The sequence below is a fragment of the Streptomyces sp. DSM 116793 genome (assembly GCF_057320905.1).
The window spans coordinates 2,474,862-2,936,234 of record NZ_CM170494.1 but is presented as its reverse complement, the minus strand read 5'-3'; the positions used below and the strand labels follow the sequence as shown (position 1 = coordinate 2,936,234).

Sequence of the window (461,373 nt, the reverse complement as noted above, 5' to 3'; positions counted from 1 at the left end):
CCGCGAAGAGCACCGCGGGCCGCGCCACGAGGGCACGTGCGATGGCCACCCGCTGCTGCTGCCCGCCGGAGAGCTGGCTGGGCCTGCTGCCGGCCTTCTTGTCCAGACCGACCTGGGCGAGCGCCTGCCGTACCGCGCCGCGCTGCGGCCGGCGGCCTGCGAGCCGCATCGGCAGCGCCACGTTCTGCTCGGCGGTCAGCGACGGCAGCAGGTTGAACGACTGGAAGATGAACCCGGTGGAGGCGCGGCGCAGTTCGGTCAGCCGGGTCTCGTCGAGCCCCGTGGTGTCCTGCCCGTCGATGAAGACCCGGCCCGACGTGGGCCGGTCCAGACCGGCCGCGCACTGCAACAGGGTCGACTTGCCGGAGCCCGACGGCCCCATGATCGCGGTGAAGCTGCCCCGCGGGAAGGACAGGTTTATGTCGCGCAAGGCGCTGACCGCGCTGTCACCGGACCCGTAGGTCTTGGCCAGCGACTCCAGCCGGACTGCGTCATCCATCGGTTCTCCGCGCTTTCAGTGTGGTGAGGGGATCGGCCGGCGTCCCGTCCACGACGGAGGCCGCAGCGGGGACGTCCGGGGCCGGCAGCGCGGCCGGCTCCGGTGGTGCGTGCACCGTGTCGGGAGGTTCGATGCTGTCCGCGCGGTCCTCCCGGGCCGCTCCGGCTCTGTTGAACACGACGGCCGCCACCAGGGCCAGCACCGCCATCACGGCCGACAGCCCCATCAGGGTGCGACGGCTGCCGACCGCCTCCAGCAGGTATCCGGTACCGAGCGCGCCGAGCGAACTCGCCCCGGACACCAGGAGCATGACGACACTGCCGACCCGCCCCTGCATGTCGTCGGGGGTGATGCGCACCTGGTAAGACATGCCGGAGACAGTAACAGTGGCTCCTATAAAAGATGTTATGTAGAAAAGAACCCCAAGTGCCGTAGCTTGCCGGAAAAACACCGCTGCGGGCATCACCACGGCCCACGCCGTGTGGGCCAGGACCATGATCTGCCGCATCGCCAGCCGCCGGTTCAGCCAGCCGCCGGACAGCGCCCCGCACAGGCCGCCCATGCCGCCCGCCGCCATGATCAGGCCGACGGTGCCCGCGGCGCCCCGGTCCTCCCTGATCACCACGGACACCGTCAGGATGAGCCCCTGGAAGACCAGGTTGCTGACCGCGATGATCAGCAGCGCCGTCCTGAAGTAGGCCCGGGCCCACACCCAGCGCAGCCCGGCCGCGACATCGGTCCGCATCCGTCGTCCGCCGGACCGCCGGCGCGGCGGCTGGCTCTCGTTCCGCAGCCGCACCAGGGTGATCAGCGAGGCCAGATAGAGCCCCACGCTCGACAGGAACGGCACCCACGCCGACACGCCGAACATCGCCCCGCTGGTGGGATTGCTGACGAAGTTGACACCGCGGGAGCGGGCCTCGTTGGTGGCCATCGCCGCACCCAGCTGCCGCGGCGGCACCACACCGCGCACCATGGCCCGCTCGGACAGCTGGTAGAAGACGGTCATACTGCTCTGCACGAACGCCACCACGGCGATGTGCCACACCCGCACCTGGTCCCCCATCAGGGAGACGGCGACCGTGGCCACGGCGACCATCCGCACCACGACGCACGTGATCATGACCCACCGCCGGTTCATGCGGTCCACCAGGACGCCCGCCGGCAACTGCACGAGCAGCGACGGCAGCAGCCCCGCGAACCCCACGATGCCCGCCGCGCTCTTCGACCCGGTATGCCAGAGCACCAGCAGCGTGAACGCCATGCCCGAGCAGCGCTCGGCCATCACGGACATCGCCGAGCCGGTCCACAGCAGCCGGAAGTCGCGGTAGCTGCGCAGCGACGGGAGCTTGTGCCTGCCCGGTCCGCGCGGGCGGGCTCTGCGCCTCTTCGTCATGGACGGCCGGCCGCCCGGCACCACTCCAGGACCGCCATGGCGCTGTGCAGCTTGTGCGTGGCCTGCGCGAACGCCAGGCTGGCCGGGCCGTCCAGCACGTCGGCGGTGACCTCCTCGCCCCGGTGGGCGGGCAGGTCGTGCAGGAACACCGCGTGCGGACTCGACTCCCACAGGGCACCGGTCACCTGGAACGGGGCGAACCCGGTGCGCCAGTCCGTGGCCGGTTTGCTGGTGCCGGTGGTCTGCCAGCGGGTGGTGTACACGACGTCGAAACCCCCCGGCAGCGCGGCCATGTCATGCTGCTCGGACAGCTTCGCCCCGTTGCGCGCCGCCTGTTCGGCGGCGGTGGCGAGGACGTCCGGAGCCAGCCCGTAACCGTGCGGCGTACGCAGCTCCAGCTCGGTGCCCGGGTAGCGAGTGAGCGCCAGCGCGAGCGCCGCCGCGCTGTTGTTGCCCTCACCGACATACAGCACCCGCAGGCCCTCGACGCGGCCGAAATGACAGTGGAGGGTGGTCAGATCGGTGAGCCCCTGTGTCGGGTGCTCCTCCGCTGTCATCGCGTTCACCACCGACATCGGCCCGGCCGCGGCCCAGGACCGCAGCTCCTCCGCGGCGCCAGAGGTGCGGGCGACCAGCAGGTCCAGCATGCCGGACAGCACCCGACCGGTGTCCTCGGTGGTCTCCCCCGTGTTCAGCTGGAGGTCGTCGGGCCCGAAGGTCACCGTCTGCGCGCCGAGGCGCAGCGCCCCGCTGGTGAAGGCGGTGCGGGTGCGGGTCGAGGTGCAGCGGAAGTAGACGCCGACGATCTCGTCCCGCAACGGCTTGGCGACCGCCCCGGCGGCGAACTCAGCCCCGCGGGCGACCAGTGCGTGCAGATCGTCGTCGGTCAGGTCGGTCAGTGAGATGAGGTGGCGCATGCGGACGTCCTTCGCTCGGTTGCCTCAGGGCTCGGGGATGGGGGGGTGGGCGGTGCGGGGTTTGCGGTGTGTGATGCCGGGTGCGGGTGCGGGTGCGGGTGCGGGTGTAGTGCGTGGTACGTGTGCGGTGCGTGGTGCGTGCGTCGGTGCCGAGTGCTCGGTGCTCAGGACGAGCCGGCGAGCTCGGCGTCGATCTCGGCCCGGACCCGGTCCTCGATCTCCACGGCCAGCTGCGCGATGGTGGGCCGCTCGAAGACGACCCGCATCGGCAGATCGAGGTCGAAGTCCTGTTGCAGCCGCGAGACGAGGCGCACCGCGAGGATGGAGTGCCCGCCGATGTCGAAGAAGCTGTCGTGCGCGCTGGCGTCCTTGCCGAGCAGATCACGCCACACCGCGGCGATGCGTTCCTCGGTGGGGGTGCGGGGGGCGATGTGGGAGTCGGCGGCCGTGGTGTCGGGGTCGGGCAGGGCGCGGTGGTCGAGTTTGCCGTTCGCCGTCAGGGGGAGCGCGTCGAGCTGCACGTAGACGGAGGGGATCATGTAGTCCGGCAGTGTGTCCGTCAGGTCCGGAACCTCGCCGACGATGTAGGCGATGAGCCGCTGGTCGTCCGTCACGGTGATGGCGGCGTCGGTGACGTGGGGGTGGGCGGTGATGGCGGCTCGGATGTCGCCGAGTTCGATGCGGTAGCCGCGGATTTTGACCTGGTCGTCGATGCGGCCGAGGAATTCCACCGCGCCGTCGGAACGCCAGCGTGCGAGGTCTCCGGTCCGGTACATGCGGCTGCCCGCGGGCCCGTACGGGTCGGGCAGGAAGCGTTCGGCCGTGCGCGTGGGGTCACCGGCGTATCCGCGGGCTACCCCTGTCCCTGCGACGAAGAGTTCGCCGACGGCGCCTACGGGGACGGGGCGCAGGTGGGTGTCCAGGATGCGCATGGTCGTGTTCGGCAGGGGGCGTCCGATGGGGACGACGCCTTCGACGCTTTCGGTGAGGGGGTGGACGCTGGTGCCGACGGTGGCTTCGGTGGGTCCGTACTCGTTGAGGACGTTGCCGTCGCCCAGAGTCCGGCGCCATCGTTCGACGAGTGCGCCCGGCAGGGCTTCTCCCGCGACCACGACTCGGCCTGTCAGCGCGGCGATCTGCGTATCGGACAGCTGGCCGGACAGTACTTCGAGATGTCCGGGTGTCAGCTTCACGAAGGAGAATGGGCCGGCTGCTGTCAGTGAGGTGCCGAGTTCGGTGAGTTCACCGTTGAACAGCCATGTCCGCTGGCCTGCGGCCAAGGGTGCCCACACGTTCGGCACCACCAGGTCGAACGCCACGGAGGAGAAGACGGGCGCGCCGCCCGAACCGGCCGGTGTCAGTTCCCGTACGGCCCAGTCCACGTGGTTGGTCAGGCTCCGGTGGGAGACCTGCACGCCCTTCGGGCGCCCGGTCGAGCCGGATGTGAACACGGTGTATGCCACGGTGTCCGGGTCGATGTTCACTGTGGGTGCCGTGTCGGGCAGGTGGGACAGGTTCTCGTCCACCCGCACCACGGGTACGGTGAACCGGTCCGCGTATGCCCGGGAGGTGATGGCCACCTGCACCTCGGCGTCGGCGATCATCCCGGCGATGCGATCGGTGGGCAGGACCGGGTCCATCGGCACGTAGCCCGCGCCGGCACGCCACACCGCCAGCAGGGCCACCACAAGATCCACCGACCGGTCCAGCAGCACCGCCACCGACGACTCGGCGCCGACACCCGCCCGGCGCAATGCATGCGCCAGGCGACTCGCCCGCACGTCCAACTCCGCGAACGTCAGCGACTCGCCGGCCGAGGCCACCGCGGTCGCCTCGGGTCGTTCGGTCGCGTGCCGTGCGATCAGCTCGGGCACGGAGACCTCGGGCAGCGGCGCCGCCGTGTCGTTCCACAGGCGCAGGAGGCGGTGTTCGTGGACGGTGGTGAGGTCGATGGCGGACAGCGGGGTGCCGGGGGAGTCGACGACGCTCTGCAGGAGCCGGACGAAGTGGTCGGCCATGCGTTCCACGGTGGTGTGCTCGAAGAGCGAGGTGGCGTACTCGAAGGCGCCCGTGAGGGAGCCGTCGCCGTGGCGCCAGACGAACATCGTGAGGTCTGTCTTCGCGACCTGCCAGGCGCCCTGGAAGGCGTCCATGAGGACCCCGTCGGCGGCCACCGTGGTGGCGCCCTCGTCCTGGAGGTCGAAGGCCACCTGGTAGAGGGGGGTGCGGGACAGGTCGCGGACCGGCTGGAGTTCGTCCACCAGCCGCTCGAAGGGGAGTTCCTGGTGCGCGAAGCCGGAGAGCACGGCCTCCCTGGTCCGGTCGAGCAGCTCGGCGAACGTGGGGTCACCGGTCAGGTCGCAGCGCATGACGAGCGAGTTGAGGAAGAACCCGACGGTGTCCTGGATCTCCGGGCGCAGCCGGCCGGTGACGGGGCTGCCGATACCGAAGTCCTCCTGGCCGCTGTAGCGGGAGAGCAGCGCGGCGAACGCGGCCAGCAGCGTGGCGTAGGGGGTGGCCCCGTGCTGCCGGCCGATGCCGCTGAGAGCGTCGGCGAGGCCGACGGGAACGGAGAAGCGTACGCCCCGTCCGTGTCCGTCGCGGCGGGCCGGGCGCGGCCGGTCGGTGTGCAGCTGGAGTTCGGGCATGCCGCGCAGGGCGGCCCTCCAGTAGTCGAGCTCACGGTCCAGGACGGCGTCGTCGGAGCGGGCGGCCTGCCAGGCGGCGTAGTCGGCGTACTGCACCGCGGGAGCGGCGAGTTCGGGTGCGCGGCCCTCCCGGGCGGCGGCGCACAGTTCGCGGATCTCCCGTTCCAGGACGACCGTGGACCAGCCGTCGCTGGCGATGTGGTGGGCGGTGACCAGCAGGGCGGGGCCGCCGAGCGGGACGCGGACCAGCAGGGCGCGCCACAGGGGGCCCGCGGCCAGGTCGAAGCCGCGGTGGAACTGCTCGCCGAAGAGACCCTCCAGGTCGGCCTCGCCGGCGTCCACCACGCGGAGTTCGACGGGCTGCGCGTCCACCACGACCTGGCGTGGCTCCTCGCCGTGCAGGACGTAGCGGGTGCGCAGGGCCTCGTGCCGTCGCTCCAGGGTGTTCAGGGCGGCGCGGACGGTGTCCTCGGTGGTGCCGGCGGGCAACCGCAGGAAGAGCGGGGCCACCCATTCGGGGCTGCCGGGGTGCATGCGGTCCAGGAACCAGAGGCGGTGCTGGCCGAAGGAGAGCGGCAGCGGTGCGCCGCGGTCCACCGGGACGACCTCGGGCACGGCGGGCCGTGACTCCTCGATGAGGCGGGCCTGGGCCGCCACGGTGGACGTGCCGAACAGGCCGCGCAGCTGGATGTCGTCGCCGGAGGCCTTGGTGAGGGCGACGGCGAGGCGGGTCAGGACCAGGGAGGAGCCGCCGAGGGCGAAGAAGTCGTCGTGCACGCCGACGTTCTCCACCTTGAGGAGCTGTTCCCACACGCCGGCGACGAGCCGCTCCGCGGGGGTGCGGGGCGCCACGTGGGCGGGAGTGTCGCCCGGGGCGACGGCGTCAAAGGACGCCGGGTCGGGCAGGGCGGACCGGTCGACCTTGCCGTTGGTGGTCAGCGGGAAGGCGTCCATGGTGACGAACCGGGCGGGGATCATCGGCTCGGGCAGGCGGCGGCGCAGGAAGCTGCGCAGTTCGTCGCGGGGGATGCGGCGCCCCGCCACCAGGTGGGCCACCAGCCGGATGCCGGCGTCGGCGGGGTACGCCCCGACCACGGCGCCCCGCACGTCGGGGTGGGCGTTCAGGGCGGCCTCCACCTCGGCCGGCTCGATGCGCACCCCGTTCACCTTGACCTGGTGGTCCGCGCGGCCCAGGTAGGCGAGGCTGCCGTCGGAGCGCCAGCGGCCCAGGTCGCCGGTGCGGTACATGCGGCTGCCGTCGCCGCTGTGCGGGTCGGGCAGGAAGCGTTCCGCGGTCTGGGCCGGGCGGCCCGCGTAGCCGCGGGCGAGTCCGGTGCCGGCGGCGTACACCTCGCCCACGACGCCGATCGGCACCGGGTCGAGCTCCTCGTCCAGCACGTAGACCCGGATTCCGTCGAGGGGCCGGCCGATCGGCACGGCCTCGGTGTGGAGTTCCGGGTCGAACCGCTGGGCCGTGACGTCGATGGAGCACTCGGTGGGCCCGTAGGTGTTCCACACCGTGGCGCCGGTCGGCTCGGCCAGCCGCCGGCACAGCTCGGCGTCGAGGGCCTCACCGGCGGAGAAGACCATCCGCAGCCCGGTGCAGTCCGCCCAGCCGGGCTCCTCGGCGAGGAGCCGCAGCACCGAGGGCACGCCCTGGAGGACGGTGACACGGCGCTCGGCGAGGGTGCGCACCAGGAGCGCGGGATCGGACTCGGCGCCCTGCGGGGCCATCACCACGGTGCCGCCGGCGACGAGCGGCGCGAACAGCTCCAGGGCGGCGGCGTCGAAGGTGAGGACGGTCTTCTGCACCATGCGGTCGGCAGGGCCGAGGCCCTGGTGCCGCACCGTCCAGCAGACCCGGCCCGCGATGCCGGCGTGCTCCACCAGCACACCCTTGGGGCGGCCGGTGGAGCCGGAGGTGTAGGTGAGGTAGGCGGCGCCGGCCGGGTCGGCGGCGGGCAGGTCCAAGGCCGTGCCGAGCGGGGCGCCGAGGCCGGTGGCCGGGTCGTCCAGCAGGAGCACCGTGCCGTCGGACGGGTCCTCGGGTGCCGAGCCCCGCACCGCCAGCACGAGGCGGGCGCCACTGTCCCGGATCATCCACGCGGTCCGCTCCACGGGGTGGGCGGCGTCCAGCGGCACATAGGCGGCGCCCGCCTTCCACACGCCGAGGAGCGCGGCGAGCAGGTCGCGCCCGCGGGGCAGGCTGACCGCGACCCGTGCCTCCGGGGCGACGCCCCGGTCCAGGAGCAGCCGGGCGACACGGTTGGCGTGCCGGTCCAGCTGCTCGTACGTCATCGACCCCCGGGTGTCGTCGACCGCGACGGCGTCAGGGGTACGGGCGGCTTGACGGGCGATCAGTTCGTGCAGCGGGACAGACATCTCTTCTCCAGCGGTGTCGATCAGGTGCGGGTCTGCGGTGCGGGGACGCGTCCCCTACGACGTGCGGCCGGGCAGGAAGCCCTCGATGGTGGTGCCGATGCCGCGGGCGCGTGCCTCGTCGCGGACGTAGCGGGCCAGCGCCAGGTCCAGCACGCCGAGGCCGAACGGGGAGAACACCAGGGGCCGGCCGTCGTGCGGCACGGGCTCGGCGGTGCCCCGCAGCAGCGCGCCGAGGGGGGCGTGGATGAAGTCGCGTCCGCCTGTGTGCTGTTCGGCCAGGTGCGGTGAGGTCTGCTCGCGGCACACGTGGTCCGGGTCGTCGACGATGTTGTGGGCGCCGAGGATCGCCGGCACCGTGAGGTCCCGCAGCGACACGTGCAGGACCACGGTGCCGGGCGGGCAGGCGCCGAGCCCGGTGTACGGGGTGGCGGCGGTGGTCGCGAAGGACACCAGGTCGTGTGCGGCGAGGGCCTCGTCGAGGCTGCCGCAGTGCCGCACCAGGGCGCCGGGCAGCAGCCTGGCGTGGTCGGCGGTGAAGCGGGCGGCGCGCGCGGGGTCCGTGTCGTACACGGCGAGCGAGTCGAGGTGGGGGTGGGCGGCCGCGAGGAAGCGGAGCACCTCGCGGTTGATGACACCGGTGCCGACGAGGGTGACACCGGTGGGCCGGCGGCCGCCGAGGAGCATCCTGGAGGCGAGCGCGGCGGAGGCGGCGGTGCGCCGGGCGGAGATGAGGGAGCCCTCGATGAGGGCCTCGGGGTGGCCGGTCTCCAGCGAGTTCAGCAGGATCGCGGCGCTGGCGCGCTCGTGGCCGGTGGAGATGTTGCCGGGGAAGGACGAGACCCACTTCATGCCGGCGACCTCCCCGCCCGGCGTGCCGTCCCCGGCGGGTGCGCCGAGGTGGCCGGGGAGGCCGATGATGCGGTCGCGGGGGCGGTCGGGGAAGCGCAGGAAGACGGAGTGCGGAAGCACCGTGCGTCCCTCGTCGTGCCGCTCGTAGGCCTCGGCGACGAGGTCCACGACCTCCTTCTCGCGGCCGGACAGCAGCCCGGCCACTTCTCCGTGCCTGACGATCAGCATGCGCCCACCACCGACGTGAGTTCGGGTTCCTGCCACAGATGGGAGACCTCTCCGAAGTGGGCGCGCACCCAGTCGTCGGAGTAGATCGTGTCGAGGTACCTGTCTCCCCGGTCGGGGAAGATCAGGACGATGGTGCGGCCGGCCGGGATACGGGCCGCGAGCTTGCCGAGGGCGGCGGTGACCGCGCCCGAGGAGCCGCCCGCGAGGATGGCCTCGCGGTCGGTGAGGGTGCGGCACGCCACGACGGACTCCAGGTCGGAGACGTGCACCACCTCGTCGGCCAGCGACGGGTCGAAGAGGGCGGGCCGCACGGCGGCTCCGTGCCCGGGCAGCAGCCGCGGCCCGGACAACCCGCCGAACAGCACGCTGCCCAGCGCGTCGACCCCCACCAGGGTGGTGGGCAGTGCGTGGTCGCGGATGTAGCGGGCGCAGCCGGTGAGGGTGCCGCCGGTGCCGGTGGAGCAGAACAGGTAGTCGACGCGGCCGTCCAGGGCCCCGGCGATCTCCCGCATGGTCTGCTCGTGGGCGAGCGGGTTGAGGGGGTTGGCGTACTGGTTGGGCCAGTACGCGCCGGGGACGGTCGCGAGGAGTTCGCGCACCCTCTTGATCCGGGTCGGCAGGTAGGCCCTGGTCTCCGGATCGACCTCGGTGACCATGTCGACGGTGACGCGGTAGGCCCGCAGGATGGCCAGATTCTGCTCGGTGGTCTTCGGGTCGACGACGCAGATGAAGTCGATGCCGAAGTAGCGGCAGATCTGTGCCATGCCGACGGCGAGGTTGCCGGAGCTGGACTCCACCACGGTGGACCGGCCGGGCACCAGGTCGCCGCTGCGGATGCGGCCCAGCAGCATGGAGAGCGCGGACCGGTCCTTGACGCTGCCGCCGGGGTTGTGGGCCTCCAGCTTGGCGAAGACGCGCGAGCCGAGGCGGGGCAGCAGGCCGGTGAGTTCCACCAGGGGTGTGTTGCCGACGCCGTCGAGGATGCCGTGCAGCACGGGCGCGGTCATGAGACGGCGCCGGGGTGGTGGCGCACCACGCGGGGTGTGCCCGCGGGGGCGGGGGAGGCGCCGAGGGCCAGCAGGTCCCGCTTGTCGTCGCCGTCGGTGAGCGGGATGCGTCCGACGGGGCGCTCGGCGTCGTCGACGGCCGCGGAGAGGAAGCGCACGTACTGGTCGAACAGCCGCTCCATGGTGTCCCGTTCGAAGAGCGCGGTGTCATAACGGAGGGCGACGGTCAGGCCGTTGGCGTCCCGGGTGACCTCCAGTGCGACGTCGCACTGGCCTTCCAGGTGCGGGATCTCCAGGTAGGTGGCGGTGAGGCCGGCGACCTTCAGCGGCACCCCGGCCGCGGCGACCTCCAGGCCGCCGTCGAAACGGTCGCTGGCGACCATCGTCATGGAGATCCGGTACAGCGGCCCGTCGGTCCGGGCGGCCTGCGCGACCAGCGGGAACGGGTAGGTGGCGCGCGCGGTGGCCTGGCGGAGGCGGTCGGCGGCGCGGTCGATGACCTCGCCCAGGGTGGCCGCCCTCGTGACCTCCGCGCGGATGAGCACCGGGTTGACGTAGTAGCCGACGGTCTCCCGGGCCGCGGCGCGGCGCACGGAGGCGGGGCAGGCGATGAGGAAGTCCCGCATGCCGGTCCACCGGTTCACCAGGGCCTGGAGCGCGCCGAGCGCCACGGCGAACTGGGAGACGCCCCGGTCGGCCGCGGTGCGCCGGATCCGTTCCGAGAGGGAGTCGGGCAGCCGGCGCAGGAGGCTCGCGCCCGTGTACGCCGGGGTGTGCGGGCGGGGCCGGTCGGTGGGGAACTCCGCGGCCTGCGAGCCGGTGCACTGCTCCCGCCAGAAGTCGGCCTGCCGGGCGCCGCGCGAGGATTCGAGCAGGGTGCGCTCGGCGTCCACGAAGTGGCCGTAGTCGGTGGCCGGGGGCGTCAGCCGGGGGTCCCCGCCCTCGGTGGCGGTCGCGTAGGCGGCGAGCAGGTCGCGCCAGAGCAGCCACTGGGAGAGGGCGTCGGTGGCGATGTGGTGGGTGACGACGAGGACGACGGCGTCCGGGCCGCGGTCCAGCAGCACGGCCCGGAACGGGCCCTCGTCGGTGAGGTCGAACGGCGCGGCGACCTCCGCGTCGACCAGTCGGCGCAACTCCTGGTCGTCGACTCCGGGCACCTCGCGCACCGTGAGCCGGGCCGCCTCACCGGGCGGCAGGACACGGCGCCGCGGACCGGCCTCGGTGTCGGCGTACACCGAGCGGAGCATGGGGTGCCGCTCGGTGACCGCGTCGACCGCACGCGCCAGGATCTCCGGATCCGGCGCCGGCTCCATACGGGTACCCCCGGCGAGGTGGTAGGTGGAGCTGTCGGGAGCCAGGCCGTGCAGCAGCCACAGCCCTTCCTGGCCCACCGAGAGGGGCAGCCCGCCGCCCCCGGGATCCGTGTGATCCATGGGTCAGACTCCCGCCTTGTACGCCAGGAGGAAGTCGGCGACGTCGCTGACCCTCAGCAGGTCACCGACCTTCTCGTCGGGGACGGAGAGGCCGAATCCCTTCTCCACGGCGGCCAGCAGGTCGATCCGGGTCAGGGAGTCCATGCCGAGCTCGTCGAAGCTGGAGTCGGCGGTGATCTCGCCCTCCAGGTCGGGGGCGGTGCGCTGGGTGAGGTCGATGATCTCGACGATCATTTCGTCTCTGGTCATGGTCGTTCCGTCTCTGTGCGAAGGTGGGCCGCCCACGGGGGCGCGGACGCTGGTGCGGGGTGGTGCGGGGTGGTGCGGGGTGGTGCGGGGTGGTGCGGGGTGGCCGTCAGGGCATGTCGACGACCTGGCCGGCGTAGGTCAGGCCGGCGCCGAAGCCGAGCAGCAGGACCTTCTCGCCAGGGGTGGCGCGGCCGCTGTCCTTGAGGCGGCTCAGCGCCAGCGGCACGGAGGCCGCGGAGGTGTTGCCGGTGTCGACGACGTCGTTGACGACGCGGTCCTGCGGCAGGCCGAGGTTGGCCGTCAGCGTGCGGATGATCCGGTTGTTGGCCTGGTGCGGCACGAACCAGGCGATGTCGTCGAGGGTGGTGCCGGCGGCGGCGCACGCCCGGTGTGCGACGTCCGGCATGGTGGCCGTGGACCACTTGTAGACCAGCGGGCCGTTCATGGTGACGTACTCGCGGCCGTCGGACTTCTCGGTGATGCCGAGCACCTTGTGCCGGGCCCCGTCGCTGCCCCACACCGCCGGGCCGATGCCGGCCGTGTCGGAGCGGGAGACCACGGCGGCTCCCGCGCCGTCGCCGAAGATGACGAAGGTGTCGGGGTCGCCCGGGTCGATCCACTCGCTGGTCCGCTCGACGCCGATGACCAGGGCGTGCCGGGCCTCGCCGAGCCGTACCGCGCCCGAGGCCATGGCCAGCGAGTAGGTGAAGCCGGCGCAGACCGCGTTCAGGTCGTAGGCGCCGGAGTTCGGCAGTCCGATGCGGCTGGCGACCTCGGGGGCCACGCCGGGCATGCGGACGCGGCGGGTGGCGCTGGCGACGATGGTGAGGTCGACCTCGGCCGGGTCGATGTCGGCCGTCACCACGGCCTTCTCGCCGGCGGCCGTCGCCATCGCCGCGATGGTCTCCTCCTCGCCGGCATGGTGGCGGGTCCTGATGCCCGTGCGGCTCTCGATCCACTCCGGGGAGACGGTGGTCCGCGCGGACAACTCCTCGTTGCCTACCAGCCGGCCCGGCCGGTAGACCGCGAGGCCCGATATGCGTGATCCGTGTGTGGTGAGCATCTCTCTTCCCAACTCCGCGTCGAAGGGTCAGCCTTCGGACGGCTCTGCCATGGCCACGGCGATCCGCCGGGGCCCGGTGAAGGGCTCGCGCGCGTGCGCGGCCAGCATGTTGTCGACGATCAGGACGTCGTCGCGCTGCCAGTCGAAGCGGACGGACGCCGCCCGGTAGCAGCCGCGCAGGTGGTCCATCACCTCGTCGGGGATGGCCCCGCCGTCGCCGTAGAAGGTGTGCGTGGGCAGGTCCTCGTCGGCGAAGATCGCGTGGAGTCCGGCGGAGACCTCCTTGGGCAGGGTGCTGGCGTGGAAGAACGTGGCGTGGTTGAACCACACCTGCTCTCCGCTGACCGGGTGCCGGTGGACCGCGCGGCGGACGGCGGTGGTGCGCAGCCCTCCGTCGGGCCGCCACTCGGCGGCCATGTGCCGCTCCGCGCAGTAGGCGACCACGGCGCCCTTGTCCGAGGTGTTGAACGCCTCCTGCCACGGCACGCCGAAGCCGCGGTGGAAGTTGCGCACCACCTGCCAGCCGCGGGCCTCGAACTCGGCGCGCACCTCCGGATCGATCAGGGCGAGGATCCGGCGGATGTCGGCGAGCGGTGTCGCGCCCTGGGCGGTGGGCGGCTCGACGCAGTAGAAGTACAGCGACTGGGGCCACACCGCCTGGTAGGAGTTCTCGTTGTGCAGGAAGATCTCCTCGGCGGGCGGGTAGTCCGTCGACGTGTACACCTGGCCCTTGATGGTGGAGCGCGGGGAGGAGCGCTCGGCGTAGGCCAGTGGTGGCGTGCCGGAGAACACGCGCACGGTCTGGTCGAAGCCGTCCACGCCGCCCACGTCGAAGCCGCGCAGCAGGAGGGCCCCGCGCTGCGCGAGCAGGGCGCGCAGTTCGGCGCGGTGCTCGGCGAGGAAGGCCTGGATGGTGGTGCCGGTGCCGGTGCCGGTGCCGGTGCCGGTGCCGGGGGCGTCGGGCCGGCACAGGCCCGGCACGGTTCCGCTCCCCGCCCAGCCGGCGGGTGTCTCTTCCGAGGTGATGGTCATGGTCAACTCGCTTGGTCGTCGCGGCGTTCGGGAACGGGACGTCAGTCGGACATCGCCACGAGAACCCGCCGGTCCCCGGTGTAGGGGCGCCGGCCGTGCGCCAGCAGCACGTTGTCGATGAGCAGCAGGTCGCCCGCGTGCCAGTCGACGTCGACCGCGGCGTCCAGGCCGCGGTCGCGGATCTGGAGCACGTACTCGGCGGGGATGGGGCTGCCGTCCGCGAAGGTCACCGACTGGGGCAGTTCGTCCTCGGAGAGGATCCGGGCGAGTTCCTGCGCGGTCTCGTCGCCGAGGCCGGCCGGATGCCACTGGTCGGCCTGGTTGAACCACACCTCGGCGCCGGTGACCGGGTGCACGGTGGTGGCGGGACGCACCGACTCCACGCGCAGGCTGCCGTCGCGCCGCCAGTCCCACTCGGCGCCGGCGTTCGTCAGGAACGTCTCCACCACACCCCGGTCGGACGTCTCGAAGGTGTCCTGCCAGCTCTTGCCGAGGCCGAAGCCGTCGTGCAGGTTCTGCACGTAGCGGACCCCGTCCGCGAAGGCGGCCCGGACGTCCGGGTCCAGCGAGGCGAGCCAGAGCTCCGCGTCGAGCACGGGGGTGGCGCCGCCGCTGCCGGGGGTGATCTGGCAGAAGAACGTCAGCCGGGTCGGCCAGGCGTGGGCGTAGCTCATCTCGTTGTGCATCGAGATGGTGTACTCCTGCGGGTACTCCGTCGAGGTGTAGACGTTGCCGCCGACCTTGGTGCGCGGTGAGTTGCCGTGCACGTAGGCCAGCCGGTTCGGCAGGAACCGGTCCAGGACCGGGTCCAGGGTCTTGGGGGTGATGCCGAAGCCGCGGAACACCAGCGCCTTCTCGCGCACCAGCGCCGCGGACAGGCCCCCGTCCAGGTCGTCCACGCGGCGCAGCAACTCCTCGGTGCCGCCGCCGTCCGCCGCCTCGATCTCCGTCGGTGCCCAAGCCGTGGTGCTCGTCATGTCACCGCTCCTCTCACTGTCGTCTTGGTGCGTGTGTACGCGCGGCCGGTTCACACCGGCCGGGCCATCGGGAGGCGCGCCAGCCGCTCCGCGATGTCCGCGGTCAGCTCCGCCTCCCGGGGCGCGAGGTAGAAGTGGTCGCCGGGGAAGGAGCGCACGGTGAGGCCGCCCTCGGTCAGCTCCGCCCAGGCGTCGATCCCCGGCCGTGTGATCCCCTGGTCCCCCTCGCCCAGGTACGCCACGACCGGCGCCCGCAGCACGGCCGGCCGCTCCCGCCGGTATGTCTCGATCAGCCGGTAGTCCGCCCGCAGCACCGGCAGCAGCAGCTCGCGCAGCTCCGGTACGGCGTAGACGTCGCCGCCGAGGGTGCCCAGCCTCCTCACGCCGGCGACCAGCACGTCGTCCGCCGCCCGGTGCAGCGCGGTGGGCGTGGTGCGGTGCGGGGCGGAGCGTCCGGAGACCATCAGCAGGGCCGGGCCCGTGCCGCCGGCTCCCCGGTCCGCCAGCCGCACCGCGACCTCGTACGCCACCGCGGCGCCCATGCTGTGGCCGAAGAGGGCCAGCGGACGGTCGCGTTCGGCTTCGAGTGCCCGCGTGATCCGGTCCGCCATCTCGTCCATGGACCGCACGCACGGCTCGTCCATCCGCTCCACGCGGCCCGGGTAGAGCACCGCGAGGACCTCGACGTCGGCGGGCAGCCGGGCCGCCCAGCCGTGGAACAGCCGGGCGTTGCCGCCGGCATGCGGGAAGCACACCAGCCGCAGCCGCGGGTCCGCCGCGCGCGCGTAGCGGCGGAACCAGACTCCCGTCCCGGTCACAGCGCCATGCCGCCGTCGATCCGCACCACCTGGCCGGTGATGTAGGCGGCCTGCGGCGAGACCAGGTACGAGACGAGGGAGGCGACCTCCGCGGGGGTGCCGAAGCGGGCCAGCGGGATCCGGCTCATCGCGTCCTTCGCGACCGACTCGGGCACCCCGGCGACCATCTCGGTGTCGATGAAGCCGGGGGCGACCGCGTTGGCCCGCACGCCGTACCGGCCGAACTCCTTCGCCAGCGCCTGCGTCAGGCCGATGATGCCGGCCTTCGAGGCCGAGTAGTTGGTCTGTCCCGCGTTGCCGACCACCCCGGCCACCGAGGACAGCGTCACCACGGTGCCCGTGCGGCGACGGATCATCGACCGCACCACGGACCGCAGCAGGTTGTAGGTCCCGTCGAGGTTGGTGCGCAGGACGGAGTCCCACTCGTCGTCCTGCATCAGGGCCAGTGGGCGGTCCCGGGTGATGCCGGCGGACGTCACGACCGCCGACACCGGCCCGAGGCCCGACTCGACATCGGTGACGAAGGCCCGCACCCCGACCCGGTCCGCCACGTCGACCCGGCGGGTCAGTACACGGCGGCCCGCGGCCCGGATCTCCTTGGCGACCTGCTCCGCGGCGCTCTCGTCCGAGCGGTAGCAGATCGCGACGTCGAAGCCGTCGTTCGCGAGCCGGGTGGCGACCGCGCGGCCGATTCCGCGCGACCCTCCGGTCACCAGTGCCACTTGAGTTGCTTCCTCCGGCATGCCTCCCCCATCCGTTCGGATGTGTCGAGCGTGTGTTTGCGGGCTATATCCGGCCTATACGGCACCCTGCACCCGGCCCTCGCACCCGCTGAGCGCGCGCCGGGGCACACCGGACCCCGTGCCGTCGCGTCCGCGCGGCGCCGGCGCCGCGCCTGCCGGGAACCCCACGACCAGCTCGGACGGTGTGCCGGTGCGGGGTGCGCGCAGCGTGGCGCGGTGTGAACGGATCGTGGTGGCGGCGCACTGGTGGGTGCGGTGACGATTCCCGCGCGGACGCAGTTCCGGCGTGTCCGCTGACTGTCCCGCCGCAGCCGGAGCCGGAGCCGCAGCCGCCGGGGCCGCCGGGGCCGCCGCGTACCGCCGCGCCCGCGATTGGCATGCCCTCTGACCTGCCCGGACGTAAGAACCGGCACCCCGCGTGCGCCCGCCTTCCCCGCCTTGTGAGCGAGGTGTCACGTGCGGAGAGCGTGTGGATGCGCCGGGCAGGAGATAGATTACTTGTAGCAACCAACGTTTCTCGATCTCTGCCCGCCGCCCGCGGTGGGAGGCGGACGGAAGGAGTAGGGGCACAGTGGGCAGGAGCAGGAGTCGGATAACCGCCGCGGCACCCCCGGGTGACGGGCCGGGCGAGCACTACAAGTGGATCGCGCTGTCGAACACCACGCTCGGTGTGCTGATGGTCATGATCAACCAGTCGATCGTGCTGATCGCGCTGCCCGACATCTTCCGGGGGATCAGCCTCGACCCGCTGGACCCGGCGAACACGAGCTACCTGCTGTGGATGCTGATGGGCTTCATGGTGGTCACCGCCGTGCTCGTCGTCACGTTCGGCAGACTCGGCGACATGTTCGGCCGGGTGCGCATGTACAACATGGGCTTCGCGGTCTTCACCGTGTGCTCCATCGCCCTGTCGCTGACCTACTTCGACGGCAGCGCGGGCGCCCTCTGGCTGATCGGCTGGCGCATCGCCCAGGGCATCGGCGGCGCGCTGCTGTTCGCCAACTCCACGGCGATCCTCACCGACGCCTTCCCCGCGCACCAGCGCGGCACGGCGCTCGGCATCAACTCCATCGCCGCCATCGCGGGCTCGTTCATCGGTCTCATCCTCGGCGGGGTGCTGGCCCCGGTCAGCTGGAAGCTGATCTTCCTGGTGTCGGTGCCGTTCGGCGTCTTCGGCACCATCTGGGCGTACCTCAAGCTCCACGACACCGGTGTGCGCCGCAAGGCGAAGATGGACTGGTGGGGCAACGTCACCTTCGCGGTGGGCCTGATCTCCGTGCTGGTCGGCATCACCTACGGCATCCAGCCCTACGGCGACAGCACGATGGGCTGGGCCAACCCGCTGGTGCTGCTCGCCCTCGTCGGCGGTGCCGCGGTCCTCGGGATCTTCGTCTGGATCGAGCTGAAGGTGGCGGAACCGCTCTTCAGGCTCTCGCTGTTCCGGCTGCGGGCCTTCACCGCGGGCAACATCGCGAGCCTGATGATGGCGCTCGGCCGCGGTGGCCTCCAGTTCATGCTGATCATGTGGCTCCAGGGCATCTGGCTGCCGCTGCACGGCTACAGCTTCGAGAAGACCCCGCTGTGGGCGGGCATCTACATGATCCCGTTGACCATCGGCTTCCTGCTCTCCGCGCCGCTGTCCGGCTGGCTCTCCGACCGGCTCGGGGCGCGCGCGTTCACGGTCGGCGGCGCGGTGCTCACCGGGGTCGGGTTCGTGGCGCTGATGGCGTTGCCGACCGACTTCGACTACTGGGTCTTCGCGCTGCTGATCTTCGTCAACGGCCTCGGCTCCGGCCTCTTCGCCTCGCCGAACCGTGCCGAGATCATGAACGCGCTGCCCGCCGAGTCCCGGGGCGCGGGCGCCGGCATGGGCGCCACGTTCCAGAACTCCGCGTCGGTGCTGTCCATCGGTGTCTTCTTCAGCCTCATGATCGCGGGCCTCTCGCACACCCTGCCGAGCGCCATGCACGACGGACTCGTCCAGCAGGGTGTGCCGCAGGGCGTGGCCCAGAGTGTCTCCCAGCTGCCGCCCATCGCCGTGCTGTTCGCGGCGTTCCTCGGCTACAACCCCTTCAAGCAGCTGCTGGGCGACCAGCTGGCCAAGATGCCGGGCGGCGGGACGAACATCACCAACAAGGAGTTCTTCCCCCACCTGATCTCCGGTCCGTTCCACTCCGGCCTGATCGTCGCCTTCTGGTTCGCGGTCGCGGCCTGTGCCGTCGCGGCGGTCGCCTCCCTGCTGACCGGCAAGGCCGGCGGCGAGCACGAGGTGGTGACGTCCGAGCCGCTCGGCGAGGAACTGGCCGCGGTCTCGGGCCAGCTCGGCCTCGCCGAGAGCGAGCTGGTCGTCCCCGACGCGGGGGCGGGTGCCCGGGGCACCGACGCCGCGCCGGCCGCGGAGGGCGCCCGGGGCGAGCCGACGACATGAGGGCGAGGCCATCGGCACGGGAGATCGGCCTGGGCGTCGGCGCCCTGCCGCCCGGCACGCACAACGCCATCACCGACGTGCCGGGCGTTCGGGTCGGACACACCACGGTCCGGCGTGCCCCGGAGGTGAACACCGGTGTGACCGCGATCGTGCCCGCCCCCGTGGCCGGCGGGGCCGGCGCCGTCGTCACCCCTCATGCCCCGCTACCGGCGGGCGTCTTCTGCGGCAACGGGTACGGCGAACTGCAGTGTGCCGGAACGCCCTCCCGACCCTCCACCTGGTCGAGGGCGTCGCGGCGGTCGGTCCCCGCTCAGCGGTGTGAGGAGGCCCGCGGCGAGCGGACGAGGCCCGGGACGTGCCGGTCACACCCCTTCCCGGCGGAGTGACGGGGTGGTGCGGGCGGAGGACACGATGCCCCGCACCGCCCTCAGCTCCTGCCACAACGGCGCCAGCACGTCGTCCGCGTCAGGGATCGGCACGGGTTCCGCCGCCGACGCCGTGGTGTTCGAGCGAAGGTCCGCGGCGAGCGCTCGCAGGTGCGCCTCGACGCCCGCCGCCTGCGCCGGATCCGGCACGACGGCGCCGTGCTCCACACGGACCCGGGCCGCGGTGATCGCGTCCACCACCCGCTCGACCGCGACGAGCAGGGGCCACCACGCGGCGGCACGGGCGCCCATCGGCGGCGGCTCCGTCAGGGCGCGCTGGAACTCGGTCCGCACGTTCGACAGTTCACGGTAGATCCGGCGGCGCGCACGGGCCCGCACCGTCGGATCCACGTCGGAGGCGCGCGCGAAGGCGCACCCGGCGTACTCCGCCGCCTGGTCCACGGCTTCCGCGAGCCGGAAGCCGATCCTGCTGTGCCAGCTCTCCGGCCACAGCAGGTATCCGGCGACCAGCACGATCACGCATCCGAGCAGGCTGTCCACGAACCGGGGCAGCACCAGGCCGAAGCCAGAGTGGCTGATGTTGTTCGAGATGAGCAGGATCACGGGTGTGACCGCCGCGGTCTGGAACGCGTATCCCTTCGCCGACGCGGCCGGCACGAGCGCCGCGAGCACGACCATGACCGGCACGTCCCACCAGCCCACGGGGATGCCCGCGACGACCGCCGCGGCCACCACCAGCCCCGCCGTCGTGCCCAGCGCCCGCAGGAGCGCGCGGGAGAAGACCGAGCCGAAATCCGGTTTGAGGACGAAGGTGACGGTCAGGGCCACCCAGTAGGAGCGGTCGACGGAGATCAGGGACACCAGCGCCTGCGCCAGCCCGATGCACAACGCGAGACGCAGGCCGTAGCGCCAGGACTGCCGCGACAGGAGCAGCGCACGGGCCGCGCGGTGCATGCGCACGCGGAAGGCCGCGGGCTTGCCGAGACGGTCGTCCAGACTGTCGGGCACGCTGTCGGTGTGGTGGACGACGGCGACCGCGTAGCGCACCGCCTCGTCCACCGCACGCTCCGACGGCGTCGCGGGCTGCGGCAGGACGGGGGGTGTCGCGGACCGGGGATCGCTGCCGGGCTTCTCGATCTCCGCGGCCAGCCGCCGCACCGTCAGCGGGATCTCGGCAGGTATGCGCCCACCCTGCAGGTGGGCGGCGGGAGCGGCCTCGACGAGCGGTGTCACCACGTTGAGCTGCGCCATGAGCCTCACCAGGGACGAGTTGCGCCCGTGGTCGCCGGCGCGGTGCGACAGAAGCAGGTCGTAGGAGTGGTTGAGCGAACGGGTGGCGGCTTCCCGTTTCGTCTCGTACTCCGCCGTGCCGGCCGACGCCAGCATGTCCGCCGCCGCACGGTAGGAGTCGGCGACCGCGACCCGCTCGGGCAGACCGCCGCGCCACGGCCACGCCAGCAGGGCCAGGACGAGGAGGAACAGACCGCCGGCGGCGATCGCCAGCGGCGGCCTCCACCAGGGGTGCGGCAGGGGGAGCCCCGAGCCGATCACCGCGTTCAGCAGGAGCAGCAGCCCTGACGCGGACGCCACCGGGCCGATCGAGGAGATCATGCCGGAGACCAGCGCGATTCCGGCCAGCATCACCACCGCGTACCAACCCTCGCCGCGCACCAGCGTGCCGAGCACCACTCCGCATGTGCCGAACAGCAGCGGCACCGCGATCCTGAACAGGCGCAACCGGTACGCGTCCGCCGTGTCGCTGAGCACGCTGTTCAGCGCGCCCACGGCCGCCAGAGCTCCGTAGACCGGCTGATGGACGGCGTACCCCACGGCGAGGGGCACGCTGAGCGCGACCGAGGCGCGCACCATCGTGCGCCAGGGGACGGGGCCGGGCCGCGGGCGCAGGCTCGCCCTGAGCCACTCGGGCGGCGCGAGACGAGCTCGCCACGAGCTTCGTGCTTCTGCCATGCGCCCCAGTCTGTCAGCCATGCCCGGTTGGTCCCGATGTGCAGGTCCGGCTCGTCCACGGAGCCGACGTCGGTCTCTCCGACGTCCGTGCGGATGCCCTGTCCCCTCTCGTGGCCGGTCACCGCGACGCCGACCGTCCCGTCGGCGTCCGTGGACGTCCTTCTCAGGCTGCGTCGGCGACCCGGACCAGTTTGTGGTTGAGGAATTCCCCGATGCCCAGTTCCGACAGTTCGCGCCCGAATCCGGAGTTCTTGACCCCGCCGAAAGGCAGTCGCGGCGAGTCGATGAAGCACGAATTGATGTACACCATGCCCGACTCGATACGGGACGCGACCTGCCTGGCGTGCTCGACGTCCGCATCGAAGACATAGGCGCCCAGCCCGTAGGGGGTGGCATTGGCCAGCGCGATGGCCTCTTCCTCGCTGTCCACGACGTAGAAGGACAGCACGGGCCCGAAGGCCTCCTGCTGGTGGAGCGGATTGTCCTCGGTGATGTCCGTGACGATCGTCGGTTCGAGGTAGAACCCGGGGCGCTCGACGCGCCTGCCGCCGTGGACGATCCGCGCTCCGGCGGCCTCGGCGTCCTCGATCTGCTTGAGCAGCCCTTCCAGGGCGCGTTCGCTGACGACGGGGCCGAGCAGGGTGCTCTCGTCGGTGGGATCCCCCACGGTGATCGCCGCGAACCGCTCCTTCAGGGCGGCCAGCATCTGCTCACCGCGTTCCCTGCCCACCACGATGACGCGCTTGATGTTGACGCAGCCCTGTCCCGAGTTGTAGGTACGGCCCATCACGCACTGCTCGACCGCGTGGTCGAGAGGGGCGCCGTCCAGGATGAGGGCGGGATCGCTGCCGCCCAGTTCGAGGACGACCTTCTTGAGGTTGCGGCCGGCGCGTTCGCCGACGGAGGACCCCGCCCGCTCGCTGCCGGTCAGTGTGACGCCGCGGACACGGAAGTCGTCGATCAGCCCGGCGACCTGCTCGACGCTGCAGAAGAGATGGGTGTAGACGCCCTCCGGTGCCCCCGCCTCCTCGAACAGCCGCGCGAAGGCGAGGGCGCACTGCGGCACGTTCTCGGCGTGCTTCATCATGACCACGTTGCCCGCGACGAGCTGGGACGCGGCGACCCGGGCCAGTTGGTAGTAGGGGAAGTTCCAGGGCTCGATCGCCAGGATGACGCCGATGGGTTCGGCGACCAGCGTCGCGCCGGGCTCGCCGGGCAGCGACCGCTCGGCGAGGAGCCGTTCCCCGTTCTCGGCGTAGTAGTCCAGGATGTCGGCGACCAGATCGACCTCGAAGTAGCCGAAGCGGACGACCTTGCCCATCTCCAGGGTGAGATATGCCGCGTGTTCATCCCGCTTCTCGCGCAGGATCCGGGCGGCGCGGCCGACGATCCGGGCCCGTTCCGCGACCGGCCTGAACTTCCAGTCCTCCCGGTAGTGCCGGTCCGCGGCCGCCAGAGCCGCGAAGATCTCCTCGTCCGACTGCATCGGGAATTCCTTAACGACTTCTCCCGTAGCCGGATTGATCGTACGAAAACTCATGGTCCACTCCTTGCTCTGACTTGTTTGGCACACGGGGAACCGGCTCCATCGAGCCTGGGAGACGCGGGCCATCGAGGCGCGGCAGACCCACGGGCGCCGTCCGGCCCGGGTTTTTGTCGTCAGCCGATCGGCCGGCACCCATGACGTGGCGGGCTGCACACTCAGGTGATGTCCGGGCAGGGGCCTTGGCCGCCCGCACTGAGGTGCGGGACGTTGTCCGGTCGTCGAATCGCGTGAACCGAGCAGGCGCCGCGCTCAGGCTGACCTGCTCGTCGGGCCGGTCACCTGCGGTGCCGGATCCTCCGGCCGCGGGTCCGGCGCCCGGCGCCATCGGCCGTGGACGGGGAGTGCCACGTCGGTCGCTTCGGCCGGGCGCGGGTGCGCGGGAACCCGCTCAGCTCCGCCCACGGGGCGAGGTGAGGCCCATGGCCGGGCTCCGAGCCGGGGTCCGGCACGGCCGCCGGGTCGGTGCGGGGTTCGGGATGGGGTGCCATGCCCTCAGTATTGCGCCGGGCGCCGCCCTCAGGGGGCCGCCAGCCTGTCCCTGCCGGTGGTAGTCACACGGGGCGTAGGCGGCGCGGAGGCCTGGGCGACGCCGCTGTGCCGCACGGTCTGCTCCTGAGGGACGGCAGGGCCGTGCCATCGCCCTGGCCGGCACCTGTAGGGCCGGCCTGGGCCGCCGCTGGGAGCCTGGCTCAGCGGTACCGGCGGGTGGCCACTCGTCTTCAAGGCCCCGCTGCCCGGTGCGCCGGCCCGGTGACGGCCGGCCCACCGGCCGGCCCACCGGCCGGGCCACCGGCCGGCCCACCGGGCGGGCGCTCGGGCGGGCGCTCGGGGAGGCCGACGCCGACGGGCCGGCCGGGCCGCACCGTGCGCTGTCCGCCGTGTGTCGTGTGTTGTGTGTCCTGTGTCGTCTGTCGTGCGCGGATATCAGGCGGTGGCCGAAGGGTAGTCGGTGTACCCCTCCGCGCCGCCCCCGTAGAAGGACGTGGGGTCGGCCGTGTTGTACGGGCCCTCGGTCTTGAGGCGGGCGATGAGGTCCGGGTTGGCCAGGTACGGCCGTGCGAAGGCCACGGCGTCCGCGATGCCTTCCTCCAGGACCGCGGTCAGGGCCTTGTGCGGCGCGTGCTCCTCGTACAGGGGGTTGAGGACGAACGGCCCCGACCAGGCGGCCCGCACCTTGAGCGTCAGGTCGCGCTCTCCGGTCTCCCGCATGTGGACGTAGGCGAGCGGCAGGTCCGACAGGGCGTGCAGCAGCGCGGTGTACAGCGCCGCGGGGTCGGTCTCGACGATGTCCAGGTCGGTGTTTCCGGGCGAGATGCGCAGTGCCACGCGCTCGGGGCCGACGGCGGCGGCGACCGCCTTGACGACCTCGACGGGGAATCTGACGCGGTTCTCGACGCTGCCGCCCCACCGGTCGGTGCGCAGGTTGACGTTGTCGGAGAGGAACTGCTGGAGGAGGTAGCCGTTGGCCGCGTGGAGCTCCACTCCGTCGAAGCCGGCGTCCAAGGCGTTGCGTGCGGCGGAGACGTGGTCGGCGATGGTCTCCAGGATCTCGTCCTCGGTGAGTTCGTGAGGAACGACGTTGTCCTTGCGGCCCTCGGTGGTGTAGGTGGCTCCGGGTGCCTGCACGGCGGAGGGCGCGACGGGGGTGAGGCCCGTCAGCAGCGGGTGGCCGATCCGGCCGGCGTGCATGATCTGGGCGAAGATCGTACCGCCCGCCGCGTGCACCGCGTCGGTCACGGACCGCCAGGCGGCGACCTGCTCCGCGTCGTGCAAGCCCGGTGTGGCGATGTAGCCCTGGCCCACCCGGCTCGGCTGGATGCCCTCGGTGACGATCAGCCCGGCGCCCGCCCGCTGCCGGTAGTACTCGACCATGAGCTCGGTGGGCACCCCGTCCAGCGTGGCGCGGTTGCGCGTCATCGGGGCCATGAACACGCGGTTGGCTGCCGTGGTGGCTCCGACGGTGATGGGTGCGAATGCGTTCGTCACAGCTCCGTGTCCTCTCCAGGTGCGGCGGCCTCCAGGGCACCCGGCCCCGGGCGGCGTCGCCCACGTCGTCCCGCCGCTTCGGCGGGCCTCGTTCCGACGCAGGAAGTTTAGCATTCAACTACATTGCGGCGAACCCCTCTTCCCGGTCGCACCGCTCCCGATGGCGTGAACTCGACCGGCCACAAGGGCCATCGGCCGCCCGCGGCACACCTCGCGCGCACCGGTCAGTACTCTTCCGCCATGCGGCTGCACCTGCGTCGGCACGTCGGTCGGGTCTTCGTGCGCGTGGAGGGACCGTCGGCGCTGCCGGCGGTGGTCGGCGGCGCGACCGGTCTCGGGCTGTTTCCGGCCCTGTTCCTGCGCTTGCCCGTGGTGGGCGGCGGTCTGGCCGGCAGGGTGGCCCTGGAGGTGCTCTTCTCCGCCGTGGCGGCCGGCCTCGCGGCCCTGGGGGTGCTGACGGCCCGTCGGGTGCCGAGCGTGCTGCGTCGGCGCGCGGCGGAGGACCCGCCGTTCGTCAGGCGTCTGCTGCGACTGGCCGGTGCGGACGCGCTGCTGCTCGGCTGCGCCGAGGTGGTGGTGCTCGGCCGGCCGGGGCGGGCCGTGGCGGCGGCCGCGCTGATCGTGCTGAAACTGCTGCTCGCCGCCACGGTGGGCACCGTCGCGGCGCTGCTGCCGCTGTGGCCCGTCCTCCGGCGCCGCCGGCCGGCACGGCTGCGGCCCGCGCCGCCGGCCCCTGAGCCGCACCCGCGCCGCCGGCTCCTGGTCCGGTCGCTGGTGTTCGTGGTGCCGAGCCTGTACCTCTCCGCGGCGTGCTTCCTGGAGTTGCAGCACCGGTCTCCCGGCGGGAAGCTGCTCGTGCCGCCGCTGGCGCTGCTCTTCCTCGCCGTCATGGGCACCTCCCCGAAGGCCCGCCCGAACGGGCATGTCATCGGCGCGGCGGTGTCGTTCCTGCTCCTCATGGCCGTGGTCATGAGCGACGAGTTCGCGCCGGGCGCCGTGGGCCGGGCGGTGGCGCAGCTGGCGCTCGCGGGGGCGCTGGGCACGGCCGTGGTGCGGCTGGTGCACGGGGCGCCGGCGGGACCGCGGCTGCGCGGCCTCGCCTGGCCGGCGACCGTGCCACCGCTGGCGTACCTGCTGTTCCTGCTCTTCGACGGCCAACTGCTCGGCGGGCCGCTGGAGGCCCCGGTGTTCGTGCTGATGGCCTGGCTGGCCGTGCGCGTCTGGCGATGGATGCTGCGGCATCCGAGGACGTCCGTCTCGGTCGCCGCCGACATCGCGTTCGCGCTGATGCTCGGCACCGTCCTCGTGCTGTTCCTGATATGGCTGGCCAACCTGCTCGACCTGCCGGGCGCCGAGGTGACGGCGCTGCGGCTGGCGGCGGGCCGGCTCGGTGCGGCGATCGACCTGCCGTGGTGGCTCTGGGCGAGTGTGTTCGCACTGCTCACCGCGGTGTCCCTGTACCTGACCGGGGCGCGCGGAAGGGCACCGCGCCCGGTGCGCCGGTGCGCCGAACTGCTCGCCCGGCTCCGCCTGCCCGGCGTGGTCGGCGCCGTCCAGCGCACCCTGACGATCGTCAAGATCGGACTGGTCCTGGTGGCGTTCCTCGGCGTCACCGCGCCGCCCGCCCTCGGGCCGCTGCTGGCCCGGCGCATCCACGACCACTATGCCGTCGCGCGCCGGCACGAGCTCGAAGCCGCGGGGGAGCGCGCCTTCTACCGGGCCGTCCAGGCGGAGTTCGCCTCGCGTCCGCCGCGGTTGCCCGCGCTCACGGCGCTGCTGGTGCGCGTCGAGGAACGCGCCGGCGGCGACGGCCACGACGGACCGACCACCGCCGAACTCGACCTCGCCCGGCGCATGGGCGGGTTGCAGGCCGAGACCCTGTACGCCGCCGACGACCGGCGGCCGTCGCCGGAGCGGGCGCAGGCGGACGCCGCCGCGCGGGAAGCCGGACTCGACGACCCCCTGAACGGCGCCGCGGACCTCGGCGCCCGGCTCGACCGTGAGCGCCGGCAGGACGCGCGCAGCGAGGAGCGCCGGCAGGAGGTGGACACCCTCGCCGAACTCGCGGCCAGCACGGTGACCAGCGCCCTGGGCTCGGTCACCTTCGGGCACGGCGAGGTGATCGGCATCGTCCGCGAGTACCTGGACGGTCTGGCCCAGTCACCGCTCCGCGACGCGTTCCTGGCCTGGGCCGAGCGCCACCTGCCCGACGGCCGCGGGCCCGGCCGGCCGCCCTCCGCCGACCAGCTCGTCGAACCCGATCCGGACGCCCTGCGGGCGGCCGCCGACGCCCGGCTGACGGCGGATCTGCTCTCCGCCGGGATCATGATGGGGACCGATCCCGCGCAGCGCCGGACGCACCGCGAGGCTCCCATCGACGCCGCCGTCGACCTCGCCGAACAGGACCGTGGCATCCAGGAGCGCGGCGCCGCGGGCTGCCCCGGCTGCGAGCACTTTCCCGAGCCCGGGAGGGAAGGGGGCGTCCGCGGCGGGTTCCACGGCGAGTGACGCACCGGCCTCGCGCCGCGTCGCCCCTCTTGCCAGCGCCGAACGAGGTCTCCAGAATCCTTCCGGAGCAGCCTTGACCAAAATCCCGGACTATGTCCGGTATATCGAACGGACGGTGTGATGCTCCGCTCCCTCCTTCCCCTCTCGCGCATGCCGCGCCCCGGGGGCCGCCGGCGTGCCGCCGTCTCCCTGCTGGCCGTCGGCCTGCTCATCGGCCTGCCGACGGCCACGGCACGGGCGGCCCCGGCAGCCCGTCCGACACCGGCCGCCGCCGCACCGGCCGCCGCCGCACCGGCCGCGGACCCCGCACAGATCGACGTCTCCCCGCCGCCCATGGGCTGGGCCTCCTGGAACAGCTTCGCCAGCCGGATCGACCACCACACGATCAAGGCCCAGGCCGACGCGATGGTGTCCTCCGGCATGGCCAGGGCCGGCTACAGGTACGTCAACATCGACGAGGGCTGGTGGCTCGGCACCCGCGACAGCAAGGGCTACATCACCGTCGACCACACACAGTGGCCCGGCGGCATGGCGGCGATCGCCGCGTACATCCACAGCAAGGGCCTCAAGGCCGGCATCTACACCGACGCCGGCAAGAACGGCTGCGGCTACTACTACCCGACCCCGCCGGGCACCCCCGCCGCCCCCGGCACCGGCAGCGAAGGCCACTACCAACAGGACCTGGAGACGTTCCAGCGGTGGGGCTTCGACTATGTGAAGATCGACTGGTGCGGCGGCCAGGACGAGGGGCTCGACCAGGAGACCACCTACCGGGCCATCAGCCAGGCCAACAAGGCGGCGACCGCCGTCACCGGCCGCCGTCTTGTGCTGTCGCTGTGCGAATGGGGCTCGGGTCAGCCGTGGAACTGGGCCCCGGGCGTCGGTGACCTGTGGCGCACCAGCGGCGACATCATCTACTGGGGCCAGACCCCGTCGGCCACCGCGATGCTGTCCAACTTCGACAAGGGCCTGCACCCCACCGCCCAGCACACCGGCTACTACAACGACCCCGACATGCTGATGGTCGGCATGACGGGCTCCCACACGACGCTCGACCGCACCCATATGAGCCTGTGGGCGATCTCCGGCGCCCCGCTGCTCGCCGGCAACGACCTCGCCACGATGTCCCGGACCACCACGGAGATCCTGACCGATCCCGAGGTCATCGCCATCGACCAGGACCGGCGCGGCCTCCAGGGCGTCAAGGTGGCCGAGGACACCGCCGGGCTGCAGGTGTACACGAAGGTGCTGTCCGGCACCGGGCGGCGCGCCGTCCTGCTGCTGAACCGCACCTCGGCCGCCGCGCCCGTCACCGCCCGCTGGACCGACCTGGGGCTGACCGGTGCCGCCGCGTCCGTCCGCGACGTCTGGCGGCACACCGACGTGGGCAGGCACACCGACGGCTACACCGCCACGGTGCCGGCCGGTGAGGCTGTCCTGCTGACCGTCTCCGGCCGGGAGGCCGGCGGCACGGCCTACCAGGACGTCGACTCCGTGACGGCGGACACCGCGGGGCTGAAGCTGGCCGACTTCACGTACGCCAACGGCGACTCCGCGCCCCGTACCGCCACCCTCAGCGTCAACGGCCAGGCCCCCACGACGCTCGCGCTGCCCCCGACCGGCTCGGCCACGTCCTATCGCACCGTCTCGGTGCTGCTGTCGCTGGCCAAGGGCGACAACACCCTGACGGCGACCGGAGGCCTCACATCCGTCCGCCTCCAGGACATCCCCGGCACCGCCGGCACCCTCGCCAAGGCCCCCGAGGGCTGACCCGGTCCCGGGTGCCCCCCGGCTTCCGGGGCACCCGGGGCTCCTCAGGGGCGCCGGGCACAGCCAGGGCACTCGTCCTCGGCACCGGTACACGCTGCTCTTCGGCCCGACCGGGCCACCGACGCGCGGCCCGGGCCGCGGTCATGCCCGTCAGGGGGACATGCCCGTCAGGGGGTGACGGAACCGCCCAGCACGCCGAGGACCGGTCCTCCGGCCAGGCCCAGGCCGAGGGAGGCCGCCGCGGCGATGTGGGCCACGACGCGTGCCGTGCGGCCCGCCCCGGCGGTCCGCGGTGTGCCGGTGCGCGAGACCGCGGGCACGATCCAGCGCAGGTAGTAGAAGAGCGACGCCACGGTGTTGGCGGCGGCCACGGCCGCCAGCCAGGCGTGGTCGCCGTCGATGGCGGCGCTGAACGCTTCGAGTTTGCCGAGGAAGACGGCGGTGGGCGGGGTGCCGACGAGGCCCAGCAGGCAGATGACGAGGCTCGCGGCCAGCAGGGGGTGCTCCCGGGCGAGCCCGCGGTAGTCGTCCAGTGTGTGCGCACGGGGCAGGGCGCAGACGACGGCGAAGGCGCCGAGGTTGGTGACCGTGTAGGCCGCGAGGTAGTACAGCAGTGCCTGCTGGGCGAGGTCCGAGCGGCCCGCGACGGCCACCGGCAGGAGGAGGTAGCCGACCTGGCTGATGGTGGAGTAGGCGAGCAGTCGCCGGACGTCGTGCTGGAAGAAGGCGGCGAGGTTGCCCAGGGTCATGGAGGCGGTGGCGAGCACGGCGATCAGGGCGGTCCACGGCAGCGTGCCGTCGGTGAAGACGGTGGCGCCGAGGCGGAAGAGCGCGGCGAGCGCGCCGATCTTGGGCAGCGTGGTGAGCAGGGCGGCGACCGGCGGGCTGCTGCCCTGCACGGCGTCGGGGACCCAGAAGTGCGCCGGGGCGCTGCCTGCCTTGAAGAGCACGCCCGCCAGAAGTGCCGCCGTCCCGGCGGCGACCAGCCCCTCCGGCGCGTCCCGCAAGGTGTCCCGGAGCATCGGGTACCCGGTGCCGCGCCCCGTCGCGTAGAGGAGGGTGATGCCGGTCAGCATGAGGACGCCGAGCAGGGCGCCGATCACGTAGTACTTGAGGGCGGCCTCCGTGCCGGGCCCGTCCTTGCTGAACCCGGCGAGCGCGTAGGCGGGAACGCTCGTCAGGAGATACGCGGCGGCGAGCAGCAGCAGGTCCTGCGTGCCGGACATCGCGAGCGCGCCGAGGGCGGAGAGCTGTACGAGGACGTGGAACTCGGCCTCTCGCGGGTCGCCCTTCAAGGGGCGGAAGGAGACGGCGAGCACCAGGAGCGTGCCGGCGAGCACGACGATTCGAACGACGCCGGTCACGGCATCGATCGCGAAGGCGTTGCCGAACGCGGTCGTGGCGGGCTCGGCGGCGGCCACCGCCGCGGCGGCGATTCCGGCCACGCAGGCCGCGGCCGCCACCGCACCCACGACCCACTGCCGGGTGCGTGGCAGCCAGGAGCCGAGCAGCAGGCCGAGCACGGCGGAGGCGGCCGGCAGCACTTCGGGCAGCAGGTCGAGGGGGTTCTCGTTCATCCCGTTCACCGGGCGAGCAGGTCCAGGACGGTGCGGGAGGCCGGCTCGATGACGTCGAGCAGGAAGCGCGGCACCACGCCGAGGACGACGGCGAGGCCCAGGAGCGGGACCACGGCGGCGGCCTCATATGCCCGGATGTCGGCGAACGGGCGGGGCGCACCGGGCGCGTCCGGCAGCCGCAGCGGCCCCGTGAACACCCGCCGCAGCGCGCGGAGGAACAACCCCGCCGTGAGCAGGATGCCGAGCACGGCGAGCGCGGTGGCCAGCGGGCGTGGTCCGAGGCTGCCGGTGAAGATCTGGAACTCGGCGATGAAGCCGGAGAAGCCGGGCAGACCGAGCGAGGCGAAGGCGGCGACACCCGTCATGGCGGCGAACGCGGGTGCCACGGCGGCCACGCCGGAGTAGGCGCTCATGTCGTAGGTGCGGCCGCGTTCGTGGAGCACCCCCGCGAGGAGGAACAGCGCGCCGGTCAGCAGGCCGTGGCTGACCATCTGCGTCACGGCCCCGGTGACGGCGAGGGAACGCGCCTGCCCGGAGCCCTCGGCCATCGTCCCGGCCGCGCCGACCGCGAGCACGACGTAGCCCATGTGATTGACGGAGGTGTAGGCCACCATCCGCTTGAAGTCGCTCTGCGCGAGGGCGACCAGGGCTCCGTGGAGGACCGAGAGGACGCCGACGACGACCAGGGCGAGGGCGTGACGCCGCCACTGCTCCGGGAGCATGGGCATGGCGATGCGGACGAAGCCGTACGTGCCCATCTTCAGCAGCACCCCGGCGAGGATCGCCGAGCCGGCGGCCGGCGCCTGAACGTGGGCGAGCGGCAGCCAGGTGTGGAAGGGCACCGTCGGCGTCTTCACCGCCAGGCCGATGACGACGGCCAGCAGCACCAGGCCGCCGTGGACGGAGCGCCCGGCGAGCGGGTTCTGCCGCGTCAGCTCCACCATGTCGAACGTGTGAGGTGACGCGGCGAGGTAGAGGCCGATGAATCCGAGCAGCAGGGCGAGGGACCCGGTGAACGTGTAGAGGAAGAACTTCAGCGCGGCGCGGGCCGCCTGCCGGTGGCCCCATCCGGCGATGACAAAGTACATCGCCACGATGGACAGGTCGAAGAAGACGAAGAACAGGATCAGGTCCAGGGCCGCGAACAACCCCAGGCACGTGGTGTGGAGGAAGAGGAACAGCGCGGCGAACTCACGGATCCTGCGCTGCTCCCGCAGCGAGTACACGGCGCAGGCGAGGAACAGCAGACAGGTGAGGGCGACCAGCGGCAGCGACAGCCCGTCGACGCCGACGTGGTAGCCGATGCCGGCGCTGGGAATCCAGCGGGCCCGCTGCTCGAACCGGGTGCCGTCGCCGGCTTCGTACCGGGCCCACATCGCGACGACGAGAGCGAACTCGACGGCCGACGCCGCCACCCACACGCCGCGGAACACCGCCGGTGCCGTGCGGCGCGGCAGGGCGAGGAGGAGCAGTGCCACGGCCGTGGGCAGGAAGACGAGGGCGGTCAGCACGCGGGTCACCTCACGAGGACGAGCACGACGGCGATGACGGTGAAGGCGGCGGCGGCCTGGGCGAGGTACTGGTGCAGCCGGCCGGTCTGCGGACGGCGGGCGAAGCGTCCGAGAGCGCGGGTCCCGGCGGCGACCGCGGTCACCGTGCCGTCGACGGCCTGCTCCACGACGCCGTCCGTCCAGCGGGCGAGGAGCACGGTGGCCGCGGCGGAACCGTCGACGGCGCGGTCCAGGACCCGGTCGTCGAAGGCCGCCGCGGCGCGGGCGAGCCGCATCACGGGTGCCACCAGGAGGATGTGTGCGGCGCACTCAAGCCCCAGCCAGTCGCCCAGCAGAACCTTCATACGGGCCTGAAGGGGCAGCGGGCGCGTCCCCCGGCCCCAGACGACCGCTCCCGCCGCCAGGGCCAGGCCGCCGGAGAGGATCAATTCCCACGCGCGAGGGGCGGGCCGGCCGCCTGCCGTGAGGATCCGCCCGATGCTGTCCCGTAGTGGAGGGAAGTCCAGTGCCGTCAGGGCGAGGCACGCGAGCGCCGACAGAGCCAGGGGCACCACGGCACCACCGGGGATGCGCCGGGCCTCCGGGCGCGGGACCGACGCGGGGCGCCACACGTACCACAGGACCTTGGCGCTGTAGACCGCCGACAGCAGGGACGCGACGAGCCCGGCCGCGTACAGCCAGGGGGTGGTGTCCAGGGCCCCGGTCAGCAGGATGTCCTTGGCGGCCCAGAGGGAGAGCGGCGGCAGTCCCGCCAGGGAGAGCGCCCCCACCGTGAATGACCAGCCGACCACCCGCGGGCGGCGCGCCGCGCCGGTCAGCGCGGGGAGTTGCTGCGTGCCCAGCGCGGTGAGCCAGGCTCCGGCTCCCAGGAAGAGCAGGCTCTTGGCGGCAGCGTGGGCGATGAGCTGGAGCGTGCCGCCCACACTCGCCCCGACTCCGGCGGCGAGCACCATGAAGCCGATCTGGGCGCAGGTGGACGCGGCGAGCAGCTGTTTGAGGTCCCGCTGTGCCACGGCGACGAGGCCGGTGCAGATCGCGGTGGCCGCACCCGCCCACGCGACCGCGTCGTCGCCCCAGCCGGAGGAGTCCAGCAGCGCCCCGGTCCGCAGCAGCAGGTACGCGCCGGCGACGACCATCGTGGCCGAGTGCAGCAGTGCGGAGACGGGGCTCGGACCCCGCATGGCCCTGGAGAGCCAGAAACTGAAGGGAAGCTGGGCCGACTTGCCGAAGGCGGCGACGACGATGCCCGCGGTGATGAGGGACAACCACGGTTCGCCGGCCCGGGCGAGGGCGTCGAGCGAGAGCCCCGGGTCCCGGCCGCTCGCCAGCGCGGCACCCGCGGCCAGGTACAGGCCGAGATCCGCGGTACGGGTGGTCAGGAACGCGGTGCCGGCCGCGTCCGTACGCTCCGGGTCCCGCCACCAGTAGCCGATCAGGGCCCACGACGCGGCGCCCATGACCTCCCAGGCCATCAGCAGCACGGGGACCGTCGCCGCGGTCACCGTCACGAGCATGCTCCCGGCGAACACCAGCATCAGCCCGAAGAAGCGCGCCCGGGGCTCGTCCGGAGTGAACGAGGCGGCGCTGAACACGAGGACAGCGAGGGTGACCGCGGCGACGGTGACCACCAGCAGCCCGGACAGACCGTCTACCGCGAGCCTCACCGGAAGCCCGTCCAGCAGGGGCGCCCGCACGGCCGGGTGCCGCAGGGCGGCGGCGACGGCGAGCCCCAGGGCCGCGGCCGCCGCGGCGAGTGCCACGCCTGGCGCCGCACCGTCGGCTCGGCGCCCCAGCACGAGGAGCACCGCACCGGAGGCGAGCGGCAGGGCGACCAGTGCCCACAACAGGGCGCTCACTCCTTCAGCTCCGCCGCCATGTCGGTCATGTCGATCTCGCGGGACCGGAACAGGGCGGTGACGACGGCGAACCCGAGCGCCATGTCCACGGCCATGACGGTGATGGCCAGGACGATCAGCACCTGGCCGCCGGCCGTCGCCGGGGCGATGTGGTGCCAGACCGTCGCGGCGGCCAGGATGACCGCGCCCAGCATCAGTTCCAGGCCCATCATCAGCATCACGATCGACCGCTGGGTGAGCGCGCCGAACAGCCCGACGCTCAGCAGCGCCGCGGCCGGCAGCAGAAGCAGTTCCAGCGTCACCGGCCGGCACCGCCTCGCACCGGGTCGTCCGCCTGCCGCGCCCGCAGGTCGTCGCCGAGCCGGTCGTACCGTCCCCGCCGGGTGGCCAGGACCACCGTGGCCACGATGGTCGCGAACAGCGCCATCCCCAGCGTCATCATGGTCAGCATCTGGGGTCCCATGAGCGACATGCCGAGGGCCGTGGTCGGGTCGGCGGGTGCCCTGCCCCGGCGGGCCGGCCAGGGCGCGAGCAGGATCCCGGTGGCCAGCAGCGCGAACACGAGGCCGCAGACGATCGCCGCACCCTTCTTGTTGTGCGTCATCGTCATCGTCATCGGCGCGAGGCCGGCCGGATTCATCATGTACATCACCATGAAGACGGCCATGATGGCCATCTCGATGGTCATCATCAGCACGATGACGACGCCCAGGTAGCCGAGCCCCAGCAGCAGGACGAGACCACCCACGCACAGCAGCGAGGTCAGCAGGGAGAACGTGGCCCTGGCCATGGAAGCGAAGCGGAACACCATCACACCACTGAGGACGGCAAGGGCCGCCAGCACCCAGAAGACCGCGTCATCCATCGTCCCCGTCACCTCCTGCCCGTAGTGGAGGCCGCGCGCCGTCCGTGGGGGAGCGGCCTGCTGCCCGTGATGGAAGCCGGGCGCTGTCCATGGGGGAGCGGCCTGCTGCCCGTGATGGAAGCCGCGCGCCGTCCGTGGGGGAGCGGCCTGCTGCCCGTCAAGGGAGCCACCCGTTCAGCACCACCACGGCGACCACCAGCGCCTGCACGATGGCCAGCGGGGTCAGCACGACCCAGGCCAGCTCCACGTAGCGGTCCATCCGCAGGGCCGGAACCCTGCGCCGGGCCTGGACCAGCAAGGCCAGGACAGCCCCCGTCTTGACTACGGTCCACGCCCAGCCCGGCAGCAGCGGCCCGTGTCCGCCGCCCAGGAAGAGCGGCACACCGAACGCCGCGGCGACGACCAGCAGCAGCCACCGGCCACCGAGGAGGAGCACCCGGTCGGGCCCGGACAGTTCGCTGCCCGCGCCCCCGGCGAGATCCTGCCCGGCGGGCTGGTCGAACGGCCCCCAGAACGCCATCGCCATCGCGCTCAGCAGATAGATCCCGAAGGCCACCGGCATCCAGGCGCCGAACCACAATCCCGCCTGAGCGTCGACCACCTCCCCGACCCGCAGCGACTGCGCGCCGAGCGCGGCCGTGGTGATCGCCAGCATGTGCGGCAGCTCGTAGGCCAGTCCCTGCGCCAGGAACCGGTAACCGCCGATCAGGGACAACGCCGAGTTCGGCCCCCAGCCCGCCAGCCACACGGCCGCCCACGCCAGTGCCTCCATCGCGTTGAACCAGACGATCCCCTCCGGAAGGTCGCTCACCGACCGGAAGCCCAGCGGCAGCACGACTCCGGCCAGGACCGCCGCGACCGGCAGGAGCGCGGCCCCGATCCGGGCCAGCGGCACGTCCGATGCCCTGGTACGCCGCGGCTGCTGCACCAGGTGCCGCAGTACCTCGCGCCCGGGAGCCATCGCATGGGGGAGCACCCTGCGCAGGGACCCCGGGCTCCGGGCGCCGGCCGCCAGCACGGCGTCGACCCCCGCCGCCACCAGCGCCACCGCCACAAGCAGAGCCGGCAGGACGACGACCGCCCACAGGGGAGCCCGCTCAGGCATGGGCCGCCCCTGCCGCAGCGTGGGCGAGCTCGTCGAGATCCGGATCCAGGCTCGCGACGACGATCCGCGCACCGGCGAACTCGGCACCCACCAGCAGACCGGGCAAGACGTCCAGCAGCGCCCGCGAGGCGGGCACGGGCCCGTCGAGCCGCCCGCGAGGCCCGGCCAGGTGGGCACCGGCGCGGTCAAGGGGAACGGTGTCGTCGCAGGACGCCGCCGCACGCCCCACCACGTCGAGCCAGGCCAGCATCCGACGGTGGGCGTCCCCGTCCGCGGCCAGGGCCGGGCCGGTGACACCGAGCCGGCGCGCGTGCTCCGCGGGCAGCCGCCCCAGCCCGGCGGTCAGCCACCGCAGCGCCCGCGACCGCTCGGCGCGCCGGACCACGGGGCGGACGAGGGAGGAGAGTTCCGCGGCGCCGGCCCCGGCCAGGGCACGATCGCGTACGTGTCGGGCACGCGCCGCCAGGGCGCCCCACCCCGCCACGGCGAAGAACCTTCCCAGGCTGTCCAGGTGCGCCGCGCACCTCCGCCGCGCGGCCTCGCCCCGCGTGACGTGCTCGCCCGAAGCGGCACGCAGCCACGGCTCGCCCCAGAACGGCAGCCGGGACCGCGCCGGAGCCCCCGTCTCGACATGGGCTTCCTGGACGACGTCGCCCTGCAACGCGAGACGCAGGACCAGCCCCGCGGGCCAGTCGGCGAGGGCCGGTCCGAGCGGCACGTGCAGCCGGTCGAGCCGCAGCCCGTCCCGGTCGTCGGCACGGTCGGCCAGGGGCAGCCCTTCCACCGCACCCATGGGGCGCCCGCCGTGGGCCTCATGCCCCGCCGAGTCGTCATGGTCGGTGACGCCGCGCTCCGCCGCGCGGTGGAGGTCGGCGAGCCCGCGGTCGAAGGCCGCGACGACGTCCTCGGCGTCCCGCAGCCATATCCGGGCCCTGGGCGCCGGAACGGCGCGCCAGATGTTCGTCACCCACTCGCTCTCCCCCGCGTCGCGAGGACCGAGGACCATCAGCAGGTCGGCCTGCGCGGGAGCACTCACGCACGGCCATCCGCGACGAGCGAGCTCCGCTTCCACGGCGAGCCGTTCCCGGGTGGCTCCCGGCGACACAGCCGGCAGGACTCCGGGCCGGGCAAGAGCCGTCCGCCGGAGCGCACGTCTCAGCTCCACCGGAAGGCCCCCTCCCGCCAGGCGTACGCGACCCCCGCGAGCAGCACACCCAGGAACAGGAACATCTCGACGACGGCACTCGTACCGACGGCCGAGACGACCTTCGTCCACGGATACATGAACAGCATCTCCATGTCGAAGGCGAGGAAGATCATCGTCACCGGGTACCAGCGGACGTGGAACCGGGAAAGGGGATGCTCAAGGGGTTCCAGACCGCCGCTGAAGGGACCCGTGTGCAACGGCACACGGACCGCCCGCAGCACGACGGAGACGGCATGGAGCAGCGCGACGGCCCCGACGGCCGGCACCAGCAGGACCAGCACCGGTTGCCAGTCGGATGTCTCCATACAGTGCCCCTTCTCGACGATCGCTCCACGGCCGCCCCATCCGGCAGCATGTCAGCCACGCGCGGCCTGCGGAACGTACGACACCGTCGAAGGAGGCGCGCCCGGTCGGCGGGGCGTCGGCCGGGCGCGTGCGGGGGCCGGGCGCGTGCGGGGGCAGCACGGCGGAACCCCTGATCTTCAGCGCCTCCGGCGGGCGGCGGGGTCGCGTTCGGCAGCGTGCCGGGCGACCGCGTCGACGCCGGGGCGGGCGTGGCGCGCGTCGACGGGCGGTCCCGGGCGGCTCCCCGGACCGTGCCCGTCGGGCTCGCCGTCCGATCTCAGGGCGTGCCCAGACAGCCGTCGAAGGCGTACAGCGGATTGATGAAGAGCCGCCCGGAATCGTCGGTCACACGGAGCGCGCCGACCGCGCCCGGGGGCGACTGGACGTCATAGCAGCCGTTCGCCTTCAAGGTCACGTCGAGCGTCGCGGCTCCCAGGCCGTCGGAGACACGCCGGTCGACGATGATGCAGGCCCAGTCGTCGCCGGCGCCGGACCCTCCACTGCCCTGCGTCACGGCGCCGCGGTTGCAGGTGGCATGCCAGGGCACGCTCGGGTCGGCCTTGTTCCCGGTCTGCCACTGATAGCGAACCTCGGTGAGGTTGCCGAAGGTCGTCGCCATCGAGTCCTCCAGCCTGGCGGCGGTGAGGGGGCTCGATCCGATGCCGCTCAGCACGGCCACGACCGCGGCAGCGGCGGCGAGTACCGTGCCGATACGGATCGTGGTGTGCCGCAGGGTCGCCGGTGCCGCATCCGCGCCGGCGAACTCGCGGCGACGCAGCAGCCACCAGGCCAGGCCCCCGCACAGCGCGGTGTAGACGACACTGGTCAGAACCGCCTGGAGGATCGTGGCGCTGCGGACGTCGGCGGTGAACAGCGCGTGCCAGGCGTCATACGGCGTCGAGAGAAGGACCGCTCGCACGACGTTCCCGGAGGCGGAGACCTCGAGCAGCTGGAACAGCAGCGCCACCAGGAGCGGGCCAAGCACGCCGACCATCGTGTTGCGGCCGATGATCGAGAAGAGCAGGCCCATCGTCACGAAGGCGGCCGTCGGGAGGAGGCAGAGCAGCCAGCTGGCGGCTACCAGCCCGATCGCGTGGCCCGCGGGCACGAGCTGGCCCGAGAGGCCGACCAACGGGGCGTGACCGACCACGACCAGGCCGGCGACCACGCTGACCACGCCGAGGACGGCGAAGCAGCCGGTGACGCAGAGCAGGGCCGCCAGGGCCTTGCCCAGGAAGAGCCGGGTGCGCGTGCACGAGCGGGTCAGGAGCGCTCTCCAGGTCCCGTGCCGGTCCTCGCCGGCGAAGATGTCCCCGGCGACAAGGCCGCTCAGCAGGGGCACTCCCCAGGCAGCGACCCAGTTGAGCACGAGCAGCGAGGTGGCGAAGCCCGTGGTACCGGACCAGCGGCCGAAGAGAGTGTCGGCGGGCCGGGTGTCGACAACGCGCATCAGCACCGCGACGGCGATCGGCACCACGACGCATCCGGCCATCGCGATGCGCAGCGGAAGCTGCGCGCGCAGCTTGGCGAGTTCGACTCCGACGGCCACGGCCAGGCCAGGTCGCGACGTGGCCTCGTCGCCTGCCGGTCCTTCCGGAAGCGGCGGCGTGGCCGGCACCGGCGGTGCGTCCGCGGAGGCGCTCATGGGGCGTCCCCTCCGTTCTCGTTCTGGGCGGGGTTCTCGTGCCGGGCGGGCTGTCCTGTGGTCAGGGCAGCGAAGAGGGCGTCCAGCGGAGGCACATCAGGTTCGAGACGGCGCACGGCGATGCCCTGGGCCGCCAGCTCCAGCACGAACACGTCACGCTCTCCATCGGTGCCGCGGATGAAGACGCCTGATCCGCCGGGGCCACGCAGGCGGCTCGGGCCGGCTGCGACGGCCAGCTTCTCGGCGACGCTCGCCGCTCGCGCGTCATCGGTCGTCCACACCCGGTGGGTGGGGGCCGGGGCGGCGGCACGAAGGTCCGCCTGCGTCCCCACCCAGACCGTTCGGCCTTCGTGAATGATCGAGACCCGATTGCAGATCTCGGCGACCTCGGCCATGTTGTGGCTGCTCAGGAGGACGGCCACGCCCCGCTCAGCCAGATTCCGCAGGAGAGACCGCGTCGCCTGGGCGTTCGCGGGGTCCAGTCCCATCGTCGGCTCGTCGAGAACCACGACCTTCGGCGAGCGGAGGAGGGCGGCAGCGATGCCGAGTCGCTGCCGCATCCCGGTGGAGAGGTTGCCGAACTTCTCGTTGCGCCGGTCGGCAAGGTCGACGAGATCCAGCGCGACGTCGGGTGAGAGCCGGTCGGTACCGGCGTCGAGCCTGGCGAGCAGTTCGAGATTCCGGCGGGCGGAGAGGTACGGGTAGAAGCGCGGCTCCTCGACGAATCCGGCAACCGCGGCCCGGGCCGCCACGTCGCCGGCGGGCGCCTCGCGACCGAGGATGGTCACCGTGCCGGCGTCCGGGGTGAGCAGCCCGAGGATCATACGGAGCAGCGTGGTCTTGCCGGCACCGTTGCGGCCGAGCAAGCCGTAGATCGTGCCGGGCTCGACCCGGAGATGGACGCCGTCGACAGCCGTGCGCTCGCCGAAGCGGCGAGTAAGGGCACGTACCTCGATCGAGGGGGGGACGACGTCACGGGCGGAATTCACGGGTGGCCTTTCGCTCGACGGCCAGGTGCCGGCCGGGCACGCACGCCCCGGCCGGGCACGTACGCCCCGGCCGGGCACGTACGCCCCGGCCGGGCACGCACGCCCGGCCGGCACCTGCCACTCGGGTGTGGGATCAGTCCTCGCCGAGGAAGTCGCTCGGCATGTTGCGCCCCGGCACCTGGCCGGGGGCCAGGATCTCCTTGTCGCCCGGGTAGGGCCTGTTCCAGCCGGTCGCGGTGTACCAGTCGTAGCGGTTGAGCTGCGCCGGGTTCACCGAGTCGACCCGGGCGTTGTCGCCGCCCAGGTGCGGCTGGGCCTCGTGCGTGTACCAGGAGTCCCAGTCGGAGGCGACAGCCTGCCGCGCGGCGGGGACCGGCGGGGCGGCCGGGCCGTCCGCGGCCCTGACGGACGCCGCGGTCGCGGAGTCGTCCGAGGCGGCCGGGGTCCCCGGGATCAGGCCGGTGACACCCTGTGTGAGCGGCACGTTGTTCGGCACGACGTCGTACGGCGTGAAGTCGGGCTTGTCGGTGAACGCGTCGAACATCGGCACCGCTGCGCGGTCCATCTGGTTCATCGGCTGGGCGCCGAGGATCTGCTCGATCGTCTTCACCACGTTGATCTGCGAGTAGTACTGGCTGTTGACGGCGCCCCGGGTGGCGTACGGGCTTGCGATCCAGAGCGGGCCCCGATGGCCGTCGACGTGGTCGGAGCCGGCCTGGGTGTCGTCCTCCAGGACGAAGATCGCGGAGTCCTTCCAGAACTTGCTGTGCGAGACGTCCGAGACGATCCGGCCGACGGCGAGATCGTTGTCGGCCACCTGCGCAGGGCCGGTCGGCTTGCCGCCGGTGTGGTCGTCACCCAGCGTCATCGTCGTGAGGCTCGGCAGGTCACCGGTCTTCTCGGCCTGCTTGAAGTCACGCTCCCAGATGTCGGTGCGGTACTGGTCCGGGATGTTCGTGTCGAAGCGGGGGTACTCGTGGTTGGTGATCGCCTCCAGCGAGGGGACGTCCGCGTGCCACTGGCGCTGGTCGGTCGGCTGCGGGAGCGGCCCCGTCGCCTTGCCCTCCATGATCTGCGAGTCGGCGTAGTACTGCTGCCAGCTGCCCTGGGTGCCGACGCCGCGGTTCGCGAACTCGCCGTAGTTGCGGACGGTCCCACCGGCGGCCTGAACGGTGTTCCAGATGAAACCGCTGCGCTGGTAGGCGAGGGCGTCGCCGCCCGGGTACGGGTAGCTGCGCCCCCACGAGGTGGCGGCGTCCTGGGCGAGGTAGTCGTTGTTGTCACCCTGCAGCAGCCAGTTGTGACCGTCGGCCGAGACCATGCCGTTGTCGTAGAAGTTGTCGAACAGCGTGTAGTCGTTCGCGAGCTTGTGCTGGTTCGGCGTCACGTCCTTGCCGTACGTGGTGAACGCCGGGTCGCCGTTGCCGCGCGGGTCGTCGCCCAGCACCTGGTCGTAGGTGCGGTTCTCCTTGATGACCAGGAAGACGTGCTTGATCGCGGAGGGCTGACCGAGCTGGTGGGGGATGGCCGGCAGGACACTCGACGCGTTGCCGCCCACCGCGGACCTCGCGTCGCCCTGTTGCCGGGAGTCGCCGATGTGGTCCCAGGCGTTGTTGGCGAAGACCTGGTGGGTCAGTGTGCCGAGCTGGTTCTGGTCGGGCATGGCGAAGTTCGTGACCGTGCCGGTGATCGAGCCCGACTTGGGGGCGCCGTTGGTGCTGACGCCGTCCTGGTTGCTGACGAAGATCTTGTGCGCGGCGGCGTCGTAGCTCACCTGGTTGGGGTAGGCGTCCGTCGGGATGAGGCCCAGGTAATGGGCCGGGACTCGGGGGCCGGCGTAGCCGAAGACGGCGATCGCGTTGTCGCGGCCGACGCTGACCAGGATGTGCTTGTCGTCGGCGAAGGCCACCGAGTTGGGGGCGGCGCCGACGTGCGAGCCCGGCAGCGGCTCGACGTTGAACGTCTGGGTCACGTCGTGCGACGCGGCGTCGATGATCGAGACCGTGTCGCTGTTGGTGTTGGTGACGAAGACCGATCCGTCGTGAACCGTCACGGACGACGGCTGCAGGCCGACGTTGACGGTGTCACTGACCGTGTTGGTCGCCAGGTCGATCACCGAGACGGTGCCGGTGGCTGAGGCGCCGGTCACGGGGTCGGAGACGATGTCGGTGCCGTCCGACTTGTTGGTCGTGTCACCGGCGACGGCCGGGCGGCCACCGCGGTTGGTGACGAAGGCCTGGTCGCCGACGATGGCGATGCCCTGCGGTGTGTTGCCGACGGCGATCCGGGTGGTGACCGTGTTGGTCGCGGTGTCGACGACGGCCACGTTGTTGCTGCCGTTGAGTACGGCGTAGAGCTTCGAGCCGTCCGCCGAGAGCGCCATGCCGTACGGGAACTCCAGCGCCCCCAGCGCGAGCGTCTGCGGGGCGGTCGGGTTGGAGACCAGCCCGTCGGCGCCGATCGAGTACTTCGCGATGCTGCCCGTGCCGGCAGAGCCGGAGGAGGCGGTCGACAGGCCGACGTACAACGAGGAGCCATCGGGCGAGAAGACCGGCGCCGTGACGCCCTTTCCACCGAACGACTGCAGGATCGCCCCGGTGCCGGCGTCGAGGATCCTGACCTGGGCACGGGTCTGCACGACGACCTTGCTGCCGTCGGGGCTGATGGCGGTGCCGACGGTGAGGCTGGAGGTCACGGTGCGCTGACCGTACGACTTGATGTACTGGTTGTCGGGGAGGAGCACACGGCCGTCGGCCTGCGTGCCGACGTGGTCGGTGCCGAAGGCGTTGAGCGGCGCGCCGGTGGCCGCCGCCGCGACCGTTCCGGTCGCGAGCGCGACGACAGCCGCCCCGGCGACGACCCAGCGTCTGCGCACGTGAGGGAGCTTGGACATGGGACTTCTCTGCCTTTCGGGTTGGGTGGTGATGCGCGTGGGGGGGGTGCCTCTATGTCTTTCGTCAAGCGAGGCGTGGGGTTCTGGGTTCGTAGAAGGTGCCGTCGCGGAGCATGGCGAACAGGACGCTGATGCGGTGGCGAGCGAGGCGGAGAAGGGCTTGTGTGTGGGTTTTTCCGCGGGCTCGGCAGCGGTCGTAGTAGGTGCGGGAGGCGGGATCGTGCAGGGCGGCGAATGCGGAGAGGAACATCGCGCGTTTGAGTTGCCGGTTGCCGCCTCTGGGTGCGTGTTCGCCGTGGATCGAGGTTCCCGACGACTTCGTTGTCGGGGCGAGGCCGGCGTAGGAGGCCAGGTGGGCGGCGGTGGGGAAGCTGGTGCCGTCGCCGACGGTGACCAGCAAGGTGGCTGCGGTCCTGACCGCGACCCCCGGAATCGAGGTCAGGACCTTCGAAAGAGGGTGGTCCTCCAGCAGTGTCCCGATCTGGGTTTCCAAGGCCCGGCGCTGGTCGTGAACGGCGGCGAGGGAGCGGGCCAGGGACGGGATCACGACGTCGAGGGTGCCGGTGCCTGGGACCACGACGCTCTGTTCGTCGAGCGCGGTGAAGACGTCGTCGATCAGTCGCTGGGCCATGCGTGGGGCTTTGGGCCGGATCACCTCCACGAGCCTGCGACGACCTGCCCTTCGCAGGGCGGCTGGGGAGCCGTAGCGTTCCAGCAGCCAGGTGATGGCCTGGTGGTCCAGACGTGGCCCGAGCACGCGTTCCAAGCTTGGGTGGAACTGGGTGAGCAGGCCGCGTATCCGGTTGGAGGTGCGGGTGGCCTCGGCCGCGAGGTCCTGGTCGAAGCCGACCAGGACGGTCAGCTCGGCGGTGATCTCGTCGGTCATGTGAAGCGAGCGCAGGGTGTGCGGCATGGTGCGGGCGGCATCCGCGATCACCGCGGCGTCCTTCGCGTCGGTCTTGGCCTCGCCCGGGTAGAGGTCGGCGATCCGGCGCATGGCCAGGCCTGGCAGGTAGGCGACCTTGCAGCCGGCGTTGCGGGCGACGGTGAGTGGGAGGGCTCCGATCGAGGCAGGCTGGTCCACGATCACCAGGACGGTGCCGAACTTCGCGGCGAGCTTGTCGAACACCGCTCGCAGCTTCGTCTCGCTGTTGGGCAGCGGCTTGTCGAAGATCTTCTTGCCGGCAGGAGTCAGGCCGTGTCCGTGATGGGCGCTCTTGCCGACGTCCAGGCCGAGGAAGACGCCTACGTCGTCGATGTCGTACAACCTGTCCTCCCGAACAGGGCTCGTGCGGTGCTGGCCAGGGCGATGGAGCCGTACGCGCGCATCCACGTTATGCAGACCTGCCGCCCGCAGGATGCCGGGCGTTGCGCCCGGCCAGGCGGTAGTCGGACCTCTCATCAGCGTCTCCCACGGCACCCCACGGGCCCGGTGACACCACCCCCCAGGTCATCCCATCGACAGGGGGACACAGTCATACCGGACCCGGAGGCCAGCGGCCCTCTTGCAGGACCGCGAAGAAGATAACGGGGGCGGGGCTGAGCGCCACGCGGCATCGATGCGCCGGCGGGGGAGTGGCGGCCGGGGCGGATCCGGGGACCGACGAGGACGTCCGAGCCTGTGCGGCTGATCGCGGGGCACACGTCCTCCGGCTGGGGGAGGGCGGCAGTGGTGTGCCGGACGTGGGTGTCGCCGGTGGAGGGTGCGCCGACGCCGGCGGAGGCGGACCGATACGCCATGTCTCACGCCGACGGGTACGACCTGCCTACGGCGACGACGGCGACGACGACGGCGACGACGGCGACGCGGCGAGCCCGACGATCAGCCGGCCGCGGGGACCAGGGCTCCGGCAGAAGCGCACCACCGTGGCCGCGGACGCACCCGCGGCCTCTCATAACCCGGTGACCGGCATGTTCACCACGCCGGCGGGGTCGCGGAGCACGTCGAGCACGATCTGCCGCCCGGCCGAGGACATCGACGGCACGAGTACCCGCGCCTGCTCCAGCAGGCCCGGTTGGGCGAAGGCCGCCACGGCTCTGTTCTCCACGGCCAGCGACGTTAGGGAGCCGACGTTGCTCTCCACCAACGCTCGGCTGAACCGATCATGAACAGAATCCCCGTCAGATCCACCGTAGAAACGCTGTTTCCGGCTTTGTCGGGAAGGTGTCGCTGTTCATCTTGCGGGTGTCTTTGGTTCGCCCGTTAGTGCACCGAAGACTCCAGCACCGGGACCTGCCGACCTGGACGTTGTCCGTGGTCCGCGGTCCATAGGCCGTGGTCCGGCATGATCTGTAGCCGCGCGCACAGATGACCTGCTCGCTCGCCGCACGGGCGTTGGCGTGGCTGGCTCTGCTGTGCCGGTCTACTGCGGCGAAGACGCAGAGACACCCGCCCCGGGGCATGAGGCCATGCTGCTCCGCCCTGCTGACTTCCAGCAGGGCCCCGATCCGTCTGACGGCAACGGAAGCGGATGACGGCTCCGGCGGGTGGAGCCGTCAGGACCGTCGTCGTTCTGGTCGAGGACGCCGCTCAGGTATCGATGGCGTGCTCTGGGCGGCGGAGTCGGACGTGGGCAAAGGCCCACGTCAGCCCGGTGAAGACTGGTGCGCCGCCAGGGACTCACCCCCCGGACCCGCTGATTGAGAGCGGCTGGTGATCAGTTCGGGAAGTGTCGTGCGCCGATGCATACCGCACTCGGCGCGTGCCGTACCCGCTCCGAGGCCACATCATGCCGAGGCATGTGACGGTTGCGTAGTGTCCGGTCGCAGCCCGGACGTGCTTCGCCATGTGGCCGTGAGGAGTCCGGGCTGCGGAGGCCATGCACGCCTTGTCCGACTTCGTTCCCTATGGAGCCGGGTCGGGCCCGAGGCGCGTCAGGTCGAACAGCGCGGCGATGGCCGCGTAGCCGTCGGCCGTGAGGTTGACGTGGTCGCCGGTGTCGTAGTCGGCGGCTGTGGCGTTGCTGAGTTGCAGTTGGGGTGGGTCGGTGGTGCCGGCGGGGTCGGGTATGGCGACGGCGGTTTCGGCGTCGATGTAGTTGACGGTGGGGGTGCTGAAGCTGACCTGGTCGCTGATCCAGGTGTTTGCCATTGTCCGGTTGTTATCGATGTCCGTGGTGCAGGGGGTGTAGCCGTCGCAGGGGGTGAGGGTGGTGAAGATGACCTTGATGCCCCAGGCCCTGAGCTGGTCGCGCAGCAGCTCGTAGGACTCTTCGAGGCTGGTGTTGTCGGTGTCGGCAACGATGTCCTGTAGTCCTTCGTCGACGATGACTGTGGTGATGCCGGGAAGGTCGAGGACGTCGCGGTCCAGGCGGGTGAGCACGGCTGGACCGCCTTGGCTCTGGTTGGTGGCAAGGCGATTGTTCTCGATGCCGGAGGCGACGATGCCGTAGTCCGGGATTCCCTGGTCGTTGTTCTGGAGTGCTGTGGCGAGGTCGTCGGCGAGACGGTTGACGTTTGCGGCTGTGCTGTCACCGGCGAAGGGGGCGATCAGGTTGTCGCCGAGTACGGCGATGGTGGACTGGTTGGTGTCGGTGGTGACGTCGATGCCTGTGAGGATGTCGGTGAACCAGCCCCAGTACACGCCGGTACCGCTGAAGGCAGAGGTGCCGGTGTCGGTGGTGTGGTCGCCCGAGCCGACGGCGCTGACGTACTGGGTGGTGGTGACGCTGGCCCAGCTGTGCTGGACGAGGTAGGGAACGTCGTTGACCAGGTGCAGGCTGATCATGATGTGTTTGCCGGGCGTCGCCGTGTAGCTGATCGGGTCGCTGAAGACCTCGCCTCCGGCGGGGATGGTGACCGTTCTGCTGCCTGCGTTGAACGTCAGGTCGGTGGGTGTGGCGGTGGGGGCGGCTCCGGAGGACTGGGTGGCGATGGTGGTGTGGTCGATGGTCAGTGGGGTACGGCCGAGCGCGTTGGACAGGCGGATGCGGACGCTGGACCCGGGGACGCTCGGGTCGGCGGCGATGCGGAAGGTCTGGTCCTTGAAGTCGGTGTCCTCGAAGTTGAACGCTCCCTCGTTCGGAGAACTCCATGCGCCGGTCCACTTGGCGCCGTCCGGTGCCGCGGCGGTGTCGCGGACGGCCATGCCGAAGATGTGCAATCCGGGGACGTACTGGCGGGCGGCGTCGGTCAGGTCCGGCAGGGTGACGGAGCTGACAGGGGTCCCTGGCTTGAGGGGCACGGCGAAGGCGTAGATGTTGGTGCTACGCGTCTCCTGGGTGCCCTTGGCGAGGTTACGGTGCGGCAGGGTGACGGCGGCCAGGGCGTTCGAGCCGTAGACCCAGTCCGGGATGGTCAGGTGGTAGGGCACTGGGGCGCTGCCGTCGCTGTACGAGACGGTACCTTGGGGACCGCCGGCCAGGCAGTCCTCGTACTGGCCGTTTCCGAGGGTGCATGTGGTGCCGCTGACGGAGGTGCCGTCGGGGATGACTGGGCTGGAGGAGTCGTCATCGGCACGCTGGGAGCTGACGAGTCCGTAGGTGGAGAAGCCGAGGAAGACCAGTGCTTGGCCGCGTGCGTCGTTCATCTGGATGGTCTGGTCGGCGGCCATCACGTTGTCACCAGAGGCGGAGCCGAAGGCGGGCAGCGTGAAGGCGGCGCCGTCGATGGTGATCTTGCTGCCGGGTTGCCACCCGGCGGCCTTGAGGTCCTGCAGGGACATGGTGGCGCCGACTCCGTCCGCGTCGGCAGCAGCCTTGTTGCTGTCGTCGGTGACGGCGGTGTTGTTGAAGGCGTCCTTCAGGCTCGCGTAGGTCTTGCCGGTGTGGCCCACCGCTGTGAACTGGTACTGCTGCTGTACTGAGACGTTGCCGGCGGTGTCCACGGCGTACACGTACAGGGTGTGCGTTCCGGGGGCGGTGGGGGTGACGGTGATCGTGGCGGTGTTGGCGGAGGCCGTGGCGGTTTCGGAGCCGGGTGTGTTGGACGTGGGTGGGCTGGCGTCCAGGTTGTAGAGGAACTTGGTGGCGCTGTCGGTTTTGAGGGTGAACTTCCCCGGGGTGCCTGCGACGGTGGTACCGGGGGCGTCTTCGGGGTAGAGGCCGTCGGTGCTGGCGACGGTGGGTGCATCCGGCGCGGTGAGGTCGACGGTGAAGTGGCAGGTGGACGATGTGGGGCTGGTGTCCTTGCCGTCTTTGGAGACGACGTTCCAGCCGACCACGTCGCCGGTCCTGAGGCCGTTCATGAACGTCGAGGACAGCGACTTGGGGGCGTTGCCGCCGCTGGCGACCGTGGCGCTGGTGGTCGTGGTGGAGGTGCCGCCGTTGACCCAGTACTTGTAGGTGGCTGCCAGAGCGTCCTTGTCGCCGTCGCTGACGGTGACGTTGAGCGTGGGCGGCGTGGTGGACAGGGTCTTGCCGATGACCGGGTAGGGCGTCGAGGTGCCGCAACCGGCGGAGTGCGTACCGAACTTGGCCGCCAGGCTGCCGGGCTTACTGGGCACGTGGTTGTACTCAATGGACATCGACGGGTTGTTGGCGAAGCGTTTGAAGTAGTTGCCGTCGCCGCTTCCGTCGTGGCTGTTGACCAGGGCGAAGGTCCAGCTTGAGGACGGGACTGCTGCAGGGTTGGGTGACACCTGACCTGGCTTGCTGAGAGGCGGCCTGGAAGGATGTTGCAGTGCCCAAGCCGTATCCGAAGGAGTTCCGCGAGGACGTCGTGCGGGTCGCGCGCAACCGCGAGCCCGGCGTCACGCTGGAACAGATCGCCGCCGACTTCGGCGTCCACCCGATCACGCTCTCGAAGTGGCTGCGCCGCGCCGACACCGACGAGGGCGCCAGGCTCGCAACGACGTCGGGCGAGGCGGCCGAGCTACGCGAGGCCCGTAAGCGGATCCGGTTGCTGGAGCAGGAGAACGAGGTGCTCCGGCGGGCAGCGGCGTATCTGTCACAGGCGAACCTGCCGGCAAAATGATGTACCCGCTCGTCCGCGAGCTGGCCGCCGCCGATGCCCCTCACCGGGTGCCGGTGGCGGTGACGTGCCGGGTGCTGGGGCTGGCACGCCAGCCCTACTACCGGTGGCTGGCCTGCCCGGTCACCGACGCCGAGCTGGCCGAGGCGTATCGGGCCAATACCCTCTTCGACGCACACCGCGACGATCCCGAGTTCGGTCACCGGTTCCTGCTCGACGAGGCCCGTACTGCCGGTGAGCCGATGGCCGAGCGGACCGCCTGGCGGATCTGCCGGGACAACGGCTGGTGGAGCGCCTTCGGCAAGCGCAAAGGCCGCGGCAAGAACGCCAAGGCTGGGCCGCCGGTCCACGATGACCTGGTGCGGCGCGACTTCACCGCCGACGGGCCGAACCGGTTGTGGCTCACGGACATCACCGAGCACACCACCGGCGAGGGCAAGCTCTATCTGTGCGCCGTCAAGGACGCCTTCTCGGGGCGCATCGTGGGCTATTCCATCGACGCCCGCATGCAGTCCCGCCTCGCCGTGGCCGCGTTGGAGTCCGCCGTCGCCCGCCGCGGCCAGGTGGCCGGGTGCGTGGTGCATTCGGACCGCGGCTCGCAGTTTCGGTCACGGAAATTCGTCGCCGCTCTCGTCCGCCACGGACTGGCCGGCTCGATGGGTCGGGTCGGCGCAGCGGGCGACAACGCTGCGATGGAAAGCTTCTTCGCGCTGCTGCAGAAGAACGTCCTCGACCGCCGTACCTGGGCCACCCGTCAGGAGTTGCGGACCGCGATCGTGACGTGGATAGAGCGCACCTACCACCGGCGCCGACGCCAGAGACGCCTGGCCCGTTTGACCCCCGTCGAGTACGAGATCATCATGACCCCACCTGCAGCACTGGCTGCATAGACCCCCGCTGTCACCCGATCATGCAGCAGTCCCAACCGAAGTCTCGGGTCCCAAATATCGGCACAACTGAAGAAGCAAGGTCTGCAACCAGGCGACTTGGTGTGCAGCATCTCGATCACAGTCAGAACATGTTAGGTGGGGCAGAGCCGTGCGGTTGCGTGACTTGGACGTATCTCACGCTATGGCGACCAGTGCTGGCCTGTTTGGCGTCTGGCGTGCAAGCGCATTCGACCACGTCAACGGGCTGGATCAGTGGGAGGATGAGGTAGCAGAAGACTCTTCCCTCGAACGCCAGATCTCGGATGGTGCCTTCGTGCCGATCAACATCGGAGGCAACGGGGCATTCCAGGTCGCCGTGCGCGGAGTGGAGGCGCCGGGCAATCTGAGCGAACGAGAGCGGTCCTATCTCCTTGTCTCTTCCGATCCTTATCTCCTCGTCTCGGACGGGGTGCTGGGACTCGGCGGACTCGAAGCCGTAGGAAATTACGCCAGCGCGGAGAAAAAGGAGATTCAGCTCGATAATGGTAGGTATGCCGTAGTCGTCCACCTGGTGGATTGGCAAGCGGAGCCTGGTGGCCGTGGAGCTGATGGAAAGCCCTCTGCGGGGGCTCTTCCGGACTTCATTGTTGAGATCTTCACCGAAGTCCAGGGAGGGATGAAGTACCGCACCAAGGTCGAGACCTTCGACCGGCCATAGTTTGAAGAATCCATGGTGCCGCCGGGACCGGTTTGACGGTAGTGGTGACGGCAACGTCTGCTTCACTGCCCGCATCACCGGCGGCCAACTGGCAATCTCCGACGAATCCACCTAACTCCGGTTCGTACCGCCGTAAGAGATCGAGCAGTTGCCAATGCACCACACCCAACGGCAAAAGGCTCCAGCACTTCCTGGAGCACCGGGGGAAGCCATGCCTGGGCTGAAACCGGCTGACGGCAGTAGCTGACGGCAGTAAGCCCGCACAACCACGGACACCCACGCACTTCACCGGACCAGCAAACTGCGCTTGACCTGCGAAGAAGCAGGTAGTTGGGGGCGCGTAGCACACGTACTATGAGCCGGCGGGGACCACGCCGGTACTCGTGCACAACATTGATGAAGGGCTTCTCTGCGACCTCACGCTTGGTCCGGGGCCGAATGCGAGGGAAGGCGTGACGCTGCCTGGCGGAAACAGGGATGCGCCAGGAGTTCAGGAAACCTGACCAATGAGGCTGGCGATGAATATGGGTGTCACACATGTGATGCAGCGAGGACTGGAAGAGGCCCAGCCGGGACGGCCTCAGGGTAACTGGATCACTGATCATCAGGGTGCGACGAAGTTGGTTGGAAAAGCTCCATTTGACACCTATCAGACCGGGTACCCCGCATTGTAGGGCATGTGCCGGGCGGCAGGCCGGAGTTGTGACACAGATCGGGCGAGGAAACTATGAATTTGAACCTGAGCCATGATGACTCGCTGATCGGGCGGGCCACGTTCTTCGTTGACCATGGCGTCGTCATGATTTGAGGACCCGGAAAGCTCCTTCTTGAACGATAACTGGGACCCGTCTACCGAATATGTGAGTGCTGGTCCAGACTCTGTCTATCTGTCGGTTCAGGCGTCCGTAGACGGGTCAGTCGAGATTGGTATCCTTAGGTCGGATTCAGGCTTCCGAGACGGCGTCGTCTATTTTGATGGCACGATTTTCGTGCATTCGGGCTGGATCGTGATTCATGACCCAACGATGTCATGCGCTTCACTATCCGACCCTCAAAGGGGGAGGTTGTGATGACGGTGCTCGTAGATGAAGCGGGACTTGCAAGTCAGATGAAAGTCGTGTTTCTAGGGTGGGCGGGCCGAGCGCCGAGCGCGTGGAACACCTGGAAGGAGCACTCGGCGAGTTCGTCGAGCCGCTGGGGGCCGAAGCGCATGGAGACTTTGGGCCTGGGCCACGGCACGGTCAGACGGATGAGGTCGTCGACAAGGGCAGTGCTCGTCCGGTGGCGCCGCAGTGCGTCCCGCTTCCCCGCGACGGCCGGCGCCTCGGCCCGGCCTCAATCGCTCCCCACGGCGGTGACGTCCAGACCGGACGTGCTCGTCATCGCCTCCAGGCGTCCGCCTCGGGCGGCGAGAAAGCCGCGGAAGAGGGCGGCCGCCGCCGGCTGGACGGCCTGGGCGGACCAGGCGACGGCCAGGGTGCGGTCCGCCGCCACCTCCCCGGGAGCGACTTTCAGGGGAACCTCGACCGTGCCGGGGTGGGGCGCTCCCTCGCCCGGCAGCAGGGCGACACCGAGGCCGGCCGCCACCAGCCCGCGCGCCGTGCCGATGGCGTCCGCCTCGGCGCGTACGCTCGGGGTGAATCCGGCCGCCCGGCACAGTGCGTCGGCGATCTCACGGCTGCCGTAGCCCTCACGCAGGGCGACGAAGTCCTCCAAGGCGGCATCCGCCAGGCGGACGGACTTGCGGGTGGCCCACCGGTGGTCCGACGGCACCACGAGCCGCATCTCCTGGCGCTGCAGGCGGAGAACGGAGATGTCCGGCCCCTCCGGCAGCGGGGCGATGAGGCAGAGGTCGACCTCACCCGCCCTCAGCAGTTCCGTCATCCGGTCCGACGACGCCTCGGTGAGGCGGAAGCGGACATGCGGGTGGGCGGTGTGGAAGAGGCGCAGCAGGGCGGGGACCACACTCGGGCCGAGGGACTTCAGGTGGGCGAGCCTGACCATCCCGTACTCGGCGTCCGCCGCCGCGGCCACCTCGTGACCGGCGCGATCCAGGATGTCCAGGGCCTGCTCCGCGTGCGCCAGCAGGCGTCGGCCGTGACCGGTCAGCCGGATGCCGCGTCCCACGTGGCTGAAGAGCGGGATACCGAGCTGTGCCTCCAAGCGGCTCATGGCGCGGGAGAGCGTCGGCTGGCTGATGCCGAGCGCCTCGGCGGCGTGGGTGAGGTGCTCCGTCCGGGCGACGGTCGCGAACTGGGCGAGGATCGGCGCCACAGCGCTCACCAACGGAGGCCGATCGTCAGTCGGCGGTGTGCGTTCGATCACGTTCGCGAGCCTTTCGGTGTGTTCTTGTACAGGTCATGACAGATCTATGCACCGTTGAGAGTAGTCACCCGAAGGCAGGACATTGGTCTGACAGCTGGGGAAAAGGAATGTTGGCCCCATGGTCAACGAGATCACGCGGGCTCTTCTCCCCGTCTTCCTGGCACTGGGGCTCGGCTATGGCGCCGGCAAGCGGGGGTTCATCGACAATCAGAACGTCTCCTCCCTCAACAAGCTGGTGATGGTGTTCGCCATCCCGGCGTCCCTGTTCGCGTCCATCTCCTCCCAGAGGCGTTCCGCCATCACCTCGCACGGTGGGTTCATCGCCGTGGTCGTCATCGCCTTACTCGTCGTGTACGCGGTGACGCTCGTGCTGCAACTCACGGTGTTCAGGCTGGACAGAGGCCAGGCAGCGGTGCAGGCCCTGACCGTCGGCTTCCCCAACTACGCTTCCATCGGGCTTCCACTGGCCGCCGCCATCGTCGGTGGGCCGGGAGCCATCGCCGTGGCGATCAGCCTCTCGCTCGGTTCCATGACCATCTCGCCGCTGACCCTGGCGCTGCTGGAGGAGGCCGCACTCGGTCCGGGCGCGCCCGGCCGTCCCGCGCTGTCCCGCTTCGGCACGGCGCTCGGGAAGTCGGTGCGCAAGCCGATATTCTGGGCACCGATGCTGGCCTTCGCACTGGTCCTGTGCGGCGTGCACCTGCCGACTCTGGTCGCAACGGCCCTGGCTCCGATCGGTGCGGCCGGACCGGGTGCTGCCCTCTTCCTCACCGGACTCGTGCTCTCCGCACAGAAGTTGTCCTTCGGTCCCAACGTTGCCTACGGCATCGTCATGAAGAACGCGCTCATGCCGCTCCTGGCGTGGGGGCTGTGCGTCCTCCTCGGTCTGGACAGGCTCGACACCACCGATGCCGTACTCCTGACCTCGATCCCCTCGGGGTTCTTCGGGCTGGTCTTCGGCGAGACCTTCGGCATCCGGCCCAAGGCATCCCAGTCCACCCTGATGCTGTCGACCGTTGCGGGCATCGTCTCGCTGTCAGTGGTCATATCCCTCCTGCCGCAGCACCGGTAGGCCTCCGCAGGCCTCGAACGCCGACCGGCATCGCCCCCTCTCCCCGCGGCAGGGGTCCTGGGCCTCCCGACCGGCATCGCCCCCTCTCCCCGCCGCCGGGGTCCTGGGCCTGCCTACCGGCAGCGGCCACCTCCACCGCCAAGGGAACAACCGCTTCCCACGACTTCGATCCGAAGGACTCCCCATGGTGCTCGATTCCCCACCCCGCCGCTGGGACACCCGCCGGGCCGACAAGGCCCGCCGCCTGGCCCGTGCCGCTCCGCTGGCCGCGGGCAAGGTCATCCCCACCGAGAAGGCGACGGACGCCCTGCAAGCACTCCTCGAACCCGGCGACAGGGTCATCCTGGAGGGCGACAACCAGAAGCAGGCCGACTTCCTGTCCCGCTCCCTGGCCGCCGTCGACCCCCGGCTCGTGCACGACCTGCACCTGCTGATCTCCACCTTCTCCCGGCCCGAGCAGTTGGACCTGTTCGAGGACGGCATCGCCAGCAGGTGCGACTTCGCCTATGCCGGTGCCCAGTCCACCCGTGTGGCCCAGTTGCTGGCCGACGGAAAGATGGAGGTGGGCGCGATCCACACGTACGTCGAGTTGTACGGGCGGCTGTTCGTCGACCTGATCCCGAAGGTCGCCCTGGTCGCCGCCAACGCGGCCGACCGGGAGGGCAACCTCTACACCGGCCCCAACACCGAGGACACGCCGACCCTCGTCGAGGCCACGGCCTTCCGCGACGGCGTCGTCATCGCACAGGTCAACGAACTGGTCGACGGGCCCGGCGGCCTGCCGCGGGTCGACGTCCCCGGCGACTGGGTCGACTTCGTCATCCCCGCCGATCGCCCCTATGAGATCGAACCGCTGTTCACCCGCGATCCGCGCCACATCACCGAGGTACAGATCATGATGGCGATGATGGCGATCCGCGGCGTCTACGAACGGCACCAGGTCACCACGCTCAACCACGGCATCGGCTTCGACACAGCCGCCGTCGAGCTGCTGCTCCCCACCTATGGCGAGTCCCTCGGACTGCGCGGCCGCATCGCGAGGAACTGGGTGCTCAACCCGCACCCCACGCTCATCCCGGCCATCGAGTCCGGCTGGGTGGAGTCGGTGGTCGCCTTCGGCGGTGAGGTGGGCATGGAGAAGTACTGTGCGGCCCGCCCGGACGTCTTCGCCACCGGCCGTGACGGCACACTGCGCTCCAACCGCCTGCTCGGCCAGGTCGCCGGGCACTACGCCGCCGACATGTTCATCGGTGCCTCCCTCCAGATCGACAAGGACGGCAACTCCTCGACGGTGACCCACGGCCGGCTCTCCGGCTTCGGCGGTGCCCCGAACATGGGAGCGGACGCGCGGGGCCGGCGCCATGCGTCGCCCGCGTGGCTCGACCTGGCCTACGGCGAGGGCGATGTCCTGCGTGGTCGGAAGCTGGTGGTGCAGACTGTGGAGACATATGCCAAGGGCGGCGTCGCCAAGCTGGTCGAGTCGCTGGACGCGGTCGAGGTCGGACGGGCCGCGGACCTGCCCGTCGCCCCGGTGATGATCTACGGGGACGACATCACCCACGTCATCACCGAGGAGGGCATCGCCTACCTCTACAAGGCACGCGACCTCGAGGAGCGCCGCGAGGCACTGGCCGCCATCGCCGGTGTCAGCCCCATCGCCGGGAGGCACGACCCCAAGCGGGAGGAACGGCTCAGGCACGACGGCCTCGTCGCCACCCCGGCCGATCTCAAGGTCCACCCCGCCGACGCCAAACGCTCCCTCCTCGCCGCCAGGTCCATCGAGGACCTGGTGACCTGGTCGGGGGGCCTGTACGAACCGCCGGCCAAGTTCCGCAGCTGGTGAACGCCACCATGACGACCGCACTCGACATCACCGCGCCCGAGACGCTGGCCGGCAAGGCTGTCCAGGCGCTCGTCGACGAAGCGACCCTCACCCCGAAACCCGGCCTGGTGGACGGGCGGGGCCCCGGCGCACACGACGACATGGACCTGGAACTGCTGCTGGCCTCCGCCGCGAGCCTGCACGACTCCTTCGCCGAGATGGCCGAGGCCGCCTACCACATCGGGACCCCGAGCCGCGAGCTGCGCGGCGAGCTGGCCCGTATCGGGCGGGCGGCCGAGGCCCGGATGCTGGAGGTGACCGGCGGAGTCAACACCCACCGGGGCGCGATCTGGGCACTGGGCCTGATCGTCGGCGCGGCGGCCACCGGCGGCCGGGACCCCTTCCGCACCGCGGCGTCGATCGCCGCCCACCCCGACCCGGCCGCGCCCGCCCCGGCCCTCACCCACGGCGCGCTGGCGAGCTTGCGCTACGGCGGCGGCGGTGCCCGCACGGAGGCGGTCGCCGGCTTCCCGCACGCCCGCCTGGCATACGCCGCCCTGCGCGACGCCCGAGCGCGCGGCGCGACCGAGACCCAGGCCCGGCTGGACGCGCTCATGGCGGTCATGGCCTCGCTCGACGACACCTGCCTGCTGCACCGCGGCGGCCCCGACGGCCTCGCCGCCGCCCAAAGCGGCGCCCGCCGGGTGCTGCTGGCCGGCGGTACCGCCACACCGGCGGGCCGAGCCGCCCTCGCCGAACTCGACAGTGCGCTCACCGCCGGCCGGCTGTCGCCGGGCGGCAGCGCCGACCTGCTCGCCGCCGCCCTCTGTCTGGACTCCCTCGACGTCACCGCCCCCCTGTCCATCCCCGCGTGAGCACGACACCCACCCGGCCTGAGCCGGCTTGCCCCTTGGCAGGAGACCTGATGGAACACCACACGCACACCTTCACCGGAACCACGCCGCTCACCCGCCGCGCCCACGTCGGCGCCGTCAGTTCGGGCGACCTGGAGGTGCTCATCGAACCCGCCGACAGCGGCGTCCGCGTCGACCTGCGCACCAGTGTCGACGGATTCGACGGCATCTGGCTGGCCGTCCTGGAGCGCTTCTTCTCCCGCACCGACATCGCCGCCACGGTTCAGATCAACGACTTCGGCGCCACCCCCGGCACCGTCGCGCTCCGACTCTCGCAAGCAGTGGAGGCAGCCAAGTGAGCACCCCGGAGGAGACCCGAGCCGTCGCACTCGCCGACCCGTTCACCGAGTTGCCCGCCCGCGAACGCGCCCGCGCACTCCTCGACCAAGGCACGTTCCGTGAACTGCTCGGCCCCTTCGACCGCCTCGAATCCCCCCACCTCGCGCCGCAGGGCATCGTCCCCCAGAGCGACGACGGCGCCGTCGTCGCCCGCGGCACGATCGACGGACAGCGCGCCGTCGTCGTCGCCCTGGACGGCAAGTTCCAAGGCGGCGGCATCGGCGAGGTCAACGGTGCCAAGCTCGCCGGCAGCCTCGAACTCGCCGCCCGGGACTGGGAGCAGGGCACCCCCATCCGTCCTGTCATCCTCCTGGAGACCGGTGGCATCCGCCTCCAGGAGGCCAACCTCGGCCTGCTCGCCATCGCCGACATCCACGCGGCGATCGTGCGCCTGCGCCGGTACACCCCCGTCGTCGGCGTGGTGACGGGCATGGTCGGCTGCTTCGGCGGCATGGGCATCGCCGCCGGACTCTGCACCGACCTGGTGATGACCCGGCAGGGCCGGCTCGGCCTCAACGGCCCCGAAGTCATCGAGCAGGAGGCAGGCGTCCAGGAACTGGACTCCCTCGACCGGGCCCTGGTCTGGTCGATCATCGGCGGCGAGCAGCGCACCGCCGTCGGACTGGCTGACCGCCTGGTCGACGACGACACGAGTGCCGTGCACGCCGCGGTCCGCGCCGTCTTCACGGCCGGTGGCACCGGTCACCCGCGCTCCGACCGGGTCGACGAGGCTCTCGCCCTGCTCGGCTCCATCGACCCGGCCACGCCGCTCACCCCCCACGCTCTGCGCGACATGACGAAGGGACAGACCAAGTGAGCGCCGACACCATGCCTTCCCGCGGCCGCGACTGGTTCCAGCGACTGACCGGCACCGCCGCCGGCCCGACCGGCTCCGTGCTGTCCGCCGAGGCCGGCCTCGGCGGCGAACCGGCCCGTTTCCTGGCCGTCATCCCCGATCCGGCGGGGAAGTTCCCCCGCGCCCGAGGCGGTGAGGTCGGTCTTGAGGAGGGATGGCGCCTGGCCGCCGCGGTCCGCGCCACGGTAGCCGCCGACGCGGGCCGCGAACGCAGGCAGCCGATCATCGCCGTGGTCGACGTCCCCAGTCAGGCGTACGGCTACCGCGAGGAGCTGGCCGGACTGCACCAGGCGCTCGCGGGAGCCGTCGGCGCCTACGCCACAGCGCGTCAGGCAGGGCACCCGGTGATCGCCCTGATCGTGGGCAAGGCCATCTCCGGGGCGTTCCTCGCCCACGGCCTCCAGGCCAACCGCCTCCTGGCCCTCGACGACGACGCCGTCCAGGTACAGGTCATGAGCAAGCAGGCCACCGCCCGCATCACGCGCCGTACCCTCGCCGACGTGGAGGAAGTCGCCAGGAAGGTCCCGGCGACCGCCTATGACGGAGCCTCCTTCGCCAGGCTCGGAGCCCTGTACCGACTGCTTCCCGGCGACGCGGACGTCAGCGCGGTCCGCGGCGCCCTGGCCGAGGCGGTGGCTGATGCCCGCCAGAGCCCACGAGACCTCTCCGGCCGGCTCGCCTCGGCCGAAGCGCTCCAGGCCCGCGCCGCTTCGATCGAGGTGCGCCGCCGCCTCGCCGCCGCATGGCAGGAATGACCGTGACCACGACACGCGACGACCCCTGCGACGGGGCTCTCGGCGGCTGCCGACACCCCGGCCGGGCGGACGACGCCCGGCCCGGGCCGTGGCCCCACGACCTGCTGCGGCTGGACGGCCCCGACTGCCTCATCCCCGCGCCGTGCGCGGAGCCGACCCCGCCCGCCTGGGTCCACGAGGCCCTGGAGCGGACCCCATGGGTCGTGGTACGCCGCGCCGCACGCACGTGCGCCGGCGTCCCCGTCGGTGTGCGCGGCCCCTCACGCGGGCATCGGTGGGCGGCGTACGTCTCCCTCGACGCGGTCCGTACGACCGTCCGCCCCGAAGCACTGCTGAGCAGGCCCTCCCCGCGTGAGCTGCCGGTCTTCCACGCCGTGGCGGCTCTGGCCGGCCTGACCCGCCCGCGCTGGGCCACCGCTTGGGGGCCCGGTGGCAGCACCGGCTTCGAACTCGCCACCGGTCACCCCACCGCCCACCGCGACAGCGACCTCGACCTCCTGGTACGCGTCCCGCATCCCGTGCCGCGTGCCCAGGTCACCGGGCTGCTGGACGCGCTCACCGGCCTCCCGGTCCGCGTGGACGTGCAACTGCAGTCGGCCCACGGTGGGTTCGCCGCCGCCGAGTACGCCCACGACAGCGGCACGGTACTCCTGCGCACCGACACCGGGCCGTACCTGGTCACCGATCCATGGCGCCGCCCCGACCGCGGGGAACCGCGATGAGCAGCGTGTTCCTCTTCCCGGGCCAGGGCGAGCAGTACCCGGGCATGCTGCACGACCTGCCCGGCCACCGTGCGACCACCGCCGCCCTCGACGACATCTCCGACACGCTCGGGCACGACGTCAGGACCCACGACGACGAGCGGTCCCTGCGCTCCAACGCGTCCGTGCAACTCGCCCTGTTCGCCGCCGCCGTCGCCTCCTGGCGCGCACTCGAGGCCCTGGGCGCGCACGCCGACTACGTGGCCGGGCACTCCATCGGCGCGTTCGCGGCGGCCGTGGCCTGCGGGGCCCTGGCCCTGCCCGACGCGGTCCGGGCGGTGTGGGAACGGGGGCACGCCATGGAGCAGGCCCACCCGCACGGATACGGCATGGGGGTCGTCCTCGGCCTCGATGAACCGGCCGTGACCCGGCTGGCCGACCAGGCCACCCGGCCAGGCGAACCCGTCTACGCCACCAACGTCAACGCACCCCGCCAGATCACCGTCTCCGGCGCTCACGCGGCCGTCGACCGCGTCCTGGCCCTGGCCCGCGCCCACGGTGCCACCAAGGCCCGGCACCTCGCGGTCGACGTTCCCGCGCACTGCGCCTTGATGGCGGGACCCGAACGCGAGCTGACCGCCGTCCTGTCAGGCGTGACGATGGCCCGCCCAGGGATCCCCTTCGCCGGGAACTGCACGGGCCGCACCCTGCGCACCGCCGACGCCGTGCGGCAGGACCTCATCCGCTCGGTCGCGCGCCCGGTCCGCTGGCACGAGGCCACGAGCGTCCTCTACGAACGCGGTGCACGGCTCTTCGTGCAGGTGTGGCCCGGCGATTCACTCGCCCGCCTCGCCCAGGCCGCCTTCCCCGACGCACGCGCCACCAGCATGCGCGCCGGCCCTTTGGAACACATCCCGCAACTCGTACGCCGCGAGGGCGAGGAACACCTCTGAGCGGCGGGCGTTCGCCCGGGTACGGGCCGACGCCTCGCACCTGCGTCTGTACGTGGGCGGCGTGCGGCGATCGCAGAAGTCGTGCACCACGCCGTGGCCGGCCCGCGGCCCGGTCACGCCGTCACGACCGCGCGGCAGGCGGCCTTCAGGGGCCGGCCGCAGCTTCCCGTGCCGGGCGGGCGCCCAGCAGCGCCGCGCAGCTCGGCCACATGGTGCCGAGCCGTTCGGTGTTGTTGTAGAGCTTGGCGAACAGCACCTGCCCCTCCAACTGGGCGACCAGAGACCGCGCGGCCTCGCCGGCGTCCACCACGGTGACCTCGTCGCGCTCGATGGACTCGGTGATGACGGACGCGACCATCTCGACCTGCGCATCGAAGATGTCCTGAAGCCGCGTGCGGATGGCCTCGGTCTGGTTGCTCATCTCCAGGGTGAGGTTCCCGAACAGGCAGCCCGAGACGGTGCCGCAGCTCTGCTGTCCGGCGTGCTGTGCCGCCTGTGTCTCCTCGAACAGGTGACGCAGCCTCTGCAGTGGCTCCGCGTCGCTGTTCAGGATGCGTTTCCACGTCTGCCGCTGGGCGGCCCAGTGCTCGTCGATCACGGCCAGCGCCAGGGCCTCCTTCGACTCGAAGAAGTAGTAGAAGCTTCCCTTGGGTACGCCTGCCGCCTTACAGATCTCGGCCACGCCCAGACCGGAGTAGCCGCGCAGTTCCACGAGCGACTGCGCGGCGCTGAGGATCCGCTCCCTGGCGTCGCTGGTCCGTCCCATGGAACACAGAGTACGCCTGACCGAAGGCAAATACTAGACCGGTCGGCTAGTAGTCCCGGCGCCTCGACGTGCGGCGGCGTTCGCGAAAGGCCGGCGGGGGAGGAGGTCAGGCGTCGTCGCCGGTCTTTCCGGGGTCGTTGGGGTGAGGTTGCAGCGGGGTGACCACCGCGGTCATCCATGGACTCAGCGGAAGCGTGCCGAGCACTTTCTCGCGCAGCTCGGCCTCGTCCTCGGCGCACCACACGCCGATGCTGCGCGCTTCGCCCACCGGGCGCCACAGCCGGAACAGCTGGCCCGTGGCGGCCAGTTCCTTGGCGCGGACCGCCTCCGCGGCGCGGCGACGATCGACCTCGCCGGGGTCGGTGCCGTCGGGGATGGTGGTGGTCAGTTCGACCAGGAATTCCTTCATCACCTTCTCCTCGGGAGTAGGTGGCCAGTGGCCCCTCGATGCGATTCCCGCTTCAAGCGTAATCGCGCATCAGAAAAATATGGGATCAATGGGGCGGCCGGAGGGCGGGCCCGGCGATCGCGGCGCAGGCCCGCCCCGTACTCGATGACCCCGTCGGCGTGGCCGTCGAGGAACGCGACCTCCCGTACGCCGACCCCTGCCGCGGCCCGGCGCTGTGCTGCCTCGCGCGGCGGCGGCCCGCACCGTGCGGGCGGGAGGCGGTCACGGCACGGCCGGGTGGCTGGTGCTGCGGCTGCTGGCAGGAGTGACCAGCGCCCTGATCTTCGTCATCGCGGTCAGTTCCCTCCTCGGTCGTCTGCGGGGGCACCCGGCCCACCTGCCGGGCTGGGGCTTCGGTGGTGTCGGCGCCGGCATCGCGCTGTCCGGTCTGCTCGTGGTCGTCCTGCGTTCGGTCGGCGACTGGCGGGCCGCCTGGTGGGCGTCGGCCGCACTCGCTGCCGCGCTCGCCGTCGCCTCGTGGAACCTCCGCCCCGAAGCGCCGCCCCCGGCACGGTCGGAATCCGGCGGCACGGCCGTCAGCGGGCCGAGGGTGCGCACGCATCGCTGGTTCCCCGCCCTGCTCGTCGCCTACAGCCTGGAGGGCATCGGCTACGTCGTCGCCGGCACCTTCCTCGTCGCCGCGATCGAACAGAGCTCACTCCGGCTGGATCGGCAGCGGTGCCTGGGTGCTCGTCGGGCTGGCCGCCGTCCCTTCCTCCGCGCTGTGGGCCTGGCTCGGTCGCCGCTGGTCCCGTCCCGGCCTGCTGCTCGCCGCGCTCCTCATCCAGGCGGTCGGCATCGCCCTGCCCGCGCTGATCGGTGGAGTAGCGGCCGCCCTGGTCTCCGCGGTCCTGTTCGGCGCGACCTTCATCGGCGTCAGCAGGCTCGCCCTGGCCGCGGGTGCCCATCTGCGCTTCCCCCGCTCCGTCGCCCTGCTGACCGCCGGATACTCGGTCGGCCAGATCCTCGGCCCGCTCGCCGTCACTCCGCTGCTCCACCACGGCTACCACCAGGCGCTGCTCCTGGCCTCCGTCGTGGTCCTCGCGGCCGGTGCCGCCGCGGCGGTGCTGCGTGTGGGCTTCCCGCACCACACGGGGGTTGCGCGGCACGCCGCCACGGAGCGCACTGGCGCGAGACAGGCGCGTGGTGGCGAGGCCGAGCGGACATATGCATGCATTTGTTCGAACGAGCGCCTAGCCTTGAACAGGAGATTTAACTCACCAAAACGACCGAATGAGGTTGGAAAGGTGAATGCGCGATGGCGAAGATACTTTTCGTCGTGAGCTCAGCCGCGTACTGGATCCTCAAGGACGGCACCAGGTACGCGACCGGCTACTGGGCCGAGGAGTTCGCGATGCCGTACAAGAAGCTCACGGACGCCGGCCATGAAGTCGTGGTCGGGACGCCGGGCGGCATGATCCCGAACGTCGACATGATGAGTCTGCGCCCCACGATGGCGGGCGGAGAGGACGGCGCGCTCGAACTGGAGGCCATCATCCGTGACGCGGAAGTGATGCGCCGCCCCCTCAAGCTGTCGGACGTCCGCCTGGAGGACTACGACGCGGTGTACCTGCCCGGCGGTCATGGCCCGATGGCGGACCTGGCGTTCGACGCCGATGCGGGCCGGCTGCTGACGGCACAGCTCGCCTCGAGCAAGCCGCTCGCGATCGTGTGCCACGCCCCCGCCGCGATGCTGGCCACCAGGATCCATGGCGAGTCGCCCTTCAAGGGCCGCAGGGTCACGTGCTTCACCGATGAGGAAGAAGAGGCCGTCGGACTGGCCCCCAGGGCGACGTGGCTGCTGGAGACGGAACTGAAGGAGAAGGTCGGCGTCGACTTCAGCCGCGGCCCGATGTGGGAGCCGTACATGGTGGAGGACGACAATCTCATCACCGGTCAGAACCCGCATTCCGCCACGGTTCTGGCGGACCGGCTGCTGGAAACCCTCAAGTGAGGACGGCTTGCGGCGGTTCGGCCTGAGCGGAAGGTGGCGCTTCCTGATCAGGGCGCGGTGCCGTCACGTCACGGTGCCGGGTTGGACCGGCACCCCGGGCCGGCGCAGAACATGGCGCGGCGGCGACACCAAGGGAGCGGCGAGGAAGTCACGGTCTTCCGGGGCGAGCCTCACCCGGTCCGCACCGAGGTGCCGCTCAAGGACCCCGTGATCCGGTGGCGCAGGGCGGGATCTGCGCAGAATCCGCAGGCGGCCAGCGACCTCCTGAAGGCGCTGGCCTGCCGAACCTGGCGCCGGCGCCGGCCTCCTCGCCTACGGCCCCTTGTCCGTCCCGGTGCGCATCGGCGCGCCGTCGGGGGCTTCACCCTGTGAGACGTGGCCGAGCCGCAGGTGCTCGACGTGGTGGACGGCCTGGTCGAGGAGCTGCGCGACGTGGTTGTCGTAGAGGCGGTAGACGATGCGGCGTCCGTCGCGCGGCCCGGTGACCAGGCCCAGGATGCGCAGCAGGCGCAACTGGTGGGAGACGGCGGACTGTTCCATGCCGACGGCGGTGGCGAGCTCGGTGACAGAGGAGCCTCCGTCGGCCACCTGCCGCAACCTGTCGAGGATCAGCAGCCGGGAGGGGGTGGCCAATGCCCGGAGCGTGGTGGCCACGATCTCCGCGGCGGCATCGTCGAGACCGGCGTCCGCGACGCCGCCGCGGCCGCCGAATGGCTCGTCCGGGCGTGCGGCTTCACCGGCGTGCACGGGTCCGCGCCCGGTGTCGTGGCTGGACGAACTGCAGCATCAGCGTGGCCGGGGGGTGCGCTACTCCGGGCCCGCCATCCCTGGCCCAGCGCAGGACATCGTCCGTGCTGTCGTCGTCCATCGCAAAGCCGACCCAGGTCGCCCGGCCGCCGGCCAGGCGGCCGGCGGTGGAGGGCTGGACGACGATGATGTCGCCCTGGTCGCAGGGGCCCAGGCAGTCGGATGTACGCACCTCGAAGCTGCCGCCGTGGTCGCGGGCGCCGGCGCGCAACTGTTCCAACTGCCGGTCGTGGTCGGTACCGGGGTGCTTGCGCGGGTTGCCGCAGCAGCAGCCTCGGCAGACGAGCAGAGTGCAGGGCCGGACGAGAGCGGCACGGGTCGTCTCCGCACGGGGCGGTGTGCCGGGACCGGCTGTCTTCCGAGGGCTCACAGGGCGGTCCTGGAGGGCACACCGTGTATCCGCACCTGGCCGTCACGCCACGCGGCGGCCAGGAGGTGCGGACCGGCCCAGGCCAACGCCGCGACCGGCGCTCCGTCTCCCTCCAGCTCACGTGCCGGGCGCAGGCGTTGCCGGGGCCGCCCGGCCGTTGCGTGCCACAGGGCCACGGTGCAGTCCGTGCCGCCGCTGGCCAGGTGTCCCTCGGCGCCGGGCCGCCAGGCGAGGGCGGTGAGCGTCCCATGGCAGCGCAGGGACCGTGGTGCGGTGCCTTCCGGACCCTTGCCCGAGAAGTCCCACACCGTCACATCGGGCGCGCCGCCGGAGGCCAGCCAGAAACCGGTCTCGTCGAAGGCGAGGCGGGAGACCTTTTCGGGGTAGCCGGACATGGTCAGCTCGCCACCGTCCCGGGTCCGCCAGATGTGAATGGACGCGTCCTGGTTGCCGCTGCAGATCCACCGACCGGTGGGTGCCACGGCGAGGGCGAGGTGTGAACCGATGTAGGGGTAGGTCGTCACCGGCTTCTCGGTGTGCCGTTCGTGGCAGCGAACGGCGCCGTACGCCGCCACGGCCAGCCGCCGTCCCCGGCGCATCCAGGCGAGGTCGGTGACCGTCGACGCGGCGGGCTCCGTGCGCCACAACTCCTCGCCGTCCGCGTCAAGGACCAGCGCGCGCCGACCGGAGGCGACGGCGACCCGGTCGTGGTCCGCCCAGGCCGCGGCGGCCGACCAGGTGCCGGATTCCCGGACGGTCACACGCCCGTCGGCGCGCCGCCACAGGGCGAATCCCGTCGGGCCCGTTGCCACGAGGTGGTCTGCTCGTGGGGAGAGGTGGACACTGAGCGCGCCACCGGGCAGCTCGAAGGAGCCGAGGTCCGTGCCCCTCTCCACGTGCAGGATCCGTACCCGGCCCTCGGCACCGGCGACGGCTACCAGCTCATCCCCCGCACTGAGCGCGACCGGCGCGTCGTCGACGGAGGTCTTCCAGGCCAGAGGCGACTCCACAGCGACGGTCACGTGGCCGCCCCCACCGTGACCAGGCAGTCCCTGAACCCGCGCTCCAGCTCCGCGCGATCGAGGTCACGGCCGATGAACACCAGCCGGTTGCACCGCACTTCACCGTCGTTCCAGTCCCGCCCGAACATACCGTCCAGCAACATGTGCACCCCTTGGAAGACGTACTGCTTCGGGGCGCCCGCTATGGCGAGGATGCCCTTGGAGCGGAACAGGTCGACACCCTTGGTGCGCGGCAGTGCGCCGAGCCAGGCGTTCAGGCGCTGCTCGTCCAGCTCACCCTCCAGTTCGAGGCCGACCGACGTGACGGTCGTGTCGTGCCGGTGCTCCGTCTCGGTGAGGAAGGACGGGTCGTCGGTGAGCACCCGTTCAAGGTCGAACGCGCCGACGTCCAGCACCTGCTCCAGGTCGACCGCCGCGTCCGGGGTCGGATGATGCGCACACCGCTGTTGATGGCGCGAATGCGCCGGATGACCTTCCCGAGGGTCTCCTCGTCGGCAAGGTCGGTCTTGTTGAGCACGATGCGGTCGGCGAAGGCGATCTGCTCGACGGCCTCGTTCTCCACGCCGTCGGGTTTGACCTCGTCCAGGTGCTGCATGACGTGGGCGGCGTCGACGAGTGTGACGATCGCGTCCAGTCGCAGCCGGGAGGCGACTTCGTCGTCCATGAAGAAGGTCTGCGCGACCGGCGCCGGGTCGGCGAGCCCGGTGGTCTCGATGAGGATGTGGTCGAACTTCTCGCGGCGTCGCATCAGCGCGGTGAGTATGCGGATGAGATCTCCGCGTACGGTGCAACAGATGCAGCCGTTGTTCATCCCGAAGATCTCTTCCTCGGCGTCGGGTACGAGTGCGTCGTCGATGCCGACCTCGCCGAACTCGTTCTCGATGACAGCGATCCGCATCCCGTGGTGCTCGGTGAGGATGCGGTTGAGCAAGGTGGTCTTGCCCGAACCGAGGAAGCCGGTCAGGACGGTGACGGGTACGCGCTCGTCCTGGGGTTCGCGGGGTTTCGTGGTGGTCAAGTCGGACTCCCGTCGTCGTCGAGGTCGAGCAGGCTGCGGACGGTCTCTTTCAGCTCACGCAGACGCGGACTCGGCCTCGGCAGTCCTGGCGAGCGGTCTCCCGGTGGCATGACGGGGTTCTCCTTCGTGCCGGGCGATGTGGGGCATGACGGCGGGGCCTGTGGGCTGGCCGCGGGTGGTCCGGGCTGTGTCCCCTCCGCGCCGCCGCGTGCGACGGCCATGGACGGTGGCCGGCCGATCGCGTCGTCGCCGGCGACCAGGGGTGCGTGCGGTACCGGGGCGGTGACAGCGCAACAGCGTCGACTTGCCGCTGCCGTTCGGCCCTACCAGGCCCACCAGTTGCCCGCTTCCCATCGTGAGGGTGAGGTCCTCCACCAGTCGGTCGCCGGCGATCCGGATTGACACGTCCGCGACATCGAGACGCATCACCGGCCGCCGAAGGTGTAGCCGCGTCGCCGCATCAACACCAGGAAACACGGCACGCCCAGCACGGCGGTGACGACTCCCACCGGTAGTTCGGCCGGCGCGAGCACCAGCCGGGAGAGGACGTCCACCCAGACCAGCAGCACCGCGCCGGCGAGCGGCGCGACTGCCAGCACCCGGCGGTGGTCGGCGCCGACCACCATCCGTGCGATGTGCGGCACCATCAGGCCGACGAATCCGATGGCTCCGGAGACCGCCACCACCGTTCCGATGACGGCGGCCGTCACGACGAACAGCTCCCGGCGCAGTCGGCCGGGGTCCACCCCCAGCACGGCCGCCGTCTCATCGCCCATGGCCAGCGCGTTGAGCCGGCCCGATATGCGCAGGAGGTACACCCATCCCGCCAGGACGGCCGCGGCGGCCACGGGCACCGACCCCCAAGACGCCCCGCTGAGGCTGCCGAGTAGCCACATCATCGCGGACTGGGCCGCCTCGCCCCGGGCGGAACTGAAGACCATGAGCGTCGTGACGGCGGAGAACCCGTAGGACAGCGCAGTGCCGTTCAGGACGAGACGGAGGGGTGTGAGTCCCGATGCGGTGCGCGCTGTCGCGTATACCAGCGCCATGGCGGCGAGGGCCGATGTGAACGCTGACACCGACAGTGCCCAGAGACCGAGCGCGGAGAACGCGCCCAACAGGATGACGGCATCGGCGCCTACCGCTGCACCGGAGGAGATGCCGAGAACGAAGGGGTCCGCCAGCGAGTTGCGGACCATGGCCTGCACGGCGACACCGGTCGATGCCAGGCCGGCGCCGACCACCGCGGCCAGCAGGGTGCGTGGCAGACGGATCTGCCATACGACGGTATGAGGCGACGTCGTGGGGGGCGATGGCTCCGCCCGACAGTCCTGCCGCCAGGAAGCGCAGTGTCCGTCCCCACGGCACCGACGAGGCGCCGTGCTCGATTCCGCAGATCAGCGATAGCAGCAAGAGCGCGGTGAGCCCCGCTGCCAGAGGGAGGGCCGGTACGCGCCTCGGCCCTGTGTCCCGCATGCCGATGCCTTTCATCGCGATGAGTCCGAGGTCTGGACAAGGCCCCGAAGTGAGCATGATGAAAATCATTTTCATCAAGCGGCATACAGGAGGGTGTGCCGATCGCCTCCGGCGAGGGGGTGAAGGTCGGCTGAAGCTCCCTACCAGCTCCACCGGCGGCGTAATGCAGTTGCAGGAATCCGGTCAATCAGCCTGACACGCCTGTCCTTCGCGTACTCCCGTGCCCGCCCTCACCACCGCCGAACACAATGCTGACAACTCCCTGACACGGAGATGCGATTCTCGGGCGCGACCGTGACTCCGCACGAGAATGGCTCCCGTATGAAGTCTGTCCGTCGTCCCAAGCGGACTGGTCCGGCTGGTACGTTCGCGTCGTCAGGCCCGGCCTCCCGGGCGAAGGCGGTCGCTCCTGCCGGCGTGGCCGGTGCGCCTGACCTCGCTCGCCGTCACCGCGGGGCTGTGCACGGCGGGTCTGGGTGCGGCGGGCAGACTCGGTCACAACCTGATCGCTGACTGGCCCGGCGGCGAGCCCCGGCACGTCATCATGGCCGGCGCCCACCTGGACAGTGTCCCGGAGGGCCCGGGGATCAACGACAACGGCTCCGGCTCCGCGGCCGTCCTCGCCGCCGTGGTCGCGCTCGCACACGCCCACCTCAACCCGCAGCGCCACCTCCGCTTTGCCTGGTGGGACGGCGAGGAGGAAGGTCTCACAGGGTCCGCGCACTACGTCGCCGTCCTCAGCCCGCAGGCGCGACAGACGATCGATTCCTACTCCAACGTCGACCAGGCCGGTTCCAAGAACGTGGCCTTCCGCCTGGTCACCGAGGGCGAGCCGGAGACGTACGCCGCCTATGAGGAGTACTTCGCCGCGCACGGCCAGCCCACTGTCGATGTCGGTGCCGGCGGTTCGGACCACGAGTCCTTCGACAAGGCCCACATCCCGGTGGGTGGTTTCAGCACCGGGATCTCCGACTGCCTGCACGAGCCCTGCGACGCGCTCGCGAACGTCGATCCGGCGACGGAGACATCGAGTGCGAACACGATCCTCGACGTGACCAGGAAGTTGGCCACGAGCGACCCCGCCACTGCGGTTCCGGCCGCGGGGACGCCGGACAGGGCCCCGAAGGGCGACGGTTCCCACTCCGCCGTCACAGCGACCGCCAGGAACACCGCCGTCAGAAAGTCCGACCATGCCTGAAATCCGTTCCCGCCACAGCCGTGCTCTCGGCATCGCCACCACCATCGTCCCGCTGGCCGCCGTCGGCGCGCTCCTGCTGGGTGCCTCCCCCGCCGCGGCCGTCATCGGAGGAGGGGGCATCGGAGATCCGTACTTCCCCGACGACGGCAACTCCGGTTACGACGTCACGCACTACGACGTGCGTCTCGGCTACGACCCCGCGCACCCCAACCACCTCGACGGCGACACAACCGTCTCGGCACTGGCCACCACCGACCTGGACCGTTTCGACCTCGACCTCAAGGGCTTCCAGGTCGCCGAGGTCCTCGTCGACGGGCAGCCGGCGCGGGCAGTGGGGCGCGCGGGCGACCACGAACTGGTCATTACGCCGGCCCAACAGCTCCGCCATGGGAAGAAGTTCACCGTCCGCGTCCGCTACTCCGGCGAGCCCGACGCCGAGGGCTGGCACACCCTGACGGACGGCGGCGCCGACGCGCTGGGCGAGCCGCACGGCGCAAGCTCGTGGTTTCCATCCGACGACCACCCCTCCGACAAGGCGACCTTCGCGCTGACCGTCACCGTCCCCACCGGCTGGACGGCGATCAGCAACGGCCTACCGGAACTGACCACGGTCAACGGCCCCCTCACGACGTACCGTTGGGCCGAGGACCGGCCCACGGCCTCGTATCTCGCGACCGTCGCGATCGACAAGTTCACCGTCCAGAAGTACAACCTGGCCGACGGGACACCGGTCATCGACGCCTACAGCCCCGGCGCCATCATCGACCCGCAGACCCCGAAGATCCAGGCCGAGGTGATCTCCTTCCTCTCCTCGAAGTTCGGGCCGTACCCCTTCGACTCCGCGGGTGGTATCGCGATCAACGGCCTGCGCGACCCAGGCACACCCATAGACCTGGAGACCCAGGGCCGCCCCACCTACAGCGGCGGCATCTTCGACGTCTCGATGGCCCACGAGATCACCCACCAGTGGTTCGGCGACAGCGTCTCCTTCACCGACTGGCGCGACGGCTGCATCGCCGAGTGCGTCGCGCAGTACGCCAACCAGCTCTGGAACGAGCACCTCGGGATGGACCTGGACACGGACTTCTACCAGGCCACCCTCAAGGACAACCTGAACGACCCGTCCTTCTGGAACGTCCCGCTCTACGACGCCGGTCCCGGCCGCGAATTGGACCCCGCCCTCTACAACAAGGGCTCCCTGATGATGCACGCCCTGCGCCGCACTGTCGGCGACCCCGTCTTCTTCGACACTCTCAAGCGCTGGACCACCCGGTACCGCTACGCCAACGCCTCCTGGCCCGACTTCGAACGCCTCGCCTCCAAGATCTCCGGTACAGACCTCACCGGATTCTTCGCCGCCTGGGCACACGGGACGACGGTGCCCGCGGACCAGTACCTCTACCCGGGAAGCCTGGCGAAGGTCCGGGTGAGCTGAGAAGGGAGACCGCCGCGCGTGCTACAAGCGTACGTACGCCCGGCCGCAGTCCGGCCCAGGCCAGGGCCCTTCGTTATCCTCGACGATCAGCGGTGTCAGCCCCGAGAAACCGTGTCTCACCTCTCGGCGTATTGCAGGAACAGCACACCCAGGACGACGAGCCCGGCGGCTTCCAGGATCGAGACCGCGACCAGAAGGGCGCTGTCCGTGCTGTGGCACCAGAATGTGATGAGTGCGGCAAAGGGAGTGACGAGGAAGGCGACCAGGTCGACGACTGTCTGTGTGGTCTTGCGTGAGGCCCGTCTGTCGTCGCTGCGATGGTAGGTCTCCCAGCCGAACGGATGTTCCTCCACGTTCGTGGCCTCTGCGAGCCGGGACGCGAGCTCGGTGCGGACGTAGCGCCCGATGGCTGAGATCTTTTCGTCGTTGACCAGGTGCGTCCATCCGAGCACAAGACACACCACCGGAAGGGTCAGGATCAGCTCCGGGTAGTCCGTCTGCGCGGCGACGGCCGCGACGGCGGTCCCGGCCGCAAGCGTCACGTACAGCAGGTTGTCCCGAAAACCGATACGTGCACGCTGCTCGTCCTTGATCTGTGCGTACTCGGCAAGGAGTGCGGCGCTGGTGCTTCGTCCTCTGTCGGTCATGACTGGCTGTCACCCTCGTTTCGCGACACCTTGACAGGGGTGGCTCGGTGGTACCCGTACTCGGCCCTCGTGGTGCCTGGACCTTCAGGGAGCTGCTGTGCTGCTCGGCAGCTCCCTGGCCGGTCGGTCTCCGGATCCGGTCCGGGAGGACTCAGTCGGTGCTGCCCGCGGGCGGCGGACTGTCGGCGTTGTTCCGCTCGATCCACGCCTTCCCGTCGGCAGCGATGCCCTCCAGGAGACGGAACGTGTGGGCGAAGCCGGCCGCGTCGAGGTTGATCTCCGAGAGTTCCCGGGCGTTCTCGTACGGTTCGAGCTGGTGGCTGTCGGCGTCCTTGATCCGGATGGTTCTGGCCGGGCCGTTGGAGAGGAGCAGCGCCATCTCATAGCCGACGCGGTCGTTCTCGGTGACCTGCACGGAGGAGAGCGCGTCGAAGCGGTAGTTGGTGCGTTGTTCGCCCGGGCGAGTGGCGTGGGCGAAGTCGGCTTCGGTGCTGATCTCGCGGATACCGTCCCGGGTGGCCAGGAACAGCCGGAGGGTGTACCGGGAGTAGCGCCAGGGGCCGCCCCGCCGCCGTGCTCGTCTGTAGGGGGCTGCCGGTGTCGTCAGGATCGTGTGGGCGATGATGTCGTACCAGGTGAGCTGGTAGTGACGGAGCACATCGGCGGTGAACAGAACCTTGTCGTGGCTGAGCCACGCCTCCATCTCAGCGTCGGAGGGGCGGATGGCTTCCAGGTGCTCCTTCCAACGATGGAACTCCATTTCACGCGCGTACATCCGTCGGTGGTACTCCTGCGTCTCCTCGGCGAACCGCTGTTCCTCGCTGCGCATGTCCAGCCACACCGCCGCTGCCCGGCGCCCGCTCGCGACGGTGCCGAAGAACACGGCGAAGGTCAGCAGGGCGTGGAACGCACTTGTCGAACCCGTCGCGGCGGTGAGGGTGCTCGTGGAACCCGTCGCGGCGGTGACGGCGGCGGCCAGGGACGTGACGCCCAGGACGGCGAGGGCGAGCACGCAGGCGAGTTTCGTCGTCACCGGAGTCCGGTACTGCTGCCGGTGGGCGAACAGCGTGCCGTTGTTGTGGCGGTCCCTGGCGTCGCGGGCCAGGTAGCGGATCAGCCAGTTGACCCGGTCGACGCTGATTCTGCTCTCGCGGTAGAGGAAGGCGACCTCGGAGGCCAGAACGGTGCGGATGCCGGCGGTGTGGGCGAGCCACTCGGGCCGGTCGAACCCGTGCGGCACGTGCTTGCTGAAGTAACGCTCGAAGGACTTGCGGACGCTGCTGGTGAACCCGTCCGCCGCGAGGGTCCCGGCGCCCGTGGATGCGGGGGAGGGGGCGGCCGGGGAGAGGGCCGGGTCCTGTACCGGCTCCTGGTCCGGCGCCTGGCCCAGCTCCTGCTCCTTGGCCTGCAGCCGGTGATTGTTGTGCCACCATCGCTGACCGAATCGGGCGGCGAGGAATCCGGAGCCGAGCGCGATCAGCAGCTCACCGATCGCGGTCAGCGGCTCCGCGATCACTGCCGAGATCCCGAGGAAACCCGCGGCGACGACGGACAGACTCGTCCAGCCCGCCAGGCGGGGACGGTAACGGAAGGCGGTGCTCTCCTCGGGAGGCCGGGTCCGTGCCCCGATGGGATCGGGCTCGAAGTAGTACCGGACCCGCCGGGAACGGTCACCGCTGAGCTGCCCGGCCCTGGCGAGCTCGCAGATCTCGGCCCATAGGGCGGCTTTCGTCCGGCTGGTGAGCACGAGGTCGAGATGGTGGACGATCAGGTCACGCTGGAGCTGTGCCAGATCCCTCAACCGCTTCAGCGCGGCGGCGGTCTCACTGTCGGCTTTGCCGGGCAGTGCCAGCAGATCGAAGACGACCTGAAGACCGGGTTTCCAGTACTTGTCGTCGGCGTAGCCCTGCATGACGTCCCGCGTCCGGTCCAGCTGACGGCGCTCCTCGGCGCTGAGGTCGTGGTGGGCGCGTTTGCTGAGCATGGCGAGCGCCCAGTGGAAGCGGATCTGCGGGCCGTCGTGGTTGTGGGTGATCGCGTCCCAGATCAGTTCCCGCGCCCGGCCGGGTAAGCCCTCTTCCAGACAGCGGACCCCGACCTCGTACTTCTTCTGGGGCGAGGCATCCGGCGGGACGATGTTGATGGTGGAATCGTGTACGTCCGAGGCCTGGAAGCCGACGAAGGAGTCGTGCGCCTCGTTGTGCGTGGAGGGGAAACCCTCGGTCATGCCGGGTCACCCGCCGCCGCGATCAGGACCGCAAGATCGGCGGCCAGTTCCGGGCGGTCGCGGAGCAAGCCGCCTAACTTCCTGAGCGCCAGAGCTGCCTGCTTCGGAGGCGCCGGGGCGTCCACGGTGCACTTCTCCGCTGCGCGCCTCGCGATGCTCAGCTCGGCCTGAGCCTCGTGGTGAATGTCTGCGTCGAGAGTCCCGTCGGCGTGGTGTCGTGTCAGGCGCTCACGGAAGCGGTCCAGCTCGGCGACCAGTTCCGTCGGAGTGGACGCCTTCGGAGCCGCCCCGCCGACGTGGACGGTGCTGCCGGTGACCTCTCCGGCCATGAATCCCACCGTGCTGGAGTAGGCCGTGTTGACGACGCTTCCGCTGTCCCTGCCGGTTCTGTCTTTCTGGGCCATGATGATCTGCTCCTCTTCCTCTGCTTTCTCCGCCAGTTCTGCTTCCTTGATCAGTTCCACAGCCAGCCGGACCGCGAAAGCCGCCGCGTTCGCCGCGGCGCGCGGTTGCCGCTCGCGGTCGTCCGCGCTGTTCTTCGTGCCGTCCGCTCGGTCGCTGACGCCGCGGATGATGCCGACCGGCAGACCGCTGAGATGGCCGGCCTGTGCCACACCGGCGGCTTCCATGTCGATCGCGAGCGCGTCGTTGTAGTGCTGCCGGAGCCATACGGCCTCGGCGGAGTCCCGCGAGTTCTGCAGGACCTCACCGGCGGCTATCGGGCCGAAGTGCACCCGCGGCACTTCCCCCGGCACTTCCCCGTTCTCCGGTGAGTGGCCGGCCCTGTCCGTCATACGGGCCAGATGCTGGCCGAGCTGGATGATGGGGTGCGACGTCTCCCACACCCGGGGCCGCGCCTTGAGACCGTCGTCCTCGCTGGTCGCGCCGTGGTAGGCGTACACGTGGGTGGCCATCACCACGTCGCCCAGCGCGATCGAGCTCCGCATGCACCCGGCGACACCGACGAACAGCACGGCTGCCGGGGAGAAGTGCTCTATCGCGCGCTCTGTCAGCACCGCAGCCGAATGGTTCCCCTTGCTCGTCAGATTGAGTGCCACACGGCACGAGGTGCCCGGCACGGTCCCGACCTCGAACCGCGTGCCGCTCTTGTGCACGGCCACCTGCGGATCGGCAAGTCTCCGGTGCACGGCCTCGTATTCGAGATTGAGGGCGGTGAGAATCACCACCAGGTCGTTTGGCATCTAGTCTCATCCTTTCGTCTCTTCTTCTGATGGTTCTTCCGCCTGCTGTTCTGCCAGTGGCAGAACAGGGCGGACCAGCGGGGGCGACAGCACCGTTGTCGGTCCCGCGCGGAACAGTCGCGCGGGTCGCCCCACCGTGGTCCTGCGTTCCGTTCCGGCCGGAACTATGAACCCTTCCACGGCCTGGACCTTCCGGTAGAAATTCCGGGTGTCGAGCGTGACGCCCCACACTGCCTCGTACACCTGCTGCAACTCGGCAATAGTGAAGGGATCTTCGCAGAACGCCGTGGCCAGCGCCGAGAATTCAAGCTTTGTACGCGCGCGTTCAATTCCGTCCGTCACTATCCGGTCGTGATCGAAAGCGAGCTTTACCTGTCCGGAGAGGACCGCCTCCGCGGGGACCCATGAGGCATCCGCGGCATCCGTCCCCGCGACCGGGTCAGGAAGGCGAGGGGCGATCGCCAGATGCGCCACGGAGACGACTCGCCCACGTGGATCACGCCCCGGATCCCCGTAGGTGGCCAACTGCTCAAGATGAAACTGTCCGGCATCCACGGCCGTCTCCTCGCCCAGCTCGCGGCGAGCAGCGTCCGAGATCGCCTCACCGACGTGGTTGAGGAAGCCGCCGGGCAGCGCCTGCATACCCGCAAAGGGCTCCTTGCCTCGCTCCACCAGCAGGACACACAACTGGCCCTCACGCAACGTCAGGATCACCAGGTCAACTGTGAGCAGAACGGACGGCGGCAACCAGGAATCATCACGCATGGTGTCGACCGTATCGGATTGCTGTCACATTGACAATATATCTCCTCGACCTGCCATCTGCGGCAGGTCACCTCAACGACAGGCTCCTCGAAGCCGCGGCCGCCGAACTGGGCGCCGCCGTCGCCGACTCACCAACAAGGCCGGAGCCGTCACCGGCCCCAACAGGCAGGAGCATCGGCATCGGCGCACTCGCCGGGTCGCCGGGAAGGCCGCCGGCAGCAGGGCACGAAAGGTCACCGCTGAACTCCAACGATCAATGGCACAGCCGGCCGCGTGGCCAACGCCGACGTGGTCGGGGCCATGCCGGGCGTCACCGTGGCCGAGCTCCCGCTCGGCCTCCCGCCGGTGACTCCGAGTGGCGAGGGCAGGCTCACCTTCCACTTCCGTGGCAACAGCGTGCTGGAGACCAACTACGCCATCGCCGACCCACGGTCCGACCGCGCCGAGATCTGGTCGAGGCTGAAGCCGCGATCACCGCACAGGGGGCCATCGTGGCGAGGCTCGGTCTTCCGGTCGGCTCGGTCGCCGTGCATGCCACCGGCCCGAGCGTCATCCGCCTGCCGGCACCCCGGACCAGAACGCCAAACAGCCGTCGCAGGCCTCATCAACGAATACCGCCCGGAAGCTGACCGGCCGTGCAACACCTCAGGTCAGATCCTGTGAAGCCATCTTGAAGCTCTACGGCCATGTCCGCTGTGGAAGTGGTCTCCATTGCTGTGCCGCTCTTTCGGGTCGTGCTCGGAGTAGCCGTTTCCGTTGGTTGCCTGGTTGCTGACCCGCTCGGGTGCGGGGGCTCAGGCCGGTCTCCGCCCTGAAGCGCCGGGCGAAGGTGCGGGTGCTCATCGCCGCGCACAGGGCCTTGCTGTCGCGATCCAGGATGAACGTCTGACGTTCACCGCAGGGTCTTCAGCGCGCCTTCGGCAGCTGCCACGACTGTGCGTGCCTGGTGTTCCACCCGTTGGTGCACGGGTACCCAGCGCAGCCGCAAGGCCTTCTCGAAGTCCATGCACCACGCGGTGAAGAGTTCGTCCAGGTCGCGGTGGAGCCCCGGAGGCGGCGTCGTCGTCGACGATCGCCGTGACTCCGCCGTAAGCCTGCGGTGCGCACCACGTGGACAGCCCGATGCTCTCGGTCCCGGCGGCCAGTCGGTCGGTGCTGTCAGGCGGAGGCAGGACGTAGATCCCGGGGCCGGGATTTTCCCAGTACAGGGCGTCGAACGTGGCGCGCTGGACCGGAATGCTGAGTTCCGCGGCAGACGCCCAGTAAGGCGCGGCGAGGGGAGGAAGATCGCGGGTCAACTGCACCCAGGTACCGCCCGCTTCGACACCATGCAGCGAGCGTGGGCGACCTACCCCTGGCGCAGGAATTCCCGCAGGTCCGCAGCTACAGCCGTCATCCCTTCACCGGCTTCGATCACGGTCGTCACCGTGCACTTCCAGTCACCGGGAAAGAAGCCGGACCGAAGAGTCCAGCTCAGATACACATGACCACCCGAGCCGAAGGTCGCCGTCACGACCAGGTGGTTGTTGGTCCAGGCCCTCTCCCCCTCCCAACCACGGAAGTCGCGTGCGAGGCCGTCGAAGAACTCGCTCATGTCATCCCAGACGGTGACAGTCACGTCCTCCAGCCGTGCACGTACACCATCAGCAACGGCCTCCACCGCGAAGACGGTCTCGTACTCATCCGCACGCAACCAGTCGAACAACCGGACAGAGGTCGCCAGCGCCCCTGGCCCCCGCACGACGAGCTCGACCTGCCCCGGACCCACCTCGATCAGACTCACCCGCCGAAGGATACGGACGTCAACAGGTTGACGACATCACGATTCGTGGCCCGGGACCGCTGCTAATTCTCATTAACATTCGGAGGTCCAGCAGCAACCAGCTGTTCCCAGCTCCCACCGAAAAGTGCTCTTCGTTCTGACCTACGCAGCCACCAAGCGGATAACTCTGGTCAACGTCCGTTGCTCAACCGGCAGACACTTTTCAGCGAGCGTGACCTCGGTATGCCTGAGATCGACGCCGCGCTGACGGCGTTACGCGCCCTGAACTCGGACACGACGGTCACCGGCGAGCGCCGCGAGGTACGCGGACCGGCCGATCTCACAGACCTACTGACCGGCGCCCCGGCTGTCTCCGGAGCCTGCGGTGGCCCCGGTGACGGGTCGGGGTACGACGTACTCCTGCTGGCCGCTGACCGTCCCGGCGAGATCCGCAGATGGGCCAACCAGGTCTGCCTCGCCCTGGGCACGTCCTGGTCCGAAGCCGGTTATCGCGGCCCCCTGGTGAGCGTCGGAGTCTTCACCCCGGGCCGGGGCGCGTGCTGGGAGTGTCTGCGCAGCACCGAGATCGAGCGGCGCGATCTGAGGCTCGCGCCCGGCCAGGACGAGGATCTCGCCTCGCCCCGCATGCCGTGGAATCCGGTCAACGCCGTGACCGCGGGCCTGTCCGGCAGTCTGCTGGCCCACGCCGCCCTCATGCCGCCGTGTGGCATCCCGCATATCGATCCCGGATACCGGTTCGGTCTCAACCTCATGATGCCCGCCGACGCGATCATGGAACGCTCGGAACGACGCCCGGACTGCCCCGCCTGCGGTGCGGGATCAGCGCTGAACCAGGGACGGACGGCAGATCCGGCACCGCAGGACCTCTCATGACGGACACCGCGGCCGAGGAGGGCCCTGCCAGGATCGGGCCGGCGACCCGTGTGCTGCTGCACGATCCGAGGGTCCGGCGGAATCGGGGCGATTGGATCGTGGGCCGCATGATCACCCGGACCTTTGTGGCCATGCCGCGGGCCGGGGCACGCGCGGTGGAACTCCTGGGTGAGGGCCTGAGCGTGAGCTGCACCGCGGAGATCCTGCGTGCTGAGACCGGTGAGGAACTCGATATCCCGGACTTCGTCAGGAACCTGACCGCTCTGGGCTTCGTCGCCCGGATCGGGGACTGTCCGATTCCAGACGCCGAACCGGCACGCGCTTCACTGCCCTGGCTGCGCCCCCACCATGTCAGGTTCGCCCTGAGCCCAGTGCTGCCCATACTTGTCGGAGTATTGCTGACCGCTGCCGTCGTCGTACTGTTCCGCCATCCCAACCTACTTCCGGGCTATCGAGACCTACTGTGGAGTCCACACGGCAGCCTGGTCCTGCTCACCGGGGCGGCAGCCGGATGGGCGCTGCTGCTGGCCCACGAGCTGGCGCACCTGGTCACCGCCCGTGCCGCAGGCGTGCAGGGCAGGATACGCGGATCTGTACTTCGTGCTGCAGGATCTCACCGGTTGCCGGGACCTGTACGGCGAGGGTCTCGCCTACGCCCGCCACGTGCTCAACGTCCTTTGGATGATCACCTGGTGGCGCAACCGCCAGTCGCGCAGGTCCGCGGGCATAACGGGGTCCCGGTAGTACTCACCGGAAATGTGGGCTGTGCGCATGCCGAAAACACCATCCATGCAGTGCAGGGGGCGTGTTCGGTGGTGCGGCCGGATGAGTGCTCGTGTTGCTTCGTTGCCGGCAGGGTATCCGCCGGCGCCGGACCGGTGACCTCGATCAAGGACAAGCAAAACGGCGGCACGGTCACCGACACCCAGTGCTCTTCACCACGACTACGCCACCCGCATCGTGGGCCGCCATCCGGCGCCTGGCCGGCTGGTCGGGCGTCGGATGGCTGTTCACCGGGGGAGCGGTGAGGCGGGGTACAGGGCTCATCCCCTGCGTACTGACCGACACGGAATCGAGTGCGATGGGACGACCAGGCAGCCATGGCCTCGGCAGGGCCACAGCAGGGCCATGGCGTGCAGGGACCGGTTTCATACGCGTACGGGCAGTGCCTTGAGGTGCCAGGTCACGGGGTTCGTGCCGCGTTCGAGGGTGTGCGGGGCGGTGGCGAGCGCGAGGTCCGGGAAGCGGCGCAGCAGTGCGCCAAGGGCCACTTCCGCCTCCTGCTGGGCCAGGTGCGCGCCGAGGCAGCGGTGTGCTCCGTGCCCGAAGCCGAGGTGGGTCTCGTGGCGTCCGTTCCGCGCCCGTGTGATGTCGAAGCGATCCTCTTCCGCGAACACACGAGGATCGCGATTGGCGCCGCACAGCACCGGCAGCACCGCCTCGCCCTTGTGCACCATCGTCCCGCCGACCGTCACATCCTGTGTCGCGTAGCGTGGAAGCGCGCGGACCACGGGGCCGCACCAGCGCATGAGTTCGTCGACGGTGTCCGGCAGCAGGCTCATGTCGGCACGCAGCAGGGCGAGCTGATCGGGGTGGCCGAGCAGCGCCGCGGTGCCGTTGGCGATCAGATTGACCGTGGTCACATGCCCGGCAACCAGCAGGTTCGCGATGAGGGAGACCATTTCCACGGTGGTCATCCGGTCGGCCTCCCGTGCGGTGATCAGCTCGGAGAGGAGGTCCTGGCCCGGGTGGGCGCGGTGCAGTTCGATCAGGGCGTGGGCGTCTTCGACCATGCCGCTCAGCGCTTCGCCCAGTTCCCGCCCGCAGACGCCGCTGGACAGGACCCAGCTGCGGTGGCGCCACCGGTCGCGGTCCGCTTCGGGCACGGCGATCAGGTCGCAGATCACGGTGACCGGCAGGGGCCTGGCGAAGTGCTCGACCAGGTCGACCACACCGTCGTGCGCATGGGCGGGCAACCGGTCCAGCAGCTCCCCGGCGATGGTCTCGATCCTCGGCCGCATCCGCGCAACGGTACGCGGCGAGAAAGCGCGTGAGACGAGCCCTCGCAGCCTGCGGTGGTCATGACCGTCGGCGTCGAACATCCCGGCCCGCAGATACTTCTCGTTCCCGTCGAACATGCCACGGGCCTGCCACGTCTGTTCCGTGCGGTGTGGCACCTGCCGCTCGGGGACGTTGGCCGCGTCGATGACGAACCGCGGGTCGCTCGTCACCATCCGGACATCTTCGTACCGGGTCACGACCCACATCGGGTCGACGCCGGGCACCACACCGCGCACCAGTCCGGTTCCCTCCCGCATCCGCGCGTAACCGGCGAACGGATCGCGTACGAGATCCTTGTGGCACAGGTCGACGGTTTCGACGGGTCCGGTGGCCTCAGGCTGCTGCACGGTCATGGTCGAGCCCTTCCACGCACGGTCGGTCACTCCTGTGCTGCATCGAAGCACCAGCCGCCGAGTGCCTTGCCCCTCTCTGATGGGGTTCACCCGAACGAGGGCGCGTTCGACCCTCTCCCTCGTGGGCGGCGAGTGAGCGTGCCCTTGGCGGATCGACCAGCTCACGGCGGCCCGTGCGGCCACTACTCGTGCGCCGTGGTCTCTGCCCTCGGCGGCACCGTTGAGGCGCGCACCACGAGTTCCGTGGCGAGTTCGATGTGGTGGGACTCGACCTTCTCGCCGCCTGCAAGTCGCAGGGCGGTGCGCAGGGCGGCACCGCCCATCTCCCGTAGTGGCTGGCGCACGGTGGTCAGTGGCGGTGAGGCCATCTGGGCGAGGCTCGTGTCGTCGAAGCCGACCACGCTCAGGTCTTCGGGAATGCGCAGGCCCCGGGCGCGGGCAGCCTCGATGACACCGAGGGCGATCTCGTCGTTGCCTGCGAAGATCGCCGTCGGTGGCTCTTCCAGGCCCAGCAGCGCCACGGCGCCGAGCAGGCCGGTCTCGTACGTGAATTCTCCGGGCTGGACGTAGGCGTCCGGTACCAGCACCCCTTCCGCCTCCATGGCGGTGCGGTAGCCGTGCATGCGTGCCTGGTTGCACACGGCCATGGTCGGACCGCCGAGATAGGCGACGCGGCGGTGACCGAGGGAGAGCAGGTGCCGGGTCGCGGCCAGGCCGCCGGCGAAGTTGGTCGCCCCGACGCTTTTGACCCGGCTGTCCGGCAGGTGCAGCGGGTCCAACACGACCAGCGGCAGCCCGGCCCGGGCCAGCTCGTGCAGGTGCCCGGTGGTGTACACGCTGGTGACCGCGATGAGGGCGCGGCGCCCGGCTGAGACCAGGTCCCGGGCCCAGTGCGGGGCGCTGGACGCCTTGCTGATCACCACCGAGGCCCCCAGTTCGGCGGCGGAGTCGACGATGCCTTCCAGGGCCTCGGCCACGTACGACTTGAGCTCGCCCTTGAACTGCACCTCGATGGTGGGTCTTTCCACGGCCCTGGTGTGGCGGAACACGGGCGCAAGGTACTCGTGCTGTCGCAGCAGTTCCTGGACCCGGGCACGGGTCTCCGGCGCCACGTCACCGCGATCGTTGACCACTTTGGACACGGTCGCGACGGAGACCCCAGCCGCACGGGCGATGGTCGCCAAAGTGGCACGCCTGGCGTTCGGTGGCATCGGTTCCTTCCAGATGTACGTCCACCAGTGTGGTGAGCCGCCGGTCGGGCCGGCACGCAGGTGAGGCCGGTCAACCTTACGGCAACCCGGCAGCGGCTCGTCCGAGGAGGCGTCGACGAGCGCCTCGGCCCGGAGCCTCTATCTGGATCATGCTGGGCTCGGCGAGGCTGGGCACGTCCTCTCCTGCCTCTCCCTTGGTCTCCACAATTTTCGAAACACTTTCAATCTCTTCCGAGGCTTCTCAAGAGTCGCGTTCGCTCGATAATGCGGAGCCTGGCTGAGAGCTGACAGCTCGCTCGCAACGCCTTGACAGGCATGAGCCCGAAATCTAACTTTCACTCACGCAGCAAAAAAGGGCTGAGTTTTCGAAACGTTTTCACCACGACTCACGAGAAGCCGACGGCTCTCGAGTGCGGAGAACAGACATGGCGATCCGCCTCTCTCGACGTACCCTCCTCGCCCTGGCCGCCGGCGCGCCGGTCTCCGCGGCGCTGGCGGCCTGCGGGACCTCCGGTCCCAGCAGGAGCGGCAGCAACAGCGAGGAAGCCACGTACTGGTACCTGAACGGTCAGCCGCAGGAAGGCGTCAGAGCCAGTGCGGTGGAGGCGTTCAACAAGGCCAACCCCAAGGGGCAGCTCAAAACCACCACCTTCCAGAACGACGCATACAAGACGAAGATCAGGACCGCCATAGGCGCCGGGCAGGCGCCCACCCTCATCTACGGCTGGGCCGGCGGGACGCTGCGCTCCTATGTGGCGGCGGGCCAGGTCGATGACCTCACCTCGTGGTTCGACGAGCACTCCGCGGTCAAGAAGCGGCTGCTGCCGTCCTCGTTCGGCCCGGCGACCGTCAACGGCAAGATCTACGCGATGCCGTGCGAGACCGTGCAGCCGGTCGTCCTGTACTACAACAAGAAGGTGTTCGACCAGGTCGGCGTCAAGCCCCCGGAGTCCTGGGACGACATCATGGCGCTGGTGCCCAAGTTCAACGCGAAGGGCATAGCGCCGTTCTCCCTCGGTGGCCAGTCCCGGTGGACGAACATGATGTGGCTGGAGTTCCTGTTCGACCGCATCGGCGGTCCCGAGCTGTTCCAGGCCGCCATCGACGGCGAGAAGAACGCCTGGTCCAACCCGGCCGCCATCACGGCGCTGACCAAGGTGCAGGAGTTGGTCAAGGCCCACGGGTTCATCAAGGGCTTCTCCTCGATCACCGCGGACTCCAACGCCGACCAGGCACTGCTGTACACCGGCAAGGCCGCGATGATGCTGCACGGCTCCTGGTCGTACGGCATCCAGCAGACCGACGGTGGGGACTTCGTCTCCGGCGGCGGGCTGGGTTTCATGAACTTCCCGCCCGTCGAGGGTGGCAAGGGCGACCCGAGCGACACCGTGGGCAACCCCGCCATGTACCTGTCCATCTCCTCGAAGGCCAGCGCCGAGCAGAAGAAGATCGCCAAGAACTTCTTCGCCACCGGCGTCCTCACGGACGACGAGGTGAAGAAGTGGATCGACACGGGGGCGGTCCCGATCCGGCTGGGCACGGAAAAGCTGCTGGCCGCGTCCAAGAGCGCCGACTTCCTGCAGTTCACCTACGACATCGCCACCAAAGCCAAGGTGTTCGCCCAGTCCTGGGACCAGGCGCTCAGCCCGACGGCCGCCGAGACGCTCCTGGACAACATCGCGAAGCTGTTCCAGCTGTCCATCTCGCCGCAGCAGTTCGCCGCCAACCTCAACAAGGCCACCGGCAAATGAGCGCGCTCACCGGCCATCCGCCGCGTCGCGACCCGCGCAGCATCCTGCCGTGGCTCGCCGCGCCGGCGCTGGTGTTCTTCGTCGGCTTCGCCGTGATTCCGCTCGTCGGTGTCTTCGTGCTCAGCTTCACCACGTGGGACGGCATCGGCGCCATCCGCCCGTCGGGGCTGACCAGCTGGCGTGCGGTGCTGACCGACCCCGGGCTGCCGCACGCCGTCTGGGTGACGTTCCTGGTGATGGCGGCGTCCTGGGCCGTTCAGACTCCGCTGAGTATTCTGATCGGCACGTTCCTGGCCGGCCGCCAGCGCTACCGTGCGGTGCTGGGGGTGGTGTACTTCGTTCCGCTGCTGCTCAGCTCCGCGGCGATCGCGGTCGCCTACAAGGCCCTGCTGGACCCCAATTTCGGGCTAGGTGCCGGGCTGGGGATCGGGGTGCTCAGCCAGGACTGGCTGGGGCGGCCCGGGCTGGCGTTCGGCGTCGTCATCTTCGTCGTCTCCTGGCAGTTCATCCCGTTCCACTCACTGATCTACCAGGGCGGTGTCCAGCAGATTCCGCAGTCCCTGTACGAGGCCGCGCAGTTGGACGGCGCAGGGCGGATCCGGCAGTTCTTCGGCATCACGCTGCCCCAGCTGAAATACACCATCATCACCTCGTCCACGCTGATGGTGGTCGGGTCGCTGACCTTCTTCGACCTCATCTGGGTCCTGACCGAGGGCGGGCCCTCAGACGCCACCCGGGTCCTCGCGCTGGACATGTACAAACGGGGATTCCAGGCCAACCTGATGGGACCGGCCAGCGCCATCGCGGTCATCCTGGTCCTGGTGGGCCTCGCCCTCGCCCTGCTGCTGCGCCGGCTCGGCGGCCGGGACGCCGGTGAGAGCCAACTCGAAGGGGCCTGACGTGACCACCACCCTGACCAAGCCCGGGCGGCCGGAGAAGACCACCCACCGCGAGCGGCGGCACCATCCCCGTCCGTCGGCCCGCCGGCGCAACTGGGCCGGCGGCCTGGCCGGCTGGCTCTGGTTCGTCGTCGTCGCCCTACCCCTGTACTGGATTCTCATCACCAGCCTCAAGCTCCAGAGCAACTACTACGCGAGCAACCCGCTGGTGCCTTCGAGTGACCCCACACTGGACAACTACCGGATGGTCATCGAGTCCGACTTCACCGGCTACTTCGTGAACACCGTCGTGGTCACCGTCGGCGCGGTGGTGCCGGCGGTCGTGTTCTCCTTCATGGCCGCCTACGCGATCGTGCGCGGCTGGCGTATGAGGATCCTGCGGGCGACGAACGGGCTGTTCCTCATGGGCCTGGCCATCCCGCTGCAGGCGACGGTGATCCCGGTCTACCTGATCATCATCAGGCTGCATCTGTACGACAGCCTGCTGGCGCTGATCCTCCCGTCGATCGCCTTCGCCATGCCGCTGTCCGTGCTGGTGCTCTCCAACTTCATCCGCGACATACCCAAGGAACTGTTCGACTCGATGCGGGTCGACGGCGCCACGGAGTGGGCGACACTGTGGCGGATGGCCGCACCGCTCACCCGGCCGGCCATCCTGACCGTGACCATCTACAACGCACTGACCATCTGGAACGGATTCCTGCTGCCGCTGATCCTCACCCAGAGTCCTGACCGCCGGACCCTGCCGCTCGCACTGTGGACCTTCCAGGGCCAGTACGGGGTCAATGTCCCCGCCGTTCTCGCCGCCGTCGTCCTCACCATTCTGCCCGTCCTGGTCCTGTACGCGTTCGGCCGCCGTCAGCTACTCAGCGGTCTGACCGCCGGGTTCAGCCGGTGATCGACGCGAGCATGGCACGGGACCCGTACATCGCCCCACCGGCCCCGCCACCCTATTGAGTCAACGCGTCACGGCTTACCGCCTGTTGCTCTCCGGCACCGCGCGTATGGCGGTCAGCGTCACGCGGTTGTGCTGGTAGGAAACCCGGAACAGGTAACCGTCCACGTTCAGGACCCGGTTCTCCGGCAGCGCGCGGAAGGCGCCCTTGATCGAGCTACCGCTCATGATGGTGAACACGGTGCCCGGAGTCGGTTTGCCCCGCACGCGCAGGTCCAGCTCACCGTCCAGCACCAGGTTCCCCGCCGCCCGGACGCTCGTGTAGTCCCGGTCGCCGGAGATCGTGACGGCGACGCGGCCCCGCTTGCCGATGGTCGTGTTCCCGCCTACGTCCAGGACATCGCCTGCGGCGCCGGAAGCGCCGGTGAGCTGCGCGGCTTCGTCGGCCGTGAGGCCGGGCCGCAGCACGCCGTGGTCGACGTTGATGCCGTCCCCCACGGTGCCGCTGCCGCCGAGCGTTCCGCCGCGCACGTCGATGGCGCTCTCGTGCGAGCCGACGACCGAGAGTTCGCCGCCGAGGACGGTGCTCGTCCCGTGCCAGGTCTCGCTGCCGGTGAGGAACAGGGTGCCGTCGCCACGCTTCGTGAGGCTGCCCTCGTGGGCGCGGGTTTTGCGGGCCTGTTCACGTCGGACCCCGATGGCGTAGTCCGACTTGTCGGCGTCGCTCGCGCCGGCCGGCAGGCCCTTGGTCCAGCCCTTGGCGGCCTTGGTCGCCGCCCAGGTGGCCGCCTCGGCGGCGTCCTCCTGGTGGCGGGCCCGGATCGCGACGTCCGAGATGTCGTTCGACCACACGTCGTCGTGTCCCCGCGTGTCGACGATGAACGGCCCCAGGAGCTGGCCCGGGCCGTTCATGGCCTCCCGCAGGCTGACCGTGCCCCAGCCGTTGCGGCTGTCCGGCACCTGCACGAGCTGGCCGCGGGTGGGGTTCAGCACGGCGTTGCCCGCCGCGTCATTGACCGTGTTGTTCTGCCGGCCGGTGGTGAACATCGTGTAGAGCGCCTGCTCGTTGGTCATGTACGGGAAACGCTGCATGATCAACGACAGTGCGGCCGCCGAGTGCGGGCCGGCCATCGATGTCCCCGACGCACTGCCGTAACGGGGCTCGGGCACGCCGTTGGTGATCGACACGGTCGTGCTGTTGATGTTGTTGGCCGGTGCCGTCACGCAGGACCACTTCGCGACGCCGCACTGGTTGAACGTCTGCTGGCCGGGGACCAGGACGGAGCCGTCAGGGTTGAACGTGCGCCCCTGGGCGGGGTTGATCCCCGACGTCGTGTACCAGGTGCCTTCCAGCTCGGGCATGAAGTACGGCGCGGCGCCTCGCGGGGACGGGTTGGCGTAGCCGCTGTTGCCGGCGGTGAACTGGATGACCGTGCCGGTGCGCGCGGCCTCGATGGCACCGCCCAGCCAGCGGGCGGCGCTGCCGTTCGCGTCGACGACGCCGTCCGGTGTGGACATCAGGCGCCATGCCGTGTTCAGACCGAAGCCCGCCGGGCTGCCGGGGGGCGTGTCGTACGCGTTGTAGTTCTCCGTTTTGGGCTGGCTCCCCCAACTGCTGGTGATGATCCTGATGGGCGCGCCGTTCGCCGTCCTGGCGGAGTTCACGGCCCGGTAGACGTTGCCGATGTAGGCGTCGTCCGGCGTCTGCGCGGCGGTCGCGTCCGCCGGCAGGAGACCGTAGAGCACGCCGTCCGTCTTGCCCGTGTTGCCCATGTACACGTTGCTGTCGAACGCGACGCCGTGCATGTTGGCATCCGGCCCGGACGGTTGCGTCTCGCCGACGCCGTCGCGGCTCGCACCGATGGTCCCGCTGACGTGGGTGCCGTGGCTGTCGTTGAACGCCGGGTTGTAGAACCCCGGCGTGGGGCCCGTGCGGCCGCCCTGGGCCTCCACTGAGAAGTAGCGGTCTCCGACCGCGTAGTTCGTGTCCAGGCTGCCGTGCTCCCGGATGTGCCCGGCGAAGACGCCCGAGTCGACGACGCCGATGTTCATACCGGTGCCGGAGTAGCCGGCGGCGTAGGCGAATTCGGCTCCCATCGACACCAGGCCGGCGTCCCGGTTGAACTCAGGAGTACGCCAGCTCGCCGCGTCACCGAGTCGGCCGGGATCGCCCTCGTAGGTCTTGATCGGCGGTGGCACGCGCACCTGCCCCATCGCCGGCTGCGCGACGACGCCGAGCACGACTATGGGTATCAGCGCCGCGATCAGCGCCGGCTTCACGCGTTCTGTGTTCGGCACTACGACCCCTTCCAAGATCGATTGCGCCGGAACTGGCATGTACATTATCTATCTATGGTGGAGGTGAGCACCATAGGCCGTGACGATCCCTGACGTGGCGCACGTGAGCCCTGTCTGCTCATCCGCCGAGGCCCCGGGTGGGCTGGGCTGTGCCGGCCCGGTCGATGCGGGCGGCGAGAGGGAGCGCGTGTCGCGCTCGTTGGACTCGATGCCGAGGAGGCGGGCGAGCGGCGAGGCGCCGGGCCGGGATCCGTACGTGCTCTCATCGTGCTCCCGATCCCCGATCCCCGATCCCCGGTGCCTGCCGTCGCGGCCTGCCGTCCCGGCGTCCCGGCCCCGGTGCATCGCGTCCCGCGAGCATCCGGGACTCGCTGCTTGCCGACGGGCTCGCCCTCGCCACCGAGGGATCCTCCGCCCCTCAGGCGCAGAGCGGCCGCGCTTGTACTGTGCAGATCTGAACTTCTGAAAGGAAAACGATCGTGAAGACCTTCACCATGCCCGGCACCGACATCCTCGCCCCGAACGTCGTACTCGGCCTGATGCGTATCGCCGACAAGACCGACGACGAGGTCCGCGAACTCGTCCGCACCGCGCGCGATGCGGGCATCGACTTCGTTGACCACGCCGACGTCTACGGCCGCGAGCTGCACGATTGTGAACGTCGTTTCGCTGACGCGATGGCGCTGAGCCCGTCGCAGCGCGACGAGATAACGATCCAGACCAAGGCGGGAATCGTGACGGACGGACCGTACTTCGATTTCTCTTACGAGCACATCGTCGAATCGGTCGAGGGCTCACTCGCGGCCCTGCGGACCGACCGCATCGACATCCTCCTGCTGCACCGTCCCGACGCGCTTGTCGAGCCTGAAGAGGTGGCTCGCGCCTTCGATGAGCTCGAAGCCTCGGGCAAGGTGCGCGCCTTCGGTGTCTCCAACCACACCCCACGCCAGATCGACCTGCTGCGCAGGTACGTGCGTCAGCCCATCGTGGCCAACCAGCTTCAGCTCTCGATCACACACGAGCCGATCATCGCTCAGGGAGTCGCCGCGAACATGCTCGCGGAGCAGCAGTCGGCCACCCTCGACGGCGGAGGGATCGTCGACTACTGCCGTGTGAACGACATCACCATCCAGGCGTGGTCTCCCTTCCAAGCCGGTTTCTTCACGGGTGCCTTCCTCGGCTCGCCGGACTACCCCGAGCTCAACGCCGTCATCGACCGCCTCGCGGGCCGGTACGACGTCCCAGCCGTCGCGATCGCGACTGCCTGGATCACCCGCCACCCCGCTCAGATGCAGGTCGTGCTCGGCACCACCAACCCGGAGCGCGTCGCGGGCGCCGCCCAGGGCTCCGAACTGCGACTCACCAGGGCCGAGTGGTACGAACTGTTCCGCTCCGCGGGCCACCTCGTCCCCTGAATCCGTGGGGCTGAGGCGCTGACCCGGTGGCCTTGCGAGTCCGACGGCGGAGGCGGCCGCGCGTGGGATCGTTCCTGACGCCCACGCCGACGTGATCAAGCACGCCCACCAGACGGTAGAGCTGCACCTTCAGGCAGAGCGCGCTCATGCTGTACGACAAGCAGGTGCGGGGCTCGTCGGGGAACGGTCTGCCGGATGTGGGCGTCTTTCCCTATGGTGTGGTGAGCCGGCTGGCTGTTGTTGGTAGCGGGGGAGGCTGGTGAGCGTGGAGATGGGCGCGGGGCTGGTGGAGCGGATCGCTGAGCGGCGCGCCGGGGTGGGCGATCCGGCTGAGTTGCTGTCCGCGGCGCGCCAGGCGGTGCTGCTGGTGCCGTTGGAGGGTGGCGGGTTGTGGACGGCTCGGCGGGGTGGGGTGCGGTGGGTGTGCGCGTTCACCGATGAGGCGGCGCTGGCCCGCTTTGCACTGCACCACGGTCCGGGTGACGTGCCGTGGGAGTTCGCGGCGCTGCTCGGCGAGCGATTGCTGGACGAGATCGTGCCGGCCATGGGTGAGCCCGCCGGGCTGGCGGTGGACGTGGCCACACCGGACGGGGTGATGGTCTTTCCGCCGATGACCGGCATCGTGCCCGACACCGCCGCCATCGACGCCGGGCGGGGCACGACGCCACTGGGCGGTATGGGTCTGGAGGGGGGCGGCCGTGGGCGGTGGTGACGGGATGGATCTGCACTTCGACAAGGCCGGCGTTCAGAAGATCACGCAAGGCCTGCGGAGTGCCATCGGGGAGTTGGGCGAGATCGGCGACGGTACCGGTTCGCTGATGGGCAAGGGATTCTCCGAGCTGGCGATGACCGGTATGGAGGCCGGGGATCACGATCTCTCGGTCGATTTCGAGGACTTCTGTGAGCGGTGGGACTGGGGAGTGCGCTCGCTGATCCACGACGCGAGTGAGATCGCGAAGCGGTTGGGCCTTGCGGCGGGTACGCAGTGGGAGGAGGACCAGTACGTCGAGGGCTCGCTGAAGGTGATCACGAATTCACTCGCGGGTGGAAGCCCGTATGCCTCGGAGGAGGACATCGAGAAGCAGAGCTGGGGGGACGTGTTCACTCCGGACGCGCTGCATCCCGACTACAGCGCGGAGTCCTGGGACAAGGCCGGGCACGAGATGGCGCAGACGTGGAAGGACACGGGGCGTTCCCTGCTGACCGAGGGTCAGGGCGGACGGATCTCCGACATCGGCAACCGGATCGCCGGTATCGACGACAAGGAGTTCAACCGGGACCTGGACCGTGTCTTCGGCCCCTCGCCGGAAGAGCGGGCCGCCCAGCAGGATCAGCAGCAGGGGCAGGACGGGGGAGAGTGAGCGGTGGGTATCGGAGATTTCATTCCCGATCCGATCGAGCATGCCGTTGAGAAGGGCACCGAGTGGGTCGGGGATCGTGTCGAGGATGTCGGTGACTGGACGGCCGACCGGCTGGACGACCTGGGTTGGGACTCCGGCGCGGACTGGGTGCGTGAGCAGTCGCGTTCGGTGGCGAACCGGATGGGTGCCCAGGTTGACGAGATGGACCTGGGGCAGACCGACGACAAGACGAAGCTGATCTACGGCAGTCCGGGCAAGCTCCGTTCGACCGCCGGGCACCTGCGCACCTTCCAGAAGTCCTTCGACGATGTCGGCGACGGGCTGAAGGGCCTGAACTCCGACCAGCTCAAGGGTGAGGCGGCCGAGGCGTTCCGTAAGAGCGTGCATATCCAGCCCCCGAAGTGGTTCACCGGCGCGGACGCCTTCGACGAGGCCGCGGGGGCGTTGGAGGCGTTCGCGGAGACGGTCTCCTGGGCGCAGGGGCAGGCGCAGGCGGCGATCGACAAGTGGAAGGCCGGTACGAAGGCGTCCGAGGACGCCGCGGATGCGCACAAGAAGAAGGTCGACGCCTACAACAAGGCCGTCGACCGCTACAACGCGCAGCCCGCCGACAAGCGTGACCGGTCCTCGCTGCCGCCGAAGCCCGCGAGCTCGTTCGACGATCCGGGCAAGAAGCTGATGCAGGACGCGCAGGACATCCTGTCGGAGGCCCGCAAACAGCGGAACACGGCCGCTGACACCGCTGGCGCCAAGATCCGCGCGGCCCGTGACAAGGCCCCGCCCAAACCGTCCTACACCGACCAGCTCAAGTCGGGCCTCGACGAAGTACCGTTGATGATCGACCACTTCGAAGGGGGCCTGCTCAAAGGTACCGCCGGGCTGAACAACTTCGTGCGCGGCATCAACCCGCTCGACCCGTACAACATCACCCACCCCGCCGAGTACGTCACCAACCTCGACAGCCTCGCCGCCGGCCTGGTCACCGTCGCCAACGACCCCTGGGGCGCCGGCAAACAGATGGTCACCGACTTCATGAAAGACCCGTCGGAAGGCCTCGGGCGGCTGGTGCCGGACATCGCGCTGACCATCGCCACCGACGGCGCGGGCGCCGGTGTGAAAGCCGCCCGCACCGCCGACGAACTCGCCGACACCGCCGCGGCCGCCCGACGCGCGCGCGGGCTGCATTCCCGTGAGAGCAAGGTGTGCCGGGGCACGGACCCCATTGATCTGGCGACAGGGAGAGTGTTCTTCCCGCAGACGGACGTGACGCTGCCGGGAACGTTGCCGTTGGTGTTCCGGCGACGGTTGGACTCGGGTTACCGGCTGGGACGGTGGTTCGGACCGTCCTGGTCCAGCACCGTCGATCAGCGCCTGGAAGTGGACGACGAGGGGATCGTCTTCGTCCACGAGGACGGACTGCTGCTGGTCTACCCGCACCCTGAGAGCGCGGGCGAACCCGTCCTGCCGAGCCACGGTCCACGCTGGCCGCTCCGGCGTGCCGACGACGGCGCCGGATACGTCATCACCGACCCTGCCAAGGGATCGGCCTGGCACTTCACCGACCAGGACGTGCAAGGCCACGGCGACGACGACGAGGGCAACTACGGTGGCGGCGCCCACGTCTCGGTCCTGGAACAGGTCGACGACCGCAACGGCAACTGGATCTCCTTCACCTACGACCCTGACACCGGTGCGCCCACTGACATCACCCACAGCGGTGGCTACCACCTGAGACTGGAGACGACCGGGCAGGGCCCCACCACCCGCATCACCGCACTGCGCCTGTCGGGCGCCGCCCCCGACGGCGGTGACCAGGAACTTCTCCGCTACGGCTACGACGGGCAGGGCAACCTCACCGAGGTCACCAACTCCTGTGGCCGTCCGATGGTCTTCACCTACGACGAGGGGCGCCGGGTCACATCCTGGACGGACACCAACGCCCGCTCGTACACCTACGAGTACGACGCCCAGGGCCGTTGTATCGCCGAAGGCGGCGAAGCAGGCCATATGGCCCTGCGCCTTGCCTATGAGACGAACCTGGAAACAGGCCTGCACGTCACTACGACCACCACGTCCGACGGACACACACGCCGCTTCTTCATCAACGGCGACTGCCAGGTCATCGCCGAATCAGACACCCTCGGCAACATCACCCACTACCGCTACGACCGCCATCATCGCCTGCTCTCCGAGACCGACCCCCTCGGCCGCACCACCGAGTTCCACTACGACCCGGCGGGCAACCTGACAAGAACGGTACGGCCCGACGGACGGGAGGCACGAGCGGAGTACGAGCCGCCGGAGACGGACCACCGGAAGGCAGCAGGGCAGGTGGGGACTGGGGACGCCGGCTCCGTCACAGCCCCCCGGCACCTGACGCCGGGTGCCCTGCCGGTGCGGGTCACCGGCTTTGACGGCTTGACCTGGCACCAGACCTACGACGCCCGCGGCAACCGCACCACCCTCACCGACCCCACCGGCGCCACCACCGCCTACGCCTACGACGAAGCGGGTCATCTCACGTCCATCACCGATGCCGCAGGCCACCGCACTGACTTCCGTTGCAACCGCGCGGGCCTACCCGTGGAGATACGCGACCCGCTCGGCACGGTGACCCGATACGAACACGATGCCTTCGGGCGTCCGACCACGCTCACCGATCCGCTGGGAGCAGTCACCCGGCTGGATTGGACGGTGGAGGGGTACCCCGCGCGGCGCACCGGGCCGGACGGCGCCGTGGAGTCGTGGACATACGACGGCGAAGGCAACTGCACCAGCCACACCAACCCCGTGGGCGGTACCACCCTCTTCGAGTACACCCACTTCGACCTCCTCACCGCGCGCACCGACCCCAGTGGCGCGCGCTACGACTTCGCCCACGACGCCCGGTTGCTCCTCACCCGCGTCACCAACCCGCAAGGCCTGACGTGGGACTACGAGCACGACTCAGAGGGCCGTCTGACGTCAGAGACCGACTTCGACGGCCGCACCCTTGGCTACACCCACGACGAGGTCGGTCGCCTGGCATCCCGTACCAACGCCATGGGGGAGACCATCACCTTCGAGTACGACGTGCTGGACCGGGTCACCCGCAAGGACGCAGCAGGCAGAGTCACCACCTACACCTACGACTTCACCGACCAACTCGCCCGAGCCACCGGCCCCGACGGCAGTACCTTGACACTCCTGCGCGACCAGTACGGACGCGTGCAATCGGAGACGGTCGACGGGCGCGTCCTCACGTACGGCTACGACGTCCTCGGCCGCTGTACCCGCCGCACCACGCCTTCGGGCGTCGAGTCTCTCTGGGCATACGACGGCGCTGGCCAACCGACGGCCCTGACCACCGCGGGCCGCACGCTCACCTTCGACCGCGATGCCGCGGGCCGCGAGCTCGCCCGCCACGTCATGCGGGGCGGCGCCGGCCCGACGATCACTCTGGCGCACACCTTCGACCCACTCGGCCGGCTCACTTCGCAGTCCCTGCACCATCTGCCGTCCGGGGCCGACGGCGACCGGGTCGTGGCGCACCGCACGTACACCTACCGCGCCGACGGCAGCCTGACCCGAATCGACGACACCCGCACCGGCACGCGGCGCTTCGAACTGGACCGGGCAGGGCGCGTCACAGCGGTACACGCGGCGAACTGGTCAGAGCGGTATGCCTACGACGAGATGGGCAACCAGACCGAGGCGACCTGGCCGGAGAGGCATCCCGGCAGGGAAGCGCGCGGCTCCCGCACCTACACCGGCACCCGTGTGACCCGCGCGGGTGACGTTCATTACACATACGACGCCGCCGGCCGCATCACCTTGCGCCGCAAGGCGCACCTTTCGCGGAAGGCCGACATCTGGCGTTACACCTGGGACGCCGAAAACCGCCTGACGGGTCTGGTGACACCGGACGGCAGCCGCTGGCGCTACACCTACGACCCCCTCGGCCGTCGCACCGCGAAACAACGTCTGGCAGCGGACGGCGAAACTGTCACAGAGCAGACCACGTTCACCTGGGACGGCACAACGCTCTGTGAACAGACAACAACCGGCGATGCCCAATCGCACCCGGTCACCCTGACCTGGGAACACAGTGGCCTCCATCCGCTGACCCAAACGGAACGAATCGTTCCGCGCACGGCCGAGACGGAGCTCGCCGGGGCTTCGGCCTCGGCTTCGTCGGCCCTCTCGTTGCTGACCACGCTGACGCCGGCGACGCCTGAAGAAAAGCAGCCGGCAGACGTCACGCACGATGACGAGATAGCCTCCCGCTTCTTCGCCGTCATCACAGACCTGGTCGGCACACCCACCGAACTCATCGATGACCACGGCACGGTCGCCTGGCGCACACGCACCACCTTGTGGGGCACGACAGCCTGGAACAGATCCGCAACCACGTACACCCCGCTACGCTTCCCAGGTCAGTACTACGACCCCGAGTCGGGGCTCCACTACAACTTCTTCCGCCACTACGACCCTGAAGTCGCCCGGTACATCACCCCTGACCCTCTCGGTCTCGGCCCGGCGCCCAATCCGGTGACGTACATCCACAACCCCCTCCAGTGGACCGACTCGCTCGGCCTCGGATCCGACTACAACCCCGAATTCGACACGCGGCGGGAGGCCTTCAACCATGCCAAGGACATGGCGGGCGTGCCACGCTCGGCCCAACCCACCCGGCAGTGGGAAATCGGCGGGGATCCCGCCCAGACGCACCGACCCAATTACGTTTATCGGCCATACGACCCGAACGCCGACCCGACGAGAGACCCACGGGCCGGTTGGGGCCGCTACTACCAGTACGACACTCCGAACGGCACCAGGGTCATTGCTGAACACACCCATGATCCCAAGGCAAAAAGTCCACACTTCCACGCCGGAAAGCCCCCGGAAGGCGCTCCTTCGGACATCAACATGCAGGGTAAGACCTACAAGCAGATCATGCCGAAGCATCATCTCTACTACCCGAAGAAACCGTGCTGATGGAAAGTAAGTTGCAGCAGAAGCTCAGGTTGCGCCGAGAGAAGACCGCCCTGCAACGCATCGAACGCGGCCTCGGCAACCTGCGCACAGGAGATTCCCTGCAGTCCGACGCGCTGCCCGCGTGGGTCTCAGAGGCCATCAGCCGCTCGTGGGACATCTTCACGGAGCCGACCGAGAAGCTTCGTGACGACACCTCGCCGGAGGAACTGGACGCGTGGATCGAGGAGCTGCTGGCAGAACACGGCGTAACCGAACGCGTCCATGTGGCGAGCCACCTCGGGATCGCTCCCTGGTTGGAGTGCCGTATTCCGCCACACGGATGGATGGCGACGGTGCGCGAAGCAATCGAGGAGCCCTGGAGGTTCCTTTCACGGTCACTGGACAAGATCGTCATCGTGGCCGAGGCCGAGTACTATTTCGAGGCGTATGTGATGGCGGCGGACTCTCATGGCGGCTAACGCAATGAGCTGAGCTGTCGGTGAGCGATGAGACGGCAGCGAGTCCGAGGAACTCTTCGTGGATGAGGGCTCCTAGTCCCCTGCGGATTCGCGGGGGCTGGATATCCTGCACCCAGGTGAAGCTGGCCCGACCCCACTGATCGACGAAATGCCGTGGTTGGCGGAGCAGGACCGGGAGTTGCTCACGCGGGAAACTTTGAGTCCGGATGAGTTCAATAACATGCTAGTTCGGATTCCGGCCGGAGGACGTTGTCCATCATGGTCGAAACCGTTCAGGTGATGGAGCTTTGAGGTGAGCGTGTTCGAGGTTCGTGATGTCCGGGAGATGCTGGCTCTGCAGAAGGGGCTGATGGAGATGATATTTCACTCGGGTGACGTCAGTGCCGAGGTTCGAGGGAGTCCGTTCCTTGCTCAAGCCCACGAAAGGATTGTCGAGTCGATCGTGGCGCATTATGAGGAAGAGGCGAAATCTGGTACGGCTCACCACTGGCGCGAATGGCGTAAATTATCCGGTCGTACATTCGAGATCCCGGCAATCATTGGTTTCCTGGAAGATTTCTGGGGTGATCTGAAATCCGAAGAGCAGCGCTGGAACGCTGCCGCGAATCAAATGAGGCCATTTGAATACACGGATGAAGATGTCCGTGGAGTGATCGCGCGAGTGAATTCTTCCCGATAAGCGGCGCGTTCCCGGGATCTGTCTTCAAAGAGTGCCAGTTGAGTGGTCCATGGTTGGGTGATAGGTCGCCATGAACCCACGGATCAAGAGCGGGCGTCACTGGGCTCCCTGGTACTTGAGCCTGTGCTGGTCGAGACCTCGGCCCTGCAGCTTGAGCTGCGGATTCGTTCGGGTGGATGATCGGATTCGTGGAGTACGTTTGATCTATAAGTTGTGGTGACGGTGGTCGGCTGGCTGGGGCTGCTTTCTCGATCATCGTCGTCCGAGAACGCAGAAATACTTGCGCTGCGCCACGAGGTTGCAGTGCTGCGCCGTTGGGAGCCGCGACCGCGATTCTCCTGGCTGGATCGGGCTGTGCTGGCAACTCTGGCCCGTGTCTTGCCGAGTGCACTGCGGGAGCATCGGCTCGTGACCCGTTGCGTCCTGGCTGGGTGACCGGACAGTTCAAGCAACTCGTCCGCGAGGTCGAGCTGCCGCTGATCCGGCTGCACGACCTGTGTCACGGCGCCGCCAGCCACGCTCTTTCCGCGGGCGTGGACGCCAAAGTGGTTCAGGAGATGCTCGGCCACGACTCCTCCGCCCTCACACGCGATACGTATGCGAGCGTCGTCGACGAGGTCAAACACCACGCCGCGGGCGCCGTCGCCCGCGTCTTCCTCGCAGCCGGACTCCAGCAAGTAGAGCCTTCACCGCGCCGGTTTCTCGGCGTGGGTGCCGCACCTGACGCAGCAGCCCACCGCGCCAGCGGACGAACGTAGCGGTTGGGCTTGGCTCAAGGGTCAGTTCGCGGTCTCCGCTGCTGGCCTGTGCATGCCATCTCTTTGCTTGGGACTGCCAATGTCTTTGTCGAATCTCTGGAACGATCACCGATCGCCGCACATTGCGGTGACATCGTGAGGGAAACAGGGGTGGGTGTGAAGCTTCTGGGGAGGCGTGTACGCGTGGGCGTCGCCTGGGCCGTCGCGCTTTCAGCCGCATTGCAACCCTTGACCTTCACCACAGCGTCGCCAGCGACGGCTGCCTCGCCAGCGGCGACTTCCGCGGAGGATGACTCGGCAGTCGGCTTGTCGCCGGAAGCCGTCGCGTCGCAGAAGGCCGTGCAGTCCGGGGCGCCGGTTGAGGTGACACAGGAGACCAGTCCCACCCAACTCGTCACGGCGAAGCCCGACGGCACGTTCACGGTCGACCTCGCCTTGAGTCCCGTTCGGGTGAGACGTGGAGGGGACTGGGTTCCCGTGGACACCGATCTGACGGTGAAAACGGCTGGGCAGGTCGTACCGAAGTCCGCCGCCGTCGACATGGTCTTCTCCGGCGGGGGCTCAGCCGCCCCGCTGGCGATGGTCACCCAGGATGAGACGACCTACGAGGTCCACTCACCCTGGGTGCTTCCGACGCCAGCGCTCTCCGGCTCGACGGCGACGTACGCCGACGTCGTACCCGGGGTCGACCTGGTGGTGTCGGCTTCCCCCGACGGATTCAGCGAGAACCTCGTCCTGTCGTCCAAGGCAGCGGCTGATTCCGCGGACCTGACGAGTGTCCGTTTCCCGGTGTCGGTGCGTGGGTTGACGGCGCACGACACCGGAGTTGGCGGTGCGGCCTTCCTCAACTCCAGTGGAAGGCCGGTCCTCACCACGGGATCCGCCTTGATGTACGACTCGTCGACGATCACTGGCGCACCGTCGGCCGGGCCTAACCGGTCGGCGGCAGCCGCCGTGTCCGATGGCACTGATCCTGTGGTGAACGGTCCTGCCCCCGGTGCGAGGGTCGAGCCGATGGATGTGTCGGTGACGGATCAGGCTCTGACGGTCACAGTGGACCGGGCCTTCCTGGACGATCCGGGCACGACGTATCCGGTCGTCCTCGATCCCCAGACGACCAGTGCGTCGTTGTCGGGCTGGACCGCGGTGTGGTCGAACTCCACGACGACGTCGTTCTGGAAGACCTCGCACGCGCTGGGGGTCGGATATGACGCGTGGGTGGACAACAAGAAGGTCCGTTCGTTTTATCAGTTCGACACGCATTCGCTGGGTGGCAAGAAGATCCTGTCGGCGACGTTCACCGCATTGGAGACCTGGTCGGCGAATTGCACCGACAAGCCGGTCGAGTTGGGGCGGACGGGTGCCATCTCGTCTTCGACGACCTGGTCCAAGCAGCCGGCCTGGTCGTCGACCGTCGATACGGTCACCACGGCCAAGGGGTACTCGTCTGACTGCCCGGGTGGAAACGTTTCCTTCGACGCCACGAAGGCGGTGGCATACACAGCCGGCGCATCAGCCTCGACGACGACGCTGGGGCTTCGCGCGAGCGATGAATCGGACGAGATCGCGTGGAAGCAGTTTGCGTCGCCGTCGGATCACAAGCCGACGCTGTCGGTGACCTTCGTGTCGAAGCCGAGCACGCCCACGTCGCTCAGGCTCTCCAATCCAAGCCTTGCCTGTGGTGCCAGTTCCAGCAAGGCGGTCAGCATTCATACGCTGACTCCTACGATCTCCGCGGTGCCCCGGTCGTCGGACGGTTCTCAGTCGACGCTGCGTCCCACCTTCGAGGTCTACCGGTACGATCCCGACAATCCTGATCCCAAGGTCGCCTCGGGCAGTCCGTCGGCGTGGACTGCCTCGGGGACCGCCGGCACGTGGCGCACGCCGGCGCTCACCAATGGCCAGACCTATTGGGTACGGGCCAGGACCCAGTACCAGTACTCGTTCAACGGTTCGACTGGTTCGATGTACTCGGGGTGGACCACCACCGGCGCGTGCGCGTTCCGCATCGACACGACAGCCCCTCCGCCGCCCGTGATCAGCTCTTCCGCGTATCTACCGTGCGCCGGTCCGGATGATCCTGACAGTTGCGCTGCCTACGGTGGAGTGGGCTCGCCCGGTACCTTCGGCGTTCAGGCGGGGGCGCCCGACGTCGTCAAGTACACGTACACCCTCAACGACGACAAGACCGTCACCAAGACCTTTTCGGCTCCCACCAGCAGTATCTCCCTCACGCTCGTTCCCGACGTGCGAGGTGTCAACTCGCTGACGGTGCAGACCTGGGACTCGGCCGGCAACACGTCAGGAAGCAGCAGCAGTACGTACTACTTCAAGGTGGCTGCCGGTAGCGGCCCGGTCGACACGTGGTCGTTCGACGAGGGTACGGGACCGACTGCGGCTGATCCGGCTGGAGGGAAGACGGCCACTTTGGCGGGCGGGGCGGCCTGGTCCGGCCACGCGCGTGTGGGCAAGGCGCTGCAAGGCGATGGCATGACGGGATACGCCTCGGCTACCGGCAGCGGTTTGGACACCACCAAATCCTTCAGCGTCTCGGGGTGGGCGAGGCTGACCGACGCGTCCCACAACGCTGTGGTGGTGGCCCAGGCGGGGACGAACGGGTCGGCGTTCGCGCTGTACTACTCCACCGCCTATCAGGCGTGGATCTTCAATCGCTACACCGCGGACTCCGCGACGCCTACGATCGTGCGGTCGGTGTCCACTGCCAGCCCTGTGGTGGGGGTGTGGACTCATCTGATGGGTGTCTACGATGCCCAGGAGCAGACGATCCAGCTCTACGTCAACGGGGTGCAGCAAGGAGATCCGGTCTCCTTCACGACGCCGTGGCAGGCGAGCGGGGCGGTGCAGTTCGCGCGTGGCCAGTACGGCGGGACCTTCAGCGACTACTTTCCCGGGCAGGTGGACGAGGTCTACGCCTGGAACCGCATCCTTTCCGATGAGGAGGTCGCGGATCTGCAGGCGATGACCAAACCGGCAACCGATCAGGCTCAGCCGGCCGAAGTCGCGGACTGGAGCATGGAGGACGGCGCCGGAAGCACCGCTGACGACGTCACTGGGTACGGCCATACGGCAACGCTGGGGACAGGGACCGCCTGGGCGATGGATGACGAGGGCGGCAAGGGAAGCGTTGTTGCCCTGAACGGCGCATCCAACGGAACGATCTCCGCCCAAGGCCCGCTCGTCGACTCCCAGGGTGACTTCACCATCGCTGCCTGGGTGCAGTTGGATCCTGCGGCACTGTCCGACACCAGCGTCTCCCACACGGAACGCCTTGCGGGTCAGTCCGGCACCACGCGTGACAGTTGGGGGTTGTGGTACAGCCAGCCCGCGGGGTCGCCGCAGGGCATGTGGGTATTCGGCCGGACGACGGCCGACGCCAGCACCGCCACGGTCGTCACGGTGCCGACGGGTGTCACGGCGGCGCAGCTTGTGGATCCCGGGGCGTGGACGTTGCTGACGGGCGTTTACGACGGCGCCCACCATCAGCTGTTCCTCTACGTCAACGGCGTGCGCCAGGGAGCGCAGGGTGACGTGGACACGGATGACGACACGGGGGATGGGGTTGTCTTCGACTCGCCCTGGCAGGCGACCGGCACGTTCTCGATCGGGAGTGGCCGCACCGCCGCGGGGGCCTTCGGCGACTGGGCGACCGGGCTGGTGGACGACGTTCGGGTGTGGACCGGTGTGATGTCGGCGACCGACATCGACCAGATGTACACCGCTGAGGTTCCCATCCCCCTGTAGGTCCGGACGGGACGCAGTAGCTCCTGTGCCGGCAGGCGGCGGGCGGTAGGCGCCCAAGCGGCGCGCGCGACAGCTGAACCGAATTATCCGAGTTTCTCAGGTGGAGGGTAGGGCCTGGTGAGAGGCGTGTTGCGAGGGGGGCGGGGCGGTCGCACGCGGCGCAGACGCCCGGTTGTGATGCGGCGTTGGGTCGTCGCTGTCACCTCGGTGGCGTTGGCGGCGGGGGTGCTCGTCGTGCCGGGTGACTGGGCGGGCTGGCAGCACGGCCACCGCACGGTGAGCCTGCCGGGTGCCAAGGACGGCACCGCGGTCCCGTTCGCGGCCAGTATCGCCAAGAAGTCCGATCCTGCTCGCGGTGCCGCGCACAGCACCAGCCGGATGCTCGCAAAGCCGACCGTCTGGCCTGAGAAAGCGACCGCTGTGGTTCCCGTTGCGGCCCACCAGGCCAGTGCGAAGAGCTTCACCGTCGGTCGTCTCGGCGTCAAGCTGTCCGCGTCCGCGGCCTCGGGACCGCGGAAGGTGCGGGTGCGCACCGCCGACCGTACAACGGCGACTACCGCCGGTGTACGTGGTGCGCTGCTGTCCGTCGCGGGCGCCGAGGGTGGCCACGGGACAGGCAAGGCGACGCTGACCGTCGACTACTCCGGTTTCGCCCATGCCTACGGTGGCGATTACGCCTCCCGCCTGTCCCTGGTACGTCTTCCGTCGTGTGCGCTGGCCACTCCAGGGCTGAGCAGGTGCCGGACGCAGACTCCGTTGGCCACGTCCAATGATGTGAAGCACCACACTCTCACCGCGACGATTCGGGTGCCTGCGTCGCCTGGAGAGGCGTCGCAGGCCGCCACGTCCGACCTGATGAGGGCTACTGCCCTCGCGGTGACGGCGGATGCCAAGTCCGGCACCGGCTCGTACCAGGCGACGTCGCTGAGCCCGTCCGCGTCGTGGACGGCGGGCGGCTCCAGCGGTGACTTCACCTGGTCCTACCCGCTGTCCGTGCCACCCTCCGTAGGCGGCCCGGCCCCCAGCCTCGCCATCAGCTACGACGCGCAGAGCGTCGACGGGCGGTTGCCGTCCACCAACAACCAGCCGTCCTGGGTGGGGGAGGGCTTCGACCTCAGCAGTTCCTACATCGAGCGGTCCTACGACTCCTGCGACGACGACGGCCAGGCGGGTAAGCACGACGAGTGCTGGGCCGGCGACAACGCCACTCTCGTGCTGGGCGGCAAGGCGACACCGCTGATCAAGGACAGCAGCAAAGGTGAGTGGCACCCCAAGGACGACGACGGGGAGCGCGTGGTCCGATCGACCGGCACGAGCAACGGAGACGATGACGGCGAGTACTGGACGGTCACCACTCAGGACGGCACCCAGTACGTGTTCGGTAAGAACCGCCTGCCCGGGTGGACGAGCGGCAAGCCGGAGACCGACTCCACCTGGACCGTCCCGGTCTTCGGCGACGACTCCGGCGAACCCGGCTACGACAAGGGGTCCACGTTCGCCGACCGCACGCTGACCCAGGCGTGGCGCTGGAACCTCGACTACGTGGTCGACCCGCACGGCAACGCCATGTCGTACTGGTACACCAAGGAGACCAACTCCTACGCCAAGAACGGCACCACAGGCAACGGCACGGCGTACGACCGTGGCGGATACCTGAGCCGCATCGACTACGGGTTCACCGATTCCACCGTCTTCGGCACCGCACCGGCGCAGGTGTCTTTCCACACAGAACAACGTTGCCTGGTCACCGACACCGAGTCGTGCTCCTCGCTGACCTCGACGACCGCCAAGGACTGGCCCGACGTTCCCTTCGACCAGATCTGCGCGGCCGACACCGTCTGCAAGAACGATCCGTCACCGACGTTCTTCTCCCGCGACCGCCTGACGTCGATCACCACCCGGGTCTGGGACGACGGCTTGTCCACTCCGGACTACCGCGATGTCGACTCCTGGAAGCTGAGCCAGTCGTTCCCCGACCCCGGTGACGGAACCTCGCCCGGACTGTGGCTCGACTCCATAACCCGGACCGGCGAGGACGGCTCTCACGTTTCCATGCCACCGGTGACCTTCGGCGGCATCCAGCTGTTCAACCGGGTCGACACCACGCATGACGACATCGCCGCACTGGTGAAGTGGCGGATACGGACGATCACCACGGAGACCGGCTCGGTTCTGACGGTCAACTACGAGGACCCGCAATGCGTGGCCGGCACCACCATGCCGTCGGCGCCTGACTCGGACACGCTCCGTTGTTTCCCCTCCTACTGGCAGCCGCCGTTCACTGCGGATCCACAACTCGACTGGTTCCACAAGTACGTCGTCAAACAGGTCACCCAGTCGGACCCCTTCGGAGGCGCCCCGCTCCAGGAGACGGACTACACGTACAACGGAACACCCGCGTGGCACTACGACAGCGACAACACCACCACCCCGGCCAAGCGCAAGACGTGGTCCGTGTGGCGGGGGTACGGCAGTGTCACCACCACCACCGGTAATGACCAGTCGACCCGTACCAAGACGGTCGACACGTACTTCCGCGGCATGGACGGGGACAAGCAGTCCGACGGGACCCCCCGCAGCGTAAAGATCACTGACTCCACCGGCACACAGGTGACCGACGCCGACCCGCTCGCCGGGCAGGTGCGTGAGTCGATCACCTACAACGGCAGTGCCGAGGTGTCCGGGGCGATCACCGATGAGTGGGTGCACCAGACGGCGTCCGACGGATCACGCTCAGCCCACTTCGTACGGCCGGCTGCCGTCCACAACCGCACCGACCTGTCGTCCGGCGGTGTGCGCACCACAACCTCGTCCACCACTTACGACCCCGACACCGCTGCCCCCACTGAGGTGGACGACAGTGGCGACGACACGGTCACCGGCGACGAACAATGCACCCGCACGACGTACGCCGACAACAGAACCGCCTGGCTGATGGCCTTCCCGATCCGGGTCGAGACCGTCGACGTGGGATGCGGCGGCACCACCTCGCGTCCCGACGACGTGATCTCCGACGTGCGCACGCTGTACGACAACCAGGCCTATGGCACGGCGCCGACCACTGGCGATGAGACCTCCACCCAGCGAGTCACCAGTTACGACGGCGACAGTCCGGCCTACCAGACCGTGTCCACCTCCACGTTCGACGCCCAAGGCCGCGTCCGCTCCGTCAAGGACGCGGAAGGCAACACGACCGCCACCGCCTACACACCGGCCTCCGGCGGACCGCTGACCAGCACGACCACCACGGACGCCAAGGAGTACGCGACCACCACCACCTACGACCCGGCACGTGGTCTGGCCACCTCGGTGGTCGACGCCAACAACAAGCGCACCGACTACGCCTACGACGCTCTCGGCCGTCTCACCGGCCTGTGGCTTGCCAACCGCAGCAAGGCGGCCCAGCAGAGTCCGAACGAGGTCTACAGCTACACCGTCTCCAACCAGGCCGCGTCCGCGGTGCGCACCGGCGTGCTGAAGAACGACGGCACGTCCTACAACTACACCTACGCCCTCTACGACTCCCTGCTGCGGCCACGCCAGACGCAGACACCCGCCCCCGGCGGCGGTCGGGTCATCGCCGAGACCAAGTACGACAGCCGTGGCCTGCCCGTCGAACAGGACGCCGACTACACGGACGGCGACACGCCGTCCGGAACCCTGGCGGACATCACATCCGCCCAGCCGGCGCAGACGATCACCACCTACGACGGGGCGGGACGGCCCACGGCGTCCGACTTCTACGCCGACGGCATCAAGAAGTGGACCACCAGCACGGCCTATGGGGGTGACCGCACCACCGTCACCCCACCGAAGGGCGGCATCGCGACCACCACCCTCACCGACACCCTCGGCCGGACCACCGAGGTGCGGCAGTACGACGACGGCACGCCGTCGGGGCCGTACACCACCATCGACTACACCTACGACGCCAAGAGCCGCCTGCGGAAGGTCGTCGACGACGACGGAAACATCTGGTCGTACGACTACGACCTGATGGGCCGCCAGAGGAGTGCCAGCGACCCGGATGCCGGCACGACCACGACGACCTACGACGACCTGGACCAGGTGGCGACCACCACCGACGGTCGCGGCAAGTCGCTGAGCTACACCTACGACGTGCTGGGCCGGCGGACCGGCATGTACGACGGCACCACACAGGACGCCGACCACCAACTCGCCAAATGGACCTACGACTCGATCGCCAAGGGCCAGCCGACATCCGCCATCCGCTACGTCGGCGGCTCGGGAACGACGGGCAAGGCGTACATCAGCCAGGTCGGCTCCTACGACGCGCTCTACCGCCCGCTGCTGACCCGGGTGACCATCCCCTCCGTCACCGGTGAGGAGGCACTGGCCGGCACCTACACGTCGACGACCGGGTACAACCTCGACGGCACCGTGCAGGTCACTTCCGACCCCGCGGCCGGCGGACTTCCGTCGGAGTCGCTGACGTACGGCTACAACGAGATCGGTATGCCCACGACGCTCAAGGGTGCTACGGGCTACGTCCAGGACACGAGGTACACCAAACCGGGCGACGTCGCACAGATCACTTTGGGAGTCTCCTCCTCCGACAGTGCCAAGTGGCTTCAGATCAGCAACACCTATGAGGACGGAACGCGCCGTCTGCACCGTCAACTTGTCACCGGCGACGCCAGCACCACCGCGGTCCAGGACACCTACTACACCTACGACGACGCGGGCAACCCCACACAGGTGGCCGCCCACGCGGACGGCACCGATGACGTGCAGTGCTACCGCTACGACGGGCACGATCGCCTGACCCAGGCCTGGACGGCCACGGACGGTTGCGCGGCGGACCCTTCGACCGCGGTGCTCGGTGGGCCGGCGCCGTACTGGCAGAGCTACGGCTACGACGCGTTGGGCAACCGCAAGTCGCTGACCGACCACGGCACCACCGTCGGCGCCGGTGACACCACGACCACCTACGACTACCCAACCGGCGACGAGTCCCAGCCACACACCCTGACAGGGTCGACGACCACCGAACCCGACGGCTCGACCCACTCGGACGCCTACACCTACGACGCTTCAGGCAACACGGCCACTCGGACACTGAATGGCCAGCAGCAGAGGCTCGACTGGGACGACGAAGGCCACCTCGCCAAGGTGACCAACGTGGACGGCCCCTCGGTGTCCTACCTCTACGACACCGACGGCAACCGGCTCCTGCAACGGGACGACTCGGGCACCACGCTCTACCTCGGCGACACCGAGGTACACCTGGCCAAGGGCGCTTCCACCGCCACTGCCACGCGCTACTACACCTGGGCCGGTCAGACCATCGCGGTCCGCACCAGCAGCGGGACATTGCAGTGGCAGGTCACCGACGACCACGACACCGCCGAGACCTCGATCGACGCCACCACCCAGGCGGTGACACGTCGACGGATGGACCCGTTCGGCAACCCCCGCGGCACCCAGCCGGGCCCGACCGCATGGGCGGGTGACCACGGCTTCGTCGGCGGTGTACAGGACGCCGTCTCCGGACTGACGCACCTCGGCGCACGCGAATACGACTCCACCACCGGTCGATTCGTCTCCCTCGACCCCATCCTCGAACTCACCGACCCGCAGCAGATCAACGGCTACGCCTACAGCGGGAACAATCCCGTCACCTCCAGTGACCCGTCGGGTCTGTTTCAGCTGACGCCGGCCACCGGTTATGAGGGCCCTGTGGGCCCCAGCGGGGGCGGTGGCGGCGGTGGTGGCGGTGGTGGCCGTGGTGGTGGCGGTGGTGGCTCCTCCCACGGCAGTGGCGGTGGTGGGGGTGGTGGCGGCTGCCCCTGGTACTCGGCCAGCTGTCACATCAGCAGCGTCCACCACTGGGTGTCACACCAAGTGGCGCGTCACCCGGTCATCGCCGCTGTGGTGGCCACGTCCGTGGTGGTGGGCGCGATCGCCTGCGTGGCAGCCACCGCAGGCGGGTGTGCCGCCGTACTCGTCGCAGGCGCGGAAGGCGCACTGGCGGGCTCCGAAGCAGGCCTTGCGGCAGCGGCTGTCGGAGGCGCGGCCGGGGTCATAGGCGAGTCAGGCGCGGTCATCGCTGCCTCGGTCGGCATCGCCGGCACGGGCGCGGCGGCGGTTGCCGAAGGCGCCCAGGTGGCTGCCAAGTCGGACGCGGCCAAGGGCACCGGAGCCAAGGCCGCACGGGCCGCAGCCGAAGACACGGCCTCCTCCGGCGTGGCCAGGGGCAGTGCCCGTAGCCACAAGGCCGCGCCCAAGAGCGGCCCGAGCGGCTGCAACCACAGCTTCCTTCCGGACACGAAGGTGCTGATGGCCGACGGCCACACTGAGCCGATCAAGGACATCAAACCCAACCAGAAGGTCCTGGCGACCGACCCCGTCACCGGCAAGAGCACCGCCCGCTCGGTCAAGAAACTCATCACGACCAGGGACGACAAGGACTTCGCCACTCTCACCATCCAGAGCCACGGCAAGAAACCCGCCACGATCGTGGCGACGGTCACCCACCCCTTCTGGGTCAGCTCAAGTCGTAGCTGGATCGACGCCGGCCACCTCAAACCCACCATGCGCCTGCGCACCGCGTCAGGCGCCACCACCACAATCACCTCCGTCAAGATCTGGCACCACCACCACCTCACCCACGACCTCACTGTCAGCACCACACACACGTACTATGTACTGGCGGGGGCCACGCCGGTCCTGGTTCACAACTGCGGTGGCGAGCCCAGCGATGAATTGCTTGACCTTGCCGATGCGCATATCGGCCGGACTAACGTGGCGGCCGAGGTGGTTGCAACCGATGGCACCCGTGGGTTCGGTGTCAGTCGCGCGAGAAGTCTTGATGAGTTGACGCCAGCGGTTCGGGCGGCAGTCCAAGCAACTGAGCATCATGGAGGGTGTGCCGAGATCGGCGGTCTCTGTGAACTTGAAAGCCGGGGTGCTCCGATTGAGGGCGCTCGCGGAAAGGCGGTCCATGTCATGGGTGGAAGTCAGGGCCACTCTGCCGACTTGCATGGCGACGAGTTGCCGTTCTGTGCCGCATGTAAGAACCTGTTCCGATATCTGGGAGGGGGTCCGCTCAATGAGTAGAAAACTCTCCAGTCGCGCATCCAGATTCTTGGATTCGTGCGCTAGAACTAGTGCGTGGGAGGGGCCGATCCGAGGCGAGATGGCGGCTGTCAGCCCTGAACTGGCGGAGGCTGGCGAGGGCTTTGCAGAGGTCGTTTCGAGGATGGTGTCCTTCGATGAGTACTATGGTGGTCGCACCATGCGGGTGAGTGGCGGTGTCCTTGCCGGCTCCCTGACCTTGGGCTCCGGTGCCAGGCCGTCTCTAGCGCGCACCGCCCGTGGTGACCTGATGTTCCGGATGGCACGTCACGACTCCGTTCAGTGCGCGATCGTGATGTCTGCCGGCGGGCAAGTGGGCTGTTCGTGGTCCACCGAGTTTCATCCACTTTTCGACTCGGTCGAGCACCTAATCGAGGATTGTGCGGCCTGGCATGAGATCCGAGGGTGGCGGTACGTTGCCATCTCTGATTTCAATCCAGCCGATATAGTCGCTGCCATTGGTGATGTTCCTGCAGATGTAGCCGCGTCTGGAGAAAAAGCAAAATGGTGGACGTCGAGCGGGGTCGCCGTTGTTGTCCATCCGTATCTCAATCCCGGGCGATCCTCGAATCAGGTGACTATTCTCGCCGTCGACGAGATCCAATCGGCGCGCGTCAGGCAAGCTCTGGAAGCTGAAGGATTCGGTGATCAGGGTTCGACGGCCGCCTTTCTCCGGGGGGTTGTCGAATAATGGCGGACGAGGCTCACGCCCAGGCGCCCCTGACCGGGTACAGCTGGCATTGACAACAGGCTTCCTGTCGAAGATGGCAGATGGAATGCATGATGAGCATGGAAGAATTCGAGCGTGCGTTGGCATGCGTCATCCATTTTCTGAGGCGTCGGCGCTCGTGATCGGATTCCAGGGAATAGGGCGACAGGTGAGGGCGATACGCATTGAGGAGCTGCGTACCGTTCCAAGAGCATCTTTCCCAGCCCGGTAACTGGTCGTGCATGTCGTGGCGGATCGTGGATACCGGGCCGTCGCAGTAATTCTTTGATGTGCGTTGAAAGGGTAGGGCTGATGGGGGCAGAGGCCGTGCGGCGTTCCGCCGGTACGGAGACAGTGGTGGACGTGATGTTGCGCTGGGCGCGGATCCGGCGGCGTACGCCAGGGCGTGACATCGAGGATTTCGATAATGGGCAGTCGCTTCACGTTGTCGGATTCACCCGGAGCATCGGAGGAACTGTTACCGTCGCGGTCGGCAAGGGTAAGCAGATCGCTCGACTGAGACGGGGATACCTGCGGCTCACCATCGGTGAGGAACCGGTCTGGAGCGACGCACGGGGCGGTCGGACTGCGACTCTGAGGCCACCGTTTCGGCTGAGTCCGACGGGTGGGAAGGTTCCGATGGGGCCGAAGTTCGTGCGCTACGAACTCGGCACGGCCGATGGGACGTACGATCTGGCGGTTCCCAAGAAGGACGGGGAGCTCGTGCGGTACGTCTTCGGGTCGGCATAACATTTCTCACCCGTTGATGAGTGATGGCAGGGCACACGGAAACCTCGGAAACTGATTTCGGTCGGTTCACGCCATCGGGAGCAAGCATGAGTCGCGCCACTGCGCCTGCCGAAAATTCCATCCATGCAGCTCAGGGGCGTGTTCGGTGGTGCGGCAGGATGAGTGCTCGTGTTGCTTCGTCTTGCTTACCTGACCGTGACCAACGCGTTCGCCGCGCTGCGGCTGCTACCGATGAGCGATCGCGACAAGGACGCGGAGATTCTCGCCCTGCGCCATCAGATCATGGTCCTTGAGCGGCAGCTCGGTGGGGGCCGGGTGGAGTTCGCGTCGGAAGACCGGGCTTTCCTGGCCGCTCTGCTGGTGCCGCTTCCGTGCCAGGTTCTGCGTCGGATGCGTTTGCTGGTGCCGCTTCCGTGCCAGGTTCTGCGTCGGATGCGTTTGCTGGTCCAGCCCGACACCGTGCTGCGGTGGCACCGGGATCTGATCAAGCGGCGCCATGCCCGCACCTGCCGACCGAAGGGATCAGGTCGCCCGCCCACCGTTCGCTCGATCCGCATTCTGATCCTGCGCCTGGTTCGGGAGAACCCATCCTGGGGCTACCGCCGCGTACACGGCGAGCTCGCCACCCTCGGCATCAAGATCGCCGCCTCCACCGTCATCGACGTCATCAACACTGCCAACGCCCTCACCGGCCGCCAGATCCACTTCCAGGCCGGCGCAGCACGTCACGGCGACGTCCCCACGACCCGCGCTGACTCCCGCCGCGCCCAGTCTGTGCTGGGCTGGCAGCCCACGGTCGACCTCCCGACCGGCATGCAGGCCCAGCTCCAGACCCTCACTCAGCCGCCCGCACACAGCTCGGCACCAGCCTCGACGCGTCTGCGCCGCCTCTGACCTCGCGCGGACCGCAGCTCGTGCCCCGTCCGATGGGTGCCGGCCTACCTACCGCCCACGCCTCCTGCCACACGCGGGGGTGTGGACGGTGAGGTGCTTTTGTCGGAGGACCTCAATGGTCGATGCACGCTGTGCACAGAGTGGGGACACGCAATTCCGACCAGTTAATGCCCCCACCGACGCGCCTCCCGCACACGGACCCATTTCGGACCCATACGCGATCTTGAAACGCCGAAGGGCGTCCTCGGAAACCGAGAACGCCCAGGTCAGCCCGGTGAAGGCTGGTGCGCCGCCAGGGACTCGAACCCCGGACCCGCTGATTAAGAGTCAGCTGGTGGTTATTTCGGTCAGTGCCAGCATGTGCCGACCAAAGTCATCCCGCACGAGAATATACAGGTTGCGGCCGAGGGGCGTATCCAGATGGTGCCGCAGTGCGCTGACGTGTTCCATGGCATTCGGCCCCATCGCGGACCCATCTGCCTGCGTCATGGATCCGCGAGAGTCAAGCGCAGAGGACTCTTGGCTCGAGAGTAAATGGGAGTCTCCGGCGGGGCGCGGAGCAGGGGGAAGCGGGGAAGACGGCACGGCCGTTGGTCGACTGGCGATCCAGATGGTCGTTCAGTCAAACCGGTAGCGCGGCTGGCACTTGGCCACGGGGGCGAGCCGTTTGGGGCTGCAAGCGAGGGCTGATCATGTGCCGCACTCGCCCTGGTCCGAGGAGACTCCTCGTCAGGCGGACGTCGTAGCTTCCGGGGTCCGCGATTTGTGCAGCCGAGTCACCGGCGGCGTGAGCTCTTAACTGTCGCCTTCCTGCCGGTTGGTGGTGAATCTTCGGCTTAATTCGGTCTGAAGTAGGCTTCAAATTTAGGTAAAGCCACGGCGGGCATTCGCGGTCGAGACGCCTTCAGTGGGTGTCTCAATGTCGATTACCCGCATACGCTCTATGTCTGGATATCGGCCTGCTTCGAAGTGGCGTATAGGTGCTGTTTCCCACCTAGTTGCGCCGCTTGTTCGTTGGCCAGAGTGGCTCTCTGGTCGGCCTCGGGGGTGATCTGGAGGGGCGGTTGGCGGACCTTGACGTGTTCAATCAAGTGCCAGATAAGGTCCTCTCGCCTGTGAGGATCTTGTGCTTTCAGGGTGGGGGCTCTGTGGGGTCTGGGGAGGGGTGGGGAGATGGGTGCGTCCCGAAAGCGGCGCGGCACAGCCAGATCGCTGATCGCGGTGGTCGCAGCCGCGGTGGTGGCGAGTGTCATGCCGTTGACGGGTGTCGGCAGCCAGGCCCGCGCTGAGGCGCAGTCGGCCGCTGTGGCGAGCACGGGTGGGACCAGGTCAGCGGTGACCTTGTCCGTTGCTGAGGACGCGGCCGAGGCGGGCGGCACCAACGTCGAGGTCTCCTCGTTGCGAACCGAGTCAAGCGAGGTGTACGCGACCCCGGACGGCCAGTTGGAGGAGGTCCAGCATCTGAAGCCGATCCGGACGCGGCTCGACGGGCAGTGGAAGGCGATCGACAACACGCTGGCCAAGCAGCCTGACGGTTCGGTGAGCCCGAATGCGGCTGCGGTTGGGATGGCTTTCTCCGGCGGCGGCACCGACCCACTGGTCACGCTGGAGCGAGCGGGGAAGAAGTTGTCGTTCTCCTGGCCGGCGGTACTGCCGGCTCCGACACTCGACGGGAACACGGCCACGTACGCGAATGTGCTGCCGGACGTCGATCTGAAGATGCGGGCGACCACGGACGGCTTCTCGGAGCTTCTGGTGGTCAACACCCCGGAGGCGGCGAAGAATCCGCAACTTGCCGAGTTGAAGCTGGGTGTCGACTCTCCGGGGCTTGATCTGCGGAACACGGACTCCGGTGGGCTGGAGGCGATCGACGAGGCCGCGGGTGGCGTCGTGTTCCAGGCGGCCAAGCCCTTGATGTGGGACTCCACGCGGGCAGCGCCCACGGAGGCGGCGCACACCCAGAGCCGCAAAAGCACCGAGGACGACTTCGCTGCATCGCCCCAGACCTCGACCAAGCAGGACGGCGCGGACGGCCCAGGGGACGCGGCGAAGGTGGCACCGATCAGCGTCGACGTTGACTCGGACGGCAGCGAGCTGAAGCTCACGCCGGATCAGGGGTTGCTGACCGGCTCCGACACGACGTTCCCCGTCTACATCGATCCGCAGACCTACACACCGAAGGCGGGGGAGTGGACGATGGTGTCCCGCTACTGGGCGTCCTCGGCGCAGTGGCGGTTCAACGGGGACTCGGATGCTGGTGTCGGGTACTGCGGCTGGAACTATTGCGAGCCGTACGACGTCAAGCGCCTCTTCTACAAGTTCCCGACCTCACGGTTCGCCGGGAAGTCGATCCTCAGCGCGACCTTCGTGGCGCATGAGACCTGGTCCGGCTCGTGCGACGGCCGCGCGGTTGAACTGTGGCGTACGAAGTCCTTCAACTCGGATACCACATGGAACAGTTCGGACGACAACTGGCTGGACAACCTCGACTCCCGTGACGTGGCGAAGGGCTACGACTCCACGTGCCCGGGTGGGGATGTGGAGTTCGATGCGACAGACGGAGTGAAGTACGCCGCCTCGCACGACTCGGAGTACACGTCGTTCGGCCTGAAGGCGACCCACGAGGACGACGAGTACGGCTGGAAGCGGTTCTCGGACGACGCCTATCTGCGCGTGAAGTACAACCAGCCGCCGAAGCAGATCGCGATGAGCCAGCTGTCGATGCAGCCCGGAGGCACCTGTCACACGTCCGCCAAGAAGGTCACGATCCGCTCGCTGCCGCAAATCGAGGCCAACAACGTCACGGACCCGGACAAGGATCAGGTCAGTGTGCAGTTCCAGCTCTGGTGGGACGCGGGCAGCGGCTTCAAGGCCCAGTGGACCTCGGCCAAGCTGACGCCCCGCGCCTCCGGCAGGGACTTCAGCACACGCCTGACCGAGACACTCTCGAACGACAAGGAGATCCCGCAGAACAAGACGATCGCCTGGTACGCGCGGGCCGTCGACTACGACGACGGCAAGTACTACAGCTATTCACCTTGGTCGGGAGCAGGCTCGGCGACGGGCTGCTTCTTCGTCTGGGACACCAGCGTGCCCAAGGGGCCGACGATCACCTCGGGGGACTACCCGGCCAAGGACGACAGTGATCCGAACGATCCTGTCTACGACGGCGTGGGCCGCTACGGCACCTTCACCGTCTCCTCGTCGGACACGAGCGTGACGAAGTACTTGTACGGGGTCAACGAGGAACCGTCGTCGGACAACACGGTGACCACATCGGGCGGTGCGGCCCGGACGCTGAGCTTCCGGCCGACCAGGTCCGGCACGAACATCCTTTATGTTCAGTCTTTCGATTCGGCGGGCAACGGAAGTGAGCCCACACGTTATGCGTTCCGTGCGAAACCGGGGCAGCCGGCCCGGGCCGAATGGAAGCTGGATGAAGCCTCCGGCGTGACGCAGGCCGAGGGCAGTGCCGGCGAGCGCATCCTCGATATGAGGGGTGGCCCCACTCTGGGCGTTCCGGGTGTGAAGGGGACCGCGGTGTCCCTGGACGGGGTGGACGACTACCTGGTCTCCGACATTCCGACGGTGCACACGTCCATCGGGTTCTCTGTCTCTGCGTGGGCCAAGCTTGACAAGATGCCGGATGGGGCGGCGATCATCGCGGCGCAGCCGGGGAACAACGCCCCGGGCTTCGAGTTGTACTACTCCAAGACGTACGACCGGTGGGCGTTCAACCAGTACACGGCCGACACCGCGTCGGCCACGCCGATACGCGCCATGCAGGCAGCCGCGGGCGGAGTCAATGCCGGGGAGTGGGTACATCTCGTCGGTACGTACAGCACCGCCTCCGACGAGATGAAGCTGTACGTCAACGGAACACTGGCCGGAACCACGTCCTACAGCACCCCTTGGGACGCGCGTCGCGGCCTGCAGATCGGCGCAGGCTCCTACAGCGGCCAGCCGGGATCATTCTTTCCCGGCACGGTCGACGAGGTCCGCCTCTTCGACAAGCCGCTGGCCCAAGGGGAGGTCACCGATCTGTACAACCAGCAGCCCCTCGGTGATGGTCGCCCGGCACGCGCGGTGTTCCCGTTGGACGAGTCGGCCACCGACACCAACGGTGACGCGACGACGCAGGTGCACGGCCGCGCGGACGTGAACCCAGCGGTCCTCAAGGGAGGTGCCACGCCGGGCAAGCCGGGTCGAGAAGGCGCCGCGCTGAGCCTGGACGGTGTGGACGACTACGCGACCACCACAAGTCCCCACCTCAACAACCAGGACAGCTTCTCCGTGGCGGCTTGGGCGAAGCTGTCCAAGACCAAGCCCACACACGCAGCGATCGTCGCCACCCAGACCGGCACGGTGAACCCCGGATTCGAGTTGTACTACTCCGCCACCTACGGCTGGTCGTTCAACCAGTACACGGAGGACAGCGCCGACGGCACACCGGTGCGCGCCGCCCAGGGCGACCCGGATCTGGCTCCGGGCGGGGAGTGGACGTACGTTGTGGGCTCCTACGATGCCGTGACCAACGACCTGCGGCTGTATGTCCAGGGCACGTGGGTGGCGACGACGAAGTTCGACGCGCCGTTCTACGGCGCTGGGCCGGTGCAGATCGGTGCGGGCGACTACAGCGGCAAGCCGGGTAGTTTCTTCCCCGGCCAGATCTCCGACGTACAGCTGTACGATCGGGCACTGTCCGCGCCGGAGATCGCCGCGATGTTCGACAGCCAGGCCACGGTGGAAGGCCGCTGGAAGCTGGACTCCGTCTCCGGCAGCCCGACCTCCTCTCCGGACGACCTGGTGCGGGAAGATCACACCACGCATCCGCTGACCCTGGGCAGTGGAGCGGGCGTCGACACCACCAGCTTCGGCAACGTGGTGGGCAGCGGCGACCTGACCCTGAACGGCACCAGCAGTGGCTACGCGGCCACCAGCGCCTCGCCCATCGACACCAGCAAGAGCTTCACCGTCTCCGCCTGGGTGACCGCTCCCAGCCGGCCGACCAAACCGGTCACGGTGATGAGCATGGCCGGGGTCAACACGAACGGGTTCGCGGTGCGGTACGTGCCCGACGAGACCGACCCGGCCGACGCCGGCCGCTGGCAATTGGTAATGGCCAGCACGGACAGCAGTACTGCGGTCACCACGATCGCGGAGCACACCAACTTCCAGAACAACACCTCCTGGAACAACATCATCGTCGTCTACGACGCTTTCGCCGGCAGGATGACCCTCTACGTCGACGGCCAGACGCAGGCCAGGTCCTGCCCGGACGATGACGACGACGGCGAGCCCGACGACCCCGCATGCACGGAGCAGGTGTCGTGGGACGCCTCGGTCCTGCCCTTCGCTGCCACCAAGGGCCTCCAGCTGGGCCGGCTGAAGACCGGCGCCAGTACGTGGGGCGAGTACTTCAGTGGCGCCATCGACGATGTGTGGGTCCTGCAGGGAGCCGCAGACGAGCGGCAGATCGCCGCGCTCTCCGGTGGCGCAGACCTGGACACCACGACAGGGCTCTGACCCGCTATCCACCGCACCATCGACTGCCCACGATAAGCACACCCTTAGTAGCTCGGCGTAGCTCTCGTATGGCGAAAGGCGATACGTGAGGGATGAGGACGGAACGATCGTGATGCGAGCACGGATGTTGTCGGCCGGCGTGCGGCGCCGGGTCGCCCTCCTCGTTCCCGCCGTCCTGGTGGGATCGGTCCTGCAGGCCGCAGTGGTCCCCCCTGCCGAAGCCGGCGACCACTCCCGCGTGCCCACCGCGGAGAAGCCGCTGTCCGGACACGGGGTGGCACCGCTCGCTCGTGCGAGCGACAGCGAGCCCCGTGTCCCGAAGAGCACGCCCAGACACACCTGGGCCACGGCGGGCACCGCCACCGTGTCACTCCAGCCCGGTGCGAAAGCCGACACCGTGCGGGCCGGAAACCTGCCGGTCTCCCTGCTCACACCGAAGGCCGCGTCCCACACGTCGTCGGCTACGAGCAAGACCTCCCATGCCCCGCTGTCCGGCAAGGCCACCATCCGCGTCCTCGACCAGAAGACCACGCGGCGCGCGGGTGTCGACGGCCTGTTGTTCTCCCTCCAGCGCCAGTCAGGGGCCCAGGGTGACAGGGTCGGCATCCGCGTGGACTACTCGACCTTCGCGCAAGTCTACGGAGGTGGATACGCGGCCCGGTTGAAGCTGGTGCGGCTGCCCTCCTGCGCCGCGGTTCACCCGGACGACAAGAAGTGCTCCACGGCTGTACCGGTCGCCTCGCACAACGACGTCAAGGCGAAGACTCTCACCGCCGACGCCGTGAGCCTGTCGGTACCGGAGAGTGCTGCACCCATGCTGCTGGCGGCCACCGCGGGAACGGCCAGTGATCAGGGCGACTACAAGGCCACGAAGCTGTCCGCCTCGTCTTCCTGGCAGACGGACCTGAACAGCGGGGACTTCTCGTGGACCTACGACATGCCGGTGCCGGGCGTCCCGGGCAAGTTCGCTCCGACGGTCGGCCTGTCCTACTCCTCCGGGGCCGTCGACGGCCGTACCTCGAACAGCAACAACCAAGGGTCATGGGCCGGTGACGGCTTCAACCTGTGGCCCGGGTCCATCGAACGCAGCTACAAACCCTGCGACGACGACGGGGTGAAGAACGCCGACGGAACCAAGCCGGGTGATGTGTGCTGGGCGTACGACAACGCCACGCTGTCGTTCAACGGCCACTCCCGGGAGTTGATCGCGACCGGTAAGGACTCCTTCCGGCTCAAGGCAGACGACGGCACGAAGGTCGACCGGCTGCACGGCACCACCCGGGACAACGGTGACGACGACCAGGAGTACTGGAGGGTCACCACCACCGACGGCACGCGCTACTACTTCGGCTACAACAAACTGCCCGGCTGGTCGAGCGGCGACAAGACCACCGACTCGACGTGGACGGTACCGGTCTACGGCGACGACTCGGAAGAACCGTGCCACGCTAACACCTTCGCCGACTCCTGGTGCCGGCAAGCCTGGCGGTGGAACCTCGACTACGCCGTCGACGCCCACGGAAACGCGATCGCCTACTACTACGACAAGGAGACCAACTACTACGCCAGAAACCGGACACCCTCGGACGAGACGGTCTATGACCGCGGCGGATACCTGGACCACATCGACTACGGGCTGAAGTCGTCGTCCGTGTACGGCACCAAGGCCCTGGCCAGGGTGGACTTCACCCCCGCCGAACGCTGTCTGCCCGAGACCGGCGTCACCTGTGACGCCTCGACCATCGACGACAAGTCGTTCTACTGGTACGACACCCCATGGGACCTGCACTGCACCTCCGGGGAGGACTGCACCAAGTCCTATTCACCCAGCTTCTGGACCCGCGAGCGGCTGGCGGCGGTCACCACCAAGGTCCTGCAGTCCGACGGCAGCTACGCCCCGGTCGACACCTGGGCGCTCACCTACCGATGGGGCACCTCGGACATCGACTACCAGCTGCTGCTGGACTCCCTGCAGCACACCGGGATGTCCACCACTCCCAGCGTCACCCTGCCCAAGGTGACCTTCGACTACGACCAGCGCACCAACCGCCTCAAGATCGACGGAGACGACACGTCCCCGTTCATCAAGGAACGCCTGTCGGGCATCTCCGACGAGTCGGGCGGGGAACTGGCGGTGGAGTACTCCACCGCGGCTTGCAATGCTTCCGACCTGCCGAAGCCGGAGACGAACACGACCCGCTGCTTCCCGGTGTACTACACCAAGGAAGGCGACGCCGACCCGACCCTCCAGTGGTTCAACAAGTACGTGGTCAACTCGGTGACCCAGACCGACCGCACCAAGTCCTCACCGGAAATGGTCACCCGCTACTACTACCCCGAGGGGGCGGCCTGGCACTACGACGACGATGACGGGCTGACCAAGGAGAAGTACAAGACCTGGTCCACCTGGCGTGGCTACGCCCACGTCAGGGTGGAGACGGGCGGCCAGGACCCCGTCGGCATGAAGTCGCAGACCGACCACTACTTCCTGCGCGGCATGGACGGCGACAAGGCATCGCCGTCCGGGGGCACCAAGTCGGTAACCGTCTCCGACGACAACGGCGGCACCATCACTGATCATGACTCGGCGGCTGGTTTCGAGTACAAGACCGAGCAGTACAGCGGCCCCGGCGGCAAGGTCCTGGAGAAAACCGTCAACACCCCCTGGCACCACCAGACGGCCTCCCGCACCCGCTCCTGGGGCACCGTCACGGCCAACCTGACCGGCACCGCATCCACCCGCACATGGACCTCTCTCGACGACGGCGCGGGAAGCAAGTGGCGCACCACGTACAAGACGAACAGCTTCGACGACGTCGCCGGACGCGTCGTCCAGACCGACGACTTCGGCGACGAGTCGACGGCGAAGGACAACCAGTGCACCCGCACCACGTACGTCGACAACACGACCGACTGGATCCTCGACAGGCCGTCCCGAGCGGAGACCGTCGCAGTCAAGTGCGCCGATACACCTGACCGCTCCAAGGACGTCATCTCAGACGTCAGGACCGCCTACGACGGGCAGGACTACTCGGTCGCACCCACACAGGGGAGCGCCACGCGCACGGCGTCGCTGAAGTCGCATGACGGGACCACCGCCACCTACCTGGAGGCCGGTGCAACCTTCGACAGCTACGGTCGCCAGCTCACCTCCACGGACATCACAGCCACCGTCACCGCGACCGAGACCACCGCCCCGGTACGCACCCCCCGCTCGGACGGCCGCACGACCACCACGGAGTACACCCCGACATCCGGGTTCCCCACAACCTCCACCGTCACCACCCCGCCGGCCACCGCGGGTGCCACGACCACGGCACAGACCACCACCACGACCTACGACACGGTCCGCGGCCTGCCGATCACGGTCATGGACACGAACAACAAGCGCACCGACACCACGTACGACGCGCTCGGGCGCACCACGAAGGTGTGGCTGCCGAACCGATCCCAGGCCAACCGCGACACCCCGAACTACGAGTTCTCCTACACCATCAATGACGGCAAGCCGGTCGCGGTCGGCACCACCACCCTGTACGGGACCGGCCGCCGAACCTCGTACACCCTGTACGACGGATTCCTGCGGGAGCGGCAGACACAGGCACCCGGGCCGGACGGCGGCCGACTGCTCAGCGACACCTTCTACGACGAACGCGGCCTGACCGCCAAGACCTTCGCGCCCTACTACAACACCAGCAGCCCCTCAAGCGCTCTGCTGGACCTGGACAACGCCCTGGCTGTGGAAACACAGACCTGGAACACCTACGACGGTCTCGGCCGCATCTCGAAGTCCCAGCAGATCGCGGGCAACGGCGACGGCGGCACTGTCCTGTCCACGACCACCACGTCCTACGGCGGCGACCGCACCACCGTCACCCCGCCCAAGGGCGCCACCCCCACCACCACGGTCACGGACGCCCGCGGTCACACCACCGAGTTGTGGCAGTACCACGCCGCCACCCCAACCGGCCCGGCCGACAAGACGCTCTACGCGTACACCCCGGCCGGAAAGCTGGCCAAGCTCACCGACCCGGCCGGCAACGTCTGGTCCTACCAATACGACCAGCGAGGCAACCAGACCGTGGCGATCGACCCGGACAAGGGCGAGACCGACTCGTATTACAACGACCGCAACCAGCTCGACCACACAATCGACGCCAACCAAGAAAAGATCACCCACGTCTATGATGGTCTCGACCGGGAGATCGAGACCCACGACGGCGACGCCTCCGGGACGCTACTGACCAAGCACGTCTGGGATCCGAGCGGCTTCAAGGGGCAACTGGCCTCCGCCACCCGTTACGTCGGCGGAGCCGACGGCTCCGCGTACACCACGACGTACAGCCTCTACGACACGCTCTACCGGTCGCACCGGACCACCGTCACGATCCCCGCCTCCGAGAAGGAACTGGCCGGCTCGTACCAGACGAACGTCCAGTACAACGTCGACGGCACGGTCCAGTCCACCAGTTACCCAGCTGCAGGCGGCCTGCCGACGGAAACGATCTCACCGACATATGACGACGTGCTGCGGGTGAAGACGATCGGCGCCGGTGATGGAGCGACCTACCTCACCGACGCGATCTACAGCTACACCGGCAAGCCGTTGCAGTACACCTACCAGGCGGCCGGGGGGAAGGCGACAAAAGTCACCGACTCCTATGAGTGGGGAACCCAGCGCCTGCACAACTCCAGCGTCGAGCGCGACGACGTCCCGGGCACCGACAAGTCGGCCACCTACGGCTACGACGAAGCGGGCAACATCACCTCCATCTCGGACGTGTCACGCGACGGCACCGACAACCAGTGCTACACCTACGACTACCTCGCCCGCCTCACCGAAGCATGGGCCCAGTCCACCCCCACCTGTGAGGCGACCCCGTCGTCATCGGTCCTGGGCGGGCCCGCCCCGTACTGGCAGTCGTACACGTATGACCTCAGCGGCAACCGCCGGACGGAAACCCTGCACGACACGGCAGGTGATACGTCCAAGGACACCACAAGCACCTACAGCTACCCGGCTCCGGGGGCCAAGCGGCCCCACGCGTTGCAGCAGGTCGACACCACCGGTCCGAACGGCATTTCCCAGGACACCTACACCTACGACGACGCCGGCAACACCTTCACCCGCACCATCGGCGGTGACAAACAGACCCTCACCTGGGACGCCGAAGGCCACCTCGCCCAGGTGGCCAAGCCCGACGGCAGCGGCGGCACCACGACGACCTCCTACGTCTACGACGCCGACGGCAACCGCCTGATCACCCGCACGAACCTCGGAACCACCCTCTACCTCGGCACCACCGAGATCACCCTGGCGAAGGGCGCCACCACCCCGAAGGCGACGCGCTACTACGACCTCGGCAGCGGCAACCAGGCGATCCGCACCAACGACAACAAGCTCTCTTTCCTCATCAGCGACCAGAACGGCACATCGCAACTCGCCATCGACGCGGGTGATCAGACCGTTCAGCAGCGCCGGTCCACGCCCTTCGGCGCGGCCCGCGGCAAATCACCCACGAGTTGGCCAGGAGACAAGGGCTTCGTCGGCGGCACCCAGGACGACAGCACGGGCCTCGTCCACCTGGGCGCACGCGACTATGACCCCGCCACGGGCCGCTTCCTGTCCGTCGACCCCGTGCTGGATCCGACGGACCCCCAGCAGCTCAACGCATACGCCTACGCCAACAGCAGCCCCATCACCTACAGCGACCCCACAGGCCTCAAGCTCGCTTGCGGTGGTGACAACCCCGCCTGCCCCAAGAACGACCAGAACGGCGACGGCTTCCCCGACCACCCCACGAAGACCACACGCAGCAGCAGCAGCCCGGGCTTGACGAAGGACCAGAAGAAGAAGGTCAAGCAGATCTACGACTACTTCTTCAACCCCAACCAGTGCTACGGCAACGCCTTCGACCCGAGCCCGAAGAACGACGTCTGCTACACCCAGGCGGAGATCGACGCCGACAAGCATCTCACCAAGGACCTTCTGCTCGCGCTCGGCGACATGACTGTCGTTGTCCCCTGGGTTCGCTGCGTCAAGGGGAACCAGGACGAGTGCGACGTGCTGGGAGAGGCAATCTCCACCTGGGACCTGGGCGCCGTCGAGGCGGGATCGGTCCGCTTCATCGGTGCGCTGGGCAAGGCAGCGAAAGCCATCTGCAGCTTCAGCCCCGACACACAGGTTCTGCTGAAAGACGGACACCAGAAACCCATCGGCAAGATCAAGCCGGGCGACAAGGTCGAAGCGGCGGACCCCGAAACCGGAAAGCATCGCGGGGCTCGTACCGTAACCGCCCGCCTGGTACATCGGGACGAGGACCTCGTCGACCTCAAGATCCAGCAGGATGGGGGGCCTGCTCGAATACTTCACACCACCTATAACCACCCGTTCTGGGATGCTACGGCCCATGCCTGGGTGCCAGCTGGAAAGCTTATACCGGGACACCTCCTCGACACTGTCACCAAACAGCGCGTAATAGTCGTTGGGGTCTTTCCGCAAACGGGTGCAGCCGATATGTTTAATCTCACTGTCGGTGAGCTCCACACGTACTACGTGCTGGCCGGCGAGACGCCGGTTCTCGTTCACAATTCGAACTGTCCCACGGGCGGTGGGCGCGACCTCATCGATGGTCAGGCTCAGTTCCACATCATCCACGGTGACCGGACCGCGGGTGGGCACAAGTGGCCGGGGCAGGTCGGGAAGACGGTGTTCCCTCCCGATTGGGATACGGAGAAGATTCTGGATAGCGTGGCAGACGTGGCTACCAGCCCCTCGAGTGTCTGGACGCAGCAGTCCGGAAAGAAGGGGTCGCTGTACACAAAGAACGGCGATCCTTCTCGATGGAAGATTGAGGGAACCTCGGACGGGGTCACAATCCGTGTCATCTACGAACCGGCCACTGGCCGGGTCGTGACCGGATTCCCGGTTCGGTAGACTGAGAGGGCGAGGTTAGTGATGGATCCGATGCGGTACAGAAGTGAGATTTCCAGCCTGTTGGAAGATTCTCCACTGTCCGATCCTGACGTCATCAAGAATGTTCGGGAGTTTCTGGAGGTTGGTGAATACGCACTCGCTTTCGACACCATGTGCTCTTGGATCTATGAGGATAATTTGCACATCAGTGCCTCCTATTACGGAAGGCTGTTGCGAGCGTCGGAAGTCATGGGTTCTGAGGGGCTGGTTGAGCATATCCGCGAGCTAGTGTGCGAGTAGGTTCAACTGTTCCCCGCTGGGGTAAATTCAGGGATTCTTGGGTGCTGAAAGGGAGATCGCGCGATGGTTCGTGGGGTGTTGAGATGAATAATGAGCCAATGCGCAACCTTCCCGGCTCCAGCATAGCCGTGCATGGTGGTTCGGTTGCCGATGCCCACCGCTTGGCTCTGGCTGCCCAAGGGCTGATTGCGATGCAAGCCGTCCTGCAACTCGTGGTGGGTGCACAGGGTGGGTCCGCATCTCGGTCCTTCGGGCAGTACGGGGCCGTTTCCATCGCTTTCCTCGTGGCCTCCGCCGTGGTATTCCTCTGCTGGTTCCGGCGCTGCCGGATCAATGCCGAGCTCTTCGCCCCGGGCACGCACAAGTTCTCGCCGGGCTTCGCCCTCGGTGGTTGGTTCATCCCGGTGGCCATGTGGTGGATCCCGCACCGCACGGCCCGGGACATCTGGAGGGCGAGCGGACCCGCCGAGGGAGCGTGGCTCGTCGACGCCTGGTGGGTGGCGTGGCTCGCCAAGACCCTCGGTGCCGCGGTTGCCGTGAGGTTCGAGTCGCACCCGGACGGATACTCCGTCTACGACCAGGTTGTGGGCGTTGTCGCAGCGGTTCTGGCCATCCTGGTGATACGTAAGGTCACGGCTCGGCAGCATGCGATGGACCGCGCGGGCCCATGAGCGCCCCAGGCGCCGGCGAGCCTCTCTGCATGGCTGGATCTCGAACGTGACTACGGGAACTCGTAGGGCAGCAGCGAGCCATTCATCGGGCTATGTCGTGGTCGTCAGTAGTCGCCCTTCCGATGTTCTGGGGCCCGGTAGCGTCCGCACCTGTGCCGGAAGCGTAAATAATGCGGTAAGCATCGGATGTAAGGTATTGAGGTGACCCCCGGAATGTGGACACAGAGGTTCATGCCACGAGTGAGAGTTTAGCCGTCTTGTGGTGCTGTTGTTCGAACTCCATGGGGGACAGGGAGGACAGCGCGCTGTGACGGCGCCGTGCGTTGTAGTACGTGAGCCACCGGAAGATCCCCAGCCGGACCGGAAGATCCCCAGCCGGGCCTGACTCATCGTTGAGAACACCGTCTTGTGGATGGCCTCGCGTTTCAGGCTCTGCCACAGGCTCTCGGCCAGGGCGTTGTCGTAGCTCGAGCCGACCCGGCCCATGCTCCTGCGGACCCCAAACCGGCCACAGACCTGCGCGAACGCCGCCGAGGTGTACTGCCTGGGTTCAACCATTCGTTGCAACGCTCCTGATCAGAGGGGTGTGTTGTGGGACGGCCAGCGGGTTGGATGACGGAGTTGACAGGGCGGTCGCCGATGAAGTCGCCGGGACGACCATCGACGCGGCGGGAGGCGATGTCGATGACCGTGGCCAGGTAGAGCCAGCCCTCGCCGGTGGGGATGTAGGTGATGTCGCCGCACCAGCGGGCGTCCAGTGCCGTGGGGTCGGGCTGGAAGTCCCGGACTATGAGATCGGGCCGGGTGGCTGCTCGGGGGTCGGGAACGGTGGTCAGGTGCCGTCGTTTGCGGTTGTGCCGCTCGAAAAGTCATCGCCGCAGGTGGCAGCGGTGATTCGTGCTGGCTGGGAACATGTCTGCGTGATCGTGTCGCTGCTGTACAAGGTGACCCGGAAGCTGGTGACCGTCTCATCGGTGCTCCTTCGACGCGATGCGGCGAAGGAGGCCGAGTTGCTTGTGCTGCGGCACGAGAACGCCGTGCTGCGCCGACAACTGCATGGCCCGGTCCGCTACGAACCAGCGGACCGGCTCTGGTTCGCCGCCCTCTCTGGCCTGATACCTCGACGTCGCTGGGCAGAGGTCTTCCCGGTGATGTCTGCCACCCTGCTCGGGTGGCACCGCAGATTCATCGCCGATAAGTGGGATTACAGCGATCGTTGCTGTGCCGGACGACCACCCACTCGAGCGGCGATCAGAGCCCTCGTGCTGCGACTGGCCCGGGAGAATCCGAGGTGGGGGCACCGGCGGGTCCAAGGTGAGCTGGCTCGACTCGGTCACTCGATCGCGGCCTCGACCGTGTGGGAGATCTTGCATGCGGCGGGCGTGGGCCCGGCACCACGTCGATCCGGTCCGACCTGGCGCGAGTTCCTCACCGTCTAGACGAGTAAGTCCGAAGGCTGGGGGAGCATGAAGCGAGGGTCTCGTTGGTCCGTTTGTGACGACAGACCTCGAAACCCTCGCCACTGCACTGTACGTGAAGATCGACGACTCTCTGGTGGGATCGCGCCGATGCGGCCGTCCGCCGAGGCTGAGGGGACTGCTGCATGATCGGGTGACAGCGGGGGTCTATGCAGCCAGTGCTGCAGGTGGGGTCATGATGATCTCGTACTCGACGGGGGTCAAACGGGCCAGGCGTCTCTGGCGTCGGCGCCGGTGGTAGGTGCGCTCTATCCACGTCACGATCGCGGTCCGCAACTCCTGACGGGTGGCCCAGGTACGGCGGTCGAGGACGTTCTTCTGCAGCAGCGCGAAGAAGCTTTCCATCGCAGCGTTGTCGCCCGCTGCGCCGACCCGACCCATCGAGCCGGCCAGTCCGTGGCGGACGAGAGCGGCGACGAATTTCCGTGACCGAAACTGCGAGCCGCGGTCCGAATGCACCACGCACCCGGCCACCTGGCCGCGGCGGGCGACGGCGGACTCCAACGCGGCCACGGCGAGGCGGGACTGCATGCGGGCGTCGATGGAATAGCCCACGATGCGCCCCGAGAAGGCGTCCTTGACGGCGCACAGATAGAGCTTGCCCTCGCCGGTGGTGTGCTCGGTGATGTCCGTGAGCCACAACCGGTTCGGCCCGTCGGCGGTGAAGTCGCGCCGCACCAGGTCATCGTGGACCGGCGGCCCAGCCTTGGCGTTCTTGCCGCGGCCTTTGCGCTTGCCGAAGGCGCTCCACCAGCCGTTGTCCCGGCAGATCCGCCAGGCGGTCCGCTCGGCCATCGGCTCACCGGCAGTACGGGCCTCGTCGAGCAGGAACCGGTGACCGAACTCGGGATCGTCGCGGTGTGCGTCGAAGAGGGTATTGGCCCGATACGCCTCGGCCAGCTCGGCGTCGGTGACCGGGCAGGCCAGCCACCGGTAGTAGGGCTGGCGTGCCAGCCTCAGCACCCGGCACGTCACCGCCACCGGCACCCGGTGAGGGGCATCGGCGGCGGCCAGCTCGCGGACGAGCGGGTACATCATTTTGCCGGCAGGTTCGCCTGTGACAGATACGCCGCTGCCCGCCGGAGCACCTCGTTCTCCTGCTCCAGCAACCGGATCCGCTTACGGGCCTCGCGTAGCTCGGCCGCCTCGCCCGACGTCGTTGCGAGCCTGGCGCCCTCGTCGGTGTCGGCGCGGCGCAGCCACTTCGAGAGCGTGATCGGGTGGACGCCGAAGTCGGCGGCGATCTGTTCCAGCGTGACGCCGGGCTCGCGGTTGCGCGCGACCCGCACGACGTCCTCGCGGAACTCCTTCGGATACGGCTTGGGCACTGCAACATCCTTCCAGGCCGCCTCTCAGCAAGCCAGGTCAGGTGTCACCCAACCCTGCAGCAGTCCCCTCCCGGGCTGCAGCGCCCTGCTGACCCGCTCGGGAGATACGAGCGACGATTTTGCCCGGGAGTCGCCAGATGTCGTTCTCGGCGAAACGGATCGGTTCTGCTCCTGAGGCAGATATGCCTGCCGTACGTACGGCCTCGGCGAGGACTGCGAAGGACTCGCTGCGGCGGTCTGCTGTCATGACAGGACCGAGGTGTCGATGTGCTCGCGGAGCTGCGCCAACTCGCTCTGGGGGAGTACCCGGTTGAGGGAGAGGCGGCGCAGGTCCCGCACGTCGTCGAGGGTGCGCTTCGAACTCACCCGGCCGGCTTCTTTCAATGCCTTGTGCGCGATGGCGATGGCCTCGCGTGGGTCTCCGGTTGCCATCGTGAGCGATGCGAGCTTGGTTCCCGAGATTGCGCGTGAACGGACGAAGTTGTCCCGGTGGCCGGCGATGGCGACGCGGAAGCGGTCGGCGGCCGGCCGTGGGGAGTAGCCGGAGAGCAGCGCGGCGTCGTAGAGGGCGTGTGCGGTGTATCCGTGGTGCTGGGCGTGGTCGTAGTAGGCCATCCAGGGCTGGTCCTCGCCTGGCCGGGCGTGGGAGAAGACATCGTCGCTGCGGCCGATGGCGGCCAGGGTGCCCTGGACGTCGCGCATCTTCGCCAGGGCCCTGGCTCGGGCGTTGTGCAGCATGGCCTGCTCCCGCGGGCTCAGGCGGTCGGCACGGACGAGCCCTTGTTCGGCGTGGGTCAGGCCCTCGTCGGGTGCGCCCACCCAGACCGCCTGCCGGGCCCGCCAGTTCTGGGCGTTGGCGCGCAGGTGCCAGTTGCCGACGTGCTCGGCGCACTCGACGGCGAACTTCAGCAGCCGACGTGCTTCGGCGTGCTCGTAGGCGTCGAAGGCGGCGGGGCCCATGACGACCGCGAGCCTGCCGACCGCGGTGAAGAGCGGTTCCTTCAGCGGTGCCGGGCAGCGTACGTGCAGCAGACGTGAGGCCCAGGTGAGCTGTCCTACGGAGGCTTCACGCACCATGCCGGCGCCGCCGTAGAGGTTGTCCCATCCGGAGAGAGCGGTGGAGGCGGCATGAATCTGCTCCACGTCCTGTACGCGGATGACCTTCGGCAAGGCCCCATGGCCCAGCGCCGGTACGGAGCCCACGAGCGGCGCTGCCGATACGGCTGTGCCGCTGGCGGCGGCCAGAAAGGATCGACGTTCCATGGTTGTCTCGCTCTCACCCAGGACCGTGCCGGGCTCCTCCGGCACGGCATCCCTCGGCTTCGGCGCTGCCTCGGCGATGGGGCGGGCCGTCAGCTCGGTGCCCGCGCTTCCGCTGTTGTTGTCCGCATCGTCTTCGACGCGCCGCCACAGTCTGATCAGTGCCCCACCGGCATCCAACGCCGCGTCCAAGGCGGCTGCCCGGGCGGTTCCACAGGAGCGGGTGCCCTTCTCGATCCGCTCGATCAGGGACGCGCTGACGTTGACTCTCCTGCCCAACTGGGCGGTGCTCAGGCCGCGCTGGTTGCGCCAGTTCCGCACCTCGACGCCGAACCAGGCCAGCAGCGATACGGAGTCGTCCAGGGATTTCGGCTTCTGTGGCATGGTTTCCCCCTTGCCACCTCATGCGGACAACGAGAGCTCTGCGCGGTTGTCCGCATCATCAAGTCGATTCCGTTGTGCCCGGGGCTGGACTGTGGTTACCCCCACAGCGAAGACGCCGCAACCGGCGCCCCTCGCACGAGGCCGCCCGGCACGAGCGCGGTGCCTGTTCAGCCCCGGGTCGGGTACAACCGTTCACCCAAGGTGACCTGCACGGACTGCGTCTGCGAATTCCGACCAGGCCTCGTGGCCGAAGCTGACGATGGCGCGGGCCGGATCTTTGGAGCCGCGAACGAGTATGCGGCCCTTGCGGGAGCGTGCGCACTCGACGCATTCGTTGTTGGGATTCCCGCTATAGCTGCTCTTGCGCCAGGCAGGTAGGAAGTGGTCCACGAATTCCTCGCTACGTCAATTGCAGGTGCATCTTTCTGGCCTCGGCGATAAGGGCCGCCGAGGAGTCGGGGTCGAGGGCCTCGCCTCGAAGGAACTCGATCGCGCTGGCGTACTCGGCCCGCGCCGACGCCTCCTCCAGCACCAGGCTGCCGACCTGATTCTCGATGAAGATCACGTCGAGTGACGGATCCGGACCTCCCAGGATCACGAAACTGGTGAGGGAGGCGGCGTATGCGCCGCGTGAGAACGGGAGGACCTGGATGCTGGTGGACCCGGCGCGTCCGCGTTCCAGCAGGTAAAACAACCAGGCACGGCACACCCTCACCGATGCCGCACGCCAGGCTCGGCGCAACGGTGACATGGCGGTGGCCCGTGCGGCCCGCGCACGGCTGGCCGCGCTTCCACCCCACACAAGGCCGCTCGGCCCGGCGGGCAAGCTGTCCGTGCGGGCCACCTTGCGGGCAGCTCTGAGCGATGCCCAGGCCCAGCAGCTCATCCAGGTCAATGTGGCCAAGCTCGTCAAACTCCCCGCCGCCAGACGGCCCCGAGCGCTGGTGTGGACGGACGAACGCATCAGCACGTGGCGGCGAACCGGGGAGAAACCCTCGCCGGTGATGGTGTGGGACGCACCCCACACCGCTGCCTTCCTCACCCGTGCCCGCAGGCACCGGCAGCTCGGAGCCCTGTTCCACCTCGTTGCCTTCTCGGGCATCCGCCGCGGTGAGGCCTGCGGTCTGCGCTGGAGCGATGTGGACCTGGAGAAGGCCACGATGCAGATCCGCGAACAGATCGTGCAACTCGGCTGGGCCACCCATACCGGCCAGCCCACATCGGATGCAGGAGAACGGACCATCGCCCTCGACCCGCTGACCGTCACCGTCCTGACCGTGCACCGTCGGCGACAGAGGGAGAAGCGTTTGGCTCATGGAGCGCGGTGGGTGGAGACCGGCATCGTCTTCACCAGTGGCGACGGGACCCCGCTGCATCCGGGCTGGGTGACCGGACAGTTCAAGCAGCTCGTCCGCGAAGCCGGGCTGCCGCCGATCCGGCTGCACGACCTGCGCCACGGCGCCGCCCCCACGCCCTGTCCGCGGGTGTAGATCTCAAAGTGGTCCAGGAGATGCTCGGCCACTCCTCCCCCACGCTCGCCCGCGACACGTATACGAGCGTGGTCGACGAGGTCAAACACCACGCCGCGGGTGCCGTCGCCCGCGTGATTCTGGCAGCAGGACTTCAGCAACCAGAACGGTCACGCGTAAAGTCCCCCGTGCGGTTGCGCCGCATCTGATCCAACCCGCCCTGCCCGCGCTGAGCCCGTGTGTCGCCCCGCCGCACATGTCCTCTCACCGTTCGGGAGGTGTGTGCGGCGCGGTGCATGTACCGAGTGGAAACGGGCAGTCTGCCGCATGGTGGGGTGGGCGCTGAGCCCCGGGGCACGCATTCCCGACCAGCTGATTCGCCCACCGACGCGCCTCCCGCACACGGACCCATTTCGGACCCATACGCGATCTTGAAACGCCGAAGGGCGTCCTCGGAAACCGAGAACGCCCAGGTCAGCCCGGTGAAGGCTGGTGCGCCGCCAGGGACTCGAACCCCGGACCCGCTGATTAAGAGTCAGCTGCTCTAACCAACTGAGCTAGCGGCGCCCGCTGACAAGGAAATACTACCTGGTCCGCGGGGGTGCTCCCGACCACCCGGTGGGGGCGGGCGGTCATGGGGAGGCGGGGCCGGGGGAGCCGGCGCCGGGGACCGTGGGCCGGAGGCCCGGGCGGGGGGCCGTCGGGGCGTGGGAGACGTGGGTGGGGTCAGAGGACCGCGCTCAGGAACTCCCGGGTGCGTTCGTGTTCCGGCTCGCTGAACATCTTGTCCGGCGACCCCGACTCGATCACCCGCCCCGCGTCGAACATCAGGACCCGGTCCGAGATGTCCCGTGCGAAGCCCATCTCGTGGGTCACGCAGAGCATCGTGATGTCCGTGGTGCGGGCGATGTCGCGCAGGACGTCGAGGACGCCGGCGACGAGTTCCGGGTCGAGGGCGGACGTGACCTCGTCGAGCAGGAGCACCTGGGGGCGCATGGCGAGCGCGCGGGCGATGGCCACGCGCTGCTGCTGGCCGCCGGAGAGCTGGGTGGGGAAGGCGTCGCAGCGGTCGCCGAGGCCGACCAGGTCGAGCAGTTCCCGGGCGCGCTCCTCGGCCTCGTCCCTGGACATGCCGAGCACCGTCACCGGCGCCTCCATGATGTTCCGCAGCACCTTCATGTTGGGGAACAGGTTGAACTGCTGGAAGACCATGCCTATGTGCTTGCGGACCTCGCGGACGTGCCTGTCGCCCGCCGGCACCAGCTTGCCGTTCTTCCGCTCGTGGGTGAGGTAGTCGCCGTTCACCTTGATGGTGCCCGAGTCGGGCCTGGTGAGGGTCATCAGCAGGCGCAGGATGGTCGTCTTGCCGGAGCCCGACGGGCCGATCAGGGTGACGTGCTTGCCGGAGGCGACCGAGAAGTCCAGTTCGTCCAGGACGACATTGCTGCCGAACCGCTTGGTGACCTTGTCGAAGCGGATCAGCTCGCTGCCGTCCACGGGTGGGTTGGTGTCGAGGCTCTTGGGTGAGGTGTCAGCGGACAAGACGACGCTCCAGGGCTCGTACGAGAAGGGATGCCGGATAGGCGATGACGATGAAGGCGACGCCGACGACGGTGAACGGCTCGACGTAGCGGAAGGTCTCGGCGCCCTGCTGACGGGCCTCGTTGAGCATCTCCAGGACACCGATGCCGATGAGGATCGGCGTGTCCTTGAGCATCGAGATCACATAGTTGCCGAGTGCCGGCACCACCCGGCGGATCGCCTGCGGCAGGATCACCGCGGTCCAGGTGCGGCGGGCGGGCAGGCTGAGCGCGGTGGCCGCCTCCCACTGGCCGGGCGGCACGGCCTCGATCCCGGCGCGGTAGACCTGCATCGTGTACGTCGAGTAGTGCAGCCCGATCGCCAGGATGCCCGTGGCGAGGGCGCTGAACTCGATGCCCCACTCGGGCAGCACGTAGAAGAAGAAGAAAAGCTGCACCAGCAGGGGCGTGTTCCGGATGAACTCGGTGACGACCGCGACCGGCCAGCGCACGAAGCGGGTGGGGGCGCGGTGGAGGAGCGCCCACACCAGGCCCACCGCGAAGGAGATCACGGAGCCGAGTGCCACCGCCTCCAGCGTGGTGAGCACCCCGTCCCAGAACTTCGGCATGAAGTCACCGACGGCCGACCACTCCCAGTTCATGCGACACCTCCGGTCTCCGTCAGGTCCTTCAGGCGCTGGTTCGCGTCCTCGGGGGAGCGGCGCGGGGAGAGCCGCTTCATCAGCCCCGGCTCGGTGGGCCGGCCGATGTTCGCCTTGGTCTTCCGCTCCAGCACCCGCATGCCGCGGGAGAGGACGAAGGCCAGCACGAAGTAGATGACAAGGGTGATCGAGTAGATCTTGGCGCTCTCCTGGGTGGCCAGGCGCACCAGGTACGCGGCGAACGAGGTGTCCGCGATGCCCAGCAGGGACACCAGCGCGGTGCCCTTGAGCAGCTCGATCAGCAGGTTGCTGAACGGCGGGATCATCTCCGGGACGGCCTGCGGCAGCAGGATCAGCCGCATCCGCTGCCAGGGCGTGAAGCTGAGCGCGACCCCCGCCTCGCGCTGAGCCGGTGCCACCGAGTTGAGCGCCCCGCGCACGACCTCGGCGCCGTACGCCCCGTACGACAGGCCGAGGGCGAGCACCGCCGCCCACATCGGCACGAGCTGCCAGCCGAACAGCAGCGGCAGCACGAAGAACGTCCAGAACATCAGGATCAGGGCAGAAGTGCCCCGGAAGACCTCTGTGTAGAGGCCCGCGAGGAAGCGGACGACACGCAGGTGGTGGGTGCGGGCCATGCCGACGCCGAAGGCGACGACGGCCGCGAGCGCGGCGCTGTAGATCGTGAGCTGAACGGTGATCCATATACCGGGAAGGACCCAGTGCTCCCACAGTCCTGTGGTCATTGGGCACAGAGCTCCTTCGCGGTGAGCTTCGTCATTTCCTTCTCGGTGAAGCCGAAGGGCCGCAGGATGCGCAGCAGCTCGCCGCTCTTCTTCATCTTGGCGATCTCGACGTTGAAGGCGTCCCGCAGCGTGGTGTCCACGGGGCGGAACGCGAAGCCGCCCCCGTCGATGTGCTTCTTGCCGTCGACAAGGGGCGCGAAGGGCGCGGTGACCTCGGCCTTCGTGCTCTTCTCGACCACCGTGCGGGTGGTGAGCGCGGTACCGGAGAAGACGTCGACGCGGCCGGACTCGACGGCGTTCAGGCCGGCCACCTGGTCCTGGAGGATGACGATGTCGCTCTGCTTGATCCCGGCCTGCACCGCATAGTCGATCTCGGCGTATCCGGTGCCGGTGGCGAACTTCGCCTTGGACTTCACCACGTCCTGGTAATTGTGCAGATTGAGCGGATTGCCCTTGCGGACGATGAAGGCGTCCAGCATCTGGTATTCGGGATTGGCGAAGATGACCTGCTGGCAGCGGTCCTTGTTGATGTACATCCCCGCGGAGACCACATCGAACTGCTGCGAGTTCAGGCCCGGGATCAGCGAGCCGAAGTCGGTGGGGACGGGCTCGACCTTGCCGACGCCCAGTCTTTTGAAGATCACTCGTGCCAGGTCGGGGGCCTCGCCGGTGAAAGCGCCGTTCTGGTCGACGTACCCGAACGGCACCTCGCCGGCGATCCCGAGTCTGGCCACGCCCTGTGACCGGAGGCGCTCCAGAGTGTTGCCCTGGTCCACCCGGGCACATCCGGCCATCCCTCCGACGGTGGCGGCGGTGCCCAGCGCCGCGGCACTCGCGAGCAGGGAGCGGCGCCGTATGCCGCCTGGTTCTCGTGGTTTCTGTCTTTCCGGAGTCGGAGCCATGGGCGCGCGGCTACCCGATCTCATGCGAGATATGCCGATCGCTTTCGGCCCCGTCGCGGGTGATGCGGGCTTGACCTTGTGGGCACGATGAGGTCATGACTGATCGATTCATCGAGGTGTCCCTGGCCAAGCGCGGCGTGACCTGTACGGCGAAGCTGCTGGACGACCGGGCGCCGCTGACCTGTGCGGCGGTGTGGGAGGCGCTGCCGCTGGGCGGTGACGTCTACCACGCGAAATACGCCCGCAACGAGATCTATGCCCTCTTCGAGCCGTTCAGCGAGAAGGAGCCGCCGCTGGAGAATCCGACCGTCACTCCCATTCCGGGCGACCTCTGCTATTTCTCCTTCAACGGGACCCAGCTCGGCAGCCAGGCCTACGGGTACGCGAGCACCGACGCGGGGGTCGAGGCCGGGGCCACGATGGTCGACCTGGCGCTGTTCTACGAGCGGAACAATCTGCTGATCAACGGGGATCTCGGGTGGATCCCCGGGATCGTCTGGGGGCAGGTCGTCGAGGGGCTCGAACGGATGGCGGACGCGTGTCAGGATCTCTGGCGGGCCGGGGCGATCGGGGAGACGCTGGCGTTCCGGCGGGCGTGAGGGGCGTTTCCCAGGCCCGGGGGCCTGCGGGCCCCGGACCCCGGCTGTCGCGCCGGGGCCCTCCGGGCTAGTCCTCGGACTCCACCCGTGCCTACCCCGTACCTAAAGCGCCTGGGAGGTGCCCCCGGACGGGCTTTGGTCCAGCGCGGGACGCCCTTCGACGGCGACCCCCGCCTCGTACAGCGCATGCGCCGTCCGCAGGACGAGCGCGTCCGCGTGGCGGGCCGCCACGAGCTGGAGGCCGATGGGCAGGCCCGCGTCGTCCGTGCCGACGGGGACCGAGGCCGCCGGCTGCTGGGTGAGGTTGAACGGGTACGTGAACGGGGTCCAGCCGGTCCAGCGGCCGTCGCCGGCGCCCTGCCCGGGGCTGCCGGGCGTGGCGGCGGGCGCCTCCCGCCCCGCCTCGAACGCGGTCAGCGGCAGCGTCGGCGTCACCAGCAGGTCGTACGTGTCGTGGAAGCGGCCCATCCGGCGGCCGAGGTCCATCCGGACGTCCACCGCGGCCAGGTAGTCCAGCGCGCTGTAGCCGGCGCCCAGCGCGATGATCTCCCGGAGGCCCGGGTCGAGCAGGTCGCGTGCCTCGGCGCCGAGCGGCTCGGTGGTGCGGGCCGCGCCGCTGAACCAGAGAGTGTGGAACGCCTCCACCGGGTCCGCGAAGCCCGGGTCGGCCTCCTCCACCACCGCCCCGAGGTCGGCCAGCCGCCGCACGGCGCGGTCCACCGCCGCGCGCACCGCCGGCTGCGCCCCCGCATACCCGGCAAGCGCCGGCGCGTACGCCACCCGCAGGCCGCGCAGCGCCTCGGCGGGCTCCCGCAGCCGGGCGCCGTCGGGCGCCTGCGAGAGGGCCTCGACGTAGCTGCCGCGCACCGGGCCCAGGTGGGACCAGTCGCGTGAGTCGGGCGCGCTGATCACGTCCATCATCAGGGCGGCGTCCAGGGCGTCCCGGGTCATCGGCCCGACGTGCGCCAGCGTGCCGAACGCGCTCGCCGGGTACAGCGGCACCCGCCCGTACGTGGGTTTGAGCCCGAAGATGCCGCAGAAGGCGGCCGGGATCCGCACCGAGCCTCCGCCGTCCGTGCCCAGCGACAGCGGGCCCGCGCCCAGCGCCACGGCCGCCGCGCTGCCGCCGCTGGAGCCGCCCGCGGTGCGCGAGACGTCGTACGGGTTGCGGGTGACGCCCGACAGCGGGGAGTCCGTGACGCCCTTCCAGCCGAACTCCGGGGTGGTCGTCTTGCCGAGGAAGACCGCGCCGTGCTCCCGCAGCCGCGCCACCGACGGCGCGTCCTCGTCCCAGGGGCCCTCAAAGGCCACGGTCAGCGAGCCGCGCAGGGTGGGCGTGCCGCGCTGCAGCAGGATGTCCTTGACGGTCACAGGGACGCCGTCCAGCAGACCCTGCGGTTCGCCGCGCCGCCAGCGCTCCTCGGACGCCCGCGCCTGCTCGCGGGCCCGGTCGGCGTCCACCCGGACGAAGGCGTTCACGGAGGGCTGAATGTCCTCGCAGCGCCGCAGGGCCGCCTCGGCCACGTCGACGGGACTGAGGGTGCCGTCCCGGTAGCCCGCGATGAGCCGGGTGGCGGTCAGATCTGTGAGCTCGGTCATCCACGCTCCTTCGGGTGTGCCGCCGGTGCCGCCGGCGGCTCAGGCGCCCGGCACATAGCCGCGTTCCTTGTCGACGACGTTCGGCAGCGGCTCGCCCGCCTCCCACCGCTCGTACATCCGGACGAACTGGGCCGCGAGGTCGTCCCGCCAGCCGATGGTGTCGCCGCTCATGTGCGGGTTGACCAGCAGCCCCGGGGTGTCCCACAGGGGACTGCCGGGCGGCAGCGGCTCCTGCTCGAAGACGTCGAGGGCGGCGCCCGCGATCCACCGCCTGGACAGCGCCTCGACGAGGTCGGCCTCGACGACGAGGGGGCCCCGGCCGATGTTGACGAAGCGCGCGGAGGGCCGCATGAGCCCGAAGAACCGGGCGTCGAACATGCCCCGCGTGGCGTCCGTGAGCGGCGCCGCGCTGATCACCCAGTCGGCGGCCGCGACCAGCGGCTCCAGGTCCTCGCCGGCGTGCACGCCCGGGCGTGCGGTACGGCCCACCACGGCCGTGGTGATCCCCAGCGCTTGCAGCGTCCGGGCGATGGCCAGCCCGATGGGGCCCGCGCCGATCACGCAAGCGTGGTTTTCGGCCACTCTCTGCGTCTCTCGGTGCCGCCACTCGTGGCGGGTCTGAAGCGACCAAGTGCCTGGCAGATCCTTCGCCATCGCCAGGACGAGGGCCGCGACGTACTCGGCGATCGGCTGGTCGAAGATCCCCCGCGCATTGGTCACCACGGTGTCCGAGGCGGCCAGCTCCGGACTCAGCAGATGATCGACACCGGCGCTCGCGGTGTGCACCCAGCGTGGTCGCGGGCCTCCGCCCGGCCACGCCGAGCGGAGTGCGTGCGAGCTGAAATCCCACACCAACAGGACGTCCGCGCCGGGAAGTTGGTCGGCGAGCGTGGTCGCGTCGGTGTAGACGATCCGGGCGCGCCCGGTGAGCCCGCCGAGCCGCGGAGGGGGCTCGCAGCCCAGGACGAGCAGGGTGGGAAGAGCGGCTTCGGACATCAGGATGAAACCCTCCTGCAACGGCGTTCCGCTTCCCTGGTCAGTGTCGGCCGAGGCCGTCTGGAATATGCGGATTGACCACGCTGGCAGCCGAACCTACCTTCGTCAACACGGACCTCTTCTGCTGGCTCCGTGCGCTCTTCTGTCCCGACGTCCCGGCGTTGCCGGTCTTACGTACTCCGGAGCTCCTCCAGGGGCTCTCCGGCGCCTGTGTGATCTTCCCCGGCCGTGTCCGGTTCCGGATGCTTCACACTGGTATCCGGTGGCTCCGCGGTGATCCTCCTGACTTCGGTGTCAATCCGGCCTCGGCCGTCGCACCTCAATGCTTCTCATGCTCCTCCTGGCTCGATTTCTGAATTGGGGCTTGCAATGGACGTCTCGATCCTGGGTGGACCCCACCCTCAGCGCGGTGTGGGGATCGTCGCGCCGTTCGACTTCGCCCTCGACCGTGAACTGTGGCGGTGGGTTCCGGACGAGATCTCGCTCTACCTGACCCGCACGCCGTTCGTGCCCGTCGAGGTCAGCCTCGACCTGGCCCGGATGGTCAGCGAGCATGAGACCCTCGAGGAGGCGGTCCGCGCGCTGAGCGTGGCCGAGCCCGAGATCATCGCGTACGCCTGCACCTCCGGCAGCTTCGTCGGCGGCACCGCGGGCGAGCGCGCGATGTGCGAGGCGATGAACCGGGCCGGCGAGGTGGCCTCGCTGACCACCTCCGGCGCGCTGCTCGAGGCGCTCGAAGAGGTCTCGGCCAGCCGGATCGCCCTGGTCACCCCGTACACCGACTCGGTCACCGGCGCGCTGGAGGAGTACCTCGCGGAGGCCGGGGTGCAGGTCACGGGCCGGGCCGGGCTCGGGCTGACCCGGCATATCTGGAAGGTGCCGTACCGTGATGTGGTGGACATGGCCCGGCACGCCGTGCGCGGCGTGGCGGACGCGCTCTTCATCAGCTGCACGAACCTCCCCACGTACGACGTGATCCCGCAGCTGGAGGCCGAGCTGCGGATGCCGGTGCTGTCCGCGAACCAGGTGACGATGTGGGCCGCACTCCGCCACCTGGGTATCCGAGCCGTGGGGCCTTACCAGGCACTGCTCAACCCCGGTGCCAGGCCGGGCGCCGCGCGGTTCGACCAGCCGCCCGCCGCGGCCGGGGGCGGACCGGCCCTGCCGGACGCGCCGCCCGCGGCCGAGGCCGAGGGCGGCTGGGCGTGACCGCGCGCGCGTCCCGCCGGCTGAGGGACCACGGCGCCGGGCCGTCGCGGGCCCACCCGGCGGCGCCCGGCGCCGCCCGCCGGTCGTCGGCGGTGCCCGGCGGCCCCACCCGTCATCGGGTGGTCCGTCCCCACCGGGCGGCCCACCCGGCGTAGTACCCGCAGAAGGAGGCTGGACGTGACCGCACTGGGATTCCTCTATCCCGGCTACTCGGCGGAGGACGACTATCCGCGCATGGAGCAGCTGTTCGGCACCGGTGTCCGGCTCACCGTCGTCCACACGGACATCGGTGAGGACGCGCACCGCGTGGACGCGCTGCTCGAGATGGGCTCCGCGGACCGGCTGTCGGCGGGCGTCGAGGAGCTGCGGCTGTCCGGTGCGGAGGCCGTCGTCTGGGCGTGCACCAGCGCCAGCTTCGTCTACGGCTGGCAGGGCGCCCACGACCAGGTGCGGTCGCTGGCCAAGTCCGCGGGGCTGCCCGCGTCCAGCACGTCCTTCGCGTTCCTGCACGCGGCGCAGGAGATGGCGGCCGAGCGGGTCGCGATCGCGGCGACCTACCCCGCGGACGTCACCGCGCTCTTCAGGGACTTCCTGACGGCCGGCGGCATCGAGGTGCTGACCACCCGCGCCAGCGGCATCATCACCGCCGCCGAGGTGGGCACGTGGGGGCGCGACGAGGTGCTCGCGCTGGCCCGCGCCGGCGACCACCCCGACGCCGAGGTGCTCCTCATGCCCGACACCGCGCTGCACACCGTGGCGTACCTGCCGGAACTGGAGGATGTGCTCGGCAAGCCGGTGCTCACGGCGAACCAGGTCACGGCCTGGGAAGGGCTGCGGCTCGCGGGGCGCCGGGTGAACGCGCCGGCGATGGGGGCGCTCTTCACGAAGGAGCCGTTGGTTCAGGTCACGACCTGAACCGGGGCCGCGTGGGCGGGCCGGGGGCGGTCCGGAGGGGTGCGGGGACTGTGCGCGTGGCCGGGTGCTGTCCGGTGGTCCGGGGATGGCGGGAATCGTCTTTTCGGGGCCGGTGGCGACGTGCGGGTTTCGTTGTGGCTGGTCGCGCAGTTCCCCGCGCCCCTTGGGGGCGAGCCCCAACGGGAGGGCGTCCCCGCAGGGGTGTGGGGACTGTGCGCGTGGCCGGGTGCTGTCCGGTGGTCCGGGGATGGCGGGAATCGTCTTTTCGGGGGCGGTGGCGACGTGCGGGTTTCGTTGTGGCTGGTCGCGCAGTTCCCCGCGCTCCTTGGGGGCCGAGCCCAACGGGAGGGCGTGCCCGAAGGGGCGCGGGGAACTGCGCGCGCAACCAGGTACCGGCCGGTGGTCCGGGGACGGCAGGAATCGCCCCTTCGGGGCGGTGGCGACCCGCAGGGTCGCATCGCGGCGGGGCGCACGATGCCCCGCGCCCTTCCGGGGCGCCCCGGGTTCGGGGACGGGAATAAAACGGAGCCCACCTCCCGTTCGTCCGGGCGCAGCCCAGAGATAGGAGCACCCCAGGTGAACGCGAGCGACCCCGCCCAGTCGTCCGAGGAGATCGTCGGGCACGCGAAGGGCACCGCCCCCGTGCCGCTCTCCGTGCTGGACCTGGCCACCGTCGGCGCGGGCAGTACCGCCACCGACGCGCTGCGCACCAGCGTCAAGCTGGCCCGGCTCGCGGAGCGCCGCGGCTTCCACCGCTACTGGGTCGCCGAGCACCATTCGATGCCGGGCGTCGCCTCCTCCTCGCCCGCGGTGATCCTGGCCCACCTCGCGGCGCACACCGACCGGATCAGGCTCGGCTCGGGCGGCGTGATGCTGCCCAACCACGCGCCGCTCGTCATCGCGGAGCAGTTCGGCACCCTCCAGGCGCTCGCCCCCGGCCGGGTCGACCTGGGCCTGGGCCGCGCGCCCGGCACCGACGGGGCCACCGCCGCCGCCCTGCGCCGCACCGACCGCCTGAACGAGACCGCGGACGACTTCCCCCAGCAGCTCGCCGAGCTGACCCGGTTCCTGGACGACGACTTCCCCGACGGCCACCCGTACGCCCGCATCCACGCCGTGCCGGGGCCCGTTCAGGCCAGCGCGGCTGGCGGGGTGCAGTCGCCGGCCAGGCCGCCGATCTGGCTGCTCGGCTCCTCCGGTTTCAGCGCCCGGCTGGCCGGCGTGCTCGGGCTGCCGTTCGCCTTCGCCCACCACTTCTCGGCGCAGAACACGGTCCCCGCGCTCGACCTCTACCGGGAGTCCTTCCGGCCCTCCGCGGTGCTCGACGCGCCATACGCGCTGATCGGCGTCTCGGCGCTGGCGACCGACGAGGAGCGGGAGGCGCGCCGGCAGGTGCTGGCCGCCGCGCTCGGCATGGTGCGGCTGCGGACCGGGCGGCCGGGGCTCGTGCCCACCCCCGAGGAGGCCGAGGCGTATGAGTTCAGCCCGATCGAGCGTGAGTTCATCGACACCTGGAACGCCAACGTGATCCACGGCACACCGGACGAGGTGCGCAGCGGGCTCGACGAGCTGCAGAAGCGGACCGGGGCGGATGAGCTGATGATCACCGCCAATGCGCACAGTGGGGAGGTGCGGGTGCGCTCTTACGAGCTGATCGCCGACGTGTACGGGTTGCCCGGGGCCTAGCCGGGGGGTTTCGGCGCGCCGCGCTCCCCCACTGCCTCAAGGGCGTGGGAGGCGCCCCCATCCCCGCGCCCCTTCGGGGCGTGCCCTTGCGTTCGTCCGCGGCACGGGCTACGCCCGGAGGCAGGCGCCCGCTGTCAGCATTCCGGCGATGTGGTCCGGGGCCACCGGGCGTGAGTACAGCCAGCCCTGGGCCATGTCGCAGCCGATGCGGCGCAGCCGGTCCGCCTGGCGTGGGGTCTCCACGCACTCGGCGGTGACGGAGAGGCCGAGCCGGTGCGCGAGCTGTACCAGGGCCTCGACGATCACTTCGTCGGCGGGGTTCGGGTGCGCCCCGTCGTCGTAGCGGAAGCCGTGCACGAAGGAGCCGTCGAGCTTCAGCACCGAGACCGGCAGCCTGCTGAGGTAGGCGAGGTTGGAGTAGCCGGTGCCGAAGTCGTCGATGGCGATCCTGACGCCCATGTCGCTGAGCGCCTGGAGGGCCTGGAGCGGGCGGCCGGCGGAGCCCATCACCGCGGACTCGGTGAGCTCCAGCTGGAGCAGCCGGGGCGCCAGCCCGGTCTCGGCGAGGATCTCCGCGACATCGGCCACCAGGTCGGAGTCCCACACCTGGCGCACGGCGACGTTCACGCTCACATAGACCGGAGGGACGTCGGGGTGGTCGAGCTGCCAGCGGCGGGCCTGGCGGCACGCGGTGCGCAGCACCCAGCGGCCGAGCTGCACGATCGAGCCGTCCTCCTCGGCCAGTCCGATGAACCGATTCGGCGTCAACGGCCCGAATTGCGGGTGGTGCCACCGCACCAGCGCCTCCACGCCGTGCAGTCCGCCGTTCTCCAGGCCGACCAGGGGCTGGTAGTCGAGGACGAACTCGCCCCGGTCGACGGCGGCCCTGAGCGTCGAGGAGAGCGCCTGGCGGGTCATGCGGTGGGCGTTGCGCTCCGGGTCGAAGAGCGTCCAGCGGCCCTTGCCGTCGGCCTTCGCCCAGTACAGCGTGGTGTCCGCGGCCTGCATCAGGCCGGTGGCCGTGGTGCCCGCCATGCGGCGCTCGACCACCCCGATCGAGGCGGAGATCGTGAGCCGCTGCCCGGCCAGGTCGAACGGCTCCTGGAGGGCCCGCAGCACCGACTCCGCGAGGTCCGCGACCTGCTCCGTGCCGGTCGAGTCCTCCACCAGCAGGGCGAACTCGTCGCCACCGAGCCTGGCCACCAGCGGCGTGCCGGCCCGCCCGCAGCCCGCCTGGTCCGCGCAGCGCGTCAGCCGCTCCGCCACGGCCGCGAGCAGCCGGTCCCCGACCCGGTGGCCCAGGGTGTCGTTGACCGCCTTGAAACCGTCGAGATCGAGGAAGCACAGCCCGATCCGGCCGGTGCCGCCGTCCCCGTACGCGCCGTAGAGGGGGTGGGAGCCGGGCGTGCCGGCGGGGGTCCGGGCGTCCTGGGGGTCGCGGTCGCTGTCGTACGTGTCGAACCCGCCCGGTTCGAGGGCGTTGGTGAGCCGTTCGAAGAACAGGGTGCGGTTGGCGAGCCGGGTCACCGGGTCGTGCATCTGGAGGTGCCGCAGCCGCGCCTGGAGCTCGCGGCGCGCGCTGATGTCCAGGACGGACAGCAGCACCGCGCCGCCGGTCTCGTCGGCCGTCTCGCCGGGCGGCAGCGGTACGACCGTGACCTGGCCCCACAGTGAGTGCCCCGCGGGGTGCTTGAGGCGCCGGGTGCAGCGCAGCTTGGTGCCCCGGCCGCGGAGCACCTCGCAGTAGGCCTGCCAGGTTCGGGTGTCGGAGGCGAGGTTCAGCAGGTCGGCGGCGACCCGGCCGGTGGGGTCGGCGCGGCCGGCGCCGAAGATCCGCGTGAAGGCGGTGTTCGCGTGCACCACGATGCCCCTGCTGTCGACGACGGCCAGCGCGACGGGCGCCGCGTCGAAGGCGGCCAGGTGGACGGCGGGGGAGAGCGGGACGTCGGCGGCGGGCGCGACCGGGACGGCGGGCGGGGCCGGGACCGCGGGGGCCAGCGGAAGCGCGGGCGCGGCGGGGACCGTGGGCGCGAGCGGAGTGAGCTCGACGTCCAGGGCACAGGGGACCGCCCTCGGTGCCAGGGCGGGCGGCACGGGACGGACCTGCTCCGCGCCGGTGGGCGCGGGGGCGGTGGGCTCCGGGCCGGTGGGCTCCGGGCCGGTGGGCTCCGGCGTGGTGGGCTCCGGGGTGGTGGGCCGTGAGCCGGTGGGGTCCGAGCCGGTGGTCTGGAAGCCGGTGGGGTGCGGGCCGAGGGGCTGGGGGCCGGGGGGCTCCGGGGCGGCGGTGGCCGGGTCCGGGAGCCCGGGCGCGGATCTGGGCACCGGTGAGGCTGGCGGTGTTGGTGACGGCGATGGTGCCGGTGTGGGTGACGCGGTGGTCGGGGCAGGGGCAGGGGCAGGGGCAGGGGCAGGGGCCGAGGTCGGGCCGTCGGTCGCGCGGGGCGCCGGACTGTGCGGCTCCGGATCGCGCGGGCCGGGGTCCTCGTCGGACTCCGCGCCGCCGCGGGGCCCGGCAGCGCGGGCGCCCGGCGGCGCGCCGGCTCCCGGGTCGCCGTGGGAGCCGCGGGCGTGACGCTCCGTGACGGCCCGGTGGGCGAGGTTGGCCGGAGGGGCCGGTCCTTCGGGCGTTCCGCTCACCGCTTGCTCCCGCAGTGCAGTCGTAGTGCAGTCGATGTCGTACACGTCTCCCCCCGGTGCCTGGGGGGCCTGGGCGGCGTCCCCCGTGCTCCGGGGCTCGTCATGGGCCTCGCGGCGGGCGGGCCGGGCGGTCGGGTGGGGCCGCTTCGGCCAGGTCCGCGCAGGAAAGTGTGCCGATCATAGAGCGCGGCCCGAGGCGTATCCAGCCACGGTCCAGCCAGGCGTGGCCCGTGCGCTCCGGAACGGTTCATCGTCAGTTCATCGCCAGATCGTTTCCGTCCGGTCTTGCTCTGCCTCGGCTCTGGCTTTTTTCGGTAGTCGACCGGTCGTGACGTTCCGTGAGTGGCAAAAGAGTCATTCTTTGCTCACCCGGCTGGGTCAGGCCAACAGGACAAAATCAGACGAACGCCACCAGGCTGGGTGCGGAGTCCCCCGTTCCGCGCCCGGAGGTAGCCGTGCCGCCACCGCTCCGTCCCCAGGAGATGGCAGAGCCGTTCTGCGGGCCCGGAGGGCCGGCCGACAGTGCCGTGGACGTGATCCCCGGCATGGACAGGCGGTGGCCCGGCGGCCTCGCGGAGCCGTTCGCGCTGGGCGGCGGGGGCGGCAGGGACGACGGCGGGCGCGGGGGCGGCGGAGGCGGCGGGGAGGGCGGCGGCGACGAGCAGCCGCGCGGCGACCGGCGGCTGCGCAGCACCGGCGCGGCGTTCACCGCACTGACCGCGCTGGCCGCCACCTCGCTGGTGGCCGGGCCCGCGATCGCCGGCCGGCAGCCGGCGCCGTGCGCGCTGGAGCGCACCCGCGCGCACCACTCGGAGGGACTCGACACCTGGAACGCCGCCTATCCGCGGCCGCGCCGGACGCTGGACGCCGTGCTGGTCTTCCTCTCCTTCCCGGACTCCCGCCCGGCGACCACGCCCGCCGAACTGTTCGCCGACTACTTCCCGGCCACCAGCGGTTTCTACGAGCGGGCGTCCTACGGAAGCTTCCGGCTGCGCCCGCATCCGCGGCACGGCTGGATCAGGATGCCGCAGCCCTCCACCGCCTACCGGATACGGCGCGACTGGGACGCCGAGCGCCGGACGGAGTACCTGCGGGACGCGGTGGCCGCCGCCGATCCGCATGTCGACTTCGGGAAGTACGACCTTGTCTATTTCGTGGCCGACCCGGATGCACCCGGCGTTGATTCCGACGCAACGAAGGTGGTCAATTTCGACCGGCCTTTCACCGTTGACGGTACGAGCCTAAGACGCATCGTGACCGTCTTCGAGCGGCATCCGCCGGACCGGAATGTACTGGCGCACGAGACGGGACATGTCTTCGATCTGCCGGACCTCTACCACCGTCCTTCGGACGGCAAGGGTGACTGGGACACATACGTCGGGGACTGGGACGTCATGGGCAGCCAGTTCGGTCTTGCGCCGGACTTCTTCGCCTGGCACAAGTGGAAGCTCGGCTGGCTGGACCCGCGCCAGGTGGTCTGCGTGGAGGGCGGCGGCAGCACCCGGGTCGCCCTGGAGCCGCTGTCCGCACCGCCGGCACGCCCAGGCTCCGCCCTCGCGGCGGGAACGGCGTCCGGGCCGGACGGCCCCGGGGCGCATAGCGGCGCGGCGGGGGCGCGTGCGCCCGGTGGCGGTGGCGGGGGCGCGGACCAGGGCGGGAGCGGCGGGGCCGGCGGGGGCGGCGGGGCCGGCCGGGGCGGCGGGGTGGCTCGTGGCGGCGGTGGCGGCCCTGGCCTCGGTCGCGACGCCGGCGGGAGCGGGGGCGGTGCCGTGCGTTCCGCCCGGCTTGTGGTGGTGCGCACCAGCCGCACCAGTGCGATCGCCTTCGAGGCGCGCAGCGCGCAGGGCAACGACCGGTCGACCTGCGCCCAGGGCGTACTGGTGTACCGGGTGCGCAGCTCGACGGCCTCCGGCGGCGGGCCGGTGGAGGTGGTCGACGCGCACCCGCGGACGGCCGCCTGCTGGGGTGCGTCCGTGTACCCGCCGCTCGCGGACGCGCCGGTCGGCTCGGGCGAGCACTTCCGGGTGCCGGACGGGCGGGTGCGGATCGACCTGGGGGTGGGGGGCCGGACGCGGTCGGGGGGCTGGCAGGTCTCGGTGCGGACGGGGTGAGGGTGGGCCCCGGGGCCGGCGAGGGGGCGGGGCGCCGACGGCATGGGGACCGGATGTGAAAGGGCCCCTCGCGTAGTGCGATGGGCCCTTCACTGTCTGTGCGCCGCCAGGGACTCGAACCCCGGACCCGCTGATTAAGAGTCAGCTGCTCTAACCAACTGAGCTAGCGGCGCCTGCTGACGTCGTAGACAGTAGCACCCAGGTCGGCGCGAGGAAAAATCGATAGGCGTACCGCGCCGCCGTCCACCTCGCGCACCGCGCGGAGGCAGGCCCAGAGCAGTACCTCGGGGCCCGGGAGCCAGGGCTGCCGGGTGCCGGGGGCGACCAGCCAGTGCGGTCCCGTGGCTCCGCCCGGGGTCAGCGGCGGCACCGTCACCGCGTCGCCGGGGCCGTGGCAGAGCAGCGGCGGCACCGCGTGGCGCCGGTTCCCGGTGGCGGTGCCCCACTCCTCCCAGCGGAGCAGGGACGGCAGGCGGTGGGCGGTGCCCGGTGCGGCGAAGAGGAGGGTGCGGCCCCGGTGTGCGGCGACGGGGCCCGAGCCCGGGCCCTCGGCCCGGAGGTGGTCGAGCATCCTTCGGCCGAAGGCCGCGGGTGCGCTCACCACGTCGAAGGCGGTGCCGCAGGGGAGGACGAGCGGGGTGGTGGGGCGGGCGGTCCAGCGGGTGAGGGTGGTTCGGGGATACGTTCCTGCGGAGACGAGCCAGGTGGCGCCCTCGCGGGTGATCCTGCGGGGGGTTGCGGCGTCCGCGGTGCCCGGGGCTCTTACGGCGCCCGCGCTGCCTGCCGTGCCCGTGCTGCCTGGGGCTCCTGTGCCTCCTGCGGTGCCCGTGCTGTTTGGGGTGCCCGTGCCGCTTGGGGTGCTCGTTCTCCCTGCGGTGCCCGCGGCGCCTGGGGTGTGCGTTCCTCCTGGGGCGTCCGGGTGGGGTTCGGTGTCGGTGTCGGAGTCGGAGCCGGTGCCTTTGTCTCGAGTGTCCTTGTCGTACGGGTGGGGGCGGGCCGGTTCGGGTCTTCCGGGAGTGGGGGCGTGCCGAGGGCTGCTCATGCCCGTCAGGTCTACCTTGCGTGAGCGGGTGGCTCCTGTGAGTTCCGGGAAATCGAGACAAGGTGGAGATACCGGGGGTATTGTGCGGGAGGGCATATGCCGGTTGATCGTGCTGGCCGCACGGGCTTGCGGGTGGGGATCCCGCGGGCGCGCCGGTACTCGCCTGCGGCGGGCTTCCGGGCGGTGCCCCTTACGGTTTCGTTGTTGGCCGCCCGCCGGTGGCGGCTGGTCGCGCAGTTCCCCGCGCCCCTTATCGGGCGCGCCCCGGGAGGGGCGCGGGAACTGCGCGAAGGGCCACGAGGTGGCCGCGGTCGGGTGGCGGGCTCAGGTCACCCTCGTACCCTTCCGGATCGGCGCATACGCCGTCACCGATGCGCAGTTCGGCCAGTTCGCGGCCGGTGCCGGCCGTCTCACCGAGGTCGAGCCGTTCGCCGGCCGGACGGCCCCCGGAACGGCGTGCCGATATCGGCTGGCCCCGAGGGCGCGCCAGGGCCTTGGATGGTGTGCATGGACGGGAACCGGAACCGCGACATCGATCCAGACCCCCAGCGCCCGCATCTCGACCTCGACCTCGACCTCGATATCGACGTCGACCTCGACACCGACCTAGGCAGTTTCGTTTGGATCAGTGAGTCGTTGGTCCGTGTGTGCCGTTGACTGATGCGCAGTGGGCGCGGATCGAGCCGTTACTTCCGGATCGGAGGCCTCAGCGGGGTGGCCGGTGGCGTGATCACCGTGAGGTGCTCGACGCGATCGCTTACAGGTTCCAGACTGGAACGCAGTGGGTCCACCTGCCCGAGAGGTACGGCAACTGGCGAGGCGTCTACAACCGCCTGCGCATGTGGGCCGTCGATGGGACCTGGGAGCGGGTGTTCATCGCCCTGATGGCCCAAGCCGACGCAGACGAGGACTTGAAGTGGGCCGTCTCGGTCGACTCCACGATCGTGCGGGCTCACCAGCACGCAGCCGGGGCCCGCAAAAGGGGGCCCCGGCCGGCGAGCCGCACGACCATGCCATCGGACGGTCCCGCGGCGGGCTGACCACGAAGATCCACCTCGCCGCCGACGGCAACTGTCGACCGTTGGCCTTCGTCCTCACCGCCGGGCAGGCCGGTGACGCCCCCGCATTCATGGATGTGATGGCCCGCCTGCGCGTACCCCGGCGCCGTGGACGGCCGCGCACCAAGCCGGACGTGGTCCTGGCGGACAAGGCGTACTCCTCCCGCGCGATCCGCCATCACCTTCGTCACCGTGGCATCCGGGCAGTGATTCCCATCCCGGCGGACCAGCAACGACATCGGCTACGTCGAGGCAACCGGGGCGGCAGGCCACCGGCCTTCGACCGGCAGACATACAAGCAGCGCAACACCGTCGAGCGGTGCATCAACCGCCTCAAGCAGTGGCGGGGCATCGCCACCCGCTACGAGAAGACCGCGACCATCTACCTGGCCGGACTCCACATCGCAGGCATCTTCCTGTGGTCCGCCCGATGATCCAAACGAAACGCCCTAGGTCTCGGGATCGGGGGCGGGCTGCGGCTGCGGGTGCTGGGGAAGGGTGACGCCGGTCTGCTGGTCGAGGCCACCAGTGGGGAGTCGGCGCGCGCTCTGTGGGACGCGTATCCGGTCGGGCCCTACTCCCTGCTCGACGGGCAGAAGGCGCTCGCGGCCTGGGATCCGGACGAGGGCGGCCAGTTCTCCGTGGGGGTCCTGGACGGTGCGCGGCTGCTCGGCGCGGTCGGGCTGATGCCGGACGGGCCCGGCAGCGTCGAGCTCGCGTACTGGGTGCGGCCCGAGCAGCGCGGCCGCGGGATCGCCTCGCGGGCCGTGGGCGTCACCACGCGGTGGGCGCACGCACACCTCTCCGTGCCCCGCGTCTGGCTGGAGATCCGCCCCGACAACGAGCCGTCCCTCCGGCTCGCCCGGCGCCTCGGCTACCGGCTGGAGCGGCGGCTGCCCCGCCACTGCCGCGACCATGCGCACCCGGACCCCGCACGGGACACCCGGCACGACTGCCTGATCTGGGTGCACGAGGACGGGGCCCGGAGCGGGCCAGGCGCAGGGCCGTGAGTCCCGCTCCCTCCGGCTACGTCGCGTCAATTCCGTTGCGCGGGGGAGTGGGACGCTCCGCCGGGGACCAGCGGGCGGCCGGCGGCGGTGTGCCGAGGGGGCCGGCTCACGGTCCGTGCCCGCGGGTGGGTCAGGTACGGCTGACGGTTGGAGCGTCGAGCGGGGCGATCTCCCGGTCGAAGAACGCGTGGAAATCCTCAGCGCGTTCATACAGGGCGTTGAAACCGTCCAGGGTTTCCTGGATCAGTTCGGGGTCGCGGTAGCGCCTGGCACCCGCCGCGTTTCCGTCCTCGTCGTAACGGACGCCGTACATGACGACGTTCCCGAGGATGACGACCTCGGGAACGGGACGGGAACTCTCGATGTCCGTGATGGTGCGGGCGTCGAGCACCCGGATGTCGTCGCCGACTTCCACGGCCACACGCAGGACGTGCATCTCCCACTGCACATACGGCGTGACCGGGAATTCCACGACGCGAAGCCGGCGCTGGGTGGCGCCTCTGCGATGCGCGTCCTCGATCTGCTTGGCGTAGCGCTCCCGGCGTTCCCCGGCCAGCGCCAGGGCGCTTTCCCAGTCGCCCGCGGCGAAGGCCTCCCAGCTCGCGAAGCCTCGCTCCTTGAAGTCCTGGCCGCGTTCGAGCTTGTCCAGCGACCTGACTTCCTTGAGGTAACGGTAGAACTCCTCGTGGTACGCGGGCCGCTCAAGAATCTCGTACCTGCCGGCTGCGAAGGAATCAAACATTCGGGATGTCTCGCTTTGCTGCTATGAGCATGCTTCGTGGAATGATGACGAGTCGTTCGTCGGCGCCGATGGAGACGCCGGAGGGCAGTTTGCCGCGCAGGGAATTCGTGAGGTCCCTGCCGATGACCGCGACGTCACCATTGCTCATTTCCCAGATGTCGGGGCAGTCCGGCGAGTCGCTGGTGACCCCTAACTCCTGCGGTGAGCTGCCCAGACGCTTCTTGAACGTGCTCGCCGGGTCTGCCTCCCACGGTCTTGCCATGACTCTCCCCCTGCTGTTGAATGTCGCTTTGTTTTACCTTCGTTGGGTGACTGTAGCATGTGGTTCAGTGATCAACTGTATGCGAAATCTGGTCATATCGGCGCGGTCTGCGTCGCGGGGCAGGGTGGGGGTGGGATTGAATATGCCGTTGGTCTGTGGCGCAGAAACATTCTTGCCGGTGTTCTTCTTCGCGAACCTACCAGAAGGAATCTTCTTCGCCCCGGCCGTCGAGGCTGTATTTAATACTCATACGTTGTGACTAATGAAGATGCGGTGAGAAACAGGTGGAAGCGGATCTCACATTATTCGCGCAGAGTGCAGGAACCACTCTTGTCACTCTTATGACAACGGATGTGTGGCAACGCCTGAGTGACGGGCTCACACGCCTGTGGCGCAGGACCCAGCCGCACAGGGCGGACGCCGTTGCCGCTGACCTGGCGGCCGATCGCGAAGAGGTCCTGGTGGCTGTGCGTGCCGGTGACGAAGAGACGCTGAATGAAGTGCAGGCGCAATGGCAGGGACGGCTCCGGCGCCTTCTCGCCACGGTACCGGGCGCGCACGAGGAATCGCGCCGCCTCCTCGCGGAGTTCGACCCCCCATCAGCCGCGAGCGCTCCCGCTGTCACCCAGCGCGCCTCCGCCTCCGGGCCGGCCAGGATCCACCAGGCGGGACGCGACCAGCACATCGGGAAAGGTGACTGACGTGATGGACGGACACGCCGAGGGCGAGGGCCGCGTCTACCAGACCTCCGGTGATCAGCACATCAGCGAGCACCACTATCACGGCGTGCCGGGACCGGACGCGGGCGGGCCCGACTCCGTCCGCCGTCCCGCCGTCGGCAGGGTGCCGGCGGTGCTCCGCGACCGCGACGAGATCATGGCACGGCTGCGGGAGAGCGTCGCACCGGGGCGTGGTGGTGAGGTCCTCGTCCTGCACGGCATGGGCGGTTGCGGCAAGACGGCGGTGGCGTGCGCGCTCTTCCACTCCGCCGTCGACGACCTGGGCCGGGTGGGGCTGTGGGTCGACGCCTCCGACCGGGCGAGCCTGCGCTCCGGGATGCTCGCCGTCGCGGCTGAGCGGGGCGCCGGGGATGGCGAGTTGCTGGGGGCGCGCCGCGGCCACCGTCCAGCTGCGGATCTGGTCTGGGACTACCTCGACCGGTCCTCGGATCCCTGGCTGCTGGTCCTGGACAACGCCGACGACCCCGCAGTGCTCCGGGACGGGAGCTGGCTGCGCACCAGTCCCCGCGGCACAGTTCTGGTGACCACGCGCCAGGCGTCCGCCCGCTGGTGGCCCGGCGCCGAGTTGCAGCACATCGGCGTGCTGCCCCGCGAGGACGCGGCACGCGTGCTGCACGATCTCGCCCCGCACAGCGGCACCCTTGAAGAGGCGGCCGAGGTGGCGGACCGGCTGGGGCGGCTGCCTCTCGCCCTGACTCTGGCCGGCGGCTTCCTCGCCCATCAGGTCATCGACCCCTGGACCCTGGACACGTACGCGAGCCGCCTCGACGAAGAGGGGCACGTCGAGCTCATAGACCAGGGTGCAGAGGTCCTAGCCGAGCCGGACCCGCGCCATCTGGTCGGCCGGACCTGGCAGCTCACCCTCGACTCCCTGGAGGCCCGCGGGCGGCCCGAGGCAGTGCTCCTTCTGCGCCTGCTGGCCCGGCTCTCGCCGGACCCCCTGCCGCTGTCCCTGCTGGCCCACGACGAGATCGGCGCCGTCATCCCCCGGGCCCGGTGCGAGACGGCGCTGCGGGTGCTCATCGACCACTCGCTGGCTGAACTCGTCGACGTCGGCGTACGCGCGACGCGGAGCCATGGCGTGCTGCTCGGCAGCGTCGCCGCCGCCACGCCCGGCGAGCAGGCCGCCCGGCTCGACAGAGCCGCTGTACGGCTGCTCGACGCGGCGGTGCCCGCCCTTCCCGACGCCGGCCCCTACGACCGGCGACTCGCCCTGCTCACTCCGCACGCGCAGGTTCTGCTGCGCCGGCTGACGGACCCGTCCCTGACAGCGGACACCCTGGAGGTCGCCGTCCGGCTCGCGGTCGCGCTGCACCGCACCGGGGACTACCTGACGGGCTGGGAGACCGCCCGCAGCGCGGCGGAACTCGCCGAGCGGACCCTCGGCGCCGAGCACCGCCTCGTCCTTGCCGCCTGGTCACGGACCGGCCGTGGACTCTTCCGGCTCGGCAGGTACACGGAGGCGGAAGAACTCCTGCGGCGGGTCCGCACCGCGCAGGAGCGACTGTTCGGGGCCGGCGATCTGGACACACTCGACACCGGCCACGGTCTTCAGATGGTGCTCGCCAACCTGCCCGGACGGCACGACGAGGCCATGGAACTCCTGCGGGCCGTGGTGGCCGGCAGGGAAACGGCCCTCGGACCGGCGCATGCCCTGACCCTGCGTTCCCGGTGCAGCCTGCTGGCGTTCCTCCCGTCGGCCGAACTGGCCACGGACGGCGGCCGCCGGCTGCTGTCCCTGCCCCAGGAGTGCGCGCAGCACCTGGGGCCCGACCACACCGTCACCCTGGTCGCCCGGTTCAACTCCGCACGTGCGCTGCGCGAGCTGGGCCGCTATGCGGAGGCCGACGCCGAGGCCGGCCGGGTCCTGGCCGACTACCAGGGGCGGTTCGGCTCGGAGTACCCGGTCGTGCTCGCCGCCCAGCAGTTGTACGCCACCACCCAGGCGGCCACGGGCCGGCTGGACGCGGCGATCGAGCTGCTGACCGACGTCGTGGAGCGCCGTGCGCGGAGCCTTGGCGCGGAGCATCACTTCACCGTGCACAGCAGGGAGGTGCTGGACGGCCTGCTGGCCCGGCGCCGGGGCTCTGCCGCGCCGGAGTCCGGCTGACGCCCGGCTGACCGCGGACGCGTCTCGTCGCGCCACGAGTCCGTTCGATTCCGGTGGGTCACACGCTACGGCCGGCAGGCCATGGGCGACCGCTCTTCCGGAGGTGCATCCGCTGCGGCGGGGGAGGGAGGGGCCGGCACATGTCAGTCGCCCGTGTGCGTGCCGGGTGCGCGAGGGGCGGTGCGGGTGTGCCGGTCCTCGGCGGTCCACGGCTGTCAGGGGCAGGGGCAGGGGCAGGGGCAGCTCAGGGGCAGCCCAGCCGGTCGGGGAGTACTGCCGCGCCGTTGTGGTCCTGCCGCGCGGTGACGGTCTCCTCGCGCTGCGTCCACCCGGAGCCGGGCGCCGACTCAGCCCAGGTCGTCCGGGCCGCGCATCAGCTCGCGGCCGAATTCGATCATCTTCTTCGCGTAGTCCTCGGTCCAGCCCGCGCGGTCGGCGATCACCGCCGGCGTGAGCCGGTCGAACCGGCGGGGGTCCGCGAGCTGGGCCGCCGCCATGGCCTGGTACTCCATGGCCCGGTCGGTGGCGGCGCGGAACGCGTGGGTCAGTTCGGTGGCGCGGGACAGCAGCTCCCTGGGGTCGTCTATGGACTCCAGGTCGAAGAAGTGCTCCGGGTCCGCCGCGGCCGCGGCGGGCTCGAAGAGCAGCGGGGCGGGGCGCAGACGGGGCGCGCTACGGGGCCGCTCGGGCTCCGCCATGAGTGTCCTCCTAGCGTTGATTCCGCTCCCATTGTCCCGCGCCCCGCAAGTACCTGCCGCCTCACCGCCCCGAGTCGTTGACGCAGCGCAGCACAGGGGGGTGCCCGAGGGCTTCTGGGGTGCGGAGTTCCGCGCCCGTCACGTGGAAGCGTGCGGTCTCGCCGGGGAGCAGGGTGAGGAGGGTGTCGTCGACTTCCGCGTTCGGGTGGAGGCGGTCGGGGAACAGGGTGAGGTCTCGCAGGAGCGTGTGCGCGTGGATGTGCACCGTGTATGTGGGTGCCGAGTACGTGTGGGGCGCCGACGCGGGGCTGTGCCCCGGACCCCCTTCGCCCTGCGGGCTCGTCCTCAATCTCCCCCAGTGCCTTGAGGGCCTGGGAGGTACCCCCAGGACGGGCTCCGATGGCGCGGCTGCCGCCTCGTCGTCGCCTTCAGGCTTCATACGGAGATCCGTGGCCTCCGTCACGTGCACCGAATACTCCGCCTTCGGCCACGCCACCTCCGTGTCCTCCGCGAAGAACTCGATGATGCGGGTGTCGCCGAGGGTGATGACCAGGAGTTCTCGGGTGGGGTCGCCGGGGGTGCCCACGGCAGCCGGGAGCAGGAGGCGTTGGACCGTGCGGGGAGCGGCGTGGGCGGGGAGTTCGCGGGTGGCGAGTTCCGTGCCGTCCAGGGTGCGGCGGGTCACGTGGAGGGTGCCCTCCCAGCGCTCCGCGCTGTCGTTGACGACGAAGACCGCGCCGTCGCGGAGGACCAGGACGCGGTCCGCGTAGGCCCGGCGCAGGGCGTACCAGAGCGGCTTGCGGCGGCCGTCGCCGTCGACGGCGGACCAGGAGATCACCGGCCAGCAGTCGTTGAGCTGCCAGACGATGGTGCCCATGGTGTACGGCATGTGGGAGCGGAAGTGGCGGATGCCGAACGCGACCGCGCGGGCCTGGTTGAGCTGGGTCAGCCAGTGCCAGTCGTCGAAGCCGGCCGGCCGCGGCAGATGGTCGCCGAGGCCGCGCAGCAGCTTGCCCTGGCCGTCGTCCGCCTTCTGATGGTGGGCCAGCAGGGGGGCGTCGGGCGTCAGCTCGCCGCTGACCGCGCGGCGCAGCGTGGCGTACGCGGGCGGGCCCTGGAAGCCGAACTCGGCGACGAAGCGGGGGGCCGAGTCCGCATAGTGGGTGTAGTCGGTCCGGTTCCAGACCTGCCAGGAGTGGACGGTGCCGTGCTCCGGGTCGTTCGGGGGCAGGCCGGGCGTGCCGGAGTAGGGGGTGCCGGGCCAGTAGGGGCGGGTCGGGTCCAGCTCGGCGAGCAGGGACGGCAGCAGCTCGTGGTAGTAGCCGGCCCCCCAGCTCGCGCCGTCCAGCGGCTCCTGCCAGCCCCAGTCCTCGTAGCCCTCCAGGTTCTCGTTGTTGCCGCACCACAGGACGAGCGACGGGTGCGGGGCGAGGCGGACTATCTGCTCGCGGGCCTCGGCCGCCACCTCGTCGTACAGCGGCTGCTCCTCGGGGTAGGCGGCGCAGGCGAACGGGAAGTCCTGCCAGACGAGGAGGCCCTTCTCGTCCGCGAGGTCGTAGAAGTCGTCGCTCTCGTAGAGGCCGCCGCCCCAGACCCGCAGGAGGTTGACGCCGGCGGCGATCGCCTGGTCGAAGCGTTCGGCGAGCCACGCGCGGGTGAGCCGGGCGGGGAAGCAGTCCTCCGGGATCCAGTTGACGCCGCGGACGAAGATCTCCTCGCCGTTCACCGAGATGCGGAACGCGTCCGTCTCCAGACCGACCGTGCGGAAGCCGGTGCGTCCGCGCCAGGTCTGGCCGCCGAGTTCGACCGTCACCTCGTGGAGGGGTTGGGCGCCGCGGCCGCGCGGCCACCACAGCTCGGCACCGGGCACCGGGAAGCGGACCTCGCTGCGGTCCAGGCCGGCCGGCACCGGCAGCACGGTACGGGTGCCCGCCACCTCCACCACGGCCGCCACGACGTCGTCCGCCGCCAGGCCGGCCGCGGCGGCCGAGCGCCGCACGCCGAGGGTGACGCCGAGGTGCGGCACGCCGGTCTCCGCGTCGACCTCCGCGAGCAGCCGTACCGAGGCGATCCGCACCCCGCTCCAGGACTCCAGCGCGACCGGCCGCCAGATACCCGAGGTGACCAGCGTGGGCCCCCAGTCCCAGCCGAAGTTGCAGGCCATCTTGCGGATGAACTGGTACGGCTCCTCGTAGGCGCCGGGGCGGTCGCCGAGCCGGTCGCGGAGCGCCTCGGCGTAGGCGTAGGGGGCGGTGAAGCGGACTTCGAGGGTGTTGCCGCCCTCGCGGAGCAGCGGGCGGACGGGGAAGCGGTGGCTGCGGTGCTGGTTGGCGGTGCTGCCCACCTCGGTGCCGTTGAGCACCACGGTGGCGACGGTGTCCAGGCCCTCGAAGACCAGGTCGGTCTCCTCGTGGCCGTCGTCCGACCACTCGAAGGTGGTGCGGTAGCTGAAGTCGGTGCGGCCGATCCAGGTCAGGCGGGTCTCGTTGGCGTCCAGGTACGGGTCGTCGATCAGTCCGGCGGCGAGCAGGTCGGTGTGCACACAGCCGGGCACGGTCGCGGGCACGCCCCCGGCCGGCAGTGCCACGGGGACGTCCGCGTCGGTGTGCAGCGTCCAGCCGTCGTGCAGCGTGACGCGGCGGTGCGCGGGGCGGTGGGGTGTGGTCACGCGGGGTCCTTCCGCAGTCGGGGGGCGTGGTGGGGTGTGGTCACGCGGGGTCCTTCCGCAGTCGGGGGGCGTGGTGGGGTGTGGTCACGCGGGGTCCTTCCGCAGTCGGGGGGCGTGGTGGGGTGTGGTCACGCGGGGTCCTTCCGCGGCCGTGGGGCGTCGTGGGGCGCGGTGACGTGGCGTACCTCCGTGGTCGGGGGCTTCCCGGGGGCTTCCCGTGGGCTTCCCGGGCGCGCTCCGGGTCCGCTGCCGCCGCGGGCGGGAGCTTCCTCGCGTGCCTCACGAGGACGTGCCTCCGCAGCCGGGCAGCCGGGCGCAGGCGGTGAAGTGGCCGGGTTCGGTCTCGCACAGCTCGCCGTCCGTTCCGTGCCCGCCCGCCGCGTGGAAGGCGCACTCCTTCAGCGGCTCCGGCTCGGTCCAGGGGAGGTTCAGCCGTGGCACGGACGCCAGCAGGGTGCGGGTGTACGGGTGCTGGGGGTTCCCGAACACCTTCCGGGTGTCGCCGCGCTCCACGACCCGGCCGTGCCGCAGCACGACGGTCCGCTCGGCGAGGTACGTGCCGAGTGAGAGGTCGTGGGTGATGTAGAGGACGCCGAGGCCACGCTCCTTGAGGTCGGCGAGGAGGTTGAGGACGTCGATGCGGGTGGAGGCGTCCAGCATGCTGGTGATCTCGTCGGCGACGAGGAAGGTCAGGTCGAGCAGCAGGGCGCGGGCGATCAGCAGCCGCTGCAACTGGCCGCCGCTGAGCTGGTGCGGGTACTTGCCGAGCACCGCCCCGGGGTCGAGACGCACGTCCCGCACGGCGCGCTCCACCCGCTCCCGCCACTCGGCGCCCGGCACCTTCGGATGGTAGGCCTGCTTGATCATCGCGAACACCCGGTCGGCCTTGAAGACCGGGTTGTAGCAGCTGAACGGGTCCTGGAAGACGCCCTGTACATGGCGGTAGTACTCCTTGCCCGCGGTGACCGGCTTCCCGTCCAGGGTGAGGGTGCCCTCGCTGACGGGGGTCAGGCCCAGGATCATCCGGCCGATGGTCGACTTCCCGCTGCCGCTCTCCCCGATGAGCGAGACGACCTCGCCGGGCCCGGCGTCGAAGGTGACCCGGTCGACGGCGGTGACGTGGCCGCCGCCGAGGTTGCCCGTCCGGTACTTCTTGGTGACGCGGTCGAGGGTCAGCATCAGGCCTTCCAGCACGCGACGTAGTGGCGGGGGGCGATCTCGACGGCCGGGGGCTGCTCGGCACAGCCGGCGTCCGCGAGCGGGCAGCGGTCCCGGAAACGGCAACCCGACGGGGGGTTGAGCAGCGAGGGCGGGCTGCCCTGGATGCCGGCGAGCCTGCGCTCGGCGTGCCGGACGCCGACCTCGGGCAGTGAGCCCAGCAGCAGCTTGGTGTACGGGTGCCGGGGCTCGGTCGTGAGCGCCTTCGACGGGGCCTTCTCGGCGAGCCGGCCCGCGTACATGATCATGATGGAGTCGGCGATGCCCGAGGTCAGCGCCAGGTCGTGGGTGATGAACATCATGCTGGTCACCAGGCCCGCCTCGCGCAGCCCCACCAGCGCCCGCGCCACGGCCTGCTGGGTCGAGACGTCGAGCGCCGAGGTCACCTCGTCGGCTATCAGCAGCGCCGGGTCGAGCAGCGTGGAGATCACCATGACGACGCGCTGCTTCATGCCGCCGGACAGCTCGACGGGATACCGGTCCAGCACCTCGGGACCGAGGCCGACCAGGCTGAGGCGGCGGTGCAGCTCCGCGGTGTCGGCCGGCACGCCGCGGGAGGCGAGCAGCTCGCGGATCATCCGGCCGATCCTGCGGGTCGGGTTGAGCGCGCTCATCGAGTACTGCGGCACCAGCGACACCCGGTGGAACCGGAACGCGTTCATCGCCCGGTCGTCGGAGAGCGGCAGCTCGGTGCCGTTCAGCTCGACGGTCCCGCCGACGTGCTTCATCCGGCCGTCCAGACGGATCAGCGACTTGCCGAGGGTGGTCTTGCCGCAGCCCGACTCGCCCGCGAGGCCCAGGATCTCGCCGTCCGGGATGTCGAACGTGACGCCGTCCAGGGCCCGGACGTCGCCGCGCAGCGTGCGGTAGTGGACCCTGAGGTCCGTGACGGTCAGGCTCATGACTCCCTCAGCTTCGGGTTGAAGACCTCGTCCAGGCCGACGTTGGCGATGTACAGCGCGCCCACGATGGCGGTGATGCCCGCACCCGGCGGCAGGAACCACCACCACATGCCGAGTTGCAGCGCGCTCCACTGCTGGGAGCTCTGGAGCATCAGGCCCAGCGAGACGCCGTCCGTCGGGCCGAGCCCGATGAAGTCCAGCGAGGAGGCGATCAGCACCGCGCCGCCGAACAGCAGGATGAACATCATGAACAGGTAGGAGCTCATGTTCGGCGCGATCTCGCGGAAGACGATCCGCCACGTCCTGCCGCCGCTCAGCCTGGCCAGGTCCACGAAGTCCCGGGCACGCAGCGAGAACGTCTGCGCGCGGATGGCGCGCGCCGCCCACGGCCAGGACGTCAGCCCGATGAAGACGCCCTGCACGGGGACGCTGCGTACGCCCAGGTACGCGTTGATGATCAGCAGCACCGCGAGGGTGGGGATCACCAGCACGATGTTGGTGAGCATGTTCAGCACCTCGTCGGTGAGGCCGCCGCGGTAGCCGGCCAGGAAGCCGACCAGCATCGCGATGACCGCGGCGAGCCCGCCGCCGATCACCCCCACCAGGAACGTGGACCTCAGCCCGAACACGAACTGCGCGAACACGTCCTGCCCGAACGTGGTGGTGCCGAGCCAGTACGTGCCGCTGGGCGCGGCGGCCTGCGGGCCCACGTACTCGTTCGGGTTGCCGCCCAGCAGCAGCGGCCCGATCAGGCCGAGGAGCAGCAGCACCAGCACCACGGCGAAGCCGGCCAGCAGCTTCGGGTTGCGCAGCGCGTAGTGCAGCGTCTCCCTGCCGGGGGTGAGCTGCTCGGCGGCGTCGGCGGTGACGGTCGCTTCCGGCAGCGCGCTCATGCCTGGCCTCCCGTCATGCCGGTCCGGGTGCGTGGATCGACGACCACGTAGACGAGGTCGATCACGAAGTTGGCGATCAGCACGCCGATCACGATGAACAGGAACGTGCCCTGGAGCAGGAAGAAGTCCTGGTTCTGGATCGCCGCCAGGATCAGGCTGCCGAGCCCCGGGTACGAGAAGACGATCTCGGTGACCAGCGCACCCGCCACGAGGACGCCCAGTTGCAGCGCGAGCCCGGTGATCTGCGGCAGCACCGCGTTGCGGAAGGCGTACCGGCGGATCAGCCGCTGGGGCGCGCCGAGCGCCGAGAGGTACGCGGAGTAGTCGGACTCCAGCTCGTAGATGATCATGTTCCGCATGCCGATCGCCCAGCCGCCGAGCGCCACCAGGAAGAGCGACAGGAACGGCAGGAACCAGTGGTAGAGGACGTCGCCGACGAAGGCGGCGCTCCAGCTGGGGGTGATCGACAGGCTGTAGCCGCCGGAGATCGGGAACCACCGGGCCTGGAATCCCAGCGCCCACGCGATGATCACCGAGATCCACATGTACGGCATCGCGGTGAGCAGGTAGCCGGCGGGCAGCACGGTGTTGTCGAGCACCTTGCGGCGGGCGGCCAGCGCGCCGAGCCAGTTGCCGGCGACCCAGCTCAGCAGGATCGCCGGGATCATCAGGCCCAGCGTGTACGGCAGCGCGCCGAGGATCACCTCGCTGACGGGCTTGGGGAACACCCAGATGGACAGCCCGAAGTCGCCCTGGAACAGCGACGACCAGAAGTGCAGGTACTGCTGCCAGACGGGCTGGTCGAAGCCGAACAGCCGGGTGTAATAGGAGCGCATCGCCTCCACGGCCTCGGGCTGCGATACCCGGGCACGGGCGAGCATGGCGGCGACCGGATCGCCCGGCATGAAGCGCGGGATCATCCAGTTGACGGTGACGGCCACCACGAAGGTGAGGCCGTAGACCAGCAGCTTACGGGCGAAGTAGTGGCGCACGGGGAGGTCTCCCGGTGGGTCGGGGGATCGTGGGGCACGGGGGGAGGGGGGAGGGGGAGGGAGGAGGGACGAGGGGGAGGGCGGCGGACTCGACTTGCGGGCGCGGCGGGGAGGGCGGCGGACTCGACTTGCGGGCGCGGCCCGGCCCCCCGTTCCACCAGGTCAGGAGGACGCCCGAACCGGGTGGAGGGGGACCGGGCCGCTGCCCCGGCCCGCGGCCGTGTCAGGCCGGCAGGGGGCCGGGGCGGCTCGGGCGGCACCGGGCGGGGCGCGCGGGGCGTCCGGCCGGTGGCGGGGTCACCTTGCGGGTTCCGTTGTGCTCAGCGGGGTCACCTTGCGGGTTCCGTTGTGCTCAGCGGGGTCACCTTGCGGGTTCCGCTGTGCTCAGCAGGGTCACCTTGCGGTTTCCGCTGTGCTCACTTGGCGGGCTTCAGCGTGGTGAGGGTGTCGAATCCGCCCATCTCCAGCCAGTTGCGCCACATCGCGGGCGCGGTGTGCGGGGCGCCGGCACGGTCCGACGGCCAGTTGGACCAGACGCCGGTGTTGGACTGCGCCCACAGCGCGTTGTACCAGAGCGGGATGACGGGCAGCTCCTTGAGCTGGATGTCCTGGATCCGGGACATGGTCTTCCGCATGCCGGCGGTGTCGTCGGTCCTGATGCCGCCGAGCTGCTGGACGAGGTCCCAGGCCCGGTCGTTCTGGTACCGGCCGAAGTTGACCGTGTTCTGCACCTTCTGGATCGGCTGCTGGAAGATGTACTGGTAGTACGTCCAGGGGGTGTTCGAGAGCTGACGCTGGTTGTCCAGGATCAGATCGAAGTCGCCCTTGCCGCGCTGCTCCTGGAGCGCGTTCTGGTCCGGGAAACCGGCCGTGATCCTGATCCCGGAGGCCTTGGCGCCGGCGGCGATGACCTTGGCGGCCTCCATCCAGTCCGTCCAGCCGCTCGGCACCTCCAGCTTCAGGCTGATCTTCGAGCCGTCCTTGTTCTCCACGAAGCCGTCGCCGTCGCGGTCCTTGTAACCGGCGTCCGCCAGCGCCTTCCGGGCCTCGGCGGGGCTGTACGAGAAGCCCTCCCGGGCGACCAGGCCCATGTCGACGAACCTGGACCACTGCGGCAGCAGACCCGTCGGGCTCGCGGGCTCGACCAACTGCCCGTAGACCCCCTTGACTATCTTGGCGACGTCTGCGGACTCGGCGAGCGCCCTGCGGAACGCGGGGTCGTTCATCGGCTTCCTGGTGGTGTTCGGCACCATCCAGGTGGTGTTCGCCGGCAGCATGTAGGGCGGCTTGTCGTAGTACGACGCCACCTTGTGGGCCTTCACCATGGAGGCGGCGCCGGGCAGGAAGTTGTTGCTGAGGTCCAGTTGGCCCTGGGTGAGCTGGCCGACGACGACCTCGTTGCTGGGGTTGGAGACGTCCACGATGTACTTGGGCGCCGGCTTCTTGCCGAGGATCTTCTCGCCCCACCAGTCGTCGCGCCGCTCCCACACCACCCGGTCCTGGGTGTGGCTCCTCAGCTTGTAGGCGCCGCTCGCCACGGGCCTGTCGTTGACGCCGTTCAGGACCTCCTTCTCCGAACGGCCGCGCCAGATGTGCTCGGGCACGATCGGGATGCCGTAGAGGTTGAAGTCCCACTCCTGGTAGTGCGCCTCCTTGAAGGTGAAGCGGACGGTGGTGGCGTCCACCCCCTTCGCGCCCGCGAGCCACGACCACATGGTGTGCAGCGGGGACGCCTCGTACTTGCTGATCCCGTACGAGTACACGACGTCGTCGGCGGTCAGCGGCTTGCCGTCCGACCAGGTGACGCCGGAGCGCAGCTTGAGCTCGTAGGTCTTCGCGTCCGTCCAGGTGCCGGACTTCGCCAGCCAGGGGGTGAGCCTGCCCTGGTCGGGGTCGAAGTGGAAGAGCGTCTCGTAGGCGAGCCCCTTGGTGCCGGTCGCGAAGTCCCAGTCGCGCAGGGGGTTGTAGTTGGCGGGCGGGCCCCACTGGGTGCCGGTGGTGTAGAGCGTCTCGCCCCGCGGCAGTGAGCCCGCGGCACCGCCGCCCTGGGCACCGCCGCCTCCGGCGGTGCCGCCGCCCGTGCATGCGGTGGCGGCGAATCCGATCACGATCAGCGCGGCGGTGACCGCCCGCACCCGGATAGCCATCGTCCCTCACTTTCCCCGCACGTCCTTGAGCGGAGCCACTGAACCGGGTAAGTGCCGTGAAGCTATGTGTGGTTGAGGCGGGTGTCAATAGGTTGCGGGAGCGCTCCCATGGCGCGTTCGTGGCGCGTGTTCCGGTGATCTTGGGCGGTGGGTGGACGAAGGGGAGGGAATGGGGAGGACCCGGGGGACCCGGTGCATGGAACGGGCGTGGTTAAGATGGCGACTGGCGTAACGAACCGGTTAAGTACGCCTGGAGCGGCTGGAACGGTTAGAGGGCCGGAGTGGCTGGAGTAGCTGGAACGGTCATAGTGGCCGGAGTGGCCGGAGTAGCTGGAACGGTCATAGTGGGCGGAGTGGCCGGGCGAGTGTGTGGCTGAAATGAGGTGGCATGGCGAAGCAGCGCCCCACGATCGCGGACATCGCGCGCCGCGCAGGCGTCTCCAAGGGGGCGGTGTCCTATGCGCTCAACGACCGTCCGGGGGTCTCGCCCGCCACCCGCGCCGCGATCAAGGCGATCGCCGAGGAGATCGGCTGGCGGCCCAACAGCGCGGCGCGGGCGCTCACCCACGCGCGCGTGGACACCGTCGGGCTCGCCCTGAGCCGCCCGGCGCACCTGCTCGGGGCCGAGCCGTTCTTCATGGAGCTGATCAGCGGCATGGAGAGCGAACTCGCCGCGCGGGGCTGCGCCCTGCTGCTCCAGGTCGTCCCCGATCCCGGCCAGGAGCTGGAGCTGTACCGCAGATGGTGGGGTGAGCGGCGGGTGGACGGCGTCTTCCTCGCCGACCTGCGGCTGGCGGATCCGCGGGTCCCGGGGGTGGCGGAGCTGGGGATGCCCGCGGTGGTGATCGGCCACCCAGGGGCGGCGGGCCCGCTGCCGGCGGTCTGGTCCGACGACGCGGGGGCGCTGCGCGACACCGTCACGTACCTGGCGGCGCTCGGCCACCGCTCCGTGGCCCGGGTGGCGGGGCTGCCCGACCTCGTCCACACCCGGCTGCGGGACGACGCCTACCGCGCGCTCTGCGGCGAACTGGGCCTGGACGAGCCGCTGGTGATCCACACCGACTACACCGGGGAGGAGGGCGCGCACGCCACGCGCCGCCTGATCAGCGGCCCACGCCGGCCGACGGCGGTGATCTACGACAACGACATCATGGCCGTCGCCGGCCTGTCCGTCGCCCAGGAGATGGGGCTCGACGTGCCCAGGGACCTCTCCCTCGTCGCCTGGGACGACTCCCAGCTCTCCCGCGTGGTCCGTCCGCCGCTGACCGCGCTCGGCCGGGACATCCCCGCGTACGGCGCACGGGCCGCGCGCATCCTGCTGAACCTGATAGCGGACGGTGAGACACCGGCGTACCTCGCCCGGGGCGAGGCCCCGGCCTACGAGGAGACGGCGGCGCGGCTGGTGCCGCGGGGGAGTACGGGGCGGGTGGGGGCGGAGGGCAGGTGACGAGCACCCGCCACGCCGCGGTACCGCGGGTCGGTCCCGGACCGCTTCCGCCGGGGGTGCAGGGGCCGGGACCGGCCGCGGCAGGGCCTGGCGGCCCGCACCCGCCGGTCAGCACGCCATCGTCTGAGGGCCCACACTCGTGGGGGACCCGGCTCAGCGCTGGACCAGGCGCACCGACAGGCCGGAGGACGAGTACACCGGCTCGGCACGCAGTGTCCCGCCGGCCACGGCCACGGTGACGGTGTCGAAGCTGCCGTGCAGTCCGCGGGCGCGGATCACGCGCAGCGGCGTGCGGGAAGGTGCCCGGCCCTTCTCGAGGCGGATCACGAGCGTGGCTCTCGGCCCGATCTCCACCGGTCCTCGCACGTTCAGCGGGGCGTCGCCGCCCTCTTCGCCGAGCGTCACGTCCAGCACGGCCGCCGAGTGGCGGTAGCCGTCCCGCACGTCGACCGCGGCCGGTACGCGCAGGGTTCCACCGACGACGTCCAGTGCTCCGCTGCCGAGGGCGTCCGGCCCGGTGGCGATCAGGGTGCCCTCTTCCAACCGGGTGCCACCGGCGTAGCCGTTGCTGCCGGTGAGAGTGAGGGAGCCGGTACCCCGTTTCGTCAGGGCGCCCGTGCCGGAGATGTCGTTCCGCCATGAGTCGGCGGCGCTGAACCCGCCGTTTCGCCCGTCCATGGTGACCGTCACGTCGGTGCCGAAAGCACCGTATCCGTCGGCAGCCGCGAAGAGGTTCAGCCGTCCCCACTGCTCGGGGCCGTCCAGCAGCGGGTAACCGGACGGCAGTGACGTGGTCCGGAGCACTTCGCGGCGCTGCTGGGCACTCAGGTAGGGCAGACGTGTCTCCAGCAGGACCTCCGCGCCCTTGGGCACGGTCATCGCCGTCTGAGGCCCGCTTCGCCGGAACGCGTACGTCAGCCGTGACGTCACGGCCTTCCTGTTGACCTCCCGATCGGCGTAGGGATCCGCTGCCGTCCCGGCCGAATGGGCGAACGCGAAGAGGGTGTCGGCCGTCGTGCCGGTGGCCTTCTGGAAGTACTCGGCTGCCTGCGCGCGTGCCGCGGCCTTGAGCGTCGCGTTCTGCGGGTCGGCGAGTGCGGCCGCGGCGAGCGCCGTGCCCAGGATGCGCCCGCCCATGACGTCGAGGGCGGAGTGCATGCCCGCGACGATGCGGGTGTCGCTCAGGAAGGACATGTGGGCCACCAGTTCCTGAAACCGCTCGGGAACGGCGTAGGCCAGTGCGAGCCCGGCCAGATGGAAGGCGTTCGTGTGGCCGCTGGGGAAGCCTCCGTCGTTGGCCGGATCCGTGCTGCGCTGACGCAGGAGCTGGGGGGCCACCACGACGTTCGAGCGGTAGACGGGAAACCCGAGGTCGTCGACGCGACCGGTGTCGACGACCTCGCTGTCCTCCGTCATGCGGTAGGGACGGGGATATTGGAACGCGAGTTTGCTGGGATTGCCTGAGGCGTTGGGGCCCCGAAGTGCCTTCACGAGTTGCACCACGAGCCCGAGCTGGGAGTCCGTGGCACCGGCCCCGGTGGCCGAACCCGCCGGCGCACCGGCCGGCACCATGTCGTCGATGGTGGTGGGCGGGGTGCCGTCAGGCGCCGAGGTGATGCTGGTGACGGCCTTCGCTCCGGTGGTGTAGAGGTCCGCCAGCGGACCCAGGCCGGCTATCACGCCATAGCTCTGGTCCTGGCGGTCGTGGATGAAGGCGTCGCGGGCCTGCGCCTCGGTGCGGTGCCTGGTGACCTGCTCGGAGTGGCGCATGTTGGCGCGCAGCACGTCGGGCATGAGTGGTGTTCCGTTGTTCCACTCGGACCCTGTCTTCCACAGCGTTCCCATCCCTTCGAGGATGTCGACCGCCGCGTTCGTCGAAGCGGTGAGGTGGGACGTGGTGTTGGTCGCGTAGTGGTCCACGAAGGGAAGGACCCCGGTCGCGGTCGGCTTCGGGGTCTTGACCACGGCAGCGGCGGGCACCGTCAGCCGGGTCGACATCACGGGAGCGGCTGCCACCGCGACCGAGACTCCCGCGAAGTCCCGGAGAAGGGTCCTGCGGTCCATTCTCATGCTCTCCAACCTCCGTAGACCCCGTTGACCCCTGCCGATCGAGCGACGACGACGTCCGTGTCGCTCCATAACGGCACAGACCGTGAGTTAACAATGGGTACCGGGACGCACCTGAAGGAGGGCGGACCAGGTGAACAACGGGTTACATGTGGGAAGTCTCACCTGCCGCGACGTGCTGAACGCCATGAACTGCCCCGGCGTCGGGAGCCGACGACCGCGGCGCGCGCTCTGCGTGCGGGGTGCCCTGGAGGATCACCTCCGTCGCCTGGGCGGCGGGGGCGGCCGGTGCGTCGCCAGGCCGCACGCCGGGGTCCGGGCAGGCCGCACGCCGGGGTCCGGGCAGGCCGTACGCCGGGGACCGAGGACGGCCGGTCACGGTGGGCGGCTCTCGGTTCACCCACCTGGCACGTGGAGTGTGCCCGGTGGCAAGCTCCCGCTCATGACGGATGCTCTGGACGTGACGTGCCGCCCTCTCAGACGGCGGCCCCTGTGGCTCCCGGTCGGACTCGGGGCCGCAGGGGCGATCCTGGCCGCGGTGGGCCTGGTGTGGATGGCCGTATTCGTGGACGTGCGGGCGGGTGCGGGCCTGCTGGTCGCTCTGGTGGGCGTCGTGTGCCTCCTGGTGGGCGCCGTCTGGCTCCACGCGGCCACGGCCGGGGTGAGCGCCGACGCGTACGGCGTGCACTCCCGGACGCTGCTGCGCAGCCGGAGCACACCGTGGCGCGACGTCGCCGACCTTGCCGTCTACCTCCAGCGCGGGCGCTACCAGGACATCCGTCGCGTCGTCGTGGTGTTGCGCGGCGGACGCAGGCGGCGGCTGCCCTTGCCGGTGAGCGCGTCGTCCGTCGACCAGGCGGACTTCGACGCGAACCTGGAGGCGCTCCGCGCGCTGCACCGCCGCTACGGAACTCCGGCGTCGAGCCACCTGCCCGTCATCTCGACCCGTACCGCCGGGCGCGGCACGGCCGCATGGCTGGTCGTGTGCGTCCTGCTGCTCGCGGGCGCGGGCCTCGCGGCGTGGTTCGTGCCGATCGCCGACTCGGAGCAACGGGCCTGGCGGGCGGCCACCCCGTGCAGCGCCGAGACGCCCGCCACGGAGCGGGCCGAGTGCCTGACCACCCTGCCGGCCGTGATCGCGCGGACCGACGTCGGCACCGGCAAGCAGCCCAGCCACCTGTACTTCGCCGGCGGCCGGCCACTGGACCGGCTGGCGGTCTCATCGGACGGCGCACAGGGGTTCCGGCCCGGCGACCACGTCAAGTTGACCGTCTGGCGCCATCAGGTGAGGGTGGTCTCCTCGGAGCGCTACGTGTGGCGCGATCACTTCGCCGGCGCCGGAAGCGTGGCCGTCGTCGCGGCCGTGTGCGTCCTCGCCGCGGGGTACCCCGGCGCCGTGGTGCTGATGCGCCGACGCGGGCGCCGGCTGCCGGACGACGAGGTCCTCCCGTCGGCCCTGCCGTTCGCGGGAGTACTCGTCGGTACAGCGCTGTGGCTCGTGCCGCTCTGCTACCTCCACCCGACGACCCTGACCTCCTCGGAGGCGGCGATAACGTGGGGAGCCGGGGGCCTGCCGGCCACGCTGGTCCTGTTCACCTGGGCCTGGCGCGCCACCCGAGTCGATGCGCCCCGGAAGACTCGCGCGCTCCCGCCGTCCGGTGGGCCTGCCGAGAAGACGGACGGCGAGGACGTGTTCGTGCCGGCCCGCTTCCTGGATCCCACCGACTACAACCCGAACGCCTTCGGTACCCATATCGTCTTCGGCGACGGCCCACCCGCGGTGACACCCCACTCCGGCCCGGGCCGGTTCGCGGCGAAAGGGATTCCGGTGGAGCGGCTCACGGTCACGGGCACACGGCGCGTGCGGGGCGACGACGGCGACGGCGTCCCGAGAAGCTGGCACATAGCCGAACTCGACGACGCGGGCAGGCCGGTCCGCCTCGCGGCCGCCCCGGGTGACCTGGCCCGCGTCATCCGCGGGCTCGGCCTGGTCACCGCGGAGAAGCCGGGCCCCTGACTTGTGATCGGTGAGTCATGAAGCGCCTGATCCGGCAGCAGCGATAACTCCCGGTGCCTCATACGCCCCCAGGCTCTGCCCGGTGCCGTCCACTATGCGTTCTGCAAGTAGCACCGGGCTTCGGTGAGGGCGTCGATGGCGCCGTGCTCACAGGCAGCTCGGAACGGCCGACAGTCTTCTTCTGCCGGTAGTCTCACGGCGGCGCCCCTGGACCTGAAATAACCACCGAATGATGAGACTGGAAGAAGCCGCACCATTCAGTGTAGATGCCTCGATTGCAGGTGAAGGGATCCCTGATGAAGTTGCGGGAATCGTCTCGATCGGTCGCATAGTGCTGGCCCGGCTTATGGCTCCAGAACCCGCCGCGGTCCAGTCGGTAGAAGTGAAAGTCCCGCTTCCCGCAGGGCCTTGTCCCGACAACCATGGCGATCACGTACCGATAAACACCCGGAGGCTGGCAGTCACCCCAGGAGCGCAACCCATCCCGCACCAACCCCGTCCGTACCTCGGCGCACTTCATGGTCGGCGGAATGCGGTAACCATGGTGATAGCCGGGCTTGGAAAACTTGTTCGTGGCCAGGTCGATGGCATAGTCATAACAGTTGTTAGCCCGCACGACCTCTGGTCGATTCCAGTAGTCAGGGTAGTAGAATTGCGAGTTGAACTCACACTTGCCGAGGTTGATTTCACGCAGCTGCTCGGCGACTTCAGCCGCAACGTCCGGATCCGGCGGCTCGCTCGGCTCGCCTGCGCCGCCCAGCTGCTTCGTCACGGTCCGGTAGATGTCCTGCCGCACGGATTCACGGAGGGCGCGAGCATCTCCCCTTTCGGCTTCCTCAACAGGCTCCGGCATGGTTTCCAGAAGCTGCTCGGCCAAGTCCGCACTGGCGAACGGGTCTTCCGCTCCACCGTTTGCCACCTCGAAACTCGGCGGCAGGCCGAGCAACTGGGAGTCGCTGGCGAGATCAACGCGAAGTCCACGGAAGTCGAGCCCCCCGAATCCGCTGTGCATCTCGGCCACACCTGATCGGTGGCGCAGGATCAATCGGAGTAGGCGGTGTACTTCATCAGGATCCGTGACCAGCCATGAAGGGTTCGGGAGACCTGAGAAGATGTCTATCGTGATACGGAGTCTCAAGACACACCTCCTCAATGTGCCAATACTCCACGTAAGCACACCCAGCCCTTGATCGCACCTGTCGAGCCACTTCCTCACACCAACCTCTTCACCCCCGCAGTCTGCGTCGAGGCACGGCCCCATAACGCGGGCACAACGGTTGCCGAAGCACCGGTTATCGTGCTGTCATGCGGCCCCGACGTACCAGGCGTAGGCTATGCAATGACTTCTGGACGTACAGCGCCTGCCGGTTGGCGCATGGCATTCGGCAGCGATACAGGAACCACGAAACGACATTCTCTGCGTCCGAACGCTTACTGGTGAGTGCAGCCTTTACGCCAACATGCCCCGATTGCAGACCCTGGAGGTGAGGAACATGGTGGAAAAATTCGTCGTCGACGAGATCAGCGAGGGTGTCTTCGATGTTCGCCTGAACGGCACCGCCTACAGGTACGAGCGTGACCCGAGCCGTACCGTAGTAAATGCGTTCGACCAGGGTGAGGTCGTTGAAAGCCTGCTGTCCGTTCGCAAGAAAGACGATGGAATCTTCGTGTGGGTCACGGTGCCGCAAGAGATGTTCCTCATCTCCCGTGGCGACGAGGAGCTGCTCAGTACTCTCGCCAGCGTGAACGGAGTTCCCTACCTCGTGGAGTCACCGGCGGCCGGCCACGTAGCCGACATCGAACAGGCACTAGCCGCAACCGTGCAACCGCCGATCCCTCGCGTCCTTGAGTTCGGCGACCTGCTGCGCACCAGTGACGAGTTCCGCCGGGCATTGCGCTTCCCCGATGAACCGACCCCGCTGGGCCTCTCCTGCGATCTCTTCAACCGGGCGTGTGAGGGCTCTGAAGCGTCACCCGTCGGCCCACTGCTGCGCGCTACTTGCATGGCCTGCGTGCTTGAGGCCCGCGAAGCCTGACGGCCGGGCACCGCTCGCCGCCCTGTATGGCTCCCGCTGGCCCGGCCCTGGCCGACCAGGATTCCCGCCAGGGCGGAGGGCTACCGCGCTGCCCTTCCTCCGGCCGACCGGGGGCCGTGCATGACGACGTTGGGGTCGGCCACGGGCACAGGGTTGACGGTCTCAGGGCTGGATGTTCTCCAGGTCCTCAAGGAGGCCGGGGTGTGTCGGCTGCCATCCGAGGGCCGCGCGGGTGTGGGCACTGGACGCCGGCTGGTCCATCGCGAAGATGGGGCCGAACGGCCCGAAGGTCTCCTCCGGTACCGCCGCGACCGGCAGGCCCAGCCGCCGACCGACGACTGTCGCGATGTCGCGCACCGCGTCGCCCTCGTCGGCCACGGCGTGCCAGGCTGTCCCGGCCGGCGCCGATTCGAGGGCCAGCCGGAACAGGACCGCCGCGTCGAGGGCGTGCACGGCCGGCCAGCGCTGGGTGCCGTCGCCCGGGTAGCCGGCCACCCCGGTGCGGCGCGCCTGGTCGGTCAACAGGCCGGCGAATCCGCCCTTGCCCTCGTTGTGGACCGTGCGCGGCATCCGGACAGCCGTGGCGCGCACACCGCGCGAGGCCAGCTCCAGCAGTGCGTTGACGGAACGGCCCCGACCGCCTACAGGTCCGTCGGTCGGCAGCGGATCGGTTTCGGTGGCGGGGCGGCCCGGCACCCAGGGCGTGCCCGAGACCGTGACGATCGGACGGTCGCTGCCGACGAGCTCGTTGCCCAGGGCGGCGAGGGCGGCGCTCTCCTGGGCGACGCCCCGTGCGAGCCCGTCCGGGTCGCCGTAGTCGCGGCTGAACGCCAGGCTGATCACGCCATCGGCCTGCGCGGCGCCGGCGCGCAGGACGTCGAGGTCCGCGATCTCGCCTCGCAGCGGCTCGGCCCCGGCGCGTCTGAGGGCCTGCGCGGAGGCGTCCGAGCGGGCCAGCCCGAGGACGGTGTGGCCGTGGGCGAGTAGTTCGGCGACGACCGCGGAGCCGATGGTTCCGGTACCGCCGGTGACGAAGACATGCATGAGGGCTCTCCCGACAGGTGATGCGACAGGTGTCCCATCACCGTAACAGAGTGACGGGACACCTGTCGCATCACTCTGCTACGGTGAGGGCATGACTCGATGGCAACCGGGGGCGCGAGAGCGGATGGTCGTCGCGGCAGTGGACCTCTTCACCGAGCAGGGGTACGACGCCACCACCGTGGCGCAGATCGCCGCGCGCGCCGGAGTCACCAGAAGCACCTTCCACCGGCACTTCTCCGACAAGCGTGAGATCCTGGTGGCCGGGCAGGCGACACTGAGCAAGCTCCTCGCCGAGGGCATCGCGCAGGCACCGGCGAGCGCCGGCCCGCTCGACGCGGTCGCCGCCGGCCTGGAGCGCGCATCGAGTGAAATGGGGCCGCTCAATCGCGACCTCGGTCCCCGCCTGAAAGCGGCCGTGGCGGCCAGCACCGAGCTCCAGGAGCGGGACGCGCTGAAGAGCATCGGCCTCGCGGCCGCCATGACGGACGCGCTCGTCGCCCGCGGCGTTCCCGATCCGACCGCGCACCTCGCGGCCGAGTTGGGGGTCCTCGCCTTCAAGCAGGGCTATGCCCGGTGGTCCGAAGCCGATCGTGACGACACGACAGGGCTCGCGCACCATGCGCTGGCTGCCCTGGAGGACCTTCGCGCGGCAACCAGGACGCTGGGCTGATTCCGCGCGATGTCTGCGGCATGAGCGTGCACGGTCCACAGCGTGCCGCGTGACACCGTGGTCCGCAGGTGTGCCCCCGGCGGCTCGTGCCGGGGGCACACCTTGGACGATCAATCGCCGGACGCTGCTACCGGGTCGCGAAGCCGACGAACGCGGTCCAGGCGGCGGCGCTCACCGTAAGGCTGGGCCGGGTTATCTCCTTGGAGTCCCGGATGTGGACGGCGTGGGGGCAGGCGGTCATCTCTACGCAGTCGCCTCCATCACCAGCGCTGTAGCTGGACTTGCGCCAGTCCATGGCGACCTCGATGCACTCGCCGCCGTCCCCAGCGCTGTAGCTGCTCTTGAACCAAGCGAGCTTCTCGGACGTTTCCACGCTTATCCCTCTCCAAGCAACTTCTCGACCAAGGCCAGTGACTCCTCCGGAGTGAGTGCTTGCGCCCGCAGACAGCCGTAGGTGGCCTCCAGCTCCCGCACTCGATTCCGTTCGGTGTGCAGACGGCTGTCGCTCTGCACCTCCGTATAGGCGATCCTCCGCCCGTCTTTGACTTCCATCAAGGTGAACGGCCCTGCTAGCCCAGCGTGCTCGCCGCGGTTCAATGGCATGACCTGAATGTCCACATTGCGCGCCTGGCCGGTCAGGAGGATCTGTTCCAACTGTCCCCGCCAGACCTGCTCACCACCGATACGGCGGTGTAGCACGCTTTCTTCCATGACGAAGCTCAGGTGCGGACGTGGACGGCGTGCAAAGATCGTCTGCCTCTCCAAACGAGCCGCGAGGCGCTGCTCGATGGTTTCTTCCTCAAGGAGAGGCCGCCACATCCGGAAAACAGCCCTCCCGTACTCCTCTGTCTGCAACAATCCCGGCACCGCCTGCGTCGCGTACACATGCACCTCAACCGCCTTCGCCTCCAGAACCGCCGCGTCCTGGAAGAACGGTGGGTACTGTGCTCGCGCGACCTCCTCCTTCATCTCCATGAGGACGCCGCCCGCGTCCAGCCGCTCGTCCGCCTGGTCGATGAACCGGGGCGGCGGAACCCTGCGCCCCTGCTCGTAGGACGCGATCGTGGACGCCGAGTAGCCGACCATCGCGCCGAACTCCCGTCGTTCCAGTCCCGCCCTCACCCGGCACCGTTTCAACTGCCGTCCGAACGCCCGCAGGATGCCCGAGCCGGGCTCCGGTTCCGGCTGCTGTTCCTCCGGGCCGGACGCCTCGTCCACCATGTCCGTCGTTTCGCTCATCCCCGTACCACCTCCACCGCCCAACGCGTCCCCGCGCCAGGTCGTCACGCCTCGCCCCGCACACGGGCGCCCACGAGACACGTACAGCAACCGCCCGTGTGCGCGTCGTGTCTCGTCACGTTACGGCCAGGGCGGAAGCGTGAACCACATGAACAGCGAGATTTCCCCCGCACCGGGGGCGCCCAACCCCGGCCTCGGCCCCCGGGAGTTCGCCATGCGGTTCACGTCCTCGCGGCGCGGTGCGCGTCTCGCCCGGCGTCTCGTGTCGCACCGGCTCGACACGTGGGGCCACGCGTACGACGGTCACGTCAACGAGACGTTGGCCCTGATCACGGCGGAGCTGGCCGCCAACGCCGTGCGGCACGGGCACGTGCCGGGCCGGGACTTCCACGTTCGTCTGACCGAGGAGGGGCGGGTCCTGCGGGTGGAGGTGACCGACACCCGTACCGAGCACGTGCCGCCGCTGTCCGGGAAGGAGCCGCCGGGCGACGCCGAGGCGGGCCGTGGGCTGCTCATCGTCGCCCGGCTGGCGACCCGGTGGGCGGTCGCGCCGCGCGTCGGCGCACCGGGCAAGACGGTGTGGGCGGAGTTGCACCTCCCGTGAGTGCCCCCGTCCCCGCATGGACGACGGGGGCGGTGGGCGCGGGACGCCGCCAAGGCGCCGGCCCCGGGCGCGCCGACGGGGCGGTCCGGGGCCGGTAGGGCCGGTACGGCCGGGGGTCAGGCTTCCTGCACGCCGGGGCGCCCGTCCTCCACGACGAAGCTGGCCCGGGTGGAGACCGGCGCGCCCGGGGTGGTCACGAAGGGCACCACCCGGAAGTCGCTGCGCCAGCGCTCGGGCGTGAGGTTCACGCGGACGTAGCCGCGCTGCCCGTTGAAGAACTTCATGTGCGGGTTGGCCGCCAGGAGGTTCTGGCCGTCCGCGTTCATGTCCGCGCCGTCCGCGCCGCTGGTGATGGACGTGCCGACGAACTCGCTGGCCACCGTGGGAGAGTCGGGGTCGGCGAAGTCGCGCTTGAGGTCCCAGGCGTAGTTCTGGTGGCGGTCGCCCGTGATCACCACGAGGTTGCGCACGCCGCGGTCCTGGGCCGCCCCGAGCACCCGGTTGCGGTCGGCCACGTAGCCGTCCCACGGGTCGTCCCACACCTTCGTGACGTCGGGACTCGGATCGAGGTCGGTCTGGCCCATGGCGACCTGGTTCCCGAGGACCTGCCAGCGCGCCCTGGAGGAGCCGAAGCCCTTCAGCAGCCACTCCCGCTGCTCGGCGCCGAGGATGGTGAGACCGGGGTCCAGGCGGGCGGTGCAGTCGACCGAGGTGGTGTCGCCGCAGGGCTGGTCGTCGCGGAACTGGCGGGTGTCCAGGATGGTGAAGTCCGCGAGCGTGCCGTAGGTCAGCCGGCGGTGCAGGCGCATGTCGGGGCCGGAGGGCATCTGGGCCCGCCGGTACGGCAGGTGCTCGTACATGGCCTGGAACGCCGCGGCCCTGCGCTGCCGGAACACCGCCGGGTCCTGGTCGGGCTCGGTGTCGACCTGCGAGATGTCGCCCGCCCAGTTGTTCTCGACCTCGTGGTCGTCGTTGACGTGGACCCACGGGAACGCGGCGTGCGCCTGCTGCAGCGGCGCCTCGGACTTGTACAGCGCGTACTGGAGGCGGTAGCGGGGCAGGTCGAACGTCTCGGTGGTGAACTGCTGGGGCACGGTGACGCCCCGTTTGTTCGTGCCCACCCCCGACTCGTAGATGTAGTCGCCCAGGTGCACGACGAGATCGAGGTCCTCGGCCGCCATATGCTCGTAGGCGGTGTAGTACCCGTCCTGCCACGCCTGGCACGACGCGAACGCGAACGTGAGCCCGCGCAGCCGGGCGCCCGGCGCGGGCGCCGTCCGGGTCCGGCCCACCGGGGAGATCGCGCCGCCCACCCGGAACCGGTAGAAGTACACGCGGTCCGGGGCGAGACCGTGGATCTCGGGGTGGACGGAGTGCGCCAGCTCCGGGGTCGCCACCACGCTCCCGCGCCGGACCACGGAACGGAACCGCTCGTCCCCGGCCACCTCGTACTCCACCCGGACGGGCTGCGGCGGCATGCCTCCCGAGCCGTCCGCGGCGAACGGGTCCGGAGCCAGCCGGGTCCACAGCACCACACCGTCGGGCAGCGGATCGCCCGAGGCCACGCCGAGCGTGAAGGGGTTGCCGCCGGTCCGTGGCGCCGCGTACGAGGCGGAGGCGCTCCACACCCCGGTGCCGAGCAGCACGGCGGCGGCGCCCGCGCCACCGAGCCGCACGATCTGCCGACGGGACACCGGCTTTGCGGGTCTGTCCATGATGGTTCTCCTGCGGTAGAGGGCAGGGGTCGTCGGCCAGATGCTCTGGAGCGAAGCTGACATCCGGACCTGACCACGGTGACCACCGGGTGAAGTTACGGGCACGCGCGGTGTTCGGGGCGCGGGGCGCGGCGGGGCGCCCCCATCGCCCGGCCCCGGCGATCGGGGCGGGGCGCCCCCGTCGCCGGGGCCGGGGTGCCGTCACGGGCGGGGCCCGGGGCCCGGGGGCGTTCCCCCTCGGTCGTCTGACAGCGGGCTACCGAGTCCGCGTGTCCGGGATCACCAGCGGTACCGGGCGCAGCGGATGGCGCGGTCGACCGCGGCGGACATGGCCTGCTGGCCCTGGGCGTTGGGATGTGCCGGAGCGACCGGAGGCGTGGTGACCAACGGCTCGATCCACCGTTGCCCGGCGGGCCGGCACATGTCGTGCCCGATGCTCGGCGTGTACGTGTCCACGTACTGCGCGCCCGCGTTCCGTGCCTCGTCGGCGAGCATGGCGTTGAGCTTCTTCTCGGTGTCGCGCAGGTACGCGAAGTCCCCCATCGCCAGCGGGGCCGTACTGCTGGTGCAGCCTGTGCCGTCGTCCGGGAAGAGGTCCGGATAGCCGACGACCAGCACCCGGGCGTGCGGTGCCCGCCGGTGCACATCGTTCAGCACCGAGGCGACCTTGGGCCCGGTCTGCTGGACGAGAGCGGCCAACTGGTCGGTGCCGCCCGCGGTGAAGTGCTCGCGGCAGGGTGCGCCCGTGGGGTCCGATGCGGTGAGGCCGGCGCAGGTGGCCAGGTCGTCGGTGAAGCCGATGTCGTTGCCGCCGATGGTCACGCTCACCACGTCGGTGGCGCGGGTGACCGCGTCGAGCTGTGGTGCCAGGCTCCCCTGGGGCCCGGTTATGCCGGACGTCGTCGCACCGGCACAGCTGACGTCCGTCAATCGCCACTGCTGACTCGACGCGGTCAAAGACGGGTAGTTGTGGTCCGAGCGCGCGCACGTGGAGTCGGTCTGATCGGCGATCCCCGGTGCCGATGCGTACGAGTCGCCCAACGAGGTGTAGTCCACCCCAGGGGAAGCGTCCGTGACCGCGGATGCCTGGCCTGCACCCGCCAGACTCAGCGCCAAAGCCCCGGACCCTGCCGCCACGGCCACTGCCATGCGGTGGCGCGCGGTGGTGTATCGCCTGAATGCCATCTGTACTTGTCCCTTGCTCACATACCGGTCATCGGGTGGCCCCGAGCCGGCAATCGCTCCATGTGCCTGGCGGTCGGCAAACCCGGTCGTCTCCACGACCACCAGTCGTCTTCATGACCACCAGTCGTCTTCATGACCACCAGTCGTCTCCATGACCATCCGCAGGAACGGTTCGACCACTCTCGTACGGTTGACCACTCCAACAACGGAGACGTCGGTGAGCCGAGAGCGGTTCAACCGCCGTTCCGGTGTCCGGTACGCAGCAGCGGGAGCTCAAACCCCGCCGGGCAGTTTCACGCCCGCCTTTGGGCGGGCTCGGGCCCGGATCGCCCGGTACGCCTCACACGGCCTTACGGCTCCTGCCGCACCCGGTGCTCGGCCAGATGCGAGAGCACCGCGTGGTTCGCCTCCCAGCCGTCCGGGAACTTGATGGTGACGCCGAGTTGCACCGGTTCCATGGACGGGTGGTCGTCCAGGAGTTCCGTGACGCCCGCCCGGCACACCACGATGCAGGCGTGCCGGTGACGGGAGGCCAGTACGCACAGGCGGCCCGTCTCCAGGTGGAACGCGGTGGCGTCCGGGCGGCCGGAGAGCGGGTGCAGGACCACCGTGACGTCGTACTCGCGGCCCTGGAGGCGGTTGGCCGTGTCCGCGGTGACGTCCGTGATGCCGAGCGTGGCCAGCTCCGCCCGCACCGCCGCCGCCTGGTCGCGGTGCGCGGTGCCCACCGCGATGCGGTCCGCCGTCAGCGGCACCGGCTCGTCCGCTCGCTCGGAGCGCGCCGAGCCGCCGCGCTCCAGCAGCCGGCGGACCACCTGGGCGACCGCGCGCACCGCCTCCGGATCGGTGCGCGGCGTGTGCCGGGCGGGGAGTTCGAGCAGGCCCCAGCCGGACGCCGCGGCCTCGTCGATCACCCGGTCCGCGCCGGAGCCGTCCGGCGCCACCGCGAAGCGCAGCGCACGGTCGCCGTGGCCGGTGCCGCTGCGGAACGGCGTGTACGGGTAGAACGCCGCCGAGACCAGCGGTGCCGCGGAGGCGGGCAGGCGCCAGGACACCGGCAGGCGGTGCTGCGGCAGGTCCGGGTTGTGCGCGAGCAGTGTCGACACGGCGCTCGCCGCGGGGTCGTAGGAGAGTCCCGCCCACTGCTCGGAGCCGACGATCGAGAACGGGTCGAGCTGGCCCGGGTCGCCCACGAACAACGCGCGCTCGAAGAGGCCCGCCACCGCCAGCAGACCGTCCGAGCGCATCTGGTACGCCTCGTCCACGATCGCGTGCCCCCACGGCTCCACGCCCCTGACGTGCGCCCACTTCGCGGCGGTCGAGATGACGACGTCGAGCCCGGCGAGGTCCGCGACCCGGGCCGCGGTGCGCACCCGGGGGAGGTCGTCGAGCGCCTTGTCGTAGGCGTCCGCGTCACTGCTGTGCAGGCGGCCCACCGGCAGGTCGGGGGCCTTCTCGGCGATCCGCAGCACCAGGTCGTCGACCTGGGCGTTCGTCTGCGCCACCACCATCAGCGGGTGGCCCGCGGCGGCCAGTTCCAGCGCGGCGCGCACCACCAGGGTGGACTTGCCCGCGCCCGGCGGCGAGTCCACGACCACGCCGCGTGCGGTGCCGTGCAGCGTGTCGCGCAGGATCGCGTCGGTGGCGCGGGCGGCTGCGGTGCCGGGGTCGGCTGCGGTGCCCGGGTCGGCGTCGTCCGGGGGGCGCTGCTCGGGGGCCGCCGGGGAGTGTTCGGGCAGGAGTGTCACAGGATGTCCTCCGGGGTGACCGGGTCCGGCGCCTCGGCCGCCTCGCCCGGCGGGCCGCCGTGCGTCCACGGGGTCTCCTCCGGGTCGGGCAGCTTGGGGCCGCCCCGCTGGTCGTGCTCGAAGAGCGTGAACAGGACGCGGTCACCCTTCTCCGGCACGGAGCCCGGCTCGGGGTCCCGGCCGCGTCCCATCTTGTCGACGATGCGCAGGACGACGACCAGGCCGGTGTCGCCCACGCCGTGGCCGATGCCGTCGTCGTCGCCGTGACCGTCGTCGTCGCGGTGGCCGTCGCCGACCGCCCGCGCCGGGGGCCCTGCGGCGCCGGCCGGGTCCTCGGTGTCCCGGACGCCGGCGTGCTCGGCGTGCTCGATGTCCTTTACGTGCTCGGCGTGCTCGGGGTGCTCGACGTCCTCGACGACCTCCACCACCTCGGCCGTCTGCGGCCTGCCGTCCAGGGAGCGGTAGACCCTGCCGCGGACGGTGAGCCGGGGGCGGTCGTCCGTGCGGACGGTGACGAGCGGGCGGGGGCTGGGCCGCCTGCCCTCGGTGCGGGTCATGACGACATCCGTCACCTCGCCCGCGAAGGCCTCGCCGGCCAGCCGCCGGCCGGCCATCACCAGCGGGTCGTCCAGCGCCTCCTGGGCGTCGAGACGGGCCTGCTCGCGCTCGCGTGCGGCCAGCTTGTTCGCCGCGGTCACGGCGTCGTCGCGGCGCGGCTGCGGCGGTTCGCCGGCCAGGACGCGGTCCCGGTGGCCGGTGAACGACCAGCGGTCGCGCGTCCAGCGGTCCGCCACGTGGGCGCCCTCCGGCAGCCGGCACAGCAGGTCGAGGCCCCGCCAGATGGCGTCCCAGGTGGGACGGGTACGGCTGTCGACCAGGGCGCGGATCTCGTACTCGGCGGCCGTGACCGCGCCGAGCCGCTCGTCCGCCGCCAGGGCGTCCTCGGCCGCGCTCAGTGCCGTACGGGCGCGGTCGTACCGTTCGATGGCCGGGGCGAGCAGGTGGTTGTCGAACGCCGGGTCGGTGGCGGGTCCCGCGGGCGGGCAGAGCAGCTGGCCCTGGTGGTCCCTGGCCAGCTCGGCGCGGTGCGCGGCCTCGGCCCCCGACGTGCCGGGCGGCGCCTCCAGCCAGGCCAGCAGGGCGCCCAGGTGCTGGTCCTCCAGGCTGGACTGGCCCGTCGCCCAGTGGCGCCCGAGCAGATCCGTCATGGCCGGCAGCAGCGCCGAGCCGGGCACCCGGGACCGCTCGCCGAAGTGCGTCAGCCAGCGGCCGAGCAGCGGCACCGCGGGCGGCGCCGGGTACGGCGCGTCGGGGTCGGCCTCCGCGGTGCGCCGGAACCGCATCGAGCGGCCCAGCAGCCGTACGAAGGCGATGCCCGCGCGGTTCGGCACGATGAGCTGCGGGGCGTCCGCGCACAGCTCAGCCTCGGCCTTGACGCGCTTGCCGCTCTCCGGGTCGGTCTCGGTGCGCTCGACTCTCTCCACGGCGTCCGTGAAGGAGTCGATGTACGGCAGGACGATCTCGGCCAGCTCCGCGAGGAAGGCGAAGCGCAGGTCGCGATCGCGGGGTTGGGGCACCACGAGCAGCCGGGGCGAGGTGCGCTCGGTGCCGACCAGCGCGCCGAGCGGGGCGCCCGCCTCGCCCGCCGTCGTGAGCGGCACGAACACCAGGGGCCGGCCGGAGATGTGGCGGTGCCGCACGGTCGCGGTCGGCTGCGCCCGGCCGCCGGCCATCGCCTCAAGGCGGGCCAGGTCGGTGATCAGCGACATGCGCCCCCCTGAAACGTGTCTCCCTGAAACGTGTCTCCTTGAAGCGTGTCTTCCTTTAGCGCGTCTCTCCGAAGCGCGTCTCCCTGTAGCGCGTCTCCCTGTAGCGCCTCCGCGCGCAGCCCGGCCGCGCGGCGCAGCGCGGCGACCGCCGGGTCGGCCGGGTCGCCCGCCTCGCCGCGGGCCGCCGCGAGGACGGTCTCCACCGTGGTGAGGCCGCCCAGTTCGCCGCGGACGGCGCGGCCCAGCGCCGTGACGGCGCCCTCGGCACGGGCGCGGCCCCGGCAGTGGAACGCCAGCTCGCAGACGGAGAGGCACTCGGGCGCGTACGACGCGGGGACGGCCTCCACGGACGAGTACAGCTCGTTCGGCGGGAGACCGACGTCGAAGCGGGCCTCCTCGGGCAGGGCCGCCGCGATGTCCTGGATGCGGGTGAGGCGCGCGAGCTGCCGCCGGGTGACCGCGAGCTGCTTGCGCACGTCCACGGGGGCGGCCGTCGGGAGGTTGGAGAAGTCCTTCGGGCAGACCAGGAGCACCCGGTGCCGCACCCGAGGCGGCGGGTCGAGCCGTTCCGCCAGGTGCTCCAGTGCCAGCACGTACACCGCCGCCTGGCGGGCCGCGGCGCCCACCTTCTCCGGCTCGGCCGAGCCGTCGATCATCGGGAACGACTTGATCTCGACGACGCTCCAGCTGCCGTCCGGGTGCACCACGAGCGCGTCGGGCTCCAGGAACGCGGGGGTGCCCGCGACGTCGAGGGTGAGCATGGGGTGGTCGAGCAGGGTCCAGGGGAGCGGGCGGGACGCGGCCTGTGCTCCCCGGGTGGGGTTGGCGTCCGTGTCCCGGGCGCCGTCCCCGGCCTCCGCCGCTGCGTCCGCCTCCGCCGCGGACGGGGCGGGCGCCGGGGTTCCCGATGCGGTGGTCCCGGGCGAGGTGGACCCGGATCCGGTGGTCCCGGGCGAGGTGGACCCGGATCCGGTGGTCCCGGGCGAGGTGGACCCGGATCCGGTGGACGCGGGCGAGGTGGACCCGGCGGATCCCGTCCCCGACTCCCTGAGCACCAGGGCGGTACGCGCCGCGCGCCCCTCGGGGCCGCCGGCCGTGAGGTCCGGCACGTGGACCGTGGCCGCTGTGGGCGGCTCGGCGGACGGGTCCAGGTGGCGGTGGACCAGGCGGAGCAGCTCCTCGCCGCCGTCGCCCTTGACCCGCGCCTCGAAGGCGTGGCCCCGGATGAACGCGAACTGCGACTGGCCGAAACCCGACGGCGCGCCCAGCGCACGGGCCAGGGCGGCCTTGTCCACGCCCGCGCCGTCCAGCAGCGCACGCCGTCTGCACCCCGGGTTTGCGGCGAGCGCCGCCAACCGCCGGGCGTCCAGGGGGAGGGGCGCGGCCGTGGGGCCGCGCAGCTCAGCGAGCCGGTGCCGCAGCGCCGTCCCCCGCGTCGGCGGGTCGGGTGCTCGGCTCGGCACGCTGCTTGCGCTGTCGGGGAATTCGCTCACCTGCCGAAGTCTTGCACCCGTCACCGACAATCGCGGAACCCCGGGCGGATGCGGGTGCCGTCCGCCCGGCCGTGGCGTGCGCCGAGGCGATGCGCGCCGAGGCGGCCCGCACCGGCAGGTGGCGCCCCGCCAGCCGGGCGCGGGCGGCGTCGGTGAGCCGCAGGAAGGGCCGGGCGAGCACCAGGCCGAGGCCCATGACGGCCACGCCCGCGACCGCGTCGAGGAGGTAGTGGTTGGCGGTGCCCATCACCACGACCGTGGTGATCAGCGGGTATGCGATCCCGGCGGCCCTGGTCAGCGGCGAGCGGCCGTACCGCCACAGCATCAGCCCGCACCACAGCGCCCAGCCGACGTGCAGGCTCGGCATCGCCGCGTACTGGTTGGTCATGCCGCCGAGACCGCGGGGCGCGCTCGCGTCGCCCGCCCACCAGCCGTACGAGCTGTATTCGGCCATGATGTCGACGAACCCGTGCGACGGCGGGAGCAGCCGGGGCGGGCAGGTGGGCAGCAGGGTGAAGCCGACGAGGCCGACGAACGTGGAGAGCAGCAGCCAGGTGCGGCCGATCCGGTACTGCACGGGGCGGGTGCGGAAGAGCCAGACGGCTATCGCGGGCGTGACGACGTAGTGCAGCGAGGCGTACCAGAAGTCCGAGGGCACGCCGATGGCCAGGTGGCGCGCGAAGACATGGTTCAGCGGCTCTTCTATGTTGAGGTGCAGGACCCGCTCTATGCGCAGGATCGTGAGGCCGTGCTCGGTGGGGACGGCCGCGCCGCTGCGGGCCAGCAGCCGGCCCGCCGAGTAGGTGGCGTAGACCACGAGGACCAGGGGCAGTTCCGTCCACCAGCGGAGCCGGCTGCTCACTGTCGCCCCGGTGACCGGTGCGTCCGTCTGCGGCATCCGAGTGGTCTCCCTATCTTCCTGGTGAGCGGCCCATGGCGGTGAGCTGACGGCTCGGTGGCCTCCAGGGCCGTGCGCCCACTTTATGGCGTATGTGATCCCTTGGTGCGGGCCGCCCCCCTGATCGTCGTAGACGCAGTGACCGGCGGTGGGGTTGCTTGTGAAGCAAGTGCACGGGGGAGCGTGCGGGGCATCGGTGGATGGCCTCGCCGGGTATCCGCCCGGCGCCGTCCCGGGGGTGCCGGACGGGGCCAGGTGGGGGGCGTCCGGCGGTATCTCGGTGTGCGGTGGGGGCGCTTTGGTCGCGCTGCACGCCCCTGGGGGTGCGCTCTGGCGCGGGGGGTGGGACCGGGGGCGGAAGGGGCTCCAAGGGGAGGGCGCCGAGGGATATGCACGCAGAGTAGCGATCGTATACGCAGAGTTGTGAATATGAACGGGATATCCCACCCGCCGCCCGGACCGCGTCCGGCCGCCGGCCGTACCCGCACCGGGCCGTAGCCGGGGCGGGCGGGCCGCGTTGAGCCCTGCGGTGGGTCCCGGGAGCGGACGCCCTGCGGCCCGGGCGAGCACAGCGAGCGTGAACGAGGAGGACCGTGGTGAAGGTGCTGGAGCATGGTCCGGGGGTGCGGCCGGCGGCCGCGGATGTCCACGGCGACTTCTGCGACCTGGTCACCGTCCCGGCCCGGCAGGGTCTTGAGGCCGTCGACATCCTGCGCCGCGGCGCGGCGCGCGCCGTCGGCCCCGTGTTGCACGACGGCGCCTGCGCCACCCTCGGATTCCTGGTGCCGCCGGGCACGGCGGACGGCTGGGACCTGCCGGGCAGCGCCTGCACGCAGACCCGCGGCGACGTCCCGGGGCCGGCGGGCGCGCCGCCGATCGGCGGCGACGGCGGATGGCTGCTGCCGCCCGGGGACAGCGGGGGGCTGACCGACCCCACCGTGCTGCGGGCCGCGCTGGGGGAGGCGGCCCGGCTGATCGCGGCGGCGGACAACTGCCGGTGAGGGTGTTCCGGGCGGTGCGTCGGAGGGGCGTTTCGGGTGGGTTCGTTGGGAGGGGTGGTTCGGGCGGGTTCGTTTGGAGGGGCCGTTCCGGTGGGTGCGTGCGGAGGGGCGTTCCGGCGGGTGCGTTCGGAGATGTGCTCCGGCGGCCGGGGCAGGGAGTTCCGCACGGCATGCCCCCCGGCGCTGCCCCCGGCTGTGCCCGTCCGTTCATTCCGCGCGCGTCCCCCGCTCGGCGAGGCTGACGGCCGGGTCCCGTCTCGGACCACCGACCGGCCGGCCGGAGCGCCGAGGTTCAGCGCGCGAAGGGCCGGCACGGCACGGGCAGGACGCCGGTTCGGTACCGCGAAGGGGCGGCACGGTACGGGCCGGCACGGTACGGGCCGCCATGACACGGGCCCGAGCGCGGGTACGGCATGCCGCCGGTGCCGGGACGGTGGCTCGTAGCAGGGGCCGGCGGCTCGGCACACGAGTCGGCGGCTCGAAAAGGGAGTCGGCGGCTCGCCACGCCACCAGTCGAACGCCGAGGAGGCGTCCATGCGGGCACACGGGGAACGAACGGATCAGGGCGGTGCCGCGAAGCGCTCCCCGGCGCCGGCCGAACGCGGGCAGCGGGCCGCGCCCGCGCGGGCAGGCCGCCCGTTGCCGCTGACGCCCGCGGCGCTGGAGGTCCTGCAGCGCACAGTCGGAAACGCTGCCGTGCTGCGCGCCGTTGCCAGGGCCCGGCGCGCCCACGGTGCGGGACGCGGCGACGGCGCGGGACGCGGCGACGAGCAGGCCACCCCGGTCCAGCGCGCCACCGTCCAGGACGTGCTGCGCGGCTCCGGCAGGCCGCTGGACGACGAGGTCCGCGCGGACATGGAGGGACGTCTCGGCGCGGACTTCTCCGACGTCCGCCTGCACACCGGCCCCGCCGCGCAGCGCTCCGCCGCGGAGATCGGGGCCCGGGCCTACACCGCGGGGAACCACGTCGTCATCGGCCGGGGCGGCGCCGACCGGCACACGCTCGCGCACGAGCTGGTGCACGTCGTCCAGCAGCGTCGCGGGCCGGTGGCGGGCACGGACGACGGCAGCGGGCTCAGGGTCTCCGACCCCTCGGACCGGTTCGAGCGCGAGGCGGAAGCCCAGGCGCGCCGGGCACTGCGTGCGCCGGCGCCGGCGCACGCGCCCGCCTCCGCGCCCGCCGACGCGGCCATGCGCGCGTCCGCGCCCGTGCAGCGCGCCCAGTCCACCGGGGCGGAGGCGGCGGCGCGGCGGGCGCGGGCGGCGGTGCCGGGCGTGCAGCGCACCCACTACCCGCCGGGCGAGACCGTCACCGCGGACCCCGGATACTCGGTGATCCTGGGCGCGACGCTGAACGGTCACCCGATCGGGAACTTCAGCAGCGAGACCGCCCCGCACTCGCCCGGTGACCACGCCGAGGACCAACTGGTGGACGAGATCCAGACGGCCCTCTCCTTCACCGGGCCGATTGCGGACGGCGGAGTGCGGCAGGCGCTGGCCGCCGCGCAGGGGAACGCGCACACCCTCGTCATCCGCCTCAGCGCGAGTCCGTGCTCCACGGCACGGGGCACCAGCAGCAAGGCCGACGGCGCGGAAGGCTGCGCCGAACGGCTCATCGAGCTGGCCACGACGGACTACGACGGACATCGGTTCGCCATCAGCGTGCACGCGCACCACCTGTACCAGCCGAAGAAGGTCGACGACGCCAAGGCCAAGTCGCAGAAGGCCGTGGACGACATGGTGGCCGCGGGCATCACGGTGACGATCGGGTAGGACGCGTCCGACCGCGCACCGGCCCGCGTCGGGTGTGACCCGGCCGGCCCGATGGGAGTGCGGGGCTGTCGGCCGCGGTGATTCCGGTTCCGTCCGCCGGGGTGGGTGGGTGGGGGTCTGCCGGCTGGGGTGGGTCTGGTTCGGTCGGCCCGAGGCGAGTCCGGGGCTGTCGGCCGGGCGGGCCCCGCTCCGTCCGCCGGGTGGGCCGGGTCCCGTCGGCTGGGCGGGCCCGCGTCGGCTGGGCGGGCCCCCGTCGGCTGGGCGGACCCCCGCCGGTTGGCGGACCCCCGCCCACCTGGGGGTCCGACGCGGACCGAGGCGGGCCCGGCCCGGCGGGGGTGCCCATAATGGCCGGATGGCGAAGGGCAAGGGGCGCCGGGCGGGCGGCGGGGGCGAGCGCACGGCAGCGGCGGGGCGTACGGCGCGTGCGGGGCGGCGCAGGAGCGGGGGCGCCGCGGTCCGCGCCGAGGTCGGCGGCGGCCTCGCCGAGCTGGTGCCCGACCCCGACCGGCCGCGCGCCTGGACCCTGCTCGTCGACGGCGCCCCGCAGTCCCATGTGGACCTGGACGACCCCGGGCACCTCGACTTCGCCTACCAGCGCAGGCTGGGGCACCTCATCGACCTCGTCGCCCCGCCCGGCCGGCCGGTCCGCGCCCTGCACCTGGGCGGTGGCGCCTTCACCCTCGCCCGCTACACCGCGGCCACCCGCCCCCGCTCCACGCAGCAGGTCGTCGAGCACGACGGGGCCCTCGTCGACCTCGTCCGCCGCGAACTGCCGCTGGACCCCGCCGCCCGCATCCGGGTGCGCTGCGCCGACGCGCGCGCCGCGCTGGCCCGCTTCCCGGACGGCTGGGCCGACCTGGTGATCACCGATGTGTTCGGCGGGGCACGCACCCCCGCCCACCTCACCAGTGCCGAGTTCCTGGCCGAGGTGCACCGGGTGCTGGGGCCCGGCGGCTACTACGCGGCCAACCTCGCGGACGGCCCGCCACTCGCCCACCTGCGCGGCCAGGTCGCCACCGCGGCCACGCGGTTCACGGAACTGGCGCTGATCGCCGACCCGGCGGTGCTGCGCGGCAGACGCTTCGGCAACGCCGTGCTCGTCGCCGCCGACCACCCCCTGCCGCTGCCCGAACTCACCCGCCGCGCCGCGAGCGACCCGCACCCGGGCCGCGTCGAACACGGCCGCGCCCTCACGGACTTCACCGCCGGAGCACCCCCCGTCACCGACACCACCGCGACGGACTCCCCGCCCCCGCCCCCGTCCGCCTTCGACAACCGCTGACCCCGGCCGCCGCCGGCCCGACCCGGGGGCGGGCTCTGGTCCGATGACCGGATGGGTGAAGCAATCGAGTGGACAGACCGTCGCATCGTGGAGGGAGGCGTCGTGGAGCAGGCGTTCCGTCTGCCCCGGGGAGGAGGCGCCGTTCCCGGCGCGCTCTGGCTGCCGCCCACCCTGCCTCATCACCTCCTCCTCTGGTCCTGCTGGGACACGGGGGAGGCGGACACAAGCGGAGCGCGTGGAACCGCAGCCTGGCCTGCTGGTTCGCGTCACATGCCGGACTTGCCGCGCTCGCGAGCGACGGGCCGTACCACGGTGATCGAGTCCCCGGTCCGCTGCCGGCTGCGGAATACCAGGCTCGCATCACCGAGGAGGGGATCGATGTCGTCCTCAATCGAATGACGGACGACTGGCGTGCGGTTGTGGACGCCCTCGGGGCTTTGGGTACGGCGGACGTGGGAAACCTCGCCTACCTGGGAATGCCGATGGCCGCACGCTTCGGGGGGCCTTGTCCCCGAATCCTGGACACGGCTTATGCAGCTGTTGGCAGCGTAGTTGATGTCGTTGGGGACGCTGTCTCGTAGGCGATCGGGCTGCGCTGCCCGAGGCGGGGGTGACGGCGTCGAGTGTTGTAGCGGTTCAGCCAGCGGAGAGCGTCGAGGCGGGCCTCCCGCTCGTTGGACCAGCTCTTTCGGCCCTGGAGCGTTTCGCGGTTGAACGTGGCGTTGAAGGACTCGGCGAGCGCGTTGTCCGCGCTGGAGCCGACGGCGCTCATGGACTGGCGGACGCGGGCCTGGCTGCAGGCGTCGGCGAAAGCCCGGCTGGTGTACTGGGCGCCGTGGTCGGTGTGCATGATCGCGCCGGCGAGTCCCGCGTCGGCCGCGTGCCGGGCAGCCCGGTCCGCGGCCGTGGCGCGCCAGTAGTAGAAACTGGAGCGGGCGATGCCCAGGATGGTGCACAGCCGCTTCACGCCGTAGCGGCGCTGGTGGTCAGCGACGAATGGAAGCGGTTCACCAGCGCGTCTCCCCGGCGAAATACTTCGCCGCCTTCCGTAGGATCTCGCGTTCCTCCTCCAGCTCACGGACCTTCTTGCGCAGGGCGGCGTTCTCCGCCTCCAACGGCGTGGGCGGCTCGGCGGGCACCTCCGTCCGACGTCCCCGGGGCCCCCTCGCACCGGCCGCCCGGACCCAGTTCCGCAAGGTCTCCGGGTTGATCCCCAGATCGGCGGCGACCTGCCTGATCGTCGCCTCGGGCCGCGACTGGTACAGCGCGACCGCGTCCGCCTTGAACTGCGGCGGATAGTTCTTCATGACCACCAGATATCCGTCCTCAGATCCTCAGGATCCAGTGTCTCGTGTGTCCAAGATCAGGGGGCAAGGCCCGCCGTCTCGCTGCGTAGCACTAGCCGCAGTCAACGGGGGCGAAGGACGGCAGTTCGCCGCTGGCAGACAAGGAAGAACGCCCAAAGGACTGGTGGACGCTGCAACAGCATGTCAACCTGAACGACCTTCCGGAAATCCCAGGTCAGAGAGGTGATGCTGTGGCATTGGATGCATCGCAAAGCAGCCGTCCCGGCGGCGGCACGGCAAGAGCCAGGGCCGACATCGCCAGTTCAAGTTCAGTACGCGATCTTCCACGTCCGGCTTCAGCCCAGAGGCACAGGATTACGCGCTGGCCCACCAGATCTCCCTGATCGACCTTTGCGCACCGGAATTAGCCGTGCTGCGGAATCTCGTCAAGAACGCGGCCGACACGATTCACGCGGCGCTCGACGCCACCCCCGCGGCCGAGAGGCCGAAGGTGCGCGAGATACGGACGTATCTTCGTGGCCCGCTGCTCGAAATGGACGCGGGCGACGTGGAACTGCCCGACGCAATTCGCGGCCCACTCGATTACTGTAAGTACCACGGCGAGTCCGCAAGCCATCTCACACCGCTGTCCGATGCGATGGCGGGGCCGATCAGGCCCTCTGGAGGGTCGTCCAATGCTCCGCTATGCGGAACCCCAGGGACTCGTACAGCGGAACTGCCATGTCGCTGGACAGAAGCACGGCGGTCGCTGCGCCGGCCTGCAGCCCCTCACGAAGCAGGCCCTGAGTCATTGCGCGGGCAAAGCCGCGCCGACGGTACCGCGGCGGCGTGGACACGATCGCTACCGCTATGTGGTCACCAACGGACAGGACCATTCCAGTCGATAGAGGGTCATCGTCCTCAGCGGTGGAATACGCCAGGTAAGCTTCCACGCCCGGGGCGTCGATGCTGCTACTGGGGATAATGGCAGAGAACGTCCCCCCGGGCGCCTCGAAACCCGCGTCCAGCGCCGCCTGAAAAATCTTGCCCTGGTCTCCTCGGATCCGACGGAAACGCACATGCGTCGAATCCGCCTGTCCAAGGTCCGCTTCACGAAGGGACACGGTCATGAGTGGAGTTCGCGAAGACGAAGTCATCCCGTAGCTTGCCGCAAGGCGCGCGACTCGCGGGTCCGGCTCCCCGAGTACCTTGAGGCTCCACGGCACGTCGAGGTCGGCGGCGATCTGCGCCGCCTCCGAGGCCGCAGCGGACAACACTTCCGGGTCCGGCTCTGGACTCAGACAGTGAACGGCATTGAAGCTGGCGATCGGGGACCCCTGGAACTGGATCACAGTACTGTCGGACACTCTCTTGCAGACAGACCCAGGTATCGCGGCGATAAGGCGGCCCATGGCGGCATTGTAAGCGGTTGCTGCCGAAGTCACTGACTTGTTCACTGTCACTCCGTTCTTTTTCCTGCTTCGCGGTTGCACATCATAATCACTCGTTACTGGGGAAGGTTTGCGGGGGTGTCCCTATGGGTTTCGTCAACCCGTGGGGGTGGGGTGGGGGTCGTAGAGGGTGCCGTCGTCGCGGAGCATGGCGAAGAGGAGGGAGTGTCTAATCAACGGCGGATCTGATGATCAAGGAGATGCGTCTGATGACGGAGACCGTCGTGGAGAACGAGCAGGCCGAGCCGGTAGCTCAGGCATCGTCGGGTGCGGTGACGGACGAACGGCTCGTCGCGATGCTGGTCGACCGGGCCCGCAACGAGGGGCTGCAACTGACGGGCGAGGGTGGGCTGCTGCAGCAGCTGACCAAACGGGTGCTGGAATCCGCCCTGGAAGGTGGGATCACCGATCACGTCGGCTACGACAAGTACGACCCGGCCGGGAGGAACAACGGCAACAGCCGCAACGGTACCCGGGCGAAGACCGTGCTGACCGATGTCGGCCCGGTCGAGGTGAAGGTGGCCCCGCGACACCGCCGGCACCTTCGAGCCGCAGATCGTCAAGAAGCGGCAGCGGTGCCTGACCGGCATCGATGAGATGGTCTTGTCGCTCTCGGCGAAGGGCCTTACCCACGGCGAGATCTCCGCGCACCTCGCCGAGGTCTACGGCCCAGGTGTCGAAACAGACCATCTCCACCATCACCGACAAGATCATGGACGGCATGGCCGAACGGCAGAACCGGCCGCTCGACCGCGTCTACCGGTCCTGTTCGTCGACGCCATCAACGTCAAGATCAGGGACGGACAGGTCGCGAACCGTGCCGTCTACGTGGTGATGGCCGTGACCGTGGACGGCACCCGCGACATCCTCGGCATCTGGGCTGGCGACGGCGGCGAGGGCGCCAAGTACTGGCTGCACGTCTTCACTGAGCTGAAGAACCGCGGCTTGGACGATGTGCTGATGCTGGGTCTGCGACGGCCGCAAGGGCCTGCCCGAGGCGGTCGAGGCTGTCTGGCCTCGCACGATCGTTCAAATGTGTGTGGTTCACCAGCTGCGGAACTCGTTCCGATACGCGGCCCGCCAGGACTGGGACAAGGTCGCCAAGGCACTCAAGCCCGTCTACACCGCGCCGAGTGAGGACGCGGCGACGGAGCGGTTCCTGGAGTTCCAGGAGTCCTGGGGCCGGAAGTATCCGGCGATCGTGAAACTGTGGTCGGACGCCTGGGCCGAATTCGTGCCCTTCCTCTCGTTCGACGTCGAGATACGCAAAGTCATCTGCAGCACGAACGCCATCGAGAGCGTCAACGCCCGCATCCGCAAGGCCGTCCGCGCCCGCGGGCACTTCCCCAACGAGGCCGCCGCCCTCAAGTGCATCTACATGGCACTGATGAGCCTGGACCCGACCGGGAAGGGCCGCAAGCGCTGGACCATGCGCTGGAAAGCACCCCTCAACGCCTTCCAGATCGCCTTCGAGGGCCGCCTGACCCCGAGCAACAACTGACCACTTAACAACCAAGATCAGCCGTTAAATTGACACACCCCCGCCACCTTCACGGTCCGTCTTAGAGGTCGTTCTTCTGGTTTCGGCGATCGTTGGTCAGGACTGGTTCTGGGCACCACTGGGGCTCTCCGCCGCCACGGCAGCGTCGTTCTCGTGGACTGTCCGGTTTGATCACTTGGTGTCCAGCCGGTGGCCCATGGCGCGACGGGTGGCGGGCGGCTCCGCCTGGGAAGTGAACGGCGGAGTCTCGCTGCTATCGTGCGCCGATGTCAGCGATCAAGCGGTTCCAGGTCACCTTTGACTGCGCAGAACCTGAGCGCCTCGCCCGCTTCTGGTGCGAGGTGTTGGGGTACGTCGTACCGCCGCCACCGGAGGGGTTTGCCACTTGGGACGACTTCAATCGTTCGCAGCCACCTGAGCAGCGGGATTCATGGTTCGCCTGCATAGATCCCTCAGGAGTGGGCCCGCGACTGTACTTCCAGCGCGTCCCCGAAGGGAAGGCCGTCAAGAACCGGGTGCATCTTGATGTGCGGGTCGGCACCGGACTCGTGGGTGAAGAGCGCCTCGCCGCACTTGAGGCCGAATGTGCACGACTGGTCCCTCTCGGCGCGGTACACGTGCAAACGCTGTATGACGGCAACGATGCGTGCATCCCGATGCTGGACATCGAGGGCAACGAATTCTGTATCGACTGAGCACTCTCCGAGCAGGGGAGGTGGGGAACCGCGTCCCTTGGTCCCCTCTGGTCTCGTATGGGACGGGAGTTACCCGGTGAGGGCGAGGTTGTGCAGCCGGGCGGTGCCGAGCATGGCGGTGTGAACGCCGTCGCCTTTCAGACGGCAGTCGCGAAGGATCTTCCAGGCCTTCATCAGCGTTCGTGGCTGAAGCACGGAACGGCACCGGGACTTCCGAACGCGTCCGGTGACGAAGCGGGGTCGCGGTCTTCGGTGTGGGTGTCGCGTGGCTCAGTACGTGACGATCTCCACCTGGGGCTGGTGTCCGTTCCAGGTGCAGAACACCGACACCTCGTCGGAGCCGCTGGTGAACTCGACGCGGATCCACGTCGGTTCCTTCCACACCTGCATCGACCAGCCGGGGTTGGGCGTCGCCGACACCAGGCTCGCGGAGGCGGTGCTGATGTCCAGTACCACCCGGCCGCCCGGGGTGTCGTAGCCGCGCACCACGCCGTCGTCGGTGTGGGTCTCGGACGCGGACGGGGCGGGCGAGTGGCTCGGCTGCTTCCTCGGTGGGGTGCTGTGCGTGGGCTTGGGCGGTTGCGGCGAACGGGTCCGCGGGGTGGGCGTGGGGGTGGGGCGCGGGCGGTGCGTGGACGACGAGACCGGTTTGGCGGTGTGCGGCGTGCTGCTGCCGCCGGCGATCGGCACCGCACGCGGCGGGTCGTAGGCGGTGCCCGCGAGCACCGTGTGGACACCCCACCACGACAGCGTGACCGCGCCGCCGGTGGCGAGCGACCAAGCCAGGCCGTGCATGAGTCCCTTGAGCATCCCGGCCATAGTGCCCCACGGGGCCCCGGCCTGTCGCCGCCCCGTTCCGGTTGCCGGGAAACGTGGGGCCGCGGGGGCGCCGGGGCCGCCCCCGGCGGTCGTGGTGCGGCCCGGGACGGTCGGGACGCATGGGACGGTCGGGCCGCCCAGGATCCTCGGGTCGCCCGGGACGGTCGGGTCGCCCGGGACGGTCAGGCCGCCCGGGACCCGAGGGGCGCCCCCTCGGGCCGCCCGGGACCCTCGGGCCGCCCGGTACCCCTCGGGCCGCCGGAGACCGGCGAGTTGCCGCGGGACGGCGTGGTGCCGGTGGTCGTCCGTGGCATCGGGGACCGCTCGGCCCGAGGGGGCCGGGGGAACGGTCCCATGGCGTACGGTGCCGGACATGGCTCGTGTGCTCGTGGTCGAGGACGACCCCTTCGTCCGTTCGGCCCTCATCCGCCACCTCACCGAACCACCCGGGGGCAACCCCACCTTCCGGGCGGCCGGCGAGGACCCCCACACCGTACGCAGCGTCGGCACCGCCCTGGAGGCGCTCCGCGAGGTCGCCCACCACCAGTTCGACGTGGTCATCCTCGACCTCGGACTGCCCGACCTGGACGGCGCCGAGGCGCTGAAGATGCTGCGCGGGATCACGGACGTGCCGGTGATCATCGCCACCGCGCGGGACGACGAGGCCGAGATCGTCCGGCTCCTCAACGACGGCGCGGACGACTACCTCACCAAGCCGTTCTCCGTGGAGCACCTCTCCGCGCGGATCACCGCCGTGCTGCGCCGCTCCCGTGCCAGCGCCGGCCAGGCGCCGCCGGGCCGGGTGATCCAGGTCGGCGGGCTCTGCATCGACCCGCTGCGCCGGGAGGCCGAACTCGACGGTGCCCGGCTCGACCTGACCCGCCGTGAGTTCGACCTGCTGGCCTTCCTGGCGGGCCGCCCCGGCGTCGTCGTGCCCCGCAAGGAACTGCTCGCCGCGGTGTGGCAGCAGGCCTACGGCGACGACCAGACCATCGACGTCCACCTGTCCTGGCTGCGCAGGAAGCTCGGCGAGACGGCCGCCCGGCCGCGCTACCTGCACACGCTGCGGGGCGTGGGCGTGAAACTGGAGCCGCCGCGGGACGGCGCCCGATGAGGTGGGCGCTGGTCAAGGTCTGCCTGGCCGTCACCGCGATGGTCGTCGTCGCGTTCGCCGTCCCGCTCGGCCTGGTCGTCAAGGAGATGGCCCGCGACCGGGCCATCTCCGACGCGGAGCGCAGGGCCGCGACCCTCGGACCCACGCTGTCCATCACGTCCGACCGCGACGAACTGACCAGAGCGCTCGCCGCCGCCCAGGACGGCCCCGGCGACCGGATGGCCCTGCACATCCCGCCCGCGGGCAGCAGCCCCGCCCTCGACATCGGGCCCCGGCGGGCGGCCCAGGACGACCTCGCCACCACCCGCAGGCTGGGCCGGGCCTCCATCTCCGCGGTGCCCGGCGGGTCCGTGCTGCTCCAGCCCACCGCGCTCAGCACCGGGAAGATCGCCGTCGTGGAGGTCTTCGTGCCGGAGGCAGAGATGACCAAGGGGGTGCGGCGGGCCTGGCTGGTGCTGGGCGGAGTGGGCATCGCCCTGATCGTCGGCTCCGTCGCCGTCGCCGACCGGCTCGGCGTCCGGATGGTCAAGCCGGCCCGCCGCCTGGTGCGCGCCGCGCACGAACTGGGCGAGGGCCGGCTCGGGGCGCGGGTGCGCGAGGAGGGGCCCACCGAGCTGCGGCTCGCCGCGGTCGCGTTCAACTCCATGGCCGACCAGGTGGTGCAGCTCCTCGCCAACGAACGGGAGCTGGCGGCCGACCTGTCCCACCGGCTGCGCACCCCGCTGACCGTGCTCAGGCTGAACGCCGCCTCGCTCGGCGACGGGCCCGCGGCCGAGCAGACCAGGGCCGCCGTCGAGCAACTGGAGCGCGAGGTCGACACCATCATCGCCACGGCACGCGCCGCCAAGCCGCAGACCGCCGCCCCCGGGCCGGGCGCCGGCTGCGACGCCGCCGAGGTGATCCGCGAACGGATGGCCTTCTGGTCGGCGCTCGCGGAGGACGAGGGGCGCACGGTGCGGGTGGCCGGCGTGGAGCGTCCGGTGCGCATCCCCGTGGCGCGCGCCGACCTCGCCGCCGCGCTCGACGCGCTGCTCGGCAACGTCTTCCGGCACACCCCCGAGGGCACCGCCTTCTCGGTGGACGTGCACAACGGCGAGGACGCGGTGCTGGTGCTGGTCTCCGACGCGGGGCCCGGCATCCCTGACCCGCGGGCCGCGCTGGCCCGCGGCGGCAGCTCCGGCGGCGCCGGGTCGACCGGGCTCGGCCTCGACATCGTACGCAGGCTCGCCGAGTCCACCGGCGGCGATGTGCGGATCGGGCGTTCGGTGCTGGGGGGTACGGAGGTGCGGATCTGGCTCCAGCTCGGTGACCGTGCCGGCGAGGGGCGCCGCGTCGCCGCGCGCCTCCGGCGCGCCCACCGCCGCCCCCGCCCCGTGGGCGTTCCCTGAGCCCTGGCTCCACGGCTCCCTGACCGGGCCTGGGCCCGGCCCGCCTGCGGGGGCGCGGACGCGTCCGGTCCACCGGCCGGTGGGTGGTTGCTCGCGCGGTTCCTCGCGCCCCTTCTGGGTGGCGCTGGGCCCGTCACCGTCCCGAGGGGGCGGTTTCTGCCGTGTCCGGACCACCGGCCGGTGGGTGGTCGCTCGCGCCGTTCCCCGCGCCCCTTGAGGTGGGCCGGGGCACAGCCGCAAGTGAGGGCGCGCCCCCGAAGGGGCGCGGGTCATCTTTAATCGACCCCGATGCCTTCCTTAAGAGCAGCCTAAGAACGCCAACTCCCGTCCGGATAAGGCGATTCGCCCGGTTCCCGGTCGCTAACGTGCTGCCGCATAACCCCCCACGGGCGTCCGCCCCCCGCCGGACCCCGGGGCACCCCCCTCGCCCCGGGCGTCCGGCTCCCCCCTCCGGGTGCGGACGCCCCCCGACCGAGTGCCGGCACCCGCCGCGCAGGGCGGGCCGCCGCACAGCTAAGGCAGGCACGTGATGAGCAGCATGCACCGTCGTAGGGCCAGTGGAACGACCAAGACGATGCGCGGCGTCGTCGCCGCCGGCATGGTGGTGGGCGGCGGCTTCCTGTTCTCCGCGACGGCCCTCGCCACCCCCACCGCCGCCCCGGGCACCGACGCGGCGGACCAGGCGGCGGCCGGCGCGTTCGCACCGTACGTGGACACCTCGCTCTCGCCGGCCTACGACCTCGTGGCCACCGCGAAGGACACCGGCGTCAACCAGTTCAACCTCGCCTTCCTCACCTCGGGCGGCGGCTGCGAGCCCAAGTGGGGCGGCAGCGGCGACCTCAACGCCAACGACGTCGCCAACCAGATCGACGACCTGCGTGCCGAGGGCGGCGACGTCCGGGTCTCCTTCGGCGGCGCCGCCGGCTCCGAGCTGGCGCTCGCCTGCTCCAGCGCCGACGAGCTCGCCGCGGCCTACGGCAAGGCGATCGACGCCTTCCAGCTCACCAAGGTCGACTTCGACATCGAGGGTTCCGCGCTGCCGAACACCGAGGCCAACACCCGCCGCGCCCAGGCCATCGCCCAGCTCCAGAAGGACCACCCGGACCTGGACGTCTCGTTCACCCTCCCGGTGATGCCGGAAGGCCTCACCCAGCCCGGCGCCGACCTTCTCAAGAACGCCGAGGACAACGGTGTCAACGTGTCCGCCGTCAACATCATGGCGATGGACTACGGCCCCGGGTACAGCGACGACATGGCCACGTACGCCGAACAGGCCGCCACCGCCACCCAGGGGCAGATCAAGGACGCGCTCGGGGTCTCCGACAGCGAGGCCTGGCAGAAGGTCGCCATCACCCCGATGATCGGCCTCAACGACGTCACCACCGAGAAGTTCACCGTCGACGACGCCACCGAGCTGGTGAAGTTCGCCCAGGACAAGGGCGCGGGCTGGCTCTCCATGTGGTCGGCCACCCGCGACCAGCCCTGCGACGGCGGCTCGTCCGGCACCGCCCAGCCCACCTGCTCCTCGATCGACCAGGAGCCGCTCGCGTTCACCAAGGCCTTCGGAGCCTATAAGTGAGCCGCTGACACCCGCCGGCCCCCACGGGGTCCTGACCCACCGGACTCCTGACCCACAGGACTCCTGACCCACAGGACTCCTGACCCACAGGACTCCTGACCCTCCGGATTCCTGACCCATGGGGCCCCTGACTTTCCCCACAGGACCCCCGACCCCACAGGCCCCGACCCCACAGGCCCCGACCCCACAGGCCCCGACCCCACAGGCCCCGACCCCACAGGCCCCCGGCCCTCGCCGGGCCCTTGGCCCTCGCCGGGCCCTTGGCCCTCGCCGGGCCCTTGGCCCTCGCCGGGCCCTTGGCCCTCGCCGGGCCCCCCGGCCCCCACGGGCCCCGCCCCCCGCAGGACCCGCGCCACACAACCCCCCACAAATGCGCGCCCCGGCCGGACTTCCCCCCCCACGCGGCCGGGGCGCGCGCCTGGCCGTCAGTGCGCCGGGCTGCCCTGCCACGCGGACTCCGCCGGCAGCTCACCGCTGCGTGCCAGCTCCGCGTACCACAGGGCGCTCGCCTTCGGGGTTCGGGCCTGGGTCGCGTAGTCCACGTACACCGCGCCGAAGCGCTTGCTGTAGCCGTGCGCCCACTCGAAGTTGTCCATCAGGGACCAGAGGTAGTAGCCGCGGACGTCCGCGCCGTCGGCGATGGCGCGGTGCACCGCGCGGAGGTGGCCGTGCAGGTAGGCGATCCGCTCCGGATCGTTGACCTGGCCGTCGGTCTCCGGCTTGTCGTCGTAGGCGGCGCCGTTCTCGGTGACGTACAGCTCCAGGTCGGGCCGCATCCTGCTGTAGCGGGTGATCAGGTCGTACAGCCCCGAGGGGTCGATCGCCCAGCCCATCTCGGTGCACTCGCCGGGCGGCTGGTGGAAGGTGACCTCGTCGGCGCCGGGCCAGGGGGAGTGCTCGCTGACGCCGTGGTTGGTGGCGAGCGGCCCGGCCGGCGTCTTCGACCGGGCGGAGACCAGCACGGGCGTGTAGTAGTTGAGGCCGAGCGCCTCCACCGGCTGGTGGCAGAGGGCCAGGTCGCCGTCCTCGACGAAGCTCCAGTCGGTGAGCCGTGCGGTGTCCGTGAACAGCGACTCCGGGTAGGCGCCCTGGAGCACCGGGCCGTGGAAGACGCCGTTGGCGAGGTTGTCCACCCGGCGCTGTGCGTCCAGGTCAGCGGGGTCGTCGGTGAGCGCCCTGATCACCTGCGAGTTGAGGCTGAGCGCGATGGTGGCCCGGGCCGGCAGGGCGGCGCGCAGGGCGCTGGTGGCCAGGCCGTGCGCCAGGTTGAGGTGGTGCGCGGCGCGCAGCGAGGCCGCGGGGTCGGTGCGCCCGGGGGCGTGCACGCCGGAGGAGTAGCCGAGGAACGCGGCGCACCAGGGCTCGTTGACGGTCATCCAGCGCTCGACCCGGTCGCCGAGCGCCTCGCCCAGGATCGTGGCGTATTCGGCGAAGCGGCACGCCGTCTCGCGTTCAGGCCAGCCCCCGGCGTCCTCCAGCTCCTGGGGGAGGTCCCAGTGGTAGAGGGTCAGGGCGGGCTGGATGCCGTGCTCCAGTAGCTCGTCGACCAGGCGGCGGTAGAAGTCCAGGCCGCGCTGGACGGCCGGGCCGCGCCCGGTGGGCTGCACCCGGGACCAGGAGACGGAGAAGCGGTAGGCCCTCAGGTTGAGGCCCGCCATCATCGCCACGTCGTCGCGGTAGCGGTGGTAGTGGTCGACGGCGATGTCGCCGTTCTCGTCGAAGGCCACCTTGCCGGGGGTATGGCTGAAGGTGTCCCAGATCGAGGGAGTGCGGCCGTCCTCCCGCACCGCTCCCTCGATCTGGTACGCGGAGGTCGCCGCACCCCAGAGGAAGTCGGGCGGGAAGGTCAGTGAGTCAGGCATGGAAGCGCTCCCATAGTCAGGTTCGGGGAAGGGACGGAAGGAGGGGACCGGGGTGGTGTGGGGGGAGGGGGAGGACGGTGTCGAGGGCCGTGACGGGGCGACCGGGCGGCCCCGGACCCGCGCGGACCCGCGTGGCCCCGGCACGGAACCGCGGGGCCCCGGCGTGGACCCGCGTGGCCCCGGCGCGGGCGCGGAGGGTGGCGCCGCGCACCGGCAGCCGCGCCGGCCGCGCCGCCGTCCGGACGGGCCGGGCGGGCCCCGACCCTCCGGACGGCGCTGTCCGTGGAAGGGTGCGACGGGCCCTCAGCCCTTGACGGCACCCTGCATGATGCCGCCGACGATCTGCTTGCCGAACAGGACGAAGGCGACCAGCAGCGGCAGTGTGCCCAGCAGGGCGCCCGCCATGATGACCGCCTGATCAGGGATATACCCCGTACCGAGCTGGTTCAGGGCCACCTGAACGGTGGGATTCGCCTGGTTCAGCGCGATGATGGGCCACAGGAAGTCGTTCCAGGCCATCACGAACGTCAGCAGCCCCAGCACCGCCATCGCGGGCCGCGCCGCGGGGAACACCACGTGCCAGATGACCCGCAGGCTGCTCGCCCCGTCCATCCTGGCCGCCTCGACGAGCTCGCCCGGCAGCGCCTGTACGAGGTACTGCCGCATGAAGAACACACCGAAGGCGCTCACGAAGGTCGGCAGGATCACCGCCTGGAGCTGGTTCGACCAGTGCAGGTCGGCCATCCACAGGTAGAGCGGCACCACACCGAGCTGCGGCGGCACCATCATCGTGCCGATGGTGACCAGCAGCAGGGTGCTGCTGAATCTGAACTTCAGCTTGGCGAAGGCGAATCCGGCGATGGTGGAGAAGAGCACCGTGCCGGCGGTGATGCTGCCCGCGACGATCACCGTGTTGACCATCGCCTTGCCGAGACCGCCCTGGTCCCAGGCCGTTTCGAGGTTCTTGAAGAGGTTGCCGCCAAACCAGAGCGGCGGCGGGGTCTGGGCGAGCCGCTGGTCCGTGCGGGACGCGGCGATCATCGTCCAGATCAGCGGAAGCAGGGACACCACCGTGAACACGCTGAGCACGGTGTACGTGACGGGACCGGCGTGCAGCTGGCGGCCCGCCCGCGGGGCCAGGGCGCTGGACTTCACTGGACTCCTCCTCGCGGACGGGCACCGGGCCGACGCACCGGGCCGACGCACCGGGCCGCTGGGCTGGCCGGGGGACCGGGGGCGCGCCCCGGGACGTACCGCATCAGTCTTTCCTCAGGCGTCGGGCGACCAGCATGTTGATCGCGGCGATGATCAGCAGGATCAGGAACATCGCCCAGGCGATGGCGGACGCCTTGCCCAGGTTGCCGATCACCCAGCCCTGGTCGTACATGTAGAGCCCCAGCGTCTGGAACTGGTGGTCGGCGCCGCCCTTGGACCCGGAGTTCCCGCCGAACAGCAGCGGCTCGCCGAAGAGCTGGGTGGCGCCGATGGTGGAGACCACGACCGTGAAGAGGATCGTGGGCCGCAGCATCGGGATGGTGACGTGCCGGAACTGCTCCCAGCGTGACGCTCCGTCGATCGCCGCCGACTCGTACAGGTCCGCCGGCACCGCCTGCATCGCGGCCAGGTAGATCAGGGCGTTGTACCCCGTCCAGCGCCAGATCACGATGGACGACACCGCGAATTTCGAGCCCCACATCGACTCCCGCCAGTTGATCGGGTCGACGCCGACGAAGTGCAGCAGCCAGTTGATCGCGCCGCCGTCCCACGAGTACAGCAGCGTGAAGACCAGCGTGGCGGCGGCCACCGAGGTGGCGTACGGGGCGAGCATGGTGACCCGCCAGAAGACGGAGCCGCGCAGCTTGTAGTTGAGCAGGTGCGCGATGCCGATGGCCATCAGCAGCTGCGGCACCGTGGAGATCACACCGATGAGGAAGGTGTTCTTCAGGGCGGTCCAGAAGAAGTCGCTCTGGAGCAGGTTCGCGTAGTTGTCCAGACCCACCCAGGTCTGGCTGTCCAGGTTCGCCAGCTGCACGTCGTGCAGCGACGACCAGCCCGTGTAGATCAGCGGAAAGAGCCCGAAGGCCCCGAAGAAGAGGAAGAAGGGGGCGATGAAGGCGTACGGACTCGCCTTCATGTCCCAGCGGTAGAGGCGGCTGCGCCATGAGGAGGACGGCGGCGTGCCGCGCGGGCGTCCTGACGCGGCCGGGGCCGCGCCCCCCTCGGCGGGGGACGCGGTCTCGGTGGCCGCTCCGGTCTCGGGCGTGGTGGTGTGGGACATCGTCACTCGCCCAGGACGTCCTTGATTTCCTTCTCGGCGGCCGACCAGCCCTGCGCGGGGCTCTTGCCCTGCTGCTCGACCTGGAGCACGCCGATGTCGGTGATGGCCGTGCCGATCTGCTGGTCCTTGATCCCGTAGGTCGCGATCGGGATCGTCTTGGCGGCGTCACCGAAGATCTGCGCGATCGGGGCGTGGTTGAAGTACGTGTCGGTGTCCGGCTGCACCTTCAGGCCGGTGTACGAGGCCGGCGTGGACGGGAAGCTGCCCTGCTTGGCGAAGACCTTGGCCTGCTGCTCGGGCGCGGTCAGCCAGAGGGCGAGCTTGGTCGCCTCGTCCTTGTGCTTGCCCTGCGAGGGCACCCCGACGAACGAGCCGCCCCAGCTGGCGGAGCTGGGCGCGGCGGCCACGTCCCACTTACCCTTGCCCGCGTCACCGGCCTTCTGCTCGATGTAGCCGAGCATCCACGGCGGACAGGAGACGGTGGCGAACTTGCCGTTGGCGAACGCCTGGTCCCACGGCTTGTCGAACTGCTTCAGCTTCGCCGACATGTTGCTCGTGGCGACCTGCATCGAGGTGTTCCACGCCTGCTTGCGGCCGGCGCTGGTCTCGTAGTCCGGCCGGCCGTCCTTGCCGTAGTAGCGGTCCTTGGAACCGGACATGACGGCGTTGTAGACGCCTGCGGCGCTGTCCACGAACTTGGTGCCGGCCGGCGCCTTCTTCATGTACTGCTTGCCGAGGTCGACGTACTTGTTCCAGTTCCCGGCCCATGCCTTGGCCAGCTCGTCGCGGTCGGTGGGGAGGCCGGCCTTCTGGAAGAGGTCCTTGCGGTAGCAGACCGCCATCGGGCCGATGTCGGCGCCCACCGCGACGACCTTGCCGTCCTTGGCCGTGGCCTGCTGGTTCTTCCAGTCCAGCCACTGCGACTTGTCGTAGCCCTTGGCCTTGCTCAGGTCCTCGAACTTGTCGGCCTGGGACTGCACGACCTCGGTGATGTTGGAGATCTCGATGGCCTGGACGTCGTCCGCGCCGCTCCCGGCCTGGAGGCGGGTCAGCATCTTGGGGTAGTAGACGTCGTTCCGCTCGGTGACGTTCTCCTTGATGTTGATGTTCGGATGCAGCTTCATGTACTCGTCGTAGAGACCGGCCTGCTTGTATCCGAAGACACCGAAGGTGCCCACCGTGAGCGTGATCTTGCCGTTCGAGTCGCCGCCACCCGACGAGGCGTTCGACGAGCCGTCGTCCGAGTCCTCGGCGCAACCGGCCAGCAGCCCCGTCGTGAGCGCGGCGACGGCCGCGAAGGCCACCAGCCGCCGGGACCCGCGGATGCTCGTGCGCATTGCGTCCTCCTGTTGCCCCTGACGTGCCGACCCCCCGGCCAACTGCACTGTCGGACAAGACGATCAAGCGTGGCGGCGGCGCGGGTGGGGAACGTGCGGGAGATGTATGTGCCAGGTACTGTGGGAGCGCTCCCACAAGTGATGTGTTGAAGACTCGCGGGTCCGCGCGGGGGTGTCAAGAGAGCGGCGCATAGATGTGGCGTGAGTTATCGGGCTGTTAGGTGGGGGTGTGTGGGGGGCGTGGGTGTGTGGGGGTGCGGGGGTGTGGGGGGCATGGGGCGTGGTGGGCGGAGGGGGTGCGCTGGTGGGGTCGGGCGTGGAGTTGGCGGGGCGCTGGTGGGGCGCTGGTGGGGTGGGGCGTGGAGTTGGCGGGGCGCTGGTGGGGCGCTGGTGGGGTGGGGCGTGGAGTTGGCAGGCGCTGTCGGGAGGGGGCGTGATTTCCGGGGCGCTGGTGTGGCGCGGTGCCGGCGGGGGGTTTGTGCGGGCTGGGCCCCGGTTCCGCAAGGGGCGCGGGGAACTGCGCGACCAGCCCCGACCGGCGGACAGGTGGGCACGAAACGTCACGGGGCTCCCCGGGTGCGGGGTCCGGAGCCCGGGACCGGGGTCCGGGCTCCGAAGGGGTGGGGGCTGCGAGGGCAGGCTTCTACCGGGCGGTGGCCAAGCGGTGGGCCGCATGCGCTGTTTGGGCCGCGTGGGCCGCGTGGGCCGCGTGGGCCGCGTGGGCCGTGTGGGCCGCTTGGGCTGCTTGGGCTGCTTGGGCCGCTGGGCTGCGTGCCCGCGTGCCCGCATGGGCGGCTGGGGCGGGCGGTTCGCCCCGTGGCGGGCCGAGGTTGGTCCCACAGTGTCCCGCGGCCCTTTCGGGGCGCGAGGGCGTGTGGTGGGGGCGCACAATGTCAGCGCCCCGTGCCCAGGCCGGGGCGGGCCCCCGCCGGCAGGTGGGCGCGGGATCCTGGCCGGGAATCGGGGGCTGTTAGATTCCTGGCCGGACGCGGTGGACAGGAGGCGGGCAGATGACGGGCCACGGAACGCGGGGCCGGAGCGGCGGACGGCCGACTCTGGAGGAGGTCGCCGCCCGTGCCGGCGTGGGCCGGGGCACGGTCTCCAGGGTGATCAACGGCTCACCACGGGTCAGCGACGCGACCCGCGCCGCGGTGGAGGCCGCGGTCGCCGAACTGGGCTACGTGCCCAACACTGCCGCGCGTGCCCTCGCCGCCAACCGCACCAACGCCATCGCCCTGGTGGTGCCCGAGCCCGAGACCCGGTTCTTCGCCGAGCCCTACTTCTCCGGCATGCTGCACGGCGTGGGCGCGGAGCTGGCGGACACCGAGATGCAGCTCCTGCTGATCTTCGCGGGCAGCGCGCGTGAGCGGGAGCGGCTCGCCCAGTACCTCGCCGCGCACCGGGTGGACGGCGTGCTGCTGGTCTCGGTGCACGCCGACGATCCGCTGCCCGACCTGCTGGCCCAGCTGGAGATCCCCACGGTGATCAGCGGCCGCAGGTCCGCAGAGGAGACGCTGCCCTCGGTCGAGGCCGACAACTTCGCCGGCGCCCGCTCCGCCGTGCGGCACCTGATCGGCCGCGGACGCACCACGATCGCCCACATCGCCGGACGCCTGGAGATATACGGCGCCCAGTGCCGGGTCGACGGCTACCGGGCCGGCCTGGAGGAGGCCGGCCACACCGTGGACGAGCACCTGATCGTCCCCGGCGACTTCACCGAGGAGGGCGGCCGGCGCGCCATGGCCCGGCTGCTGGAGCACCGTCCCGACCTGGACGCCGTCTTCGCCGCGTCCGATGTGATGGCGGCCGGCGCGCGTCAGACGCTGCGTGCCATGAACCGCCGGATACCGGAGGACGTCGCCCTCATCGGCTTCGACGACTCCGCCATCGCGCGGCACATGGAGCCGCCGCTCACCAGCGTGCGGCAGCCCATCGAGGAGATGGGGCGGGCGATGATCGACGTTCTCCTCGCGGAAATCGCGGAACGGCGGCCGGCGGGGGTGCGGGGGGCTGTGCATCGGCAGGTGCTGTTGCCGACGGAGTTGGTGGAGCGGGACTCTTCCTGAGGCGCCCCGCGCCCCCCTTTTGGTGTTGCCCCTTGCGGTCTCGGTCATTGCTGTCGGCCGGTGGGGGTGTTTGCGCAGTTCCCCGCGCCCCTTTGGGGTGGTGCCTCTTGTGGTTTCGCTTTCTGCCGTCGGCCGGTGGGGGTGTTTGCGCGGTTCCCCGCGCCCCTTGGGGGTGCCCCTGCGGGTTGGCTGTTGGCTGTTGGCTGTTGGCTGGTGGTTGGTGGGGGCTGGGCGCGCAGTTCCTCGCGCCCCTGCGGGAGCGGGGTGTGGCCTTGTGTTCGGGGTGCGCAGGAGGGGACTGTGCGAGCGGTCGCGACGCGCGGTCCGGTGGCGGGGTGGATATGAGGCGCCGACTGAGTTATGCATGACGCATGCATGGTTTCGCATCGGATGAGGACCGGCTTTCGAATCTGCTGGGTGCCGCCGCGCTCACCGTGGCCGAGCGGCTGACGCGAGCCGCCGGGGAGGCGGCCGGAGTGAGCGCCAGTGGGGCCGCGGCGCTGGTGACGTTGCGCACCGTGGAGGGCATCGGGGGCACGGAGCTGGCCCGGCGGATCGGCCTCAGTCAGTCGGCCTGCGCCCGGCTGCTCGACCAGCTCGCGGCCCACGGGTACGTACGCCGGGCGCCGGCCCGGAGCCGTGTCGTGGCCGTCCACCTGACGCCGGAGGGCGCGGCGGCCGCGGACGCCGTGCAGGGCGCCCGGCGGGACTCGCTGGACCGTCTCCTGGCCGCCCTGGACCCCGGGCAGCGGGAGGCCCTTCTGCGAGCCCTGGAGCCGTTGCTCACGGCCCTGTACGGCGAGGTGGGCTCCGAGGACGTGGTCTGCCGATTGTGTGACCGGGGGGCCTGCGTGGCGGACGGCCAGGTCTGTCCCGTGGGGGCCGCCGCCCGGGCCCGGGCCGCGGGGGAGGAGCCGGCGGCGGGCGCGGCCGCATCCGCCGTGCCGGGTGGGACGGGCGGCGGGTGCGGCCGTTCGGGGCCCCGGGACACCCGTTCGGGCGCACGCGGCGACTCCGGCGGTGGACGCGGCTCCGGCGGAGGCGGCCGGAGAGACGGGGGAGCGGGGGGCGGGGACGAGGGGACCGACCGGGGAGCGGTCGGGCATGGGTGACGTCCTCGCCCTGCTCTCCGCGCTCTGCTTCGGCGCCACCCACTTCGTCAGCGGACTGCTCGCGCGCCGCGCGCCGGGCGTCACCGTGGCCCTGCACGCCCAACTCGGCGGCACCCTGCTGAGCGTCGTCCTGGCGCTGTGCACGGCCTCGGGCGCGCCGGGCCCGTCCGCGCTGGCGTGGGGCGCGCTCTCGGGCCTGGGGACGGGTGTGGGGGTGGGCTTTCTCTACCGGGGGCTGGGCCGGGGCGCGATGAGCGTGGTGGTGCCGGTCAGTGACGTCACGGCGGTCGCGCTGCCCGTCCTGGTGGGCCTGGCCGCGCTGGGCGAGCGCCCGACGCCGCTCTCCCTGCTGGGCATCGCGGCGACGTTCCCGGCGCTGTGGCTGGTGTCCCGGGGCCCCGGCACCGGGCAGTCCGGGGATGGCCGTGCGGATGGCCGGTCCGGAGGCGGTCGGACCGGGGATGGGCGGTCCGAGGATGGCCGGTCCGGGGATGGCCGGACCGAGGAAGGCCGGACCACGGTGGGGCGTGCTGCGGCGGGGCGGGCCGCGATGGGGCGGGCCGTGGTGGGGCGTTCGGCGCTCGCCGACGCCCTGATCGCCGGCGTCGGTTTCGCGGTGCACTTCATCGCGACGGCGCGGATCCCGGCTCAGGCCGAGCTCTGGCCCGTGGTGGCCAGCAGGGTGGTGTCGGTGCTGCTGGTGGCCGGCCTGGTGCCGGCGCAACGGGCCCCGTGGCGCATGGCCCCGCGGTGGTCGGCGACCGCGTTCGGCGCGGGCGCGATCGGCACCGTGGCGACCGTGCTCTATCTGGACGCGACCCACCACCAGCTCCTGGCGGTCGCCACCGTCCTCTCGGCGCTCTACCCTGCCATCCCGGTGCTGCTGGCCATGCTCGTCCTCCGCGAGCGCACCACGCGCAGCCAGACGACCGGTCTCCTCTGTGCGGGTGCGGCCATCGTCCTCATAGCCCTGGCATGAGGACAAGGGTGGCGACGTTCCGTGGACGCGCGCCAGGGATGCCCGGTCCGCCGAGGTCGACCGTCAGAAGCAGGAGGACCTGGGCGCGGATCATGCCCGCGGTGAGGTGTCGCCACCCGAAAAGTCGGTCACCCGCCGCCACATCGCCGGCCGGGGCCGCGGAAACAAGCTCCGCTGGGGCCTGCCGGCCGGCTCCGCCGAGCACCAGCGGCAGCGTGCCGGGGCCGCGGGTCAGGTGCCGTCAGGTGGGCGTCGATGGTCATCAGTTGGACTCTCGTCAGGCTCGTCGATTCCTCACCCATCACGTCGTACATGAAGTACGGCACGCTTGTGCTCTCCGGTTCGACGCAGGGCGTCGGCCCCGTCCGGATCCGCGTCCGAGGAGGTCACCGTGCGACCTCCTTACGAGCCGGTCGGCACGATCCCCCGCCAGGGTCGGTGATCTCTTCCGCAATGCGGAAGTAGTCGTCGTACTCAAGGGAGGTCACCTCCTCCACGACATGAACCGAGTTCCCTGTCGGACAGGCGTGCTGCCCCGGTCGTGCTCCCGTGAGCTGGGCAGACGCCAAGGCCCCCGACCTTTCCCAGGTCAGGGGCCTTGATCACCAGGGTGAGTGACGGGACTCGAACCCGCGACATCCTGGACCACAACCAGGTGCTCTACCAGCTGAGCTACACCCACCACGACCGGTCCTCGCGCCCTGTCCGTCCATGACGGTGGGCTCCCTTCCGGCCGAGAAAAAGTGTACAGGGTCCGGGCGGGTGCTCACGCACGGCTTTTCGGGGGACGGCCGGCGCGCCGCACCGGGCCGGGTCCGGGCCGGACCCGGCGGGTCACTCCGGAGGCAGCACGTGCCGTGTGGCGATCGCCTTCGCGGCCTCCGAGTCGGGGCCGGGCTGCGGTACGAAGACCGCCTCGCGGTAGTAGCGCAGCTCGACGATGGACTCGCGGATGTCGGCGAGGGCGCGGTGGTTGCCGTTCTTCTCGGGGCTGTTGAAGTACGCCCTCGGGTACCAGCGGCGGGCCAGTTCCTTGATGGAGGAGACGTCCACGATCCGGTAGTGCAGGTACTGCTCCAGGTCGGGCATGTCGCGGGCCAGGAAGCCGCGGTCGGTGCCGACGGAGTTGCCGCACAGCGGTGCCTTGCCGGGTTCCTTGACGTGCTCGCGGACGTATGTGAGGACCCGGTCCTGGGCGTCGGCGAGCGTGGTGCCGTGGGGGAGCTCCTCCAGGAGGCCCGAGGCGGTGTGCATCTGCCGCACCACGTCGGGCATGGTCTCCAGTGCCGACTCCGGTGGGCGGATCACGATGTCCACGCCGTCGCCGAGCACGTTCAGCTCCGAGTCGGTGACCAGGGCGGCCACCTCGATGAGCGCGTCGTTCGTCAGCGAGAGCCCGGTCATCTCGCAGTCGATCCACACCATGCGATCGTTCATGTGGCCACCCTACGGCGCGGAGCGCCCCTGTCGGGGCGCGGGGAGCCGCTTGCTCAGCCCCCACCGGTGGGTGGTCCCGGGCGGCCGGCCTTCCGGCCGTGCGCCTGCGGCGGGCCGCCGGGTTGTGCCTCTTGCGGTCTCGCTTTCGGCCGGTGGCCAGTGGGGGCTTGTGGCGCAGTTCCCCGCGCCCCTCGGGGGCCTGCCTCTTGCGGTCTCGCTTTCGGCCGGCGGCCGGTGGGGGGCTTGTGGCGCAGTTCCCCGCGCCCCTTCCGGGTCCTGCCTCTTGCGGTTTCTTCTTCGGTCGGCGGCCGGTGGGGGCTGGTCGCGCAGTTCCCCGCGCCCCCTTCCGGGGTGCCGTTGGAGTCGGGGCGCCCCGATGGGGGCGCGGGGAAGCGGCCGCCGGGCCGGGGGGGCGGAGGCACCCGGGACCCACCGCCCCGGGCGGGGGCGCCCCATGCCGCGGGGAGCCGGGCACAGCCGGGGGCCGGGGTGGGGCCGCCCCGGTGAGGGGGCGACCGACACGCGACCCCGCGGCCGGGGCCCGGGTGGGCCGGGGCTCAGACGCGGCCCGAAGCCGACCGCTCCGCATCGGTCCGCTGGCCCGGCACGTTCGGCCGGGCCACCCCGTACGGCTCCTGCCCCCGGCCGTTCTCCGCGGTGAGCGGCGCGGGCAGGGGACCGGTGCCGCGGCGGGTCCCCGAGGGCAGGCCCTCCGGGTGGGCGCCGGACTCCGCGGGCTTGTCGCCGCCGGGCCTGCGGGCCCGGTACGCGGCCCGGTACGCGGCGGGCGACGAGCCGAGCTGGCGCCGGAAGTGCCCGCGCAGGGCCACCGGCGAGCGGAACCCGCAGCGGCCCGCGACCTCGTCGACCGAGTAGTCCGAGGTCTCCAGGAGCCGCTGCGCCTGCAGCACCCGCTGGGTGATCAGCCACTGCAGCGGAGCACTCCCGGTCAGCGACCTGAACCGCCGGTCGAAGGTGCGGCGGCTCATGTACGCCCGCGCGGCCAGCGTCTCCACGTCGAACTGCTCGTGAAGGTGCTCCAGCGCCCAGGCGACGACCTCGGCGAGCGGGTCGGCGCCGATCTCCTCTGGTAAAGACCTGTCCAGGTAGCGCTCCTGGCCTCCACTTCTGCGGGGCGGCACGACGAGCCGGCGGGCCAGCGCCCCGGCGGCCTCGTTGCCGTGGTCGGTGCGCACGATGTGCAGGCACAGGTCGATGCCCGCCGCCGTGCCCGCGGAGGTGAGCACGTCGCCGTCGTCCACGAACAGCTCACGCGGATCGACGTGGACGGACGGGTACCGCTTGGCCAGCGTCGGCGCGTACATCCAGTGTGTGGTGGCCGGGCGGCCGTCCAGCAGGCCCGCCGCGGCCAGCACGAAGGCACCGGTGCACAGCCCGACGATCCTCGCGCCCTCCTCGTGCGCCCTGCGGAGTGCGTCGAGCGCCTCCTCGGGGGGCGGGGCGGTGATCGACCGCCAGGCCGGCACCACCACGGTGCCCGCCCGCGAGATCGCGTCGAGATTGTGGGGCGCCGTGAGTTCCAGGCCGCCCGTGGTGCGCAGCGGACCGTCCTCGCCGGAGCACACCAGCAGCCGGTAGCGCGGCACGCCGGCGTCCTGGCGGTCGATGCCGAACACGGACAGCGGTATGGAACTCTCGAAGATGGGCCCGCCGCTGAACAGCACCACGGCGACGATTTCCCTGCGGCGTCGCCCCGACAGCTTCCGGGCTGCGGCTTCGGGTGCGGCAGTGGAATCGTGGCTCATGTCCCTAAGCCCCCCTCGGTTGTCGCGGCGCCCCTTACCTGGTGGGTCTGTCGCTCCTGCACGTTTCCCCTCGGTCCTGCACGAGTCCCCCGCCGTGTGACAAGCATGATCGAACTTACTGTGTCCGTTGGTGCCGAAGTGGCCGGTTCAGCACCCGCCACTATGTCGACATGGCAACTTGGCGTAAAGCATTCGATCACGAAGCGTGGCACTCCGAGACCCCGACTGGGAAGTGGGCCTCCGGCTCGTGGCCGGTCCCTATAGGGCGCGCGTCCGCCCCGAGTCCCGTTCCGTACTGGTGGCCACGGGGGTTGAGGGGGTTCTGGCCAAGAAAAATACACCCCTGAGAAGTTGGCTGAAAAGCATCGGTGCTCGGCCAACAAACCGGACGGTCTTCCGACTGACACCCCCTCACAGGCCCCGTGGTGCCTGTGCTCTGCCGCACGGCTCTGCCCGCTTTCGCAGGACCTGTTCATAGGTTCGAGTGCTCGGATGGCTGGGACGGCACGCGCCCCGCGGGCGTCCCGGACGGCTCGGAGCGCGCATTGCGGACCCTTGGGTGCGCTCCCATCGTGCGCCCTGGCGCGCCTGTCGTACATGGTGTGCGCCCGCGCTTGTGTGGGAGTGCCGCGATGGGCGGTAAGGGTCGCACGAGGCGCATGGGCGCGGTGCGGTGCTCCCGTCGGTGCCCCGGAGCGGGCCGCCCGCCCTCCGGCGCCCGCTCCAAGGGTGAGTCACAGTCCGGGCAAGCCGCGCGTATGCCCTCGTAATGTGCCCCGTACATGACGTATCGGCAGGTCAGCGAGGCAGTTCCGGGAAGCGGACACGCACTGTGGCGGATCGTGAACCGGCTGTACTGGGCAGCAACCATTGCCATAGGGGCGCTCGCTCATGCATGCTCCGGTGAACACCGCATCGCGCCGCTGCACAGCACCCTCAAGTGCCCTGGGCGGGGCATGGAAGGACCTCGGAACGAAAGGAGTGCAGCCGTACCCTTGCGGGTAAGGGGTTGGGAAGATGATTCCCGGACACGAGTCCGGTACCCCAGCAGTCCAAACTGCCGCCGACTCACGCGAGTACCCCGTCCGACACCTTGACAGCCGCATCCCGTCAGCCGCCCCCTCCTCAAGAGGACTCCCTTCGCCGAGACACCGATGGCCGGTCACGAATACTTTGAACCAGCGGACCGCAAGCGGCAGGTAGCCGATCCCACGGCCGACCCCCTGGCGGCGGAAGACGCACGCCATTCCTGCGATCCAGCCTTCAAGCACGGCGTCGTCGTCGGCTTCGACGGCTCCACGTCCAGCGAGCGAGCGCTCGCCTACGCCATCGGAATGGCGCACCGATCACGCTCCGGTCTGATCATCGTTCATGTTGCCAACCGGCTGCCCACCACGGTGTGGGCGGGCTGCGAGCCCCCGGTCTTCGTGGACGTGCCCGACCACCGCACCGAGGTCCTCGGCCTCGAACTGGCCTGCGCGGACTACCTGTCCGAGGTGCCCTGGATCCTGGTGGAGCGCGGCGGCGACATCTGTCACGAACTCGAAGAGGTCGGCAAGGAGTACGAGGCGGACGCCATCGTCGTCGGCTCCACACACGGCATCGTCGGCCGCATCTTCGGCTCCGTGGCAGGCCGCCTGGCCCGCCGCGCCCACCGCCCGGTCATCGTCATCCCCTGAGCCCGGACGGGCTCCCTGACGTTTGTCGCCCTGAGCCCCGGTGCCCTGAATGGGACCGCCTCCCGGTGGGCGCCACCTCCGGTGGGGGCCACCTCCCGGTGAGGGCCACCACCCTGTCGGCTCACTCCACCGTCACGGACTTCGCCAGGTTCCGCGGCTTGTCGATGTCGCGCCCCAGCGCCAGCGCCGTGTGGTACGCGAGGAGTTGCAGCGGGATGCCCATGAGGATCGGGTCCAGCTCGTCCTCGTTCTTCGGCACGACGATGGTGCGGTCGGCCTTCGGCTGTTCCTGGTGGGCCACCGCGAGGATGCGCCCGTCGCGGGCCTTGATCTCCTCCAGCGCCGCCCGGTTCTTCTCCAGCAGGTCGTCGTCCGGGACGATGGCCACCGTCGGCAGGGCCGGCTCGATCAGCGCCAGCGGGCCGTGCTTCAGCTCCGAGGCCGGGTACGCCTCGGCGTGCACGTAGGAGACCTCCTTCAGCTTGAGCGAGGCCTCGCGCGCCACCGGGTAGCCGCGCACCCGCCCGATGAACATCATCGACCTGGCCTCGGCGTACTCCTGGGCCAGCGCCCTGATCCGGTCCTCCTGGGCCAGGATCTCGGAGATCTGCGCCGGCAGCCTGCGCAGTCCCTCGATGATCCGCCGGCCGTCCGACACCGACAGGTCGCGGGTGCGGCCCAGGTGCAGCGCGAGCAGCGCGAACGCGACCGTGGTGTTGGTGAAGCACTTGGTGGAGACCACACACACCTCGGGCCCCGCGTGCACGTACACACCGCCGTCCGCCTCGCGGGCGATCGCCGAGCCCACCACGTTCACGACGCCGAGCACCCGTGCGCCCTTGCGCTTCAGCTCCTGTACGGCCGCCAGCACGTCATAGGTCTCACCGGACTGCGAGACGGCGACGTAGAGCGTGTCCGGGTCCACCACCGGGTTGCGGTAGCGGAACTCGGAGGCGGGCTCGGCGTCCGCGGGGATCCGGGCCAGCTCCTCGATCATCTGCGCCCCGATCAGACCCGCGTGGTACGAGGTGCCGCAGCCGAGGATCTTCACCCGCCGCACCGCCCGTGCCTCGCGCGCGTCCAGGTTGAGCCCGCCGAGGCGCACGGTGGCGAACCGCTCGTCGATCCGGCCGCGCAGCACCCGGTCCACGGCGTCCGGCTGCTCGCAGATCTCCTTGTGCATATAGGTGTCATGGCCACCCATGTCGTACGACTCGGCCTCCCACTCCACCGTGGTGGGCGAGGCGGTGGTGCGGGTGCCCTCGATGGTGTACGTGCGGAAGTCGTCGGACTTGAGCGTGGCCATCTCGCCGTCGTCCAGCGTGACGATCTGCCGGGTGTGCGCGACCAGCGCGGCGACGTCCGACGCGACGAACATCTCCTTCTCGCCGATGCCCAGCACCACCGGGGAGCCGTTGCGGGCCGCCACGATGCGGTCGGGGAAGTCGGCGTGCAGCACCGCGATCCCGTAGGTGCCCTCGATGATCCGGAGGGCGCCCTGCACCCGCTGCTCCAGGGTCTCGGCCTCGCTGCGGGCGATCAGGTGGGTGACGACCTCGGTGTCCGTCTCGGAGCGGAACACCACTCCGTCGGCCTCCAGTTTGGCGCGCAGCTCCGCGGCGTTGTCGATGATGCCGTTGTGTACGACGGCGACCCGGTCGCCGGAGTCCAGGTGCGGGTGGGCGTTCGCGTCGGACGGGGCGCCGTGGGTGGCCCAGCGGGTGTGCGCGATGCCGGTGGTGCCCGCGAACCGCTTGGGGATCCGCGCCTCCAGGTCCCGTACCCGGCCCTTCGCCTTGATCATCTTCAGGCCGGCCGCCTTCGGGGCGGTGACGACGATGCCCGCGGAGTCGTAGCCGCGGTACTCCAGCCGCTGCAGCCCCTCCAGCAGCAGCGGCGCCACGTCGCGCCTGCCGATGTATCCGACGATTCCGCACATATGGTTCTCCCCTTGGGTGTGCTGGCTTCCTGGGTGGGGCGATTTCGGGGTGAGGTGGTTCCGGCCGCCCGGGGCGGCGCGGCGTGCTCAGCCGTAGACGATGCGGCGGAGCTGTCTCAGTGACAGCTCGGGCGGCGCGACCGCGCGGTAGCGCAGTTCCGCCGCGACCCGCTCGAAGATCTCCGCGTTCACCAGGCCCTGCCCCTGGAGTTCGCGGTGCCGGCGGCGCACGAAGGCCTCGGTCGTCTCGTCGAAGTAGGCGAGCACGTCCTGGACCACCCGCAGGGCCTCGCCGCGGCTGAGCGGCGTGCTGCGCGTCAGGTGGTCAACGAGGTCGTCGTGCACCCGTTGATCGTGGAGTACGGTCCCGGCTTTCGCAACAATTCTGCCCGATTCCGGGCAGGCACCCGGTGGAATGGGCGGTGGGAGGCCCCGTCCGGATCCCGGTTTCCGCGACCTATTGGTCTGCACCTTGACCGATCGTGGTGCGCGCGGTACGCATGGCGACGGTCCGACGCACCCCGCAGGATGCCGCCCGGGCACCCGCCGAGCCGAAGGGAACCGTCCGTGAGCCAGAAGGTCACAGCGCGCGCAAGACACCGCCTCGGAACGTCCCGGCTCCTCGGCTCGCTGGTCCTGCTGACCGCGGCAGGGCTCTGCACCTTCGCCTCGCTCCCGGCGGCGGCCGAGCCGGCCCCGGGCCCGCGTGCCGCCACCCCGCTCGACGCGATCGTGCCCGCCCCCGCCTCCGTCACGCCCGGTGGCACCGGGTACGAGATCACCAGGGCCACCGGCATTCGGGTGGACACCGCGGCCGTGGGCGGGCCGGGCGCGCACCACGGGGACGACGGTCGTGGCCAGGGCCGGGGACCCGGCCGAAGCCACGGTCACGGCCGCCCGGACGGCGCCGACCTGCGCCAGGCTCGGCAGATCGGCGACTACCTCGCCGGCGTGCTGCGCCCCTCCACCGGCTTCCCGCTGCCCGTCGAGGACGGCGCGGGCGACACCGACGGCATCCGCCTGGAGCTGGCCCCCGACCAGACCTCCCTCGGCACCGAGGGCTACCGGCTCGCCAGCGACGCGCGGTCGGTCACCATCACCGCGGCGGCGCCCGGCGGGCTCTTCCACGGGGTGCAGACGCTGCGCCAGCTGCTGCCCGCGGCGGTGGAGGAGCGCACCCCGCAGCCCGGGCCCTGGCGGATCGCGGGCGGCACCATCGAGGACACCCCGCGGTTCGCCTACCGGGGCGCCATGCTCGACGTCTCGCGGCACTTCTTCACCGTCGACCAGGTCAAGCGGTTCATCGACGAACTGGCCCTGTACAAGATCAACGAGTTGCACCTGCACCTCTCCGACGACCAGGGCTGGCGCATCGCCGTCGACTCCTGGCCGAGGCTCGCCACCTACGGCGGCTCCACCGAGGTCGGCGGCGGCAAGGGCGGCTACTACACCAAGGCCGAGTACACGGACCTCGTGCAGTACGCCGCGTCCCGGTACGTGGAGGTGGTCCCGGAGATAGACATGCCGGGCCACACCAACGCCGCCCTCGCCTCCTACGCCGAGCTGAACTGCGACGGCGTCGCGCCCCCGCTCTACACCGGCACGGACGTCGGGTTCAGCTCGCTGTGCGCGGCCAAGCCGGTGACGTACGACTTCCTGACCGACGTCCTCTCCGAGCTGGCCGCCCTGACCCCGGGCCGCTACCTGCACATCGGCGGCGACGAGGCGCACTCGACCAGCCACGACGACTACGTCACCCTGATGGACAAGGCGCAGCCGCTGGTCACCGGGCACGGCAAGCAGGTCATGGCGTGGCACCAGCTCGCCGGGGCGCACCCGGTGCCGGGCGCGGCGGTGCAGTACTGGGGCTACGACGCCACCGGGGCCGACGAGCGCGAGCAGGTCGTCGACGCGGCCCGCGACGGCGCCAAGGTCGTGCTGTCCCCCGCGGACCGCGCCTACCTGGACATGAAGTACACCGAGGACACCCCGCTCGGGCAGGACTGGGCGGGCCTGGTCGAGGTGCGGCGCTCCTACGACTGGGACCCGGGCAGCTACCTGGAGGGACTGCCCGAGGACGCGGTCCTGGGCGTGGAGGCCCCGCTGTGGACGGAGACGATCACCAGCTCGGCCGACATCGACTACATGGCCTTCCCGCGCCTGCCCGGCATCGCCGAGCTGGGCTGGTCGCCCGCGTCCACCCACGACTGGGACGACTACCGGGTGCGCCTCGCGGCCCAGGGGCCGCGGATGACGGCGCTGGGGATCGACTTCTACCGGTCGCCGGAGGTGGACTGGCCGGCGTAGCCGGCGCCGACCGACACGGTAGGGGCGCCCCCCTGGGGGCGGTGGGACCTGGGGGCCGGGGCGGGCAGTGCCCGCCCCGGCGGCGGCGCCCCCCTGGGGGCGGTGGGATCTGCGGGCCTCGCCAACGGGCTTGGCGCGCCCTCGCGGCGGCGCCGCACGAGGAAACAGTCCCGCGCCCCTGCCGGGTCGCGGCCGCGCCCGGCTCAGAGCGCGTTGACCGTCCCGGGCGCCCGTTCCGCGCGGGCCAGGGCCCTCACCAGGGCCGGCTGGCCGTGTCGTCGCGCGGCGAGTCTCGCCAGCAGGGCGAGGACCGGGTCGAAGGCCTCGGCGGGCAGTTCGGGCGTGGGCAGGTGGACGCTGACGGCGAGGTCGTCCAGGTGCACCGCGAGCTCCAGCAGCCGGGTGGTGAGGAAGTCCGCCAGGGTCAGTGCCCAGCCCGCCCGCGGCATCAGGAACGCCTCGTCGCCCGAGCGGTCCGCGAGCCGGTCGCGCTGCTCGTCGAGCGCGGCCCGGGTGCGCCGGTGCAGAGCCCCCGGGCCCTCGGCCGCGATGGTCTCGCCCTTGGCGCGGATACCGGTGTTGACCGCGCCGTCCACCGGCGCACCGAGCCACTCGGCCCGCGCGTAGTCGTCGAGCAGGGTGATGGGCGGCTCACCGGAGGGCGGCGCATCAAGGGCCTCGGTGACGCTGAGGACCTGGTACGCGAGGTGCCCGGCGAGCCCGCCGACGCTCATCCCGGCCAGCGCGCTCGGCGTCCGCCATGCGTCGGCGACCTCGGGCCTCCCGAGCAGCCCCACGGCCGCCTCCGCGGCGGCCGGATAACCGGTCATGGCACTCATACGGCTCCCCCTCCCGTCAGCCCCGCGTACGCCTCCGCGAGGCGCTCCCGGTTCTCCGCCCCGGACCCGGCGCCCCGGGTGATGCCCCGGGCCAGGCGGGCGGTGAAGTAGACAGCCTCGCACATCCACCGGAGCCTGACGAAGACGTCGAGATGGCGCAGTTGGCCGCGGACCGCCGGGACGAGGTGCTGGTAGCCGGCCAGGAGCGGGGACAGCGCTCCGGGGGCGCTGCGGGTCATCACGGCGAAGGCGGCGAGATCGTAGAGCGGCGGGGCCTGCATGGCGGCCGCCCAGTCGATGAGGCCGTCGTGTCCGGGTGCCTCGTCGCGCAGGCGGAACGCGTCCGGGCCCGGGTCTCCGTGCACGACGCCGAGGGGCAGTGCGCAGCGTGCCGTGACGTCGCGGGCCTCCTGGAGCGCACGTGCCGCGGCCTTACGGACCTCGGGCGCCATGGGCAGCGTCCGCAGGCACTCGTCGGCCCAGGCCCACGGCCAGGCGTGCTGCTCGCTCACCCGGGTGCCGTCCCGGACGGACAGATGGGCCCTGGCGAGCGTCGCCCCCGCGCGGCGCACGTCGGCCGCGGAGGAGACGGAGGCGGGCCGGCCGGGGACGAACCGGAGCAGGGCGAGTACGCCGCCCGGTACGTCCACGGTCAGCCGGCCGTCCGGCAGGGCCACGGGTGCGCCGCTGGGGAAGCCGCGGGACGCCGCGAAGCCGGCCACCCGCAGGCCGCTGTGGAAGGCGTCGCTGTCGTGGGCGTCGGCGACCTTGGCCACATACCGCCCCGATCCGTCCTCGGACGACGTCCTGACGAGCCATGTGGTCGAGTTCCACCCGCCGGTGAGCCGCTCGGCCGACCGCACGGGCCTGCCCCACGCGCCGAGCGCGGACAGCAACTGGTCGACGTCGATGACGGCACCTCCCTCGCTCCGGAGCGCGGCGGATCAGGCTACCCGGGATCGGGCGGGGCGGGGCCGGAGCGGGCACCGGCCGCTCAGGCGATGGGGTTCTTCAGCGTGCCCACGAGCTGCAACGCCCCCGAAGGGTCCGCCAGGTCCACCATCTGGCGGTTGTCGCGGAGCTGGAGGCGGTTCAGGCAGGAGAGGGCGAACTCGGGGGCGAAGACGTCGTACCGCCGGAAGCGGTCCGCGAGTTCGGGGTGGGCGTGCTGGTAGTCGCGGACGCAGTCGGCGACCGTGGCCCAGAAGGTGTCCTCGTCGAGGAGGCCCTCGGTGGCCAGGTGCGCGGACAGGAAGCGGAAGAAGGAGTCGAAGACGTCCGTGAAGAGCGACAGCAGCCGCTGGTCCGCGGGGACGTCCGCCTTGATGCGCGCGACCGCGGGCGGCAGGTCCGCGTCCGGGTCCAGCACGGAGATCTCCTCGGCGATGTCCTTGAAGATCGCTCGCTGGACGGTGCCGGCCCCGTCCAGGACCAGGATGGTGTTCTCGCCGTGCGGCATGAACACCAGGCCGTGGGCGTAGAAGCAGTGCAGCAGCGGCACGAGGTAGGCGCGCAGGTAGCCGCGCAGCCACTCGGTGGGGCGGGCGCCGGAGCGCTCGACGAGCGCGGCGGCCAGGGACGCGCCGCTGCGGTCGGTGTGCAGCAGCGAGGCCATCGTGGCGAGCCGTTCGCCGTCCTTCAGGCCCGGCACGGGCGACTCCCGCCACAGCGCCGCGAGCATCTTGCGGTAGGGCGAGTGGCGGTCGGTGGCGGCCTCGTACTCCGGGTGCCGGTAGCCGACGGCGGCGCGCTCGCGCAGGATGGTGAGGCCGGAGGCGCGCAGCACCTCGTCACCGCCGACCAGCTCCGCGAGCCAGTCGTTGATGGCCGGGGTGGCCGCCATGTACGCGGCGGACAGGCCCCGCATGAAGCCCATGTTGAGCACCGACAGCGCCGTCTTGACGTAGTGCTTCGTGGGGTCGCTGATGTTGAAGAAGGTGCGGATCGACTGCTGGGCGAGGTAGGAGTCGTCCCCCTCGCCGAGGCAGACGAGACGCCGGGTGGCGACCTCCGCGGCGAAGGTCACGGAGAGCTTGTTCCACCACTGCCACGGGTGCACGGGTATCAGCAGGTAGTCGTCGAGGTCGAGGCCCTGGGCGCGCAGTGCCGCCCGGAAGCGGATCAGGGTGGCCTCGCCCAGTTCCGCGCGGAGCAGCGCCTCGTAGCCCACGCCGGTGCCCGCGTGGAACGCGGCACGGTCCCGGTGCGCGGCGACCCAGATCAGCCGGACGTGGCTCGCCGTCTCGGGCGCGTACGACAGGTACTCGTGCACGCCGAAGCCGAGCCTGCCGTTGTTGGCGACGAAGCAGGGGTGGCCCTCGGTCATGCCGGCCTCGATGGCCTGGAAGTCCGCGCCGGCCAGCTCCGCCGCGGGTACGTCGGGCTTGGCCAGCTTGTAGCAGGTGCTCGCGAGCGTGGACGATATCTCCTCCAGGTAGACCGGCAGGATCTCGTCGCCCAGGCCGAGGCTGCCGCGCAGCTCGGTGCAGAAGTCCAGCGCGGACAGCGGCAGTACGGTGCCGTCCGCGGTGCGCCGCCGGACGATCGAGGCCATGTCGACGGCCCAGTGGTCCAGCGCGAACAGCCGCGCACGGAACCGGTAGGCCGTGCCCCGGTCGTCGGCGAACACCTCGTACTGCCCGCCGCCGCAGGCGGCCGGCGTGATCAGCCGCTCGTGGGCGAACTCGGCGAGCGCCTTGCGGAGAAGCAGGCGGTTCGCCTCCTCCCAGCGCTTTGGGGTCAGATGGGCGACGGCGTCGGACAGGGTCATGAGAAGGCTCCTCTGGCTGCGGCGTACTGCTCGCGGGTGCAGAAGCTGAGCAGGGCGGTCTTCTCCGGCTTGGTGATCTCGCGGTCGGGGACGAAGCCCACGGCGTGGTTGAGGGCGTGCACGGCGGTGTTGCGCACATCGGGTTCGACGACGACGCGCCGGGTCGCCGGGTCGGCGAACAGGAACTCCATCACGGTGGTGAGCACGGCCAGGGTGAACCCCGGGATGCGCACGTCACCCGGGGCGGTCAGGAAGTGCATGCCCACGTCGCCGTCCCGGGCCTCGTACCGGCCGTCGAGCTCGACGCGCGCCGGGTCGTACCGCTCGACGAGGAACGCGGGCGCCCCGCGGTGCAGGCCGAGGAAGGCGTCGTGGTGCGGGTGGGCCGCGATCGCCATGTACGCGCGCTCCACCTCCTCCAGACGGGCGTCCCCCATCAGCCAGAACACCGCCTTGGGATGGGTCACCCAGCGGTGCACCAGCTCCGCGTCGGCCAGCGGGTCGAGGTCCCGCAGGGCGAAGTCGCCGAGCGCGGGGTCGGCGCGGGTGAACACGGGGCGGCCCGGGTGCGTGGTCATGTCCGTGGTCCTTCCGGCTGGTCGGCGGGGGCGGCGAAGTCCTGGAACGCGATGGACTTCTCCACCGGGTACACCTCGCGGCCCAGCAGCTCCCTGATGATGTAGGCGTTGCGGTAGGCGCCCATGCCCAGGTCGGGGCTGGTGACGCTGTGGGTGTGCACGGCGGCGTTCTGCAGGAAGATGCCCCGTCCCGTGGTGTCGATGGCGTAGTTGCGCGCCACGTCGAAGCGGCCGTGGCCGTCCCAGCGGATGCGGTCGTGCACGGGCCGCAGGAACTCCGGCGGCCGGTACCGGTAGCCGGTGGCGAGGATCAGACCCTCGGTGTGCAGGGTGAAGTCACGTTCCTGCTCCTCCTGGCGCAGGCCCAGCGTGTAGAGGCCGGACGCCTCGTCGTACGCGGCGGTGCGCAGGGCGGTGTTGGTGAGCAGCCGGGTGGGCACCGGGCCGGCCAGGCTCTTCTGGTAGAGCAGGTCGAAGACGGCGTCGATCAGCGCCGAGTCGATGCCCTTGAAGAGGCCCTTCTGCTGCTGCTCCAGGCGGTAGCGGGTGTCCTCGGGCAGGGCGTGGAAGTAGTCGGCGTACTCCGGCGACGTCATCTCCAGCGTCAGCTTGGTGTACTCCAGCGGGAAGAACCGCGGGGAGCGGGTGACCCAGTCGAGCCGGTAGCCGTGGGTGTCGATGCCGCCGAGCAGGTCGTGGTAGATCTCGGCGGCGGACTGCCCGCTGCCGACCAGGGTGATCGACTTCTTCCGCATCAGCCGCGACCGCATCGCCAGGTAGCGGGAGTTGTGGAGCGCGTCGCCGCCCAGGCCCTCGCACGCCTCGGGCAGGTACGGCGGGGTGCCGGTGCCCAGCACCAGGTGCGGGGCGCGGTAGGTGACGCCCGTGGAGGTGCGCACGGTGTACCGGCCGGCGTCGCGGTGCCCCGGGCCGGTGCCGCCGTCCCGGTGTTCCCGGTCGGTGTCCTCGCACCGTCCGGGGCCTTCGTCTCGTCCGGTGCCGCCCTTGGAGGCCGAGCCGCCGGCCGCCGGCTCGTACGTCACCTCCGTGACCGTCGTGCCGAAGCGGACGCTGGACAGCCGGGCGGCGGCCCAGCGGCAGTAGGCGTTGTACTCGGTGCGCAGCGGATGGAAGTTCTCGCGGATGTAGAACGCGTACAGCCGCCCCGACTGCTTGAGGTAGTTCAGGAACGAGTACGGGGAGGTGGGGTCCGCGAGCGTCACCAGGTCCGACAGGAACGGCGTCTGGAGGTGGGCGCCGTCGAGGAACATGCCCGAGTGCCAGTCGAAGTCCGGCTTGGCCTCCAGGAAGACGCCGTTCAGGTCCTCGATCGGCTCGGTCAGGCAGGCCAGGCCCAGGTTGAAGGGGCCGAGGCCGATGCCGACGAAGTCGGCGTCCACGACGGAGCCGGCGGCCATGACGGGGTCAGCAGGCGCGGTCAAGGTTCTCTCCCAGGTACTGCTCGGCGTGGCCGGCGATCAGGTCCAGGACGGTTGCGATGTCGGCGGTCGTGGTCGCGGGGTTGAGCAGGGTGAACTTCAGGTAGTGGCGGCCGTCCACGGTGGTGCCCGCGACCACCGCGTCACCGGATGAGAAGAGCGCCTTGCGGGCGTGCAGGTTGGCGCGGTCGACGCCGGCCGGGTCGGTGGGCGCCACGGGGACGTAGCGGAAGACGAGGGTGGAGAGCTGGGGGCGCACCACGACGTCGAACCGCGGGTCGGCCGCCAGCATCCGCCAGCCCTCCGCGGCCAGCGCGCACACCTCGTCGAAGAGTTCGCCCACCGCGTCCGCGCCCATGATGCGCAGCGTCAGCCAGAGCTTGAGCGCGTCGAAGCGGCGGGTGGTCTGGAGGGACTTGTCCACCTGGTTGGGGATGCGTTCCCGGGCGGCGTGCCGGGGGTTGAGGTAGTCCGCGTGGTAGGTGGCGTGCCGCAGCACGGCCGCGTCCCTGACCAGCACGGCGCTGGAGCTGACCGGCTGGAAGAACGACTTGTGGTAGTCGACGGTGACCGAGTCGGCGCGCTCGATGCCGGCCAGCAGGTGCCGGCCGCCGCGGGAGACCAGCAGGCCGCAGCCGTAGGCCGCGTCCACGTGCAGCCAGGTGCCGTACCGGGCGCACAGCTCCGCGATCTCCGCCAGGGGGTCGATGGAGCCGAAGTCGGTGGTGCCCGCGGTGGCGACCACGGCCATCGGCACCAGGCCCTCGCGGGTGCAGCGGGCCAGCTCCCGGGCGAGCGCGAGGGTGCGCATCCGCTTGTCGCGGTCACAGGGGACGGAGACCACCGCGTCCGGGCCGAGGCCGAGGAGTTTCGCCGCCTTGCGGACGCTGAAGTGGCTGACCTCGGAGGTGAGGATGCGCAGCCGGGCCGGGGCTCCGACGAGGTCGCCCGTCTTCGCCTCCTCACGGGCGAGCAGCAGGGCTTGGAGGTTGGACTGGGTGCCGCCGCTGGTGAAGACCCCGTCCGCGGCCGGTCCGAGGCCCAGCCGCCCGGCCGTCCAGTCGATCAGCCGGCGCTCGATCAGGGTGCCGCCCGCGGACTGGTCCCAGGTGTCCAGCGAGGAGTTCACCGCCGAGAGCACCGCCTCGCCGAGCACCGCGGGGATGGCCACCGGGCAGTTGAGGTGGGCGAGGTAACGGGGGTGGTGGAACCAGACCGCGTCGCGGAGGTAGACCTCCTCCAGTTCGTCGAGCGCGGCGGTGGTGTCGTACAGGGGACGGTCGAGGTCGATCGCCGCGAAGCGGGGGGTGAGGTCGTCGGCGGTGACGCCGGTGAACGGCCGCTCGGTGGCGGCGAGTCTGGCCGCCACCCGCTCGATTCCTTCGGTCACGGATCGGCGGTACCGGTCCGTCGTCGCGTCATTGAGCAGGTGCGAGCGCATGGGGAGTCCTCCGGGGTGGTCGAAAACTTAGGTTAGCCTAACCTGAGTTGTTGCTCGGCTCGCAGCACGGCGCGCCCGCGGCGCCGCGGCGGGAGGGCGGGGGTGTGGGCGTGCGGACAGAGGGGTGCGGGTGGCTCGTGTGGGTGGGCTGAAGGGGCGGCACGTCGGGTCGGCGGGCTCGTGCGAAGGTGTCCGGGACGCGGGGGGCCACGCGCGGGGGCGTGGACCTCGCGGGGGTGCCGGGTGGCCCCGGTGCTCGGCGTGCCGCCGGGCGGCCCGCTGCTCAGCGCACCTTCTTGGCCTTCTCCAGCGCCGCCGCCAGGGCGTCCAGGATCGGGGCGCATTTGTCGTACGAGTAGATGGGCTCGGTCACCCGGGGGATGACCTGGCCGGCGGCGACGGCGGGCAGCTTCCGCCAGGTCGGCTTGGACTTGTCCAGCGCGGCGGGCTGGAGGGCCGAGGTGCGGTTGTCCATCATGATGAGGTCGGCGCCGTACTTGTCGACGTTCTCCCAGCTCAGGTTCTCGAACCAGCCGCCGCTGGCCTTCTTGGCCGACTCCGGGGGCTCCACGAAGTTCACCCCGAGGGACTTGAAGTACTCCAGGTCCGCGGAGAGGCGCGAGCCCGAGACGTAGAAGACGTCCTGACTGGCCGAGCCCACCAGCACCCTGATGCCGGGCTTGGCCTTCGTGGCCCTGCGCAGTCGGGCCGAGGCGTCCTCGAAGCGCTTCTTCGCGGCCCTCACCCTCTGATCCCCGGTGTCGGCGCCGAGTGCCCCGGCGAGGGCGAGCAGGCGCCGCAGCGGCTCGGTCATCGGGCGGTCGTAGACGCTGATGCCCACGCCGGGCGCCAGCTTCAGGATCTTGTCCTTGGACTCGTCCGGGACGTACCAGAGGGTGCCCGAGTCGTCGAACATCGTGGAGACGAGCAGGTCGGGGGCGAGGGCCGCGTACTTCTCCAGGTTGAACTGGCCCCACTCGTTGCCGAGCACGGTCACCTTGTCCACGTCCAGGTCGCCGGCCTGCACATCGGGCCGGCCGTCCTTGGTCCTGGTGGGGCCGAAGACGCCCTTGACCTCGACGCCGTAGTCGTGGAGCGCGGCGGCGACGCCGGTGAACGCCACGATGTTCTCGGGTGTGGCGTCCGTGCTCACCCGGATGCCGCGGTCGTCCTTGAACGTCCAGGGGCCGGATCCCTTGCCGGCTTTGCTGCCTTGGCCGCCGGACGAGCCCGCCGATCCGCCGTCACCGCAGGCGGCGAGCAGGGCGCCGAGGCCGACGGTGCCGCCCGCGGCGAGGACGCCGCGACGGGAGGGGTGGGGGGCGCGGGCGTGACGCATGGGAGCACTGCTTTCGTGAAGGGGTGTACGGGGTCACTGGGCTCAGTGCGTAGTTAGGTTAACCTAACCTAACGAATTGTCCAGGGGTCCCGGGCCCTCCCGGCCCTGACCGGCCCCGTCTGGGGGCTGTGCCCGGTCTGTGGGCTGTGCCCGGTCTGTGGGCTGTGCCCGGTCTGTGGGGCTGCGCCCCGGCCCACCCGCAGGGGCGCGGGGAACTGCGCGAGCGACACACCACCTGCTGTGGTCCGGGCGCGACCTGACTGCCTCTTCGGGGCGGTGGCGATGTGACGGTTCGTCGTGGCTCGGCGCGCAGTTCCCCGCGCCCCTTCAAGGCGGGGCTGCGCCCCGATAGGGGTGCGGGGTTGTGTCTCCATGCACCACCTGCCGGTGGTCCGGGGCGCGCTCTGGCTGCCTCTTGGGGATGGTGGCGATGTGACGGTTCGTCGTGGCTTGTTGCGCAGTTCCCCGCGCCCCTGAGGTGGGCCGGGGCCCAGCCCCCCATGTGAGGGCGCCCCTGGGGTACCGGGGTCGGCGCGGCCCGCAGGGTCGGGCTCAGCTCGTGAGCCCGAGTTCGCGGGCGACCAGCATGCGCTGGACCTCGCTCGTGCCCTCGCCGATCTCCAGGATCTTGGCGTCCCGCCACATCCGGGCCACCGGATACTCGTTCATGAAGCCGTAGCCGCCGTGGATCTGGGTGGCGTCGCGGGCGTTGTCCACGGCGATGGTGGACGAGTACAGCTTGGCGAGCGCCGCCTCCTTCTTGAACGGCTCGCCGCTGATCAGCCGGGACGCCGCGTCCCGCCAGGCGAGCCGCGCGGTGTGCGCCTTCATCTCCATGTCGGCGATCTTGAACTGGATGGCCTGGTACGCGCCGATGTTCCGGCCGAAGGCGTGCCGCTCCCGGGCGTACTTCACCGACTCGTCGACACAGCCCTGGGCGAGGCCGGTGGCCAGTGCCGAGATGGCGATCCGGCCCTCGTCCAGGACGCGCAGGAACTGCGCGTAGCCGCGGCCCTCCTCGCCGAGCAGGTTCCCGGCCGGTACGCGCACGTCCGCGAAGGACAGCTCGCGGGTGTCCGAGGCGTTCCAGCCGACTTTCGAGTACGGCGCGGCGACCGTGAAGCCGGGCGTGCCGGACGGCACGATGAAGGACGAGATCAGCGGGCTTCCGTCGTCCTTGCGGCCGGTGACCGCGGTGACCGTGACCAGGCCGGTGATGTCGGTGCCCGAGTTGGTGATGAAGCACTTGGTGCCGTTGATCACCCACTCGCCGGTGGCCTCGTCGCGGCGGGCAGTGGTGCGGGTGGCGCCGGCGTCGGTGCCGCCGTCCGGCTCCGTCAGGCCGAACGCGCCCAGTATCTCGCCGGAGCAGAGCCGGGGCAGCCAGGTGCGCTTCTGCTCCTCGGTGCCGTACAGGTGGATCGGCATGGCACCCAGGGAGACGCCCGCCTCCAGGGTGATCGCCACCGAGGAGTCCACCCGGGCCAGCTCCTCAAGGGCGATGCCGAGCGCCAGGTAGTCGCCGCCCATGCCCCCGTACTCCTCGGGGAAGGGCAGCCCGAAGAGGCCCATGCGGCCCATCTCTCGGACGATCTCGTACGGGAACTCGTGCCGCTCGTAGAAGTCGCCGATCTTCGGCGCGACGGCCTCGCGGGCGAACTCCGCGACGGTCCTGCGGAGTTCTTCGTGTTCCGGGGAGAGCCGGTGGTCAATGGTCATGACGGGAACTCCTTATGACGCGGGCGCTGACTTCTGAGCCGGTGCCCCGGTGAGGGCCCGCACGGTGCGGGACGGGCTGGGCCGCCCCAGGTGCCGGGCCAGCCATGCGCTCGTGGCGGTGAGCCGGTCCAGGTCGACGCCGGTCTCGATACCGAGGCCGTGCAGCATCCACACGAGGTCCTCGGTGGCGAGGTTGCCGGTGGCGCTCTTCGCGTACGGGCAGCCGCCCAGGCCGCCCGCCGAGGCGTCGACGGTGGTGACGCCGTGCTGGAGGGCGGCCAGTGTGTTGGCGAGCGCCTGCCCGTAGGTGTCGTGGAAGTGCACGCCGAGAGCCGAGGTGGGGATGCCCGCCTCGTTCAGCGCGGTGAGCAGGACGTGCACCTGGCCCGGGGCGGCCACGCCGATGGTGTCGCCCAGGCTCAGCTCGTCGCAGCCCATGTCCATCAGGGCCCGGCAGACCCGGACCACCTGGGCGACGGGGACGGGGCCCTCCCAGGGGTCGCCGAAGCACATGGAGAGGTAGCCGCGGACGTGGGTGGCCCCGGGGGGCGCCCCAGGGGTGGTGTCCGCGGCCGTGGCGGCGGTCGCGGGGACGGGGCCGGGGCGGTCGGCCGGGGGAGGGGCGGTGTCTCCGGCGCCGGTCCGGGGGCCCGCGCCGGTCCGGGGGCCTGCGCCCGTCTCGGGGGCCGCCGTCTTCGAGGGGCCCTGTTTGGCCGCGGCGACCACCGTGGCGAACATCTCCAAGGACTCGTCCACCGAGCGGTTGAGGTTGGCCCGGGCGAAGGACTCGGTGGCGCTGGCGAAGACCGCGAGGCGCCGGGCGCCCAGCGCGCGGGCCCGCTCCAGACCGCGCAGATTGGGCACCAGCACCGGCAGGTCCACCCCGGGGAGGTCGCTGACCAGCGGGAAGAGCTGCTCGGCGTCGGCGAGTTGGGGCACCCACTTGGGGTGGACGAAGCTGGTGGCCTCGATGGTGGTCAGGCCCGCGGCGGCGAGGCGGCGGATGAACTCGGCCTTCACCTCCGTGGGCACGGTGGCGCTCTCGTTCTGCAGGCCGTCGCGGGCGCCGACCTCGTGGATCCGTACCCGGGCGGGCAGGCCGGGCGCCGGGACGGTCATGGGCAGCCCGGGCGTCCGGCGCACACCGGTCGTCCCGGTGCCGGTCGTCCCGGAGCCTGTCGCTTCGGTGCAGGTTGTCCCGGTGCCTGTCGTCCCGGTGCCGGTCGTCCCGGTGCCGGTCGCGCCGGTCGCCGTCCCGCCCGCGCCGGCCGTCCCCCCGGCCCCTGCTCCCGTGCCCCTCGTCACGTCGCCGGTCATGAGACCGCCTCCTCCGGGCCCGCCGGGCCGGATCCGCTCTCCTTGCCGGGGGTGACCGCCGCGCCGGGGCCGGGGCCCTCTCCGGCCGCGCCGCCGGCCTCGCCGGGTGCCCCGACCGCCGTCACCGCGGTCGAGCCGGTCTCCCCCGGGGCCGCGCCCGGTGCCGATGCGCCGTCCTCGGGCAGGATCACCGCGAGCACCTGGTCCATGGCGACCGTGCTCCCCGGGGTGACGTCCAGCTCGGTGACGGTGCCGGCGTGCGGGGCGGAGATGACGTGCTCCATCTTCATCGCCTCCACCACCAGCAGGCTCTGGCCCGCGGCCACCCGGTCGCCCACGGCCGCCTTGACGACCGTGACCGTGCCGGGCATGGGGGCCGTGAGCGAGTCGGTGCCGGCGCGGGCGGCGCCCGCGAGCGCGGCGGCCACCGGGTCGTGGTCCTGGACCAGCCAGGCGTCGCCGTCGCGGCCCAGCCAGTCGCCCGCGCGGTGGAAGGTGTGCAGGGTGCCCGCGACCGTGACCGAGACCCGCTCCGGGGTGACCGTGTGGCCGCTCGCGGGGCCCGGACGGTGCACGACGGGCCCGTGGCCCGGCACCTTGAGGGAGAACTCCACCGGGGCCGTCATGCCACCGAGCCGCCAGCCGCTCGGTACCGCGAACGGGTCCCGCCAGCCGCTCGCGTCCGGCTCCGGCCGCAGCTCCGCGAGCCGGACCGCGGCCGCCGCCTCGTACACCTCGTCCGGCACGGACGTCGGCACCAGGGCGTCCAGCTCCCGCTCGACCAGGCCGGTGTCCAGGTCGCCCGCCGCCACCGCGGGGTGGGCGAGCAGGCGGCGCAGGAAGCCGGTGTTGACCGGCACGCCCAGGGTGACCGTGCCGGCCAGTGCGGCACGCAGGCGGCGCAGGGCCGTCGGGCGGTCGGGGCCGTGCGCGATCACCTTCGCCAGCATCGGGTCGTACCGGCTGCCGACCTCGCTGCCCTCGCTGAGGCCGGAGTCCGTGCGCACCCCCTCGCCGGCCGGCTCGCGCAGGGCCAGGACGGTGCCGCCGGACGGCAGGAAGCCGCGGGCGCCCTCCTTGACGGAGACCGTCTCGGCGCAGATCCGGGCCTCCACGGCATGCCCCGTGAGGGTGATGTCCCGCTGCCCGAACGGCAGCCGCTCGCCCGCCGCGATCCTGAGCTGCCACTCGACCAGGTCGAGGCCGGTGACCAGCTCGGTGACGGGGTGCTCCACCTGGAGGCGGGTGTTCATCTCCATGAAGAAGTACGACGACGGGTCGCCGCCGGGCACGATGAACTCGACGGTGCCGGCGCCGCGGTAGCCGCAGGAGCGCGCCGCCTGCACGGCGGCCTCGCCCATCGCCGCGCGGGTCGCCTCGTCGAGCAGCACGCTGGGTGCCTCTTCGATCAGCTTCTGGTGCCGGCGCTGGAGGGAGCACTCGCGCTCGCCCAGGTGGATCACCTGCCCGTGCCCGTCGGCGAGGACCTGGATCTCGATGTGCCGGGGGCGGTCGATCCAGCGCTCCACCAGGAGGGTGCCGTCGCCGAAGGACGCCAGGGCCTCGCGGCGGGCCGCGGCGATCTCGTCGGGCAGCAGGGTCTCGTCGCGCACCAGGCGCATGCCCTTGCCGCCGCCGCCCGCGGACGGCTTCAGCAGTACCGGCAGGCCCGTCCCGCGGGCCGCCTCGGCCAGCTCGGCGTCGGTGAGAGAGGTGCCCGAGGAGCCCGGCACCACCGGCACGCCCGCGGCCCGTACCGTCTCCTTGGCGCGGATCTTGTCGCCCATCAGGGCGATGGCGTCGGCGGGCGGGCCGATGAAGACCAGGCCGGCGTCGGTGCACGCGCGCGCGAAGGAGGCGTTCTCCGCGAGGAAGCCGTAGCCGGGGTGGACCGCCTGGGCGCCGCTCCGCGCGGCGGCGGCCAGCAGGCGCTCGGCCGACAGGTAGCTCTCGGCGGCGGGCGCGGGTCCGATCCGCACCGCGGTGTCGGCCTCCCGGACGTGCCGGGCGCCGGCGTCCGCGTCGCTGTAGACGGCGACCGAGCGGATGCCGAGCGCACGGAGGGTGCGGATGATTCTCACCGCGATTTCGCCGCGGTTGGCGACCAGGACCGTGTCGAACGTGGCGGGGGCGGTGCCCCCCGTTCCCTCACCCGTCGCCGGGGCGCTGCCCCTGGGCATCTGTGCCTCCGTCCTCGTCTCCGACGTTTGGGACGACTGCCCCTGGGGGGCAGGGTCTTCTCCGTCCCAAAGGGGTGGTTTCCGCTGGGGCCTGACCTCCTGCTCGTGGAGGTCGTCCGCGCGGTTCCCCGCGCCCCGTGCGGGGCGCCCTTGGCCGCCGGACCGGCCGTCCCGTGTCTTCCTTTCCACCATGGCGTGCGTCCCCTCACATCCGGAACACGCCGAAGCCGGCGGGCCTGGCGGGGAGGGGGGCGTGGGCGCAGGCCGTGAGGGCGAGGCCGAGGACCTGGCGGGTCTCCAGGGGGTCGATCACGCCGTCGTCCCAGAGGCGGGCGGTGGCGTAGTAGGCGTTGCCCTGGGTCTCGTACTGGCGGCGGATCGGGGCCTTGAAGGCGGCCTCGTCCTCGGCGGACCACTCCTCGCCGCGGGCCTCCATCTGGTCGCGCCGCACCGTGGCGAGCACCGAGGCGGCCTGCTCGCCGCCCATCACGGAGATCTTGGCGCCCGGCCACATCCACAGGAAGCGGGGGCCGTAGGCGCGGCCGCACATCGAGTAGTTCCCCGCGCCGTAGGAACCCCCTATGACGACCGTCAGCTTGGGCACGCGCGTGCAGGCCACGGCCGTGACCATCTTGGCGCCGTGCTTGGCGATGCCGCCCGCCTCGTAGTCCCGGCCGACCATGAAGCCCGAGATGTTCTGCAGGAAGAGCAGCGGGATGCCGCGCTGGTCGCACAGCTCGATGAAGTGGGCGCCCTTCTGGGCCGACTCGGAGAACAGGATGCCGTTGTTCGCGACGATGCCGACCGGATGGCCGTGGATCCTCGCGAAGCCCGTCACCAGGGTCTGGCCGTACTCCGCCTTGAACTCGGCGAACCGGGAGGCGTCCACCACGCGCGCGATGACCTCGCGCACGTCATAGGGCGTGCGGGAGTCCACGGGGACCGCGCCGTACAGCCCGAACGGGTCCACCTTCGGCTCCTCCGCGGGCTCCACGCGCCAGGGGAACGCGGGCGGCTCGGGGAGCGTGGAGACGATGGTGCGCACGATGCGCAGGGCGTGGGCGTCGTCCTCCGCGAGGTGGTCGGTGACGCCGGAGACACGGGAGTGCACCTCGCCGCCGCCCAGTTCCTCGGCCGTCACCACCTCGCCCGTCGCGGCCTTCACCAGCGGCGGGCCGCCCAGGAAGATGGTGCCCTGGCCGCGCACGATCACCGCTTCGTCGCTCATCGCGGGCACATAGGCGCCGCCTGCCGTGCAGGAGCCGAGGACGGCGGCGATCTGGGGGATGCCGGCGCCGGACATCCGGGCCTGGTTGTAGAAGATCCGGCCGAAGTGCTCGCGGTCGGGGAAGACCTCGTCCTGCATGGGCAGGAAGGCGCCGCCCGAGTCGACCAGGTACACGCAGGGCAGCCGGTTCTCCAGCGCCACCTCCTGGGCGCGCAGGTGCTTCTTCACCGTCATCGGGTAGTAGGTGCCACCCTTGACGGTGGCGTCATTGGCGACGATCACGCAGGCCCGGCCCGAGACCCGGCCGATGCCGGCGATCATCCCGGCGGCCGGCGCCGCGCCCTCGTACATGCCCTCCGCGGCCAGCGGCGCCAGCTCCAGGAAGGGCGAGCCCGTGTCGAGGAGGGCGTCCACGCGGTCCCGGGGGAGCAGCTTGCCGCGCGCCACATGGCGGGCCCTGGCCCGCTCGCCGCCGCCCTCCCGGGCCGCCGCGAGCCGGGTGCGCAGCTCGTCGGCGAGCGCGCGGTGCGCCGCCTCGTTGGCCCGCCAGGCCGCCGAGGCCGGGTCGGCGGTGCTCGTCAGCACCGGTGCCTGCTGCATCTGTGCGCCCCCTTGCCCTGTGCCGCCTTGTCCTGCCGCCGCCGGCCGCGTGCCGCCGGCGCCGTCCGCTCACGTTAATGAGCGTTAACCCTCGCCTCCAAGGTTAACGACCGCTAACCGTCCTGTCTAGAATTGCCGGCATGGGTACCAGAACCGACGCGCCGTCCCGCCGTGAGCAGATCCTCAAGGAGGCCGCGCGCCTCTTCGCCGAGCGGGGCTTCCACGGCGTCGGCGTGGACGAGATAGGGGCGGCGGTCGGCATCAGCGGCCCGGGCCTCTACCGGCACTTCGCGGGCAAGGACGCCATGCTCGCCGAGCTGCTGGTGGGTATCAGCGGGCAGCTGCTGACCGGCGGCAGGCGGCGGGTGGCCGCCGCGGTCGGCGGGCCCCACGCGGTGCTGGACTCCCTCATCGAGGGCCACATCGACTTCGCCCTCGACGACCGCCCCCTGATCGTCCTGCACGACCGCGAGCTGGACCGGCTCCGGGACAGCGACCGCAAGCTGGTGCGCCAGCTCCAGCGCCAGTACGTCGAGCTGTGGGTGGAGGCCGTCCGCAAGGCGTACCCGCGGCTCGCCGAGACCGAGGCACGCGCGTGCGTGCACGCCGTCTTCGGACTGCTGAACTCGACCCCCCACCTCAGCGGGCCGGGCACGCTGCCGGGGCGCGGCGAGACGGCCGCACTGCTGCACCGGCTGGCGCGGGGGGCGTTCGAAGGGGCGGCGGGGGCGGGAGGCTGACGGTGCGGCTCCCGGTCCGCGTCCTCGCACCCTTCGCGCGCACCCCGTGGGGGCGGGGTCTGTGCGGAGCACCCCCGCGCGGGTACGGGCACCCCGGACGGGTGCGGGGCGCCCCGCGTCCCAGTCGTCCGAGGTCGGCCGTGCGGCCCCACCCGTGGGCGCCGGCCGTGACGCGGGTCCCTGGACGCCCCACCCAACCGGCGGGTAACGTAGACTGAGCAAGCGCTTAGTCCGGGATGTGGGCCCGCAGGGCCCGGTAGAGGGAGTTCTCCGTGCGCCGAACCGTCTTCAACGAGGACCACGAGGCCTTCCGGGACACCATCCGTGCCTTCATCGAGGCCGAGGTCGTGCCCGTCTACGACGAGTGGCTCGCGGCAGGCCAGGTCCCGCGTGACTTCTACCACAAGCTCGGCGAGCTGGGCATCTTCGGCATCGAGGTGCCCGAGGAGTACGGCGGCGCGGGCGAGGAGTCGTTCAAGTTCCAGGCCGTCATCTCCGAGGAGTGCGCCCGCGCGGGCGTCTCCTTCGGCGGCTCCGGCGTGCACGTCGCCCTCTGCCTGCCCTACCTGAAGGCGTACGCCAGCGAGGAGCAGAAGAAGCGCTGGCTGCCCGGCCTGGTGAGCGGCGAGACGATGTTCGCCATCGCCATGACCGAGCCCGGCACCGGATCCGACCTGGCCGGCATGAAGACCACCGCCAGGCTCTCCGAGGACGGCACCCACTACGTCCTCAACGGCGCCAAGACCTTCATCACCGGCGGGGTGCACGCCGACCGGGTCATCGTCTGCGCCCGCACCGCCCCGCCGTCCGAGCAGGACCGCCGGTACGGCATCTCGCTGCTCGTCGTGGACACCACGTCCGAGGGGTACGCGGTCGGCCGCAAGCTCGACAAGCTGGGCCTGAAGACCTCGGACACCGCCGAGCTGTCCTTCACCGACGTGAAGGTGCCCGTCGGGGACCTGCTCGGCGAGGAGAACAAGGGCTTCTCGTACCTCGGCCAGAACCTCCCGCAGGAGCGCCTCGGCATCGCCGTCGGCGCCTACGCCCAGGCGAAGGCCGCCATCCGGTTCGCCCAGCGGTACGTGGAGGAGCGCACCGTCTTCGGCAAGCCCGTCGCGTCGTTCCAGAACACCAAGTTCGAACTGGCCGCCTGCAAGGCCGAGGTGGACGCCGCGGAGGCGGTCGTCGACCGCGCCCTGGAGGCCCACGACGCCGGCGAGCTGACCGCGGCGGAGGCCGCCAGCGCCAAGCTCTTCTGCACCGAGGTCGCGCACCGTGTCATCGACCGCTGCCTCCAGCTGCACGGCGGCTACGGCTACATGAACGAGTACCCGATCGCCCGGCTGTACGCCGACAACCGTGTCAACCGCATCTACGGCGGCACCAGCGAGGTCATGAAGATGATCATCGCCAAGGACATGGGGCTGTAGCGGCCCGCCGGCCGGCAGAAGAAGGGAAAGGCGGCGGTGACCGCGGTGCGGGCCGCCGAGGCCGCCGAGCACGACATCATGCATCCAGCACTCAGCTCACTGCTCGAACTGCTCGACCTGGAGCGGATCGAGGAGGACATCTTCCGGGGCCGGTCGCGGTCCGCGGTCGTCCCGCGGGTCTTCGGCGGCCAGGTCGCCGCGCAGGCCCTGGTGGCGGCCGGCCGCACCGTCCCCGAGGGCCGGGACGCGCACTCGCTGCACGCGTACTTCCTGCGCATGGGCGACCCAGGCGCGCCCATCGTCTACACGGTCGACCGGATCCGCGACGGCCGCTCCTTCACCACCCGCCGGGTCGTCGCCGTCCAGCACGGCCAGCCGGTCTTCCACCTCTCCGCGTCCTTCCAGACGTACGAGGACGGGCTCGACCACCAGGCCGCCATGCCGGACGCGCCCGACCCCGAGTCGCTGCCCACCGCCGGGGAGATGCTGCCGAGGTACGCGGACCGGTTCCTCGCGCCGGACGTCGTCGAGCGGATGCTTCAGGCGCGCGCCGGGGTCGATCTGCGGTACGTGGACCCGCCGCCGTACGCCACGGTGGGGCAGCCGCGGGAGCCGCGCTCCCAGGTGTGGTTCCGCACGGACGGCAAACTCGCCGACGACCCGCTGCTGCACGTCTGCCTCGCCACGTACGTCTCCGACATGACGCTGCTGGACTCCGTACTGCTCGCGCACGGCCGCGGCGGGTGGACCACCGGCGACGTCGTGGGGGCCTCGCTCGACCACGCGATGTGGTTCCACCGGCCGTTCCGCGCGGACGAGTGGCTGCTGTACGACCAGCAGTCGCCGTCGGCGCACGGCGGGCGGGGCCTCGGACAGGCGCGGATCTTCACCCAGGACGGGCAGCTGGCGATCACGGTGATCCAGGAAGGGGTCGTCCGGGTGCCGCGGTGACCGCCCGGGTGCCGCGGTGACCGCCCGGGTACCCCGGCCCGGCCGCCGCCGGCCGCCGCCCGGGTGGCAGCCTGCGGCCGCCGTCGGCGGGGGCCGCCCTCCCGGGGTGGCCCAGGCGGGGGGACGCTCCCCGGGTGTGACCCGCTAGGGCGCGTCCTCCAGGCCCGCCGCGGCCAGCAGGTACGCCGTCATGGGGTCGTAGTGGCGGGGGCTGGTGACGTGGTCGTCCAGGGGGATGGTGACCTGGAGGGTGCCCTCCGCCTCGCCGATGAAGAGGGCGGGGTCGTTGCAGTCCGCGTAGCCGCAGGCGTCCAGGCCGCGCTGGCCCGCGCAGCCCGCCCAGCCGTGGTCGGCGACCACCAGGTCGGGCAGCGGGCGGCCGAGGCGCTCCAGGCCGTCGAGCACCGCCGTCATCGGGTCGGGGGAGTGGGTGTGCCAGAGCGTGGCGCCGCGCTCCAGCATCGCGACGTCCGCGAACTGGAACACCATGCCCTCGGTGGTGTGAAGGCCCTCCGGGATCCGCATGACCTCGCAGCCCGCCGCGCGCAGCGCCGCGGCCGTCGCCCGGTGCACATCCAGCAGCCCGCCCGGGTGGCCGGTCGCGAACAGCACCCGCTGGCCGTCCTCCACGGCCTTGCGCAGCCGGCCCGCGAGGCGCTCCAGGGCGTCGACCGTCAGGTCGGGGTCGATGGTGTCCTGACCGAAGCGGTACGCGAAGTCGTCGTTGACGCCGCAGCGCTCCGCCATCACGGCGAGCACGTCCTGCTCGTCCTCCCAGCGGTCGCCGAGCTCCAGGCCGAGCCAGTAGTGCCGGTCGCCGTTCGCGAGCTTGCGGTAGTGCGAGAGGTTGTTCTCACGCGGAGTGGCGACCTCTCCCGCGATGCGGGTGCGCACGAGGTGCTCGACGAGCTCGGCGCGGCTGGGTGTCCCGGGTATCGGCATAGGTCCCATTGTGCCGTCGGCGGAGGCGGACGGGGGTGGCGGTCCCGAACGCTGGGATGCCCGCCCGGGCGCCGGGCGCGCGCGCCCCTGGCGGGGCACCCCCGCGGGTGCGTGCGCGCCCCCGCCCGGCGATACAGTCGCGGAACGCGGCGAAAGCGCAGAAAGGAAGGCTTGTCCATGACCCACGAGACCCCCCGGGGCCCCGTCGACTCCTCCCGCGTCCCGCGGTACGCCGGCCCCGCGACCTTCGCCCGGCTGCCACGGCTCGACGAGCTCGGGCCGGGTGCCGCGGAGGTGGCGGTCGTCGGGGTGCCGTTCGACAGCGGGGTCTCGTACCGTCCGGGCGCCCGGTTCGGCGGCAACGCGATCCGGGAGGCGTCCCGGCTGCTGCGCCCCTACAACCCCGCGCAGGACGCCTCGCCGTTCGCCCTGGCGCAGGTCGCGGACGCGGGCGACATCGCCGCGAACCCGTTCGACATCGACGAGGCGGTGGAGACCGTCGAGGCGGCCGCGGACGGCCTGCTGGGCACCGGCGCCCGGCTGCTGACGCTCGGCGGCGACCACACGATCGCGCTGCCGCTGCTGCGCTCCGTGGCCAAGCGGCACGGGCCCGTGGCGCTCCTCCACTTCGACGCGCACCTGGACACCTGGGACACCTACTTCGGTGCCGCGTACACCCACGGCACGCCGTTCCGGCGGGCCACCGAGGAGGGCATCCTCGACACCGCCGCCCTCTGCCACGTCGGCACCCGGGGACCCCTCTACGGCAAGCAGGACCTGGACGACGACGCCAGGATGGGCTTCGGCATCGTCACCTCGGCGGACGTGATGCGGCGCGGCGTGGACGAGGTGACCGACCAGCTCCGGCAGCGCATCGGCGACCGCCCCCTGTACATATCGGTCGACATCGACGTCCTGGACCCGGCCCACGCCCCCGGCACCGGCACTCCCGAGGCCGGCGGCCTCACCTCCCGCGAACTCCTGGAGATCCTCCGCGGCCTCTCCTCCTGCCACCTGGTCTCGGCGGACGTGGTCGAGGTCGCCCCCGCCTACGACCACGCGGAGATCACGTCGGTGGCGGCGTCCCACACGGCGTACGAACTGATCACGCTGATGACACGGCAGATAGCGGCGTCCCGGCAGCGGGACTGACCCGCTCCCCGGTTCCCACTTCGGCCCAGACGGCCTTCCCGATGCCGTGCGGCCGGGGGTCGCATCCCCACCGCTCGGCCAACGTCTCCACCAGCCGCAGGCCGCGACCGCCCTCGTCGTCCACGCCGGCGGCCCGCGGCCGGGGCAGCCGGTCGTCCGCGTCCGAGACTTCGACGCGTAGCCGCCCCTCGTACCGGGCAAGCGCACGGCGATCTCTCTGCCGCGGGGCGTGCCGGACGGCGTTCGCCACCAGCTCCGAGAGCAGCAGTTCCGCCGTCTCCGCGGGTTCGCCCGCGATTCCCCAGGCCGCCAGCCGGGACCGCAGAACTGCTCGTGCCCGGCCGGCGCTGCGTGGTGTCCGGGGCAGTTGCCAGCGCATGTCGACGGCGTCGGCGCTCGTCACGAAAGCTTCCAGAAGGTGTGCGTCATGGAAACATCTCTAGAGATGTGGTGAGTAAATCGGGAGTGGGACTCCTGCGTCAGCCTCTTCTCTGGAGATGTCTTCTGAGGGATGTGCAGTGGTCAGAAGGTGGAGGCGGCCGGTCGGAATCGGCCGCCTAGGATGACCCGAGGTGTCTAGAGATGACGAAGAGAGGACTGCCTCATGGTCAGCCGGGGCTCCGGGCGGCAGCCCAAGTATCAGCGCATCGCCGAGGAGCTGAAGGCCGCCGTCGAGGCGGGTGAGTACGGGCCGGGGGAGCGGCTTCCGGGGGAGAACGACCTGATGGCGCGGTACGAGGTGGCCAGGATGACCGCACGGCAGGCGCTCGGGGTGCTACAGGCGGAAGGGCTTGTGGAGGCGCGCAAGGGCGCCGGGGTGTTCGTCAGGGAGTTCCGGCCGGTGCGGCGGCGCAGTGTGCAGCGGCTCTCCGCGGAGAACCGGCGAGCGGGCCGGTCCATGTGGGAGACGGACACCGCGGGGCGCGAGCTGGCCGTCGAGGGGGTTTCGGTGGGAGAGGAGGAGCCGCCGGAGGACGTCGCCCGGGTGCTGGGGCTGGATGAGGGCGGCAGGGTCTGCGTGCGCCGCCGGCGGTTCGTGCTCGACGGCCGACCGGTCCTCGCCGCCACCTCGTACCTGGACGCTGCGCTCGTGGCGGGCACGGCGGTCGCGGAGGCGGACACCGGGCCCGGCGGCATCTACGCCCGGCTCGACGAGATCGGACGCGGGCCCGTCCGCTTCCGCGAGGAGGTCCGCTCGCGGATGCCCGGCGCCGGTGAGACGGAACAGCTCCGGCTGGCTCCCGGCACTCCGGTCGTCCTCGTCCGCCGCACCGCCTTCACCGACGACGGACGCGCGGTCGAAGTGAACGACATGGTCCTGGACGCGTCCGCGTACATCCTGGAGTACGACATCGAGGCATGACACTGCCGGCGGCGGTCGGCACCGGACGGGCGAGGAGGTTTCGCCGGAGGCGCGACGGCTGCCGCCGCCGGAGAGGCCCGCCGGGACGGCCGAGCGGGGTGACGTCGGGGTGCTGCTGGAGGGGCGGCCTTCTGGCCGCGTCCGGCCGCGCTGTCTCCTCGCCAGGGTCCGGCCCGCCGCCCGTGCCGGCCGGCGCGGGCGGCGCGGGTGGCGGCGGGTCCGAGGGGCCGCGCTCGCGGGGCCGGGCCGGGGCCCGGAAGGTGTAGGGCTTCCGTCCGAGCGCGGTCCGTCCTTCGGTGTGGAAGTGTTGCGGAAGGATGAAATCCGCAGTCCGCCGCGTTGGCGCCTTCCGGAGATCGCGGTGGAGGCGTACGAGGAGGCAGCGGGTGGCGGGCACAGGCGGTGACGGCAGTCGTACGGACGGTGCCGGACGTGCGGGGAGTGCGGGCGGCGGGCGCCGGGGCGGCTGGGCCCGGCGGCTGACGGGGTACGCCCTGCGGTACCGGAGGGACGTCGTCCTCGCCCTCGGGTCCTCGCTGGCGGGCATGGCCGTGACCGCCGTCGTCCCGCTGCTCACCAAGGTGATCATCGACGATGTGATCGGCACCCACACCCGTTCCATGGCGGTCTGGGTCACCCTGTTCCTGCTCGCGGCCGTCGTCGTCTACGCCCTCACCTTCGTCCGCCGCTACTACGGCGGACGGCTCGCCCTCGACGTGCAGCACGACCTGCGCACGGAGATGTACGACACCGTCACCCGGCTGGACGGCCGCCGCCAGGACGAGCTGTCCACCGGCCAGGTGGTGGGACGGGCCACCAGCGACCTCCAGCTCATCCAGGGCCTGCTCTTCATGCTGCCGATGACGATCGGCAACGTTCTGCTCTTCGTGATCTCCCTCGTGATCATGGCCTGGCTCTCCCTGCCGCTCACGCTCGTCGCCCTCGGCGTCGCCCCCGCCCTGATGGTCATCGCCAAGCGCAGCCGCGCCCGTATGCACCCGGCCACCTGGTACGCCCAGGCCCAGGCGGCGGCCGTGGCGGGCGTGGTGGACGGCGCCGTGTCGGGGGTCAGGGTCGTCAAGGGGTTCGGGCAGGAGGAGCAGGAGACCGGCAAGCTCCGGCAGGTCGGCCGGCGGCTCTACGCGGGGCGGCTGCGCACCATCCGGCTCAACGCCACGTTCACCCCCGCCCTCCAGGCCGTGCCCGCGCTCGGGCAGGTCGCCATGCTGGCCATCGGCGGCTGGCTCGCGGTGCGCGGCGAGATCACCCTCGGCACCTTCGTCGCCTTCTCCACCTACCTGGCCCAGCTCGTCGGCCCGGTGCGGATGCTCGCCGTGGTCCTGACCATCGGCCAGCAGGCCCGGGCCGGTGTGGAACGCGTCCTGGAGCTGATCGACACCCGGCCCGCCCTCGCGGACGGCACGAAGGAGCTGCCCGCCGGCGCCGCGGCCACCGTCGAGTTCGACGACGTCTCCTTCGGCTACGGCGACGCGTCCGCCACCTCCGTGCTCGACGGCCTCTCCTTCAGCATCGCCGCGGGCGAGACGGTCGCCGTCGTCGGCGCCTCGGGCTCCGGCAAGTCCACCCTCTCGCTGCTGCTGCCGCGCTTCTACGACGTGACCCGAGGCGCCGTCCTCGTCGGCGGCCACGACGTCCGCGAGCTGACCCTCCAGTCCCTGCGCGCCGCCATCGGCCTGGTCCCCGAGGACAGCTTCCTGTTCTCCGACACGGTCCGCGCCAACATCGCGTACGGCCGTCCGGACGCCACCCAGGAGGAGGTCGAGGCCGCCGCGCGCGCCGTCCAGGCCGACGGGTTCATCCGGGCGCTGCCCGAGGGCTACGCCACCAAGGTCGGCGAGCAGGGCCTCACCCTCTCCGGCGGCCAGCGCCAGCGCATCGCGCTCGCCCGCGCGCTCCTCACCGATCCCCGGCTGCTCATCCTGGACGACGCCACCTCCGCGGTCGACGCCCGCGTGGAGCACGAGATACACGAGGCCCTGCGCGCGGTGATGGCACGCCGGTCCGGCCAGGGCGCCGGCGACCCCGCGGCCGGCCCGGCCGACCGCGCCGACGCGCGCACCACGCTGCTCATCGCCCACCGCCGCTCCACCCTCGGCCTCGCCGACCGGATCGCCGTGCTCGACGGCGGCCGGCTCGCCGACATCGGCACCCACGACGAGCTGACCGGGCGCTGCGCCCTCTACCGCCGGCTGCTGACCGACCCCGACGAGCTGGGCGGCTCCTCGGCCGGCCGGCCCTCGCCCGGCCACCGTCCCGCACCGGCCGCCGGGCCCGCCCCCGAGGCGTCCGACCGCACCGTGCGCGAAGAGCTGGACGCCGAGTTCGACGCCGAGCGGGGCATCACCCCCCGCCTGTGGACGGGCGACCGGGCGCCGAAGGACACCGCGCTCACCGGCATGCCCGCAACCCCCGAACTGCTCGCCCAGGTCGACGCGCTGCCGCCGGCCACCGACACCCCCGACGTCGACGAGGCGGCGGCCGTGCGCCCCGAGCCGTCGTACGGGCTGCGCAGGCTGCTGCGCGGGTTCCGCACACCGTTGCTGACCGGCCTGCTCATGGTCGCCGTCGACGCGGGCATGGGCCTGCTGCTGCCCGTCCTCATCCGGCACGGCATCGACCAGGGCGTCAACCGCCTCGCGCTCGGCGCCGTCTGGTCCTCGGCCGCCCTGGCGCTGGTCGCCGTCCTCGTGCAGTGGGCGGCCCAGATCGGCGAGACCCGGATGACGGGGCGCACCGGCGAGCGGGTCCTCTACACCCTGCGGCTGAAGATCTTCGCCCAGCTCCAGAGGCTCGGCCTCGACTACTACGAGCGGGAGCTGTCCGGGCGGATCATGACCCGGATGACCACGGACGTGGACGCGCTCTCCACCTTCCTCCAGACCGGCCTGGTCACCGCCTTCGTCTCGCTGCTCACCTTCTTCGGCATCATGGTCGCGCTGCTCGCCATCGACGTGCAGCTGGCCCTCGTGGTCTTCGCGACGCTGCCGCCGCTGCTCGTCGGCACGTTCTACTTCCGCAGGAAGAGCAAGAAGGCGTACGAGCTGGCCCGGGAGCGCGTCTCCGTCGTCAACGCCGACCTCCAGGAGACCGTCGCGGGGCTGCGGATCGTGCAGGCGTTCCGGCGGGAGCGGGCGGGCTCGGCGCGGTTCGCCGAACGCAGCCGTGCCTACCGGGCGGCCAGGGTGCGCGGGCAGTGGCTGATCTCGATGTACTTCCCGTTCGTCCAGCTGCTGTCGTCGGTCGCGGGGGCGCTCGTGCTGATCATCGGCGCGGGGCGGGTGGAGAACGCCACCCTGACCACCGGTGCGCTGGTCGCATACCTGCTCTACATCGATCTGTTCTTCGCGCCCGTCCAGCAGCTCTCCCAGGTCTTCGACGGTTACCAGCAGGCCACCGTCTCCCTGGGCCGCATCCAGGAGCTGCTGCGGGTGCCGACGTCCGTCGAGGCACCGGCCGCGCCCCGGGCGGTCGGCGAGCTGCGCGGCGAGATCGCCTTCGAGGACGTCGTGTTCGACTATGCCGCGAGCGCCGGGGCGGGCGGCGGCTCCGCGGACGGTGCGGTGGCCGACGGGGGCCCGGCCGGCGGTGCCGTGGCCGAGGGAGCAGCGGGCGGTGCCGTGGCCGGCGGTGCCGGGTCGGGCGGTGCCGGGTCGGGCGGTGCCGGGTCGGGCGGTGCCGGGTCGGGCGGTGCCGGGTCGGGCGGGGAGGCGGCACTGCGCGGGGTCACCCTGCGGATACCGGCCGGACAGACCGTCGCCTTCGTCGGCGAGACCGGGGCGGGCAAGTCCACCCTCGTCAAACTGGTGGCGCGGTTCTACGACCCGACGAGCGGGCGGCTCACCGTCGACGGCACGGACATACGGGAGCTGGACCTGACGGCGTACCGGCAGCGGCTCGGCGTCGTCCCGCAGGAGGCGTACCTCTTCGCCGGGACCGTGCGCGACGCCATCGCCTACGGCAGGCCCGAGGCGAGCGACGCGGAGGTGGAGGCGGCGGCCCGGGCCGTGGGCGCGCACGACATGATCGCCACGCTCGACGGTGGCTATCTCCACGAGGTCAGCGAGCGGGGGCGCAATCTCTCGGCGGGGCAGCGGCAGCTGATCGCGCTGGCGCGGGCGGAGCTCGTGGATCCGGTGATCCTGCTGCTCGACGAGGCGACGGCGGCGCTTGATCTGGCGACCGAGGCCGAGGTCAATCGGGCGACCGAGCGGCTTGCGGGGCGTCGCCGGGCCGCGGCGGCGGCCGGTTCCGCGGCGGGGGCCGGTTCCGCGGCGGGGGCCGGGTCGGCGGCGGCTCCGGCGGGGGCCGGTTCCCCGGCCGGGCCCGGTGCGCGTACCACCTTGATCGTGGCCCATCGGCTCACCACCGCCGCCCGGGCGGATCGAGTGGTGGTGATGGATCACGGTCGGGTCGTGGAGGACGGGACGCACGACGAACTCGTCGCCGCGGGTGGGCATTACGCCCGGCTCTGGTTCACGTTCCTCGGGGAGGACGCGGGCCCCGAGACGCTGGCCGTCCCGGGGCGGGGGCCTGGGCAGGAGCCGGAGTCCGTCACGGCGTGAACGTGGGCGTGCCGGCGCGTTCCCGGGGCGTCCGTGCGGCCGGTGGCCGTTGCGCGGGCTCGTCGTGGCTGGGCGCGGTCCCCCCGGGGGGCGTCACCCGTCTCGGTGCGCGAGGTGTGTGCCCCATGTCCGGGACGCCTCCACCTGTTCCTGGAGCTGAAGGGCTTTGGCTTCCGCGGCGGCGAGTGCGTCGTCACCCGCGACGAAACGCTGGGGTGGCTCCGGGAGAGCCGCCACGGTCAGGAGCGCGTGGGCGAGCTTTTCCGGGTCGCCTGCCTGTGGCCCGTTCATCGCCTGCCAGGCGGAAAGCAGATTCCGTGCGCGGCCGGCGTAGTCGTCGACGGGTGTCTGGGGCCAGGTCCCCGCCTGGAGCAGGTCGGTGCTGAAGAAACCGGGTTCCACCACGGTGGTGCGGATGCCGTAGGGAGCCACCTCGGGGTGGAGGGATTCCATCCAACCCTCCACGCCGAATTTCGAGGCGGCGTACTGGGAGTTGCCCTCTGCGCCGATAAGACCGGTGACGGAAGAGATGGTGATGACGTGACCGGCCCGCTGACGGCGCATGACCGGCAGCACGGCGCGTGTCACATTCATCGGGCCGAAGAGATTCGTCTCGATCTGCTGCCGCATGTGCTCGTACGCGATCTCCTCGAAGTAGCCGGGGTAGAACGTGCCGGCGTTGTTGACGAGTACATCGATGCGCCCGAACCGCTCAAGGGCCCCTTCCGCCGCGGCTTGTGCGTCCGCCGGGCTTGTCACATCGAGGCGGATCGTCACCAGGTTGCCGCGAGGCCCACCGAGGGCCTCCTCGACCGCATCCGGTCGTCGCCCGGTGGCCACGACCGGATGTCCCTCAGCCAGTGCGGCCCGCGCCACAGCGGCGCCGAGTCCGCGTCCGGCACCGGTGATGAGAAAAACCTTGTCCATGAGGTCGTCCCTAAGAATGGTTGGCGGTCCGGGAGGACCGGGTGTGGCTGATGAGGTGTTGCCGTTGATGGCTCGAAAGGAATGGCCGCCCGGTCCTCCGGGACGCTCCGACCACTGATTGAGAACTGCGGTCATCGCTGGTTAGGGACCTGTCGGCGGGGTGTTCTTCGGGCCACGGAGTGCTGGTCGAGAAGGACATGGAGCAACGGACTTGAGCACGCGGCAGACGCGGATATGGGTCGGTATCGATGCCGGCAAGGGCCACCACTGGGCAGTGGGGCTCGGCCTGGACGGGGAGACCCTGTTCTCGACAAAGGTGATCAACGATGAGGCCCAGATCCTGACCCTCATCGAGACCGCCCGCGAGTGGGCCGAGGATGTGCGGTGGGCGGTGGACATCTCCGGCCGGGCCTCCACGCTGCTGCTGGCCCTGCTGATCGCACACGACCAGAACGTGGTCTACGTTCCCGGGCGGACGGTCAACCGGATGTCCGGCGCTTACCAGGGCGAGGGCAAAACCGACGCCAAGGACGCACGGGTCATCGCCGATCAGGCCCGCATGCGCCCAAAGGGCTTCGCGGTCCTGGACACGCCCCCGGAACTGGTCTCCACGCTCCGGGTCCTGACGAACTGCCGGGCTGACCTGATCGCCGACCGGGTCCGGCTGATCAACCGGCTCCGTGACCTGCTGGTGGGCATCTGCCCGGCGCTGGAGCGGGCCTTCGACTACTCCGCGGCCAAAGGCCCGGTCGTCATGCTCACCGAGTACCAAACCCCCGCTGCCCTGCGAAGGATCGGCGTCAAGCGGCTGACGGCCTGGCTGGAACGCCGCAAGGTCCGCAGTGCCGGCACCGTCGCGGCCAAGGCCGTTGAGGCTGCCCAGTCCCAGCAGATCGCCCTGCCCGGCGAGAAGCGGGCCGCCAAGCTCGTCTGCGACCTCGCTCACCAGCTCCTGTCCCTGGACGAGCGGATCAAGGACAACGACCGGGAGATCCGCGAGACCTTCCGCGCCGACGACCGTGCCGAGATCATCGAGTCCATGCCTGGCATGGGTCCGATCCTGGGAGCCGAGTTCGTCGCCATCGTCAGTGACCTGTCCGGCTATCGCGACGTTGGCCGCCTCGCCTCCCACGCCGGCCTGGCCCCCGTCGCCCGGGACTCCGGCCGCCGCACCGGCAACTACCACCGGCCCAAACGCTACAACCGGCGCCTGCGGCACATCTTCTACCTGGCCGCACAGACCGCCATGATGCGGCCCGGCCCATCTCGCGACTACTACCTGCGGAAGCGATCCGAAGGGTTGATCCACACCCAAGCATTGCTTGCGCTCGCCCGACGTCGAGTCGACGTGCTGTGGGCCATGCTGCGTGACCAAAGGCTGTTCACCTCCGCCCCGCCGGTCACGCAAGCGGCTTGACTTCATCATTGAGATTCCCTTCAGACTCTCGTCGACTGCGTGAATGCGGATGAATCCGGCTCTGTACGTCATGCGAACCACCCGTCGGACAGCACGTCCGGTGATCCGCTCGTCCAGCCGATGGGTATCGGCCCGGTAGGCCCGGTAGCCCGGTAGCCCGGTAGCCCGGTCACCGGTCACGACTTCCCGCGGAGACTTTCGTGCGCATGCTCGAAATCGCGGAGTTCATCGCCGACCCGGGCAGGCGGGTGGAGCCCGCTGCCGGCCGAAGCCCCGCCGTCGACCGGCAGCGCGACGCCGTTGACGTAGGACGCCGCCGGTGAGACAAGGAACTCCGCGGCGGCCGCGATCTCATCCGGGTCGGCCCATCGGGCGAGCGGCACCTGCCTCGTGATCTCCGCGAAGGCCTCCGGGAATTCCCGCTCGAACGGAATACTCATCCCGGTATGATTCGTCGGGCCGGGACAGACGGCGTTCACCCGCACACCATAACGGCCGAGTTCGCGAGCCAGGGACTTCACCATGCCCACGGCCGCGAACTTGCTTGCCGAGTAGACGGACAGCGGGCTGTCGCCACCCAGACCGTTCGTGGACGCTGTCACGACAATTGCCGGATCCCGCGCGGCACGCAACCGCGGGAGCGCCGCCTGAACGCCGTACACCACGCCTTTCAGGTTGACGTCCACGTGCCGATTGATATCCGACTCGGTCACCGCTTCGAAAGGGGCGGCCCTGCTGACTCCAGCATTCAGCACGATTCCGTCCAGCCGCCCGAAGCGGGACACGGCGAACTCGACCAACGCCTCGTTGTCCGCCCGGGAGGACACGTCCGCCACAAAGGTCTCAAGTCCGGGTACGTCCTTCGCCGATTCCGCCAACCGGCCCCCGTTCACGTCGGAGGCCACGACTGACCAACCCCGCCGCACCAGCCGTGCCGCGGTCGCGTTCCCGATTCCACTCGAAGCCCCGGTGACGATGACGACCAAGTCTTCAGGCGATTCCACGTCATCTCCCATGAGTGCCGTTCCTCACAACTGGAGCCCCATCGGCAGCTGCCTGCCAGGGCCCTTCCACAGTGGCCCCGGGTCGTCGTGAGGAAAAGGGGAAGGTTCTTGCCTGGGAAGGATCCTGCCCCCCTCGAACACGTTCCCTGTCCGAGGGAATATGTGAGGATGGAAAGTATGAATTCGGCATCCGATTCCCGCCTCGGGGCCTTTCTCAGAGCCCGCCGGGCACAGCTCACACCGCACGAGTGCGGCCTGCCCGAGTCGGACTCCGCCCGCAAGGTCGCCGGACTGCGCCGCGAGGAGGTCGCCCAGCTCGCCGCGATCAGCGTCAACTACTACACACGGCTGGAGCAGGACCGTGTCCGGGCCTCCGCCTCGGTGCTCGCCACCCTGGCCCGCGCGCTGCGTCTCGACGACGACCAGAAGAAGTACATGTACGAACTCGCGGGCAAGTCGGATGCACGGCCGCGCCGCCGACGCACTGTACAGCGGGCAAGGCCCGCCGTGCAGCGCCTCCTGGACCAGCTCACGCAGACCCCCGCCATGGTGCTCGGCAAACGCCTGGACATCCTGGCCTGGAACCCGGCCGCCGCGGCCCTGTTCACCGACTTCTCCGCGATTGCGCCGGTCCGCCGCAACTACGTGCACCTGCTCTTCACCGACCAGGCGTTCCGGGACATGTACCTGGAGTGGGAGCGCGACGCCCGGGACGCCGTCTCCGCGCTGCGCATGGAGGCCGCGGCCGACCCCGACGACCCGGAACTCGCCCGCCTGGTCGGCGAGCTGTCCGTCCAGGACTCCGACTTCCGCACCTGGTGGGCCGAACACCGGGTCATCACCGCCGGCTACGGCGTCAAGCACTACCGACATCGCCTGGTCGGCGACCTCACGCTGGACTGCGACACGTGGACCAGCCCCGACGGCTCGGGCCAGCGCCTGATGGTTCTGACCGCCGAGCCCGGGACCCCGTCCCACGATGCCCTGCGGATCCTCACCTCGTGGACGACCGGGCAGCCGCACACCGGCCGGACGGAGGACCTGACCCCGTGACCCGGCCACCCTCCGCGGACAGCGACACCGCCCCGGCGAACTGAAGGCACGGGTTCCCGAGCAGCATCGCCGCCCCCAGGGCCCCACACGAACGAGAGATCCGGGTGCCGCGACAAACCCGCAGAGCGCTCCTTCTCACGGCGGGACCGTCTGGCGGCCGGGAGCAAGGGGCAGGAAGCAGCTTCCGAGGGCCTCTGGTGACCGGACTGGCACTCCGCTAGGTTCGCGCACGCGTTCGTGCATCCCCCGCATCGCGGGCGAACCGGAGGAGAGTGCATGCGCAAGGCTGTCAGATGGCTGCTGGCGCTCGTGGTGCTGATCGGCACCCTGGGCACGCTCGGCAGCACCGCGAGTCCGGCGGGGGCCGCCGTACCCGCCGCCGCCCAGGGCACCACCGACATCAAGGACCGGCTCCTGGCCATCCCCGGCATGAGGCTCATCGAGGAGAAGCCGTACGACGGCTACCGCTACTTCGTCCTCGCCTACACCCAGCCGGTGGACCACCGGCACCCCGACCGCGGCACGTTCCAGCAGCGTCTGACCGTCCTGCACAAGGACGTCAGCCGCCCCACCGTCTTCTACACCGGCGGCTACAACCTCTCGACCCAGCCGGGACGCGCCGAGCCGACCCGGATCGTGGACGGCAACCAGATCTCCCTGGAGTACCGGTACTTCACCCCGTCGCGGCCGAGCCCGGCCGACTGGTCCAAGCTCGACATCTGGCAGGCCGCCAGCGACCAGCACCGGATCTTCGAGGCGCTGAAGCCGGTCTACGGGCAGAAGTGGCTGGCCACCGGCGCCTCCAAGGGCGGCATGACCGCCACCTACTACGAGCGGTTCTACCCGGACGACATGGACGGCGTCGTCGCGTACGTCGCGCCGAACGACGTCGTGAACGACGAGGACTCGGCGTACGACGTGTTCTTCGAGCAGGTCGGCACCGCCGACTGCCGGAAGGCGCTGACCGCCGTGCAGCGCGAGGCGCTGCTGCGCCGTGCCCCGCTGGAGAAGATGTACGCCGACTACGCCGCCGCCAACGGCTACACCTTCAGCACCGTCGGCACCCTCGACAAGGCCTTCGAGGCGGTCGTCCTCGATGTGGCGTGGGGCTTCTGGCAGTACCACCTTCAGGCCGAGTGCGCGGCGGTGCCCGACGCCGCCACCGCCTCGGACCAGGAGCTCTTCGACTACGTGGACGACATCTCCGGCTGGTCGTTCTACACCGACCAGGGCCTTGAGCCCTACACGCCGTACTACTACCAGGCCGGTACCCAACTCGGCGCGCCCACCATCACGCTGCCGGACCTGAAGGGCCTGACCCGGTACGGCTACCAGCCGCCGCGGACCTTCGTGCCGCGGTCCATCCCGATGCGGTTCGACCCCTCGGCGATGCGCGACGTCGACACCTGGGTGCGCCGGCACGCCACGCGGATGCTCTACGTCTACGGCCAGAACGACCCCTGGGGCGCCGAACGTTTCCGACTCGGCCCCGGCGCCCGTGACTCGTACGTGTTCACGGCCCCGGGCGCGAACCACGGCGCGAACGTCGCCGGTCTCGAACCCGCGCAGAAGGCGCGGGCCACGGCCCGCATTCTGGCCTGGGCCCAGGTGGCCTCGGCGGCCGTCACCGCGGACCCGTCGGCGGCCCGGCCCCTGGCGGCCCGGGACGCCCGTCTCGACCGGACGGAACTCCGGCACGAGCCGCACTGATCCACCGCTCACCGGTTCCCGAACGGGCCGGCCCCCGGCCGCCTGTCCCTCCGAGGACAGGCGGCCGGGGAGTGCGGGGGAGGGTGTGGGGGAGTACGTGGAGGGGGCGCGGGCAGGAGCGTGCGCCGCGCGGCCCCGTCTCGCCCCCGCGCCCCCGCACGTGGGGCCCGCCGGCGGCCGGGGCCGCGGCCTGCCGCTTCCCGGCTGCGGCTGCCGCTTCCCGGCCACGGTCTGCCGGTTCCTCCCGGCCGCGGCCTGCAGGCGTCCCCGGGCGTGGCCCATCGGCCGTCGCCGGGCGTGGCCCATCGCTCGTCCCCGGACGCGGCCTCTACCGGCCGCGGCCGGTCGCTTCGAGCGCGAGGGGGGCGGCGGTGCCGGTGGCGTCGATGGTGCCCGTGGTGCCCGTGGTGCCCGTGGTGCCCGTGGTGCCGATTGTGCTGGTGGTGTCCTGCCGGGCTGCCGCCATGACCTGGTTGTCGCGTCGCATCACGGTGTCTGCGGCGGACCCGCCGGATGCGGCAGCTCGTCGGGCTGCTGACGGTGCTGCTGGTGCTCGCGGTCGGTTCGGCGGTCATGGCGGTGCGCGCCCGCAGCGAACTGGCCGGGCAGCGCGACGCGTCCCTGGCCCGCGAGGTCGCCGGGGAGGCGATGGCTCTGCGCCCGACGCGGCCGGAGCTGGCCGGCCAGCTCGCCCTGGCCGCCCACCGGTTGGCGCCCGGCGACACCACGCGGAGCGCGCTGCTCGGCAGCTCGGCCGTGGACCTGCCGCCGCACACCGGGCAGCCCGGCCACACCCAGGCCGTCTCGGCGGTGGCGTTCAGCCCGGACGGGCGCTTGGTGGCCACCGGCAGCTTCGACCGCACCGTGCGGCTGTGGGACATCGCCGACCCGCTGCACCCGGTCCCGCTGCCGGCCGTCCTCACCCACCCCGACATCGTCTCGGGCCTGGCGTTCAGCCCGGACGGACGGCACCTGGCCACCGTGGGACGGGACCGGGCCGTGCGGCTGTTCAGCCTGGCCGACCCGCGCAGGCCGAGGCTTCAGGCCCGCCTCACCGGCCACCGGGACGTGGTCTTCTCGGTGGCGTTCAGCCCCGACGGGCAGCTGCTCGCCACCGGCAGCTACGACCACACCGTCCGGCTCTGGGACGTCCACGACCCGGCCAGGGCGCGCCCGCTGGCGGTCCTCACCGGGCACCGGCTGAACGTCAGGCCGGTCGCGTTCAGCCCGGACGGCCGGGTGCTCGCCATCGGCAGCGACGACCGCACCGTCCGGCTCTGGGACATCGCCGACCCGTCCCACCCCCACACCCTCAGCGTGCTCACCGGCCACCGGGACTTCGTGAGCGCCGTCGCGTTCAGCCCGGACGGGCGTCTGGTGGCCTCCGGCAGCGACGACCACGCCATCCGCCTCTGGGATGTGCACGACCCCCGGCACCCGCGGCGGCTCGGCGGTGATCTCCGGGCACGCCGACGTCGTCACCGCCCTCGCCTTCAGCCCCGACGGCCGCCACCTGCTCAGCGGGAGCGACGACCGCACCGCGCGGATCACCGACCTCACCGATCCGCGGCGGCCGCGCCTCGTGTACGTCCTCGCCGGCCATTCGGGGGCCGTGAACGCGGTCGCCTACAGCCCCGACGGACGGCGCCTGCTCACCGGCAGCTCCGACCACACCGCCCGCCTGTGGCTGCCCTCCCTGCGCGCGGCCCGGTCCCAGATCTGCGGCCGCCCGGCCCGCCGGCCGCTCAGCCCGGCCAAGTGGCGGCACTACTTCCCGGACCTCGCGTACCGGCCGCCCTGCCGGTGAGGCTCGGCACCGGTGTTTCCCCCGGAGCCCCCGGACGAGGGGGCTCCGGGGGCTCCGGGGAGCGGTCGGCCACGGCAGCCGTACGGCCCTCAGTACGACAGCCCGTACCCGATCGGGTACAGCTCCTTCGCCGGGTCGTCCGCGCTCGGCACCGCGACCGGCAGCCGGCCGCGCGGCCGGGCGCGGCCCGCGATGACCCGGACGGCGGCGCGCAGCTCCACGTCCGTCCAGGAGTACGCGGCCAGCACCGCCTTGGCGTCCGGCACATACGCCGCGTCGTACGGGTTGCGGATGGCGAGGACGATCACCGGCACGCCGGTGTCGGCCAGGGCCTGGACCAGGGTGCGCTGGGAGCCTGACGCCGTGATGTTGTACGTGCCGACGAGCACCGCGTCCTTGCCGGCCGCCGCGGCCACCGCCTGGTCGATCACGGCCTGGGACGGGTTGCCGGACGCTCCGGTGGACAGGGCGGTCGCCTTGAAGCCCAGCTCTGTCAGGGCCCCCGCGAGCACGGTGGTGGGCGGGCCCGTGGTGCCGGACGGGGAGGCCGGGTCGGCGCCCACCACGAGGATGTCGGCGCCCGTGCGCCGGGACAGCGGCAGCACCCGCTCCTCGTTGACCAGCAACGTGGTGGTGTGCTCGGCGATCCGGTCGGCCGCGGCCAGGTGCGCCCGGGAGCCGACGGTGCGGTCCACGCCCGCCTGGGTGACGTAGGGGGCAGTGAACAGGTCCCGGCGCGCCTTGAGCCGCAGGATGCGCAGGATCGACTCGTCGAGCCGCTCCTCCGTCAGCTCGCCGCTCTTGACGGCGTCCAGGACGGCGTGCCAGGCGAGGTCCAGGTCCGGTGGGTTGAGGAGCTGGTCGACGCCCGCCTTGAGGGCCAGCACGGGCACCCGGTCGTCGCCGTACTTCTCGCGGACGCCCGCCATGCCGAGCGAGTCCGTGATCACCACGCCGTCGTAGCCCAGCTCGCCGCGGAGGATGCCCGTGAGAATGGGCTCCGAGAGGGTGGCCGGGTCGCCGGAGGCGTCCAGCGCCGGAACCATGATGTGGGCGGTCATCACGGAGTCGATGCCCGCCGCGATCGCCGCGCGGAACGGCGGCGCGTCCAGCGTGTCCCACTGCTCGCGGCTGTGCTGGATGACGGGGAAGCCGTAGTGGCTGTCGGTGGCGGTGTCGCCGTGCCCGGGGAAGTGCTTGGAGGTGCTGGCGACACCGGCGCTCTGGTACCCCTTCACCTGCGCGGCGACCAGGCCCGCCACCGCCTCCGGGTCGGCGCCGAACGAGCGCACGCCGATCACCGGGTTCGCCGGGTTCACGTTGACGTCGGCGTCCGGAGCGTAGTCCTGGCGGATGCCGAGGGCGCGCAGCTCGGTGCCGCCGATCCGGGCGGCCTCCCGGGCGTCGGAGCGCGAGCCGCCGGCGCCCAGCGCCATCGCGCCGGGCAGCAGGGTCGCCGGGGCGCCGACGCGCGCCACTATCCCGTACTCCTGGTCCGTGGCGATCAGCAGCGGCAGCCCCCGGGGCTGGGTCAGGCCGGCCCGCTGGATGCCGTTGGAGAGGTCCGCGATCTGGTGGGGGTTCTGGGTGTTGTGCGCCCAGGCGAAGTAGATGATGCCGCCGACGCGGTACGTGGCGATCAGCTCAGCGGCCGTCCTGACGCCGATCTCGTCCAGGTTGGCGTCGATGTCGGCCTGGTCGGGGTCGGTGGCCGAGGCGCCGTAGACCCGCATCACGAAGACCTGGCCGACCTTCTCCTCCAGCGTCATACCGGAGATGAGCTTCTTCAGCTCGGCGTCGTCGGGGCGGTGGGAGAACGTGCGGGGCGTGCCGCCGGCCGGGGCGGCTTCGGCCCCGGTGCCGTCGGCGGCGTGGGCGGTGCCGGTGGCGGTGGCCGCCAGTGCGGCCGCGCCCGCCGTGGCGGCGAGCAGGCTGCGTCTGGAGGGGCCGGCATGTCGGAACTGCACGTGCGCTCCTTCCCTCAGGAGGACCGGTGACCCGGAGAGCGTCGGACGGTGGTGTGTACGGCAGGCGGAAGCGAGCAAGTGGTGAAGGAAACTTACGAAGACGATCGATAGACGGAAAATTATTTTCCGTCAAGGGTTGGCGCGTGCCTCACTCCTGGACCGGGCGTTTGGTGAACGGCCGTTTGGTGAAGCGGTGCCACCAGTGGCGGCGGCGGGGGTGGACGGCGCGGCCCATCCGCCGTCCGAGGAGGAGATAGCCGACCAGCGCGCCACCGGTGTTGAGGATGACGTCGTCGATGTCGAAGGCGCGGCCGGTGACCAGCGCGCCCTGCACCAGCTCCACCAGCAGCATCACCCCCGCCGTGCCGGCCGCCACCCGTACCAGCCCCCGGGCCCTGGGGAACAGTACCGGCAGCAGCAGCCCGAACGGCACGCCCAGCACGAGGTTCCCCCCGATCTGTTTGACCGTGTTCCGGAAGCCGGGCTGGTCGACATCGGCGCGGATCGAGTCGCCCGGACGGAGGTTGCTGTGCGTCAGCGGCTCCGAGGCCGGGGAGGGCACCAGCGTCAGCTTGGCGAGCACCACCGCGAAGACGACCATCGCGGCGAACGCCACCAGCATCACGAGCGCCCGCACCACGGTCGGCACCTTGGGCGCGGCAGGGGGCTCCGCTGCGGCCTTGGAGGTCTTGGAGGCCTTGGAGGTCTTGGAGGTCTTGGCCGTCCTGGCCGTCCTGGCCGCCTCTGCGGCGGTGTCGCTCCTGCCGCCCGTCCGCGGCCGCCGTCCCCCGGCGGAGCCGGGCCCCTTCGCGGGCTCCCCGCCCCCCGCCGTCTTCCGTCCGCGCGCAGCCGTCCTCCCGCCCCGCCCCGTCGCCTTGGCCGTCTTCCCGCCGGAGGCCTTGCGGTCCTTCCCGCGGGCCGCCCCGGCGTCCTTCCGTCCGGCCGGCTTGTCGTCCTTCCGCCGGTTCGCCCTGCCGAATCCGAAACCGAACAGCTCCACTTTGCGCGCCACACGAAACCCCAAGTCCAGGGCGGCTCCCCAGACTTCGGAGTCGCCTCGCCTGTGCCCTGTCGCCTGCCACGCGGCTACCCGGGCCCCGCCGCGGCACGCGTCGGCCCCCGGCCCGTGGCCCGCGCGGCGGTCATGTGACCGGAACCGGTACGAAGGGCCGTGCGCTCCGGCACCCGGCGATCCGGGGGCGGCGAGCGGGCTGCCGTGTGCTGGCCGTTCAGGTCGGCACGGCCAGCGAATCCGCGGAGCCGCCGCGCCATTCGATGAGGAAGATCGTCGCATCGTCGCTGGTCACTCCGCCGCGCGCGAGCTTCAGCGCGTGGGAGAGCTCGCGCACCGTCGAGCGGACGCTCTCATCGCGCCGCCCGACCTCGGAGACGATGCCGACCAACTGGTCGAGGCCGAACTCCTTCTCCCCGGCGGCGTGCTCCTCGACGAGGCCGTCGGTGAAGCACAGCACGCGATCACCCTGCCGCAGCGGCTGCTCGCTCACGAGCGGTTCGCGCCCGCCGAAGCCGACCGGGAGCGTCGTACGGCCCGTGAGCTGACCGATGACGTCACCGTCCCGGATCAGCAGCGGGGCCGGGTGGCCGGCGTTGACCCACTGCAGACGGCCCGTCGCGACGTTGAGCTGCATCATCTGCGCGGTGACGAACTGCTCCGGACCGAACTGGTCGGCGATGACCTCGTCCATGAAGGAGTAGATCTCGGAGAGGCCGACGAACGCCCGGCGGGAGTGGCGGTAGGCGCCGATCGCGGCCGTGGCCATGACGGCCGCGTCGAGCCCGTGCCCCATCGCGTCGATCATGGCGGCGTGCAGAACGTCGCCGTTCAGGGCGTAGTCGAAGCTGTCACCCGCCACCTCGTAGGCGGGCTCCAGGATGCCCGCCACCTCCACCTGCGGCACCGACATGCGCAGCGGCGGCAGCAGTGACCACTGGATCTCGGCGGCCACGCTCATCGCGCCACGCCGCCTGGCCACGTTGAAGACGTCGGTGTAGCCGTTCTTCGTGACCAGCATGTCGGCGACCAGCCCGGCGAGCCGCCACAACAGCCGCCGGTCGTCGTCGTCCACCCGGTCCAGGGTGACGGCCATGACGCCGACCTGGTCGCTGCCGTCCAGGAGCGGCAGGTACATCCGCACCCCGTGCGGCTCCGGCACCTCGACGATCCGGGCCTCGATGAACGCCCTTCCCGCGTTCGTTCCGGCGATCCGCTGAGGTGGCTCCTTCACCAGCTTCCTGCCGGGGAGCGGTACGAGCAACGACTGCTCGTAGTCCTGCAACAGGACCGACACATCACGTCCGCCCGCCCGGGCGATCTCATCGGCGACAAGGGGAGCGATCAGCTCCGGCGGCATCTCGTGCGCGCGGTCCAGCAGCATCCCGAGCAGCCGCTCCCCGTAGCCCTCGGACCTGTCGGCCGGGACGTCGTGTGATCGTTCCTCCGCTTTTCCCATAACAGCAGATTCCACTATCGGGGGCAGATATCACCATGTACAGCCGCACGGTGGATCGTGAGCCGGGCGGTGCAGGGTAGGTGGCGGGTGAGGCAGGGCAGAGGCCGGGTGGGCATCGGCCCGGATCGGGTAGGCGGAGTCGACGGTGGTGCCGGCGGGGCGGGCGGGGCCAGGTCGGTCTTCCGGCCGTGGGTGCCGCAGGCCGCCGGGTCACGGCCAGATCTGCCGGGCTCCGGTCACGGGGTTTCCGGGCAGTGCGGGTTCCTGGTCCGTGGCGGGCTCCGGAGGGCGGGTGGTGTCCACGGTGAGGTGGACATGGGTGCCCGAGCCGGTGCTGCTCGTGGGGTGGCTGGATTCCTCCGTGCTCGCGAACCAGGCACGCAGCACGTGAGCCACACGCCTTGCCGTATCGGGAGACGTCGCCGTGATGCGTATCTCCGCGCAGCCGGGCTCGGGGATGACGTGCTCTTTTTCCATGATCAACCTTGTGGGTCGTGGCGCCGTTCGGCTCGCGCCCGCGTACTCGGGCCACCGCCTTGCGTTCTCGTTGATCGGCTCGGAGCCCTCTTCCAGCCACTGCCGGAGGTGGGGCCTGGCGTTGTCTCACTTGTCGAGAACGGTGCCCGATGGATAGAGACGAACATTGACTCTCGACATTTCCGACGGTACTGCGCGGCGAGGCGGGACGGATCTTTTGACCATGGACCCTCTGTAAACGGTCGGACAAGCCGCCTGGGAGCGGACCGATGCCCGATACCCGGGGCCGCGGGGTTCGCCTGTGCCCTGGGGGCCGTGGGGGCGGGGTCGCCTGGGCCCGGAAGGCCGTGGGGGTGAGGTCTCGCCTGTGCCCTGGTGGGGCGTGGGGTGGGGTCGCCTGTGCCCTGGTGGGGCGTGGGGTGGGGTCGCCTGTGCCCTGGTGGGGCGTGGGCGCCTGGCCTCGGAGGTCGTGGGTGGCTCGGGAGTGGGCAGTCCTCCGGAAACCGCCTGCCTGTGTTCGGAGGCCGGCCGCGGCCGTCGGGGACGCGGTACCGGGGCGCGGCCCGGCAGGGCTAGGCCGCCTCGGTGAGCAGGCGGGTCAGGTGGTCGCGGCCCGCGGAGAGCAGGGGTGGGAGCGGCGGTGCGCTCTCGTACCAGCGCTTCTCGTACTCCCAGCAGAGCCAGCCCTCCCAGCCCGCGCGGCTGAGCACCTCCACGCACTCGCCGAGCGGCAGAATCCCGGCGCCCAGCGGCAGCGGGGTGGTGTCCTCGGCGGAGCCGATGTCCTTGACCTGCACATAGCCGAGGTGGGGGGAGAGGGCGGCCAGGGTCTCCTGGGGCTGCTCACCGCCCAGCCAGGTGTGCATCACGTCCCACAGCGCGCCGACCCGGCCGTGCCCGACCTGCCCCAGGACACGGATGGCGTCCGCGCCGGTGCGGTGCGAGTCATGGGTCTCCAGCAGGATCCTGACGTCGCGCTCCGTGGCGTATTCGGCGGCGGTGCCCAGCCGGCGGGCCGCCGTGACGTCCGCGGCCTCGCGGGACTGCTCGGTGCCGCCGCCGGGGAAGACCCGGATGTAGGGCGCACCCAGGTCGTGGGCGAGGTCGAGCAGGGCACGGATCTCCGCGAGCACGGGCTCGTCGTCGCCGGGCGCGGCCACGCGGGCGTACCCCGCCATGCCCACGATCTCGATGCCGCGCTCCTGGAACCGGGCGACGACCTCGGACCGCTCGGCCGGACCGATGCCGGGGTGCACCGGCTCCTCGGGGTGGGCGCGCAGTTCGACGCCGTGGAAGCCGTGGTCCGCCGCAAGCCAGACCACGTCGGAGACGGGGAGTCCGGGCACGCCGAGAGTGGAGAACGCCAGTTTCATGCAGCGGACCCTATCCGCCCTGCGCCCGTGTAACCCCCCGACATCAGTCGCGTCGGTCGGTCGGCCATCAGTCGCGTCCGTCGGTCGGCGTTCCTGTCTTGGGCGGTGCCGGTCTCGGTCGGCGGTCCTGTCTTGGGCGGTGCCCGTCTCCGCCGGCGACCCTGTCTCGGGTGCCCGTCTCGTCGGCGCCCTCGCCTCACCTGGGTATCCGGCCCTCCGGAGGTGTACCGGCCTCGGCGGGCAGGGGCGCGTCCTCCGCGGGCAGGGGCGCGTCCTCCGTGGTGCGCAGCGGCAGGTGCCAGTCCTGGCCGGTCAGGTCGACGCCGAACGAGTGGTGCGGCTCCTCGGCGGTGAGGGTGAAGCCGTGGCGCCGGTAGATGCGGCGGGCCGCGTGCAGGACGTCGTTGGTCCACAGGACCATGTCGTCGTACCCGGCGTCTCGGGCGAACGCGACGCACGTCCCCACCAGGCGATCCCCTATCCCGAGGCCCCGCGCATCCGGCTCCACCAGCAGCAGGCGCAGGCGGGCGGTGCCGGGGGACGATGCCGCGGAGGTGGCTCCGGCCGCCGGGCCGCCGGTGGACCCGTGGGTGTCCCGTACGCACATCACGCAGCCCACCGGCCGGTCGTCCAGCTCCGCGATCCAGACGCGCTCCAGGCGCGGATCGTGCCGCTCCGCGAAGTCGGCGACGATGCGGGCCACCAAGGCCTCGTACTCGGTGTTCCAGCCGAACTCCGCCGCGTAGACCGCGGCGTTGCGCTGGACGATCCAGCCCAGGTCGCCGGGGCCGGGGGCGCGCAGCAGGACGTCGTCGGGGTGCGGGGCACGATCCTGGGAGAGGATGTCCTGGATGGTGCGCATGGCGGCCGTGAGACGGGGGCGGTCGCGCGCCGGGACCCTGCCGAGCAGGGCGCCCACGCTTTCCCGGGAGCGCTCGTCCAGCAGCTCGGCGGCGCTGCGGCCGCGGCCGGTCAGGGTAATGCTCTGGCGGCGTGGGTCGTGCCGGGACGGAGCGCGCTCGACCAGCTCGGCCTTCTCGAACTTGGCCAGCAGCCGGCTCAGGTAGCCGGCGTCCAGCGACAGCGCGCCGCGCAGGTCTGCCGCGTCGGTCCGCGGTGAGTGGGCCAGCTCGTAGAGGACCCTGGCCTCGGTGAGCGTGTAGGGGACGTAGAGCTGGCGGCTGTAGTCGAGGGCGCCGATGAGGTTGGTGTAGAAGCGGTTGAAGGCGCGGATGTCGTGGATGGGCTGGGCGGGGGCGTCGGTGCTTCCGCCGCGGGTGTGCCGGCTCGGCTGCGTGGGCGCTCCGGCCGGCTCGGCGGTGACCGCGGGGCTTCCCCTGCCGGTGCCGCCCGGGCTTCCGCTGGCCGCGGCGCTTCCGGCGCGTGCGCTGCCCGCGGTACGTGCGGCAGGTGGGGTGTCCGCGGTGTCTGCGGTGTCCGCGGCACGTGGAGTGCCTGCGGTCCCCGCGGTGTCCGCGGTGCCTTTCCCGTCCGTCCTCTTCCTCGTCGGCATGGCGTCCCCCTTCGCACGGTGGCCGGACCGAGTCGAGCGGCCACGACCGATTCACCTGGCTCTGACTGAGTCCTATCAGCTTTGACTGAGTCAAGAGTAAGCCAGCCGGGCCCGCCGGCGGAACCCTGACTCGACCCTGAGAAAGGCCCTGACGCGACCCCGAGAGGCGGCGCCGGGCCGCGAGCTCTACCCCGCAGCCCCGCGCCCTGCGCCCCGCGGCCCGCGCCCTGCGCCCCGCGGCCCGCGCCCTGCGCCCCGCGGCCCGCGCCCCGCGCCCCGCAGCCCGCGGCCCGCGGCCCGCGGCCAGGCAGGATGCCGTGCGCCGGCACGGCAGTGCGCACCGGACCGGCGGGCGGCCGCCGGCACGTCGGGGCCTGCACCGGCAGCGAGGGTCGGACGGCAGCACGTCGGGACTGCGGTACACGACTGCGGTGCACCGGCATGGCGGGGGGCGCCGGCACGTCGGGCGTGGCGGCGCGGTGGGCGCGCACCGGCACGGCGGCGGTGCGCCGGGGGCGGTGGGTGCCGGGAAGGATGGGGCGCACCGGAGCGGCGGAGCGCTCCGGACGGCGGACGGCGTGCGCCGGTGCCGCCCGTGCCTCAGGGTGCCGCCGCGCCCGGCCCCACTCGGTCACCTGCACCCGAACCGCACGCTCGCGCCTGCCTGCCTCCCCCCTACGGCCGGTCTTTTCGTCCTCATTGGGCAAACCCGGGGGCGTGTGCGGTCAACGCCCCGGTATAGGAGGTCGGGGCTCGGTCAAGTGTCGCCACTTGTTGTCGGCACGTTCACCGCCGATCGCCGCTGCGCCTCATGTGCCGCCTGGAGAGTGGCCCACCGGCCCCAGGGGCCGACACCCCTCAGGGCCAGTCATCAGGAGTGCTCAAGAAGGGACAGTCATGGCCGAGTTGACTCGTCGCAGACTCCTCGGATCGGCGGCAGGCGTCCTGGGCGGGGCGGCGGCGCTCTCGCTGCTGCCTCCCAGCGTGCAGCGGGCCGTCGCCGCGGGGCCCGCGCGCGGCGGCTCGCTGCAGGACGTCGAGCATGTCGTCCTGCTGATGCAGGAGAACCGATCGTTCGACCACTACTTCGGCACCCTCTCCGGGGTCCGCGGCTTCGACGACCCCGACGCCCTGACCCTCTCCACCGGCCGCTCGGTCTTCTACCAGCCCGACTCGGTCAACCCCAAGGGCTACATGCTGCCGTTCCACCTGGACACCCACACCACCAGCGCCCAGGCCATCCCGTCCACCAGCCACGCCTTCACGGTGCAGCACCAGGCCTGGAACGGCGGCAAGATGGACAACTGGCTGCCCGCGCACCGCAAGGCGGACGGCGCCAACGGCCCGTACGTCATGGGCTACCACACCCGCGAGGACATCCCCTTCCAGTTCGCCCTCGCGGAGAACTTCACCATCTGCGACAACTACTTCTGCTCGGTCATGGGCCCCACCTGGCCGAACCGCCTCTACTGGATGACGGGGACCATCGACCCGGGCGGCACCCTGGGCGGCCCCGTCATCAGCAACTCGGCGCCGTCCCCGTACCGCTGGAAGACCTATGCGGAGCGCCTGCAGGCGGCCGGGATCAGCTGGAAGGTGTACCAGCAGGACGACGACTACGGCTGCAACATGCTGGAGAACTTCGCGACCTTCAAGAACGCGCAGCCCGGCTCCGACCTCTACGAGCGCGGTGTGCGCCCGCAGCCCGAGGGCACCTTCGAGGACGACGCGCGCAACGACCGGCTGCCCGCGGTCTCCTGGATCATCCCCACCAGCACGCAGTCCGAGCACCCGGACTACCTGCCCGCGGCCGGCGCGGACTTCGTGGCGCAGAAGATCGAGGCCATCGCGTCCAACCCGGACGTGTGGGCGAAGACCGCCTTCATCCTCAACTACGACGAGAACGACGGCCTCTTCGACCACGTCGTGCCGCCGACGCCGCCGGCCGGGACGGCGAACGAGTTCGTCAGCGGCCAGCCGATCGGCGGCGGGTTCCGGGTGCCGTGCATCATCGTCTCGCCCTGGACCGTCGGCGGCTGGGTGGCCAGTGAGGCGTTCGACCACACCTCCGTGCTCCAGTTCCTGGAGCAGTTCACGGGCGTGCGGGAGACGAACATCTCCGCCTGGCGCCGGAGCACCTTCGGCGATCTGACGTCGGCGTTCCGGTTCGGTTCGACGGTGGCCACACCGCCCGCGCTGCCCGACGACACGGCCGAGCAGCTGGAGCAGGCCGAGCACGACGTCGAGACGCTGCCCAAGCCCGTGCTGCCCACCACCGACCAGCAGATGCCCACCCAGGAGCCGGGCGACCGCCCCCACACCTGATCCGGGCCCCGGGCCGGCCGGCCCACCCAGCTCGTCCCACCCAGCTCGTCCCACCCCCTCACGACCGGCCGGCCCACCCGCCCGGCGCCCGCAGGAATCCAGCTTCCGGGCGCCGCCCTCTGAGCACGTTTCCGGGCACACCTCTCTGGTTGTTCTTCAACCTTTCAACTTTGTAGGGGAATAAGGGGCTTCTCGCGGCGGGCGGTTCTGCCCACTACGGAACGGGGTGCCCGGTGTCGGTTCGGGGGTCGGTGGTCGTCCTGGGCCGGGAGGCGGGGACGGCGGGGGTCACCTCGAACAAGTTCCGGCGAACCCGCACAGGTCAGAGCCTCGTCTCACGCTCTGGGGCCCGGGCGCCGTCGAGCGACGAGGGCAGCGATGTCGTCGTCGAGCTCGCCGTCGCTGTAGGCGACCAGGTCGCGGTGGAGATGCTCGAGGAGCTGGTGGGGCGCCTCGCCGCTCCACGAGCGGATGCGCTCGACGAGGGGGTAGAAGGCGCCGGAGCGGTCGCGGGTCTCGGTGACCCCGTCGGTGTACAGCAGGAGCAGGTCTCCGGGGTGGAAGGGGGCGAGGTCGACGTGGTACTCATCGCTCACCAGCATGCCCAGGTTGAACGGCGGCGAGGGAGCGGCGGCCGGCAGCTCCCGGACCTCGCCGCGGTGCACCAGCAGCGGGGGCGGGTGGCCGCAGGCGACGGTCCGGACGACCGGTTCATCGTCCGGGATCTCGGCGAGGAGAGCGGTGATGAAACGTTCGGCGATCTCCGAGCCCGGGACCCCCGGGTACTGGGAGGCGTAGCGGCTCACGCTCGTCTCCAGGCGGCGCGCGAGGTGGGGCAGGTCAGGCGCGTCGTGGGCGGCCTCGCGGAAGGCGCTGAGCAGCGTCGCGGCCGTCTGGACCGCGAGCAGGCCCTTACCGCGTACGTCACCGATGAGCAGCCGTACGCTGTGCGGGGTGCGGATTGCCTCGTACAGGTCGCCGCCGATCCGCGCTTCCGCCGCCGCGGCCAGGTACAGGCTTTCGAGCGCGACGTGCCCGAGGTGGCGCGGTATCGGATGCAGCACCGCCAGCTGGGCGGTCTCGGCCACCGAGCGGACCTGAACCAGTTGATGGGCGCGTCGGCCGAGCAGACGGTTGAGGAAGACGGCGAACGCCGCAATTGCCGCGAGCGTGGCCAGCTCGGAGTAGGCGGTCGCATCCCGCAGTGCATGGAAGCGCACTATCAGGCCGAAGAAGATGGCGCACGCGCCCACCCCGGTGAGCACGGTCCCCTTCAGGGGCAGCAGCGCGGCGGCCGAGACCACGGCAGTGGCGAGGAGGGCCACAGGCCTGACATCACTGGGCGTGAAGAGGCCGACGAACAGGCCGACGAACAGCAGCAGAACAGGCACCATGCAGAGCAACCTGTCGCGCGCGGTAGCGCTGTGTGTGACCCCGCGTTCCTCAGGAGACCTCGCCACCGTGCCGCTCCCCAAGGTCGCAGCAGCCCAGGTTCGAAAGCCAGGCATCGATATGGGCGATTTTACTGCCATGCGCCCGAAGTCTGCGAGTGACCCGGTGACGGTGGTGACGCGCAGGTGTCACCCGGGGCCACCGTCTCACGGAGTCCGAAGCCGGTCTCCTCGTCCGGTTCCGACGCCCCAACCCCTGGCAGGGCAGCCGAACCTCGGCCTTCCAACAGGCCGCCGGCGTCGTCTCCCCCGATCACGGCCGCCGCGATCGTCCTGTCCGGCCTGAAGGGCAGCCTCGGCGAGGTCCTGGTACGGGAGCGCCGTCCAGAGGGCATGGACGGCATGTTCGCCCCGGACGACTACGACCAAGTGCCGCGGCACGTAACGTTCGCCCCGTCGCGACGCCCGGCCCGCACTCTGGCCGCACCGAACGGTCTTCGGCACGTTCCTCACCACGTGGCGTACGCGGGAAGGTCACTTCCTCGTGAAGGTGGACAGCCTTACCGGTGCCGTCTGTCCCCGCGCTGTCCGGAGAAGCCGGCCGGGTATCCGGAGCAGGGGCCAGCAGGGGCCGGCCGCGCAACGGTTGGGTGGAGGGCCGGGTTTCCGGCTGCGGGCGAGTGGCCGGCCGGGGCGCGGGCGCGGTCCGGGCGCGGTCCGCAGTGGGAGACCGGCGGTGCCACGGCGGCCTCGGCGGCGGCTTCGCGCTCGTGTGGATCAAGTGGCACCACCCGGATGCCTCGCCACATCACCCACCCATCCGCTGTGCGCAGGCCGATTCGGTCGACGGCGTGAACTCTGAGTGGTGCAAGCCATCCGTCGGGTGGCGCCCACGCTCGATCGAAAGCGAGTCACCATCATGGCACCTGCCTTCCTCCGCACCCCTCGCCCACACCGGGCCCTCCGTGTCGTGGCTGCCGCATTGTGCGCCACGACCGTCACCCCCGCGGCCGCGGCGGACGTCGGCACGACCGGTACGAGCGCCGCGAAGCCGACAATCGTCCTGGTTCACGGTGCCTTCGCGGACGCGTCGAGCTGGAACGGGGTGATCCCTCGGCTGGAGAGCCGCGGCTACACCGTCATGGCCCCGGCCAACCCGCTCCGCGGGCTGTACAACGACGCCGAGTACATCTCCTCCGTCCTGAAGTCGGTCAAGGGGCCGATCGTCCTGGCCGCGCACTCCTACGGCGGTGCCGTGATCAGCACAGCTGCCGCGGGCAACGCCCAGGTGAAGGCACTGGTGTACATAAACGCGCTGATGCCGGACGTCGGCGAGAGCGGCATGTCGCTGTCGGCCCGCTTCCCGAGCGCGCTCGGCACCGCGACGAGGTCGGTGCCCTACCGGACCACCCAGACGAGCGGCACCGACCTGTACCTGAAGCGTGACAAGGTGCACCCCGTCTTCGCCAACTGCCTGTCAGAGGGCCAGGCGAACCTGATCGGCGTCACCCAGCGCCCGGCCGCCACGACGGCGTTCTCCGAGACGGCCAAGGTGGCGGCCTGGAAGGACATCCCGTCCTGGGCGCTGGTGGGACGACAGGACAGGACCATCAGCCCGGAGCAGGAGCGCTTCCAGGCCCAGCGCGCCCACTCCCACACGAAGGTGATCGACTCCTGTCACCTGGCTCTGATCGCCCAGCCGGATACGGTCGCCGACCTCATCCTCCAGGGTGCGGCTGCGACCACGGGAGCCCCGCAGCTGGCGAAGACCGGCTCCGCCCTCAGCACTGGGCAGGCCACGGCACTGGCGGGCGGCGCGGCAGCACTGCTCGCGGGCGGCACGGCCACGCTCGGCCTGGGCCGGCGGCTCCGGCACGGCAAGAGCTGACCGTTCGGCATTCGCTCCGTCCGCGGTGGCCTCGCCTGCGGGGCCACCGCGGACCGTACGCGGCGTGGGAACCGCACCAGGAGACGGCTCAGAAGGCCTTCACCGCGGCGTTCCCCGCCCTCGCCCCGCCGACAAGTGCCGGTGTTTCGGGCCCACCCTGCGCGTGGTCCCCCGGGAAGGTGCGGGGAAGGTCTGCCTGGACGACCACGGGCGCGCCACGATCGAGTTCGAGAACGTCCCGAAGGCGGCCGTCGGCGCGGCCATGACGGAGTGCCGGGACGCCAACCGGTTCGACGAAGGGCCCGCCGGGGGCCCGCCGAGGGCCCGCCGGGTTCGCCGAGGCTGAGCCCGCTCAGTACCTGAGGCTGTTCCCACGCGTCGTCCTCTGAGGCCGTTTCCCCGGGCCGGCCATTGCGGGTGTTTTCCCGCGCCGGCCGCCGACGGCCGATTCCGCGCGACAGCGTCTGGGGCCGGTTCCAGACGCCGGTCTCCGGTGTTCCGTCCGCTAGCGTGGGGATCATGAAGGGCCGGATCCCATCCCTGAGCGGCCGCCTCGCCCGCCGGCCCGGCCCGCGGCACCTCTGGCCGGCGACCGTCGCGGCGGCCGCCGGTCTCGCCGCGCTCACGGCCGTCCTCGTGGCGGTCCGCGGCGGCCTCTCGCTTGCGGACGTCGTGCTCCTGTACCTCGCCGCGGTCGTCGTCGTGGCCGCCGGCGGCGGGGTCCGGCTGGGGCTCGCCGCGGCCTTCGCCTCCACCCTGCTCGCGAACTTCTTCTTCGTCCCGCCGTACTACACCCTGGACGTCGCCAACCGGGACTCGGTCGTCACCGTCGCCGTCTACGTGGCGACGGCTGTCACCGTCAGTGTCGCCGTCGACCTCATCGCCCGCTGGCGCGGTGAGGCCGAACGGCTCGCCGGCCAGGCGGCACGCGCGCGCGAGCTGGCCGAGACCGACAAGGTGCGGGCCGCGCTGCTGGCCGCCGTCGGCCACGACCTGCGCACCCCGCTGGCCGGCATCAAGGCGAGCGTCTCCAGCCTCCGCGAGCCCGACCTGCCGCTGACCGAGGACCAGCGGGCGGAGCTGCTCGCCGCCGTCGAGGCCTCCGCGGACAAGATGACCGACCTCGTGGAGAACCTGCTCGCGATCAGCCGGTTGCAGGCCGGCGCCGTCAGCGTCCACCCGCGCGCGGTCACCCTGGACGAGGTGGCCGCCACCGCCCTGCTGCACACCCCGGCGCCGCCCGGCCGCACCCCCCGCCTCGACATCGCCGAGGACCTGCCCGAGGCCTGGGCGGACCCCGGGCTGCTGGAGCGGGTGATCGCGAACCTGGTCGCCAACGCCCTGGACGCGTCCCCGCCGGACCGGCCCGTCGAGCTGACCGCGGAGTCGGCCGGCGCCGAGCTTCGGCTGCGCATCGTCGACCACGGCCCCGGCATCCCCGAGGCGGACCGGGAACGGATCTTCGCGCCGTTCACACGGCTGGGCGACGAGGGTGCCGGCCGGGGCCTCGGCCTCGGCCTGGCCATCGCGCGCGGCTTCACCGAGGCCATGCACGGCACCCTGACCCCCAGCGACACTCCCGGCGGAGGACTGACCATGACCATCACCCTTCCGGCGGCGGTGGCGCCATGACCCACGTTCTCGTCGTGGACGACGACCCGCAGCTGCTCCGGGCCCTGACCGTCGCGCTCTCCGCCCGCGGCTACACCACCGCGACCGCGAGGGACGCGCGCGGGGCGCTCGACGCCGCCGCGGCCGCGCCGCCCGATCTGGCCCTGGTCGACCTCGGGCTGCCCGGGATGGACGGGATCGCCGTGATCGAGGGCCTGCGCGGGTGGTCGAGCGCGCCGATCATCGTGCTGTCGGCGCGGCACGAGGAGCAGGTGAAGATCCATGCGCTGGACGTGGGGGCCGACGACTACCTCACCAAGCCGTTCGGGATGGGGGAGCTGCTGGCGCGGGTCAGGGCGGCGCTGCGCAGGGCGGTGCCCGCCGAGGAACAGCCGGTCGTCAGAACGGCGGCGTTCACCGTGGATCTGGCGGCCAAGCGGGTGAGCACGGCCGCGGGGGAGAAGCGGCTGACTCCGACCGAGTGGCACCTGCTGGAGATCCTGGTGCGGCACCCCGGGCGGCTGATCACCCAGCGGCAGTTGCTCCAGGAGGTGTGGGGGCCGGGCCATGTGACGGAGAGCAACTATCTGCGCGTGCACCTGGCCAACCTGCGGAGGAAACTGGAGCCCGTGCCCTCCCGGCCCCGGTACCTGATCACCGAACCCGGGATCGGGTACCGGTTCGCTCCGGATCCGCCGCCGCAGGAGGAGGCCGGGGACTGAACCGGCCTCCGTAAGGCGGCACCGGTGGCGGTGGCGGCACCGGTGGCGGTGGCGGCACCGGTGGCGGTGGCGCGGCCGGTTCTCCGCCTGCGGGGAGGCGGGGCGTCGTACCGGCGCAGGGGCAGGACGGTGCCGGAGACCGACGGCGGTCCGTGCCCGGACCGCTTCCCCGCCCTCCGCCGACGGGAACAGGCCAGGACGGCCGCCCCCGCTCCCCGCCCCGCCCCGCCCCGAGCAAGCGGCCTCACGCCCCCGTACGCGCCGGATTCGGTACCGCCGTGGAGCCCCTGACCATCAACTCCCCCTGCACCGTGGCGATCCCGCCCGGCGGCGCGTCCTCGCGGCCCATGGCGATGCGCCCCGCGCGGGCGCCCGCGTCCTGGAGCGGAAGGCGGACCGTGGTGAGGGCGGGCACGGCGTCCATGCTGAAGGGGAGGTCGTCGAAGCCGGCCACCGAGACGTCCGCGGGGATGCGCAGGCCGCGGTCGCGCAGCGCGGCACAGGCGCCCAGGGCCACGGTGTCGTTGGCGGCGACGACGGCCGTCAGGTCCGGGTCCCTGCGGAGCAGCTCCAGCGTGGCGTCGTAGCCGGAACGGCGGTCGTAGGGGCCGTGCAGGGTGAGGCGCGGGTCGTCGGGGATGCCGTGCGCGGACAGGGCGGCGCGGTGGCCCTCCAGGCGGTGCCGGGTCGTGGTGCGCTCCTCGGGGCCCGCGATGTACCCGATCCTGCGGTGCCCGAGGGCCAGTAGGTGCTGGGTGAGCTTGAGGCCGCCGCCGCGGTTGTCGAAGGTGAGCGCGATCGCCCCGGTGTCCGGCGCGGGCGGGCGCCCGCAGAGCACCACCCGGGTCCCCGCGTCCCCGAGGCGGCGCAGCTTCGTGCCCATCGCCGCGGTGTGCGCGGGATCCTCCACGGCGCCGCCGGTGAGGACCACGGCCGCCGCCCGCTGCCGCTGCAACAGCGTGAGGTACGTCAGCTCGCGCTCCGGGGAGCCGCCCGTGTTGCACACCACCGCGAGCCGCTCCCCGCCGGCGCGCCCCCCGGGGCCGATCTCGGACTGCACCGCGCCGGCCATGATCCCGAAGAACGGGTCCGCGATGTCGTTGACGAGGATGCCGACCAGGTCGGAGGCGGCGGCAGCAAGCGCACTCGCCGGGCCGTTCAGGACGTAGTCCAGCTCGTCCACCGCGCGCAGCACCCGCTCGCGCGTGGTGGCGGCCACCGGGTAGTTCCCGTTCAGCACACGGGAGACGGTGGCGGGCGAGACCTGGGCGCGGGCAGCAACGTCCGCAAGGGTCACGGTCATCTCGTCATCCTCCAGGTGTTGCACGAGCCGCTGTGCAGAGGCTAGCTTCTCCTCTGATAGAAAGCGCTTGCTATGGCGTGCTATGCGGAGGACTCGCCGGGACCTCACCCGGACGAGCGGGGCGCAGGGAAGGAAACTCGTGACACGCAAGACGGTGCGTATCGCCATGAACGGCGTCACAGGACGGATGGGGTACCGCCAGCATCTGGTCCGCTCCCTGCTCGCCATCCGGGAGGAGGGCGGCCTCGACGTCGGCGACGGCACGCTGCTGTGGCCCGAGCCCGTGCTCGTCGGCCGCCGTGAGCCGGCGCTCAGGGCGATCGCCGAGCGGCACGGCCTCACGCACTGGTCCACCGACCTGGACGAGGTGCTCGCCGACGACTCCGTGGAGATCTACTTCGACGCCCAGGTGACCGCGGCCCGCGAGGCCGCCCTGAAGAAGGCGATCGCCGCACGCAAGCACCTCTACACCGAGAAGCCGACCGCCACCGGGCTCGCCGGCGCCCTGGAGCTGGCCCGGCTCGCCCGGGACGCGGGCGTCAAGCACGGCGTCGTCCAGGACAAGCTGTTCCTGCCGGGCCTGCGGAAGCTGAAGCGGCTCGTGGACGGCGGGTTCTTCGGCCGGATCCTCTCGGTGCGCGGTGAGTTCGGCTACTGGGTCTTCGAGGGCGACTGGCAGGAGGCGCAGCGCCCGTCGTGGAACTACCGCAAGGAGGACGGCGGCGGCATCGTCGTCGACATGTTCCCGCACTGGGAGTACGTCCTGCACAACATCTTCGGACCCGTCCGCTCCGTCCAGGCACTCGCCGCCACCCACCTCCCGCGCCGCTGGGACGAGCAGGGCAAGCCCTACGACGCGACGGCGGACGACGCCGCGTACGGCATCTTCGAACTTCAGGGCGGCATCGTCGCCCAGATCAACTCCTCCTGGGCCGTCCGGGTCGCCCGGGACGAGCTGGTCGAGTTCCAGGTGGACGGCACGGAGGGCTCCGCCGTCGCGGGCCTGCGCACCTGCCGCACCCAGCACAGGAGCACCACTCCCAAGCCGGTCTGGAACCCGGACCTGCCCACCCCCGTGCGGTTCCGGGACCAGTGGCAGGAGGTCCCGGACAACACCGAGTTCGACAACGGCTTCAAGGCGCAGTGGGAGCTGTTCATGAAGCACGTGTACGCGGGCGAGCCCTACACCTGGGACCTGCTCGCCGGCGCGCGCGGTGTGCAACTGGCCGAACTGGGCCTGAAGTCCTCGGCCGAGGGCCGCAGGCTCGCCGTGCCGGAGCTGAACCTGGACGCCATGGAGGCCGCACGGTGACCCTCCGTCTGCCCGACGCCACCGGCGCCCTGCGCACGTACACGCCCCGCACCGAGCCCCCGGCCACCACGCCGGGCAGCGCGCCGCTCGCCTCCCGCACGGTGCTGGCCGCCGCGCACGTGGTGGCCGACCCCTTCGCGGACGTCTCGCCGGGCTCGCCGGCCGCCGTCGACTGGGACACCACGCTCGCGTTCCGCCGCCACCTGTGGTCCCACGGCCTCGGCGTCGCCGAGGCCATGGACACCGCCCAGCGCGGCATGGGCCTGGACTGGGCGGGCGCGGCGGAGCTGATCCGCCGCTCGGCCGCCGAGGCCCGCGCCACGGGCGGCCACATCGCCTGCGGCGCCGGCACCGACCAGCTCAAGCCCGGCACGGCGTCCCTGGAGGCCGTCCGCGCCGCCTACGAGGAGCAGCTCGCGCTGGTCGAGGAGAACGGCGCACAGGCGATCCTGATGGCCTCACGGGCGCTCGCGGCGGTCGCCCGCGGACCCGAGGACTACCTCCAGGTCTACGCGCACCTGCTGCGGCAGGCGGCGGAACCGGTGATCCTGCACTGGCTCGGCCCGATGTTCGACCCCGCCCTGGAGGGCTACTGGGGCAGCGCCGACCTGGACGCCGCCACGGACACCTTCCTGGAGGTGATCGCCGCCCACCCCGACAAGGTCGACGGAGTGAAGATCTCCCTCCTGGACGCCGGCCGCGAGATCGCGCTGCGCCGCCGCCTTCCCGAGGGGGTGCGCTGCTACACCGGCGACGACTTCAACTACCCGGAGCTGATCGCGGGCGACGAGCGCGGCTTCAGCCACGCCCTGCTCGGCATCTTCGACCCGCTGGGCCCGCTCGCCGCCGAGGCCGTGCGCGTCCTGGACACCGGTGACACCAAGGGCTTCCGCGCCCTCCTGGACCCCACCGTGGAGCTGTCCAGGCACCTCTTCCAGGCGCCCACCCGCTTCTACAAGACGGGCGTGGTCTTCCTGGCCTGGCTCGCGGGCCACCAGGACCACTTCACCATGGTGGGCGGTCAGCAGTCCGCCCGCTCCCTGCCGCACTTCGCCCGCGCCTACGAACTCGCCGACTCCCTGGGCCTCTTCCCCGACCCGGCACTCGCCGAGTCCCGCATGGCGTCCCTGCTCGGCCTCTACGGAGTCGCCCAGTGACCACGCAGAACGCATCCGGGGCGGCCCCCAGGGAGCACGCTTCCGAGGAGGCTCCCCTGGAGCACGCTCCGGCCCGGTTCAGCATCAACCAGATGACGGTGAAGCAGCTCTCCCTGCCCGAGCTGGTCGCCGCCTGTACCGACCTGGGCGTCCGCCACGTCGGCCTGTGGCGCGAGCCCGTGCAGGCCTACGGCCTGGCGGACGCCGCCAAGCTGGTCCGGGACGCCGGGCTCACCGTCAGCACCCTCTGCCGCGGCGGCTTCCTCACCGCGACCGACCCGCACGCGCGCGTGCGGGCCATCGACGACAACAGGGCGGCCATCGACGAGGCGGCCGCCCTGGGCACCCATGTGCTCGTCCTGGTCTCCGGCGGCCTGCCGCCCGGCAGCCGGGACCTCACCGCCGCGCGCGAGCGCATCGCCGACGCCCTGGCCGACCTCGCCCCCTACGCCGCGGAACGGGACGTACGCCTCGCCATCGAGCCGCTGCACCCCATGTTCGCCTCCGACCGCTGCGTCGTCTCCACCCTCGGCCAGGCGCTCGACCTCGCCGAGCGGTTCCCGGCAGAGCAGGTCGGCGTCTGCGTGGACACGTACCACATCTGGTGGGACGACCAGGCCCCGGCACAGATCGCCCGCGCGGGCGGCGGCGGCCGGATCGCCACGTTCCAGCTCGCCGACTGGACCACCCCGCTGCCCGAGGGCGTCCTCAACGGCCGCGGCCAGATCGGCGACGGGGCGGTGGACATGCGGGAGTGGCGCGGCTACGTGGAGGCCGCGGGGTACTCCGGGCCCATCGAGGTCGAACTCTTCAACGACGGCCTCTGGGCGCGGGACGGCCGCGAGGTCCTCGCGGAGACGGTGCGCCGGTACGTTCACCACGCCGCCGCACCGCACGACGCGTAGCTCCCCGAAAAAACCTCCGCCTCCTGCGCAACCCTGCGGGGGCGTGGCGTGTCGTAGTTGGCATCAGGGCTTCGGGGTGGGGATCTGGGGGGATCGCGGGGTTCTGATATGTGGAGGGGGAAGCCGACGGGGGCCGGACTGACGGGTCCGGCCCCCTCGGTGTTCCGGTCACTCCGGCGCGCCGGCCCGGTCGGCGGCTCCCGCCGCGGGGGCGCGGGTTGTGCGCGTGGCGCGCGTGGCGCGCGTGGCGCGCAGCATGGCGGTGAGCACGGGGCCGTCGGGGGACGGCTGTTGTGTGCTGATCTCCTTGTAGCCCCAGCGCTCGTACAGGGCCTTGACCTTGCCGTTTCCGGCGAGGGGGTTCACGAGGAGGGTGACTTGTTCTTCGGGGCGGGTGGCAAGGATCTCGTCGTGAATCCGCAGAGCCGTGCCGGTGCCGCGCCACGGGACTCGCAGCATGATTTCTTTGAGTGCCACGGTGGGCGTGTCCGTGCAGCCCTCAGGCAGCGGCGTCGTCATGCGGTTCCACCAGCGATCGTCGGGAAGCAGCGTGTTGACGTAGGCATAGCCCACTGGCTCGGCTCCGTCGAACCCCACGACGGCCTCCCAGCCAGGCTCCGACGCATGTCGTGCCAGCCGCTCTCCGTACCGTTCGACCGAGTAGTGCGGTAGGTGAAGCTGATCAGCGCGCACCTCGGCATAGACCTCGATGAGCGTTGCCCACACGTCGTCGATGTCGGTGACATGGCGGAGTTCGATGCTTTCTGCGGTCACTGCGGATTCCTTTGGCCGTCGTGGAGGTACTGTTCCCAGGCCCGGGTGTGCGGGCTGGATGCGTCGAGGACGCGAAGAGCGGCACCGAACTCTTGCAACATGCACGTGATGCGGGGATGTTCGGCGGCTGTGTCGGCGGGGATGGACATGGCCGTGGACACAGCCGATTCAAGTTCGCCCTGCCCGAGTTGGGCCTGGGCGAGTCGTGCCGTGGTGATGGCCCTGCTGCGATGCATCTCGGGACGGATCAAGGCCAGGCTGCGATGGGCATGGGCTTCGGCAGACTCGTAGTCGCCCAAGGACAGGTACGCAGCCAGGGCGAGGCTGTGCAGCTCCGCTTCGTCGTAGAAGGCGTTCATCCACAGAGGCCGCCGCTCTGCCGGATCTGCGGCGTGCAGGGCTTCCTGGGCGTAGCCAAGGGTCTGTCGTACGGCTCGTGCGTCGCCCGTGAGTCCGAGGATGGCAGCCTGCCGGGCGTGGCCCAGGGAGGCGAACATCGGGTCGCGCCGGGCGATGTGCAAGTTCCGCGCCACGTCGTTTGCCGCCAGGGCATCAACCGGCCGGGCCATGTGGCGGTAGAGGCTCCCGGCATGGGACCAGATGCGGAACTGGATCGTGGGGTCACCGGACATGGCAGCCAGACTCGCTGCTCGTTCGAAGTGCCGATGCGCCGTACCGAACCGACGCCCATCGATCGCCGCCCACAGGGCGCTTGAAGTGAACGAGGCGGCGCAAGCGTACAGGGCGCCGCGCACCCGCTGACCAGCCGTGCCACGGGCTTGGAGAGCAAGAGCCTCGCCGGCGAGTGCCATGGCTTGGGACTCGATGGTCAGCCTGCCGCCGTACCGGTGATCGCTCACAAGGAGGACACCAAACTTGGCGTACAGCCGCTCAACGTCACTCATTCCGACGCGGTGGGGAACCGGGGCGGCGGAAGTCGTCAACGCCGTGCCTGCCGACGCGAAGAGGAAACGACGACGGTGCAACTGCTCCCCCTCGGGTGCCGAGGGTTCAGGAGCCCGCCAGGGCACGAACCCCAATTCGGTGACCGGACACTGGAACACCACCTCCAATGCTGCCCGCTGCCGCCGGTGCGGCCACCGTGTCTTACCGGTCAGCCAGTTGCGTACCGTGCGGTCGCTGACCGTGCCCTCGTAGCCGGAGGCCCGTAACTCCGCGTTGACGGCCTCGGCCAGCTCCGCCTGGGTGTAACCCGCGTCAACCATCCGCCTCTTGAGGATCTCGTTGCCCTCCATGGCCTCACAGTAGACACCGCGTCAGCGGTGGAAAAAACCCACCACACCAGAAATTTCCGGTCGGGCGATCTTCACGCAGCGCAGCGCACCCCTCGCTCCACGTGACCGTCGGTCGTTGAATGACCGCAACCTTCCGCACTCCTCACGACGACGAGGTCCGGATGACCGTGAGCGCAATCGCCCGCCCGACAGGGCACCCCGGATACACCGAGACGCTGCCGTGCGCGCCGGAGAGCGCGCGGAGGGCGCGGCGGCTGGTGCGTACCGCCGTCGCCGCCTGGGGACTCGACCGCCTCGCCGACGACGGCGAGGCGATCGTCTCCGAACTGGTGGCCAACGCCTGCCGGCACAGCCGCAGCCGCCTGATCCACGTCAGCGTCACCCGCCCGGACGCCGGGCGGGTCCGCATCGGCGTGGCCGACACCTCGCGGGAGCGGCCCGTGCCGCGGCGCGCCGCCGACGACGAGGTGCGCGGCCGGGGCCTCGCCCTCGTCGCCGCGCTCGCCGACCGCTGGGGCACGGACCCGCTGCCGTGCGGCAAACGGGTCTGGGGCGAGCTGGGGAGCGCGGGGGACGGGGGCGAGGGCCGGTGAGCGGGGTCGAGGGCGCGGACCGCGGCCCCTGGGTGGGCGACCGGGTCTACGACGCCGACAGGGGACGCGAGGCCATCGTCACCGACGTGCGGGCCGGAAGGCTGGTCCTGCGTGCCCTGCACGGGACGGAGAGGTGGGTGCCGGACGACCCCGGCCGCCTCACCGTCGTTGTCGCGCGGGCGGACCGGCAGGACCCCTTCTGAAGCGGGTCTTCAAAAGGGGGGCCTTCTGAGGACGGTAGCGTCCCGAACCCGGGTTTCCGGGGGGCCGTCAGGCGCCCTCCGCCAGGCAGTGCACCACGACGCGCTGCACCTGGTTGTTGCCGAACCCGCCCCGGTTCCAGGGCTGCTCCAGGGGCTGCGTGCGGCCTTCGGTATCGGTGGCGCGGACGCACAGCACATGGCTGCCGGGTTCGGGCGTCCACTGCGCCTGCCAGCGGCGCCAGGCCCAGGCGTGGCCGTCCTGGTCGTGCAGTTCGGCCTCCTGCCAGCTCGCCCCGTCGTCGGTGGAGACCTCGACCCGTGCCACCGGCGCGTGCCCCGACCAGGCGCGGCCCTCCAGCAGCACACGGCCGGGGCGCACCACGCGGGTCCGGGACATGAAGTCGGGGAAGCCCGGCGGGACCATCAGCGCCCGCGGCAGGATCCGGGTGACCGGCTCGCCGGGGTCGTCGGCGTGCTGCCGGTAGCGGTAGGCGACGCTCTGCTGGAACCCGGTGAAGGGCGTGTCGGTGACGGTGATGTCGCGCAGCCACTTGACGCTGGCCATGCCGTACCAGGTGGGCACGATCAGCCGTACCGGGTGGCCGTGCTGGGGCGGCAGCGGCGCGCCGTTCATCTCGTAGGCGACCAGCACCTCCGGATCGTCGCCGGTGGCCACGTCCAGGGACAGCGAGCGCTGGTAGTCCTGCTCCACGCCCCGTTCCACGCCGTGGTCGGCCCCGGTGAAGACCGCGTCGACCGCGCCGTCCCGCACGCCCGCCTCCGCGAGCAGGACACGCAACGGCACGCCCGTCCACTCCGCCGTGCCCACCGCCTCGACCAGCCACGGCTGGCTGACCGGTCGCGGGGTGAGCCCCGCCCGGCCGTTGCCCGCGCACTCCATGGTGACGCGGTGGGTGACCGCGGGATACGCACGGAGGGCCGCCATGTCCAGGGTCAGCGGCGTCCGTACCAGACCGCCCACGGTCAGCCGCCACCGCTCGGCATCGGCCGGCGGAATGTCGAAGTGGACCAGGATGTAGTGCAGTCCCGGCGGCGTCACGTCCTGGCGCAGCATCTCCAGCGGCAGGCCGTGGTTGCGGGCGGCGAGGCCCAGTTCGGCGTCGCTGATGCCCTCGTGGGGCTCGGCGACTCTCCCCGGTGTACTGATCTCTCCGATACGTGGCGTCATGGCGCCCATTCTCGCGCCCACGGCCGGTGCCGGTTCCTGCGGGGACGCCCGTAGCTCAGTGCTGGCCCACCGCCTCCAGCGCGGCGACCTCCTCGGCGGTCGGGAACGACGCCTGGGCGCCGGGTCTGGTGACGGTGGCGGCGCCGACGCGGACGGCGAAGGCCGCGGCCGTGGGGAGATCGTCCCCCCTGCTCAGCCGGAAGGCGAGGGCCGCAGCGAAGGCGTCGCCCGCGCCGGTCGTGTCGACGGCCGTGACCGGCACCGACGGCACGTGCACCGGCTCACCGCCGAAGCCGTGCGCCGGGCTCTGTGCGACCAGGGCACCCTGCGCGCCCAGGGTGATCACCACCGAGCGGGGGCCCCTCGCCAGCAGCGCACGGGCCCACTCCCGCGGGTCGCCGCTCGCCGGGGCCTGCTGGCCGAGCAGGACGCGGGCCTCGTGCTCGTTGACGATCAGCGGGTCGCAGGCCGAGAGCAGCTCGGCGGGGAGCGGGACGGCGGGGGACGGGTTCAGCGTGAAGCGGACCTCCGGGGAGAGGTTCCGCACCACCTCCACGACCGTCTCCACCGGGATCTCCAACTGCGAGGAGACCACCCGGGCCGCGCACAGCAGGCTGCCCGCCGCGGCCACGTCCTCCGGCGCCAGTCGGGCGTTGGCGCCCGGCGAGACCACGATGCTGTTGTCCCCCGACGGGTCCACCGTGATCAGCGCGACGCCGGTGGGCGCGCCGCCCACCAGGACGCCCACGGTGTCCACGCCCGCCGCATGCTGGGAGTCCAGCAGCAGCCGGCCGTAGACGTCGTCGCCCACCCGGGCCAGGAGGGCCGTACGGGCGCCGAGCCGGGCCGCGGCCGCCGCCTGGTTCGCCCCCTTGCCGCCGGGGTGGACGGCCAGGTCCGAGCCGAGCACCGTCTCACCGGGGCCGGGGCGGCGCTCCACGCCGATCACCAGATCGGCGTTGGCCGACCCTACGACCAGCAGGTCGTAGTCGTGCATGTGCTGACCTCTCAGTGCTGACCTCTCATCGGAAGCGGCTCTGATCGCCGGAGCGCGCGTAGACGATCAGAGCGTGCCCAGCCATGGCCGGATTGAATCCGTCGTCACTTCCGTGCGCCTCGGGAGCGCAGCGACGCACGCCACCGGGAGTGCGCGTCGGCCTGGGCGGCCACGGTCGTGACGGCGTCCGCGTCGGCTGCGTCGAAGAGGTCGACCATGCTGTCCTGGGAGGTCGGCTCGCCCGCGCGCACCCGGTACGCGCGCGTGCTGCCGCTCTCCCTGAGCAGGCCGCTCTGGAGCACGTCCGGGCGGGCGGCGTTGACGGCGAGCAGCCAGCCGTCCGCCTCCAGCGCCCGGCGCACCCCGGTCAGCGCGGACCACAGGTCGTGGCCGCGGGCCTCTGCCGCGCCCCACGGTCCCGTGGCGCGCAGCCGGTACGGCAGCGGGTCCCCGGCGTCCCGCCCGTCCCGTCCCTCGCGCCTGTCGTGTTCCTCGCACCCGTCCCGTCCCTCGCGCCACCAGGTCAGCGCGCCGGTGGCGCGTGCCGAGCGGTCGCACGCCCGCACGGCCGGCATCTCCTGGCGGCCGCCGGGCAGTTCCTCACCCATGCCGTCCGTCACGCGGCTCTTCCGTCACTCGACTTTCCGTCATCCGGTTCTCCCGTCATCCGGCTCTCCCGTCATCCGGCGTCTCCTTCACCGGTCTCTTCCTTCACTCGGCTCTTCCGTCGCTTCTTCCGAGGCTCCTGGGTGCGCCGCTCGGTGGGGCGGTGTTCCGCCGGCCGGCTCCCGTCCCGGTCACTTCGCGGTCGGGTCGTAGTTGGGGTTCGGGATGAACTTGCCGGTCTGCTTGTCGTAGGCGCCCTTGATGTTCTCCGTGCGTATGCCGCCGGGGAAGGAGATCTCCTGCTCGCCGGGGTGGGGGCTCTTGTCGCCGTAGGTCGCGTTGGCGTCGATGCCCCCTGGGGCGTCGATCTCGTACACGTACCGGGTGCCCCAGTCCATCTTGTCGTTCCGCGTGGTCGAGACGTACCCCGAGGGTTCGTTGCTCTCCAGGTACTCGTAGAGGTCCTCCAAGTAGTCGCTCTGGGGTTTGAACCCCTCCCCGAAGACCTCCTGGGGCGGGCGGGTGTCGCCGCGGAACAGCGGCTCATCCGTGTTGCGCCAGACCGCCTCGTCCGGGATCTCGTCCACGTCCACGCTCTTGTCGGCGGCCACCTGGAGCGGGTCCTCGGGCCTGTGCTTGCCGTCGTCCTCTCCGTCGCCGTCCTCCCCGCCGGAGTCGCACTTGCCACCGCCTGCGGCGAGCACGTCGCCGTGGAGTCCTGCGGCGAGCACGTCGCCGTGGAGGGACGCCACGGACACCGCATGACCGCCGGCGGGGGCCTGCGCGAGGACCAGGCCGTCCGGTCCGCCGGACGACTTCGGCGCGCCCGGCAGCACCGCCGCGTTGGCGCAGCTGTCGTCCCCGCCGTCACCCGGGCCGGGGGAACCCGGCGGCGGGGGTACGGGCAGGGGGAGGGGGCCGAGGCCGGGGATCACCCACCACGGCACCCCGGGCAGCGGGCCGCCGGGAGGCGGTCCGTCCGTGCACAACCGGAACACCAGGCCGCCCACGCACTCCGGGTTCGGGTCCGGGGCGGGCTTGCCGTCGTTCCCGTCGTCGTCTCCGCCGGAGTTCCCTCCGTCGTCTCCGCCGTCACTGCCCCCGTCGCCGCCTGAGTCGCCTCCGTTGTCGCCCTTGTCCGGGTTGCAGAGGGGGCTTTGGAAGATGCCTGCCGGGGGTGCGGAGATGCAGGTCAGGCCGCCGCCGCCGTCGTCGTCCCCGTCGTCGCCTCCACTGTCTCCGCCGTCGTCTCCGCCTGAGTCGCCTCCGTCACTGCCCGAGTCGCCGCCGGAGTCGCCGCCGTTGGTGCCTCCGTCTCCGCCTGAGTCGCCTCCGCTGGAGTCTCCGCCGCTGCCGCCGGAGTCGCCTCCGCTGCCGCCCGAGCCCCCACTGCTTCCGGAGTCGCCTCCGTCGTCGCCCCCGTCGTGTCCGTTCGGGTCGCAGAGGGGGCTCGGGAAGATGCCCGCGGGCGGGAAGGATATGCAGTTCAGACTGACGTCGTCGTCCCCGTCGTCGCCTCCACTGTCTCCGCCGTCGTCTCCGCCGGAGTCGCCGCCGTTGGTGCCTCCGTCTCCGCCTGAGTCGCCTCCGCTGGAGTCTCCGCCGCTGCCGCCGGAGTCGCCGCCGCCGCTTCCGGAATCACCTCCGTTGTCGCCGCCGGAGTCGCCGCCGGAGTCTCCGCCGGAATCGCCTCCGTTGCTGCCGCCGGAGTCCCTGCCCGAGGCGCCGCCGCCGGATCCACCGTCTCCACCGGAGTCCCCACCGCCGGAATCTCCGTTGTCGCCGCCGGAGCTCCCTCCGTCGTCTCCGCCGTCACTGCCCCCGTCGCCGCCCGAGTCGCCTCCGTCGTCGCCCTTGTCCGGGTCGCAGAGGGGGCTTTGGAAGATGCCTGCCGGGGGTACCGAGATGCAGGTCAGGCTGCCGCCGTCGGCCCCGCCGTCGTCTCCGCCGGAGCCGTCTCCGCCGTCGTCGCCGGAGTCGCCGCCGTCGGACCCTTCGTCGCCGCCGGAATCTCCGCCGTTCCCGCCGTCCGAGCCACCGTCGTCGCCGCCCGAGCCACCGTCCCCGCCCGAGCCACCGTCGTCGGAACCCCCGTCGTCACCGTGGCCCCCGTCGGAGCCGCCGCCCCCGTCGGAACTCCCGTCGCCACCGGAGCCGCTGCCGGAACCTCCGTCGCCCCCGGAGCCCCCGTCGCCCCCGGAGCCGTTGCCGCCTCCCGTGGTGCCGTCGCCGCCGTTGCCGCCGGTCTGGCCGGCGCTGCCGGCAGGGTCGCCGTTCGCGCCGTTGTGGGAGCCGGGGCCGCAGTCGCCGCCGATGACCGAGCAGACCGCCGTCTCGAAGCCGTCCGCCACACGGCCTGCGACACCGCTGACCATCAGGCCCAGGACGATCACGCTGACCAGGCCGACCAGGCCGACGTACTCCGTGGCCGACTGCCCGCGGTCGCGGCGCCAGGTGATCATGTGGGGGAGTGAGAAGGGAACACTGGGCCGGATACGCCGGATACGCCGAATACGCCGAATACGCCGGATACGCCGGATACGCCGGACACGCGGGCTGCGCCGGCTGTGCGGGTTGCGCCGGACGGCCGCCAGGCGCGGGAAACGGGCGGCCCCGCGCTCCCACCGACCGTCCCGCCGCTCCCCCGGCAGCTCGAACCACGCCCGGCTCTCCGGCCGGAGCAGCATGAGCAGCACGGCGGCCGGCAGCAGCATCTGCGTCCAGCCGCGGGGGCTGCCGCCGGCCAGCTCGACGACGCCGGCCGCGAGCAGCCAGACCTGGACGACGATCAAGGAGGCCAGGACGGCCGGCCCACCGCGCCGTAGCCGCCAGGAGAGCGCCCAGCCCGCGAGGCCGGGAACCAGGCTGTACACCGCGATGCCGAAGAGCGCCGGGCGCACCGCGTGGGCGGTCAGTGCCCAGCCGAACAGTTCGGCTCCACCCCACACCGTCACGGCGAACAACACGTGCATCAGGGCCCGCACCACGACGAGCGCGCGCGGCATGCTCCCCGACCCGCCGTCACGCGCCGTACCGGCACCGGCTCCGCCTCCGGCTCCGGGTCCAGCAGCGGCTCCGGCTCCGGCTCCGGCACCGGCCCCGTGCACGGCTCCTGCACCGGCGCGGACCCCCGCGCGCACATCCGCGCGGGCACCCGCCCGCACACCCGCGCGGGCACCAGCGCGGACCCCCGCGCGGGCACCCGCGCGGGACGAGAGAACAACCTCGGGCGTGTGGCTCACCAACGCTCCCTGGTCATCGCGCGCACGATCGGCGCACCGGTGGTGGACATCGCTCGTGGCGGAGGCACACGTCCGCCCCGTCCGTCCGGGCCTCTCCGCACGGCAAGCTAGACGGCGGCACGGGCCCAAACCCAGGGCACACGGGCCCAGTTGAGGGCCCATGCCGGGCCTGGGCCCGGGCCCAGGCCCGGCATGGGCCCGGGCCCAGGCCGGTCCCGGGCGAAGCCGTGCGCCGCGTGCGGGCCGGCTCGCGTGCCGGGGCGGTCGCCGGGGCGGGCGGCGCGGCGGGCGCCGTAGCCGCCTCACACCGAAAGCACCGGTTGCGCCGCGCCGGCCGGGGCCGCGCCCGCGCGCCGCCGGCGCGAGGGGCGGGCGCGGGCGCGTAGGGTGCCCGGATGATCGGGGTACCGGAGGCGTTCGCGCGGGGCACCGTCGAGCGTGAGGGAGCTGCCGGCGCGGCCTGGCTGGCCGGGCTGCCGGGGATCGTGGACGAACTGCTCGCCCGCTGGGAGTGCGTGCCGGACGGCGACGCCGTGCACGGTGGCGTCGGGCTCGTCGTTCCGGTGCGCCGGCGGGCCGGTGGGACGGCCGTGCTGAAGGTGTCGTTCCCGCACCCCGGCAACGTCCATGAACCCGACGCCTTCGCGGTGTGGCGCGGACGCGGTGCCGTGCTGCTGTACGAGCGCGACGACGAACGGTTCGCGATGCTGCTGGAGCGGGCCGGCCCCATGCGCCTGGCCGAGCTCGGGGACGGCGACGAGACGGTGACGGTCGCGGGCCGGATCAGCCGCCGGCTGGCCGCCCCGGCACCGCCCGGCCTGCCCCGGCTCCGTGAGCAGGCCGGCGCATGGGAGGAGCAACTCCGCACGGACGCCGCCGAGCTGCCCCACGCGCTGCCGCCGCGCGTGGTGGACGCCGCCGTGGCGACCGCCCGCGAGCTGGGCCGCCACCAGCCCGACACCCTCGTCCACGGCGACCTGCACGCCGGGAACATCCTGCGGGCCGCCCGCGAGCCGTGGCTGGCTGTCGACCCGAAGGGATACGCGGGGGACCCCGCGTACGACGGCGGCACCCTGCTCAAGTCGCGCGCGGCGGCCCTCCTCGACGCGGGCGACCTGCGGAAAGCCGTCCACCGCACCCTGGACGTCTTCGCGGAGGCGGCGGAGCTCGACCGTGAACGGGTCGGGCGCTGGGCGCAGTTCCACGCCGTGCAGGCCGCGTTCTGGGCCCGCAGGCACGGCTTCCGCCGGGCCCGCGGCGGGCCGGAGCTGGACCGGCTCACCCGACTCGCCGACCACCTTGCGGAGTTGCTCGCGCCGGGGCCGTGGCACGGCGTTGTCACACCCCGGAGGTAGCGTCGGGGCATGTCGTATCCGGCGAAGGACGGGCCGCGGGGGCTCGCGGTGCTCGAAGGGGTTCTGGAGCGGATCACCTACGCCAACGAGGAGACGGGCTACACGGTCGCGCGCGTGGACACCGGCCGCGGCGCCGCCGATCTCCTCACGGTCGTGGGTGCGCTGCTCGGCGCCCAGGTGGGGGAGTCACTGCGGATGGAGGGCCGCTGGGGCTCCCACCCCCAGTACGGCAAGCAGTTCGCGGTGGAGAACTACACGACCGTGCTGCCCGCCACCGTCCAGGGCATCCGCCGCTACCTGGGCTCCGGCCTCGTCAAGGGCATCGGCCCGGTCTTCGCCGACCGGATCACCCAGCACTTCGGCCTGGACACACTGCGGATCATCGAGGAGGAGCCGAAGCGCCTGATCGAGGTGCCGGGACTCGGCCCCAAGCGCACCCGGCGGATCGCCGACGCCTGGGAGGAGCAGAAGGCGATCAAGGAGGTGATGCTCTTCCTCCAGACCGTGCAGGTCTCCACCTCCATCGCGGTGCGCATCTACAAGAAGTACGGCGACGCGTCGATCGACGTCGTGAAGACCGAGCCGTACCGCCTGGCGGCCGACGTCTGGGGCATCGGCTTCCTCACCGCCGACAAGATCGCCCAGTCCGTCGGCATCCCGCACGACAGCCCGGAGCGGGTCAAGGCAGGCCTCCAGTACGCGCTGTCCCAGTCCACCGACCAGGGCCACTGCTTCCTGCCCGAGGAGCAGCTGATCGCCGACGCGGTGAAGCTCCTCCAGGTCGACACGGGCCTGGTCATCGAGTGCCTGGCCGAGCTGGCCGGGCAGGAGGAGGGCGTGGTGCGGGAGGAGGTGCCCGGCCCCGACGGGCACCCGGTCACCGCCGTCTACCTGGTGCCGTTCCACCGGGCCGAGCTGTCCCTCTCCGCCCAGCTGTTGCGGCTGCTGCGCACCCCGGAGGACCGGATGCCCGGGTTCCGGGACGTCGCCTGGGACAAGGCCCTCGGCTGGCTCGCCGGGCGCACCGGCGCCGATCTCGCGCCCGAGCAGGAGGAGGCCGTCAAGCTGGCGCTCACCCGCAAGGTCGCCGTGCTCACCGGCGGCCCCGGCTGCGGCAAGTCGTTCACGGTCCGTTCCATCGTGGAGCTGGCCCGCGCCAAGCGCGCCAAGGTGGTCCTGGCCGCGCCCACCGGCCGCGCCGCCAAGCGGCTCGCCGAGTTGACCGGCGCGGAGGCGTCCACCGTGCACCGCCTGCTGGAGCTCAAGCCCGGCGGAGACGCCGCCTACGACCGTGAGCGGCCCCTGGACGCCGACCTGGTCGTGGTCGACGAGGCCTCCATGCTGGACCTGCTGCTCGCCACCAAGCTGGTCAAGGCCGTCCCCGAGGGCGGCCACCTGCTCTTCGTCGGCGATGTCGACCAGCTGCCCAGCGTGGGCGCCGGCGAGGTGCTGCGCGACCTGCTCGGCGACGGCAGCCCGGTCCCCGCGGTCCGGCTCACCCGGATCTTCCGCCAGGCCCAGCAGTCCGGCGTCGTCACCAACGCCCACCGGATCAACGCCGGCCAGCCCCCCGTCACCCGTGACCTCAAGGACTTCTTCCTGTTCGTCGAGGACGACACGGAAGAGGCCGGCAGGCTTACCGTGGATGTCGCGGCACGGAGAATTCCGGCGAAGTTCGGTCTCGACCCGCGCCGCGACGTGCAGGTGCTCGCGCCGATGCACCGGGGCCCCGCGGGGGCGGGGGCGCTGAACGGACTGCTCCAGCAGGCCATCACCCCCGGCCGCCCCGACCTGCCGGAGAAGCGCTTCGGCGGCCGGGTCTTCCGCGTCGGCGACAAGGTCACCCAGATCAGAAACAACTACGACAAGGGCGAGAACGGCGTCTTCAACGGCACCGTCGGCGTCGTGACCGCCCTCGACGCCGACGAGCAGCGGCTGACGGTACGCACCGACGAGGACGAGGAGGTGCCCTACGACTTCGACGAGTTGGACGAGCTGGCGCACGCGTACGCGGTCACCATCCACCGCTCCCAGGGCAGCGAGTACCCGGCGGTGGTCATCCCGGTGACCACCAGCGCCTGGATGATGCTCCAGCGGAACCTGCTGTACACGGCCGTCACCCGGGCGAAGAAGCTGGTCGTGCTGGTCGGCTCGCGCCGGGCGCTCGGCCAGGCGGTGCGCACCGTCTCGGCGGGCCGCAGGTGCACGGCGCTGGATTTCCGGCTCGCCGGAGGCCCCACGGGCAGGTGAGCGGTCCGCCAGGAGTGAACACGGTGAAAAATTGATCGATCAAATGAGTCTGAAAGCTCACAGGGCCCTTCCGGAACCAGGGCGAAGGGGGCAGGATGAGCAGGCTGGCGGCACTGAGTGCCGCCAATAGGCCCAATGGACGACCCCGAGTGCACTCTCCTGCGCCGAATGGGGGATGGTAGTAGCAGCCAGGGGAACTCCGGGCCACCTCGAGGATGAGGCACTACGTCGGTGAGGGAAGACGTGAGCGACAAACGCGATGACGCAGTAGTACTGCGGTACGGCGACGGCGAGTACACCTACTCGGTGGTCGACAGCACCGTCGGTGACAAGGGCTTCGACATCGGGAAGCTGCGGGCGCAGACCGGCCTGGTGACCCTGGACAGCGGGTACGGCAACACCGCCGCGTACAAGTCGGGGATCACCTACCTCGACGGTGAGCAGGGCATCCTGCGTTACCGCGGGTATCCGATCGAGCAGCTCGCCGAGCGCTCCACGTTCCTCGAAGTGGCGTATCTGCTGATCAACGGCGAGCTTCCGACGGTCGACGAGCTGGCCGCGTTCCGGGGTGAGATCACGCAGCACACGCTGCTGCACGAGGACGTGAAGCGGTTCTACGACGGCTTCCCGCGGGACGCCCACCCGATGGCGATGCTGTCCTCGGTGGTCAGCGCCCTGTCCACGTTTTACCAGGACAGCCACAACCCGTTCGACGAGAAGCAGCGGCACCTGTCGACGATCCGGCTGCTCGCCAAGCTTCCGACGATCGCCGCGTACGCGTACAAGAAGTCGGTCGGTCAGCCGGTCGTCTACCCGCGTAACGACCTGGGTTACGTGGAGAACTTCCTGCGGATGACGTTCTCGGTGCCGGCCGCCGAGTACGAGCTGGACCCGGTGGTGGTCTCCGCGCTGGACAAGCTGCTGATCCTGCACGCGGACCACGAGCAGAACTGTTCGACGTCCACGGTCCGTCTGGTCGGTTCCTCGCAGGCGAACATGTTCGCCTCGATCTCCGCCGGCATCTCGGCGCTGTGGGGCCCGCTGCACGGTGGTGCCAACCAGTCGGTGCTGGAGATGCTGGAGGGCATCCAGGCCAGCGGCGGCGACGTCGACTCCTTCATCCGCAAGGTGAAGAACAAGGAAGACGGCGTGAAGCTCATGGGCTTCGGGCACCGCGTCTACAAGAACTTCGACCCCCGGGCGAAGATCATCAAGGCGGCGGCGCACGATGTCCTGTCGGCGCTCGGCAAGTCCGACGAGCTGCTGGACATCGCCCTGAAGCTGGAGGAGCACGCGCTCGCCGACGACTACTTCGTGGAGCGGAAGCTCTACCCGAACGTCGACTTCTACACGGGTCTGATCTACCGGGCGATGGGCTTCCCGACCGAGATGTTCACCGTGCTCTTCGCGCTGGGGCGGCTGCCCGGGTGGATCGCGCAGTGGCACGAGATGATCAAGGAGCCGGGGTCGCGGATCGGGCGTCCGCGGCAGATTTACACGGGCGTGGTCGAGCGGGACTTCGTGCCGGTCGAGCAGCGCTGAGCGCGCCTTCGGGGCGCGGGTAGCCGGGTTTTGCCGTTCACCGAGTGGTGGTGGTTCGGTAGTGGTTCGCCATCGGTCGGTGGGGTCGGCGTGATGAGTTGCCCCTTGGGGGCGGTGGCGGGCTGCGGGCTTGTTGCGGCTGGGCGCGCTCACGCGGCGGAGTCGCAAATCGATACGGTCCCGCGCCCCTTGGGGCTTCGCCCCTTTGGGGCTTCGGCCCCGTGCGGAGCTTCGGCCCCTTTCGGGGCTTCGGCCCGTTCGGGGCCTTGCCCGCCCCCTTGAGCTTCGGGCTCTGGGGGTGGGTCCCTCTTGTTCAAGCGGAAAGCGCCCCGTCGACGGTCCCCCCACGGGCCGGCGTACGGGGCGCTTTCCTTTGTCCCGGTGCGGATTCCCCCCACGGGATCCGGCCGGGCGTCGGTGGGCCGCGCCAGCGGTGGTGCGGTCTGCCGGGACGCGCACGCTCAGGAGGGCCGCTCAAGCTCCCCGGTGTACGTGTCCCGGCCTCGCACCTTCGGAGACGTCCCCCAAGACATCTCCGCCGATACCGGGTACGCCCCCCAAGACGTCACCGGCATCGTCTTCTTAGACTCGCGAGCCCCTCTCATGGTTACGCTGAAATCCATGTGATCTGCGTCTCTTGCACAACTCCATCGTCGCCGCAAGAGCCCGCCTATGGCGATCAGGCCCTAAGAGTAAGGATGTTGCACCTGATCTGTGAAGAGCTGTGAAGACTTTGGAGGTCATTTCTGAGACAGATTACGCGATGCGCTGTAGGCGTCAGGTGAACGTCCGAAGCCTGAGGCTGTTGCTGACCACGAACACGGACGAGAAGGCCATGGCCGCACCCGCGATCATAGGGTTGAGGAGGCCCGCCGCCGCGAGGGGCAGGGCGGCGACGTTGTAGCCGAAGGCCCAGAAGAGATTTCCCTTGATGGTGGCCAGGGTGCGGCGGGAGAGCCGGATGGCGTCCGCGGCCACCCGCAGGTCGCCGCGGACCAGGGTGAGGTCGCCGGCCTCGATCGCCGCGTCGGTGCCGGTGCCCATGGCGAGGCCGAGATCGGCGGTGGCCAGGGCCGCGGCGTCGTTGACGCCGTCGCCGACCATGGCGACGGTCCGGCCCTCGGCCTTCAGCCGCCGTACGACGGCCACCTTGTCCTCCGGCAGCACCTCGGCGATCACCTCGTCGATGCCCACCGCACGCGCCACCGCCTCGGCGACCGTGGTGTGGTCACCGGTGAGCAGCACCGGGGCCAGGCCGAGGGAGCGCAGCGCGCGCACCGCCTCCGCGCTGGTCTCCTTGACGGCGTCGGCGACGGTCAGCACGCCACGGGCCGCACCGTCCCAGGCGACCACCACGGCCGTCTGCCCGGCGGCCCCCGCGGCGGCCGTGGCCGCGGTGAGCGAGGGCGGCAGCGGGATGCCCGCGGCGGCCAGCAGCCGCGGGCGGCCGACCAGCACCTCGTGACCCTCGACCATGCCGCGCACGCCGAGCCCGGGGACGTTCTCGAACCGCTCGACCGCGGGCAGCGCGCCCGCCCGTTCGGCGGCGCCGACCGCGATGGCCCGGGCCACGGGGTGCTCCGAGGCGTGCTCCAGCGCACCGGCCAGCCGCAGCAACTGCTCCTCGGCGACGGGGGCGGGGGGCTCCTGCGCGGCCGGTTCGGCCGAGGCCGGCGGTGGGCCGCCGGCCGGCCCGGTGCCTGCGGGTTCCGCCTGTGCCGCCCCCGCCGGGTAGGCCCCCTGGAGGGTCATCCGGCCCGTGGTGACCGTGCCGGTCTTGTCCAGGACGACGGTGTCGACGCGGCGGGTTGACTCCAGGACCTCGGGGCCCTTGATGAGGATGCCGAGCTGGGCGCCGCGGCCCGTGCCGACCAGCAGCGCGGTCGGGGTGGCGAGGCCCAGCGCGCAGGGGCAGGCGATGATCAGCACCGCCACCGCGGCGGTGAACGCGGCGCCGGCGCCGGCCCCGGCGGCCAGCCAGGCGAGCAGGGTGCCGACCGCGAGCACCAGCACCACCGGCACGAAGACCCCGGCGATCCGGTCGGCGAGCCGCTGCACCTGTGCCTTGCCGGTCTGCGCCTCCTCGACGAGCCGTGCGATCCGGGCCAGCTGGGTGTCGGCGCCGACCCGGGTGGCCTCGACGACCAGGCGGCCGCCGGCGTTCACGGTGGCGCCGGTGACCGTGTCCCCGGCCGCCACGTCGACCGGTACGGACTCGCCGGTGAGCATGGACGCGTCGATGGCCGAGCTGCCCTCGACCACGACACCGTCGGTGGCCACCGTCTCGCCGGGCCGTACGACGAACCGCTCGCCGACGGCCAGCGTGCCGACCGGCACACGGGTCTCCGTCACCGTGCCGTCCGGGCCGGGCCGGAGAACGGAGACGTCCTTGGCGCCCAGCTCCAGCAGGGCGCGCAGGGCGGCGCCGGCCCGGCGCTTGGCGCGTGCCTCCAGGTAGCGGCCGAGCAGCAGGAAGGCGACGACGCCCGCCGCGACCTCCAGGTAGAGCGTGTCCGAGGCGTCGGTACGGCCGGCGAGCAGGTCGAAGCCGTGCCGCATGCCGGGCATTCCGGCATCGCCGAGGAACAGCGCCCACAGCGACCAGCCGAACGCCGCGAGGGTGCCGACCGACACCAGGGTGTCCATGGTCGCCGCGCCGTGCCGCCCGGCGCCGAACGCGGCGCGGTGGAACGGCCAGCCGCCCCAGAGCACGACGGGGGCCGTGAGCACCAGCGCGACCCACTGCCAGTAGTCGAACTGCACCGCGGGCACCATCGACAGCACCACGACGGGCACGGCGAGGACGCCGGAGCCGAGCAGCCGGCGGCGGAGCGCGGTGAGGCGGGGGTCGGCGGGGGCGGGGCCCGTGCCGCGGGCGGGGCGCGTGTCGTGTGCGGGGTCGTGCGCCGGGTGCGGGTCGTCGGCGGCGCGCGGGCCGCCGGTGGGGGGTGCGCCGCCCGCGCGGTCCGCTGTCGGGGGTGCGCTGGGCGTGCCGGGTGTACCGGCGTGCCCGGGTGCCCGAGTGGTGCCGGGTGCGGGTGCGGGTGCGGGTGCGGGTGCGGGTGCGGTGGCCGGGCCGGCCGTGGGAGGCGAGTCGGACGCGGGAGCGGGGGCGGACGCGGCGACCGTGGCCGTGTCGGTGCCCTCGGCCGGGCGGGGCGCGTCCGGTGTCCGTGGGGCCTTGATGGCGGTGGTGGCGGTGGCGGTGATGGCGGTGGCCGGGGCGGGTGCCGTGGGCCGCGTGGGTTCCTGTGCGGTGTACCCGGTCCGGACGACGGTGGCGATGAGGTCGGCGACCGTGACCTCCTCGGGGTGCGTGACCCTGGCCTTCTCCGTCGCGAGGTTCACCGTGGCGGCCACGCCCGGCATGCGGTTGAGCTTCTTCTCGACCCGGGCCGCGCAGGACGCGCAGGTCATCCCGCCGATCAGCAGCTCCGTCCGCGCGGTGGCCGGCGGCGCGCCGGCGGCGTCGCCGGGTGTGCCGGGTCGGGGGGCGCCGGGTGTCTTCGGGGTATGGGGTGCGGTGCTGGTCATGAGCGGCTCCAGAGAGCGGGGGTGGTGCTCCGGGCTGGACGGTGCGGGGTGCGGCCCGGCTGTCCGGACCGCACCGGGGGCTCAGGCCTTGCCGACCAGCTCGTAGCCCGCCTCGTCCACCGCGGCGCGCACCGCCGCGTCGTCGAGCGGGGCCTCGGAGACCACGGTCACCCGGCCGGTGGCGGCCTCGGCCCGCACGGAGCTGACGCCGGCCAGCTCGCCGATCTCGCTGGCGACCGCGCCCTCGCAGTGGCCACAGGTCATGCCGGTCACCTGGTAGACCGCGGTCACCTGGCCCTCGGCGGACGCGGTCTGGGGGGTGGTGTCGCTCTGAGTGGTCATCTCGTTCTCCTCGGGGTGCGGTACGAGCTCGGGGTCCGGTGGCACGCCGGGTACGGCCCCCGTCCGGGGCGGCGCAGAGGCCACCGCGCACCGATGGCCCCGTCCGGCTCTCTTCACACTATACCCCTAGGGGGTAAGGGAGACCGTGGCCCGTGCCCTGGAAGCGGCGCCGGGAACCGAGCGAGCCCCCCGCGGCCGTCGGCGGGGCGTCACCGCACCCGCCCGGTCGGGAATCGTCACGGGTACCCGCGGTGTTCGGCCCACTCCCGGGCGAGCACGGACATCAGCATCTCGTCGAACGCCGCACCGTCCCGCAGCGAGGCCTCCCGCCTGATGCCCTCCGTCACGAAGCCGGCCTTCTCGTAGACGCGCCGGGCCCGGTGGTTGTGGACGTACACGCTCAGCTCGACGCGGTTCGGACCGAGCCGTTCGAAGGCGTGCGCGAGGGTCAGCCGGACGGTCTCGGTGCCCAGGCCGCGGTCCCGGCCGCCCGGCCCGATCAGGATGCGGAAGACGCAACTGCGGTCGACCTCCTGCCAGTCGAAGAGCACGCTCTCGCCGACGAGCTCGCCGGTCGCCCGGTCGGTCACGGCGAGGTCGAGCCGGTCGGGCTGGTCGCCGCGGGACCCGTACCAGGAGCGCAGGCGTTCCAACGTGAGCTCCACGCGCGGACTGAAGGTGTTCCGCCGCACCTCCGGGTCGTCGATGATCGCCGCCATCGTCTCGGTGTCCGCCACGGTGAACGGTCGCAGGACGACCCGCTCGCCGGTCAGTACGGGCTTCACGGCGAAGCCGGTGCGGGGGGCCGCCGGAGAGGGCTCCGGCGGCGCTGACGGGGCCGCCGCCGGGGGCCGCGGGGGTGCGGGCTGTGCCGGTCGTGTCATCCCCGGATCCTGGGCGACGCGTCGCGGCGGAGGCAAAGCAATGACGTGTGCCCCGGCGATCGGGCCCCGGCCGGCCGTCCCGATCGGGCGGCCCCGGTCCCGGCGCCCCCGGTCCCGCGGCCCCGCGCGTCGTCGTCCCCGCGCGTCGTCCCCGCGCGTCGTCCCTGCGCGTCGCTGTCCCTGCCGCGTTGCCGTCCCCGCGTGCCCCGGGCAGGCGCGCCGGCACCCGAGGGGGCGTGTCCTCAGCCGCCGCGGCGCCTCCGGTTGTTGCTCGGTCGGGAGGCCACCCAGGCGCGGACGGTGTCCGCGTACCAGTACGGTCTGCCGCCCTCCACGTGGTCTGGCGGCGGCAGCAGCCCGTGTTTGCGGTAGGAGCGCACCGTGTCCGGGCGGACCCTGATGTGTGCGGCGATGTCGTTGTACGACCAGAGACTGCGGTCGGTCATCCGTGGCATCTCCTCGGGGGCGGCAGCGCGGCACCGCGGCGCAGCGGCCCGTCGGGGGCCGCTCTGAGCGGGCGCGGCGCCGACGATGTGTCGGTCTGTGACCGGTGAACGACGGGTCGTGAGCGGGGGCCTTGGTCCGTCGACCACGTGTGACGGCCACTCGGCTGACCCGGCACATGTGTGACGAGGGGGTTGCCTTCGTGACACAACCGAGAACGCCCCCACCGGCCTGAGCCCCCTTGCGGTCTCCTGGTTGGCCACCGGTGGGTGGGGGTCGGTCGCGCAGCTACCCGCGCCCCTGGGGGGCCGGTTCGAGCCCCTTGCGGTTTCTTGGTTTGGCTGCCGGTGGGTGGGGGGGCGGTCGCGCAGTTCCCCGCGCCCCTGGTGGAGTGGGCTGGGTCGTCGGCCGGCCCTGCGGGGGGCTGTGCCCTGACAGGGGCGCGGGGAACTGCGCGCCCAGCCCCGACGCGCCCGCGGGTGGCCACCGGCCCGAGCCCCTTGCGGTCTCTTCGCCTGGCCACCGGGGTCACCCAGGAAGTCGGCTGGACCCCCGCAGGGGGCTACGCCCCGCAGGAGCGCAGGAACGCCCGGGTGCGCCGGGCGATAGGCCCCGGCGTATCAGGCTCGCAGGGATACATGTCCTGCTCGACGATGGCGAAGAGATCGACCCCCAGGCCCTGCGCGGCGGCCAGCACGGGCCCGAGCGCGGGCTCCCCGCGCGGCGGCTCGCACATCACGCCGCGGGCCACGGCCGGCCCGAACGGCATCTCCTGTGCCCGCACTTCGGCCAGCACGGCCGGGTCGACCTGCTTGAGGTGCAGGTAGCCGATCCGCTCGCCGTACGTCTCGATGAGCTTGACGCTGTCGCCGCCGCAGTACGCGTAGTGCCCGGTGTCCAGGCAGAGCCGCACCAGGTCGGGGTCGGTCGCGTCCAGGAAGCGGGTGACGTTCTCCTCGGTGTCCACATGGGTGTCCGCGTGCGGGTGGACGACGACCTGGAGGCCGTACCGCTCCCGCACCTCCCGCGCCAGGCGCTCCGTCTGGCGGGTGAGGTCGCGCCACTGGGCCCCGGTGAGAGTGCGCTCCTCCAGCACCTCACCGGTCTTGTCGTCGCGCCAGAAGGCGGGGATGACGACGAGGTGCCCCGCGCCCATCGCCTGGGCGAGCGCCGCGACGCCCGCGACGTGCTCCCAGGTGGACTCCCAGACGTCCGGGCCGCGGTGCAGGCCCGTGAAGACGGTGCCCGCCGAGACCTTCAGACCGCGCCGCCCGGTCTCCTCCGCCAGCACCGCGGGGTCGGTGGGCAGGTAGCCGTACGGCCCCAGCTCGATCCACTCGTAGCCGGCAGCGCTGACCTCGTCGAGGAAGCGCCGCCAGGGCACCTGGCGCGGGTCGTCGGGGAACCAGACGCCCCACGAGTCGGGTGCCGAACCGATCCGGATGCGCGACAGCGTCGTCATGGCCGTCACTTTCCGGGCGCCCGGGGAGGAGTGTCAAGACCTGGTCCGAATGTCTGGACAAAACATTGACAGGCTTCCCGCGCGGCATTACACCTGGAGGACAGCCGCCGCAGGCGCCTCTCCCCGGCCGTCCCAGCGATGTCAGAGCCTCCGTACACGATGTGACATGCCGGGACTTCTCCCGCCATGCGCGGACATGAACCACGTCATGCATGGGCATGCACGAGCATGCCCCGGCAAGGTGGAGAGCCGTTCTCCTCAAGAAGGCCCAGAAGGGACGTGCAGGTGATCGACCCGGACACCGGCCCGCAGACCGAGCCGTCCACCGAGCCCTACGACGTGATCACCATGGGCCGGATCGGGGTGGACCTGTACCCGCTGCAGGCGGGGGTGCCGCTGGCGGAGGTCGGCACGTTCGGGAAGTTCCTCGGCGGCTCCGCCACGAACGTGGCCGTGGCCGCCGCCCGGCTCGGCCGCCGCACGGCCGTGGTCAGCCGCACCGGCCAGGACCCGTTCGGCGACTACGTGCACCGGGCACTGCGCGACCTCGGCGTGGACGACCGCTGGGTCACGCCGGTGCCGGGGCTGTCCACCCCCGTGACGTTCTGTGAGATCTTCCCGCCGGACGACTTCCCGCTGTACTTCTACCGCCGCCCCAAGGCCCCCGACCTGGTGATCCGCCCGGACGAACTGGACCTGGACGCGGTCGCCGCGGCCCGCGTCTTCTGGATGACCGGCACCGGGCTGAGCGAGGAGCCGAGCCGCACCGCGACACTCGCCGCGCTGGCGCACCGCGCCCGCGCCGGGCTGACCGTCTTCGACCTGGACTGGCGGCCGATGTTCTGGCACGCCGGGCAGGACGGCGACGGCACCCGCGGAACGGGCGCGGACGGCGTTCCGGCGGACGTGCCCGGGCCGGGACCCGAGCTGGGCCCCGAGGGCGCCCGCCCGTACTACGCCGAGGCCCTGCGGCACGCGACCGTCGCCGTCGGCAACCTGGACGAGGTGGAGGTGGCCACCGGCGAGCGCGAACCGGCCGCCGCCGCGCGGGCGCTGCTGGCCGCGGGCGTCCAGTTGGCCGTCGTCAAGCAGGGGCCCAAGGGCGTCCTCGCGCTGTCCGCCGCGGGCGAGCGGGCCGAGGTGCCACCGCTGCCGGTGAAGGTGCTCAACGGCCTCGGCGCCGGGGACGCGTTCGGCGGGGCGCTCTGCCACGGCCTGCTGGCCGGCTGGGACCTGGAGCGCACCATGCGGTACGCGAACGCCGCGGGCGCCATCGTCGCGGGCCGCCTGGAGTGCTCCTCCGCCATGCCGACGCCCGCTGAGGTGGAGCGGGCGCTCGCGGAAGGCGCGGTGCGGTGAGCGGAAGCGGGGACCGCCTGACGGCCGGAGGCGGTGGGGCGACGGAGGGCGGGGCAGCCAGGCACAGCGGGGCGGCCCGGGGCGGCGTGGCCGCCGGGGACACCGCCGCCGCCGAGGCCGCCGCAGCCGCCGCGCACCCCCCGATCGCCGCGTACCCCCCGATCGCCGCGCACGCCGCGCACGCCGTGACCGCCGACGGTGCCGTGACCGCCGACGGTGCCGTGACCGCCGACGGTGCCGTGACCGCCGACGGTGCCGTGGACGCCGGGGCGCTGGCGCGGTTGCGGGCCCGGCACCCCGAGGCCGTGGCCGAGGCGGCGGCGCGCCGGGCCAGGCGGCCGCTGCTCGGCGCCGGCGGGCGGCTGATGATCATCGCCGCCGACCATCCGGCGCGCGGCGCGCTCGGCGCCGGCGGCGACGCCCTCGCCATGGCGGACCGCGCCGACCTGCTCCGGCGGCTCTGCCTCGCGCTCGCCAGGCCGGGGGTGGACGGGGTGCTGGCCGCCGCCGACATCCTCGACGACCTGCTGCTGCTCGGCGCCCTGGAGGGCAAGGTCGTCGTCGGCTCGATGAACCGGGGCGGCCTGGCCGGCGCCGCCTTCGAGCTCGACGACCGCTTCACGGGGCTGCGTCCCGAGGACATCCAGCGGTACGGCTTCGACGCCGGCAAGCTGCTGCTGCGCATCGACTACGACGACCCCGGCTCGCTGCGCACCCTTGAGGCCGCCGCGGGCGCCGTGAACGCCATGGCGGAGCGGGGGCTGCCGGTCTTCGTCGAGCCGTTCCTGTGCCGCCGCGACCCGGCGGACGGCAGGCTCCGCAACGACCTCGGCGCCGCCGCCGTCACCAAGTCCCTCGCCATAGCGTCCGGGCTCGCCGGCAGCTCCGCGTACACCTGGCTGAAGGTGCCCGTCACCGAGGATCCCGACGACATGGCCCGCGTCATGGCGACCACCACCCTGCCCGCGGTGCTGCTCGGCGGCGAGGTGGGCCCCACCGCCGAGGAGCAGCTCGGCACCTACGAGAAGTGGCGCGGCGCCCTCCGGCTGCCCACCGTGCAGGGCCTGGTCGTCGGCCGCTCGCTGCTGTACCCGGCGGACGGCGACGTGGCGAAGGCCGTCGACACGGCGGTGGGGCTGCTGTGACCGGCCACCGGGCGGCTGCGGCGACCGCGGGCACCGGACATCGGGCGGCGGGCACGGGCCACCGGGCGGCGGGCACGAGCCATCGGGCGGCGGGCACGGGCCACCGGGCGGCGGGCACGGGCCACCAGGCGCGGGCCGCGGCCGGCGCGCGGCGCGCACGGCGTGTCCACCGCGGGCGGCGGCGCGCACAGAGCATCCGTCGTGGGGTAGGGATACGGACATGATCGAGACGAACGGGGCGGCCGGCCCCGAGACGCGGGGCGCCCGTGACAGCCGCCTGTACGTGCCCGGCGGCAGCACCGCCACCGGCCCGTACACGGTCGACATCGGCCCGGAGCGCGCCGGGTGGACGTACTCGCGGCTGAGAGTGCTTCAGCTCGAACCCGGCGAGACGCACTCCTTCGCGGCCGGGGACAGTGAGTGGGTGGTGCTGCCGCTGAACGGGGGCTGTACCGTCCATACCGAGGGCACCATCATCGAACTGCAGGGCAGAGAGAGCGTGTTCGCGGACGTCAGCGACTTCGCGTACGTGCCCCGGGACGCCCATGCACAGATCGCCTCCGGTGCGGGAGGCCGCTTCGCCCTGGCAGGAGCGAAGTGCGGGCGCAGACTCCCCGCCCGCTACGGCCCCGCGCCGGAGGTTCCCGTCGAGCGGCGCGGCAGCGGCATGTGCGCACGCGAGGTGCGGAACTTCGCCGCCGCCGGCGTCTTCGAGTGCGACACCCTGATCGCCGTCGAGGTGATCACCCCGGGCGGCAACTGGTCCTCGTACCCGCCGCACAAGCACGACGAGCACCGCCCGGGGGAGGAGAGCGAGCTGGAGGAGATCTACTACTTCGAGATCGACGGACCGGCCGGCTTCGGCTACCAGCGGGTCTTCCCGTCCCGTCCCGGCGGCAGCGACGTGCTCGCCGAGGTGCGCGGCGGGGACGCGGTGCTGGTGCCGGACGGCTGGCACGGCCCGTCGATCGCCGCGCCGGGACACGACATGTACTACCTGAACGTGATGGCGGGCCCGGGCGCCGAGCGGGCCTGGCAGATCTGCTTCCACCCCGACCACCTCGCAGGCACCCCGGGCTACCGGTGACCGCCCGCCGCGCCGAGTCCGGCGCCCCCGCCGCCACGGCCGCCCCGTCCAGCGCCCCCGCCCCGCCGGCCGCCCCGCCCGCCGGCACCCCCACGCGTACCCCCGTCTCCAGGGAGGGCCGACCATGAGCACCAGCGCCACCCGCCGCCTGACCACCGCCCAGGCCCTCGTCGCCTTCCTCACCCGGCAGTTCACCGAGCGCGACGGTGAGCGGCGCCGGCTGATCGGCGCCACCTGGGGCATCTTCGGGCACGGCAACGTCGCCGGCATCGGCCAGGCGCTCGTCGAGTACGGCGACGAGATGCCGTACCACCAGGGCCGCAACGAACAGGCCATGGTGCACGCGGCCGTCGGCTACGCCCGGCAGTCCGGCCGGCTGGCCACGCACGCCGTCACCACCTCCATCGGCCCCGGCGCCACCAACCTGGTCACCGGCGCCGCGCTCGCCACCATCAACCACCTGCCCGTCCTGCTGCTGCCCGGCGACGTCTTCGCGGCCCGGCCCGCCGACCCGGTGCTCCAGCAGCTCGAAGTGCCCCATGCGGGCGACGTGTCCGTCAACGACTGCCTGCGGCCCGTGTCCGTGTACTTCGACCGGATCACCCGCCCCGAGGCGCTGATCCCGGCCGCGCTCGCCGCGATGCGGACGCTGACGGACCCGGTGGCCACCGGCGCGGTCACCCTGGCGCTGCCGCAGGACGTGCAGGCGGAGGCCTACGACTGGCCCGAGGAGTTCTTCGCCGAGCGGGTGTGGACGGTCCGCCGCCCCGAGCCGGACCCGCACGAGCTGGACGCCGCGGTGCGCGCCGTGCTGGCGGCCCGCCGGCCGCTGATCGTGGCGGGCGGCGGGGTGCGGCACAGCCGCGCCGAGGAGGCGCTGCGGCGGCTCGCGGACGACACCGGCATCCCGGTGGCGGCCACCCAGGCCGGCAAGGGCGCGCTGCGCCACGACCACCCCGCGGACGTCGGCGGCATCGGCCACACCGGCACCGCCACCGCCAACGAGCTGGCCCGCGCCGCCGACCTGGTGATCGGCGTCGGCACCCGGTGGACCGACTTCACCACCGCCTCCGGCACCCTCTTCGGCGCCGACGGCGTCCGCTTCCTGAACGTCAACATCGCCCCCTACGACGGCCACAAGATGGCCGGCCTGCCGCTGGTCGCCGACGCCCGCACCGCGCTCGACGCGCTGCACGGCCGGCTCGGCGCGCACCACGTCTCCACCCGGTACGAGATCGACTACCGCGACGCCAAGTCCCGCTGGGAGCGGCAGGTCGGCGCGGCCTGCGCGGGTGAGGACGCGGCGCGGCCCACCCAGCCCCAGGTGCTCGGCGCGCTCGACACCGTCGTCACCGGCGACGACATCCTGATCAACGCCGCCGGCTCGCTCCCAGGCGAGCTGCACAAGCTGTGGCGCACCCGGTCCCACGACCAGTACCACGTCGAGTACGGCTACTCGTGCATGGGCTACGAGATCCCCGCCGCGATCGGGGTGTCCCTCGCCGCGCCGGGCCGGCCGGTGTGGGCGCTGGTCGGCGACGGCACCTATCTGCTGATGCCCGGTGAGATCGTCACCGCCGTCCAGGAGGGCATCCCCATCAAGGTCGTCATCCTGCAGAACCACGGCTACGCCTCCATCGGCGGCCTGTCGGAGTCGGTGGGCAGCGAGGGCTTCGCGACGGCGTACCGGTTCCGCGCCGCGGACGGCTCGTACACCGGGGAGCCGCTGCCCGTCGACCTCGCCGCCAACGCCGCCAGCCTCGGGATGCGGGTGCTGCGGCCCAAGACGCTCGGCGAGCTGCGCGCGGCGCTCGCCGACGCACGCGCCTCGGACCGGCCCACGTGCGTGTACGTGGAGACCGACACCAGCGGGGCGTCTCCCGGCGCGCCGCCCGCTCAGGCATGGTGGGACGTGCCGGTGGCCGAGACGGCGACCCGGGCGCCCGCGGTGGCGGCGCGCGAGGAGTACGAGCGGCAGGCCGGCGGCCGCAGGCGGCACCTGTGAGGCGGCGGGCGCCGTCGCGGCGGTGGGCGGCGCCGTCCGTGGCGCGGCGGCCGTGGGCGCCGTTCGCGGGGGAGCCGCCGCAGACGCCATCCGTGCACGACCGACTCGGGAGTTGCTCATGACGAAGACCGTCAGCCACTGGATCGGCGGCCGGCCCGCCGAGGGTGCCTCGGGCCGGTTCGGCCGGGTCACCGACCCCGCCACCGGCGCCGTCACGGCCCGGGTGCCGTTCGCGGACGCCGGCGAGGTGGACGCGGCCGTCGCGGCGGCCAGGGCGGCGTTCGAGGACTGGCGCGGCTCGTCGCTGGCGCAGCGCACCACGGTGCTCTTCTCGTTCCGCGCCCTGCTCGACGCGCACCGCGACGACGTCGCCCGCCTGATCACCGCCGAGCACGGCAAGGTGCACGCGGACGCGCTCGGCGAGGTGGCCCGCGGCCTGGAGATCGTCGACCTCGCCTGCGGCATCCCCACCCAGCTCAAGGGCGCGCTGTCCACGCAGGTCTCGCAGCGGGTGGACGTCGCCGAGATCCGCCAGCCGCTCGGGGTGGTGGCGGGCATCACGCCGTTCAACTTCCCGGCGATGGTGCCGATGTGGATGTTCCCGCTCGCCATCGCCTGCGGGAACACCTTCGTGCTCAAGCCCAGCGAGAAGGATCCCTCCGCGTCGGTGCGGCTCGCCGAGCTGATGGCCGAGGCGGGCCTGCCGGACGGCGTCCTCAACGTGCTGCACGGCGACAAGCCGGCCGTCGACCGGCTGCTGGAGCACCCCGACGTGGCGGCGGTCTCCTTCGTCGGCTCCACGCCCATCGCCCGGTACGTGCACCGCACCGCCTCGGAGCACGGCAAGCGCGTCCAGGCGCTGGGCGGTGCCAAGAACCACATGATGGTGCTGCCCGACGCGGACCTGGACGCCGCCGCCGACGCCGCGGTCTCCGCGGCGTACGGCTCCGCCGGGGAGCGGTGCATGGCGGTCTCGGCGGTGGTCGCGGTCGGCGCCGTCGGGGACGAGCTGGTGCAGCGCATCAAGGAGCGCGCCGAGAAGGTCACCATCGGGCCCGGCACCGACCCGGCCTCCCAGATGGGCCCCCTGATCACCGCCGAGCACCGCGACCGGGTCGCCGGTTATGTGAACGGCGCCGCGGAGCAGGGCGCCGAGGTCGTCCTGGACGGCACCGGGCACACCGTCGAGGGCTACGAGAACGGCCACTGGATCGGCATCTCGCTGCTCGACAAGGTGCCGGTGACCGCGGACGCCTACCGCGACGAGATCTTCGGCCCGGTGCTGAGCGTGCTCCGCGTCGACTCCTACGACGAGGGTCTCGCGCTGATCAACGCCTCGCCGTGGGGCAACGGCACGGCGATCTTCACCCGGGACGGCGGCGCGGCCCGCCGTTTCCAGATGGAGGTGGAGGCGGGCATGGTCGGCGTGAACGTGCCGATCCCGGTGCCGGTCGGCTACCACTCGTTCGGCGGCTGGAAGGACTCCCTCTTCGGCGACCACCACATCTACGGCACGGACGGGGTTCGGTTCTACACCCGGGGCAAGGCGATCACGACCCGCTGGCCGGACCCCGCGGACGCCCCCGCGGGCGTGGACCTGGGCTTCCCCGGGAACCACTGACGGAACCCTCTTTCGGGCCCCTGCCCCGGCCCACGCAAGGGGCGCGAGGAACGGCGCGCACAGCCCCGACGAGACCGTCGCGTCGCCACCGCCCCAAGGCGGCAGTCCCTGCCGCCTTGGGACCACCGGCTGTGGGTGGTTGCCCGCGCCGGCGCGGTGGAGCCGCATACCGACACAGCCCCGCGCCCCTTTCCCGTGCGTGCCCCTCACATGAGGGGCCGCCCCGGCCTGCGCAGGGGTGCGCGCACCACATCCCACATCGCGGACGTCCTTGACCACATTCAAGGAAGGCCCACATCATGAGTGCGCAACTCATGTCGTGGGATTGGAGTCGAACCATGGAGACGACCGGCGCCCCGGACGGGCCGCTGGCAGGGCTTCGGGTGCTGGAACTGGGCAACTTCATCGCTGCCCCGTCCGCCGGCAGGCTGCTCGCCGACTTCGGCGCCGAGGTGGTCAAGCTGGAGCGGCCCGGCAGCGGTGACGAACTCCGCCGGTGGCGGCTGCACAGAGGTGAGACGTCCCTGCTGTTCCGGACGATGAACCGCAACAAGAAGTCCGTCACCCTCGACCTCGCCGGCGAATCCGGACGCCAGGTCGCCCTGGACCTGATCCGCGCCAGCGACGTCGTGCTGGAGAACTTCCGGCCCGGCACGCTGGAGCGCTGGGGCCTCGGCCCGGAGGTCCTGCGCGCCGCCCACCCCGACCTTGTCCTGGTCCGCATATCCGGCTACGGGCAGACCGGTCCCTACCGCGACCGCCCCGGGTTCGGCGGCGTCGCGGAGGCCATCGGCGGCCTGCGCCGCCTCACCGGTTACCCGGACCTGCCGCCCACCCGGGTCGGCATCAGCGTCGCCGACTCGGTCGCCGGGCTCTACGCCGTCATCGGTGCCCTCATGGCGCTGCACCGCCGCGACCGCGGCCGGGGCGGGGACGTCGTGGACGTGGCGCTGTACGAGGGCATCTTCTCGCTGATGGAGTCGCTGCTCCCGGACCACGACGCGTTCGGTGTCCAGCCCGAGCGCACCGGCACGGCACTGCCGGGCATAGCCCCGTCCAACACCTACCGCTGCCAGGATGGCGAACACGTCGTCATCAGCGGCAACGGCGACGCGATCTTCCGCCGCCTGATGACCCTGGTCGGCCGCCCCGACCTGGGAGCGGACCCCGCCCTGGCCGACAACGCCGGGCGGGTCGCGCGCCGCGCGGAGCTCGACGAGGTCATCGGGGCCTGGGCGGCCGGTCGCCCGGCGGCCGAGGCGCTGGCGGCCCTGAAGGAGGCCGACGTGCCCAGCGGGCCGATCTACTCCGCCGCCGACATCGCGGCCGACCCGCACTACGCCGCCCGCGGCATGCACGAACGGCACCCGGTGCGCATAGCCGAGGACGAGAAGGCCGACGTCCTCTTCCCCGGTGTCGTACCGAAGCTCGCCGAGGCGCCCGGCGCGACCCGCTGGCTCGGCCCGGAACTGGGCGAGCACACCGACGAGGTACTCGACCGCCTCGGCGTCCCGCCCGAGCGCCGCGCCGAACTCCGCGCCCAGGGGGTGCTGTGACCACCGCCGACCGTACCGCCACCGACGCGCGTCCGCCCGCCGCGGCCGCTGGAGCCGACGAGGTCGGCGAGGTGCTGATCACCGACGTGCTGCTGCGTGACGGCCTCCAGATCGAGCCCGTCGTGCTGCCCACCGCCGACAGGGTCCGGCTGGGCCGCGGCCTGCTGGACGCGGGCCTGACCTCCCTGGAGGTGGGCTCGTTCGTGCACCCCGACCGAGTGCCGCAGATGGCCGGAACGGAGGAGGTGCTGGCCGGGCTGCGCGGCACCGCCGCCACCCTGCACACCCTGGTGTTCAACGAGCGCGGCGCCCGTCGCGCCATCGAGGCCGGGGCGGCCGCCGTGCGGTTCGTCGTCTCCGCCACCGACGGCCACAGTGTCTCCAACGCCGGCGTCCCCACCGCCGAGGCGCTGGACCGACTGGAGCCGTGTGCCGAACTGCTCGGCGCGGCCGGGGTGCGGATCGAGGCCTGCGTGGCGACCGCCTTCGTCTGCCCGTTCGACGGCGAGACCGCGCCGGACCGGGTGGTGCGCGCCGCGGACCGGCTGATCGGCATGGGCGCGCGTGTGCTGCACCTGGCCGACACCATCGGCGCCGCTTCCCCCGCCCACCTGCGCCGTACCGTCGCGGCGGTGCGCGCACGCCATCCGCTGGTTCCGCTCGGCCTGCACCTGCACAACACCTACGGCATGGCCTCCGCCAACGCATGGGAAGGGCTGCGGCTCGGTGTTCGCCGCTTCGACGCGGCGCTCGGCGGCATCGGCGGCTGCCCGTTCGCCCCCGGCGCGGCCGGGAACATCGCCACCGACGACCTGGTCAACATGCTGCACCACTGCGGCATCGCCACCGGCGTCGATCCCGACCGGCTCATCGCGGTCCGCGACGAACTGCGCACCCTGCTGGGCCGGGGCCTGGACTCCGCGCTGTCCTCGGTGCCCGCCGCGCCCGTGCCGCTGCGGGTCGGCTGACCCGCGCTCCGGCCCGCCACCCTCCCGGCCGGCGACCGCACCTCCCGGCCGGGAGGGCCGGGCGCCCGCCGGGCCACCCGCCGGGCCACGAGCGCGCACCCCGGCCGGGCCCGCGGCCGGACGCCGCGGCCGGTCAGGCCCGCGGGTCCGCGGCCTGGTGGGCGCCCGGGCGGTAGCCGAGGCGGCGCGAGGCATCCGCCGCGGCGGCCACCACGGCCGGTGCGATGGTTCCGACGTCGGACGGCGTCAGCCGCTGCGTGGGGGCACCGATGCCCAGCACCGCCACGAGTTCGCCGGTCACGCCGAAGACCGGCGCGCTCACCGACGCGGCGCCCAGATCCCGTTCCTCGAAGCTGGCGGCGAACCCGGTCTCGCGGATGGCGGCCAACTGGTCGTCCAGCAGGTCGATGTCGGTGACGGTGCGCGCGGTGTGCCGGCTCAGCCCGTGCCCCACCGCGGCGGACCGCGCCGTCGGGTCGAACGCCATGAACACCTTGCCCGCCGAGCCCGCGTGCAGGGCCATCACCATGCCCACCATGAACAGCCGGGTCACCACATGATGCGTCTCGGCCAGGGCCACCACCGTGCGGTACGCGCCGTCGCGCACGTACAGGCACGCGGTCTCACCGGTGGCGTCCCGCAACTGGGACAGCGACGGGCGGGTCAACCGCACCATGTCGAGCCCGAAGGTGCCGGGCGCCGCCCAGCGCACCAGGCCCAGGCCGATGCGGTACCTGTCGGCGTCCCGGTCCAGGAACTCCTCGCGGACCATGTTGTGCACCAGCCGCTGGCAGGTGCTCTGCGGCAGGCCCGTCTCCTTCACGATCTCCTGGAGTGTCAGCTCCGGGCGCTCGATCGTGAAGCACTCCAGGATCTGCCGGAACTTCTGGAGCACCAGGATCGGGGGCATGCCGGCCTTCTCACCGGCCGCCTTTCTGTCGTCCGCGCTCACGGCACCTCCCTTCTCCCGCTCCACCTCCCACCCCGGGTGGAGGTCCCGGCTCACGATAGCCGAGCGTGACGGCCCGGCCCCCGGCACGCGCTCCCGTGCCCGTCGCCGTGCCGACCGTGCCACGACGGCGCCGGCCGGCAGAGCGTGCCTCACGTCCGGGGAGCCGGGGCACGCGCCTTACGCCTGGGGAGCCGCGCAACGTAAGGGAAACGTGGCATTGACATCGCCGTGTGACGCCTACAACATGGGTCAACAACTCACGATATGAGTGCGGCGACTGCCTCCCGTCGGAGGCACCACCGGCCGGCGACCGCTCTCAGATCGCTCCAGCGCAACGCGATAACCGGGAGTCCCCGTGTCCCAAGAACTCTCCATAGCCGGCCGGCTCGACCGGTTGCCGATCACCCGGGCGCACATGCTCGCCGTGGTGGTGGTCGGCATCGGCATGTTCTTCGACCTGTACGAGGTCTTCCTCGCCGGCACCCTCAGCACGGCGCTGACCGAGGACTTCCACGTCACCTCCGGCGAGCTCAAACCGATACTGGCGTCCGCCTTCGTCGGCGCGTTCTTCGGCGCCGTGGCGATGTCCCGGATCGCCGACCGCCTCGGCAGGCGCCGTGCCTTCTATCTCACCCTCGGCGTCTACTCGCTCTTCTCGGTGCTCGGCGCCTTCAGCACCAATGTCGAGATGCTCATCGTCTGCCGCTTCCTCGCGGGCCTGGGCATCGGCGGCGAGCTGCCGCTGTGCGACGCCTACCTCTCGGATCTGCTGCCGTCCCGGGTACGCGGCCGACTCATCGGCTGGGCCTACACCGTCGGCTTCTGCGGCGTCCCGGTCGCCGGCTTCCTCGCCCTCGGCATCGTCCCGCACAGCTTCGCCGGCCTGGCCGGCTGGCGCTGGATGTTCCTGATCGGCGGCGTCGGCGCCTTCCTCTGCTGGTTGCTGCGCCGGAGCCTGCCGGAGTCGCCGCGCTGGCTCGCCGCCGTCGGCCGGTACGCCGAGGCCGACGAGATCGTCACCCGTCTGGAGACCGGGGCCGGCGCGACCCGCGGCGACCGGCCGGCCGAGCCCGGGCCCGCCGAGCCCGGGCCGGCCGAGCCGCGGGCCGAGGTGCGCGGCGCGCGGTTCCGCGACCTGTTCTCCCCCCGCTGGCGCGGCCGCACCGTCATGCTCGCCGTCTTCCAGATCCTCCAGGTGTTCGGCTACTACGGCTTCGGCACCCTCGCCCCCCTCGTACTGGCGGCCAAGGGCTACGACGTCGTCCACAGCATCGCCTTCAGCGCCGTGACCTTCCTCGGCTACCCGGTCGGCTCGCTGCTGTCGCTACCGATCATCGAACGCGTCGAGCGGCGCACGCTGATCATGGTCTCGGCGCTCGCCATGCTGGCGTTCGGCCTGGCCTTCGGCTACTGCACGGTCACCGCCGGAATCCTGGTCCTCGGCTTCTGCTACACCGTGGCCAGCAACCTGTTCTCCAACGCGTACCACGTCTACCAGAGCGAACTGTTCCCGACCCGGCTGCGCGCCACCGGCGCGGGCAGCGCCTACTCGCTGAGCCGCCTGGCCACCGCCGCGATGCCCTACGTGCTGCTGCCGCTGCTCGACGCGTCGGGAGCCACCGCCGTGTTCCTCTTCATCGCCCTCGCCATGGCCGCCATCGTCCTGGACGTCGGCCTGCTGGGGCCGCGTACCACCGGCAGGTCCCTGACGGACATCGCGGACGGGCGGACCACCGCCGACCCGGCCCCGGAGCACGCCGGCCACGGCAGCCGGTGACGTGAGCCGGAGACCTGCCGCCCAGGCGGGTCCCTGACGGGGGCGCCCGCCCGGGCGGGCCCCTGACGGGCGGCACCCGGCCGGGCGGGACCGCGGCAGGCGGCGACGTCGCCGCGGGTTTCCCCCGCACGCGCGTCCGGGCGGACGTGACGTACGCCACGGCACGGACCGCGCCGCCCGCGGCGTACGCCCCGACCTCGGCGTACTCCGCCGGTGGGCCACGCGGACCCCACCGGCGTACCGCTTGAATGCCCCCACCCGCCCGTACCGTTGAGGACATGGTTCTGAGACTGCCCGGGCGGCGCCCGGTACGGCTGCCCGGCTCGCGCCGGGTGCGGCGGTGGGCCGCCGCACTCCTCGCCGTCGCCGTGCTCGCCACCGGCGGCATCTGGTCCGCCTCCGCCGCGGGCGCCTTCGGGGACCACACCCCCGTGCACCGCACGGACCGCATGCTGCCGACCCACGGCGCGACGATCGACACCTCCTACTACACGACGGGCGACCCGGACACCCGCCGCCCCGCGGTGCTGCTCGCGCACGGCTTCGGCGGCAGCAAGGACGACGTGCGCCCCGAGGCCGAGCAGCTGGCCCGGGACGGCTACGCGGTGCTCACCTGGTCCGCGCGCGGCTTCGGGCACTCCACCGGCAAGATCGGGCTGAACGACCCCAAGGCCGAGGTCGCCGACGTCTCCCGGCTGATCGACTGGCTCTCGCACCGCCCCGAGGTGCAGCTCGACCACGCGGGCGACCCGCGCGTCGGCGTCACCGGCAGCTCCTACGGCGGCGCCGTCTCGCTGCTCGCCGCCGGCTACGACCACCGGGTCGACGCCATCGCCCCGCAGATCACCTACTGGAACCTGGCGGACGCGCTGTTCCCCGACGGCGTCTTCAAGAAGCTGTGGGCCGGGATCTTCTTCACCACCGGCAGCGCCGGCAGCGCGACCGGTCAGCAGAACCCCGGCGACCGGGCCCCCGCGGACCCCGGCGGCGCGCCCTCCGGAGGGAACGGCTCCGGCGGGAACGGCTCCGGCGGGAACGGCTCCGGAGGTGCGGGCCAGGACGGCTCGGCCTCCGCCGGCATGTCCCGGTCCTCGGACACCTCGGGCCCGGCGCACTCCGGCCGCACCGCCCACGCCGCGGACGGCACCGGCCTCGACTCCGCCGGCACCTCCGTGGGCTCCGCGGCCAGGGCGAGCCTCGGCGGCCCCGGCGCCGCCGGGGACCAGGGCACGGCCGGGCCCGCCGACGCCTCCGCCTGCGGCCGCTTCGAGCGGCAGCTCTGCGCGATGTACCAGCGGGTCGCCGAGAACGGCAGGCCCGACGCGGCGGCCCGCGCCCTGCTCCAGGAACGCAGCCCGTCCGCGGTCGGCACCCGCATCAAGGTGCCCACCCTGATCGCCCAGGGCCAGGCCGACTCGCTCTTCCCGCTCGGCCAGGCCGACGCCATGGCCCGGCAGATCAGGGCCAACGGCGCCCCCGTCGACGTCGACTGGCTCTCCGGCGGCCACGACGGCGGCGACCTGGAGACCGGCCGGATGACCGACCGCGTGGCGCAGTGGTTCGACCGCTACCTGAAGCACGACACCTCCGCCGACACCGGTCCCGTCTTCCGGATCTCCCGCACCGGCGGCGTCGACTCCACCGACGGCACCGCGGCGACCCGGGGCGCCACCTCCGACCGATACCCGGGCCTGGAGAGCGACCCGCACACCCTGCCGCTCACCGGCGGCACCCAGAGCTTCGCCAACCCGCCCGGCGGCGACCCGCCCTCGATCTCGGCGGTGCCGGGGCTCACGGGCTCCTCGCAGCTCTCCGGGCTCGGCCTCGGCCCGTCCCTGGACATGCCGGGGCAGTTCGCGCGCTTCGAGACGGCCCCGCTCGACCACGACCTGCGGATCACCGGCTCCCCGACGGTGACCGTGCACGTCACCTCGTCCCGTCCCGACGCGGTGCTGTTCGGGAAGCTGTACGACGTCTCGCCGGGCCAGGGCGGCCGCGCCTCGCTGCCCGACCAGCTGGTGGCGCCGGTCCGCGTCGAGGGCGCCCAGCAGGGCAGGGACGTGCGGATCACCCTGCCCGCCATCGACCACGAGGTCGTGGCGGGCCACCGGCTGCGGCTGGTGCTCGCCAGCACCGACCTGGCGTACGCCTCCCCGGCCGCCGCCGCCACCTACACCGTCTCGCCCGCCGGCGACGGCCTGCACGTGCCGACCGCGCCCGGGGTGAGAAGCTCCGGGGCGCCGGTGCCGGCCTGGGTGTGGTGGCTGCCCGCCGCGGGCGCCGTGCTCGCGCTCGGCCTGGTGCTCACCGGCCGCCGCCGCACCGCGGCCCCCGCGCCCGACCCGGCGCTCGCCGACGTGCCGCTCCGGATCAGCGGCCTCAGCAAGCGGTACGCCAACGCCCACGACCGGTACGCCGTGCGCGACCTGTCGTTCCGGGTGGACCGCGGCCAGGTGCTCGGCCTGCTGGGCCCGAACGGCGCCGGCAAGACCACCACCCTGCGCATGCTGATGGGCCTGATCACGCCCGACGCCGGGGAGATCCGGGTGTTCGGGCACGCCATAAGGCCCGGCGCGCCGGTGCTGTCCCGGGTCGGCGCGTTCGTGGAGGGCGCGGGCTTCCTGCCGCACCTGTCGGGTCGCGAGAACCTCGACCTCTACTGGCGGGCCACCGGACGCCCGGCCGAGGACGCGCACGCCGAGGAGGCGCTGCGCATCGCCGGCCTCGGTGACGCCCTGGCCCGCGCGGTGCGCACCTACTCGCAGGGCATGCGGCAGCGCCTCGCGCTCGCCCAGGCCATGCTGGGCCTGCCCGACCTGCTGATCCTCGACGAGCCGACGAACGGTCTCGACCCGCCGCAGATCAGGGAGATGCGGGACGTGATGATCCGTTACGCCCAGGGCGGGCGCACCGTCATCGTCTCCAGCCACCTCCTCGCCGAGGTGGAGCAGAGCTGTACGCACCTGGTCGTGATGGACCGCGGCCGGCTGGTGCGGGCCGGGCCCGTCTCGGACATCGTCGGCTCCGACGACACCCTGCTCGTCGGGCTCGCCGGCGAGGTGCCGGAGCCGCTGCTGGAGCGGGTCGCCGCCCTGCCCGAGGTGGCCTCGGCGGTGCCCGTGCCCGACGGGCTGCTGGTCCGTCTGGCGCTGCCGGCGGGCTCCGGCGCGGACGGCGCGGACGGCGCGGACGGCTCGGCGAGCCGGGCCGCGGCGCGGCTGCTCGCCGAGCTGGTCCGGCTCGGCGTGCCGGTGGCGTCGATGGGGCCGCACCGCCGCCTGGAGGACGCGTTCCTGACGTTGATCGGAGGAACCGCATGACCGCGGACACACACCGGACGGGGGAGAAGGTGCCGGCCGCCGGGGCCGGCGCGGCAGCCCTGGCCCGGGAGGCCGAGACCGTCCGGGCCGCCGGCCTGGCCCCGGACCCCGGGGACGCCGGCGCGGACGTGCCCCTGCACCCCCTGGCCGACGGCACCCCCGGAACCCCGGGATCCGGCACCACACCGCCCGCGGCGCCCGGGGGCGCCCACCCCGGCCCCGGAGCCGGCCCCGGGCCGGAGTCCACCGCGCCCGGCTACCGTCCCGGCCGCACCCTGCCGCTCCGCGTGGAGCTGGTGCGGCAGCTGAAGCGGCGGCGGACGATGGTGATGGGGGCGGTGCTCGCGCTGCTGCCGTTCGTCCTCGCGGTCGCGCTCGCGGTCGGCGACCCGGAGCGGGGCTCGGTCAATCTGATGACCACCGCCACCGAGTCCGGCGCCAACTTCGCGGCCACGTGTCTCTTCGTCAGCGCGGGCTTCGTGCTGGTGATCCCGGTGGCGCTGTTCTGCGGGGACACGGTGGCCTCCGAGGCGAACTGGTCGTCGCTGCGGTACCTGCTGGCGGCGCCGGTGCCGCGGGCCCGGCTGCTCTGGTCCAAGCTGGTCGTCGCGCTCGGGCTCAGCCTGGCCGCGATGGTGCTCCTGCCGGTGGTCGCGCTCGCGCTCGGCACGGCCCTCTACGGCGACGGGCCGCTCCAGATCCCCACCGGCGGCGTGCTGGACACCGGCACGGCCGTGCAGGGGCTCGCGCTCGCCGTCGGCTACATCTTCGTCTCCCAGCTCGTCACCGCGGGCCTCGCGTTCTGGCTCTCCACCCGGACGGACGCCCCGCTGGGCGCGGTCGGCGGCGCGGTGGGCCTGACGATCGTCGGCAATGTCCTGGACGCGGTGACGGCGCTCGGCCACTGGCGGGCCTTCCTGCCCGCGCACTGGCAGTTCGCCTGGGCCGACCTCATCCAGCCCCAGCCAGAGTGGGGCGGCATGATCCAGGGCGCCGCGGTGTCGGTGACCTACGCGATGGTCTTCATCGCCCTCGCATTCCGCGGCTTCCGCCGCAAGGACGTGGTCTCCTGACGCCACGCGTCCCCGGGCCCGGTCTGTGGGGTCGTGCCCTGGAGGGGCGCGGGGAACTGCGCGATCGGCCGTAGTGAGACGTGCGGGTCGTCACCGGCCTGAGGGGGCAGCTTCTGTCGTGTCCGGGCCGCCGGGTGGCGGGTGGGGGCGCGGCGCGGGCCCCGCGCTTGCCGGGGCCCGGTCTGTGGGGTTGTGCCCCGGAGGGGCGCGGGGAACTGCGCGATCGGCCGTAGCGAGACGTGCGGGTCGTCACCGGCCTGAGGGGGCAGCTTCTGTCGTGTCCGGGCCGCCGGGTGGCGGGTGGGGGCGCGGCGCGGGCCCCGCGCCTGCCGGGGCCCGGTCTGTGGGGTTGTGCCCTGGAGGGGCGCGGGGAACTGCGCGATCGGCCGTAGTGAGACGTGCGGGTCGTCACCGGCCTGAGGGGGCAGCTTCTGTCGTGTCCGGGCCGCCGGCAGGCGCAGGCCCCCGCGCCGCGGCCCGGGCGTGGGCTCAAAGGAGTGCGGGGCGCAGCCGGTACGCGTACGTGTAGGTGCGGCCCGCGTGCAGCAGGTACCGGTCGAGGGGCGGGGCGCCCCAGGAGTCGTTGCCGCCGACGCCCATCATGTGCAGGTTGACACCGAGCACCGTCTCCGCACGGCGCCGCAGCTCGTACGGGTGCCGCACACCCTCCAGGTCGAACGGGTGGAAGTGCAGCGCACTGGTCTCCAGGAACGGCTCGCCCCCGGCCGGATCCGCCAGCACCGTCAGGCCCTCGCCGGAGCCGTCGGTGAGGGACAGCCGCCGCACGTCCGTCATGTTGCCCGTCTGCTGCGGGCGCACATAGGGCGCGACCTGGGCGTCGACGGTGGAGCGGTGGCGGCCCACGAAAGCGGCCGTGTGCCGGTCCCAGTAGTTCTCCTGGGGCCCGCGCCCGTACCAGTCGAGCCGCTCGAATCCCTCCGGGACCGTCAGCAGCGCCCCCACGACCGGCAGGTCGGGCAGGCCCTCCGGCGCGGTCAGGGTGTGCCGGACGCGCACCTCGCCGTCGCCGCGGACCGTGAACACCGTCTCCCAGCCGGCGGCCACGGGCGCCGTGGGCAGCGTCGCGGACACCTCGATCCGCACCTCCCCGGGCGACGGCCGCGTGACCCGCACCCCGGTGACCTTCCGGCCGGGGCCGGCCTCACGCCAGGTCCGCAGCGAGGTGTGGGCGCCGCGGCCGATGTCGTTGTCGGTCGGGGCGCGCCAGAAGTTGGGCACGGGCCCGCCGGCGAGCAGCAGCCGGCCGCGCCAGGCGTACGAGCCGAGCGTGCCGGACTCCTTGTCCAGCACGACCGCCGCGTGCCGGCCGGTGACCCGGACCTCGCCGCCGGTCTCGGTCAGGGCGAGCCGCGGCAGGCTGCCGGAGGCGGGTGCGGCGGGCGCCGGCGCGCGCCAGTCCAGGGCCAGCTGTTCGGCGGCCACCACGTGGCCGGCGTCCGCCCAGGACGTCTTCTCGCGCAGCACGAAGGACACGTTCAGCCAGTACTCGGCGCCCGGCGTGAGCGTCTCGGGCCGCCGGTACGGGATCCTGACGCGGGTCTCGGCGCCGGGCGCCGCCTGCGGCGCGGGCAGGGTGCCCCGCTGGACCGGCTCGCCGTCGCACGTCACCGTCCACCGCAGTTCGTACGCGTCGAGACCGCTGAAGAGGTGCTTGTTGCGGACCCGCACGGTGCCGGCCGCGAGGTCGTCCGCCACCACGCCGACCGGCTGGTAGACCTTCTTGACCTCCAGCAGGCCGGGGTGCGGCGTGCGGTCGGAGGCGGTCAGGCCGTTGCAGCAGAAGTTGCCGTCGGTCGGGTAGCCCGGGTGCCAGTCGCCGCCGTAGGAGAGGTAGGTGCGTCCGCGGTCACCGGGCACGGGCAGCCGGATGGTCTGGTCCACCCAGTCCCAGACGAAGGCGCCGTGCAGGTTCGGATACCGCTCGAAGACGTCCCAGTACTCCTGGAGGTTGCCGGTGCTGTTGCCCATGGCGTGGGCGTACTCGCACAGGATGAACGGCTTCTGATCGCCCGACCTGCCGTACGCCTCGACGTCGGCGGGCTTGGTGTACATCTCGCTGTGCAGGTCGGCGACCTCGTTCATGCCCTCGTAGTGCACGGGCCGCGAGGGGTCGCGGCGGTGCGCCCAGTCGGCCATCGTGCGGAAGTTCCCGCCGGACCCGGCCTCGTTGCCGAGCGACCAGACGATCACGCTCGGATGGTTCTTGTCGCGCTCGACGAGCGAGGTCAGGCGGTCGACGCAGGCGTCCGTCCACTCGGGCAGCGACCCGGGCACGGTGTCGCGCACCTGGTGCGTCTCCAGGTTGGCCTCGCCGATGACGTAGAGGCCGTACTCGTCGCAGAGTTCCAGCCAGCGTGGGTGGTTCGGGTAGTGCGAGGTGCGCACCGCGTTGATGTTGTGCTGCTTCATGAGGCGGATGTCCTCGACCATCCGCCGCTCGGGGACGGCCTGGCCGTGGTCCGGGTCGGACTCGTGGCGGTTGGTGCCGCGCAGCACGATCGGCCTGCCGTTGACGGTGAACCGCCCCGGGCCGCAGTCGATCGTGCGGAAGCCGAGCCGGGTGCTGTGGATGTCCCGCCACGTGCCGTCGGTGAGGGTGACGACCAGCGTGTAGAGGTGCGGTTGTTCGGCCGACCAGAGGGCGGGGGCCGGGACGTGGGCCGTGAGGGTCACGGTCGTCCGGTCGGTGGCGGTGCCGGTGCGGGCGGCATCGTCGGCGTCGGTGCCGTCCGCGTCGAAGCGGACGCCGGAGGTGAGCGGCCGGTCCAGCACCGGCCGCCCGGCCGCGTCGTACAGCACCGCATCGAGGCGCAGTCCCGGCGGGCGCCCGCCGTCGTGGTCGCGCACGGTCGCGGTGACGTCGAGGACGGCGTCGCGGTGGTCCGCGTCCAGGCCGGTGCGGACGAAGAGGTCGTGCAGGTGCACCGGCGGGATCGCGTACAGGTACACGTCCCGGAAGATCCCGGACAGGTCGATCATGTCCTGGTCCTCCAGCCAGCTGCCGTCCGACCAGCGGTACACCTCCACGGCGAGGGTGTTCACGCCGGGCCTCAGCCGCTCGGTGACGTCGAACTCCGCCGGGGTGTAGCTGTCCTCGCTGTAGCCGACCCGGGCGCCGTTGACCCAGACGAAGAACGCCGACTTCACGCCCTGGAAGGAGAGCAGCACCCGCCGCCCGGTCCAGCCGGCCGGCACGGTGAAGGTACGCCGGTAGGAGCCCACCGGGTTGAAGCGGTGCGGCACCTCGGGCGGCTCGGGCGTCTCGTAACCCGTCCACGGATAGGGGATGTTCAGGTAGATCGGCTCTTTGTAGCCCTCGATCTCCCAGTTGGACGGCACTGTGATGGTGTCCCAGCCGCCGTCGTCGTACTCCGGGGCCTCGAAGCCGGTCGGTCTGGTGTCGGGGTTCTCCGACCAGCTGAAGCGCCACCGGCCGTTCAGCGAGCGGTGGTACGGGGACTCGGTGAAGGCGCCGCGCAGCGCGTCCGCGGTGCTCGCGTACGGCACGAGGCGGGCGCGGGCGGGCTCGCGGTTCACCTGGAAGACGGTGGGGTCGGCGTCCCACTCGGCGGCGGCCCGGGGGCGGGCGGCGGCCGCGAAGGCCTGCTTCTGGCCGGCAAAGGACGCCCATCCGACCAGGGCGGTGGAGGCGGCGAGCACGGCTCGGCGGCTCGGTCGGCGGCTCGGTCGGTGGTTCGGTCGGTGGTTCGGTCGGTAGGTCGGTCGGTGGCTCGGTTCGTGGGCACTCATACGACGACTCCGAACGAAAGGCGACAAGAACCATCAGCGTCGGACTGGATCGGTCATCAGACAAGACGCGGTGCGGGGGTGGGCCCGGAAGGGCGCGAGAACGGCGTGAAAGGGCGGGGCGTGGCCGGGAAGAGGCCGGGAAGAGGTCGGGAAGAGGCCGGGGCGTGGCCGGAGGGGGCCGGGCGTGGCCGGGGAGGCTGGGGAGGGCCGGGTATGGCGCGGGTTGCCGGGAAGAGGACCCGGTCGGCGGGGAGCCGGCCGGGGCGGGCGTGTCCCCGGCGGTGGACTCGGCGGGCCTCGCGTGTGCCCTCGGCTCAGGGGGTCCTCTCCGGACGGTGCGGTCTGTGGCACAACTCCCGTTCCGCGCGGACCGGATCGGCCGGGAAGCGGAACGTGGTGCGGTGCCAGGCGCCCGTGAGGTTCCGCCAGAACCTGGCGGGGGTGAGCGGGGCGCGGGTGGCGGCGGTGAGGTCGGCCAGGGGGCCGCAGCGCAGGGCGCGACGGGCGGCGGCGACCCGGGCCCGTCCGGGGGCGCGCTCGCGGGTCGTCTCGCGGGCGCTCACGTGGCCGCGGGCCGCGCCCGGCGTGCGCGGTGTTCCCGGTGTTCCCGGTGTCCGGGGTGCCCCTGGTGCCCCGGTCGTGCTCGGCGCGCTGGTCGTGCCCGGCGGCAGGCCCCTGGGGGCGCCGCGGTCGGCGAGGATCCAGGCGCGCGGGAGGTGTTTGTCGTGGCCGACCCGGGCGCCCGCCTCCCGCTCGGTGTGCGCGGCGAGCGGGTAGCCGAGACCGATCGGGTCGAGCGCCGCGCCGGAGAGCGGGACCACGGTGCCGTTGAAGCCCAGCATGAGGTGGACCCCGGTCACCGAGGGCCCGGCACCGGGCAGCCGGGCGCCGTCCAGCACCAGCGCCGCCGAGCCGTCGTGCGCGGCCGCGCGCACCGTCCCGGCGTACCGGCGCAGCAGGGGTGCCGCCGTGAAGCGGTGGTGCACGGGATGCGCGGACGCGTTCTGGCGCACGTACACGCCGCGTTCGTCGGCGATCCCGGCCGGGCCCACCCGCCCCTCGTAGCCGACCCGCAGCCAGGCCGCGCAGCCCGCCGCCCAGACCGCGGCCACGGCCACCGCGCACACCTGGATCCGGCCCGCGGGCACGGCGAACACCGGGAGCAGCACCAGCAGCAGGCCCGGGAGCAGCATCCGGCCGTGCATGAAGTCCCCGCCGACCCTGATCACGTACAGCCAGCACAGGGCTCCGGCGAGGACCGGTGCGAGGGCCTGCGCGCGGCGGACGGTGACGGGGGCGGGCGTGGCGGCGGGGACGGCGGCCGGGCGGCCGCGGACCCGCCCGGGCCGCGGCCGCCCGGTCGCCGGCGCGGCACCTGTCGCCCGTGTGGCACCTGTCGCACGCGTGGCCCCCGCCGCACGCACGGCCCCCGTCGCCCGCACGGCACCCGCCGCTCCCGCCGCCACGGCGAGGGCCGGGACCCAGAGGTGGTAGGGGGCCATGAAGTCGCCGAAGTAGCCGAGACCGCGGGCCCAGAGGCTCACCGAGGCCTCCTTGGTGACCGCGGGCAGCGGCACCAGGTGCCCGTAGTAGCCCGCGCGGAACACCTCGTACGCGAGGGGCGCGGCGAGCGCAGCACCGAGCGCGCCGGCCGCCGCGCGCCACGGCGGGCGCGCGCACACCCACTGCGCCGCGAGGAGCACCGCCGACACCAGGCCGAGGTCCGGGCGGACCAGGGGTCCGAGGCCCAGCAGCGCGCTGGTCGCGGCCGAGCGGGGCCGTGTCACCAGCCGGAGCCAGGCGCCCGCCAGCCAGCAGGTGGTCAGGCCGGTCTCCAGGCCGGACGTCGCGAAGTCCCAGACGGGCGGCAGCGCGACGAGCACCAGGGAGCCGAGCGGCAGGACGGCGCGGGCGGGGCCCGGGCGTGCCGTGCCGGTGTGCAGGCGCACCGCGCCGAGGGTCGCGAGGGCGAAGCCGAGCACGGTCAGCAGCAGGCCGCCGTAGACCGCGGCCGTCGCGAGGTCCAGGCCGGGGAGTCCGGCGAGCACCAGCAGCCACTGCCAGAGCGTTCCCGTGGACGACTCGACGCGTTCACCGGCGTTGAGGACGGGACCGTGGCCCGCCAGGATCTGACGGGCCGTGCGCAGGTAGATGTGGCCGTCGTCGGACATCCAGCGGTGCTGGAACCCGGCTACGCCGACGAGGAGTACCGGCAGGCAGAGCACAGCCGCCACCGGCAGACGGGCCGTCAGCGGCGGCCGGGGGCACGGCCGTCCGCGGTCCGCCGCGGGCTCGGAGCCGCGGACGGGGGAGCGCGTGGACGTCATGCCCCGTTCCATCGGCCTCCGGCCGCGTGGCCTTGACGCAAGGCGGGGACGGGGTGCGCCGAACGGGTGCGCCGAACGGGTGCGGCCACCGGATGCGGGGGCCGCACCCCGGCCTGCCCAGGGGCGCGGCCGTACGGCGGAGTGGAAACGGCTTGCCGAAAGCGCAACATTGCGGGCATGACCCCGAAGCCGTCCTCGCGCTCCCAGCCGTCGTCGCGCTCCCGGCCCGCCTCCCCGCCCCGGTCGTCGCCCCCTGCGGCGAAGGCCCCTGCGGCGAAGGCGCCCGCGGCGAAGGCCCCCGCAGCGAAGGCCCCCGCGGTCGAGACCGCCGCGGGCGACGGCCTCGACGCCGTGCTCGACGCGGTCGGGCCCCGGCTGCGGGCCATCCGCAGGCAGCGCGGTGCCACGCTGGAACAGCTCGCCGAGCTGACCGGCATGTCCGTCAGCACCCTGTCCCGGATCGAGTCCGGCCGGCGGCGCCCCACGCTGGAGGTGCTGCTGCCCCTCGCGCGGGCGTACCACCTGCCGCTGGACGAGCTGGTCGGCGCGCCACCGACGGGCGACCCGCGCATCCACCCGCGGCCGGTGACCCGGAACGGCTCGGTGTGGGTGCCCCTCACCCGTTACTCCGGTGGTCTCAGGGCCTACAAGCAGATCATGCCGGTGCCCGAACGGCTCCCCGAGCGGCTGGAACAGCGGGTGCACGAGGGGCACGAGTGGCTCTACGTCCTCACCGGCACCCTGCGACTGGCCCTGGGCGAGAAGGACTTCCTGCTGGGGGCCGGGGAGGCGGCGGAGTTCGACACCCGGGTGCCGCACGGGCTGGCGAACGCCGGGCGCCAGCCCCTGGAACTGCTCATCATCTTCGGTGAGCAGGGCGAGCGGATGCATATGCGCGCCCGCACGAGGTGACGGCCGCGCCCCCAGAGGGCCGGGGCGCGGCCGCACCCGCCGCAGGGCGGGCGACTTCGGGGCGGACCCGCGGGCTTGAAGCGGGCTTGAAATGGTTTCTTACGCGTGAGTAAGTTGACTTGGGAGTAAGGAAGGATCCGCCGGCGCACGAACGGGAGCCGTCATGGGCGTACGCAGGGATCTGAAGCGGGCCGGGCGCCGTGCCGATCTCGCCGCCCGCGGCACGGTCGAGCTGGTCCGCGACGCGCACGGCACCGTGCGCGAGGCACGCACCGCTCCGCTGGCCGCGACCCCCGCCACGGGCAGCATCGCGGACATCCCCTTCACCAACGCCGCCGAGGCCCCGGACGCGGTCGTGCTGCGCCGCAAGACGGGCGGCACCTGGCGGCCGGTCACCGCGGCCGCCTTCGCCGCCGAGGTCACCGCCGTCGCCAAGGGCCTGATCGCGGCGGGCCTGGAGCCGGGCGGCCGGGTCGCCCTGATGTCCCGCACCCGCTACGAGTGGACCGTGCTGGACTTCGCCGTCTGGGCCGCGGGCGGCCAGAGCGTGCCCATCTACGCGACGTCGTCGGCCGCGCAGGTCGAGTGGATCCTGCGGGACTCCGGCGCCCGTTTCGTCATCGCCGAGACCCCCGAGAACGCGACCGTCGTCGAGGCCGCGGTGGCCGCGCTGCCCCAGGGCGAGCGGCCCTGGGTGCGGCAGATCGAACCGGGCACCGGAGCCGAGGCCGAGGGCGTCACCCGCGAGGGCCCCGCGGACGGACCGGTCGGCGCCGGGGCGCTCGCCGAACTGACCGGGCTCGGCCGCGACGTGGCGGACGACCAGATCACGGGGCGCCGCGGCGCCCTCACCCCCGGCACCATCGCCACCGTCTGCTACACCTCGGGCACCACGGGCCGCCCCAAGGGCTGCGTCCTCACGCACGGCAACCTGTACGCCGAGGCCGCCAACACCATCGACCTGCTGCACCCCGTCTTCAAGGCGGTCACCGGGCAGGCCGCAGCCACCCTGCTCTTCCTGCCGCTCGCGCACATCCTGGGCCGCACCATCCAGATCGCCTGCCTGCTCGCCCGGATAGAGCTGGGCCACTGCCCCAGCATCCGCCCGGACGACCTGCGCCCCGAACTCCGCTCCTTCCGGCCCAGCTTCGTGGTCGGCGTCCCCTACCTCTTCGAGAAGATCCACGACACCGACCGGGCCACCGCCGAGAGCATCGGCCGCGGCGCGTCCTTCGAGCGCGCGGACCGCCTCGGAGTGCGGTACGCGGAGGCCGCGCTCGGCGAGTTCCTCGGCACCGGCGAGGGGCCGGGGTTCGGGCTGACGCTGGCGTGGGCGCTGTACGACCTGCTGGTCTACCGGCGCATCCGCAAGGAGGTCGGCGGCCGGCTGCGCTACGCGATCAGCGGCGGCTCCCCGCTGGACCGGCGGCTGGGCCTCTTCTTCTTCGCGGCCGGCATCGTCATCTACGAGGGCTACGGCCTCACCGAGACCACCGCCGCCGCCACCATCACGCCGCCGCTGCGCCCCCGCCCGGGCACGGTGGGCCGGCCGGTGCCCGGCACCGCGATCCGCATCGCGGACGACGGCGAGGTGCTCGTCAAGGGCGCCATCGTCTTCGACTCGTACTGGAACGACCCCGCCGCCACCGACGCCGTCCTCACCGACGACTGGTTCGCCACCGGCGACCTCGGCGCCCTGGACGACGAGGGCTACCTGACCGTCACCGGACGGAAGAAGGACATCCTCGTCACCTCCGGCGGCAAGAACGTCTCGCCCAGCGTGCTGGAGGACCGGCTGCGCAGCCGTCCGCCGGTCGGGCAGTGCATGGTGGTCGGCGACCGGCGGCCCTACGTCGCGGCGCTGATCACCCTCGAACCGGACGCCGTCGCCCACTGGCTCGCCGTGCGGAAGATGCCCACCGGCACGCCGATGTCCGAGGTGATCCGCGACCCGCGCATGGTCGCCGACGTCCAGAAGGCCGTCGACCACGCCAACGCAGCGGTCTCCCGCGCCGAGTCCATCCGGCGGTTCGTGCTGGTCGAGGGCGAGTTCACCGAGGAGAACGGGATGCTGACGCCGTCGCTGAAGGTCCGGCGGCAGGCGGTGGCCGAGGCGTATGCGGGGCGGATCGAGGAGCTCTATCCGGGGTGAGGGCGGCCCGGGGCGCCGTACGCGGACGCCGTGCGTCGCCCGGGCGGCGAACGTGTGCCCGGGCCGCGCGGTCGTGGCCCTACGCCTGGATCGCCACCGCCGCGAGGTACCCCTGCGGGGCGCGGACGTCGATGAGCGTCCAGCCCGGCGGGCCCGGCGGGGGAGTGGGCCCGGTGCCCACGTAGTCCAGGGCGAGCCCCCGGGACAGACCCGTGCCGAGCGCCTTGAGGTAGGCCTCCTTGCGGGTCCACACCCGCCCGAACGCCGCGGCGCGCTCCTCGTCGGGGAGCGCGGCCAGCTCCGCGGACTCGTCCGGGTGCAGCATGTGCGCGGTCTGGTCGGCGACCTTCAGCGCGGGCGTCTCCTCGACGTCCGCGCCGACGGTGACCGGTGCCATGGCGACCAGGGCCAGGTCGCCGCTGTGCGAGAGCGAGAAGTGCAGGCCGCCGCCGGCCGCGCCGGCGACGGCGGGGCGGCCGTGCAGGTCTCCGCAGGTGGGGCAGGGCTCCCTGGTCAACCGCACCGCGGCGGGCTCCGTCCCCAGCCGGGCGCCGAGCAGCACCCGCAGTGCCACGTGGGCGGCGATGTAGGCCCTGCGGTGCTCCTCGCGGCGGAAGTCCGCGGCCCGCTTCTGCTCGGTGGGGTCCAGCACGTCGGGGGCCAGCTCGACGGCGGTGTCCGCCTCGTCCCGGACGTTCAGCATCCACAGCGACAGCCGCTCGGCGGTGGCCGGTGCGCCGTCCGGGGGCGTCCCGGCCGGTGCGGCATCCCCGGCGGCCGGGGTCCGACCGGTCAGCGGGGGGCGTGGCGACGGCAGGAGGCGGAACGCGCTGGGTGCGATCATCCTTCGAGCATATGCGGGCCGGGCCGGGCGGTTCGCCCTTTTGCCGCCCTTCGGGTTCGTCCTCGATCGCCGGGCGGGCGATGTGCGTTGCGGGAGCGTTCTTCTCGCTCCACGGACCCCTGTCGCCTCGCTCCACGGACCCCTGTCGCCGGAGCGTTCCCTGTCGCCGGAGCGTTCCCTGCCGCGGCCGGCGCGGAGCGGCCGGGCAGCCCGCCGAGCATGACGGTCGCGAACAGCCCCGGCGGCAGGGAGTGGGGACGGGGCGCGGCGTTCCGGCGGCTGCGGGCGCTGCTCGGCGGGGTGTGCGGCGCCCGGGGGCGCCGGTGGGGCTCCATTGCCGCCCGATGCGACGAAAGTTCGGGGTTAGGAGGGCTTAAGGACCGCGGACGAGACTCACCGGCAAGGCGGCAGTCGTGTTTGTGGCGTTTCCCGCGGGGCCGCCGACCGGCGGGCACGCCGGGCGGTGTCCGAGTGCCGTGCCGGGCCGGGCGCCGTGCCCGACCGGGTGGCGTCCGGCGGCCGGACGCGGCCGCCGGACGCGGCCACGGGGGCCCGGGAGTGGGGAAACGGAAGAGGGGACACATCCGTGCGCTTGTCCGATATGTTCGTCAGCGGTCTGGGGGTCTACCTGCCGTCGACGCTGATGAGCGTCGAGTCGGCCGTCGAACAGGGGCTGTACGACGAGGCGGAGATCGAGCTCCACCAGCTCGCCGGTGCGGCCGTGGCGGGCGACACGCCCGCGCCCGAGATGGCGCTCTCCGCCGCCCGCGACGCCTTCAAGAGCTGCGGCCGGCACCCGTCGGACGTCGACCTGCTGCTCTACGCGAGCACCTGGCACCAGGGCCCGGAGGGCTGGCTCCCGCACGCCTACCTCCAGCGCCACCTGGTCGGCGGCGAGGTGCCCGCGACCGGCATCCGGCAGGGCTGCAACGGCATGTTCAGCGCGATGGAGCTGGCCGCCAGCTACCTGCTCGCGGTGCCGGAGCGCGAGGCCGCGCTGCTGGTCGCGGCGGACAACTACGGCACCCCGATGATGGACCGCTTCAACATCGGCGCCGGCTACATCGGCGGCGACGCGGCGAGCGCGCTGGTGCTCACCAAGGAGCCCGGCTTCGCCCAGCTGCTGTCGGTGACCTCGGCGACCGTCGCCGAGGCCGAGGTGCTGCACCGGGGCGCCACCCCTCTCTTCCCGCCCAGCATCACCCTCGGCAGCGGCGTCAACTTCGGCGCCCGCGGCGGCGAGGCCCGGCGCAGGGCCGCGGCCAGGGCGCCCGGCGGCAAGCCCTCACCGGGCATGCTCGCCATGGCCAAGGTCCAGGAGCGCCAGCCCCAGGTCGTCCAGCAGGCGCTGGACGAGGCCGGCGTCACCCTCGGCGACATCACCCGCGTCGCCTACATGAGCTGCTCCCGCGAGATCGTCGAGCAGCGCTGCATGGCCCCGCTCGGGCTGCCGATGTCCAAGTCCACCTGGGACTTCGGGCGCACCGTCGGGCACTGCGGCGCCAGCGACCAGATGCTCGCCCTGCACCACCTGCTCGACACGGGGCAACTGGGCCCCGGCGACCACATGCTGATGCTCGCCAACGGGCCCGGCGTCGTCATCTCGGCCGCCGTCATCCGAATCCTCACCTCCCCGCCGGGAGCCGCCTGACCGCCGTCCGGGCCCCTCCCGGACCCCCGGCTCCCGGGCCCCCGGCTCCCGGGCCCGAACCACCGAGGGGCGCGCGCCCCGCCCGGTTCCGCCGGGCCGCACCGCCCCGCCGGGTACCGGGCCGGCGCCCTGGGCCCGGCCCGGGCGCGCCGTGGCTCTCCGTTGTGCTCCGTCATCCACCGCCAGGGTCGTGGCCCCAGAGGTCACCCGGTGATCTCGAAGGGAATGAACAGTGATGGTCGAAGGGCGACGACCGGGCGGACCGCGCCCGGAGGGTGCCGACGACAGCGGGCCCGGCGCCGAGCCGATCGCGGTGGTCGGTATCGGCTGCCGCTTCCCCGGCGCCGCGGACACCCCGGCGGACTTCTGGCGACTGCTGCTCAGCGGCGCGAACACCACCACCGAGGTGCCCGCGGACCGCTGGGAGTGCTACGCCGACCTCGGGCCCGACTACGCCTCCGTGCTGCGCGGCACCGTCGCCCGCGGCAGCTTCCTCGACGGCATCGACGGGTTCGACTCCGAGTTCTTCGGGATCTCCCCGCGGGAGGCCGAGCTGATGGACCCCCAGCAGCGCATCCTGCTGGAGGTCACCTGGGAGGCGCTGGAGAACGCCGGCATCCCGCCGCTGGGCCTGGCCGGCACCGACACCGGTGTCTTCGTAGGCTCCTGCACCGACGACTACCGCCGCCAGCTCCTCGAGGACCTGCCGCACATGGACGCGTGGAGCGGCATCGGCGCCGCCCGCTGCGCCGTCGCCAACCGCGTCTCCCACGTCCTCGACCTGCGCGGCCCCAGCCTCGCCGTGGACACCGCGTGCTCGGCCTCCCTGGTCGCGCTGCACCTGGCCTGCCAGAGCCTGCGCCTCAAGGAGAGCACGCTCGCGCTCGTCGGCGGCGTCAACCTGCTGGTGTCGCCCGGCGAGACCGTCACCCTCAACCTGGCCGGGGCGCTCGCGCCCGACGGCCGCTCCAAGGCCTTCGACGCCGGCGGCGACGGCTACGGACGCGGCGAGGGCTGCGGCGTCGTCGTCCTCAAGCGGCTCGCCGACGCCGAGCGGGACGGCGACCGGATCCTCGCCCTGGTGCGCGGCAGCGCCGTCAACCAGGACGGCCACACCCCCGGCATCATGGCGCCCTGCGGCGAGGCCCAGGAGTACGTCATGGCACGCGCCTGCGCCCAGGCCGGCATCGCCCCCGGCACCGTCGGCTACGTGGAGGCGCACGGCACCGGCACCCGCCTCGGCGACCCCCAGGAAGCCGCCGCGCTCACCGCCGTCTACGGCACCGGGCGGAGCCCCGGGGACCCCTGCCTGATCGGCTCCGTGAAGGCCAACATCGGCCACCTGGAGGGCGCCGCCGGCATCGCCAGCGTCATCAAGGCCGTGCTCGCCCTCGACCACGCCGAGATCCCCGCGAACCCGATCTTCACCGAGCTGAACCCCGACATCCCCTGGGCGGCCTCCGGGCTGCGGGTCGTCACCGAGCGCACCCCGTGGCCCGCCGCGGGCGGCCCCCGGCGCGCCGGCGTCTCCGGCTTCGGGTACGGCGGCACCGTCGCCCATGTCGTCCTGGAGCAGGCCCCCGAGCGGCCCGGGCCGGCCGCGGACCGCGCCGCGCCGGCCACCGGCGCGCTGCCCAGGCCCCGGCTCTACCCGCTCTCCGCCGGCTCCGACGACGCCCTGCGCACCCATGCGGGCGCCGTCGCCGACTGGCTCTCCGAGCACGGCGCGAAGGCCTCGCTCGCCGACCTCGGCCACACCCTCGCGGTGCGCCGCTCCCACCTGGACCACCGGGCCGCGGTCACCGCCACCGGCTGGGGCGACCTGGCGTCCAAGCTGCGCTTCCTCGCCGACGAGGAGGAGCCCGACGGCGTCGTCACCGCCACCCCGCTGCCGGACCAGGGCGCGGGGCTCGTCTGGGTGTTCTCCGGGCACGGCTCCCAGTGGACCGGCATGGGCCGCGACCTGCTGGCCACCGAACCCGCGTTCGCGGAGGTCGTCGACGCCCTCGAACCGGTCTTCCGGGAGGAGATCGGCTTCTCGCCGCGCCAGGTGCTCACCGACGGCGACTTCGCGTCCGTCGACCGCATCCAGACCATGATCTTCGTGATGCAGCTCGGCCTGGCCGCGGTGTGGCGGGCGCACGGCGTCGAGCCGGCCGCCGTCATCGGCCACTCCGTCGGCGAGATCGCCGCCGCCGTCACCTCCGGCGCGCTCGGCAGGGAGGACGGCGCGCGGCTGATCTGCCGCCGCTCCAGGCTGCTCCGCGAGGTAGCGGGCAAGGGCGCCATGGCGATGGCCGGCCTCGGCTTCGACGCGGTCACCGAGCGCCTCGCGGGACGCCCCGGCCTGACGGCCGCCATCGCCTCCTCCCCGGCGTCCACCGTCGTCGCCGGCGACCCCGCGGCCGTCGAGGCACTGGTGGCCGAGTGGGGCGCCGAGGGGATCGTGATGCGCCGCGTCGCCTCCGACGTGGCCTTCCACAGCCCCCACATGGACCCGCTGCTCGACCGCCTCACCGAGGCCGCCGCCGGCCTCGCCGCCCACCGCCCCGAACTGCCCGTCTACAGCACCGCCCTCGACGACCCGCGCGGCACCGGCGTGTACGGCGGCGGCGCCTACTGGGCGGCCAACCTGCGCAACCCGGTGCGCCTCGCGGCCGCGGTCGCCGCCGCCGCCGAGGACGGGCACCGCGCCTTCCTGGAGATCTCGCCGCACCCCGTGGTCACCTACTCCATCAGCGAGACGCTGAGCGAGACGGCCGGCATCGAGGACGCGGACGTCTTCGTCGGCGGCACCCTGCGCCGTGACACCCCGGAACAGCAGCGGTTCCTGACCGCCCTGGGCGACCTGCACTGCCACGGCGTCCCGGTGGACTGGACGCGCCTCCAGCCGGCCGGCGACCTGGTCACCGCCCCCACCAACCCCTGGCGGCACCGCTCGCTGTGGCGGGTGCCCCAGTACGGCTCGGGCGGCGAGGGCAAGGGGCACGATCCGGCCTCCCAGCACCTGCTGGGCTCCGCGACCCCGGTCGCCGGCAGCCAGGTGCGGCTCTGGCGGACCTGGCTCGACGACACCAACCGCCCCTACCCGGGCAGCCACAGCATCAACGGAGTCGAGATCGTGCCCGCCGCGGTCTTCCTCACCTCGTTCTTCCGCGCGGTCGGCGACGACGACACCGCGCCGCCCACCCTCACCGGCGTCTCCATGCGGCAGCCGCTGATGACGGCCGCCCGCCGCGAGGTGCAGGTCGTGCACGACGGCGGGGCGCTGCGGCTCTCCTCGCGCGCCGCCGACGGCGGCGACGACGCGCCCTGGCTCACCCACGCCGAGGCCGACCTGCCCGCCGGCGCCACCGCGCCCCGCGCGCTCGCCGGCTCGCCGCTCACCGGCGACGAGGACCTGGCCCCGGTGCCCACCACCCTCGTCCACGAGCGGCTGACCGCCGTCGGCGTGCCCTCCACCGGGTTCGCGTGGACCATCGAGGAACTGTGGCGCGGCACGGGCGCCCTGCGCGGCCGGGTGCGCACCGAGCCCACCGAACGGCCCGGCTGGGCGCCGGTGCTGGACGCGATGATGACCCTCGCCCCGGTGACCTACCCCGGCGACCCGGTGCTGCGGATGGTCGTCGAGGTCGGCGAGGTCACCGTCCAGGGCGCGCCGCCCGAGCACGTCACCGTCGACATCAAGGTGCGCGCCGACCGCGCCGACGCCGTGGACGTGGCCGTCATGGACGGCACGGGCCGCGTGGTGGCCCGCATGGACGGCCTGGTCTACGCGGTGATCGGCGCCGAGCAGCCGCTCGCCGCGGACCCGCGCACCCTCGTGCACCGGCTCGTCTGGCGGCCGTTCGAGCTGCCCGCGGGCGGGCGGGGCGGCCCGCGCGGGCCGGTGGACGCGGCCGGTGCCGCTCGGACCGTGGACGGGACGGGCGTCGTGGACGCGGTGCACGTGACCGGTGCCGTGGACGCGGGCGCCTCCGGGGCTCCGACCGGCTCCGGGACCCCGGCCGCCCGGCGCATCGTCCTCGTCGGCCCCGAGACCAAGCTCGCCGCCGAACTGACGGACCGCTGGACCGACGCGGGCCACACCTGCACCGCCGTGCCCGTCCCGGAGATGCTGGCCGCCCCCGGCGCCGGCCGGGAAGCGCCGACCGACCTGCTGCTCGTGGCACCGCCGCACGACCCCGGCGTGCCCGCCGACGAGGCCGCGGCCGGCCTGGCCTGGCTGCTCGCCAGGACCGTGCAGCGGGTGACGGCCGGCGCGGCGGGGGCCGAGCCGCCCCGGCTCTGGTGCCTCACCGGCGGCGCGGGGCGGAGCGAGACGGAGGACGGCCTGCCGCTCGCCGCCCTCGCCGGCGCCGGGCGGGCCGTCGCGGGCGAACACCCTGGCCTGTGGGGCGGGGCACTCGACGTGGACCCGTCCTTCGATCCGGCCGCGGCCGCCGAGGCGCTGCTCGGCATCATGGCCGCCGCGCCCGGCGAGGACGTGATCGCGCTGCGGGACGGCACCGCGCAGGTGGCCCGGCTCGCCCGCACCGGCGGCGCGGCGGCGCCCGCCGCCCCGGACTGCCGCCCCGACGGCACCTATCTCGTCACCGGCGGCCTCACCCCGCTCGGCCTCGCGGTCGCGAGCCGGCTCGCCGACCGCGGCGCCCGGCGCCTGGTGCTCGCCGACAGCGGGCCCTTCCCGCCGCGCTCCGCATGGGACAGCCCGGCCGACGACGCACAGCGCCGCTGGATCGACGGGGTACGCGCCCTGGAGGGCCGCGGCGTGACGGTCCGGGCCCTGCCGCTCGACGTCACCGACGCCGACCGCGCCCGGCTGCTGCGCGAACCCGACCTGCTGGGCCTGCCCCCGATCCGCGGCATCGTGCACGTCACCCCCGACACGGAGGCGCAAGCGCTGCGCGACCTCGACGAGGGGACCCTGCGCGCCGCGCTGAAGCCGCGGATGGCCGGTGCGTGGGTGCTGCACCGGCTCTTCCCCGCGGGGCAGATGGACTTCCTGGTGTTCTTCTCGTCCTGCGGCCACCTGCTGCGGCTGCCCGGGTGCACCGCGGACGCCGCGACGGCCGCCTTCCTGGACGCACTCACGGCACACCGCGGCGGCACCGCCGGCGACCGCACCCTCAGCCTGGGCCTCGCGCCCCGGCACGCGGAGAGCGGTACCGGGGAGCGCGGCACCGGGGAGGGCGAGCGTGCTGCCACGGACGGCGCCGCCGCGGCCGGCCTCTCGCCCGACGAGGCGTTCGCGGCCTGGGAACTGGCCGAGCGGCACGGCCCCGGCGGGTACGCCGTGCTGCGGGTCGGCCCCCCGGGAGAGGACGGCGACGGCCTGCCGGTGCTCAGCGAGGTCCGCGCCGAGGACGCCGCGGCGGCGGCCGCCGCGGACGGCGGCGACGAAGATCTGACCGGCCTCACCGCCGACCAGCTCCACGACCGGCTCGTCGAGCAGGTCAGGGAGCAGGTCGCCGCCGAGATGAAGCTCAGGTCCGAGGACCTGGACCCGCTGCGCTCCCTGGTGGAGCAGGGCCTGGACTCGGTGCTGACGATCATGGTCAGGAGGCGTCTGGAGAAGCGCTTCGGCCAGAGCCTGCCCGCGACCCTGCTGTGGCAGAAGCCCACCGTCTCCGCCGTCGCGGGGCACCTGGCGGGGCTGCTCGCGGGCGACGGTGCCGAACCGTCGGAGGGTACCGGGCCGGCCGGGACACCGGCCCTGGTGGTCGGCTGACCACCCACCGCCGCCGCGGCGCCCGGCACTCCCGGCCGCCGCGGTACCGCCGGCCGCACACGCGGCCGGCCGGTCGCACCGGCCGCACCGGGGGGAGCGGTCGGTGCGGCCCCGGGCCGTACACGGCACGAGAAGGCTCACGGGTTCCGCCGGGAGCGGATCACGAGTTCCGCCGGGGGCGGACGGACACAGGAGGACGGCACAGAGTGATGCTTCCTGACGAGCACGAGGCGACGGTTCCCGGCGCGGGGGGCGCCCCAAAGGACGGCGCGCCCGCGTCCGGTACCGGGGCGCCCGCGTCCGGTACCGAGGTGTCCGCGTCCCGTGGTGACGCGTCCGCGTCCGGAACCGGTGCGTCGGTGCCGGGCACCGGGATGTCCGCGTCCGGCACCGGCGTGTCCGCGCTCGGCACCGAGGCCGCCGTCGCCGTCATCGGGCTGTCCTGCCGGCTGCCGGGCGCGTCTGGCCCCGCGGACTTCTGGCGGCTGCTGACCGGGGGGACGAGTGCCGTCGGGGACCGGCTGGAGGAGCGGTTGGGCGGCGGTGCTCCGAGCGGCGGTGCTCCGAGGGACGGTGCTCCGAGGGACGGTGCGGCGGTCGGCGGTGCGGTGAGCGGCGGTGCGGCGAGCGGCGGTGCACCGGGCGAAGGCGCCCGAGGGGGCGGCGCGGCGGTGCGGCCGCGGCACGCCGGGCTGCTGGAGCACATCGACCGGTTCGACGCGGCCTTCTTCGGCATCTCACCCCGCGAGGCCGTGCAGATGGACCCCCAGCAGCGGCTGATGCTCGAACTGGGCTGGGAGGCCCTGGAGGACGCCGCGATCCTGCCCCGCTCCCTCGGCGGCAGCCGCACCGGCGTCTTCGTCGGCGCCATCGCGGACGACTACGCCGTCCAGCTCGCCCGGCACGACGCCGGCTACACCCAGCACTCGCTGACCGGCACCAACCGCGGCATCATCGCCAACCGACTCTCCTACACCCTCGGCCTCACCGGCCCCAGCCTCACCGTGGACGCCGCCCAGGCCTCCTCGCTGACCGCGGTCCACATGGCCTGCCAGAGCCTGCTCACCGGCGAGTGCACGCTCGCGCTGGCCGGCGGCGTGCAGCTCATCGTGGGCCCCGACAGCACCGCCATGACCGCCGAGTTCGGCGCCCTCTCGCCGGACGGCCGCAGCCACACCTTCGACGCCCGCGCCAACGGCTACGTACGCGGTGAGGGCGGCGCCTTCGTCGTCCTCAAGCCGCTGGCGCTCGCGCTCGCCGACGGCGACCCGGTCTACTGCGTGATCCGCGGCAGCGCCCTCAACAACGACGGCGCCACCGACGCGCTCACCGTGCCCAGCGCACGCGCCCAGGAGGACGTCATCCGGCAGGCGCTGGCCAAGGCCGGCGTCGATCCGCTCGACGTGCAGTACGTGGAGTTGCACGGCACCGGCACCGCCGTCGGCGACCCAGTCGAGGCCGCCGCGCTCGGTGCGGCGTACGGCGCCGGGCGCGGCGCCGGGGCGGAACTCGTCGTGGGCTCGGCGAAGACCAACGTGGGGCACCTGGAGGGGTCCTCCGGGGTCGTGGGCCTTCTCAAGGCCGCCTTGAGCATCCGTCACCGGGCGCTGCCCGCCAGCCTCAACTTCGAGACGCCCAACCCGGCGATCCCCTTCGGCGTGCTGCGCCTTCGGGTGCAGGGGGCTTCCGGCCCCTGGCCGTGCGAGGACCGGCCCCTGACCGCTGGGGTCAGCTCCTTCGGGATGGGCGGTACGAACTGCCACGTCATCCTGACGGAGGCCCCGGCGGCGGCGGTCGCCGTGGGCGGTGGCGGTTTCGGCGTCGTCCACCCGCCGGTGGGTCGGGCCGGACAGGAGCAGCCCCCTGGGGCCGCCGGCGATCTGCAGGTTTCGCCGGGGCTGGTCGCGCCCACGCGGCGGAGCCGCACATGTCACGGCCCCGCGCCCCTTTCCGGCGCGGAGCGCCCGCCGGTCGCCCTCTGGGTGGTTTCCGGGCGGGGGGAAGGGGCCCTGCGGGCGCAGGCCGGGCGGCTTCTCGCGCATGTGGACGAGCGGCCGGACGCGGGCGCCGTCGACGTCGGGTGGTCGCTGGCGACCACCCGTACCGCGTTCGAGCAGCGCGGCGTCGTCGTCGGCCGGGAGCGCGAGACCCTGCTGCGCGGGCTGCGGGCCCTCGCGGCGGGTGAGCCCGCGGCCGGACTGGTGCGCGGCACCGCCGGGCCCGGGAAGCTCGCGGTGCTCTTCACCGGGCAGGGCAGCCAGTACGCGGGCATGGGCCGGGCGCTCCACGAGGAGTTCCCGGTGTTCGCGGAGGCGTTCGACGCCGTCTGCCGGCACCTCGATCCGCACCTGGACCGGCCGCTGCGGGCCGTCGTCCTCGCCGACCCCGACGCGGACCCCGCCGACGCCGCGCTGCTGCACCGGACCCGGTACACGCAGGCGGGCCTGTTCGCCGTCGAGACCGCGCTCTTCCGGCTCGTCGAGCACTGGGGCGTACGCCCCGCCCTGCTCATCGGCCACTCGATCGGCGAGCTGACGGCGGCCCACGTCTGCGGGGTGCTCTCCCTCGCGGACGCCTGCACGCTGGTGGCCGCCCGCGGCCGGCTGATGGAGGAGTTGCCCGAGGGCGGTGCGATGGTCGCCATCGAGGCGTCGGAGGAGGAGGTCGCCGCCTGTCTCACCGCGCTCGCCGGGGCCGCGGACGGCGCCGGCGGTACCGCGGGCGACCCCGGCGGCACCGCCGGACGGGTCGCGATCGCCGCGGTCAACGGCCCGCGCTCCGTCGTCGTCTCCGGCGACGAGGACGCCGCAGCGGAGGTGGCCGGGCACTTCTCGGCGCGGGGCCGCAAGGTGAAGCGGCTGCGCGTCAGCCACGCCTTCCACTCGCCGCGGATGGCCCCGATGCTGGCGGAGTTCACCGAGGTCGCGGCCGGCCTGAGCCACGGCACGCCGCGCATCCCCGTCGTCTCGAACGTCGCCGGTCGCCTGGCCACCGCCGAGGAGCTGGCCTCGCCCGCCTACTGGGCCCGGCACGCCCGGGACGCCGTGCGCTTCCTGGACGGGGTGCGCACCCTGCGCGGCGAGGGCGTCACCGCGTACCTCGAACTCGGGCCCGGCGGCGTGCTCACCGGCATGGCCGAGGACTGCCTCGCCGACGCGCCCGCCGAACGCGCCGCCCCCGACGTCCTGGTGCCCACGCTGCACCCCGGACGCCCCGAGCCCGAGGCGCTGCTCACCGCGCTGGCCCGGCTGTACGCGAACGGTACCCCGGTCGCCTGGGACGCCGTCCTCGCCCCGCACCGGCCGCGCCGGGTGCCGCTGCCCACCTACGCCTTCCAACGTCAGCGCTACTGGCCGGACTTCGGCGCGACCGCGGACGGCTCCGCCGCGGCAACCGGGCGCGACGGCTCCACTCCGGCGGGAGCGGGTGACGGCTCCACTCCGGCGGGAGCGGGTGACGGGTCCGCCGCGGTGAGCGCGCGCCCCGCGGCCGAGCCCGGCCCCGCACACACCGCCCCCGCCGCCGGATCCCCGTCCCCGGCCGACACCGGCGCCGAGCAGGCCCCGGGCACCCCGGACGGCGACCTCTCGTGGGCGCGCCGTCTGGCCGTGCTCGGCCCCGGGGAGCGGGAGCGGGCCCTGCTGGAGCTGGTGCGCACCCATGTCGCGGTGGTCCTGGGGCACGTCACGCCGGACACGGTGGACGGCGGCCGGGCGTTCAAGGACCTCGGCTTCGACTCGTCCCTCGCGGTCGAGCTGCGCAACCGCCTCATGGAGGCGACCGGGCTGCGGCTGCCGACCGGCCTCACCTTCAACTACCCGACGCCCGGCGCCCTCGTCCGCCACCTGCTCGGCGAACTGCCCCCCGGCGGCGACCCCGCGCCGACCACCGCCGGCACCGCACCGGCCACCGCCGACACCGCACCGGCCACCGCCGACACCGCACCGGCCGGCGCCACCGCACCGGCCGCCGGCGGCGCCCCCACCACCGCGGACGAGCCGATCGCGATCGTCGGCATGGCCTGCCGCTACCCGGGCGGCGCCCACTCGCCCGAGGCGCTGTGGCGGCTCGTGCAGCGCGGCGAGGACGCCATCGGGCCCTTCCCGGACAACCGCGGCTGGGACCTCGACGGCCTCTTCGACCCCTCGCCGGACAGCAACGGCACCACCTACGCCACCCACGGCGGGTTCCTCTACGAGGCCGACCGGTTCGACCCCGCCTTCTTCGGCATCAGCCCCCGCGAGGCCCTCGCGATGGACCCGCAGCAGCGGCTGCTGCTGGAGGTCTCCTGGGAGGCGCTGGAACGCACCGGCGTCGACCCGGTGACGCTGCGCGGCGCCCCGGCCGGGGTGTTCGTGGGCGCCACCGCGCAGGACTACCTGCCGGCGCTGCACGACGCGCCGGACGGTCTCGGCGGCTACCTGCTGACCGGCGGCACCCCCAGCGTCGCCTCCGGCCGGATCGCCTACACGCTCGGCCTCGAAGGGCCGGCCGTGACGGTGGACACGGCCTGTTCGTCGTCGCTGGTGGCGATGCACCTGGCCGTGCAGGCGCTGCGGCAGGGCGACTGCTCGCTGGCGCTGGCTGGCGGCGCCACCGTGATGTCGGGGCCGGGCATGTTCGTCGAGTTCAGCAGGCAGCGGGGCCTCGCGAAGGACGGCCGCTGCAAGGCGTTCGCGGCCGGCGCGGACGGCACCGCCTGGGCCGAGGGCGTCGGCGTCGTCGTCCTGGAACGGCTCTCCGAGGCGCGCCGCAGCGGCCACCGGGTGCTCGCCGTGCTGCGCGGCTCCGCGATCAACCAGGACGGAGCGAGCAACGGCCTCGCCGCCCCGAACGGCCCCTCCCAGGAGCGGCTGATCCGCCAGGCACTCGACAGCGCGGGACTCGGCCCGGCGGACGTGGACGCCGTCGAGGCGCACGGCACCGGCACCGCGCTGGGCGACCCCATCGAGGCCGAGGCCCTGCTCGCCGCCTACGGGCGGGAGCGCGCCGCGGACCGGCCGCTGTGGCTGGGCTCGCTGAAGTCCAACATCGGGCACGCGCAGGCCGCCGCGGGCGTGGCCGGCGTCATCAAGATGGTGATGGCGCTGCGCGCCGCCGAGCTGCCGAAGACGCTGCACGTGGACGCGCCGAGCCCGCACGTGGACTGGGAGTTGGGCGCGGTGTCGCTGCTCACCGAGGCCAGGCCGTGGCCCGCGGCCGACCGGCCGCGGCGGGCCGCCGTCTCCTCGTTCGGCATCAGCGGCACCAACGCCCACGTCATCCTGGAGGAGGCACCCGCGTCGCCCGCGCCGGGCGCGGCGGCCCACGGCGAGCCCGGCGGTACGGCGTCCCACGCCGCGCTCAACGGCACCGCACCCGCCGGAGGCCCTGCCGACGGCACCGCAGCACCCGATGCCTGCCCCGCCGCCGACACCGCCGCCGACACCGCCGACACCGCCGACGACGCCGACACCGCCCCTGCCGGTGCCCCCGACACCGGCCCCGTGATCCCGTGGCTGGTCTCCGGCAGGACCGGCCGGGCCCTGGCGGACCAGGCCGCGCGACTGCACGAGCACGCCGCCGCCGACCCCGCGCCCGGCGCGGGCGACATCGGCCTCTCGCTGGCCACCACCCGCACCGCCTTCGCCCACCGTGCCGTCGTCGTGGCCGGGGCACGCGACGACCACCTGGCGGGCCTGCGCGCGCTGGCCGAGGGCGGCAGCGCGCCCTCGCTGGTGCGCGGGGTGGCGGGCGAGGGCGGCGGGACCGTCTTCGTCTTCCCCGGCCAGGGCTCGCAGTGGCCCGGGATGGCGGTGGAGCTCCTCGACACCAGCCCGGTGTTCGCCGACCGCGTCCACGCCTGTGCCGCGGCCATGGCCCCGCACACCGACTGGTCGCTGATCGACGTGCTGCGCGGCGCGCCGGGCGCCGCCTCGCTGGACCGGGTCGACGTCGTCCAGCCCGCGCTGTTCGCCGTGATGGTCTCCCTCGCCGAGCTGTGGCGGTCCTTCGGGGTGCGCCCGGACGCCGTGGTCGGCCACTCGCAGGGCGAGATCGCCGCGGCCTGCGTGGCGGGCGCGCTCTCCCTCGACGACGCCGCGGCCGTCGTCACCCTGCGCAGCAAGGCCCTCGTGGCGCTGGCCGGCACCGGCGGCATGGCGTCCCTGGCGCTGCCCGCCGAGCGCGCCGCCGCGCTGCTCACGCGCTGGGCGGGACGGCTGGACATCGCCACCGTCAACGGCCCCGCCGCCACCGTCGTCTCCGGCGACCCCGACGCCATCGAGGAGGTGATCGCCGCCTGCGGGGCCGAGGGCGCCCGGGCCCGGAGGATCCCGGTGGACTACGCCTCCCACTGCTCCCACGTCGAGGCCATCCGGGACCACCTGCTGGACGTGCTGTCCGGCATCACGCCCCGGCCCGCGGCCACCGCGTTCTTCTCCACGGTCACCGCCGCGCCCCTCGACACCACCGAGCTGACCGCCGCGTACTGGTACCGCAACCTCCGCGAGACCGTCCGGTTCGAGGAGACCACCCGCGCGCTGTTCGCCGCCGGGCACCGCACCTTCATCGAGGCGAGCCCGCATCCGGTGCTCACCTTCGGCGTGCAGGAGACCCTGGAGGACGCCGCCGGTGCCGCCGCGGGGGACGCGGCCGGTGCGGGGGAGGCCGCCGGCGCCGGCTCGGCGGGCGCGGGCGGTGCCGTGGTGGGCTCGCTCCGCCGTGACGAGGGCGGCTGGCAGCGCATGTGCACCTCGCTGGCCGAGGCGTATGTGCGCGGCGTGCCGGTCGACTGGCGTCCGGTGCTGTCCGGACGCGGCTTCGCACGGGTCGACCTGCCCACGTACGCGTTCCAGCACGAGCGCCACTGGCTGACGCACACGTCCGCCGCCACCGACGCCGGCGGGCTCGGCCTCAGCGGCGCGGACCACCCGCTGCTGGGCGCCGCGGTCGCGCTCGCCGACGACGACCGGCTGGTGCTGACCGGCCGGATCGCCCTGCGCACCCACCCCTGGCTCGCCGACCACGCCGTCGCGGGCACGGTGGTGCTGCCCGGCACCGCGTTCGTCGAACTCGCCCTCGCCGCCGCGGCCCGCACCGGCCAGGCGGGCCCCGTGGCCTGCGACCACATCGACGACCTCACCCTTCAGGCGCCGCTCGTCCTCACCGAGCAGGGCGGCGTCCGGATCCAGGTGACGGTGGCCCCCGCGGACGACTCCGGCCGGCGCCGGGTCACCGTGCACTCCCGCCCGGACGGCGCCGACGACGACACCCCGTACACCCGGCACGCCACCGGCCTGCTCGCGCCCGCCCCGGCCGGCACCCCCGCCGCCCCGGCCGCCTGGCCGCCCGCCGGGGCTGCCGGGTTCCCCGCGGACCGGCTCTACGAGCAGCTCACCGCGCAGGGCTACGAGTACGGGCCCGCGTTCGCGAACGTGCACGCGGCCTGGCGGGCCGGCGACGACCTCTACGCGGACGTGCGCCTCGCCGAGGAGCAGCAGGCGGACGGCGCCCGGTTCGGGGTGCACCCGGCGCTGCTCGACTCGGCGCTGCACGTGCTCGCCCTCGGCGGCCTGCTGCGCGCCGACGAACGGGGCCGCGTCCACCTGCCGTTCAACTGGACCGGCGTCACCCTGCACGCCACCGGGCTCACCGCGGGCCGCGTGCACTGGCGGCGCACGGGTCCTGACACCGTCGCGCTGACGATCGCCGACCCGGCCGGGGCGGTGGCCCTCACCGCGGGCTCGCTGACGCTGCGCCCCGCGTCCCCGGAGGCCCTGGACCGGCTCGCCGCGGGCCGCGGCGGCGAGGCGCACGGCGGGCTGTACGCGGTGGACTGGGTGCCGGCGGTGCCCGCCGCCACTCCGGTCACCTCTGCCACTCCGGCCGCCCCCGCTGCCGCTCCGGCCGCCCCCGCTGCCGTGCCGGGCGACTCCGGCGTCGTGGCCGGTCCCGCCGCCCTTCCGGCCGGCCCCGGCGCCGCATGGGCCGTGCTGGGCGCCCGGACCGCCGAACGGGTGCTGGGCGCGCGGGCCGTGGCGTCCGGCGGCACGGGCGCCGCACGCCACCCCGACCTCGCCGCACTCGCCGCGTCCGTCGCGGCGGGCGGCACCGCGCCGGACGTCGTCTTCGCCGCGGCAGGCGCCGCGCCGGACGCCGACCGCGCCGCGGCAGGGGGCACCGGCCCGGGCGCCGCCCCCGCCGAGCCCGGTGCGGAACGCGGTGGCGCCGAGGACACCGGCGCCGAGCCGGCCGGCACCGGACACCCCCACCCGGCCGCGGACCCGGCCGCCCAGGCCCGCACGGCCACCGCGCGGACGCTCGCGCTGATCCAGGACTGGCTGGCCAGGGACGAGTTCGCCGGTGCCCGGCTCGCCGTGGTCACCGCGGGTGCGGTCCCCGCGCCGGGCTCCAAGGACCTGCCCGACCTGGCCGGCGCGGCCGTGTGGGGCCTGGTGCGCGCCGCGCAGAACGAGCACCCGGACCGGTTCCTGCTGCTCGACCTCGACGGCGAGGACGCCTCCCGCGACGCGGTCGAGGCGGCCCTCGCCACCGGCGAGCCCCAGCTCGCGCTGCGCGCCGGCACCGTCCACGTCCCCCGCCTCGTGCGCACCCGGGCGCAGGCGGCCGGCTCCGGGCCGGCGCAGCCCGTACCCGCGTCCCCCGTCGCCGGCTCCGGGCCCGCGCAGCCGGCCCCCGCGCCCCCGGCCACCGGCTCGGAGCCCGCGCAGCCCGACCCCGCGACCCCCGCCGGCACCCCCTACGCCCACGGCACCGTCCTGATCACCGGTGGCACCGGCACCCTGGGTGCCCTGCTCGCCCGGCACCTGGTCGCCGTGCACGGTGCCCGGCACCTGCTGCTGACCAGCCGGCGTGGGTCCGCCGCCGAGGGCGCCGGGGAACTGGTGGCGGAGCTGACCGCGCAGGGCGCCTCGGTGACCGTCGCCGCGTGCGACGCCGCCGACCGGGACGCGCTGGCCGCGCTGCTCGCCGCCGTGCCCGCGGACCGTCCGCTGACCGCGGTGATCCACACCGCGGGCCTGCTCGACGACGGCGTCGTCGGCTCCCTCACCCCGGAGCGGCTCGCCGCCGTGCTGCGGCCCAAGGCCGAGGCCGCCTGGCACCTGCACGAGCTGACCCGGCACCTGGAGCTGACGGACTTCGTGCTGTTCTCCTCCGTGGTCGGCACCCTCGGCAGCGCCGGGCAGGGCAACTACGCCGCCGCCAACGCCTTCCTGGACGCCCTCGCCCACTACCGCCGGGCCCTCAGGCTGCCCGCCCGCTCGCTCGGCTGGGGACTCTGGGAGCAGACCAGCGGGATGACCGCGCGGATGAGCGACGGGGACCGGGCCAGGATGCTGGGCGGTGGCGTGCTGCCGCTCGACTCGGCGCACGGGCTCGCCCTCTTCGACGCCGCGCTCGCCGCCGGCGGCCCGGCCCTGTTGCCGGCCCGCTTCGACACCGCCGCACTGCGCGGCCGGGCCCTGGCGGGCGATCTGCCGCCGGTGCTGCGCGGCCTGCTGCGCACCCCGGTACGGCGCGCGGCCGCGGCGCCGGGCGGCCCGGCGGGCGATGGGCTCGCCGACCGGCTGGCCGGGCGCCCGGCCGCCGAGCAGGAGCGGATGCTGCTGGAGCTGATCGGCACGCACGCGTCCGCGGTCCTCGGGCACGAGGGCTCCGGCGGGATCGCCGCCGACCGCGCGTTCAAGGAGCTCGGCTTCGACTCGCTGACCGCGGTGGAGCTGCGCAACCGTCTCACCGCGGCCACCGGACTGCGGCTGACCGCCACCCTCGTCTTCGACTACCCGACGCCCGCCGCCCTCGCCCGCCACCTGCGCGCCGAACTGACCGGCGGCCAGGAGCAGGCCACGGCCCGGGCGGTCACCGCGGACGCGGACGAGCCCATCGCGATCGTCGGCATCGGCTGCCGCTACCCCGGGGGCGTGGGCTCCGCCGACGACCTGTGGCGGCTGGTCGCCGAGGGCCGCGACGCCATCGGCGACTTCCCGCGCGGCCGCGGCTGGGACATCGAGGATCTGTACGACGCCGACCCGGAGCGCGCCCACAAGGTGACCACCCGGCACGGTGGCTTCCTGCACGACGCGGGCGACTTCGACGCCGACTTCTTCGGCATGAACCCGCGCGAGGCGCTCGCCACCGACCCCCAGCAGCGGCTGCTGCTGGAGGTCGCCTGGGAGACCTTCGAGCACGCCGGCCTCGCCCCCGCGGCCCTGCGCGGCAGCCGCACCGGCGTGTTCGCCGGGATCATGTACGGCGACTACGGCGGCCGGCTCCTTACGGCCCCCCGGGAACTGGAGGGCTACCTGCGCAACGGCAGCCACGGCAGCGTCGCCTCCGGCCGGATCTCGTTCACGTTCGGGCTAGAGGGGCCGGCGGTGACGGTGGACACGGCGTGTTCGTCGTCGCTGGTGGCGCTGCACCTGGCGGCGCAGGCGCTGCGTGGTGGGGAGTGCGACCTGGCGCTCGCCGGCGGGGTGACGGTGATGGCGACGCCGGCGACGTTCGTGGAGTTCAGCCGGCAGCGCGGGCTGTCCCCGGACGGCCGCTGCAAGGCCTTCGCGGGCGCCGCCGACGGCACCGGGTTCTCCGAGGGCGCGGGCCTGCTGCTGGTCGAGCGGTTGTCGGACGCCCGGCGCAACGGCCACCGGGTGCTGGCGGTGGTACGGGGTTCCGCCGTCAACCAGGACGGCGCGAGCAACGGCCTCACCGCGCCCAACGGCCCGTCCCAGCAGCGGGTGATCCAGGCCGCGCTGGCGAGCGCCGGTCTGACGACGGCCGACGTGGACGCCGTCGAGGCGCACGGCACCGGCACCAGCCTCGGCGACCCCATCGAGGCGGGCGCCCTGCTCGCCACCTACGGCAGGGACCGCGGCGCGGCGGCGCGGCCCGTCTGGCTGGGCTCGATCAAGTCGAACATCGGGCACACGCAGGCCGCCGCGGGCGTCGCCGGGGTGATCAAGATGGTGCAGGCGATGCGGCACGGCGTGCTGCCGCGGACGCTGCACGTGGACGAGCCCACCCCGCACGTGGACTGGGAGTCAGGCGCCGTCCGCCTGCTGACGGAGGCCGCCCCGTGGCCCGCGGCGGACCGGCCGCGCCGGGCCGCCGTCTCCTCGTTCGGCATCAGCGGCACCAACGCCCACGTCATCCTGGAGGACGCGGAGGGCACCAAGGCCCCGGCGGCGGGGGAGGCCGCAGGGGCCTTGGTGGCCGCAGAGGCCGCAGGGTCCGCAGAGGCCACAGAGGCCACAGAGGCCGCACCCGAGCCCACCGCCACGGAGACCGCGGGCACCGCGGGCACCGCGGCCGCCGAGCAGACCCCGCCGCCGGCCGGGCAGCCGGCCGCCGTCTCCCCGGTCCCGCTGGCCCCCTGGGTCCTGTCGGCCAAGTCCGAGGAGGCGCTGCGTGCCCAGGCCGCCCGGCTGCGGGAGTTCGTCACCGCCCGCCCGGAACTGGACCCGGCCCCCGTGGCCCGGGCACTGGCCACCACCCGCACCCACTTCGCCCACCGCGCCGCCGTCCTCCCGGCCGACGGCGACCGGGACGCGTTCCTCGCCGCCCTCGACGCGCTCGCCCAGGGCCGGCAGGAGCCCACCGTGCTGCGCGGCACGGCGGACGGCGCCGCGGGCGGCACCGGCACCGGCCCCCGGGTGGCGTTCCTGTTCTCCGGGCAGGGCAGCCAGCGGCCGGGCATCGGCCGCGAGCTGTACGCGGCGTTCCCGGTGTTCGCCGCGGCCCTGGACGAGGTCTGCGCGCACATCGACCCGCACCTGGACCGGCCGCTGAAGGAGCTGATGTTCGCCGCGCCCGGCACCCCTCAGGCGGCGCTGCTCGACCAGACCCGCTACACGCAGACCTGCCTGTTCGCGCTGCAAGTGGCGCTGTTCCGGCTGCTTGAGCACTGGGGCGTCACACCGGACCGGCTCATCGGCCACTCCGTCGGCGAGCTGACGGCCGCCCACTTCGCGGGCGTGTTCTCCCTGGCGGACGCCTGCACGCTGGTCGTCGCCCGCGGCCGGCTGATGCAGGCCGCACCGGCGGGCGGCGCGATGGTCGCGATCCAGGCCTCGGAGGACGAGGTGCGCGCCACCCTCCCCGATGACGGCGACCGCGTCACCGTCGCCACCGTGAACGGCCCCACGTCCACCGTGGTCGCCGGCGACGAGGAGCCCGTCCTCGCGCTGGCGGCCCGCTGGCGGGCGGACGGCCGCAGGACCACCCGCCTGGCCGTCAGCCACGCCTTCCACTCGGCCCACATGGACAGCGTCCTGGACGAGTTCCGGACGATCGCACGGACGCTCACCTACCACCCGGCCCGCATCCCGGTGATCTCCAACGTCATCGGCACCACCGCCACCGACGAACAGCTCACCTCGCCGCAGTACTGGACGGACCACATCCGCGCCACCGTCCGTTTCCACGACGGCGTGCTGCACCTGCACGAGCGGCACGGCACGACCGCCTACGTGGAGCTGGGCCCGCACCCGGTGCTCTCCGGGCTCGTCGAGGACACCCTCGCCGAGTCCTCCGCCGCGCCGGCCGTCGTCCCGGCGATCCAGCGCGGCCGGCCGGAGACGGAGAGCGTGACCCGGGCCGTGCTGACCGTCCACACCCGCGGCGCCGGACCCGACTGGGACGCCTTCCTGGGCCGTGCGGACGGCCCCCCGGTGGCCCTGCCCACCTACGCCTTCCAGCGCAGGACCTACTGGCTCGACGTGCCGCCCGGCACCGGCGGCGCCGCCTCCGCCGGGCTCGACGAGCCGGGGCACCCGCTGCTGGGCGCGGCGGCCGACCTGCCCGACGGCGGCCACCTCTTCACCGCCCGGCTCTCCCTGGCCGGCCACCCGTGGCTCGCCGACCACACCGTCCTCGGCACCGTCCTGCTACCCGGTGCCGCCCTCGTCGAACTCGCCCTGCACGCGGCGGCACGGACCGGCGCCGGCGGGCTGGACGACCTCACCCTGAGCGCCCCGCTGGTGCTGCCGGAGCAGGGCGCCGCCCACCTCCAGCTGCTCGCCGGGGCCCTGGACGCCACCGGCCGCAGGAGCATCGTCGTCCGTTCCCGGGCGGCCGGCTCCGACGCCCCCTGGACCACGCACGCCACCGGCACCCTGGCGCCCGCCGGGGCCGGCTCCGAAGGTGCGGCCGGCTCCGCCGGGGCCGCCGAGTCCGGTGCCCGGCCGCCGGCCGGCGCCGTCCCGGTGGACGTCGAGGGACGCTACGCGGACCTGCTCGGCCGGGGCCTGGCCTACGGGCCCGCCTTCCGGGGGCTGCGCGCCGCCTGGCTGCACGGCGACGAGGTGCACGCCGAGGCCGTGCTCCCGGACGGCCTCGCCGCGGAGGACTACGGCGTCCACCCCGCGCTGCTGGACGCCGCCTTGCACACGGTGCTCCTGCGCGAGGGCGAGGACGGCGGGGCGGCGGGGGACGGGGTGGGGGAGCGGCGCGTCCCGCTGCCGTTCTCCTTCGGCGGGGTGCGCCTGCACACCGCGGACGTGCCCGCCGTCCTGCGGGTCAGCACCGCACCGGCCGGCCCCGACGCCGTCTCCGTGCGGGTCACGGACGACACCGGACGGCCCCTCGTCACCGTCGACTCCCTGGTGGTCAGGCCGATGACGGCCGGTCAGCTGGAGCGCGCCGCGGGCCGCCACGACACCCTCTTCGAGCTGGACTGGATCCCGGCCCCGGCCGGTGACGGTCCGTCCGCCGCGCCCGAGGGCCCCTGGGCGGTGCTCGGCACCGGCGCGCAGACCGCGGCCTGGTCGTGCGGGGACGTGCCAGTGCGCGGGTATCCGGACGCGGCCGCGCTGGGTGCGGCCGTGGACGCCGGCGACCCGGTGCCCACGCTGGTCGTCGCGCCGTTCCCGGCGGGCTCCGGCGATCCCTCGGCGGCGGCGTCGCGGTCCGTCACCCGGCGCGCCCTCGCCCTGCTCCAGGACTTCCTGACCGACGACCGGTGGTCCGGGGCGCGGCTCGCCGTGGTGACCTCGGGCGCCATCGCCGCGGGGGCCGACCGGGGCGTGCGCGACACGGCGGGCGCGGCGCTGTGGGGGCTGGTGCGCTCGGCGCAGACCGAGCACCCGGGCCGGATCGTGCTGATGGACGTCGAGAACGCCGAGAACGCCGAGAACCCAGCCGACCTCGCGGACCCGGCCGCCCTCGCCCCGCTCACCGGCAAGGACCTCGGCCACCTGCTGGCCGGCGCGCCGCACACGACGGGACACGCCGGGCCCGAGACGCAGCTCGCGGTCCGCGAGGGCACCGTGCTGGTGCCGCGGCTGACCCGGATCGGCGCCGCGGGCGCCGCGGAGCCGGCGGGCGGCGCGGGGGCGGTGGACGGCACGGGAGCGGGTGCCGCGGAGGCGGCGGGCGCGACGGGCGCCGCCGGCGCCGGGGAGTCCTCGCGTGCCGCCGAGCCGGGGACGGCCCGGGGACCGGCGTTCGGACCTCGGGGCACCGTCCTGATCACCGGTGGCACCGGCACCCTGGGTGCGCTGCTCGCCCGGCACCTGGTCGCCGAGCACGGCGTCCGGCACCTGCTGCTGACCAGCCGCCGCGGCCCGGCCGCCGAGGGGGCCGCCGAACTCGCCGCCGAGCTGACCGCCGCCGGCGCCGAGGTGGCGATCGAGGCGTGCGACGCCGCCGACCCCGGCGCACTGCGCGCCCTGCTGGCCCGGGTGCCCGACGCGCACCCCGTCACCGGCGTGGTGCACAGCGCCGGGGTACTGGGCGACGGCACCGTGCTCACCCTCACCCCCGACCGGATCGACGCCGTCGCCCGCGCCAAGTCCGACGCCGCCTGGAACCTGCACCGGGTCACCCGCGAACTCGGCCTGCCGCTCACCGCGTTCGTGCTGTTCTCGTCCGCCGCCGCCACCTTCGGCACCGCGGGCCAGGCCGGGTACGCCGCCGCCAACGCCTACCTGGACGCGCTGGCCGCGCTGCGGCGCGCCGAGGGACTGCCGGGCGTGTCGGTGGCCTGGGGCCTGTGGGCGGGCGACGCGGGCATGGCGGGCCGTCTCGCCGGCACCGACCGGGCCCGGCTGGCGAGGGCCGGCCTCGCACCGCTCGCCGCGGCCGAGGGCCTCGCCGCCTTCGACGCCGCCCTCGGCGCGGGGCGCGCCGCGGTGCTGGCCGCCCGGCTCGACCTGCCGCAGCTGAGGGCAGAGGCCGAGGCGGGCACCCTGTCCGCCTTCCTGAGCGGCCTGGTGCGCACCCCCGCCGGGCGGGCCCGTCCGGCGGGCGGCACCGACCTGGCGGAGCTGCGCCGGAGACTGGCCGGCCGTCCCGAGCACGAACAGCACCGGCTGCTGCTCGAATTCGTCCGCACCCAGGTGGCGGACGTCCTCGGGCACCGCTCGCCCGAGCGCATAGACGCCGACCGGGGCTTCCTGGACATGGGCTTCGACTCGCTCACCTCGATCGAGCTGCGCAACCGGCTCACCGCGGCCACCGGCCTGCGGCTGCCGTCGACGCTCATCTTCAACTACCCGGCGCCCGCCGCGCTCGCCGAGTTCCTGCAGACCAAGCTGGACCCTCGGGAGCCCGCGGGCCCCGACCCGGTGTTCATGGCGATGGACGGCCTGGAGTCCGTCCTCGGGGCCGTCACCCCGGACATGCGCACCAAGATCGTGACCCGGATGCAGAACTTCCTGCTGCGGCTCGGCGAGAACCGGGCCGCCGGCCCCCCGGCCGCCCCGGCGGTGGCGAAGGACATCGAGTCGGCGACCGACGACGAGGTCTTCGACTTCATCGAGAACGAGCTCGGCATCTCCTGACGACCCCGGCCCCTTCCGGCGGGTCCCCGCCCCCTCCCGACAACTCCCGAGACCACTCCACGACCTTCGACCCCACCCACCACCCACCACCCACCACCCACCACCCACGCCTCACACCCCACGACGCCCGACCCCGCCCCCCGAGGCCCCTCCCGAGCCCACCTCCGACCAAGGAGTCGATCATGCCGACCGAGCAGGTCATCGACGGATACCCGGTGACCCGGCAGTGCCCCTTCCACCCGCCCGCCGAACTCACCAAGGTCCGCGAGGAGTCACCCATCACCCGGATGACCTATCCGGACGGCACGGTCGGCTGGCTGGTGACCGAGTACGCGCTGGGCCGGGAGATCTTCGGCAGCCCCGTCTTCAGCTCCCGGCACGACCTGCGGAGCTTCCCCGTACCGATGCCGCTGCCGCCCAGTAAGGCGGTGCCCGGCATGTTCATCGGCATGGACCCGCCGGACCACACCCGCTACCGCAAGCCGCTCAGCAGGGCGTTCACGGTGCGCCGGGTGCGCGACCTGGAACCGGGCATCGAACGGGTCGTCGCCGAGTGCCTGGACGCGATGGCGGCCAGGGGCGGCCCCGTCGACCTCATGCAGGAGTTCGCCATGCCGGTCCCGGTGCGGGTGATCTCCGAGCTGCTGGGCGCCGACCCCGACGTCGCGCAGGAACTCAAGCGGCTCCGCGTCGACGTCCTCAACCCCGGCATCCCCAGGGAACAGGCCGCGGCCGCCGCCAAGGCCACCAGCGAGCTGATGTACCAGCTGGTGCTGAGCAAGCGCCGGAACCCGGCCGGCGACCTGCTCAGCGCGCTCGTCGCGGACGGCGACCTGGACGACGGCGAACTCGCCGGCATGATGATGCTGATGCTGATCGCCGGCCACGAGACCACGGCGCAGCTCCTCGGCCTCAGCACCTACCTGGTGCTGGAACGGGACACGCTGCGCCGGGCCGTGATCGAGGGACCGGTCACCGACGCGACGGCCAACGAGTTCCTGCGCTACCTGTCCGTGGCGCCCTTCATCGTGCGGGTCGCCCTGGAGGACACCGAGGTGGGCGGCGCCCGGATCGCCGCGGGCGAGTCGGTCACCATCTCCCTCACCGCGGCCAACCGGGACCCGAAGCGGTTCGCGGACCCGGACGCGTTCGAGGTGGAGGGCCCCGACAGCACCAGCCTCGCCTTCGGTCACGGCCTCCACCAGTGCATCGGCCAGAACCTGGCCCGCACCGAGTTGCGCCTCGCCCTGCCGGCCCTGCTGCGCAGGTTCCCGGAGCTGCGGCTCGCGGTGCCCCGCGAGGAGATCGAGACCCGGGACGCCATGCACGTCTACGGGGTGCGGCAGCTGCCGGTCACGTGGTGAGGTGAGGGGCGGCGGGCCGCCCGGGGCGGGTCGTCCGGGCGCGGGCCGGCCCCGGACCGGCGGCCGGCGCGCCGGCGGGGCCCGCGCACCCCGCGCGTCGTCAGGACCTGTGCACCGGCGCGCCGGCGGAGTCCCGCGCCCTCCAGCGTGCCGGCAGGGCCCCTGCGCCCCGGTGCGCGCCGGCAGGGCCCCTGTGCCCGGTGCGCGCCGTCAGTCCTCCGCCCCGGTGTCCGGGCCCCCGCCCGTGGGCTCGGGCACCGGCACCCGCACGGTGAGCCGGAAGCCCCGTCCGCCGCGGGCGCCCGGGCCGGCCGTGACGGTGCCGTGTGCCGCCTCCACCCGCTCGGTGAGGCCCGCGAGTCCGTTGCCGCCGCTGTCGCCGCCGTCCCGGCAGTGGCCGTGGTCCCGGTCGCCGTCCGGGGCGTTTGGGCCGCGGCCGTTGTCGACGACGTCGAGGCGGGCGGTGTGCGCGTCGGTGGTGACCGTGATCTCGCAGCGGGTCGCCGCCGCGTGCCGGATCACATTGGTCACCCCCTCGCGCACCGCCCAGCCGAAGAGCTGGTCGATCTCGCCGGGCAGCGGGCTGCCGGGCGGCCGGAGCACCGCGTCCACGCCGGCCGCGGCCAGTGCCGAGCGCGCGTCGTCGAACTCCTCGACGAGGCTGCGCTGCCGGTAGCCGGTGACCGCGTCCCTGACCTCCACCAGGGACTGCCGGGCCACCGACTCCACATCGGCGATCTCCCGCGCCGCGGCGGGCATGTCCACCCCGGCCAGCCGCCCGGCCAGCTCGCTCTTGACGACGATCAGCGACAGGCTGTGGCCCACCAGGTCGTGCAGGTCGCGGGCGATGCGCAGGCGCTCCTCCACGGCCGCGAGCCTGGCCACCTCGCCCTGCGCGTCGTGCAGCCGGCGCACCAGCACCCGGCTCCTGCGCAGCCCCAGCATCGTCATGCCGAGGCCGAGGACGGTCAGCGCGTTGCCCAGCGTCGCCTGTGTGGCGTCGCCGCGCACCACGCTCTGCAGCACCGCCAGCGCCACGCCCGCGGCGATGCCGCGCGCCACCTGCCCCAGCGGCAGGACGAACGCGAGGGTGATGGTGCAGTAGACCTGGAGGCACGTCCACTCGATGTCCCGGCGCACCAGCGGCATCAGCACGGCGATGACCACGATCACCACCGTGCACAGCCAGGTCACCCGGGTGGGCCCGGCGGCCTCCAGGCTCCTCATGGTGAGGGCGACGCCGAGGAAGGCGGCGCCGAACGCGACCAGGGCGGCCAGCGACAGCACCTCCGGCACGCCGGTGGTGGAGCCGATGATGTCCGACGCGGGCAGCAGCAGCCAGAGCAGCGCGACCCAGACCAGCCAGCGCCGCGAGCGCGGCACGGCACCGCCCTCGCGCGCCGTGCCCCGGACGGCGCCCTCGGGGGCCGCAACGGCGCGTTCGCCGGCTCCGACGGCGCCCTCGACGGACGGTATGGCGCCCTCGCGGGCCTGCTCGGATGTACGGGCGTCGGTCACGGTGCCACCGTAGCCCGGGCACCGCCGCGGTCGCGGGTACGCCCGGTTCCCCTCAGGGCCGCGGGGGCCGGCGCGGGCAACCGCGACGAGAGCGTCAGGTCCGGGGCTGCCTCCCACGCCCTTCGGGCAGTGGGGGACGTCCCGAGGGGGCCCGCTCCGCCGGGTCCGGACCACCGCCGGGCGGGTGGCCGCTCGCCCTGGTTCCCCGCGCGCCCCCAGGCAGGCCGGGGCGACCGGGCACCGACAGCCGCAGCCAGCCGTCACCGGGCCGAAGGGCCGGAACCCGGCCGGGGGACCGCTCACGACGGGCCGCAGGTCCGCCGTGGCTCCCTTTGATGCGGCGTTGTCCAGACTTTAGTGCGCGGTGGTGGACTCGTCCCCAGCCGACGGTGCGCCACGGGCGGCGGCCACGAAGCGACCCGGCCCCGCCGGCCGCAGGCCCCCGTGGCGAGGCGGGGGAGAGGACGTGCTGATGACTGATCCCGGCCCGGTGGTCGTGCTGGGCGGCTCGGGCTTCGTCGGGCGGTCCGTCTGCTCCGCCTTCGCCGCCGCGGGCCGCCGGGTGGTGGCCGTCTCCCGCAGCCCCGTGCCCGACCGGGCGCACGCCCGCTGGGTCCGGATGGACCTCGCCACGGACGGCGAGCGGCTGGCCGCGCTGCTGGCCGCCGAGCGCCCCGCGGTGATCGTCAACGCCCTGGGCGCGGTCTGGACGGCCAGCGAGCGGGTGATGCTCGACGTCAACGCCACCATGACCGGCCAGCTCGTCGGCCTCGTCGCGGCCCTGCCGCACCGGCCCCGCTTCGTGCACCTCGGCACCGTCTACGAGTACGCGCCCACCCCCGTCGGCGGCGTCATCGACGCCAGCACACCGCAGTACCCGCGGGGCGTGTACGGCTGGACCAAGCTGATCGGCACCAGGGCGGTGCTCGCGGCCACCGCCGACGGCCGGATCGACGGCGTGGTGCTCAGGCTGGCCACGGTCATCGGGCCGGGCGCGCCGCGCGACAGCCTGGTGGGCGGCGTCGCCGACCGGCTGGCGCTGATGCGGGGCGACACGGGCACCGGGACGCTGACGTTCGGCGCCCTCGTCGGCGAGGTGGACTTCCTCGACGTACGGGACGCCGCCGCGGCGGTCGTCGCGGCGGCCGACCGGCCGGTGACCGGGGACGTCATCAACATCGGGCGCGGGCGTGCGGTGCGCGTGCGGCGGCTGGTGGAGATGCTCGTCGCCGTCAGCGGTCTGCCCGTGGTCATCGAGGAGACGGACCAGCGGCGGGCGGCGGCCCGCACCCGCCAGGCGGGCACCGACTGGCTCCAGGTGGACATCGTGGCGGCCGGGCAGGCGCTCGGCTGGCGGCCCCGGGTGAGCCTCGCCGAGTCGCTCCAGGCGCTCTGGGAGGAGCGCACCGCCGCCGTCCCGCTGCCGGCCGCGGCGCCCGAGCAGCAGCCGCCGGCCGCCCCGCACCCGGCCCGCCGGCCCCTCTGAAACCGCCCGGTACCGGCCGCATCGCCCGGTACCGGCCAGCCCTGGCCACAATGTCGAACAGGACGAGATCATGCGAACAGTCGAAATCGTGAGTGGCGCCGACAAGGACACCCTTCTCGACAGCGTCCGCACCTACCACCAGCAGTTCGAGCAGAAGCCCTTCGTGCCCGGCAGCACGCCCGTCCTGGTCTCCGGGGCGGTGCTGAACGAGGACGACCGGGTCGCGCTGGTCGAGGCCGCCCTGGACCTGCGGATCGCGGCGGGCACCTTCGCCCGGAAGTTCGAGTCCGCCTTCGGGCGGGCCATCGGCGTCCGCAAGGTGCACCTCACGAACTCCGGCTCGTCGGCGAACCTGCTGGCGCTGACCGCGCTGACCTCGCCGCTGCTGGAGGACCGCAGACTCAAACCGGGCGACGAGGTCATCACCGTCGCCGCCGGCTTCCCCACGACCGTCAACCCGATCCTGCAGAACGGCCTCGTCCCGGTCTTCGTCGACATCGACCTCACCACGCACAACACCACCGTCGAGCGGATCGAGGCCGCGATCGGGCCGAAGACCAGGGCCGTCATGATCGCGCACGCGCTCGGCAACCCCTATCCGGTCGCCGAGGTCAGGGAGCTCTGCGACGAGCACGACCTCTTCCTCGTCGAGGACAACTGCGACGCGGTCGGCACCACCTACCAGGGCAGGAACACCGGCACCTTCGGCGACCTCGCGACGGTGAGCTTCTACCCGGCCCACCACATCACGATGGGCGAGGGCGGCTGTGTGATGACGGACAACGTGGTGCTCGCCAGGATCGTCGAGTCACTGCGCGACTGGGGCCGGGACTGCTGGTGCGAGCCCGGCGAGGACGACCGCTGCCACCTGCGCTTCCAGCAGAGCATGGGCACCCTGCCCAAGGGCTACGACCACAAGTACATCTTCTCGCACGTCGGCTACAACCTGAAGGCGACGGACGGCCAGGCCGCCCTCGGCCTCAGCCAGTTGAAGCGGCTGCCCGAGTTCACCGCCCGGCGCAAGCACAACTGGCGGCGGCTGCGGGACGGCCTGGAGGGCACCGAGGGCCTGATGCTGCCGGAGCCGGCGCCCGGCTCCGACCCGAGCTGGTTCGGCTTCCCCATCACCCTCGAAGAGGACGCCCCGTTCAGCCGCCGCGACCTCGTCAACTTCCTCGACCTGCGGAAAATCGGCACCCGGCTGCTGTTCGCCGGGAATCTCACCCGGCACCCCGCGTACGCGGACCGCGAGTACCGGGTGGCCGGCGACCTCACCAACAGCGACATCATCACCGAGCGCACCTTCTGGGTCGGCGTGTATCCCGGAATCACCGACGAGATGACCGACTACGTCATCGAATCCATTCGCGAATTCGTCAAGAGCGCCCGGGGCTGACCCCGCACGGCCGCGCCGCGGGCCCGGCGGGCCCACCGTGCCGAGAGGCCGGGAACGGCGGTAGGGTGACCCCCTGCCTGTCCGTTCCCGGCCTCTGACCTGTGCGGACGCACTCCCGGCGGGCCGCCGGGACGGCCCGGGCGCGCCGGGCGCCGCTGACTGACAAATGTCATAGCCGCCTCATGACGCTGCTCACTAACGCCCCGTCGCCCGGGGCTGGATAGTGGATACCGGAAAGACCGCCTGGACCAAGCATCCCGGCCGTCACCGCCGGGCTCACGAATTTCCAGGCGCCCCAGGCCGGCAAGGACGGACACGGCAGACAAGCAGAGGGAAGAGATGAACAACGTCACCGCCAGGTTTCTCATCGGTCTGATCGCCGGAGTCCTCCTCCTCGTCCTGGGAATCGTGCGCAGCAGCTTCCCCATGGAGGCCATCGGCGGGCTCCTGATCGTCGTGTGCGGCGCGCGGATGCTGATGGTGTCCCGGAAGTCGGGCTGACGAGCGGGGAATGACGGAATCGCTCATCGGACAAGGGAGTAGGACCCGCATGACACCCGAGCGCCCCCACCCGCCGGGCACCCCCCAGCAGAAGCCCGCCGGCCCCGAGCGGCCCAGCCTGAAGAAGCTCCTGCTGAGCTGCCTCATCAACCTGATCGTCCCGATCGGCGGCTACTTCCTCGTCCGCCCGTACGTGTCCGGCGACACCCTCGCGCTGGGCATCGTGCTGGCCATCCCGGTGCTGCGCACCCTCTGGGTGGCCGTCGCCAAGCGGCGCATGGATCCGGTCGGCGTGCTGGCCGTGGTCGGCTTCGGCGCCGCGGTGCTCCTCTCGCTCGTGATGGGCGGCGACTCCCTGCCCATCAAGTTCAACGAAGCGATGATCACCGGTGTGCTCGGCCTGGCCTGCCTCATCTCGGTGGCCTTCAAGAAGCCGCTGCACCTGATGCTGGTCGGCGGCGGCAAGCAGCAGGTCCCACCGGAGGCCGTGCGCACCTCGCTGGTCATCACCACCCTCATCGGCGTCACCTGCCTCGGGCACGCGGCCGTCCATGTGATCTTCGCGCTCACCATGTCCACGGGCGACTTCCTGATCTGGTCGCGCACGGTCGGCTGGGCCGTCATCCTGCTCGGCGGCGCGGTCGTCTACTGGTACGTGCACGGCAAGAAGACCCCCGCCTCGCCGGAACCCGAGGGCGCCGGTGAGGCAAGGCCGGCGACCCACCGCCGCTGACCGCCCCCGCCGCCCGCACGGTCCCCGGCACCCCGGGGACCGTCGGCAGCCCGGGCACCGGCACTGCCGGCCCCGGCACCCGGTACGACCGCCCGGACCCCGCCGTGACCCGACGACCGTCTGGACCTGCCGACATGATTCGCGTACTGCTCGCCGAGGACCAGGCCATGCTGCGCGGGGCCCTGGCCACCCTCCTCGGGCTTGAGGAGGACATCGAGATCGTGGGGGAGGCCGCCCATGGTGAACAGGCCCTGGCCGTGGCGGTGCGGCACCGCCCGGACGTCGCCCTGCTCGACATCGAGATGCCCGGCAAGGACGGCATCGCCACCGCCGTCGAGCTCCGCGAGGCGCTCCCGGAGTGCCGGGTGATCATCCTCACCACCTTCGGCCGGCCGCAGTACCTGCGCCGGGCGATGGAGGCCGGGGTCTCGGCCTTCCTGGTCAAGGACTCCCCGGCGCAGGAACTGGCGGCCGCCATCCGCAAGGTCCTCGCCGGTGAGCGGGTGGTCGACCCGGCCCTGGCCGCGGCCGCCCTGAGCGCGGGCCCCAGCCCGCTCTCCCCCCGCGAGCACGACACCCTGATCGCCGCCTCGCACTGCTCCACCGTCGGCGACATCGCCGACCGGCTCCACCTGTCCGAAGGCACCGTACGGAACTACCTCTCCGCCGCCATCCGCAAGACCGCGGCCCGCAACCGCATCGAAGCGGTGCAGATCGCGGAACGCCGCGGCTGGCTGTAACACCGCACGGCACAATCCCCCGGCACGCCCCGCACGGCACGCCCCACGCGGCACACCCCGCACGGCACACCCCGTACCCCCACGGAACACCCCCATGGCAGGGGGCCGGCGAGGGCCGTCCAGCTCTCCCCGTCCCGGCCCCCCGGCCCCCTGCCTCCCAGACTGCCCCCTACCCTTCCCTCCCCCCGGTAGGGGGCGCCCCCTACCCCCCGGCCCGCGGGGGCGGCGCCCCAACGCCGCCCCCGCTTCCGGTCTTTCCGGGCCCCTGGAGGCCCGGCCCGGACCCGGCTCCGGCCCCGGCTCAGCTTCTGCCCCGGCACCCTCCCGTCAGGGGCCACCCCTACTCGTCCCCCAGGGCTCCGGAAGGGCCGCCCCCGGCCGCCGGGAGCCGCCCCCCGAGCGCTCCCGGCAAGCGGCACCGAGCCGCAATCGCGGTCCGAAACCCCTGCTCAATAGGGGTAGGCGGGCCGGGAGTTAGGGGGCCTTCAGGGGTTTCGCCGCACCGTCGCCGCTTCTTACGATCCGCTTGCCGCCCGTTGCCTGACGGCGCTCGCGCCGTACGACGCACCCGGGGGGCTACCGCATGACGCGGAGGGGATTGCGGTTCCAGACGAAGGGACAGCGACGATGTCGGCACACAACAGGGGGGAAGACCGGTGGATCCGCTGTTTTCATACCCGCCCGGAGAGCGATGTAAAGCTCTACTGCTTTCCGCACGCGGGGGGCTCGGCCAGCTATTTCTTTCCGTACTCGAAGGAGCTCGCACCGGGCGTTGAACTGTCCGCGGTGCAGTACCCGGGCCGGCAGGACAGGCGGCTCGAACCGCTCATCGACAGCATCACCGAGCTGGCCGACCAGGTGTACGAGGCGTTTACGGACTCGCCCGCCGGAGGGGACGGGCGGCCGTACGCGTTCTTCGGACACAGCATGGGGGCGGTCGTGGCCTTCGAGGTCGCGCAGCGACTGAAGGAGCGCCAGGGCACCGCGCCGCTCCACCTGTTCGCCTCCGGCCGCCGCGCGCCCTCCCGGCGCCGGGACCTCGGCGACGCGGCCGTCCACAAGCGGGACGACGCCGGTATCGTCCGCGAGCTGGGCACGGTCGGTGGCACCGACCCGCGCTTCCTCGCCGACTCCGAACTCCTCGCCGCCATCCTGCCGGTGACGCGCAACGACTACCGCGCGATCGAGACCTACGCCTGGACGGCGGGTCCCGCGCTGGACTGCCCGATCACCGCACTCGTCGGCGACAGCGATCCGCAGACCACGACCGACGAGGCCGCCGCCTGGGCCGAACACACCACGGGGGAATTCGACATGCGGGTCTTCCCGGGAGGCCACTTCTATCTCGACGCACACCGCGCCGAAGTGGTCGAGCTGATGTCAGGGGCCCTGACGGGGGCGCCCCGTACCTCCTCACTCAAGGGAAGCGCAGCGTGAGATACGAGATTCTTGGACCTCTGCGGGTACGGGACGGCGACGAGTACAGCTCGATCTCCGCACGGAAGATCGAGACCGTCCTCGCCGTGCTGCTGATCCGCTCCGACCAGGTGGTGGCGCCCGACCAGCTGATGACCGAGATATGGGCGGACTGCCCGCCGCGGCGGGCCAGCGCGGGACTGCACGTGTACATCTCCCAGGTGCGCAAGTTCCTGGCCCGCCCCGACCAGGAGAGGAACCCGGTCGTCACCCGGCCGCCCGGCTACCTGCTGCGCAAGGGCGCCGACGCCATCGACTTCCACGAGTTCCTGCAACTGATGAACCAGGGCCGCACCCATATGAAGGAGCGGCAGTACGAGGCCGCCTCCTCCTGCCTGGAGCGGGCCCTCGGGCTCTGGTACGGGCCGGTGCTGGGCGACCTGCGGGGCGGCCCGATCATCGACGGCTTCGTCACGTGGATGATGGAGTCCCGCATGGAGTGCCTGGAGATGCTCGGCGACGCCCACCTCCAGCTCGGCCGGCACCGTGAACTCGTCGGCCGGCTCTACCCGCTGACCGCCGAGAACCCGCTGCGCGAGTCGTTCTACCGGCAGCTGATGCTGGCGCTGTACCGCTCCGAGCGGCAGGCCGACGCGCTGAAGGTGTACCAGTCGGCGCGTGCCGTCCTCAACGACGAGCTGGGCCTGGAGCCGTGCCGTGCGCTGCGCGACCTGCACCAGGCGATCCTCGTCGACGACGACGATCGCCTGGAGCTGCGGGCGTCCTAGCCCGGCGGCCCCACGCCAGGCACGTCACTCCTTGGCCCGGCGGCCCACCGCAGGCACGTCGTGGTCGCTCGCGCAGTTCCCCGCGCCCCTTTTGGCGGCGCTTCGCGCCCCGACAGGCGCGCGGGGAACTGCGCGACAAGCCACGACGGGCGGTCAGCCGGCCACCGTCCCGAAGGGGCAGGACCTGCCCCACCCGGCCGGGGGCCGGGAGACAACCACGCGCGCTCGCTGCGCGTCAGGCGGAGGGGCGCCCCTTGCGGCGCTGCGACCGCAGCAGCAGGTTGACCACGGCGCTCTGAAGGTTCCGCAGGTCGCGGTCCCGCATCAGCGACGCCAGCGTCCACAGCTGGGTCTGACGGGTGTGCTCGGGCGACCCGTGCACGTCGTCGTGCTCCACCAGGTCCAGGCGGCGGACATGTTCCTTGAGCAGGGCGATGTCCGCCGGGGGAATGATCTCGTCGCGGCTGCTCGCCGTGTAGTGCACCGGGATGTCCAGCGCGGCCAGCTGCTCCCCGCTCAGCCCCCAGCCGGCGAGGGCGCCGCCGGTCAGCTCCGCGGCCCGCAGGCCGGTGAGGTGCGCGAGGGTGTCCACCGTGATCCGGGGCAGGCTCCCCTGCCATGCGGTGTCGGTGAAGAACGGCCCGACGGGCGCGCCGACGGTGATCACGCCCCGGACGCGGGCGTCGTCCACCGCGCAGCGCAGCGCCATGTGGCCGCTGAAGCTCAGCGCGATGGCGTGCGTCCGGGAGACGTCGGCGCGGTCCGCGAGGGCGTCCAGCAGGTCCGTGAGCATCCGGTGGCTGTCGGCGCCGTACCGCAGGGTGTTCTCGCCCACGCCGGGCAACTCGGTGACGACGCCCGCCATGCCGAGCCGCCGCACGCCCGTGAGGAGCGGCGCCCACTGCTCCTTGACGGTGACGATGCCGCCCATCACGACCAGCAGCGGCTTCCTGTCGGTGGTGGACAGGCCGCTGCCCCAGCACCGCACCCGGCCGCCCTTCAGCTCCAGGTCCACCGGCTCGACCCCCTTGCCGGCGCGCCAGCGGTCGAGCGCGGCGACGCAGCGGGCGCCGGCCTCCGCGCGGGCCTGCCCGTCCGGGTACGGGAAACGGGCCAGGGCGTAGCGGCGGGCCGCCTCCAGGTGGCGGCCGCGCCGCTCCTGCTCCTCGCCGGCCCGGCACCACTCGGCCACCCAGGACCCCGGGGCGTCCGACTCGTCGCTCCCGATCCGGTCCAGCACGTCCTGGTAGCCGGCGATGCGCTGGCCGCGGGCGTGCACGCGGACGTACTCCTTCAGCTCCGCGAGGTCGTTCACCGGACGGCTCCGTCCCGCTCGGCGGACACGGGGGCCTCAGGAACCGCCGCGGCCGCGGCTGCCCCGGCCCCGGGGCCCGCCTCCGCGGCGGGCTCGGCCGGCGCCCGGAACGCCTCCAGGGCGTCCCTGATCTCGGCCAGCACGTCCGCGGCCTCCGCGCCGTCGATCACACGGTGGTCGAACGTGAGGTTGAGCCGCATCACGGGCGCCACCACCACCTCGCCGTCCCGGGCCACCGGCCGGTCCACGGTCCGTCCCAGGCCGAGCGTGACCGTGGCGCCGCCGACCGAGTGGAAGCCGTCCACCGGCCGGTGCCCCAGCGAGGTGACCGCGAAGGTGCCCATCACATCGGCACGGCGCGCGAGCGAGCGCGCGGACTGCCGGTACGCCAGTGAGCCCAGCAGCCACGGCAGCCGCTGGAGCAGCCGGGCGCCGGCGAACTCCGGCAGGGTGGCCGGGTCGCCGTCGCGGAACCGCTCGACGCGGGACTGGATGTCCTCCAGGGACGCCCGCTCCAGCTCGCGCAGCACGGTGGAGAGCACCACACGCTGCCCGTTCACCGTCTTGTCCAGGGTGATCTTGCCGTTGGCGTGCGGGTAGGCCGCCACCCGGGCGCGGCTGTGGCCGCGGATCGCGGAGTTCGCCTGCGGGTGGGCCGCGAGCACGCGGGCCGCGGCGTGCAGCACATACGTGAGCGTGGAGTACCGGTGGCCCGCCTCCCGGGCGGCCGCCCGGTGCTCCCGCACCCGGGTCATGTCGACGTCCGTGTCCAGGTGGACGGGGGCGACACCGCGGATGCCGGCCAGGAAGTGCAGGGTGTGGCGGCGTTCGCGGGCGATCGGGCCCTGCACGGGCACCCCGCTCACTCGGCCACCGCCAGGGCGTAGATGTCGTCGAGGCTGCCGGCCTCCAGGACGTCCGCGAGCGGCAGGCTCCGCCCCGTGCGGCGCTCCAGGAGGGTGAGCAGCGACAGCAGGTGCACCGAGTCCCAGCCCGGCACCTCGTCGAGGCCCCGGGCGGTGTCGTCGGCCGTGACCGGCAGTCCCATGTCGTCGCGGAGCAGCGCGACGAAGTCGTCAGTGGTGATCACGAGGGGTTCTCCCCGAAGGTCTCGGTCAGTTGGATGTGGTCCGGCGGCGCGGCGATGCCGGCGAGGTCGTGGCGGAAGACGGCGGTGCCGGGGGCGTCGGCGGCTCCCCCGTCCTCGTCCGCGGGGTCCCGGTCCGCGACCGGCACGAAGCCGTTGCGCGGGTAGAAGTCCCTGACCTTGTGGTTCTTCGGCGTCGGCCGGTAACTGCCGCGCACCTCGGCGGCGCCGGTGTCCTTCGCGTGCCGCAGCACGGCCGACAGGCAGGCCTGCTCGATGCCGCGGGAGAACACCCGGCAGCTCAGCAGGAAGTCGTCCAGGTGCAGGACGTCCCCGGCGCGGTGCCCGAGGACGACGCCGACCAGGCCGTTGTCGCCGAACCGGTCGGCGGAGTGCACGGCCAGGGCGAGCGCGGCGGGGTCCGCCATCAGGGCCCGCACGTCGGCGGGCGTCAGCCGCCGGGTGGTGAGGTTGAACTGGTTGGTGCGCTGGGTGAGCTGGGCGACCCGGGCGACGTCCGGCTCGGTCACCGCGGCGAGCCGCACCCGCACATCGAGCCCGCGCAGGTACTCGTCGAGCGAGTCGAAGCTGTCCAGGAAGTCCTTGCGGACCAGCTCGTCCCGGTACTTCGCCACCCGGGTGCGGTCCTCGGCGGTCAGCTCCCGGGTGTCGAACCAGCCGTCGGCGAGCAGCGCGCCGACGTGCCGGGCGGGCTCCGGGCCGAGCTGCACCACGGACACGTCCGGCCGGGTGTGCCGCACGAGACCGCACTCGTAGGGGCTGTCGTCCACGAAGACGAAGCTGTCGACACCGAGGTTGAGGGCCTCGGCCAGCTCGGCGAGGTTGTCGTGCTTGGGGCGCCAGTTGGCGACGATCCGCACCAGGTCGTCCTCGCGCAGGGTCATGCCCGGGTGGTCCCGGAAGACCTCCGTGACCGGCTCGATGTCGTTCTTGCTCACCGCGGCGAGCAGCACGCCCTGCGAGCCGAGCTGCTTGACGACCCGCTGGAAGGCGGTGAAGGCGGCGCCGCGGTAGCCGTCGGCGACCTCGATGCCCGCCATGCCGTCGTCGCCGAGCACCCCGCCCCACAGCGTGCCGTCCAGGTCGACGGCGAGCGTCTTCTTGGTGCGTCCGGTCAGGTGCCTGGCCAGGTGGCCGACCTCGCGGGCGTAGCGGGCCAGCAGGCCGGGGGAGAGGTGCGCCTTGGCGTACAGGCTCAGACGCGGGTCGACGGCCTCGATGCCCTCGGCGAGCAGCGGGTCGAGGTCGATGACGACGACACCGGACTGCTCCCCGGCGAGCCTCAGCAGCCGGCCGTTGAACTCCCGCCAGACGGCGCCGAGCCGGGCCCGGGAGCGGTGGTCGATCAGCTGGGCGGTCCAGCGGTGCGGCAGCGGGACGGTGTTCAGCACCAGGGTGCCGCGGCCGGTGGCCGTGCAGCGGGCGGCGAGCCGCTCGACGAGCGCGGCCTTCTCGGCGGCGACCCGCTCGACGTCCTCCGGCCGCCAGGGCACCGGCACCTCGTCGAACACCACCATCGGGTCCAGCACGCAGAGCACCAGGTCCGGCGCCGTCTTGTACAGCTCGCTCTGCGGGTCGCCGAGGTCGAAGACCCAGGAGTCGAAGTCGGACACCAGAGTGCGCGCCAGCAGGCCGTGCCGGGCCAGTTCCGCGGTGAGCGGCGCGGTGAGCTGGGAGAGCGTGCCGTGTCCGGTGACCGCCACGGTGACCCGCGGGACGCCCGGGTGCGCGGCGCGCACGTCGTCGGGGTCCAGCCTGCTGAGCAACCGGCCCGCGGTGAGCAGTTCCTCGGGGGTCAGCGGCGCGAGCAGGCCCGGCACCCTCGGGTACTCGGCGACCAGCCGGCCCGCGCGGTGCAGGGCCACCACGGAGTCCGGCTCCGCCGGTCCGTCCGCGTCGGCCGCGTCCGCGTCGGCGGTCGCGGTGGCCGGCTGCGCGGGGGCTGCGGTGGCCGGTTCCGCCGGAGCGGCGGAGGCGGCGGGGGCGGTCGGCCGTGCGGAGCCCGCGGCGTCAGGCGCCTCAGGCGTGTCGGGTGTCGCCCGCGTGCCGGGTGTCGCCCGCGCGTGGGGCGTCGCGGGCGTGTCGGGTGCCGTCTGCGCGTCGGGTGTCGTCCGCATCGGGATCAGACCTTCTCCAGTCCGAGGCCCGCCTTGATCCACTTGCTCGACTCGATGGAGATGCCCACCGCGCGGTCCCCCGGGATCATGCGGGGCAGTGCCCGTTCGAGCTGGAAGAAGGGCAGGGCGTTGCCGGTGTTGCCGGTCTCGGTGACGCAGGAGACCTCATGGGCGTTGGGCACGTCGAGACGTGCGGTGATCTTGGCCGTCATCACTCCGGAGAGCTGCGGCGGCAGCAGGTAGTCGACCTCGTCCTCCGCCCAGTCCAGGTGCTTCAGGAGCTCGTCGAGGACGTCGGCGGCGAGGCCGGGCACGGACTCCTCGATCGCCTTGTAGTCCTCCACCACCGGCGGCCGCCCTGAGTGCCGGTCGGCCCGGCCGAACCACTCGACGACCTGCCCCGGCGCCCGGCCGAGCCCGACCAGGGTGCAGAAGACGTGCCGCAGCACCACCGGCTCGGGCCCCGGCTCGGTGCTCAGCACCACCGCTCCCGCGCCGTCCCCGAAGAGCACGCCGTTGATCTGCTCGGCGGGCGGCAGGGCGGCGACGTCCGCGGTGACGTCGAAGTGCTTGGCGCAGGACTCGGTGCCGAGCACCAGCGCGGTGCGGTACCGGCCGGTGCTCAGCATCTGGTGGGCGACGTCCAGGGCCTGGAAGGCGCCGGTGCAGCCGGACTGGAGCTGGTAGGCGGGGATGCCGTCGATACCGAGCCGGTCGGCGATCACGTTCACGGTCGCCGGCATCAGCTGCTCGGGCGAGGAGGTGCCCATCACCATGAGGTCCACCTCGGTGGGCCCGATGCCCGCCGCCTCCAGCGCCCGGCGGCCCGCCCGCTCCCCGAGGTCGGCCGGGGTGTGCCGGATCTCGCCGGTGTCGAGGTCGATCGCGAAGTGCCGCTGCCGCGTGCCGACGAATGCGTCGATCCACTGCTCCCAGGCGCTGGGCATGTGAAATCGCCTGGCCAGTGCGGCGTTGTCGACGGCGGGGCCCGGCAGGGCGGTCCCGACCGAGCGGACATGGATGTCGGGAGAGTGCATCCTGCGCCTTTCTTTCTCGCGGCCACTCCCGGTCATCCTGGGTCAGCCCGCTAAAGCCGCTCTAGGGGGCTTCTGATGGATCTCCGTGGGAGAAGGAGCGGCTCCCCCACTGCCTCAAGGGCGTGGGAGGTGCCCCCAGTGCGTGCTCTGGGGGTGCCCCCTGCTCGAAGAGCTTGGGGGAGTGCCGGGGGCAAGTCCTCGTACTGGGCGTACGTGGGCTTGTGCCCGGTGCGGCGAGTGGGGGTGCCCCCGCGCGTGGGGGCACCCCCGCGCGAGCCCGTTCGAGCGTGGGGGAGCAGCCGAGCGTGGGGGAGCGTGCCGGGCGTCGCGACGCCACGGAGATCCATCAGAAGCCCCCTAGACGAGTAAGTCCAAAGGGGCCGGGTGCATGAAGCGAGGGTCTCGTTGGTCCGTTTGTGACGACAGACCTCGAAACCCTCGCGACTGCACTGTACGTGAAGATCGACGACTCTCTGGTGGGATCGCGCCGATGGGGCCGTCCGCCGAGGCTGAGTGATGCGGAGTTGTTGACGCTGGCGGTGATGCAGGCCCTGCTCGGGTTCGTCTCCGAAGCCCGCTGGCTGCGTTTCGCCCGCGCCCACCTGGCCGCCGAGTTCCCCTACCTGCCCGGGCAGTCCGGTTACAACAAGCGCCTGCGGGCCGCGAACACACTGATCAGCCGATTCATCCGCACCTTCGCCCGCGACACCGACCTGTGGCACGACGACGTGTGGATCGTGGACTCCACACCCGTCGAGTGCGCCCGCTCACGGCCCACCGTCAAACGCTCCGACCTGGCCGGCTGGGCCGGATACGGCTACTGCCCCTCCCACTCCCGGTTCTTCTGGGGCCTGCGGCTCCACCTGATGTGCACCCCCGGCGGGCTGCCGATCGCCTGGGCCCTGGCCAACCCGAAAGTCGACGAACGCGAGGTGCTGGTCGACATGATCACGGGCGACCAGGATCTGCAGGCCACACACCCGGGGCAGACGATCGTCGGCGACAAGGGCTACGTGTCGAAGGATCTCGACGCCTTCATGGCCGCGCGCGGAATGACCCTACTGCGGCCGAGTTACCGCAACCTCAAGCCCCGCCCCGGCGAACACCTGCTCAAGCCCATCCGCCAGCTCATCGAGTCGGTCAACGACACCCTCAAAGGCCAACTCGACCTCGAACGCCACAGGGCGAGAACCCCTGCCGGAGTCCTCGCCCGCGTCGGACAACGCATCCTGGCGATGACAGCCGCGATCTGGCACAACCGCAACACAGGCCGACCCATCACACGCTCACTGACCGCCTACGACCACTGAACCAAAGCCTTCGGACTTACTCGTCTAGGCCGCCGCGGCCCGTGGGCGATTCCCGCCGTGCCGAGCGTTTTCCGGGAACCGGAGAAGTCGTGGGTTAGTCCCGCTTTAGCGGAACGGTGGACCGTGAACGCACGGCAGGCAGGAAACCGGAGCGGTACGGGAAACCGGAGCGGTAAACGGGAATTCCGGGTCCGCGATCACGTCTGGAGCTGACATGACGACGGCCGACAACGGCGCGCAGGCCACCACCCCTCGGATCGACGAGCGTGCAATCAACTCGGGCGCCGCGTTCCAGCGGGCGGAACCCGACCCCGGCCCGGTGGACATCAGGGCCCTCGCGGTCGCCGCGGCCACGAAGAACGGCCGGTACGTGGCGGGACGCGACACCGTGGACGACGCGGTCGCCGCCTGCATCGCCAAGGACGGCCTCACCGAGAAGATCCTCAAGCTCCAGATCAACGACGGCGGCAAGGAAGGCCTCGGCACCACGGTCGACTACGAGGACGCCATCATCGACGCCGACGGCACCGAGATCGGCAAGTCCACCAGCAGCGCCGTGGTGCTCTCCATGACCCCGCACATGTGGCAGATCCACCGCAGCACCGTCGAGCTGGACGACGGCACCTACGAGAGCGGCGGACTGCTGGACGTCAACGCGATGATGCGCGGCATGACCCAGATCCTCCAGGTCACCGGCGTCAGCGGCCGCTACGAGGGGAAGTCCGGGTACGCCACCATCACCATCGGCGACCCCACCCAGAAGCCGCCGAGCTACGCCATCTCGTTCGCGGTCTGCTGACGCCGGCGCCGGGCGCCGTCCGGCGCCGGGGCGCCGTCCGACGGCACGGCACGCGTACACGCGTACACGCGTACGTGCACGGGTGCGGGGGTGCCCGTGCACGTACCGGCCGCCGCCGGCTCGCCGGGCGGCTGCGGCCGGTTCCCGCCCCAGCGGCGGTGAACGGAAACAGGAGGGGCCACGCACGGCGCGTGGCCCCTCCGCCGTCCCCGGGGCCCCGCGCGGGGGCCCCGGCCGCCGTCACGCGGTGGTGGACTCGCCGAACCAGGTGCGCAGGGCCGCCTCCGGCGAGGCGTCCACGGGCTCACCGTCCACCGCCCAGGCCACCCGGCCGTCCGGGCGCAGCAGCAGCGCGGTGGCGCCCAGCTCCGGGGCCGGCTCGGCGACGGTCACCGTCACCCGGTCCGCCCAGCCCGCGACCGCCTCGCCCGGGGCGCCCGTCCCCGACAGGTCGAGGAACACCCCGCGCCCGGCGTGCAGCAGCCGGGCCAGCGACGTCGCGCCCTCCTTGGTGACCAGCGGGACGTCGGCCGGCCGGGTGCCCAGCAGCGGGTGCGGCTCCGCGCCGTCCGCCGCGCCCTCGTGGGGCAGCGCATAGCGGACGTCCAGGCCGCCGGCCATCTTCACCAGGTACTCGTTGACCTCGTCCATCCCCACCAGCTCGGTGACGATGTCCCGCAGCGGGCCGACCCGGTCCATCGGGTGCATCAGCGCCATCTGGGCGCGGGTGGTGCGGCAGGCGCGCTCGCCCACCGGGTGCCGCTCGGTGTGGTAGGTGTCCAGCAGCCCTTCGGGGGCCCGGCCGTGGAGCTCGGCGGCGAGCTTCCAGCCCAGGTTGACCGCGTCCTCCAGACCGGTGCTCAGGGCCTGCCCGCCGAGCGGGAAGTGCACGTGCGCGGCGTCGCCGGCGACCAGCACGCGGCCCGCGCGGTACCGCTCGGCCTGCCGCGTCGGGGCGTACCAGTGGTCGAGCCACCGGACGGTGCCGGTGGTCAGGTCGATGCCGGTGATCCGCTTCAGCGCCGCGTACAGGTCGTCCCGGGTCAGGGGCGTCCCAGGCGTCACCTGCCGGTCGAACTCGCCGGTCGTCACCCGCAGCAGGCCGGGCCCCGCCGGGGCGACGGTGAAGAAGCCCGCCTCCTCCTGGTGGAAGCCCAGCAGTTCGAAGAGCCTGTCGCCGCCCTCCACCGCGACGTCCCCCGTGATCCCGTGGAAGGCGCTGTCCACCCCCGGGAAGCCGATGCCCGCGAGGCGCCGCACCGCGCTGTCGCCGCCGTCGCAGCCCACCAGGTACGCGCCGCGCACGGTGGCCTCGCCACCGTCCGCCGCGCGGACCGTGACGGTGACACCCTCCTCGTCCTGCTCGACGCCCACCACCTCGGCGTCCCTGCGGATCGTCACCCCCAGCCGCGCGGCCCGCTCGGCGAGCCGCAGCTCGACCTTGGAGTGCGGCACCGCGAACGTGTACGGGTGGCGGCCCGGCAGCCGTTCCGGGTCCAGGAAGATGTGCGCGAAGTGGGCACGGGGGAACGCGAAGCCGTCCCCCGCCAGCGACTCCATCAGGCCGCGCTGGGCGAGCAGCTCCACCACCGCGGAGTTCACCGCCATGCCACGGGACCGCTCGTTCGGCGCGGGCAGCTTCTCCAGGACGATCGTCCTGGCGCCCGCGAGGCCCAGTTCGCAGGCCAGCATCATCCCGACGGGTCCGCCACCGGCGATGAGTACGGGTTCGGTCATGAGGCAACTCCTTGTCGGTACGGGGTGCCGGCGCCGGCCGCGCCCGGGGCGCCTCCGGTGCCGGTGGGCTCGGGGGCGCCGGCACCGCCGGGCTCTGTGCCGGTCAGCTCGGCGTCCAGGTGCCGGGCGAGCGCGGCCGGGGTCGGGTGGTCGAAGGGCGCGGTCGGTTCGACGGTCACTCCGGCGGCGCGCAGCCGGGTGGTCAGCTCCAGCGCGGTGAACGAGGAGAAGCCCAGGGCGAGGAAGTCGTCGTCGGGAGAGACGGACCCCGGTCCCGGGCGGCCCAGCACGGCCGCGGCCTGGGTCCGCACGAGGTCGAGCAGCGCCGTGCGCCGCTCGGCCGGGTCGAGCTCCGTGAGGCGCAGCACGGCCGGGGCGGGCGCCGCGCCGACGGCGTCCAGTACCCGGCGGGCCGCCGGGACGCCGCGCAGGACGGCCGGGGCCTGTTCCGTGCCGAGCTGGGGCACCAGGCGTTCCCAGTCGACGTCGGCGACCACCAGCGACTGCCCGGCCAGCGCGGGGGCCCGCCCGACGAGCCCGGCGAGCGCGGCCGGCGGCGCGGGGCGGATGGCCGACGGGAACGGACCCGCGGCGTCCACGGCGTCTTCCTCGGCCCAGGGCACCACCCGCAGCGAGAGCGCGGGCGCCCCCGCGGCCACCCGCCGCGCCACGAGCGCGTCGAGCGCGGCGTGTCCGGGGGCCGGGTTGCCGAGCCCCGGGACGCCGAACGCCCCCGACAGGGACGTGACGGCCACGAACAGCGGCACCTCGCCCGTGCCGGGGTCCGCGCCACCGGCGGGGCCCCGGGTGAGGGCGTCCAGGTGGGCACCGGCGACCGCCTCCGCGAGACCGCGGAGGACACCTTCGGCGTCCAGGGGGCGGGCGGCGCCGGTGCCGGCGGTGTCCGGGCCGGTCGGGCCGGTCGGGCCGGTGGCGGTGGCGGTGGCGGGGGGCGGCGTGGTGGCGTCCGGGCCGGTGGGCATGGCTCCTGCCTCGTGCGGCCCGGTGCCGGAGGCGTCCGCTCGTGCCGGTGCGGTGGCGGCGCCTGGACGGGGCGGCCCGGTGCGGGTGGTGTCCGGGCCGGTGGGGGCGGCGGGCGGCGGCGAGGTGGTGGTGTCCGCGAGGAGGGGGGCCGCGTCCGCGGGGGCGGTGCCGGTGGCGACGTGGAGGACCGCGGAGAGCGGGCGTTCCGCGGGGACACCGGCCAGCAGGTCCGCCACCGCCCGGCGGTCCGTCAGGTCGCAGGGCACGACGTCGGCCCGGTCGCCGAGGTCCGCGCGGAGCCGGACGACACCCGGGTGCGCGGCGTCAGCCGCGGCGACCGGCAGCAGCACCTTCGTCCCGTCGTGCCCCGCCGCCCAGCGCGCGACCCCGGCGGCGAGCCCGGTGGCCGCGCCGGTGACCAGCACCGTGCCGTGCGGCTGCCAGCTCTCCACGCCGGGGCCCCCGGGCAGGGCCGCGGGCACCAGCCGGCGCCCGAAGAGACCGGCCGGGCGCAGCGCCACCTGGCGCTCACCGCCGTCCGCCGCGAGCACCGCGGCAAGCCGCCCCGCGGTGCCGCGGCCGTCCGTGCGGGGCAGGTCGACCAGGCCGAGGCGGAGCCGCGGGCGGTCGGCGGCGAGCGCCTGCCCGAGCCCCCACAGGGCGCTCTGGCGGACGTCGTCCGGATCGTCCCCCGGAACGACGGCGCGGGCCCCGCGCGTGGCCAGCCAGAGCGGTGCCGTCACTCCCGCGGCGTCCAGCGCGTCGACGAGGGCGAGGGTGGCGGCGAGCAGGGGCGCGGGGTCGTCCGCAGGCGCGGGGTCGTCCGGAGACGTGGGGACCTCCGGAGACGCGGGGTCTCCCGGAGACGTGGCGGCACCGGGAGACGTGGGTGTCCCGAGGGATGCGGGGGTCCCGAGGGACGTGGCCGCACCGGGAGACGTGGGGGTCCCGAGGGACGTGGCGCGTTCCAGGGGCGCCGCATCCGCCGCCCCGCCCGCGTCCTCCCGCCCCGCCGCGTCCTGTCCCGTCGCCGCGGATGGCCGGTGACCGCCCGTCAGCGCGAGCAGCGACAGCACCCCGTCGAGGGCCGGCTCCCCGGCCAGCCGTTCCCGCAGCCGGCGGCCCAGGCCGGCGGCACCGCCAGCCCCGCCGGCACCGCCCGCGCCGAACGCCGCGCCCCCCACCGGCACCTCGAACGGCACCACACGCACGCCCTGTTCGGCCAGTGCCTCGGTCTGCGCGCCCCAGGGGGTGCCCTCCGGGACCGGCACCAGCCAGGTGCCACCGGGCCGGGCCGCGGGGGCGGCGAGCGGTTCCCAGACGGTGCGGTAGTGCCGCTGCTCCTGGCGGCGGTAGCCGGACAGCGCGGGCAGCAGCGTCTTCAGGGCCGCACGCCCCTCGCCGCCGATGCCGAGGGCGGCGGCAAGACCCTCCAGGTCCTCCCGCTCGACGGCGGCCCAGAAGCCCGCACCGGCCGCATCGCCCGCGTCCGCGCCCGTGCCGCTTGCCGCGGCACCGGTCGCACCGGATGTGCCGGGGACCGGCGCGTCGATCCAGTAACGGCGGCGCTGGAAGGCGTAGGTGGGCAGCTCGACGGTGCCGGCGCCGCGTTCGGCGAAGAACGTGCCCCAGTCGAGGGCCGCGCCCCGGGTGTGCGCGTGGGCCAGCGCCCCCAGGAACGTCTGGGTCTCCGGGCGGCGGGCGCGCAGCGCGGGCACCGGCACCGCCGCGACCGCCCCGGAGTCCCCCCGTTCCGCAGGGGCCGGGGACGCGCCCCCGGCAGTGTCGCCGGAGGCGGTGAGGCAGGCCGCGGCCATGGGGGTGAGGACGGCGTCCGGGCCCAGTTCGAGGCAGGTGGTGACGCCCTCGGCGCGCAGCGCGGCCACCCCGTCGGCGAAGCGGACCGCCTCGCGGGCGTGCGCCACCCAGTGGGCCGGGTCGGTGAGTTCCCCCGCGGTGGCCACCCGGCCGGTCAGGTCCGACACCACGGGGATGCGCGGCGCGTGGTGCGCGAGGCCCGCGGCGACCGCCCCGAACTCGTCCAGCACCGGCGCCATCCGCGGCGAGTGGAAGGCGTGGCTGACCCGCAGCCGCCGGGTCTTGCGGCCGCGCTCCGCGAAGCCCGCGGCGACCGCGAGCACGGCGTCCTCGTCGCCGGAGACGACGGTGGACGTGGGCCCGTTCACGGCGGCCACCGCCACCCGCCGCGCCGCCGCCCCGCCCGCCTTCGTCGCGTACGCGTCGAGCGCCGCCCGCACCTCGTCCTCGCCGGCCTGGACGGAGACCATCGCGCCGCCCCGCGGCAGCCCCTGCATCAGCCGGCCGCGCGCGGCGACCAGCGTGCACGCGTCGGCGAGCGTGAGCACCCCGGCGGCATGGACGGCGGCGAGCGTCCCGACGGAGTGGCCCAGCACATAGTCGGGGCGCAGGCCGTAGTGCTCGAACAGCCGGTACAGCGCGGTCTCCACCGCGAACAGGGCGGCCTGCGCATAGCAGGTCTCGTCCAGCAGGGCGGCGTCCGGGCTGCCGCGCCCGGCCCACATCACGGCCTTCAGCGGCCGCTCCAGATGCGGATCGAGCAGCGCGCACGCCTCGTCCAGGGCCCGCGCGAAGACGGGGAACGCGGCGTGCAGGCCCTGCCCCATGCCGGGGTGCTGGGAGCCCTGCCCGGAGAACAGGAACGCGAGCCGGCCGGCGGAGACGGCGCCCTGGACGACGTTGCCCGCGGGCTGGTCCGCGGCGAGGAAGCCGAGCCGCTGGAGGAACTCGTCGCGGTCCTGGGCGATGACGACGGCGCGGTGCGGGAGCGCGGCGCGGGTGGTCGCGAGGGAGCGGCCGACGTCGTCGGCGGCCAGCTCCGGGCGGGCGGCCACGAAGTCGCGCAGCCGCGCGGCCTGGGCGCGCAGCGCACCGGGGGTGGCGGCGGACACCACCCAGGGCGCCGGGACACCGGGCCCCTGCGCGGGCCGGCCGGCGCCCGGGCCGTCGGCGGCCCCCGGTCCGGGCCGTCCGGCGGCGTCCGGCGCGCCCTGCCCGGCCGCCGGCTCGGGAGTCCCGGCCGCCGCCCCAGGAGCCCCTGCCGCCGGTTCCGGAACCTCCGGTGCCGACTCCAGGATCAGGTGGGCGTTGGTGCCGCTGATGCCGAACGACGACACCGCGGCCCGCCGGGGCCGGCCCTCCGCGGGCCAGGGTGTCTCCTCGGTGAGCAGCGAGACGGCGCCCGACTCCCAGTCGACGTGCGGTGAGGGCCGGTCGGCGTGCAGGGTCCTCGGCAGCACGCCGTGCCGCATGGCCTGCACCATCTTGATGACGCCGGCCACGCCGGCCGCCGCCTGCGTGTGCCCGATGTTGGACTTGACCGAGCCCAGCCGCAGCGGCCGGTCCGCGGGCCTGTTCCGCCCGTACGCGGCGAGCAGCGCCTGCGCCTCGATGGGGTCGCCGAGGCTGGTGCCGGTGCCGTGCGCCTCCACGACGTCGATGTCCGCGGCGGACAGCCGGGCGGCGTCCAGGGCCCGGCGGATGAGCCGCTGCTGGGCGGGGCCGTTGGGCGCGGTGAGGCCGTTGCTGGCGCCGTCCTGGTTGACCGCGGAGCCCTTGATGACGGCCAGCACCCGGTGGCCGAGGCGCCGCGCGTCACAGAGCCGCTCCAGCGCGATCATGCCGATGCCCTCGGACCAGCCCGCGCCGTCGGCGTCCGCCGAGAACGACTTGCAGCGGCCGTCCGGCGCCATGCCGCGCTGCCTGCTGAACTCCACGAACAGCGTCGGCGTCGCCATCACCGTCACGCCGCCCGCGAGCGCCGTGTCGCACTCGCCGTTCCTGAGCGCCAGGCAGGCCAGGTGGAGCGCCACCAGCGACGACGAGCACGCGGTGTCGACGGTGACCGCGGGCCCCTCCAGGCCGAGCGCGTACGCGACCCGGCCCGAGGCGACGCTGCCCGCGCTGCCGTTGCCGAGCAGCCCCTCGTACTCGCCGCCGCCGGAGCCGATCAGCCGGGCGCCGTAGTCGCCGTACATCACGCCCGCGAACACGCCCGTCGGGGTGGAGCGCAGCGCGTGCGCGTCGATGCCGGCGCGCTCCAGCGCCTCCCACGCGACCTCCAGCAGCAGCCGCTGCTGCGGGTCCATCGCCATGGCCTCGCGCGGGCTGATCCCGAAGAACTCCGCGTCGAAGTCGGCCGCGTCGTACAGGAACCCGCCTTCGCGCGCATAGGACGTGCCCGGGTGCTCCGGGTCCGGGTCGTACAGCGCCGGGTCCCAGCCGCGGTCGCCGGGGAAGGCCGAGACCGCGTCCGTGCCGTCGGCCACCAGCCGCCACAGGTCCTCGGGGCTGCGCACGCCGCCCGGGTAGCGGCAGGCCATGCCGACGACGGCGACCGGCTCGCGGCGGTCCGCCTCGGCCCGCGTCAGGCGCTGCCGGGTCTCGTGCAGCTCGGTGGTCACCCGCTTGAGGTAGTCGACGAGTTTCTTCTCGTTCGTCTGGTTGGTCATCTCTCCCAGTCCCTGTGGGCCGGTGGTGGGTCCGGTGGCGCGGGCCGGTGCGGTGGCCCGCGGCCGGTCAGCCCTCGCCCAGCTCCCTGTCGATGAAGTCGAAGATCTCGTCGGTGGACGCCGCCTCGATCCGCTCCCTGACGCTGCCGGTGCCGTCGGTGCCGTCGGTGCCGGCGGCGTCCTGCGCGGCGGACCGCCCGGGCTCCGCCCAGCGTTCGGTCAGCGACCGCAGCCGGCGGCCGACGGCCGCGCCCTCGTCGCCGTCCGGCGCGAGCGCCGCGAGCGCCGCCTCCAGGCGGTCGAGTTCGGCCAGCAGCGCGGCGGCCGCGGACACCTCGCCCGGTGCGATCCCGGCCCGTACGTACCCGGCCAGCGCGTCCGCCGTGGGATGGTCGAAGACGAGCGTGGCGGGCAGCCTCAGACCGGTGACCGCGCCGAGCCGGTTGCGCAGCTCGACCGCCATCAGGGAGTCGAAGCCCATCTCCTTGAAGGCACGTTCGGGGTCGATCCCGGCGGGTGAGTCGTGGCCGAGCACCGCGGCGATCTGGGTGCGGATCGCGTCCAGCACGACGCGGTGCTGCTCGGGCTCGGTGCGGCCGGCCAGTCGCTCGGCCAGCGAGGCGCCGCCGGCCTCGGCGCGGCGGACCGGGGTGCGCACCAGGCCGCGCAGGATCGGCGGCAGCAGCCCGGCGCCGGCCTGCCGGTGCAGGGCTGCGGTGTCCAGGTGCGCGGGCAGCCGCAGCGGCTCGCCGCCGGGCGCCAGCGCCTCGTCCAGCAGCGCGAGCGCGTCGGCGGTGGCCAGCGGCACCAGACCGCCGCGGTTCATCCGGCCGCTGTCGGTGTCCTTCATATGGCCCGTCATCCCGGAGCCCTCCTCCCACAGGCCCCACGCGAGCGAGGCGGCGGGCAGGCCCGCGGCGCGCCGGTGGTGCGCCAGGGCGTCCAGGAAGGTGTTGGCGGCCGCGTAGTTGGCCTGGCCGGGCGCGCCCAGGGTGCCGGCGATGGACGAGAACAGCACGAACGCCGCGAGATCGGCCCCGGCGGTGGCCTCGTGCAGGTTCCAGGCGGCGTCGGCCTTGGGCCGCAGCACGGTGTCCAGGCGGTCCGGCGTGAGGGCGGCCACGGTGGCGTCGGCGAGCACGCCCGCGGTGTGCACGACGGCGGTCAGCGGCCGGTCCGCGGGGACCTGGGCCAGCACCCGGCGCAGCGCCTCGGCGTCCGCCGTGTCGCAGGCGGTGACGGTGACCTCGGCGCCCTCGCCGGTCAGCTCGGCGGCCAACTCCCGGGCGCCGGGCGCGTCCGGGCCGCGGCGGCTGGTGAGCAGCAGGTGCCGGGCGCCGTGCCGGGCCACCAGGTGCCGGGCCACCAGGGCACCGAGGGTGCCGGTGCCGCCGGTGATGAGGACGGTGCCTTCGGGGTCGAGGGGGCGGGTGAGGGTGGTTGTGGGTGTGGTTGCGGCTGCGGGAGTGGGTGCGGGTGTGGTTGTGGCTGTGGGAGTGGGTGCGAGTGTGGTTGTGGGAGTGGGTGTGCCGGGCGCCGCCGGCCCGGTTCCGGACGGTCCCGTGCCGGATGGCCCCGTTCCGGACGGTCCGCTTCCGGCGGGCGCTGTCGCCTCCGGTGTGGCCGTCTCAGGTGGGGCGTCGGTGCCGGGTGTGGCCCCGGCCCAGGCCGCGGTGCCCGGCGCCGGCCTGGCCAGCCGGGGCACGAACGCCCGTCCGCCCCTGAGGGCCACCTGCGGCTCGCCCGCGGCCAGCGCCGCGGCGACCGCGGCCGGCACGGCGCCGGTGTCCGCGGGGCTCGTGGTGTCCGCGGTGCCCGCACCCGGGACGCCGGCGGTGCCCAGGGCGTTCGCTCCGGCGGCTCCGGCGGCTCCGGCGGCTCCGGCGGCTCCGGCCGTTCCGGTGGCCTCGTCCGCCCCGGCCGCCTCGTCCGCCCCGTCCGTGATGTCCAGCAGCACGAACCGCTCCGGGTTCTCCGACTGTGCGCTGCGCACCAGCCCCCAGACGGCCGCGCCAGCCAGGTCCGGCACGTCCCGGTCGCCGTCCGCGGCGACCGCGCCCCGGGTGACCAGCACCAGGCGCGCGGCGGCGAACCGTTCGTCGGCCAGCCAGTCCTGGACGAGCGCGAGGGTCCCCGCGGTCGCGGCCCGTGCCGCCGCGGCGGGCGGCAGCCCCGCCTCCGCCGGGTGCGCGGCGAACACCGCTTCGGGCACCGGGTCGCCCGCCTCGACCGCCTTGCGCAGCGCCGCCAGGTCGGGGTAGGCGTCCACGCCGTCCGCCCCGTCCCGGCCGAGCCCCGCGGGCAGTTCGCCGAGCGCCGCCCACGTCCCGCGCCCGGCCCGTTCCGGGGCCGTCAGGGGCGTCCACCGGAGCCGGTACAGCGCCCCCGCGCGCCGGGCGGGCGCGAGCTGCGCCGGGTCGACGGGCCGCAGCCGCAGCGCCGCCACGGAGGCGACCGGAGTGCCGGTGTCGTCGGCGACGTCCAGCGTCACGGTGCCCTCGCCCGCGGGCGCGAGCCGCACCCGCAGCGCCGTGGCGCCGGTGGCGTGCAGCGCGACGCCGCTCCAGGAGAACGGCAGCAGCGCCCGCTGGGGCGATCCCGCCCCGGATCCGGCCACCGACAGCGCCACCGTGTGCAGGGCGGCGTCGAGCAGCGCGGGGTGCAGGCCGAAGCCGGTCACGTCGGTGTCCTCGGGGAGGGCCACCTCCGCGAAGTACACCCCGTCGGAGCCGTTCGTTCCCTCCGTTCCCCGCGGCCCCTCCGCGGCGTCCTGCCGCCACGCAGCCGTCAGGCCCTGGAAGAGCGGCCCGTAGCCGAGGCCGATCCCGGCGAACCGCTCGTACAGCCCGGCCACGTCGACCGGCGCGGCGCCCGGCGGCGGCCACGCGGTCAGGTCCGGTGGCGGGCCCCCGGGTCCCGCGGCGCCCCCGGGACCCGCGCCGTCCGCGCCGTCCGCACCAACCGCGCCGTCCGCGTCGGCGAGCAGTCCCGTGGCGTGCAGGGTCCAGGCGGTGCCGTCGGCGGCGTCCTCCGTCCTGGAGTGCACGGTGAGCGTCCGCCGCCCCGCCTCGTCGGGCGCGCCGACGACGACCTGCACCTGGATGCCGTCCTCCTCGCCCAGCACCAGCGGTGCCTGAAGGGTGAGGTCGTCCACCCGGCCGCCGCCGGCCTGTTCCGCGGCGTGCAGGGCGAGTTCGGCGAAGGCGGTGCCGGGCAGGACGACCGTGTCCAGGACGGTGTGGTCGGCCAGCCAGGGGTGGCTGCGCAGCGAGAGGCGCCCGGTCAGGACGTGCCCGTCGCCGCCCGCGAGCGGCAGCGCGGCGCCGAGCAGCGGATGCCCGGTGCCGACAAGACCCGCCGACCTGACGTCCCCGGCGCCGGCGGCCGGCTCCAGCCAGAACCGGCGGCGCTGGAACGCGTACGTCGGCAGCGGCAGCGGCGGTGCCGGCGTGCCGTCGGCCGTCCGGGCCGCCGGGAACGTGCTCGGCCAGTCCACGGCCGCGCCGTGCACGTGCGCCTGCGCCAGCGCGGCCAGGAACTCCGCGGGGCCGTCCTTGTCGCGCTTGAGCGTGCCGAGCGCGGTGGCCGCGACCGGGGCGGTCGTGCCGTCGCCGGAGCCGGTGAAGTTCTGCTCCAGGCCGAAGGTGAGCACCGGGTGCGGGCTGGCCTCCACGAACAGCCGGTGGCCGCTCGCCAGCAGCGCCCCGGTGGCCGCCGCGAGCTGCACCCGCTGCCGGAGGTTGGTGTACCAGTAGGCGGCGTCGAGCCCGGCCGTGTCCAGCTCGCCGCCGGTGACCGTCGAGTAGAACGGCACGGTCGAGGTGCGCGGCCTCACCGGTGCGAGCAGCCGGAGCAGTTCGTCCCGGATGGGTTCGATGTGGGCGCAGTGCGAGGCGTAGTCGACGGGGATCGTGCGGGCCCGCACGCCGCGGGCCCGGTAGCGGTCGACGAGCTGCCGCACGGCGTCCGGGTCGCCGGAGACGACCGTGGCGGCGGGGCCGTTGACGGCCGCGACCGCGATCCGCCCGTCCCAGCCGGCCAGGTCGGCCTCGACCTCGGCGGCACCCGCCGGGACGGACGCCATGGCGCCGGTGCCGGCGAGCGCCGTCAGCGCCCTGCTGCGCAGCGCCACGACGCGGGCCGCGTCGTCCAGGGACAGGCCGCCCGCGACATAGGCGGCGGCGATCTCCCCCTGGGAGTGCCCGATCACCGCGTCCGGCCGCACGCCGTGCGCCATCCACAGGTGGGCGAGCGAGGTCATCACGGCGAACAGCGCGGGCTGCACCACGTCGACCCGGTCCAGGTCGGCCGCGCCGGGCGCGCCGCGCAGCACGTCCACGAGGTCCCAGTCGGTGTACCGGCGGAGCGCGTCGGCGCAGGCGCCCAGGTGCTCGGCGAACACCGGGAACTGCCCCGCGGCGTCCAGCAGGTCCACCGCCATGCCCGCCCACTGCGAGCCCTGCCCGGGGAAGACGAAGACGGTGCGGCCCGGGGCGGTGGCCGCGGTGCCCTGCACCAGGTGGGCCGCGGGCTCGCCCGCCGCGAGTGCGCGCAGCCCGGCCAGCAGCCCGTCCCGGTCGCGGCCGACGACGACGGCACGGTGCTCGAGCGTCTCACGGGTGCTCACCAGCGCGTCGGCCACCTGCTCCGGGGCCGCCTCGGGGTGTGCGCGCACGTGCTCGGCGAGCCGCCCGGCCTGCGCGCGCAGCGCGTCCGCGGAGCGCGCGGAGACCGGCCAAGGCAGCACGCCCGCCGCCCGGGAGGACCCGGCGTCCCGTGCGGCGGGGGCGGCGGTGGGAGCCGTGGTGCCGGGGGAGTCCGGCGTGGGCGCCTGCTCCAGCAGCACATGGGCGTTGGTGCCGCTGATGCCGAACGCGGACACGGCGGCGCGCCGCGGCCGGCCGGTGTCCGGCCACTCGACGGCCTCGTTCAGCAGCCGCACCGCTCCCGAGCCCCAGTCGACGTGCGGCGTGGGCTCGTCGGCGCCGAGCGACCTGGGGAGCACGCCGTGCCGCAGCGCCTGCACCATCTTGATGACGCCCGCGATGCCGGCGGCGGCCTGCGTGTGCCCGATGTTGGACTTGACGGAGCCGAGCCACAGCGGCCGCTGGGGGGTGTGGTGCCGCCCGTAGGTGGCGAGCAGCGCCTGCGCCTCGATGGGGTCGCCGAGGGCGGTGCCGGTGCCGTGCGCCTCCACGGCGTCGATGTCGGCGGGCGTGAGGCCGGCGCCGGCCAGCGCCTTGGTGATGACGCGCTGCTGGGAGGGGCCGTTGGGGGCGGTCAGGCCGTTGCTCGCGCCGTCCTGGTTGACGGCGGAGTCGCGGACCACGGCGAGGATCCGGTGCCCGAGCCGCCGCGCGTCGGAGAGCCGCTCGACGAGCACCAGGCCGACGCCCTCGCCCCAGCCGGTGCCGTCCGCGCCGGCGCCGAACGGCTTGCACCGCCCGTCGGGGGCGAGCCCGCGCTGCCGGCTGAACTCGACGAAGATGCCGGGCGCCGCCATCACGGCCGCGCCGCCCGCGAGCGCCATGTCGCACTCCCCGCCGCGCAGCGCCCGGCACGCCGAGTGCAGCGCCACCAGCGACGACGAGCAGGCGGTGTCCACGGTGACGGCGGGGCCCTCGAGGCCGAGCGCGTAGGCGATCCGGCCGGAGGCGACACTGCTGGTGGTGCCCGTCAGCAGGAAGCCCTCCACCGCCGACGGGGTGCCCGCCGCGGTGGTCGCGTAGTGCTGGGCGGACATGCCGATGAACACCCCGGTCTGGCTGCCGCGCAGGGTGCTCGGCGGGATGCCGGCGCCCTCCAGGGTCTCCCAGGCGGTCTGCAGCAGGAGCCGCTGCTGCGGGTCGGTGGCCAGCGCCTCGCGGGGGCTCATGCCGAAGAACTCGGCGTCGAACAGGGCGGCGTCGTGGAGGAAGCCGCCCTCCTTGACGTAGGTGGTGCCGGGCCGGTCCGGGTCGGGGTCGAAGAGGGTGTCGAGCGGCCAGCCGCGGTCGGCGGGGAAGCCGGTGATGCCGTCGCGGCCCTCGGCGAGAAGGTTCCACAGGTCGTCGGGGGAGTGCACGTCGCCGGGGTAGTGGCAGGCCATGCCGACGATCGCGAGCGGCTCGGCGGCGTCTGTCACCGCCGTCCGCGGTACGGCCGCGGGCGTGGCCGCCGGTGTCCGGTCGCCGACCAGGTCGCCGAGGTGGGCGGCGAGCGCGGCCGCGGTCGGGTGGTCGAAGACCAGGGTGGCAGGCAGGGTCAGGCCGGTCGCGGTGCCGAGCCGGTTGCGCAGCTCGACCGCGGTGAGCGAGTCGAAGCCGAGGTCCTGGAACGGCACCTCCGGGGGCACCGCGTCGGCGGTGGTGTGCCCGAGCGCGTCCGCGATGTTCTCCCGCACCAGCTGGAGCAGCAGGTGGTCGCGGTCCGCGCCGCCGAGCCCGGCCAGGCGCTGCTGGAGCGAGGACGCGGCGGCGCGCCGGGCCGCCCGGGCGCGGGGCGCGGCGGGGCCCGCGAGGCCGCGCAGCACGGGCGGCAGGATGCCGGCGTCCGCGGCGGACCGCAGGGTCGCGGTGTCCAGGCCGGCCGGCACCAGTACCGGGCGCGGGTCGGCCAGCGCGGCGTCGAGCAGCAGGAGCGCCTCGGGGGTGGGCAGCGGCAGCAGACCGGTGCGGCCGAGCCGGGTGCGGATCGTGTCGTCGTGGTCGCCGGCCATGCCGCCGGCCTCCTCCCACAGCCCCCACGCGAGCGAGGTGCCCGGCAGGCCCTGGGCGCGGCGGTGCGTGGCGAGGGCGTCCAGGAAGGTGTTGGCGGCCGCGTAGTTGGCCTGCCCCGGGGCGCCGAGGGTGCCGGCGATGGACGAGTAGAGGACGAACGCGGCCAGGTCGTGCCCCCGGGTGAGCCGGTGCAGGGTCCAGGCGGCGTCGGCCTTGGGCCGCAGCACGGAGTGCAGCCGCTCGGGTGTGAGGCCGGCGACGGTGGTGTCGTCCAGGACGCCCGCGGTGTGGACGACCGCGGTCAGCGGGTGGGCGTCGGGGACGGCCGAGAGGAGGTCGCGGACGGCGCCGGGGTCGGCGGCGTCGCAGGCGGCCACGGTCACCTCGGCGCCGAGCGAGGTGAGGTCCGCGGCCAGTTCGGCGGCGCCCGCCGCGTCCGGGCCCCGGCGGCTGGTGAGCAGCAGGTGCCGGGCGCCGTGCCGGGTGACGAGGTGCCGGGCGAGCACCGACCCGAGCGCGCCGGTGCCGCCGGTGACGAGGACGGTGCCCTCCGGGTCCAGCGGGCGCGGCAGCGTCAGCGCCAGCTTGCCGGTGTGCCGGGCCTGGCTCATGAACTTGAACGCCTCCGGCGCCTGGCCCATGTCGAACGCCAGCACCGGCAGCGGCCGCAGCACCCCGGCGTCGAACAGCTCCCCGAGCGTCGCGAACATCTCCCGCATCCGGTCGGGACCGGCCTCGATCAGGTCGAACGCCTGGTAGCCGACGCCGGGGTGGGCCGCCGCGACCTGCTCCGGGTCGCGGATGTCGGACTTGCCCATCTCCAGGAACCGGCCGCCGCGCGGCAGCAGCCGCAGCGAGGCGTCCACGAACTCGTGGGCGAGCGAGTCCAGGACGAGGTCGACGCCCGCGCCACCGGTGGCGGCGAGGACGCGCTGCTCGAAGTCGAGCGTCCGGGAGTTCGCGATGTGCGCCTCGTCCAGGCCCGCGTCGCGCAGCACGCCCCACTTCGGGGTGCTGGCGGTGCCGAACACCTCGGCGCCGAGGTGCCGGGCGAGCTGGGTGGCGGCCATGCCGACGCCGCCGGCCGCCGAGTGGATCAGGATCCGCTGCCCGGGCCCGAGCCCGCCCAGGTCGACCAGGCCGTAGTACGCCGTGAGGAACGCGATGGGCGTGGTGGCGGCCTGCGCGAACGTCCAGCCGTCCGGGATCCGGGCCAGCATCCGGTGGTCGGTGACGGCGGTGTCCGCCATGCAGCCGCTGAACAGCCCCATCACCGTGTCGCCCGGGGCGAGGCCGGTCACGCCGGGCCCGGTCCCGGTGACGACGCCCGCCGCCTCGCTGCCGACGAGGGCCGTGCCGGGGTACATGCCGAGCGCGATGAGCACATCGCGGAAGTTCAGGCCCGCGGCGCGCACCGCGATCCGCACCTGGCCCTCCGCCAGGGGGCCGGCGACGTCATCGGCGGGCACCACGGTGAGGGCGTCCACGGTGCCCGGCGTGGCCACGTCCACCCGCCAGGGCCCGCCGCCCGGCGGCACGGCCAGCGCGGGTGCGGGGGCCTTCGCGAGCCGGGCCACCCGCGGTGCGCCGTCCCGGACGGCGACCTGCGGCTCGCCGCAGGCCAGGGCGGCGGGCAGCGCGTCCAGGTCACCCGGGGCGCCGGCGGGGTCCGGGGCGTCCGGGGCGCCGGTCCCGTGGGCGCCGCCCGCGCCCGGCTCCAGGTCGACCAGGACGAAGCGGTCCGGGTTCTCCGTCTGCGTGGACCGCAGCAGGCCCCACACCGACGCCGCGGCGGGGTCCGCCACGGGCTCGCCGACCCTGGTGCCGACGGCTCCCCGGGTCACCACGGCCAGCCGCGCCCCGGCGGTTCCGTCGCCGTTCAGCCACTCCTGGACGAGGCTCAGCGCCCGCACCGAGGCGTGGTGGGCGCCGGCCGCGAGGTCGCCGTCCCCGCCGCCGGACGGGCAGAGGGCGACCACGACGTCCGGCACGGGCGCGCCGGAGCGGACCGCGGCCCGCAGTGCCGCCAGGTCCGGGTAGCCGTCGCCGTCGACCCCGGCGGGCACCGGGGTGCCCTCGCCGAGCACGGCCCAGCGCCCCGGGGCGGCCGCGGCACCGGAAGCGGGCCCCGTACCGGCCGCCGGCGCGGGCACCCAGTCGAGCGTGAGCAGCGCGTCGTGCCCCGTGGCCCGCGCCGCCGCGAGCTGCCCGGCGCTGACCGGCCGGGCGGTGAGCGAGCCGACCGTGGCGACCGGCCGGCCCTGCGCGTCGGCGGCGGTCAGCGCCACCACGTCCTGCCCGGTCGCCGAGACCCGCACCCGCAGGAGACCGGCGCCGGCGGTGTGCAGGGCCACGCCCGACCAGGCGAACGGCAGCTTCGGCCGCCGCTCACCGCCGTCCGGCTCCTCGTGCAGGACGGCCGCCTGGAGAGCGGCGTCCAGCAGCGCCGGGTGCAGGCCGTAGCGGGCCGCGTCGGTGTCGTCGTCGAGCGCCACCTCCGCGTAGACGTCGCCGCCGAGCCGCCAGGCGCCGCGCAGCCCGCGGAAGTGCGGCCCGTAGGCGAGGCCGATCGCGTCGAAGTGCTCGTACAGACCGTCGACGTCGAGCGCGGTGGCGCCTGGTGGCGGCCAGGCACCGGTGGCGAACGCGGTGTCCGGGGCGGCGGGCACGGTGCCTGCCGCGGGCGCGAGCAGACCGGTGGCGTGGCAGGTCCAGGCGCCCGCCTCGCCGGACTCCGGCTGCTCGCCGCCGGGGTGCGGCCGCGAGTGGATGGCGACGGGCCTGCGGCCGGCCTCGTCGGGGGCGTCCACCTGCACCTGGACCTGCACCGCGTCCCGCGCCCCGAGCACCAGCGGTGCCCGCAGCGTCAGCTCGGCCAGCTCCGGGCAGCCGACGTGCTGGGCGCCCTGGAGGGCGAGCTCGACGAAGGCGGTGCCGGGCAGCAGGACGCTGTCCAGGACCACGTGGTCGGCCAGCACCGGGTGGGTGGCCAGTGAGATCCGGCCGGTCAGCAGGTGGACGTCGCTCCCGGCGAGCGAGACCGCGGCGCTCAGCAGCGGATGGCCGACCGCGCCGAGACCCGTCGCGGACAGGTCGCCGGGCACGGCGGTGACGTCCGGCCAGAACCGGCGCCGCTGGAACGCGTACGTGGGCAGCCCGACCCGCCGCGCGCCCGGCAGGAGCGCGGCGAAGTCGACGGTGTGGCCGTGCACATGGAGGCCGGCGACGGCGGCCATGAGGGTGCGCGCCTCGTCCCGGCCGCGCCGGCAGCTCGCCAGCAGGGTGGGCCCCGGGGCCGGGGTGCCGGTGGTGTCTCCGGCCAGGGTGTCCCTGGCCCCCGGGTCCGCGGTGAGGCAGGCGGCGGCGAGGGCCGTGAGGGTGGCGTCGGGGCCGAGTTCCAGACAGGTGGTCACGCTGAGGCCCGGCAGCGCCGCCACGCCCTGGTGGAAGAGGACGGCCTCGCGGACGTGATCGGCCCAGTAGCCGGCGGTGCGCAGCCGCTCCGGGTCGGCGAGGGCGCCGGTGAGGTTGGAGACGACGGGGATCCGCGGCGCCTGGAAGTCGAGCCGCTCCGCCACCCGGCGGAACTCGTCGAGCATCGGCTCCATACGGGCCGAGTGGAAGGCGTGGCTCACCGTCAGCCGCCTGGTCTTGCGGCCCTGCCCGGCCCAGTGCGCGGCGACGGCGAGCACGGCATCCTCGGCGCCGGAGATCACGGTGGCGCGGGGGCCGTTCACGGCGGCGACGTCGACGCCCGGGTGCCCGGCGAGCGAGGCCCGCACCTCGTCCTCGGCGGCCGCGAGCGACACCATGGCACCGCCCGCGGGCAGCTCCTGCATCAGCCGGCCGCGGGCCGCGACCAGCGTGCAGGCGTCGTCCAGGGAGAGCACACCGGCGACGTGCGCGGCGGTCAGCTCGCCGATGGAGTGGCCGATGACGCAGCCCGGGGTCACGCCCCAGTGCGCGAGCAGCCTGAACAGCGCCGTCCCGAACGCGAACAGCGCGGCCTGGGTGTACACGGTCCGGTCCAGCAGCGCCGCCTCGGCGCTGTCCGCGGCGGCGAACATGACCTGCTTCAGCGGCCGGTCCAGGTGTGTGTCGAGCCGGCCGCACACGTCGTCGAGCGCGGCGGCGAACACCGGGTACGTCTCGTACAGCTCCCGGCCCATGCCGGGCCGCTGGCTGCCCTGCCCGGAGAACAGGAACGCCACCCGGCCGGCCCGGCCCGCCTTCCCGGCGTGGCCGCCCGGCGCCGTGGCGGCGCCCCGCACCAGGTGGGCCGCGCTCTCGCCGGCGGCCAGCGCGGCCAGGCCGGTGCGCAGGTCCGCGCCGTCCGCGGCGACCACGGCGGCGCGGTGCGGGAAGTGGGTGCGGGTGGTGGCGAGCGAGAACGCCAGGTCCGCCAGGGCGTCCCGGGTGCCGGTCGCGGCGGCCGCGTCCAGCAGTCGGGCCGCCTGCTCCCGCAGGGCCTCCTCGGTGCGCGCCGAGACCACCAGCGGCAGCGGCCCGCCCGGCCGTCCGGCGCCGGCCCGGTCGGCGGGGGCCCGGTCGGCGGGAGCCGCGGTCCCGGCCACGGAGGAGCCGTCCGCGGTGTCTCCTCCGGCGGTGTCTCCTCCGGCGGTGTCTCCGCCGCCGGTGGCTTCCTCCGCCGTGGTCCCGTCCGCCGAGGTTCCGCCCGCCGTGGCTCCGCCCGCCGTGGTGCCGTCCGTGCCCGCCGCCTCCGCGGGTGCGGGCGGGGCCTCCTGGAGGATGACGTGGGCGTTGGTGCCGCTGATGCCGAACGACGACACCGCGGCGCACCGCGGGTGGTCCGTCTCCGGCCACGGCCTGGCCTCCGTCAGCAGCCGTACCGCGCCTGACTCCCAGTCGACGTGCGGCGACGGCTCGTCGACGTGCAGCGTCCTCGGCAGCACCCCGTGCCCGATGGCCTGCACCATTTTGATGATGCCGGCGACACCGGCCGCGGCCTGGGTGTGCCCGATGTTCGACTTGATCGAGCCGAGCCACAGTGGCCGGTCGGCGGGGCGGTCCTTGCCGTAGGTGGCGAGGAGCGCCTGTGCCTCGATGGGGTCGCCGAGGGTGGTGCCGGTGCCGTGGCCCTCCACCGCGTCCACGTCCGCGGGGGCGAGGCCCGCCGCGTCCAGGGCCGCACGGATCACCCGCTGCTGGGAGGGGCCGTTGGGGGCGGTGAGGCCGTTGCTCGCGCCGTCCTGGTTGACGGCGGTGCCGCGGATCACCGCGAGCACCGGGTGCCCGTTCCGGCGCGCGTCCGTGAGCCGCTCCAGCAGCAGCACGCCCACGCCCTCGCCCCAGCCGGTGCCGTCCGCGGCACCCGCGAACGCCTTGCACCGGCCGTCCGGCGCCAGCCCGCGCTGCCGGCTGAACTCGGTGAAGATGGTCGGCGTCGCCATCACCGTCGCGCCGCCCGCGAGCACCATCTCGCACTCGCCGCCGCGCAGCGCCTGGCAGGCCAGGTGGGTCGCCACCAGCGACGCCGAGCAGGCGGTGTCCAGGGTGACCGCGGGCCCCTCGAAACCGAGCGCGTACGACACCCGGCCCGAGACCACGCTCGCCGAGTTGCCCGTCGCCAGGTACCCCTCGACGGCGTCCAGGTGCCCGAGCAGCAGCCGCGCGTAGTCCTGGCCGTTGGTGCCGGTGAACACGCCCACCGGGCGGCCTTTGAGGTCCGCGGGCACGATGCCGGCCCGCTCCAGCGCCTCCCAGGAGGCCTCCAGCAGCAGCCGCTGCTGCGGGTCCATCGCCAGCGCCTCACGCGGGCTGATCCCGAAGAACTCCGCGTCGAACGCGTCCGCGTCCGCGACGAACGCGCCCTCGCGCGCGTAGGTCTTCCCGGTGCTGTCCGGGTCCGCCGCGTACAGCGCCTCGGTGTCCCAGCCGCGCGCCGCGGGGAAGGCACCCATGGTGTCGGTGCCGTCCGCCAGCAGCCGCCACAGCTCCTCCGGGGAGCCGGCGCCGCCGGGGAAGCGGCAGCTCATCGAGACGATCGCGATCGGCTCGTGCTCCCTGGCCTCGGACTCCCGCAGCCGGCGGTTCGCCCTCTTGAGGTCCGCGGTCGCACGCTTGAGGTAGTCGCGCAGCCGCGCTTCGTTCACGGTGGCGGCCTGTCCGCCCGGCACAGCATTCATCGGATCTCATCTCCGGAGATACCGAGCTCGTTGTCGAGGACGTCAAAGAGCTCTTCGTCGGTCACGGACGCCATGTCGTCGGCGTAGTCGGCATAGTCGGCGGGTGCGGCGGGTGCGGCGGGGCCGGCGTCCGCGGGGCCGCCCGCTCCGGACGTGGCCCCGGCGGCGTCGGACAGCTTCCTCAGCAGCAGGCGCAGCCGCGCGGTCGCCTTCGTGTGCGCCTCGTCGCCGGGCGGGATCGCCAGCAGGGCGCGTTCCAGGCCCTCAAGGTCGGCCAGTGCCCTGGTGTGCGGCCCGTCGGCGCCGGAGACCAGCTCGTCGCGCAGGTACTCCGCCAGCGCCGCCGGGGTCGGGTGGTCGAACGCCATCGTGGCGGGCATCCGGTGGCCGGTGGCCGTGCCGAGCCGGTTGCGCAGCTGCACCGCGAGCAGCGAGTCGAAGCCCAGGTCCTTGAAGGCCCGCTCCGGGTCGACGGCGCTCGCCGAGGCGTGCCCCAGCACCGCCGCCACCTGCCCGCACACCACGTCGAGCAGCATCTCCCGCTGCTCGTCCGCGGACCGCCCGGCCAGCCGCCGCGCCAGCGAAGGCCCCCCGCTGCCGGCCCGCCGCGCCGGCACCCGCACCAGCGCACGCAGCAGCGGCGGCACACCCGCGACGCCCGCCCCGGCGTGCAGCGCGGCCAGGTCGAGCCGCACCGGCAGCTGGAGCGCGGGGCCGCCGCGTAGCGCCGTGTCGAACAGCGCGAGCCCCTCGTCCGCGGCGAGCGGCACGACCCCGCCGCCCACCAGCCGCTCCCGCGCCGCGCCGGCCAGCTCCCCGGACATGCCGCCCGCCGCGTCCCACAGCCCCCACGCCAGCGACAGCGCGGGCAGGCCCAGCGCGTGCCGGTGCTGGGCGAGCGCGTCCAGGAAGGTGTTGGCGGCGGCGTAGTTGGCCTGGCCGGGGTTGCCGAGGGTGCCCGCCGCCGAGGAGAACAGCACGAACGCCTTCAGGCCGGCGTCCCGGGTCAGCTCGTGCAGGTGCCAGGCCGCGTCCGCCTTCGGCCGCAGCACCGCGTCCACCCGCTCCGGCGTCAGCGAGGTGACCACCGCGTCGTCGAGCACCCCGGCCGCGTGCACCACCGCGGTCAGCGGGTGCGCCGCCGGCACGCCGGCCAGCAGCCGGGCCAGCGCGCCCCGGTCGGCGGCGTCGCAGGCCGCGACGGTGACGTCGGCGCCGAGACCGGTCAGCTCCGCCGTCAGCTTCCGCGCCGCCTCGCTGCCCGGGCCCCGCCTGCCGGTCAGCAGCAGGTGCCGCACCCCGTGCTCCGTGACCAGGTGCCGGGCCACCAGAGAGCCCAGCAGCCCCGTGCCGCCGGTGATCAGCACCGTGCCCTCGGGGTCGGGGCCGGCCGGCCCCGCAGGTCCCGCGGGCTCGGCGGCACGCGTCAGACGCGGTGCGAACAACGCCCCGGCCCGCACCGCGACCTGCGGCTCCCCGCAGGCCAGCGCCGCCGCCAGCGCACCCCGCGAGGTGGCGGGGCCCGCCGCGCCGTCGAGGTCCACCAGCACGAAACGGTCAGGGTGCTCCGCCTGCGCGGACCGCAGCAGCCCCCAGGCCGCCGCACCCGCCAGGCCGGCCACCTCGTCACCGTCCCGCACCGCCACCGCGTGCGAGGTGAGGACCACGAGCCGCGCCCCCGCCACCCGGTCGTCGGCCAGCCAGTCCTGAACGGCCGTCAGCACCCGGTGGACGGCGGTGTGCGCCGCCGCGGCCGGGTCGGCGGCACCGGGCGTGTCGTGATCGAAGGCACTGGAGGTGTCATGATCGTCGGTCCCCGAGGCGCCGTGACCGCTGGTGCTGGTCGTGCGGTGATCGTCTGTGCCGGACGCGTCGCCCCGCAGCAGCACCCACTCGGGCGCCGGCGCACCGGCCTCCAGCGCGGCGCCCAGCGCGGCCACGTCCGCGTACACCGGCACGTCAGCGCCCAGACCGGCGCGGCCGAGCGCACCGCCGCCCAGCGCGCCGCCGCCCGCCACACCGCCGCCGAGCGCGTCCGCGTCGCCCAGCACCGCCCAGGCCGCGCCGCCCGCCGCCGGGCGGCCCGGGGCCGCCACCGGCAGCCACTCCACCTGGAACCGCGCGTCCTGCCGCGCCGCACCGCGCCGCACCTGCTCCGGCGAGACCGCCGCCAGCGCCACCGACTCCACGGTCGCCACCAGCGCACCGTCCGCGTCCGTACAGCGCACGCTCACCGCGCCGGGACCCGCCGGCCGCACCCGCGCCCGCAGCCGTGCCGCACCGGTCGCGTACACGGTGACCCCGGTCAGCGCCCCCGGCAGCCGGGGCCCGGCCTGCCCGCCGGCCGCGCCCGGCGCACCGAGCAGCACCGGGTGCAGCACCGCGTCCAGCAGCGCCGGATGCAGCCCGAAGCCGTCCGTGCCGACGTCCTCGGGCAGCCCGACCGCCACGAACAGCTCGCCGTCCCGCTCCCACGCCTCGTCCAGCCCCTGGAAGACGGGACCGTGGCCGAGCCCCGCCGCCACCAGCCGCTCGTACACACCGTCCACGTCCACGGCCCGCGCCCCGGCGGGCGGCCAGCTCACGTCCGCGCCCGGTACCTCGCCGGACCCCTCGCCCGGCTCCCCGGCCGGCGCCTCGCCGACCGGGGCGAGCACCCCGGTGGCGTACCGGCGCCACGGCGCGTCGTCCACGCCCTCCGGCCGGGCGTGCACCGCCACCGGCAGCCGCCCTTCCCCCGGCGCCTGCCCGTCCCCGCCGCGGCCGACGGTGACCCGCACCTGCACGCCGCCCTGCTCCGGCACCACCAGCGGAGCATCCGGCTCCAGCCGCTCCAGCCGCGCACAGCCGACCCGCCGCCCGGCGTGCAGCGCCAGGTCCGCCAGCACTCCCACGGGCAGCACCACCGTGTCCAGCACCGCGTGGTCCGCGAGCCACGGCTGCGCCGCCAGGGCCAACCGCCCCGTGAGGACCACACCCTGCCCGTCCGGCAGGTCCACCGCGGCCCCCAGCAGCGGATGCCCGGCCTCGTCGAGCCCCGCGGCGAGCGCGTCGCCGGCCGGCGGGACGGCGTCGATCCAGTAGCGGCGCCGCTGGAATGGATAGGTGGGCAGGTCCACGGCGTCTCCGACCCGTCCCGGACCGCCGAGGAACGTCGGCCATGCGGGGCTGGTGCCGTGTGCGTGTGCGGTGAGGACGGCCCGGGTGAGGGCCGCTGCCTCGGGTTGGTCGTGGCGGAGGGCGGGGATGGCGACGGTCGGTGTGGTGGTGGGGTTGGTGTCGGGGTTGGTGAGGGTTTCGGTGATGAGGCTGGTGAGGACCGGGTGGGGGGTGAGTTCGAGGTAGGTGGTGGTGTGGTGGTCGTGGTGGAGGGTCGTGATGCCGTCGTGGAAGCGGACGGGTTGGCGGATGTGGTCGGTCCAGTAGTGGGGTGAGGTGAGTTGGGCGGTGGTGGCGGTGGTGCCGGTGAGGTTGGAGATGACCGGGGTGCGTGGGGGGTGGTAGGTGAGGTTTTCGGCCACGCGTCGGAATTCGGGGAGGGCGGTGTTCATGTGGGGGGAGTGGAAGGCGTGGCTGACGGTGAGGCGGGTGGTCTTGCGGCCTTTGGTTTTCCAGTGGTCGGCCACGGTCAGGACGGCGTCCTCGTCGCCGGCGATGACGACGGAGGTGGGTCCGTTGACGGCGGCGATGGTGACGCGCTCGCCGTCGTCGGGGAGGGTGGCGCGGACTTCGTCTTCCGTGGCCTGGATGGCGACCATGGCCCCGCCCCCCGGTGCGTTCTGCATGAGGCGGCCGCGTGTGGCGACGAGGGTGCAGGCGTCTTCCAGTGAGAGCACGCCTGCGAGGTGGGCGGCGGTGAGTTCGCCGATGGAGTGGCCGATGAGGTGGTCGGGGCGGATGCCCCAGTGTTCCAGTAGCCGGAACAGGGCCACTTGGAATGCGAAGAGGGCGGTCTGTGTGTAGCGGGTCTGGTCGAGCTGCGCCGCGTCCGCGGAGTCTTGGGCCGCGAACATGATGTCTTTCAGGGGTTGTTCCAGTTGTGGGTCGAGGTGTGTGCAGACCTCGTCCAGGGCGGCGGCGAACACCGGGAAGGTCTCGTAGAGTTCGCGTCCCATCCCCGCCCGCTGGCTGCCCTGTCCGGACAGGACGAACGCGACCTTGCTCGCCGGTGCGGTCACGCCCTGGATGACACCGGCGGAGGGGCGGCCGTGGGTCAGGGCGTCGAGGGCGGCCAGGAAGCCGTCGCGGGTGCCGTCCGCCGGGCTCACCGCGGCGCGGTGGGGGAAGTGGGTGCGGGTGGTGGCCAGTGCGCGGGCCACGGCGGCCGGGTCCAGTTCCGGGCGGGCGGTGACGAACTCCCGCAGCCGCGCGGCCTGGGCACGCAGCGCCTCCTCGGTCTTCGCCGACAGCACCCAGGGCGCCACCGGCACGGCAGACGCGGCAGGGTCCCCGGCCGCCGACGCTTCCGACGCTTCCGCCGTGTCCTCCGGCGCCTCCAGGATGACGTGGGCGTTGGTGCCGCTGATGCCGAACGAGGAGACGGCGGCCCGGCGCGGCCGGTCCGTCTCCGGCCACGGTGTCTGTTCGGTGAGCAGCCGGACGGCACCGGCGTCCCAGTCCACGTACGGGGACGGCGTGTCGATGTGCAGGGTGCGGGGGAGGACGCCGTGCCGCATCGCCTGCACCATCTTGATGATGCCGGCGACGCCCGCGGCGGCCTGCGTGTGCCCGATGTTGGACTTCACAGAGCCGAGCCACAGTGGCCGGTCGGCGGGGCGGTCCTTGCCGTAGGTGGCGAGGAGGGCCTGTGCCTCGATGGGGTCGCCGAGTCTGGTGCCGGTGCCGTGCGCCTCGACCACGTCCACGTCGGCGCTGGTCAGGCGGGCGCTGGCCAGGGCGGCCTGGATGACGCGCTGCTGGGCGGGGCCGTTGGGGGCGGCGAGCTGGCTGCTGGCGCCGTCCTGGTTGACCGCCGAGCCGCGCACCACCGCCAGCACCCGGTGGCCGTTTCGCCGGGCGTCCGAGAGCCGCTCCACGAGCAGCATGCCGACCCCCTCGGCCCAGCCGGTGCCGTCGGCCGCCGCCGCGAACGCCTTGCAGCGGCCGTCCGGGGCGAGGCCCCGTTGCCTGCTGAACTCGATGAAGGTCCCCGGTGACGCCATCACCGTGACGCCGCCCGCCAGGGCCATTTCGCACTCGCCGTTCCGCAGCGCCTGGCAGGCCAGGTGCAGTGCGACCAGCGACGACGAGCACGCCGTGTCCACGCTGACGGCGGGCCCCTCCAGGCCGAGCGTGTACGAGACCCGGCCGGACGCCACGCTGTAGGCGCTGCCGGTGCCGATGTGGCCCTCGAACGCCTCCGGGGTGCGGTCGTACAGCCGCCCCGCGTAGTCCCCGTACATGATCCCGGCGAACACGCCGGTGCGGCTGCCCCGGAGCGCGGCGGGCGCGATGCCCGCGCGCTCCACCGCCTCCCACGACGCCTCCAGCAGCAGCCGCTGCTGCGGGTCGACCGCCATCGCCTCCCGCGGGCTGATGCCGAAGAACTCCGGGTCGAAGTCGCCCGCGTCGTGCAGGAAACCACCCTCGCGCGCATAGCTCCTGCCCGTGCGGTCCGGGTCCGGGTCGTACAGCCCGGCCACGTCCCAGCCGCGGTTCGCGGGGAAGCCGGAGATCGCGTCCACGCCCCCGGCGACCAGCTCCCACAGCTCCTCGGGCGTGCTGACGCCGCCGGGGTAGCGGCAGGCCATGCCCACGATCGCGACCGGCTCGCGCGCGGTCCCGGTGAGCCGCCGGTTCGTCTCGCGCAGCCGCTCGTTCTCCAGCAGAGACGCGCGCAGCGCCTCAACGACCCGCTCGGAAGGCGTACTCGTCATCAATTCCCCCGCAATTCCCCGCTGTGAGTCGTCGTGTCACGAATCTTCGTTGGCGTTGGCGTTGGCGTTGGCGTCGGTGTCGTCGGTGCCGGCCAGCGCCATCTGGATGAGCTCGTCCACACCGGCCGCCTTGATGGCGTCGCTCTGGCCGGCCTCCCGGTCCTCCGCCGGCGCCTCCCGCTCGCCGCCGTCCGCCAGCTCCAGCAGCGCGTCCAGCAGCCCGGCCGCCCTGATGCGGGCGAGTGGGATCGCGGCGAGGGCTCTGCGGATGCCGGCGTCGTCGCCCGCGTCCGCCGGTGTGCCGCCGGGACCGGTCTCGGGGGCCAGCTCGGCGCGCAGGTGCCCGGCGAGCGCACTGGGCGTCGGATAGTCGAAGACGAGCGTGGTGGGCAGCCGCAGGCCGGTGCCCGCGCCGAGCTGGTTGCGCAGCTCCACGGCGGTGAGCGAGTCGAAGCCCATGTCCATCAGACCCCGGTCCGGCTCCACCGTCTCGGCGCCCGCATGCCCCAGCACCGCCGCGATCCGGCCGCGCACCAGGTCGAGCAGGATCCGCTCCTGCTCCTCGGCGCTCCGGCCCGCGAGCCGGGCCACCAGGGACGCGGTGTCACCGGCACTCCCGGCGCCACCGGCCCCGGCCGCACGCCGGGCCGGCCCGCGCACGACGCCCCGCAGCAGCCGCGGCAGCGTCCCCGACCCGGCCTGGGCCCGCAGCGCGGGGAGGTTCAGCCGGGCCGGCACCAGCAGCGGCGGCGCGTCCGCGTCGAACGCCCTGTCGAGCAGCGCGAGGGCCTGCTCCGGGGCGAGCGGCAGCAGACCGCCGCGGCTGAGCCGGGCCTGGTCGGCGCCGTCGAGCCGCCCCGCCATGCCGGCGCCGCCCGCCCACAGGCCCCAGGCCAGGGAGGTCGCGGGGAGCCCCGCGGCGCGCCGGTGGTGCGCCAGGGCGTCCAGGAAGGTGTTGGCGGCGGCGTAGTTGGCCTGCCCCGGGTTGCCGAGCACACCGGCCGCCGACGAGAACAGCACGAACGCCGTCAGGCCCAGCGCCCGCGTGAGCAGGTGCAGGTTCCAGGCCGCGTCGGCCTTCGGCCGCAGCACGGTGTCGAGACGGTCCGGGGTGAGGCCGGGGAGGGTGGTGTCGTCCAGCACGCCCGCGGTGTGCACGACCGCGGTCAGCGGGTGCTCGGCGGGGATGTCCGCGAGCAGCCGGCGCAGCGCCTCACGGTCGGCAGCGTCGCAGGCGGCGACGGTGACCTCGGCGCCCAGCGCGGCCAGTTCGTCCCGCAGCTCCGCGGCGCCCTCGGCGGCCGGGCCGCGCCGGCCGGCCAGCAGCAGACGGCGGGCGCCGTGCCGGGTCACCAGGTGGCGGGCGGTGAGCCGGCCGAGGGTACCGGTGCCGCCGGTGATCAGCACGGTGCCGTCCGGGTCGAACGGGACGGTGTCCCCGCCGGCCGGTGCCACGGTGGGCGGCGTCACCGGCACGAGGCGCGGGGCGCACAGCCGTCCGGCGCGCACGGCGACCCCGGGTTCCCCACTCGCCACGGCCACGGCCAGCGGGTCGGACGCCGGTGCGGGTCCGGGGCGGTGTGTGGTGGCTCGGTTGTCCGGGATGCCGGTGCCGGTGCCGGTCTCACGGCCTGTGTCTGTGTCTGTGCCGGTGTCAGGGCCCCTTCGGGTGTCCAGGCCCGTGCCGGTGGTGGGGCCGCCTGTGGGGTCGGCGTCCACCAGCACGAGACGGTCGGGGTGTTCGGCCTGCGCCGAGCGCAGCAGGCCCCAGACCGTGGACGCCGCCAGGTCGCGCACCGCGTCCTCGGGGCCGGCCGCGACCGCGCCACGGGTGACGACGACCAGCCGCGCCGCGGCCAGCCGCTCCTCGGCCAGGAAGTCCTGCACGAGCGCCAGGACCTGCTGCGTGACCGCCCTCGTCCGGACGGCGGTGTCCGCGGGGGCCCCGGTGTCCGGGCCTGCGCCGTGCGCGGGGGCCCCGGTGTCCGGACCACCCTCGTCCGCGGTGCCCCGCACCGCCGTCACCACCACGTCCGGCACGGCCGCACCGGCGGCGACCGCCTTGGCCAGCGCCGCCAGGTCCGGGTGCGCCTCGGCGGCGGCGACGGCGGGGGAGCCCACGGCGGCCAGGGCCTCGACGGGGCCGAGCACGGCCCACCGGCCGGGTGCCGCGGAACCCGTGGACCCGGCGGTCGGCAGGGCGGTCCAGTCCACCGCGAAGAGCGAGTTGCGGGGCACGGCGCGCCCGGCACCCAGCCGGTCACGGTCGACCGGACGCACCGTCAGGGAGTCCACCGTCAGCACCGGCTCGCCGGCCGCGTCCGCCACCGCGAGCCGGATGGCGTCCCGGCCCGCGGGCGACACCACCACACGCAGCGTGGTGGCGCCGGTGGCGTGCAGCGTGACGCCCGACCAGGAGAACGGCAGCCGGACGGGCGTCCGCCCGTCGTCCCGGGCGTCCTGCCCGGCCCCGCGCCCCACTTCCGGGTCGCCCGGGCCGGTGCCGGTACCCGTGCGGGAACCCGTCTCGGACCTCGTTCCCGAGTCGGTCCCCGGGCCCGTTCCCGTTCCCGAGCCCGTGCCGAGCGCCACCGGGTGCAGCGCCGCGTCCAGCAGCGCCGGGTGGACCGCGAACCGCTCGGCGTCCACGGCCTCGGGCAGCCGCACCTCCGCGTACACGTCGTCGCCGTCCCGCCATGCCGCGTGCACGCCCTGGAACAGCGGCCCGTAGCCGAGCCCCAGGTCCGCCAGGCGTTCGTAGAGCACCGGCACGTCCAGGGCCTCCGCGCCCGCCGGCACCCAGTCGCCCGCGAGGTCCGCGGCGGCCCCGGGCACCGCGCCCGGCTCGGCCGCACCGGCCAGGGTGCCGGTGGCGTGCCGCGTCCACTCAGCGTCACCCGCACCGTCCGCGTCGGACCCCGCCGGCCGGGAGTGGACGGTGAGCGAACGCCGCCCCGCCCCGTCCGGCGCCCCCACCGCCGCCTGCATCTGCACCGCGCCGCGCTCCGGTACGACCAGCGGCGCCTCCAGCGTCAGGTCCGCGATCCCGCCGCCACCGGTGTGCTGGGCGGCGTGCAGGGCGACTTCGACGAGGGCGGTGCCGGGCAGCAGGACGGTGTCCAGCACGGTGTGGTCGGCGAGCCACGGGTGGGTGGCCAGGGAGAGCCGGGCGGTGAAGAGGTGGCCGCCGTCGGGCAGGTCGGCCGCCGCGCCCAGCAACGGGTGCCCCGCCTCGTCGAGCCCCGCGGCGCTGACGTCCGCGTCGTCCCGCGCGTCCAGCCAGTACCGCTCGTGCTGGAAGGCGTACGTGGGCAGGTCGACGGGGCGCCCGGCCCGGTCACCACCCAGGAACGCCGGCCATGCGGGGCTGGTGCCGTGTGCGTGTGCGGTGAGGACGGCCCGGGTGAGGGCCGCTGTTTCCGGCTGGTCGCGGCGGAGGGTGGGGACGGCGAGCGGTGGGGTGGCGGGGTGGTCGTCGGTGGCGGTGAGGGTGTCGATGATGAGGCTGGTGAGGGTGGGGTGGGGGGTGAGTTCGAGGTAGGTGGTGGTGTGGTGCTCCTGGTGGAGTGCCGTGATGCCGTCGTGGAAGCGGACGGGTTGGCGGATGTGGTCGGTCCAGTAGTGGGGTGAGGTGAGCTGTTCGTCGGTGGCGGTGGTGCCGGTGAGGTTGGAGATGACTGGGATACGGGCCGGGTGGTAGGTGAGTGTCTCCGCGGTCGCCCGGAATTCGTCGAGGACGGTGTTCATGTGGGGGGAGTGGAAGGCGTGGCTGACGGTGAGGCGGGTGGTCTTGCGGCCTTTGGTTTTCCAGTGGTCGGCCACGGTCAGGACGGTGTCCTCGTCGCCGGCGATGACGACGGAGGTGGGTCCGTTGACGGCGGCGATGGTGACGCGCTCGCCGTCGTCGGGGAGGGTGGCGCGGACTTCGTCTTCCGTGGCCTGGATGGCGACCATGGCCCCGCCCCCCGGTGCGGTTTGCATGAGGCGGCCGCGTGTGGCGACGAGGGTGCAGGCGTCCTGCAGTGTGAGCACGCCTGCGAGGTGGGCGGCGGTGAGTTCGCCGATGGAGTGGCCGATGAGGTGGTCGGGGCGGATGCCCCAGTGTTCCAGTAGTCGGAACAGGGCCACTTGGAATGCGAAGAGGGCGGTCTGTGTGTAGCGGGTCTGGTCGAGCAGCGCCGCGTCCGCGGAGTCTTGGGCCGCGAACATGATGTCTTTCAGGGGTTGTTCCAGTTGTGGGTCGAGGTGTGTGCAGACCTCGTCCAGGGCGGCGGCGAACACCGGGAAGGTCTCGTAGAGTTCGCGTCCCATCCCCGCCCGCTGGCTGCCCTGTCCGGACAGGACGAACGCGACCTTGCTCGCGGGTGCGGTCACGCCCTGGATGACACCGGCGGAGGGGCGGCCGTGGGTCAGGGCGTCGAGGGCGGCCAGGAAGCCGTCCCGGTCGCCGTCGGCCGGGAGGACGGCGGCGCGGTGCGCGAAGTGGGCGCGGCCCGTGGCCAGCGTGACGCCGGCCTCCGCCAGGTCGAGCCCGGGGCGGGCGGCCAGGTGCGCGCGGAGTCGGGCGGCCTGGGCGCGCAGCGCCGGCTCGGACTTGGCCGACAGCACCCACGGCACGACCGGCACGGGGGAGGCCGCCGGGGCCTCGGGCGCCGGTCCCGCGTCCCGCGCGGGGGCGGCGGCCTGAGCGGGCGCCTCCAGGATGACGTGGGCGTTGGTGCCGCTGATGCCGAACGAGGAGACGGCGGCCCGGCGCGGGTGGTCGGAGGCGGGCCAGGGGGTCTGCTCGGTGAGCAGCCGTACCGCGCCTGACTCCCAGTCGACGTGCGGCGACGGCTCGTCCACGTGCAGCGTCCGCGGCAGCACGCCGTGCCGCATCGCCTGCACCATCTTGATGATGCCCGCGGCACCGGACGCGGCCTGCGTGTGGCCGATGTTGGACTTGACGGAGCCCAGCCACACGGGCCGGTCGTCCGGCCGGTCCTGGCCGTACGTCGCCAGCAGGGCCTGGGCCTCGATGGGGTCGCCGAGGCTGGTGCCGGTGCCGTGCGCCTCGACGGCGTCCACGTCGGCCGTCGTCAGGCGGGCACTCGCCAGCGCGGCCTGGATGACGCGCTGCTGGGAGGGGCCGTTGGGGGCGGTGAGGCCGTTGCTCGCGCCGTCCTGGTTGACGGCGGAACCCCGTACCACCGCCAGCACCCGGTGGCCGTTGCGCCGGGCGTCCGACAAGCGCTCGACCAGCAGCATGCCGATGCCCTCCGCCCAGCCGACCCCGTCGGCGGCGCCCGCGAAGGCCTTGCAACGGCCGTCCGGGGACAGCCCGCGCTGCCGGCTGAACTCCACGAACGTCGCCGGCGTCGCCATCACCGTCACCCCACCGGCGAGCGCCAGGTCGCACTCCCCACCACGCAGCGCCTGCGCCGCCAGGTGCAGCGCCACCAGCGACGACGAACACGCCGTGTCCACCGTCACCGCCGGCCCCTCGAGCCCGAAGGTGTAGGCGACCCGGCCGGAGGCGATGCTGTAGGCGCTGCCCGCGCTCAGGTACCCCTCGAAGCCCTCCGGGGCCCGCTTCATCAGCCGCGCGCCGTAGTCCCCGTACATCACACCGGCGAACACGCCCGTGGCGCTGCCGCGCAGCGTGCCCGGGTCGATCCCGGCGCGCTCCAGGGCCTCCCAGGACACCTCGAGCAGCAGCCGCTGCTGCGGGTCGATCGCCAGCGCCTCACGGGGGCTGATGCCGAAGAAGCCGGGGTCGAAGTCGCCGGCACGCTGGAGGAAGCCGCCGTGCCGGGTGTAGCTGCGTCCCGCCCGGTCCGGGTCCGGGTCGTACAACCCGTCCACGTCCCAGCCGCGGTCCTCCGGGAACGGCACGATCCCGTCCCCGCCGGACGTGACGAGGTCCCACAGCTCCTCGGGTGTGGTGACGCCGCCGGGGTAGCGGCAGGCCATGCCGACGATCGCGATCGGCTCGTCCGCCGCGACCGTGCCGCCGGCCACGGCGGGCGCGGCCGGCCGTGGTCGGCCGCCCGCGGTGCCGGCCGCCGCGCCGATCAGTTCACCGCGCACGTGGGCGGCCAGGGCGGTCGCGGTGGGGTGGTCGAAGAGTGCGGTGGCGGGCAGGCGGAGGCCGGTGGCGGTGTTCAGGCTGTTCCGCAGTTCCACCGCGGTCAGCGAGTCGAAGCCCAGGCTCTGGAACGCCTGGTCCGGCTCGACCGCCTCGGGCCCCCGGTGCCCCAGCGCAGCTGCGGCGTGCGTCCGGATCAGATCGAGGACCAGCGCGGTCTGCTCCGCCTCCGGCAGCCCCGCGAGCCGCTGTGCCAGCCCGTCCGCCCCGCCGGAGCGGCGCGCCTGACCGCTCGTGCCGGGAGCCGTCGGAGCCAGCCGTGCCGCGACGAGCACGGGCCGCCGCGGGCGCGCGGTGAGCGCGGCGTCCAGCACCGCGAGCCCCTGCGCGGGCGTCAGGCCCCGCACTCCGCCCCTGCTGATCCGGGCGCTCTGCGCGCGGTCGAGGGTGCCGGCCATGCCGGTGGTGGTGTGCCAGGGGCCCCAGGCGAGGGCGGTGGCGGGTTGGTGGTGGGTGTGGCGGTGGTGGGCGAGGGCGTCGAGGTAGGTGTTGGCGGCGGAGTAGTTGGCTTGTCCGGGGTTGCCGAGGGTGCCGGCGATGGAGGAGTAGAGGACGAAGGCGGTGAGGGGGTGGTTTCGGGTGAGGTGGTGGAGGTTCCAGGCGGTGTCGATTTTGGGTTGGAGGACGGTGTCGAGTCGGTCGGGGGTGAGGCGGGTGAGGGTGGTGTCGTCGAGGGTGCCTGCGGTGTGGATGACGGCGGTGAGGGGGTGTTCGGGTGGGATGTTGTTCAGGATGTGGTGGAGGGCTTGGGGGTCGGTGGTGTCGCAGGCGGTGATGGTGATGTGGGCGCCGAGGGTGGTGAGTTGGTTGTGGAGTTCTTGGGCGCCTGGGGCGTTGGGTCCGCGGCGGCTGAGGAGGAGGAGGTGGCGGGCGTGGTGTTTGGTGACGAGGTGGTGGGCGGTGAGGGCGGCGAGGGTGCCGGTGCCGCCGGTGATCAGGATGGTGCCGTCGATGTCGAACGGCACCGCACCGTCCTCGCCCGCACCGTCCCCGCCCGCACCACCGGCCTCCGGCGCGGTGGCCCCGGACCCGGCGGGCTCCAGCGTCGTACGGGCGAGGCGCGGGGTGTACGGGACGCCGGCGCGGACGACGGTCGCCGGGTGGTGACCGGTGAGCAGGGCGGGCAGCGCCAGAGCGCTGGCGGCCTGACCGTCCAGGTCCACCAGGAGCAGCCGCCCGGGCTCCTCCAACTGCGCGGAACGGATCAGGCCCCAGACGGGCGCCGCGGTCAGGTCGGTCACCGGGTCGTCGGCGAGCGCGGCCAGGGCGCCCCGGGTGACGAAGACCAGCCGGGCCGCGGCCAGCCGCTCGTCGGCCAGGAACTCCTGGGTGAGGGCGAGGGTGTCCCGCGCGAGGGCGCGCACCGCCGCCGGATGCCCGGTGGCCGCGGCGCCGCCGTCCGCGGGCCCGGCGTCGTCGTCGTCCGTGGTTCCGCCGCCGTCGTCCGTGGTTCCGCCGTCGTCGTCCGCGGGTCCGGCGTCGTCGTCCGCGGGCCCGGTCCGGGCCACGAGGACGGCCTCCGGCACCGCGCCGCCCCCGGCCACCGCAGCGGCCAACTCCGCCAGGTCCGCGTACGCCCGCCCCGGCACCCCGGCCGCGTCCAGCACGGCACGCAGGCCGAGGGTGTCGTCGCCGATCACCGCGTACGAGCCGACGCTCCCGGCCGCCGGTGCGACGGCGCCCGCCGCGGCTGACGGGTCCGTGGACACCGCCTCCGGGACGCCGGGTGCGGCCGCCGTTCCCACGGCTGCCGCGGTCTGCGACGCGACGGGCACCTCGACGGCCGTTCCGCCGGGCATCCCGGCGGGCGTCCACTCCAGGGCGTGCAGCAGACCGCGCACCGCCGCGCCGGACCCGGCGAGACCGCCGGGCTGGATCTCCCGGGTGGCCAGTGACCGCACGGCGGCCACGGGCGCACCGGTGCCGTCGGCGAGCCGGATCGCCAGTTCGCCGCCGTCCGTGGCCGTCAGGCGCGCCCGCAGCACGGACGCGCCCGCGGCCCGCAGGGTGACCCCGCTCCAGGAGAACGGCAGCCGCACCCCGTCGCCCGTGCTCTCCCGGACGCCGTCCAGCACGCTGGTGTGCAGCACCGCGTCGAGCAGCGCGGGGTGGAGGTGGAAACCGCCCGTGGCCGCCTCGTCCGGGAGGCGGACCTCCGCGTAGACGGCGCCGTCGCCGCGCCAGGCGGCCCTGACCCCCTGGAAGAGGGGGCCGTATTCGTAGCCGTGCTCGGCGAGTTCGGCGTACAGGTCGGACACGTCCACGGGCCGGGCGTCCGCCGGCGGCCAGACGGTCAGGTCGGCGGAGGCGTCCGCGACGTCCCCCGAGCCGGCCGGGCCCGGCACGAGCACTCCGCTGGCGTGCCGGGTCCAGGGCTCCTCCTCGCCCTCCTCCGCACCCGTGCCGGGGCGGGAGTGGACGGCGACGGAACGGGTCCCGTCGACGGCCGCGCCCACGGTCACCTGGAGCTGGACCGAGCCCTGCTCGGGCAGGACCAACGGCGCGTGCAGGGTCAGCTCGCCGACGTGACCGGCACCGGTGCGCTCGGCCGCGTGCAGGGCCAGCTCCACGAAGGCCGTCCCGGGCAGCAGGACCGTGCCCCGCACCGCGTGGTCGGCCAGCCACGGGTGCGTCGCCAGCGACAGCCGGCCCGCGAACACCCGGCCCTCGCCCTCCGCGAGCTCCAGCGCCGAGCCCAGCAGCGGGTGGTCCGCGCCGGCCAGTCCCAGGCTGCCCGGGTCCGCCTGCCCCTTCGGCCTGACCACCCAGTACCGCTCGCGCTGGAACGCGTACGAGGGCAGGTCGACATGCCGGCCCGGCCCCGGGAACACCCGGTCCCAGGCCACCGCCACACCGTGCGCGTGCACCGCGCCGACCGCCGCCAGCACCGTCTGCGCCCCCGGGCGCCCGTGGCGCTGTGCGGGGATGGCGCGGGACGCGGGGTCGGCGGGGTCGGCGGGGTCGGCGGGGTCGGCGGTGCCGGAGTCCGCGGTCGTGGTGAGGGTGTCGGTGATGAGGCTGGTGAGGGTGGGGTGGGGGGTGAGTTCGAGGTAGGTGGTGGTGTGGTGGTCGTGGTGGAGGGTCGTGATGCCGTCGTGGAAGCGGACGGGTTGGCGGATGTGGTCGGTCCAGTAGTGGGGTGAGGTGAGTTGGGCGGTGGTGGCGGTGGTGCCGGTGATATTCGAGATCACCGGGGTGCGTGGGGGGTGGTAGGTGAGGTTTTCGGCCACGCGTCGGAATTCGGGGAGGGCGGTGTTCATGTGGGGGGAGTGGAAGGCGTGGCTGACGGTGAGGCGGGTGGTCTTGCGGCCTTTGGTTTTCCAGTGGTCGGCCACGGTCAGGACGGCGTCCTCGTCGCCGGCGATGACGAGGGAGGTGGGTCCGTTGACGGCGGCGATGGTGACGTTCTCGTCGCTCTTGGGGAGGGTGGCGCGGACTTCGTCTTCCGTGGCCTGGATCGCGACCATGGCTCCGCCTGCGGGTGCGTTCTGCATGAGGCGGCCGCGTGTGGCGACGAGGGTGCAGGCGTCCTGCAGTGAGAGCACTCCGGCGAGGTGGGCGGCGGTGAGTTCGCCGATGGAGTGGCCGATGAGGTGGTCGGGGCGGATGCCCCAGTGTTCCAGTAGTCGGAACAGGGCCACTTGGAATGCGAAGAGGGCGGTCTGTGTGTAGCGGGTCTGGTCGAGCTGCGCCGCGTCCGCGGAGTCTTGGGCCGCGAACATGATGTCTTTCAGGGGTTGTTCCAGTTGTGGGTCGAGGTGTGTGCAGACCTCGTCCAGGGCGGCGGTGAACACCGGGAAGGTCTCGTAGAGTTCGCGTCCCATCCCCGCCCGCTGGCTCCCCTGCCCCGAGAGCACGAACGCGACCCTGCTCTCCCGGTCGGCGGTCCCGCGCGCCACGGTGGCGGAGGGGCGGCCGTGGGTCAGGGCGTCGAGGGCGGCCAGGAAGCCGTCCCGGTCGCCGTCGGGCGGGAGGACGGCGGCGCGGTGGGGGAAGTGGGTGCGGGTGGTGGCCAGTGCGCGGGCCACGGCGGCCGGGTCCAGTTCCGGGCGGGCGGTGACGAACTCCCGCAGCCGCGCGGCCTGGGCCCGCAGCGCCTCCTCGGTCTTCGCCGACAGTACCCACGGCACCGCCGTAGCGGGAGACTCCCCAGCCGCTCCAGCCGCTCCAGCCGCTCCAGCCGCTGACGGGGCGGGCGCCGCGGGCGCCGCCTCCAGCACGACGTGCGCGTTCGTGCCGCTGACCGCGAACGACGACACCGCGGCGCGCCGCGGGTGGTCCGTCTCGGGCCAGGGCCGCGCCTCCTGGAGCAGGGCGACGGCGCCCTCGTCCCAGTCGACGTAGGGCGAGGGCTCCTCGCAGTGCAGCGACTTGGGCAGAATGCCGTGCCGCATCGCCAGCACCATCTTCATCACACCGCCGGCGCCCGCCGCGGCGATGGTGTGGCCGATGTTCGACTTGATGGAGCCCAGCCACACGGGCCGGTCGTCCGGCCGGTCCTGGCCGTACGTCGCCAGCAGGGCCTGGGCCTCGATGGGGTCGCCGAGGCTGGTGCCGGTGCCGTGCGCCTCGACGGCGTCCACGTCCGCCGTGGTGAGCCGGGCGTCGTCCAGGGCGGCGCGGATGACGCGCTGCTGGGAGGGCCCGTTGGGGGCGGTGAGGCCGTTGCTGGCGCCGTCCTGGTTGACGGCGGTGCCGCGGATCAGGGCGAGCACGCGGTGGCCGTTGCGGCGGGCGTCCGAGAGCCGCTCCAGGACGAAGGTGCCGGCGCCCTCGCCCCAGGCGACGCCGTCGGCGGCGGCCGAGAACGACTTGCACCGCCCGTCCGCGGCGAGCCCGCGCAGTCGGCTGAACTCCTGGAACATACCCGGCGTCGAGTGCACCGTGGCACCGCCCGCCACCGCGAGCGGCGTCTCACCGCTGCGCAGCGACCGGCAGGCCAGGTGGAGCGCCACCAGCGACGACGAGCACGCGGTGTCGACGCTGAGCGCCGGTCCCTCGAAGCCGAGCGTGTACGCGATCCGTCCCGACGCCACGCTGGAGGAGGTGCCCGTCAGCAGGTAGCCCTCGATGTCCTCGGGGCCCTCGTGGCCCAGCAGCAGGTACTCGTTGGCGGAGATGCCGACGAACACGCCCGTGGGGCTGCCGCGCAGCGCGCCCGGATCGATGCCGGCGTCCTCCAGCGCCTCCCACGTGGTCTCCAGCAGCAGCCGCTGCTGCGGGTCCATCGCCAGCGCCTCACGCGGGCTGATCCCGAAGAACGCCGCGTCGAACCGGTCCGCGTCGTGCACGAAGCCGCCGCGCCTGCCGTATGTCTTGCCCCGGGCGTCCGGGTCCGGGTCGTAGACGCCCTCGACGTCCCAGCCGCGGCCCGTCGGGAACTCGGATGTGGCGTCCCGGCCCGCGGCCAGCAGCTCCCACAGCTCCTCGGGTGTGGTGACGCCGCCGGGGTAGCGGCAGGCCATGCCGACGATCGCGATCGGCTCGTCCAGCCCGGTCCCGGCCCGTGCGGCCGGCTTCGCCGTGCGCGGCGCCGCCGCCTCGGCCTGGACGCCGTCCAGCTTGGTGGCGAGGAAACCGGTGAGGGCGGTCGCGGTGGGGTGGTCGAAGAGTGCGGTGGCGGGCAGGCGGAGGCCGGTGGCGGTGTTGAGGTTGTTCCGCAGTTCCACCGCGGTCAGCGAGTCGAAGCCCAATGACTGGAACGCCTGGTCGGGGTCGATCGCGGCCGGTGAGTCGTGCCCGAGCGCCTGACCGGCGTGGGCGCGCACCAGCTCCAGCAGGATCTGCCGCCGCTCGGCCTCGTCCCTGCCCGCCAGCTCCTGCCGCAGCCGCGCGGTGCCCGCGGGCCCGCGCCGGGCGGCCCGGCGCGCCGGGGCCCCTGCCCCCGGCACGGCAGTGACGTGCGCGGGCACCAGCGCCGGACGGTCCCGGTGCGCGGTGAGCGCGGCGTCCAGCAGGCCGAGTGCCCGGTCGGGATCCAGCGGCCGCACCCCGCTCCGGCCCGCCCTGTCGCCGTCCAGCGTCCCGGCCATGCCGGTGGTGGTGTGCCAGGGGCCCCAGGCGAGGGCGGTGGCGGGTTGGTGGTGGGTGTGGCGGTGGTGGGCGAGGGCGTCGAGGTAGGTGTTGGCGGCGGAGTAGTTGGCTTGTCCGGTGTTGCCGAGGGTGCCGGCGATGGAGGAGTAGAGGACGAAGGCGGTGAGGGGGTGGTTTCGGGTGAGGTGGTGGAGGTTCCAGGCGGTGTCGATTTTGGGTTGGAGGACGGTGTCGAGTCGGTCGGGGGTGAGGTGGGTGAGGGTGGTGTCGTCGAGGGTGCCTGCGGTGTGGATGACGGCGGTGAGGGGGTGTTCGGGTGGGATGTTGTTCAGGATGTGGTGGAGGGCTTGGGGGTCGGTGGTGTCGCAGGCGGTGATGGTGATGTGGGCGCCGAGGGTGGTGAGTTGGTTGTGGAGTTCTTGGGCGCCTGGGGCGTTGGGTCCGCGGCGGCTGAGGAGGAGGAGGTGGCGGGCGTGGTGTTTGGTGACGAGGTGGTGGGCGGTGAGGGCGGCGAGGGTGCCGGTGCCGCCGGTGATCAGGATGGTGCCGTCGACGTCGAACGGCACCGCACCGTCCTCGCCCGCACCGCCGGCCTCCGGCGCGTCCGCTACCGGAGTGAGCCGCGGCACGCGGATCCCGCCGCCGCGCAGCGCGGTGCCCGGCTCGCCGCAGCCCAGCGCCAGCAGCAGCGCCTCGGCGGTCACGCCCTGGTCGCCGCCCCCGGGCACACCGGTGTCGACCAGCAGCAGCCGCCCAGGCTCCTCGGCCTGCGCGGTGCGGATCAGGCCCCACACCGGTGCCGCGGTCAGGTCGGCGAGCGGCTCCCCGGCCGTGGCCGCCACCGCGCCCCGGGTGACGAACGCCAGCCGGGCCGCGGCCAGCCGCTCGTCGGCCAGGAACTCCTGGGTGAGGACAAGGGTGTCCCGCGTGAGGGCGCGCACCGCGTCCGGATGCCCACCGGCCGCACCGGCGGCCTCCGCACCGGCGTCCGCGGCATCGGAGGCCCCCGTACCGGCTGCCTCCGCGCTGGACCCTGCCCCGGAGCCGGAGCCGGAGCCGGAGCCGGAGCCGGAGCCGGAGCCGGAGCCGGAGCCGGACCCGGAGCCGGAGCCGGTATCCGCCCCGCCCCGCGGCACCAGCACCACGTCCGGCACCGCCGCGCCCCCGGCCACCGCCGCCCGCAGCGCCGCCAGATCGGCGTGGGCACCGCCCGTGAGCCCCGCTGCCGACAGCAGTGCGGCGAGCCCCGCCGGGTCCTCGCCCAGCACCGCGTACGACGTGATCGCGGCGGGCTCGGCCGTGGCGGGCAGCGGCACCCAGTCGAGCGTGAAGAGGTCCTGCCGTGCCGGCCTGGCCGCGGCGAGCTGGTCCGCGTTCACCTGCCGTGTCGTCAGGGAGTCGACGGTGAGCACCGGCGCCCCGGTGCCGTCCGCGATGGTCAGGTTGAGCGTGTCGGCGTCCACGATGCCGATCCGCACCCGCAGCCGGGTGGCCCCGGTGGCGTGCAGCGACACCCCGGACCAGGAGAACGGCACGCCGAGCCTGAGCGCGGCCGGGTCGTCGCCCGCGAGCCGCAGCTTCTCCGCGAAGAACGCCTGGAGCGCCGCGTCCAGCAGCCCCGGGTGGATACCGAACGCCGCCGCGTCGGCGCCGTCCGGCAGCGCCACCTCGGCCCACACCGTGTCACCGGCCAGCCAGGCGGCTTCCAGGCCGAGGAACAGCGGTCCGTAGCCGAAGCCGATACCGGCCAGGCACTCCTGGAGGCGGTCGACGTCGACGGGCGTGCCGTCGGCGGGCGGCCAGGCCTCGACGAGACCGGCCGGCTCCGGACGCTCACCGGCGGCGACGAAGCCGCTGGCGTGCCGGGTCCACTCCGCGTCCTGCGGCGCGTCCTCGGGCCGTGAGTGCACGGTGAACGGACGCCGACCCGCGTCGTCCACCGCGCCCACCGAGACCCGCAGGTGCAGCGCACCCTGCTCCGGCACGGCCAGGAACGCATGGTGCGTCAGCTCGTCGACATGACCGCCACCGGTGCGGTCGGCGGCGTGCAGCACCAGGTCCACATAGGCCGTGCCCGGCACGATGACCGCCCCGCCGATGGCGTGCTCGGCCAGCCACGGGTGCGAGGACAGCGAGATCCGGCCGGTGAAGACCTGGCCCTCGCCGTCCGGCAGCCCGATCGCCGCGTCCAGCAGCGGATGGTCCGTGCCGGCCTGGCCGAGGCCGCTCGGGCTGGTGATGACGCTCGGTGTGATCCAGTAGCTGCGCCGCTGGAACGCGTACGTGGGCAGGTCGACCCGGTCCGCCGCCGTGCCCGGCAGCAGCGTGTCCCAGGCGGGCGTGGCGCCGTGCGCGTGGGCGGTGAGCACGCCCCTGGTGAGGGTGGCCGCCTCGGGCCGGCCCCGGCGCAGGGTGGGGATCAGAGCGGCGCCGGTGTCCCCGTCCCCGTCCGCGCCCCGCAGCGCCTCGGCGGCGAGCGCGGTCAGCACCGGGTGCGGGCCCAGCTCCACGTAGACGGTGGTGCGATGGGTGCGGTGCAGGTGCGTGACGCCGTCGTGGAAGCGGACGGCCTCGCGGATGTGGTCGGTCCAGTACTGGGGTGAGGTGAGCTGGGCGGTGGTGGCGGTGGTGCCGGTGATATTCGAGATGACTGGGATACGGGCCGGGTGGTAGGTGAGTGTCTCCGCGATCGCCCGGAATTCGTCGAGGACGGTGTTCATGTGGGGGGAGTGGAAGGCGTGGCTGACGGTGAGGCGGGTGGTCTTGCGGCGGCCTTCGGTTTTCCAGTGGTCGGCCACGGTCAGGACGGCGTCCTCGTCGCCGGCGATGACGACGGAGGTGGGTCCGTTGACGGCGGCGATGGTGACGTTCTCGCCGTCTTCGGGGAGGGAGGCCCGTACCTCGTCTTCCGTGGCTTGGATGGCGACCATGGCTCCGCCTGCGGGTGCGGTTTGCATGAGGCGGCCGCGTGTGGCGACGAGGGTGCAGGCGTCCTGCAGTGTGAGCACTCCGGCGAGGTGGGCGGCGGTGAGTTCGCCGATGGAGTGGCCGATGAGGTGGTCGGGGCGGATGCCCCAGTGTTCCAGTAGCCGGAACAGGGCCACTTGGAATGCGAAGAGGGCGGTCTGTGTGTAGCGGGTCTGGTCGAGCAGCGCCGCGTCCGCGGAGCCTTCGGCCGCGAACATGATGTCTTTCAGGGGTTGTTCCAGTTGTGGGTCGAGGTGTGTGCAGACCTCGTCCAGGGCGGCGGCGAACACCGGGAACGCCTCGTACAGTTCCCGTCCCATCCCCGCCCGCTGGCTGCCCTGCCCCGAGAGCAGGAACGCCACCTTGCCGTCCTCCGCCGCCGTGCCCCGGACGACCGAGCGGTTCGGGCGGCCCTCGGCGAGCGCGTCGAGGGCGGTGAGGAACGCGTCCCGGTCGCCGTCGGCCGGGAGGACGGCGGCCCGGTGGGCGAAGTGGGTGCGGGTGGTGGCCAGCGCCCGGGCCACGGCGGCCGGGTCCAGCTCCGGGCGGGCGGTGACGAACTCCCGCAGCCGCGCGGCCTGGGCACGCAGCGCCTCCTCCGACTTGGCCGACAGCACCCAGGGCGCCCCCGGGAGCGGGGACGCGGCCGCGGCCGCGTCCGGCTCCCCGGTCGCCCGGGTGTCCGGCGCGGCGTCCGCGTCCTCCGCGGATGCGGACCCGGGTGCGGCGTCCGTGGCCTCCGTGCCGTCCGTGGCCTCCGCGGATTCCAGGATGACGTGGGCGTTGGTGCCGCTGATGCCGAACGAGGAGACGGCGGCCCGGCGCGGCCGGTCCGCCGCGGGCCACGGGGCGGCCTCCGTCAGCAGGCGGACGGCGCCGGACTCCCAGTCCACGTGCGGGGTGGGCTCGTCCACGTGCAGCGTCCGCGGCAGCACGCCGTGCCGCATCGCCTGCACCATCTTGATCACCCCGGCGACGCCCGCGGCGGCCTGCGTGTGCCCGATGTTGGACTTCACAGAGCCGAGCCACAGTGGCCGGTCGGCGGGGCGGTCCTTGCCGTAGGTGGCCAGGAGGGCCTGGGCCTCGATGGGGTCGCCGAGCCTGGTGCCGGTGCCGTGCGCCTCCACCACGTCCACGTCGGCCGTCGTCAGGCGGGCGCTGGCCAGGGCGGCCTGGATCACCCGCTGCTGGGACGGGCCGTTGGGGGCGGTGAGGCCGTTGCTCGCGCCGTCCTGGTTGACGGCTGAACCCCGTACCACCGCCAGCACGCGGTGACCGTTGCGGCGGGCGTCGGAGAGCCGCTCCAGCACGAACATGCCCGCGCCCTCGCCCCACCCCGTGCCGTCCGCGGCGGCGGCGAACGGCTTGCAGCGGCCGTCCCGTGCGAGGCCCCGCTGCCTGCTGAACTCCAGGAAGATGCCCGGGCTCGGCATGATCGTGGCGCCGCCCGCGAGCGCCATGGCGCACTCGTCGGCGCGCAGCGCCTGGCAGGCCAGGTGCAGGGCGACCAGCGACGACGAGCAGGCGGTGTCCACGGACACCGCCGCGCCCTCGAGTCCCAGCACATAGGCCGGACGCCCGGACGCCACGCTCGCGGCCATGCCGGTGAGCACATAGCCGTCCGCGCCCTCGCTGCCCGGGTAGCGCATAGACACGTACTCGGAGCCGCCCACGCCCGCGAACACGCCCGTGGCGCTGCCGCGCAGGGTCGCCGGGTCGATGCCGGCGCGTTCGAGGGCCTCCCACGCGGTCTCCAGCAGCAGCCGCTGCTGCGGGTCCATCGCCAGCGCCTCACGCGGGCTGATCCCGAAGAACTCCGCGTCGAACCGGTCCGCGTCGTGCACGAAGCCGCCGTGCCGCGCGTACGTCTTGCCCACCGCGTCCGGGTCGGGGTCGTAGACGCCGTCCACGTCCCAGCCGCGGTTGGCGGGGAACTCGGTGATGGCGTCCCGGCCCTCGGCCACCAGCTCCCACAGCTCCTCGGGGGACGTCACACCGCCCGGGAAGCGGCAGGCCATCCCCACGATCGCGATCGGTTCCTGCTTCCTCGCCTCGATCCTGCGGAGGTGCCGACGGGTCTGGTGCAGGTCGGCGCTCACGCGCTTGAGGTAATCGCGGAGCTTTTCCTCGTTCGCCATCCGCCGCGGGTCCCTTCCAAGAAAGCCGAGAACCAAAGAAACCGAGAAACCAGAGAAGCCGAGAAGCCGATTAAGCCGAGAGACTCGGAGAAGCCCAGAGACTCAGAGAAGCCGAGAGACTCAGAGAAGCCCAGAGACTCAGAGAAGCCGAGAGAGGTGGAGATGCCCGAGAGAGGTGGAGAAGCCGAGGAACCGAAGAGCCGGGAGCGCTGGGGGAGTCGAGAAGCATGTGGTCAGAGCTCGTTGTCGATGAAGTCGAAGAGGTCGTCGTCCGACGCGTCGTCGAACTTGGCGGTGATGTCCGTCTCCTCGTCACCGTCCGTGGCCGGCTCGGTCAGCGTGACGAGGAACGCTTTCAGGCGTGCGGCCAGCTCCGTGCGGGTGTCGTCATCGGGTGGGCTGCTGAGCACCGCCGTCCGCAGGCCCTCCAGGCCGGCGAGCAGCGCCGCCCCGCTCATCGGCGCGCCCGGTCCTGGTGTGCCCGTGCCGAGTGCCGCCGCGGCGGGCTCCGGCGCCAGTTCCGTCTGGAGGAACTCGGCGACCGCGGCCGGTGTGGGCCGGTCGAAGACCAGCGTGCTGGGCAGCCGCAGGCCCACTGCCGCCCCCAGCCGGTTGCGCAGCTCGACGGAGGTCAGCGAGTCGAAGCCGAGGTCCTTGAAGGCGTGCCCGCTGCCGATGCCGGCGGGGGAGGCGTGCCCCAGAACCGTGGCGACCTCGTCCCGGACCAGCCGGACCAGGGCGTCCCGTTGCTCCGCCTCCGGCAGGCCCGCGAGCCGCTGCCGCCACTGCGCGGCCGCCGACGCGCCGCCGCCCGCGCCACCAGCCGGGCCACCGGCCCCGCCCGCGGGACCGACGACGCGCCGCGTCCGGCCGGGCCGGACCAGGCCGCGCAGCATCGGCGGGATGCCCGCGCCGGGCCGGGCGGCCGCGGTGTCCAGCTTCGCCGGGACCAGCGTGGCGCGGGACGCGCCCAGTGCCGCGTCGAAGAGGGCGAGGCCCTCCTCCGTGGGCAGCGCGGCCACGCTGCCCCGGCTCACCCGTGACAGGTCGGCACCGCTCAGGTGCGCCGTCATCCCGCTGGCCTCGGCCCACAGGCCCCACGCCAGCGAGGTCGCGGGCAGGCCCGCGGCACGCCGGTGGTGCGCCAGGGCGTCCAGGAAGGCGTTGGCGGCGGCGTAGTTGGCCTGCCCCGGGTTGCCCAGGGTGCCCGCCACCGACGAGAACAGGATGAACTCCGCCAGGTCCGCGCCCCGGGTCAGCTCGTGCAGGTGCCAGGCGGCGTCGGCCTTGGGCCGCAGCACCGTGTCGAACCGCTCCGGCGTGAGCGCGCCCACCGTCGCGTCGTCGAGCACACCCGCCGCGTGCACCACCGCGGTCAGCGGGTGCTTCGCCGGCACCGCCGCCAGCAGCTCCGCCAGCGCGGCACGGTCCGCCGCGTCGCAGGCCGCCACGGTCACCTCGGCGCCCAGCGCCGTCAGCTCGTCCCGCAGCGCCACGGCCGCCGCACCATCCGGACCCTGACGGCTCGTCAGCAGCAGGTGCCGCACCCCGTGCCGGGTCACCAGCCGGCGGGCGACCAGGCCCCCGAGGGTGCCGGTGCCGCCGGTGATCAGGACGGTGCCGTCCGGGTCCAGCGGCGTGGGCACGGTCAGCACGACCTTGCCGACGTTGCGTGCCTGGCTCAGGTACCGGAAGGCGTCCGGTGCCCTGCGCACGTCCCAGGTGGTGATCGGCAGCGGCCGCAACACGCCCCGCTCGAAGAGGCCGACCAGCTCGGCCAGCATCTCCTGGACGCGGTCGGGCCCCGCGTCCTGAAGGTCGAACGCCCGGTAGGCGACGCCCGGGTGGCGGGCCGCGACCTCGTCCGCGTCGCGGATGTCGGTCTTGCCCATCTCCAGGAAGTGCCCCCCGCGCGGCAGCAGCCGCAGCGAGGCGTCCACGAACTCCTGCGCCAGGGAGTCCAGGACGACGTCCATGCCCGCGCCGCCCGTCGCCGCGCCGAACGCCGCCTCGAAGTCCAGCGTCCGGGAGTTGCCGATGTGGTCGTCGTCGTAGCCCTGCTCCCGCAGCGCCCCCCACTTGCCGGGGCTCGCGGTGCCGAACACCTCCGCGCCCCAGTGCCGGGCGAGCTGGCCCGCGGCCATCCCCACCCCGCCCGCGGCGGCGTGCACCAGCAGCCGCTGCCCCGCCCGCAGGCCGGCCAGGTCCGCGAGGCCGTAGTACGCGGTGAGGAACACCACCGACACCGCGGCGGCCTCCGCGAACGTCCAGCCAGCCGGCATCCGGTGCAGGAGCCGGTGGTCGGTGACCGCCACCGGGCCCATCGCCCCCGCGAACAGGCCCATCACCCGGTCGCCCACCGCGACCCCGGTGACGCCGGGCCCCGTCTCCAGTACGACGCCCGCGCCCTCGCCGCCCAGCGCCTCCTGCCCCGGGTACAGGTCGAGGCCGATCATCACATCGCGGAAGTTGAGGCCCGCGGCGCGGACACCGACGCGGACCTGGCCGGCGTCGAGCGGCGCGGCCGCGTCCGGGCAGGGCACAAGGGCGAGATCGTCCAGCGCGCCCTTCCGCGTCATCCCGACCCGCCAGGCCGGGGCGGTCCCGGAGCCGACGCGCGGCGACGGAGGCGTCGCGTCGGCGGTGACGGATTCCGTGTCCTCGGTCGGCACGGGCTTCGGCCGGTCCGCTGAGGCCGGCTCCGTCTCGTGGGGCGTGGCGGGTCCGGTGCCGCCGGTTGGGGTGGGAGCCGGCCGGTGTGTCGCGGTCGGCCGCGTCCCGTCGGGCGTGGCGGGTCCGGGCCGGTTCGCCGTGGCGGGTCCCGTCTTGTGGGCCGTCCCAGCCGGTCGACCCGTCTCGTGGGTCGTCCCAGCCGGTCGACCCGTCTCGTGGGTCGTCCCAGCGGGTCCTGGCTCGTCGGGCGTGGCGGGTTCGGGCCGGTGCGTGGTGGCCGGACTCGTCTCGTGGGGCGCCGCGGGCGCCGTCCCGTCCGTCGGGGCCGGCACCGGCAGTGCCGTGTCCAGATGGCCGCGGACCAGCCGCGGGGCCAGCAGGTGCCCGTCCCGCAGCGCGAGCTGGGGCTCGCAGGACGCCCCGGACGCATCGCCCACGGCGGCGGCCAGCGCGGCCGGCAGCCGTTCCCACGACGCCTGGGCTCCGTCCACGTCCAGCAGACAGAAACGGTCCGGATTCTCCAGCTGGGCCGCCCGCAGCAGCCCCCACACCGCGGCGCCCGCCAGGTCGGCGACGTCCTCGCCGCCCCGCGCCACCACCGCGCCCCGGGTCACCACGACTAGGCGGGACGCGGCGAACCTGTCGTCCGCGAGCCAGTCCTGCACCAGCGCCAGCATCCGGTGCGCAGCGGTGTGCGCGGCACGCGCGGGGTCGGTGCTGTCGCCGTCGCCGTCGCGGTCGGCTTTGCCGTCGGCGTCGCCGCCGTCGGAGGAGGCGGAGGCCGGGGCCAGCAGCACCGTCGCGGGCACCATCGCGCCGTCGGCCACGGCCCGCGTCAGCGCCGCGAGGTGCGGGTACCGGGCGACCGGCGCGCCGGGTGCGTCCGGTGTGCCGGCCGGGTTCGGTGTGCCGGCTGCGTCCGGTGCGCCGGTCGTGTCCGGTGCGTTCGGGGCCGTCAGCGCGGTGGCCAGCCTCGGCGCGTCTCCCCGTGCGTCGCCCAGTACGGCGAGCGGCCCGGCTGCGCTGAGTCCGGTCGCACTGAGTCCGGTCACGCTGAGTCCGGCCGCGCTGAGACCGGTCGCGCTGAGACCGGCCCCACCGGCACCCGGCTCCGCGCCGGCGCCCGTGCCAGCGCTCACGTTCGCGGCCGTGGGCGCGCCGGCATCCGCGCCGGCGGCCTCGTCCGTGCTCGCGGGCAGGGCCAGCTCGGTCCAGTCGACGTGGAACAGTGCGTCCTGCCGCCCGCCGCGCGCCGCGGCAAGCTGGTCGGCGCGGATCGGCCGCAGCTCCAGCGCGGCCACCGACGCCACCGGGGCGCCCAGGTGGTCGGCCACCTCGATGGCGACCTGCCCCTGCTCCACCGCGGTCAGCCGGACCCGCAGCCGGGTCGCGCCGGTGGCGTGCAGGGTGACACCCGCCCAGGCGAACGGAATCCGCACCCCGCCGTCCGCGCCGTCCGCGCTGTCCTCGGCGCCCGCGCGGCGCTCCGCGTCCCTGTGCGCGAGCGGGTGCAACGCGGCGTCCAGCAGCGCCGGGTGCAGCGCGAACCGCGCCGCGTCGGCGGCGGCCGCCTCGGGCAGCGCCACCTCGGCGAAGACGGTGTCGCCGTCCCGCCACGCCGCGGTGAGCCCCTGGAACGCCGGGCCGTACCCCAGCCCGGCCGCCGCAAGCCGGGCACGGACCTCGGCCGGCTCCAGCGGCACCGCGCCCGCCGGCGGCCAGGCCGTCAGCCCGGCCGGCGCCGGCGCGTCCGGGGCGCCCGCCACGACCACACCGGTCGCATGACACGTCCACTCGGCGTCGTCCGCCGCGTCCTCGGGCCGCGCGTGCACCTGAACGGCACGGCGGCCCGCGTCGTCGGCCGGGCCCACGGACACCTGGAGCCGCACGGCCCCCTCGTCCGGCACGACCAGCGGCGCCTCCAGCGTCAGGTCGGCGATCTCGTCGCACCCGGCCCGGCCGGCGGCGTGCAGCAGCAGGTCCACGTACGCCGTGCCCGGCAGGATGACGGTGCCGTGCACCGCGTGGTCCGCCAGCCAGGGATGCGTACGCCGCGCGATCCGCCCCGTGAGCACCTGGCTCTCGTCGCCGGGCAGCTCGATCCCGGCCGCGAGCAGCGGATGGTCGACGGGCGACTGCCCGAGACCACTCGCGTCGGACGGCACGTCGGGCACCTGGAGCCAGTACGCCCGGCGCTGGAACGCATACGTCGGCAGCGCCACCCGCGGCCGGCCCGCGCCGCCCAGGAACACGTCCCAGGTCGGCACCGAGCCCGCCGCGTACACCCCCAGCACCGCCCGCACCAGCGTGGCCGCCTCCGGCCGGTCCCGCCGCAGGGCGGGAATCAGCGCGGCCCCGGTCCCGGTCGCCGCCACGCCGTCCTCGTCCGCGTCCCGCAGCGCCTCGGCGGCGAGCGCGGTGAGGACCGGGTGGGGGGTGAGTTCGAGGTAGGTGGTGGTGTGGTGGTCGTGGTGGAGGGTCGTGATGCCGTCGTGGAAGCGGACGGGTTGGCGGATGTGGTCGGTCCAGTAGTGGGGTGAGGTGAGTTGGGCGGTGGTGGCGGTGGTGCCGGTGAGGTTGGAGATGACCGGGGTGCGTGGGGGGTGGTAGGTGAGGTTTTCGGCCACGCGTCGGAATTCGGGGAGGGCGGTGTTCATGTGGGGGGAGTGGAAGGCGTGGCTGACGGTGAGGCGGGTGGTCTTGCGGCCTTCGGTTTTCCAGTGGTCGGCCACGGTCAGGACGGCGTCCTCGTCGCCGGCGATGACGAGGGAGGTGGGTCCGTTGACGGCGGCGATGGTGACGCGCTCGCCGTCGTCGGGGAGGGTGGCGCGGACTTCGTCTTCCGTGGCCTGGATGGCGACCATGGCCCCACCCCCCGGTGCGTTCTGCATGAGGCGGCCGCGTGTGGCGACGAGGGTGCAGGCGTCCTGCAGTGAGAGCACGCCTGCGAGGTGGGCGGCGGTGAGTTCGCCGATGGAGTGGCCGATGAGGTGGTCGGGGCGGATGCCCCAGTGTTCCAGTAGTCGGAACAGGGCCACTTGGAATGCGAAGAGGGCGGTCTGTGTGTAGCGGGTCTGGTCGAGCAGCGCCGCGTCCGCGGAGTCTTGGGCCGCGAACATGATGTCTTTCAGGGGTTGTTCCAGTTGTGGGTCGAGGTGTGTGCAGACCTCGTCCAGGGCGGCGGCGAACACCGGGAAGGTCTCGTAGAGTTCGCGTCCCATCCCCGCCCGCTGGCTGCCCTGCCCGGAGAGCAGGAACGCCACCTTGCCCTCGTCGCCCGGGGTGACGCCCCGCACCAGCGCAGGGTGCGGGCGGCCCTCGGCGAGCGCGTCGAGGGCGGTGAGGAACGCGTCCCGGTCGCCGTCGGCCGGGAGGACGGCGGCCCGGTGGGCGAAGTGGGTGCGGGTGGTGGCGAGGGCGTACGCGAGGTCGCAGGTGGCGAGGCCGGGGTGGGCGGCGACGTGCTCGCGCAGCCTGGCGGCCTGGGCGCGCAGCGCCTGCTCCGACCTGGCCGACAGCACCCAGGGCGCCACCGGCACCGGGCAGGACACCGGGGCCTCGGGCGCGGGCTCCGCGCGGCCCCCGGCGTTCGCGGCATCCTCCACGGCCGCGGTGTCCCCCGCAGGCGCGGCTTCGCCGTCCGCGCCGTCCGGGCCGGGCTGGGCGGGCTCGGGAGCGGATTCCAGGATGACGTGGGCGTTGGTGCCGCTGATGCCGAACGAGGAGACGGCGGCGCGCCGGGGCCGGTCCGCCGCGGGCCACGGGGCGGGCTCCGTCAGCAGGCGGACGGCGCCGGACTCCCAGTCCACGTGTGGTGACGGCTCGTCGGCGTGCAGGGTCCTGGGCAGCTCACCGTGTGCCATCGCCTGGACCATCTTGATCACCCCGGCGACACCGGCGGCGGCCTGGGTGTGGCCGATGTTCGACTTGATGGAGCCGAGCCACATTGGCCGGTCGGCGGGGCGTTCCTGCCCGTAGGCGGCGATGAGGGCCTGGGCCTCGATGGGGTCGCCGAGGGTGGTGCCGGTGCCGTGCGCCTCCACGGCGTCGACGTCGCCGGGCTCCAGCCCGGCGTGGGTGAGCGCCGCCTCGATGACGCGCTGCTGGGACGGGCCGTTGGGGGCGGAGAGCTGGCTGCTCGCGCCGTCCTGGTTGACGGCGGAGCCACGGATCACGGCGAGCACCGGGTGCCCGTTGCGCTGCGCGTCCGACAGCCGCTCCACCAGCAGCACGCCCACACCCTCGCCGAGCGCGGTGCCGTCGGCCGCCGCCGAGAACGGCTTGCAGCGGCCGTCCGGGGCGAGGCCGTGCTGCCTGCTGAACTCGATCAGGCTGGTGGGCGACGACATCACCGTGACGCCGCCCGCCAGGGCCATGTCGCACTCGCCGCCGCGCAGCGCCTGGCAGGCCAGGTGCAGCGCGACCAGCGACGACGAGCACGCCGTGTCGACGCTGATCGCCGGGCCCTCCAGGCCGAGGGTGTAGGCGACGCGGCCCGAGACGACGCTGTAGGCGCTGCCGGTCGCGAGGTACGCCTCGAAGTCTTCGGGGGCGCGGCCGGTGAGCCGGGCGCCGTAGTCGCCGTACATCACGCCGGTGAAGACGCCGGCGCGGGTGCCGCGCAGGGTCGCGGGCGGGATCCCGGCGCGCTCCAGGGCCTCCCAGGACGCTTCGAGCAGCAGCCGCTGCTGGGGGTCCATGGCGAGCGCCTCGCGCGGACTGATCCCGAAGAACTCGGCGTCGAACTCCTCGGCGCCGTGCAGGAACCCGCTCTCGCGGACGTAGATGGTGCCGGGCCTGTCCGGGTCCGGGTCGTAGATCCCTTCCGGCCAGCCGCGGGTGGCGGGCAGCTCCGCGATGGCGTCCGTGCCGTCCGCGACCAGCCGCCACAGGTCCTCCGGGGAGCGCACCCCGCCCGGGTAGCGGCAGCTCATCGCCACGACGGCGATCGGTTCCCGGCCGGCCGACCTGGCCTCCAGGAGGCGCTGGCGGGTCTGGTGCAGCTCGGTGGCCACCCGCTTGAGATAGTCGCGGAGTCTGTCCTCGTTCGTCATCTGGCGCTCGTCCTTCAAGCGGTCCGGAAGCTCGCCACGATGCGCGATGCGCGAATTCGCCGCCGTCCGTGGTGCCCGAGCATGAGTGGTGCCGGCCGGCCCCCCCGGCATACGGCGCAACCCATACTGGGAAACCCCTCTTAAGCGCTTCTAGACCGCACCTTGCGCCCCGCACATGCCTCGCCCCGGCAGGGGCGCGGGGAACTGCGCGAAAGGCCCCCACCGGCGGGTGGCCGGGGACGAGGCGGCAGGGGGTTCGTCCCGGTGGCCGGGAAGGGGCGCGGGGAACTGCGCGACAGGCCCCCACCGGCGGGTGGCCGGGGACGAGGCGGCAGGTGGTTCGTCCCGGTGGCCGGGAAGGGGCGCGGGGAACTGCGCGACAGGCCCCCACCGGCGGGTGGTCGGGATCGAGGCGGCAGGTGGTTCGTCCCGGTGGCCGGGAAGGGGCGCGGGGAACTGCGCGACAGGCCCCCACCGGCGGGTGGTCGGGATCGAGACGGCAGGTGGTTCGTCCCGGTGGCCGGGAAGGGGCGCGGGGAACTGCGCGACAGGCCCCCACCGGCGGGTGGCCGGGGACGAGACCGCAAGGGGCTCGGACCGCAAGGGGCTCGGACCGCAAGGGCTCGGACCGTCGGCCCGCCGCAGGCGCGTCGCGGCCGGTCGCGCAGTTCCCCGCCCCCTGCCGGGGCGAGGCAGGAGTCCGGGGCACCCCGTGCCCCGCCCCTCGGCCGGGGGGCCGCTTTAGGTCGGCATCGCGCCCGCTTTAGCGGGCCTTGCTGTGCTGAGCCCCCAGATTCACGGTGCCCAGGGCCGCCCGCGGCCCCCGCAGGCCGCCGTTCTTCCCCTCTGCGACCGAAAGCGACCGTAGGCGACAACGGAGCATTGATGCGCGTACTGTTCATTCCGGCGGCCGCTGCTGGTCACTATTTCCCGATGGTGCCCCTGGCCTGGGCACTGCGCACGGCAGGCCACGACGTCTGCGTCGCGGGGCAGCCCCCGGTCACCGAGCTCGTCGTGCGATCCGGTCTCACCACCGCCGTCGTGGGCGGCTCGTACCACCTCATGGCGGCGATCGCGGACGCCGACCGGGAGATCAAGCGGCGGTTCGGCAGGAACCCCGCGTCCTTCGCGGAACTGGGCCGTATGGACCCGGACATCCGCAGGCAGCACGGCGCGCTGCGCATCGCCCCGCACGTCAGGGCCGCGGAGGCCATGGCGGACGAACTCCTCGCCGTCGTACGCGGCTGGCGGCCCGACGTCATCGTCAGCGACCCGATCACCATGGCCGCGCCACTGGTCTCCGAGGCCGCCGGGGTGCCGCTGGTCCACCACATGTGGGGGCCGCAGGAGCCCTCGCTGGCGAACTTCGCCGGCTACGGAGGCCCCGTCGAACGGTGGCCGGCCGGCCTGAAGACCCTGTACGAGCGGTTCGGCGCCGAGGTGCGCGCCGACTACAGCCCGTTCAGCATCTCCCCCTGCCCGCCCAGCCTCCAGACCGCGAGCGTGCCCGCCCGGCACACCGTACGGTACGTGCCCTACAACGGCTCGGGTGTGCTGCCCGAGTGGCTCGGCAGCCCGGCGGAACGGCCCCGGGTGTGCGTGTCCTGGTCCACCTCCGAGGCCCTCGACCGGGCCGGCGGTGAGCATCCGGTGTCCGCCATCGCCGGGGCGCTGTCCGCGCTCGACGTGGAGCTGGTCGTCGCCGTCACCGCCGCCGACCGGGACGCCGTGGGCACGCTGCCCGCCGGCACCCGGATCATGACGGACCTGCCCCTCGGCGCCGTGCTGCCGACCTGCGCGGTCTCCGTCAACACCGGCGGCGCCGGCAGCATCCTCACCGCCGCCTCGCTCGGCGTGCCGCAGGTGATCGCCCCGCAGGGACCCGGGCACTCGTTCAACGCCGAGCGGATCGCCGCCGTCGGCGCCGGCATCGGGCTGGCCGCCCACCCCACCGAGATCACCGGGTCGGGACCGCTCGCCGAACTGACCGCGGCCGTCTCGGCGTTGCTCACCGAGGACAGCTGGCGCAAGGCCGCCCACGGCCTGCGCCAGGAGAACCTGGCGCAGCCGCCCCTCAGCACGGCCGTCCGCCTCGTCGAAGACCTCGTATGACCCACACACCCCGGCTTCAGCCGAAACCGCTGAGCTGGACACCACGACGGAACGGGAAGGTCACAGTGCGCGGAGCGGCACCGTATTCGACGACTGGCGACGCGGAGGCGGCGTGAACACGACGTCACCCTTCGCCACCTCTGCCGGCCACCGTGCCGACCCGGCGGCCACCGTCGCGTTCGACGCCTGGTGGACCGAGCGCCAGAAGGCCAACCGGTTCGAGGTGACGCGCGTTCCGTTCGCGGCGCTGGACGACTGGCGCTTCGACCCGGCGACCGGAAACCTCGGGCACGCCAGCGGGCGTTTCTTCACCATCGAGGGCCTGCACGCGGTGGCCGACGGAGCGGACGGCCGCGCCGCATGGCACCAGCCGATCATCCACCAGCCGGAGATCGGCATCCTGGGCATTCTCGCCAAGCGGTTCGACGGCGAATTGCGCTTCCTGATGCAGGCCAAGATGGAGCCCGGCAACATCAACACCCTCCAGCTCTCGCCGACCATCCAGGCCACCCGCAGCAACTACACCCGGGTGCACCGCGGCGGCACCACCCGGTACCTGGAGTTCTTCCGCGGCCCCGGGCGCGGCCGGGTCCTGGTGGATGTGCTCCAGTCCGAGCAGGGCTCCTGGTTCTGGCACAAGCACAACCGCAACATCGTCGTGGAGGCCACCGGGGACGTCCCCGAGCACGAGGACTTCCACTGGGTGAGCCTGACCCAGCTCAGGGGACTGCTGCGCGTCGACAACCTCGTCAACATGGACGCCCGTACGGTGCTGTCCTGCATGCCGCTCGTGCCCTCCGAGGGGTCCGGCGGGGCGGCCGTACACGGCCAGGCGGGCGGCGGGGCCGCACCCGGCACCGGTGACCCCTTCACGGCCGCGCTGCTGCGCTCCTACCACACCGGGGACACCGGCACCGAGCTGCTGAGCTGGTTCACCGAGACGAAGACCCGCGGCGAGTGGCGCACCCGGCTCGTCCCGCTGGCCGCCGTGGACGGCTGGGCCACCACCGGCGACGAGATCGCGAGCACTGACGGCAGCGGCACGTTCCGGATCATCGGCGCCCGGGTGCGGGCCGCCAACCGCGAGGTCACCAGCTGGACGCAGCCGCTGCTCGAACCCCTCGGGCAGGGCCGCGCGGCCTTCCTCGCCCGGCCCGTGGACGGGGTGCTGCACCTGCTGGTGAAGGCCCAGCCCGAGCCGGGCCTGCTGGACACCGTGGAGCTGGCGCCCACCGTGCAACTGCCGGCCGCGACCGCCGGAGGACGCCCGGTGCCCTTCCTCGCCGACGTCATCGAGGCCGACCCGGACCGCATCCGGTTCGACACCGTGCTCTCCGAGGAGGGCGGGCGCTTCCAGCACGCCGAGACGCGCTACCAGATCGTGGAGGTCCCCGAGGACTTCCCCCACGAGCTCCCGGACGACTTCCGCTGGATGACGGTACGTCAGCTCATGGGTCTGCTGCGGCACGGCCACTACCTGAACGTCGAGGCACGCAGCCTGCTCGCCTGCGTCCACAGCCTCTGGTGACGGAGAGAGGGCGGCACATGGCACCCCACGAGACCGGCGCGTCCGAGGAGACCGGCGCGTCCGACGAGACCGGCGCCCCCCAGGAGACCGGCGCCCCTCACGGAAGCAGCGCATCCCACGAGACCGGCGCTCCCCAGGGGAGCACCGCTGTCCACGGAAGCACCACCCCCCAGGGGAGCACCGCCCCCCACGGACGCACCGCCCGCCACGGACGCCCCGCCCCCCTGCGGATCGGCGTGCTCGGCTGCGCCGACATCGCCTGGCGGCACACCCTGCCCGCCATGGGCCGGGTGCCGGAGGTCGAGCTGGCCGCGATCGCCAGCCGCGACCCCGCCAAGGCGGCGCGCTTCACCGGGCGCTTCGGGGGCGACGCCGTGCACGGCTACGACGCGCTGGTGGACCGCGCCGACATCGACGCCGTGTACATCGCCCTGCCCACCGGGCTGCACCACGCCTGGGCGCTGCGCGCCCTCCGGGCCGGCAAGCACGTCCTCGTGGAGAAGCCGCTCACCACCGGCCTCGCCGAGGCCGAGGAACTGGTGGCCGCCGCCACCGGGCACGGCCGCCGGCTGATGGACGGCTTCATGTTCCTGCACCACTCCCAGCACGCCGCCGTCCAGCGGCTCGTCGACGACGGCGCGATCGGCGAGCCCCGGCTGTTCTCCAGCGCGTTCGGCATCCCGCCCCGCGACCCCGGCGACGTCCGCTACCGCGCCGAACTGGGCGGTGGGGCGCTGCTGGACGTCGGCGTCTACACCCTGCGGGCCGCGCAGCTCTTCCTCGGGCCCGAGCTGACCGTGGCCGGCTCCGTGCTGCGCCGGGACGCCGAGCGCGGCGTCGACCTCGGCGGCAACGCCCTGCTGCTGTCCGCCGACGGCGTCCCCGCCGAGCTGTCCTTCAGCTTCCAGTCGGCGTACCGCTCCATGTACGCGATCTGGGGCAGCGAGGGCCGCATCAGCCTCCAGCGCGCGTACACACCGCCCGTCGACCTGCGGCCGACCGTGCGGCTCACCCGGCAGAGCGGCGTCGAGGAGATCAGGCTGCCCGCGGACGACCAGTTCGCGAACCTCGTGCGCGCCTTCGCACGCGCGGCCCGGGACGAGGCCGGCTCCGCCACCTACGCGCAGACGCTGCTGCGTCACATGGCCCTGGTCGACGAGGTCAGGAGCCGAGCGCGGTGGGCCGGGACGCCCGGGACCCTCCTTCGACCACAGCCCAAAGGAAACCAACGATGAAGGTTCTGTTCGTCCCGTGGGGCCTGGCCACCCACTACTTCCACATGGTGCCGCTGATCTGGGCCTGCCGCGCCGCCGGGCACGAGGTGCTGGTGGCCTGCCAGCCGGACGCGGCGGAGGCCGTGCGCACCTCCGGCACGGTCCATGTGACCGTCGCCGAGGGCCATGACTTCAACGCCGAGTTCGTCGCCCTCGCCGAGCGGCTGCGCGGCGCCCACCAGCACCTGGACGGCCGCGAACTGAAGGTCAGTAAGACGCCCGAGCTGTCCCCGGAGGCCCGCGCGAGCCTGCGCAAGATCCGCTTCGTGCCGTTCGTCAACGCCGCCGCGGCCATGGCGGACGACTTGGTCCGGGTCGCCGAGGACTGGCGGCCCGACCTGGTCGTGGCCGACCCGATGGTGCTGGCGGCGCCGCTCGCCGCCCAGGCCGCCGGCGCCCCGCTGGTGCACTTCCTGTGGGGGCCCGCGCTGCTGACGGAGATCGGCTTCCCCGGCTGCGGCACCCCCGTGACCACCTGGAACGAGGACCTGCGCGGCCTCTACGAGCGGTTCGGCGTCGAGCCACGGGAGAACTACGCCGTCGGCACCGTCGACACCTGCTCCGCCGACCTCCAGATCCCCGCCGTCACCCACCGCATCCCGATGCGCTACGTCCCCTACAACGGGCCCGGCCGGGTACCCGGCTGGCTCTCCGAGCCGCCCAAGCTGCCCCGCGTCTGCGTCACCTGGGGCACCACCACCACGGAGATGTCCGGCTCGGACAACTTCGTCATCCCGAAGATCCTCGAAGGCCTCCAGGGGCTCGACCTGGAAGTGGTGCTCGCCGTCGGCCGCGCCGAGCGCGAACGCCTCACCGGACTTCCCGAGCGGGTCCGCGTCGTGGAGGGCCTGCCGCTCAACCTGCTGCTGCCGACCTGCGACGCCCTGATCCACCAGGGCGGCTCGGGAACCATGCTCACCGCCGCCTCGCTCGGCGTCCCGCAGGTGATCGTCGTCACCATGCCCTACCAGCAGCTCAACGCCCGGCAGCTCGCCGACGTCGGCTGCGGCATCACGGTGAACGCCAAGGAGGCTGTCCCCGAGCGGATCGCCTCGGCCGTCTCCACCGTGCTGAACGACGACGCCATCCGCGCCTCGTCGCGCCGCCTGCGCCAGGAGATCCTCGCCCAGCCCACGCCCGCCGACACCGTCGGCGCCCTCGAGAAACTGATCTGAGAGGTCACCGTGAAGGCTCTCGTGTTGGCGGGCGGGGCGGGCACGCGACTGCGCCCGCTCAGCCACAGCACTCCCAAACAACTCGTGCCGGTCGCCGGCAGACCCGTCCTCTTCCACGCCCTGAAGGAGCTCGCCGCCCTCGGTGTCCGCGAAGCCGGTGTCGTCATCGGCGAGGGCAGGCCCGGCGAGCAGATCCGGGCGGCCGTCGGGGACGGCTCCCGGTTCGGCCTCGCGGTCACCTACCTGCCCCAGGACGCACCCCGCGGCCTCGCGCACTGCGTCATCATCGCCCGGGAGTTCCTGGCCGGCGACGACTTCGTGATGTACCTGGGCGACAACGTCTTCGAGGGCGGGCTCGCGGAGCCGCTCGCCGCGTTCCGGGCCGGCGCGCCCGCCGCCCAGCTCGTCGTCACCAGGGTCGCCGACCCCACCGCGTACGGCATCGCGGAACTCGACGCCGACGGCCGCGTCACCGCCCTGACCGAGAAGCCCGCCGAGCCGCGCAGCGACCTCGCGGTGACCGGCGCCTACTTCTTCACGCCCCGGATCCACGACGCGGTGCGCGCCATCGAGCCCAGCGCACGCGGCGAGCTGGAGATCACCGACGCCATCCAGTGGCTGGTCACCCGCGGCGACGAGGTCCGGGCGGGCAGGTTCTTTGGCTACTGGGCCGACACCGGCACCCTCGCGTCCGTCCTCACCTGCAACCAGGTCCTGCTGGGCGCCATCGCCGGCGCCGTCACGGGGCGCGTGGACACGGCCAGCAGGCTCACCGGCGCCGTGATAGTCGAGGAGGGCGCCGAGGTGATCAGGTCGGTGATCAGCGGACCCGTGATCATCGGCGCGGGCAGCCTCATCGAGGACAGCCACGTCGGCCCCCACACCTCCATCGGCACCGGTTGCCGGCTGCGGCACGCCGGGGTCGAGAACTCCATCCTGCTGGACCAGGCGTCGGTGCACGGCGTGCGGACCATTCAGGGCTCCATCATCGGAAAGGCCGGTGACGTCCGCCGGCAGGAAGACGGTTCGGCGATGCACAGACTGCTCGTCGGCGACGACTCGAGAATCGATGTACCGGCATGAAGGTATTCGTCACCGGCGGCGCCGGTTTCATTGGCTCGCACTTCGTCCGCTGTGTGCTCGAAGGGCGCTATCCGGCGCTCGTGGGCGCCCACGTCACCGTCGTGGACAAACTGACGTACGCGGGGAACCTGGCCAACATCCCCATGGAGCACCCGCGGCTCTCCTTCGTGCACGGCGACATCTGCGACGGCCGGCTGATGAACGACATCGTCCCGGGCCACGACGTCGTGGTGCACTTCGCGGCCGAGTCGCACGTCGACAGGTCGCTGATGAACGCCCAGCAGTTCGTCATGACCAACGTGGTGGGCACCTCCACCCTGCTGGAGGCCTGCCGGCTGGCGAAGGTCCAGCGCATCGTGCACGTCTCCACCGACGAGGTGTACGGCTCCATCAGCGAGGGATCCTGGACGGAGGACTGCCCGCTCCGGCCCAACTCCCCGTACTCCTCCTCCAAGGCGTCCTCCGACCTGATAGCCCGCGCCTACTGGCGCACCCACGGCCTGCCCCTGTCGATCACCCGCTGCTCCAACAACTACGGGCCGTACCAGTTCGCCGAGAAGCTCATTCCGCTCTTCGTCACCAACCTCCTCGACGGCCGTGACGTGCCGCTGTACGGGGACGGCCACAACGTCCGCGAATGGCTCCACGTCGACGACCACTGCCGGGCCGTCTACCTGGTCCTGAACGACGGGCGGACCGGTGACGTCTACAACATCGGCGGCGGTGTCGAACTCAGCAACCGCGACCTGACCGGGCGGCTGCTCGACCTCTGCGGCGCCGACTTCTCCCGGGTACGCCGCGTGCCGGACCGGAAAGCACACGACGAGCGGTACTCCGTCGACACCACGAAGATCCGCACCGAACTGGGATTCGTGCCCCGCGTCCCCTTCGAGGAGGGCCTGGCCGACGTCGTGGCCTGGTACCGCGACCATCGCGCGTGGTGGGAGCCGCTCCGCATCCGCGCGGAACTGACCGGGAGCCGGTGAACCGGCCTCCCCCGAGGACAAAACACAAAGGACTCGATCAGTGGCAGCAGTGCAGGCCGCATCCGCATCCGCACCCGGCGCCCAGCCGACCACGCGGACCGGACTACCGCCCGCGGTGATGAAATTGGTGGGCGTCATCCTGCTGGGCACCATCCTGGTGCAACTGGACGCCACGATGACCAATATCGCCCTGAACACGCTCAAACAGACGTTTGACATCGAGCTGTCCACGCTTCAGTGGTTCGGCACCGGCTACATGCTCGCCATGGCCTCCGTCATCCCGGCCACCGGCTGGTCGCTGATGCGGTTCGGCGCCCGCAACGTCTGGATGTTCTGCATCGCCCTCTTCATGGTGGGCTCCGCGCTGTGCGGCGCGGCGTGGACCGCGCAGACGCTCATCGTGTTCCGGGTGGTGCAGGGCCTGGCCGGCGGCATGGTGCTGCCGCTCGGCACCGCCGTGCTGGCACAGGCGGCGGGCCGGGAGAACCTCGGCCGGGTGATGAGCCTCATCGGCATCCCGTCCGCCATCGGCCCGGTGCTCGGCCCGGTGCTCGGCGGTCTCATCATCGACGGACCCGGCTGGCGCTGGATCTTCTACGTCAACGTGCCGATCTGCCTGCTCGCGCTGTTCGCCGCCCGTGGCATGCCCCACCAGAAGGCGCCCGTCAAGACCAAGCTCGACCTGGTCGGCATGCTGCTGCTCTCGCCGGCCTGCGGCGTGATCGTCTACAGCTTCTCCGAGGCCGGCAGCAAGGGCAGCTTCACCAAGGAGCGCCCCCTCGTCACGCTGGCCATCGGCCTCGTCCTGCTCGCGGCCTTCACCCTGCACGCGCTGAGAAAGAAGAAGGGGCAGCCGATCATCGACCTGCGGCTGCTGAGGCACCGCAGCTTCACCACGTCCTCGCTGGTGCTCTTCCTCGCCAGCATCGCCCTCTTCGGCGCGATGGCCGTGCTGCCCATGTACTACCAGCAGGTCCGCGGCTACACCCCGCTGAAGGCCGGCCTGCTGCTGGTGCCGCTGGGCGCCGGCATGGGCCTGTCGCTGCGGTTCACGCCCAAGCTGATCCGCACGTTCCTGCCCCGCTCCCTCATGCAGGCCGGCCTGCTGCTCACCGCCGTGGGCATCGCCGTCTTCACCCAGCTCAGCACCGGCACCGACCAGATCCTGCTGAGCGCCGCGCTGGTGGTCAACGGCATCGGGATCGGCGCCGTCATCGTGCCCGCCATGACGGCGGCCCTGCGCGACATCCCGCCCGTGTCGATCCCCGGCGCGACCGCGGAGAACCGCGTCTTCATGCAGATCGGGAGCTCCTTCGGCGCCGCCGTGCTGCTCGTCGTGCTCCAGGCCCGGCTGATCAGCACCGCCAAGGCCCACCGCGGCAAGGTCACCCTGGACGACCTCGCCGGCGCGTTCTCGCACAGCTTCGTCTGGGTGATGGGCTTCGCCGCGGCCGCCATGCTCGCCAGTTTCCTCATGCCGGGCCGCAAACGCGGCCGGCACGCCCGGCCGCGCAGGTGGTCCTGATGACGGCCGCGGGCGCACCGGGCGGCGGCCCCGGCGCCGGGGCCGTCGGGGGATCCGGTTCTGGCGGGCTCCAGCCCGGTCCCGGGGGGCCCCGGGTGGTCGCCGTCGTCGGTGCGACCGGCTGCCTCGGCAGGGCGGTGTGCGCCGCGTTCGCCGCGCGGGGCGAGCAGGTCCTCGGCATCGCCCGGCACCCCGCGCCCGGCCTCGACGCCCACGCGTTCACCGCCCTCGACCTCGTCACCGCGGACCCCGGCACCGTCACCGACCTGCTGGCCGCGCACCGCGTGGCCGTGGTCGTGAACGCCGCCGGCGGCTGGGTGCGCTCCGAGGCCGACATGGCCGACGCCCACGTCCACCTCGTGCGGCGCCTGCTGACGGCCACCGCCGCCCTCCCCGCCCGGCCCCGGATCGTCCAGATCGGCTCCGTCCACGAGTACGGCGAGACGGCACCCGGCACCTCCGTCCACGAGACCGCCGAGCCCGCGCCCACCAGCGCCTACGGCCGCACCAAGCTGGCCGGCGCGCGGGCCCTGCTGGACGCGACCCGCGCGGGCGCCGCCGACGGCGTGGTGCTGCGGGTCGTCAACGTCTGCGGGCCCCGCACCACCCCCGCCAGCTTCCTCGGCGCGGTCGCCGCCCGGCTGCGCGCCGCGGCGCCCGGCGAGCCGGTGGAGCTGGACGTCGCCGACGCCCGCCGGGACTTCGTCGACGTCCGCGATGTCGCCGACGCGGTGGTCAGGGCCGCGGAGCGGCCGGTCACGGGCCGCGTCGTGAACATCGGCAGCGGCACGGCGGTCGGCATGGCCGAGCTGGTCCGACTGCTCGTCGCCGCGGCCGGGCTGCCGCCCGGTGCGGTACGGCTCCGCGGCGGGCCCGTGCCCAGCCACGGGGGTGGCGGCGGCTGGACCCGCGCGGACATCGGCCTCGCCGCGGAACTCCTGGGCTGGCGCCCGCGGACAGCGCTCCGCGACTCCCTGCGCGACATGTGGACGGCCACTGCCCTGTAGGGCCTGCCCCGGCCTGCCCAGGGCCGCGGGGAACTGCGCGAGCAGCCACCCACCGGGCCGGGGCCCGGAGACGACCGCGCCCGGCCCCATGTGAGGTGTGCGCACGAAAAGGGCCGCGGGGAACTGCGCGAGCAACCATCCACCCGCCGGTGGTCGGAAGACGGCAGAGGCTGCCCGGTCGGGGCGGTGACGATCCGACGGTTCCGTCGTGGCTCGTCGCGCAGTTCCCCGCGCCCCCGGGTGGGCCGGGGCCGAGCCCGCCGTGGGCGGACCGGACGGGGACGCGGGGGCTTTGCCTCCGCCTTGTCCCCGCTTCAGGGGACGCTGGTGGACTGGGACCGCGGTGCGGGCACCGCGCAGTCGAGGAGGCCGGAGACCGGGATGCAGGTACGTACGCTCGCCGTGGACGGCGCATACGCGTTCAGCCCGAAGGTGTTCCGCGACGACCGGGGCCTGGTGGTCTCGCAGTTCCAGGAGGACGCGCTCGTCGGCACGACAGGCCGGCCGCTGTTCCCCGTCGCGCACGCCAGCCACAGCGCCTCGCGCCGCGGCACGGTGCGCGGCATCCACTACACCGCGACCCCGCCCGGCACCGCCAAGTACGTCTACTGCCCGCGCGGCAGGACGCTCGACGTGGTCGTCGACATCCGCGTCGGCTCGCCCACCTTCGGCCGCTGGGACAGCGAGGTGCTCGACCCGGAGGACTTCCACGCCGTCTACCTGCCCGTCGGGGTGGGCCACGCCGCGATCGCGCTGGAGGACCACACGATCATGCACTACATGTGGTCGGGCCCCTACGTCGCCGAGCAGGAGATGGCGCTCGCCGCCCTCGACCCCGCACTCGGCCTGCCCATCCCCGACGGCATCGAGCCCATCCTCTCCCCACGCGACAGCGTGGCCCCCACCCTCGCCGAGGCCGAGGCCAAGGGCCTGCTGCCGCGCTACGACGAGTGCCGAAAGCTGGACGAGGCCCTGGCCACGGGCCTCACCACCCGATAGGGCCGGTCCGACGATTCGCGCCGGAACGACCCGCGTCGTCCGGTGCCGTGCACCGCAAGGCGGAGAGAGCCGCCTCGCGTCTGGGTGGCGCCCGCGGCGAGTGTGGTGTACGTCCTTCTGGACGCCGTGACCCACAATCAACAGGCCCGTGACCAGGCGCAGGATGAGTAGACCCGGGTTCGTGTGGACTCCGGTTCCGCAGCGGGTGGGGCGTGGCGCAGGCGGCGGCGTTCTCGTCGATCACGGTGTGCGCGGGGGCCACCCCCTGCCCGTTCGGCCGCGAAGGGGAGTCGGGCGGCGGAGCGGTGCGCCGGCGCAGGCACCACCGCCGGGTCCGGTGCCGTTCCTTGTGGTGGGTGCGAGGGCTCGGCGAAGCGTGAACGTCCTCGCGGGTTCGTTCAGCCGCGCTCCCGGTAGGTCGCCAGGGCCAGGCCGACGAGCAGGGTGCTCGCCAGCAGGGCCCAGGCGGTCATGTGGTGCTGGACCAGGACGGTGCCCGCGGCGGCTCCGACGAGTAGGCCGCGACCGCGAGCAGGCGGCGCCTGAGCCGCGGGTTGTCCCCGTGCCCGAGCGAGGAGTCGGAGCCCAGGCCGGTGATGGTCAGGGTGAGCAGTCGCCCGCCAGGGTCGATGCCGTTGCGTCAGTTCCCGGAGCCGGCCTGGTGAGACGGTCTCGGAGGCGGTGCCGGGCAGCACCGTCGAGTGGCGGTACGTTCCGGCCTCCCAGGGGGAGGCGGGGACGAGGCAGGCGGGGTGCTGATCAGCCGCCCGGCGAAGGGCGCCGGGGCCCGCGGCCCCGGCGCCCCGCCTGCGTCGGCTACCGCACCGTCAGCCGTACGCTGCCCGAGACGCCGCCGCTGGTCACCGAGACCGTGACGGTGCCCGGGTGGCGGGCGGTGAGCCGGCCGGTGGTGCGGTCGACCGTGGCCACCCGGTTGTCGCTGGAGGACCAGACGTGGGAGGCCGGGTCGGCGATCGGCATGGTGAGGTCCGGCAGGTTGTCGCCGCCGGTCTGGGTGCCCGTCGCCGTCAGTGTCAGCTTCTCGCCGGCGGCCGGTGTGGTCGTCGGCGCCGTGACCTCGATCGACGCGAGCGCCGGCTCCACCGAGAACTGGATCCGGCCGTCCGAGGAGGTGTGCACCAGGCCGAAGTGGTAGAAGCCGCCCTCGTTCGAGGGCGCGTAGGCCGGCATGCCGAGGTCGGCGAACGTGAGCTGCGGAATGCCGCCCTCGGCGGTGCTGACGCTCCGGCCCTCGGGGTCGAGGATCTGCTCGGAGAATCCCCGCGCATGGCCGTACAGCATGATCACGTGCTGCTGCGGGTGCGTCTGCTGGTACCGCTGCACCAGACGCAGGTACATCCGCGCCTCCCAGCGGTCGGTGAACTGGCTGTTCTTCGCCGCGTGCGGGTCATAGGCCGGCATGTGCGTGGTGACCAGCACGTCCTCGGCGGTGGTGGCGGTCAGCTGCTGCACCAGCCACGCGTACTGCGCGGCCTCGGGCTGCTGGAACGGGTCGGAGGACTGCAGGCTGCCGTGCGAGTTGTCCGTGACGATCACCCGGGCCGGGCCCTCGGTGTAGGCGTAGTGGGTGTCGCCGAACGTCTGCCCGTAGTTGCCGTTCTCGGCGTCGGCGCCCTGCGTGATCTCGTGGTTGCCCACGATGTCCCGGGCGGGGATGCCCAGCGCGTCCATCTTCGACTTGGCGAACTGCAGGTCGGGCAGCTTCCCGTCGTCGGACATGTCACCCAGGAACTGGGCCACGTCCGGCCGGGCCTGGGGGCTCAGGGACGGCAGCCGCTTCGCGATCGAGTCCATGACGTGGCTGCTCACCGAGCCCGGGTCGGACGCCAGCAGATGTGCGTCGTCGCCGGTCAGGAAGGTGCTGCCGGTCTTCGTGAACGCGGCGGAGTCCTCCTCGAACGTCAGCCATGACGGGTTCTCCGGGATCGCCCGGTACGCCGGCGCGGCGGGTGGCCGGGGCGAGTAGAGCGCCTGGAGCCCGGCCACGTTCAGGGCACCGCTGCTCGTCACGCTCGGGTTGATCGCGAGGAAGTCGACGAAGGAGATCGTCAGCGGGAACTGCAGGCCCGCGGGCAGCTGCGCCACGGCGAGCTGCCAGCCGTGCCAGGTGACATAGGTCGGGTACAGGGTGGTCTTCACGCCGTCCACGCCGATGTACGCCTCGGCCAGCTCGATGCCGGAGCCGTCGCCCTTGATCCACACCCCGATGCCGGTGGGGTTCTGCCCGTCGTCGCTCGTCGTCGTCTTCAGCGTCTTGGCGGACGACAGGACGAGCTGCTTGACGCCGGAGCCGGCGGGCATCGTGTAGTCCAGCTTCAGCGACCCGGACTCGGTGGAGCCGGGCGGCACATCGCCGGGCGCGGCGCTCAGGGTGGCGGGCTTCCCGGTGGTGTTGTTGCTGATGCGCCAGACGTCGGTGCTCGTCATCGGGTCGATGGTCTTGCTGACGCTGCCGACCGCGATGGACGCCGTGGCGGTCGCCCCGCCGGCCGACGCGGTGACCTTGGCCAGTCCGCTCGCGGTGCGGTCGGCCGTGAAGAGCCCCTGGGCGTCGACGGTGCCGAGCGAGGCCGGTTCGACCGTCCAGTGCACGGCCTCGGCGGGGATCCGGACGGCCCCGCCGTGCCCCGCGGTGCCCGAGACGGTGAGCTGCTGGGTGGCGCCGTTCGCGAGGTCGGGGGCGTCGGGGGAGACGGTGAGGGTGTCGAGCCGGTCGACCACGGTCAGCTTCTGGGAGGTCTTCGCCCCGCCGTCGTCCGCGACGATCCGCCCGCTGCCGGCCCGGTGCGCGGTCAGCTTCCCGTCAAAGACGGTGGCGAGCGAGGCGGGCTGGACCCGGACGTGCACGGCACCCGCGGCCGGGTTCCCCGCGGAGTCGGTGGCGTAGGCCGGGAGCGGCACGGTGCCGCCCGGGACCGTCGTGAGGTCCTCGCCGCCGTTCACGACGACCTTCGTCGCGGGCCCCGGCCGGTCGGCGGTCGAGTAGAAGAAGATGCCGTTGGCGACCGGGCGCTCGGTGTTGCCGGGCAGGTCGGACGGCGTGTTGGCCACGGTGGCCTGGTGCGCGCCGGGGACCCGGGTCGCCATCGTGGTGGAGCCGCCGCCGTCGAACAGCAGGGCGGTCCAGGCGCCGTGCGCGGCCATGTAGCCGGCGGCCTGCTCGGGGGTGACGCCGAAGGCCGTGCCGGTGCCGCCGTGCCCGTCGATGGTCACGACGATGGCGTGCCTGCCGTCCTTGGTGAGGCCGACGGCGGTCTCGGGGTTGGCGCCGCTGGGCGGGGTGCCCGTCGGGTCCTTGTAGACCTTGCCGTCCTTCACCAGCGTCGTCACCCCGCTGACCAGCTGCTTCAGGTCGTTGTCGGGGGAGATCCGGGTGGTCAGGGTGACCTCGTCGCCGGGGTGCAGGGTGTCGGCGAGCCACTGCCCGCCCGTCCCGCCGCCCAGCAGGCCGACCTGTCCTGCCGTCAGCCTGTCCACCGACGTCACACCGGTCCGTACGGTGTCGACGGTGAAGGAGCCGCCCGGCGTGCCGTGCCCGAGGACGAGGGTGCCCGCGCTCAGCCCCGGCGTGTCGCCCAGGTCGGGGGTGACCTCGGTGATGCCGTTCGACGCGATGTCGTCCACCGTGTTGACGGAGGTGAGCGGGTGCGAGGCGGAACCGTCCGTGATGGTGCCGCTGAAGGTCTCGGGGCCCATCACCATGCTGCCGTCCCGCCGGATGCCGAGCTGGGAGGCGAATCCGGTCTTCGGCGTCTTCAGCAGCCGCCCGTCGGAGATCACACCGCCCAGTGGGCGTCCGCTGGCGTGGATGTCGAAGTAGTCGCCGTTCACACCGGCGACGGCGCCCGTCCGGTTGGCCATCGACGACACCGTCTCGTCGGCGGGGTTCGTCAGGGTGTCCCCGGCCTCCACCACGCCGACCCGCAGGTTGGGGTCGGTGAGGTCGGCCGTCAGCACCTGGGTGTGCTGACGGCCGCCGACGGTGTCGTACGTCTCCGCATAGTGCTGCAGGCCGTGGGTCACCGTGTCGGTGGGGGTCCTGCTGAAGTCCACCACCTGCGGCCAGTTCTCCGGCGTCGGCGGCAGCCACGCGCCACCGGCGGCCCGGCCCGCCCGCTCTCCGCCGGCCGGCTGGTCCGCCGAGGCCGCGCCGGCGGTCACCGCCCCGCCGGCCACCAGTACGGCCAGCGCCGCCGCCACGGCCGTGTGGCGCGCGGTGGCCCGTATGCGTCTTCTGCGTCTTCCGCGAAGGTTCATCGTCATCGTTCCTCGGATCACTTGCCGAAAATCATCGGCAATGGCTCAGAGGACACCATGTCGGTTACTTCGGGATGGAGTAAGAGAGGACGACAGGACATCCGGGGGTCGCCGGATGTTCACCTGTGTGCCCTACCGGGGGTCGTCGGGGCGTGCCGGAGCGGGTGGCGCCCCTTGTCGCTCCGGCTGCCGGCCTACGGCCGGTGGAACCACCGGCCCCCGTCACCATGACCGAACGACAAGGAGAAGGGACTTACTTGCCTGCGGTGTTCGTGAGGACGGCGAACGCATGGTCTCCATCCGACTGCCTCGGCGGAGGCTGGTTGTTCCCTGGAGTGCCTCCGCCGCCACTCGACGGGCTCGGCACCGGTGTCTCGGCTGAGTCGGTCTGTCCGGAGACCTCTGCCGGGCCGCCCTCATGTCCGGCTTCCGACGGCGGTGTACGGTGGCGCGTCCCCGCTGCCGCACCATGCGACTGTGCTGGTCGGCGAGACGTGGCCTTGCCGGTCCGGGCGACGGACATGGCGGTTGAGAAACCGTTCGCCGGGTGAAGCGGGCTCGTGGGCGGGGTTTTCCGGACGATGTCATCGGTGGGCGGGGCGACCTCCCGGAACTTCTGGAGCAGGAGTTCGGCGTCGTTCACGGGTGGCCCGCTCGCCGGAGGAACGGGGAGTGCCGGGGACGCACGGTGCGCGGGGGGCCGCCTGGAACCGTTCTCGGGCGCGTGACCCGGCCGGTTCTCCACTTCCCGGGCCAGCATCTCGGCGAAGGTCCGTCCTTGCTCCCAGGAGGCTCGGTAGATCCTCCCCAGTTCCTGCTCGTCGATTCCGAGCTCCTCGGCCGTGCGCCGCAGATGCGGATCGATCAAGCCGGCGTCCTCGGCGTCCCGGGCGGTGAGGCCATGCCTGCCGGGGGCGTCGTGGTCGAGTGGTGCGAAGGCGTGGACATGGCCTGAAGGCTGCGCCCAGTGGCTACGGGTCCCGCCCTGCGCGTCGACGACGTCCAGCCGCACGTGTGCCTCCAGCTCGTGCGCGATGTCGCGGAGCAGGTGCTCCCAGGAGAGTGCGTGGAAGGAGAGGGCCGCGGGGAGCTGCGCGGGCGGCACCGGTGTGCCGCTCATGAGCCGGTCACGGACCCTGTTGACTGCCGCGGGAATGTCGCTGATGGCCTGATCGGCGGGGTGGACGGAATCCGGATCGGACGAAAGGCCCCGGAGTATCCCCTCATAGTGGGTGAGTTCCGCGGGCGCGGCCAGTGTCGGGTCGGTCTGCCTCGCGGCAGCCAGGTCCGTACGCATGGTGTCGACTGCCCAGGTGAGAGCGGTCTCGTAGGTGTGCGCGTCGAGGTCGGACGTTCGCAGGGTGAGGACTGCCGCGTCGTTTCCCGTGTCCAGCTGGGCCCTGATGCGGCGGGCCAGTGCCTCGTGCACCCGTGCCGCGCTGATCCCACGGTCCTCGGTGGCGTCCTTCAGCAGCGCGGCGAGGTCGAACCGCGGAGCATCCTCAAGGTCCAGCCAGCCCAGGTCTCCCCGGGCGGCCGTGTGATCCGTCCGGTCGAGTCGGCGGAGCAGATCGTCGAGCTCGGCCTGGAACACCTGCACGTACACATCTCCGGTGAAGGGATCGCTGCGGACGGGGTCCTTCTTGTACGTGTCCGGAAACAGGAGGTTGCGTGTGTACTCCTCGGCTTCCAACCGGTAGCGGCCGCGCAGCCGGACGAGGTACATCGGCCCCTGCTGTTTGACGTGTTGTTCTCGCCGGTAGTTCTCCGTTCCGGCGACCCCGACCCCACTGTCGGTGGCACGCGAGAACGCGGCGCTGCCGTCACCCCGGTCTCCTGAGCCGGAGCTGCTCTCGTTGATCGTCGGGCGCCAGTGGTCGGTTCCCTGGTTGATCGTCGTTCCGCTCTGCTGCTTGGTGTAACGGCCCGATCCGGTGCCCTTGACCGGGCCGAGCACTTCGAGCGCGAACAGGTCGCCGCGCATGTACAACCTGGCCCTCTTGGACGGGTGGCCTGGCACATGCAGGGATTCGGTCATCAGATAGCGTTTACCCCCCGACGCTTCCGCCAGGTGGTTGGTCATGTGCGTGCGTCCCATGAGCTGCCGGATCGTCATGCTCGTGTGCGTTCTGTCCCCGTCGGCCTGGTCGCCGAACAGCTTCCTCATGAGTTTCATCGCGGCCGGAAGCGCATCGTCCAGGAGAGCGCCGTCAACGAAGGAGTCGGACGGCAGTTCACCCAGGGGCCGGAGCTGCCGGGGCAGCGCCGGTCCGAACTGTGGCTTGAACTCGGCCAGGCCCCGCGGGACCATCAGGTCGAGGTGACCGGGCACACTGGCTTTGCTGACTTCTGAGCGGTGTACGTCCTTGGCTCTGTAAAGGCCCGTCAGCCAGTTGTTGATCGGTTGGCCGGCCAGGTCCAGCCGCCGGACCTCGACCGTGAACGTGTGCTTGAACCGGGCCAGATAGTGGCCGTTCCAGTCGTAGACGGTCTGCTCGGTGACGGCGTTCTCCGAGCGCTTCACCCCCTTGTGGTGCCCTTCCGCGGTACCCAGGCCCACGCTGTGGGAGGTGTTGGTTTCTCCCGCGGTGAACTTCAGGGGCGTGAAGGACTGGGAGCCGTCGAAAGAGGTGCCCTGCGATGACCCGGCGTAGCCGTGCCCGTAGACCTCGATACCGGTTTCGGGCCGGAAGTCGTGTACCTCGGGGGCGCCTTCGAGGACCGCGGACAGTTTGATCTCCACCATGTCGGCGCCGGCCCAGTCGCCCGGATTGACAAGATAGACCGCCAGTCCATGGGGCGAGAGGAACTCATCCCACAGCGCAGCCTCGCGGCCGTCGGCCAGCAGAGCCTGCAGCGAATCCGTCCCGCCTTGCAGCCGCCCGAGTTTGCGCCCGTCCTTGGTCCACACCTCGGGGCTCGACGACAGCAGTCCCGGCGCCGCCTTGTCGACCTGCTCGCGCGCGATGTCGAACGCCTTCTTGCCGCCCTCGTAGGAGATGCTGTGGATGCCGCTGTGGCCCAGTGTCCTGGCGCCATCCTCACGGGTCAGGTACTCGGGGAGCGTGATGTCGTCGAAGCGAGCTGCCGGGTTGTGGAGTCCCGCGCCGAACCGCTCGTTGAACGTGTCCCTGATCTGGTCGTCCAGGATGGTAAGGCCGCCGTTCCTGTGGAGGACGGCGAGCTTCTCCGCGAGTGAGGCGCGGTCCTCGTCCAGGGTCCCGGCCAGGTCATCCGGCAGTGTCCCGGTGTCCTTGGCCCACCGGGACAGCACGGCGGCCACGGTATTGCCGCTGAGCCTGGTCTCACCCCTCCTCCAGCGGTTCATCACGTCGATGAGCTGCTGGTCGGAGATCGGGAGACTGCCCTTTCCGTACTCCGCGAGCGCCTCGGGCTCGGACAGGAGAAAGAGGACCGTACGCCCCTTCACCTCGGTCCTTTCCGCCTCGTGGGCCTGTCGCACCAGTTTGCCGTGCTTCTCCAGACGGTTGGTGACGATGAAGTCGGCCGTTGTGCGGAAGGCGTACCCACGGTTGAAGTCGAGCTGGATGAGTTCCTTTCCGGCCGTACGCCCTTCGCTGACAGAGGAGTTGCGCTGCCATGTGCGGCTCGCGTCCATTCCCCCCTGCGCCGTCCAGGCGGGGCCGGTGCCGGACCCCGTCGGACCGCCCACGGCGAGGTCCCCCTGCAGCCACCGCAGTCCCTTCGCCGTGCTGTCGGTGGTGTTGGTCTGGAGCAGGCCGAGCTTGATGATGCCGTTGACGAACTTGTCGGTCGTGGCCCCCGCGAACTCGGCGCGCCCCAGCTCGGCCCGCAGGTCGACCATGCCGAACGTGTCCCTGAGCAGCCCGGAGCTGAACAGCTGGTCCGTGCTCAGCTGACCGTTGGCCATCTCCTTGAAGTGCGCCATCACCTGAATGTTGCCGGTGAGTGAGTGGAGTTCCTGGTCCGCGTCGCCCTGCGGGCCGGTCAGCTTCCCGAGCTTCGTGGTTGCCGCCCCGTGGAGGCCGGTGGCGTCGACGTAGTACATGACGGCCCGGTCGAGCACGGACGCCGGCGTCCGGTCAAGACTGGTCACCCCGGGTTGGCTGACGTCTCCGAGGGGCAGCAAATGGGCCACCGCTGCCTGGTCCGGCAGTTCGATCGGAGGCGGGTTGCGGATCCCCTTGCGGATCTTCCCCCGCACGCCACTGTGCTGGAGCTCCATCGTGACCGTGTAGTCGCTGAACAGCCGGTGCTTGTTGACGTCTCCCGGATACTCAAGCAACTCAGGCCGGTTGTTCAGATAGGAGACGTCCTCCGTGACGCCGATCTGCTTCATCAGCTCGACGCCGCCGACTGCGTTCTTCAGATACTTGAAGAGAATTCTGGGACGGAGGCTGAGCGCGATCTTCTTGAGGCTTCCGCTGGACTGGCCGGCGGTGTCCATGCCCATATTGAGCTTGACGGTGTGACGATCTCCTGTCGAGCCAAGGAACTCCGGCTTCCTGGTCGTGGAACCGGTGGCCCTGACGGTGATCTTCACTGTGTCCACGTCGACGTCGAAGCCCGCCGCACCCTTGGGCAGACGCATGACGACCACCAGACCGTCCTGGTGGATCTGGTCGAAGTGCGCCTCCAGTCCACGGGCACTGAAGTACTTCTCCAGTGTTTCGAGGTTGGCGTTCATGGCGTCGGTCGTGTTGCCGTGTGAGTACCAGCGGTCATCGGCCAGTGGTGCGTGGATGTCCTTCGGCAGGAAGCCGAGGCGCTGCAACTCCGATCGCACCCTGTCGTAGAGCGTGCGAGCGGTCTCCTCGTCGACCTCGACGAGTCCCATGCCGATGCCGCGGCCCTTGGCGACGTGCGGCGGGACGTCCACATGCTCGGGGTCGCCCGGCCTGCGGCCCGTCCCGCGCAGCAGGTCGGGCGCGTACTCCACGGTGCTCCCGTTCGGCCCCTCGTGGACGACGACCGTGGGTTCGGAAGCCGGCGTCGCCGAGGAGGTGCCCGCGTCCTTGGTGATGTCCTCGATCACGGGTGGCGCGGGGGGCTTGCCCGCTGATTCCGGGTCGCCCGGAATCAAGGTGACCTCCTCGTCGGGCGGCCCCTCCGCGTCGTCAGGGACCGTGTTCCGCGTCAGCGCCTCGTTCTGGGTGACGGGGGTTCCGCGGAGCGCTTCCTTGTCCACGGGCTTGCCGCGCTTGAACGCGTCCTTCTCCGACATCCTCACGAGCGCCTCTACGGACCTCAGAGGCGTGGTGACCGGTTTTCCTCCCCTGACCGCGACGGCGGAGCTGACGTAGTACTTCTCGTCGTAGGCATTGGTGTACTCGGCGGTCCGCTCCACCATCACGTTGAGGCCGGTGCGACCGGCGCTGATCCCGTAGGACTTCTCCCGGGTCGCCGCGAGTGAAGCCGAGACGCCCAGCCCTGGCGCACGGTGCAGGAACGACGGCGGGACCAGGCCGAGGTCCGCTCCCACCGAGAGCGTGGTGGAACCGCTGACCGTATGCCTTCCACCGGTGCCGTCGATTCCCGTTCTGACGTTCTCCACATGGGCGACCTTGCTCGTCGAACCGACGCGGATCGCGTCCCTCCCCTGCGCCGCGTGGAGTTCCACAGTGGCTATCGCGTCGCCGTTCTCATCGTGGAGGGTGAACGGATATCCGCGTGGGTCGTTCACCGACCTGTCCAGCTGCGTGTCGAGATTCGACAGCTTCCGCAGCAGTTCATCGCGTGCTGGATCACCGATCCGCAGCTTGACGCCCTGCTGGCGCAGGGTGGCGGCGATGTCGTCGAAGAGGGCGGGAAGGCCGGTGAGCCCCGATGCGAAGAAGGTCCGGGGCATGCGCTCGGAGAAGGAATCGGTTCCCGTGGCGGTGATCTGCGGCCCCGCCTTCTCGAGGTAGTGGTCGGGCACGTACAGCAGAAGCCGTTCGTCCCCCGGCGGTTGGACGGTGGTCGGTTCGATCGAATCCCAGCGCTGTTTCGCTTCCGTGCGGGTCCGCAGCGACCAGACGGGACGGTAGGCGATCACCGTCGAATCGACCCTGTTGTCCTCGACATGACCGCCCTCGGCATCCCCGACCGTGTTGGTCCCCCGTTGGGACGCGTTGATCGTGGCGGAGACGCCGGCGGTTACCTTGAGGACATCCACTGGTCCACCGCCGAAGACACCGAATCCCCCCGAGGCGCCGACTCTTGTCGCGCTGGTCGGGCCCGAATGGCTGTGGGAGATCCCTCCCGTCGAGTACGCACCATTGATGGTCCCGGTAGCCCGGAAGCCCTCTGACCCTGCGGGGCGCTCCGGAACGAGACCGGCCGGTTCGGGCCCTTCGGACTCCGGCCGGCCGGCGTTCGCCGGGGTCTTGAGCTTCGCCTTCTCCGCGGATGCGGATCCCTGTGCGAGGGAGCTTTCGCGCGGCCCGGACGGGTGGCGGACCGAGCGCGGATCCTGCGGGTCGAGCTCGATGAGCGCCTCGACGTTGCCCAGGTGCAGCATCAAGCCGCCGCCCCGGCCAACGCCTGACACCATGTACCGGTAGTTGTCGGACAGTTCTTTCGGTAGCTGCTTCCACCTGGCATCCGGCACGGTTGCTCCGGACTCCTGGACCATGCGGCGCAACTCGCCTATCACTTCGTCGACGTAGGGCAGCCTGGCGTCTTTGGGCACCCCGATGGACCTGATCATCGGATCGGCGTCGATGGGGTCACCGACCACCAGTGCCGACGGTGGTCCGCCATTCCCCCCTGGATTCGGCGGCAGCTGTCCGGTGTCCGCGGAGTCCTTCGCACCGGCGCGGGAATCGACCGTCTTCCCGGGCGTTCCGGCTTCTTCGGACGCCGAGTCCCATGGATCCCTCTCGGCTGGATCGACGCTGCTCCGGAATCGCGTTGCCCCTGCTTCTTCGCCGGTGCCGGATTCCTCCCGGGCTTCCTCGGCCTGTTCACGGTCTGGCTTGAGCGCGGAGAAAGCATCGTCCGCCAAGGAGGAATCGGGTGCCGGGGGAACGTCCTGGGTGCCGTCAGCCGGGTCCCCCGTCCGGCCCTTCCCGTTCTGGACGACAGCGGACACCGAATCGATTCGTTCTCCCGCATCCGGTTCGGTGTCGATGCCCGACTCGGGGTCGACGTCCGAGGGGGAGTGGGGGGAGCCGTCGTCCAGGAAGGCGTGGTAGGGGTCGTCGTCCAGGAAGGCGTGGTAGGGGTCGTCGTCCAGGAAGGCGTGGTAGGGGTCGTCGTCCAGGAAGGCGTGGTAGGGGTCGTCGTCCACGAAGGCGTGGTACGGGTCGTCATCCACGAAGGATTGGTAGGGGTCGTCGTCCGTGGAGGAGAGGTAGGTGTCGGTGTCGGTGGTGGTGTCGTCCCAGAAGGAGCGGTAGGGGTCGTGGTCGGGGGTGGTGTCGGTGTCGGTGGTGGTGTCGTCCCAGAAGGAGCGGTAGGGGTCGTGGTCGGGGGTGGTGTCGGTGTCGGTGGTGGTGTCGTCCCAGAAGGAGCGGTAGGGGTCGTGGTCGGGGGTGGAGTTGTTGTCGGTGGTGGTGTCGTCCCAGAAGGAGCGGTAGGGGTCGTGGTCGGGGGTGGAGTTGTTGTCGGTGGTGGTGTCGTCCCAGAAGGAGCGGTACGGGTCGTCGTCGGGCGAGGAGCCATCGTCTGAGCGGAAGCCGTCGTCCGAGAAGGAGTCATCAGCGGACCGAGACGTCCCCTCGGAGGCCGGAGTACTCGGCTGTGACTCGCCGTCCACGCCCGTCCGGGGTGCCGTCCTTGCCGAGTCGGCCACCATGGGGAACGCCTGGACGTCGGAGAACAAGCCGGCGCCGGGGCCAAAGAGGGCGGCTTTCTGCGCAGCGGCTGCGGAGTGCACTCCCGCCAGCCACGCCTTGATGTCCGCTGGCCGACGCAACGGCCCTGGAACGGTTTTCTTCCCGTCGCGGGCACCGGGGCCGGTCTTGCCGCTCTGCACCGATTCCACGGCCGTGTGGGCGTCATCCGAGACGGACGGCGCCACGTCGCCCACCACGGTGGAGTCCGCGTCGTCCTCACTCCGAACCTCGGTGGGGTTCGGCGAAACGGTGGGCACCTGTGGCCGGATGGGATCCGGACCGCCCGTGCGGGAGGGGGCGTCCGTGCCGCCCGCGGTGGTGGCGGACGCGCTGTCCGTCTCCTGCGGAGCACCGGCAGTCTCGACCTCTGCGCCACGACCGGGACCTGCGTCCTGGCCGTGGTGCGTTTCGTCCGGGGCCGTGGGGTTCTCCAGCCGGCCGTTGCCTTTCGCTGTGGTGCTCGCACCGGCAGGGCTGCCCGCCGGTGCGGTGGACGACGGTGCCGCTGCGGTACTGCCCGCCGCGGCACCGGGCGAGGCCGGGGTGGGCCTGGTCTCCAGGAACTGCACAGGACCGCTCTGGGTGTGGTGACCGCTCTCCTCGACCGTGGCGGAGAACACCGGGTCGCGTGGTGCGTCCGGGCGGCCTTCCGGCTGCGTGGACGGCAGATCCGAGTGTCCTTCCGCCCCGCCGCTGTGCTCCAGCGGAGGTCCGCCTGGGTGCATGTCCTCGGTGCCGGCGGCGGAAGCCGTACCCGAATCCGTTCGTTGGACGGGTACTCCGCCGTCGGCGTGCGACACCGCTCCTGCCGATGTGTGGGTGCCCGCCGTTCCGGCGGCACCTGTGCCGGCCGTCCCCGGGCCGAGCGCGGTGCCCGTGGCGGCGGGGCCGACGTGGCTGTGCGGGTCAGGCGTCATGCCGGACTGCGGCGGGGCAGGCACGTCGGTGGAAGTGCTGGTGGAGGCGTCGGTGCTGGTGTGGGCAGGGGTGCCGGTGCCCGTGCCCGTGCCGGTCGTGTTGTCCGGTGGTGGTGTCAGGCTGCCGCTGTCCGGCTCGCTGACGGTACGCGTCTCGTTCCGGCCGGCGAACTCCGTGCCCGTGTGGCTGCCGGTGCCGGTGCCGGTGCCGGTCGTCGTCCCCGGCGCCGTGTCCACCGCGTGGGAGTTCGGCGGCGTACCGGCGGCCGGGCTCACACCGAACCCTCCGCTGGCCGTGTCGTGCGGACCGGGAGCCCCCTGGGGCACCGCGGCAGGACCCGTACTGGAACCGGATTCCGCGCTGTTCGTGGTGGTGTCCGCGGGAGGCGTCTCGTAGAGGTGCCCGTCCACGCTCGACGTGGTGACCGGTGGAACGCCGGCTCCGGCGTTCCCCGAGGAGGGGACTCCGCCGGCCTGCGGTGGACTGACGTCAGTGGGGCCGCTGTTCGAGAAGGGGGTGTCCGGCGGCGCGGTGCGCGTGTCCTGATCTGGACTGCCGGTGCCGGTGCCGGTGCCGGTGCCGATGCCACTGCCGGTGCGCGGCTCGGACTGGGCTTCTCCCGCACCATCGGACTCGGGGCCGCCGGCGTACCCGGTACCAGTCATGGTTCCGGGCCGGTCGACGACATTGCGGATGCCCTGTCCGAGGCCGATCGCCCCACCGGCCAGGACACCGGTGCTGGCATTGCTCAGAGCCGAGCCGCGGAGGTTCGACCAGTCCCACGTCCATCCGTCGCCGAAGAGGCCGCCACCGAGCGTCATGGCCAGGGTCTCGCCGAAGGCGGAGCCCAGCGTCTCCTGGGCTCCCGTGCCGATGCCGCCCACGGAATTCCGGATCCTGGAGGTCGAACCGGCCGTGTCCGCAACGCGGTCGGGCCTGCCGCCCACGCTGTCGGCGCGCGCCGAACCCGTGAGGACGTCGGCGTCGGCGCCCCGACGGCCGTTGACGCCGTCCGGCGCGGGGAGATCCGGCCCGAACTTCTCCGGGAACGGGTCGGACGGGGTGGGAGCACCCTTCCGGAACCACTTCTTGACGAAGTTCGCCACGCTTCCGCTGCCGGCCGTGAAGAGTCCGGCCAAGCCTCCGGTCACACCGTCCTGGACGATCTGTACCCAGTCGAAACCCTTGGGGCGCAGGCCGGCAGGCGCGCCGACCATCATGGCCAGCCGCACCGCGAACGTGAGGAAGGCCTCCTCCAGCCCCTCACTCAGGCTCGGCATCAGGTGGAACCGCTTGGCCAGGACGTCCAGGATGATCAGAATGCGGGCCCGGGACTTGGCGCGTGCGGCGGCCATCTCCCCCGCTGTGGCACCCCCGGAGAAGAAGCTCATCGCCGCGAGGACTATCAGTTCAATCACGAGACTGATGAGTTCGGCGATGATCTGCCATTTCGACTCAAGAATGTGCATGGCCATCTGGTCGCGGCTGTCGGCGATCCCATGGGATTGCTCTGCGAACTGCACCAGATGGTTGTCACCGTTATCGTTCACAAAGGGGCGCATGCCTTTGACGAAGTTATCGGCGACCCTCCGGGGGAGTGCTCGACCAACGGACATGATCGCTTCATCGATCATGTCCGACAATGTTTGCAGCGCATCAGCCAGTTTTCTGAATACCCCAGCACTCAGCCTGGCTTGGTCCTCGTTCGCCTGCGGAGGCGCGTCGCCGATCAGCACCACGAACAGTTTGCGCAGGGGCTCAGGGAATTCGAGGGCCATGCTCGATCACTGCCTGCGGCAACGGCTGTCGCTGATGGCGCCCCGGTCGTCCTGCCGGCTGCCCACTGCCCGGACCTCGGTGTTCAGGCGACAGTTGACGAGTCGCCGCGCCCAAGTCGCCCGGGCGCCGTGGGCCCGGAGGGCGTCGACCTCCACCCGTCGTGACCCACCCGAATGCAAGCAGTAGAGGCTCTCGCCTTCTCCAGCCAATTTCTTCAGCACTCCTCTTCCGCCGCTGCTCCGGCGAACCGGCAGATGATGAGGGTCTTGTTCCGTCGAAAGGTTCCGCTTCTCGTGGCTGGATGTTCCGCCACCCAGTCATGTGCTGGACGTCGAGCCCGCCCCTTCGGAAGAAGGCTCTGCGGGCTGTGTGCCGCCGGGGCCTGCCCGGGCCGCCCTCAAGCCGACGCGGACTGATGCGCAATCGGCAAAAGTATCCTCATCGGATCAAAATGGCGATGGGATGCCGGTTGTGGGCCATCTCGGGCTGTGATGCTCGTCGCCGAACAAGATGGGAGGGACGCCGCCGAGGGGCGAGGACGCAGACAGCTGCGCCGGTCCTCTGTCGTGTGCCGGCCGTCGGTGAGACCGCAGCGGATCGGTCCGAGGGAAGGGTGGTCGAGAGCGCGGTATGCCGTCTGGCTCAGGCGGTATGCTCTCGCTGCGATGCCTGCTCATGGGATCTTCCACGCCTCCTCAGAGTATCGACGACGCGTCCAATGTGGCTATAAGGGACAAGTCGCACGTTCGGGCCCGAAGGGGAGCGGAGATCGGTGAACGAGTTCACTGATCCTTAACCGCGAGGAAACGCTACCCTCCTTGATCCGCCACGACCATAGATGGACCAGACTTTGTTCATCGCGAGGGTTGGAAGCCGGCGGGGTCCGGACGTCCGTCCGGACCCCGCCGGCTGCTGCTCCACCGGCCGCATGAAGGCAGGACCTGCCGCCCGGACCGCGGGGCTGCTCACCCCGGGTGGTGAACGACGGCGCTCGGCCTCTCGGTGTGCTGTTCCTGATCGCCCGGCCGGGGCCCGCCCTGAGCGCGCAACGCGATCACGGTTGGGCCCGAGCGGCGAGTCCGCGGCGCAGGCGGGGCCGCACGGAGCGCCTCGCGCCGCGGTGAAACGGCGCCGTCGAACCCCTATGAAGCCGACGCCGGTTCGATGAGCGGCTTCATTTGATCACGGACGAACTTGTCCATGCCTTTGATGCCGGCCTTCCACATGATCTCTTCGAAACCGCCGCTCGGGAAGGCCACGTTGTTGAATCTGCCGTTCAGTATGCCCCGAAGCCCACCACCGGCTCCGCCGAGCAGTGCCTCTTTCCAGATATCGCCAGCGCTTATCGTGCCTTGGGCCGCATTGACCCCGCCCTGCACCGCGCTACTTGTGACACCCTTGAGGAAGTCCTTGACGCCATCGTAGAAAACGTACTCACGCCAAGCTCTCGGCTTTCCGAAAGCGCCGCGCCACTCGTTGTCCGCCCAGGTGCGCGTGAGGCGCTGGCCGAAGTCCGTCTCGGACCGAACCCGATCGGCAGCCGTGGACAGCCTCTGCGCGGCCTCGACGCGGTCCGCGGCCGCCCGGTACTCGTCGGCTGCCCGCGCCACTTCGGCCGCACTCTCCCGCGACTTGTGTTGCCTGACAGCCAGCTCCTGCCGGGCCTGCTCATGTACCGCCTGCCTGCCTGCGAGCTCCTGCCGCCTGGCCGAGTACGCCGCCTCCGCCAAGGAGAGCTCCCGCGCCGCGTCCCGGATCCAGTCGGGGTGCCCGCTCGCCCGGTACACGTCGCTCAGGGTTCGCCGTGTCCTGAGCGCCAGCTCGGCGTCTTCGAACCGTTTCGCGGCTGCCCGGACATCGTCCTCCGTGCTGCGCACCCGCCCCTCGGCGCTCCTCAGATAGGACGCATCAGGCTGGCTCTCCCGCTCCTGGCGATACCGGGCCTCCGCACCGGCCAGATCGTCGTCCAGACGTCTCCTTTGCGCGGCGCTCCCATCGACACCCAGCGAACGGGCATGACTCGCGGCGTCAGCGAACTCGTCCCACGGGTCGGCACCCGGCGCAGCCTGCGCCCTCGGCGCGCGGTTCGCGGCAGCGGACGTCGATCGGCCCAGTGAGTTCACGGCCTTCCTGGCCTGGTCGGAGAACGAGACGAAGACCGGTTTGCCATCAGCGCCCTGACGGACCGCTCCCGCGCCATCGAGCGCCTTCTTCACCCCGCTTCCCTCCAGGCCGCCGAACAGCCCCCCTGTGCCGGCGCTGATCGCCGCGCCCGTGAAGAGCTTGCCTGCATCGATCGGTTTGCCCTGGACCGCCGTCGAGGTGGCGCTTGCCGCCAGGTCGACGGCGAAGTCCTTCGCCCCTTCGGTCAGCACGCGGCCATAGCCCAAACTGAATCTCTCGGTTCGAATGGCGAGCCGGCTGAAGCCCTCGATCGCCTGGCGTGCCCGGACGAGGAACCCCACCAGACCCTCCAGGATCTCTGCCAGCAGTCCGATCAACCGCCCCGCCGTGCCGACCAGCAGCGCCAGATAGGCCCTGGCCGCGGCCAGCAAAGAGGGGAAGAAGGTCGCCACGGCGATGAAGGCGAGGGTCACGGCAATCTCGATCGCCAGTTCCTTGAGAACCTTGAGGACCTGTTCATGCCGATCAGCGTGTTTGTTCTGCTCGCTCGCGAGCTGGTCGGCCAGCTCCACGGTCTGCCCGGAACCCTCCATGAGGGCCACGACATGCTGGCGGAACGCGGCCGCGTCCTCACCCTGCCAGTCCCCCTGCGACTGCGTCAGCAGCGTGCCGAGCTGGTCCTGGTGTTCCCGCAGGTAGTCCGCCAGCTCCCGCCAGCTCTCCGCGTGTGCACGCAGCACCGCCGGCTCGCCGGCGGGATAGGGGAGCCCGACCCTGTCCAGCAGCCGCTCCGCGTCATCCATGCGTCAGTCCCGGGGCACCGGCGATTCCTCCCGTCGCCGATCGTCCGATGGCCGCCAACGCGTCCATCTGAAGGGCCCGGTAGCGCTGGCCCGCGGTATCGAGGTGCTCCGAGTCGGATCTCCGTTCGGTCGTCCGTGACGTCAGAACGTCCCTCATCGAGTCGACCACGGCCAGGTACTGCTGTGCGGCGTCCCGTGCTTGTGGCAGGGTGCCGTACGCTTCCCCGATACCACCGCATCGCATGGCGAACCGATCGGTAGTCTCAGCCATCTCCGACGCGACGGTGCGGAATCCCGCGCTTAGCTGCTCCAAACGCGCCACGTCGACCTGCAGATCAGCCACCGAGTCTCCTCAATATCCTCAGCCTCCCAGTCATCATGCGAGAAGAGGGGTGGCGCAAAACGCGTAAAGCGAACACGTGATTGTCTGTTAGGAATCTGTTCAGGACTGCGTCATGCACGCGTTGGTGAATCACGGGCGGGCCCGTGGCGGTGCTTACCCATCCCACGCGGGCGAGGTTCAGCCGATCGTCGGCGCGATCGGCTCGGGCGAGGCTCGGGGTGCTGGGTGGGACCGGGCGGCGCGAAGCGCCCCCGTGGGGGCTTGGCCCTGTGACCTGGGGGCCGCCTCCCACGCCCTTGCGGCAGTGGGGGAGCGGCCAGCCACGGCGACGCCGCAGCTCGCCACCCGCCCGAAGGCGCTGTTTCGGCCGCCCGGACCCACTGACAGGTGAGATCAGGTCACCGCACCGGCTCGTCCCGAAGCCCGAAGCGGGAAACATACGGGGCGAAGGCGGCCCGCCGCTCCTGCGCGTCCAGACCCAGATCGGCGAGCCGGTAATCGACGCGCCCGTTCCGCCCCCGGCGATGAGTCGCCAGATACTCCTCCACCGCCGCACGCGCCTGGGGCGTGTACGGCTGCCCGGTCATCTCGTAGATGCGCCGCACCGTCCCCGCCTCGTCCGCCATGAACTCGTGGAAGCGCACGTCGAGCGAGTGCTCGGCGGGCACCAGCTCACGGTCGCGCATCAGGCCGTCCAGCAGGTTCCCGAGCCGCTCGGCCCAGTACTTGCCGACCGCGGCCGGGTCCGGCTGGGCGGTGCTCATCCGCAGCGCGTAGCACACCATCGTCGCCATGGAGGCGGTGACGGCGGCCGGGTCGCGGTGCGTGAACACCACGCGCGCGTCCGGGAAGACGTTCATCAGCGGGCGGAGCTGCTCCAGATGCTGCGGGCACTTGAGGATCCACCGCCGGCCGGCCTTCTCGCCGCGCAGGAATGTCATCACCTGCATGGCCCGCTTGAGGTAGGCGTAGGCCGGGGTCTGGTCGTGGGAGAGGTACCAGTCGCGGTACGAGGGCACCATCACCTGGGTCTCGAAGTGCATCGACGCGAACTGCATCGCCAGCACGTTCAGTTCCTCGTGCGCGTACGTGGGCGTGAAGTCCAGCATCCGCTTGAAGTGCGGCATCGCGCTGTGCATCAGCTCCAGCGTGCTGGTGGTGCGCGCGATCCGCGGCGCCGGGTCGTCCCGGGCCTCGCCCGGTGCCGGCACGGGCTCGTTGGCCTCCCAGAGCTGCAGCTCGCGCAGCGCCGGGTCGGCCGAGAGGACGTTGTGCAGGTGGGTGGAGCCGGTCCGGAACAGGCCGGTGATCACGATCGGCGCCTCGATCGGGATCTCGGTGATCTCCGGGTGCTGGGCCACCAGGTCCTCGATGCGCAGCCGGTTCTTCAGCAGCTCCACCATCTGGAAGAACTGCGCGGTGCGGCCCGACGCGCTCAGCCCCGCCTCGTTCTCCAGCGCGTCGCACAGCACCCGCAGCGGCTCCTGGAAGCCGGGGTCGCCGAAGTCGTCCAGGTTGGTCTGTGTGGTGGCCGCCTCCATCAGGACGTCCGGCTCGAAGGCCACGGACGGCGCCATGGTCGCCATCGCGCCGAAGATCTCCTTGACCTCGGCGGAGAACTGCGGCTCCGCGAGATCCTCAATGTGTACGGTGTCCACCCGTTGTCTCCGTTCCTCGCACCACTGGGCGCGACTGGCGTGCATCGAGGGATGGCGGCAGGCGGGTCCGGATGTGCACGTCGGAAGCGGCCGCGGTGCGGCCGTGCACCCGCATTGCCGGCAGGGCCTGGCCTGCACCGTGTGCGAGCAGGGGGGATGCCTCCGCCATCGGGTGGGGCACACGCTCCCGCATGATTCTTAAGGTCGGCTAACCCGCGGCGAAACCCGGCCCGCGGGTCGGCCGGCCCGGCCGTCCCGGTCAGCTCCTGCGGAAGAACTCGACCTCGCCCAGCGCGAGATGGCGTCCCGAGGAGAGCCCGGCGGCCTCGCGCAGCACCAGGCGCACGCGCACCACGTCGCTGATCCCGGTGGTGACGGTCTGCGGGCCCGGCCTGTCGCCCAGCGCCACCTGCTCGGTGTGCACCGTGCCGTCCTCCGAGGTCACCTCCAGCTCGACCCGGGTGGGGCGGGCCTCGCGCCGGAAGTCCCCCGGCTCCGCCGACGGCCCGGTGCGCACCACCAGGTCCACCAGCCGGAACGGCCGCTGGAAGGTGAACGTCACGGAGGCGCCCGGCGCGGGCGCGCCCCAGTAGCGGTTGGTGAGGCCGTCCGTGGCGGCGGTCGCCGGGTGGCCCGGCACCGCGGCGCTCGCGGTGACCTTCGACGGGCTGATGGGCGAGGCGTCGCCGAGCTTGTCCCGGACGTCCTCCAGGGCCGTGCGGCCCACCGGGAGCAGCAGGAAGCCGGCGACCACGAGCGCGGCCACCACCAGCAGCGCCAGGATCCGGCGGAGCCACCGCCCCGAGCCGCCGATCCGCACCCGGCGCCTGAACGGCCACCGGGTGCGCCACCACGGCAGCGCCGCCACCGTCTTCGGCGCGTCCAGGCGGGCCGCGCAGCGCCGGCAGAACCTGCGGCCCGGCTGGTTGAGCGTCCCGCACGACGGGCACGGCACCCCGCCGTCCGGCTCGCTGACCACGGACGGCCGCACCACGGGCCGCGCGGCCACCGGCTTCGCGGGTTGCACGGGGCCGACGGGCTCGGGGGCGGAGGGTTGCGGGGCGGCGGGGCCGGCGGGCGGCGGGGCACTCGGAGGCGTGGAGGGTTGTGTGGATGCGGGCGAAGGAGCGGGGGCGGACGCCTGGGTGGGCTGAACACTCCACTCCGCCGGCGCACCGGCACCGGAACGGGCGCCCACACCGGAACCAGCGCTCACACCGGAACCGGGTGCGCCGGCACCGGCACCCGTGCGGGAACCAACCGCACCGGAACCCGAACCGCCCGCGCCCGTACCGGACCCGGCACCCGCACCCGCACCGGGCGCACCCGCACCGGGCGCACCCGCACCGGGCGCACCCGCACCGGGCGCACCCGCACCGGGCGCACCCGCTCCGGACCCGTCGCCCCCGTCCCCCGAACTCCCCTCCGACCACCCCAGATAAGACCCGCAGTTCCCGCAGAAGTCGTCGCTCTCGCCGTTGGCGGAGCCGCAGACCGGACACGCGCGCATGGTTCAGTTCCCTCCGTCGGCGGGCGGGGCGGTGAGGATCTCCACCCGGCAGGTGAGGTGGACCGGGCAGGATGCGGCCACGACGGCGCGCACCCGGGCCTCGTCCGGCGCGGGCCCGGTCGTCGGGCGCTCCGGCCAGACCCGGACGAGCAGTTCGCCGGAGGGCGCCGGGGGCAGCGCGGCGCCGGGCGTGGTGGACCAGAGGGCGCCGCCGCCGTCCACGATCTCGGACCCGACCCCGAGGCAGAGCGACAGCAGCTCGGCCAGGCCCCGGTGGGTGCCGCGCCGGCGGTGCAGTTGCACCGCCCGTGCGACGACGCCCCGGCGCAGCTCCCCGGGCCACGCGCCGTCGAGCCCGATGCCCACCCAGGACGCCAGCCAGTCGACGAAGTCCTCGGGCGCGAGCCGCGGGTCGAAGTACGCGGACAGGTTGTCCAGCGTGGCGAGCACCGGAGCGAGCACCGTGTCGAGCCCGGCGGTGAACCGCTGCGCCAGATCGTCGTCCGCGTACAGCGCCGGCAGTTGCGCGCCGATCGGGTACCGGCTGGGCAGCCCCGGCACCGCCGCCCGGCTCATGACGGGCCCCCGGACGCGGTGACGGCGATCTGGTGCTGGTACGAGAAGACCAGCGCGTTCGGCGCGACCGGCACCCGCTCGACGGGCGCCCCGCGCCGCCCGGTGACCGGATCCGCCGGGAAGAGCCTGACCTCCTCCACCAGGCCCGCCCGCGGCACCCGCTGGAGCACCGCGAACACCTCCCCGTACTGCACCGGCCTGCCGAACGGCCACCCCGTGCCGTCGTCGCCGCCGACCAGCGGGTTGAGGTGCCGGTACAGCGCCGCGAGCGCCGCCTCGCGGACCCGGTCGGCGTCGTCCGCCGCGGCCACCAGCCGGGCCACCACCGTCACGCCCTGGTACGCGGGCGGCTCCACCACCAGCCGGGTGCCGAGCAGCCGCCGCTCGTCGAGCCGCCCGGCGATCGCCGCCAGGGTCTGCTCGGCGGGGATCAGCTGCTCGAAGCGGAGCCGGTCGCCCTCGTCGGCGACCGCGTCGGGCACCACCAGCACCCGCACCGCGCCCGCCTCGTCCCGGGCGGCCGGCAGGCACCGCACCCGGGCCACCGACGGCGCGGCCTGCCGCGCGATCAGCTCGTAGTCGGCCGCGGTGACCGCACGCTCCTGGAGCCGCAGCACGTTCGGCGCGCGCACCTTCGCCTCCGCCACCGTCTCGCCGTCCACGCCGCCGCGCGCCGCCTCCCGGTTCTCCACCCGCGCCACGTACGGCACCGAGCTGCGCAGCACCGAGATGGCGCCGCGGGCCACGTTGCCCGCGGTGCCGCCGCCGGTGCGGTAGCGCGGCACCCTGATCCGGGCGCCCTTCGCGGGCACCGCCCCGTAGGTGCGGACCGAGCCGTCCGGCTCGCGGACCGCGGGCGGGAACGCGAACTCGCCCGTGGTGGCGTCGACCAGCACATGCCGGTCGGTGGGCGAGGAGTCGCCGAAGTGCTCGACGGACGTCCAGGTCTCCCAGCCGTCGGCGGTGGACACCTCAGCCACCGGCGGCTCGCCGTCCAGCAGCACCGGCGGCCTGGGCAGCGTGAACCGCTGCCCCGCCACCCCCTCCGAGGTGCCGAGCGGCACGTCGTGCACCGTCTCGGCGTGCTCGGCGGTGGCGGTGCCGCCGACGGTGAAGACCTCCGCCTCCCGGATCGTCGGCGACTCCGAGTAGAACGGCTGGCCGGGCTCCGGCGCGGTGACCCGGCAGCGCAACCAGCCCGCGCGCACCCCCGCCACCACCGACGCGGTGTGCCCGGCCGGCACGTACACCATCACCTCACCGGGGCGGTTGAGGCCGCCGGTGGTGTCGGCGCCCGTCTCGCAGCCCACCCACCGCGCGCCGTCCCACACCTCCCACGCCAGCGGCGGCTGCCGCGGGTCGACGCCCACGCCCTCCACCCGGCTGTCCAGGCGCACCGCGACGATGCACCGCGGCACCGCGGACGGCAGCCCGAACAGCATCGCGTCGCCCACCTCGGGCCGCGCCTGGAAGCACCGCACGTCGACACCCGCCGCCAGCTCCGACGTCCGGTCGGACGGCTCGCCCGACACCGGCACCGTCACCACGCGGTGCAGCGAACCGGGCACGATCGCCAGGTCGTCTGCCGTGGCGAACACCACCTCCTGCTCGGTGTCGCCGCGTGGCGTGGCGACCTCCGTGCCGGCCCGCAGCAGCACCGTCCCGGGCTGCGGCGCGGAGAGCCAGAAGTCCACCTCCGCACGGGCCGCGGCGGGCGGGAAGAGCCGGATGCCGAGCAGGTCGAGGAAGGCCGTGTAGTTCTTCTCCGGCACCCGGTTCAGCCGGTACAGCAGTTGGTCGACCAGGTACGCGAACGTCTCGATCAGGGTGACCCCGGGGTCGGAGACGTTGTGGTCGGTCCACTCCGGCGCACGCTGCTGCACGTACCGCTTCGCCTCGTCCACGAGCTGCTGGAAGCGCCGGTCGTCCAGGTTGGGGGAGGGCAGGGCCATCGCCTCACACCTCCTCGTCCGGCCGCCCCGCGGCCCCGCCCCCGGGGCCCTCGGGGATGGTGTAGAAGGGGAAGACCAGATTGCGGCGGTCGTTGGTGGAGCGCACCGTGTAGCGCACGTCGATGTAGAGGACGCCCTCGTCGACGGTGTCGAAGGCGACGACCACGTCCGTGACCTCGATCCGCGGCTCCCAGCGCTCCAGGGCCACCCGCACCTCGTACGCGATCCGGCCCGCGGTGGCGCCGTCGCCGGGCGCGAAGACGTAGTCGTGGATGCCGCAGCCGAACTCGGGACGCATCGGGCGCTCTCCGGGCGCCGTGCCCAGCACCAGCCGGATCGCCTCCTCGATCTCCTTCTCGCGCTCCACCATCGCGATGCCGCCGGTGGGCCCGACCCGCAGCGGGAAGCCCCAGCCGCGTCCGATGAACCGCTCGCTCACGCAGGCCCCCCGATGAGCACGTTCACGGCGCCCGCCACGACCAGCGCGCCGCACGCCGTCCTGTCCCGCACCTTGGCCGCGGGCAGGCCGCCGATCAGGACCTGTCCGGTGGCGGCCGCCACCGGGTCGGGCAGGAGCACGTTCGCGGGGCCCAGCGGGGCGTGCAGGGGGCAGACGTGCAGGCTGCCGGTGACCGCGGCGGGCCGGCCGCCGATCAGCACGGAGGCCACCGGGACGGCGGCACCCGGCGGCGGGGTGCCGATGGTGCCGCCGTGGGCGGTGGCGTCGCCGGTGCGGGCTGCGGGGGGCATCGTGGTTCTCCTCGGTTGAGTGGGGCGCCGTCAGTTGATCCGGACGATCCCGGCCTTGAGCACGGCCTCCAGGGCGGCCTGGACGGTGACGTCCGCGGTGCCGTGCACGGTCACCGACCGGCCGCGGATGTCCACCGTGCCGGTGCCCGCGTCGAGCGTGATCCCGCTCGGTGACAGGGACACCGAGCCGAGTGGCCGCCGGCCGCCGGGACCGTGCACCGTCAGGTCGATCCGGTTCCGCTGCGCGTCCAGGAGCACCTCCAGGCGCTTGTCGTCGCTGGCGAGCCGGACCCCGGAAGGGCCGCCGCGCGCGTCCAGCAACTCCAGGCGGTGCCCCGAGCGGGACACCAGCGAGCGGCGGTTGAGCTTCCCGCTGGTGCCGTCCACCAGCGGCACATCGTGCGGCGAGGGCCTGTCGACGCCGTTGTAGAGGCCGCCCAGCACATAGGGACTGTCCAGCGAGCCCTGCTCGAAGCCGACCAGCACCTCGTCGTTGACCTCCGGCCCGAACACCCCGCCGCCGCCGTGCCCGCCCCACTGGACCGAGCGCACCCAGCCGGTGACGTAGTCGTCGGAGAGCCAGGGGAACCGCAGCCGCACCCAGCCGCGCTCCGCGCCCCCCGGCTCCCGCACATCGGTGACGACGCCGATCGCGAGCCCCGGCATCCGCATCCCGCGCGACGGCGCGTTCCCGCCCGTCACCAGGCCCGCCAGGGAACGGTCCTGCGCGGCGCTCACCACCACCGTGGTCCGGTAGCCGCCGTGCGGCTCCAGCACATGGTGGACGGCGGTGGCCGTGTACCGCCCCGAGAACTGGGCGCCGACGTTGCCCAGCGCCACCGGCACCCCCGCGCGCAGCTTCGGATTGCCCTCCGCGACCGCCTCCACCTCGGCGAAACCGGCGCTCACCGACGCGGCCAGCGAGCCGGCGGCGGCCACGGCCCGGGCCTGGGTGCGGTACGGGGTGTCGGCGACCGTCAGCCGGGTGTTCGCGCCGAACACCCGCGCCGCCGCCGACGGGCTGAGCCCGGGCACGACCGTGCTGCTGCGCACCGACGGCTCACGGGAGACCAGCGCGCGCTTGGTGGTGACGTCCCAGCCCCGCACCTCCACGCTGTCCGCCCCGTCGGCGCCGGTCAGCGCGGCACGCAGGGCCAGCAGGTTGCGGCCGTGCTCCAGCACCAGCGGGTTCTGCGTGGCGGGCGTCGAGGGCGCCGGGGCCCCCGCGGCGGGCCGCGGCCGCAGGAACTCCACCGTCCCCTTGTCGTCCACCGTCACCTGCGCGCCGCTCTCCTCCGCCAGGTACTGGAGGAACTCCCAGTCCGAGACGTTCGGCTGGGACAGCTGCTCGTGCGTCACACCGGGCGCCTGGACGCGCCCGCAGGCGAGCCCCGCGCCGGTGACGACCTTCCGCACCACGGCGGCCGTGGTCATGTTCCGGAACGCCACCACCTTGCGGCCGCGCATCAGCCGGTGCGTCTTCGCCATCGCCCGCACCACCGTGAACGCCCCCGTGCTGTCGCTGTCCAGCTCCAGCGCCGTCACCTCGCCGGTGAACAGCCGCTCACGGGCGTTGCCCTGCACCGTCACGACGGAGACCGTCAGCGGGGTGCCGAGGGTGATCCCGGTCTCCTGGAGGAACTCGTGGTCCCCGTCCCGGTACGTCAGCACCGCCGCGTCGGGCAGCCCCGTGCTCTCGTCCACCACACAGCTCACCAACTGCGCGGCCCAGACGGGCGGCACCTCGCCCGGCGCCTCCACCACCGGGTCCGCCGCGAACGACCGGCCGCCCCGCGCCTCGGGAGTCGTCATCGCGCCGCACCGCCCGCCGCCGCGCGCTCCGCGTCGCCCGCCGTGTCCCGCCCCGGCACCACCAGCTCGGTGCCGGGGGCGAGCGCCATCGGGTCGTCGATGCCGTTGGCCTCCGCGATGGTCCGCCACGCCGTGGCGTCCCCGTACGCGCGCCACGCCAGCAGCGGCAGGCTGTCGCCGGCCACCACCCGGTGGGTGCTGCGCGCCTCCCGGGAGCCCGACGTCGGGTTCTGCCCCGCCGGGTCGACGCTCGCCTCCTCGATCGACAGCGCGCAGGTGGCCCGCAGCGGCCTGCCGTCCACGTCGAAGAGGGTGTACGACACGGACAGGCTGGAGAGCACCCCGTCGAACGACGTCGTCTTCGACGTGCCCCAGTCGAACCGCACCCACGGGCTCGCCGGTTTCTTCCGCGCCAGGCTGGACGGCGTCGGCACACACGCCGTCATCAGTTGCTCCACAGCTTTCTCCACGGAGTTGTCATGGGTGGCGGTGGCGTCCAGGAAGACCTCCAGGGACAGCGAGCGCGGCCCGCTGCCGACGAACTCGGGCAGCGCGGACTGCCCGGCCATCCGCGACGGGGTGCGCCGCCACTCGGTGGTCTTGCTCAGCGACAACCGCGCCGGGTTGAACTGCAACTGCAACCGGGCCAGCGCCCCGCCGGGCCGGGCGCCGACCTTCGCGGGCGGCTCCATGATGGTCAGCTGGGCACGGGCACGGCTGGTGCGGATCGCGGGGGACACGGTGTTCCTCCCTCCTCGGGTGCGGTGAGTGCGGTGAGTGCGGTGAGTGCGGTGAGTGGGGTGGTGGGGCGGAAGGTGAGCGGTGGGGTGTGGTGGGGGCGGGTCAGGACGGGCGCAGGCCCTCGTGGGCGATCTCCAGGGTCTCGACGGCCGCCTCGGACGTCGCCGGGTCGAACGACGGGCCCTGCCAGCGCACCGGCACGGCACCCAGCACCTGCCAGCTCACGATCCGGCTCAGGTCCGGCTTCAGCGCGACGATCTCGCCGTCCTTCGGCTCCACCCGGCGCAGGATCTCGTCCAGCCAGCGCGCGATCTTCGTGGTGTCGGCGGTGACGGGACGGGTCAGGGTGATGTTCGACCAGGTGATCCGGCCGGGCAGTTGCCACGCGAAGCCGTTGTTGCCGCCCTCCGCGTACTGCTCGATCTCCACCTCGGCGCCCAGGCCCGAGCAGGTGTGGAACGCGCCGAGGTCGTTGCCGCCGATGGCCAGCTTGAAGAAGACGCTGGTCGCGAAGATGCCGTCCGTCATGCGTCGATCCGTCTCTGCTCAGCACCTGTCGGTGGGTGGTGCGCCCGGGGCGGGCCGGTACGGCCGGGGCCGGTGGGTGCGGTTCGGTGTTCGGGTTTCGGTGTTCGGTGGTCTGGTGGTTCGGTGATCTAGCTGGTTGCTGGTTGCTGGTTGCTCGGTGGCCGGTGGCCGGTGGTCGGTGGCCGGTGGTCGGTGGCCGGTGGTCGGTGGCCGGTGGTCGGCGGTCGTGAGCCGGTGGTGCGGTGGTCGTCAGCGGTGGCGGTCGTAGGGGCGTCCGGTTCGCTCTCTGCCGCGTCTCAGCTCCGCGCGGAGCAGACGGCCGACCGGGTCGAGCAGCCGCCGCGCCAACTCCTCCAGGTCGGTGCCGGTGAGCCGGTCCGGAGCCGGCGGTCCGGTGGCCGTCGACGGGACCGGCGGGCCGGCCGGCGGGCCCGCCGGGCGTCGCTGGACGGCGGTCAGCGGCACCCCCGAGATCCCGGCGGCTGCCGCGGCCCGTTGCAGGGCCCGGGCCGCGGCCGCGTCGGCCGCCCCGTGCGACGGGGCGGTCCGGGACCCCGCGGCGCGCTGTACACCCTGGTGGGCGGGGCCCGCGGGAGACGGGCTGGGCGGTCCGCCCGCGGTGGTCGCGTCCCCGCGCCCTCCCCCCGCGCGCCCTCCCGTGCGCACCGGCAGGCCCGGCAGGGCGCCGCCTGACGGGGCGTCCGCGGTGAGTCCGGCGGACCCGCCGAGGGCGTCGCCGGTCACCGGCAGCCGCTGGACGGGCCCGGCGGCCGTGGCCGGACCAGGGTCCCTCGGGGGTGCGGGGCGTACGACGGGCACGGTGTCGCCGCCCGCGCGCCCCGGCGTCCGGGCAGGGGCGCCGTGCGGGGCATGGCCGAGGGGTGCGGAGCCCGGTGCGGCGGGGGCGAGGCGGACAGTACCGGCGGCGGGCCCGGCGGTGGCCGGCTGGACGTGCGTCAGGGCGCCGGTCCCGGCGGGGGACTGGGCGGTGTACGGGGCGGAGGACGTGGCGTGCGTCCGGGCGGGGCGAACCGTGGTGAGGCGGGAGCCTTGTGTGCCGGTTGCGCCGGGAGCGGCGGGCGTGCCGGTCGTGCCGGGCCCGGGCGCGCCGGCCGGTGAGGCGAGCCCGGCGGCCGGTCCGGCACCGGCGCCGCGCACGGGACCGGGCCGGTGGCGGACCGGGTCCGTACGGCGCTGGACCGCGGCCGTTCCCCCGGCTCCCGGAGCGCCGGGCGAGGCGGGCGAGGACGCGTCGGCCGGTGCGCGGTGGGCGAGGCCCCGGCGCCAGACGGCAGCCACCACGGGCGGCCGGTTCGCGCCGGCGCCGGCCGGGGCGGTGGCCGAGAAGCCCGCGGGGCCGTCCGTGCGGACGGCGAGGGGCCGGTCGGCGAGCAGGCCCCGGGTGCGGACGACCGGGGGGTCGGAGTGCGGGGGAAAGCCACCGTGGACGAACGGCATGGCGGCACCGTCCGCGGCAGTACCGGCGCCGCTTCCCGGTCCACTCCCGTTTTCCGGTCCACTCCCGCTTCCCTGCCCGGCCCCGCTTCCCTGCCCGGCCCCGCTTCCCTGCCCGGCCCCGCTTCCCGGGCCGGTGCCGGTGTCCGTGCCCCTGCGGGTGCCCGTGCCCCTGCCGGTCTCCGCGTCCGTGCCGGCCGCCGCGGAGCCCGCGGCGGGCGCGGGCACGGCGAGCCGCTGGAGCGGTGCCGGGAGGACGGGGCGCACGGCGGCCGGTCCGTGCCCGCTCGCCGGTGCGGCCACATCCCCCGGTACCGGTGTGCGGCCGGACGCGGGGCCGCCGCGCCCGGTGGCCGGCCGTACCCCGCCCGGGGCGCCTGAGCCGTCCGGGGCACCCTGCCGCGTACGGCCGTCCGCCTGCCCCGCGTGCCGTGCGCCCACCGGCCCGCCGTCTGCCGTCCCCGGCGTGCCCGCGAGCCCGGTCTTCGCGGTCCCCGGCGCCTGCGTGCCGGCCCGTACCCGGGAGGCGGGTCCACCGCCCGCGCCCTGCCGGGTCCCCGGGGCGCCGGTAGCGCCCGGCGCGCCGGTGCCGCCGCGCCGGCCGCCGCCCGGCACCGATCCGTTCCCGGCTCCCGTGCCCGCGCCCGTGCCCCTCCCAGTCCCCGTGCCCGCGCCTGTGCCCCTCCCAGTCCCCGTGCCCGTGCCCGTGCCCCTCCCAGTCCCCGTGCCCGTGCCCGTGCCCGTCCCAGTCCCCGTGCCCGCGCCTGTGCCCCTCCCAGTCCCCGTGCCCGTGCCTGTGCCCGTGCTCGTTCCCGTCCCAGTCCCCGTGCCCGTGCCAGTTCCCGTGCCCGCCGAGGCGGCCCCGCTCCCGGAATCCGTACCCGTCGTGGGGCCGGCGCTCGTGCGGGACGCCTCCGCGGCGCGCCAGGCCGCCACCGCCCTGCGCAGCTCCGGCAGCGCGGCGACGGCCGCCGCCCGGGCCGACGGCGTGCCCGGGGCCCGCACCGGCATGTCGGGCCCGGCGGCACCGGAGGCGCCGCCCCGGCCGCCCGGGGCCGCGTCACCGGACGTGGCGCCCCCGCCCCCGGGCGCACGGCCGCGCACGGCACCGTCGACGTGCCGCTGCACCGGGCGGCTGCCGAGCAGCGGCGCCCCGCCGGAGGGCACCGCCGTGTCCGGCAGCGCGGCCAGCGGCGCGCCGAGGCCGGTGCGCGAGCCGCGTTCCGGGGCCGGGGGAGCGGTCGTTCCCGACGGCGTTCGGGGTGCGGCCCGCCCGGCCGGTCCGGGTGCTGTGCGCGGGCCGGCCGGTGCCGGGGCGTCCGGACCCGTGGGCGGATCCTCGTCCGCGCTCCGCCGTACCACCGGCATCGGCTCGGCCGCGGACCCGGCCCCGGACACACCGCCCGCCCCCGGCCCGGTCAGCGGCGCGGCCGTCGAGGGCAGCGCACGCAAGGGCTCCCCCAACGCCGGGCGCACGGCTCCGGGGCCGGCGGCCACGCCGCCCCCGGACGGAGCCCCTGAGGCGCCGGACGCGGCCGTACCACCTGCGGACGACGCCGTTGCGCCACCCGCGGACGCCGCCGCACCACCCGTGGACGGGACCGCCCCGCTCCCGGACGCCGCCGTGCCGGCCGCGGTCGTGGCCGCGCCCCTTCCGGATCTCCCGGACACGGCCGAACCGTCGGCCGGCGCGGACCGTGCGGCGTCCCCCGTGCGCCCGGCGGCCCCCGCGGCCGGGCCCGCCACAGGGGCGGCCGGATCCGGCGGCGGAACGGCGGCAAGCCGTCGCACCGGCATCGCGGGGCGGCGGGCGACCGTCAGCGCGGGCCCCACCGGACGCGGGCGGACCGGCGCGGGGCGGGTGCGGGCCCGGGAGCCCGCGGCCGCGCCCACTCCTGCCCCTGCGCCTGCCTTCGGAACGGTTCCGGTCCGGGCCCCGGCCGCCCCCGCGTCCCCGGGCGACGCGGGGGCGGCACCCGCCGCGTCGGGCCCCGCATACGCCGCGTCGGACGTCCCGGGCTCCGGGGCCGCCCCGGTGGCCGGCGCGGCCCGCAGCAGCAGCGGCCCGCCGTCGGCGGAGGCACGGCGGGCGGACCCGATACGGGGAGCGGCCGGGCGGGCCACGTCGTGGAGCAGGCCCACCGGTGCCGACGGCAGCACGGCATGGCCCGGCTCCTCATGGAACGCGGGGTTCTGCCAGGCCGCGAGCCCCGCACGGAACCGCAGCCCGTCGCTCACCCCGAGCGCGGCACGCGCCACGGTCAGCACCAAAGGCGCCGTCCGCCGCCACCCGCCGTCCCACGCCTCGGGCACCGCCACCCCCGCACCCGCCCCGGCGGACGCCCCCGCACCCGCCCCGGCGGACGGCTCCTGTCCCGCGCCGCGCACCCCGCCGGAACCCGGCGCCCGGCGCCCGGCGCCTGACACCCCGCGGGAACCCGACGGTTCGCGCACCGCGCCTGGCACCCCGCGGGAACCCGACGGTTCGCGCCCCGAGCCGGACATCTCGCCGGAACCCGACCCGCCGCGCCCCGCGCCGGGCGCACCGTCGGACTCCACGGGGGCCGCCGCCCCGGCGCCCGCCGGGCGCCCCGCGCCGGACGTGGCCGGGCCGTCCTCGCCACGGCCGCCGCCGCGCCGGAACACGTTCCGGATCCGCACCCCGCTCACCCGCCTTCGTTCACGCGGGTGTTGATCCGCGCTATCTCGCGCACCCACTGCCGGCGTTCGTCGTGGGTGAGGTCGAGGATGTCCTCGCGTTGCCAGTGGAAGTGGTAGGCGATGTACGCGATCTCCTCCCGGAGCCGGGGGAGCGCGTACGTCACGATTCCCCCAGGCGCCCACCCGAGAGGTCGATCTCGAACGAGCCGTCGCAGTGGGGGCAGGTGACGGCCGCGTGGGTGTGGCCCTCGCTGTTGATGCGCCGGTAGAAGTCCTGGAGGAACGCGATGTCGGTGGCGTACATCCGCTCCACGACCCCGGCGTGGATGTCCGTGACGGTGCCGAGCCGGGTGATCACCTGGCTGAGCAGCACCACGCCGAGGTACGCCGGGTTCTCCTTCACCCGCAGGTCGATCTGCGGGCGCAGCTCGTCGCGGGCCGTGGCGAGCCGCATCGAGCCCGTGCGGTGCAGCACGCCGTCGTCGTCCACGTACCCGCGCGGCAGCTCGAAGCCGAACTCGGTGCGCAGCCCGTGCCGCTCGGGCCCCCCGCCCCGCTCCGGGGCCTGCGCCTGCGCGGCCGGTGTCTCGGCGGGGCCGGCGGGCCCGGTGGTCCCCAGGATCTCTTCCACCGTGTTCGCGGTGACCGTCCGCCGCCTCATTCGACCACGATCTCCTCGAAGGTGATGGTCACGGTCTCGGTGGCCGCGGACGACTCACCGGCCTTGAGCGAGGGCCCCTCCCACCTGCTGGCCCAGCCCTGCATCAGCTGGATGCGCCGCACCGTCGCGCCCGTGGAGTCCTTGATCTCGATGGTCAGGTTCTGCCGTGCGGTGTCCACCGCGCCGTTGTTCAGCGTCTCCTTGATCCACTTGGTGAACTCGCTGCTCTTGTCCAGGCCACGGGTGATCGTCACCTCGCCGGCCTGCCGTGCGCCGGGCTGCTTGCGGATGATCTGCTTGCCGTCGGCGGTCACCTGGCGGACCTCGACGACCTCCTCCTCCACGGTGAGCCCGCTGATCTCCTGGATGGACTCGACGAGATAGCCGCCGAGCTGCACGCCGAAGACATGCGTGGAAAGAGCGTCACCCTCTGCCATGACTGTGTGTCACCTTCCGGAACGGGACCGGCGCGCTGAAGGACCGGTCGCCTTGCTGACGTGGGCCGCCCGGGCGCCCCGCGGATCACTCGCCGACGGCGCGCCGGGCACCCGCCCGGGTACGCGCCGGCGTGCTCTGCTCACTCGTTGACGAGGCTGGTGCTGTCGGAGAACTGGGCCAGCCGGAACACCACGAACTCGGCGGGTTTGACCGGTGCCACGCCGATCTCGCAGATCACCTGGCCGAGGTCGATGGAGTCCGGGGGGTTGTTGTCGCGGTCGCACCTGACGTAGAAGGCCTCCTCGGCGGTGCGGCCGAACAGCGCGCCGCGGCGCCACTCCTCGGTGAGGAACGCCGTGACGTTGCGCCGGATGCTCGACCAGAGCCGGTCGTCGTTCGGCTCGAACACCACCCACTGGGTGCCGAGCAGGATCGACTCCTCCAGGTAGTTGAAGAGCCGGCGCACGTTCAGGTACCGCCAGGCCGGATCGGAGGAGAGGGTGCGGGCGCCCCAGATGCGGATGCCGCGGCCCGGGAAGGCCCGGATGCAGTTGACGCCGATCGGGTTGAGCAGGTCCTGCTCGCCCTTGCTGAGCCGCACGTCGAGGTCGACCGCGCCGCGGATCACCTCGTTGGCGGGCGCCTTGTGCACACCGCGCTCGGCGTCGCTGCGCGCCCACACCCCGGCGACGTGCCCGCTCGGCGGGACCAGGGTGTTGCGGCCCGTCGCCGGGTCGAAGACCTTGATCCACGGGTAGTAGACGGCGGCGTAGCGGGAGTCGTAGCCGGCGGTGTCGTTGCGCCAGGTGCGGGCGTGCTGGGCGGGCAGCGCCGGCGGGGTGTCCAGGACGGCGACCCGGTCGCCCATCTGCTCGCAGTGGCTGATCACCGCGAGCTGCACGGTCTTGACGCCCTCGGCGTCGATGTCGCCGCGCTGGTGCGCGCTCATCAGGTCGGGCACCGCGACCATGGTGATCTCGTCGATGGCCTCCAGGCCCGCGAAGCCGGTGCGGGCCCCGGCGTCGCCCACGTACTCGGTGGGGCTGAGCGACCGCCCCGGCGCGGTGGGCGCGGGCGCCGCGGCGAGTGCGAGGGTCTGCTTCTCCGGGCGGCTCGGGGCGGCGCCCGCCTGCTCCTCGGCCCGTACCAGGCGGGACTCGCGGAGCTGGGTGAGGACGAACGCCTTGACGTTCCTGCGGGTGGAGACGTCGAAGGTCTCCGCCACCTTGCCGTCCTGCCGCACCACCAGGCGGAACCGGTCCTCCGGGGGACTCTCGCCCTCCGCGTCGGCGACCTCCACCGTGATGCCGTCGCCCGCGCCGGGCAGCGCCGAGATCAGCAGCCCGCCCAGCTCCACCGGGGCCGGCTGCTGCCCGCCGCCTCCGCTCCCGTCCGCGCCCTGCGCCGGACCGCCGATCCGCACCACGTACGCGCTGCCGCCGCCGTTGGCGAAGTACCCGTAGACCGCGTGGGCCAGGTAGGTGCCCTCCGTGAAGCCGCCGAAGGTCTGCGTGTACTGGTCCCAGTTGGTGACCAGCGTCGGCTGGTGGAAGGGGCCGGCCGCGGCGAAGCCGACGAACGCGGCGACGGCGGTGCCGACTCCCTCGATCGGCCGGGCTCCGGACTGGACCTCCTCCACGTACACGCCGGGGGTGAGGTACGACGGCATGCTCGCTCCTTCGTCTGGGCGCTGCGTCGCCTCAGAGCCTCGTGGCCCCGACGGGCCGGGCACCAGGTCCCGTGGACCCGCCCCCAGGGCAACCCTGCTGCCTTCCGGGGCCACCCCGGTACCCCTGGGGTGCGCCGGGGGTGCCGCCCGACCCCAGGGGCGCGGGCCTGTACCGATATGCGGCTCCGCCGCGTGGGCGCGACCACCCGGACGAGACCGTCAGGCCGTCACCGCCCCGGAGGGGCGGTCCCCGGACCACCGGCCGGCGGGTGGTCGACCGTGGGCGATCGGACCCTCCGCGAAACCCGTTGGCGGCCTACGGCGGCCACTGCTACGTTTCCGGAGGCCGTGCGAGAGAACGAGGAGGTGGTACCCGTGAACGCAGCGTCGACATGGGTGCTCCCCTCCGGGGTCACGGTCGGGCGACAGGTCGTCCGGGAGCGCCGCTCTGAGCACTCCCGAAAGGCACGACCATGCACTTCACTTCCGAACAGCGCCTCGACGACGGCGTCCTCGAACGCGAATTCACCCTCGGTGGGATCCCCGGCATCCTGTGGACGTCCGGGTCCGCACCGGCCCCGCTGATCCTGAGCGGCCACAACGGCGGCTTGCACAAGCGGGAATCGCGGCTGGCGGCCCGGGCCCGGCACTGCGCGGCGGAGTACGGCTTCGCGGTGGCCGCCATCGACCACCCCGGGCACGGCGACCGGCCCCGTTCCGCCGTCGACGAGCAGGCTCGCGCCGACCTCCGCCGGGCGATGGCGGCCGGCGAGCCGGTCGACGAGATCTTCGAGTCCTTCATCGGCCCGCTGGTCGAGAAGGCGGTCCCGGAATGGCGGACCACCCTGGACGCCCTCCTTTCGCTGCCCGGGATCGGCGGCCCGGTCGGGTACTCGGGGATGACCGCCATCGGCATTCGGCTGGCGGTGGTCGAACCGCGCATCGCGGCCGCCGGTCTCTTCGCCGGGGGTTTCGTGCCCCGCGCCCAGCGCGAGGAGGCCCGGCAGGTCACCATCCCGCTCCAGTTCCTGCTCCAATGGGATGACGAAGGGAACGACCGGCAGTCGGCCCTGGACCTGTTCGACGCCTTCGGCACCGAGGAGAAGACACTGCACGCCAACATGGGCGGGCACACCGGCACCCCGTGGTTCGAAGTGGACGACGGGGCCCGGTTCTTCGCCCGGCACCTGAGGTGAGGCCGGGCCCTCAGGCCGGCGGCGGACGCCAGGCGGTGCCGGCCGGGACGCCGCCATCGAGGACAGGTCCCGACTTCCTCGACGGCGGTGGCCGGCGGATGCCGCGACCGGGTGGTTGCCCGTCGGGGCACCGGCGCCCGCGGTGACGCCGCATGCCGAGGTGGCCCCGTGCCCCCGGGTGGGCCGGGGCCGGCCCGAAGAGACGCGCGCCGCTCACGCCACCTGGACGGAGTCCAGCCAGGGGCCGAACTCGCTCTCCAGGACGAGACGGCCCAGCTTCCGGTACTCCTGCATCACCGCGGACACCACCTGCGCCATTCCGAGCGGCCGGCCCGCCTCCGCCGCGAGGTACGCCGCGGTGACCGCACACGCCCTTATCGAGCCGCCCGCCAGTTCGAAGCGCCGCGCGCAGAAGTCCAGGTCGAGCCCGTCGTCGCGAGGGAGCGCCGCGCCCAGGCAGCGGTCCCACAGGGCGCGCCGCTGCGCCTCGTCGGGGATCGGGAAGTCGGCGACCACGTCGAGCCGCCGGGTGAACGCCTCGTCCAGGTTGGCGCGCAGGTTGGTGGTGAGCACGGCGATTCCGTCGAAGGACTCCATCCGTTGCAGCAGGTACGCGGACTCCACGTTCGCGTGCCGGTCGTGCGCGTCCCTGACCTGGGAGCGCCTGCCGAAGACGGCGTCGGCCTCGTCGAAGAGCAGGATGCCGTTGACGCCGGCCGCCTCGGTGAAGATCCGCTCCAGGTTCTTCTCGGTCTCGCCGACGTACTTGTCCACGACGGTGGAGAGGTCGACGACGTACAGGTCCATGCCCAGCTCCGCCGCGACGACCTCCGCGGACATCGTCTTGCCGGTGCCCGACTCCCCGGAGAACAGCGCGATCACCCCACGGCCGCGGCCGCCGCCGGGCCGCATCCGCCACTGCCCCAGCACCTGTTCGCGGTGCCGGGCGCGCAGCGCCAGCTCGTGCAGCTGGCGGCGGGTGGGTTCGGGCAGCACCAGATCGGCCCAGCCGACGGCCGGTTCGATGCGCCGGGCCAGGCGCTCCAGGCCGGCGCTGTTCTGCGCGCGCACCGCGGTCCGCAGGTCGTCCCCGCCCACCGCCCGCCCGTCGGCCACCGCCATCCGCACCGCCACCGCCGCGGCCCTGTGCACCTGTTCGGCGTCGAGACGGTAGGAGGCGACGGCCGCGGCGAGCTCGTCGTCGGGCGGCAGCACGGCGGGCGCCCGGTCCGCGCCCGCGGCGCCGGTGAGCGCGTCGCGCCACTGCCGCAGCCGGTGCTCGGGGGTGAGCGGCGCGACGGTGAACGGCACCGGGCTGTGGCTCGACCACAGCGGGTCCCAGCCCCGCGCGCCGTAGGTGATCAGGGGCAGCCCGGCCGCCGCCGCACAGATGTCCCGGAGCAGCCTGGCCCGTTCGGGGCGTTCGGGCGCCAGCGTCTCCAGCGGGCCGAGCACCAGTCCGCCGCCGCTCAGCCGGGCCTCGGTGGCCAGCACCCGGGGCAACTCCTCGGGCACCGGGCCCGCGGTGAGCGCGGCGATGTCCAGGACCAGCGGCCGGCGGCCGCAGTGCAGCAGCGCGTCGACCGCGAGGCCGCCCGCGTCGCCGCCCCGGTCGTGCAGGTGCACCAGGCCGCTGCCGGTGGCCGCGGCGGCGGCGACCCGGGTGGTCAACGGGTCGGCGGGCCGCCGTGCGCCGCCCCGGCCCGGGCGGACCAGGCCGTGCAGCCGGGCGTCCGGCTCCTCGTCACCGAGCAGGTGGGCGGTGACCCGGTCGGGCACCCGCAGCACGCGGGACAGCAGCGGCCGCTCGCCGTCGCAGATCCGCACCAGGCCGCCCGCGACCAGCGGCGCCGCCGGTGAGAACCGGAACCGGGCCGGGCCCGCCGGCGGCACCCCGCACAGCTCCAGCGCGAGGCCGATGGTGGCCCGGCGCCGCGTCAGGTCGTCGTTGAGGTAGCCGTAGAGCCGCTCGAACCGGGCGTCGATGTCCGGCGCCAGCGCGACGAGCAGAAGCTCCACGTCCAGCGGCAGCAGCCCGAACGCGGCGGCGAGCCGCTGCAAGCGGGTCGGGGCCGGCCCCGGCCGGGCGCCGGCATCCTGCCCGGCGGGATTCGGCGGGCTGATGGCCCCCGCGGTCGGGCCGCCCTGCGGGGGGAGGCCGTCCTGTCCGGTGGCGTCCTGCGGGGGGAGGCCGTCCTGCGCGGTGGCCCGTGGCGTGGGGCCGTGCGCGGTGGGGCCCTGTGGGGTGCGGCCGTGCGCCGCCTGATCCTCCGCCGTGAGCTCCTGCGGGGCGGGGCCCTGGGGGACGGGACCCTGTGGAACGGCCCGTTGCGGAACGGCCCGTTGCGGGACGGCCCCTTGCAGAACGGCCCCTTCCGCGGCGGGCCCCTCCGCCGTCGTGTCCCCGCCGGTCTGCCGCGTCCCGGTACCGGCCGCCGCCAAGGACGACGGGGCGCGCAGGATCCGCTCGGCCTCCTCGGGGGTGAGGTACTGCCCGCGGTACGGGTCGTCGGGGTCGGGGTCGTCGGCCCTGCGGACGGCGACGGCGTGCCGCACCCGGGCTTCCACCCGGCTCAGCCGGGCCCACAGGTCCGCGAGATGGTCCGCCCCGGCGGCCACGAGCGGGCCGGCCCCGCCGGTGATCGCGTCCGGCTCCCCGGCCGTCGTCCCCGGCACCCGGCCGGTGTCCGCGCTCATCGGACCGTCCCGCCGCGGCGGCGCCGGCCGGGGGGCAGCGGCCGGTCGCGTTCGGCGGTGAAGCCGTCCGGGCCGGGGTCCGTGCCGCCGGCGTAACGTAACCGCCGGCCGGGGCGCGGCACCGCCGCACCGTCTCGTCCCCGCGCGGCGGGGGCACCGTCCGCACCCTCCGGATCCACCCGGCCCGGGGCACCGTCCGGACCCACCGGAACCGGCACACCGTCCGGATCCCCCGGCACCGGCGCCCCGCCGAGCCCTCGTACGCCCCCCAGCCCGTTCCGTTCCCGTGCCGCCCGCACCACGAGCCCCTCCGTGACCGGCGGGCCCACCGCGTCGGGCTCGCCCACCAGCGGCGCCGACACGCGCAGGACGACGGCGGCCTTCAGCTCGCCGCCGAGCGCGGACCAGACGTCCGACGCGGACGGGCCGTCGGCGCCGGGCGCCCCGACGGTGAGGCCGACGGGCAGGCCCAGGTCGGCGAGCGAGCCGGTGAGCAGCGCGGGCGGCAGCACGTCGGAGCGGACCAGGCAGCGCAGCACCTGGGACAGCAGCCGGTGTTCGTCCTGCGGCCGGTTGGTCCACGCGGTCACCAGGTACGTCAGCTCGAACCACCGCGGGGGCCTGCGGCGGGCGACGACGGCGCCGGAGGTGTCGTACTCCGGGGCGCTGCCGGACTGCCGGCGGGCGGTGTCCTCGCGGATGTCGTAGAGGAAGACGCTCACCGAGGGGGCGTTGCGGCGGGCCGACCAGTCCTTGGTGGGCGCGTCGAAGACCAGCTCGACCCCGCCCGCCACGACACCGCCCTCCGCGAGCAGCAGCCGCAGTCCCTCGTCGACTTCATGGATCACCCGTGCACCGTCCGCTCCCGGCTCACCGGCGCGCCACCTCGTCCGGCGGGCCGATCGTCCCGCTGACCACCAGGAACGGCGTGGTGACGGGGCTGAATCCGGGGCCCTTCGCCGTGATGGTGCGCTTGCCCGTCTGGTCCTTGGCGAGGATCAGGAGCTGCCCCGCGAACCTGCCGTTCCGGGCCGGAACCGTGGGCGCCGCGGCGGCGGTGATCCCCGGCTTCCAAGTGAACCGCACCGGCGCCCCCGGCGGGAAGTCCACGCCACGCACCGACGTCACGAAGCCCGGCTTCCCGATCGGCGGCACCGCGACGATCCTGGGCCGGAGGATCCGCAGCGACGTCCGTGCGGTGTTGTCGCCCGGGTCGGCGTCGGTGCCGGTGGTGGTGAGCCGCGCGGTGACGGTGGCCTTCTTGACGGCCTTGTCGGGCCGCAGCACGACCCGCACCACGCTGGAGTCGCCCCGGTCGAGATCGCCGAGCGCGCACTGCCCGCCCGAGCAGCCCGGGGGCAGGGCGTCCCGGGGGATGCCACGGGGCAGCCCGAGGGTCAGCCGCAGACCGGTGGCGAGCGCGGCACGGCCGTTGCGTACGGCGTAGCTGACGACGACCCGGCCGCCGACGTAGCCCGGGTCCGGCTGCGCCTGCACGGTCACCGAGGGACCGGCCTGTGGCGGGGGCGGCTGGTCGCCGGCCGGCGGCGGGTTCTCGTCGGGCGGCGGGCCTCCGTCGGGTGGCGGGCCTCCGTCGGGTGGCGGGTTCCCGCCCGGTGGCGCGGGGACCACCGGGACGAGCGTCTCGGCGGTGTTGTCGCCGGGCTCCGGGTCCACCACGGCGCCGGTCACCGACCAGCCGAGCCGCTGCTCGCCCTCGGTGACACCGGTGATCTCCGCGGTCACCCGGACGCTCGCGCCGGGCGCCGGCGCACCCAGGTCGCAGTGGAGCGCCGCCGCGTCGCAGCCGCCGGACGGCGTGGTCAGGCCGTCGACGCGCACCCCTGGTGGCGGGGCGACGGTGAGCGCGGTGCCGGGCGAGGGCGAGGGGCCGTGGTTGGTGACGGTGACGGTGACGGTGGTGTGCGCGCCGGTCTCCAGCGACGGCAGCGCCCCGGGGGCCGCGACGGCGAGGTCCACCGACTGCTGGAACGCGGGCTCCTTCTGACGGCCCGGCAGGTCGGTGCCGAGCGGTGTCAGGGCGCCGTCCGCGAGGTCGAGCAGCAGCAGCTGCTCGGGGGAGTTGGCGGCGACGGCACGGCGCGCGCTGAGCACCAGCTGCCCGCCGTCCGCCGACCAGGCCACGTCCCGTGGCTGGTACGGGCCGGTGGCCGTGGTGTCCGGCAGCCGACGTGTGCAGGCGTCCTGCCCGGTCGGCAGCACCACCCGGCAGCCGCCGCCGGTGAGCGAGGCGACCAGCACGCCGTCGCGCTCGTTGACCCGGCCGGCGCCGTCCTTGCGGTTGAACGCGACGCTGGTGCCGTCCGGCGAGAACGCCGGGCTGTCGTCGACGACCTGGCAGCTGCCCGGGCAGACCGAGGCGCTCAGGTCCTGCTGCCGGCCGAGCGCGTCCACCGGCGCGGTCCAGATGTGCTTGTTGCCGCCGGTGCCGTCGATGGTGGCGGTCCGGGTGAACGCGATCCGGGTGCCGTCGGACGACCAGGTGGGCTGGGCGTCGTCAGCCGGCTCGCCCGGCGGCGGCTGGACGGTGCCGATGATCCGGCCGGTGGCGACCTCCGCGATCAGCACCCGGCTGGGCCCCGTGGTGGTGCCGGTGCCGTCGGTGGGGGTGCGGGTGAACGCGATCCGGGCGCCGTCCGGCGAGAACGCCGGGTCGGTGTCCCGGTCCGTGCTGCCGCGGCCGGCCAGCGGCAGCACCCGCGGGTCGGCACCGTCGGCGTCCGCCAGCCAGATCCGCTCGATACGGCCGGCG

At 72.4% G+C, this 461,373-nt stretch carries 285 protein-coding genes, 4 tRNA genes and 12 pseudogenes (2 of these 301 running past the window's edge); 131 read left to right on the top strand and 170 right to left on the bottom strand.

What is annotated here, in order from left to right; translation table 11 throughout:
- The 13 genes from ACSMXW_RS11660 to fabG form a co-directional block, all read right to left on the bottom strand.
- On the bottom strand, positions 1-499 hold the 5' portion of the coding sequence (locus tag ACSMXW_RS11660; protein WP_485805865.1) for an ABC transporter ATP-binding protein. The gene continues 248 nt to the left of window position 1, outside the view; the window shows 499 of its 747 coding nt (coding positions 1-499); the start codon lies at positions 497-499; its stop codon lies beyond the left edge, outside the window.
- Positions 492-1,895, bottom strand: a complete 1,404-nt coding sequence (locus ACSMXW_RS11655) for an MFS transporter (protein ID WP_485805863.1) — start codon at positions 1,893-1,895, stop codon at positions 492-494. The genes ACSMXW_RS11660 and ACSMXW_RS11655 overlap by 8 nt, the downstream gene beginning before the upstream one ends.
- Entirely contained in the window at positions 1,892-2,812 is a 921-nt protein-coding gene (locus ACSMXW_RS11650; protein WP_485805861.1) for an ornithine carbamoyltransferase, read from the bottom strand. The genes ACSMXW_RS11655 and ACSMXW_RS11650 overlap by 4 nt, the downstream gene beginning before the upstream one ends.
- Before the next feature lie 164 nt (positions 2,813-2,976).
- Positions 2,977-7,842 carry an amino acid adenylation domain-containing protein gene (locus ACSMXW_RS11645; protein WP_485805859.1) on the bottom strand — a complete coding sequence of 1,622 codons (4,866 nt, stop codon included), beginning with the start codon at positions 7,840-7,842 and terminating at the stop codon, positions 2,977-2,979.
- A 54-nt stretch (positions 7,843-7,896) separates the two neighbouring features.
- Positions 7,897-8,919 carry a 2,3-diaminopropionate biosynthesis protein SbnB gene (gene sbnB, locus ACSMXW_RS11640; RefSeq protein WP_485805857.1) on the bottom strand — a complete coding sequence of 341 codons (1,023 nt, stop codon included), beginning with the start codon at positions 8,917-8,919 and terminating at the stop codon, positions 7,897-7,899.
- Complete coding sequence (gene sbnA, locus ACSMXW_RS11635) at positions 8,913-9,926, bottom strand: 2,3-diaminopropionate biosynthesis protein SbnA (protein ID WP_485805855.1); 1,014 nt, start codon at positions 9,924-9,926, stop codon at positions 8,913-8,915. Before sbnA ends, sbnB begins: the two co-directional genes overlap by 7 nt.
- Entirely contained in the window at positions 9,923-11,359 is a 1,437-nt protein-coding gene (locus tag ACSMXW_RS11630) for a condensation domain-containing protein (protein WP_485805853.1), read from the bottom strand. Before ACSMXW_RS11630 ends, sbnA begins: the two co-directional genes overlap by 4 nt.
- A 3-nt stretch (positions 11,360-11,362) precedes the next feature.
- Positions 11,363-11,608, bottom strand: a complete 246-nt coding sequence (locus tag ACSMXW_RS11625; RefSeq protein WP_485805852.1) for an acyl carrier protein — start codon at positions 11,606-11,608, stop codon at positions 11,363-11,365.
- A gap of 106 nt (positions 11,609-11,714) precedes the next feature.
- The gene (locus ACSMXW_RS11620) at positions 11,715-12,671 is read right to left on the bottom strand and encodes a beta-ketoacyl-ACP synthase III (RefSeq protein ID WP_485805850.1); all 957 of its coding nucleotides are present in this window, start codon (positions 12,669-12,671) and stop codon (positions 11,715-11,717) included.
- Between the two features lie 27 nt (positions 12,672-12,698).
- Positions 12,699-13,703: a TauD/TfdA family dioxygenase gene (locus tag ACSMXW_RS11615; protein WP_485805848.1), complete on the bottom strand. Its 1,005-nt coding sequence runs from the start codon at positions 13,701-13,703 to the stop codon at positions 12,699-12,701.
- Between the two features lie 41 nt (positions 13,704-13,744).
- Complete coding sequence (locus ACSMXW_RS11610) at positions 13,745-14,680, bottom strand: TauD/TfdA family dioxygenase (protein WP_485805847.1); 936 nt, start codon at positions 14,678-14,680, stop codon at positions 13,745-13,747.
- A 50-nt stretch (positions 14,681-14,730) separates the two neighbouring features.
- Positions 14,731-15,498 carry a thioesterase II family protein gene (locus ACSMXW_RS11605; protein WP_485805845.1) on the bottom strand — a complete coding sequence of 256 codons (768 nt, stop codon included), beginning with the start codon at positions 15,496-15,498 and terminating at the stop codon, positions 14,731-14,733.
- Positions 15,495-16,241 carry a 3-oxoacyl-[acyl-carrier-protein] reductase gene (fabG, locus tag ACSMXW_RS11600; RefSeq protein ID WP_485805843.1) on the bottom strand — a complete coding sequence of 249 codons (747 nt, stop codon included), beginning with the start codon at positions 16,239-16,241 and terminating at the stop codon, positions 15,495-15,497. The genes ACSMXW_RS11605 and fabG overlap by 4 nt, the downstream gene beginning before the upstream one ends.
- A gap of 571 nt (positions 16,242-16,812) precedes the next feature.
- On the opposite strand from fabG, the gene ACSMXW_RS11595 reads away from it, so the two are divergent.
- On the top strand, positions 16,813-18,669 hold the full coding sequence (locus tag ACSMXW_RS11595) for an MFS transporter (RefSeq protein ID WP_485805841.1): 1,857 nt from the start codon (positions 16,813-16,815) through the stop codon (positions 18,667-18,669).
- A pseudogene (locus tag ACSMXW_RS11590) lies at positions 18,666-18,914 on the top strand (P1 family peptidase); the annotation flags it as partial. The gene ACSMXW_RS11595 and the pseudogene ACSMXW_RS11590, both read left to right, overlap by 4 nt.
- A gap of 117 nt (positions 18,915-19,031) precedes the next feature.
- On the opposite strand, the gene ACSMXW_RS11585 reads toward ACSMXW_RS11590, so the two are convergent.
- The 3 genes from ACSMXW_RS11585 to ACSMXW_RS11575 form a co-directional block, all read right to left on the bottom strand.
- Entirely contained in the window at positions 19,032-21,023 is a 1,992-nt protein-coding gene (locus ACSMXW_RS11585) for an FUSC family protein (protein ID WP_485805839.1), read from the bottom strand.
- A 163-nt stretch (positions 21,024-21,186) separates the two neighbouring features.
- On the bottom strand, positions 21,187-22,563 hold the full coding sequence (locus tag ACSMXW_RS11580) for an NAD-dependent succinate-semialdehyde dehydrogenase (RefSeq protein ID WP_485805837.1): 1,377 nt from the start codon (positions 22,561-22,563) through the stop codon (positions 21,187-21,189).
- Positions 22,564-23,493: 930 nt separating this feature from the next.
- Complete coding sequence (locus ACSMXW_RS11575; RefSeq protein ID WP_485805835.1) at positions 23,494-24,555, bottom strand: alkene reductase; 1,062 nt, start codon at positions 24,553-24,555, stop codon at positions 23,494-23,496.
- 240 nt (positions 24,556-24,795) lie between these two features.
- Here ACSMXW_RS11575 and ACSMXW_RS11570 point away from each other — a divergent pair, with 240 nt between their 5' ends.
- Both ACSMXW_RS11570 and ACSMXW_RS11565 read left to right on the top strand, forming a co-directional pair.
- Positions 24,796-27,063, top strand: coding sequence for a hypothetical protein (locus tag ACSMXW_RS11570; RefSeq protein WP_485805833.1), 2,268 nt, complete (start codon positions 24,796-24,798; stop codon positions 27,061-27,063).
- Between the two features lie 150 nt (positions 27,064-27,213).
- Positions 27,214-28,833 carry an alpha-galactosidase gene (locus ACSMXW_RS11565; RefSeq protein WP_485805831.1) on the top strand — a complete coding sequence of 540 codons (1,620 nt, stop codon included), beginning with the start codon at positions 27,214-27,216 and terminating at the stop codon, positions 28,831-28,833.
- A gap of 167 nt (positions 28,834-29,000) precedes the next feature.
- Here ACSMXW_RS11565 and ACSMXW_RS11560 read toward each other — a convergent pair whose 3' ends face one another.
- From ACSMXW_RS11560 to ACSMXW_RS11495, 14 genes are all read right to left on the bottom strand, one after another.
- Positions 29,001-30,419: an NADH-quinone oxidoreductase subunit N gene (locus ACSMXW_RS11560; protein ID WP_485805829.1), complete on the bottom strand. Its 1,419-nt coding sequence runs from the start codon at positions 30,417-30,419 to the stop codon at positions 29,001-29,003.
- Positions 30,416-31,921: a complex I subunit 4 family protein gene (locus tag ACSMXW_RS11555; RefSeq protein ID WP_485805827.1), complete on the bottom strand. Its 1,506-nt coding sequence runs from the start codon at positions 31,919-31,921 to the stop codon at positions 30,416-30,418. Before ACSMXW_RS11555 ends, ACSMXW_RS11560 begins: the two co-directional genes overlap by 4 nt.
- Positions 31,922-31,926: 5 nt before the next feature.
- A complete protein-coding gene (locus tag ACSMXW_RS11550; protein ID WP_485805825.1) occupies positions 31,927-33,777 on the bottom strand; it encodes an NADH-quinone oxidoreductase subunit 5 family protein in 1,851 nt (616 codons plus the stop codon).
- Entirely contained in the window at positions 33,774-34,079 is a 306-nt protein-coding gene (locus ACSMXW_RS11545; RefSeq protein ID WP_485805823.1) for an NADH-quinone oxidoreductase subunit NuoK, read from the bottom strand. The genes ACSMXW_RS11550 and ACSMXW_RS11545 overlap by 4 nt, the downstream gene beginning before the upstream one ends.
- Positions 34,076-34,642, bottom strand: coding sequence for an NADH-quinone oxidoreductase subunit J (locus ACSMXW_RS11540; RefSeq protein WP_485805822.1), 567 nt, complete (start codon positions 34,640-34,642; stop codon positions 34,076-34,078). The genes ACSMXW_RS11545 and ACSMXW_RS11540 overlap by 4 nt, the downstream gene beginning before the upstream one ends.
- A 157-nt stretch (positions 34,643-34,799) precedes the next feature.
- Positions 34,800-35,747: an NADH-quinone oxidoreductase subunit H gene (locus ACSMXW_RS11535; RefSeq protein WP_485805820.1), complete on the bottom strand. Its 948-nt coding sequence runs from the start codon at positions 35,745-35,747 to the stop codon at positions 34,800-34,802.
- A complete protein-coding gene (locus ACSMXW_RS11530; RefSeq protein WP_485805818.1) occupies positions 35,740-36,783 on the bottom strand; it encodes a hypothetical protein in 1,044 nt (347 codons plus the stop codon). Before ACSMXW_RS11530 ends, ACSMXW_RS11535 begins: the two co-directional genes overlap by 8 nt.
- 119 nt (positions 36,784-36,902) lie before the next feature.
- The gene (locus ACSMXW_RS11525; RefSeq protein ID WP_485805817.1) at positions 36,903-37,259 is read right to left on the bottom strand and encodes an NADH-quinone oxidoreductase subunit A; all 357 of its coding nucleotides are present in this window, start codon (positions 37,257-37,259) and stop codon (positions 36,903-36,905) included.
- 317 nt (positions 37,260-37,576) lie between these two features.
- Positions 37,577-38,944, bottom strand: a complete 1,368-nt coding sequence (locus tag ACSMXW_RS11520; protein WP_485805815.1) for an ABC transporter permease — start codon at positions 38,942-38,944, stop codon at positions 37,577-37,579.
- Positions 38,941-39,933, bottom strand: a complete 993-nt coding sequence (locus ACSMXW_RS11515) for an ABC transporter ATP-binding protein (protein ID WP_485805814.1) — start codon at positions 39,931-39,933, stop codon at positions 38,941-38,943. The genes ACSMXW_RS11520 and ACSMXW_RS11515 overlap by 4 nt, the downstream gene beginning before the upstream one ends.
- 133 nt (positions 39,934-40,066) lie before the next feature.
- Positions 40,067-42,826: an alkaline phosphatase family protein gene (locus tag ACSMXW_RS11510; protein WP_485805812.1), complete on the bottom strand. Its 2,760-nt coding sequence runs from the start codon at positions 42,824-42,826 to the stop codon at positions 40,067-40,069.
- Between the two features lie 64 nt (positions 42,827-42,890).
- Positions 42,891-44,093, bottom strand: coding sequence for an IS110 family RNA-guided transposase (locus ACSMXW_RS11505; protein WP_485798791.1), 1,203 nt, complete (start codon positions 44,091-44,093; stop codon positions 42,891-42,893).
- A 625-nt stretch (positions 44,094-44,718) separates the two neighbouring features.
- The gene (locus ACSMXW_RS11500; RefSeq protein WP_485805811.1) at positions 44,719-44,874 is read right to left on the bottom strand and encodes a hypothetical protein; all 156 of its coding nucleotides are present in this window, start codon (positions 44,872-44,874) and stop codon (positions 44,719-44,721) included.
- Between the two features lie 797 nt (positions 44,875-45,671).
- Complete coding sequence (locus tag ACSMXW_RS11495; RefSeq protein ID WP_485805809.1) at positions 45,672-48,404, bottom strand: SGNH/GDSL hydrolase family protein; 2,733 nt, start codon at positions 48,402-48,404, stop codon at positions 45,672-45,674.
- A gap of 41 nt (positions 48,405-48,445) precedes the next feature.
- Here ACSMXW_RS11495 and ACSMXW_RS11490 point away from each other — a divergent pair.
- The 3 genes and pseudogenes from ACSMXW_RS11490 to ACSMXW_RS11480 all read left to right on the top strand — a co-directional run.
- Positions 48,446-49,626, top strand: a protein-coding gene (locus ACSMXW_RS11490; RefSeq protein ID WP_485805807.1) for an IS3 family transposase whose coding sequence is annotated in 2 segments (ribosomal slippage) — positions 48,446-48,730 and positions 48,733-49,626 — 1,179 coding nt in all. Because the reading frame shifts where the segments join, the coding sequence is not laid out codon by codon here.
- Positions 49,627-49,807: 181 nt separating this feature from the next.
- Positions 49,808-50,323, top strand: coding sequence for a hypothetical protein (locus ACSMXW_RS11485; RefSeq protein ID WP_485805806.1), 516 nt, complete (start codon positions 49,808-49,810; stop codon positions 50,321-50,323).
- Positions 50,324-50,375: 52 nt separating this feature from the next.
- Positions 50,376-50,547 (top strand): annotated as a pseudogene (locus ACSMXW_RS11480) (DNA mismatch repair protein MutT); the annotation flags it as partial.
- A gap of 1,111 nt (positions 50,548-51,658) precedes the next feature.
- Here ACSMXW_RS11480 and ACSMXW_RS11475 read toward each other — a convergent pair.
- Complete coding sequence (locus tag ACSMXW_RS11475) at positions 51,659-52,606, bottom strand: LysR family transcriptional regulator (RefSeq protein WP_485805804.1); 948 nt, start codon at positions 52,604-52,606, stop codon at positions 51,659-51,661.
- A gap of 160 nt (positions 52,607-52,766) precedes the next feature.
- Here ACSMXW_RS11475 and ACSMXW_RS11470 point away from each other — a divergent pair, with 160 nt between their 5' ends.
- From ACSMXW_RS11470 to ACSMXW_RS11435, 8 genes are all read left to right on the top strand, one after another.
- Positions 52,767-53,720: an AEC family transporter gene (locus ACSMXW_RS11470; protein WP_485805802.1), complete on the top strand. Its 954-nt coding sequence runs from the start codon at positions 52,767-52,769 to the stop codon at positions 53,718-53,720.
- A gap of 184 nt (positions 53,721-53,904) precedes the next feature.
- A complete protein-coding gene (gene mdcA / locus ACSMXW_RS11465; RefSeq protein ID WP_485805800.1) occupies positions 53,905-55,563 on the top strand; it encodes a malonate decarboxylase subunit alpha in 1,659 nt (552 codons plus the stop codon).
- Between the two features lie 8 nt (positions 55,564-55,571).
- Positions 55,572-56,417 (top strand): triphosphoribosyl-dephospho-CoA synthase, encoded by an 846-nt coding sequence (locus tag ACSMXW_RS11460; protein ID WP_485805798.1) that lies wholly within the window; start codon positions 55,572-55,574, stop codon positions 56,415-56,417.
- Positions 56,418-56,467: 50 nt separating this feature from the next.
- On the top strand, positions 56,468-56,755 hold the full coding sequence (gene mdcC / locus ACSMXW_RS11455) for a malonate decarboxylase acyl carrier protein (RefSeq protein ID WP_485805796.1): 288 nt from the start codon (positions 56,468-56,470) through the stop codon (positions 56,753-56,755).
- Positions 56,752-57,612, top strand: a complete 861-nt coding sequence (locus tag ACSMXW_RS11450; RefSeq protein ID WP_485805794.1) for a biotin-independent malonate decarboxylase subunit beta — start codon at positions 56,752-56,754, stop codon at positions 57,610-57,612. The genes mdcC and ACSMXW_RS11450 overlap by 4 nt, the downstream gene beginning before the upstream one ends.
- On the top strand, positions 57,609-58,406 hold the full coding sequence (mdcE, locus tag ACSMXW_RS11445) for a biotin-independent malonate decarboxylase subunit gamma (RefSeq protein WP_485805792.1): 798 nt from the start codon (positions 57,609-57,611) through the stop codon (positions 58,404-58,406). Before ACSMXW_RS11450 ends, mdcE begins: the two co-directional genes overlap by 4 nt.
- A 2-nt stretch (positions 58,407-58,408) precedes the next feature.
- Positions 58,409-59,128, top strand: coding sequence for a malonate decarboxylase holo-ACP synthase (locus ACSMXW_RS11440; protein ID WP_485805790.1), 720 nt, complete (start codon positions 58,409-58,411; stop codon positions 59,126-59,128).
- The gene (locus ACSMXW_RS11435; RefSeq protein ID WP_485805789.1) at positions 59,125-60,060 is read left to right on the top strand and encodes an ACP S-malonyltransferase; all 936 of its coding nucleotides are present in this window, start codon (positions 59,125-59,127) and stop codon (positions 60,058-60,060) included. Before ACSMXW_RS11440 ends, ACSMXW_RS11435 begins: the two co-directional genes overlap by 4 nt.
- Positions 60,061-60,205: 145 nt before the next feature.
- Here ACSMXW_RS11435 and ACSMXW_RS11430 read toward each other — a convergent pair whose 3' ends face one another.
- From ACSMXW_RS11430 to ACSMXW_RS11420, 3 genes and pseudogenes are all read right to left on the bottom strand, one after another.
- Positions 60,206-60,826 carry a TetR/AcrR family transcriptional regulator gene (locus tag ACSMXW_RS11430; RefSeq protein WP_485805788.1) on the bottom strand — a complete coding sequence of 207 codons (621 nt, stop codon included), beginning with the start codon at positions 60,824-60,826 and terminating at the stop codon, positions 60,206-60,208.
- A 106-nt stretch (positions 60,827-60,932) separates the two neighbouring features.
- Positions 60,933-61,235: a muconolactone Delta-isomerase family protein gene (locus tag ACSMXW_RS11425; protein WP_485805786.1), complete on the bottom strand. Its 303-nt coding sequence runs from the start codon at positions 61,233-61,235 to the stop codon at positions 60,933-60,935.
- A gap of 101 nt (positions 61,236-61,336) precedes the next feature.
- Positions 61,337-61,498 (bottom strand): annotated as a pseudogene (locus ACSMXW_RS11420) (PIG-L family deacetylase); the annotation flags it as partial.
- Positions 61,499-61,503: 5 nt separating this feature from the next.
- Here ACSMXW_RS11420 and ACSMXW_RS11415 point away from each other — a divergent pair.
- Together ACSMXW_RS11415 and ACSMXW_RS11410 are read left to right on the top strand one after the other, a co-directional pair.
- Positions 61,504-62,383: pseudogene (locus tag ACSMXW_RS11415) on the top strand (YbfB/YjiJ family MFS transporter); the annotation flags it as partial.
- Positions 62,384-62,532: 149 nt separating this feature from the next.
- Positions 62,533-63,228, top strand: a complete 696-nt coding sequence (locus ACSMXW_RS11410) for a type 1 glutamine amidotransferase domain-containing protein (RefSeq protein WP_485805785.1) — start codon at positions 62,533-62,535, stop codon at positions 63,226-63,228.
- A 312-nt stretch (positions 63,229-63,540) separates the two neighbouring features.
- Here ACSMXW_RS11410 and ACSMXW_RS11405 read toward each other — a convergent pair whose 3' ends face one another.
- The 7 genes and pseudogenes from ACSMXW_RS11405 to ACSMXW_RS11375 form a co-directional block, all read right to left on the bottom strand.
- Complete coding sequence (locus tag ACSMXW_RS11405) at positions 63,541-63,975, bottom strand: ArsR/SmtB family transcription factor (RefSeq protein WP_485805783.1); 435 nt, start codon at positions 63,973-63,975, stop codon at positions 63,541-63,543.
- Positions 63,962-64,405, bottom strand: coding sequence for a (2Fe-2S) ferredoxin domain-containing protein (locus ACSMXW_RS11400; protein WP_485805781.1), 444 nt, complete (start codon positions 64,403-64,405; stop codon positions 63,962-63,964). The genes ACSMXW_RS11405 and ACSMXW_RS11400 overlap by 14 nt, the downstream gene beginning before the upstream one ends.
- Entirely contained in the window at positions 64,402-65,427 is a 1,026-nt protein-coding gene (locus ACSMXW_RS11395; protein WP_485805780.1) for a WD40 repeat domain-containing protein, read from the bottom strand. Before ACSMXW_RS11395 ends, ACSMXW_RS11400 begins: the two co-directional genes overlap by 4 nt.
- Positions 65,424-65,789 carry a GTP-binding protein gene (locus ACSMXW_RS11390; RefSeq protein WP_485805778.1) on the bottom strand — a complete coding sequence of 122 codons (366 nt, stop codon included), beginning with the start codon at positions 65,787-65,789 and terminating at the stop codon, positions 65,424-65,426. Before ACSMXW_RS11390 ends, ACSMXW_RS11395 begins: the two co-directional genes overlap by 4 nt.
- A complete protein-coding gene (locus ACSMXW_RS11385) occupies positions 65,681-66,445 on the bottom strand; it encodes a GTP-binding protein (protein WP_485805776.1) in 765 nt (254 codons plus the stop codon). The genes ACSMXW_RS11390 and ACSMXW_RS11385 overlap by 109 nt, the downstream gene beginning before the upstream one ends.
- 54 nt (positions 66,446-66,499) lie before the next feature.
- Positions 66,500-66,799, bottom strand: coding sequence for an ATP-binding cassette domain-containing protein (locus ACSMXW_RS11380; RefSeq protein WP_485807971.1), 300 nt, complete (start codon positions 66,797-66,799; stop codon positions 66,500-66,502).
- 71 nt (positions 66,800-66,870) lie between these two features.
- Positions 66,871-67,921 (bottom strand): annotated as a pseudogene (locus ACSMXW_RS11375) (FecCD family ABC transporter permease).
- Positions 67,922-68,345: 424 nt separating this feature from the next.
- On the opposite strand from ACSMXW_RS11375, the gene ACSMXW_RS11370 reads away from it, so the two are divergent.
- Both ACSMXW_RS11370 and ACSMXW_RS11365 read left to right on the top strand, forming a co-directional pair.
- A complete protein-coding gene (locus ACSMXW_RS11370) occupies positions 68,346-69,119 on the top strand; it encodes a M20/M25/M40 family metallo-hydrolase (protein ID WP_485805774.1) in 774 nt (257 codons plus the stop codon).
- A complete protein-coding gene (locus ACSMXW_RS11365) occupies positions 69,112-70,554 on the top strand; it encodes a M1 family metallopeptidase (RefSeq protein ID WP_485805772.1) in 1,443 nt (480 codons plus the stop codon). The genes ACSMXW_RS11370 and ACSMXW_RS11365 overlap by 8 nt, the downstream gene beginning before the upstream one ends.
- A 116-nt stretch (positions 70,555-70,670) precedes the next feature.
- On the opposite strand, the gene ACSMXW_RS11360 is transcribed toward ACSMXW_RS11365, so the two are convergent.
- From ACSMXW_RS11360 to ACSMXW_RS11340, 5 genes are all read right to left on the bottom strand, one after another.
- Entirely contained in the window at positions 70,671-71,201 is a 531-nt protein-coding gene (locus ACSMXW_RS11360) for a hypothetical protein (protein ID WP_485805770.1), read from the bottom strand.
- A 151-nt stretch (positions 71,202-71,352) separates the two neighbouring features.
- Positions 71,353-73,428, bottom strand: a complete 2,076-nt coding sequence (locus ACSMXW_RS11355; RefSeq protein ID WP_485805768.1) for a hypothetical protein — start codon at positions 73,426-73,428, stop codon at positions 71,353-71,355.
- A complete protein-coding gene (locus ACSMXW_RS11350; protein WP_485805766.1) occupies positions 73,425-74,630 on the bottom strand; it encodes a 5'-methylthioadenosine/S-adenosylhomocysteine nucleosidase family protein in 1,206 nt (401 codons plus the stop codon). Before ACSMXW_RS11350 ends, ACSMXW_RS11355 begins: the two co-directional genes overlap by 4 nt.
- A 6-nt stretch (positions 74,631-74,636) precedes the next feature.
- Positions 74,637-75,395 (bottom strand): NUDIX hydrolase, encoded by a 759-nt coding sequence (locus tag ACSMXW_RS11345; protein WP_485805765.1) that lies wholly within the window; start codon positions 75,393-75,395, stop codon positions 74,637-74,639.
- 1,348 nt (positions 75,396-76,743) lie between these two features.
- Positions 76,744-77,178 (bottom strand): DUF6228 family protein, encoded by a 435-nt coding sequence (locus tag ACSMXW_RS11340; RefSeq protein WP_485805763.1) that lies wholly within the window; start codon positions 77,176-77,178, stop codon positions 76,744-76,746.
- 180 nt (positions 77,179-77,358) lie between these two features.
- On the opposite strand from ACSMXW_RS11340, the gene ACSMXW_RS11335 reads away from it, so the two are divergent.
- Positions 77,359-78,051 (top strand): HesA/MoeB/ThiF family protein, encoded by a 693-nt coding sequence (locus tag ACSMXW_RS11335; protein WP_485805762.1) that lies wholly within the window; start codon positions 77,359-77,361, stop codon positions 78,049-78,051.
- 600 nt (positions 78,052-78,651) lie between these two features.
- Positions 78,652-78,795 (top strand): hypothetical protein, encoded by a 144-nt coding sequence (locus tag ACSMXW_RS11330; protein ID WP_485805760.1) that lies wholly within the window; start codon positions 78,652-78,654, stop codon positions 78,793-78,795.
- 404 nt (positions 78,796-79,199) lie between these two features.
- Here the strand turns inward: ACSMXW_RS11330 and ACSMXW_RS11325 are convergent, their stop codons facing one another.
- Positions 79,200-80,465 carry a cytochrome P450 family protein gene (locus ACSMXW_RS11325; protein ID WP_485805758.1) on the bottom strand — a complete coding sequence of 422 codons (1,266 nt, stop codon included), beginning with the start codon at positions 80,463-80,465 and terminating at the stop codon, positions 79,200-79,202.
- 182 nt (positions 80,466-80,647) lie between these two features.
- Complete coding sequence (locus ACSMXW_RS11320) at positions 80,648-81,676, bottom strand: LacI family DNA-binding transcriptional regulator (protein WP_485805756.1); 1,029 nt, start codon at positions 81,674-81,676, stop codon at positions 80,648-80,650.
- Positions 81,677-82,101: 425 nt separating this feature from the next.
- Here ACSMXW_RS11320 and ACSMXW_RS11315 point away from each other — a divergent pair, with 425 nt between their 5' ends.
- From ACSMXW_RS11315 to ACSMXW_RS11305, 3 genes are read left to right on the top strand one after another with little or no spacing between them, the layout of a single operon-like run.
- Positions 82,102-83,427, top strand: coding sequence for an extracellular solute-binding protein (locus ACSMXW_RS11315; protein ID WP_485805755.1), 1,326 nt, complete (start codon positions 82,102-82,104; stop codon positions 83,425-83,427).
- Positions 83,424-84,326, top strand: coding sequence for a carbohydrate ABC transporter permease (locus ACSMXW_RS11310; RefSeq protein WP_485805753.1), 903 nt, complete (start codon positions 83,424-83,426; stop codon positions 84,324-84,326). The genes ACSMXW_RS11315 and ACSMXW_RS11310 overlap by 4 nt, the downstream gene beginning before the upstream one ends.
- Position 84,327: 1 nt before the next feature.
- Positions 84,328-85,224 (top strand): carbohydrate ABC transporter permease, encoded by an 897-nt coding sequence (locus tag ACSMXW_RS11305; RefSeq protein WP_485805751.1) that lies wholly within the window; start codon positions 84,328-84,330, stop codon positions 85,222-85,224.
- A gap of 75 nt (positions 85,225-85,299) precedes the next feature.
- Here ACSMXW_RS11305 and ACSMXW_RS11300 read toward each other — a convergent pair whose 3' ends face one another.
- A complete protein-coding gene (locus ACSMXW_RS11300) occupies positions 85,300-87,519 on the bottom strand; it encodes a S8 family serine peptidase (RefSeq protein WP_485805749.1) in 2,220 nt (739 codons plus the stop codon).
- A 479-nt stretch (positions 87,520-87,998) separates the two neighbouring features.
- On the opposite strand from ACSMXW_RS11300, the gene ACSMXW_RS11295 reads away from it, so the two are divergent.
- From ACSMXW_RS11295 to ACSMXW_RS11240, 12 genes and pseudogenes are all read left to right on the top strand, one after another.
- Positions 87,999-88,934: an aldo/keto reductase gene (locus tag ACSMXW_RS11295; protein WP_485805747.1), complete on the top strand. Its 936-nt coding sequence runs from the start codon at positions 87,999-88,001 to the stop codon at positions 88,932-88,934.
- A 271-nt stretch (positions 88,935-89,205) separates the two neighbouring features.
- Entirely contained in the window at positions 89,206-89,646 is a 441-nt protein-coding gene (locus ACSMXW_RS11290) for a hypothetical protein (protein WP_485807969.1), read from the top strand.
- A gap of 4 nt (positions 89,647-89,650) precedes the next feature.
- The gene (locus ACSMXW_RS11285; RefSeq protein WP_485805745.1) at positions 89,651-90,295 is read left to right on the top strand and encodes a hypothetical protein; all 645 of its coding nucleotides are present in this window, start codon (positions 89,651-89,653) and stop codon (positions 90,293-90,295) included.
- A 3-nt stretch (positions 90,296-90,298) separates the two neighbouring features.
- Complete coding sequence (locus ACSMXW_RS11280; protein WP_485805743.1) at positions 90,299-95,272, top strand: putative T7SS-secreted protein; 4,974 nt, start codon at positions 90,299-90,301, stop codon at positions 95,270-95,272.
- Positions 95,272-95,730 (top strand): hypothetical protein, encoded by a 459-nt coding sequence (locus ACSMXW_RS11275; protein WP_485805741.1) that lies wholly within the window; start codon positions 95,272-95,274, stop codon positions 95,728-95,730. The genes ACSMXW_RS11280 and ACSMXW_RS11275 overlap by 1 nt, the downstream gene beginning before the upstream one ends.
- Positions 95,731-96,022: 292 nt before the next feature.
- Complete coding sequence (locus tag ACSMXW_RS11270; protein WP_485805739.1) at positions 96,023-96,409, top strand: hypothetical protein; 387 nt, start codon at positions 96,023-96,025, stop codon at positions 96,407-96,409.
- A 431-nt stretch (positions 96,410-96,840) separates the two neighbouring features.
- The gene (locus tag ACSMXW_RS11265) at positions 96,841-97,167 is read left to right on the top strand and encodes a tyrosine-type recombinase/integrase (protein ID WP_485805738.1); all 327 of its coding nucleotides are present in this window, start codon (positions 96,841-96,843) and stop codon (positions 97,165-97,167) included.
- Between the two features lie 477 nt (positions 97,168-97,644).
- Positions 97,645-100,929 carry a LamG-like jellyroll fold domain-containing protein gene (locus ACSMXW_RS11260; RefSeq protein ID WP_485805736.1) on the top strand — a complete coding sequence of 1,095 codons (3,285 nt, stop codon included), beginning with the start codon at positions 97,645-97,647 and terminating at the stop codon, positions 100,927-100,929.
- A 177-nt stretch (positions 100,930-101,106) separates the two neighbouring features.
- Positions 101,107-108,009: an RHS repeat-associated core domain-containing protein gene (locus tag ACSMXW_RS11255; protein ID WP_485805734.1), complete on the top strand. Its 6,903-nt coding sequence runs from the start codon at positions 101,107-101,109 to the stop codon at positions 108,007-108,009.
- A 79-nt stretch (positions 108,010-108,088) separates the two neighbouring features.
- On the top strand, positions 108,089-108,718 hold the full coding sequence (locus tag ACSMXW_RS11250; protein WP_485805732.1) for a hypothetical protein: 630 nt from the start codon (positions 108,089-108,091) through the stop codon (positions 108,716-108,718).
- 384 nt (positions 108,719-109,102) lie between these two features.
- Positions 109,103-109,486 (top strand): hypothetical protein, encoded by a 384-nt coding sequence (locus ACSMXW_RS11245; protein WP_485807967.1) that lies wholly within the window; start codon positions 109,103-109,105, stop codon positions 109,484-109,486.
- A gap of 168 nt (positions 109,487-109,654) precedes the next feature.
- Positions 109,655-110,164, top strand: a pseudogene (locus ACSMXW_RS11240) (hypothetical protein); the annotation flags it as partial.
- 498 nt (positions 110,165-110,662) lie between these two features.
- Here the strand turns inward: ACSMXW_RS11240 and ACSMXW_RS11235 are convergent.
- Positions 110,663-110,762, bottom strand: a tRNA-Lys gene (locus ACSMXW_RS11235).
- A 953-nt stretch (positions 110,763-111,715) separates the two neighbouring features.
- Between ACSMXW_RS11235 and ACSMXW_RS11230 the strand changes: the two genes are divergently transcribed.
- From ACSMXW_RS11230 to ACSMXW_RS11215, 4 genes are all read left to right on the top strand, one after another.
- A complete protein-coding gene (locus ACSMXW_RS11230; RefSeq protein ID WP_485805730.1) occupies positions 111,716-115,906 on the top strand; it encodes a LamG-like jellyroll fold domain-containing protein in 4,191 nt (1,396 codons plus the stop codon).
- A 112-nt stretch (positions 115,907-116,018) separates the two neighbouring features.
- A complete protein-coding gene (locus tag ACSMXW_RS11225) occupies positions 116,019-122,843 on the top strand; it encodes an RHS repeat-associated core domain-containing protein (protein ID WP_485805728.1) in 6,825 nt (2,274 codons plus the stop codon).
- Between the two features lie 21 nt (positions 122,844-122,864).
- Positions 122,865-123,122: a MafI family immunity protein gene (locus ACSMXW_RS11220; RefSeq protein ID WP_485807966.1), complete on the top strand. Its 258-nt coding sequence runs from the start codon at positions 122,865-122,867 to the stop codon at positions 123,120-123,122.
- 98 nt (positions 123,123-123,220) lie between these two features.
- Positions 123,221-123,793: a DUF4328 domain-containing protein gene (locus ACSMXW_RS11215; protein ID WP_485805726.1), complete on the top strand. Its 573-nt coding sequence runs from the start codon at positions 123,221-123,223 to the stop codon at positions 123,791-123,793.
- Positions 123,794-123,883: 90 nt separating this feature from the next.
- On the opposite strand, the gene ACSMXW_RS11210 is transcribed toward ACSMXW_RS11215, so the two are convergent.
- Positions 123,884-124,351 (bottom strand): integrase core domain-containing protein, encoded by a 468-nt coding sequence (locus ACSMXW_RS11210; protein ID WP_485805724.1) that lies wholly within the window; start codon positions 124,349-124,351, stop codon positions 123,884-123,886.
- A gap of 278 nt (positions 124,352-124,629) precedes the next feature.
- On the opposite strand from ACSMXW_RS11210, the gene ACSMXW_RS11205 reads away from it, so the two are divergent.
- Together ACSMXW_RS11205 and ACSMXW_RS11200 are read left to right on the top strand one after the other, a co-directional pair.
- Positions 124,630-125,232: a hypothetical protein gene (locus ACSMXW_RS11205; RefSeq protein ID WP_485805722.1), complete on the top strand. Its 603-nt coding sequence runs from the start codon at positions 124,630-124,632 to the stop codon at positions 125,230-125,232.
- Between the two features lie 55 nt (positions 125,233-125,287).
- Positions 125,288-125,383, top strand: a pseudogene (locus ACSMXW_RS11200) (IS982 family transposase); the annotation flags it as partial.
- Positions 125,384-125,418: 35 nt separating this feature from the next.
- On the opposite strand, the gene ACSMXW_RS11195 reads toward ACSMXW_RS11200, so the two are convergent.
- The 4 genes from ACSMXW_RS11195 to ACSMXW_RS11180 all read right to left on the bottom strand — a co-directional run bounded on the left by ACSMXW_RS11195 (position 125,419) and on the right by ACSMXW_RS11180 (position 128,994).
- A protein-coding gene (locus ACSMXW_RS11195) for an IS3 family transposase (protein ID WP_485797810.1) occupies positions 125,419-126,599 on the bottom strand; the annotation gives its coding sequence in 2 pieces (ribosomal slippage) (positions 125,419-126,312 and positions 126,315-126,599; 1,179 coding nt in all).
- 243 nt (positions 126,600-126,842) lie between these two features.
- Positions 126,843-128,243 carry a helix-turn-helix domain-containing protein gene (locus ACSMXW_RS11190; RefSeq protein WP_485805720.1) on the bottom strand — a complete coding sequence of 467 codons (1,401 nt, stop codon included), beginning with the start codon at positions 128,241-128,243 and terminating at the stop codon, positions 126,843-126,845.
- Positions 128,244-128,435: 192 nt separating this feature from the next.
- Positions 128,436-128,633 carry a DUF397 domain-containing protein gene (locus ACSMXW_RS11185; protein WP_485805718.1) on the bottom strand — a complete coding sequence of 66 codons (198 nt, stop codon included), beginning with the start codon at positions 128,631-128,633 and terminating at the stop codon, positions 128,436-128,438.
- Between the two features lie 10 nt (positions 128,634-128,643).
- Positions 128,644-128,994 carry a Scr1 family TA system antitoxin-like transcriptional regulator gene (locus ACSMXW_RS11180; protein ID WP_485805716.1) on the bottom strand — a complete coding sequence of 117 codons (351 nt, stop codon included), beginning with the start codon at positions 128,992-128,994 and terminating at the stop codon, positions 128,644-128,646.
- Between ACSMXW_RS11180 and ACSMXW_RS11175 the strand changes: the two genes are divergently transcribed.
- The gene (locus tag ACSMXW_RS11175; protein WP_485805715.1) at positions 128,993-129,733 is read left to right on the top strand and encodes a tyrosine-type recombinase/integrase; all 741 of its coding nucleotides are present in this window, start codon (positions 128,993-128,995) and stop codon (positions 129,731-129,733) included. The genes ACSMXW_RS11180 and ACSMXW_RS11175 overlap by 2 nt on opposite strands.
- 469 nt (positions 129,734-130,202) lie before the next feature.
- On the opposite strand, the gene ACSMXW_RS11170 is transcribed toward ACSMXW_RS11175, so the two are convergent.
- From ACSMXW_RS11170 to ehuB, 5 genes are all read right to left on the bottom strand, one after another.
- A tRNA-Lys gene (locus tag ACSMXW_RS11170) sits at positions 130,203-130,279 on the bottom strand.
- 159 nt (positions 130,280-130,438) lie between these two features.
- Positions 130,439-131,254, bottom strand: coding sequence for an ectoine/hydroxyectoine ABC transporter ATP-binding protein EhuA (gene ehuA / locus ACSMXW_RS11165; protein WP_485805713.1), 816 nt, complete (start codon positions 131,252-131,254; stop codon positions 130,439-130,441).
- Positions 131,244-131,894 (bottom strand): ectoine/hydroxyectoine ABC transporter permease subunit EhuD, encoded by a 651-nt coding sequence (gene ehuD / locus ACSMXW_RS11160; RefSeq protein WP_485805711.1) that lies wholly within the window; start codon positions 131,892-131,894, stop codon positions 131,244-131,246. Before ehuD ends, ehuA begins: the two co-directional genes overlap by 11 nt.
- A complete protein-coding gene (gene ehuC / locus ACSMXW_RS11155) occupies positions 131,891-132,640 on the bottom strand; it encodes an ectoine/hydroxyectoine ABC transporter permease subunit EhuC (RefSeq protein ID WP_485805710.1) in 750 nt (249 codons plus the stop codon). The genes ehuD and ehuC overlap by 4 nt, the downstream gene beginning before the upstream one ends.
- Positions 132,637-133,542, bottom strand: coding sequence for an ectoine/hydroxyectoine ABC transporter substrate-binding protein EhuB (gene ehuB, locus ACSMXW_RS11150; protein WP_485805708.1), 906 nt, complete (start codon positions 133,540-133,542; stop codon positions 132,637-132,639). Before ehuB ends, ehuC begins: the two co-directional genes overlap by 4 nt.
- A gap of 95 nt (positions 133,543-133,637) precedes the next feature.
- On the opposite strand from ehuB, the gene ACSMXW_RS11145 reads away from it, so the two are divergent.
- Positions 133,638-134,141: a DUF3830 family protein gene (locus ACSMXW_RS11145; RefSeq protein ID WP_485805706.1), complete on the top strand. Its 504-nt coding sequence runs from the start codon at positions 133,638-133,640 to the stop codon at positions 134,139-134,141.
- Positions 134,142-134,243: 102 nt separating this feature from the next.
- Here ACSMXW_RS11145 and ACSMXW_RS11140 read toward each other — a convergent pair whose 3' ends face one another.
- Positions 134,244-135,740, bottom strand: coding sequence for an amidase (locus ACSMXW_RS11140; RefSeq protein ID WP_485805704.1), 1,497 nt, complete (start codon positions 135,738-135,740; stop codon positions 134,244-134,246).
- A gap of 39 nt (positions 135,741-135,779) precedes the next feature.
- A complete protein-coding gene (locus tag ACSMXW_RS11135) occupies positions 135,780-136,736 on the bottom strand; it encodes a D-2-hydroxyacid dehydrogenase (RefSeq protein ID WP_485805702.1) in 957 nt (318 codons plus the stop codon).
- 369 nt (positions 136,737-137,105) lie between these two features.
- Between ACSMXW_RS11135 and ACSMXW_RS11130 the strand changes: the two genes are divergently transcribed.
- The 3 genes from ACSMXW_RS11130 (at position 137,106) to ACSMXW_RS11120 (ending at position 140,546) form a co-directional block, all read left to right on the top strand.
- Positions 137,106-137,945 (top strand): maleate cis-trans isomerase family protein, encoded by an 840-nt coding sequence (locus tag ACSMXW_RS11130; RefSeq protein WP_485805700.1) that lies wholly within the window; start codon positions 137,106-137,108, stop codon positions 137,943-137,945.
- A gap of 177 nt (positions 137,946-138,122) precedes the next feature.
- Positions 138,123-138,860, top strand: a complete 738-nt coding sequence (locus ACSMXW_RS11125; RefSeq protein ID WP_485805698.1) for a maleate cis-trans isomerase family protein — start codon at positions 138,123-138,125, stop codon at positions 138,858-138,860.
- 576 nt (positions 138,861-139,436) lie between these two features.
- Positions 139,437-140,546: an LLM class flavin-dependent oxidoreductase gene (locus ACSMXW_RS11120; protein WP_485805696.1), complete on the top strand. Its 1,110-nt coding sequence runs from the start codon at positions 139,437-139,439 to the stop codon at positions 140,544-140,546.
- Positions 140,547-140,654: 108 nt separating this feature from the next.
- On the opposite strand, the gene ACSMXW_RS11115 is transcribed toward ACSMXW_RS11120, so the two are convergent.
- Positions 140,655-142,466: a putative bifunctional diguanylate cyclase/phosphodiesterase gene (locus tag ACSMXW_RS11115; protein WP_485807965.1), complete on the bottom strand. Its 1,812-nt coding sequence runs from the start codon at positions 142,464-142,466 to the stop codon at positions 140,655-140,657.
- Between the two features lie 1,199 nt (positions 142,467-143,665).
- Between ACSMXW_RS11115 and ACSMXW_RS11110 the strand changes: the two genes are divergently transcribed.
- Positions 143,666-145,294, top strand: coding sequence for a M6 family metalloprotease domain-containing protein (locus ACSMXW_RS11110; protein ID WP_485805694.1), 1,629 nt, complete (start codon positions 143,666-143,668; stop codon positions 145,292-145,294).
- Positions 145,295-145,393: 99 nt separating this feature from the next.
- Here the strand turns inward: ACSMXW_RS11110 and ACSMXW_RS11105 are convergent.
- A tRNA-Lys gene (locus ACSMXW_RS11105) sits at positions 145,394-145,467 on the bottom strand.
- Positions 145,458-146,018 (bottom strand): hypothetical protein, encoded by a 561-nt coding sequence (locus ACSMXW_RS11100; RefSeq protein ID WP_485807963.1) that lies wholly within the window; start codon positions 146,016-146,018, stop codon positions 145,458-145,460. The genes ACSMXW_RS11105 and ACSMXW_RS11100 overlap by 10 nt, the downstream gene beginning before the upstream one ends.
- A gap of 825 nt (positions 146,019-146,843) precedes the next feature.
- Between ACSMXW_RS11100 and ACSMXW_RS11095 the strand changes: the two genes are divergently transcribed.
- The 3 genes and pseudogenes from ACSMXW_RS11095 to ACSMXW_RS11085 all read left to right on the top strand — a co-directional run bounded on the left by ACSMXW_RS11095 (position 146,844) and on the right by ACSMXW_RS11085 (position 148,404).
- Positions 146,844-146,993, top strand: coding sequence for a hypothetical protein (locus ACSMXW_RS11095; RefSeq protein ID WP_485808596.1), 150 nt, complete (start codon positions 146,844-146,846; stop codon positions 146,991-146,993).
- Positions 146,984-147,828 (top strand): annotated as a pseudogene (locus ACSMXW_RS11090) (IS5 family transposase). The gene ACSMXW_RS11095 and the pseudogene ACSMXW_RS11090 overlap by 10 nt, the downstream one beginning before the upstream one ends.
- Before the next feature lie 51 nt (positions 147,829-147,879).
- Positions 147,880-148,404 (top strand): GNAT family N-acetyltransferase, encoded by a 525-nt coding sequence (locus tag ACSMXW_RS11085; RefSeq protein ID WP_485805693.1) that lies wholly within the window; start codon positions 147,880-147,882, stop codon positions 148,402-148,404.
- A 130-nt stretch (positions 148,405-148,534) separates the two neighbouring features.
- On the opposite strand, the gene ACSMXW_RS11080 is transcribed toward ACSMXW_RS11085, so the two are convergent.
- Together ACSMXW_RS11080 and ACSMXW_RS11075 are read right to left on the bottom strand one after the other, a co-directional pair.
- Positions 148,535-149,146: a DUF6879 family protein gene (locus ACSMXW_RS11080; protein ID WP_485805691.1), complete on the bottom strand. Its 612-nt coding sequence runs from the start codon at positions 149,144-149,146 to the stop codon at positions 148,535-148,537.
- Positions 149,139-149,408, bottom strand: coding sequence for a hypothetical protein (locus ACSMXW_RS11075; protein ID WP_485805689.1), 270 nt, complete (start codon positions 149,406-149,408; stop codon positions 149,139-149,141). Before ACSMXW_RS11075 ends, ACSMXW_RS11080 begins: the two co-directional genes overlap by 8 nt.
- A 341-nt stretch (positions 149,409-149,749) precedes the next feature.
- On the opposite strand from ACSMXW_RS11075, the gene ACSMXW_RS11070 reads away from it, so the two are divergent.
- Complete coding sequence (locus tag ACSMXW_RS11070) at positions 149,750-150,109, top strand: hypothetical protein (RefSeq protein ID WP_485805687.1); 360 nt, start codon at positions 149,750-149,752, stop codon at positions 150,107-150,109.
- Between the two features lie 4 nt (positions 150,110-150,113).
- Positions 150,114-152,258 (top strand): tetratricopeptide repeat protein, encoded by a 2,145-nt coding sequence (locus ACSMXW_RS11065; protein WP_485807962.1) that lies wholly within the window; start codon positions 150,114-150,116, stop codon positions 152,256-152,258.
- Positions 152,259-152,605: 347 nt separating this feature from the next.
- Here the strand turns inward: ACSMXW_RS11065 and ACSMXW_RS11060 are convergent, their stop codons facing one another.
- The 7 genes from ACSMXW_RS11060 to ACSMXW_RS11030 form a co-directional block, all read right to left on the bottom strand.
- On the bottom strand, positions 152,606-152,956 hold the full coding sequence (locus ACSMXW_RS11060; RefSeq protein ID WP_485805686.1) for a hypothetical protein: 351 nt from the start codon (positions 152,954-152,956) through the stop codon (positions 152,606-152,608).
- A gap of 61 nt (positions 152,957-153,017) precedes the next feature.
- On the bottom strand, positions 153,018-155,624 hold the full coding sequence (locus ACSMXW_RS11055) for a glycoside hydrolase family 2 protein (protein ID WP_485805684.1): 2,607 nt from the start codon (positions 155,622-155,624) through the stop codon (positions 153,018-153,020).
- Between the two features lie 279 nt (positions 155,625-155,903).
- Complete coding sequence (locus ACSMXW_RS11050; protein ID WP_485805682.1) at positions 155,904-156,818, bottom strand: ATP-binding cassette domain-containing protein; 915 nt, start codon at positions 156,816-156,818, stop codon at positions 155,904-155,906.
- Entirely contained in the window at positions 156,803-157,744 is a 942-nt protein-coding gene (locus tag ACSMXW_RS11045; protein WP_485805681.1) for an ABC transporter ATP-binding protein, read from the bottom strand. Before ACSMXW_RS11045 ends, ACSMXW_RS11050 begins: the two co-directional genes overlap by 16 nt.
- The gene (locus ACSMXW_RS11040) at positions 157,741-158,637 is read right to left on the bottom strand and encodes an ABC transporter permease (protein ID WP_485805679.1); all 897 of its coding nucleotides are present in this window, start codon (positions 158,635-158,637) and stop codon (positions 157,741-157,743) included. Before ACSMXW_RS11040 ends, ACSMXW_RS11045 begins: the two co-directional genes overlap by 4 nt.
- Positions 158,634-159,629 carry an ABC transporter permease gene (locus tag ACSMXW_RS11035; RefSeq protein WP_485805677.1) on the bottom strand — a complete coding sequence of 332 codons (996 nt, stop codon included), beginning with the start codon at positions 159,627-159,629 and terminating at the stop codon, positions 158,634-158,636. Before ACSMXW_RS11035 ends, ACSMXW_RS11040 begins: the two co-directional genes overlap by 4 nt.
- Positions 159,630-160,045: 416 nt before the next feature.
- On the bottom strand, positions 160,046-161,776 hold the full coding sequence (locus ACSMXW_RS11030) for an ABC transporter substrate-binding protein (RefSeq protein ID WP_485805675.1): 1,731 nt from the start codon (positions 161,774-161,776) through the stop codon (positions 160,046-160,048).
- Between the two features lie 388 nt (positions 161,777-162,164).
- On the opposite strand from ACSMXW_RS11030, the gene ACSMXW_RS11025 reads away from it, so the two are divergent.
- Positions 162,165-163,223, top strand: coding sequence for a LacI family DNA-binding transcriptional regulator (locus ACSMXW_RS11025; RefSeq protein WP_485805674.1), 1,059 nt, complete (start codon positions 162,165-162,167; stop codon positions 163,221-163,223).
- A 153-nt stretch (positions 163,224-163,376) separates the two neighbouring features.
- On the opposite strand, the gene ACSMXW_RS11020 is transcribed toward ACSMXW_RS11025, so the two are convergent.
- Positions 163,377-165,287, bottom strand: a complete 1,911-nt coding sequence (locus ACSMXW_RS11020) for a phosphatase PAP2 family protein (RefSeq protein WP_485805672.1) — start codon at positions 165,285-165,287, stop codon at positions 163,377-163,379.
- A 445-nt stretch (positions 165,288-165,732) separates the two neighbouring features.
- Here ACSMXW_RS11020 and ACSMXW_RS11015 point away from each other — a divergent pair, with 445 nt between their 5' ends.
- Positions 165,733-167,307, top strand: coding sequence for a PH domain-containing protein (locus ACSMXW_RS11015; protein WP_485805670.1), 1,575 nt, complete (start codon positions 165,733-165,735; stop codon positions 167,305-167,307).
- 193 nt (positions 167,308-167,500) lie between these two features.
- Here ACSMXW_RS11015 and ACSMXW_RS11010 read toward each other — a convergent pair whose 3' ends face one another.
- Positions 167,501-168,328 carry a hypothetical protein gene (locus ACSMXW_RS11010; RefSeq protein WP_485805668.1) on the bottom strand — a complete coding sequence of 276 codons (828 nt, stop codon included), beginning with the start codon at positions 168,326-168,328 and terminating at the stop codon, positions 167,501-167,503.
- 472 nt (positions 168,329-168,800) lie between these two features.
- On the opposite strand from ACSMXW_RS11010, the gene ACSMXW_RS11005 reads away from it, so the two are divergent.
- Complete coding sequence (locus tag ACSMXW_RS11005; protein WP_485805667.1) at positions 168,801-169,343, top strand: hypothetical protein; 543 nt, start codon at positions 168,801-168,803, stop codon at positions 169,341-169,343.
- Positions 169,344-169,505: 162 nt separating this feature from the next.
- Here ACSMXW_RS11005 and ACSMXW_RS11000 read toward each other — a convergent pair whose 3' ends face one another.
- Entirely contained in the window at positions 169,506-170,387 is an 882-nt protein-coding gene (locus ACSMXW_RS11000) for an SDR family oxidoreductase (protein ID WP_485805665.1), read from the bottom strand.
- Between the two features lie 91 nt (positions 170,388-170,478).
- Between ACSMXW_RS11000 and ACSMXW_RS10995 the strand changes: the two genes are divergently transcribed.
- Positions 170,479-171,057, top strand: a complete 579-nt coding sequence (locus ACSMXW_RS10995) for a TetR/AcrR family transcriptional regulator (protein WP_485805663.1) — start codon at positions 170,479-170,481, stop codon at positions 171,055-171,057.
- Positions 171,058-171,184: 127 nt separating this feature from the next.
- On the opposite strand, the gene ACSMXW_RS10990 is transcribed toward ACSMXW_RS10995, so the two are convergent.
- Positions 171,185-171,430 carry a DUF397 domain-containing protein gene (locus ACSMXW_RS10990; RefSeq protein ID WP_485805661.1) on the bottom strand — a complete coding sequence of 82 codons (246 nt, stop codon included), beginning with the start codon at positions 171,428-171,430 and terminating at the stop codon, positions 171,185-171,187.
- A 2-nt stretch (positions 171,431-171,432) separates the two neighbouring features.
- Positions 171,433-172,296 carry a helix-turn-helix domain-containing protein gene (locus ACSMXW_RS10985; RefSeq protein WP_485805659.1) on the bottom strand — a complete coding sequence of 288 codons (864 nt, stop codon included), beginning with the start codon at positions 172,294-172,296 and terminating at the stop codon, positions 171,433-171,435.
- A gap of 148 nt (positions 172,297-172,444) precedes the next feature.
- Between ACSMXW_RS10985 and ACSMXW_RS10980 the strand changes: the two genes are divergently transcribed.
- Entirely contained in the window at positions 172,445-172,900 is a 456-nt protein-coding gene (locus ACSMXW_RS10980) for an ATP-binding protein (protein ID WP_485805657.1), read from the top strand.
- Between the two features lie 116 nt (positions 172,901-173,016).
- Here ACSMXW_RS10980 and ACSMXW_RS10975 read toward each other — a convergent pair whose 3' ends face one another.
- The 6 genes from ACSMXW_RS10975 to ACSMXW_RS10950 form a co-directional block, all read right to left on the bottom strand.
- Entirely contained in the window at positions 173,017-174,615 is a 1,599-nt protein-coding gene (locus tag ACSMXW_RS10975) for an alkaline phosphatase D family protein (RefSeq protein ID WP_485805655.1), read from the bottom strand.
- Between the two features lie 279 nt (positions 174,616-174,894).
- Positions 174,895-175,671 (bottom strand): SGNH/GDSL hydrolase family protein, encoded by a 777-nt coding sequence (locus ACSMXW_RS10970; protein ID WP_485805653.1) that lies wholly within the window; start codon positions 175,669-175,671, stop codon positions 174,895-174,897.
- Between the two features lie 479 nt (positions 175,672-176,150).
- Positions 176,151-177,434 carry an AAA domain-containing protein gene (locus ACSMXW_RS10965; protein WP_485807960.1) on the bottom strand — a complete coding sequence of 428 codons (1,284 nt, stop codon included), beginning with the start codon at positions 177,432-177,434 and terminating at the stop codon, positions 176,151-176,153.
- 110 nt (positions 177,435-177,544) lie between these two features.
- The gene (locus ACSMXW_RS10960; protein ID WP_485805651.1) at positions 177,545-179,317 is read right to left on the bottom strand and encodes a hypothetical protein; all 1,773 of its coding nucleotides are present in this window, start codon (positions 179,315-179,317) and stop codon (positions 177,545-177,547) included.
- Positions 179,308-180,630: a hypothetical protein gene (locus ACSMXW_RS10955; RefSeq protein WP_485807958.1), complete on the bottom strand. Its 1,323-nt coding sequence runs from the start codon at positions 180,628-180,630 to the stop codon at positions 179,308-179,310. Before ACSMXW_RS10955 ends, ACSMXW_RS10960 begins: the two co-directional genes overlap by 10 nt.
- An 88-nt stretch (positions 180,631-180,718) precedes the next feature.
- The gene (locus ACSMXW_RS10950) at positions 180,719-181,708 is read right to left on the bottom strand and encodes a phosphatase PAP2 family protein (RefSeq protein ID WP_485805649.1); all 990 of its coding nucleotides are present in this window, start codon (positions 181,706-181,708) and stop codon (positions 180,719-180,721) included.
- A 602-nt stretch (positions 181,709-182,310) separates the two neighbouring features.
- Here ACSMXW_RS10950 and ACSMXW_RS10945 point away from each other — a divergent pair.
- The 3 genes from ACSMXW_RS10945 (at position 182,311) to ACSMXW_RS10935 (ending at position 185,767) form a co-directional block, all read left to right on the top strand.
- On the top strand, positions 182,311-182,709 hold the full coding sequence (locus tag ACSMXW_RS10945; RefSeq protein ID WP_485807957.1) for a hypothetical protein: 399 nt from the start codon (positions 182,311-182,313) through the stop codon (positions 182,707-182,709).
- A 534-nt stretch (positions 182,710-183,243) separates the two neighbouring features.
- A complete protein-coding gene (locus ACSMXW_RS10940) occupies positions 183,244-184,482 on the top strand; it encodes an eCIS core domain-containing protein (protein ID WP_485805647.1) in 1,239 nt (412 codons plus the stop codon).
- Between the two features lie 355 nt (positions 184,483-184,837).
- Positions 184,838-185,767, top strand: a complete 930-nt coding sequence (locus ACSMXW_RS10935) for a spermidine synthase (protein WP_485805645.1) — start codon at positions 184,838-184,840, stop codon at positions 185,765-185,767.
- A gap of 529 nt (positions 185,768-186,296) precedes the next feature.
- Here ACSMXW_RS10935 and ACSMXW_RS10930 read toward each other — a convergent pair.
- Together ACSMXW_RS10930 and ACSMXW_RS10925 are read right to left on the bottom strand one after the other, a co-directional pair.
- Positions 186,297-187,080: pseudogene (locus tag ACSMXW_RS10930) on the bottom strand (transposase).
- Positions 187,081-187,724: 644 nt separating this feature from the next.
- Entirely contained in the window at positions 187,725-188,405 is a 681-nt protein-coding gene (locus ACSMXW_RS10925; RefSeq protein ID WP_485805643.1) for a GNAT family N-acetyltransferase, read from the bottom strand.
- Between the two features lie 287 nt (positions 188,406-188,692).
- Here ACSMXW_RS10925 and ACSMXW_RS10920 point away from each other — a divergent pair.
- The 3 genes and pseudogenes from ACSMXW_RS10920 to ACSMXW_RS10910 all read left to right on the top strand — a co-directional run bounded on the left by ACSMXW_RS10920 (position 188,693) and on the right by ACSMXW_RS10910 (position 190,700).
- Positions 188,693-189,641: pseudogene (locus ACSMXW_RS10920) on the top strand (transposase).
- On the top strand, positions 189,529-190,005 hold the full coding sequence (locus ACSMXW_RS10915; RefSeq protein ID WP_485807955.1) for a transposase: 477 nt from the start codon (positions 189,529-189,531) through the stop codon (positions 190,003-190,005). Before ACSMXW_RS10920 ends, ACSMXW_RS10915 begins: the two are co-directional and overlap by 113 nt.
- Before the next feature lie 266 nt (positions 190,006-190,271).
- Complete coding sequence (locus ACSMXW_RS10910) at positions 190,272-190,700, top strand: VOC family protein (RefSeq protein ID WP_485805641.1); 429 nt, start codon at positions 190,272-190,274, stop codon at positions 190,698-190,700.
- Between the two features lie 69 nt (positions 190,701-190,769).
- On the opposite strand, the pseudogene ACSMXW_RS10905 reads toward ACSMXW_RS10910, so the two are convergent.
- Together ACSMXW_RS10905 and ACSMXW_RS10900 are read right to left on the bottom strand one after the other, a co-directional pair.
- Positions 190,770-190,874, bottom strand: a pseudogene (locus ACSMXW_RS10905) (IS5/IS1182 family transposase); the annotation flags it as partial.
- 96 nt (positions 190,875-190,970) lie between these two features.
- Entirely contained in the window at positions 190,971-191,510 is a 540-nt protein-coding gene (locus tag ACSMXW_RS10900; protein ID WP_485805639.1) for a hypothetical protein, read from the bottom strand.
- Between the two features lie 382 nt (positions 191,511-191,892).
- Here ACSMXW_RS10900 and ACSMXW_RS10895 point away from each other — a divergent pair, with 382 nt between their 5' ends.
- The 3 genes from ACSMXW_RS10895 to ACSMXW_RS10885 all read left to right on the top strand — a co-directional run bounded on the left by ACSMXW_RS10895 (position 191,893) and on the right by ACSMXW_RS10885 (position 195,600).
- Entirely contained in the window at positions 191,893-192,633 is a 741-nt protein-coding gene (locus tag ACSMXW_RS10895; protein WP_485805637.1) for a response regulator transcription factor, read from the top strand.
- Positions 192,630-194,021 carry a HAMP domain-containing sensor histidine kinase gene (locus tag ACSMXW_RS10890; RefSeq protein ID WP_485805635.1) on the top strand — a complete coding sequence of 464 codons (1,392 nt, stop codon included), beginning with the start codon at positions 192,630-192,632 and terminating at the stop codon, positions 194,019-194,021. The genes ACSMXW_RS10895 and ACSMXW_RS10890 overlap by 4 nt, the downstream gene beginning before the upstream one ends.
- A gap of 529 nt (positions 194,022-194,550) precedes the next feature.
- Positions 194,551-195,600, top strand: a complete 1,050-nt coding sequence (locus tag ACSMXW_RS10885; RefSeq protein ID WP_485805633.1) for a chitinase — start codon at positions 194,551-194,553, stop codon at positions 195,598-195,600.
- A 425-nt stretch (positions 195,601-196,025) separates the two neighbouring features.
- Here ACSMXW_RS10885 and ACSMXW_RS10880 read toward each other — a convergent pair whose 3' ends face one another.
- From ACSMXW_RS10880 to ACSMXW_RS10865, 4 genes are all read right to left on the bottom strand, one after another.
- Positions 196,026-197,462, bottom strand: coding sequence for a GH1 family beta-glucosidase (locus ACSMXW_RS10880; protein ID WP_485805631.1), 1,437 nt, complete (start codon positions 197,460-197,462; stop codon positions 196,026-196,028).
- 303 nt (positions 197,463-197,765) lie between these two features.
- The gene (locus tag ACSMXW_RS10875) at positions 197,766-198,617 is read right to left on the bottom strand and encodes a carbohydrate ABC transporter permease (RefSeq protein ID WP_485805630.1); all 852 of its coding nucleotides are present in this window, start codon (positions 198,615-198,617) and stop codon (positions 197,766-197,768) included.
- A gap of 103 nt (positions 198,618-198,720) precedes the next feature.
- On the bottom strand, positions 198,721-199,740 hold the full coding sequence (locus ACSMXW_RS10870; RefSeq protein ID WP_485807953.1) for a carbohydrate ABC transporter permease: 1,020 nt from the start codon (positions 199,738-199,740) through the stop codon (positions 198,721-198,723).
- A 2-nt stretch (positions 199,741-199,742) separates the two neighbouring features.
- Entirely contained in the window at positions 199,743-201,077 is a 1,335-nt protein-coding gene (locus ACSMXW_RS10865) for an ABC transporter substrate-binding protein (protein WP_485805628.1), read from the bottom strand.
- Between the two features lie 1,010 nt (positions 201,078-202,087).
- Here ACSMXW_RS10865 and ACSMXW_RS10860 point away from each other — a divergent pair.
- The 3 genes from ACSMXW_RS10860 (at position 202,088) to ACSMXW_RS10850 (ending at position 205,234) form a co-directional block, all read left to right on the top strand.
- The gene (locus ACSMXW_RS10860) at positions 202,088-203,143 is read left to right on the top strand and encodes a LacI family DNA-binding transcriptional regulator (protein WP_485805626.1); all 1,056 of its coding nucleotides are present in this window, start codon (positions 202,088-202,090) and stop codon (positions 203,141-203,143) included.
- Between the two features lie 371 nt (positions 203,144-203,514).
- Entirely contained in the window at positions 203,515-204,255 is a 741-nt protein-coding gene (locus tag ACSMXW_RS10855) for a MarR family winged helix-turn-helix transcriptional regulator (RefSeq protein WP_485805624.1), read from the top strand.
- On the top strand, positions 204,248-205,234 hold the full coding sequence (locus tag ACSMXW_RS10850; RefSeq protein ID WP_485805622.1) for an EamA family transporter: 987 nt from the start codon (positions 204,248-204,250) through the stop codon (positions 205,232-205,234). The genes ACSMXW_RS10855 and ACSMXW_RS10850 overlap by 8 nt, the downstream gene beginning before the upstream one ends.
- A 609-nt stretch (positions 205,235-205,843) precedes the next feature.
- On the opposite strand, the gene ACSMXW_RS10845 is transcribed toward ACSMXW_RS10850, so the two are convergent.
- From ACSMXW_RS10845 to ACSMXW_RS10835, 3 genes are all read right to left on the bottom strand, one after another.
- Positions 205,844-205,916: transfer RNA gene (locus ACSMXW_RS10845), tRNA-His, on the bottom strand.
- 152 nt (positions 205,917-206,068) lie between these two features.
- Positions 206,069-206,671, bottom strand: coding sequence for an oligoribonuclease (gene orn / locus ACSMXW_RS10840; protein WP_485805620.1), 603 nt, complete (start codon positions 206,669-206,671; stop codon positions 206,069-206,071).
- A gap of 557 nt (positions 206,672-207,228) precedes the next feature.
- Entirely contained in the window at positions 207,229-208,437 is a 1,209-nt protein-coding gene (locus tag ACSMXW_RS10835; RefSeq protein ID WP_485805618.1) for a GlxA family transcriptional regulator, read from the bottom strand.
- Between the two features lie 1,154 nt (positions 208,438-209,591).
- Between ACSMXW_RS10835 and ACSMXW_RS10830 the strand changes: the two genes are divergently transcribed.
- Positions 209,592-210,116 carry a universal stress protein gene (locus tag ACSMXW_RS10830; protein WP_485805617.1) on the top strand — a complete coding sequence of 175 codons (525 nt, stop codon included), beginning with the start codon at positions 209,592-209,594 and terminating at the stop codon, positions 210,114-210,116.
- Between the two features lie 121 nt (positions 210,117-210,237).
- Here ACSMXW_RS10830 and glmS read toward each other — a convergent pair whose 3' ends face one another.
- Positions 210,238-212,055: a glutamine--fructose-6-phosphate transaminase (isomerizing) gene (glmS, locus tag ACSMXW_RS10825; protein WP_485805615.1), complete on the bottom strand. Its 1,818-nt coding sequence runs from the start codon at positions 212,053-212,055 to the stop codon at positions 210,238-210,240.
- A gap of 87 nt (positions 212,056-212,142) precedes the next feature.
- The gene (locus ACSMXW_RS10820; RefSeq protein ID WP_485805613.1) at positions 212,143-212,400 is read right to left on the bottom strand and encodes a hypothetical protein; all 258 of its coding nucleotides are present in this window, start codon (positions 212,398-212,400) and stop codon (positions 212,143-212,145) included.
- A 222-nt stretch (positions 212,401-212,622) separates the two neighbouring features.
- Between ACSMXW_RS10820 and ACSMXW_RS10815 the strand changes: the two genes are divergently transcribed.
- The gene (locus ACSMXW_RS10815; RefSeq protein WP_485805611.1) at positions 212,623-214,362 is read left to right on the top strand and encodes a beta-N-acetylhexosaminidase; all 1,740 of its coding nucleotides are present in this window, start codon (positions 212,623-212,625) and stop codon (positions 214,360-214,362) included.
- Positions 214,363-214,565: 203 nt separating this feature from the next.
- Here ACSMXW_RS10815 and ACSMXW_RS10810 read toward each other — a convergent pair whose 3' ends face one another.
- The 11 genes from ACSMXW_RS10810 to ACSMXW_RS10760 form a co-directional block, all read right to left on the bottom strand.
- Positions 214,566-215,201, bottom strand: coding sequence for a maleylpyruvate isomerase N-terminal domain-containing protein (locus tag ACSMXW_RS10810; protein WP_485805609.1), 636 nt, complete (start codon positions 215,199-215,201; stop codon positions 214,566-214,568).
- On the bottom strand, positions 215,198-216,064 hold the full coding sequence (locus ACSMXW_RS10805; protein ID WP_485805607.1) for a phosphotransferase enzyme family protein: 867 nt from the start codon (positions 216,062-216,064) through the stop codon (positions 215,198-215,200). The genes ACSMXW_RS10810 and ACSMXW_RS10805 overlap by 4 nt, the downstream gene beginning before the upstream one ends.
- A gap of 131 nt (positions 216,065-216,195) precedes the next feature.
- Positions 216,196-217,971 (bottom strand): IucA/IucC family protein, encoded by a 1,776-nt coding sequence (locus ACSMXW_RS10800; protein WP_485805605.1) that lies wholly within the window; start codon positions 217,969-217,971, stop codon positions 216,196-216,198.
- A complete protein-coding gene (locus tag ACSMXW_RS10795) occupies positions 217,968-218,549 on the bottom strand; it encodes a GNAT family N-acetyltransferase (RefSeq protein WP_485805603.1) in 582 nt (193 codons plus the stop codon). The genes ACSMXW_RS10800 and ACSMXW_RS10795 overlap by 4 nt, the downstream gene beginning before the upstream one ends.
- A complete protein-coding gene (locus ACSMXW_RS10790) occupies positions 218,546-219,991 on the bottom strand; it encodes a lysine N(6)-hydroxylase/L-ornithine N(5)-oxygenase family protein (protein WP_485805601.1) in 1,446 nt (481 codons plus the stop codon). Before ACSMXW_RS10790 ends, ACSMXW_RS10795 begins: the two co-directional genes overlap by 4 nt.
- Positions 219,975-221,429, bottom strand: a complete 1,455-nt coding sequence (locus ACSMXW_RS10785) for a pyridoxal phosphate-dependent decarboxylase family protein (protein WP_485805599.1) — start codon at positions 221,427-221,429, stop codon at positions 219,975-219,977. Before ACSMXW_RS10785 ends, ACSMXW_RS10790 begins: the two co-directional genes overlap by 17 nt.
- Before the next feature lie 283 nt (positions 221,430-221,712).
- Positions 221,713-222,768 (bottom strand): ABC transporter substrate-binding protein, encoded by a 1,056-nt coding sequence (locus tag ACSMXW_RS10780; protein ID WP_485805597.1) that lies wholly within the window; start codon positions 222,766-222,768, stop codon positions 221,713-221,715.
- Between the two features lie 552 nt (positions 222,769-223,320).
- A complete protein-coding gene (locus tag ACSMXW_RS10775; RefSeq protein WP_485807951.1) occupies positions 223,321-224,481 on the bottom strand; it encodes an acyl-CoA dehydrogenase family protein in 1,161 nt (386 codons plus the stop codon).
- Positions 224,482-224,499: 18 nt separating this feature from the next.
- Positions 224,500-225,606 (bottom strand): hydroxymethylglutaryl-CoA lyase, encoded by a 1,107-nt coding sequence (locus tag ACSMXW_RS10770; RefSeq protein WP_485807950.1) that lies wholly within the window; start codon positions 225,604-225,606, stop codon positions 224,500-224,502.
- Between the two features lie 194 nt (positions 225,607-225,800).
- Positions 225,801-227,984 (bottom strand): acetyl/propionyl/methylcrotonyl-CoA carboxylase subunit alpha, encoded by a 2,184-nt coding sequence (locus ACSMXW_RS10765; protein WP_485805595.1) that lies wholly within the window; start codon positions 227,982-227,984, stop codon positions 225,801-225,803.
- Between the two features lie 205 nt (positions 227,985-228,189).
- Positions 228,190-229,812, bottom strand: coding sequence for a carboxyl transferase domain-containing protein (locus ACSMXW_RS10760; protein WP_485805594.1), 1,623 nt, complete (start codon positions 229,810-229,812; stop codon positions 228,190-228,192).
- A 140-nt stretch (positions 229,813-229,952) separates the two neighbouring features.
- Here ACSMXW_RS10760 and ACSMXW_RS10755 point away from each other — a divergent pair, with 140 nt between their 5' ends.
- The 3 genes from ACSMXW_RS10755 to tesB all read left to right on the top strand — a co-directional run bounded on the left by ACSMXW_RS10755 (position 229,953) and on the right by tesB (position 232,933).
- Positions 229,953-230,552 (top strand): SACE_7040 family transcriptional regulator, encoded by a 600-nt coding sequence (locus ACSMXW_RS10755; protein ID WP_485805592.1) that lies wholly within the window; start codon positions 229,953-229,955, stop codon positions 230,550-230,552.
- 272 nt (positions 230,553-230,824) lie between these two features.
- Positions 230,825-231,982 carry an acyl-CoA dehydrogenase family protein gene (locus ACSMXW_RS10750; protein ID WP_485805590.1) on the top strand — a complete coding sequence of 386 codons (1,158 nt, stop codon included), beginning with the start codon at positions 230,825-230,827 and terminating at the stop codon, positions 231,980-231,982.
- A 78-nt stretch (positions 231,983-232,060) separates the two neighbouring features.
- Positions 232,061-232,933 (top strand): acyl-CoA thioesterase II, encoded by an 873-nt coding sequence (gene tesB / locus ACSMXW_RS10745; protein WP_485807948.1) that lies wholly within the window; start codon positions 232,061-232,063, stop codon positions 232,931-232,933.
- A 144-nt stretch (positions 232,934-233,077) separates the two neighbouring features.
- On the opposite strand, the gene ACSMXW_RS10740 is transcribed toward tesB, so the two are convergent.
- Positions 233,078-233,875: a phosphatase gene (locus tag ACSMXW_RS10740; protein WP_485805588.1), complete on the bottom strand. Its 798-nt coding sequence runs from the start codon at positions 233,873-233,875 to the stop codon at positions 233,078-233,080.
- Between the two features lie 177 nt (positions 233,876-234,052).
- Between ACSMXW_RS10740 and speB the strand changes: the two genes are divergently transcribed.
- Complete coding sequence (gene speB / locus ACSMXW_RS10735) at positions 234,053-235,027, top strand: agmatinase (RefSeq protein ID WP_485805587.1); 975 nt, start codon at positions 234,053-234,055, stop codon at positions 235,025-235,027.
- On the opposite strand, the gene ACSMXW_RS10730 is transcribed toward speB, so the two are convergent.
- The gene (locus tag ACSMXW_RS10730; protein ID WP_485805585.1) at positions 234,981-235,430 is read right to left on the bottom strand and encodes an ATP-binding protein; all 450 of its coding nucleotides are present in this window, start codon (positions 235,428-235,430) and stop codon (positions 234,981-234,983) included. The genes speB and ACSMXW_RS10730 overlap by 47 nt on opposite strands.
- A 201-nt stretch (positions 235,431-235,631) precedes the next feature.
- Here ACSMXW_RS10730 and ACSMXW_RS10725 point away from each other — a divergent pair, with 201 nt between their 5' ends.
- Together ACSMXW_RS10725 and ACSMXW_RS10720 are read left to right on the top strand one after the other, a co-directional pair.
- On the top strand, positions 235,632-236,390 hold the full coding sequence (locus ACSMXW_RS10725; protein WP_485805583.1) for a GntR family transcriptional regulator: 759 nt from the start codon (positions 235,632-235,634) through the stop codon (positions 236,388-236,390).
- A 479-nt stretch (positions 236,391-236,869) separates the two neighbouring features.
- Entirely contained in the window at positions 236,870-240,973 is a 4,104-nt protein-coding gene (locus ACSMXW_RS10720; RefSeq protein ID WP_485807946.1) for an ABC transporter ATP-binding protein, read from the top strand.
- Positions 240,974-241,066: 93 nt separating this feature from the next.
- Here ACSMXW_RS10720 and ACSMXW_RS10715 read toward each other — a convergent pair whose 3' ends face one another.
- Complete coding sequence (locus ACSMXW_RS10715; RefSeq protein WP_485807944.1) at positions 241,067-241,900, bottom strand: SDR family oxidoreductase; 834 nt, start codon at positions 241,898-241,900, stop codon at positions 241,067-241,069.
- A 211-nt stretch (positions 241,901-242,111) separates the two neighbouring features.
- Between ACSMXW_RS10715 and ACSMXW_RS10710 the strand changes: the two genes are divergently transcribed.
- The gene (locus tag ACSMXW_RS10710; protein WP_485797927.1) at positions 242,112-243,317 is read left to right on the top strand and encodes an IS110 family RNA-guided transposase; all 1,206 of its coding nucleotides are present in this window, start codon (positions 242,112-242,114) and stop codon (positions 243,315-243,317) included.
- A gap of 176 nt (positions 243,318-243,493) precedes the next feature.
- Here the strand turns inward: ACSMXW_RS10710 and ACSMXW_RS10705 are convergent, their stop codons facing one another.
- A complete protein-coding gene (locus tag ACSMXW_RS10705; RefSeq protein ID WP_485805581.1) occupies positions 243,494-244,333 on the bottom strand; it encodes an SDR family NAD(P)-dependent oxidoreductase in 840 nt (279 codons plus the stop codon).
- Positions 244,334-244,498: 165 nt separating this feature from the next.
- Here ACSMXW_RS10705 and ACSMXW_RS10700 point away from each other — a divergent pair, with 165 nt between their 5' ends.
- Positions 244,499-245,374 carry a helix-turn-helix domain-containing protein gene (locus ACSMXW_RS10700; protein WP_485805579.1) on the top strand — a complete coding sequence of 292 codons (876 nt, stop codon included), beginning with the start codon at positions 244,499-244,501 and terminating at the stop codon, positions 245,372-245,374.
- 276 nt (positions 245,375-245,650) lie between these two features.
- The gene (locus tag ACSMXW_RS10695) at positions 245,651-247,084 is read left to right on the top strand and encodes a S28 family serine protease (RefSeq protein ID WP_485805577.1); all 1,434 of its coding nucleotides are present in this window, start codon (positions 245,651-245,653) and stop codon (positions 247,082-247,084) included.
- Positions 247,085-247,412: 328 nt separating this feature from the next.
- Here the strand turns inward: ACSMXW_RS10695 and ACSMXW_RS10690 are convergent, their stop codons facing one another.
- Positions 247,413-247,550, bottom strand: a complete 138-nt coding sequence (locus ACSMXW_RS10690; RefSeq protein WP_485805575.1) for a hypothetical protein — start codon at positions 247,548-247,550, stop codon at positions 247,413-247,415.
- A 47-nt stretch (positions 247,551-247,597) separates the two neighbouring features.
- Between ACSMXW_RS10690 and ACSMXW_RS10685 the strand changes: the two are divergent.
- Both ACSMXW_RS10685 and ACSMXW_RS10680 read left to right on the top strand, forming a co-directional pair.
- Positions 247,598-248,452: pseudogene (locus ACSMXW_RS10685) on the top strand (WD40 repeat domain-containing protein); the annotation flags it as partial.
- Positions 248,453-248,501: 49 nt separating this feature from the next.
- Positions 248,502-248,891 (top strand): WD40 repeat domain-containing protein, encoded by a 390-nt coding sequence (locus ACSMXW_RS10680; protein ID WP_485805573.1) that lies wholly within the window; start codon positions 248,502-248,504, stop codon positions 248,889-248,891.
- Positions 248,892-248,980: 89 nt separating this feature from the next.
- Here the strand turns inward: ACSMXW_RS10680 and ACSMXW_RS10675 are convergent, their stop codons facing one another.
- From ACSMXW_RS10675 to ACSMXW_RS10650, 6 genes are all read right to left on the bottom strand, one after another.
- A complete protein-coding gene (locus ACSMXW_RS10675) occupies positions 248,981-250,858 on the bottom strand; it encodes a glycoside hydrolase family 3 protein (protein ID WP_485805571.1) in 1,878 nt (625 codons plus the stop codon).
- Positions 250,859-251,006: 148 nt separating this feature from the next.
- Positions 251,007-251,870, bottom strand: a complete 864-nt coding sequence (locus tag ACSMXW_RS10670; protein ID WP_485805569.1) for a VanZ family protein — start codon at positions 251,868-251,870, stop codon at positions 251,007-251,009.
- Between the two features lie 217 nt (positions 251,871-252,087).
- Positions 252,088-253,329: a PP2C family protein-serine/threonine phosphatase gene (locus tag ACSMXW_RS10665; protein WP_485805568.1), complete on the bottom strand. Its 1,242-nt coding sequence runs from the start codon at positions 253,327-253,329 to the stop codon at positions 252,088-252,090.
- A 210-nt stretch (positions 253,330-253,539) separates the two neighbouring features.
- Entirely contained in the window at positions 253,540-253,806 is a 267-nt protein-coding gene (locus ACSMXW_RS10660) for a hypothetical protein (protein WP_485805566.1), read from the bottom strand.
- 572 nt (positions 253,807-254,378) lie between these two features.
- Positions 254,379-255,179 carry a sugar phosphate isomerase/epimerase family protein gene (locus ACSMXW_RS10655; RefSeq protein ID WP_485805564.1) on the bottom strand — a complete coding sequence of 267 codons (801 nt, stop codon included), beginning with the start codon at positions 255,177-255,179 and terminating at the stop codon, positions 254,379-254,381.
- 196 nt (positions 255,180-255,375) lie between these two features.
- Positions 255,376-256,422, bottom strand: a complete 1,047-nt coding sequence (locus ACSMXW_RS10650) for a bifunctional helix-turn-helix transcriptional regulator/GNAT family N-acetyltransferase (protein ID WP_485807943.1) — start codon at positions 256,420-256,422, stop codon at positions 255,376-255,378.
- A 1,167-nt stretch (positions 256,423-257,589) separates the two neighbouring features.
- Between ACSMXW_RS10650 and ACSMXW_RS10645 the strand changes: the two genes are divergently transcribed.
- Positions 257,590-259,017, top strand: coding sequence for an alkaline phosphatase family protein (locus ACSMXW_RS10645; protein WP_485805562.1), 1,428 nt, complete (start codon positions 257,590-257,592; stop codon positions 259,015-259,017).
- A gap of 335 nt (positions 259,018-259,352) precedes the next feature.
- On the opposite strand, the gene ACSMXW_RS10640 is transcribed toward ACSMXW_RS10645, so the two are convergent.
- The gene (locus tag ACSMXW_RS10640; protein ID WP_485805560.1) at positions 259,353-260,411 is read right to left on the bottom strand and encodes a PP2C family protein-serine/threonine phosphatase; all 1,059 of its coding nucleotides are present in this window, start codon (positions 260,409-260,411) and stop codon (positions 259,353-259,355) included.
- Between the two features lie 967 nt (positions 260,412-261,378).
- Between ACSMXW_RS10640 and ACSMXW_RS10635 the strand changes: the two genes are divergently transcribed.
- The 4 genes from ACSMXW_RS10635 to ACSMXW_RS10620 all read left to right on the top strand — a co-directional run bounded on the left by ACSMXW_RS10635 (position 261,379) and on the right by ACSMXW_RS10620 (position 264,629).
- On the top strand, positions 261,379-262,296 hold the full coding sequence (locus ACSMXW_RS10635; protein ID WP_485805558.1) for an alpha/beta fold hydrolase: 918 nt from the start codon (positions 261,379-261,381) through the stop codon (positions 262,294-262,296).
- Between the two features lie 163 nt (positions 262,297-262,459).
- Positions 262,460-262,642 carry a hypothetical protein gene (locus ACSMXW_RS10630; protein WP_485805556.1) on the top strand — a complete coding sequence of 61 codons (183 nt, stop codon included), beginning with the start codon at positions 262,460-262,462 and terminating at the stop codon, positions 262,640-262,642.
- Positions 262,643-262,815: 173 nt separating this feature from the next.
- Positions 262,816-263,928 (top strand): sensor histidine kinase, encoded by a 1,113-nt coding sequence (locus ACSMXW_RS10625; protein WP_485805554.1) that lies wholly within the window; start codon positions 262,816-262,818, stop codon positions 263,926-263,928.
- The gene (locus tag ACSMXW_RS10620; RefSeq protein WP_485805552.1) at positions 263,925-264,629 is read left to right on the top strand and encodes a response regulator; all 705 of its coding nucleotides are present in this window, start codon (positions 263,925-263,927) and stop codon (positions 264,627-264,629) included. Before ACSMXW_RS10625 ends, ACSMXW_RS10620 begins: the two co-directional genes overlap by 4 nt.
- Positions 264,630-264,873: 244 nt before the next feature.
- On the opposite strand, the gene ACSMXW_RS10615 is transcribed toward ACSMXW_RS10620, so the two are convergent.
- Positions 264,874-265,932, bottom strand: coding sequence for a LacI family DNA-binding transcriptional regulator (locus tag ACSMXW_RS10615; protein WP_485805550.1), 1,059 nt, complete (start codon positions 265,930-265,932; stop codon positions 264,874-264,876).
- Positions 265,933-266,071: 139 nt separating this feature from the next.
- On the opposite strand from ACSMXW_RS10615, the gene ACSMXW_RS10610 reads away from it, so the two are divergent.
- The 3 genes from ACSMXW_RS10610 to ACSMXW_RS10600 all read left to right on the top strand — a co-directional run bounded on the left by ACSMXW_RS10610 (position 266,072) and on the right by ACSMXW_RS10600 (position 269,306).
- Positions 266,072-267,244 (top strand): Gfo/Idh/MocA family protein, encoded by a 1,173-nt coding sequence (locus ACSMXW_RS10610; RefSeq protein ID WP_485805548.1) that lies wholly within the window; start codon positions 266,072-266,074, stop codon positions 267,242-267,244.
- On the top strand, positions 267,241-268,401 hold the full coding sequence (locus ACSMXW_RS10605; protein WP_485805546.1) for a dihydrodipicolinate synthase family protein: 1,161 nt from the start codon (positions 267,241-267,243) through the stop codon (positions 268,399-268,401). Before ACSMXW_RS10610 ends, ACSMXW_RS10605 begins: the two co-directional genes overlap by 4 nt.
- A 92-nt stretch (positions 268,402-268,493) precedes the next feature.
- Positions 268,494-269,306 carry a sugar phosphate isomerase/epimerase family protein gene (locus tag ACSMXW_RS10600; protein WP_485807941.1) on the top strand — a complete coding sequence of 271 codons (813 nt, stop codon included), beginning with the start codon at positions 268,494-268,496 and terminating at the stop codon, positions 269,304-269,306.
- A gap of 168 nt (positions 269,307-269,474) precedes the next feature.
- Here the strand turns inward: ACSMXW_RS10600 and ACSMXW_RS10595 are convergent, their stop codons facing one another.
- Both ACSMXW_RS10595 and ACSMXW_RS10590 read right to left on the bottom strand, forming a co-directional pair.
- Positions 269,475-270,080, bottom strand: coding sequence for a GNAT family N-acetyltransferase (locus ACSMXW_RS10595; protein ID WP_485805544.1), 606 nt, complete (start codon positions 270,078-270,080; stop codon positions 269,475-269,477).
- On the bottom strand, positions 270,077-271,336 hold the full coding sequence (locus tag ACSMXW_RS10590; RefSeq protein ID WP_485805542.1) for an NsdA family TPR-like regulatory protein: 1,260 nt from the start codon (positions 271,334-271,336) through the stop codon (positions 270,077-270,079). The genes ACSMXW_RS10595 and ACSMXW_RS10590 overlap by 4 nt, the downstream gene beginning before the upstream one ends.
- Before the next feature lie 119 nt (positions 271,337-271,455).
- Here ACSMXW_RS10590 and ACSMXW_RS10585 point away from each other — a divergent pair, with 119 nt between their 5' ends.
- The gene (locus tag ACSMXW_RS10585; RefSeq protein WP_485805540.1) at positions 271,456-271,929 is read left to right on the top strand and encodes an ATP-binding protein; all 474 of its coding nucleotides are present in this window, start codon (positions 271,456-271,458) and stop codon (positions 271,927-271,929) included.
- Positions 271,926-272,132 carry a hypothetical protein gene (locus ACSMXW_RS10580; protein WP_485805538.1) on the top strand — a complete coding sequence of 69 codons (207 nt, stop codon included), beginning with the start codon at positions 271,926-271,928 and terminating at the stop codon, positions 272,130-272,132. The genes ACSMXW_RS10585 and ACSMXW_RS10580 overlap by 4 nt, the downstream gene beginning before the upstream one ends.
- A gap of 67 nt (positions 272,133-272,199) precedes the next feature.
- Here the strand turns inward: ACSMXW_RS10580 and ACSMXW_RS10575 are convergent, their stop codons facing one another.
- The 4 genes from ACSMXW_RS10575 to ACSMXW_RS10560 form a co-directional block, all read right to left on the bottom strand.
- The gene (locus ACSMXW_RS10575) at positions 272,200-273,321 is read right to left on the bottom strand and encodes a sulfite oxidase (RefSeq protein ID WP_485805536.1); all 1,122 of its coding nucleotides are present in this window, start codon (positions 273,319-273,321) and stop codon (positions 272,200-272,202) included.
- Between the two features lie 55 nt (positions 273,322-273,376).
- Positions 273,377-274,318 (bottom strand): ribokinase, encoded by a 942-nt coding sequence (locus ACSMXW_RS10570; RefSeq protein WP_485805534.1) that lies wholly within the window; start codon positions 274,316-274,318, stop codon positions 273,377-273,379.
- A gap of 104 nt (positions 274,319-274,422) precedes the next feature.
- Positions 274,423-274,938, bottom strand: a complete 516-nt coding sequence (locus ACSMXW_RS10565) for a hypothetical protein (RefSeq protein WP_485805532.1) — start codon at positions 274,936-274,938, stop codon at positions 274,423-274,425.
- A gap of 177 nt (positions 274,939-275,115) precedes the next feature.
- The gene (locus ACSMXW_RS10560) at positions 275,116-277,929 is read right to left on the bottom strand and encodes a scabin-related ADP-ribosyltransferase (RefSeq protein ID WP_485805530.1); all 2,814 of its coding nucleotides are present in this window, start codon (positions 277,927-277,929) and stop codon (positions 275,116-275,118) included.
- Positions 277,930-278,561: 632 nt separating this feature from the next.
- Between ACSMXW_RS10560 and ACSMXW_RS10555 the strand changes: the two genes are divergently transcribed.
- The 3 genes from ACSMXW_RS10555 (at position 278,562) to ACSMXW_RS10545 (ending at position 283,313) form a co-directional block, all read left to right on the top strand.
- Positions 278,562-279,521 (top strand): aminoglycoside phosphotransferase family protein, encoded by a 960-nt coding sequence (locus ACSMXW_RS10555; protein WP_485805528.1) that lies wholly within the window; start codon positions 278,562-278,564, stop codon positions 279,519-279,521.
- 9 nt (positions 279,522-279,530) lie between these two features.
- Positions 279,531-281,771, top strand: a complete 2,241-nt coding sequence (recD2, locus tag ACSMXW_RS10550) for an SF1B family DNA helicase RecD2 (RefSeq protein ID WP_485805526.1) — start codon at positions 279,531-279,533, stop codon at positions 281,769-281,771.
- A 231-nt stretch (positions 281,772-282,002) separates the two neighbouring features.
- The gene (locus ACSMXW_RS10545) at positions 282,003-283,313 is read left to right on the top strand and encodes a citrate synthase (RefSeq protein ID WP_485805525.1); all 1,311 of its coding nucleotides are present in this window, start codon (positions 282,003-282,005) and stop codon (positions 283,311-283,313) included.
- Positions 283,314-284,090: 777 nt separating this feature from the next.
- Here ACSMXW_RS10545 and ACSMXW_RS10540 read toward each other — a convergent pair.
- The 5 genes from ACSMXW_RS10540 to ACSMXW_RS10520 all read right to left on the bottom strand — a co-directional run bounded on the left by ACSMXW_RS10540 (position 284,091) and on the right by ACSMXW_RS10520 (position 289,979).
- Positions 284,091-286,847 carry a heavy metal translocating P-type ATPase gene (locus tag ACSMXW_RS10540; protein WP_485805523.1) on the bottom strand — a complete coding sequence of 919 codons (2,757 nt, stop codon included), beginning with the start codon at positions 286,845-286,847 and terminating at the stop codon, positions 284,091-284,093.
- Between the two features lie 81 nt (positions 286,848-286,928).
- Positions 286,929-287,189 (bottom strand): heavy-metal-associated domain-containing protein, encoded by a 261-nt coding sequence (locus ACSMXW_RS10535; RefSeq protein WP_485805521.1) that lies wholly within the window; start codon positions 287,187-287,189, stop codon positions 286,929-286,931.
- Between the two features lie 236 nt (positions 287,190-287,425).
- Complete coding sequence (locus ACSMXW_RS10530; protein ID WP_485805519.1) at positions 287,426-287,974, bottom strand: GNAT family N-acetyltransferase; 549 nt, start codon at positions 287,972-287,974, stop codon at positions 287,426-287,428.
- 341 nt (positions 287,975-288,315) lie between these two features.
- Positions 288,316-288,519, bottom strand: coding sequence for a helix-turn-helix transcriptional regulator (locus tag ACSMXW_RS10525; RefSeq protein WP_485805518.1), 204 nt, complete (start codon positions 288,517-288,519; stop codon positions 288,316-288,318).
- Positions 288,520-289,079: 560 nt separating this feature from the next.
- The gene (locus tag ACSMXW_RS10520; RefSeq protein WP_485805516.1) at positions 289,080-289,979 is read right to left on the bottom strand and encodes a sugar phosphate isomerase/epimerase family protein; all 900 of its coding nucleotides are present in this window, start codon (positions 289,977-289,979) and stop codon (positions 289,080-289,082) included.
- Positions 289,980-290,327: 348 nt separating this feature from the next.
- Between ACSMXW_RS10520 and iolC the strand changes: the two genes are divergently transcribed.
- From iolC to ACSMXW_RS10485, 7 genes are all read left to right on the top strand, one after another.
- Positions 290,328-291,338 (top strand): 5-dehydro-2-deoxygluconokinase, encoded by a 1,011-nt coding sequence (gene iolC, locus ACSMXW_RS10515; RefSeq protein WP_485807939.1) that lies wholly within the window; start codon positions 290,328-290,330, stop codon positions 291,336-291,338.
- Between the two features lie 257 nt (positions 291,339-291,595).
- Positions 291,596-292,483, top strand: a complete 888-nt coding sequence (locus ACSMXW_RS10510) for a Cgl0159 family (beta/alpha)8-fold protein (RefSeq protein ID WP_485807937.1) — start codon at positions 291,596-291,598, stop codon at positions 292,481-292,483.
- Between the two features lie 220 nt (positions 292,484-292,703).
- Complete coding sequence (gene iolB / locus ACSMXW_RS10505) at positions 292,704-293,570, top strand: 5-deoxy-glucuronate isomerase (protein WP_485805514.1); 867 nt, start codon at positions 292,704-292,706, stop codon at positions 293,568-293,570.
- A 124-nt stretch (positions 293,571-293,694) separates the two neighbouring features.
- Positions 293,695-295,575 (top strand): 3D-(3,5/4)-trihydroxycyclohexane-1,2-dione acylhydrolase (decyclizing), encoded by a 1,881-nt coding sequence (gene iolD / locus ACSMXW_RS10500; RefSeq protein ID WP_485805512.1) that lies wholly within the window; start codon positions 293,695-293,697, stop codon positions 295,573-295,575.
- 118 nt (positions 295,576-295,693) lie between these two features.
- The gene (locus ACSMXW_RS10495) at positions 295,694-297,196 is read left to right on the top strand and encodes a CoA-acylating methylmalonate-semialdehyde dehydrogenase (RefSeq protein ID WP_485805510.1); all 1,503 of its coding nucleotides are present in this window, start codon (positions 295,694-295,696) and stop codon (positions 297,194-297,196) included.
- Positions 297,197-297,534: 338 nt separating this feature from the next.
- Positions 297,535-298,752 (top strand): CaiB/BaiF CoA transferase family protein, encoded by a 1,218-nt coding sequence (locus tag ACSMXW_RS10490; protein WP_485805508.1) that lies wholly within the window; start codon positions 297,535-297,537, stop codon positions 298,750-298,752.
- Positions 298,749-299,720: a hydroxymethylglutaryl-CoA lyase gene (locus ACSMXW_RS10485; RefSeq protein WP_485805506.1), complete on the top strand. Its 972-nt coding sequence runs from the start codon at positions 298,749-298,751 to the stop codon at positions 299,718-299,720. Before ACSMXW_RS10490 ends, ACSMXW_RS10485 begins: the two co-directional genes overlap by 4 nt.
- A gap of 133 nt (positions 299,721-299,853) precedes the next feature.
- Here ACSMXW_RS10485 and ACSMXW_RS10480 read toward each other — a convergent pair whose 3' ends face one another.
- Positions 299,854-300,672, bottom strand: a complete 819-nt coding sequence (locus ACSMXW_RS10480; protein ID WP_485805505.1) for an IclR family transcriptional regulator — start codon at positions 300,670-300,672, stop codon at positions 299,854-299,856.
- A gap of 355 nt (positions 300,673-301,027) precedes the next feature.
- On the opposite strand from ACSMXW_RS10480, the gene ACSMXW_RS10475 reads away from it, so the two are divergent.
- The 3 genes from ACSMXW_RS10475 (at position 301,028) to ACSMXW_RS10465 (ending at position 306,842) form a co-directional block, all read left to right on the top strand.
- Positions 301,028-302,449 carry an MFS transporter gene (locus ACSMXW_RS10475; RefSeq protein ID WP_485805503.1) on the top strand — a complete coding sequence of 474 codons (1,422 nt, stop codon included), beginning with the start codon at positions 301,028-301,030 and terminating at the stop codon, positions 302,447-302,449.
- Between the two features lie 278 nt (positions 302,450-302,727).
- Positions 302,728-305,769 (top strand): alpha/beta fold hydrolase, encoded by a 3,042-nt coding sequence (locus ACSMXW_RS10470; RefSeq protein ID WP_485805501.1) that lies wholly within the window; start codon positions 302,728-302,730, stop codon positions 305,767-305,769.
- A 275-nt stretch (positions 305,770-306,044) separates the two neighbouring features.
- On the top strand, positions 306,045-306,842 hold the full coding sequence (locus tag ACSMXW_RS10465) for an ABC transporter permease (protein WP_485807935.1): 798 nt from the start codon (positions 306,045-306,047) through the stop codon (positions 306,840-306,842).
- A gap of 489 nt (positions 306,843-307,331) precedes the next feature.
- Here the strand turns inward: ACSMXW_RS10465 and lacZ are convergent, their stop codons facing one another.
- Positions 307,332-310,523 carry a beta-galactosidase, LacZ type gene (gene lacZ / locus ACSMXW_RS10460; RefSeq protein ID WP_485805499.1) on the bottom strand — a complete coding sequence of 1,064 codons (3,192 nt, stop codon included), beginning with the start codon at positions 310,521-310,523 and terminating at the stop codon, positions 307,332-307,334.
- 404 nt (positions 310,524-310,927) lie between these two features.
- Positions 310,928-312,940: an arabinofuranosyltransferase AftB family protein gene (locus ACSMXW_RS10455; RefSeq protein WP_485805497.1), complete on the bottom strand. Its 2,013-nt coding sequence runs from the start codon at positions 312,938-312,940 to the stop codon at positions 310,928-310,930.
- A 177-nt stretch (positions 312,941-313,117) separates the two neighbouring features.
- Between ACSMXW_RS10455 and ACSMXW_RS10450 the strand changes: the two genes are divergently transcribed.
- Entirely contained in the window at positions 313,118-313,852 is a 735-nt protein-coding gene (locus ACSMXW_RS10450) for a helix-turn-helix domain-containing protein (protein ID WP_485805495.1), read from the top strand.
- A gap of 163 nt (positions 313,853-314,015) precedes the next feature.
- Entirely contained in the window at positions 314,016-316,004 is a 1,989-nt protein-coding gene (locus tag ACSMXW_RS10445; RefSeq protein WP_485805493.1) for an AMP-dependent synthetase/ligase, read from the top strand.
- A 79-nt stretch (positions 316,005-316,083) separates the two neighbouring features.
- Here ACSMXW_RS10445 and ACSMXW_RS10440 read toward each other — a convergent pair whose 3' ends face one another.
- Positions 316,084-316,848, bottom strand: a complete 765-nt coding sequence (locus ACSMXW_RS10440; RefSeq protein WP_485805491.1) for a 4'-phosphopantetheinyl transferase family protein — start codon at positions 316,846-316,848, stop codon at positions 316,084-316,086.
- A gap of 586 nt (positions 316,849-317,434) precedes the next feature.
- Here ACSMXW_RS10440 and ACSMXW_RS10435 point away from each other — a divergent pair.
- The 4 genes from ACSMXW_RS10435 (at position 317,435) to ACSMXW_RS10420 (ending at position 341,373) form a co-directional block, all read left to right on the top strand.
- On the top strand, positions 317,435-318,499 hold the full coding sequence (locus ACSMXW_RS10435) for a ketoacyl-ACP synthase III family protein (protein WP_485805490.1): 1,065 nt from the start codon (positions 317,435-317,437) through the stop codon (positions 318,497-318,499).
- A 235-nt stretch (positions 318,500-318,734) separates the two neighbouring features.
- Positions 318,735-324,230, top strand: a complete 5,496-nt coding sequence (locus ACSMXW_RS10430) for a type I polyketide synthase (RefSeq protein WP_485805488.1) — start codon at positions 318,735-318,737, stop codon at positions 324,228-324,230.
- Between the two features lie 209 nt (positions 324,231-324,439).
- A complete protein-coding gene (locus ACSMXW_RS10425) occupies positions 324,440-340,009 on the top strand; it encodes a type I polyketide synthase (RefSeq protein ID WP_485807934.1) in 15,570 nt (5,189 codons plus the stop codon).
- 182 nt (positions 340,010-340,191) lie between these two features.
- A complete protein-coding gene (locus tag ACSMXW_RS10420) occupies positions 340,192-341,373 on the top strand; it encodes a cytochrome P450 (RefSeq protein WP_485805486.1) in 1,182 nt (393 codons plus the stop codon).
- Positions 341,374-341,583: 210 nt separating this feature from the next.
- Here ACSMXW_RS10420 and ACSMXW_RS10415 read toward each other — a convergent pair whose 3' ends face one another.
- On the bottom strand, positions 341,584-342,891 hold the full coding sequence (locus ACSMXW_RS10415) for a sensor histidine kinase (RefSeq protein ID WP_485805484.1): 1,308 nt from the start codon (positions 342,889-342,891) through the stop codon (positions 341,584-341,586).
- Between the two features lie 472 nt (positions 342,892-343,363).
- Between ACSMXW_RS10415 and ACSMXW_RS10410 the strand changes: the two genes are divergently transcribed.
- From ACSMXW_RS10410 to ACSMXW_RS10380, 7 genes are all read left to right on the top strand, one after another.
- Positions 343,364-344,377: an NAD-dependent epimerase/dehydratase family protein gene (locus ACSMXW_RS10410; protein WP_485805483.1), complete on the top strand. Its 1,014-nt coding sequence runs from the start codon at positions 343,364-343,366 to the stop codon at positions 344,375-344,377.
- 70 nt (positions 344,378-344,447) lie between these two features.
- Entirely contained in the window at positions 344,448-345,773 is a 1,326-nt protein-coding gene (gene rfbH, locus ACSMXW_RS10405) for a lipopolysaccharide biosynthesis protein RfbH (RefSeq protein WP_485805481.1), read from the top strand.
- 339 nt (positions 345,774-346,112) lie between these two features.
- Entirely contained in the window at positions 346,113-346,274 is a 162-nt protein-coding gene (locus ACSMXW_RS10400) for a hypothetical protein (protein ID WP_485805480.1), read from the top strand.
- Positions 346,275-346,323: 49 nt separating this feature from the next.
- The gene (locus tag ACSMXW_RS10395) at positions 346,324-347,007 is read left to right on the top strand and encodes a VC0807 family protein (protein ID WP_485805478.1); all 684 of its coding nucleotides are present in this window, start codon (positions 346,324-346,326) and stop codon (positions 347,005-347,007) included.
- A gap of 134 nt (positions 347,008-347,141) precedes the next feature.
- Complete coding sequence (locus ACSMXW_RS10390) at positions 347,142-347,747, top strand: response regulator transcription factor (RefSeq protein ID WP_485805476.1); 606 nt, start codon at positions 347,142-347,144, stop codon at positions 347,745-347,747.
- 627 nt (positions 347,748-348,374) lie between these two features.
- Positions 348,375-349,184: a thioesterase II family protein gene (locus tag ACSMXW_RS10385; protein ID WP_485805475.1), complete on the top strand. Its 810-nt coding sequence runs from the start codon at positions 348,375-348,377 to the stop codon at positions 349,182-349,184.
- Positions 349,181-349,951, top strand: coding sequence for an AfsR/SARP family transcriptional regulator (locus ACSMXW_RS10380; protein WP_485805473.1), 771 nt, complete (start codon positions 349,181-349,183; stop codon positions 349,949-349,951). The genes ACSMXW_RS10385 and ACSMXW_RS10380 overlap by 4 nt, the downstream gene beginning before the upstream one ends.
- Before the next feature lie 235 nt (positions 349,952-350,186).
- Here the strand turns inward: ACSMXW_RS10380 and ACSMXW_RS10375 are convergent, their stop codons facing one another.
- Genes ACSMXW_RS10375 through ACSMXW_RS10355 form a run of 5 tightly spaced genes read right to left on the bottom strand, consistent with a single transcriptional unit; the run spans position 350,187 to position 355,528 of the window.
- On the bottom strand, positions 350,187-351,266 hold the full coding sequence (locus ACSMXW_RS10375) for an alpha/beta hydrolase (protein WP_485805472.1): 1,080 nt from the start codon (positions 351,264-351,266) through the stop codon (positions 350,187-350,189).
- Positions 351,263-352,132 carry a 2-oxo acid dehydrogenase subunit E2 gene (locus tag ACSMXW_RS10370; protein ID WP_485805470.1) on the bottom strand — a complete coding sequence of 290 codons (870 nt, stop codon included), beginning with the start codon at positions 352,130-352,132 and terminating at the stop codon, positions 351,263-351,265. The genes ACSMXW_RS10375 and ACSMXW_RS10370 overlap by 4 nt, the downstream gene beginning before the upstream one ends.
- Positions 352,129-352,356 (bottom strand): phosphopantetheine-binding protein, encoded by a 228-nt coding sequence (locus tag ACSMXW_RS10365; RefSeq protein WP_485805468.1) that lies wholly within the window; start codon positions 352,354-352,356, stop codon positions 352,129-352,131. Before ACSMXW_RS10365 ends, ACSMXW_RS10370 begins: the two co-directional genes overlap by 4 nt.
- Positions 352,353-354,491 (bottom strand): HAD-IIIC family phosphatase, encoded by a 2,139-nt coding sequence (locus ACSMXW_RS10360; RefSeq protein WP_485805466.1) that lies wholly within the window; start codon positions 354,489-354,491, stop codon positions 352,353-352,355. The genes ACSMXW_RS10365 and ACSMXW_RS10360 overlap by 4 nt, the downstream gene beginning before the upstream one ends.
- A gap of 5 nt (positions 354,492-354,496) precedes the next feature.
- Entirely contained in the window at positions 354,497-355,528 is a 1,032-nt protein-coding gene (locus ACSMXW_RS10355) for a 3-oxoacyl-ACP synthase III family protein (protein WP_485805464.1), read from the bottom strand.
- 416 nt (positions 355,529-355,944) lie between these two features.
- Between ACSMXW_RS10355 and ACSMXW_RS10350 the strand changes: the two genes are divergently transcribed.
- Together ACSMXW_RS10350 and ACSMXW_RS10345 are read left to right on the top strand one after the other, a co-directional pair.
- Positions 355,945-356,838 carry an IS982 family transposase gene (locus tag ACSMXW_RS10350; protein ID WP_485799882.1) on the top strand — a complete coding sequence of 298 codons (894 nt, stop codon included), beginning with the start codon at positions 355,945-355,947 and terminating at the stop codon, positions 356,836-356,838.
- A gap of 214 nt (positions 356,839-357,052) precedes the next feature.
- Entirely contained in the window at positions 357,053-357,637 is a 585-nt protein-coding gene (locus ACSMXW_RS10345; protein ID WP_485805462.1) for an allene oxide cyclase barrel-like domain-containing protein, read from the top strand.
- Positions 357,638-357,877: 240 nt separating this feature from the next.
- Here ACSMXW_RS10345 and ACSMXW_RS10340 read toward each other — a convergent pair whose 3' ends face one another.
- The 6 genes from ACSMXW_RS10340 to ACSMXW_RS10315 form a co-directional block, all read right to left on the bottom strand.
- Positions 357,878-359,374 (bottom strand): FAD-dependent monooxygenase, encoded by a 1,497-nt coding sequence (locus ACSMXW_RS10340; RefSeq protein WP_485805460.1) that lies wholly within the window; start codon positions 359,372-359,374, stop codon positions 357,878-357,880.
- Positions 359,371-364,848, bottom strand: a complete 5,478-nt coding sequence (locus tag ACSMXW_RS10335) for a beta-ketoacyl synthase N-terminal-like domain-containing protein (protein WP_485805458.1) — start codon at positions 364,846-364,848, stop codon at positions 359,371-359,373. The genes ACSMXW_RS10340 and ACSMXW_RS10335 overlap by 4 nt, the downstream gene beginning before the upstream one ends.
- Positions 364,849-364,915: 67 nt before the next feature.
- Positions 364,916-377,659, bottom strand: coding sequence for an SDR family NAD(P)-dependent oxidoreductase (locus ACSMXW_RS10330; RefSeq protein ID WP_485807932.1), 12,744 nt, complete (start codon positions 377,657-377,659; stop codon positions 364,916-364,918).
- 29 nt (positions 377,660-377,688) lie between these two features.
- Complete coding sequence (locus ACSMXW_RS10325; RefSeq protein ID WP_485805456.1) at positions 377,689-383,571, bottom strand: type I polyketide synthase; 5,883 nt, start codon at positions 383,569-383,571, stop codon at positions 377,689-377,691.
- A gap of 33 nt (positions 383,572-383,604) precedes the next feature.
- A complete protein-coding gene (locus ACSMXW_RS10320) occupies positions 383,605-400,833 on the bottom strand; it encodes a type I polyketide synthase (protein WP_485805454.1) in 17,229 nt (5,742 codons plus the stop codon).
- A gap of 233 nt (positions 400,834-401,066) precedes the next feature.
- On the bottom strand, positions 401,067-408,578 hold the full coding sequence (locus tag ACSMXW_RS10315; RefSeq protein WP_485805452.1) for a type I polyketide synthase: 7,512 nt from the start codon (positions 408,576-408,578) through the stop codon (positions 401,067-401,069).
- Between the two features lie 867 nt (positions 408,579-409,445).
- On the opposite strand from ACSMXW_RS10315, the gene ACSMXW_RS10310 reads away from it, so the two are divergent.
- The 9 genes from ACSMXW_RS10310 (at position 409,446) to ACSMXW_RS10270 (ending at position 420,249) form a co-directional block, all read left to right on the top strand.
- Complete coding sequence (locus tag ACSMXW_RS10310) at positions 409,446-410,672, top strand: nucleotide disphospho-sugar-binding domain-containing protein (RefSeq protein WP_485805450.1); 1,227 nt, start codon at positions 409,446-409,448, stop codon at positions 410,670-410,672.
- 112 nt (positions 410,673-410,784) lie between these two features.
- On the top strand, positions 410,785-412,200 hold the full coding sequence (locus tag ACSMXW_RS10305; protein ID WP_485805448.1) for an NDP-hexose 2,3-dehydratase family protein: 1,416 nt from the start codon (positions 410,785-410,787) through the stop codon (positions 412,198-412,200).
- A 17-nt stretch (positions 412,201-412,217) separates the two neighbouring features.
- The gene (locus ACSMXW_RS10300) at positions 412,218-413,435 is read left to right on the top strand and encodes a Gfo/Idh/MocA family protein (RefSeq protein ID WP_485805446.1); all 1,218 of its coding nucleotides are present in this window, start codon (positions 412,218-412,220) and stop codon (positions 413,433-413,435) included.
- Positions 413,432-414,649, top strand: coding sequence for a nucleotide disphospho-sugar-binding domain-containing protein (locus ACSMXW_RS10295; protein WP_485805444.1), 1,218 nt, complete (start codon positions 413,432-413,434; stop codon positions 414,647-414,649). The genes ACSMXW_RS10300 and ACSMXW_RS10295 overlap by 4 nt, the downstream gene beginning before the upstream one ends.
- 9 nt (positions 414,650-414,658) lie before the next feature.
- Complete coding sequence (locus ACSMXW_RS10290) at positions 414,659-415,732, top strand: glucose-1-phosphate thymidylyltransferase (RefSeq protein WP_485805442.1); 1,074 nt, start codon at positions 414,659-414,661, stop codon at positions 415,730-415,732.
- Entirely contained in the window at positions 415,729-416,718 is a 990-nt protein-coding gene (gene rfbB, locus ACSMXW_RS10285) for a dTDP-glucose 4,6-dehydratase (RefSeq protein WP_485805440.1), read from the top strand. The genes ACSMXW_RS10290 and rfbB overlap by 4 nt, the downstream gene beginning before the upstream one ends.
- 40 nt (positions 416,719-416,758) lie before the next feature.
- Positions 416,759-418,243, top strand: coding sequence for an MDR family MFS transporter (locus ACSMXW_RS10280; protein WP_485805438.1), 1,485 nt, complete (start codon positions 416,759-416,761; stop codon positions 418,241-418,243).
- On the top strand, positions 418,243-419,250 hold the full coding sequence (locus tag ACSMXW_RS10275; RefSeq protein ID WP_485805436.1) for an NAD-dependent epimerase/dehydratase family protein: 1,008 nt from the start codon (positions 418,243-418,245) through the stop codon (positions 419,248-419,250). The genes ACSMXW_RS10280 and ACSMXW_RS10275 overlap by 1 nt, the downstream gene beginning before the upstream one ends.
- A gap of 381 nt (positions 419,251-419,631) precedes the next feature.
- Complete coding sequence (locus ACSMXW_RS10270; RefSeq protein ID WP_485805434.1) at positions 419,632-420,249, top strand: dTDP-4-dehydrorhamnose 3,5-epimerase family protein; 618 nt, start codon at positions 419,632-419,634, stop codon at positions 420,247-420,249.
- 816 nt (positions 420,250-421,065) lie between these two features.
- Here the strand turns inward: ACSMXW_RS10270 and ACSMXW_RS10265 are convergent.
- The 18 genes from ACSMXW_RS10265 to ACSMXW_RS10180 all read right to left on the bottom strand — a co-directional run bounded on the left by ACSMXW_RS10265 (position 421,066) and on the right by ACSMXW_RS10180 (position 454,707).
- A complete protein-coding gene (locus tag ACSMXW_RS10265; RefSeq protein ID WP_485805432.1) occupies positions 421,066-424,527 on the bottom strand; it encodes a phosphodiester glycosidase family protein in 3,462 nt (1,153 codons plus the stop codon).
- Positions 424,528-424,780: 253 nt separating this feature from the next.
- Positions 424,781-435,025, bottom strand: a complete 10,245-nt coding sequence (locus tag ACSMXW_RS10260) for a WXG100-like domain-containing protein (protein WP_485805430.1) — start codon at positions 435,023-435,025, stop codon at positions 424,781-424,783.
- A gap of 1,143 nt (positions 435,026-436,168) precedes the next feature.
- Positions 436,169-437,953 carry a WXG100 family type VII secretion target gene (locus ACSMXW_RS10255; RefSeq protein ID WP_485805428.1) on the bottom strand — a complete coding sequence of 595 codons (1,785 nt, stop codon included), beginning with the start codon at positions 437,951-437,953 and terminating at the stop codon, positions 436,169-436,171.
- Positions 437,946-438,296, bottom strand: coding sequence for a hypothetical protein (locus tag ACSMXW_RS10250; protein WP_485805426.1), 351 nt, complete (start codon positions 438,294-438,296; stop codon positions 437,946-437,948). The genes ACSMXW_RS10255 and ACSMXW_RS10250 overlap by 8 nt, the downstream gene beginning before the upstream one ends.
- A gap of 398 nt (positions 438,297-438,694) precedes the next feature.
- On the bottom strand, positions 438,695-439,954 hold the full coding sequence (locus ACSMXW_RS10245; protein WP_485805424.1) for a sulfotransferase family protein: 1,260 nt from the start codon (positions 439,952-439,954) through the stop codon (positions 438,695-438,697).
- Between the two features lie 259 nt (positions 439,955-440,213).
- Entirely contained in the window at positions 440,214-440,981 is a 768-nt protein-coding gene (locus ACSMXW_RS10240) for an NADase-type glycan-binding domain-containing protein (RefSeq protein ID WP_485805422.1), read from the bottom strand.
- A gap of 486 nt (positions 440,982-441,467) precedes the next feature.
- On the bottom strand, positions 441,468-442,040 hold the full coding sequence (locus tag ACSMXW_RS10235; RefSeq protein WP_485805420.1) for a phage tail protein: 573 nt from the start codon (positions 442,038-442,040) through the stop codon (positions 441,468-441,470).
- Entirely contained in the window at positions 442,037-443,992 is a 1,956-nt protein-coding gene (locus ACSMXW_RS10230; RefSeq protein ID WP_485805418.1) for a putative baseplate assembly protein, read from the bottom strand. The genes ACSMXW_RS10235 and ACSMXW_RS10230 overlap by 4 nt, the downstream gene beginning before the upstream one ends.
- Positions 443,993-443,996: 4 nt before the next feature.
- Positions 443,997-444,431, bottom strand: coding sequence for a GPW/gp25 family protein (locus ACSMXW_RS10225; protein WP_485805416.1), 435 nt, complete (start codon positions 444,429-444,431; stop codon positions 443,997-443,999).
- Entirely contained in the window at positions 444,428-444,742 is a 315-nt protein-coding gene (locus ACSMXW_RS10220; protein WP_485805414.1) for a PAAR domain-containing protein, read from the bottom strand. Before ACSMXW_RS10220 ends, ACSMXW_RS10225 begins: the two co-directional genes overlap by 4 nt.
- A gap of 30 nt (positions 444,743-444,772) precedes the next feature.
- Positions 444,773-446,554, bottom strand: a complete 1,782-nt coding sequence (locus tag ACSMXW_RS10215) for a VgrG-related protein (protein WP_485805412.1) — start codon at positions 446,552-446,554, stop codon at positions 444,773-444,775.
- Positions 446,551-447,294 carry a CIS tube protein gene (locus ACSMXW_RS10210; RefSeq protein ID WP_485805410.1) on the bottom strand — a complete coding sequence of 248 codons (744 nt, stop codon included), beginning with the start codon at positions 447,292-447,294 and terminating at the stop codon, positions 446,551-446,553. The genes ACSMXW_RS10215 and ACSMXW_RS10210 overlap by 4 nt, the downstream gene beginning before the upstream one ends.
- 103 nt (positions 447,295-447,397) lie before the next feature.
- Complete coding sequence (locus ACSMXW_RS10205) at positions 447,398-447,823, bottom strand: phage tail protein (RefSeq protein ID WP_485805408.1); 426 nt, start codon at positions 447,821-447,823, stop codon at positions 447,398-447,400.
- A gap of 249 nt (positions 447,824-448,072) precedes the next feature.
- Entirely contained in the window at positions 448,073-449,281 is a 1,209-nt protein-coding gene (locus ACSMXW_RS10200) for a hypothetical protein (protein ID WP_485805407.1), read from the bottom strand.
- A 2,663-nt stretch (positions 449,282-451,944) separates the two neighbouring features.
- Complete coding sequence (locus ACSMXW_RS10195) at positions 451,945-452,103, bottom strand: DUF6760 family protein (RefSeq protein ID WP_212910050.1); 159 nt, start codon at positions 452,101-452,103, stop codon at positions 451,945-451,947.
- Positions 452,100-452,600, bottom strand: a complete 501-nt coding sequence (locus tag ACSMXW_RS10190; protein WP_485805406.1) for a hypothetical protein — start codon at positions 452,598-452,600, stop codon at positions 452,100-452,102. Before ACSMXW_RS10190 ends, ACSMXW_RS10195 begins: the two co-directional genes overlap by 4 nt.
- Positions 452,597-453,037, bottom strand: a complete 441-nt coding sequence (locus tag ACSMXW_RS10185) for a phage tail protein (RefSeq protein WP_485805405.1) — start codon at positions 453,035-453,037, stop codon at positions 452,597-452,599. Before ACSMXW_RS10185 ends, ACSMXW_RS10190 begins: the two co-directional genes overlap by 4 nt.
- Before the next feature lie 140 nt (positions 453,038-453,177).
- Complete coding sequence (locus ACSMXW_RS10180; protein WP_485805403.1) at positions 453,178-454,707, bottom strand: phage tail sheath family protein; 1,530 nt, start codon at positions 454,705-454,707, stop codon at positions 453,178-453,180.
- Positions 454,708-455,180: 473 nt separating this feature from the next.
- On the opposite strand from ACSMXW_RS10180, the gene ACSMXW_RS10175 reads away from it, so the two are divergent.
- Positions 455,181-455,903 carry a dienelactone hydrolase family protein gene (locus ACSMXW_RS10175; protein ID WP_485805401.1) on the top strand — a complete coding sequence of 241 codons (723 nt, stop codon included), beginning with the start codon at positions 455,181-455,183 and terminating at the stop codon, positions 455,901-455,903.
- A 213-nt stretch (positions 455,904-456,116) separates the two neighbouring features.
- Here the strand turns inward: ACSMXW_RS10175 and ACSMXW_RS10170 are convergent, their stop codons facing one another.
- The 3 genes in view from ACSMXW_RS10170 to ACSMXW_RS10160 are tightly spaced (at most 22 nt apart) and all read right to left on the bottom strand, a layout consistent with a single transcriptional unit that may run on beyond the window.
- Entirely contained in the window at positions 456,117-458,600 is a 2,484-nt protein-coding gene (locus ACSMXW_RS10170) for an ATP-binding protein (RefSeq protein WP_485805399.1), read from the bottom strand.
- Complete coding sequence (locus tag ACSMXW_RS10165) at positions 458,597-459,448, bottom strand: Pvc16 family protein (RefSeq protein WP_485805397.1); 852 nt, start codon at positions 459,446-459,448, stop codon at positions 458,597-458,599. The genes ACSMXW_RS10170 and ACSMXW_RS10165 overlap by 4 nt, the downstream gene beginning before the upstream one ends.
- A 22-nt stretch (positions 459,449-459,470) precedes the next feature.
- Positions 459,471-461,373 carry the 3' portion of a hypothetical protein gene (locus ACSMXW_RS10160; protein ID WP_485805395.1) on the bottom strand. It continues 1,466 nt past the right edge of the window, so 1,903 of the gene's 3,369 nt are visible here — the last part of the coding sequence; the start codon falls outside the window, past its right edge; its stop codon occupies positions 459,471-459,473.

Excerpts from the sequence above, each read along its gene's own strand:
- ACSMXW_RS11655 (WP_485805863.1), bottom strand. The coding sequence starts at position 1,895 with ATGACGAAGAGGCGCAGAGCCCGCCCGCGCGGACCGGGCAGGCACAAG.
- ACSMXW_RS11650 (WP_485805861.1), bottom strand. The coding sequence starts at position 2,812 with ATGCGCCACCTCATCTCACTGACCGACCTGACCGACGACGATCTGCAC.
- ACSMXW_RS11645 (WP_485805859.1), bottom strand. The coding sequence starts at position 7,842 with ATGTCTGTCCCGCTGCACGAACTGATCGCCCGTCAAGCCGCCCGTACC.
- sbnB (WP_485805857.1), bottom strand. The coding sequence starts at position 8,919 with ATGCTGATCGTCAGGCACGGAGAAGTGGCCGGGCTGCTGTCCGGCCGC.
- sbnA (WP_485805855.1), bottom strand. The coding sequence starts at position 9,926 with ATGACCGCGCCCGTGCTGCACGGCATCCTCGACGGCGTCGGCAACACA.
- ACSMXW_RS11630 (WP_485805853.1), bottom strand. The coding sequence starts at position 11,359 with ATGGATCACACGGATCCCGGGGGCGGCGGGCTGCCCCTCTCGGTGGGC.
- ACSMXW_RS11625 (WP_485805852.1), bottom strand. The coding sequence starts at position 11,608 with ATGACCAGAGACGAAATGATCGTCGAGATCATCGACCTCACCCAGCGC.
- ACSMXW_RS11620 (WP_485805850.1), bottom strand. The coding sequence starts at position 12,671 with ATGCTCACCACACACGGATCACGCATATCGGGCCTCGCGGTCTACCGG.
- ACSMXW_RS11615 (WP_485805848.1), bottom strand. The coding sequence starts at position 13,703 with ATGACCATCACCTCGGAAGAGACACCCGCCGGCTGGGCGGGGAGCGGA.
- ACSMXW_RS11610 (WP_485805847.1), bottom strand. The coding sequence starts at position 14,680 with ATGACGAGCACCACGGCTTGGGCACCGACGGAGATCGAGGCGGCGGAC.
- fabG (WP_485805843.1), bottom strand. The coding sequence starts at position 16,241 with ATGCCGGAGGAAGCAACTCAAGTGGCACTGGTGACCGGAGGGTCGCGC.
- ACSMXW_RS11585 (WP_485805839.1), bottom strand. The coding sequence starts at position 21,023 with ATGGCAGAAGCACGAAGCTCGTGGCGAGCTCGTCTCGCGCCGCCCGAG.
- ACSMXW_RS11580 (WP_485805837.1), bottom strand. The coding sequence starts at position 22,563 with ATGAGTTTTCGTACGATCAATCCGGCTACGGGAGAAGTCGTTAAGGAA.
- ACSMXW_RS11570 (WP_485805833.1), top strand. The coding sequence starts at position 24,796 with ATGCGGCTGCACCTGCGTCGGCACGTCGGTCGGGTCTTCGTGCGCGTG.
- ACSMXW_RS11565 (WP_485805831.1), top strand. The coding sequence starts at position 27,214 with ATGCCGCGCCCCGGGGGCCGCCGGCGTGCCGCCGTCTCCCTGCTGGCC.
- ACSMXW_RS11540 (WP_485805822.1), bottom strand. The coding sequence starts at position 34,642 with ATGGATGACGCGGTCTTCTGGGTGCTGGCGGCCCTTGCCGTCCTCAGT.
- ACSMXW_RS11535 (WP_485805820.1), bottom strand. The coding sequence starts at position 35,747 with ATGCCTGAGCGGGCTCCCCTGTGGGCGGTCGTCGTCCTGCCGGCTCTG.
- ACSMXW_RS11525 (WP_485805817.1), bottom strand. The coding sequence starts at position 37,259 with ATGGAGACATCCGACTGGCAACCGGTGCTGGTCCTGCTGGTGCCGGCC.
- ACSMXW_RS11520 (WP_485805815.1), bottom strand. The coding sequence starts at position 38,944 with ATGAGCGCCTCCGCGGACGCACCGCCGGTGCCGGCCACGCCGCCGCTT.
- ACSMXW_RS11510 (WP_485805812.1), bottom strand. The coding sequence starts at position 42,826 with ATGTCCAAGCTCCCTCACGTGCGCAGACGCTGGGTCGTCGCCGGGGCG.
- ACSMXW_RS11485 (WP_485805806.1), top strand. The coding sequence starts at position 49,808 with ATGGCGACCAGTGCTGGCCTGTTTGGCGTCTGGCGTGCAAGCGCATTC.
- ACSMXW_RS11470 (WP_485805802.1), top strand. The coding sequence starts at position 52,767 with ATGGTCAACGAGATCACGCGGGCTCTTCTCCCCGTCTTCCTGGCACTG.
- mdcA (WP_485805800.1), top strand. The coding sequence starts at position 53,905 with ATGGTGCTCGATTCCCCACCCCGCCGCTGGGACACCCGCCGGGCCGAC.
- ACSMXW_RS11460 (WP_485805798.1), top strand. The coding sequence starts at position 55,572 with ATGACGACCGCACTCGACATCACCGCGCCCGAGACGCTGGCCGGCAAG.
- mdcC (WP_485805796.1), top strand. The coding sequence starts at position 56,468 with ATGGAACACCACACGCACACCTTCACCGGAACCACGCCGCTCACCCGC.
- ACSMXW_RS11435 (WP_485805789.1), top strand. The coding sequence starts at position 59,125 with ATGAGCAGCGTGTTCCTCTTCCCGGGCCAGGGCGAGCAGTACCCGGGC.
- ACSMXW_RS11430 (WP_485805788.1), bottom strand. The coding sequence starts at position 60,826 with ATGGGACGGACCAGCGACGCCAGGGAGCGGATCCTCAGCGCCGCGCAG.
- ACSMXW_RS11425 (WP_485805786.1), bottom strand. The coding sequence starts at position 61,235 with ATGAAGGAATTCCTGGTCGAACTGACCACCACCATCCCCGACGGCACC.
- ACSMXW_RS11410 (WP_485805785.1), top strand. The coding sequence starts at position 62,533 with ATGGCGAAGATACTTTTCGTCGTGAGCTCAGCCGCGTACTGGATCCTC.
- ACSMXW_RS11380 (WP_485807971.1), bottom strand. The coding sequence starts at position 66,799 with ATGGGAAGCGGGCAACTGGTGGGCCTGGTAGGGCCGAACGGCAGCGGC.
- ACSMXW_RS11365 (WP_485805772.1), top strand. The coding sequence starts at position 69,112 with ATGCCTGAAATCCGTTCCCGCCACAGCCGTGCTCTCGGCATCGCCACC.
- ACSMXW_RS11360 (WP_485805770.1), bottom strand. The coding sequence starts at position 71,201 with ATGACCGACAGAGGACGAAGCACCAGCGCCGCACTCCTTGCCGAGTAC.
- ACSMXW_RS11355 (WP_485805768.1), bottom strand. The coding sequence starts at position 73,428 with ATGACCGAGGGTTTCCCCTCCACGCACAACGAGGCGCACGACTCCTTC.
- ACSMXW_RS11350 (WP_485805766.1), bottom strand. The coding sequence starts at position 74,630 with ATGCCAAACGACCTGGTGGTGATTCTCACCGCCCTCAATCTCGAATAC.
- ACSMXW_RS11345 (WP_485805765.1), bottom strand. The coding sequence starts at position 75,395 with ATGCGTGATGATTCCTGGTTGCCGCCGTCCGTTCTGCTCACAGTTGAC.
- ACSMXW_RS11325 (WP_485805758.1), bottom strand. The coding sequence starts at position 80,465 with ATGACCGTGCAGCAGCCTGAGGCCACCGGACCCGTCGAAACCGTCGAC.
- ACSMXW_RS11320 (WP_485805756.1), bottom strand. The coding sequence starts at position 81,676 with ATGCCACCGAACGCCAGGCGTGCCACTTTGGCGACCATCGCCCGTGCG.
- ACSMXW_RS11315 (WP_485805755.1), top strand. The coding sequence starts at position 82,102 with ATGGCGATCCGCCTCTCTCGACGTACCCTCCTCGCCCTGGCCGCCGGC.
- ACSMXW_RS11310 (WP_485805753.1), top strand. The coding sequence starts at position 83,424 with ATGAGCGCGCTCACCGGCCATCCGCCGCGTCGCGACCCGCGCAGCATC.
- ACSMXW_RS11290 (WP_485807969.1), top strand. The coding sequence starts at position 89,206 with ATGGGCGCGGGGCTGGTGGAGCGGATCGCTGAGCGGCGCGCCGGGGTG.
- ACSMXW_RS11285 (WP_485805745.1), top strand. The coding sequence starts at position 89,651 with ATGGATCTGCACTTCGACAAGGCCGGCGTTCAGAAGATCACGCAAGGC.
- ACSMXW_RS11275 (WP_485805741.1), top strand. The coding sequence starts at position 95,272 with ATGGAAAGTAAGTTGCAGCAGAAGCTCAGGTTGCGCCGAGAGAAGACC.
- ACSMXW_RS11255 (WP_485805734.1), top strand. The coding sequence starts at position 101,107 with ATGCGGCGTTGGGTCGTCGCTGTCACCTCGGTGGCGTTGGCGGCGGGG.
- ACSMXW_RS11250 (WP_485805732.1), top strand. The coding sequence starts at position 108,089 with ATGGCGGCTGTCAGCCCTGAACTGGCGGAGGCTGGCGAGGGCTTTGCA.
- ACSMXW_RS11245 (WP_485807967.1), top strand. The coding sequence starts at position 109,103 with ATGTTGCGCTGGGCGCGGATCCGGCGGCGTACGCCAGGGCGTGACATC.
- ACSMXW_RS11225 (WP_485805728.1), top strand. The coding sequence starts at position 116,019 with ATGCGAGCACGGATGTTGTCGGCCGGCGTGCGGCGCCGGGTCGCCCTC.
- ACSMXW_RS11220 (WP_485807966.1), top strand. The coding sequence starts at position 122,865 with ATGGATCCGATGCGGTACAGAAGTGAGATTTCCAGCCTGTTGGAAGAT.
- ACSMXW_RS11215 (WP_485805726.1), top strand. The coding sequence starts at position 123,221 with ATGCGCAACCTTCCCGGCTCCAGCATAGCCGTGCATGGTGGTTCGGTT.
- ACSMXW_RS11210 (WP_485805724.1), bottom strand. The coding sequence starts at position 124,351 with ATGGTTGAACCCAGGCAGTACACCTCGGCGGCGTTCGCGCAGGTCTGT.
- ACSMXW_RS11190 (WP_485805720.1), bottom strand. The coding sequence starts at position 128,243 with ATGCCACAGAAGCCGAAATCCCTGGACGACTCCGTATCGCTGCTGGCC.
- ACSMXW_RS11175 (WP_485805715.1), top strand. The coding sequence starts at position 128,993 with ATGGCGGTGGCCCGTGCGGCCCGCGCACGGCTGGCCGCGCTTCCACCC.
- ACSMXW_RS11180 (WP_485805716.1), bottom strand. The coding sequence starts at position 128,994 with ATGTCACCGTTGCGCCGAGCCTGGCGTGCGGCATCGGTGAGGGTGTGC.
- ehuD (WP_485805711.1), bottom strand. The coding sequence starts at position 131,894 with ATGAACTGGGAGTGGTCGGCCGTCGGTGACTTCATGCCGAAGTTCTGG.
- ehuC (WP_485805710.1), bottom strand. The coding sequence starts at position 132,640 with ATGACCACAGGACTGTGGGAGCACTGGGTCCTTCCCGGTATATGGATC.
- ehuB (WP_485805708.1), bottom strand. The coding sequence starts at position 133,542 with ATGGCTCCGACTCCGGAAAGACAGAAACCACGAGAACCAGGCGGCATA.
- ACSMXW_RS11145 (WP_485805706.1), top strand. The coding sequence starts at position 133,638 with ATGACTGATCGATTCATCGAGGTGTCCCTGGCCAAGCGCGGCGTGACC.
- ACSMXW_RS11140 (WP_485805704.1), bottom strand. The coding sequence starts at position 135,740 with ATGACCGAGCTCACAGATCTGACCGCCACCCGGCTCATCGCGGGCTAC.
- ACSMXW_RS11135 (WP_485805702.1), bottom strand. The coding sequence starts at position 136,736 with ATGTCCGAAGCCGCTCTTCCCACCCTGCTCGTCCTGGGCTGCGAGCCC.
- ACSMXW_RS11130 (WP_485805700.1), top strand. The coding sequence starts at position 137,106 with ATGGACGTCTCGATCCTGGGTGGACCCCACCCTCAGCGCGGTGTGGGG.
- ACSMXW_RS11110 (WP_485805694.1), top strand. The coding sequence starts at position 143,666 with ATGGCAGAGCCGTTCTGCGGGCCCGGAGGGCCGGCCGACAGTGCCGTG.
- ACSMXW_RS11095 (WP_485808596.1), top strand. The coding sequence starts at position 146,844 with ATGGACGGGAACCGGAACCGCGACATCGATCCAGACCCCCAGCGCCCG.
- ACSMXW_RS11080 (WP_485805691.1), bottom strand. The coding sequence starts at position 149,146 with ATGTTTGATTCCTTCGCAGCCGGCAGGTACGAGATTCTTGAGCGGCCC.
- ACSMXW_RS11075 (WP_485805689.1), bottom strand. The coding sequence starts at position 149,408 with ATGGCAAGACCGTGGGAGGCAGACCCGGCGAGCACGTTCAAGAAGCGT.
- ACSMXW_RS11070 (WP_485805687.1), top strand. The coding sequence starts at position 149,750 with ATGACAACGGATGTGTGGCAACGCCTGAGTGACGGGCTCACACGCCTG.
- ACSMXW_RS11065 (WP_485807962.1), top strand. The coding sequence starts at position 150,114 with ATGGACGGACACGCCGAGGGCGAGGGCCGCGTCTACCAGACCTCCGGT.
- ACSMXW_RS11060 (WP_485805686.1), bottom strand. The coding sequence starts at position 152,956 with ATGGCGGAGCCCGAGCGGCCCCGTAGCGCGCCCCGTCTGCGCCCCGCC.
- ACSMXW_RS11045 (WP_485805681.1), bottom strand. The coding sequence starts at position 157,744 with ATGAGCCTGACCGTCACGGACCTCAGGGTCCACTACCGCACGCTGCGC.
- ACSMXW_RS11040 (WP_485805679.1), bottom strand. The coding sequence starts at position 158,637 with ATGAGCGCGCTGCCGGAAGCGACCGTCACCGCCGACGCCGCCGAGCAG.
- ACSMXW_RS11030 (WP_485805675.1), bottom strand. The coding sequence starts at position 161,776 with ATGGCTATCCGGGTGCGGGCGGTCACCGCCGCGCTGATCGTGATCGGA.
- ACSMXW_RS11025 (WP_485805674.1), top strand. The coding sequence starts at position 162,165 with ATGGCGAAGCAGCGCCCCACGATCGCGGACATCGCGCGCCGCGCAGGC.
- ACSMXW_RS11020 (WP_485805672.1), bottom strand. The coding sequence starts at position 165,287 with ATGGACCGCAGGACCCTTCTCCGGGACTTCGCGGGAGTCTCGGTCGCG.
- ACSMXW_RS11015 (WP_485805670.1), top strand. The coding sequence starts at position 165,733 with ATGACGGATGCTCTGGACGTGACGTGCCGCCCTCTCAGACGGCGGCCC.
- ACSMXW_RS11005 (WP_485805667.1), top strand. The coding sequence starts at position 168,801 with ATGGTGGAAAAATTCGTCGTCGACGAGATCAGCGAGGGTGTCTTCGAT.
- ACSMXW_RS11000 (WP_485805665.1), bottom strand. The coding sequence starts at position 170,387 with ATGCATGTCTTCGTCACCGGCGGTACCGGAACCATCGGCTCCGCGGTC.
- ACSMXW_RS10995 (WP_485805663.1), top strand. The coding sequence starts at position 170,479 with ATGACTCGATGGCAACCGGGGGCGCGAGAGCGGATGGTCGTCGCGGCA.
- ACSMXW_RS10985 (WP_485805659.1), bottom strand. The coding sequence starts at position 172,296 with ATGAGCGAAACGACGGACATGGTGGACGAGGCGTCCGGCCCGGAGGAA.
- ACSMXW_RS10980 (WP_485805657.1), top strand. The coding sequence starts at position 172,445 with ATGAACAGCGAGATTTCCCCCGCACCGGGGGCGCCCAACCCCGGCCTC.
- ACSMXW_RS10975 (WP_485805655.1), bottom strand. The coding sequence starts at position 174,615 with ATGGACAGACCCGCAAAGCCGGTGTCCCGTCGGCAGATCGTGCGGCTC.
- ACSMXW_RS10960 (WP_485805651.1), bottom strand. The coding sequence starts at position 179,317 with ATGTCGCTGATCACCGACCTGGCCCGCCTTGAGGCGATGGCCGGCGGC.
- ACSMXW_RS10950 (WP_485805649.1), bottom strand. The coding sequence starts at position 181,708 with ATGCCGCAGACGGACGCACCGGTCACCGGGGCGACAGTGAGCAGCCGG.
- ACSMXW_RS10940 (WP_485805647.1), top strand. The coding sequence starts at position 183,244 with ATGCGGGCACACGGGGAACGAACGGATCAGGGCGGTGCCGCGAAGCGC.
- ACSMXW_RS10935 (WP_485805645.1), top strand. The coding sequence starts at position 184,838 with ATGGCGAAGGGCAAGGGGCGCCGGGCGGGCGGCGGGGGCGAGCGCACG.
- ACSMXW_RS10910 (WP_485805641.1), top strand. The coding sequence starts at position 190,272 with ATGTCAGCGATCAAGCGGTTCCAGGTCACCTTTGACTGCGCAGAACCT.
- ACSMXW_RS10900 (WP_485805639.1), bottom strand. The coding sequence starts at position 191,510 with ATGCTCAAGGGACTCATGCACGGCCTGGCTTGGTCGCTCGCCACCGGC.
- ACSMXW_RS10895 (WP_485805637.1), top strand. The coding sequence starts at position 191,893 with ATGGCTCGTGTGCTCGTGGTCGAGGACGACCCCTTCGTCCGTTCGGCC.
- ACSMXW_RS10890 (WP_485805635.1), top strand. The coding sequence starts at position 192,630 with ATGAGGTGGGCGCTGGTCAAGGTCTGCCTGGCCGTCACCGCGATGGTC.
- ACSMXW_RS10885 (WP_485805633.1), top strand. The coding sequence starts at position 194,551 with ATGAGCAGCATGCACCGTCGTAGGGCCAGTGGAACGACCAAGACGATG.
- ACSMXW_RS10880 (WP_485805631.1), bottom strand. The coding sequence starts at position 197,462 with ATGCCTGACTCACTGACCTTCCCGCCCGACTTCCTCTGGGGTGCGGCG.
- ACSMXW_RS10870 (WP_485807953.1), bottom strand. The coding sequence starts at position 199,740 with ATGTCCCACACCACCACGCCCGAGACCGGAGCGGCCACCGAGACCGCG.
- ACSMXW_RS10865 (WP_485805628.1), bottom strand. The coding sequence starts at position 201,077 with ATGCGCACGAGCATCCGCGGGTCCCGGCGGCTGGTGGCCTTCGCGGCC.
- ACSMXW_RS10860 (WP_485805626.1), top strand. The coding sequence starts at position 202,088 with ATGACGGGCCACGGAACGCGGGGCCGGAGCGGCGGACGGCCGACTCTG.
- ACSMXW_RS10855 (WP_485805624.1), top strand. The coding sequence starts at position 203,515 with ATGCATGGTTTCGCATCGGATGAGGACCGGCTTTCGAATCTGCTGGGT.
- ACSMXW_RS10850 (WP_485805622.1), top strand. The coding sequence starts at position 204,248 with ATGGGTGACGTCCTCGCCCTGCTCTCCGCGCTCTGCTTCGGCGCCACC.
- orn (WP_485805620.1), bottom strand. The coding sequence starts at position 206,671 with ATGAACGATCGCATGGTGTGGATCGACTGCGAGATGACCGGGCTCTCG.
- ACSMXW_RS10835 (WP_485805618.1), bottom strand. The coding sequence starts at position 208,437 with ATGAGCCACGATTCCACTGCCGCACCCGAAGCCGCAGCCCGGAAGCTG.
- ACSMXW_RS10830 (WP_485805617.1), top strand. The coding sequence starts at position 209,592 with ATGGCCGGTCACGAATACTTTGAACCAGCGGACCGCAAGCGGCAGGTA.
- glmS (WP_485805615.1), bottom strand. The coding sequence starts at position 212,055 with ATGTGCGGAATCGTCGGATACATCGGCAGGCGCGACGTGGCGCCGCTG.
- ACSMXW_RS10810 (WP_485805609.1), bottom strand. The coding sequence starts at position 215,201 with ATGAGTGCCATGACCGGTTATCCGGCCGCCGCGGAGGCGGCCGTGGGG.
- ACSMXW_RS10800 (WP_485805605.1), bottom strand. The coding sequence starts at position 217,971 with ATGACCCTGTCCGACGCCGTCGCCCATCTGACCCCAAAGCGCTGGGAG.
- ACSMXW_RS10795 (WP_485805603.1), bottom strand. The coding sequence starts at position 218,549 with ATGACCACGCACCCGGGCCGCCCCGTGTTCACCCGCGCCGACCCCGCG.
- ACSMXW_RS10785 (WP_485805599.1), bottom strand. The coding sequence starts at position 221,429 with ATGCGCTCGCACCTGCTCAATGACGCGACGACGGACCGGTACCGCCGA.
- ACSMXW_RS10780 (WP_485805597.1), bottom strand. The coding sequence starts at position 222,768 with ATGCGTCACGCCCGCGCCCCCCACCCCTCCCGTCGCGGCGTCCTCGCC.
- ACSMXW_RS10770 (WP_485807950.1), bottom strand. The coding sequence starts at position 225,606 with ATGACCGTCCCGGCGCCCGGCCTGCCCGCCCGGGTACGGATCCACGAG.
- ACSMXW_RS10765 (WP_485805595.1), bottom strand. The coding sequence starts at position 227,984 with ATGCCCAGGGGCAGCGCCCCGGCGACGGGTGAGGGAACGGGGGGCACC.
- ACSMXW_RS10760 (WP_485805594.1), bottom strand. The coding sequence starts at position 229,812 with ATGCAGCAGGCACCGGTGCTGACGAGCACCGCCGACCCGGCCTCGGCG.
- ACSMXW_RS10755 (WP_485805592.1), top strand. The coding sequence starts at position 229,953 with ATGGGTACCAGAACCGACGCGCCGTCCCGCCGTGAGCAGATCCTCAAG.
- tesB (WP_485807948.1), top strand. The coding sequence starts at position 232,061 with ATGCATCCAGCACTCAGCTCACTGCTCGAACTGCTCGACCTGGAGCGG.
- ACSMXW_RS10740 (WP_485805588.1), bottom strand. The coding sequence starts at position 233,875 with ATGCCGATACCCGGGACACCCAGCCGCGCCGAGCTCGTCGAGCACCTC.
- speB (WP_485805587.1), top strand. The coding sequence starts at position 234,053 with ATGACCCACGAGACCCCCCGGGGCCCCGTCGACTCCTCCCGCGTCCCG.
- ACSMXW_RS10725 (WP_485805583.1), top strand. The coding sequence starts at position 235,632 with ATGGTCAGCCGGGGCTCCGGGCGGCAGCCCAAGTATCAGCGCATCGCC.
- ACSMXW_RS10715 (WP_485807944.1), bottom strand. The coding sequence starts at position 241,900 with ATGGACAAGGTTTTTCTCATCACCGGTGCCGGACGCGGACTCGGCGCC.
- ACSMXW_RS10705 (WP_485805581.1), bottom strand. The coding sequence starts at position 244,333 with ATGGGAGATGACGTGGAATCGCCTGAAGACTTGGTCGTCATCGTCACC.
- ACSMXW_RS10700 (WP_485805579.1), top strand. The coding sequence starts at position 244,499 with ATGAATTCGGCATCCGATTCCCGCCTCGGGGCCTTTCTCAGAGCCCGC.
- ACSMXW_RS10695 (WP_485805577.1), top strand. The coding sequence starts at position 245,651 with ATGCGCAAGGCTGTCAGATGGCTGCTGGCGCTCGTGGTGCTGATCGGC.
- ACSMXW_RS10690 (WP_485805575.1), bottom strand. The coding sequence starts at position 247,550 with ATGGCGGCAGCCCGGCAGGACACCACCAGCACAATCGGCACCACGGGC.
- ACSMXW_RS10680 (WP_485805573.1), top strand. The coding sequence starts at position 248,502 with ATGTGCACGACCCCCGGCACCCGCGGCGGCTCGGCGGTGATCTCCGGG.
- ACSMXW_RS10665 (WP_485805568.1), bottom strand. The coding sequence starts at position 253,329 with ATGGGAAAAGCGGAGGAACGATCACACGACGTCCCGGCCGACAGGTCC.
- ACSMXW_RS10660 (WP_485805566.1), bottom strand. The coding sequence starts at position 253,806 with ATGGAAAAAGAGCACGTCATCCCCGAGCCCGGCTGCGCGGAGATACGC.
- ACSMXW_RS10655 (WP_485805564.1), bottom strand. The coding sequence starts at position 255,179 with ATGAAACTGGCGTTCTCCACTCTCGGCGTGCCCGGACTCCCCGTCTCC.
- ACSMXW_RS10645 (WP_485805562.1), top strand. The coding sequence starts at position 257,590 with ATGGCCGAGTTGACTCGTCGCAGACTCCTCGGATCGGCGGCAGGCGTC.
- ACSMXW_RS10640 (WP_485805560.1), bottom strand. The coding sequence starts at position 260,411 with ATGGTGCCTGTTCTGCTGCTGTTCGTCGGCCTGTTCGTCGGCCTCTTC.
- ACSMXW_RS10625 (WP_485805554.1), top strand. The coding sequence starts at position 262,816 with ATGAAGGGCCGGATCCCATCCCTGAGCGGCCGCCTCGCCCGCCGGCCC.
- ACSMXW_RS10620 (WP_485805552.1), top strand. The coding sequence starts at position 263,925 with ATGACCCACGTTCTCGTCGTGGACGACGACCCGCAGCTGCTCCGGGCC.
- ACSMXW_RS10615 (WP_485805550.1), bottom strand. The coding sequence starts at position 265,932 with ATGACCGTGACCCTTGCGGACGTTGCTGCCCGCGCCCAGGTCTCGCCC.
- ACSMXW_RS10600 (WP_485807941.1), top strand. The coding sequence starts at position 268,494 with ATGACGGTGAAGCAGCTCTCCCTGCCCGAGCTGGTCGCCGCCTGTACC.
- ACSMXW_RS10590 (WP_485805542.1), bottom strand. The coding sequence starts at position 271,336 with ATGGAGGGCAACGAGATCCTCAAGAGGCGGATGGTTGACGCGGGTTAC.
- ACSMXW_RS10585 (WP_485805540.1), top strand. The coding sequence starts at position 271,456 with ATGACCGCAACCTTCCGCACTCCTCACGACGACGAGGTCCGGATGACC.
- ACSMXW_RS10575 (WP_485805536.1), bottom strand. The coding sequence starts at position 273,321 with ATGACGCCACGTATCGGAGAGATCAGTACACCGGGGAGAGTCGCCGAG.
- ACSMXW_RS10570 (WP_485805534.1), bottom strand. The coding sequence starts at position 274,318 with ATGCACGACTACGACCTGCTGGTCGTAGGGTCGGCCAACGCCGATCTG.
- ACSMXW_RS10560 (WP_485805530.1), bottom strand. The coding sequence starts at position 277,929 with ATGCCGCGCGCGCTCGTCGTGGTGCGGGCCCTGATGCACGTGTTGTTC.
- ACSMXW_RS10555 (WP_485805528.1), top strand. The coding sequence starts at position 278,562 with ATGATCGGGGTACCGGAGGCGTTCGCGCGGGGCACCGTCGAGCGTGAG.
- recD2 (WP_485805526.1), top strand. The coding sequence starts at position 279,531 with ATGTCGTATCCGGCGAAGGACGGGCCGCGGGGGCTCGCGGTGCTCGAA.
- ACSMXW_RS10540 (WP_485805523.1), bottom strand. The coding sequence starts at position 286,847 with ATGACCAGCACCGCACCCCATACCCCGAAGACACCCGGCGCCCCCCGA.
- ACSMXW_RS10535 (WP_485805521.1), bottom strand. The coding sequence starts at position 287,189 with ATGACCACTCAGAGCGACACCACCCCCCAGACCGCGTCCGCCGAGGGC.
- ACSMXW_RS10525 (WP_485805518.1), bottom strand. The coding sequence starts at position 288,519 with ATGACCGACCGCAGTCTCTGGTCGTACAACGACATCGCCGCACACATC.
- ACSMXW_RS10520 (WP_485805516.1), bottom strand. The coding sequence starts at position 289,979 with ATGACGACGCTGTCGCGCATCCGGATCGGTTCGGCACCCGACTCGTGG.
- iolC (WP_485807939.1), top strand. The coding sequence starts at position 290,328 with ATGGGCCGGATCGGGGTGGACCTGTACCCGCTGCAGGCGGGGGTGCCG.
- iolB (WP_485805514.1), top strand. The coding sequence starts at position 292,704 with ATGATCGAGACGAACGGGGCGGCCGGCCCCGAGACGCGGGGCGCCCGT.
- iolD (WP_485805512.1), top strand. The coding sequence starts at position 293,695 with ATGAGCACCAGCGCCACCCGCCGCCTGACCACCGCCCAGGCCCTCGTC.
- ACSMXW_RS10495 (WP_485805510.1), top strand. The coding sequence starts at position 295,694 with ATGACGAAGACCGTCAGCCACTGGATCGGCGGCCGGCCCGCCGAGGGT.
- ACSMXW_RS10490 (WP_485805508.1), top strand. The coding sequence starts at position 297,535 with ATGGAGACGACCGGCGCCCCGGACGGGCCGCTGGCAGGGCTTCGGGTG.
- ACSMXW_RS10470 (WP_485805501.1), top strand. The coding sequence starts at position 302,728 with ATGGTTCTGAGACTGCCCGGGCGGCGCCCGGTACGGCTGCCCGGCTCG.
- ACSMXW_RS10455 (WP_485805497.1), bottom strand. The coding sequence starts at position 312,940 with ATGACGTCCACGCGCTCCCCCGTCCGCGGCTCCGAGCCCGCGGCGGAC.
- ACSMXW_RS10450 (WP_485805495.1), top strand. The coding sequence starts at position 313,118 with ATGACCCCGAAGCCGTCCTCGCGCTCCCAGCCGTCGTCGCGCTCCCGG.
- ACSMXW_RS10445 (WP_485805493.1), top strand. The coding sequence starts at position 314,016 with ATGGGCGTACGCAGGGATCTGAAGCGGGCCGGGCGCCGTGCCGATCTC.
- ACSMXW_RS10440 (WP_485805491.1), bottom strand. The coding sequence starts at position 316,848 with ATGATCGCACCCAGCGCGTTCCGCCTCCTGCCGTCGCCACGCCCCCCG.
- ACSMXW_RS10430 (WP_485805488.1), top strand. The coding sequence starts at position 318,735 with ATGGTCGAAGGGCGACGACCGGGCGGACCGCGCCCGGAGGGTGCCGAC.
- ACSMXW_RS10425 (WP_485807934.1), top strand. The coding sequence starts at position 324,440 with ATGCTTCCTGACGAGCACGAGGCGACGGTTCCCGGCGCGGGGGGCGCC.
- ACSMXW_RS10420 (WP_485805486.1), top strand. The coding sequence starts at position 340,192 with ATGCCGACCGAGCAGGTCATCGACGGATACCCGGTGACCCGGCAGTGC.
- ACSMXW_RS10410 (WP_485805483.1), top strand. The coding sequence starts at position 343,364 with ATGACTGATCCCGGCCCGGTGGTCGTGCTGGGCGGCTCGGGCTTCGTC.
- rfbH (WP_485805481.1), top strand. The coding sequence starts at position 344,448 with ATGCGAACAGTCGAAATCGTGAGTGGCGCCGACAAGGACACCCTTCTC.
- ACSMXW_RS10400 (WP_485805480.1), top strand. The coding sequence starts at position 346,113 with ATGAACAACGTCACCGCCAGGTTTCTCATCGGTCTGATCGCCGGAGTC.
- ACSMXW_RS10395 (WP_485805478.1), top strand. The coding sequence starts at position 346,324 with ATGACACCCGAGCGCCCCCACCCGCCGGGCACCCCCCAGCAGAAGCCC.
- ACSMXW_RS10390 (WP_485805476.1), top strand. The coding sequence starts at position 347,142 with ATGATTCGCGTACTGCTCGCCGAGGACCAGGCCATGCTGCGCGGGGCC.
- ACSMXW_RS10385 (WP_485805475.1), top strand. The coding sequence starts at position 348,375 with ATGTCGGCACACAACAGGGGGGAAGACCGGTGGATCCGCTGTTTTCAT.
- ACSMXW_RS10360 (WP_485805466.1), bottom strand. The coding sequence starts at position 354,491 with ATGCGGACGACACCCGACGCGCAGACGGCACCCGACACGCCCGCGACG.
- ACSMXW_RS10355 (WP_485805464.1), bottom strand. The coding sequence starts at position 355,528 with ATGCACTCTCCCGACATCCATGTCCGCTCGGTCGGGACCGCCCTGCCG.
- ACSMXW_RS10345 (WP_485805462.1), top strand. The coding sequence starts at position 357,053 with ATGACGACGGCCGACAACGGCGCGCAGGCCACCACCCCTCGGATCGAC.
- ACSMXW_RS10340 (WP_485805460.1), bottom strand. The coding sequence starts at position 359,374 with ATGACCGAACCCGTACTCATCGCCGGTGGCGGACCCGTCGGGATGATG.
- ACSMXW_RS10335 (WP_485805458.1), bottom strand. The coding sequence starts at position 364,848 with ATGACCAACCAGACGAACGAGAAGAAACTCGTCGACTACCTCAAGCGG.
- ACSMXW_RS10320 (WP_485805454.1), bottom strand. The coding sequence starts at position 400,833 with ATGGCGAACGAGGAAAAGCTCCGCGATTACCTCAAGCGCGTGAGCGCC.
- ACSMXW_RS10310 (WP_485805450.1), top strand. The coding sequence starts at position 409,446 with ATGCGCGTACTGTTCATTCCGGCGGCCGCTGCTGGTCACTATTTCCCG.
- ACSMXW_RS10300 (WP_485805446.1), top strand. The coding sequence starts at position 412,218 with ATGGCACCCCACGAGACCGGCGCGTCCGAGGAGACCGGCGCGTCCGAC.
- ACSMXW_RS10295 (WP_485805444.1), top strand. The coding sequence starts at position 413,432 with ATGAAGGTTCTGTTCGTCCCGTGGGGCCTGGCCACCCACTACTTCCAC.
- rfbB (WP_485805440.1), top strand. The coding sequence starts at position 415,729 with ATGAAGGTATTCGTCACCGGCGGCGCCGGTTTCATTGGCTCGCACTTC.
- ACSMXW_RS10275 (WP_485805436.1), top strand. The coding sequence starts at position 418,243 with ATGACGGCCGCGGGCGCACCGGGCGGCGGCCCCGGCGCCGGGGCCGTC.
- ACSMXW_RS10270 (WP_485805434.1), top strand. The coding sequence starts at position 419,632 with ATGCAGGTACGTACGCTCGCCGTGGACGGCGCATACGCGTTCAGCCCG.
- ACSMXW_RS10265 (WP_485805432.1), bottom strand. The coding sequence starts at position 424,527 with ATGAACCTTCGCGGAAGACGCAGAAGACGCATACGGGCCACCGCGCGC.
- ACSMXW_RS10260 (WP_485805430.1), bottom strand. The coding sequence starts at position 435,025 with ATGGCCCTCGAATTCCCTGAGCCCCTGCGCAAACTGTTCGTGGTGCTG.
- ACSMXW_RS10255 (WP_485805428.1), bottom strand. The coding sequence starts at position 437,953 with ATGGATGACGCGGAGCGGCTGCTGGACAGGGTCGGGCTCCCCTATCCC.
- ACSMXW_RS10235 (WP_485805420.1), bottom strand. The coding sequence starts at position 442,040 with ATGAGCCGGGCGGCGGTGCCGGGGCTGCCCAGCCGGTACCCGATCGGC.
- ACSMXW_RS10230 (WP_485805418.1), bottom strand. The coding sequence starts at position 443,992 with ATGGCCCTGCCCTCCCCCAACCTGGACGACCGGCGCTTCCAGCAGCTC.
- ACSMXW_RS10220 (WP_485805414.1), bottom strand. The coding sequence starts at position 444,742 with ATGCCCCCCGCAGCCCGCACCGGCGACGCCACCGCCCACGGCGGCACC.
- ACSMXW_RS10215 (WP_485805412.1), bottom strand. The coding sequence starts at position 446,554 with ATGACGACTCCCGAGGCGCGGGGCGGCCGGTCGTTCGCGGCGGACCCG.
- ACSMXW_RS10205 (WP_485805408.1), bottom strand. The coding sequence starts at position 447,823 with ATGACGGACGGCATCTTCGCGACCAGCGTCTTCTTCAAGCTGGCCATC.
- ACSMXW_RS10200 (WP_485805407.1), bottom strand. The coding sequence starts at position 449,281 with ATGCCGTTCGTCCACGGTGGCTTTCCCCCGCACTCCGACCCCCCGGTC.
- ACSMXW_RS10190 (WP_485805406.1), bottom strand. The coding sequence starts at position 452,600 with ATGAGGCGGCGGACGGTCACCGCGAACACGGTGGAAGAGATCCTGGGG.
- ACSMXW_RS10185 (WP_485805405.1), bottom strand. The coding sequence starts at position 453,037 with ATGGCAGAGGGTGACGCTCTTTCCACGCATGTCTTCGGCGTGCAGCTC.
- ACSMXW_RS10180 (WP_485805403.1), bottom strand. The coding sequence starts at position 454,707 with ATGCCGTCGTACCTCACCCCCGGCGTGTACGTGGAGGAGGTCCAGTCC.
- ACSMXW_RS10175 (WP_485805401.1), top strand. The coding sequence starts at position 455,181 with ATGCACTTCACTTCCGAACAGCGCCTCGACGACGGCGTCCTCGAACGC.
- ACSMXW_RS10170 (WP_485805399.1), bottom strand. The coding sequence starts at position 458,600 with ATGAGCGCGGACACCGGCCGGGTGCCGGGGACGACGGCCGGGGAGCCG.